Annotated in this window: 395 protein-coding genes, 17 tRNA genes and 2 pseudogenes (1 of these 414 running past the window's edge); 166 read left to right on the top strand and 248 right to left on the bottom strand. The window is 65.0% G+C overall.

Going from position 1 to position 447,510, the window contains the following annotated elements; all coding sequences use genetic code 11:
- Positions 1-19: 19 nt before the first annotated feature.
- Positions 20-727, bottom strand: coding sequence for a GntR family transcriptional regulator (locus ACSQ8Y_RS12935; RefSeq protein ID WP_436266880.1), 708 nt, complete (start codon positions 725-727; stop codon positions 20-22).
- Positions 728-861: 134 nt separating this feature from the next.
- Here ACSQ8Y_RS12935 and ACSQ8Y_RS12940 point away from each other — a divergent pair, with 134 nt between their 5' ends.
- Positions 862-2,124, top strand: a complete 1,263-nt coding sequence (locus tag ACSQ8Y_RS12940) for an MFS transporter (RefSeq protein ID WP_436266881.1) — start codon at positions 862-864, stop codon at positions 2,122-2,124.
- Between the two features lie 498 nt (positions 2,125-2,622).
- Here ACSQ8Y_RS12940 and ACSQ8Y_RS12945 read toward each other — a convergent pair whose 3' ends face one another.
- Genes ACSQ8Y_RS12945 through ACSQ8Y_RS12955 form a run of 3 tightly spaced genes read right to left on the bottom strand, consistent with a single transcriptional unit; the run spans position 2,623 to position 5,691 of the window.
- Positions 2,623-4,245, bottom strand: coding sequence for a bifunctional 3-(3-hydroxy-phenyl)propionate/3-hydroxycinnamic acid hydroxylase (locus ACSQ8Y_RS12945; RefSeq protein WP_436266882.1), 1,623 nt, complete (start codon positions 4,243-4,245; stop codon positions 2,623-2,625).
- A 35-nt stretch (positions 4,246-4,280) separates the two neighbouring features.
- Positions 4,281-4,829 (bottom strand): VOC family protein, encoded by a 549-nt coding sequence (locus tag ACSQ8Y_RS12950; protein ID WP_436266883.1) that lies wholly within the window; start codon positions 4,827-4,829, stop codon positions 4,281-4,283.
- Positions 4,830-4,839: 10 nt separating this feature from the next.
- On the bottom strand, positions 4,840-5,691 hold the full coding sequence (locus tag ACSQ8Y_RS12955; RefSeq protein WP_436266884.1) for a fumarylacetoacetate hydrolase family protein: 852 nt from the start codon (positions 5,689-5,691) through the stop codon (positions 4,840-4,842).
- Positions 5,692-5,872: 181 nt separating this feature from the next.
- On the opposite strand from ACSQ8Y_RS12955, the gene ACSQ8Y_RS12960 reads away from it, so the two are divergent.
- Genes ACSQ8Y_RS12960 through ACSQ8Y_RS12975 form a run of 4 tightly spaced genes read left to right on the top strand, consistent with a single transcriptional unit; the run spans position 5,873 to position 8,759 of the window.
- Complete coding sequence (locus ACSQ8Y_RS12960) at positions 5,873-6,454, top strand: amino acid synthesis family protein (RefSeq protein WP_436266885.1); 582 nt, start codon at positions 5,873-5,875, stop codon at positions 6,452-6,454.
- A 30-nt stretch (positions 6,455-6,484) separates the two neighbouring features.
- Positions 6,485-7,597 carry an alcohol dehydrogenase catalytic domain-containing protein gene (locus ACSQ8Y_RS12965; RefSeq protein ID WP_436266886.1) on the top strand — a complete coding sequence of 371 codons (1,113 nt, stop codon included), beginning with the start codon at positions 6,485-6,487 and terminating at the stop codon, positions 7,595-7,597.
- An 11-nt stretch (positions 7,598-7,608) separates the two neighbouring features.
- Positions 7,609-8,145: a cupin domain-containing protein gene (locus tag ACSQ8Y_RS12970; protein ID WP_436266887.1), complete on the top strand. Its 537-nt coding sequence runs from the start codon at positions 7,609-7,611 to the stop codon at positions 8,143-8,145.
- A 5-nt stretch (positions 8,146-8,150) separates the two neighbouring features.
- On the top strand, positions 8,151-8,759 hold the full coding sequence (locus ACSQ8Y_RS12975; protein WP_436269813.1) for a malonic semialdehyde reductase: 609 nt from the start codon (positions 8,151-8,153) through the stop codon (positions 8,757-8,759).
- A 26-nt stretch (positions 8,760-8,785) separates the two neighbouring features.
- Here the strand turns inward: ACSQ8Y_RS12975 and ACSQ8Y_RS12980 are convergent, their stop codons facing one another.
- Positions 8,786-9,946, bottom strand: coding sequence for an alanine racemase (locus ACSQ8Y_RS12980; protein WP_436266888.1), 1,161 nt, complete (start codon positions 9,944-9,946; stop codon positions 8,786-8,788).
- A gap of 99 nt (positions 9,947-10,045) precedes the next feature.
- On the opposite strand from ACSQ8Y_RS12980, the gene ACSQ8Y_RS12985 reads away from it, so the two are divergent.
- Together ACSQ8Y_RS12985 and ACSQ8Y_RS12990 are read left to right on the top strand one after the other, a co-directional pair.
- Positions 10,046-10,945 carry a LysR family transcriptional regulator gene (locus tag ACSQ8Y_RS12985; protein ID WP_436266889.1) on the top strand — a complete coding sequence of 300 codons (900 nt, stop codon included), beginning with the start codon at positions 10,046-10,048 and terminating at the stop codon, positions 10,943-10,945.
- 179 nt (positions 10,946-11,124) lie between these two features.
- Positions 11,125-11,586, top strand: a complete 462-nt coding sequence (locus tag ACSQ8Y_RS12990; protein WP_436266890.1) for a cache domain-containing protein — start codon at positions 11,125-11,127, stop codon at positions 11,584-11,586.
- 12 nt (positions 11,587-11,598) lie between these two features.
- Here the strand turns inward: ACSQ8Y_RS12990 and ACSQ8Y_RS12995 are convergent, their stop codons facing one another.
- The 15 genes from ACSQ8Y_RS12995 to ACSQ8Y_RS13065 form a co-directional block, all read right to left on the bottom strand.
- Positions 11,599-12,570 carry a threonine ammonia-lyase gene (locus tag ACSQ8Y_RS12995; RefSeq protein ID WP_436266891.1) on the bottom strand — a complete coding sequence of 324 codons (972 nt, stop codon included), beginning with the start codon at positions 12,568-12,570 and terminating at the stop codon, positions 11,599-11,601.
- A 2-nt stretch (positions 12,571-12,572) separates the two neighbouring features.
- Positions 12,573-13,568 carry an ornithine cyclodeaminase family protein gene (locus tag ACSQ8Y_RS13000; protein ID WP_436266892.1) on the bottom strand — a complete coding sequence of 332 codons (996 nt, stop codon included), beginning with the start codon at positions 13,566-13,568 and terminating at the stop codon, positions 12,573-12,575.
- A gap of 36 nt (positions 13,569-13,604) precedes the next feature.
- Positions 13,605-14,531 carry a 2-hydroxyacid dehydrogenase gene (locus ACSQ8Y_RS13005; RefSeq protein WP_436266893.1) on the bottom strand — a complete coding sequence of 309 codons (927 nt, stop codon included), beginning with the start codon at positions 14,529-14,531 and terminating at the stop codon, positions 13,605-13,607.
- A gap of 90 nt (positions 14,532-14,621) precedes the next feature.
- The gene (locus tag ACSQ8Y_RS13010) at positions 14,622-15,770 is read right to left on the bottom strand and encodes an NAD(P)/FAD-dependent oxidoreductase (protein WP_436266894.1); all 1,149 of its coding nucleotides are present in this window, start codon (positions 15,768-15,770) and stop codon (positions 14,622-14,624) included.
- A gap of 201 nt (positions 15,771-15,971) precedes the next feature.
- Positions 15,972-16,727, bottom strand: a complete 756-nt coding sequence (locus ACSQ8Y_RS13015; protein WP_436266895.1) for a cupin domain-containing protein — start codon at positions 16,725-16,727, stop codon at positions 15,972-15,974.
- A gap of 31 nt (positions 16,728-16,758) precedes the next feature.
- On the bottom strand, positions 16,759-17,904 hold the full coding sequence (locus tag ACSQ8Y_RS13020; protein WP_436266896.1) for an NAD(P)/FAD-dependent oxidoreductase: 1,146 nt from the start codon (positions 17,902-17,904) through the stop codon (positions 16,759-16,761).
- The gene (locus ACSQ8Y_RS13025) at positions 17,901-19,277 is read right to left on the bottom strand and encodes an FAD-dependent oxidoreductase (RefSeq protein ID WP_436266897.1); all 1,377 of its coding nucleotides are present in this window, start codon (positions 19,275-19,277) and stop codon (positions 17,901-17,903) included. Before ACSQ8Y_RS13025 ends, ACSQ8Y_RS13020 begins: the two co-directional genes overlap by 4 nt.
- Entirely contained in the window at positions 19,259-19,567 is a 309-nt protein-coding gene (locus tag ACSQ8Y_RS13030) for a (2Fe-2S)-binding protein (protein WP_436266898.1), read from the bottom strand. The genes ACSQ8Y_RS13025 and ACSQ8Y_RS13030 overlap by 19 nt, the downstream gene beginning before the upstream one ends.
- Positions 19,564-21,411 (bottom strand): ABC transporter ATP-binding protein, encoded by a 1,848-nt coding sequence (locus tag ACSQ8Y_RS13035; protein ID WP_436266899.1) that lies wholly within the window; start codon positions 21,409-21,411, stop codon positions 19,564-19,566. Before ACSQ8Y_RS13035 ends, ACSQ8Y_RS13030 begins: the two co-directional genes overlap by 4 nt.
- Before the next feature lies 1 nt (position 21,412).
- Entirely contained in the window at positions 21,413-22,291 is an 879-nt protein-coding gene (locus tag ACSQ8Y_RS13040) for an ABC transporter permease (protein WP_436266900.1), read from the bottom strand.
- Positions 22,288-23,241 carry an ABC transporter permease gene (locus tag ACSQ8Y_RS13045; protein ID WP_436266901.1) on the bottom strand — a complete coding sequence of 318 codons (954 nt, stop codon included), beginning with the start codon at positions 23,239-23,241 and terminating at the stop codon, positions 22,288-22,290. Before ACSQ8Y_RS13045 ends, ACSQ8Y_RS13040 begins: the two co-directional genes overlap by 4 nt.
- Before the next feature lie 62 nt (positions 23,242-23,303).
- Entirely contained in the window at positions 23,304-24,956 is a 1,653-nt protein-coding gene (locus tag ACSQ8Y_RS13050; protein WP_436266902.1) for an ABC transporter substrate-binding protein, read from the bottom strand.
- A 111-nt stretch (positions 24,957-25,067) separates the two neighbouring features.
- On the bottom strand, positions 25,068-26,345 hold the full coding sequence (locus ACSQ8Y_RS13055; RefSeq protein WP_436266903.1) for an NAD(P)/FAD-dependent oxidoreductase: 1,278 nt from the start codon (positions 26,343-26,345) through the stop codon (positions 25,068-25,070).
- A 46-nt stretch (positions 26,346-26,391) separates the two neighbouring features.
- The gene (locus ACSQ8Y_RS13060; protein WP_436266904.1) at positions 26,392-27,063 is read right to left on the bottom strand and encodes a haloacid dehalogenase type II; all 672 of its coding nucleotides are present in this window, start codon (positions 27,061-27,063) and stop codon (positions 26,392-26,394) included.
- Positions 27,064-27,275: 212 nt separating this feature from the next.
- Entirely contained in the window at positions 27,276-28,772 is a 1,497-nt protein-coding gene (locus tag ACSQ8Y_RS13065) for an aldehyde dehydrogenase family protein (RefSeq protein ID WP_436266905.1), read from the bottom strand.
- 265 nt (positions 28,773-29,037) lie between these two features.
- Here ACSQ8Y_RS13065 and ACSQ8Y_RS13070 point away from each other — a divergent pair, with 265 nt between their 5' ends.
- Both ACSQ8Y_RS13070 and ACSQ8Y_RS13075 read left to right on the top strand, forming a co-directional pair.
- Positions 29,038-29,901: a GNAT family N-acetyltransferase gene (locus tag ACSQ8Y_RS13070; RefSeq protein WP_436266906.1), complete on the top strand. Its 864-nt coding sequence runs from the start codon at positions 29,038-29,040 to the stop codon at positions 29,899-29,901.
- Between the two features lie 119 nt (positions 29,902-30,020).
- Positions 30,021-30,878, top strand: a complete 858-nt coding sequence (locus ACSQ8Y_RS13075) for a GNAT family N-acetyltransferase (protein ID WP_436266907.1) — start codon at positions 30,021-30,023, stop codon at positions 30,876-30,878.
- Positions 30,879-30,930: 52 nt separating this feature from the next.
- On the opposite strand, the pseudogene ACSQ8Y_RS13080 reads toward ACSQ8Y_RS13075, so the two are convergent.
- The 3 genes and pseudogenes from ACSQ8Y_RS13080 to ACSQ8Y_RS13090 all read right to left on the bottom strand — a co-directional run.
- Positions 30,931-31,170: pseudogene (locus tag ACSQ8Y_RS13080) on the bottom strand (AMP-binding enzyme); the annotation flags it as partial.
- Complete coding sequence (locus tag ACSQ8Y_RS13085) at positions 31,116-31,352, bottom strand: acetyl-coenzyme A synthetase N-terminal domain-containing protein (RefSeq protein ID WP_436266908.1); 237 nt, start codon at positions 31,350-31,352, stop codon at positions 31,116-31,118. The gene ACSQ8Y_RS13085 and the pseudogene ACSQ8Y_RS13080, both read right to left, overlap by 55 nt.
- A 30-nt stretch (positions 31,353-31,382) precedes the next feature.
- Entirely contained in the window at positions 31,383-33,011 is a 1,629-nt protein-coding gene (locus tag ACSQ8Y_RS13090) for a methyl-accepting chemotaxis protein (RefSeq protein WP_436266909.1), read from the bottom strand.
- Positions 33,012-33,261: 250 nt separating this feature from the next.
- Here ACSQ8Y_RS13090 and ACSQ8Y_RS13095 point away from each other — a divergent pair, with 250 nt between their 5' ends.
- From ACSQ8Y_RS13095 to ACSQ8Y_RS13110, 4 genes are all read left to right on the top strand, one after another.
- Positions 33,262-34,641 (top strand): aspartate aminotransferase family protein, encoded by a 1,380-nt coding sequence (locus ACSQ8Y_RS13095; RefSeq protein ID WP_436266910.1) that lies wholly within the window; start codon positions 33,262-33,264, stop codon positions 34,639-34,641.
- A 100-nt stretch (positions 34,642-34,741) separates the two neighbouring features.
- Positions 34,742-35,239 carry an Lrp/AsnC family transcriptional regulator gene (locus ACSQ8Y_RS13100; protein WP_436266912.1) on the top strand — a complete coding sequence of 166 codons (498 nt, stop codon included), beginning with the start codon at positions 34,742-34,744 and terminating at the stop codon, positions 35,237-35,239.
- A 296-nt stretch (positions 35,240-35,535) separates the two neighbouring features.
- The gene (locus ACSQ8Y_RS13105) at positions 35,536-36,525 is read left to right on the top strand and encodes a succinylglutamate desuccinylase (RefSeq protein ID WP_436269814.1); all 990 of its coding nucleotides are present in this window, start codon (positions 35,536-35,538) and stop codon (positions 36,523-36,525) included.
- Positions 36,526-36,690: 165 nt separating this feature from the next.
- A complete protein-coding gene (locus ACSQ8Y_RS13110) occupies positions 36,691-38,172 on the top strand; it encodes an NAD-dependent succinate-semialdehyde dehydrogenase (protein ID WP_436266913.1) in 1,482 nt (493 codons plus the stop codon).
- Positions 38,173-38,448: 276 nt separating this feature from the next.
- Here ACSQ8Y_RS13110 and ACSQ8Y_RS13115 read toward each other — a convergent pair whose 3' ends face one another.
- Entirely contained in the window at positions 38,449-39,423 is a 975-nt protein-coding gene (locus ACSQ8Y_RS13115) for a porin (RefSeq protein ID WP_436266914.1), read from the bottom strand.
- Between the two features lie 328 nt (positions 39,424-39,751).
- Here ACSQ8Y_RS13115 and ACSQ8Y_RS13120 point away from each other — a divergent pair, with 328 nt between their 5' ends.
- The 5 genes from ACSQ8Y_RS13120 to otnI all read left to right on the top strand — a co-directional run bounded on the left by ACSQ8Y_RS13120 (position 39,752) and on the right by otnI (position 45,011).
- On the top strand, positions 39,752-41,083 hold the full coding sequence (locus tag ACSQ8Y_RS13120; RefSeq protein ID WP_436266915.1) for an MFS transporter: 1,332 nt from the start codon (positions 39,752-39,754) through the stop codon (positions 41,081-41,083).
- 37 nt (positions 41,084-41,120) lie between these two features.
- Positions 41,121-42,032 carry an L-threonate dehydrogenase gene (gene ltnD, locus ACSQ8Y_RS13125; protein ID WP_436266916.1) on the top strand — a complete coding sequence of 304 codons (912 nt, stop codon included), beginning with the start codon at positions 41,121-41,123 and terminating at the stop codon, positions 42,030-42,032.
- Between the two features lie 10 nt (positions 42,033-42,042).
- Complete coding sequence (otnK, locus tag ACSQ8Y_RS13130) at positions 42,043-43,332, top strand: 3-oxo-tetronate kinase (RefSeq protein ID WP_436266917.1); 1,290 nt, start codon at positions 42,043-42,045, stop codon at positions 43,330-43,332.
- 224 nt (positions 43,333-43,556) lie between these two features.
- Positions 43,557-44,207: a 3-oxo-tetronate 4-phosphate decarboxylase gene (gene otnC / locus ACSQ8Y_RS13135; RefSeq protein WP_436266918.1), complete on the top strand. Its 651-nt coding sequence runs from the start codon at positions 43,557-43,559 to the stop codon at positions 44,205-44,207.
- A 24-nt stretch (positions 44,208-44,231) separates the two neighbouring features.
- The gene (gene otnI / locus ACSQ8Y_RS13140) at positions 44,232-45,011 is read left to right on the top strand and encodes a 2-oxo-tetronate isomerase (protein WP_436266919.1); all 780 of its coding nucleotides are present in this window, start codon (positions 44,232-44,234) and stop codon (positions 45,009-45,011) included.
- Here the strand turns inward: otnI and ftsH (ACSQ8Y_RS13145) are convergent.
- Positions 45,008-47,017, bottom strand: coding sequence for an ATP-dependent zinc metalloprotease FtsH (ftsH, locus tag ACSQ8Y_RS13145; protein ID WP_436266920.1), 2,010 nt, complete (start codon positions 47,015-47,017; stop codon positions 45,008-45,010). The genes otnI and ftsH (ACSQ8Y_RS13145) overlap by 4 nt on opposite strands.
- A gap of 122 nt (positions 47,018-47,139) precedes the next feature.
- Between ftsH (ACSQ8Y_RS13145) and ACSQ8Y_RS13150 the strand changes: the two genes are divergently transcribed.
- From ACSQ8Y_RS13150 to ACSQ8Y_RS13160, 3 genes are read left to right on the top strand one after another with little or no spacing between them, the layout of a single operon-like run.
- On the top strand, positions 47,140-49,011 hold the full coding sequence (locus ACSQ8Y_RS13150) for a potassium transporter Kup (protein WP_436266921.1): 1,872 nt from the start codon (positions 47,140-47,142) through the stop codon (positions 49,009-49,011).
- Positions 49,011-50,531 carry a DUF4118 domain-containing protein gene (locus ACSQ8Y_RS13155; protein ID WP_436266922.1) on the top strand — a complete coding sequence of 507 codons (1,521 nt, stop codon included), beginning with the start codon at positions 49,011-49,013 and terminating at the stop codon, positions 50,529-50,531. The genes ACSQ8Y_RS13150 and ACSQ8Y_RS13155 overlap by 1 nt, the downstream gene beginning before the upstream one ends.
- Positions 50,525-51,229 carry a response regulator gene (locus ACSQ8Y_RS13160; protein ID WP_436266923.1) on the top strand — a complete coding sequence of 235 codons (705 nt, stop codon included), beginning with the start codon at positions 50,525-50,527 and terminating at the stop codon, positions 51,227-51,229. Before ACSQ8Y_RS13155 ends, ACSQ8Y_RS13160 begins: the two co-directional genes overlap by 7 nt.
- Before the next feature lie 5 nt (positions 51,230-51,234).
- Here the strand turns inward: ACSQ8Y_RS13160 and ACSQ8Y_RS13165 are convergent, their stop codons facing one another.
- From ACSQ8Y_RS13165 to ACSQ8Y_RS13180, 4 genes and pseudogenes are all read right to left on the bottom strand, one after another.
- Complete coding sequence (locus ACSQ8Y_RS13165) at positions 51,235-52,209, bottom strand: glycoside hydrolase family 43 protein (protein ID WP_436266924.1); 975 nt, start codon at positions 52,207-52,209, stop codon at positions 51,235-51,237.
- Positions 52,210-52,449: 240 nt separating this feature from the next.
- Positions 52,450-54,855 carry a beta-galactosidase GalA gene (gene galA / locus ACSQ8Y_RS13170; protein WP_436266925.1) on the bottom strand — a complete coding sequence of 802 codons (2,406 nt, stop codon included), beginning with the start codon at positions 54,853-54,855 and terminating at the stop codon, positions 52,450-52,452.
- A 106-nt stretch (positions 54,856-54,961) separates the two neighbouring features.
- Entirely contained in the window at positions 54,962-55,537 is a 576-nt protein-coding gene (locus ACSQ8Y_RS13175; RefSeq protein WP_436269815.1) for a Tn3 family transposase, read from the bottom strand.
- Between the two features lie 123 nt (positions 55,538-55,660).
- A pseudogene (locus tag ACSQ8Y_RS13180) lies at positions 55,661-57,610 on the bottom strand (Tn3 family transposase); the annotation flags it as partial.
- Positions 57,611-57,749: 139 nt separating this feature from the next.
- Here ACSQ8Y_RS13180 and ACSQ8Y_RS13185 point away from each other — a divergent pair.
- Positions 57,750-58,766 (top strand): LacI family DNA-binding transcriptional regulator, encoded by a 1,017-nt coding sequence (locus ACSQ8Y_RS13185; RefSeq protein ID WP_436266926.1) that lies wholly within the window; start codon positions 57,750-57,752, stop codon positions 58,764-58,766.
- Positions 58,767-58,792: 26 nt separating this feature from the next.
- Here ACSQ8Y_RS13185 and ACSQ8Y_RS13190 read toward each other — a convergent pair whose 3' ends face one another.
- A complete protein-coding gene (locus tag ACSQ8Y_RS13190; protein WP_436266927.1) occupies positions 58,793-60,184 on the bottom strand; it encodes a family 43 glycosylhydrolase in 1,392 nt (463 codons plus the stop codon).
- 433 nt (positions 60,185-60,617) lie between these two features.
- Here ACSQ8Y_RS13190 and ACSQ8Y_RS13195 point away from each other — a divergent pair, with 433 nt between their 5' ends.
- Entirely contained in the window at positions 60,618-61,724 is a 1,107-nt protein-coding gene (locus ACSQ8Y_RS13195) for an arabinan endo-1,5-alpha-L-arabinosidase (protein WP_436266928.1), read from the top strand.
- 268 nt (positions 61,725-61,992) lie between these two features.
- Here ACSQ8Y_RS13195 and ACSQ8Y_RS13200 read toward each other — a convergent pair whose 3' ends face one another.
- From ACSQ8Y_RS13200 to ACSQ8Y_RS13225, 6 genes are all read right to left on the bottom strand, one after another.
- Entirely contained in the window at positions 61,993-64,626 is a 2,634-nt protein-coding gene (locus ACSQ8Y_RS13200) for a TonB-dependent receptor (protein WP_436266929.1), read from the bottom strand.
- Positions 64,627-65,041: 415 nt separating this feature from the next.
- The gene (locus ACSQ8Y_RS13205; protein WP_436266930.1) at positions 65,042-66,007 is read right to left on the bottom strand and encodes a glycoside hydrolase family 43 protein; all 966 of its coding nucleotides are present in this window, start codon (positions 66,005-66,007) and stop codon (positions 65,042-65,044) included.
- Positions 66,008-66,449: 442 nt separating this feature from the next.
- Positions 66,450-66,542, bottom strand: a tRNA-Ser gene (locus ACSQ8Y_RS13210).
- Between the two features lie 154 nt (positions 66,543-66,696).
- A complete protein-coding gene (locus tag ACSQ8Y_RS13215; protein ID WP_436266931.1) occupies positions 66,697-66,909 on the bottom strand; it encodes a DUF2783 domain-containing protein in 213 nt (70 codons plus the stop codon).
- On the bottom strand, positions 66,906-68,621 hold the full coding sequence (locus tag ACSQ8Y_RS13220) for an FAD-dependent oxidoreductase (RefSeq protein WP_436269816.1): 1,716 nt from the start codon (positions 68,619-68,621) through the stop codon (positions 66,906-66,908). Before ACSQ8Y_RS13220 ends, ACSQ8Y_RS13215 begins: the two co-directional genes overlap by 4 nt.
- A gap of 17 nt (positions 68,622-68,638) precedes the next feature.
- Positions 68,639-69,601: an MBL fold metallo-hydrolase gene (locus ACSQ8Y_RS13225; protein ID WP_436266932.1), complete on the bottom strand. Its 963-nt coding sequence runs from the start codon at positions 69,599-69,601 to the stop codon at positions 68,639-68,641.
- 89 nt (positions 69,602-69,690) lie between these two features.
- On the opposite strand from ACSQ8Y_RS13225, the gene ACSQ8Y_RS13230 reads away from it, so the two are divergent.
- Complete coding sequence (locus ACSQ8Y_RS13230; RefSeq protein ID WP_436266933.1) at positions 69,691-70,614, top strand: LysR family transcriptional regulator; 924 nt, start codon at positions 69,691-69,693, stop codon at positions 70,612-70,614.
- A 106-nt stretch (positions 70,615-70,720) separates the two neighbouring features.
- Positions 70,721-72,031, top strand: coding sequence for an MFS transporter (locus tag ACSQ8Y_RS13235; RefSeq protein ID WP_436266934.1), 1,311 nt, complete (start codon positions 70,721-70,723; stop codon positions 72,029-72,031).
- Positions 72,032-72,143: 112 nt separating this feature from the next.
- On the opposite strand, the gene ACSQ8Y_RS13240 is transcribed toward ACSQ8Y_RS13235, so the two are convergent.
- Both ACSQ8Y_RS13240 and ACSQ8Y_RS13245 read right to left on the bottom strand, forming a co-directional pair.
- On the bottom strand, positions 72,144-75,683 hold the full coding sequence (locus tag ACSQ8Y_RS13240; protein ID WP_436266935.1) for an indolepyruvate ferredoxin oxidoreductase family protein: 3,540 nt from the start codon (positions 75,681-75,683) through the stop codon (positions 72,144-72,146).
- A 223-nt stretch (positions 75,684-75,906) separates the two neighbouring features.
- On the bottom strand, positions 75,907-76,506 hold the full coding sequence (locus ACSQ8Y_RS13245) for a TetR/AcrR family transcriptional regulator (protein ID WP_436266936.1): 600 nt from the start codon (positions 76,504-76,506) through the stop codon (positions 75,907-75,909).
- Between the two features lie 133 nt (positions 76,507-76,639).
- Between ACSQ8Y_RS13245 and ACSQ8Y_RS13250 the strand changes: the two genes are divergently transcribed.
- The 3 genes from ACSQ8Y_RS13250 to ACSQ8Y_RS13260 are packed head-to-tail and all read left to right on the top strand — an operon-like array spanning position 76,640 to position 82,517.
- Positions 76,640-77,743, top strand: a complete 1,104-nt coding sequence (locus ACSQ8Y_RS13250; protein WP_436266937.1) for an efflux RND transporter periplasmic adaptor subunit — start codon at positions 76,640-76,642, stop codon at positions 77,741-77,743.
- On the top strand, positions 77,740-80,835 hold the full coding sequence (locus ACSQ8Y_RS13255; RefSeq protein ID WP_436266938.1) for an efflux RND transporter permease subunit: 3,096 nt from the start codon (positions 77,740-77,742) through the stop codon (positions 80,833-80,835). The genes ACSQ8Y_RS13250 and ACSQ8Y_RS13255 overlap by 4 nt, the downstream gene beginning before the upstream one ends.
- Entirely contained in the window at positions 80,835-82,517 is a 1,683-nt protein-coding gene (locus ACSQ8Y_RS13260; RefSeq protein ID WP_436266939.1) for a TolC family protein, read from the top strand. Before ACSQ8Y_RS13255 ends, ACSQ8Y_RS13260 begins: the two co-directional genes overlap by 1 nt.
- A gap of 12 nt (positions 82,518-82,529) precedes the next feature.
- Here the strand turns inward: ACSQ8Y_RS13260 and ACSQ8Y_RS13265 are convergent, their stop codons facing one another.
- The 6 genes from ACSQ8Y_RS13265 to ACSQ8Y_RS13290 are packed head-to-tail and all read right to left on the bottom strand — an operon-like array spanning position 82,530 to position 88,170.
- Positions 82,530-83,888, bottom strand: coding sequence for an MFS transporter (locus tag ACSQ8Y_RS13265; RefSeq protein ID WP_436266940.1), 1,359 nt, complete (start codon positions 83,886-83,888; stop codon positions 82,530-82,532).
- Positions 83,889-83,933: 45 nt separating this feature from the next.
- Positions 83,934-85,055 carry a porin gene (locus ACSQ8Y_RS13270; RefSeq protein ID WP_436266941.1) on the bottom strand — a complete coding sequence of 374 codons (1,122 nt, stop codon included), beginning with the start codon at positions 85,053-85,055 and terminating at the stop codon, positions 83,934-83,936.
- 37 nt (positions 85,056-85,092) lie between these two features.
- A complete protein-coding gene (gene aroQ / locus ACSQ8Y_RS13275) occupies positions 85,093-85,554 on the bottom strand; it encodes a type II 3-dehydroquinate dehydratase (protein WP_436266942.1) in 462 nt (153 codons plus the stop codon).
- 9 nt (positions 85,555-85,563) lie between these two features.
- A complete protein-coding gene (locus ACSQ8Y_RS13280; RefSeq protein WP_436266943.1) occupies positions 85,564-86,451 on the bottom strand; it encodes a sugar phosphate isomerase/epimerase family protein in 888 nt (295 codons plus the stop codon).
- The gene (locus ACSQ8Y_RS13285) at positions 86,448-87,293 is read right to left on the bottom strand and encodes a shikimate dehydrogenase family protein (RefSeq protein ID WP_436266944.1); all 846 of its coding nucleotides are present in this window, start codon (positions 87,291-87,293) and stop codon (positions 86,448-86,450) included. The genes ACSQ8Y_RS13280 and ACSQ8Y_RS13285 overlap by 4 nt, the downstream gene beginning before the upstream one ends.
- Positions 87,286-88,170, bottom strand: coding sequence for a 4-hydroxyphenylpyruvate dioxygenase (locus ACSQ8Y_RS13290; protein WP_436266945.1), 885 nt, complete (start codon positions 88,168-88,170; stop codon positions 87,286-87,288). The genes ACSQ8Y_RS13285 and ACSQ8Y_RS13290 overlap by 8 nt, the downstream gene beginning before the upstream one ends.
- A gap of 117 nt (positions 88,171-88,287) precedes the next feature.
- Here ACSQ8Y_RS13290 and ACSQ8Y_RS13295 point away from each other — a divergent pair, with 117 nt between their 5' ends.
- The gene (locus ACSQ8Y_RS13295; RefSeq protein ID WP_436266946.1) at positions 88,288-89,070 is read left to right on the top strand and encodes an IclR family transcriptional regulator domain-containing protein; all 783 of its coding nucleotides are present in this window, start codon (positions 88,288-88,290) and stop codon (positions 89,068-89,070) included.
- Between the two features lie 117 nt (positions 89,071-89,187).
- On the top strand, positions 89,188-89,889 hold the full coding sequence (locus tag ACSQ8Y_RS13300; RefSeq protein ID WP_436266947.1) for a DsbA family protein: 702 nt from the start codon (positions 89,188-89,190) through the stop codon (positions 89,887-89,889).
- A gap of 52 nt (positions 89,890-89,941) precedes the next feature.
- Here ACSQ8Y_RS13300 and tpiA read toward each other — a convergent pair whose 3' ends face one another.
- The 9 genes from tpiA to cysS form a co-directional block, all read right to left on the bottom strand.
- Complete coding sequence (gene tpiA, locus ACSQ8Y_RS13305; protein ID WP_436266948.1) at positions 89,942-90,712, bottom strand: triose-phosphate isomerase; 771 nt, start codon at positions 90,710-90,712, stop codon at positions 89,942-89,944.
- A gap of 94 nt (positions 90,713-90,806) precedes the next feature.
- Positions 90,807-91,793 (bottom strand): TRAP transporter substrate-binding protein, encoded by a 987-nt coding sequence (locus ACSQ8Y_RS13310; RefSeq protein WP_436266949.1) that lies wholly within the window; start codon positions 91,791-91,793, stop codon positions 90,807-90,809.
- Positions 91,794-91,803: 10 nt separating this feature from the next.
- Complete coding sequence (locus ACSQ8Y_RS13315; RefSeq protein WP_436266950.1) at positions 91,804-92,874, bottom strand: porin; 1,071 nt, start codon at positions 92,872-92,874, stop codon at positions 91,804-91,806.
- A gap of 589 nt (positions 92,875-93,463) precedes the next feature.
- Positions 93,464-93,556: transfer RNA gene (locus ACSQ8Y_RS13320), tRNA-Ser, on the bottom strand.
- Positions 93,557-93,668: 112 nt separating this feature from the next.
- Positions 93,669-94,916, bottom strand: a complete 1,248-nt coding sequence (locus ACSQ8Y_RS13325) for an aspartate kinase (protein ID WP_436266951.1) — start codon at positions 94,914-94,916, stop codon at positions 93,669-93,671.
- Positions 94,917-95,055: 139 nt separating this feature from the next.
- Positions 95,056-96,459: a tRNA lysidine(34) synthetase TilS gene (gene tilS / locus ACSQ8Y_RS13330; RefSeq protein ID WP_436266952.1), complete on the bottom strand. Its 1,404-nt coding sequence runs from the start codon at positions 96,457-96,459 to the stop codon at positions 95,056-95,058.
- Between the two features lie 188 nt (positions 96,460-96,647).
- Positions 96,648-97,622, bottom strand: a complete 975-nt coding sequence (locus ACSQ8Y_RS13335; RefSeq protein WP_436266953.1) for an acetyl-CoA carboxylase carboxyltransferase subunit alpha — start codon at positions 97,620-97,622, stop codon at positions 96,648-96,650.
- Positions 97,623-97,695: 73 nt separating this feature from the next.
- Positions 97,696-98,355: a DNA-3-methyladenine glycosylase family protein gene (locus ACSQ8Y_RS13340; RefSeq protein ID WP_436266954.1), complete on the bottom strand. Its 660-nt coding sequence runs from the start codon at positions 98,353-98,355 to the stop codon at positions 97,696-97,698.
- Positions 98,355-99,752, bottom strand: coding sequence for a cysteine--tRNA ligase (cysS, locus tag ACSQ8Y_RS13345; protein ID WP_436266955.1), 1,398 nt, complete (start codon positions 99,750-99,752; stop codon positions 98,355-98,357). Before cysS ends, ACSQ8Y_RS13340 begins: the two co-directional genes overlap by 1 nt.
- A 241-nt stretch (positions 99,753-99,993) precedes the next feature.
- On the opposite strand from cysS, the gene ACSQ8Y_RS13350 reads away from it, so the two are divergent.
- From ACSQ8Y_RS13350 to ACSQ8Y_RS13370, 5 genes are all read left to right on the top strand, one after another.
- A complete protein-coding gene (locus ACSQ8Y_RS13350) occupies positions 99,994-100,620 on the top strand; it encodes a peptidylprolyl isomerase (RefSeq protein WP_436266957.1) in 627 nt (208 codons plus the stop codon).
- Positions 100,621-100,714: 94 nt separating this feature from the next.
- Positions 100,715-101,206, top strand: coding sequence for a peptidylprolyl isomerase (locus tag ACSQ8Y_RS13355; protein WP_436266958.1), 492 nt, complete (start codon positions 100,715-100,717; stop codon positions 101,204-101,206).
- 71 nt (positions 101,207-101,277) lie between these two features.
- The gene (locus tag ACSQ8Y_RS13360; protein WP_436266959.1) at positions 101,278-102,039 is read left to right on the top strand and encodes a UDP-2,3-diacylglucosamine diphosphatase; all 762 of its coding nucleotides are present in this window, start codon (positions 101,278-101,280) and stop codon (positions 102,037-102,039) included.
- Positions 102,036-102,818 (top strand): substrate-binding periplasmic protein, encoded by a 783-nt coding sequence (locus tag ACSQ8Y_RS13365; protein WP_436266960.1) that lies wholly within the window; start codon positions 102,036-102,038, stop codon positions 102,816-102,818. Before ACSQ8Y_RS13360 ends, ACSQ8Y_RS13365 begins: the two co-directional genes overlap by 4 nt.
- Positions 102,819-102,874: 56 nt before the next feature.
- The gene (locus ACSQ8Y_RS13370; RefSeq protein WP_436266961.1) at positions 102,875-103,639 is read left to right on the top strand and encodes a hypothetical protein; all 765 of its coding nucleotides are present in this window, start codon (positions 102,875-102,877) and stop codon (positions 103,637-103,639) included.
- Here the strand turns inward: ACSQ8Y_RS13370 and gudD are convergent.
- Positions 103,636-104,967: a glucarate dehydratase gene (gene gudD / locus ACSQ8Y_RS13375; protein WP_436266962.1), complete on the bottom strand. Its 1,332-nt coding sequence runs from the start codon at positions 104,965-104,967 to the stop codon at positions 103,636-103,638. The genes ACSQ8Y_RS13370 and gudD overlap by 4 nt on opposite strands.
- A 262-nt stretch (positions 104,968-105,229) precedes the next feature.
- Between gudD and ACSQ8Y_RS13380 the strand changes: the two genes are divergently transcribed.
- Together ACSQ8Y_RS13380 and ACSQ8Y_RS13385 are read left to right on the top strand one after the other, a co-directional pair.
- Positions 105,230-106,591 (top strand): MFS transporter, encoded by a 1,362-nt coding sequence (locus ACSQ8Y_RS13380; RefSeq protein WP_436266963.1) that lies wholly within the window; start codon positions 105,230-105,232, stop codon positions 106,589-106,591.
- A 54-nt stretch (positions 106,592-106,645) separates the two neighbouring features.
- Complete coding sequence (locus ACSQ8Y_RS13385; protein ID WP_436266964.1) at positions 106,646-107,698, top strand: LacI family DNA-binding transcriptional regulator; 1,053 nt, start codon at positions 106,646-106,648, stop codon at positions 107,696-107,698.
- Between the two features lie 80 nt (positions 107,699-107,778).
- Here ACSQ8Y_RS13385 and ACSQ8Y_RS13390 read toward each other — a convergent pair whose 3' ends face one another.
- A complete protein-coding gene (locus ACSQ8Y_RS13390; RefSeq protein WP_436266965.1) occupies positions 107,779-108,369 on the bottom strand; it encodes a DinB family protein in 591 nt (196 codons plus the stop codon).
- 109 nt (positions 108,370-108,478) lie between these two features.
- A complete protein-coding gene (locus tag ACSQ8Y_RS13395; protein ID WP_436266966.1) occupies positions 108,479-109,078 on the bottom strand; it encodes a DUF1439 domain-containing protein in 600 nt (199 codons plus the stop codon).
- 75 nt (positions 109,079-109,153) lie between these two features.
- Here ACSQ8Y_RS13395 and ACSQ8Y_RS13400 point away from each other — a divergent pair, with 75 nt between their 5' ends.
- The 4 genes from ACSQ8Y_RS13400 to ACSQ8Y_RS13415 all read left to right on the top strand — a co-directional run bounded on the left by ACSQ8Y_RS13400 (position 109,154) and on the right by ACSQ8Y_RS13415 (position 112,156).
- Positions 109,154-109,882 (top strand): DUF72 domain-containing protein, encoded by a 729-nt coding sequence (locus ACSQ8Y_RS13400; protein ID WP_436266967.1) that lies wholly within the window; start codon positions 109,154-109,156, stop codon positions 109,880-109,882.
- Positions 109,883-109,989: 107 nt separating this feature from the next.
- Positions 109,990-110,361 (top strand): GntR family transcriptional regulator, encoded by a 372-nt coding sequence (locus ACSQ8Y_RS13405; protein WP_436266968.1) that lies wholly within the window; start codon positions 109,990-109,992, stop codon positions 110,359-110,361.
- Entirely contained in the window at positions 110,358-111,215 is an 858-nt protein-coding gene (locus ACSQ8Y_RS13410; RefSeq protein ID WP_436266969.1) for an ABC transporter ATP-binding protein, read from the top strand. Before ACSQ8Y_RS13405 ends, ACSQ8Y_RS13410 begins: the two co-directional genes overlap by 4 nt.
- 5 nt (positions 111,216-111,220) lie before the next feature.
- Complete coding sequence (locus tag ACSQ8Y_RS13415; protein ID WP_436269817.1) at positions 111,221-112,156, top strand: hypothetical protein; 936 nt, start codon at positions 111,221-111,223, stop codon at positions 112,154-112,156.
- Here the strand turns inward: ACSQ8Y_RS13415 and ACSQ8Y_RS13420 are convergent.
- Positions 112,153-113,010: a helix-turn-helix domain-containing protein gene (locus tag ACSQ8Y_RS13420; protein WP_436266970.1), complete on the bottom strand. Its 858-nt coding sequence runs from the start codon at positions 113,008-113,010 to the stop codon at positions 112,153-112,155. The two genes, ACSQ8Y_RS13415 and ACSQ8Y_RS13420, sit on opposite strands and share 4 nt — an antisense overlap.
- A 6-nt stretch (positions 113,011-113,016) precedes the next feature.
- Here ACSQ8Y_RS13420 and ACSQ8Y_RS13425 point away from each other — a divergent pair, with 6 nt between their 5' ends.
- From ACSQ8Y_RS13425 to ACSQ8Y_RS13455, 7 genes are all read left to right on the top strand, one after another.
- Positions 113,017-113,949 carry a 4-hydroxyproline epimerase gene (locus ACSQ8Y_RS13425; protein WP_436266971.1) on the top strand — a complete coding sequence of 311 codons (933 nt, stop codon included), beginning with the start codon at positions 113,017-113,019 and terminating at the stop codon, positions 113,947-113,949.
- A gap of 83 nt (positions 113,950-114,032) precedes the next feature.
- Positions 114,033-115,166 carry an NAD(P)/FAD-dependent oxidoreductase gene (locus ACSQ8Y_RS13430; RefSeq protein ID WP_436269818.1) on the top strand — a complete coding sequence of 378 codons (1,134 nt, stop codon included), beginning with the start codon at positions 114,033-114,035 and terminating at the stop codon, positions 115,164-115,166.
- Positions 115,159-115,458 carry a (2Fe-2S)-binding protein gene (locus tag ACSQ8Y_RS13435; protein WP_436266972.1) on the top strand — a complete coding sequence of 100 codons (300 nt, stop codon included), beginning with the start codon at positions 115,159-115,161 and terminating at the stop codon, positions 115,456-115,458. The genes ACSQ8Y_RS13430 and ACSQ8Y_RS13435 overlap by 8 nt, the downstream gene beginning before the upstream one ends.
- The gene (locus ACSQ8Y_RS13440; protein ID WP_436266973.1) at positions 115,455-116,747 is read left to right on the top strand and encodes an FAD-dependent oxidoreductase; all 1,293 of its coding nucleotides are present in this window, start codon (positions 115,455-115,457) and stop codon (positions 116,745-116,747) included. Before ACSQ8Y_RS13435 ends, ACSQ8Y_RS13440 begins: the two co-directional genes overlap by 4 nt.
- 16 nt (positions 116,748-116,763) lie before the next feature.
- On the top strand, positions 116,764-117,675 hold the full coding sequence (locus ACSQ8Y_RS13445; protein WP_436266974.1) for a dihydrodipicolinate synthase family protein: 912 nt from the start codon (positions 116,764-116,766) through the stop codon (positions 117,673-117,675).
- Between the two features lie 54 nt (positions 117,676-117,729).
- Positions 117,730-117,942: a helix-turn-helix domain-containing protein gene (locus tag ACSQ8Y_RS13450; protein ID WP_436266975.1), complete on the top strand. Its 213-nt coding sequence runs from the start codon at positions 117,730-117,732 to the stop codon at positions 117,940-117,942.
- A gap of 20 nt (positions 117,943-117,962) precedes the next feature.
- The gene (locus ACSQ8Y_RS13455; protein WP_436266976.1) at positions 117,963-118,466 is read left to right on the top strand and encodes a Clp protease N-terminal domain-containing protein; all 504 of its coding nucleotides are present in this window, start codon (positions 117,963-117,965) and stop codon (positions 118,464-118,466) included.
- A gap of 117 nt (positions 118,467-118,583) precedes the next feature.
- Here the strand turns inward: ACSQ8Y_RS13455 and ACSQ8Y_RS13460 are convergent, their stop codons facing one another.
- Positions 118,584-120,509: a methyl-accepting chemotaxis protein gene (locus ACSQ8Y_RS13460; RefSeq protein WP_436266977.1), complete on the bottom strand. Its 1,926-nt coding sequence runs from the start codon at positions 120,507-120,509 to the stop codon at positions 118,584-118,586.
- Between the two features lie 94 nt (positions 120,510-120,603).
- A complete protein-coding gene (locus ACSQ8Y_RS13465) occupies positions 120,604-121,515 on the bottom strand; it encodes a LysR family transcriptional regulator (RefSeq protein WP_436266978.1) in 912 nt (303 codons plus the stop codon).
- A 127-nt stretch (positions 121,516-121,642) separates the two neighbouring features.
- Here ACSQ8Y_RS13465 and gcl point away from each other — a divergent pair, with 127 nt between their 5' ends.
- The 5 genes from gcl (at position 121,643) to pyk (ending at position 127,930) form a co-directional block, all read left to right on the top strand.
- Positions 121,643-123,385 (top strand): glyoxylate carboligase, encoded by a 1,743-nt coding sequence (gene gcl, locus ACSQ8Y_RS13470; protein WP_436266979.1) that lies wholly within the window; start codon positions 121,643-121,645, stop codon positions 123,383-123,385.
- A 14-nt stretch (positions 123,386-123,399) separates the two neighbouring features.
- Positions 123,400-124,179 carry a hydroxypyruvate isomerase gene (gene hyi, locus ACSQ8Y_RS13475; protein ID WP_436266980.1) on the top strand — a complete coding sequence of 260 codons (780 nt, stop codon included), beginning with the start codon at positions 123,400-123,402 and terminating at the stop codon, positions 124,177-124,179.
- 27 nt (positions 124,180-124,206) lie between these two features.
- Complete coding sequence (locus ACSQ8Y_RS13480; RefSeq protein WP_436266981.1) at positions 124,207-125,094, top strand: 2-hydroxy-3-oxopropionate reductase; 888 nt, start codon at positions 124,207-124,209, stop codon at positions 125,092-125,094.
- A 60-nt stretch (positions 125,095-125,154) separates the two neighbouring features.
- On the top strand, positions 125,155-126,423 hold the full coding sequence (locus ACSQ8Y_RS13485) for a glycerate kinase type-2 family protein (protein WP_436266982.1): 1,269 nt from the start codon (positions 125,155-125,157) through the stop codon (positions 126,421-126,423).
- An 85-nt stretch (positions 126,424-126,508) separates the two neighbouring features.
- Complete coding sequence (pyk, locus tag ACSQ8Y_RS13490; RefSeq protein WP_436266983.1) at positions 126,509-127,930, top strand: pyruvate kinase; 1,422 nt, start codon at positions 126,509-126,511, stop codon at positions 127,928-127,930.
- Between the two features lie 119 nt (positions 127,931-128,049).
- Here pyk and acs read toward each other — a convergent pair whose 3' ends face one another.
- The 9 genes from acs to mdcA form a co-directional block, all read right to left on the bottom strand.
- Complete coding sequence (gene acs / locus ACSQ8Y_RS13495; protein WP_436266984.1) at positions 128,050-130,032, bottom strand: acetate--CoA ligase; 1,983 nt, start codon at positions 130,030-130,032, stop codon at positions 128,050-128,052.
- Between the two features lie 17 nt (positions 130,033-130,049).
- Complete coding sequence (mdcH, locus tag ACSQ8Y_RS13500; RefSeq protein WP_436266985.1) at positions 130,050-130,976, bottom strand: malonate decarboxylase subunit epsilon; 927 nt, start codon at positions 130,974-130,976, stop codon at positions 130,050-130,052.
- Positions 130,977-131,026: 50 nt separating this feature from the next.
- Positions 131,027-131,791: a malonate transporter subunit MadM gene (gene madM / locus ACSQ8Y_RS13505; protein ID WP_436266986.1), complete on the bottom strand. Its 765-nt coding sequence runs from the start codon at positions 131,789-131,791 to the stop codon at positions 131,027-131,029.
- Between the two features lie 10 nt (positions 131,792-131,801).
- Positions 131,802-132,206, bottom strand: a complete 405-nt coding sequence (gene madL / locus ACSQ8Y_RS13510) for a malonate transporter subunit MadL (protein WP_436266987.1) — start codon at positions 132,204-132,206, stop codon at positions 131,802-131,804.
- Positions 132,207-132,288: 82 nt separating this feature from the next.
- Positions 132,289-133,233 (bottom strand): biotin-independent malonate decarboxylase subunit gamma, encoded by a 945-nt coding sequence (gene mdcE, locus ACSQ8Y_RS13515; protein WP_436266988.1) that lies wholly within the window; start codon positions 133,231-133,233, stop codon positions 132,289-132,291.
- On the bottom strand, positions 133,230-134,105 hold the full coding sequence (locus ACSQ8Y_RS13520) for a biotin-independent malonate decarboxylase subunit beta (RefSeq protein WP_436266989.1): 876 nt from the start codon (positions 134,103-134,105) through the stop codon (positions 133,230-133,232). Before ACSQ8Y_RS13520 ends, mdcE begins: the two co-directional genes overlap by 4 nt.
- A complete protein-coding gene (locus tag ACSQ8Y_RS13525; protein ID WP_436266990.1) occupies positions 134,102-134,401 on the bottom strand; it encodes a malonate decarboxylase subunit delta in 300 nt (99 codons plus the stop codon). Before ACSQ8Y_RS13525 ends, ACSQ8Y_RS13520 begins: the two co-directional genes overlap by 4 nt.
- Positions 134,382-135,290 (bottom strand): triphosphoribosyl-dephospho-CoA synthase, encoded by a 909-nt coding sequence (locus tag ACSQ8Y_RS13530; RefSeq protein WP_436266991.1) that lies wholly within the window; start codon positions 135,288-135,290, stop codon positions 134,382-134,384. Before ACSQ8Y_RS13530 ends, ACSQ8Y_RS13525 begins: the two co-directional genes overlap by 20 nt.
- Positions 135,290-136,963 carry a malonate decarboxylase subunit alpha gene (gene mdcA, locus ACSQ8Y_RS13535; protein ID WP_436266992.1) on the bottom strand — a complete coding sequence of 558 codons (1,674 nt, stop codon included), beginning with the start codon at positions 136,961-136,963 and terminating at the stop codon, positions 135,290-135,292. Before mdcA ends, ACSQ8Y_RS13530 begins: the two co-directional genes overlap by 1 nt.
- Positions 136,964-137,083: 120 nt before the next feature.
- Between mdcA and ACSQ8Y_RS13540 the strand changes: the two genes are divergently transcribed.
- Positions 137,084-138,001 carry a LysR family transcriptional regulator gene (locus ACSQ8Y_RS13540; protein WP_436266993.1) on the top strand — a complete coding sequence of 306 codons (918 nt, stop codon included), beginning with the start codon at positions 137,084-137,086 and terminating at the stop codon, positions 137,999-138,001.
- A 36-nt stretch (positions 138,002-138,037) separates the two neighbouring features.
- Here ACSQ8Y_RS13540 and guaD read toward each other — a convergent pair whose 3' ends face one another.
- A complete protein-coding gene (gene guaD / locus ACSQ8Y_RS13545) occupies positions 138,038-139,357 on the bottom strand; it encodes a guanine deaminase (RefSeq protein ID WP_436266994.1) in 1,320 nt (439 codons plus the stop codon).
- 193 nt (positions 139,358-139,550) lie between these two features.
- Here guaD and purF point away from each other — a divergent pair, with 193 nt between their 5' ends.
- A complete protein-coding gene (gene purF, locus ACSQ8Y_RS13550; protein ID WP_436266995.1) occupies positions 139,551-140,966 on the top strand; it encodes an amidophosphoribosyltransferase in 1,416 nt (471 codons plus the stop codon).
- A 9-nt stretch (positions 140,967-140,975) separates the two neighbouring features.
- On the opposite strand, the gene uraH is transcribed toward purF, so the two are convergent.
- Complete coding sequence (uraH, locus tag ACSQ8Y_RS13555) at positions 140,976-141,329, bottom strand: hydroxyisourate hydrolase (RefSeq protein WP_436266996.1); 354 nt, start codon at positions 141,327-141,329, stop codon at positions 140,976-140,978.
- Positions 141,330-141,481: 152 nt separating this feature from the next.
- Here uraH and ACSQ8Y_RS13560 point away from each other — a divergent pair, with 152 nt between their 5' ends.
- Positions 141,482-142,303 (top strand): outer envelope protein, encoded by an 822-nt coding sequence (locus ACSQ8Y_RS13560; protein ID WP_436266997.1) that lies wholly within the window; start codon positions 141,482-141,484, stop codon positions 142,301-142,303.
- Here the strand turns inward: ACSQ8Y_RS13560 and ACSQ8Y_RS13565 are convergent.
- From ACSQ8Y_RS13565 to ACSQ8Y_RS13575, 3 genes are read right to left on the bottom strand one after another with little or no spacing between them, the layout of a single operon-like run.
- The gene (locus ACSQ8Y_RS13565; protein ID WP_436266998.1) at positions 142,300-142,512 is read right to left on the bottom strand and encodes a hypothetical protein; all 213 of its coding nucleotides are present in this window, start codon (positions 142,510-142,512) and stop codon (positions 142,300-142,302) included. The genes ACSQ8Y_RS13560 and ACSQ8Y_RS13565 overlap by 4 nt on opposite strands.
- Before the next feature lie 29 nt (positions 142,513-142,541).
- Complete coding sequence (locus tag ACSQ8Y_RS13570) at positions 142,542-143,015, bottom strand: RES family NAD+ phosphorylase (RefSeq protein ID WP_436266999.1); 474 nt, start codon at positions 143,013-143,015, stop codon at positions 142,542-142,544.
- Positions 143,012-143,521: an antitoxin Xre-like helix-turn-helix domain-containing protein gene (locus ACSQ8Y_RS13575; RefSeq protein WP_436267000.1), complete on the bottom strand. Its 510-nt coding sequence runs from the start codon at positions 143,519-143,521 to the stop codon at positions 143,012-143,014. The genes ACSQ8Y_RS13570 and ACSQ8Y_RS13575 overlap by 4 nt, the downstream gene beginning before the upstream one ends.
- Before the next feature lie 203 nt (positions 143,522-143,724).
- Between ACSQ8Y_RS13575 and ACSQ8Y_RS13580 the strand changes: the two genes are divergently transcribed.
- On the top strand, positions 143,725-144,309 hold the full coding sequence (locus tag ACSQ8Y_RS13580; RefSeq protein WP_436267001.1) for a hypothetical protein: 585 nt from the start codon (positions 143,725-143,727) through the stop codon (positions 144,307-144,309).
- On the opposite strand, the gene ACSQ8Y_RS13585 is transcribed toward ACSQ8Y_RS13580, so the two are convergent.
- The 5 genes from ACSQ8Y_RS13585 to ACSQ8Y_RS13605 all read right to left on the bottom strand — a co-directional run bounded on the left by ACSQ8Y_RS13585 (position 144,198) and on the right by ACSQ8Y_RS13605 (position 148,896).
- The gene (locus tag ACSQ8Y_RS13585; protein ID WP_436267002.1) at positions 144,198-145,184 is read right to left on the bottom strand and encodes an alpha/beta hydrolase family esterase; all 987 of its coding nucleotides are present in this window, start codon (positions 145,182-145,184) and stop codon (positions 144,198-144,200) included. The two genes, ACSQ8Y_RS13580 and ACSQ8Y_RS13585, sit on opposite strands and share 112 nt — an antisense overlap.
- A 6-nt stretch (positions 145,185-145,190) precedes the next feature.
- Complete coding sequence (locus tag ACSQ8Y_RS13590) at positions 145,191-145,427, bottom strand: hypothetical protein (protein WP_436267003.1); 237 nt, start codon at positions 145,425-145,427, stop codon at positions 145,191-145,193.
- 8 nt (positions 145,428-145,435) lie between these two features.
- Complete coding sequence (locus ACSQ8Y_RS13595) at positions 145,436-145,732, bottom strand: ArsR/SmtB family transcription factor (RefSeq protein ID WP_436267004.1); 297 nt, start codon at positions 145,730-145,732, stop codon at positions 145,436-145,438.
- A 142-nt stretch (positions 145,733-145,874) separates the two neighbouring features.
- A complete protein-coding gene (locus ACSQ8Y_RS13600; protein ID WP_436267005.1) occupies positions 145,875-147,500 on the bottom strand; it encodes an HAL/PAL/TAL family ammonia-lyase in 1,626 nt (541 codons plus the stop codon).
- Between the two features lie 121 nt (positions 147,501-147,621).
- Positions 147,622-148,896: a urate hydroxylase PuuD gene (locus tag ACSQ8Y_RS13605; protein ID WP_436267006.1), complete on the bottom strand. Its 1,275-nt coding sequence runs from the start codon at positions 148,894-148,896 to the stop codon at positions 147,622-147,624.
- Positions 148,897-149,199: 303 nt separating this feature from the next.
- On the opposite strand from ACSQ8Y_RS13605, the gene ACSQ8Y_RS13610 reads away from it, so the two are divergent.
- The 6 genes from ACSQ8Y_RS13610 (at position 149,200) to ACSQ8Y_RS13635 (ending at position 158,415) form a co-directional block, all read left to right on the top strand.
- Positions 149,200-150,135 carry a LysR family transcriptional regulator gene (locus ACSQ8Y_RS13610; RefSeq protein ID WP_436267007.1) on the top strand — a complete coding sequence of 312 codons (936 nt, stop codon included), beginning with the start codon at positions 149,200-149,202 and terminating at the stop codon, positions 150,133-150,135.
- Between the two features lie 269 nt (positions 150,136-150,404).
- Positions 150,405-152,246: an allantoate amidohydrolase gene (locus tag ACSQ8Y_RS13615; RefSeq protein ID WP_436267008.1), complete on the top strand. Its 1,842-nt coding sequence runs from the start codon at positions 150,405-150,407 to the stop codon at positions 152,244-152,246.
- 125 nt (positions 152,247-152,371) lie between these two features.
- Positions 152,372-153,673, top strand: coding sequence for an NCS2 family permease (locus ACSQ8Y_RS13620; protein ID WP_436267009.1), 1,302 nt, complete (start codon positions 152,372-152,374; stop codon positions 153,671-153,673).
- A 36-nt stretch (positions 153,674-153,709) separates the two neighbouring features.
- Complete coding sequence (xdhA, locus tag ACSQ8Y_RS13625) at positions 153,710-155,197, top strand: xanthine dehydrogenase small subunit (protein WP_436267010.1); 1,488 nt, start codon at positions 153,710-153,712, stop codon at positions 155,195-155,197.
- A complete protein-coding gene (gene xdhB, locus ACSQ8Y_RS13630) occupies positions 155,194-157,548 on the top strand; it encodes a xanthine dehydrogenase molybdopterin binding subunit (RefSeq protein ID WP_436267011.1) in 2,355 nt (784 codons plus the stop codon). Before xdhA ends, xdhB begins: the two co-directional genes overlap by 4 nt.
- A gap of 99 nt (positions 157,549-157,647) precedes the next feature.
- On the top strand, positions 157,648-158,415 hold the full coding sequence (locus tag ACSQ8Y_RS13635) for a substrate-binding periplasmic protein (RefSeq protein WP_436267012.1): 768 nt from the start codon (positions 157,648-157,650) through the stop codon (positions 158,413-158,415).
- On the opposite strand, the gene ACSQ8Y_RS13640 is transcribed toward ACSQ8Y_RS13635, so the two are convergent.
- The 7 genes from ACSQ8Y_RS13640 to rnr form a co-directional block, all read right to left on the bottom strand.
- Positions 158,412-158,792 (bottom strand): carboxymuconolactone decarboxylase family protein, encoded by a 381-nt coding sequence (locus ACSQ8Y_RS13640; protein ID WP_436267013.1) that lies wholly within the window; start codon positions 158,790-158,792, stop codon positions 158,412-158,414. The genes ACSQ8Y_RS13635 and ACSQ8Y_RS13640 overlap by 4 nt on opposite strands.
- Positions 158,773-159,195 carry a MerR family transcriptional regulator gene (locus ACSQ8Y_RS13645; RefSeq protein ID WP_436267014.1) on the bottom strand — a complete coding sequence of 141 codons (423 nt, stop codon included), beginning with the start codon at positions 159,193-159,195 and terminating at the stop codon, positions 158,773-158,775. Before ACSQ8Y_RS13645 ends, ACSQ8Y_RS13640 begins: the two co-directional genes overlap by 20 nt.
- Before the next feature lie 121 nt (positions 159,196-159,316).
- Positions 159,317-160,450, bottom strand: coding sequence for a trypsin-like peptidase domain-containing protein (locus ACSQ8Y_RS13650; protein ID WP_436267015.1), 1,134 nt, complete (start codon positions 160,448-160,450; stop codon positions 159,317-159,319).
- 128 nt (positions 160,451-160,578) lie between these two features.
- Positions 160,579-161,250, bottom strand: a complete 672-nt coding sequence (locus tag ACSQ8Y_RS13655; protein ID WP_436267016.1) for a YceH family protein — start codon at positions 161,248-161,250, stop codon at positions 160,579-160,581.
- A gap of 8 nt (positions 161,251-161,258) precedes the next feature.
- On the bottom strand, positions 161,259-162,002 hold the full coding sequence (gene cysE, locus ACSQ8Y_RS13660; protein WP_436267017.1) for a serine O-acetyltransferase: 744 nt from the start codon (positions 162,000-162,002) through the stop codon (positions 161,259-161,261).
- A 214-nt stretch (positions 162,003-162,216) separates the two neighbouring features.
- Positions 162,217-162,948 (bottom strand): 23S rRNA (guanosine(2251)-2'-O)-methyltransferase RlmB, encoded by a 732-nt coding sequence (gene rlmB / locus ACSQ8Y_RS13665; protein ID WP_436269819.1) that lies wholly within the window; start codon positions 162,946-162,948, stop codon positions 162,217-162,219.
- Positions 162,949-163,048: 100 nt separating this feature from the next.
- Positions 163,049-165,559, bottom strand: coding sequence for a ribonuclease R (gene rnr / locus ACSQ8Y_RS13670; RefSeq protein WP_436267018.1), 2,511 nt, complete (start codon positions 165,557-165,559; stop codon positions 163,049-163,051).
- 345 nt (positions 165,560-165,904) lie between these two features.
- Here rnr and ACSQ8Y_RS13675 point away from each other — a divergent pair.
- The 7 genes from ACSQ8Y_RS13675 to ACSQ8Y_RS13705 all read left to right on the top strand — a co-directional run bounded on the left by ACSQ8Y_RS13675 (position 165,905) and on the right by ACSQ8Y_RS13705 (position 170,622).
- A tRNA-Leu gene (locus ACSQ8Y_RS13675) sits at positions 165,905-165,989 on the top strand.
- A 188-nt stretch (positions 165,990-166,177) separates the two neighbouring features.
- Positions 166,178-167,278 carry an NF038122 family metalloprotease gene (locus ACSQ8Y_RS13680; protein ID WP_436267019.1) on the top strand — a complete coding sequence of 367 codons (1,101 nt, stop codon included), beginning with the start codon at positions 166,178-166,180 and terminating at the stop codon, positions 167,276-167,278.
- 85 nt (positions 167,279-167,363) lie between these two features.
- Positions 167,364-167,448, top strand: a tRNA-Leu gene (locus tag ACSQ8Y_RS13685).
- A 176-nt stretch (positions 167,449-167,624) separates the two neighbouring features.
- Positions 167,625-167,709, top strand: a tRNA-Leu gene (locus ACSQ8Y_RS13690).
- A gap of 37 nt (positions 167,710-167,746) precedes the next feature.
- Positions 167,747-167,831, top strand: a tRNA-Leu gene (locus tag ACSQ8Y_RS13695).
- 228 nt (positions 167,832-168,059) lie between these two features.
- A tRNA-Leu gene (locus ACSQ8Y_RS13700) sits at positions 168,060-168,144 on the top strand.
- A gap of 372 nt (positions 168,145-168,516) precedes the next feature.
- Positions 168,517-170,622, top strand: a complete 2,106-nt coding sequence (locus ACSQ8Y_RS13705) for a ricin-type beta-trefoil lectin domain protein (protein WP_436267020.1) — start codon at positions 168,517-168,519, stop codon at positions 170,620-170,622.
- A 25-nt stretch (positions 170,623-170,647) separates the two neighbouring features.
- Here the strand turns inward: ACSQ8Y_RS13705 and ACSQ8Y_RS13710 are convergent, their stop codons facing one another.
- Entirely contained in the window at positions 170,648-171,499 is an 852-nt protein-coding gene (locus ACSQ8Y_RS13710; RefSeq protein WP_436267021.1) for an SDR family oxidoreductase, read from the bottom strand.
- Positions 171,500-171,605: 106 nt separating this feature from the next.
- Between ACSQ8Y_RS13710 and ACSQ8Y_RS13715 the strand changes: the two genes are divergently transcribed.
- From ACSQ8Y_RS13715 to ACSQ8Y_RS13735, 5 genes are all read left to right on the top strand, one after another.
- Entirely contained in the window at positions 171,606-172,028 is a 423-nt protein-coding gene (locus ACSQ8Y_RS13715; protein ID WP_436267022.1) for a winged helix-turn-helix transcriptional regulator, read from the top strand.
- Between the two features lie 97 nt (positions 172,029-172,125).
- Complete coding sequence (locus ACSQ8Y_RS13720) at positions 172,126-173,991, top strand: ATP-binding protein (RefSeq protein WP_436267023.1); 1,866 nt, start codon at positions 172,126-172,128, stop codon at positions 173,989-173,991.
- 253 nt (positions 173,992-174,244) lie between these two features.
- Complete coding sequence (locus ACSQ8Y_RS13725) at positions 174,245-174,784, top strand: phasin family protein (RefSeq protein ID WP_436267024.1); 540 nt, start codon at positions 174,245-174,247, stop codon at positions 174,782-174,784.
- Between the two features lie 86 nt (positions 174,785-174,870).
- Entirely contained in the window at positions 174,871-176,514 is a 1,644-nt protein-coding gene (locus tag ACSQ8Y_RS13730; protein ID WP_436267025.1) for a VRR-NUC domain-containing protein, read from the top strand.
- Positions 176,499-178,913: a helicase C-terminal domain-containing protein gene (locus tag ACSQ8Y_RS13735; RefSeq protein WP_436267026.1), complete on the top strand. Its 2,415-nt coding sequence runs from the start codon at positions 176,499-176,501 to the stop codon at positions 178,911-178,913. The genes ACSQ8Y_RS13730 and ACSQ8Y_RS13735 overlap by 16 nt, the downstream gene beginning before the upstream one ends.
- Before the next feature lie 198 nt (positions 178,914-179,111).
- Here the strand turns inward: ACSQ8Y_RS13735 and ACSQ8Y_RS13740 are convergent, their stop codons facing one another.
- The 6 genes from ACSQ8Y_RS13740 to ACSQ8Y_RS13765 all read right to left on the bottom strand — a co-directional run bounded on the left by ACSQ8Y_RS13740 (position 179,112) and on the right by ACSQ8Y_RS13765 (position 183,101).
- Positions 179,112-179,600, bottom strand: a complete 489-nt coding sequence (locus ACSQ8Y_RS13740) for a hypothetical protein (protein ID WP_436267027.1) — start codon at positions 179,598-179,600, stop codon at positions 179,112-179,114.
- Between the two features lie 134 nt (positions 179,601-179,734).
- Positions 179,735-180,466, bottom strand: coding sequence for a LytR/AlgR family response regulator transcription factor (locus tag ACSQ8Y_RS13745; RefSeq protein WP_436267028.1), 732 nt, complete (start codon positions 180,464-180,466; stop codon positions 179,735-179,737).
- Positions 180,451-181,581 carry a sensor histidine kinase gene (locus ACSQ8Y_RS13750; protein WP_436267029.1) on the bottom strand — a complete coding sequence of 377 codons (1,131 nt, stop codon included), beginning with the start codon at positions 181,579-181,581 and terminating at the stop codon, positions 180,451-180,453. The genes ACSQ8Y_RS13745 and ACSQ8Y_RS13750 overlap by 16 nt, the downstream gene beginning before the upstream one ends.
- Positions 181,582-181,622: 41 nt before the next feature.
- Positions 181,623-182,339 (bottom strand): LiaF transmembrane domain-containing protein, encoded by a 717-nt coding sequence (locus ACSQ8Y_RS13755; RefSeq protein ID WP_436267030.1) that lies wholly within the window; start codon positions 182,337-182,339, stop codon positions 181,623-181,625.
- A complete protein-coding gene (locus ACSQ8Y_RS13760; protein WP_436267031.1) occupies positions 182,329-182,703 on the bottom strand; it encodes a LiaF transmembrane domain-containing protein in 375 nt (124 codons plus the stop codon). Before ACSQ8Y_RS13760 ends, ACSQ8Y_RS13755 begins: the two co-directional genes overlap by 11 nt.
- 236 nt (positions 182,704-182,939) lie before the next feature.
- Positions 182,940-183,101 (bottom strand): hypothetical protein, encoded by a 162-nt coding sequence (locus ACSQ8Y_RS13765; RefSeq protein WP_436267032.1) that lies wholly within the window; start codon positions 183,099-183,101, stop codon positions 182,940-182,942.
- A gap of 631 nt (positions 183,102-183,732) precedes the next feature.
- On the opposite strand from ACSQ8Y_RS13765, the gene ACSQ8Y_RS13770 reads away from it, so the two are divergent.
- From ACSQ8Y_RS13770 to ACSQ8Y_RS13780, 3 genes are all read left to right on the top strand, one after another.
- Positions 183,733-184,269, top strand: coding sequence for an FxDxF family PEP-CTERM protein (locus tag ACSQ8Y_RS13770; RefSeq protein ID WP_436267033.1), 537 nt, complete (start codon positions 183,733-183,735; stop codon positions 184,267-184,269).
- Positions 184,270-184,379: 110 nt separating this feature from the next.
- Positions 184,380-185,426, top strand: coding sequence for a type II asparaginase (locus tag ACSQ8Y_RS13775; RefSeq protein WP_436269820.1), 1,047 nt, complete (start codon positions 184,380-184,382; stop codon positions 185,424-185,426).
- A gap of 147 nt (positions 185,427-185,573) precedes the next feature.
- The gene (locus ACSQ8Y_RS13780; RefSeq protein ID WP_436267034.1) at positions 185,574-186,215 is read left to right on the top strand and encodes a substrate-binding periplasmic protein; all 642 of its coding nucleotides are present in this window, start codon (positions 185,574-185,576) and stop codon (positions 186,213-186,215) included.
- 754 nt (positions 186,216-186,969) lie between these two features.
- On the opposite strand, the gene ACSQ8Y_RS13785 is transcribed toward ACSQ8Y_RS13780, so the two are convergent.
- From ACSQ8Y_RS13785 to ACSQ8Y_RS13810, 6 genes are all read right to left on the bottom strand, one after another.
- Positions 186,970-187,046 (bottom strand) — tRNA-Arg (locus ACSQ8Y_RS13785).
- 81 nt (positions 187,047-187,127) lie between these two features.
- Positions 187,128-187,204 (bottom strand) — tRNA-Pro (locus ACSQ8Y_RS13790).
- A gap of 71 nt (positions 187,205-187,275) precedes the next feature.
- A complete protein-coding gene (glmM, locus tag ACSQ8Y_RS13795; protein ID WP_436267035.1) occupies positions 187,276-188,625 on the bottom strand; it encodes a phosphoglucosamine mutase in 1,350 nt (449 codons plus the stop codon).
- 17 nt (positions 188,626-188,642) lie between these two features.
- A complete protein-coding gene (folP, locus tag ACSQ8Y_RS13800) occupies positions 188,643-189,476 on the bottom strand; it encodes a dihydropteroate synthase (RefSeq protein ID WP_436267036.1) in 834 nt (277 codons plus the stop codon).
- 84 nt (positions 189,477-189,560) lie between these two features.
- Positions 189,561-191,447, bottom strand: coding sequence for an ATP-dependent zinc metalloprotease FtsH (gene ftsH, locus ACSQ8Y_RS13805; RefSeq protein ID WP_436267037.1), 1,887 nt, complete (start codon positions 191,445-191,447; stop codon positions 189,561-189,563).
- Positions 191,448-191,634: 187 nt separating this feature from the next.
- A complete protein-coding gene (locus tag ACSQ8Y_RS13810) occupies positions 191,635-192,303 on the bottom strand; it encodes an RlmE family RNA methyltransferase (RefSeq protein WP_436267038.1) in 669 nt (222 codons plus the stop codon).
- 43 nt (positions 192,304-192,346) lie between these two features.
- Between ACSQ8Y_RS13810 and ACSQ8Y_RS13815 the strand changes: the two genes are divergently transcribed.
- Positions 192,347-192,814 (top strand): YhbY family RNA-binding protein, encoded by a 468-nt coding sequence (locus tag ACSQ8Y_RS13815; protein WP_436267039.1) that lies wholly within the window; start codon positions 192,347-192,349, stop codon positions 192,812-192,814.
- A 114-nt stretch (positions 192,815-192,928) separates the two neighbouring features.
- Here ACSQ8Y_RS13815 and ACSQ8Y_RS13820 read toward each other — a convergent pair whose 3' ends face one another.
- The 13 genes from ACSQ8Y_RS13820 to pstS form a co-directional block, all read right to left on the bottom strand.
- Positions 192,929-193,369 carry a DUF4149 domain-containing protein gene (locus tag ACSQ8Y_RS13820; protein ID WP_436267040.1) on the bottom strand — a complete coding sequence of 147 codons (441 nt, stop codon included), beginning with the start codon at positions 193,367-193,369 and terminating at the stop codon, positions 192,929-192,931.
- 11 nt (positions 193,370-193,380) lie between these two features.
- Positions 193,381-193,857 carry a transcription elongation factor GreA gene (gene greA / locus ACSQ8Y_RS13825; RefSeq protein ID WP_436267041.1) on the bottom strand — a complete coding sequence of 159 codons (477 nt, stop codon included), beginning with the start codon at positions 193,855-193,857 and terminating at the stop codon, positions 193,381-193,383.
- A 97-nt stretch (positions 193,858-193,954) separates the two neighbouring features.
- Positions 193,955-197,185: a carbamoyl-phosphate synthase large subunit gene (carB, locus tag ACSQ8Y_RS13830; protein ID WP_436267042.1), complete on the bottom strand. Its 3,231-nt coding sequence runs from the start codon at positions 197,183-197,185 to the stop codon at positions 193,955-193,957.
- Positions 197,186-197,189: 4 nt separating this feature from the next.
- Positions 197,190-198,350: a glutamine-hydrolyzing carbamoyl-phosphate synthase small subunit gene (gene carA, locus ACSQ8Y_RS13835; RefSeq protein WP_436267043.1), complete on the bottom strand. Its 1,161-nt coding sequence runs from the start codon at positions 198,348-198,350 to the stop codon at positions 197,190-197,192.
- A 339-nt stretch (positions 198,351-198,689) separates the two neighbouring features.
- On the bottom strand, positions 198,690-199,094 hold the full coding sequence (locus ACSQ8Y_RS13840) for a heme-binding protein (protein WP_436267044.1): 405 nt from the start codon (positions 199,092-199,094) through the stop codon (positions 198,690-198,692).
- 42 nt (positions 199,095-199,136) lie between these two features.
- Positions 199,137-200,087: a patatin-like phospholipase family protein gene (locus tag ACSQ8Y_RS13845; RefSeq protein WP_436267045.1), complete on the bottom strand. Its 951-nt coding sequence runs from the start codon at positions 200,085-200,087 to the stop codon at positions 199,137-199,139.
- A gap of 279 nt (positions 200,088-200,366) precedes the next feature.
- A complete protein-coding gene (gene phoR, locus ACSQ8Y_RS13850; RefSeq protein ID WP_436267046.1) occupies positions 200,367-201,644 on the bottom strand; it encodes a phosphate regulon sensor histidine kinase PhoR in 1,278 nt (425 codons plus the stop codon).
- Position 201,645: 1 nt separating this feature from the next.
- Positions 201,646-202,335, bottom strand: a complete 690-nt coding sequence (gene phoB / locus ACSQ8Y_RS13855) for a phosphate regulon transcriptional regulator PhoB (protein WP_436267047.1) — start codon at positions 202,333-202,335, stop codon at positions 201,646-201,648.
- 6 nt (positions 202,336-202,341) lie between these two features.
- Positions 202,342-203,046, bottom strand: coding sequence for a phosphate signaling complex protein PhoU (gene phoU, locus ACSQ8Y_RS13860; RefSeq protein WP_436267048.1), 705 nt, complete (start codon positions 203,044-203,046; stop codon positions 202,342-202,344).
- 25 nt (positions 203,047-203,071) lie between these two features.
- Positions 203,072-203,863, bottom strand: a complete 792-nt coding sequence (gene pstB, locus ACSQ8Y_RS13865) for a phosphate ABC transporter ATP-binding protein PstB (protein ID WP_436267049.1) — start codon at positions 203,861-203,863, stop codon at positions 203,072-203,074.
- A 39-nt stretch (positions 203,864-203,902) separates the two neighbouring features.
- Complete coding sequence (gene pstA / locus ACSQ8Y_RS13870; protein ID WP_436267050.1) at positions 203,903-204,766, bottom strand: phosphate ABC transporter permease PstA; 864 nt, start codon at positions 204,764-204,766, stop codon at positions 203,903-203,905.
- Positions 204,763-205,731 carry a phosphate ABC transporter permease subunit PstC gene (gene pstC, locus ACSQ8Y_RS13875; RefSeq protein ID WP_436267051.1) on the bottom strand — a complete coding sequence of 323 codons (969 nt, stop codon included), beginning with the start codon at positions 205,729-205,731 and terminating at the stop codon, positions 204,763-204,765. Before pstC ends, pstA begins: the two co-directional genes overlap by 4 nt.
- A gap of 161 nt (positions 205,732-205,892) precedes the next feature.
- Complete coding sequence (gene pstS, locus ACSQ8Y_RS13880) at positions 205,893-206,930, bottom strand: phosphate ABC transporter substrate-binding protein PstS (protein WP_436269821.1); 1,038 nt, start codon at positions 206,928-206,930, stop codon at positions 205,893-205,895.
- A 275-nt stretch (positions 206,931-207,205) separates the two neighbouring features.
- On the opposite strand from pstS, the gene ppk1 reads away from it, so the two are divergent.
- A complete protein-coding gene (gene ppk1, locus ACSQ8Y_RS13885; protein ID WP_436267052.1) occupies positions 207,206-209,305 on the top strand; it encodes a polyphosphate kinase 1 in 2,100 nt (699 codons plus the stop codon).
- Between the two features lie 52 nt (positions 209,306-209,357).
- Positions 209,358-209,825, top strand: coding sequence for a phosphohistidine phosphatase SixA (sixA, locus tag ACSQ8Y_RS13890; RefSeq protein WP_436267053.1), 468 nt, complete (start codon positions 209,358-209,360; stop codon positions 209,823-209,825).
- Positions 209,826-210,135: 310 nt separating this feature from the next.
- Here sixA and ACSQ8Y_RS13895 read toward each other — a convergent pair whose 3' ends face one another.
- The 5 genes from ACSQ8Y_RS13895 to alr all read right to left on the bottom strand — a co-directional run bounded on the left by ACSQ8Y_RS13895 (position 210,136) and on the right by alr (position 215,792).
- On the bottom strand, positions 210,136-211,248 hold the full coding sequence (locus ACSQ8Y_RS13895; protein ID WP_436267054.1) for a polyamine ABC transporter substrate-binding protein: 1,113 nt from the start codon (positions 211,246-211,248) through the stop codon (positions 210,136-210,138).
- Between the two features lie 87 nt (positions 211,249-211,335).
- Positions 211,336-212,760, bottom strand: a complete 1,425-nt coding sequence (fliD, locus tag ACSQ8Y_RS13900) for a flagellar filament capping protein FliD (RefSeq protein ID WP_436267055.1) — start codon at positions 212,758-212,760, stop codon at positions 211,336-211,338.
- Positions 212,761-212,842: 82 nt separating this feature from the next.
- The gene (locus ACSQ8Y_RS13905) at positions 212,843-213,127 is read right to left on the bottom strand and encodes a PilZ domain-containing protein (protein ID WP_436267056.1); all 285 of its coding nucleotides are present in this window, start codon (positions 213,125-213,127) and stop codon (positions 212,843-212,845) included.
- Between the two features lie 171 nt (positions 213,128-213,298).
- The gene (radA, locus tag ACSQ8Y_RS13910; RefSeq protein WP_436267057.1) at positions 213,299-214,678 is read right to left on the bottom strand and encodes a DNA repair protein RadA; all 1,380 of its coding nucleotides are present in this window, start codon (positions 214,676-214,678) and stop codon (positions 213,299-213,301) included.
- 13 nt (positions 214,679-214,691) lie between these two features.
- Entirely contained in the window at positions 214,692-215,792 is a 1,101-nt protein-coding gene (alr, locus tag ACSQ8Y_RS13915) for an alanine racemase (RefSeq protein ID WP_436267058.1), read from the bottom strand.
- 185 nt (positions 215,793-215,977) lie between these two features.
- Here alr and lplT point away from each other — a divergent pair, with 185 nt between their 5' ends.
- A complete protein-coding gene (gene lplT / locus ACSQ8Y_RS13920; RefSeq protein WP_436267059.1) occupies positions 215,978-217,240 on the top strand; it encodes a lysophospholipid transporter LplT in 1,263 nt (420 codons plus the stop codon).
- Positions 217,241-217,244: 4 nt separating this feature from the next.
- Here the strand turns inward: lplT and ACSQ8Y_RS13925 are convergent, their stop codons facing one another.
- Genes ACSQ8Y_RS13925 through tsaB form a run of 4 tightly spaced genes read right to left on the bottom strand, consistent with a single transcriptional unit; the run spans position 217,245 to position 220,795 of the window.
- Positions 217,245-218,342 (bottom strand): DUF1853 family protein, encoded by a 1,098-nt coding sequence (locus tag ACSQ8Y_RS13925; RefSeq protein ID WP_436269822.1) that lies wholly within the window; start codon positions 218,340-218,342, stop codon positions 217,245-217,247.
- Between the two features lie 22 nt (positions 218,343-218,364).
- Positions 218,365-219,618 (bottom strand): uracil-DNA glycosylase, encoded by a 1,254-nt coding sequence (locus ACSQ8Y_RS13930; RefSeq protein ID WP_436267060.1) that lies wholly within the window; start codon positions 219,616-219,618, stop codon positions 218,365-218,367.
- Positions 219,615-220,085, bottom strand: coding sequence for a ribosomal protein S18-alanine N-acetyltransferase (rimI, locus tag ACSQ8Y_RS13935; RefSeq protein ID WP_436267061.1), 471 nt, complete (start codon positions 220,083-220,085; stop codon positions 219,615-219,617). Before rimI ends, ACSQ8Y_RS13930 begins: the two co-directional genes overlap by 4 nt.
- Complete coding sequence (gene tsaB, locus ACSQ8Y_RS13940) at positions 220,082-220,795, bottom strand: tRNA (adenosine(37)-N6)-threonylcarbamoyltransferase complex dimerization subunit type 1 TsaB (RefSeq protein WP_436267062.1); 714 nt, start codon at positions 220,793-220,795, stop codon at positions 220,082-220,084. Before tsaB ends, rimI begins: the two co-directional genes overlap by 4 nt.
- Positions 220,796-220,873: 78 nt before the next feature.
- Between tsaB and ACSQ8Y_RS13945 the strand changes: the two genes are divergently transcribed.
- Positions 220,874-221,299: a thioredoxin family protein gene (locus ACSQ8Y_RS13945; protein ID WP_436267063.1), complete on the top strand. Its 426-nt coding sequence runs from the start codon at positions 220,874-220,876 to the stop codon at positions 221,297-221,299.
- Between the two features lie 30 nt (positions 221,300-221,329).
- Here the strand turns inward: ACSQ8Y_RS13945 and ACSQ8Y_RS13950 are convergent, their stop codons facing one another.
- A complete protein-coding gene (locus ACSQ8Y_RS13950) occupies positions 221,330-223,591 on the bottom strand; it encodes a molybdopterin cofactor-binding domain-containing protein (RefSeq protein WP_436267064.1) in 2,262 nt (753 codons plus the stop codon).
- Positions 223,592-223,619: 28 nt separating this feature from the next.
- Entirely contained in the window at positions 223,620-226,739 is a 3,120-nt protein-coding gene (locus tag ACSQ8Y_RS13955; protein WP_436267065.1) for an EAL domain-containing protein, read from the bottom strand.
- A gap of 144 nt (positions 226,740-226,883) precedes the next feature.
- Between ACSQ8Y_RS13955 and ACSQ8Y_RS13960 the strand changes: the two genes are divergently transcribed.
- Positions 226,884-227,390, top strand: a complete 507-nt coding sequence (locus tag ACSQ8Y_RS13960) for a DUF1993 domain-containing protein (protein WP_436267066.1) — start codon at positions 226,884-226,886, stop codon at positions 227,388-227,390.
- A 101-nt stretch (positions 227,391-227,491) separates the two neighbouring features.
- Here ACSQ8Y_RS13960 and ACSQ8Y_RS13965 read toward each other — a convergent pair whose 3' ends face one another.
- Complete coding sequence (locus tag ACSQ8Y_RS13965; RefSeq protein ID WP_436269823.1) at positions 227,492-227,719, bottom strand: DUF1289 domain-containing protein; 228 nt, start codon at positions 227,717-227,719, stop codon at positions 227,492-227,494.
- Between the two features lie 20 nt (positions 227,720-227,739).
- The gene (locus ACSQ8Y_RS13970) at positions 227,740-228,303 is read right to left on the bottom strand and encodes a DUF1415 domain-containing protein (protein ID WP_436267067.1); all 564 of its coding nucleotides are present in this window, start codon (positions 228,301-228,303) and stop codon (positions 227,740-227,742) included.
- 239 nt (positions 228,304-228,542) lie between these two features.
- On the opposite strand from ACSQ8Y_RS13970, the gene ACSQ8Y_RS13975 reads away from it, so the two are divergent.
- The 4 genes from ACSQ8Y_RS13975 to ACSQ8Y_RS13990 all read left to right on the top strand — a co-directional run bounded on the left by ACSQ8Y_RS13975 (position 228,543) and on the right by ACSQ8Y_RS13990 (position 232,881).
- Complete coding sequence (locus tag ACSQ8Y_RS13975; protein ID WP_436267068.1) at positions 228,543-229,955, top strand: transglycosylase SLT domain-containing protein; 1,413 nt, start codon at positions 228,543-228,545, stop codon at positions 229,953-229,955.
- A 98-nt stretch (positions 229,956-230,053) separates the two neighbouring features.
- The gene (gene fabI / locus ACSQ8Y_RS13980; RefSeq protein WP_436267069.1) at positions 230,054-230,845 is read left to right on the top strand and encodes an enoyl-ACP reductase FabI; all 792 of its coding nucleotides are present in this window, start codon (positions 230,054-230,056) and stop codon (positions 230,843-230,845) included.
- Positions 230,846-230,929: 84 nt separating this feature from the next.
- Positions 230,930-231,496, top strand: coding sequence for a sigma-70 family RNA polymerase sigma factor (locus ACSQ8Y_RS13985; protein WP_436267070.1), 567 nt, complete (start codon positions 230,930-230,932; stop codon positions 231,494-231,496).
- Entirely contained in the window at positions 231,493-232,881 is a 1,389-nt protein-coding gene (locus tag ACSQ8Y_RS13990) for a hypothetical protein (RefSeq protein ID WP_436267071.1), read from the top strand. Before ACSQ8Y_RS13985 ends, ACSQ8Y_RS13990 begins: the two co-directional genes overlap by 4 nt.
- Position 232,882: 1 nt before the next feature.
- Here ACSQ8Y_RS13990 and ACSQ8Y_RS13995 read toward each other — a convergent pair whose 3' ends face one another.
- The 3 genes from ACSQ8Y_RS13995 to ACSQ8Y_RS14005 all read right to left on the bottom strand — a co-directional run bounded on the left by ACSQ8Y_RS13995 (position 232,883) and on the right by ACSQ8Y_RS14005 (position 237,568).
- Positions 232,883-235,849 (bottom strand): VIT domain-containing protein, encoded by a 2,967-nt coding sequence (locus ACSQ8Y_RS13995; RefSeq protein WP_436267072.1) that lies wholly within the window; start codon positions 235,847-235,849, stop codon positions 232,883-232,885.
- A 90-nt stretch (positions 235,850-235,939) separates the two neighbouring features.
- Positions 235,940-236,425, bottom strand: coding sequence for an N-acetyltransferase family protein (locus tag ACSQ8Y_RS14000; protein ID WP_436267073.1), 486 nt, complete (start codon positions 236,423-236,425; stop codon positions 235,940-235,942).
- A gap of 6 nt (positions 236,426-236,431) precedes the next feature.
- Positions 236,432-237,568, bottom strand: a complete 1,137-nt coding sequence (locus tag ACSQ8Y_RS14005) for a helix-turn-helix transcriptional regulator (protein WP_436267074.1) — start codon at positions 237,566-237,568, stop codon at positions 236,432-236,434.
- 376 nt (positions 237,569-237,944) lie between these two features.
- Between ACSQ8Y_RS14005 and ACSQ8Y_RS14010 the strand changes: the two genes are divergently transcribed.
- From ACSQ8Y_RS14010 to ACSQ8Y_RS14020, 3 genes are all read left to right on the top strand, one after another.
- Entirely contained in the window at positions 237,945-239,426 is a 1,482-nt protein-coding gene (locus ACSQ8Y_RS14010) for a DEAD/DEAH box helicase (protein ID WP_436267075.1), read from the top strand.
- A 156-nt stretch (positions 239,427-239,582) separates the two neighbouring features.
- The gene (locus ACSQ8Y_RS14015; protein ID WP_436267076.1) at positions 239,583-240,035 is read left to right on the top strand and encodes a MarR family winged helix-turn-helix transcriptional regulator; all 453 of its coding nucleotides are present in this window, start codon (positions 239,583-239,585) and stop codon (positions 240,033-240,035) included.
- Between the two features lie 8 nt (positions 240,036-240,043).
- Positions 240,044-241,567, top strand: coding sequence for an MFS transporter (locus ACSQ8Y_RS14020; protein ID WP_436267077.1), 1,524 nt, complete (start codon positions 240,044-240,046; stop codon positions 241,565-241,567).
- 44 nt (positions 241,568-241,611) lie between these two features.
- On the opposite strand, the gene ACSQ8Y_RS14025 is transcribed toward ACSQ8Y_RS14020, so the two are convergent.
- From ACSQ8Y_RS14025 to ACSQ8Y_RS14035, 3 genes are read right to left on the bottom strand one after another with little or no spacing between them, the layout of a single operon-like run.
- The gene (locus ACSQ8Y_RS14025; RefSeq protein ID WP_436267078.1) at positions 241,612-242,535 is read right to left on the bottom strand and encodes an ABC transporter permease; all 924 of its coding nucleotides are present in this window, start codon (positions 242,533-242,535) and stop codon (positions 241,612-241,614) included.
- Positions 242,532-243,620, bottom strand: a complete 1,089-nt coding sequence (locus ACSQ8Y_RS14030; protein WP_436267079.1) for an ABC transporter permease — start codon at positions 243,618-243,620, stop codon at positions 242,532-242,534. The genes ACSQ8Y_RS14025 and ACSQ8Y_RS14030 overlap by 4 nt, the downstream gene beginning before the upstream one ends.
- Positions 243,607-245,190, bottom strand: a complete 1,584-nt coding sequence (locus ACSQ8Y_RS14035) for an ABC transporter ATP-binding protein (RefSeq protein ID WP_436267080.1) — start codon at positions 245,188-245,190, stop codon at positions 243,607-243,609. Before ACSQ8Y_RS14035 ends, ACSQ8Y_RS14030 begins: the two co-directional genes overlap by 14 nt.
- Before the next feature lie 257 nt (positions 245,191-245,447).
- On the opposite strand from ACSQ8Y_RS14035, the gene ACSQ8Y_RS14040 reads away from it, so the two are divergent.
- The 4 genes from ACSQ8Y_RS14040 to ACSQ8Y_RS14055 all read left to right on the top strand — a co-directional run bounded on the left by ACSQ8Y_RS14040 (position 245,448) and on the right by ACSQ8Y_RS14055 (position 249,237).
- Positions 245,448-246,170 (top strand): GntR family transcriptional regulator, encoded by a 723-nt coding sequence (locus tag ACSQ8Y_RS14040; protein WP_436267081.1) that lies wholly within the window; start codon positions 245,448-245,450, stop codon positions 246,168-246,170.
- Between the two features lie 72 nt (positions 246,171-246,242).
- Positions 246,243-247,103, top strand: a complete 861-nt coding sequence (locus ACSQ8Y_RS14045) for an outer envelope protein (protein WP_436267082.1) — start codon at positions 246,243-246,245, stop codon at positions 247,101-247,103.
- A 19-nt stretch (positions 247,104-247,122) separates the two neighbouring features.
- A complete protein-coding gene (locus ACSQ8Y_RS14050; protein ID WP_436267083.1) occupies positions 247,123-248,211 on the top strand; it encodes a BMP family ABC transporter substrate-binding protein in 1,089 nt (362 codons plus the stop codon).
- A gap of 9 nt (positions 248,212-248,220) precedes the next feature.
- On the top strand, positions 248,221-249,237 hold the full coding sequence (locus ACSQ8Y_RS14055) for an aromatic ring-hydroxylating dioxygenase subunit alpha (RefSeq protein WP_436267084.1): 1,017 nt from the start codon (positions 248,221-248,223) through the stop codon (positions 249,235-249,237).
- A 16-nt stretch (positions 249,238-249,253) separates the two neighbouring features.
- Here the strand turns inward: ACSQ8Y_RS14055 and ACSQ8Y_RS14060 are convergent, their stop codons facing one another.
- The 5 genes from ACSQ8Y_RS14060 to ACSQ8Y_RS14080 all read right to left on the bottom strand — a co-directional run bounded on the left by ACSQ8Y_RS14060 (position 249,254) and on the right by ACSQ8Y_RS14080 (position 253,540).
- Positions 249,254-250,531, bottom strand: a complete 1,278-nt coding sequence (locus ACSQ8Y_RS14060) for a glycerate kinase type-2 family protein (protein WP_436267085.1) — start codon at positions 250,529-250,531, stop codon at positions 249,254-249,256.
- A gap of 8 nt (positions 250,532-250,539) precedes the next feature.
- The gene (gene glxR / locus ACSQ8Y_RS14065) at positions 250,540-251,436 is read right to left on the bottom strand and encodes a 2-hydroxy-3-oxopropionate reductase (RefSeq protein WP_436267086.1); all 897 of its coding nucleotides are present in this window, start codon (positions 251,434-251,436) and stop codon (positions 250,540-250,542) included.
- 28 nt (positions 251,437-251,464) lie between these two features.
- Positions 251,465-252,235: an aldolase/citrate lyase family protein gene (locus ACSQ8Y_RS14070; protein ID WP_436267087.1), complete on the bottom strand. Its 771-nt coding sequence runs from the start codon at positions 252,233-252,235 to the stop codon at positions 251,465-251,467.
- 151 nt (positions 252,236-252,386) lie between these two features.
- On the bottom strand, positions 252,387-253,070 hold the full coding sequence (locus ACSQ8Y_RS14075) for an aquaporin (protein ID WP_436267088.1): 684 nt from the start codon (positions 253,068-253,070) through the stop codon (positions 252,387-252,389).
- Positions 253,067-253,540, bottom strand: coding sequence for an arsenate reductase ArsC (locus ACSQ8Y_RS14080; RefSeq protein ID WP_436267089.1), 474 nt, complete (start codon positions 253,538-253,540; stop codon positions 253,067-253,069). Before ACSQ8Y_RS14080 ends, ACSQ8Y_RS14075 begins: the two co-directional genes overlap by 4 nt.
- 129 nt (positions 253,541-253,669) lie before the next feature.
- Between ACSQ8Y_RS14080 and ACSQ8Y_RS14085 the strand changes: the two genes are divergently transcribed.
- The 5 genes from ACSQ8Y_RS14085 to ACSQ8Y_RS14105 all read left to right on the top strand — a co-directional run bounded on the left by ACSQ8Y_RS14085 (position 253,670) and on the right by ACSQ8Y_RS14105 (position 259,221).
- Positions 253,670-253,981, top strand: coding sequence for an ArsR/SmtB family transcription factor (locus ACSQ8Y_RS14085; RefSeq protein ID WP_436267090.1), 312 nt, complete (start codon positions 253,670-253,672; stop codon positions 253,979-253,981).
- A 50-nt stretch (positions 253,982-254,031) separates the two neighbouring features.
- A complete protein-coding gene (locus ACSQ8Y_RS14090) occupies positions 254,032-255,342 on the top strand; it encodes an FAD-dependent oxidoreductase (protein ID WP_436267091.1) in 1,311 nt (436 codons plus the stop codon).
- A 67-nt stretch (positions 255,343-255,409) separates the two neighbouring features.
- On the top strand, positions 255,410-256,372 hold the full coding sequence (locus tag ACSQ8Y_RS14095) for a LysR family transcriptional regulator (protein WP_436267092.1): 963 nt from the start codon (positions 255,410-255,412) through the stop codon (positions 256,370-256,372).
- Between the two features lie 175 nt (positions 256,373-256,547).
- Positions 256,548-257,834, top strand: coding sequence for a Glu/Leu/Phe/Val family dehydrogenase (locus ACSQ8Y_RS14100; RefSeq protein WP_436267093.1), 1,287 nt, complete (start codon positions 256,548-256,550; stop codon positions 257,832-257,834).
- Positions 257,835-257,988: 154 nt separating this feature from the next.
- Positions 257,989-259,221, top strand: a complete 1,233-nt coding sequence (locus ACSQ8Y_RS14105) for a malic enzyme-like NAD(P)-binding protein (protein WP_436267094.1) — start codon at positions 257,989-257,991, stop codon at positions 259,219-259,221.
- Between the two features lie 114 nt (positions 259,222-259,335).
- Here the strand turns inward: ACSQ8Y_RS14105 and ACSQ8Y_RS14110 are convergent, their stop codons facing one another.
- The 3 genes from ACSQ8Y_RS14110 to senA form a co-directional block, all read right to left on the bottom strand.
- Complete coding sequence (locus ACSQ8Y_RS14110; RefSeq protein ID WP_436267095.1) at positions 259,336-261,156, bottom strand: DUF885 domain-containing protein; 1,821 nt, start codon at positions 261,154-261,156, stop codon at positions 259,336-259,338.
- A gap of 122 nt (positions 261,157-261,278) precedes the next feature.
- Positions 261,279-263,537 (bottom strand): TonB-dependent receptor plug domain-containing protein, encoded by a 2,259-nt coding sequence (locus ACSQ8Y_RS14115; RefSeq protein ID WP_436267096.1) that lies wholly within the window; start codon positions 263,535-263,537, stop codon positions 261,279-261,281.
- A 122-nt stretch (positions 263,538-263,659) separates the two neighbouring features.
- Positions 263,660-264,856 (bottom strand): selenoneine synthase SenA, encoded by a 1,197-nt coding sequence (gene senA / locus ACSQ8Y_RS14120; protein ID WP_436267097.1) that lies wholly within the window; start codon positions 264,854-264,856, stop codon positions 263,660-263,662.
- A gap of 109 nt (positions 264,857-264,965) precedes the next feature.
- Here senA and selD point away from each other — a divergent pair, with 109 nt between their 5' ends.
- The 8 genes from selD (at position 264,966) to ACSQ8Y_RS14160 (ending at position 272,502) form a co-directional block, all read left to right on the top strand.
- Positions 264,966-266,012, top strand: a complete 1,047-nt coding sequence (gene selD, locus ACSQ8Y_RS14125; RefSeq protein ID WP_436267098.1) for a selenide, water dikinase SelD — start codon at positions 264,966-264,968, stop codon at positions 266,010-266,012.
- Positions 266,013-266,070: 58 nt separating this feature from the next.
- On the top strand, positions 266,071-266,850 hold the full coding sequence (locus ACSQ8Y_RS14130) for a glycosyltransferase family 2 protein (protein ID WP_436267099.1): 780 nt from the start codon (positions 266,071-266,073) through the stop codon (positions 266,848-266,850).
- A gap of 100 nt (positions 266,851-266,950) precedes the next feature.
- Positions 266,951-268,063 carry a DegT/DnrJ/EryC1/StrS family aminotransferase gene (locus tag ACSQ8Y_RS14135; RefSeq protein WP_436267100.1) on the top strand — a complete coding sequence of 371 codons (1,113 nt, stop codon included), beginning with the start codon at positions 266,951-266,953 and terminating at the stop codon, positions 268,061-268,063.
- A 19-nt stretch (positions 268,064-268,082) separates the two neighbouring features.
- The gene (locus ACSQ8Y_RS14140) at positions 268,083-268,781 is read left to right on the top strand and encodes a WbqC family protein (protein ID WP_436267101.1); all 699 of its coding nucleotides are present in this window, start codon (positions 268,083-268,085) and stop codon (positions 268,779-268,781) included.
- Positions 268,778-269,419, top strand: coding sequence for a class I SAM-dependent methyltransferase (locus ACSQ8Y_RS14145; RefSeq protein WP_436267102.1), 642 nt, complete (start codon positions 268,778-268,780; stop codon positions 269,417-269,419). Before ACSQ8Y_RS14140 ends, ACSQ8Y_RS14145 begins: the two co-directional genes overlap by 4 nt.
- Positions 269,412-270,071: an acetyltransferase gene (locus ACSQ8Y_RS14150; protein WP_436267103.1), complete on the top strand. Its 660-nt coding sequence runs from the start codon at positions 269,412-269,414 to the stop codon at positions 270,069-270,071. Before ACSQ8Y_RS14145 ends, ACSQ8Y_RS14150 begins: the two co-directional genes overlap by 8 nt.
- 7 nt (positions 270,072-270,078) lie before the next feature.
- Positions 270,079-271,023, top strand: a complete 945-nt coding sequence (locus tag ACSQ8Y_RS14155) for a hypothetical protein (RefSeq protein ID WP_436267104.1) — start codon at positions 270,079-270,081, stop codon at positions 271,021-271,023.
- 156 nt (positions 271,024-271,179) lie between these two features.
- Complete coding sequence (locus ACSQ8Y_RS14160; protein WP_436267105.1) at positions 271,180-272,502, top strand: glycosyltransferase family 61 protein; 1,323 nt, start codon at positions 271,180-271,182, stop codon at positions 272,500-272,502.
- A gap of 30 nt (positions 272,503-272,532) precedes the next feature.
- Here the strand turns inward: ACSQ8Y_RS14160 and ACSQ8Y_RS14165 are convergent, their stop codons facing one another.
- Positions 272,533-273,432 carry a glycosyltransferase family 2 protein gene (locus ACSQ8Y_RS14165; protein ID WP_436267106.1) on the bottom strand — a complete coding sequence of 300 codons (900 nt, stop codon included), beginning with the start codon at positions 273,430-273,432 and terminating at the stop codon, positions 272,533-272,535.
- Between the two features lie 36 nt (positions 273,433-273,468).
- Positions 273,469-275,343, bottom strand: coding sequence for a glycosyltransferase family 4 protein (locus ACSQ8Y_RS14170; protein WP_436267107.1), 1,875 nt, complete (start codon positions 275,341-275,343; stop codon positions 273,469-273,471).
- Between the two features lie 571 nt (positions 275,344-275,914).
- Here ACSQ8Y_RS14170 and leuA point away from each other — a divergent pair.
- Both leuA and ACSQ8Y_RS14180 read left to right on the top strand, forming a co-directional pair.
- A complete protein-coding gene (gene leuA / locus ACSQ8Y_RS14175) occupies positions 275,915-277,615 on the top strand; it encodes a 2-isopropylmalate synthase (RefSeq protein WP_436269824.1) in 1,701 nt (566 codons plus the stop codon).
- A gap of 88 nt (positions 277,616-277,703) precedes the next feature.
- Positions 277,704-278,639, top strand: coding sequence for an alpha/beta fold hydrolase (locus ACSQ8Y_RS14180; protein ID WP_436267108.1), 936 nt, complete (start codon positions 277,704-277,706; stop codon positions 278,637-278,639).
- A gap of 184 nt (positions 278,640-278,823) precedes the next feature.
- Here the strand turns inward: ACSQ8Y_RS14180 and egtB are convergent, their stop codons facing one another.
- Together egtB and egtD are read right to left on the bottom strand one after the other, a co-directional pair.
- On the bottom strand, positions 278,824-280,116 hold the full coding sequence (egtB, locus tag ACSQ8Y_RS14185; protein ID WP_436267109.1) for an ergothioneine biosynthesis protein EgtB: 1,293 nt from the start codon (positions 280,114-280,116) through the stop codon (positions 278,824-278,826).
- A gap of 20 nt (positions 280,117-280,136) precedes the next feature.
- Entirely contained in the window at positions 280,137-281,132 is a 996-nt protein-coding gene (gene egtD / locus ACSQ8Y_RS14190) for an L-histidine N(alpha)-methyltransferase (RefSeq protein ID WP_436267111.1), read from the bottom strand.
- Positions 281,133-281,310: 178 nt separating this feature from the next.
- On the opposite strand from egtD, the gene ACSQ8Y_RS14195 reads away from it, so the two are divergent.
- The 7 genes from ACSQ8Y_RS14195 (at position 281,311) to ACSQ8Y_RS14225 (ending at position 287,723) form a co-directional block, all read left to right on the top strand.
- Positions 281,311-282,177, top strand: a complete 867-nt coding sequence (locus ACSQ8Y_RS14195) for a putative selenate ABC transporter substrate-binding protein (protein ID WP_436267112.1) — start codon at positions 281,311-281,313, stop codon at positions 282,175-282,177.
- 19 nt (positions 282,178-282,196) lie between these two features.
- Complete coding sequence (locus ACSQ8Y_RS14200; protein WP_436267113.1) at positions 282,197-283,027, top strand: phosphonate ABC transporter ATP-binding protein; 831 nt, start codon at positions 282,197-282,199, stop codon at positions 283,025-283,027.
- Between the two features lie 7 nt (positions 283,028-283,034).
- Complete coding sequence (locus ACSQ8Y_RS14205; RefSeq protein WP_436267114.1) at positions 283,035-283,880, top strand: PhnE/PtxC family ABC transporter permease; 846 nt, start codon at positions 283,035-283,037, stop codon at positions 283,878-283,880.
- Positions 283,877-284,680, top strand: coding sequence for a phosphonate ABC transporter, permease protein PhnE (phnE, locus tag ACSQ8Y_RS14210; RefSeq protein WP_436267115.1), 804 nt, complete (start codon positions 283,877-283,879; stop codon positions 284,678-284,680). The genes ACSQ8Y_RS14205 and phnE overlap by 4 nt, the downstream gene beginning before the upstream one ends.
- Before the next feature lie 109 nt (positions 284,681-284,789).
- Positions 284,790-285,467, top strand: a complete 678-nt coding sequence (locus tag ACSQ8Y_RS14215) for an ABC transporter ATP-binding protein (RefSeq protein WP_436267116.1) — start codon at positions 284,790-284,792, stop codon at positions 285,465-285,467.
- A 173-nt stretch (positions 285,468-285,640) separates the two neighbouring features.
- Positions 285,641-285,928, top strand: coding sequence for a hypothetical protein (locus ACSQ8Y_RS14220; protein ID WP_056404796.1), 288 nt, complete (start codon positions 285,641-285,643; stop codon positions 285,926-285,928).
- Positions 285,929-286,121: 193 nt separating this feature from the next.
- The gene (locus tag ACSQ8Y_RS14225) at positions 286,122-287,723 is read left to right on the top strand and encodes a methyl-accepting chemotaxis protein (RefSeq protein ID WP_436267117.1); all 1,602 of its coding nucleotides are present in this window, start codon (positions 286,122-286,124) and stop codon (positions 287,721-287,723) included.
- Here the strand turns inward: ACSQ8Y_RS14225 and ACSQ8Y_RS14230 are convergent.
- The 11 genes from ACSQ8Y_RS14230 to ACSQ8Y_RS14280 form a co-directional block, all read right to left on the bottom strand.
- A complete protein-coding gene (locus tag ACSQ8Y_RS14230; protein WP_436267118.1) occupies positions 287,671-288,243 on the bottom strand; it encodes a TetR/AcrR family transcriptional regulator in 573 nt (190 codons plus the stop codon). The two genes, ACSQ8Y_RS14225 and ACSQ8Y_RS14230, sit on opposite strands and share 53 nt — an antisense overlap.
- 10 nt (positions 288,244-288,253) lie before the next feature.
- On the bottom strand, positions 288,254-288,724 hold the full coding sequence (locus tag ACSQ8Y_RS14235) for a DUF1348 family protein (protein ID WP_436267119.1): 471 nt from the start codon (positions 288,722-288,724) through the stop codon (positions 288,254-288,256).
- A gap of 69 nt (positions 288,725-288,793) precedes the next feature.
- Positions 288,794-289,285, bottom strand: coding sequence for a molybdopterin-binding protein (locus ACSQ8Y_RS14240; protein ID WP_436267120.1), 492 nt, complete (start codon positions 289,283-289,285; stop codon positions 288,794-288,796).
- A gap of 2 nt (positions 289,286-289,287) precedes the next feature.
- Positions 289,288-290,046: a GNAT family N-acetyltransferase gene (locus tag ACSQ8Y_RS14245; protein ID WP_436267121.1), complete on the bottom strand. Its 759-nt coding sequence runs from the start codon at positions 290,044-290,046 to the stop codon at positions 289,288-289,290.
- A gap of 92 nt (positions 290,047-290,138) precedes the next feature.
- Complete coding sequence (locus ACSQ8Y_RS14250; protein ID WP_436267122.1) at positions 290,139-290,876, bottom strand: hypothetical protein; 738 nt, start codon at positions 290,874-290,876, stop codon at positions 290,139-290,141.
- Between the two features lie 37 nt (positions 290,877-290,913).
- Positions 290,914-292,032, bottom strand: a complete 1,119-nt coding sequence (locus tag ACSQ8Y_RS14255; RefSeq protein WP_436267123.1) for a response regulator — start codon at positions 292,030-292,032, stop codon at positions 290,914-290,916.
- The gene (locus ACSQ8Y_RS14260) at positions 292,029-295,415 is read right to left on the bottom strand and encodes a response regulator (protein ID WP_436267124.1); all 3,387 of its coding nucleotides are present in this window, start codon (positions 295,413-295,415) and stop codon (positions 292,029-292,031) included. Before ACSQ8Y_RS14260 ends, ACSQ8Y_RS14255 begins: the two co-directional genes overlap by 4 nt.
- On the bottom strand, positions 295,415-296,206 hold the full coding sequence (locus tag ACSQ8Y_RS14265; protein ID WP_436267125.1) for a substrate-binding periplasmic protein: 792 nt from the start codon (positions 296,204-296,206) through the stop codon (positions 295,415-295,417). The genes ACSQ8Y_RS14260 and ACSQ8Y_RS14265 overlap by 1 nt, the downstream gene beginning before the upstream one ends.
- A gap of 78 nt (positions 296,207-296,284) precedes the next feature.
- Positions 296,285-297,739 carry a Ppx/GppA phosphatase family protein gene (locus ACSQ8Y_RS14270; RefSeq protein ID WP_436267126.1) on the bottom strand — a complete coding sequence of 485 codons (1,455 nt, stop codon included), beginning with the start codon at positions 297,737-297,739 and terminating at the stop codon, positions 296,285-296,287.
- Between the two features lie 112 nt (positions 297,740-297,851).
- The gene (locus ACSQ8Y_RS14275; RefSeq protein ID WP_436267127.1) at positions 297,852-299,015 is read right to left on the bottom strand and encodes a GGDEF domain-containing protein; all 1,164 of its coding nucleotides are present in this window, start codon (positions 299,013-299,015) and stop codon (positions 297,852-297,854) included.
- A 33-nt stretch (positions 299,016-299,048) separates the two neighbouring features.
- Positions 299,049-299,324 (bottom strand): hypothetical protein, encoded by a 276-nt coding sequence (locus tag ACSQ8Y_RS14280; RefSeq protein WP_057155636.1) that lies wholly within the window; start codon positions 299,322-299,324, stop codon positions 299,049-299,051.
- A gap of 181 nt (positions 299,325-299,505) precedes the next feature.
- On the opposite strand from ACSQ8Y_RS14280, the gene ACSQ8Y_RS14285 reads away from it, so the two are divergent.
- The gene (locus ACSQ8Y_RS14285) at positions 299,506-300,282 is read left to right on the top strand and encodes a transferase spermidine synthase (RefSeq protein WP_436267128.1); all 777 of its coding nucleotides are present in this window, start codon (positions 299,506-299,508) and stop codon (positions 300,280-300,282) included.
- Positions 300,283-300,410: 128 nt separating this feature from the next.
- Complete coding sequence (locus ACSQ8Y_RS14290; protein ID WP_436267129.1) at positions 300,411-303,278, top strand: bifunctional diguanylate cyclase/phosphodiesterase; 2,868 nt, start codon at positions 300,411-300,413, stop codon at positions 303,276-303,278.
- 43 nt (positions 303,279-303,321) lie between these two features.
- Here the strand turns inward: ACSQ8Y_RS14290 and ACSQ8Y_RS14295 are convergent, their stop codons facing one another.
- The 6 genes from ACSQ8Y_RS14295 to ACSQ8Y_RS14320 all read right to left on the bottom strand — a co-directional run bounded on the left by ACSQ8Y_RS14295 (position 303,322) and on the right by ACSQ8Y_RS14320 (position 309,124).
- On the bottom strand, positions 303,322-303,735 hold the full coding sequence (locus tag ACSQ8Y_RS14295) for a hypothetical protein (RefSeq protein ID WP_436267130.1): 414 nt from the start codon (positions 303,733-303,735) through the stop codon (positions 303,322-303,324).
- A 74-nt stretch (positions 303,736-303,809) separates the two neighbouring features.
- Positions 303,810-304,763 carry a chemotaxis protein gene (locus ACSQ8Y_RS14300; RefSeq protein WP_436267131.1) on the bottom strand — a complete coding sequence of 318 codons (954 nt, stop codon included), beginning with the start codon at positions 304,761-304,763 and terminating at the stop codon, positions 303,810-303,812.
- An 83-nt stretch (positions 304,764-304,846) separates the two neighbouring features.
- Positions 304,847-305,821: a threo-3-hydroxy-L-aspartate ammonia-lyase gene (locus ACSQ8Y_RS14305; protein WP_436267132.1), complete on the bottom strand. Its 975-nt coding sequence runs from the start codon at positions 305,819-305,821 to the stop codon at positions 304,847-304,849.
- A gap of 31 nt (positions 305,822-305,852) precedes the next feature.
- The gene (locus ACSQ8Y_RS14310; protein WP_436267133.1) at positions 305,853-306,821 is read right to left on the bottom strand and encodes an ornithine cyclodeaminase family protein; all 969 of its coding nucleotides are present in this window, start codon (positions 306,819-306,821) and stop codon (positions 305,853-305,855) included.
- Positions 306,811-307,458, bottom strand: coding sequence for a helix-turn-helix transcriptional regulator (locus tag ACSQ8Y_RS14315; RefSeq protein ID WP_436267134.1), 648 nt, complete (start codon positions 307,456-307,458; stop codon positions 306,811-306,813). The genes ACSQ8Y_RS14310 and ACSQ8Y_RS14315 overlap by 11 nt, the downstream gene beginning before the upstream one ends.
- 46 nt (positions 307,459-307,504) lie before the next feature.
- Complete coding sequence (locus ACSQ8Y_RS14320) at positions 307,505-309,124, bottom strand: amidase (protein ID WP_436267135.1); 1,620 nt, start codon at positions 309,122-309,124, stop codon at positions 307,505-307,507.
- A gap of 227 nt (positions 309,125-309,351) precedes the next feature.
- Here ACSQ8Y_RS14320 and ACSQ8Y_RS14325 point away from each other — a divergent pair, with 227 nt between their 5' ends.
- Positions 309,352-311,193, top strand: a complete 1,842-nt coding sequence (locus ACSQ8Y_RS14325) for a DUF4214 domain-containing protein (RefSeq protein ID WP_436267136.1) — start codon at positions 309,352-309,354, stop codon at positions 311,191-311,193.
- A gap of 49 nt (positions 311,194-311,242) precedes the next feature.
- Here ACSQ8Y_RS14325 and ACSQ8Y_RS14330 read toward each other — a convergent pair whose 3' ends face one another.
- From ACSQ8Y_RS14330 to gltX, 18 genes are all read right to left on the bottom strand, one after another.
- Positions 311,243-311,818 carry an elongation factor P gene (locus ACSQ8Y_RS14330; protein ID WP_436267137.1) on the bottom strand — a complete coding sequence of 192 codons (576 nt, stop codon included), beginning with the start codon at positions 311,816-311,818 and terminating at the stop codon, positions 311,243-311,245.
- Positions 311,819-311,956: 138 nt separating this feature from the next.
- The gene (gene earP, locus ACSQ8Y_RS14335) at positions 311,957-313,129 is read right to left on the bottom strand and encodes an elongation factor P maturation arginine rhamnosyltransferase EarP (RefSeq protein ID WP_436269825.1); all 1,173 of its coding nucleotides are present in this window, start codon (positions 313,127-313,129) and stop codon (positions 311,957-311,959) included.
- A 54-nt stretch (positions 313,130-313,183) separates the two neighbouring features.
- Positions 313,184-313,259 (bottom strand) — tRNA-Glu (locus ACSQ8Y_RS14340).
- Between the two features lie 76 nt (positions 313,260-313,335).
- Positions 313,336-313,411, bottom strand: a tRNA-Glu gene (locus ACSQ8Y_RS14345).
- 90 nt (positions 313,412-313,501) lie between these two features.
- A complete protein-coding gene (locus ACSQ8Y_RS14350) occupies positions 313,502-313,819 on the bottom strand; it encodes a cytochrome C oxidase subunit IV family protein (protein ID WP_436267138.1) in 318 nt (105 codons plus the stop codon).
- Positions 313,820-313,828: 9 nt separating this feature from the next.
- The gene (locus ACSQ8Y_RS14355) at positions 313,829-314,515 is read right to left on the bottom strand and encodes a heme-copper oxidase subunit III family protein (protein ID WP_436267139.1); all 687 of its coding nucleotides are present in this window, start codon (positions 314,513-314,515) and stop codon (positions 313,829-313,831) included.
- A 3-nt stretch (positions 314,516-314,518) separates the two neighbouring features.
- Entirely contained in the window at positions 314,519-315,184 is a 666-nt protein-coding gene (locus tag ACSQ8Y_RS14360; protein WP_436267140.1) for a bb3-type cytochrome oxidase subunit III, read from the bottom strand.
- The gene (locus ACSQ8Y_RS14365; RefSeq protein ID WP_436267141.1) at positions 315,181-316,992 is read right to left on the bottom strand and encodes a cytochrome c oxidase subunit I; all 1,812 of its coding nucleotides are present in this window, start codon (positions 316,990-316,992) and stop codon (positions 315,181-315,183) included. Before ACSQ8Y_RS14365 ends, ACSQ8Y_RS14360 begins: the two co-directional genes overlap by 4 nt.
- Before the next feature lie 15 nt (positions 316,993-317,007).
- Complete coding sequence (locus tag ACSQ8Y_RS14370; RefSeq protein WP_436267142.1) at positions 317,008-318,204, bottom strand: c-type cytochrome; 1,197 nt, start codon at positions 318,202-318,204, stop codon at positions 317,008-317,010.
- A 93-nt stretch (positions 318,205-318,297) separates the two neighbouring features.
- On the bottom strand, positions 318,298-318,789 hold the full coding sequence (locus tag ACSQ8Y_RS14375; protein ID WP_436267143.1) for a hypothetical protein: 492 nt from the start codon (positions 318,787-318,789) through the stop codon (positions 318,298-318,300).
- Positions 318,790-318,998: 209 nt separating this feature from the next.
- Positions 318,999-320,366, bottom strand: a complete 1,368-nt coding sequence (gene ltrA, locus ACSQ8Y_RS14380) for a group II intron reverse transcriptase/maturase (protein ID WP_436267144.1) — start codon at positions 320,364-320,366, stop codon at positions 318,999-319,001.
- Between the two features lie 466 nt (positions 320,367-320,832).
- Positions 320,833-320,908: transfer RNA gene (locus ACSQ8Y_RS14385), tRNA-Glu, on the bottom strand.
- Between the two features lie 28 nt (positions 320,909-320,936).
- Positions 320,937-321,012, bottom strand: a tRNA-Ala gene (locus tag ACSQ8Y_RS14390).
- Positions 321,013-321,050: 38 nt separating this feature from the next.
- Positions 321,051-321,126, bottom strand: a tRNA-Glu gene (locus ACSQ8Y_RS14395).
- Between the two features lie 48 nt (positions 321,127-321,174).
- Positions 321,175-321,250, bottom strand: a tRNA-Ala gene (locus ACSQ8Y_RS14400).
- 133 nt (positions 321,251-321,383) lie between these two features.
- Positions 321,384-321,459: transfer RNA gene (locus tag ACSQ8Y_RS14405), tRNA-Glu, on the bottom strand.
- Between the two features lie 52 nt (positions 321,460-321,511).
- Positions 321,512-321,587: transfer RNA gene (locus ACSQ8Y_RS14410), tRNA-Ala, on the bottom strand.
- An 81-nt stretch (positions 321,588-321,668) separates the two neighbouring features.
- Entirely contained in the window at positions 321,669-323,078 is a 1,410-nt protein-coding gene (gltX, locus tag ACSQ8Y_RS14415) for a glutamate--tRNA ligase (RefSeq protein WP_436267145.1), read from the bottom strand.
- Between the two features lie 86 nt (positions 323,079-323,164).
- Here gltX and ACSQ8Y_RS14420 point away from each other — a divergent pair, with 86 nt between their 5' ends.
- Entirely contained in the window at positions 323,165-324,610 is a 1,446-nt protein-coding gene (locus tag ACSQ8Y_RS14420; RefSeq protein ID WP_436267146.1) for a serine hydrolase domain-containing protein, read from the top strand.
- Positions 324,611-324,698: 88 nt separating this feature from the next.
- Here ACSQ8Y_RS14420 and ACSQ8Y_RS14425 read toward each other — a convergent pair whose 3' ends face one another.
- The 3 genes from ACSQ8Y_RS14425 to apbC all read right to left on the bottom strand — a co-directional run bounded on the left by ACSQ8Y_RS14425 (position 324,699) and on the right by apbC (position 327,579).
- Complete coding sequence (locus tag ACSQ8Y_RS14425; RefSeq protein WP_436267147.1) at positions 324,699-325,097, bottom strand: DUF4399 domain-containing protein; 399 nt, start codon at positions 325,095-325,097, stop codon at positions 324,699-324,701.
- A gap of 21 nt (positions 325,098-325,118) precedes the next feature.
- Complete coding sequence (locus ACSQ8Y_RS14430) at positions 325,119-326,132, bottom strand: WD40/YVTN/BNR-like repeat-containing protein (protein WP_436267148.1); 1,014 nt, start codon at positions 326,130-326,132, stop codon at positions 325,119-325,121.
- A gap of 358 nt (positions 326,133-326,490) precedes the next feature.
- Positions 326,491-327,579 (bottom strand): iron-sulfur cluster carrier protein ApbC, encoded by a 1,089-nt coding sequence (apbC, locus tag ACSQ8Y_RS14435; protein ID WP_436267149.1) that lies wholly within the window; start codon positions 327,577-327,579, stop codon positions 326,491-326,493.
- Positions 327,580-327,712: 133 nt separating this feature from the next.
- Here apbC and metG point away from each other — a divergent pair, with 133 nt between their 5' ends.
- Both metG and ACSQ8Y_RS14445 read left to right on the top strand, forming a co-directional pair.
- Entirely contained in the window at positions 327,713-329,884 is a 2,172-nt protein-coding gene (gene metG / locus ACSQ8Y_RS14440) for a methionine--tRNA ligase (RefSeq protein WP_436267150.1), read from the top strand.
- Positions 329,885-329,887: 3 nt separating this feature from the next.
- Positions 329,888-330,370: a GNAT family N-acetyltransferase gene (locus ACSQ8Y_RS14445; RefSeq protein WP_436267151.1), complete on the top strand. Its 483-nt coding sequence runs from the start codon at positions 329,888-329,890 to the stop codon at positions 330,368-330,370.
- A gap of 52 nt (positions 330,371-330,422) precedes the next feature.
- Here ACSQ8Y_RS14445 and ACSQ8Y_RS14450 read toward each other — a convergent pair whose 3' ends face one another.
- From ACSQ8Y_RS14450 to ACSQ8Y_RS14480, 7 genes are all read right to left on the bottom strand, one after another.
- Positions 330,423-331,178 carry a hypothetical protein gene (locus ACSQ8Y_RS14450; RefSeq protein WP_436267152.1) on the bottom strand — a complete coding sequence of 252 codons (756 nt, stop codon included), beginning with the start codon at positions 331,176-331,178 and terminating at the stop codon, positions 330,423-330,425.
- A 16-nt stretch (positions 331,179-331,194) separates the two neighbouring features.
- The gene (locus ACSQ8Y_RS14455) at positions 331,195-331,662 is read right to left on the bottom strand and encodes a cache domain-containing protein (RefSeq protein ID WP_436267153.1); all 468 of its coding nucleotides are present in this window, start codon (positions 331,660-331,662) and stop codon (positions 331,195-331,197) included.
- Positions 331,659-332,222, bottom strand: coding sequence for a hypothetical protein (locus tag ACSQ8Y_RS14460; RefSeq protein ID WP_436267154.1), 564 nt, complete (start codon positions 332,220-332,222; stop codon positions 331,659-331,661). Before ACSQ8Y_RS14460 ends, ACSQ8Y_RS14455 begins: the two co-directional genes overlap by 4 nt.
- Positions 332,223-332,231: 9 nt before the next feature.
- Positions 332,232-333,299, bottom strand: a complete 1,068-nt coding sequence (locus ACSQ8Y_RS14465; protein WP_436267155.1) for a porin — start codon at positions 333,297-333,299, stop codon at positions 332,232-332,234.
- Between the two features lie 113 nt (positions 333,300-333,412).
- Complete coding sequence (locus tag ACSQ8Y_RS14470; RefSeq protein ID WP_436267156.1) at positions 333,413-337,024, bottom strand: hydantoinase B/oxoprolinase family protein; 3,612 nt, start codon at positions 337,022-337,024, stop codon at positions 333,413-333,415.
- Positions 337,025-337,051: 27 nt separating this feature from the next.
- On the bottom strand, positions 337,052-338,323 hold the full coding sequence (locus ACSQ8Y_RS14475) for an MFS transporter (protein WP_436267157.1): 1,272 nt from the start codon (positions 338,321-338,323) through the stop codon (positions 337,052-337,054).
- An 82-nt stretch (positions 338,324-338,405) separates the two neighbouring features.
- Positions 338,406-339,179 carry a putative hydro-lyase gene (locus ACSQ8Y_RS14480; protein WP_436267158.1) on the bottom strand — a complete coding sequence of 258 codons (774 nt, stop codon included), beginning with the start codon at positions 339,177-339,179 and terminating at the stop codon, positions 338,406-338,408.
- A 152-nt stretch (positions 339,180-339,331) separates the two neighbouring features.
- On the opposite strand from ACSQ8Y_RS14480, the gene ACSQ8Y_RS14485 reads away from it, so the two are divergent.
- Entirely contained in the window at positions 339,332-340,267 is a 936-nt protein-coding gene (locus tag ACSQ8Y_RS14485; protein WP_436269826.1) for a LysR family transcriptional regulator, read from the top strand.
- 241 nt (positions 340,268-340,508) lie between these two features.
- Here ACSQ8Y_RS14485 and ACSQ8Y_RS14490 read toward each other — a convergent pair whose 3' ends face one another.
- The gene (locus ACSQ8Y_RS14490) at positions 340,509-341,399 is read right to left on the bottom strand and encodes a DMT family transporter (protein ID WP_436267159.1); all 891 of its coding nucleotides are present in this window, start codon (positions 341,397-341,399) and stop codon (positions 340,509-340,511) included.
- A 368-nt stretch (positions 341,400-341,767) separates the two neighbouring features.
- Here ACSQ8Y_RS14490 and ACSQ8Y_RS14495 point away from each other — a divergent pair, with 368 nt between their 5' ends.
- From ACSQ8Y_RS14495 to ACSQ8Y_RS14510, 4 genes are all read left to right on the top strand, one after another.
- Positions 341,768-341,977 carry a DUF3460 family protein gene (locus ACSQ8Y_RS14495; protein WP_436267160.1) on the top strand — a complete coding sequence of 70 codons (210 nt, stop codon included), beginning with the start codon at positions 341,768-341,770 and terminating at the stop codon, positions 341,975-341,977.
- 46 nt (positions 341,978-342,023) lie between these two features.
- Positions 342,024-342,872: a segregation and condensation protein A gene (locus tag ACSQ8Y_RS14500; protein ID WP_436267161.1), complete on the top strand. Its 849-nt coding sequence runs from the start codon at positions 342,024-342,026 to the stop codon at positions 342,870-342,872.
- A gap of 19 nt (positions 342,873-342,891) precedes the next feature.
- The gene (gene panC / locus ACSQ8Y_RS14505; protein ID WP_436267162.1) at positions 342,892-343,731 is read left to right on the top strand and encodes a pantoate--beta-alanine ligase; all 840 of its coding nucleotides are present in this window, start codon (positions 342,892-342,894) and stop codon (positions 343,729-343,731) included.
- Between the two features lie 97 nt (positions 343,732-343,828).
- Positions 343,829-344,857 (top strand): porin, encoded by a 1,029-nt coding sequence (locus ACSQ8Y_RS14510; protein WP_436267163.1) that lies wholly within the window; start codon positions 343,829-343,831, stop codon positions 344,855-344,857.
- Between the two features lie 18 nt (positions 344,858-344,875).
- Here ACSQ8Y_RS14510 and ACSQ8Y_RS14515 read toward each other — a convergent pair whose 3' ends face one another.
- From ACSQ8Y_RS14515 to ACSQ8Y_RS14590, 16 genes are all read right to left on the bottom strand, one after another.
- Entirely contained in the window at positions 344,876-346,090 is a 1,215-nt protein-coding gene (locus ACSQ8Y_RS14515) for an EAL and HDOD domain-containing protein (RefSeq protein ID WP_436267164.1), read from the bottom strand.
- 75 nt (positions 346,091-346,165) lie between these two features.
- Complete coding sequence (gene cheY / locus ACSQ8Y_RS14520) at positions 346,166-346,555, bottom strand: chemotaxis response regulator CheY (RefSeq protein WP_026334356.1); 390 nt, start codon at positions 346,553-346,555, stop codon at positions 346,166-346,168.
- A gap of 122 nt (positions 346,556-346,677) precedes the next feature.
- A complete protein-coding gene (locus tag ACSQ8Y_RS14525) occupies positions 346,678-347,748 on the bottom strand; it encodes a protein-glutamate methylesterase/protein-glutamine glutaminase (protein ID WP_436267165.1) in 1,071 nt (356 codons plus the stop codon).
- Between the two features lie 23 nt (positions 347,749-347,771).
- Complete coding sequence (gene cheD, locus ACSQ8Y_RS14530; protein ID WP_436267166.1) at positions 347,772-348,371, bottom strand: chemoreceptor glutamine deamidase CheD; 600 nt, start codon at positions 348,369-348,371, stop codon at positions 347,772-347,774.
- Positions 348,372-348,413: 42 nt separating this feature from the next.
- Positions 348,414-349,271: a CheR family methyltransferase gene (locus ACSQ8Y_RS14535; protein ID WP_436267167.1), complete on the bottom strand. Its 858-nt coding sequence runs from the start codon at positions 349,269-349,271 to the stop codon at positions 348,414-348,416.
- 134 nt (positions 349,272-349,405) lie between these two features.
- Positions 349,406-351,112 (bottom strand): methyl-accepting chemotaxis protein, encoded by a 1,707-nt coding sequence (locus tag ACSQ8Y_RS14540; protein WP_436269827.1) that lies wholly within the window; start codon positions 351,110-351,112, stop codon positions 349,406-349,408.
- A 90-nt stretch (positions 351,113-351,202) separates the two neighbouring features.
- On the bottom strand, positions 351,203-351,688 hold the full coding sequence (locus ACSQ8Y_RS14545) for a chemotaxis protein CheW (protein ID WP_436267168.1): 486 nt from the start codon (positions 351,686-351,688) through the stop codon (positions 351,203-351,205).
- A gap of 32 nt (positions 351,689-351,720) precedes the next feature.
- A complete protein-coding gene (gene cheA / locus ACSQ8Y_RS14550) occupies positions 351,721-353,931 on the bottom strand; it encodes a chemotaxis protein CheA (RefSeq protein ID WP_436267169.1) in 2,211 nt (736 codons plus the stop codon).
- Positions 353,932-353,969: 38 nt separating this feature from the next.
- Positions 353,970-354,335 carry a response regulator gene (locus ACSQ8Y_RS14555; protein WP_436267170.1) on the bottom strand — a complete coding sequence of 122 codons (366 nt, stop codon included), beginning with the start codon at positions 354,333-354,335 and terminating at the stop codon, positions 353,970-353,972.
- 51 nt (positions 354,336-354,386) lie between these two features.
- Positions 354,387-354,935, bottom strand: a complete 549-nt coding sequence (locus tag ACSQ8Y_RS14560) for a chemotaxis protein (RefSeq protein WP_436267171.1) — start codon at positions 354,933-354,935, stop codon at positions 354,387-354,389.
- A gap of 43 nt (positions 354,936-354,978) precedes the next feature.
- Positions 354,979-355,926, bottom strand: a complete 948-nt coding sequence (gene motB / locus ACSQ8Y_RS14565; RefSeq protein ID WP_436267172.1) for a flagellar motor protein MotB — start codon at positions 355,924-355,926, stop codon at positions 354,979-354,981.
- 51 nt (positions 355,927-355,977) lie between these two features.
- Entirely contained in the window at positions 355,978-356,838 is an 861-nt protein-coding gene (gene motA / locus ACSQ8Y_RS14570; RefSeq protein ID WP_436267173.1) for a flagellar motor stator protein MotA, read from the bottom strand.
- 93 nt (positions 356,839-356,931) lie between these two features.
- Positions 356,932-357,696 carry a class I SAM-dependent methyltransferase gene (locus ACSQ8Y_RS14575; protein WP_436267174.1) on the bottom strand — a complete coding sequence of 255 codons (765 nt, stop codon included), beginning with the start codon at positions 357,694-357,696 and terminating at the stop codon, positions 356,932-356,934.
- Between the two features lie 40 nt (positions 357,697-357,736).
- A complete protein-coding gene (flhC, locus tag ACSQ8Y_RS14580; protein WP_436267175.1) occupies positions 357,737-358,282 on the bottom strand; it encodes a flagellar transcriptional regulator FlhC in 546 nt (181 codons plus the stop codon).
- A 31-nt stretch (positions 358,283-358,313) separates the two neighbouring features.
- Positions 358,314-358,631 carry a flagellar transcriptional regulator FlhD gene (gene flhD / locus ACSQ8Y_RS14585; protein WP_056396908.1) on the bottom strand — a complete coding sequence of 106 codons (318 nt, stop codon included), beginning with the start codon at positions 358,629-358,631 and terminating at the stop codon, positions 358,314-358,316.
- Between the two features lie 160 nt (positions 358,632-358,791).
- The gene (locus ACSQ8Y_RS14590) at positions 358,792-359,160 is read right to left on the bottom strand and encodes a hypothetical protein (RefSeq protein ID WP_436267176.1); all 369 of its coding nucleotides are present in this window, start codon (positions 359,158-359,160) and stop codon (positions 358,792-358,794) included.
- Positions 359,161-359,175: 15 nt separating this feature from the next.
- Here ACSQ8Y_RS14590 and kynU point away from each other — a divergent pair, with 15 nt between their 5' ends.
- The 3 genes from kynU (at position 359,176) to ACSQ8Y_RS14605 (ending at position 362,099) form a co-directional block, all read left to right on the top strand.
- The gene (gene kynU, locus ACSQ8Y_RS14595) at positions 359,176-360,426 is read left to right on the top strand and encodes a kynureninase (protein WP_436267177.1); all 1,251 of its coding nucleotides are present in this window, start codon (positions 359,176-359,178) and stop codon (positions 360,424-360,426) included.
- A 13-nt stretch (positions 360,427-360,439) separates the two neighbouring features.
- Positions 360,440-361,342, top strand: coding sequence for a tryptophan 2,3-dioxygenase (kynA, locus tag ACSQ8Y_RS14600; RefSeq protein ID WP_436267178.1), 903 nt, complete (start codon positions 360,440-360,442; stop codon positions 361,340-361,342).
- A 166-nt stretch (positions 361,343-361,508) separates the two neighbouring features.
- Positions 361,509-362,099, top strand: a complete 591-nt coding sequence (locus tag ACSQ8Y_RS14605) for a CHRD domain-containing protein (protein WP_436267179.1) — start codon at positions 361,509-361,511, stop codon at positions 362,097-362,099.
- Between the two features lie 90 nt (positions 362,100-362,189).
- On the opposite strand, the gene htpG is transcribed toward ACSQ8Y_RS14605, so the two are convergent.
- From htpG to ACSQ8Y_RS14625, 4 genes are all read right to left on the bottom strand, one after another.
- Complete coding sequence (gene htpG, locus ACSQ8Y_RS14610; protein WP_436267180.1) at positions 362,190-364,112, bottom strand: molecular chaperone HtpG; 1,923 nt, start codon at positions 364,110-364,112, stop codon at positions 362,190-362,192.
- Positions 364,113-364,133: 21 nt separating this feature from the next.
- Positions 364,134-365,351 (bottom strand): GGDEF domain-containing protein, encoded by a 1,218-nt coding sequence (locus ACSQ8Y_RS14615; RefSeq protein ID WP_436267181.1) that lies wholly within the window; start codon positions 365,349-365,351, stop codon positions 364,134-364,136.
- 44 nt (positions 365,352-365,395) lie between these two features.
- Complete coding sequence (locus ACSQ8Y_RS14620) at positions 365,396-366,505, bottom strand: PEP-CTERM sorting domain-containing protein (RefSeq protein WP_436267182.1); 1,110 nt, start codon at positions 366,503-366,505, stop codon at positions 365,396-365,398.
- A gap of 147 nt (positions 366,506-366,652) precedes the next feature.
- On the bottom strand, positions 366,653-368,140 hold the full coding sequence (locus ACSQ8Y_RS14625; RefSeq protein ID WP_436267183.1) for a PLP-dependent aminotransferase family protein: 1,488 nt from the start codon (positions 368,138-368,140) through the stop codon (positions 366,653-366,655).
- A gap of 102 nt (positions 368,141-368,242) precedes the next feature.
- Here ACSQ8Y_RS14625 and ACSQ8Y_RS14630 point away from each other — a divergent pair, with 102 nt between their 5' ends.
- From ACSQ8Y_RS14630 to ACSQ8Y_RS14650, 5 genes are all read left to right on the top strand, one after another.
- Positions 368,243-369,211 (top strand): threonine dehydratase, encoded by a 969-nt coding sequence (locus tag ACSQ8Y_RS14630; protein ID WP_436267184.1) that lies wholly within the window; start codon positions 368,243-368,245, stop codon positions 369,209-369,211.
- A 154-nt stretch (positions 369,212-369,365) separates the two neighbouring features.
- Positions 369,366-370,223, top strand: a complete 858-nt coding sequence (locus ACSQ8Y_RS14635) for a DMT family transporter (protein WP_436269828.1) — start codon at positions 369,366-369,368, stop codon at positions 370,221-370,223.
- Positions 370,224-370,298: 75 nt separating this feature from the next.
- Positions 370,299-370,760, top strand: coding sequence for a RidA family protein (locus ACSQ8Y_RS14640; protein ID WP_436267185.1), 462 nt, complete (start codon positions 370,299-370,301; stop codon positions 370,758-370,760).
- A 30-nt stretch (positions 370,761-370,790) separates the two neighbouring features.
- Positions 370,791-371,984 carry a PLP-dependent aminotransferase family protein gene (locus tag ACSQ8Y_RS14645; protein ID WP_436267186.1) on the top strand — a complete coding sequence of 398 codons (1,194 nt, stop codon included), beginning with the start codon at positions 370,791-370,793 and terminating at the stop codon, positions 371,982-371,984.
- A 278-nt stretch (positions 371,985-372,262) separates the two neighbouring features.
- Entirely contained in the window at positions 372,263-373,621 is a 1,359-nt protein-coding gene (locus ACSQ8Y_RS14650; RefSeq protein ID WP_436267187.1) for a diguanylate cyclase, read from the top strand.
- Between the two features lie 74 nt (positions 373,622-373,695).
- Here the strand turns inward: ACSQ8Y_RS14650 and ACSQ8Y_RS14655 are convergent, their stop codons facing one another.
- Positions 373,696-374,451 carry a class II aldolase/adducin family protein gene (locus ACSQ8Y_RS14655; protein ID WP_436267188.1) on the bottom strand — a complete coding sequence of 252 codons (756 nt, stop codon included), beginning with the start codon at positions 374,449-374,451 and terminating at the stop codon, positions 373,696-373,698.
- A gap of 76 nt (positions 374,452-374,527) precedes the next feature.
- On the opposite strand from ACSQ8Y_RS14655, the gene ACSQ8Y_RS14660 reads away from it, so the two are divergent.
- Positions 374,528-375,202, top strand: coding sequence for a Crp/Fnr family transcriptional regulator (locus ACSQ8Y_RS14660; RefSeq protein WP_436267189.1), 675 nt, complete (start codon positions 374,528-374,530; stop codon positions 375,200-375,202).
- Positions 375,203-375,560: 358 nt separating this feature from the next.
- On the opposite strand, the gene ACSQ8Y_RS14665 is transcribed toward ACSQ8Y_RS14660, so the two are convergent.
- The 3 genes from ACSQ8Y_RS14665 to ACSQ8Y_RS14675 are packed head-to-tail and all read right to left on the bottom strand — an operon-like array spanning position 375,561 to position 380,685.
- A complete protein-coding gene (locus ACSQ8Y_RS14665) occupies positions 375,561-377,123 on the bottom strand; it encodes an FGGY-family carbohydrate kinase (protein ID WP_436267190.1) in 1,563 nt (520 codons plus the stop codon).
- Positions 377,124-377,125: 2 nt separating this feature from the next.
- A complete protein-coding gene (locus ACSQ8Y_RS14670; protein WP_436267191.1) occupies positions 377,126-378,904 on the bottom strand; it encodes a glycerol-3-phosphate dehydrogenase/oxidase in 1,779 nt (592 codons plus the stop codon).
- A 17-nt stretch (positions 378,905-378,921) separates the two neighbouring features.
- Entirely contained in the window at positions 378,922-380,685 is a 1,764-nt protein-coding gene (locus tag ACSQ8Y_RS14675) for an FAD-binding oxidoreductase (RefSeq protein ID WP_436267192.1), read from the bottom strand.
- A gap of 89 nt (positions 380,686-380,774) precedes the next feature.
- Between ACSQ8Y_RS14675 and ACSQ8Y_RS14680 the strand changes: the two genes are divergently transcribed.
- Complete coding sequence (locus ACSQ8Y_RS14680) at positions 380,775-381,812, top strand: AraC family transcriptional regulator ligand-binding domain-containing protein (protein ID WP_436267193.1); 1,038 nt, start codon at positions 380,775-380,777, stop codon at positions 381,810-381,812.
- A 59-nt stretch (positions 381,813-381,871) separates the two neighbouring features.
- Here ACSQ8Y_RS14680 and ACSQ8Y_RS14685 read toward each other — a convergent pair whose 3' ends face one another.
- From ACSQ8Y_RS14685 to ACSQ8Y_RS14695, 3 genes are all read right to left on the bottom strand, one after another.
- On the bottom strand, positions 381,872-382,303 hold the full coding sequence (locus tag ACSQ8Y_RS14685) for a hypothetical protein (RefSeq protein WP_436267194.1): 432 nt from the start codon (positions 382,301-382,303) through the stop codon (positions 381,872-381,874).
- A gap of 61 nt (positions 382,304-382,364) precedes the next feature.
- Positions 382,365-382,892: an SRPBCC family protein gene (locus ACSQ8Y_RS14690; protein ID WP_436267195.1), complete on the bottom strand. Its 528-nt coding sequence runs from the start codon at positions 382,890-382,892 to the stop codon at positions 382,365-382,367.
- Between the two features lie 101 nt (positions 382,893-382,993).
- Entirely contained in the window at positions 382,994-384,442 is a 1,449-nt protein-coding gene (locus ACSQ8Y_RS14695; RefSeq protein WP_436267196.1) for a cytochrome P450, read from the bottom strand.
- Between the two features lie 64 nt (positions 384,443-384,506).
- On the opposite strand from ACSQ8Y_RS14695, the gene ACSQ8Y_RS14700 reads away from it, so the two are divergent.
- Positions 384,507-384,896, top strand: a complete 390-nt coding sequence (locus ACSQ8Y_RS14700) for a VOC family protein (protein ID WP_436267197.1) — start codon at positions 384,507-384,509, stop codon at positions 384,894-384,896.
- Positions 384,897-384,918: 22 nt separating this feature from the next.
- Here ACSQ8Y_RS14700 and ACSQ8Y_RS14705 read toward each other — a convergent pair whose 3' ends face one another.
- From ACSQ8Y_RS14705 to ACSQ8Y_RS14715, 3 genes are all read right to left on the bottom strand, one after another.
- A complete protein-coding gene (locus tag ACSQ8Y_RS14705; protein WP_436267198.1) occupies positions 384,919-385,119 on the bottom strand; it encodes a hypothetical protein in 201 nt (66 codons plus the stop codon).
- 75 nt (positions 385,120-385,194) lie between these two features.
- On the bottom strand, positions 385,195-388,014 hold the full coding sequence (locus tag ACSQ8Y_RS14710; protein ID WP_436267199.1) for a M16 family metallopeptidase: 2,820 nt from the start codon (positions 388,012-388,014) through the stop codon (positions 385,195-385,197).
- Positions 388,015-388,073: 59 nt separating this feature from the next.
- Entirely contained in the window at positions 388,074-389,498 is a 1,425-nt protein-coding gene (locus ACSQ8Y_RS14715; RefSeq protein ID WP_436267200.1) for an MFS transporter, read from the bottom strand.
- Between the two features lie 141 nt (positions 389,499-389,639).
- On the opposite strand from ACSQ8Y_RS14715, the gene ACSQ8Y_RS14720 reads away from it, so the two are divergent.
- Genes ACSQ8Y_RS14720 through ACSQ8Y_RS14735 form a run of 4 tightly spaced genes read left to right on the top strand, consistent with a single transcriptional unit; the run spans position 389,640 to position 392,967 of the window.
- A complete protein-coding gene (locus tag ACSQ8Y_RS14720) occupies positions 389,640-390,536 on the top strand; it encodes a LysR family transcriptional regulator (RefSeq protein WP_436267201.1) in 897 nt (298 codons plus the stop codon).
- 22 nt (positions 390,537-390,558) lie between these two features.
- The gene (locus ACSQ8Y_RS14725) at positions 390,559-391,356 is read left to right on the top strand and encodes an MlaE family ABC transporter permease (protein WP_436267202.1); all 798 of its coding nucleotides are present in this window, start codon (positions 390,559-390,561) and stop codon (positions 391,354-391,356) included.
- 13 nt (positions 391,357-391,369) lie between these two features.
- Positions 391,370-392,323 carry an MlaD family protein gene (locus ACSQ8Y_RS14730; RefSeq protein WP_436267203.1) on the top strand — a complete coding sequence of 318 codons (954 nt, stop codon included), beginning with the start codon at positions 391,370-391,372 and terminating at the stop codon, positions 392,321-392,323.
- Positions 392,320-392,967, top strand: coding sequence for a hypothetical protein (locus ACSQ8Y_RS14735; protein ID WP_436267204.1), 648 nt, complete (start codon positions 392,320-392,322; stop codon positions 392,965-392,967). Before ACSQ8Y_RS14730 ends, ACSQ8Y_RS14735 begins: the two co-directional genes overlap by 4 nt.
- Positions 392,968-393,235: 268 nt before the next feature.
- Here the strand turns inward: ACSQ8Y_RS14735 and ACSQ8Y_RS14740 are convergent, their stop codons facing one another.
- Positions 393,236-394,489, bottom strand: coding sequence for a DEAD/DEAH box helicase (locus tag ACSQ8Y_RS14740; protein WP_436267205.1), 1,254 nt, complete (start codon positions 394,487-394,489; stop codon positions 393,236-393,238).
- Between the two features lie 133 nt (positions 394,490-394,622).
- On the opposite strand from ACSQ8Y_RS14740, the gene ACSQ8Y_RS14745 reads away from it, so the two are divergent.
- Entirely contained in the window at positions 394,623-395,609 is a 987-nt protein-coding gene (locus ACSQ8Y_RS14745; RefSeq protein ID WP_436267206.1) for a dipeptidase, read from the top strand.
- A gap of 38 nt (positions 395,610-395,647) precedes the next feature.
- Here the strand turns inward: ACSQ8Y_RS14745 and ACSQ8Y_RS14750 are convergent, their stop codons facing one another.
- On the bottom strand, positions 395,648-396,037 hold the full coding sequence (locus ACSQ8Y_RS14750; protein ID WP_436267207.1) for a VOC family protein: 390 nt from the start codon (positions 396,035-396,037) through the stop codon (positions 395,648-395,650).
- Between the two features lie 41 nt (positions 396,038-396,078).
- Between ACSQ8Y_RS14750 and ACSQ8Y_RS14755 the strand changes: the two genes are divergently transcribed.
- Positions 396,079-396,831: a Mut7-C RNAse domain-containing protein gene (locus ACSQ8Y_RS14755; protein ID WP_436267208.1), complete on the top strand. Its 753-nt coding sequence runs from the start codon at positions 396,079-396,081 to the stop codon at positions 396,829-396,831.
- Here the strand turns inward: ACSQ8Y_RS14755 and ACSQ8Y_RS14760 are convergent.
- Together ACSQ8Y_RS14760 and ACSQ8Y_RS14765 are read right to left on the bottom strand one after the other, a co-directional pair.
- On the bottom strand, positions 396,808-397,305 hold the full coding sequence (locus tag ACSQ8Y_RS14760) for a VOC family protein (RefSeq protein ID WP_436267209.1): 498 nt from the start codon (positions 397,303-397,305) through the stop codon (positions 396,808-396,810). The genes ACSQ8Y_RS14755 and ACSQ8Y_RS14760 overlap by 24 nt on opposite strands.
- 28 nt (positions 397,306-397,333) lie before the next feature.
- Positions 397,334-397,747, bottom strand: coding sequence for a hypothetical protein (locus ACSQ8Y_RS14765; protein ID WP_436267210.1), 414 nt, complete (start codon positions 397,745-397,747; stop codon positions 397,334-397,336).
- Positions 397,748-397,813: 66 nt separating this feature from the next.
- Here ACSQ8Y_RS14765 and ACSQ8Y_RS14770 point away from each other — a divergent pair, with 66 nt between their 5' ends.
- Positions 397,814-398,170 (top strand): MerR family transcriptional regulator, encoded by a 357-nt coding sequence (locus tag ACSQ8Y_RS14770; protein ID WP_436267211.1) that lies wholly within the window; start codon positions 397,814-397,816, stop codon positions 398,168-398,170.
- A gap of 2 nt (positions 398,171-398,172) precedes the next feature.
- On the opposite strand, the gene ACSQ8Y_RS14775 is transcribed toward ACSQ8Y_RS14770, so the two are convergent.
- Positions 398,173-400,020 carry a DUF4153 domain-containing protein gene (locus tag ACSQ8Y_RS14775; protein ID WP_436267212.1) on the bottom strand — a complete coding sequence of 616 codons (1,848 nt, stop codon included), beginning with the start codon at positions 400,018-400,020 and terminating at the stop codon, positions 398,173-398,175.
- Positions 400,021-400,204: 184 nt separating this feature from the next.
- Between ACSQ8Y_RS14775 and dapC the strand changes: the two genes are divergently transcribed.
- From dapC to ACSQ8Y_RS14825, 10 genes are all read left to right on the top strand, one after another.
- On the top strand, positions 400,205-401,419 hold the full coding sequence (gene dapC / locus ACSQ8Y_RS14780) for a succinyldiaminopimelate transaminase (protein WP_436267213.1): 1,215 nt from the start codon (positions 400,205-400,207) through the stop codon (positions 401,417-401,419).
- A gap of 11 nt (positions 401,420-401,430) precedes the next feature.
- Positions 401,431-402,258, top strand: a complete 828-nt coding sequence (gene dapD, locus ACSQ8Y_RS14785) for a 2,3,4,5-tetrahydropyridine-2,6-dicarboxylate N-succinyltransferase (RefSeq protein ID WP_436267214.1) — start codon at positions 401,431-401,433, stop codon at positions 402,256-402,258.
- 110 nt (positions 402,259-402,368) lie between these two features.
- Entirely contained in the window at positions 402,369-403,505 is a 1,137-nt protein-coding gene (locus tag ACSQ8Y_RS14790) for a PilT/PilU family type 4a pilus ATPase (protein ID WP_436267215.1), read from the top strand.
- A 65-nt stretch (positions 403,506-403,570) separates the two neighbouring features.
- Positions 403,571-403,933 (top strand): hypothetical protein, encoded by a 363-nt coding sequence (locus ACSQ8Y_RS14795; RefSeq protein WP_436267216.1) that lies wholly within the window; start codon positions 403,571-403,573, stop codon positions 403,931-403,933.
- Positions 403,930-404,310 carry a hypothetical protein gene (locus tag ACSQ8Y_RS14800; protein ID WP_436267217.1) on the top strand — a complete coding sequence of 127 codons (381 nt, stop codon included), beginning with the start codon at positions 403,930-403,932 and terminating at the stop codon, positions 404,308-404,310. The genes ACSQ8Y_RS14795 and ACSQ8Y_RS14800 overlap by 4 nt, the downstream gene beginning before the upstream one ends.
- 43 nt (positions 404,311-404,353) lie before the next feature.
- Positions 404,354-404,875: an MFS transporter gene (locus ACSQ8Y_RS14805; RefSeq protein ID WP_436267218.1), complete on the top strand. Its 522-nt coding sequence runs from the start codon at positions 404,354-404,356 to the stop codon at positions 404,873-404,875.
- A gap of 195 nt (positions 404,876-405,070) precedes the next feature.
- Positions 405,071-405,424, top strand: a complete 354-nt coding sequence (locus ACSQ8Y_RS14810; RefSeq protein ID WP_436267219.1) for an ArsC family reductase — start codon at positions 405,071-405,073, stop codon at positions 405,422-405,424.
- Complete coding sequence (dapE, locus tag ACSQ8Y_RS14815) at positions 405,421-406,554, top strand: succinyl-diaminopimelate desuccinylase (protein WP_436267220.1); 1,134 nt, start codon at positions 405,421-405,423, stop codon at positions 406,552-406,554. The genes ACSQ8Y_RS14810 and dapE overlap by 4 nt, the downstream gene beginning before the upstream one ends.
- Positions 406,555-406,584: 30 nt before the next feature.
- Entirely contained in the window at positions 406,585-407,472 is an 888-nt protein-coding gene (gene prmB, locus ACSQ8Y_RS14820; protein WP_436267221.1) for a 50S ribosomal protein L3 N(5)-glutamine methyltransferase, read from the top strand.
- A 64-nt stretch (positions 407,473-407,536) separates the two neighbouring features.
- Positions 407,537-409,540 carry an ATP-binding cassette domain-containing protein gene (locus tag ACSQ8Y_RS14825; protein ID WP_436267222.1) on the top strand — a complete coding sequence of 668 codons (2,004 nt, stop codon included), beginning with the start codon at positions 407,537-407,539 and terminating at the stop codon, positions 409,538-409,540.
- A 175-nt stretch (positions 409,541-409,715) separates the two neighbouring features.
- Here the strand turns inward: ACSQ8Y_RS14825 and ACSQ8Y_RS14830 are convergent, their stop codons facing one another.
- Genes ACSQ8Y_RS14830 through ACSQ8Y_RS14840 form a run of 3 tightly spaced genes read right to left on the bottom strand, consistent with a single transcriptional unit; the run spans position 409,716 to position 414,387 of the window.
- Positions 409,716-411,002, bottom strand: coding sequence for a c-type cytochrome (locus ACSQ8Y_RS14830; protein WP_436269829.1), 1,287 nt, complete (start codon positions 411,000-411,002; stop codon positions 409,716-409,718).
- A complete protein-coding gene (locus tag ACSQ8Y_RS14835; RefSeq protein WP_436267223.1) occupies positions 411,002-411,553 on the bottom strand; it encodes a (2Fe-2S)-binding protein in 552 nt (183 codons plus the stop codon). Before ACSQ8Y_RS14835 ends, ACSQ8Y_RS14830 begins: the two co-directional genes overlap by 1 nt.
- Positions 411,550-414,387: a xanthine dehydrogenase family protein molybdopterin-binding subunit gene (locus tag ACSQ8Y_RS14840; protein ID WP_436267224.1), complete on the bottom strand. Its 2,838-nt coding sequence runs from the start codon at positions 414,385-414,387 to the stop codon at positions 411,550-411,552. Before ACSQ8Y_RS14840 ends, ACSQ8Y_RS14835 begins: the two co-directional genes overlap by 4 nt.
- 250 nt (positions 414,388-414,637) lie before the next feature.
- Here ACSQ8Y_RS14840 and ACSQ8Y_RS14845 point away from each other — a divergent pair, with 250 nt between their 5' ends.
- Positions 414,638-415,876 carry a PAS domain-containing sensor histidine kinase gene (locus ACSQ8Y_RS14845; RefSeq protein WP_436267225.1) on the top strand — a complete coding sequence of 413 codons (1,239 nt, stop codon included), beginning with the start codon at positions 414,638-414,640 and terminating at the stop codon, positions 415,874-415,876.
- Positions 415,877-415,977: 101 nt separating this feature from the next.
- Here ACSQ8Y_RS14845 and rpoD read toward each other — a convergent pair whose 3' ends face one another.
- Positions 415,978-418,521, bottom strand: coding sequence for an RNA polymerase sigma factor RpoD (gene rpoD, locus ACSQ8Y_RS14850; RefSeq protein WP_436267226.1), 2,544 nt, complete (start codon positions 418,519-418,521; stop codon positions 415,978-415,980).
- A gap of 376 nt (positions 418,522-418,897) precedes the next feature.
- On the opposite strand from rpoD, the gene ACSQ8Y_RS14855 reads away from it, so the two are divergent.
- The 4 genes from ACSQ8Y_RS14855 (at position 418,898) to ACSQ8Y_RS14870 (ending at position 422,218) form a co-directional block, all read left to right on the top strand.
- Complete coding sequence (locus tag ACSQ8Y_RS14855; RefSeq protein ID WP_436267227.1) at positions 418,898-419,398, top strand: ProQ/FINO family protein; 501 nt, start codon at positions 418,898-418,900, stop codon at positions 419,396-419,398.
- Positions 419,398-420,081 (top strand): 3'-5' exonuclease, encoded by a 684-nt coding sequence (locus ACSQ8Y_RS14860; RefSeq protein WP_436267228.1) that lies wholly within the window; start codon positions 419,398-419,400, stop codon positions 420,079-420,081. Before ACSQ8Y_RS14855 ends, ACSQ8Y_RS14860 begins: the two co-directional genes overlap by 1 nt.
- A 104-nt stretch (positions 420,082-420,185) precedes the next feature.
- On the top strand, positions 420,186-420,947 hold the full coding sequence (locus ACSQ8Y_RS14865; protein ID WP_436267229.1) for a c-type cytochrome: 762 nt from the start codon (positions 420,186-420,188) through the stop codon (positions 420,945-420,947).
- Positions 420,944-422,218, top strand: a complete 1,275-nt coding sequence (locus ACSQ8Y_RS14870; RefSeq protein WP_436267230.1) for a c-type cytochrome — start codon at positions 420,944-420,946, stop codon at positions 422,216-422,218. Before ACSQ8Y_RS14865 ends, ACSQ8Y_RS14870 begins: the two co-directional genes overlap by 4 nt.
- 8 nt (positions 422,219-422,226) lie before the next feature.
- On the opposite strand, the gene ACSQ8Y_RS14875 is transcribed toward ACSQ8Y_RS14870, so the two are convergent.
- Together ACSQ8Y_RS14875 and ACSQ8Y_RS14880 are read right to left on the bottom strand one after the other, a co-directional pair.
- Positions 422,227-423,348, bottom strand: coding sequence for a type IV pilus twitching motility protein PilT (locus ACSQ8Y_RS14875; protein WP_436267231.1), 1,122 nt, complete (start codon positions 423,346-423,348; stop codon positions 422,227-422,229).
- Positions 423,349-423,386: 38 nt separating this feature from the next.
- Positions 423,387-424,034 carry an SAM-dependent methyltransferase gene (locus ACSQ8Y_RS14880; RefSeq protein ID WP_436267232.1) on the bottom strand — a complete coding sequence of 216 codons (648 nt, stop codon included), beginning with the start codon at positions 424,032-424,034 and terminating at the stop codon, positions 423,387-423,389.
- A 162-nt stretch (positions 424,035-424,196) separates the two neighbouring features.
- On the opposite strand from ACSQ8Y_RS14880, the gene ACSQ8Y_RS14885 reads away from it, so the two are divergent.
- The gene (locus ACSQ8Y_RS14885; protein WP_436267233.1) at positions 424,197-424,361 is read left to right on the top strand and encodes a hypothetical protein; all 165 of its coding nucleotides are present in this window, start codon (positions 424,197-424,199) and stop codon (positions 424,359-424,361) included.
- A gap of 28 nt (positions 424,362-424,389) precedes the next feature.
- Here the strand turns inward: ACSQ8Y_RS14885 and ACSQ8Y_RS14890 are convergent.
- From ACSQ8Y_RS14890 to purU, 9 genes are all read right to left on the bottom strand, one after another.
- A protein-coding gene (locus ACSQ8Y_RS14890) for an IS3 family transposase (RefSeq protein ID WP_436267234.1) occupies positions 424,390-425,570 on the bottom strand; the annotation gives its coding sequence in 2 pieces (ribosomal slippage) (positions 424,390-425,321 and positions 425,321-425,570; 1,182 coding nt in all).
- Positions 425,571-425,724: 154 nt separating this feature from the next.
- Positions 425,725-426,711 (bottom strand): Rpn family recombination-promoting nuclease/putative transposase, encoded by a 987-nt coding sequence (locus tag ACSQ8Y_RS14895; RefSeq protein ID WP_436267235.1) that lies wholly within the window; start codon positions 426,709-426,711, stop codon positions 425,725-425,727.
- Between the two features lie 99 nt (positions 426,712-426,810).
- Positions 426,811-429,180: a TonB-dependent receptor gene (locus tag ACSQ8Y_RS14900; protein ID WP_436267236.1), complete on the bottom strand. Its 2,370-nt coding sequence runs from the start codon at positions 429,178-429,180 to the stop codon at positions 426,811-426,813.
- Positions 429,181-429,186: 6 nt separating this feature from the next.
- Positions 429,187-429,699 carry a YcnI family copper-binding membrane protein gene (locus ACSQ8Y_RS14905; RefSeq protein ID WP_436267237.1) on the bottom strand — a complete coding sequence of 171 codons (513 nt, stop codon included), beginning with the start codon at positions 429,697-429,699 and terminating at the stop codon, positions 429,187-429,189.
- 8 nt (positions 429,700-429,707) lie between these two features.
- Positions 429,708-430,151 carry a copper chaperone PCu(A)C gene (locus ACSQ8Y_RS14910; RefSeq protein ID WP_436267238.1) on the bottom strand — a complete coding sequence of 148 codons (444 nt, stop codon included), beginning with the start codon at positions 430,149-430,151 and terminating at the stop codon, positions 429,708-429,710.
- A 59-nt stretch (positions 430,152-430,210) separates the two neighbouring features.
- Positions 430,211-430,591 (bottom strand): DUF2946 domain-containing protein, encoded by a 381-nt coding sequence (locus ACSQ8Y_RS14915; RefSeq protein WP_436267239.1) that lies wholly within the window; start codon positions 430,589-430,591, stop codon positions 430,211-430,213.
- Positions 430,592-430,636: 45 nt separating this feature from the next.
- Positions 430,637-431,359, bottom strand: coding sequence for a M48 family metalloprotease (locus tag ACSQ8Y_RS14920; RefSeq protein ID WP_436267240.1), 723 nt, complete (start codon positions 431,357-431,359; stop codon positions 430,637-430,639).
- Between the two features lie 33 nt (positions 431,360-431,392).
- Entirely contained in the window at positions 431,393-431,935 is a 543-nt protein-coding gene (locus ACSQ8Y_RS14925) for a YaeQ family protein (protein WP_436267241.1), read from the bottom strand.
- 27 nt (positions 431,936-431,962) lie between these two features.
- Positions 431,963-432,832, bottom strand: coding sequence for a formyltetrahydrofolate deformylase (gene purU, locus ACSQ8Y_RS14930; protein WP_436267242.1), 870 nt, complete (start codon positions 432,830-432,832; stop codon positions 431,963-431,965).
- A 140-nt stretch (positions 432,833-432,972) separates the two neighbouring features.
- Here purU and ACSQ8Y_RS14935 point away from each other — a divergent pair, with 140 nt between their 5' ends.
- Together ACSQ8Y_RS14935 and ACSQ8Y_RS14940 are read left to right on the top strand one after the other, a co-directional pair.
- Complete coding sequence (locus ACSQ8Y_RS14935) at positions 432,973-433,998, top strand: NADP-dependent oxidoreductase (protein WP_436267243.1); 1,026 nt, start codon at positions 432,973-432,975, stop codon at positions 433,996-433,998.
- A gap of 101 nt (positions 433,999-434,099) precedes the next feature.
- A complete protein-coding gene (locus tag ACSQ8Y_RS14940; protein WP_436267244.1) occupies positions 434,100-434,435 on the top strand; it encodes a KGG domain-containing protein in 336 nt (111 codons plus the stop codon).
- A gap of 97 nt (positions 434,436-434,532) precedes the next feature.
- Here ACSQ8Y_RS14940 and ACSQ8Y_RS14945 read toward each other — a convergent pair whose 3' ends face one another.
- The 4 genes from ACSQ8Y_RS14945 to modA are packed head-to-tail and all read right to left on the bottom strand — an operon-like array spanning position 434,533 to position 437,437.
- Complete coding sequence (locus tag ACSQ8Y_RS14945) at positions 434,533-435,348, bottom strand: TOBE domain-containing protein (RefSeq protein WP_436267245.1); 816 nt, start codon at positions 435,346-435,348, stop codon at positions 434,533-434,535.
- A complete protein-coding gene (locus ACSQ8Y_RS14950; protein ID WP_436267246.1) occupies positions 435,338-436,021 on the bottom strand; it encodes a sulfate/molybdate ABC transporter ATP-binding protein in 684 nt (227 codons plus the stop codon). Before ACSQ8Y_RS14950 ends, ACSQ8Y_RS14945 begins: the two co-directional genes overlap by 11 nt.
- A gap of 3 nt (positions 436,022-436,024) precedes the next feature.
- Complete coding sequence (gene modB, locus ACSQ8Y_RS14955) at positions 436,025-436,690, bottom strand: molybdate ABC transporter permease subunit (protein WP_436267247.1); 666 nt, start codon at positions 436,688-436,690, stop codon at positions 436,025-436,027.
- Positions 436,691-436,693: 3 nt separating this feature from the next.
- Positions 436,694-437,437 (bottom strand): molybdate ABC transporter substrate-binding protein, encoded by a 744-nt coding sequence (gene modA, locus ACSQ8Y_RS14960; protein WP_436267248.1) that lies wholly within the window; start codon positions 437,435-437,437, stop codon positions 436,694-436,696.
- 137 nt (positions 437,438-437,574) lie between these two features.
- Between modA and ACSQ8Y_RS14965 the strand changes: the two genes are divergently transcribed.
- The gene (locus ACSQ8Y_RS14965; RefSeq protein WP_436267249.1) at positions 437,575-438,090 is read left to right on the top strand and encodes a YgjP-like metallopeptidase domain-containing protein; all 516 of its coding nucleotides are present in this window, start codon (positions 437,575-437,577) and stop codon (positions 438,088-438,090) included.
- 132 nt (positions 438,091-438,222) lie between these two features.
- Here the strand turns inward: ACSQ8Y_RS14965 and ACSQ8Y_RS14970 are convergent, their stop codons facing one another.
- The 5 genes from ACSQ8Y_RS14970 to ACSQ8Y_RS14990 form a co-directional block, all read right to left on the bottom strand.
- Positions 438,223-438,756, bottom strand: a complete 534-nt coding sequence (locus tag ACSQ8Y_RS14970) for a TIGR00730 family Rossman fold protein (RefSeq protein WP_436267250.1) — start codon at positions 438,754-438,756, stop codon at positions 438,223-438,225.
- Between the two features lie 2 nt (positions 438,757-438,758).
- Positions 438,759-439,535: a hypothetical protein gene (locus ACSQ8Y_RS14975; RefSeq protein ID WP_436267251.1), complete on the bottom strand. Its 777-nt coding sequence runs from the start codon at positions 439,533-439,535 to the stop codon at positions 438,759-438,761.
- A 10-nt stretch (positions 439,536-439,545) separates the two neighbouring features.
- The gene (locus ACSQ8Y_RS14980) at positions 439,546-440,211 is read right to left on the bottom strand and encodes a TetR/AcrR family transcriptional regulator (protein WP_436267252.1); all 666 of its coding nucleotides are present in this window, start codon (positions 440,209-440,211) and stop codon (positions 439,546-439,548) included.
- 70 nt (positions 440,212-440,281) lie between these two features.
- Positions 440,282-441,508, bottom strand: a complete 1,227-nt coding sequence (locus ACSQ8Y_RS14985) for a patatin-like phospholipase family protein (protein ID WP_436267253.1) — start codon at positions 441,506-441,508, stop codon at positions 440,282-440,284.
- Between the two features lie 130 nt (positions 441,509-441,638).
- A complete protein-coding gene (locus ACSQ8Y_RS14990; RefSeq protein ID WP_436267254.1) occupies positions 441,639-442,301 on the bottom strand; it encodes a phasin family protein in 663 nt (220 codons plus the stop codon).
- A gap of 195 nt (positions 442,302-442,496) precedes the next feature.
- Between ACSQ8Y_RS14990 and ACSQ8Y_RS14995 the strand changes: the two genes are divergently transcribed.
- A complete protein-coding gene (locus ACSQ8Y_RS14995) occupies positions 442,497-444,485 on the top strand; it encodes an SDR family oxidoreductase (RefSeq protein ID WP_436267255.1) in 1,989 nt (662 codons plus the stop codon).
- 152 nt (positions 444,486-444,637) lie between these two features.
- Here the strand turns inward: ACSQ8Y_RS14995 and ACSQ8Y_RS15000 are convergent, their stop codons facing one another.
- Positions 444,638-447,510, bottom strand: the 3' portion of a protein-coding gene (locus tag ACSQ8Y_RS15000) for an EAL domain-containing protein (protein ID WP_436267256.1). It continues 760 nt past the right edge of the window; only the last 2,873 of its 3,633 coding nucleotides appear in the window; its start codon lies beyond the right edge, outside the window; the stop codon is at positions 444,638-444,640.

Consider the following 447,510-nt stretch of genomic DNA (forward strand, 5'->3'; position numbering starts at 1 on the left):
GCGCCCGCATCCCCGTGTATTACTGCAGCGTCGCCAGTTGGCGCTCGATGGCCTGGCTGATGCTGGCCTCGGTGTGGCCGATGTGTTCGCGCAGCAGCGCGACGGCCTTGTCCTTGTCGCGCGCCAGCACGGCGTCCAGCAACTCCTGGTGTTCATTGTTCTTATGGCGCTCGGTCTGGCGGTGCAGCGCCGAGAAGCGGCGATAGCGCTCGGCCCGGTCGAACAGGGAATCGATCATGCCCAGCAGCAGCGTCGACGGGCAGGCCGAGAACAGCGCGAAGTGGAAGGCCTTGTGGCGCTCCGCCCAGTCGTCGTCCAGCGCCAGCGGCCCCTTGCCCAAACGCTTTTCCACCATGCCCAGCCGGTGGAACGCCGCCAGCGCGTCCCCCTCCCATTGATCGTCGCCATGCTCGATCGCGTCGGCCAGCGCCTCGCCCTCCAGCAGACGCCGGATGCGGGTGATCTCGCGGAAGTCGGCCACCGTGATCGGGGCAACCCGGAAACCCTTGTTTTCGCTGGCGTTGACGATGCCTTCCTGCGCCAGGCGATTCAGCGCCTCGCGGATCGGCGAGCTGCTCAGGCCGTAAGCCTTGGACAACGCGTCCACCTTGAGCTTGGTGCCGGGGCTCAGTTCACCGCACACGATGGCGCGCTTCATCTTGTGCAGCGCAACTTCGATCAAAGACGAACCGGTGGCGGGGGAGGAATCAGCGGCTTGCTTTTCCATGGTGGGCATTCCTGATGGGGGAGATATCACATTTTATGCGTAAAGCGGCTAAAAATGCAAATTATTATAGATTTATAGTTTTGTGCACAAAATAATATATTATGCATATATAACTCAACCATCAGGAGACACCCATGCCACGCACACCCTTCAACACCTATGAAAACAGGCTGCTCTTGCTGCTGTTCTTCACGGTAGGCTTCGTCTTCTTCGACCGCCTGTCGATCAATTTCCTGTTTCCTTTCATGCGCGCCGAGTTCGAACTGACCAATGGGCGCATCGGCATGCTGACGTCGGCGCTGGCCTTGACCTGGGCACTGTCGGGATACTTCCTGGCCACCTGGGCCGAACGCCTGAAGCGCCGCAAGACCGTCCTCGTCATCGCCGTGGTCGTGTTCTCTGTCTGCTCCATCGGTTCCGGGCTGGCAGGCAGCTTCCTGTTGCTGCTGGTCGCCCGCGCCGTGATGGGCCTGGCCGAAGGCCCGGTGCTGCCTATCAGCCAGTCGCTGATGGGCTACGCCTCCAGCGACTCGCGCCGGGGTTTCAACATGGGCTTCATCCAGGCCTCCGCCGGCGGCCTGCTGGGCGCGGTGCTGGCGCCCATGGTGGTGGTGCCGCTGGCCACCGAGTACGGCTGGCGCACCACCTTCTTCCTGGCCGGCGTTCCCGGGCTGATCATCGCCGCCTTCCTCGTCAGATACCTGGCCGAGCCGAGACAGTTCGCACCCCGGGCGGAGGCCGGCCTGGTCCATGCCGAGCACCTGTCCTTCATGGGCATGGTCAAGCAGCGCAACATCGGCCTGTGCCTGCTCATCAGCTGCCTGCTGATCACCTGGTTCGTCGCCCTGATGACCTTCACCCCGATCTATCTGATCGAAACGCGCGGCTTCAGCCCGGGGCAGATGGGCATGCTGATGACCATACTCGGCGTATCGAGCGTCATCAGCGGCTTCGTGGTGCCCGCCATTTCGGACCGCATCGGCCGGCGCCCGACCATGGCCTTCTTCGCCGCCGTCGCCGTCGCCGTGCCCCTGGTGCTGGTCTACGCGCACACCTCCCTGCCGGTGCTGGGCGCGCTGCTGTTCGCGACCTACTTCGGCTACGGCTGCTTCCCGCTGTTCCTGGCGACGATACCGGCCGAGACGGTGGGCATCGCGCACGCGGGACGGGCGATCGGCCTGGTGATCGGCGTCGGCGAAGTGGCGGGCGGCTTCATCGCGCCCACCGTCGAAGGTTACGCCGCCGACCATTTCGGCGCGCAGGCGCCGTTCCTGATCGCGTCGGCGGCCGCCGCCGTGGCCGCGCTGCTGTCGTTCGCGCTGAAGGAAACCGCGCCGGGCCGGGCGCGGCGCGCGCACGCGCCGGCATCAAGCGTGCAGGACACGCTGGGAGCGTAAGGACGGATCCGGGCCCGGCATTTTCCGCCATCGGCAGGCGCGAGTTTACTTTTTTATGCCGGGCGCGCACCCGCATTCAGGACTTAATCCGCGGGGATACGCCTAAAGTTAATCATAGGGCGCAGCACGATGACAGGGAGGGGACCAATCGATTCATTTGGGCGCAGCTGGATCTTTGCGGTAATGAGGAGTGATCAAGACGGCTGCTTAGTATGTGTGGGATATGCACGCAAGGCGTATCCGGTACCTGTACCGTTGAAAATCGGGAGCACTGAAATGAAAACGCAAAGCCAGCCGACCAAAGAGCAAGTCCGGCACTATATGGAAGCGAGGCGGACCCAGCAATGTCCGCCACCATCGATCACGGAAATACGGCGCCAGCTTGGCTGGGGCCTGATGGCTGCGCCGCGATACGATCGCAGTTGTAAATGAAAAATCCCCGCCCTTGCGGGGCGGGGACCATGACAAGCGGCCGCGCACTGCGCGGCCCATCCATCTTCAAGCCATGCTCAATCCGTGGTCGGATGCGGCGCCCTGCCCGTCGTGTCCGGCGAGCCTGGCGCGCAAGGCGTCCAGCAACCGCAAGCCTTCCGCTTCCGAGCCGGCGGTGCCGAACACGTAGTGGTCGGGCCGCACCACGGCCACCCGGCACTTGCGCTCGGCCATCCAGTCGCGCAGCACAGCGCCCTGCTCCTGGTAGTCCTGCAGGCCGGGCGCGGCCTGCAGGCCGGCCTCGCGCAGGCGCACGAACGACAGCGGCAGGCCCGCCAAGGCAGGCGTGCCGCGCACCGCCGCCTCGAACGGCGCCAAGTCCACGCCGGCCGCCAGGACGACGCGGAAGGCCAGGCCGGTAAAGCTGTCCAGCAAGCCGCCGCGCCCCGCATGGTCGCTGACCATGGGCTGCGGGAACAGCGCGCCGCGCGCGCCGACGCCGTCGAGCGGCGCCAGGAAGCCGCCGGACAGTCCCGGTATCAGCGACTGCCGCACCGTCGGCCCCGTGTTGCGGGCCATCTCCGCCAGCATGGCCTGGTCGCGCGCCTCGGCCCGCACCGGATCGCGCTCGCAGATCACCTGGCCGAACTCCTTGGTCACCAGCGTGGTATGGCGCACATGCGGCTGGCGCTCCTCCTGGTAGGAATCGAGCAGGGAGGACGAGGCCAGGCCACGGTTCACCAGCGCCAGCTTCCACAGCAGGTTGGACGCGTCGCGTATGCCCTGGCACATGCCCTGCGCCATGAACGGCGGCGTCATGTGGGCTGCATCGCCCAGGAAGAACTGGCCTCCCTCGCGCCAGGTCTTCAGGATCAGCGCGTGGAAACGATAGGACGACGCGCGCCAGATCTCGTATTCCCCCGGCGCCAGCCAGCGCGACAGCAATTGGGCCACAGCCTCCGGCTGCGCGATGCCGGCCGGCGTCTCGTCCGGGTTGATCATGAACTCCCAGCGCCGGTGGCGTCCGGGCCCGACCACATAAGTGCAGGGGCGTTCGGTTTCGCAGTACTGGATGTTGGTGGCCGGCAGCCGCTCCAGCGCCTCCGGCGATACCATCACGTCGACCACCATCCAGGGCTCGTCGAACTGCAAGTCCTCCATTTCCAGCCCCAGCCTGCCGCGCAAGGCGCTGGTGCCGCCGTCGCAGGCCAGCACATAGCGGCTGCGCACCTCGCGCTGCGCGCCGTGCTTGTCGCGCAGGCGCACCGCGTAGCCGTCACCCTGCGCGGCCACCGCCAGCGCCTCGGTGCCCAGCTCCAGGCGCACGCCGGGACGCTCCTGCAGGCGCGCGCGCAAAGCGCCTTCAACGGCGGGCTGGGAAAACACATAGTTGGGCGCCCAGCCCAGCGGATACGGCGCACCGGCCGGCACGATGCGCTTGATCACGCGGCCCCCGGCGCCGTGGTATTCCGAAGTGCGGTAAGGCATCACATCATTGGCGATCCTGGCGGAGATGCCGACGTTATCGAACACCCGCATCACCTCGTGGTCCAGGCCGAAGGCGCGCGGCTTGTCATACACGTCCAGCAGCTTGTCGACCACCAGCGTGCGCAAGCCCCACATCCCCGCCAGGTTCGCGGCCACCGCGCCGACCGGCCCGGCGCCGACGATCATCACATCGAATTCCATACCGACCTCCCCCGATTCGTGGTTGCGGCCCATGCTCAGGCCCGCTGCAGCCGGATCTTCTCGCGGGTTGCCGCGATCCAGTCCGTACGCGTCATGAAGCCGGGCCGGCGGCGGCACATGGCCTCGGTGGCCGCCAGGATGGTGTCGGTGGGCTGAGCCAGGTCCAGCGGCTCGCGGCATGGCTGCGCGGTGTAGAACGGCGTGTCGACATACATCTCGATCGGGTTGCCTTCGGGGTCGGTGAAATACATGGACCAGGCGTTGCCGTGGTCGACCTGGTCGACCGTGAAGCCGAATTCGAGCGCCTTGCGGTAATAGGCCTGCAAGTCTTCCAGCGACGCAAGCAGGAAAGACAGCTGGTTGATCGGATTGAAGGGCAAGCCGGTGGGCTTGCCGTCGAACAGCACCAGCTGGTGGTGGATTTCCGGGTCCTGCGTCATGAAGAACAGGCGGTGCCCGGTGGAGGCGACGCCCTGGTCGCTGACGATGAAGCCGATTTTCGAGCGGTAGAACTCGACCATGTTGTCGAGGTCGACGCAGAAGATGCCGGTGTGGGTGTACTGTATGCGTGGGAGTTGCGACATGATCTGGTCCTCAGGCTTCGTCGATGACAGGGTTGGACAGCGTACCGATTTGCGAGATGGTCACCTCGAAGCGGTCGCCTGCTTTCAGGAACAGCGGCGGCGTGCGCTTGAAGCCGATGCCGCTCGGCGTGCCGGTGGCCAGGATGTCGCCCGGATTCCACGGCAGCGCCTTGGAGATATAGGAAATGAGCGTGGGGATGTCGAAGGCCAGTTCGGACAACTCGCCCTGCTGCATCTGCTCGCCGTTCAGCAAGCCGGTCACGCGCAGCGCGCGGTAGTCGGCGATTTCATCGGCCGTCACCAGCCACGGTCCGAGCGCGCCGGTGGCCTGGAAGTTCTTGCCCATGCCGTACTGGTGGGTGTGGAACTGCCAGTCGCGCACGCTGGCATCGTTGAAGCAGGTGTAGCCGGCCACATGGTCCATGGCGTCGGCCGGATCGATGTGGGCGCCGCCCTTGCCGATCACCACCGCCAGCTCCGCCTCGAAATCGAACTGCTCGGACACCTTGGGCCGCAGCAGCGGCGCGCCGGCGGCGATCAGCGTCTCATGGTAGCGCTGGAAGATGACGGGATGGGCGCCGATCTTGCGGCCCGCCTCGTGCGCATGCTCGACATAGTTGATGCCCACGCACACCACCTTGCCCGGCTTGGGTATGACAGGCTCCAGCTGCACGCTGGCCAGCGAATAACTGGCCTCGGCGCGGGCCGCGAGCGCCCTGGCCTGCGCCAGCGCGGCATCGTCGGCCAGCAAGGCGGCCAGGTCGGCCACGCCGTCCAGCCGTCCGCTCAGTTCTACCACGCCATCATCGACTACTGCGCCGAAACACGGCTTTCCTGCACGGCGATACGAAATCAACTTCATACATTTCTCCTTGGATGTTCGGGGGACGGGCATGCGCCGGACCTGGAGCAATTATAGGAGCTTGTCGATTTTTGTGCACAAAAATATTTAATTTGCATAAAACATTCTTACATGTATAATTTTAAGCACAGGGCGAGGCGGCCGACGCCGCGCCGCTTCAACGAACACTAAGGAGATGTTGATGTCGCTGGTGAAAGTGCGCAAGTACAAACTGGATGTCGAGGAAGTCTGGCACGAGGGCGGCCCGGTCCTGGCGCGGCCGCTGCGCGTGGCGGTGGCAGTGGCCGTGGTGGCCAACCCCTACGCCGGGCGCTACGAGGCCGACCTGCTGCCCTTCATGGCCGAGCTGCGCCAGCTGGGCGCGGAACTGTCGGCCAGGCTGATCGCCGCGCTGGACGGCGCCGACCAGGTGCAGGCCTACGGCAAGGGCGCGGTGGTCGGCGAGGACGGCGAGCTGGAACACGGCGCCGTGTGGCACGAGGCCGGCGGCTGGGCCATGCGCGAGGCGCTGGGCCAGCCCAAGGCCATCGTGCCGGCGGCCAAAACCATAGGCGGGGTCGGCACGCGCCTGGCCATGCCGCTGGGCCATATCCACGCCGCCTATGTGCGCAGCCATTTCAGCACCGCCGACATGACGGTGTGGGACGGGCCGCGCCGGGGAGAGATCGCCTTCGGCCTGGCAATGGCCACCGGCGGCCGCATCCACGCGCGCTTGGGCGGCTTGGCTGCAGCCGACGTGGCCGGCAACGACGGCCTGCGCTAACAACACAACACTGATAAAACCAAGGAGACCATGATGAGCAAGATGATGCGCGCAGCGAGAATGCATGAAGTCGGCAAGCCGATGGAAGTGGAAATGATCCCGGTGCCGGAGGTGCGCCCCACCGACGTGCTGGTGAACGTGAAGGCCTGCGGCATCGTGCCCAACCTGGGCAATGTGCTGAGCAACTGGGGCAACTGGTTTCCCCACCTGCCGCTGCCCAAGCTGCCCGCCGTCTTCGGCCTCGATCCGGCTGGCGTGGTCGAGGCGGTCGGCTCCCAGGTGATCGGCTTCAAGCCCGGCGACCGGGTGTACGTGAACCCGGCGCGCTATTGCGGCGCCTGCCGCAACTGCCTGGCCGGCGAGACCACAGCCTGCTCGCACTACACCTTCAACGGCTACTTCGGTTTTTCCAAGCGCTCGCAGCGCATCTACGACGACTATCCTTACGGCGGCCTGTGCGAATTCATGACCGCGCCGCAAACCAGCCTGGTGCGCCTGCCGGACAATATGCGCTTCGAGGAGGCGGCCCGCCTGGGCTACCTGGGCACGGCCTACCGCGCGCTGCAGACCGGCGGCGTCAAGCCCGGCTCCACGGTGCTGGTGAACGGCATCAGCGGCACGCTCGGCATAGGCGGCGCGCTGTTCGCGCTGGCGCTGGGCGCGCGCCGCGTGCTGGGCACGGGCCGCAACAAGGAACTGCTGGCGCGCGTGAAGGCGCTGGCGCCGGACCGCATCCACGTGCACGCGCTGGGCGAGCGGCCGATGGGCGAGTGGGCCGAGGAAATCACGCACGGCGAAGGCGTGGATCTTGCGATCGACGCGCTCGGGCCGGGCGCCAGCCACGGCCCGCTGCTCGACGCGCTGGGCACGCTGCGCCGGGGCGGCAAGCTGGTCAACATCGGCGCGGTGGCCGGCGACGTGCCGCTCAACCTGCACGTCTTGATGGATAATGACATCTCCGTCATCGGCTCCGCATGGTTCACCACTGCGCAAGGACAGCAGATGGCGGACCTGGTGGAAGCCGGCGTGGTGGACATGTCCATCTTCGAGCACCATTGCTTCCCGCTGGAGAAGGTTAACGAGGCGATCGGCGGCATCGAGAACCGCGCCGGGGGCTTCAGCAACTTCGTCATCTGTCCGTGAAGGAGAGCAGCATGCAAATCAAACGTATCGTGACCGGACACGACGCCGAGGGCAAGTCGGTGTTCCTGTCCGAATCGGACGCGCCGCGCGCCACGGCGTTCAAGAGCATCCCGGGCCACGCATTTGCGCAGGTCTGGGCCACCGCCCCCGGCGCGGCGCTGCCCGCGCCGCACGGCGATCCCACGCTCGCCGGCGGGTCTCTGCTGCCGGCGCCCGGCGGCAGCAGCTTCCTGGTCGTGACCTTCCCGCCGGACGCCGTCATGGCGGCGGCCGACGGCGCTGCGGCCGGCGCGGAACTGGCCCCTGCCCTGCCCGGCCTGATCGAGACCTTCGAGCCGGACAGCCCCGGCATGCACACCACCGACAGCATCGACTACGCCATCGTGCTCGACGGCGAAATATGGCTGGAGCTGGACGGCGGCGCGCAAAAGCTGGTGCGCCGGGGCGACGTGGTGGTGCAGAACGGCACCCGCCACGCCTGGCGCAACAAGACGGACCAGCCGGCCACGCTGGCCTTCATCTTCATTGGCGCGGCCAGGAAGGCTTGAGCGCCATGGACGAGAGCGAGAACGGCTGCACATGCGGCGACGCCGTGCGCGACCTGATCTTCCGCGAGGCGCGCAGCCAGAACCGCTGGCAGCCGCGCGCGGTATCCGACGGCCTGCTGCGCGAGGTCTACGAGCTGATGAAATGGGGACCGACCAGCATGAACACGGCGCCGCTGCGGCTGCTGTTCCTGCGCACGGCCGAAGCCAAGGAAAAGCTGGTGCCGGCGCTGGCGCCCGGCAATGTCGACAAAGTGAGGACGGCGCCGGTGGTGGCCGTGGTCGCCTACGATAGCGCCTTCCACGACAAGCTGCCCTTCCTGTTTCCGCACCGGCCCCAGGCGGGCGCCATGTTCCGCGAGGATGCGCGCCTGAGCGAGGCCACCGCCTTCCGCAACGGCACGCTGCAAGGCGCCTACCTGATGATCGCGGCACGGATGGCCGGGCTGGACTGCGGCCCCATGTCCGGCTTCAACGAGGACATGGTGAACGAGACCTTCTTCGCCGGCCGGACCTGGAAGGTCAACTTCCTTTGCGGGCTGGGATACGGCGACCCGGCAGGCCTCTTTCCACGCCATCCTAAACTGGCGTTCGAACAGGTCTGCGAGTTTGCCTGACGTCCCCTCGCGCCTAAGATCTAGCCTTACCATCCCCGGAAGCGCGGCCACACGGCGTTCACTGCAAGCCCACCTCCATCCACGACGTGGTAGCGGTCGTGCTGCGCGCAGGTCGCGCAGGCATGGTTCGGCAGGATACGCAAGAGCGTGCCCACAGGGAAATCGGGCGACTTCCGCGGATCGCCGGAGCGGTGCGCGATCACCCCGTGCTCCTGGTTGGCATCGACCATGACGATGTCTTCCAGGATCTCGCCATCCAGATTGCAGACCACGCCGTAACCCTGGTCCACCCGCTGCCGGCTGGTGCCCCGGTCGCGCGACATGGCCATCCAGCCGGCGTCCACGATGGTCCATCCCTTTTTCCGCTGGTGGCCGACGACGGAGGTCAGAACCGAGACCGCGATATCCTGCGGCTGCACGACGCCGAGTCCGCCCATCACGAGGTCGCCGAACACGAAGACGCCGGCCCGGACTTCCGTCACGCCGGCAAGATCATCGGCAAAGTACGCCGTCGGCGTCGACCCCACGCTGACTTCGGGGCAAGGAAAACCGTGTTGGCGCAGGCTTTGCGCGCAACTCACCGCCGCATCGCGTTCCTGTCTCGACATGGCGGCGATTTCCTCGGTCGATTTGCAGGAGTAAGAGTTGCCGGCATGGGTGATGACGCCTTTCAGCATCAGCTTCCCGGCTGCCAGGCGTTGTGCGATAGGAAGCAGCTCCCCGGACCCGGGCTGCACGCCGGAACGGTGTCCGTCGCAGTCGATTTCGATCATGACGTCCAAGGAAACGTCGCGCTCCGCCGCATAGGCGGCAAGCGCATGGGCCATCCCGACACTGTCCAGAACGACGGTCAGCGCCACACCGCGCGCGCGCAGATCGAACACGTGTTGAAATTTGTTGGGGGTAATGCCGACCGCGTAGACGATATCGGTAAAGCCGAAGCCGGCGAAGTATTCCGCTTCCTTCAGGGTGGAAACTGTAATGGGCCCGGTTTCCGCGCCTAGGGTATGCCGCGCCACGTCGATCGACTTGCTGGTCTTCACATGCGGACGGAATGCGACACCCAGCCGTGCCAACTGGCCGCGCATGCGGGTAATGTTGATGTTCATTTTCTGCCGGTCGAGAACCAGTACCGGCGTCTCCAGCGTGCGCAGATCGTTTGCCTGTGCTGCCTGTGGCGTGTGCATGTATTTCCTCCCCTTGGTTGGGAGAATTATGTTGCACCGGCATGCGGCTGTGGTTAAATCATGGGGAATACTAAATTAAGGCCTGCATTAATAATGCTCATGCTCGACGACCTCCGCTTCTTCCATGTTCTTGTCAAGGCAGGCAGCATGGTCGCTGCCGCGCGCGAGTTGAATGTGTCGCCCCCGGCGATCACGCAGCGGCTGCAGCAGATCGAATCGCGGTACGGCGTCCGCCTCCTCGACCGCTCCACGCGCCGCATGCAGCTGACGGACGAGGGGGAACTGCTGAATGAGAAAGGCGCCTTGATTTGCGCGGAGGCCGATGCCCTGCTCGATCTGCTCGCGGCCCGCAGCGGCAAGGTGACGGGGCACCTGCGCGTGAGCGCCCCGTTCGGCTTCGGCCGCCGCTACCTGGCGCCTCTGATCGCGGAATTCCACACCCGCCACCCTGCACTGAAGATATCGCTCTCGCTGGCCGACAGCCCGTCTTTGCACGAAGCCGGCGCGGCGGATGTGATGTTCCATATCGGGGAACTGCACGACTCGAGCATGGTGCGCTACACGATCGCGCCGAACAACAGACTGCTGTGCGCATCGCCGCAGTACTTGCAGAGACGCGGAACGCCGCTGGCCCCGGAGGACCTGGCTGGACACGAATGCATCACGCTGCGCGAAAACAACGAAGACGTCGGCCTCTGGAAATTCACGCGCGGCAAGGCCAGCCGCCACGTGCGCATCGACCCGGCGCTCGTGTCCAACGACGGCGAGGTCGTCTGTCTATGGGCGATGCGGGGACGGGGCATCATCGTCCGCTCGGAGTGGGATGTGGCCGATGCGCTCAGGTCGGGCCAGCTGGCCCACCTGCTGCCGGAGTGGAAGCTGGCGCCGGCAGACATCGTTGCGCTCGTGCCGCAGCGTAAGGGCACGTCGGCCAGGGTCAAGGCATTTATCACCTTCGTCAACGGGCATTTCTCACCCCGGCCACCGTGGAGAATATGAACACCGGCCGCCGATCGCGGCGCGGATTCACACAAGGACTGGCTGGCAGTTAATGTTAGGTGCCTCCCCGAAAAAAGCCGATATTATTGCGCTCATGCACTATCAATGTCCGGCCATCCGTAGTATTTTGAAACCATACAAACATCGGCAAGCATGCCGGCGATAACCAAGGAGACGAAATGAAACGGCTGATAACGAAATCCGCCTTGTGGCTGGGTGTGGCGCTGATGGCGGGCGGCGGTGGCATCGCCCGGGCCGCCACGACCGATGAGGCGGTCGCGCTGGTAAAGCAGGCGGTGCAGCTGGTGAAGCAGGACGGCAAGGAGAAGGCTTTCGCCGAATTCAACAATCCGGACGGGCGTTTCGTCAAAGGCGAACTCTACATTGTGGCCGTTTCGCTGGACGGCGTGGTGCTGGCGCATGGCGCCAACGCCAAGATGATCAGCAAGAACATCCTGGAGATCAAGGATACCGATGGCAAGCAATTCGTCAAGGAGCAGACCAGCCTGGCCAAGACCAAGGGCAGCGGCTGGGTCGACTTCCGCTGGCCCAACCCGGTGACCAAGGCGATCGAGCCAAAAACCGTCTACATTGAAAAAGTCGACGACATGCTCATCGCGGGCGGCGTCTACAAGAAATAGTCCGCCCTTCCTCTAATCAACAAGTTGGTATATCTCCGCAAGGTCGCACAAGTTCCAGTTCCCGCCGGTCAGCACCACGCAGACTTTCTCGTCCGGCCGGACTTTGACGGCGCCGGCCAGCAAAGCGCCTATGCCAATTGCGGCGGCAGGTTCCGCGATCAGCTTCGCGTCCCTGGCCAGCATGCACATGCCCGCAATGATATGTTCGTCTTCAACGAGAACAATCTCATCCACGTACTTTTCAATAATGGGATACGGGTTCTGTCCCGGAACGCTGATACGCAAGCCGTCCGCGACGGTGTTCTTCAAAGGCAGCGATGTGCGTTCCTTGTTGATCCTGCTGTGGAAGTACTTGGGCGTCAAGGCAGGCTCGGCGCCGATGACACGCACCGATGGCTTCGTCTCCTTGATGGCGGTGGCGATGCCTGAAATAAGGCCTCCTCCGCCCATGGGAATAATCACCGTGTCCACATCGCCCAGATCCTCCAGAATTTCGCAACCTATGGTTCCCTGCCCCGCCATCACCAGCGGATCTTCGAAAGCGTGCACGACCGCATAGCCGTTTTCCGCAGCGATCTCACGCACCCGCTTCCATCTGGCGGCGGTATCGCCATCAAACAGAATGACTTCCGCCCCCAAGGCTCTGGTGTTCGCAATTTTAATTGCCGGCGTGGTGACCGGGAGGACCAGCATCGCTTTTACACCCAGCATTCTTGCGGCGTAAGCCAGCCCTTGGGCATGGTTGCCGGAAGACGTGGCTATCAAACCGTTGGCGATCTCTTCTTTCGAGAGCGAAAGCGACTTGTTCAGCGCGCCGCGAATTTTGAATGCCCCGGTTATTTGCAGGGTTTCAGGCTTGAGATACAGCTGGCAGCCGAGGGCCTTTTCCATCTTTTCGCCGCGCAGCAACGGCGTGTGTTTGATGTGGGGTTTCAGACGTTCCCGGGCTTCCAGGATGTCTTCGATGGTAGGATAGTTACGCATGGTCAACCCTTCAAAAACTCAAAAATACTTCCAATATCGTGTTCTATCGCATTCCGATAGATCCTGTTCGACGTAGTGTTGTCCTGTATGGCCATGCCGGTAGAATCGAAAATGGTGATCTCCTCATCGTTCTCCCTTCCTGCCTTTTTACCCAGCAATATCTCGCCGATTTCCGCGTGGATATCGCTTTTGGCGATGATATTTTTCACCAAAGGATGCCAGGTCTCGCCTTTTTCGATGCACTGTTCTATCGAGTCGTTGACTATTTTTGCGTTCCTGAATAGCTCCGGATCCAGCTCCTGCTTCCCCTGCGTGTCCGTACCGATCGCCACGATATGGGTGCCCGGCTTTACCCAGGCCGCCTCCACCAGCGGCCCTTTCCCGCGGGTCGTCGTGATCAGGATATCAGCCTGCTCCACAGCGTCTTTTTTCGAATTCGCCATGATGACGGGGATACCGAACTCGCTTTCGATATCCGCCTTAAATTTGGCGAGCGTCTCCCTGGTGCTGTCCCATGCATGGATCTCTTCGATCTTCATGACCTCGCTGATGGCCCGGATTTGCATCCTGGCCTGATTCCCGGTGCCGATGGAAGTAATCTTTTTCGCGTCTTTCCGTGCCAGCACCTTTACCGAAACGGCGCCAGCCGCCCCGGTCCGCAGGCCCGTGATCAAGCTTCCGTCCATGACGCAAATCAACGCGCAGGTCCTGGCATCAAACAGGAGTATGGTTCCCATGCCGCTGGGAACGCCGTATGTAGTTGGATTATTGATGAAGCCGCCGGAAGACGCCTTCATCGAAATCACTTCATTGGCTTTGTAGTAGCCAAGCTTGAAGTCGATGTCTCCACGGGGAGAAGGAAGGTCTATCCCTATGTAATCGGGTTGTATCACCTGATTACTGTTAAAGGCTTTGTACGCTTCCTCCACCGTACCGATGACTTCCCTCATGCAGATCAAACTGCCTACTTGCTCTTTGTTGAGTAGCAGAGTTTTCATTTTTATCACCTCTCACTGTGATTGTTATTGAAATGGTTAATAGCCACTTGCCCTGTCGACCAAGCCGGTCATCGGCAATCCCTCGCGGTGCCGGCGGATGTTGTCGACTACGGCGTCGACGGCGGTTTCCGGCTGCGTCATGCTGGCGATATGCGGCGTCAACACCACCTTGGGGTGGGTCCAGAACGGATGGCCGGGCGGCAGCGGCTCCGGTTCGCACACATCCAATACGGCGCCACCCAGTTGCCCTTGGTCAAGCGCCTGCAGCAGGTCTTCCTGCATCAAGTGTCCGCCGCGCCCCACGTTGATCACCGTGGCGCCTTGCGGCAGCTGGTCGAACAGTGGCTTGGACAGAATGCCGCGCGTACTGTCCGTCAAAGGCAGCAGGCAGATGAGGATGTCGGTGCGCGCCAGGAATTGCCCCAAGCCGTCCGCTCCGGCGTGGCATTCGACACCGTCGATCTGTCGCGGCGAGCGGCTCCAGCCCGCGCAGGGAAAACCGAAACGGCGCACGCTGTCGAGCACCGCGCGCCCCAGCACGCCCAGGCCCAGCACGCCGACACGGCGCGAGGAAGCGGGATGCACGCGATGCACCTTCCAGTCGCCCTCACGCTGCTGGCCGGAATAAGTGCGCCAGTCGCGGTGGGCAGACAGCACGCCCAGCGTCGCATACTCGACCATGCCATTGATGATGCCGGACTCGACCATGCGAACCACCGGCAGCGAGCCGGGGATGACGGAGAAATCGAATTGATCGGTCCCCGCCCCGGTCGAGAACAGCACTTCCAGGTTCGGAAACCGGGCCGCCAGGTCTTCCGGCGGCTGCCAGGCGGCCAGGTAGCGCACCTCGCGCGGATCCCCGATATCCGGCCAGATGCGGAACGGCAGATCCGGCATTTTGCGGGCGAGCAGCTCCGCCCAGACTGCGCCCCTGACGGGATCGGCTCTATAGAGGAAAGTCATCGACGGCTCCATAAGTGCAAAAAAAAAGCTTGCGGACATCCCTGCCCGCAAGCCAAACGCTTGGAGGAAGCGAAAAACAAAGCAAAGGGCTTAGGCTGCCGCGTGCACTGCCGGCTCGGTGAAACGCCCAATGGAATACTGCGAGATCGGCGTGGACGTGGCGCCGGTATGGATCAGTTCCGCCATCACCTCGCCGACCCCTGGTCCCAGCTGGAAACCGTGTCCGGAGAAGCCGAACGCGTAGTACAAGCCGGGTACCCGCACGCTCGGCCCCATGACCGGCCGTTCATCCTGCATATAGCCCTCGATCCCGCCCCAGACGCGAATGATGTGCAGGCGGTTCAACGCCGGCACCACCCTCTGCAGATGCTTGAACTGCAACAGCGTGTTTTCAGGGAGCACCTGGACGCGCCGCGCATCGATATCGGCCGGGCCGTGGGCGCAGCCGCCGATGACGATGTTGCCGCGTTTAACCTGGCGGAAGTAGATGATCTCTTCCTTGATGGCCGAGGGCACGCCGATCGCCGGCCCGATCGCGTAGGGCACCGGCTCGGTGACGCACATCTGCGGCGATTTAGCCAGCATCGGCACCGGCTCGCCGAACGCGGCGCTGAGGCGGTCGCCCCACGCCCCGGCGCTGATCTGCACGGCCGGTGCGCGGAATATCCTGCCGTCGGCTGCTGTCACGCGGAAGTCCACGCCCTCCTTCTCGATGTTGACGATCTCGGTGTTTTCGAACACCTGCGCGCCCTCGCGCACGGCGGCCCGCCCGAACGCGGGCGCCGCCAGGCGCGGATTGGCATGGCCGTCGTCATGCAGATAGGAGGCCATCTTGATGTTGGGGCCGAGGTAGGGGAAGCGCTCGCGCAAGCCGCGGCCACTGATGAGTTCCAGCTCCATGCCGTGGGGCTTGGCGTCGCGTACATAAGTCTCCATCCGCTCCACGTGCGAATCGGTGTAGGCGGCCCGCATATTCCCGCTGACCAGGAATTCGACATCCTCGCCGATCAATTCCTTGAGCTTGCCCCAGATTTCGTGCGATCGCTGCGCCAGCGGCAGCTGCTCGAAATGCCGCCCCTGCCGGCGCACATTGCCGAAGTTGACGCCGCTGGCCTGCTGGCCGATCAGGCCTCGCTCCAGCAGGATCACGGAGACCCCGCGCTTGCGCAAAAAGAAGGCCGTGGCGGCGCCCATGAAGCCGCCGCCGACAATGATGACATCGGCTGCATAAGTGTTCATTGCTGCTCCTCCCGCATATTTCGTGGCATCCATTACACCATGCATCGCCTGCAAAGCCGCCTCGTTTTCACGCCGCTGGAACGCAGGAATATGTTTGTTGATGGCCTTGCGCAGCACAATCTGCCACGCTCTCAAACATCAGGAAACCGACGGTATGGGCAAAGGCAATGCGCTTGGTCATCCCAAGTTCTCCTGTATGGATTACGCCGGGCGGTAGATCACGTACAGCTTGGCCACGTGCTCGCGGCTATCCCACGTGCAAGAGGCGTTCTGCTCGATGAGGAAAATGTCACCCTTCGAGAACGTGCCGCTGCGCCCCGCCTCGTCGACGAAGGTGACGCTGCCTTCCAGCAGGAACATCAGTTCCATGTGGCGGAAGAACATCGCGCGGCGGGCATAGGGGGTCGAGTCCCACGTGCCGCAGGTGAACTCGCCGTCGGCCGAACGGTAGTCGGAGTAATTGCGGCATACCGGCGCCGGCGTGAGCAGCAGCTCGGCCAGCGGCCCGCCCGCCGACGGCCCCATCTCCGGGTTCTCCTTGATCGGCACGATGGCGCCGCCCTCCGCCAGGCTCTTGTTGTAGCGGGTGAAGATCAGCGACACCGGGCCCGATGCGGACCAGGTGAACGCGGCGCCATGTTTGAGCACGGCGCTCTGGTTCGGCCCCAGCGTCACGGTGGAGTTCCGCTGCGCCAGGGTCAGGCTGCCTTCGTTGACGATGATGAATTCATCCGCCGGAAGGGAGTGCACGGAGCCGCTGCCGGCTTCGAGCGTTATGACGCCCGCGGTCACCGGGCTGGGTGCCCAATCCAGGACGCGGCGGCTGGAAAGGAAGCCGTCCTCGCCCGCTGCGGTTTTCACGGCAATGCCCAGGCTCTTGTCCCGTGCGAACTGCCGCAGATCGATGAAGGTGCTCGGCGTGGTCTGTACCGCTGCTGCTTGCTGCAAATTCGACATGGTTTGTTCTCGATTCGATGATGATTAAAGGCTAAGCCGCTTGCTGTGCAAGTTTGGCAAAACGCGCGATGTGGTACTGCCCGATCGGGGTGGTCGTGGCGCCGGTCTGGATCAGTTCCGCCATCACCTCGCCCACGCCCGGCCCCAGCTGGAAGCCTTCGCCCGAGAAGCCGAATGCGTAGTACAGGCCGGGGACGCGCGCGCTCGGCCCCATGACCGGCCGGCTGTCTTCCATATAGCCCTCGATCCCGCTCCAGACGCGGATGATGTTCAGGCGGCTGAACGCCGGCACCACGCGCGGCGCCTGCGCCAGCTTCATCAGCGTCCGGCTCGGGTTCACGTGGGTGCGCCGGTTCTCCAGGTCCACCGGCTCATGGCCGCCGCCGCCGATGACGATATTGCCGCGCGCAACCTGGCGGAAGAAGACGAGCTGGTCGGGCACGTCCGTCACCGCGCCGATGGTCGGCCCGATGGCGTAGGGAACCGGTTCGGTGACGGCCATCTGAGGCCCTTTGGCGATCATCGGCACCGGCTCGCCGAAGCTGGCGCTGATGCGGTTCCCCCATGCACCGGCCGTGATGAGCGCGACGGGCGCGCGGAAGGTCCTGCCATCGGCGGCGCTCACGCGAAAGTCCTCGCCCTCCTTTTCGACGCTTACGATCTCGGTGTTTTCGAACACCTGCGCCCCTGCGCGCGCCGCGGCACGGCCGATGGCCGGCGCCGCCAGGCGGGGATTCGCATGGCCGTCGTAGGGGGCGTAGCAACCCGAAGTGACTTCCGGCGCCAGGAAGGGAAAGCGTTCGCGCAGCGCTTTGGCGCCCATCATCTGCATACCCAGGCCGTAAGACTGGGCGTCCTGCGCATACTGTGCCATCCGTTCTTCGTGCGCCGGCCTGAAGCCGACGCGCAGATGGCCGTTCAGCAAGAGCTCGACATCCTCGCCGAACAATTCCTTGAACTTCAGCCAGATCGCGCGCGAGCGGTTGGACAGCGGCAGTTGCTCGATGGGGCGGCCCATCCGGCGCACATTGCCGAAGTTGACGCCGCTGGCCTGCTGGCCGATCAATCCCCGCTCGATCAGGATCACGGACATCCCGCGCTGGCGCAGGAAGAAGGCCGTGGCGGCGCCCATGATGCCGCCGCCGACGATGACGACATCTGCTTTATGCGCGCTCATTCGTTCTCCTCCCGTACCGCGATCGCGAGCGGCTTGACCGGCGCCGCGCCGCGCAGCCGCCCTACCTGTTCCAGCGGCACGCCGGCGGCGTGGGCAATGACCTCCGCGCCCGCGTGTCCACAATAGCGCCCCTGGCAGCGCCCCATCCCGACCCGGCTGAAGGCCTTGGCGCGGTTCGCTTCCTGCGCACCCATGTCGCATACGGTGCGGCGCAGCTCGCCGGCGGTAATGGTTTCGCAGCGGCAGACGATGGCATCGTCCGGCAATTGCGCCGCCTGCTGAGCCGGCCACGGAAAGGCCTGCACCAGCCCCCGGCGGAAGCGGTCCATGCTTGCCTGCTCGGCCCGCAGCCGCTGCAATTGCCCGTCCGGCACGTCGAGACCGAAGTCCTTCAGCACGGCCAGCGCGGCGAGACGGCCGCCGATCTCGGCCCCGTCGGCGCCCAGCACGCGCACGCCGTCGCCGGCCAGGTACACGCCCGGCACCGAAGTGCGTCCATCCTCCCCGAGTTCGGGCAGCCACTGGCGCGTTTCCTGGTCGAAGCGGAACGCGCAGCGGGCCAGGTCGGCGAGCTGGGTTTCGGGACGCAGGTGGTAACCCATGGCGACGGCGTCGCAGTCGAAGCTGTGCACCTTGCCGCGGCCGTCGCGCACCATCACACCTTGCACGCCGTTCTCAGCGGAACCGGTAATCTCGAGCGGCGTGACCCCGGTCAGCACCGGCACGCCGGCGCGCTTGAGGCCGGCCACCAGGCCCAGGCCATCGAACAGCACCGCCGGCCGCGCCAGCAGTTTCGGCAGCGCGGCGACCCGGCGCATCAGGGGCGAGGTGTCAAGCACGGCGGCGACGTTCGCGCCGGCCTTCACGTACTGCGAGGCGACCAGGTAGAGCAGCGGCCCGGTGCCGAGGAACACGACCTGGCGGCCGATCGCGCAGGCCTGCGCCTTCAATGCGATCTGCGACGCGCCCAGGCTGTAGGTGCCGGCGTAGTGCCAACCCTTGACTGGCATCAGGCGGTCGGTCGCGCCGGAGCAGATCACCAGCGCGTCGTAGGGCAAGGCCGAGGCGCGCTCGTTCTTGACGACGTGCAGCTTCTTGTCGGCGATGTTCCAGGCCAGGGTGTCCGGCCAGTAATCGATCTTGTCGCGCAGCGCGTCGAAGCTTTCGTGCAGCGCCTGCGCGGAGCCGGCCACGGTGCCGTACAGCTTGGCGTAGGGCCGCGTGAAGCCTTCCGGCTGGCGGCGGTAGATCTGGCCGCCGTCGCGGCGGTTTTCATCGACCACCGTCGGGCGCAGGCCGGCCGCGGCCAGCGTCTGCGCGCAGCGCACGCCGGACGGACCGGCGCCGATGATGATTATGCGAGGTTGGCCCATGTCGCCTCCGGTTGTGTTGTCACGATATGCATTCCTTCCGCTACGACAGTGGTGCAGGCGCGCAAGCGCTTGCCGTCCACGGTCCAGACCCAGCAATCCTGGCAGGCGCCCATCAGGCAAAAGCCCGCGCGCTTGCCGTCGCCGAACTCCGATTCGCGCAGGTGGCGCACGTTGTTGAGCACGGCGACCATCAGGGTGTCGCCGGCAAGGGCTTGCACCGGGTGCCCGTCGATGAGCAGACGCACAGGGGGACGGGCCGTTTCGGCCAGGCGGACAAAGCGCGGAGTCATGCGACCTCCCCTTCGACCAGCGTCAGCGGGTTCTGCAAACGCCGCAATTCCGCTTCCGGACGGTGGCACAGGATGCTGCCGCCGTTATCCAGTGTCCGCCGGGGCGGCGGCATGCTGTTGCACACCCCGTCCACGCGCAGCGAGCAGCGGTCGAGGAAGGAGCAGATGCCGCGCATCTCGCCGGACGATGTCAACACCGGCAAGGCGGCCGGATTGCGTTCCCCCACCTCTTCCAGCCAGCCGCGCCGCAAGGCCGGCACCGACGAGATCAGCAAGTGCGAATACGGATGGAAAGGCGGTGTCGCCAATGCCTCGCGCTTGCGCGCCTCCACCTTGTGGCCTGCATACATCACCACGATGTCGTCGCAGATGGCGCGCACCGTGTTGATGTCGTGGCTGATGAACATATAGGATACGTTCAGTTCCTTGCGCAGGTCGGCCATCAGTTCCAGGATGGCCGCGCCGACCACCGTGTCGAGCGCCGAGGTGACCTCGTCGCACAGGATCAGGTCGGGCTGGGCCGCCAGCGCGCGCGCCAGGTTGATGCGCTGCTTCTGGCCGCCGGACAGCTCGCCCGGCAGCCGGTCCGCCACCGTGGCCGGCAGGCGGACCAGGTCGAGCAGCTGCATGACCCGCTTGCGGCGCGCCTCGCCCTTCATGCCATGGTAGAACTCGAGCGGACGCGCGAGGATGCGTTCGATGGTGTGCAGGGGGTTGAGCGCCGTATCGGCGTTCTGGAACACGAACTGGATGCGGCGGAACTGCTCGCGCGTGCGGCCTTCGAGCGTGGGCGCCAGGCGCTTGCCGTCCAGCAGGATCTCGCCTTCCGTGGGCGCGACCATGCCGGCGATGACGCGCGCCAGCGTGGTCTTGCCGGAGCCGGATTCGCCGATCACGCCCACGGTGGCGCCGCGCGGGATCACCAGGTTGATGTCGTCCAGCACGCACTTGACCGGCGCCCCGCGCTTGGCCGTCGCGTAGGCGGCGTACAGGCCGCGCACTTCCAGCAGCGGATGCTGTTGCGACGGCTGCAGCTCGCCGCCGGCGGCAACGAGCGGCTTGGGCGCGATGGCAGCCAGCATGCTCTTCGTGTAGGGATGGGCGGGCGCGGTCAGGATCTGCGTGGTCGTGCCGATTTCGCGGATCTCGCCGTCGCGCAGCACCACGATGCGGTCGGCCATTTGCGCCACCACCGCCAGGTCGTGCGTGACATAGACCGCGGTCGTGCCGCGTTCCTTCACCACCTTCTTGAAGGCGCGCAGCACTTCGATCTGCGTGGTCACGTCCAGTGCCGTGGTCGGCTCGTCCATGATCACCAGTTCCGGATCGGTGATCAGGGCCATGGCCGCCATCAGGCGCTGCAACTGGCCGCCCGACACCTGGTGCGGGTAGCGCATGCCGATCTTCTCCGGCTCCGGCAGCGCCAGCGCGCGGAACAGCTCGACCGCCTTGGCCTCGGCCGCCGCGCGCGGCATCACCTTGTGGATCAGCGCACTCTCGACCACCTGGTCCATCAGCCGCTTGGACGGGTTGAAGGAGGCGGCGGCGCTTTGCGCAATGTAGGCGACCGTGCGGCCGCGCAGATTGGCCAGCTGGCCCTCGTTCATGGCCAGCACCTGGTGGCCGGCGACGCTCACCGTGCCGCCGACCAGGCGGCAGCCGGCGCGGGCATAGCCCATCAGCGCCAGCGCGATGGTGGTTTTGCCGGAACCGGACTCGCCGATCAGCGCGAGCACCTCGCCTTTTTTGATCGAAAACTCGGCGCCGTGGACGATGGGCACTTCCTCGTCCATCTCGTTGCGGGCGGTGACCCGCAGGCCGGATACTTTCACGATGTCGTTCATATTAAGCCTCGCTTCCACGGCGCTTGCGGCCGCTCAGACTGTCGATGGCCATGTTGACGCCGACCGTCAGGGTCGCGATGGCGATGGCCGGCATGATGAGCGCGGGTGCGCCTTCGGAGAGGCCGATGATGTTTTCCCGCACCAGCGATCCCCAGTCCGCATGCGGCGGCTGTATGCCCAGCCCGAGGAAACTCAGGCCGCTCAGCAGCAGCACGATGAACAGGAAGCGCAGGCCGAAGTCGGCGAGCACGGGACGGAACATATTCGGCAGCATCTCGAAGAGGGTGATGTAGGCCAGCCCCTCGCCGCGCGCCCTGGCCGCCTGCACATAGTCCATGGCCTGCACATTCACGGCCAGGGAGCGCGCGATGCGGTAGGCGCCGGGCATATAGCCCACGCCCGCTATCACGATCAGCAAAGGAACCGAGGTGCCGAAGCCGGCCACAATGATCAGCGCCAGCAGCTTGTGCGGGATGCTCATCATGGTGTCGACGACGCGGCTGACGATGGCGTCGAACCAGCCTCCCCTCGCGGCAGCGCACAGGGCCAGCGCGGTGCCGCTGGCGCTGGCTACCAGCACCGCGGCCAGCGCCACGCCTATGGTGTACGGCGCGCCGTGCAGGATGCGGCTGAGCATGTCGCGCCCGAGGTAGTCGGTGCCGAGCGGATGCTGCAAGCTCATCGCGGCGAACACATCGTCGCCGGTCTCGCCGCCCACATCGTAGGGCGCGATATAAGGCCCGATCACGGCCATCAGCAGCCAGAACGCGACCACCGTGATGCCGACCACGGCCGCGAGCGGCAGGCGGCGGCGCGGCTTGCGCCTGGCGGCGGGAGTCATAACGGGGGGATTCACGGGTGGGTTCACGGGTGGATTCATTTTCGCAGCCTCGGATTGGAAAGAATGGCGCACACGTCGGCCAGGGTCAGCAGCACGAGATAGCCGGCACAGAACAGCATGGCGCAGGCCTGCACCACCGGCATGTCGCGCATCGTGACGGAGTCGACCATCAGGCTGGCGATCCCCGGGTAATTGAAGATCGACTCGACGATGATGACGCCGCCGATCAGGTAGGCCAGCGACAGCGCCACCGCGTTGACGATGGGGCCGACCGCGTTCGGCAGCGCATGGGTCAGCGCCATGCGGATCGGCCGCACGCCCTTCAGGCGCGCCATCTCGACGTAGGACGAGGTGAGCTGGTCGATCACCGCGGCGCGGGTCATGCGCGCCATCTGGGCCACGATCACGCAGCACAGCGTCATGACCGGCATCGCGTACACGCGCAGGAACTGGGCAAACGTCGCGATGTCCTCGGTGCGCGACAGCGCCGACAGCCAGCGCAGCTTGACCGCGAAGACCAGCACGGCCACGGTGGCGATCAGGAATTCCGGTACCGACACCGTCCATACGGTCACCATGCTGACCGTGCGGTCGAACAGCGAGCCGCGGTACATCGCCGACAGGATGCCGATGGTCAGCGCCAGCGGCACCGACACGGCCGCCGTCACGGCCGCCAGCATCAGCGAGGCCGGCAGGCGTCCGCCGATCAGCTCCGCCACCGGCAGGCCGTTGGCCAGGGCATAGCCGGGATTGCCGGTCAGCAGCCCGCCCAGCCAATGGAAATAGCGCACGTGGGCAGGCTGGTCCAGCCCGAACTTTGCCCGCATGGCGGCCACCAGTTCCGGCGTGGCCTCCTGTCCGAGCGCCTGCTGCGCCGCATCCCCGGGCAGCAGGGTGGTGATCGTGAAGATCACGGCCGACACGGCCAGCAGCGTCAGCACGCTGACACCGAGCCGGTTCACGACAAGTCGTAGAGTGGTTCCGTTCATGATTCATCCTTCATCATTAAAGTGGCCGCTGCGGAATCGGCAGCGGCAGCGGCCATCCAGCATCAGGCCTCGAGCCAGACGTGCTCGGCGAACGCGAAACCCATGAGGCCGCCCAGCGGGTGGCTGCTGTAGCCCTTGAGCTTGTTGGTGAAGCCATCGACCGAGTGGATAAACATCGGAATCCCGACGCCGCATTGCTCGTGCACCAGCACCTGCATGTCGGCATACATCTGCTTGCGCTTGGCCTCGTTGCTTTCGGCGCGCGCCAGATCCAGCAACTGGTCGAACTGCTCGTTTTTCCAGCCCGACACGTTGGTTGGCGAATTGGACTTGTAGAACAGCGAGAACATCAGGTCGACCGTCGGGCGCGGGCCGATGTTGCCAAAAGACATGGGATGCTTGGCCCAGTGGTTCGACCAGTAGCCGTCCGCCGGCATGCGCTTGATCTCCAGGTTCAGGCCGGCTTTCTGCGCCGATGCTTGCAGAATCTGGGCCATGTCGACCGAACCGCCGGCGGCCGTCGACGCCACCACCGGCAGGGTCATGCCGGCCATGCCGGATTTCTGCAGGTGGAATTTGGCCTTGTCCAGGTCGAGCACGCGTTGCGGCAGGCCGGGGAAATAGAAGCGGCTGGAGGCCTGGACCGGCTGGTCGTTGGCGACGACGCCGAAACCGCGCATGGAGACCTTGCGGATCTGTTCGCGGTCGAGCATGTATTTCATCGCCAGCACGAAGTGGGGATTCTTCACCGGGCCGAGCGTGTCGCGCATGATGATGTCGGTGTAGTGGCCGGTCTTCGATTCGAACAGCGTACAGCCGGACGCTGGGGTAAAACTGGCCGCCGAGCGCGGGTTGATGCCGTTGATCAGCTGCACGTCGCCCGACAGCAAGGCGTTCACGCGCGCCGCCTCGTCGGGAATGGCAAAGTATTCGATTTCATCGAGGTAGGGCTTGCCCGGCTTCCAGTAGTCGTCGTTGCGCACGCCGACCGAGCGCACGCCGGGCTTGAATTCCTTGCACTTGTACGGGCCGGTGCCGACCGCGGTGCTGAAATCGGCCGTTCCGTCCTTGATGATGGAAAAATGGGACGTGGACAGCAGCGCCGGCAGGTCGACATTGGGCGAATTGAGCTTGATCTGGAGCTCGTTCGGGCCGGTCGCCTTGATCTCCTCGAACTCTTCGGCCACGGCCCTGGCCTTGGAGGCGATGGCGGGATTCTTGTGGCGCAGCAGGGAATACACCACGTCCGCCGAGGTCAGCGGTTTGCCGTCATGGAAGTGCACGTCCTTGCGCAGCTTGACTGTCCACAGCGCGCCGTCCGAGGAGCTGATCGATTCGGCCAGCGCCATCTGCGGGGCCAGCTTGGTATCGATGACGGTCAGGCAGTTGTAGAACATATAGTGCCGCACATAGTCGGCCATGCTGCCGCCCTTGGCCGGATCGAGCGTATCCGCAGTCGAGCCGGCGCCGGCCGCGACGCGGATGCGGCCGCCCTTCCTCGGCGTCTGGGCGAAAGCGGCGCCGGGGTAGGTCAGCAGGCCGCCGGCGGTGGAGGCCAGCATGCCGCCCGCCAGCAGCGTGCGCATCACGTCGCGCCGCGAGGTGCCGCGCTGGAAATCGGCGGCCGTGTGGTCGGCGGCGATGTGGTCGGCGGCGATATATTGGTCGGTCCCGGCGTGCTGCGGGTTGACGGTGTCGAATTTCTTGTCGCTCATTTTTTTATCCCTCGAGTCTTGATTAATTGTTCCGGCAACCCAGGCCGATGGCCGGTTGCGGCAGCGTTTTCCAGCGCCTTCCATGTGCTTCGATCATAGTCTCCCCTGCGATCAATGCAGCCAGTCCTGCAAGCGATAATATGCCCCCACGACAGGCAGGAACCACGGCTTGCCGAAATGGCCGGGCACCGCCGGCCACGCCAAGTCGCGCCACGGATTGCCTTCGGGCTTCCCGGCCATGACATCGGCCATCACCTGCCCCATGTGCACGGACATCTGCACCCCATGTCCGCTGTATCCCGTCGAGTAGTACAGTCCGTCGTGCTGTCCCGCGCGCGGCAGGCGGTCGGCGGTCATGTCGACCAGGCCGCCCCAGCAGTAATCGATGCCCACCCCGCCCAGTTCCGGGAACATCTCCTCCATCGCCGCGCGCAGCACGTGGCCGCTCTTCCGGTCCGAACGCGGGTTGGACATCGCGAACCGCGCGCGGCCGCCGAACAGCAAACGGTGGTCGGGCGAGACGCGGAAGTAGTTGCCGATGTTTTTGGAGGTGACGTAGTTGCGGCGCTGCGGCAGCAAACGGTCGAGCACGGCCTTGTCCAGCGGTTCGGTGGCGATGATGAAGCTGCCCACCGAGACCATGCGGCGGCGGAAGTAGGAAAACGGGCCCTCGCGGGAATTGCCTGTCGCCAACAACACCTGGGCCGCATCGATGCTGCCGCGCGCGCTGGTGACGCGGAAGCCGCCCTCGGCACGGCGTTCCAGCGCGGTCACTGGCGCCTGCTCGAAGATGTGGGCGCCGCTGCGCGCGGCGGCGTGCGCCAGCCCCACCCCGAACTTGCCCATATGCATCTGCGCGCTGGTGGTCTGCAGCAGGCCGCCGAAGAACTGGCCGGAACCGACTTCGCTGCGGATATCTGCCGCCGACACCATCTCGACATGCTGATCGACCTCGGCGCGCAGTACTTCGCAGGCGCGCGCCAGCTTGTCGTAGTGCTGCGGCTTGGCGGCCAGCTTCAGCCTGCCGACGCGGGAGAAATCGCAAGCGATGTCCTCCTGCCGCACCAGCTTCTCGACCGTGTCGACCGAGGCCGCGTAAGCCTGGTAGAAGGCGCGCGCCTGTTCCAGTCCGATGCGGCCGGCCAGCGTGGCGAAATCGTGCGCCAGGCCGCTGTTGCAGTGCCCGCCGTTGCGGCCGGAGGCCTCGCCCACGACGCGCCCCGCCTCGAGCACCACCACGGAGGCGCCGCGCCTGGCCAGCGCCAGCGCCGCCGACAAGCCGGTGAAGCCCGCCCCGACGACGACCACGTCGGCACGTCCCGAAACCGGTCCCTGCGCACCGCTGGCGAACACGGGCGCGGTATCGAGCCAATACGATTCCAGTTTCATTTGTGCCTCCTGTCCTGGTGACGTTCCGGGGTCATGCGCATCGCGCTTACAGGCCGACCAGGGCCGGCAGGCCGCCCAGGTTCTTGATTTCGTGCGAACCCCACACCGGCCATGCCGGCTCGTGGCCGCGCGCCACGAAGACCTTGTTCTTGATGCCGACATCGTCCGCCGACAGGTGGTCGTAGCGCATGCTGGACGACACGTGCAGGATGTCCTCCGGGTTGCAGCCCAGCTGGTCGATCATGTATTCGAAGGCGCGCAGGCGCGGCTTGTAGGCGCCGGCCTGCTGCGCGGTGTAGACGCGGTGGAAAGGCGCGCCCAGTTTTTCGACGCTGGCATCGATTTGCGCGTCCATCGCATTCGACAGGATCACCAGCTTGTATTCCTTGGCCAGCAGCGCCAGCGCGTTCGGCACGTCCGCGTGCGGTTGCCAGGTCGGCACCGCGTTGTAGAACTTCAGGCCCTCGTTGTCGCGGTATTCGACACCCCAGCGGCGGCAGGTGCGCTCCACGGAGTTGCACAGCAGCTCATCGTACGGCCGCCAGTCGCCCATCACCTCGTCCAGGCGGTAGCGCGCGAAGTCGGTGGTGAACTGCTGCATGTTCTCGGGAGCGACGCGGTCGGCGAACAGTTCTTCCATCACCTCTTTCATCTGGAAGTTGATCAGCGTTCCGTAGCAATCGAAAGAAATGTATTTTGGCCGCAGGTTGGTAGTCATGGTTAAAGTCCCTTTTATCTGATGAATTCGCGCCGGCGGGGGCTAGGCATCCGCCCGGCGGCTCTGGTCAGGAAGCGCGCTTCCATATGAGTATTACACCACCGCCACCCTGCATGATTCTCTCGTTGTGACAGCGCCAAAAAACATATTCGGCGGCATTTCCGGCGCCGCGCAGCATAAACCGCTGCGGCCGGAAATGCCGGGCGCGCGCCTCAGCTTTCCTGCATAAAATCGACCAGCACGCTCTTGTAGCGCAGGTTCGCCTCGTAGGCCTGGCGGCCCAGATCCTTGCCGATGCCGGAGCGTTTGTAGCCCCCGGTGGGGATGACGAAGTCGGATGTGCGGCCATAGCGGTTGATCCACACCGTGCCCGCCTCGATGCCGCGCGCCATGCGCAGCGCGCGGCCGATATCTGCGGTATGGACGCCGGCGGCCAGGCCGTAGTCGGGATGGTCGGCCAGGGCCAGCGCCTCGTCTTCGCCGTCGAAGACCTGCACCGTGATGACCGGTCCGAAGATTTCCGTCTTCACCGCTTCCATGCCGGCATCGATACCTGCCAGGATGGTCGGCTGGTAGAACGCGCCCTCGTTGCCGGTCGCGATGCGGCCGCCGCCGGCGGCAAGGCGCCCGCCTGCCGCCACCGCGCGCCGCACGACGCCGTCGATGCGCTCCATCTCCCGCAGCGAAATGATGGGACTCATGGTGCTGTCCGGCTCCCAGGTGCTGCCCGCCCTGAGTTCGGAAAAGATCGCGGCCAGGCGCTCGACGAATTGGTCCGCCACCGCGCGCTGCACGATCAGGCGCGAGCCGGCGACGCACACCTGGCCGGCATTGAGCGTAATGGCGCGCGCGACGGTGCGCACCGTCTTTTCCAGGTCGGGCACGTCGGCGAACACCACCTGCGGGCTCTTGCCGCCCAGTTCCAGCGTCACCGACTTGGTGCCGTTTTGCGCGCATGCCGCCATGATGGCCGCGCCGGTGGTGGTAGAGCCGGTGAAGGTCACCTTGGCGATGCGCGAGTGGCGGCACAAGGCGTCGCCGGTCACCCGGCCGTCGCCCTGCACGATATTGAAGATCCCCTTGGGCATGCCTGCCTCGATCGCCAGTTCGGCCAGGCGCAGCACGCTGAACGGCGTCATTTCGGACGGCTTGAGCACCACGGCGTTGCCCGCCGCCAGCGCCGGCGCCACCTTCCACGACGCCATCACCAGTGGCAGATTCCAGGGTGCGATGGCGGCGATGACGCCATAGGGTTCGGCGATGGTCATGCCCAGATGGTCGGAGCGCGTCGGCGCGACATCGCCGCCGATCTTGTCCGCCCACTCGGCGAAGAAGCGTATGCCTTCGGCCGTAAACGGCACGTCCCAGCTCAAGGCATCCTTGGCAGGCCGTGTCGAGCCGATCGCCTCGAGCCGCGCGAGGTAGTGCGCGTCGGCCTCGATCAGGTCGGCCCAGCGGCGCAGGATGCGGGCGCGGTCGCGCGGCGCGCAGCGCGCCCAGTCGCTGGTCTTGAAGGCGCGCCAGGCATCCTGCACCGCCCTGTCCACCATATCGGCGTCCGCCACCGGCAGGCCGGCATAGACCCGGCCATCGGAGGGACGCCTGACGTCCATCGCGTTCGCACTGTCCTCTGAACTGCCCTCTATAAACTGCCCGCCGATAAAATGCGCACTGCGGACTGCAACCTGATCCGGGTCGAAGCGTTCCATCACCTATCCTCTCAATGAATGATACGGACCGGTCCAGACGTGCGGGCCGGTCCTGTTGACTTTGACTGGATTGTAGGGTCGTTCGCCTAGCATATTCTGCGGTTCCCCCACTCCCGGACGGCACAAGCTTTGGTTCTTGGGCCCTGGAAGGGAGATCGTTTCGAATTGCGTTTACCCCGTCGCCAGCCGCATTTTGCTGTGGCATGATGCTCCAATCGACGCCCCTGCAGCAGCAGCGGCGGACCAGGCAGACAAGGAGCAAGGCATGAAAAACCGAAACACACACAGTGCAGTCCAATACCGCAGGATGACGGCGGACGACCTGCCGGCGGTGCACAAGCTGTCGCTGTCGGTGTTGTGGCCGCACCGGCTGGAAGACTGGAAGTTCATCAAGGAACTGGGCGAAGGCATCGTCGCCGAAACCGAATCCGGCATCGTCGGCACCATCATGTGCTGGGTGCATGGCCCCAACTACGCCTCGCTCGGCATGACGATAGTCTCGCCGGACCATAGGCGCGAAGGGATTGCGAATGAACTGTTGTCGCGGATACTGAGGGAAGCCGGCGACCGGACCATCCTGCTGCATACCAACGCAAGCGGCGTGCAGTTTGCCGAGCATGCCGGCTTTGTCCAGAACGGCTGGGTCCATCAGCACCAGGGCAGCGTGTTCCGCGCCCCCTTCGTGGCGCTCGGCGCCGGCGAACGCATCCGGCCCATCGGCCCGCGCGACGAGGCCGCGCTGGCCGACATGGCCAGCCGTTCGACCGGCATGCCGCGCGCCACCGTGATCAAGCACTTGCTCGATGCGGGCGATGCCGTCGCCATCGACCGCTACGGCGAACTGGTCGCCTTCGCCGCCCTGCGCAAATTCGGGCACGGCTACGTGATCGGCCCGGTCGTCGCACCCGACGCCGAGCGCGCCAAAGCCCTGATCGCGCACTGGGCGGGCACACACGCCGGCGCCTTCGTGCGGGTCGACGTGCCGCTCAGCAGTGGCCTCAGTCCCTGGCTCACCGAAATGGGTCTGGTGCAGGTCGAGGAGACAGTGCACGCCATGGTCCGGGGCGAGCCGCCGCGGCCCGACCCGGCCATCACGCGTTACGCACTGCTCAGCCAGTCGCTCGGCTAGCCCCTTCGCCATTCAACGGCGGGCGCCGGAGCGGCCCGCCGCGTATGCAGACACCGCTCCCCTGGTGGGACTTGCCATGTCCCTTCATTCAAGGGCTAACGACTCAAGAGGAACCAGCCATGACTACCCTGACGACCACTGCCATCACATACCGCAGCATGAATGAAAGCGACCTGTCCGCCGCGCACGCGCTGTCGCAAGCCGTGCGCTGGCCGCACCGCCTCGACGACTGGCGCTTCGTCCACCGCCTCGGTCTCGGCTTCCTCGCCGAGGAAGACGGCGCCGTGATCGGCACCGCACTATGCTGGATGCAAGGCGACCGGGATGGTACGCTGGGAATGATCATCGTGTCCCCGGATTACCAGGGCAAAGGCATAGGCCGCAAACTGATGCAGCTGGTGCTGGCCGAACTCGGCGACCGCTGCACCCGGCTCATCGCCACGCCGGCCGGGCAGCCGCTCTATGAAAACCTGGGCTTCCAGGCCACCGGCGCCATTCACCAGCACCAAGGCACGATGGCGGCCACCGTCCCCGTCGCGCTGCAGCGGGGCGACAAGGTCCGCCCTTCCGAACCGGCCGACATCGCAAAGATGATCGAACTGGCGAACCGCGGCAGCGGCATGGAGCGCGGCAGCGTGCTGAAACAGCTGGTCCTCGTGGCCGAGGGCGCCGTGCTGGAACGCGGCGGAGAGCTCGCCGGCTTCTCCATGCTGCGCCGTTTCGGGCGCGGCTACGCCATCGGGCCGGTAGTGGCTCCAGACAGCGCAAGCGCCAAGGCCCTGATCGCGCACTGGTCCGATGTCTGCGCCGGCACCTTCGTGCGCGTGGACGTGACCGGCGACAGCGGCCTGGGTGCCTGGCTCGCGGAGGCGGGGCTGGCCCAGGTGGACGCGGGGGTGGCCATGACCCGCAACGGCTTGCCGCCGCAGGACGGAACAGTCCGGCAGTTCGCCATTATCAACCAGGCGCTGTGCTGAACCATCTCAGCCATATGACGCGGGGCTGATCAGTAGCCCCGCGCCGCGGCGCCTATCGGGTCTGGCGCAGCTGCGCCAGGATGGCCGGATTTTCCAGCGTCGACACGTCCTGCGTGATCGTCTCGCCCTTGGCCAACACCCTCAACAGCCGCCGCATGATCTTGCCCGAGCGCGTCTTCGGCAGGTTGTCGCCAAACCGGATCTCTTTCGGCTTGGCGATCGGCCCGATCTCTTTACCTACCCAGTTGCGCAACTCGAGCGCCAGCCGCTTGGCTTCCTCGCCCGTCGGACGAAGGGCTGGCGCCACGCAATGTTCTCGCGCGCCAGTCGCGCCCAGTAGCCTTCGTAGTCCTGCTCCGCCTCGGCGCAGAGCGCCTTGTAGGCGTCCATGCCGGAGATGGCCGCTTGCGCAACGAATTCGGCGGGCGGATGAAAAAGACGATTTTCCTGCTTTGGTGCGTCGATGTCGGACATGGGTTCTCCTTGAGAGTCGTTGAAATGCGGTCAGGTGCGGTCCTGGAATGCGGGCAGCGCGACGCGGGCGGCGCTGACAGCGCCGACGGCGGGACTGGCGGGCGCGGGCGTGGAACCGCGCTCCAGCTTGAAGACGGTCACCAGCTCGTTCAGCTTGAGCGCCTGGCCGCGCAGGGATTCGGACGCGCCGGCGGCATCGTCCACCAGCTCGGCGTTGCGCTGCGCGACCTGGTCGACGCGATGGATCGCAAGGCTGATCTGGTCTATGCCCGCGGTCTGCCGTTCGCTGGCGGCCGCGATGCCGCTGACGATGTGCGTGACGCGGCCGACGCTGTCCATGATGGCGTCCATCGCCACACCCGCCTGGTTCACCAGTTGCGCGCCCACTGCTATCCCGCCGACCGAATCGTCGATCAGGGCCTTGATTTCCCGGGCCGCGCCGGCGGAGCGCTGCGCCAGGTTGCGCACCTCGCTGGCGACAACGGCAAAGCCGCGTCCCTGTTCGCCGGCGCGGGCCGCCTCGACCGCCGCGTTCAACGCCAGGATGTTGGTCTGGAAAGCGATGCCGTCGATCACGCCGATGATGTCGACGATCTTCTTTGCCGACGCATTGATCGTTTCCATTTTGCGCACCGCGTCGGCCACGACGACGCCGCCCCGCTGGGCGGTTTCGGACGCGGAAGCGACCAGCCGGTTCGCGTCGCGCGCGCTGTCGGCGTTCTGCTTCACGGTCGCTGCCACCGATTCCATCGATTCCGCAGTCTCCTTCAGGGACCACACCTGCTGCTCGGTCTGGGCGCGCATATCCAGGTTGCCGGAGGCGACCTGCGTGGAAGCGGCACCGATCGTCAATGCCGCCGTGTTGATCTGTCCTATGGTCTGTGTCAGATTGCACTGCATCGCATGCATGGCGGCCAGCAGGCTGCACTCGTCCCCGGCGCGCAGGGCGACGCGCGCGCTCAGGTCGCCGGCGGCGATGCGCCGGACGATATCGGCGGCATATGCCGGTTCACCTCCCAGGTCGCGGTAGATATTGCGGATCAGGATGGTGCCGAACAGCGCGGCGGCCAGCGTGCCCAGCGCGATGGCCGCCGCCGCGCTGTTGCGCAGCACCGCATAGCGCGCGACGGCATCCTCATACTCGCCCTTGGCCCCCTCCACCTGCAGCCGTCGCAAGGCCTCTATGCCCTGTTCGGCCCCGGACGACAGCTTGCCCACGCGCTCCTGCGCGGTCTTGGCCGCATCGACATCGCCGCTGCGCAAGGCGGCGATGGCCGGCTGTAGACCCTCTGCTGCCACCTTCGCCCAGGCGTCGCCGAACTGCACGGCCAGGCGCTTTTCCGCCGGCACGGCCACGGAGGGACGATAGGCCTTCCACCTGCGGTCGATCTCGGCGGCGTTCTTCTCCATCCGCGCCGACTCCACCTTGATGTCGACAGCCGGATCGTTAATCGCGAGCGACAGCGACAAGCGGTTTTGCAGCATCAGCGCATCGATGCGGGATACCAGTTCCAATACCAGGGCGCGGTCCTCGTACACCGCCTTCAGGCCCTCGTTGGCGCGCTGCATGCCATGCAGCCCCAGTGCGCCGATGGCGACGGTCAGGATGACCAGGAAGGTGATCACGATGATCAGGCGGGATTTGATGGTGACATTCATAGGATTCCTCTGATGGTGTATAGCTGCTTGCCGGCTGCGGGGAGTATGGCACCGGGTGTGCGGCAGAAAATGCCGAATGCCTCCCAAATACACAACTTACGATGCTTTCCGGGCCCTTCCGCGCAAGCTATCGCTACCACCTTCTGGCTAACATGATGGCGTGTCATTCGACGGCGCGCAGGCGGCAAGCGGGGCGATCGACGGCCCGCGCTGCCAGCGCTGATTCAACCCACATCAATGGACTCTCATCATGCAAAACAAGCATCTCGTCGCGCTGGACCGCGACCACCTGATCCACCCGCTGGTCAACTACCGCGCCCATGAAGAACGGGGCGTGACGATACTCGAGTCGGGGCACGGCGCCTTCTTGCGGGACGCGCAGGGCAATGAACTGCTGGACGCGTTCTCCGGCCTGTGGTGTGTGAACGTGGGCTACGGCCAGCTAAGCGTGGTCAAGGCCGCCGCCGAACAAATGGCCAAGCTGCCCTACGCCACCGGCTACTTCCACTACGGCTCCGAGCCGGCGATCCGCCTGGCCGCGCGCCTGGTGGAACTGGCGCCGGCCTCGCTGCGCCACGTGTACTTCACGCTCGGCGGTTCCGATGCGAACGATTCCGCGATCCGCTTCATCACCCACTACTACAACTCGACCGGCCGCCCGCAAAAGAAGCAGTTCATCTCGCTCGAACGCGGCTACCACGGCTCGTCCACGCAAGGCGCCGGCCTGACCGCCTTGCAGGTGTTCCACAACAATTTCGACGTGCCGCTGCCCAGCCAGCACAAGATTCCCTCGCCCTACCCATACCGCAACTCTGCCGGCTCCGATGCGGAAACCGTCATCCGCAGCTCGGTCGAAGCCTTGCGCGCCAAGGTGCGCGAGCTGGGCCAGGACAACGTGGCCGCCTTCTTCTGCGAACCGATACAGGGTTCCGGCGGCGTGATCGTGCCGCCCAAGGGCTGGCTCAAGGCGCTGCGCGACACCTGCCGCGAACTCGACATCCTGTTCGTGGTCGACGAGGTCATCACCGGCTTTGGCCGCACCGGTCCGATGTTCGCCTGCGAAGCCGAGGGCGTGGAACCCGACCTGATGATGGTGGCAAAGGGCTTGACGGCCGGGTATGCGCCCATGGGCGCGGTGCTGATGTCGGACCAGGTTTACCAGGGCATCGCCGACGGCGTGGCGCCGGGCGTGCCGGTCGGCCACGGGTATACTTATTCCGCGCACCCTGTCAGCGCCGCCATCGGGCTCGAAGTGCTGCGCCTGTACACCGAAGGCGGCCTGCTCGCGAACGGCATCGCCATGGCACCGCACTTCGAGGAAGGCTTGCGCGGCCTGCGCCAGCATCCGCTGGTGGGCGAGGCGCGCAGCCGGGGCCTGCTCGGCGCGCTCGAACTGGTCGCGGACAAGGCAGGCAAGACCCGCTTCGACCCGGCGCTCAAGCTCAGCGAGCGCATCACCGAGGCTGCCTACCGCAACCGCGTGGTGTTCCGCGCCTTCGGCGACAACGTGCTCGGCTTCGCCCCCGCCCTGTGCTATACGGCGGCCGACTTCGAACTGCTGTTCGAACGCCTGAAGAAAACGCTCGACGACGTGCTCGACCAGCCAGAGGTGCGGCAAGCGCTCGAATAATCATAACGCCATCTGCGGTAAATCCCTCTATGCCAACTGGGTATTGCCTGATAACATGTAAATTGGTAGCGACGGATTTTTTAACAGAAAATGGCGAACCATGATGCTTCCTGACGCACTCAAGCTGGACCGGATCGACATCCGCATCCTCAGTCATCTGCAACGCAACGGCCGGGTTACCAACGTCGACCTGGCCGATGCGGTCGGCTTGTCGCCCAGCCCCTGCCTGATCCGGGTCAAGCGCCTGGAGAAGGCGGGCTACATCAGCGGATACGGCGCCCACCTGCAACTCGAGAAGCTGGGCGACGTGCAGGTGGTGTTCACCCAGGTGACGCTATCGGACCACCGCCGGGAAGACTTCGCCAAGTTCGAGGCTGCGATCCGCAGCATCGACGAGATCGTCGAATGCCACCTGGTCAGCGGCGGCTTCGACTATCTGCTCAAGTTTGTCACGCGCAGCGTGAGCCATTACCACAGCATCGCCGAGGATGTGCTCAGGCAGAGCATCAACATCGAGAAATACTTCAGCTACATCGTGATCCAGTCGCCCTTCATCAAGAACCACTATCCGATCGAGAAGCTGTTCCCCCACCAGTGACGGCGCCGCGCCGTACGCGCCGCCCTGCCCCGCCGCACAACATGCCAAACCAGCACGCGAAAACGCCATCACCCGCGTTTTCGACGCTGTATTACGCATCTTCCCGCTGATGAGTCCAGCCTAAGATAAGACATTTACTGGACACCTCGAAATACCCCCGCAAGCCATACGCCACATGCTCGGAGGCATAGTATGGATTCCCGCGTGCGCGGGAATGACAAGTTGGCGGTTATTTGAGGTAGCCTTATCTTCAAGGAGCTATCTTCATGAATGCACAGTCCCACCATGCCGCCGCCATGCCCGACGGCGGCCGGGAAGTACTACCCGGCTACCCGATTGAAGTCGCTTTTCCGGACATCGTTTGCTACGCCGAAGGCAACGCCGGCATCCCCTACGCCTACAGCTTCGACAGCGGCCTGCCCGGGCCGCACGTGATGGTCGCCGCGCTCACGCACGGCAACGAAGTGTGCGGCGCCATCGCCGTCAAGGGTTTGCTCGATCTCGGCATCCGGCCGCGCAAAGGCAGGCTGACGCTGGTGTTCGCCAACGCCGAGGCCTACCAGCGCTTCGATCCGGCCCATCCGGACGCGTCGCGCTTCATCGACCAGGACTTCAACCGCGTCTGGACCGCCGCGGTGCTCGACGATGCCGCGCTCGACTCGTCCGAGCTGCGCCGGGCGCGCGCCTTGCGCCCGCTGGTCGACACGGTCGACTTCCTGCTCGACCTGCATTCCATGCACGAACGCTCGGCGCCGCTGTCCGTGAGCGGTCCGCTGGACAAGGGCATCGCCATGGCGCGCGAGCTCGGCGCGCCCGGCTGGATCGTCAGCGACGAGGGACACCCGGAAGGCCGGCGCATGCGCGACTATGCCGGCTTCGGCGATCCGGGCAGCGCAAAAAACGCCGTGCTGGTCGAATGCGGCCAGCATTGGGAGGCCGCGGCGGCCGATGTCGCCAGGGACGTGACGGCGCGCTTCCTGGTCCTGCACGGCATCGCCGAGGCGGCGGACCTGCCGCCCGCATGGCGTCAAGCGCAATCCGCCGCCGCGGTTACAGCCCCGCGCGTGGTCCGGGTCACCGAGCCCGTGCTTGCGTCCAGCATGGACTTCCGCTTCGCCGGCAACTACACCGGGCTGGAGACGTTTCCTGAAGCAGGCTCCGTCATCGGCTGGCGCGACGGCGTAGCGGTGCAGACGCCCTACCCCAACTGCGTCCTCGTCATGCCCTCCCTGCGCCAGCTCCGCCCCGGCGTGACCGTGGTGCGCCTCGGGCAGCTGCTGGCCTGACCGGCACAACATGCCGAACGCGCGCGAAATACGCAATTTCCGCCGTTTTCGCCGCCACCGCTTGCGCATTCCCGCCGCGCAAGCGGAACTAAGATGATACCAACGCAAGCGCACAAGCGTGCCAGCGCGTCCCCATCGCGTACTTCCACCTAAGGACTATTCACCATGCCACTGACTCTTACCCGCAGCGACCTGCTCCAGCAGCAGAATTTCATCAACGGCCGTTGGTGCGACGGCATCGGCAGCACCCGCCATGAGGTTGCCGACCCGGCCACCGGCGCCGCCTTCGCCAGCGTGCCGGACAGCGGCGCGGCCGACGCGCAAGCGGCGACCGCCGCCGCGCAAGCCGCGTTCGACGGCTGGCGCGCGCTGCCGGCGCGCGACAGGGCACGCTTCCTCAAGCGCTGGAACGCGCTGATCGTCGCCAATACCGAAGACCTCGCGAAGATCATCTCGCGCGAACAAGGCAAGCCGCTGGCGGAAGCGCGCGGAGAAGTCGCTTACGGCAGCGCGTACGTGGAATGGTTTTCCGAAGAGGCGGTCCGGACCTACGGCGAGATCATTCCGGAACAGGTGCGCGGCAAGAAGATGATGGCGACCAGGGAAGCCGTTGGCGTCGTCGCCGCGATCACCCCGTGGAACTTCCCGCTGGCGATGATCGCCCGCAAGATCGCCCCTGCTCTGGCGGCGGGCTGCACCGTCATCGCCAAGCCGGCGGAGGATACGCCGCTGACGGCCCTGGCGCTGGTCAAGCTGGCCGAGGAAGCCGGCATTCCGCCGGGCGTGCTCAATATCGTCACCTCCTCGCGCGAGAAGGTTGCGGAAGTCGTCGGCGCGTGGCTGGCCGACTCCAGGGTACGCAAGGTGACCTTCACCGGTTCGACGGCGGTCGGCAAACACCTGGCGCGCGAGTCCGCCGGCACCTTGAAGCGCTTGTCGCTCGAACTCGGCGGCAATGCGCCCTTCATCGTGTTCGACGACGCCGACCTCGACGCGGCGGTCGGCGGCCTGATGGCGGCCAAGTTCCGCAACGGCGGGCAGACTTGCGTGTCCCCGAACCGCGTCTACGTGCACCACGCCGTCTATGCCGAATTCGCGCAGCGGCTCTCGGCCCGCATCGAAGCGCTGCGCATGGGCCCGGCCAGTCGCGAGGACTCGCAAATCGGCCCGATGATCAACAGCCGCGCCGTGGACAAGATCGAAAGCCATGTGCAGGACGCCCTGGCCCGCGGCGGCAAGCTGCTGCTTGGCGGCAAGCGGGTAAGGAACAATGTCGCCGACGGCCCCAACTACTTCGCGCCGACGGTGATCGCCGAGGCCAACCACGACATGGCGCTGGCCTCCGAAGAGACCTTCGGTCCCGTCGTTGCGCTGTTCCGTTTCTCGGACGAAGAAGAGGTGCTCCGCCTCGCCAACGACACGCCTTTCGGCCTGGCCGCCTACTTCTATACGCGCGACATCGTGCGCGTGTCGCGCGTCGCCGAGCGGCTGCAGACCGGCATCGTCGGCATCAACGAAGGTGCGCTGGCTTCCGAAGCAGCGCCTTTCGGCGGCGTCAAGGAGTCGGGCTATGGCCGCGAAGGTTCCAGCCACGGCCTGGACGACTACATGCAAACCAAATACCAGTGCCAGGGCGGCCTTGCCTAAACGCGGGCCCGCCCCTCGCGGGGCAGCACTTAAGCGAGACCGTCCCGCACTCCTGCGCCTGTCTCCCTTCGGGGAGCAGGCGCTTTTTTAATATAGGGCACCTCGAAATACCTGTCGTTCCCGCGCAGGCGGAAACCCATACTTCGCATGTTCAAAGGCGTAGCATGGATTCACGCGGGGGTGCCGAGCCCTGCGCGGGAATGACAAATTGGGAACGCAGCATGCCCGTGAAAATCACGGGCATGCTGCGTTCAGACTGCTACGGCCTTGAGCCGGTCAGAACTTGTGGCGAATGCCGAAGTCGACGCGGTTGGCGTCGTTCAGGTTGACGTGGCCGTAGGAGGTGTACAGCGAAGTGCGTTTGGACAGGTCGTAGGTGTAGCCGACCGCGAACTGCGACATGTCGACATTGGCACGCATGCGGTCATTGCGGCGGTTGTAGGAAGCCAGCACACGGCCGGCGCCCACCGGCACCGTCACGCCCAGCAGCACATCGCTGGCATCGACGGTCTGCAGTCCGGCGGCGTCCGTTTTCTGTTGGTCGATGCCGAAGTGCAGCTTCGCCATGCCAAAGTCATAGCTGCCGCCGACGAACGCCAGCCTGGCGGTGCCCGTGCCGGCGACATCGTTGATGTTCTGGTAGCCCAACACGGCCTTCAGCGGGCCCGTGCCGTAGGTGAATGCCGTGCTGATCTGCCGGTTGGCCGATGCGTTGCCGGCCACTTCGCCCAGGGAATAGGCCACGTCGGCTGTCACGCCGGCTATCGTGTGCTTATAGAACACCGCGTTCTGCATGCGGATATCGATGGCATTGAAGATATTGCGGCCGAAGAACGCGCCGGCGGCCCCGCTCATGCCGTCCTCGAAGGGATCGATCACATCCGTCAGCAAGCAGTAGGTCGGCGTCCAGGAACGGCCGAACCTGACGGTGCCGAAATCGCCCTTGAAGCCCACCCATGAATGGCGGCCGAACAAGCGCCCGCCCTGGCCCAGATTGCCGGTGTCCGGGCTGAAGCCGTTTTCAAGCTGGTAGACAACCGACAGGCCGTTGCCCAGGTCTTCAGTACCCCGGAAGCCGAGGCGCGAGCCGTACCAGCCGCCGCTGTCGACACCCCAGCGGGTAGGGGCGACATCGGATTTCGAATAGACCGTGCCTATGTTGACTATGCCGTAAATGGTGGTGTTCGACTGCGCGGAAGCGGCGGCGGCAAAGGTGCCGAAAACTGCCAGCGCGAGCAAGGACTTCTTCATGTGGTTCTCCCGTTATTTGTTTTGAAAGCAGCGCAGGCGGATCTAAAAAACATCGGCTTCTTTGGGCTTTTGCACACCTGCGCCACCTACATAATTTAACGGTACCTCTGCCACACAATTCGTCGAAAGACGGCATGCCCACAGCAAGAAAGCAGCGAATTGGGCATCGCTGGCAATCGAATATGCTGCGCTCGTTCCGGGTCGAAAAATATACAGCTTGACACTGACGAGACCCACACATAACATACAACTAAACAGATTTCATACAGCTTTAGCACAGTTTTACCGCGGCACGATATGAAGCACCTACCTACAACAGGAGACAACAATGACAAATTCGGGAAACCCCACCGCCGGCTTGGGCGGTCTGGGCGCAACTTCTTCAAGCGCTGAACAATCGGCCGTGTACCGCAAGGTCACATGGCGCATCATCCCCTTCCTCATGCTGTGCTACGTGGTGGCCTATCTGGACCGGGTCAACGTCGGCTTCGCCAAGCTGCAGATGCTGCACGACCTGCGGTTCAGCGACACCGTGTTCGGCCTCGGCGCCGGCGTGTTCTTCCTCGGCTATTTCCTGTTCGAGGTGCCCAGCAACGTCATCCTGCACAAGGTCGGCGCGCGCGTCTGGATCGCCCGCATCATGCTCACCTGGGCCGTCATTTCCGGCTGTTTCATGTTCGTCGAAACGCCGGCCTCCTTCTACCTCATGCGCTTCCTGCTCGGCCTGGCCGAAGCGGGCTTCTTCCCCGGCATCATCCTGTACCTGACCTACTGGTTCCCGGCCGCGCGCCGCTCGCGCATCATCGCCACCTTCATGACGGCCATTCCTCTCTCGGGCGTGATCGGCGGCCCGCTGTCGGGCTGGATCATGGAGTCCTTCACCGGCGTGCATGGCATGACGGGCTGGCAGTGGATGTTCGTGCTCGAAGCGATTCCCGCCGTGATACTGGGCGTAGCGGTGCTGCTTTACCTGGACGACGGCATCCGCTCGGCCAAGTGGCTCACCGAGGGCGAAAAGCGCGTGCTGGAGCAAGGCATTGCGCAGGACGTCGCAGGCAAGGCGGTCCATCCCTCGCTGGGAGCGCTGTTCTCCGACCGCCGCGTGTGGCTGATGGCGCTGATCTATTTCTGCTGCGTGATGGGCCAGTACGGCCTGACTTTCTGGATGCCCAGCCTGATCAAGACGGCCGGCATCACCGGCGTCCTCAATGTGGGCATGTTCACCGCCATTCCTTATTCGGCGGCGGTGGTGGCCATGCTGCTGCTGGGCCGTAGTTCGGACAAGCAGCGCGAACGCCGCTGGCACCTGGTCACGCCTATGCTGATGGGCGCCGTCGGCCTGGTCGGCAGCGCGCTGGCCGGCACCAACCACACCGGCGTGGCCATCGCCTTCCTGTCGCTTGCCGCCGCCGGCGTACTGGCCTCGGCGCCGCTGTTCTGGAGCCTGCCGACTTCCTTCCTCAACGGTGTGGCGGCCGCCGCCGGCATCGCCGCCATCAACTCGGTCGGCAACCTGGCCGGCTTCGCCAGCCCCTACCTGATCGGCGTCATCAAGGACGCCACCCAGTCGACCGACATCGCCCTGTACGTGCTGGCCGGCGTGCTGGTGAGCGGTGCGGCGCTGGTGCTGAGCGTGCCGGCCAGGCTGGTGAACCGCTGATCCCCTTTTCATTCTTATGCAGCAGGAGCAAACCAACATGACACATCAAATCAAACGCGTCGGCGTCGTCGGCCTGGGCGCCATGGGCATCGGCATCGCGCAATCGCTGTTGCGCGCGGGCTTCGAGGTCCACGCCTGCGACGTGCGGCCGGAACCGGTGCGCAAGCTGGCCGAAGCCGGCGCCCGCGCGGCGGCCTCGCCGGCCGAGCTGGCCGCCAATGTGGAAGCACTGCTGATCGTGGTGGTCAACGCACAGCAAACCGAACAGGTGCTGTTCGGCGCCGACGGCGCTGCCGCCCGCCTGGCCCCAGGCTCGGTGGTGATCGCCAGCGCCACCGTGGCGCCGGAATTCGCCGAAGCGCTGGGCGCGCGCCTGGCCGCCATGGGACTGCGCTTCATCGACGCGCCCATCTCCGGCGGCGCCGCCAAGGCGGCCAGCGGCGAGATGTCGGTGATGGCGTCCGGCGCGCCGGACGCCTTCCAGTCCTGCGCCGAGCTGTTCGCCGCCATCAGTTCGCGCCTCTACCGGCTGGGCGACCAGCCTGGCCAGGGCTCCAAGGTCAAGATGATCAACCAGCTGCTGGCCGGCGTGCACATCGCCGCCGCCGCCGAGGCCATGGCGCTGGGCCTGCGTGCCGGCTGCGATCCGGACGCGCTGTACGAGGTCATCTCGAACAGCGCCGGCAGTTCCTGGATGTTCCAGAACCGCGTGCCGCATATCCTGAAGGGCGACTACACGCCGCTGTCGGCCGTGAACATCTTCGTCAAGGACCTCGGCATCGTGCTCGACTACGCCAAGAAGAGCGTATTCCCGCTGCCGATGTCGGCCACCGCGCACCAGATGTTCATGCAGGCCTCGGCGGCCGGCCACGGCGGCGAGGACGACTCGGCCGTGGTCAAGGTCTTCCCCGGCATTACCCTGCCGGCTCCTCCGGCCCCCAAAGCATAAGGAGACGGTCATGACCATACTCCTTGGATGCATCGCCGACGACTTCACCGGCGGAACCGACCTGGCCGGCATGCTGGTGCAGGCCGGCATGCGCACGGTGCAGCTGATCGGGGTGCCGGACGGCCCCCTGCCAGACGACGTCGACGCGGTGGTGATCGCGCTCAAGTCGCGCACATGCCCGGCCGCCGACGCGGTCGCCGAATCGCTGGCCGCGCTGGATGCGCTGCGCGAGGCCGGCTGCCTGCAGTTCTACTTCAAATACTGTTCCACCTTCGACTCCACGCCGGACGGCAATATCGGCCAGGTGGCCGAGGCGCTGCTGCAGGCGCTCGACAGCAGCTTCACGATCGCCTGCCCGGCTTTCCCTGCCAATGGCCGCACCATCTACAAGGGCCATCTGTTCGTCGGCGACGTGCTGCTGGGCGAGTCCGGCATGCGCCACCATCCGCTCACGCCGATGACGGACGCCAACCTGGTGCGCGTGCTGCAGCAGCAGGTGCGCGGCAAGGTCGGCCTGGCCGAGACCAGCGTGGTGGCGCAGGGCGCGGACGCGATCGCGGCGCGCTTCGCCGAGCTGCGCGAACAGGGCTGCCGCTACGCGGTGGTCGACGCGCTGTCGAACAGCGACCTGATGGAAATCGGCGCGGCCTGCGCCACCCTGCCCCTGCTGACGGGCGGTTCGGGCCTGGCGCTCGGCCTGCCCGAGAATTTCCGCCGCATCGGCTTGCTGGCGCCGCACGCGGCGGCCGGCGCCTTGCCCGCCACCGGCGGCTGGCGCGCCGTGGTCGCCGGCAGCTGCTCACTGGCCACCCGCCAGCAAGTGGCGCGCATGCGCGAGCAGGCGCCCTCCTTCCACGTCGATCCGGAGCGGCTCGCCGACGGCGCCGACCTGGTGGCCGAGGCGCTGGAATGGGCAGCGGCCCATGGCGGCGGCGCGCCGCTGCTGCTTTACGCCACCAGCACGCCGGAAGCGGTGCAGGCGCTGCAAGCGCGGCTGGGCGTGGAAGCGGCCGGCGCGCTGGTGGAGAACGCGCTGGCGGCCATCGCGCAGGGTCTGGTCAAGCTGGGCGTGGGCCAGCTGATCGTGGCCGGCGGCGAAACCTCGGGCGCGGTGGTCAAAGCGCTGGGCGTGCGCAGCCTGCGCATCGGCCCGGAAATCTGCCCCGGCGTGCCATGGACCAGCGCCATGCTGGACGGCGCAGCGCCGGATGGCGCCGCGCGGCCGTTGGCGCTGGCGCTTAAATCGGGCAACTTCGGCGCGCCCGACTTCTTCCTGACAGCCTGGGAGGAATTGGCATGAGCGCTGACCTGAACGCTGACCTGGACGCTAAGACAGGCGCTGGCTCAAACGCTGCCTCAAACTCTGACTCCAGCGCTGGCTCAAACGGTGCATCAAACGCTGCATCAAACGCTGGCTCCAGCGCTGGCTCAAACGCTGCCTCAAGCGCTGGCTCCAGCGCCGCCTCAAACGCTGGCTCCAGCGCTGCCTCCCGCGCCGGCATAAGCGCCTGCGCTGGCGCGGCCGTGCACAGCGGCGCTGAACAGAGCCGGCAGCGCGAGCAGATCGTCAGCCTGGGCCGCTCCCTGTTCGAGCGCGGCCTGACAGCCGGCAGCAGCGGCAACCTGAGCGTGCGGTTGGACGACGGCTGGCTGCTGACGCCGACCAACGCCTGCCTGGGCCGGCTCGACCCGGCCACCCTGTCGCACCTGGACTGGGACGGCAAGCTGCTCAGCGGCGCACCGCCGTCCAAGGAGGCCTTGCTGCACCTGGCGATGTACCAGGCCAGGCCGGGCGCAGGGGCCATCGTGCACCTGCACGCCACACACTCGGCGGCCGTGTCCTGCATGTGCGGCTTGAACCACAACGACTGCATTCCTCCGCTGACGCCTTACTTCGTGATGAAGATAGGCCGGCTGCCGCTGGCGCCCTACCACAGGCCGGGAGACCCGGCGCTGGCCGGCGTCATCGGCGCGCTGGCGCAGCGCCACTCGGCCGTGCTGCTGGCCAACCACGGGCCGGTGGTGTCGGGCGCATCGCTGGAGGCGGCCGTGTACGCGGCCGAGGAACTCGAAGAAACCGCCAAACTATTCCTGATGCTGCGCGACGTGCCAACCCGGCCGCTCGACGCCGCGCAGGTCGATGAACTGAAGTCCGCCTTCGGGCTGGACTTGTAAACGCACTCGCAACGGAGCCGCACCATGCCGCAATTCGCCGCCAATCTCACCATGATGTTCAACGAAGTCCCGTTTCCGGAGCGCTTCGCCGCCGCCGCGCGGGCCGGCTTCAGTGCCGTCGAATTCCTGTTTCCCTACGATTATCCGCCGCAGCAGGTGGCCGGCTGGCTGCGTGAAAACGGGCTCGCAGTCGTGCTGTTCAACCTGCCGCCGGGCGACTGGGCGGTGGGCGAGCGCGGGCTCGCTTCGCTGCCCGGGCGCGAGGCCGAGTTCCGCGCCGGCGTCGAACGCGGTCTGGCCTATGCGCTGGAACTGGGCGTGCCGCGCGTGCACATGATGGCGGGCTTGCCGCCGGCCGGCGCCGACCCGCAGCAACTGCACGCCATCTATCTGGACAATCTGCGCCACGCGGCAGGCGTGTTCGCCGAGCACGGCATCGACGTGCTGATCGAACCGATCAACGGGCGCGACATGCCGGGCTACTTCCTGCAGTCGCAGGCACAGGCGCACGCCTTGCGCGAGGCTTCCGGCGCGCCCAACGTCAAGGTGCAGATGGACTTCTACCACGCGCAAATCGTCGAGGGCGACCTGGCGTCCACGTTCAAAAAATACGCCGGCGCCATCGGCCACGTGCAGATCGCCAGCGTGCCGGAACGCCACGAGCCGGACGACGGCGAAGTCAACTACCCCTATCTGTTCCGCCTGCTCGACGAGCTCGGCTACACGGGCTGGGTCGGCTGCGAATACCGTCCACGGGGGCGCACCGAGGATGGACTGGGCTGGCTGGCGGCAGCGCGCAGCTAAGTTTTCCCCGCCGCGCCGCGGCGGTCCAGCGCGGGCGCGGGCGGCAGGCCGGTGACGGCGAGGATTTCCTTCTCGTCCAGGGTTTCGCGGTCCAGCAAGGCCTGCACCAGCGCGTCGAGCTCCCGCCTGTGCCGGCCCAGCAGGCGCTCCGCTTCGTCGTGGCATTCCTTGATGATGCGCTGGACGTTGACGTCGATCAGGCGGGCGGTTTCCTCGCTGACCGGTTTCACGCCGCCGTAGCTCGGCACGGCCAGGTAGGGATTATGCTGCGGCGCCAGCTGGACCAGCCCGAGCTCCTCGCTCATGCCCCAGCGGGTCACCATATTCCTGGCAATATCGGTGGCCTGCTCGATGTCGTTCTCGGCGCCCGTGGTCTTGCTGCCGTAGACGATGGTCTCGGCCACGCGCCCACCCAGCATGCCGATGATGCGGGCCCGCAGATAGGCCTCCGGGTAATTGTAGCGGTCGGTTTGCGGCCGCTGATAGGTGACGCCCAGCGCCTGCCCGCGCGGCACGATGGTGACCCGGTGCACCGGATCCGAGCCGGGCACGAGCAGACCGAGGATGGCGTGCCCGCTCTCGTGGTAGGCGATGCGCTCGCGGTCCGCCGCGCTCAGCAGGATGGGCCGTTCGGGGCCGAGCACAATTTTTTCCAGCGCGTCCATGAAGTCCTTCTGGTGCACCTCGTCCTGGTTGCGGCGCGCCGCCAGCAGGGCCGCCTCGTTGACGAGGTTCTTCAGGTCGGCGCCGGCCAGCCCGGGCGTGGCACCGGCCAGGTCGGCCAGGCTGGCGTCCCGCGCCAGCGGCACCTTGCGCGTGTGCACGCGCAATATCGCTTCGCGGCCGGCCTTGTCGGGCAGGTTGACCACCACGCGCCGGTCGAAGCGGCCAGGCCTCAGCAGCGCCTTGTCGAGCACGTCGGGCTGGTTGGTCGCGGCCAGCACGATGATGCCCTCGCGGCTGGAAAAGCCGTCCATCTCGGTCAGGATCTGGTTCAGGGTCTGCTCCTGCTCGCTCGTGCCGGCGATGGCGATCTGGCCGCGCGCGCGGCCGATTGAATCGAGCTCGTCGATGAAGATGATGGCCGGCGCGTGCTCGCGCGCCTGGCGGAACAGGTCGCGCACCCGCGCAGCGCCCACGCCGACGATCATTTCAACGAACTCGGCGGCGCTCATCGAGAAAAAGGGCACGCCCGCCTCCCCCGCCACCGCTTTGGCCAGCAGCGTCTTGCCGGTACCCGGCGCGCCCACCAGCAGCACGCCCTTGGGCGCGGCGCCGCCCAGGCGCGTGTATTTGCCAGGGTCTTTCAGGAAGTCGACGATCTCGACCAGTTCGTTCTCCGCCTCGTCGATGCCGGCCACGTCGTCGAAGGTGGTGCGCGTGGCCTGATCCTGGTCGTAGCGGCGCGCCTTGCTGCGGCCGATGCCGAACAAGCCGCCCATGCCGCCACCCTGCTGCGCCGTGCGCCGGTAAAGCCAAACGTAGAAGCCGATGATGAGCAGTGCCGGGCCGAAACCGTACAGCAGCGTGCCCCAGAAGCTGTCCTCGCGTATCGACACCGCGCTGATCTCGACCTTGTTGGAGATCAGGAATTGCTCCAGGCCGGGGTCGACGAAGGCCGGCAGCGTGGTGGTGAAGGCGCGCGCGCTGCGGCTCGGCTGCTGCGCCTGCGGTCCGGCGTGCTGCCGCGCCCCCGCGCCGCCGGCCGGCGGCCACGTCACGGGCGCCGCGAAGCGTCCCTCGATGCCGACGTCGCGGCTGTAGATCGAGGTGACGTTGCCCTTGGCCACCTCCTGCTTGAAGACCGTGTAAGGAATGTTCACCGGCGTCTCCGCGCCGGGAAAGTACAGCTTCATCACCAGGTAATTGACGAACAGCACCATGGCGAACAGCAGCCACGCCCTGCCTGGCGGCAGACCGCCCTGGCCAGGAGGCTTGCCGCCGACCGGCGGATTGCTCGCAGGCGGGACGGGCTTGGAGAGTTGATGCTTGTCGTCGCGTTTCATTATCCCGGTTAGGCAGCGCGGGCGGAATAAAGTTCAGGAAGGCGCTGTCCCGCCCCAATCTATACACTAAGTTTATATTGCCATAGGTATATTCAGCGCATCATCCACACCAGAAGAAGCGCATGAAACCAGCACAGACCGGCATACCACTCCTGACGCTAGGCGCCCTCGGCGTCGTCTACGGCGACATCGGCACCAGCCCGCTTTACACCATGAAGGAAATCTTCGCGCCGCAGCACGGCATCGCCCTGAACGCGGTCAATATCCTCGGTGCGGTGTCCATCATCATCTGGTCGCTGATCATCATCGTCTCCTTGAAATATGTCCTGCTCATCCTGCGCGCGGACAACCGGGGAGAAGGCGGCGTCATGGCGCTGATGGCGCTGGCGCTGGCCTCGGTCACCCGGCTATCGCGCTGGTATTTCCCATTGATGCTGGTAGGCCTGGCCGGAACGGCCCTGTTCTTTGGCGACGGCGTCATCACCCCCGCGATGACCGTGCTGTCCGCGATTGAAGGCCTGGAGGTCGCGACACCGGCCTTCAAAAGTTCGGTTATCCCCCTTACCGTCGGGGTGCTGATCGGCCTGTACGTGCTGCAGCGGCATGGCACAGCAGGAATCGGACGCTGGTTCGGACCGGCCATGCTGGCATGGTTCGCCATACTCGCGGCCATGGGCGTAGTCAATATTGCGCAGACACCGGCCATCCTCGCCGCATTCAATCCCGCGCACGCCCTGTCGTTCTTTGCGGCCAACAAGTGGCTGGGCTTCATCGCGCTGGGCGCCATCTTCCTGGCGCTGACAGGGGCCGAAGCCTTGTACGCGGACCTCGGCCATTTCGGCAAACGTCCGATCCGCCTGGCCTGGTTCATCTTCGTGTTCCCGGCACTGGTGCTCAACTACCTCGGCCAAGGCAGCGTGCTGCTGTCGAATCCGGCCGCGGTCGTCAATCCCTTTTACTACCAGCTGGGCAGCTGGAGCATACTGCCGCTTGTCGCCCTGGCGACGATCGCGGCAATCGTCGCGGCGCAGGCGACCATATCGGCCACCTTCTCCGTGGCCCAGTCCGCAATTTCGCTGGGCTTCCTGCCGCGGATGAAGGTGGTCTACACCAGCGAGCGCGAGATTGGGCAGGTGTATATTCCGCTTGCAAACTGGCTGCAACTCGCTGTGGTCCTCGCTGCGGTGATCGGCTTCGGTTCGTCTTCCGGCTTGGCCGGCGCCTATGGTATCGCGGTCAGCACGACCATGTTGACAACCACCATCCTGACTTTCTTCGTCATTCGTTACCAGTGGAAGTACAACCTGGTCCTGTGCTGGGCCGCCACCGGATTTTTCCTGCTCATCGATGCGGCATTCTTTTCGTCCAACACGCTCAAGATCGCCGAGGGCGGCTGGTTCCCGATTATCATGGGAGCGGTGATGTTGACGCTGATGCTGACATGGCATGTCGGCAGGCTGTCGCTGTTCGAGAACCTCAAGCAGCACGCCATCCCGCTCGACGCCTTCCTCGATTCGCTGTTCGCCGCGCCGCCCGACCGCGTGGCCGGCACGGCAGTATTCTTCCGGGCCGAGGGCGACGGGGTGCCCCATGCCCTGCTCCACAATCTGCTGCACAACAAGGTGCTGCATCAACGCACCGTCTTCCTGACCGTCATCAACCGGGACATCCCGGTGATAGCCGAAAGCGAAAGGATAGAACTGCTCGAATTGCCGCACCAATGCTGGCAGCTGAACGTGCACTACGGTTTCAAGGAGGAACGCGACATCATCCAGGCGCTGGACGCGGCCCAGGCACTTGGTTTTAGCTACGAGATGATGGAAACCTCGTTCTTCATTGCCCGGCAGACCGTGATTCCCCGCCCGGGAGGTAGAATGCCATTTTGGGGCGACGCGCTGTTCGCCATGATGTCGCGCAATGCGCGCGATGCGGCCGAGTACTACAAGGTGCCCGCCAACCGCGTCATCGAACTTGGCACACAGATCGAGATTTAATGACAGGTAATCTACGCGCCGCCGGCGGCGGCGCACCGTTCCTTACGGTTCGCGCCATCGGCATTCCGCTCCTGGCCTGCGGCCTGGTGACGCTCGCCGGCATCGCCCTGCGCGACACGCTGCTGCAGGTGAATATAGTCTTGCTGTACCTTTTACTGGTATTGGCGATCACCGTATTCGTGGGCAAGAACGCCGGCATACTGGCCTCGCTCCTGTCCGTCCTCTTGTACGACGTTTTTCTGGTCCCGCCCTACCACTCGGTGACCGTCCACGATCCCGAGCACGCCCTCACTTTTGTGATGATGCTGATCGTCTCGCTCATCGCCAGCCATCTGACCGAAGGATTGGGCCATCAGCGCGCGCTGGCGGAAGCAAGGGCGCGGCAGGCGAACCTGCTGCGCGAAATGTCGGTGGCATTGGCGGCGGCGGCCGACCTGGCCGCTGTGGTGCGGGCCGGTGCGGGCCACGTAGCCATGATGTGCGGTGGCCGGGCTATCGTGCTGGTGCCGTCGGCCGACGGCGAGCTGCGCGCCGCCGGTTCGCATCCGGAAGGCCTGCAGGCCTCGTATGCGATGCTGCGGATCGCCAGCGCCCTCATGGCGCGGCCGGCGCAGGGGACGGGCGCGCACGTGGCCTCGGCGGGCCTGTACTATTTCGGACTCGACGCGCCGGCGGCCATACGGGGCGTGCTGGTGGTAGGTCCGCAGGATTTTTCCGCCCCTGTTCCGCCCGACAGCGAAGGCATCCTTCACACGGCGGCGGCGCAGCTGGCGCTGGCCCTGGAACGCGTCCATCTGGCCGACCTCGCCGCTGCGAGCGCCGTCGCGATCAAGGTCGAGCGCTTCCGCAATTCCGTGCTCAGCTCGGTGTCCCACGATTTGCGCACGCCCATCACGGCGATCGCCGGACTGGCAGCCAACCTGATGGAGGGCGGCGATGGGCATCAAAGGGAACTCGCCGCCTCCATCCACGACGTGGCGGTGCGCATGAACGGGGTGATCGCCAACCTGCTCGACCAGGCCAGGTTCAGCCAGGACGGCATCCAACTGGCCAAGGACTGGTATATGGCCGACGAGGTCATCGGCAGCGCCATCGCCTTGCAAAGCGCGGCCCTGGGCCGCTTTGCCGTCAGCGTGGACGTGCTGGGCGAGCAGCAGCTGGCCGAGTTCGATGCCGTGCTGATCGAACGCACGCTGTGCAACCTGCTCGACAACGCCGTGCGCCACGCGCTCGGCGCGAGCTGGATCCGGATACAGGCGCGCTTTCGCAGCCGTTGCCTGGTGCTCGTCGTGGAAGACGACGGCTGCGGCTTGCCGCAGCATTTGCTTGGCGATGCGCCGCATGAGCCGGATGAAACGCATGCGCCGTCCTTGCGCTCGGACCGCAGCAGCGGCCTCGGGCTGCGCCTGTGCCGCACCATCATCGAGGCGCACGACGGCAAAGTCCGGATCCGGAACCGGCTGCGCGGCGGCTCGCGCGTGCTGTTCTTCCTTCCCTTGTCGCCACCTCCAGAATGTTAATTCCAGTGAATAACGCAGCGATACTCGTCATTGAAGACGACATGCATATCCGGATGGTCTTGCGCACGACGCTGGAAGGCGCGGGCTTTGCTGTCGCCGAAGCGACTTCGGGCGCCAGCGGGCTTGCGCAGGCCAAGGCCCTGGCGCCGGCCTTGATGCTGGTCGATCTCGGTTTGCCCGACATCGACGGCGTCGAGTTGATTGCGCGTCTGCGCGACTTCAGCCCGGCGCCCGTCATCGTCGTCTCCGCGAGGCATCAGGAAGCCGAGAAGGTGGCCGCGTTGAATGCCGGCGCGGACGATTTTCTGACCAAGCCATTCGGCGTCGCGGAACTGGTGGCGCGTGTCCGGGCGCACCTGCGCCGGCTTGCGCCGCCTGCCAAGGCTGGGCAGGCAGCAGGCAATTTTTCATTCGGAGACATCGTCGTTCATGCCGAGGAACGCCTAGTCACCCGCGCGGGCGAGGATGTGCACCTGACGCCGCTCGAATACAAGCTCTTGTCGGTGCTGGTGGAAAACGCCGGCAAAGTGCTGACGCATACACGGCTGCTGCAGCAGGCCTGGGGGCCGGGCTATGTTGAACGCGTTCATTACCTGCGCATCCACATGGCGCATTTACGCAGGAAGCTCGAAGCCGATCCTGCGCAACCCAGGCACTTGCTCACTGAAACCGGCGTGGGATACCGGCTGAGGCCGTAGCTATATCAACGGCTTTGCTGTCCGCCCTGGGCAGCGCGCAGAGTGGAGACGAGCGCCGCCGGCACTTCAATGACGGTGCCGTGCCGCATCCGGTTCGGCGTGCCTTCGTCCGGGAAGTGCATCTTGTCCGACACGTCTTCCCAGTTGAGCAGGTCGCGCGAACGCAGGGCGCCGTAACGCCGGGACTGGTAGGCGTCGTAATACACGATGACGTCGGCGCCGATCTGCAGCCCGGTCGGGCCTTCGACCCAAAGGCCGGGCTTGGTGATCGGGGCGCCCGGTTTTCCAAACGGGCCTTGCATCGATTCGGCGTCGACAACCTGCAGGTATTTCTTGGGCGGCTTGAGCGTCTCGTCCTTGATCAGCAAATAGTCGCGGCCGTTGGCGCGCAGGAAGGTGGCGTCGATGACGCTGAAGCCGGGATCGTAGAACAGCTTGGTCGGGGTGAAGTTGACGAAGTCCTTGGTCGTCGTCGAATACATCCGGTGGTTGTACCTTTCCTCGGACGAACCTTCGGTCTGCGGGAATTTGCCCGGCACGGTGGAGGCCCAGAAAATCAGGAACTCGCCCCGCTTCGCATCGTAGGTGATCTCCGGCGCCCAGGCGTTGAGCACGCCCGGCTCGTGCGCCATCACTTTCAATTCCTTTTGCTCGGTCCAGGTGACCAGGTCTTTTGATGAGGCGTAGCCGATATTGTTCTCGTTCCAGCCCGAAGTCCAGACCATGTGGTAGGTGCCGTCCGGGCCGCGCACGATGCAGGGATCGCGCATCAGCTTGGAGGTGCCTACTTTGGGGGTCAGGTAGCTGCCGCCACCGTTCAGCTTGTCCCAACGATAGCCGTCGTCGCTTGCTGCCAGGTGCAGGCCGTCTTCACCGTTCTGGGTGAAGTAGGCAAAAACGTAGGCCTTGGGCGCGGCAGGCGGCGCGAGGCTGGCACAGCCGGAGATGAGGCATAGCAGGGCAAGAAATGCTTTTTTCATTTTGTGTAATTGGATGGAGAGTGGCCAAGCACAGCTGGTTGGGGCTGTATTATGTTATCGATACCAAGTGAATGGTATCACGGAAATTGCCTGGATGTTCCGAATATGTTTGGGGAATAGAGGGTTTCAGCGCGCCCGGATAGCCTCGCCCCCCGCTATTGCCCGTAGCACGGGAGATTGTACACAGGCCATCCCGTGCAAGCCCGGCTTGCACGGGATGGCCTGACATGCGGCGCCGGCCTATCGGACGGCGTCCGCCGCCATTGCCTTCACGGGAATGCTCACCATGGCCGGCTTGAGCCCCGGCGTGCTGGCGCGCACCTCGATCGCACCGCTGCCGTCCCGATTGCTCTGCACGAGCAACTGCGCCAGCCCGTTGAACAGCTTGCGCGTCTTGCCCTTCTCGTCTTCGTGCGAATTCGGATCACCATTGCCGTGGCCGATGGACTTGCCGGCACCGGCGACCTCGAATGTCACGTCATCGTCCGCCAGCGGTACCGCCCTGCCCTGCGCGTCGAGCGCGCGCACCGTGACCGGCATCGCGTCGCGGCCGTCCCCCGCCAGCTCGGCGCGGTCCGGCACCAGGTCCAGCGTCACGGCCGGACCGGTGGTTTCGACGCGGGTGCGCACCACTTCCTTGCCGCCGTTGTAGCCGATCGCCTCCAGCGCGCCTGCTTCATAGGCCACCTTGAAGTCGTTCATGCGATAGCTGTCGGTCTTCTGCTGGCCGATCTCGCGGCCGTTGAGCAGGAGTGCCACGCGCTCGACGTTGGCCATCACCCGCACGACGATCTCCTGGCCTTCCTTGCCCGCCCAGTTCCAGTGCGGCGCAATGTAGATCAGCGGGCGATCCTTGACCCACTGGACCTGGTGCATATAGTACGCGGTCTTCGGAAAACCATTCAGGTCCATGATGCCGAAGAAGGAACTGACCGAGGGCCACGACGCGTACGGCCACGACTCGCCGTGATAGTCGAAGCCGGTCCAGACGAAGCCGCCGGCCACGAAATCGCGCGTGCCGATCGCTTGCCATGCGTCGCGGTGGGTATTGCCCCACTTTGGATGCTCGACATCGTAGCTGCTTTCGATATGGCGCGCCTTGTCGGTTGCGAATTCGCCGCGCGTCATGAAGGCCGAGGTGTCTTCCGAGCTCGTAAACGGCTTGTCGGGATAGGCCGCGTGGTATTTGTCGTACTCGGGGATCTGGTAGTTGGCGCCGACGACGTCGACCGCGTGCGACACGTTCAGCGGCGTGAGCAGGCCGTCGCTCATGGCGGCGGTGGTCGGGCGCGTGCCGTCCAATGCCTTGGCCACGGCCACCATGCGGCGCGCCATTTCATAGCCTGCTTCGGTGGCCTGCATCGGCTCTTCGTTGAACACCGACCACAGGATCACCGACGGATGGTGGCGGTCGCGCTTGAGCAGCCACTCGAACTGCTTCATGTAATCCGGCGACGGGTTGAAATTGCGGTTTTCGGCCATCACCAGAAAGCCCATGCGGTCCGCCATGTCCATGACCTCCGGCGCAATGGCATTGTGCGAGAAGCGGATCGCGTTGACGCCGAGTTCTTTCAGGCGGCGCAGGCGGTACTCCCAAATCGCATCGGGAACGGCCACGCCGACACCTGCGTGATCCTGGTGCAGGCACACGCCCTGCAGCTTGACGTGCGCGCCGTTGAGGAAAAAGCCGCGCGCGGCGTCGAAGCGCAGCGAGCGGAAGCCGGTGTCGAGCGCGGTCTGGTCTATCGTCTTGCCGCCGCGGCGCACGGTGGTGGTGACGTGGTAAAGCTTGTTACTGTCGAGTGACCACAGCGCCGGATCGGTGATCGTCAGCGGCAGCGACGCGGTGACCTGGGTGAGCACCGGCACGTCGACCGCCGTGCTGCGGCGGGCCACCTGCTTGCCGTCGGGCGCGGTGACGACGATGTCGACATCGACGCGCGCGCCCTGCTTGCCGTCGTTGTCCAGGGTGACGGTAGCCGGAATCTCCCACACCTTGCCCTTGACCTGGCGCGGCGTCACGCGCACGCCCTGCGGCACGATATGCACGGCATCGGTCTTGACCAGCCAAGCGTGGCGGTACATGCCGGCGCCTTCGTACCACCAGCCTTCCATGGCGTTGGCATCGACCCGGACGGCGATGACGTTGGGCGTCTTGTCGCCATACAGCAGGTAGGGCGTGATATCGATGCGCAGCTCGTTATAGCCGGACCAGTTGCGGTTGACGAGATTGCCGTTCACCCACACCGTGGCATGGGTGGCGACGGCGCCGAACTCCAGTTCGACGTGGCGGCCGCGATCGCTCTCCGGCACGGCCAGGGTGCGCCGGTACCAGCCGATGCCGCGCTGGCGGAATCCCTGCGCCATATTGGCCTTGGGATCGAAAGGCTGCTCGACTTGCCAGTCGTGCGGCAGGTCGAGCTTGCGCCATGCGCTATCGTCGAACTTGACGGCCGCGCCGCCGGAAGCCAGGCCGGCCTTGGTCGCGTAATAGGTTTCGTCCTGGGTGGCCGGGACGTGGAACGGGATGTCGCCGAGGTGGAACAGCCAGCCGCTGTCGAGCGAGCTGCGTTCGCGCCCGCCTCCGGCGTGTGCCGGCGGGCAGCCCAGCAGCGCGAACAACAAGGAATAAATTACCAGTTTCATTAAGTCTGTCTCCATATTATGCGTCTTGGGGGTGATTATTGTGGATGCTCTTGTGTCATGCCTGGCCCGGCGCCGCATGGATGGCGCCGCAAGAGCAATGGCCAATTCAGTGGCGCTGTCCCCAGGCGTAGCTGCCGCCCAGGTCGACGTGCTTGCAGCTGAGGGGGGCGAGCGATTGCAGCAGAATGTCGCCGGGCGCGTGGCCGGCATCGCGCGCGGCGCGCTTCAGGTGCACCGTGTTCCACAGTACGACGGCGTCGGTGACCAGATTCAGCGCGCTGGCGCGGTAGCGCTGGTGTTCGAAGTCATGCTCGCGCAGGCTACCGGCGTGGCCACGGAACAGGGCGCGGGCCAGCGCGTCGCGCGCCTCGCTCTTGTGCAGTTCGGCCTGCACGCGGCCGCGCAGCGCGGGGTCGTGCAGCCAGTCGAGAATGAACAGCGTGCGCTCGATGCGCCCCAATTCGCGCAGCGCGGCGCCCAGGCCGTGTTGCTGTCCGCCGAGCTTGCGCAGCGCCGGCGCCACGCTCAGCGTGCCCTGCTTGATCGAGGTGGCCAGGCGCAGGATGTCGTTCCAATGCGCACGCACCCGCTGCGGCTGGAGTGACGCCCCGAGCAGCGGCTGGAGTGCCGGGTGCCGGCCGCTGTCGAGGGTGTGCAGCCGCACATGCCGCATATCGGCCATCTGCGGCGCGAACCGGAAGCCGAGCAAATGCATGACGGCGAAGGCGTGGTCGACGCAGTGCGCTTCGATGCGCAGGTCGATGGCTTCGCCGCGCCAGTCCTTGGCCGTGCCGGAAAAGCCGGACAAGGCGGCCAGCGCGGCCGAATAGCTATCGTCCCGCACATGCCAGGCTTGCAGCCACGCCAGTTTCGAGTAGGTCGCGCCGGGGCAGGCGCCGGCCATCTTGTGCAAGCCGAGGTTGATGCCATCGGCCAGTATTACGGACAGCAGCATGGCCTTGTCCTTGGCCGGCTTGCCGTCTTTCAGGCGCACGAAGTGGCGGGTGAATCCGGTCCATTCATCCACTTCCAGCAGCAGATCGGTGATCTTCACGCTCGGCAGCCCCAAGGCCGGCTGCGCGATGCGCGTCTGGGCGGCGGTGCCCATGGCCCCGTTCGGCGGCGCGAAGTGCAGCCCGGATCCGTCGATGACGACACCGGGCAGCGCGTTGATGCGGGCGAGCCGGTCGACCTGATCCATCCGCTCTTGCAGCAGCACCAGCCTATCGTCCAGATAGCGGTCGCAGTCTACGCCAATCGCCAGAGGCAGCTGCCTGGTGCGCAACAGGGCCTTGAATTTGTTGACGGGTACCAGATGCTCGTCGAAATTGTTGAACTGGCACGCCCCTTCCGACCAGATGTCGCCGCAACGCAGCGCTTTACTCAATTCATCGAGGGCGCAGATTTCATACAGGCGCCGATCTATACCAACGCCGCCGGCAGGCAGCGCCCCCCAGCGCGGCGCCATGAAGGCGGTGGGCGCATCCGTCGGCACGCTCAGCACGCCGCTCGCGTTCACGCGGCGCACGACCTGGATGGCAGCGAGCACATCCCGCCCGGCCGGCCTGGCACGCAAGGTGAGCAGGTCCAGCATGGCTGGGGCGTAGCGGCGCAGCGTGCCGTACTGCTCGCCGATGAAGCGCAGGTGCGCGCCCGATGCGGGCGCCGGCAGACGATTGCAGGCGTCGCCGCCGGCCTTGTCCCAGGAAACGATCGCCTCGACAGCGGCCTGGCCGTTCTCCAGCAACGCCCGCCCCATGCGCGCGGCTTGCGCTTCCATCGCGTCGACTCCCTTGCCCTGTGCCTGGGCATGCTGGTGATATTTCCTCCTCGCGCCAGCCAGAAGCGCGCCCAGAATCCGCTCGTGCAGCTCGATGATCTCGTCGGTGATAGTCGCCGTCCGCTCCCGCGCCACGGCCGCGAGCATGGCGTAACGCCGCTCGCCGTCGAATTTGGCGAAGTCGGCCGTCGGCGCCTGCTCCCCTTCGCACGCCATCTTGCGCAGGCGGTGCGCATCGATTTCGCGGCCGATGCCGTCGGGCAGATCGAGCCATTGCAGCTTCTTGAGCCGGGCCATATGCCCGAGCATGGCGTGCACGCCCTGATTCGACGGCGACTGCCGCAGCCACGTGAGCCACGTCAGACTGCCGGGTGTTTTCATCTGAAGCAGGCTGTCCAGGCGGGCGCGGTGCTGTTGGGTCAAGGATCCGGCCAGGCTGCGGTAACCGCGGCGCTCGGCGCGGGCGAGCGCTTCCGCGCACAGCCGGTCGATAACGTTCAGCGGCGGCACCATCACCCGCCGCTCGCGCAAGCTGGCGAGCGCATGTTCGGCCAGCAACAGCGCACTGTCGGTGCGGATGGCGAGCTCGGTAAGCGAGCGCAGCAGCGGACGGCAGGCCGCCAGCCCGAACACCGACAAGCCGAGATGGGCGCGCAACTGCTGCAGATGTTCACGCCGCGTTTCTTCACGCATGCCATAGCGCGGCCAGCAAGCGGCATCGACCCCGGCCTGGCTGGCGATCCAGTCAAGCATGGCTCCGGGTACCCGCGCCTCGCTTCCCATGGCACAGCCGGGATAGCGCAGCACGGCCAGCTGCACGGCAAAGCCGAGACGGTTGGCGTCGCCCCGGCGGCGGCGGATCTGCGCCATGTCCGCCTCATCGAAGCTGTACACGCGCCGCAATTCGTCCAGCTGCCCAGGCATGGCCAGCAAGGTATGGCGTTCGGCGGCAGACAGCAGGGAGCGGCGCGGCATAGTCAAGTCTCTGTATTTTTGCCGAGGTTTATCGTTAAACCTCAAGTTGAACGAATTTTAGTTGAGCGTAAAACTTATTTCAAGCAAAATCTCGTCACGTCGATAAATCGACAAATCGACAACATTGACAGGAAAATGAATGGCAACAATCAAGGAAGTCGCAGCCCATGCCGGCGTCACGCCGACCACGGTCACCAATGTGCTGCGCGGGCGCGGCAAGACCAGCGAGGCGACGCGCCAGCGCGTGCTCGACGCGGTCGCGCTGATGGGCTATCGCCCCAACCTGACGGCGCGCGCACTGGTGGAAGGCAAGGCGCCCACGTTCGCGCTGATGTTAAGCTGCATCACCAACCCGTTTTATCCGGAATTCATGCTGCACGTCGGCCAGGCCGCCCTGCGCCAGGGCCGTTACCTCATCGTCTGCAACACAGACTATGAGCTGGACGACAAAACCCGCTTCCTTAACGCGGTGGCCGGCTCGCTGTCCGACGGCATCCTGGTGGCCAACAATCCGAATATCGATTTCGATCAGCTCAAGCGCGTCGGTGAACAAGGCGTTCCCGTCGTGCTCGATTTTTGGGAAGACCCCGACACCCATCCCGGCATCCCCTGCCTGGCATTCGACGGCCGTCGCGCCGGGCGCATGGCCACGGAACACCTGCTAGAGCTCGGGCACAAGAAGATCGGGGCGATCATCGCCAGCCCGAAGAACGGCATACACAATATGCGCTACAAGGGTTTCCGCGAGAGTATGCGCGCCGCACGGACAAGCTGCCCGGCCGGCGCGGTGCGCTATTGCGAAGATACCTTTGAAGGGGGAAAAGAAGCGGCGCTGGCACTGCTGTCGGCCATGCCGGAACTGACGGCCGTCTTCGTTTCCAACGATCTGGCCGCGCTTGGCGTGCTGGAGGCGGCGGCGGAGCTGGGGCGCACCCTGCCCGACGATCTCTCCGTGGCCAGCATTACCGACATCATGCTGGCGAGCCAGGCGCGGCCCTCCTTGACCACGGTCGCCATTCCCACCGCACGCATGGCCGAGCGCGGCATCGAGCTGCTGATCGAACTCCAGGCAGGGAAACACGCGGCGCCGCCGATGGAACGCATCGACGACCTGCGACTGGTGGTGCGGGCATCCACCGCCCGGTTGCCGGCGTAGCCCCCACCGGCAGCCAGTCTCGGCGCTTAATAAAGATATGGCCAGCCATCGGCGGTGAAGCCGACTTTATTGATGCCAAGCGTTTCGGCGCCGTTGTTGTTGCCGTCGTAATAGTGGTACACCATCACCGGGCCGTCGGTGTCGGTCAGCAAGCTCTCGCCGCCCGGACCGTTGACGTTGGCGTGCGCGCTGACCAGGATGGTGCCGCCGCCGTTGACCATATTGACGCCGCCGCGATCGACATAGGGACCGGTTATGGCGCTGGAGCGTCCCACGATGGTGTGGTAGGTGCTGCCGACGCCGCTGCAGCAGACGTTGACCGAGGCGAACAGATAGTAATAGCCGTTGTAGTAGTACAGGAACGAGCCTTCCAGGCCATTGCCGCGCTTGGCCAGCTGGTAGAGCGCGGTGTTGGTGGTGGACTGCTTGCCGGTGGCCGGATCGAGCTGCATCATGTACAGGCCGTTCCACCACGAGCCGAACGACATCCACCAGTTGCCGCTCTGGTCTTTCAGGACGCTGGGGTCGATCGCATTGTAGGGTTGGGAAGGGGTGGACGAAATCACGATGCCCTGGTCTGCCCACGTGGTGCTGTTCGGGGTTGTGGCGGTGGCCAGGCCGATGGCCGAGGTCTGCGAGCCGTTGGTCGACGCCGAGTAGTACTGGTAGTACTTGTTGTTCATATATACCACCTGGGGCGCCCACAGCGTGCCGCCTTTGGTATAGGTCGCGGTCCACGCAGGGATAGGGTTGAGCGCGCTGCCGGCATTGGTGAAAGTGCTGCGGTCGGTGGACGAAGCGAGCGTATTGTTGGTGCCGTACAGCCAATAGGTGCCGCCCGCATCGCGCAGCATGAACGGGTCGTGCACACGGGTGGCGCCACCCACGACACCCGGCATGGCGTAGGCCGCCGTACCGGTGCTCACCAGCTGCCATTCCTGGCAAAGGCAGCCTGTGGCCCCCCATTGATCGACGCTGGCGCCGGCCACTTTGCTGCCCTGGTAGACCTCCAGGTACAGGCCGCTGTTGACGTTCTTGATCAGATAGTTGCCGCTGGCAGCTTGGCTGAGCGTCCACAGGTGGTCGGCGCTGCCGCTGTCGGCCCACTGCAGCACCTGCGCGCCATTGGTTTTCGAACCGTTCGCCACACCCAGCACCTGATGCGTTGCCAGGTTTTCGATGTTGTAGCGGCCGCTGCCCATCGGGATGAAATGCCACAGCTGGTCGCCGGCGCCGTTGTCGGTCCATTGGATCGCGCCGGTTCCCGCGCTCTGGCTGGCGCCCGGAATACCCAGGGCCAGCCCGCTGTTGACGTTTTTGATCTTGAACTGCACGCTGTCGCTGACGGTCACTTGCGCACGCGCCGGTGCAGCCAATGCAGCAAGCACTGCGAAAAATCCGAATGCAAACTTCTTCATGGACATCCTCCTGTCTGGTCCTGGTCGAGAAAACGCGACAAGGGGCAAGCCGCATCGCATCACTCGTTTGAATATAAGTGCAGGAAGCCCGTCAGCGCCAATTAGTTTTTTTTCATAAGCAATATCACTTTCGGGATGCAACGGGCATGTCACAGAAAACCCCGGCGCGCGTACGCTAAGGAACAGGTGCCGTAACTTCGGCCATTGCTGCCAGCTGCATTACATAAGGACGGCACCGGCACGGACAGAGATTCTTCTTGATTTTTGTTTTACGTTAAACTAGGATCGCGGAAGGAATGGGGTTTAACGATAAACTTCACGCGGTGGCGTCACTGCCATGCGCGCTGCTTGCCGCCCTGTTCCATCACCATGCCTGGGTATTGCGAGGATTTTTCTCCTCCACCATCGTTCAATGAAAGAAGTAAAAATAAACATGAAGAGACACTCCATTTACGGGCTGCGCTGGCCGAACGGCCTGCTTCCCGCACTCCTGTTGGCAGCTTGCGGTTCCGGTACAAACGGTGCCGCGCCCGCTCCCGCTCCCGCGCTCAATCCCGTCCCTGTGGTACCGGCCACGCCCTTGCCTGGCTACATCGAAAGCAAGGGTCTCAAAGGCGCCCTCGGCGTGCATGATCCGGTGATGATCAAGGGCGGCGATACCTACTACGTATTCGGCACCGGCACCGGCATCAAGACGTCGAAGGATATGGTCACCTGGACGAACGCAGGCGCCGTCTTCAAAGATGGCTTCAAGCTCGACTGGTGGAGCCGCGACATCCCGCAAGGCGCCCAGATCTGGGCGCCGGACATTTCCTGGCGCGATGGCAAATACTGGATGTACTACTCTGTGTCGGCCTGGATGAATTTCAATTCCAGCGTCGGACTCGCCACCAATACCACCCTCGATCCGAGCGATCCAGCCTACAAATGGGAAGACCAGGGCCAAGTCATCTCCTTCAAGAACGGCGGCGAAGGCGTCAACGTCATCGACCCGAACGTCTTCGTCGACAAGGACGGCAAGGTCTACCTGCTGTACGGCTCCTATAAAGCAGGACTGCGGATGGTCGAACTCGATCGCCAGACGGGCAAGCTGCTGTCCGAGACCCCGACGCCGACGGTCCTCACCAAGTCGCTAGGCGAAGGCGTCTTCCTGATCAAGGACCCGCAGTACTACTATATCTTTGCCTCGCGCGGCATCTGCTGCAGCGGCGCGAACAGCACCTACCAGATGGTGATCGGCCGCTCCAAAAATATCGCAGGCCCTTACCTTAGCAAGGATGGCGGCAGCTGGGTCGACGATCAATACACGGTGCTGCTGGCGGGCGACGAGAGCGAGCCCGGCCGCGGCCATAACGGCATCTTCGTGGAAGGCGATACCACTTACCTGGTCTATCACGCCTACACCAAGGCGTTCAATTACCAGTCGCTGCTCAACATCAGGCCCCTCTACATGGATGCCGATGGCTGGCCGACGGTCGAGCCGACCAAGACCAAGTTCGAGATGGACGCCTTCGAACAGAAGTCCTTCGCGGGCAAGTAAGCGCATTCAGTTACGTCACTTCTTTACGTCACTTCTTTACGTCACTTCTGGCAGGCGTGCCGTGTGCGCCTGCCAATCCGATAGCGGCGCCGCCCGCCCGACCGTTCCAGGTCGCCCACGTCCAGCCCCCTCCCCGCATCGATCCTCAAAGACGCCTTGGCCGAGACAGATTGATTTCATCGCCGCCGCGCACCAACGTAAAAAAGGCAGCCGAAGCTGCCAAGACTGCCCTCTGGCAGTAGGAGTTGAAACTTGGCCAGACTGATCTTTAGTTGATCTTCCAGTTCAGGGAGGCGCCCAGCGTGCGGTCATAGCGGCGGGTATCGCGTGGATAAAGGTCTTTATTGTCCCAGTAGTCGACGTACTTGAAGTTAAGCAGGTTGGTACCGGTCAGGTTGATCGACAGGTTCGGGCTGATTTTGTAGCTCAGCGACCCGTCCAGTGTCGACAGCGGCGCGGCGATCAGGTCGCGTGCCGGCGCGGTGCCTGCATTGCCCGGGCGATCGCCGTAGACCTGCACGAACTTCGAACGCCAGTTGTAGGCCAGGCGCGCGGACACCCCCGACCTGTCATACAAGGCGACGATGTTGTAAGCGGTCTTCGACAGTCCGCTGAACGGCTTGCCCGCCAGGTTGGGCGTGGCCGACGATGTCAGGCCGCCCTCCATATAGGTGGCGTTCGCTTCCAGGCCGAAACCGCCCAGCCAGCCCGGCAGCCGGTCATAGAACTGGCGGTAGGACAGTTCGACGCCTTGCAGGTGGCCCTTGTCCGTGTTGTACGGACGGGATGTATCGAATTTCACCCCCTGGAAGATTTCCGGCTGGGACTTGTTAATGATGTAGCCGTCGAAGTTATGGCGGAACACGGTAGTGCTGAGCATGCCGGTCGGTGCGAAATACCATTCCAGCGCCGTATCCAGGTTTTGGCCGGTGAATGGCTGAAGGTTGGGATTGCCTCCCGATGCCGTCGCCTGCACCGTCGTGCCGTTCGCGTTCACATAGGCGGTGCCTGGGTTCAGCTGGGAAAAACCGGGACGTGTCAGCGTCTTGGCGTAGGCCAGGCGACCGACCACGTCGTGCGGCAGCTTGGCTTTGAAGCTGGCGCTCGGCAGCACATCGGTCCCGCTGGCGCTGACGGGCGTATCGACGTACTGGCCATTGACCAGGCTCTTGCCGACCAGGTCGGCATCGGTCCTGGTCACGCGCACTCCCAGCACCCCGTCGACCGGAACGGCGCCCAGGTCGAAGCCCACTTTGCCCGACACATACATGGCGTAGTTCTTTTCACCGTCCCGGAAGAAGGAACCCGGATCGATAGGCTTGGCGGCCGAGCTCCCCGTCACCGCCTGGCGTACCGCCGAGGTATCGTCAAGCAGGAAGCCGGCGCATGGGGTATGCCAGTTCTGCGTGCCGTAATCTTGCGACATCGTCGGCACGGTACAGCTCAAGCCGGGCAGGCTCGATGCTTTTACGTTGGACGGCGCGCTGACGCTGCCCTCGAACGACTTGATCGACTCGGCCGTGCGGTGGTTGGCGCGCACGCCCGCCGAGAATTCCTTGAAGAAGCCGTCGTTCGCAGGGGTAAAGGTGGCATCGGCGCGCAGGTCGGTCGAACCGCCCTTGTCGTTGCCATAACGGTCGAACAGCTGGAACAGCCTGACATTGCGCCCATCGCCGATGTCGATGCCGCTCCATTGCAAATAGGCGCCGCCGTCGACGTTGGTCTTCGAGTACACGTTCGGCGCGGTGATCAGATTATCCAGAATGGGGTTGCGCCAGACGTACTTCGAGTCGGTACGCGCCAGTTCGGACGTCACGCGCAAGCCGGGCGTGACCTTCCACCTGGCGCCGACGGCAAACTGGGCCGTCTTGTTGTCCGTGTGACGGGCTTGGGTGGACAGGATGGAGTTGGCATTTTTCGAGTTCACCGTATCGAGCTCGTCGGTACCGGGTATCTTGGTGGCGGTAATGCTGGAGCTGTCCGCCCACCATGGAATGCCGACGAAAAGATTGGTCTGGTCGTGGTTGTTGTAGTGCGAAGCCAGGCCTTCGGCGTAGAGTTCAAGGTCGCTGTTCGGACGGAACTGCAAGGCGAAATTGGCCGCAGTGCGTTCACGCTTGCCGTAGATCGCTTGCAGGCCGATGACCTCGGGACCGGTCAGCTTTGGCAGCAGCCAATCCCTCTGGATGGGGAAGGATTGGAAGGTACGCTCTTCCCAGAAGTTATTCTTCACGTAGGACAGGCCAACGAGGGCGCCGAATTCGCCGGCGCCGGTCTTCCAGCGATTCGAGAACAGCGCGCTCGCTTCCGGATCGGACCGGTGGGCCTTGTCCTGATTGCGTACGCCGACGATCACGTTGGCGGTGGCGCCTTTGAAATCGAATGGACGATTGGTGCGCACGTCGATGACGCCGGCGATACCGCCTTCGACCAGTTCGGCGCTCTGCGATTTGTAGACATCCACGCGCTGCAGCATGGTCGATGGAATGTCGGCCAGCTGGATATAACGGCCGGTGGTGGTGAACACCTCGCGGCCGTTAAGCAGGGTGGCAATCCCTGGCAAGCCGCGGATCAGCACCGAGTTCGCTTCGCCGGCGTCGCGCCGCACCTGGATGCCGCTGACGCGCGCCAGGGTCTGGGCCACGTTGGTATCCGGGAATTTGCCGATATCGTCGGCCACGATCGAATCGATGACGTTGTCGGCGTCCTGCTTGATCTTTTGCGCCGTTTGCGCGGCCCGGCGTACACCGGTCACGACGACCACATTGCTGTCGGCCGCCTGTGGCGTGTCCGCCGGCGCGGCTTGCTGCGCCCACACCGAAGCGCTGCTCAACACACCAGCCGATGCCAGCGCGGCAACGGTCAACTTCAACGCCAGTGGCGCAGATTTGTTCGCACTCATTTGGTCTCCCCTTCTTTCCTGTTGTAATTGAAAACTGCTTACCCCACGACTTAGGTTTATCGTTAAACCACCGTCATTTTAAAAAACGGACTGTCGTCTCTCTGCCCGCATGGGGTATCGCCATGGCTTGCGCCATGACGACATCGAGTGCTATGTCCGGTTTGGAATGGATTGTAGTTTAACGTAAAACTAAACTCAAGCACAATCAGCAATATGCTGCCACGCGGCCTGGTTCATTGAGGCGTCTGGTCTGGCGCTTCTGCGCTGAAAAGCGCAGCGGGCTTGGTTTCCCGTCGGCGCGGACGAGCGGGTCATCACTAACGGCCTGCCGATCTCGCCGATACGGCGACAGGCGACATGACGGCAGCTTGGCCGATGGCGGAGCGACGCTGTTCAGTCACGCGTCCCGTCCGCATTACCGTGTCTGCACAGCGGCGCAACCCTTGCTCGGATTGGGCGCCGGACCGTCCACGGTCTGGGCGATGAACGGGATGGTGCCGTCGGCCGCGTATTGGAATTCCTCTACCGCGACCGAACGGCGGTCTTCGCCGCCGCCAGGCACGGCGGTGTTGTGATAGAAGATGTAGGACTTGCCGTTGAAATCGACGATGGCCTGGTGGATCGTCTTGGTATGCGTGTTCTTGTTCATGATCACGCCGCGGTAGGTCCAGGGGCCGGTCGCGCTCGGACCGGTCATGTAGGCGGTCTCTTCCGGGAAATTGCGCGAGTAGGACAGGTAGTAGGTGCCGCCATGCTTGTGCAGGTACGGCGCTTCGACGAAGTTGTCCATGCCCTGTGTGTGGATCGGCCCGTCGAGCTCTATCATATTCGGCTTGAGTTTCGCGTACTTGAGGACGGTATTGCCCCAGTAGAGATAAGCTTGTCCGTTGTCGTCGATGAAAACGGCCGGATCGATATCGTCCCAGGAGATCGGCGATTCCTTGGTCATGTCGTTGGTGACAAGCGCCGAGCCGCGCGCATCGACGAAGGGGCCGGTCGGCTTGTCCGATACCGCGACGCCGATCGCAAAGCCGGGGACCGTCGCATGATTAACAGGAGCGTAGATGTAGTACTTGCCGTTGCGCTTGGTGACGTCGGCGGCAAAGGCGTCTTTTTTCGCCCATTTGAAATCCGACAGCTTCAAGGGCGAGCCGTGGTCGGTCCAGTGCTGCATGTCGCAGCTCGAATAGACGCGCCAGTCGTTCATGAGGTAGGTTCCGGTTGTCTCCGTCGCCTCGTCGTGGCCCGTGTAGAGATAGACGCGTCCGTTGTCCACCAGCACGGCGGGATCGGCCGTGAACCTGTCCTTGACGACCGGATTGCCGGCATGGGCCGATACCGCGGCCAGCACTGCCGACGCGATCAAAAGCTGCTTAAACATGTAGTCTCCTGTTTTTGGTATCGCGACAAAAGCGCATCACCGCAGTCTGGCCGACTTCTGGTTTCCACTTATGCCGCCTTGAACGTTCAGGACGAGATACTAGGCAGTCCATCGATTCATGGCCAATGATATTTTTTGCCGTTTCGATACGAAAAGGAACATCACCAAGTGGCGCCTTCATGCACAAGTTGGGGCGTTTCCCGCACGCCGAAATAGGCGCCGGTGGTGGCGGGTGGGCGGGGTCTGCGGGCCGTTGGCACTTGGCTTTTTTTAGATAACGCATGCGTCGCGCGCCCACGGCGCGCGGGGCTGCCGCTGCGCGGCAGCAGATGGGCGATTCGGAGAGCCTACGCCCCCCTTAGGGGGCTCCGTCTTCGAATCCCACCGTTCCGTCCAGAACAACAAAAAAAGCCTCCCGCAGGGGAGGCTTTTTTTGTTGTTCTGGCGGAGACGGTGGGATTCGAACCCACGATACAGGTATAAGCCGTATGCATCCTTAGCAGGGATGTGCCTTCGGCCACTCGGCCACGTCTCCTAGCTGATCTCTCAACTATTCGCCTTCCGCTCCGCATCGCTGCGTCACATCAGACGAGCGTCATAGTAATAGCCATCGCCCGTTTGGTCAAGGTCATGTATCACATCCTGCGCGGTGTACATCTGCCGCAAGCTCAAACTTGCAAATTAAATAATCAACACGGCAATTGCACCTCTTTGCCCCGCGCGGCTGCAAGCGCCGCGCGCAGCACGTCCAGGTCGCCGATATGGTTGGCCAGCAGCAGCACCAGTTTCGCATTCAGCATCTGGCTGCCGCTGTCGTCGAGGCCATGGTGGGCATCGATCAGCATTTCGTAAAAAGCGTCGCCGTCCGCCAGGTTGGGGGCGAGTTGGAGTTGGCCGTTCATGCCGCCACCTCGCGCAATTCCTTGTGTGCCACCTCGCGCGAATTCCCGCATGCCCGCGCGACCGCCTCGCTTATCCGGCCTGCGTCGAAGCGCCGCCAGCGCGCGCAGACGTGCTGGTCGGGCCTGAGCAGATAGCACGTGCCCGGGCTGGCGTCGTAGCGTCGGGCCAGCAAGCCTTCGGCGTCTTCCACGACCCCTTCCAGCATGCTTTTCACACCCGCGCCCTGCCCGCCCGGCGGCGTCACCACCAGCGTACGCACAAAGATGGGGCCTTGCGCCAGTTGCCGCATGGTTTGCCGCTGTGCTTCGTCCACCGTGCCGTCGCTGAAATACAGCGCCGTGAAACCGTCGCCGACATGGGACAGGAACCAGTCGTCGGCGCCCCCTGCCCGCACCGGGGCGTCCACGCACGCGGAGCCGGGGCGCATGGACGATGCGAAGCTGTCGGCGTCGCCCGTGTTGAGCGGCGACGCGGCGTACACGGCCGGCACCGACAAGCGCCCGCTGTTGACCAATGTGCGCGCGAAGGCATGCTCGCGCGCCAGCTCCAGCACGGCGTCCCGGAACAGCCGGCTCACCGCGCTCTTGGGCGTGATGAAGTCGGTGGCGCGGGTCGAGTTGAGGATGTTCTCGTCGGCCGCGTACTCGCGCTCCGAGGCGTAGCTGTCGAGCAGCGCTTCCGACGCCTGGCCTTGCAGCACCAGCTTGAGCTTCCAGGCCAGGTTGTCGGCGTCCTGCACGCCGCTGTTGGCGCCGCGCGCGCCGAAGGGCGACACGCCGTGCGCGGCGTCCCCGGCGAACAGCACGCGGCCGTGGCGGAAGCTGTCCATGCGCAGGCAGCAGAAGGTGTAGACGCTCATCCACTCCAGTTCGAACTGCGCATCCTCGCCCAGCAGCGCCTTGATGCGCGGAATCACCCGTTCCGGCGATTTCTCCAGCTCGGGATCGGCGTCCCAGCCGAGCTGGAAGTCGATGCGCCACACATTGTCCGGCTGCCGGTGCAGCAGCACCGACTGTCCGGGATGGAACGGCGGGTCGAACCAGAACCAGCGCTCGGTGGGGAACTCGGCCTTCATCTTCACGTCGGCGATGAGGAAGCGGTCGCGGAACACGCGGCCCTTGCTTTCCTGGCCCAGCATGGCGCGCAGCTGACTGCGGCCGCCGTCCGCCGCCACCACGTAATCGGCCTGCAGGCGGTACTCGCCGTCCGGCGTGCTCACGGTCAGCTCGGCCCCGCCGGCATGCTGCGTCAAAGCAGTGACGCGGGAACACCAGCGCAGATCCAGCGCCGGCAATTGCATCGCCCGCTCGTGCAGATAGCCTTCCACGTAGTACTGCTGCAGGTTGACGAAGGCCGGGCGGCGGTGGCCCTCCTCCGGCAGCAGATCGAAACCGTACAGGGGCTGGTCCTTGAAGAACACCTTGCCGGCGTTCCAGCTCACACCCTTCTGCGCCATCCTTTCGCCGCAGTGCAGGCGGTCGAATATCTCCAGCGTGCGCTTGGCGAAGCAGATGGCGCGCGAGCCGGTCGAGAGCCGGTTGTCGTCGTCCAGCAGCACGGTCCGTATGCCCTGCTGCGCCAGGTCGATGGCGGTGGCCAGGCCCACCGGGCCTGCGCCTACCACCACCACCGGGTGGCGCGCGGGTTTGTCCGCGTCCAGGTCTGCCGGGCGCGCATAGGTGAATACGCGGTTCTGGTAATCCATGTCCATGTCTCCTCCGCTCATGATCAATCCTGCAGCGCGTGCCACATTTCCTTGTCGCGCTCGGCCGTCCAGATGCGCGGGTGCTTGACGCCCTTGGCTTCGTCCACGGCGCGCGTGACGTCGAACGGCAGGCAATGCTCGTAGATGAAGACGTGGCCGAACTTCGGATCCATGCGCTTGCGCACGTGCGCCATGGCGCGCTTCAGGTCGTAGCCTTCGGCCACCGCCTCTTTCGCGCTTTGCAGCAGCGTCCCGACGAAGTCCTTGGTGTAGTCGATGCCGGCGTTGACTTCGTCCGGCCTCAGCAGCGCCGGGCCGCGGCCGGGCACCAGCTTTTGCGCGTCCAGCGCGCGCAGCGCTTCCAGCGTGGCCGGCCATTCCTCCAGTTGCGCGTCGCCGGTGTAGGCGGCTGCATCGTATTCAACCAGGTCGCCGGAGAAGCAGATGCGCTGCGACGGTATCCAGGCGATGGTGTCGCCCTTGGTGTGGCCCATGCCGATATGGGCCAGGCGCACTTCGAGCTTGCCGAGGAAGATGGTCAGCTCCTTCTCGAACACCATGGTGGGCCAGCTCAGGCCGGGCACCGATTCCACGCCGGCGAACAGGCGCGGGAAGCGTTCTATCTCGGACTGCATGTCCTGCGCGCCACGCTCGGCGATCAGCTCGTAGGTGCCGCGCGAGGCGATGATCTGCTGCGCGCCCTCGGCGAAGTAGGCCGAAGCGCCCAGCACCCGCACCGCGTGGTAGTGCGACAGCACCACGTATTTGATGGGCAGGTCGGTCACGGACCGGATGTGGCGGATCAGCGCCTGCGCCATGACGGGCGTGGCGGTGGTGTCGATCACCATCACGCCGTCGTCGCCGATGATGACGCCCGAGTTGGGGTCCCCTTCGGCGGTGTAGGCGTAGGCGTTGTCGGACAGTTTGATGAAGCTGGTCTTCTTTTCTTCCAGGTCGGCCTGGGAAGCGAACTGCTTGGTGCTCATGGATAGTCTCCTGTGTGTCGGTCTGAACCTGCCACGCCAGAATACGTTCCGCAGTATTATATGTAAATCGCACACACCTCAATACACATATGAACCCCATGCATAACACGGAGCTGGACCTGAATCTGCTGCCGGTGCTGGACGCGCTGATACGGGTGCGCAACGTCAGCCGTGCGGCCGAGGAACTGAACATGTCGCAAAGCGCCGTCAGCCACGCCCTGCGCCGCCTGCGCCTGTTTTTCGGCGACCCACTGTTCCTCAAGACCGGCAGCGGCATGCAGCCCACGCCGCGCGCGCTGGAACTGGTGGGGCCGGTGCTGGCCGTCATGGGCACGGTGCGTACCGAACTGCTGGTGCACGAGGGCTTCAACGCGGCGACCTCGCAGCGCAGTTTCGGCCTGTGCCTGACCGACATGGGGGAACTGATTTTTCTGCCGCGCGTGATCGAGCGGCTGCGGCAGGTTGCGCCGTCCTGCACGGTGCGCACGCTGCAGGTCGCGCCGCGCCAGGTGTTCGCGGCGCTGGAAAGCGGCGAGGCCGACCTGGCCATGGGGTCGCTGCATTCGATGCCGGAAGGCCTGTTCCAGCAGCAGCTGTTCATGCGCACTTTCGTCACCATCGTCAACCGCAACAACCGGGCCATAGGCGCGTCCATGTCGGCCGACCAGTTCTTCGGCATGGAGCATATCGTCGTGTCGCTGTCGGGCCGGCGCGAGGACAGCTACGACAGCGTGATCGACCAGCTGGAGCGCAACCGGCGCGTGTACCTGACCACGCCGCACTTCCTGACCGTGCCCATGATCATCGAGCAGAATCCGCAGCTGATCTCCACCGTGCCGCGCGAACTGGCCACGGAATTCGTGCGCTACAAGACCGTCAAGATGGTGGAAACGCCGGTCAGCCTGCCGCCCTTCGCGATTCGCCAGCACTGGCACCCGCGCTACCACCACGACGCGGCCAATATGTGGCTGCGCAATCTGGTGAAGGATGTATTCGACGGCAGGCCGGAGTAGCCCCTATGAATGGCGTTCATATCGACTATGACGTTGCCGAGATTTACACATAACAGGATGACTTCTACCATGGCTCTCACCACAACGATTCTTATAAGAGACAACCATGTACACCACTCTCGCAGATGGACAGCAGGTCCATGACACGGCGGCGTCCCCGGACAAGGCCCTGTACCGCAAAGTATCGCTCCGCATCATCCCCTTCCTCTTCGTTTGCTACGTCGTGTCCTTCCTGGACCGCATCAACATCGGCTTCGCCCAGTTGCAGATGAAGCAGGACCTGGGCTTCAGCGACGCCATGTACGGCCTGGGCGCGGCCGTGTTCTACATCGGTTACGTCATGTTCGAAGTGCCGAGCAACCTGCTGCTGGAAAAATTCGGCGCGCGCAGGACCTTCGTGCGCATCATGCTGTTGTGGGGCGCGGCCTCGGTGTCGATGATGTGGGTCGCGACGCCCACGCAGTTCTACACGCTGCGCTTCCTGCTCGGCGTGTTCGAAGCGGGCTTCTTCCCCGGCATCGTGCTGTATCTGACCTACTGGTATCCCGCGCTGCGGCGCGCCTCCGTCCTGTCCTTCTTCTTCGCCGGCGTGGCGGTGGCGGGCGTGCTGGGCGGACTGGTGTCGGGCTGGATCATGCGCGACATGTCGGGTGTGCTCGGCATGCGCGGCTGGCAGTGGATGTTCGCCATCGAAGGCGCTCCCGCGCTGCTGCTGGCGGTGATCGCCCACCAGTACCTGGACGACAGGCCGGCCCAGGCCAGGTGGCTGAGCAAGGACGAGAAAGCGCGCCTGGCGATCAATCTGTCCGAGGAGCAGGATGCGCCCGGAGCCGGAAAGCACAGTCTGTCGGCGGTGTTTTCCAATCCACGCATCTACCTGTTCGCCTTTATCTACTTCGCGCTGACCTGCGCGTCGCTGACGCTCAGTTTCTGGATGCCGATCATGATCCGCGACTTCGGCGTGCGCGAGGTGGTCATGGTGAGCTTGTACTCGGTGATCCCGAACGCCATCGGCGCCGTCGCCGTCATCCTCATTGCCCGGCACTCGGACCGCAAGGCGCAGCACCGCAAGTACTTCGCCCTGTGCGCCACCGGAGGCGCGGCGGCGCTGTCCGCGCTGACGCTGCATCCGGACAGCCTCGCAGCGGCGCTCGCCCTGCTGTCGCTGGCGACCGCGCTGATCTTCTCCGCACTGCCGATCTTCTGGGCTATCCCGACCTCCCATCTGCCCCGGCAGACGCGCGCCGGCAGCATTGCCGTCATCAGCAGCGTTGGCATCACGAGCGGTATCGCCGGGCCGTGGGTGATCGGCCAGATCAAGACCGCCACCGGCAGCATGGACAACGCGCTTTATCTTCTGAGCGCGCTGCTGGTCATGAGCGCGATGGCGATGCTGGCAGGGGTGAAGGGGCGTTAAGGCCGGGCGCCGACGCCCCCGCAGGATCCATGCTAAGCCTCTGAGCATGCGACGTAGGGGGTGCGCACCGGCGCTCCGCCGACGCGGATCGACAAGTATTTCGAGCTACCCTTCAGGCGTGCCGTTTGAGTTCCACCACCGCCGGCGCCAGGAACTCCGCCATCCGCGCCTCCCATGCCGCGTCGGCCTGGTCCATCGCGGCCAGCTTGACGTGGCCGTAGCCGCGCACCTGCTCCGGCAGCTGCGCCAGCTTCAGCGCCGCCGCCTTGTTCCCTTGCCTTAGGCTCCCGGCCAAGCCGAGCGCAAACGCCAGATAGCGGTCGCGCGACGCGCGCTCGCGGCGGCGCTCCTGCGTGTAGCCAAAGATGTCCAGCGGTGTACCGCGCAGTCCCTTGAAGCGCGCCAGCACACCAAAGCCCTTCAGCATCCAGCCGCCGAAGGCCATCTTGGCCGGCGTGCCCGACCCCGGCTTCCTGCGGGCCAGCAGCGGCGGCGCGAGGTGGAAACCGAGCTTGTAGTCGCCTTCGAACTGCGCGGCGATCTGCGCGCGGAACGCCGGATCGGCGTGCAGGCGTGCCACCTCGTACTCGTCCTTGTAGGCCATCAGCTTGAACAGGTTGCGCGCCACGGCTTTGCTCAGCTGCCGCTTCGAGTCCTCGCCTTCGAGCCTGGCTTCGCTGCGCTCGACGGCCGCCACGGCGTCCTCGTACACGCGCGCGTACGCCGCGTTCTGGTATTTACCCAGCCAGTCCTTGCGGAAGGCGACGATCTCGGGCAGCGATTTCGGCGCGGCGAACTGGATCACGTGTTGCTGCGGCTGCGCCAGGCGCGCCAGCGCGTCCCGGTCGGCCGCGGCCAGCCGGCCCAGCATGAAGGCGCGCTTGTTCATGTCGATCGCCACGCCGTTCAACTCTATGGCACGCATCAGCGCTTCCAGCCCTGCGGGCACCAAGCCCTGCTGCCACGCAAACCCCATCAGCAGGATATTGCCGCCGATGGGATCGCCGAGGAAACGCGCCGCGATGTCCTGCGCGTCCAGCTGCAGCACATTGCTGCCGCCGGCCGCCGAAGCCAGCTTTTCCAGCAGGCCTTCCTTGTCGATCGACGCATCGCGGTCGCGTGTGAATTCGGCCGTCGGAATTTCGCGCTCGTTGGCCACTACTTGTGTGTGGCCGCGCCGCATCACCGACAGGCTGTCCGGCATGGCCGCCACCACCAGGTCGCAGGCGAACACCGCGTCGGCCTGCTGCAGGTCGATGCGCACCTGGTTCAGCGCCGACGGCGACGACGCCACGCGCACATGCGACAGCACTGCTCCGCCCTTCTGTGCGAAACCCATGAAGTCCAGCGTGGAGGCACCCTTGCCTTCCAGGTGCGCGGCCATCGTGATCAGCGCGCCCACGGTGACGATGCCGGTGCCGCCTACGCCGGCCACCAGGATCTCGAAGGGCTTGTCCAGCGCGCGCGGCGCGGGAGCGGGATAGCGGCCCAGCGCCAGCTCCAGGTCGGCCAGCGTGAGCGCCACGGCGGCCGGCTTGCGCAGGGTGCCGCCCAGCACCGACACGAAGCTCGGGCAGAACCCTTCGGCGCAGGAGTAGTCCTTGTTGCATGAAGACTGTTCGATATGGCGCTTGCGGCCCAGCTCCGTCTCCAGCGGCAGGATGGACAGGCAGTTCGACTGCACGCCGCAGTCGCCGCAGCCTTCGCACACGGCGGGATTGATGACCATGCGCCGTGCGGGATCAGGGAAGACCACCTTATCCGGCCTGTTCTTCTTGCGGCGGCGCCGCTTCTCGGCCGCGCAGGTCTGGTCGTACACGAGCACCGTCACTCCCGCGATCTCGCGCAGCATGCGCTGCATGGCATCGAGTTCGCTGCGGTGGTGCACCGTCACGCCGGCCGGCAGTGCCACGCCGGCGTAGTTCTCAGGCTGGTCGGTCACTACCACCACTTTCTTCGCCCCTTCGCTGACCACCTGCTGCACGATCTGCGGCACCGACAGCGAACCGTCCACCGGCTGGCCGCCCGTCATGGCCACGGCGTCGTTGTACAGGATTTTGTAGGTGATGTTGGTGCGCGCGGCAATCGCCTGGCGGATCGCCAGCGACCCGGAGTGGTAGTAGGTGCCGTCGCCCAGGTTCTGGAACACGTGCTTCTCGCCGACGAAGCGCGAGGAGCCCACCCAGCTGATGCCCTCGCCGCCCATCTGCGCCAGGTAGTTGGTGTCGCGCTTCATCCACGTCGCCATGAAGTGGCAGCCGATACCTGCCATGGCGCGGCTGCCTTCGGGCACACTGGTGGAGGTGTTGTGCGGGCAGCCGGAGCAGAAATACGGCGTGCGCTTGACGCCGTCGGCGCTGTTGGACAGTAGCTCGGCTGCGCAGAAGTCCGGCAGCATGCGCTGCAGGTCCAGTCCGGGATACCACGGCGCCAGCCATTGCACGAGGGCCGGCGCGATGCGCGACGGCCGCAGTTCACCCAGCGCGGACAGCAGGGCATGGCCATGGCGGTCGGTCTTGCCGACCACGGCGGGGCGCGCGGCCTGCGGCAGGTTGTAGAAGGAATTTTTCACCTGCTGCTCGATCACCGCGCCCTTTTCTTCGACCACCAGGATTTCTTCCAAGCCCTCGGCAAAAGCTGCCAGGCGGGTGCGCTCCAGCGGATACGTCAGGCCCGGCTTGTACAAGCGCACGCCGAGTTCCTCCAGGCGGCTCAAGGGCAGGCCGAGCCGCTCCAGCGCTTCAAGCAAATCAAGGTAAGCCTTGCCGGCGCCGATGATGCCGATGACGGCGCGCGGCGCGGGCACCACCAGGCGGTCGATGGAATTGGCGCGGGCGAAGGCTTGCACCGCTTCCAGCTTGGCCTCCACGCGCTGCTCCAGCGCCAGGCCGGGCAGGTCCGGCCAGCGGTTGTGCAGGCCGCCGGGCGGCGCGGTGTAGTCGGCGGGCATGGCGTACTGCGGCAGCGGCGGCAGTTCCACCACGGCGCCGCCCTCCACGGTTTCGGAGATGGCCTTGAAGCCGCTCCAGGCGCCCGAGTAGCGCGACAGCGCCCAGCCGTACAGGCCAAACTCCAGGTACTCCTGGATGTTGGCCGGGTTAATCACCGGCATGCCCCAGGCGATCAGCGTCTGTTCGCTCTGGTGCGGCATCGACGAGGACACGCAGCCGTGGTCGTCGCCGAGGATGACCAGCACGCCGCCGCGCGGCGAGGAACCGTAGGCGTGGCCGTGCTTGAGCGCGTCGCCCGCGCGGTCAACGCCCGGCCCTTTGCCGTACCACATGGCGAATACGCCGTCGACCTTGCGGGTGGGGTCGGCCTCCACCTGCTGCGAGCCCAGCACGGCGGTCGCGCCCAGCTCCTCGTTGATCGCGGGCAGGAATTCGACATTGTGCCGGGCCAACAGCTTGGACGCGCGCCAAAGTTCCTGGTCCACCGCCCCCAGCGGCGAGCCGCGGTAGCCGCTGACGAAGCCGCCCGTGTCCAGGCCTTGCGCGTCGTCGAGGATTTTCTGCATGCACAGCAAGCGCACCAGGGCTTGCGTTCCGGTCAGGAACACACGGCCTTCGCTGCGGGTCAGGTTGTCGGACAGTGCATAGCCGGGGTCGGCAAGTGCCGGCTGCAGGGATGCCGGCAAGGTCATGGAATTCATTTTTTAGTCTCGCACAGGAACTGATAGTGCGAGAAATGATATGGCGCGAAGCGGGGAATATTTCCCCTATTCATCCGCGCAAAAGTTCCAGATCAGGTTTTTTCCTTCCCAAAATCGCTGGGAAAATGAAAAACGATTCTCATGGCCCTGCCACCGCGAAAATCGGGATGCGGGGGATGGAATTGGAAGCGGCATTGCCGCCTGTGAATTCAAAAAAAGGCGCTTACTGCCTGACGATTTTGCCTGCGCTGTCCAGCAACAAATTGACGGTGTTCCGGGCATTCGCCAGGATGGGCTCGCATGCCTCCGCGCCCACAACCCGCGACAGCGAGACCGCGCCGACCATGAGGGAGACGATGGACTCGGCCAAGCCGAGAGAGTCAGCCACGTCCATCCGCGTCAACGGCGCGGCGATCAGTTTTACGAGCCCGGCATAACCTCCGCTGGCGACGGTCCTGATCTGCGCGTCCGCGTGATGCAACTCGCCCGCCAGGTTGGCGAGCGGGCAAAGAAGGATCAGCTCCTCGGCCTGCAACTGGTGCAGATAGAGCTGGACGATACCTTCCACCGCCTCGCGCGGCGGCTTGCCGGCGGTGGCCGCCTCGAACATCGCGCCCAGCTCGGCGAACGCGGCTGCACTGGCCTCGGCGATCAGTTGTTCCTTCGATTCGAAATGGCGGTAAAAGCCGCCCTGTGTCAGGCCGGCCGCCACCATGATGTCGGCGATGCCGGCGCCCGCAAAACCGTGCCGAAGGAAGGCGCGGGACGCCATCGCAATGATGCGCTTGCGCGTTTCAGCTGTCTCGGCATTCGACTTCCGCATGATCCCTCCATTTATAGAGTTGGATTATACGCTAAAAAGAATGCCTCAAATACTGCTTGCGCATTTTAGCGTATCGATGTAATCTAAATTTAGAGTTTTACTATACGCTAAATTCACCACATCGAGGCGCTTCATGAAAGCTATCCCCTTCCCCGTCCCCCTGCTCCACCGCGGCACCATAGTCCCCGCGCTGCTGCTGAGCCTGGCCGCCTGCAGCAATCCCGCCCCGCCGCCGGTGCCGCTGGCCAAAGTCGCCTGGTTCACCGCCGGCGCCGCCGCGGCGGACCAGGCCGCGTTCACCGGCGTGGTCCACGCCCGTACCGAGAGCAACCTGGGCTTCCGGGTAGCGGGCAAGATCGTCGAGCGCCTGGTCGATCCCGGCCAGGCGGTGCGCAAAGGCCAGCCGCTGCTACGCATCGACCCGTCCGACTACGACCTGGCCAGCGGCGCCGCCCAGGCGGCGGTGGAAGCGGCCCAGGCGCGCCAGGTGCAGGCCGTGGCCGAAGAGGCCCGCCTGCGCAAGCTGCTTGCCTTCGGCGCGGTGTCCACCCAGGCCCACGAACAGGCCAAGGCGGCGGCCGACAGCGCCATCGCCCAGGCCCGGGCCGAAAGCGCCCGTGCCCGCCAAACCGCCCACCAGCGCGACTATGCCGTGCTGCTGGCCGACATGGACGGCGTGGTGCTGGAAGTGCCAGTGGACGCCGGCCAGGTAGTCGCGGCCGGGCAGACCGTGGTCAAGCTGGCGCGCCAGGGCGCGCGCGAAGCCCAGGTGTACTTGCCGGAGAATGCGCTGGCCTTGGCCAGGCGGCCAGCAGCCGCCTCGCTGTACAGCGAAGCGGGCGTGTCCTTCCCGGCCACGCTGCGCGAACTGGCCGCCGTGGCCGACCCGCAGACCCGCACCTACCTGGCGCGCTACACGCTGGGCGGCGCCGCCGGCCAGGCGCCGCTGGGCGCCACCGTGACCGTGAAGCTGGACGGCGCGGCCACCGCGCAAGTCGGCGTGCCGGTGAGCGCGCTGGTGGACCAGGGCAAGGGCACCGGTGTCTGGGTCATCGACGGCAAGACTTCCACCGTCAGCCTGCGCGCCGTCAAGGTGGCGCAACTGGGCGAGGAGCAGGCGCGCCTGTCGCAGGGCCTGGCGCCGGGCGAGCGCGTGGTGGCGTTCGGCGGCCACCTGCTGAAAGCCGGCCAGAAAGTGGAACTGCTGGCGGCAATGAAACCGGGGAGCGGGTCATGAGCGGCCTGAACCTGTCCGCCTTCGGCGTGCGCGAGCGCGCCATCACACTGTTCCTGATCATCGCCATCGTGGCCGCCGGCACCTTCGCCTTCTTCCGCCTGGGACGCGCGGAAGACCCCAGCTACGTGGTCAAAGTGATGACCATCGCCGCCGTCTGGCCCGGCGCCACCGCCGAGGAAATGCAGCAGCAGGTTGGCGACCGCCTGGAAAAACGCCTGCAGGAGCTGCCATCCTACGACCGGGTGGACAGCGCAGCCCGCCCCGGCATGATCACCATGAAACTCTACCTGCGCGACGACACCGTGCCCGCCTCGGTGCCGGAGCAGTTCTACCAGGCACGCAAGAAGCTGGGCGACGAGGCGCTGAACCTGCCGCGCGGCGTGACCGGGCCCATCATCAACGACGAATTCTCGGACATCTACTTCTCGCTGTTTGCCCTGACCGGCAAGCAGCTGCCGCACCGGCAACTGGTGCTGCGCGCCGAGGACATGCGCCAGCAGTTGCTGCGCGTGCCCGGCGTGCAAAAGGTGAACATCCTGGGCGAGCAGCAGCAAAAGATTTTCGTCGAGATCTCGCACCAGCGCCTGGCCACGCTGGGCATCAAGGCCCAGGCCATCATCGATGCGCTGGCCAAGCAAAACAATGTGACCTCGGCCGGCTTCATTGAAACCAGCGGCCCGCGTGTGCAGCTGCGCCTGGACGGTGCCATCGACAGCGTGGACACGGTCAAGGCCATCCCGGTCGCCGCAGGCGAGCGCACGCTCAAGCTGGGCGACGTGGCCGACGTGAGGCGCGGCTACGAAGATCCGGCCACCTTCGCCATCCGCACCCAGGGCGAAGCGTCGCTGATGCTGGGCGTGGTGATGGAGAAAGGCTACAACGGCCTGAAACTCGGCGAGGACCTCGGCGCCGCGCAGGCTGCCATCGGCGCGCAGCTGCCGACCGGGATCGCGCTGGAACGGGTGACCGACCAGTCGCAGGCGATCAAGGGCTCGATCGACGAGTTCATGGTCAAGTTCGTGGTCGCGCTGGCGGTGGTGATCGTGGTCAGCCTGCTCACGCTGGGCTTCCGCGTCGGCATCGTCGTGGCCGCTGCCGTGCCGCTGACGCTGGCCGTGGTGTTCGTCGTCATGCTGGCCACCGGCCGCGACTTCGACCGCGTGACGCTGGGCGCGCTGATCCTCTCGCTCGGCCTGCTGGTGGACGACGCCATCATCGCCATCGAGATGATGGTGGTGAAGATGGAGGAAGGCCTGAGCCGCGTGGCCGCCGCCACCTACGCCTGGGGCGCCACCGCCGCGCCCATGCTGTCGGGCACCCTGCTGACCATCATCGGCTTCCTGCCGGTCGGCTTCGCGCGCTCGACGGCAGGCGAATACGCCGGCAACATCTTCTGGGTGGTGGCCTTCGCGCTGATCGCCTCCTGGTTCGTGGCGGTGCTGTTCATCCCCTACATGGGCGTGAAGCTGCTGCCCAATATCCCGGTCCAGACCGGCGGCCACGACGCCATCTACAGCACGCCGAACTACCAGCGCATGCGCTCCCTGGTGCGCTGGTGCGTGGACCACAAATGGCTGGCCGCCGGTGTCACCATCGGCCTGTTCGCGCTGGCCGTGCTGGGCATGGGCGCGGTGCAGAAGCAGTTCTTCCCGAACTCCGAGCGCCCTGAATTGACCATCGAAATCAACCTGCCGCCGGGCAGCGCCTTCAGCGCCACCGACGCCGTGGTGCGCAACGTCGAAACGGCCGTGCGCCTGGAGCCGGAAGCCAAGACCGTATCGAGCTATGTCGGCCAGGGCACGCCCCGTTTCTTCCTGTCGGTGAACCCGGAGCTGCCGAATCCTGCCTATGGCCAGATCATCGTGCTGACCGAGAACGCGCACCAGCGCGACGCCCTGAAGGCGAAGATCCGCAAGATGGTGGCCGACGGCCGCTTCCCGCAGGCGCGCGTGCGCGTCACGCAGTTCCTGTTCGGCCCCGCCGTGCCCTTCCCCGTGCTGTTCCGCGTGGTCGGCCCCGACCTGGACCAGATCCGCGAGATAGCCGGGCAAGTGCGCACCGTGATGGAGGCCAACCCGGATATGCGCGACGTGCACCTGGACTGGGGCAACCTTACGCCCACGCTGCATTTCGCGCTGGACCAGGAGCGCCTTAGCCAGGTCGGCCTCACGCCGCGCGACGCCGCCAGCCAGTTGCAGGCGCTGCTCAACGGCGTGCCGTCGACCCAGGTGCGCGAAGGCTTGCGCTCGGTGGAAGTGCTGGTGCGCAGTCCGCGCGACGAGCGCACCGGCCTGAAGGACATCGGCAACCTGACCTTGACCACCGCCACCGGCGCCACCGTGCCGCTGTCGCAAGTGGGCCGCATGGAAACGCGCATGGAGCACGCTGTGCTCAAGCGCTACGACCGCGAGCCTTATATCGCGGTGCAGGGCGATGTGCGCGACGGCACCCAGCCGCCGGAAGTGACCAAGGCCATCCTGCCCAAACTGGCGGCGCTGAAAGCCGCGCTGCCGGCCGGCTACCGCATCGACACCGGCGGCGCCGTGGAGGAAAGTGCCAAGGCCGACGTGGCGCTGGCCAAGCTGTTCCCGTTGATGATCATCCTGATGCTGGTGGTGATCATGTTCCAGGTGCGTTCCTTCGCCACCATGTGGATGGTGTTCGCCACCGCGCCTCTGGGCCTGGTGGGTGCAGTGCCCACGCTGCTGCTGTTCCACCAGCCCTTCGGCTTCAACGCCATCCTCGGCCTGATCGGCCTGGCCGGCATCCTGATGCGCAACACGCTGATCCTGGTGGACCAGATCCGGCACGACCTGGACGCGGGCCTGAGCCAGTATGAAGCGGTGGTGGAATCGACGGTGCGCCGCGCGCGTCCCGTCATCCTGACCGCCGTGGCGGCCATGCTGGCCTTCATCCCGTTGACGCATTCGAGCTTCTGGGGCCCGCTGGCCTACGTGCTGATCGGCGGCGTCGGCGTCGGCACCCTGCTTACGCTGCTGTTCCTGCCTGCGCTGTATTCGCTGTGGTTCAAAGTGAGCAAGCACACAGCGGCGGCGGAAGCTGTCCACCACATTGAAAAGGAAGCCGCGTAATGGCCCTCACGCCACTCAAAACCGTGCCGTCGGCACTGGCAGCGCTGCTGCTGTCGGCCTGCTCGCTGGCCCCGGTCTACGAACGCCCGGCGCTGCCGGTCGCCGATGGATGGCCTGCGGCGGTCTACCCGGCCGCCACTGCCAGTGCCGCCGGTGATGCCGGTGCTGCTGATGCCGCTGGTGCTGCTCGTGCCGCTGGTGCCGCTGATGCCGCTGGCGTCGCGGCTGCCGGCGCGACGGCCGCGCACGATATCCGCTGGCAGGACTTCTTCCGGGACGAGCGGCTCAAGCAAGCCATCGGCCTGGCGCTGGAACACAACCGCGACCTGCGCGTGGCCATCCTGAACATCGAGCGTGCCCGCTCGCTATACCAGGTCCAGGCGTCCGACCGGCTGCCAACCGTCAATGCCGGCCTGTCCGGCGCCCGCCAACGGGTGCCGGACCAGGTGGCGCCGGGCGGCCGTGGCGGCGTGTCCAGCAGCTTTAGCAGCGGCCTGGGCGTGACCGCGTTCGAACTGGACCTGTTCGGCCGCGTCCGCAACTTGAGCGAGGCCGCACTGGAGCGTTTCCTGGCCACCGAGGAGGCCAGGCGCAGCGCGCAAATCAGCCTGGTGGCGGAGGTGGCCGCCATCTACGAAGCGCTGGCAGCGGACGTGCGCCTGCTCGCGCTGAGCGGGCAGACCCTGGCCAGCAGAACAGAGTCGCACCGGCGCCAGGTCCAGCTGCGCGAGCAGGGAGCCAGCTCCGAATTCGACCTGCGCCAGTCGGAATCGCTGCTGGAGGCAGCCAACATCGCGCTGCAACAGGCGATCCGCCAGCGCGCGCTGGACAGGAATGCGCTGGCGGTGCTGGTCGGCCGCGAATTGCCGGCCGAGGCGCTGCCGGCCGGGTTGCTGTCGACCGGCGCGCTGGCGGCCGTGGCGCCGCCAGCCGGCCCGGTGCCGGCGACGGCGGTGTCAGCGCCGCCGGCCATGCCATCGGAGGCCCGGCCTTCGCTGGCCGCGCCGCTTGCAGCGTCGGCGGCGGCCGGTGCGCCAGCCGGGCAAGGCATGGAACCGGCCGCGCAGCGCACCCGCGACGCCATGGCCGAGCTGCCAGCCGGTTTACCTTCCGGCCTGCTGACGGCCCGGCCCGATATTCGGCGGCAGGAAGCGCTGCTGCGCGCGTCCAACGCCAACATCGGTGCGGCGCGTGCCGCCTTCTTCCCGCGCATCGCGCTGACAGGCGCTTTCGGTACGGCGAGCGATGAGCTGTCCGGCTTGTTTGGTTCGGGTACCCGCGCCTGGAGTTTCCTGCCGCAGATCTCGCTGCCTATCTTCGACGGCGGCCGCAACCGCGCCAACCTGGGCGTGGCGCAGGCCGACCGCGACATCGCCGTGGCGCAGTACGACAAGGCCATACAGGTGGCGTTCCGCGAGGTGGCCGACGCGCTGGCCGGCCGCGCCACGCTGGCCGAGGAATTGCGCGCGGCGCGGGCGCAGGAAAATGCGGAACAGGTTCGCCATGACTTGGCCAGGCTGCGCTACGAGGGCGGACAGGCCAGCTACCTGGAATACCTGGACGCGCAGCGCTCGCTCTTCGCCGCCCGGCAGCAAAGCATCCGCACCGGCCTGGCTGAAACGCAGAACCGGATTGCCTTGTACAAGGCGCTGGGCGGAGGCTGGGCGGCCAGCCAGCCCTAAGCGCTGTGGCCCCTACCGCTCAATGGCGCCCAGTTCGTGCATCGGCGTGCGGTAGGTTTCTTTTGCGGTGGCCACCGAGATCGCCGAGATGACGCTGGTGATGGTGACAAATGCCGCCACCGGAACCCAGCCCATTTCTCCCTGCCCCAGTATGGCGGCGCTGATGGTCGGCGCGAAACCGCCGAGCGCAAAGCCTATCTGCGTGCCGATCGCCATGCCGGACAAGCGCACCCGGGTGTCGAACATTTCACCGTACAGTGCGGGCCATACGCCGTTCGCAGCCGAATACACCACGCCGGACAGCAGCAGGCCGAATGTGAAAATCAGCGGCACGTTGGCCGTCGAGATGGCCCACAGGTAGGGCCACATCAACAGCGCCGCGCCCAGGGTACCGAAGATGAACACGGGCTTGCGGCCCACCCGGTCGGACAGCGCGGCGAACAGCGGAATGGCGCCGAGTGCAAGCAGGTTGGCCAGAATCAGCACCGTCAGCATCGTGGCACGCGGAATGTGCATGGTGTTGATCGCATACGACAGCGTGAACACGCTGAAGATGGTGCTGATGACCGAGACCAGCGCGGCGAAGATCACGCGCACCAGGTTGGCCTTGTGGCCGCTGAACAATTCCATGATGGGCATGCGTTCGGCCCTGCCCGCGACGGCCGCCTCCTCCTTGAACGCCGGCGTCTCGGGCAGGGTGCGGCGAACCCAGAAACCAACCGCCACCACCACGGCGCTTAACAGGAAGGGAATGCGCCAGCCCCAGGACAGCATGTCCTCTTCCGGCAAGGCGGCTATCGGCAGGAACACCAGCGTCGCGAGGACCAGGCCGGCCTGCGTGCCGCTCAAGGTAAAGCTGGTGAAGAAGGCGCGCCGGTGCGCAGGCGCATGCTCCAGCGTCATGGAGTTGGCGCCCGCCTGCTCGCCGGCCGCCGATACCCCTTGCAGCATGCGCAGTACCACCAGCATCACCGGCGCGGCGATGCCAACCTGGCCGTACGTGGGCAGCAGGCCCACCGCGAACGTGGACACGCCCATCAGCAGCAGCGTGAAGGTGAGTACCTTCTTGCGGCCGTATTTGTCGCCGATATGGCCCAGCAATACCGCGCCCAGCGGCCGCGTGACGTAGGCGACGCCGAAGGTGGCGAAGGCAGCCACCGTGGCCACCGCGGCATCGAAGGCGGGAAAGAAGACTTTACCGAACACGAGCGCCGCCGCCGTGCCGTAGATGAAAAAGTCGTAGTATTCGACGGCGCTGCCGATCCAGCTGGCGAATGCGGCCTTGCGGGGCGAGCGCTTGGGGCCGGCGGCCTGTGCTGCCTGGTGCGCCGCCTCTGCGGGCGTTCCTTGTTTTGCGGTTGCTGTACTCATGTCTTCCTCCATTTGTTAGTGTAGTCTCGTTGCCGCGTCCGGTCTTCAGAAGCGATGCAATATGCCCAGCTGCAGGCCGGTCAGGCGCTTGCCGTTCACGTTCGCGCCTGCCAGGTTGGCGGACGGCGCGGCCGAGCTGCTGAAGCGGAAACCTGCGCTGGCGTCGTTTTTCAACACGCTGGCAAAGCCGTACAGCAGCGTGCGGCGCGACAGGTCGTAATAGCCGCCCACGTTGGCCGAGCGCGCGCCGGCGCCGCCGCCACTGGTGTCGTGGGCCCCGCCCAGCATGGCGCCCACGCGCAGCGCGGGGCTGACGCGGTAGTCGGCCGACAGCTCCCACAAGTTGTAGTAGCGCCGCGCGTTGGCGTCGCTGCCCGCGAAGAAGTTGTTCGGGCTGCCCACCAGGCTCAGGATGGCGCCCGTGTTGCGGCCGTTCGCGTTGGCGGTGGAGTTGTTGCTGCGCGCCGCCGCCAGGTAGATCTTCCCTGCCCCGTACTGATAGTTCAGGTACAGGTTGTGGTACTCGATGCGCTCGCGCACGGTGGCGGTGGCGCGGTTCGGGCTGGCCAGCACGCCCGCATAGCCGCCGCGCCAGGGGCCGTTCTGGTAGTCCAGCGCCAGCTGCCACACGCCCTTGTTGTCCGCGCCGGCGCTGTTTTCCGGCAGCGCGTAGTGCAGGTCGAGCTGTACGCCCGCCATGCGCGGCGACTTGTAGGACAGGTCGTTGTCGTAGCGCGAAGGCACGCCGTAGGTGTTGAACATGGAACCGAAGGTGGTGCGTTCGGTGTAGTCGATGGCGCCGCCGATGTAGAAAGCCTGGGTGTTCTGCCGTCCGGCGCGGAACTCGCCCACCGGCGTGGCGATACCCAGCCAGGCCTGGCGGTCGAACAAGCGGCTGCTGTCCGCGGCGGCGCCGCTGTCGGCGGAGAGGCCCTGCTCCAGCGTGTAGATGATGCGGTAGCCGCCGCCGATATCCTCGCCGCCCCGCACGCCGAGGCGGCTGCGCAGGATGGCGCCGTCGTTCAGCCCCGTGATGTGCGCTCCGCTGCTGCTGCGGATGGTGCCGATGTATTCGTCGAGCGTGCCGTACAGCGTTACCCCGGTCTGGCACAGCGCGGGGACAGCCGTCCCCGCCAGCAGGCAGGCTGCCGTTATTTTTCGTTTCATGATGTCTCGATTTTCGTTATGGTTATAGGTATGCCGCTCAGGCGGCAAGGAACAACAGGGCCAGGCCCGTGATGGCCAGCGTGTAGCCCGCCACGCCGAAGCCGGCTATCACGCCGGCTGCCACCGGCGAGATATGGGAGTGATGTCGGAATGCTTCCCGCGCATGGACATTCGAAATGTGCAGCTCCACCGCGCGCAACTGCGCGCCCTTGATGGCGTCGTGCAGCGCCAGCGAGGTGTGGGTATAGGCGCCGGCGTTGATGACCGCGCCCGCCAGGGTGCCCGCCGCCTGTGCCGCGCCCGCCTCGTGGATGGCGTCGATCAGTACGCCTTCGTGGTTGGACTGCCGGAAGTCCAGCACGCAGCCGTGCGCTTCGCAGGCGTCGCGGCACAGCCGTTCCACGTCGGCCAGCGTGCGGGCGCCGTACACGCCGGGCTCGCGGCTGCCCAGCAGGTTGAGGTTGGGGCCGTTCAGCACCAGGATGGTTGGATGTGGCATGTGCCCTCCCTAGGCCATGGCCGGATGGCCGGCCGTCGCTTGCAGCACCGTCAGGCTGCGGCGCAGCACCTGGTCGGTCACCCATTTGGCCGAGCGGTAGGCGCGCTGCGCCACCACTTCGGGCGGGAACTGCAGGTAGTCGTCGTTGAAGACTTCAAAGCTGTAGTCGCCCCGGTAGCCGTTGCGGTCCAGCTGGCGCAGCATTGCCGCCAGCTCCTTGGCATGGCTGCCCTCGCCCGGGAACACGCGCAGGTGGCGCGCCGTTTCCAGCCTTTCCTCCGCGCTGCGCAGTTCGCGCCACATATAGTCCGACAGCTGCACCAGCGCGATCTTGTGCGCGGGGATGTCGTCCAGTTCGGTGCAATCGGCATCGTTGGCCAGCATGTGGAAAGAGTCCAGCACCACGCCCAGGTTGGCGTGGCCCGCGCGCTCCACCGCTTCCCACGATTGCTGGTACTGGTTCACGTGGCGGCCCCAGGACAGCGCCTCGTAGCCGACGCGCACGCCCAGTGGCACCGCCAGCGTGGCCAGTTTGGCCAGGTCGCGCGCTATCCCGTCCATGTCGCCGCTGGCGTGGCTGGAGGTGCTGGAGCACACCATCAGCAGCGGCGCACCCACGGCGCGGCATACCAGCAGCATCTGCCTGGCGATATCGAGCTTGTAATCGTGCAGCGCGCCGTGCAGGCCCTCGTAGTCGCGCATCACCTGGATGCCGGTCACGCGCACGCCGCTGGCGCGCACCACGCGCACCGCTTCGTCTATGCCGCCCGGATGCCCGGCCAGGTCTTTGGCCCACAGCATCAACTGCGAAAATCCCGCCGCCTTCGAGGCGCGCAGCTTGGCTTCGAGCGGGCCGGCCAGCGTGATGCTGTCCATGCCGAAGTTGGCCAGATTCATAGCGCCTCCAATGCGCGGAACGCGTCCGAGTTCACGCCGGGCCAGCCGAACAGCGCCAGGTACAGCGGCGCCTGTTCGATCAGCATCTCCTTGCCCTTCTGGATGCGGCAGCCGCGCATCTGCGCTTCCAGCAGCAGCTTGCTCATCTCCACCTTCATGCCGCAGTCGGCCACCACGCAGGACGGCGACACGCCGCGCAGATCGACCGGCAGGGGGTCATCCCAGTGCATGCCCAGCGGGGTGCAGTTGACCACCAGTTGATATCCCTCCGCCTGCGGTACCCCTTCCACCACGCGGCAGGCCGGGAAGGCCTGTTGCAAGCGGGCGCGCAGCGCGGCTGCCTGCTCCGGCCGCGTGTCGAAAATGGCCACTTCGCCGATGCCGCGCGCGGCCAGCGCCTCGGCCACCGCGCAGCCGACGCCGCCGCTACCCACCACCAGGGCGCGCGCGCCGGCCCAGTCGAACGCGGCGCCCGCCAGCGTGCGGTCGAAGGCGCGCACAAAGCCCTCGCCGTCTATCAGGTCGCCACGGATGGCGCCGCCCGCATCCTTGTAGATGGCGTTGCAGGAGCCCGCAAGCCGGGCGCGGCTGGTGGCCACGTCGACCGCGTCCACGCTCATGGGCTTATGCGGAATGGAGACGAAGATGCCGCCCACGTTCGCTATGCCCATCAGCAGGCGCACTGCCGCGATATAGCCTTCCGGCGGCACCTTCAGCGGGATCACGCGCGCGTCGATGCCGTGGCGCTGGAAGTAGGCGTTGAACAGCGTGGGCGCTTTCACCTGCTCGACCGGCCAGCCGATCACGGGGAAGATGCGCGTGGTGCCGGTAATCTCAAGCATGGCGCTCTCCCGCGTGGCTGGCCACCAGTTCGAAACTCACGCCGCCGCGATAGAGCTGCGTGATGGCGCCCTTCTCGCTCGGCCCCGTCGGCGCGCGGTCGACAAAGACGATGCCGCGCCGCTGCAGTTCGCGCACGGCGCCCAGCACGTCCGGCGCGCCCAGGCCGACGCGGATCAGCTGTTCCTCCCATTGCAGGCCGCCGGCGCCGGCCGGCGGCTCCACCAGTTGCAGGTAAAAGCTGTGGCACGGGCTTTCCAGCAGCGTGCCCTTTTGCACCACGCCGAAGTAGCGGCCTTCCGGCAGTGCGCGGAAGTCCATCAGCTGCTGGTAGAAGTCCACCCACTCCGCGCTGCGGCCCTGGCCGATGGCTTGCACGACGCCGAAGAAATGCAGGCCGGCGACGGCTGGCGGCTGCGACGGCGGCTGGACGATGGGCTTGAAGTCCACGTCGTAGATGGAGAAGTCGGTGTAGCGGTCCACGAAATAGAGGATGGAATCGCCGGCACCATGCACGCCTGGAATGTTCAGTTCCATTGCGCCGGCGCGGGTCTGGATGGCCCAGGCGCCCATGGCGATGGCGTGGCGGTAGGCCGCGTCGGCGTCGCGCACCCGCAGCGCGATGGCGCTGATGACGGTGGCCTGGGCCGCTTCTTCGCCCTGCGGCAGCGCGCGCGGGTCGGCGTTCACGATCACATTCATGCCGCCCTGGCGGTACAGCGTCACCTCGCGCGAACGGTGCCGCGCGGTGGCGGCAAAGCCCATCTGCTCGAGCAGCGCGCCCAGGGCCAGCGGCTGGGACGTAGCGTATTCGATGAATTCGATGCCGGCGATGCCGAGCGGGTTATTCGGTTCCGGCAACTGCTCTTTGACGATCATGGTGGTCTCCTGCGTTCACTGTGGAGCCAAGTATAGGAAGCGCGTCCGCACAAAAATAGCCGTCAAAACCGGCTATACTGCGCCAACCGCTCAACCTGCGCGATTAGCGCACAAATCATGAAAAAGCCGCAGCTGCTGGATGTAAAGGTCGCCGAGCGCGACCTGATCGATGGCCTGGTCACCGGGATGAATGTGATCACGGCCTTCAATGACGACACCGCGCGCCTCACGGCCACGGACTTGGCCGGGAAAGTGGGCATCAGCCGCAGCGCGGCGCGGCGCTATTTGCTGACGCTGCTGCATACCGGCATGGCGGCCACCGACGGCAAGGTGTTCTGGCTGACGCCCAAGGTGCTGACGCTGGGACGGTCCTACCTGGACTCGGCCCGGCTGCCGCGCGCCATCGTGCCGTATCTGCAGAAGCTGACGTCGGAGCTGCAGGAGTCGACCAATTATTCGGTGCTGGAGCGGGACGATGTGGTCTACGTGAGCCGCGTGAGCGCGCCCCGGCAGCTCACCACCGGCTTCGAGCCCGGCACCCGCCTGCCCGCCTATGCCTCGACCGCCGGACGGGTGCTGCTGTCGGCCATGCCCGACGAGGCTTTGCACGCCTATCTGGAACGCGTGGAGCTGGTGGCCTACACCCACCTCACCGTGACGGACAAGCAGCAGCTGTTCGAAGAGTTGCTGGCGATACGGGAATCCGGCTTCGCGCTGACGGAGAACCAGTACGAGATCGGGTTCCGGGGAATTTCGGTGCCGGTGAAGAGCCGGCGCGGAAACCTGATCGGCGCGCTGAGCGTGTCGATGATGATCGCCAGCTCGTCGCGCGCGGAGGCCAGCGCGCGCTGCGTGCCCGCGTTGCAGGCCACGGCCAATACCTTGATGCTGTGGGTGTGAGCCGCGTTTATTCGTCCGGCATTCATCCGATCCAAGAAACAATATGTTGCAAGCAGCGCCATTTATCGTGCGAATGAAAGCCGCTATCCTTCATGCATCGTCCCGCAAAGGAATGCCATGAACACTCTGCACTACATCTTCGACCCGCTGTGCGGCTGGTGCTACGCCGCCGCGCCCCTGATCTCGGCCGCGCGCAACGTCCCCGGCCTCCGCATGGCCTTCCACGCCGGCGGCATGATGACGGGCGCCAACCGGCGCACCGTCACGCCCCAATGGCGCGACTACGTGATGCCGCACGACGAACGCATCGCTCAGCTGACCGGACAGCCGTTTGGCGCGGCCTATTTCGATGGCCTGCTGCGCGACACCAGCGCGGTGATGGATTCGGCCCCGCCCAGCACCGCCATCCTGGCCGCCGAGGAACTGGCCGGGCGTGGCCTGGACATGCTGCACCGGATCCAGAGCGCGCACTACGCGGAAGGCCGGCGCATCGCCGACATGCCGGTGCTGGCGGAGCTGGCGCAGGAACTTGGCCTCGACGCGGCCGGCTACACAGCGGCGTACGCGCGCCTTGCCGGGCCGGCAACCGACCGGCATTTCACCGACAGCCGCCAATGGCTGGAGCGCTGCAACGGGCAGGGTTTCCCGACCATTGCGCTGGAGCGCGGCGACGGCACGCTCGAGCGCATCGATCTCAACCGCTGGCTGGGCCGCGTTGACGAATGGAGCGGGCATCTCCGCCGGCTGGCGTCAGCTACTTCGAACACCGGAACGGCCTCCGGCAATCCGGTGTGCGCTATAGACGGCTGCACGAACTGACATTCCCTATTCCACCAGAAGGGTAGAGACCGGCCGGCCAGAACGGATTTTTCTATGCCGCCGCGCACACTATCGCCAGGAAATCCTGCACCTTGAGCGCGGCGCTGCCGATCAGGCCGCCATCGACATCCGGCATGGCCAGCAGCGCGCCGGCGTTGGCGGCATTCATGCTGCCGCCGTACAAGATGCGCACCGCGCCGGCTGCGCGCGGCGCGCGGCGTGCGAGAGCGGCACGCAGATCCGCATGCGCCTGCTGTGCCATCTGCGGCGTGGCGGCGCGGCCGGTGCCGATCGACCAGACCGGCTCGTAGGCCAGCACTATGCGCGTCAGCTCCGCCTCGTCGACCGCCTCCAGCACGGCCGACAACTGGCGCTCAATCACCGCAGCCGTCGTCTCCGCGACGCGCTCCGCCAGCGTTTCCCCCAGACAGATGATAGGGCTCAGGCCCGCGCCCAAGGCAGCGACAACCTTGCGCGCCACCTCGGCATCGTTCTCGCCATGCGCCATGCGACGCTCGGAATGGCCGACAATGACGAAGCGGCAGCCAAGTTCGGCCAACATTGACGCTGCAATCTCGCCCGTGCGCGGCCCTGCCGGGTGGGCCGACACATCCTGCGCACCCCACGCCAGCGTACCGCCCGCGAGCGCGCGCCGGCACTGCTCGAGATAGACGGCGGGCACGCACAGGGCAGCCTCCACCGCAACAGGCGCAGCGGCCGATGGCCCATCCTCCAGGTAATGCGCAAACCAGGCGGCATTGTCCGCCAGGCTGCCATGCATCTTCCAGTTGCCTACAATAAGTGGGCGACGTGTCTGTTCCAAGTGTTCCTCCTTTCAGGGCTCGCGGCGCCGGAAGTGCCCCGCGACCATATTGGGGCCGCGTTCGGCATGGCGAACGCGGCGACGGTCATTGCGGTCAGCGCGCTTTCTCCATGTCCTCCTGCGCTTGGCGGACGATCGCTTCGCCTATCGATGCCGTATATTTCTCTACCACCGGCTTGACACGCTCGCGCATCCTCGCGTCCTCGTCACTGCTTAACACATTGACTTCAACGCCATGCGACTTCAACTCTTTGCTGGCCATTCTGACCGCCAGCTCGCGCGAAATCTTGCGCTGGAAGATGCCGGCTTCCTTAGCCGCCTCGGTGATGGCGGCCCGGTCGGCAACGCTCAGCGTCTCCCACCATTTTTTACCTGCCACCACGATATAGGGCGAATACACATGGCCGCTGAGCGTGGTGTATCGCTGGACGTCGTAGAACTTGGCGGCCAGGATGACCGGCAGCGGATTCTCCTGGCCGTCGACCACCTTGCTATCGAGCGCCTTGTAGACCTCAGGGAACGGCAAGGGCACCGGCGTCGCGCCCAGGGCTTTGAAGGCATCGATGAATACCGGATTCGGAATCACGCGTATCTTCATGCCCTGCAGGTCTTCGAACTTCCGTATGCTGTGCTTCGAATTGGTCAAATGACGAAAGCCATTTTCCCAATAGGCGAGGCCAACGAGATTGGCCGTGTCCAACTTCTCGAACAGCGCACGACCGACCCGGCCATCCATGACGGCATCGGCCTGCGCCGTGCCTTTGAAAAAGAAGGGCAGATCGAACAAGGCATATTCCTTGACCGCCCCGACCAGTATCGTGGTGGCGCCGACCATCATTTCGATTTTTCCTTCACGCACGGCGGCCAATGCCTGCTGCTCCGATCCCAGCTTTCCGTCGGAATAATTTTTCACCACGATACGTCCGGCCGTCTTGGCCTTGACCAGCTCGGCAAAGCGCGCCGCGCCCTGTCCAGAGGGATGATCGGCGGGCTGCACATAGGCGAACTGCACCTCGGCCGCGGTGCTGGTTTGGGCCCACGCGGCAAGCATGGCTACGCAAAACAGTTTGTTGAGTTTCATTTTTCTTCTTTCAGAAGGTGTGCCGTATGCCCAGGTTGAGCGCCTTGTCGCCCGTGCCCACTTCAATCGCATTGCCGACCGTGTAGGCCGCGCCGCGCCGGTTCTCGATGCGCGCGTACACGGAATAAAGCTCGGTGCGTTTCGACACCGCGTAGCGGTAGCCGACCGCGAACTGGCTGGCATCCTGGTTCCGCGCGCCCCGGTCGTCCTTGCGGATGTAGGAGGCCAGTGCGGTATGCGGGCCGGACGGCACGCTCACCCCGAGCATCAGGTCGCGGCTGTCCACGGAAGCTTGCGGAGCCACCGCGGCGCCGAAGGGATTGGCGGTATTGCGCAGCGGCGAACTGTTGACGCCCTTGTTGCTGCCGTAGGCGAAATGGGCTTTCGCGATACCGGCGTCGTAGGTCAGCGCCAGCACGGCGTTTTTGGCCGGGTCGAGGTTTTTCACGGTCGCGGTATCGTTGTTGCGGTGGTGGTAGCCCAGGCGGGCGCGCAACGCTCCACTGGCATAAGTCAGTGCGGCGCCGATCTGGCGTCCAGCCGCGGCGCTGCCGGCAAGCTCCCCCGGCGCATACGCCAGCTCGCCGCTGACACCGCCAACGCTGGGCGACGCGAATTTGACGGCGTTGTCCATCCGGCTGGTGCCGTTGCCGGTGGCCGGCATCAGGTTTTTACTGTCGCCCGCCGTACCCGAGCCAAACGGGTCGGCTGCGGCGACGGTCTGGTATTGCGGCGTGTACTGGCGCCCTATCGTCACGCTGCCGAAGGCGCCCTGCAGGCCGACGTAGGCTTGGCGGCCGAACAGCAGGCCGCCCTGCCCCATCGCCCCGGTGTCGGCCTGGAAGCCGCTCTCGAGCAGGAACAAGGCAGACAGGCCGCCGCCCACGTCTTCGTTTCCCTTGAAGCCGAGGCGCGAGCCGGCGCTGACGCCACTGCCGAGCTTGGTGATCGGGCCGGCGGCGCCGCCGCTTTCCCGTACGGCGGCCATGTCGAGCAGGCCATACATGCCGACCGAGGATTGGGCGGTGGCGCTGCCCGCGAAGGCGGCGCAGGTGGCCAGGGCGAGGATCGATTTCTTCATTTTTTTGTCTCCAGTTGTTATAGATGGATGTGCTGCGGCCGTCAGTACTCCCGGCGGCATGGGTATGTCGCCTGTCTTGCTGTGGGATCGGTGTAGCGTGCCGGCTGGCGCAGCGCGGCATGTGGAACCCGCCAGGTTTCTGGCGGGCTTGGGGGTAATTAACTAGATGTATGAAATCTGTATAGTTGTATGTTATTTGCCTAGTTACTGGGTGTCAAGTTGTAAATCTGCACAGGAAGGCTGCGCGGCTGGGGATGGGGTGGGAGTGGATGGGTGCGCTGCGGAGGGACTAGCGGCTAGCTCGAGCAGTTGTCGTTCCCCGCGCAGGCGGGAACCCATGCGTCGCGGCCTTCTTCTATGGCGGATGGATTTTCAGGGGGGACGGGGGCGACGACTGCACGCGGCCAGCGCTTTTTTAGATGACGCATGCGTCGCGCGCCCACGGCGCGCGGGGCTGCGCGCTTTGCGCGCAGCAGATGGGCGATTCGGAGAGCCTACGCCCCCCTTAGGGTGCTCCGTCTTCGAATCCCACCGTTCCGTCCAGAACAACAAAAAAAGCCTCCCGCAGGGGAGGCTTTTTTTGTTGTTCTGGCGGAGACGGTGGGATTCGAACCCACGATACAGGTATAAGCCGTATGCATCCTTAGCAGGGATGTGCCTTCGGCCACTCGGCCACGTCTCCTAGCTGATTACTCAACTATTTTTGCCTTTTGCTTCACATTTCTGCGTCACATCAGACGAGCGCTATAGTACTGGCCAGCCCCTCGTTTGGTCAAGGGAACCAGCCATCTTTTTTACTCTTTTTCCAGCTCGAACGCTTTGTGCAGCGCGCGTACGGCCAGTTCCATGTACTTTTCGTCGATCAGCACCGAAATCTTGATCTCGGACGTGGAGATCATCATGATGTTGATGTTCTCTTCGGACAGGGTGCGGAACATCTGCGATGCGACGCCTACGTGCGAACGCATGCCTACGCCAACCACGGAGATCTTCGATACCTTGGAGTCGCCTACCAGCGTGCTGTAACCGATCTCGGCCTTCTGGCCTTCCAGCACGTCCACCGCTTTCTGGTATTCGCCGCGCGAGACGGTGAAGGTGAAGTCGGTCTTGCCGTCGACGGACTGATTCTGGATGATCATGTCCACTTCGATGTTGGCTTCGGCTACCGGGCCGAGGATGTGGTAGGCCACGCCCGGACGGTCCGGCACGCCCAGCACGGTGATTTTGGCTTCGTCGCGGTTGAAGGCGATGCCGGAGATGACTGCTTGTTCCATGTTGGTGTCTTCCTCAAACGAAATCAGGGTGCCAGAGTTGGCTTCGGTCTCGAGATCCATCAGCGGATCGGTCAGCGACGACAGCACGCGCGTCGGGACGCGGTAGTTGCCGGCGAATTCGACCGAACGCGTCTGCAGTACTTTCGAACCCAGCGAGGCTAGTTCCAGCATTTCTTCGAACGTGATCGCCTTCAGGCGGCGCGCTTCGGATACCACGCGCGGGTCGGTCGTGTAGACGCCGTCGACGTCGGTGTAAATCAGGCATTCGGCTGCCTTCAGCGCGGCGGCGATCGCCACGGCCGAGGTGTCGGAGCCGCCGCGTCCCAGCGTGGCGATGTTGTCGTTGTCGTCCACACCCTGGAAACCGGTGATGATGACGATCTTGCCGGCGTCGAGGTCTTTGCGCACGCGCTCGTCGTCGATCGACTGGATGCGCGCCTTGGTGAACGCCGAGTCGGTCTTGATCGCCACTTGCCAGCCAGCGTAGGACACCGCGTCCTTGCCGATCGCTTGCAGCGCCATCGACAACAAGCCGACGGAGACTTGCTCGCCGGTCGAGGCGATCATGTCCAGTTCGCGCGGGTCTGGCGGGTTTTGAATTTCCTTCGCCATGGCGATCAGACGGTTGGTCTCGCCGGACATGGCCGACGGCACGACAACGATCTGATGCCCGGCCTCGTGCCATTTGGCGACGCGGCGCGCGACATTCTTGATGCGGTCAGTCGATCCCATCGACGTGCCGCCGTATTTGTGAACAATCAAAGCCATAACAGGTGGTTCCGCTCGAAGATTGAAAAAAGCAAGGCTTATAACTTTACATGCTGCAATGCAAAAGGACAAGCCAAAAAAGTTATGACGTCATACAGAATTGGCATATGGACATACGAAATCGCCGCAGTACCGATTTTTATTTGGCTTCCCAGCGGAATACCACACGTTCGCCCCCGCCCTGCCCGATTTCGTGGCAGTCCATGCCGATCCCGGCAGCAAACAGCAACTGTGTCGGCGTTTTCAGCACCGGCAGGCGCGGACGCTCCCAGGCGGGGATGCCCAAGGTCTGGTAGTGGTACTTCAGCGCGCGCGTGGGCCGGTTTTCAGCCCGCTTGAGGCGCTCGCCGCCACGGCGGAATTCGATGGTCAGGTATTGCAGGCGCAGCCAGGCCGCATCGACGCCCTGCTCCGCCGGCTCGATGTGCAGCACGCCGCCGTAGTCGGGGAAGGCCATCGCCGTTTCGCCATTCCAGCGGAACTCCTGGCCGGGGGAATCGTCGAATTCGTCTTCGCGGGTGCCGGCGATCTCGGGCAGCTTGGGGGTGAGGTAGAGGCGGTCGCGGTGGCGGCGCACGTCGACTTCGGGGTGGACCACCAGCATTTGCGTGTCGTGGCGCGCTTCGAGCAGCTGCACCAGCATCTCGGACAGCCAGGCGGTGGACGGCATGCTCAGGCCGCGCAGGCCGAACCAGTGGCGCAGCAGGTTGAAGCTGCGGCCGGTGCTCAGCGCGGCCAGTTTGGAGACGATCAGGCATTCGCCGTCCAGCGCGGCGGCCAGGTCCTGCTCTGCCAGCTCGGTCAGCAGGCGCTGCGCGGACTGGGCATGCTGCGCGCTGCGCGCGAAGCGTTCCTGGAAGCCGGGGAAGTATTGCGCCAGCGCGGGCATCACCGTGTGGCGCAGCGCGTTGCGGGCGTAGCGCGGGTCGTCGTTGGATTCGTCTTCGATGTGGGCGACGGCGTGTTCGGCGACGTAGGCTTCGAGCTGCTTGCGCGAGGCGGGCAGCAGCGGCCGCATCATGACGAGGTCGGGATTGGCGAGCAGTTCGGGCGCGGTGTTGGCGGCCTCCATGCCGGACAGGCCGGCCGTGCCGGAGCCGCGCAGCAGCTGCAGCAGCACGGTTTCGGCCTGGTCGTCCAGGTGGTGGGCGGTCAGCAGCAGCTTCACGCCGTGCTCGCGGCACATGGCGCCCAGCGCGGCGTAGCGGCTCTTGCGGGCTGCGGCCTCGGTGCCGGTCTTGCCCGTGTTCTCCAGGATCACGCGGCGCGCTTCGAAGCGCACGCCGAGGGCGGCGCACTGCTGCTCGCAGTGCGCCAGCCAGGCGTCGGCGTTGGGGCTGAGGCCGTGGTGCACATGGAAGGCATGCAGGGCGATGGACACGCCCTGCTCCGCCTGCCGCTGCGCGTGGGCGTGCGCCATGTCCAGCAGCGCGGACGAATCGAGGCCGCCGCTCAGGGCGATGGCGATGCGGCCGTCGTGGTTCGCCGTGGCCACTGCCTGGGCGAAGGTGCTGGCGAGGGTGGCGGTTTGTTGCTTTTTCATTCAAACTCCAGATGCGAAAACGGAGGCAAGCGCTGGCGCCTGCCTCCGTTTTGCTGTGTATGGATTCCCATTTTCATTGGAATGACAGGCTAGCTGTCTTGCCGGAGAAGCAGGGCGACAGGCTGGCTGCCTACCCTGCGAAGCGGGGCGACAGGCTGGCTGTCATCCTCGCGAACGCGGGGATCCCATTATTCTTGCGGCGTGGTCTCTTTGAACTTGCCGTAGCTCATCAGCTTTTCGTGGCGGGCGTTGATCAGGTCCTTGGTTTTCATGCCGTGGAACTGGCGCAGCGAGTCGGCCAGGGCGCGCTTGAGCATGGTGGCCATCTGCTTCGGATCGCGGTGGGCGCCGCCCAGCGGCTCGCTGATGATCTTGTCGATCAGGCCCATCGCCTTCAGGCGGTGCGCGGTCAGGCCCAGCGCTTCGGCGGCGTCGGCCGCGCGTTCGCTCGTCTTCCACAGGATAGAGGCGCAGCCTTCCGGCGAGATCACCGAGTAGGTCGCGTATTGCAGCATCAGCACCTGGTCGCCCACGGCGATCGCCAGCGCGCCGCCGGAGCCGCCTTCGCCGATGATGGTGGCGATCAGCGGCACTTTGAGTTCGGCCATCACGTACAGGTTGTGGCCGATGGCTTCGGACTGGCCGCGCTCTTCGGCGTCGATGCCGGGGAACGCGCCCGGGGTGTCGACGAAGGTGAAGATGGGCAGGTTGAATTTCTCGGCCAGCTTCATCAGGCGCATGGCCTTGCGGTAGCCTTCCGGCTTGGGCATGCCGAAGTTGCGCATGGCGCGCTCTTTGGTGTCGCGGCCCTTCTGGTGGCCGATCACCATGCAGGACTGGCCGTTGAAGCGCGCCAGGCCGCCGACGATGGACTGGTCGTCCGCATAGGTGCGGTCGCCGTGCAGTTCATGGAAGTCGGTGAAGATTTCGTTCACATAGTCCATCGTGTATGGACGCTGCGGGTGGCGCGCGATCTGCGCCACTTGCCATGGGGTCAGCTTGGCGTAGATGTCCTTGGTGAGCTGCTGGCTTTTCTTGGCCAAACGGTCGATCTCTTCCGAGATGTCGACGGCCGAGTCGTCTTGCACGAAACGCAGTTCTTCAATTTTGGAATCGAGTTCCGCAATCGGTTGCTCAAAATTGAGGAAAGTTGTCTTGGTCATTGTACCTCCGTGTTGTTGCCCCGTATGCGTGCGGCGGACCCATGGACCCGCCTCGCGCAGGGCGAATTTTTCGCTATTCTACCGGAACCGGATCGAGGCTACGCCATAAATACCAGGTAGCCACCGTACGGTATGGTTCCCAGTTGGCCGACACTTCGCGCGCGTCGCTGCGGGAAACCGGTTCGCCGGAGAAGTAGTTTTGGCTGATGCCCTGGATCAGACCGGGGTCGTCCAGCGGCAGAACATTCGGACGGAGCAGATTAAATATCAAAAACATCTCCGCTGTCCAGCGCGTGATACCGCGTATCTGCACCAGTTCAGCGATGACGGCTTCGTCATCCATCTGGTCCCATTGGTTGGCATGGACTTTCTTGGCCTTGAAATTGTCGGCCAGGTCCAGGATGTATTCGGTCTTGCGCTTGGACAGGCCGCAGGCGGACAGCTCCTCGGCGCCGGCCTTGAGCACGGCGGCCGGGGTGAACTTCGGGCACGCGGCCAGCAGCTTCTGCCAGGCGGCGGCAGCGGCCTTGGGCGTGACCTGCTGCTTGACGATGGAACGGGCCAGGGTCGTGAACGGGTCGTCGTGGCCGACCAGGTGCAGGTCGCCAAATTGCGGGATCAGCTTTTTCATGATGCGGTCCCGCTTCATGAGTTCCGCCTTGGCTTCTTCCCAGTACGGCGGCACTGCCACCGCTGGGGACTGCGCCCCCATCATGTCCGTGGCCTTCACCATTATGCGCGGCGCCAGTTGGTGCTGCCGTCAGGCTTGTCTTCCAGGACGATGCCGTCGGCCAGCAGCTCGGCGCGAATCTTGTCCGATAGCGCGAAGTCGCGTGCCTTCTTGGCGGCGGCGCGTTCGGCGATCTTCTGCTCGATCGCAGCGCTGCTGGCATTGTCGCCGGCGGCGCCGCCGACTGCCGCTTGCAGGAACGTCTGCGGCGCGCGCTCCAGCAGGCCGATGACCTCGGCCAGGCCCTTGAGCTGGCGCGCCACGGCTGGCGATCTGGATTTGTTCAGTTCCGTGGCCAGGTCGAACAGCACCGACACGGCCATCGGCGTGTTGAAGTCGTCGTCCATGGCTTCGGCGAAGCGCTTGGCGTTGGCTTCGGCCCAGTCCAGCGGCTGGCCGTCGCCTTCGACGCCGTCCAATGACGTGTACAGGCGCGTCAGCGCGCCCTTCGCGTCGTCCAGGTGGGCGTCCGAGTAGTTCAGCGGGCTGCGGTAGTGGGCGCGCAGGATGAAGAAGCGCACCACTTCGGCGTCGTACTTTTTCAGCACGTCGCGGATGGTGAAGAAGTTGCCCAGGGACTTGGACATCTTTTCGTTGTCGACGCGTACGAAGCCGTTGTGTATCCAGTAGTTGGCCAGCGCGTGGCCGTGCGCGCCTTCGGACTGGGCGATCTCGTTCTCGTGGTGCGGGAACTGCAGGTCCGCGCCGCCGCCGTGGATGTCGAACTGGTCGCCGAGCAGCGCCGAGCACATGGCCGAGCACTCGATGTGCCAGCCCGGACGGCCCTTGCCCCACTTGGAGTCCCACTTCACTTCTTCCGGCTCCGATTCCTTGGACGCCTTCCACAGCACGAAGTCCAAAGGATCGCGCTTGCCGGTGTTGACGTCCACGCGCTCGCCGGCACGCAGGTCGTCCAGCGACTTGCCGGACAGCTTGCCGTAGCCTTCGAAATTGCGCACGGCGTAGTTCACGTCGCCGTCCGCGCCCTGGTAGGCCAGGTCCTTCGCTTCCAGTTTTTCGATCAGCGCCAGCATCTGCGGCACGTATTCGGTGGCGCGCGGCACCAGCGTCGGCGGCTGGATGCCCAGCGCGGCGGTGTCCTCGTCCATGAACCGGGTGAAGCGGCTGGTCAGCTGGCCTATGGTTTCGCCATTCTCGACAGCGCGCTTGATGATCTTGTCGTCGATGTCCGTGATGTTGCGCGCATAGGTCACCTCGTAGCCCGAGGCCTTCAGCCAGCGGTAAACGACGTCGAACGCCATCATCATGCGGCCGTGGCCGATGTGGCAGTAATCGTAGATCGTCATGCCGCAAACGTACATGCGGACCTTGCCCGCTTCCATCGGTACGAATGTTTGCTTCTCGCGCGCCAGCGTGTTGTAAATCTTTAAATTGCTCATCGGACTCTTGCGTTTTTGTTAAGTGCAAGCCAGCCGGACAATACGAAAACCGGGCGCGCGCACTTCTGGTGGCGCACCGGGCTCTCAAGCATTTGCCGTGGAGACTGACAGACCCTCGGTATCTTGTTGTTCTATTTGCTAGAATGAAACGTGAACGCTTAGTATAGCATTGATAAAAACAGCTCTGCCCCGATCTTGGTCAGGTTTTTATCAGACCATCACCAAAAAAAGGAAGCACTCTATGCAAGAGACCAAAAGCCTGCTGGCGAAATTCATGGGCTTGTTCGCCGGCCTGGCGCTGTCCGGCGCCGTGGCCGCCGCCCCCGCCGTCGCTACGCACGTCCCTAATCTGACGCCGCAAGTGTCGCTGAAGACCAGCGAGGGCGAGATCGTACTGGAACTGAACCAGGAGAAGGCGCCCAAGTCGGTGGCCAACTTCCTGTCCTACGTGAAAAGCGGCCATTACAAGGGCACCATCTTCCACCGCGTGATCGACGGCTTCATGATACAGGCCGGCGGCTACACCACCGACCTGAAGAGCAAGCCGACCAAGCCGCCGGTGGCGAGCGAATCGCAGAATGGCTTGAAGAATGAAACCTACAGCGTGGCCATGGCCCGCACCGGCGACCCGAATTCGGCCACCGCCCAGTTCTTCATCAATGTGGTCGACAACACCGGCCTGGACTATCCCGGCCAGGACGGCTTCGGCTACACCGTGTTCGGCAAGGTGGTGAAGGGCCGCGAGGTGGTCGACAAGATCAAGGGTGTACTGGTGGACGACAAGGGCATCTTCCAGAATATCCCGGTCAAACCCATCGTGATCACCTCTGCCACGGTACTCAAAACACCGGTTCCCGTGACGCAGTAAAATAGCGCTTTAGCCGCGCCTGCTGTATAGTCGCGGCCCTGTACGGAACACTCATTCAAGATCACTACGCAAGACAACTACGTCAAGGACAATCATGACCACTATCGTCATCACCACCAATCTGGGCAAAATCACCGCTGAGCTGGATGCTGAAAAAGCGCCGAAAACCGTTGAGAACTTCCTGGCGTACATGAACGCCGGCCATTACAACAACACCATTTTCCACCGCGTGATCGACGGCTTCATGATCCAGGGCGGCGGTTTCGAGCCAGGCATGAAGCAGAAGCCAGCCGACACCACCGTGGAAAACGAAGCCAAGAACGGCCTGAAAAACGAGCCGTACACCCTGGCCATGGCCCGCACCTCGGCGCCGCACTCGGCATCGGCCCAGTTCTTCATCAACGTGAAGAACAATTCCTTCCTGGACTACCCGGGCCAGGACGGCTGGGGCTACGCCGTGTTCGGCAAAGTCACCGCCGGCACCGAAGTCGTGGATGCGATGAAAAAAGTGAAAACCACCCGCAGCGGCATGTTCGCCGACGTGCCTGTGGAAGACATCGTCATCGAAAAAGTCGAAGCAGTTTAAGTTAGTTGGCTTAGTTAGCGTCGCTCCCGCGCAGGGCCGAGCCCTGCGCGGGACGACAACACAGAACATCAATGTCCAAATCCGGTTCGCGCATCGCAGCGCTGTTCATCTCCGACCTGCACTTGCAGCCGGCGCAAGCTGCCATCACGGCCGCCTTCCATCGCTTCATGCAGGAGCAGGCGCCGCACGCGGGCCAGCTCTACCTGCTTGGCGACCTGTTCGAGTACTGGGCAGGCGACGACGACCTCGCCGAACCGTTCCACCAGGAGATTACCTCCGCCATCCGCCGCGTCAGTGACGCGGGCGTGGCGGTCTACTGGATCGCAGGCAACCGCGACTTCCTGGCCGGCGACGCTTTCGCGGCCGCTTCCGGCGCCACCATCCTGCCCGAGACCTGGGTGGCCGATATCGCCGGCCTGCGCGTGGCGCTGCTGCACGGCGACGCGCAATGCACCGGCGACGTGAAGTACATGGAATTCCGCGCCCAGGTGCGCCAGCCCGCCTGGCAACAGCAATTCCTGGCCATGCCGCTGGCGCAGCGCAAGGCCATCATCGCCGGACTGCGCGATAACAGCCGCAAGGCCCACGGCGAAAAATCGTACGAGATCATGGACGTGACGCCGCAGGCGATCGCCGATGTCTTCGAGCAGACCGGCGCCGACGTCATGATCCACGGGCATACGCACCGTCCCGCGCTGCACACCGTGGACGGCAAGCGCCGCTACGTACTGCCGGATTGGGAGCCTGCCTCCGAACCGCCGCGCGGCGGCTGGATCGCCATCGATGCCGACGGCATCATCACGAGACACGAACTGGACGGATCGCTGGCATGAAATCCGGCCCGCGCATCGCGATTTCGCTGATGCTGGCGGGCGCAGGGGCATTGGCGGCGCCGCCCGCTCCACCATCCATCCCATTAGCCGTCCAAGCTCCCATCACGGTCGCATGGAGCGAAAAGCCACCCTATTACTACCAGGAAGACGGCGTCGACAAAGGCTATATGCTGGCCTACGGCAAAGCGATATTCGCCGCCGCCGGCGTCGAGGCGCGCTTTGTGCCGGAACCGCAGAAGCGCATCTGGGCCAGGTTCCGCGACGGCACCCGCAACTACTGCTCCATGGCCTGGTACTACCTGCCCGACCGCGTCGACATCGTCCAATACACGCTGCCTATCCATACCGACCCGCCGCAAATCGTGCTGGTCGCGCCCAAGGCGCTGGCCCAGGTCAAGTCGCATGCGACGCTGGCGTCCATGCTGGCCGACCCCAAGCTCACGCTGGGCATCGTCGACGGCTCGTCCTACGGCCCGCAGCTGGACGCACGCATCGCGCGCAGCAGCAACCAGATCATGCGCCGCACCGTTCCCAGCCTCGGCATGATACGCATGCTGGCGGCGGGCCGCGCCTCCTACCTGCTGACGGACCGCGACGTGTGGGAATTCACCCGCCCGCGCCAGCAGGAGCTGGCCGGCCTGGCGCAATACGACGTGCCCGACATGCCGTCCGGCCTGCAACGCCATATCGTGTGCAGCCTCGACGTGCCGGCCGCCAGCATCGGCAAGCTGAACCGCGCCATCCGCAACGCAGCCAAGCCGGCACTGCAGGCGAATTGAGCGCGCCAGGCGGCACGACGTATAATCGTGGCAATCGATTTGAAGTGCGCAGCGCAATGAAACCCAGCTTATTCCAGGCCCTCCCCCTCCTGATTGCCGCATCGCTGGCGTCGATGGCAACTGTGGCGGCGGCGCCGCTCACTGTCTCCTGGCGCGAAAAGCCGCCCTATTATTACACCGAGGACGGCGAGGAAAAGGGCTTCATGCTCGCCTATGGCAAAGCCGTATTCGCCGCCGCCGGCATCGACGCGCGCTTCGTGCGCGAACCGCAAAAACGGATCTGGGCCAAATTCCGGGACGGCAGCCCGAACTACTGCTCGCTGGCCTGGTACCGCTTGCCGGAGCGCGAACTGGTGTCGCAAGCCACGCTGCCGGTCTATGCCGATCCGCCCCACACCATCCTGGTGGCGCCGGGGTCCGCCGCGCGCGTGCGGGCGCATGCCACGCTGGCGTTGATGATGGCCGATCCGGAACTGACGCTGGCGGTGGTCGACGGCGTGTCCTACGGCCCGGAACTGGATGCACGCATCAAGACCAGCGCCAACCAGATCATGCGCCGCACCGTGACAACCACGAACATGATCCAGATGCTGGGCGCCGGACGCGCTTCCTACCTGCTCGCCGACCGCAACGACTGGACCTTCATGCGCGCCCGCTACAAGGAACTGGCGGCCGTGCAGCAGTACGACGTGCCGGACCTGCCGCCGGGCTTGAAGCGCCACATCCTGTGCAGCCGCGACGTGCCCGCCGCGACCATGGAAAAGCTGAACCAGGCGATCCGGAACAGCCCTAAACCCAGCATGCAAGACAAGAGTCCTTAGCGCACGAAGCTCGGCCGCTTGTTGTCGAACTTCCAGCCAGGGAAGATGAACTGCATCGCCACCGCGTCGTCGCGCGCGCCCAGCCCCATGCCCAGGTAGACCTGGTGCGCCGCCTCGATGGCGTCCATGTCCGGCTCCACGCCCAGGCCCGGCCTGGTCGGCACGCTGATCTGGCCACCCATGATTTGCAGCGGCTCTTTCGTCAGGCGCTGGCCGTCCTGCCAGATCCAGTGTGTGTCGATGGCGGTGATATTGCCCGGCGCGGCAGCCGCCACGTGGGTGAACATGGCCAGCGACACGTCGAAGTGGTTGTTCGAATGCGAACCCCAGGTCAGGCCCCAGTCATTGCACATCTGCGCCACCCGCACCGAACCCTGCATGGTCCAGAAGTGCGGGTCGGCCAGCGGTATGTCGACCGACTGCAGCTGGATGGAATGGCCCATTTCGCGCCAGTCGGTCGCGATCATATTGGTGGCGGTGCGCAGGCCGGTTGCGCGGCGGAACTCGGCCATCACTTCGCGGCCGGAATAGCCGTTCTCGGCGCCGCACGGGTCTTCCGCGTAGGCCAGCACGTGGTGCTGGTCGCGGCACAGGCGGATCGCGTCCTTCAGCATCCAGGCGCCGTTCGGATCGAGCGTGATGCGCGCCTCCGGGAAGCGTTCGGCCAGCGCCGTCACCGCCTCGATCTCGTCCTCGCCACGGAACACGCCGCCCTTCAGTTTGAAATCCTTGAAACCATAGCGCTCGTAGGCCGCTTCGGCCAGGCGCACCACCGCTTCCGGCGTCAGCGCCTTCTCGTGGCGCAGGCGCGACCACGCGTCGGCCGCGTCCGGCTCGCTGTGGTAGGGAAGGTTCGTGGCCTGGCGGTCGCCCACGTAGAACAGATAGCCCAGCACATCGACTTCGGTGCGCTGCTGGCCGTCGCCCAGCAGGGCGCAGACCGGCACGTTCAGGAACTGGCCCAGCAGGTCGAGCAGCGCGGCTTCCAGCGCCGTCACGGCGTGGATGGCGATGCGCAGGTCGAAGGTCTGCAAACCGCGGCCGCCGGCGTCGCGCTCGGCGAAGGTGCTGCGGGCGGCGTTCAGGATGGCCTTGTAGTTGCCGACCGGCTGGCCGATCACCAGCGCACGCGCATCTTCCAGCGTCTTGCGGATCGCCTCGCCGCCGGGCACTTCGCCTACGCCGGTGTTGCCGGCGCTGTCGGCGATCAGCACGATGTTGCGCGTGAAATAAGGGCCGTGCGCCCCGCTCAGGTTGAGCAGCATGCCGTCGCGGCCGGCTACGGGTATCACGCGCATCGCGGTGATCACGGGTGTGGAACTCTGCATTTTTTACTCCTAAATGATTAAAAATGATAATTTATGAGCGATAACTTAACGTCTAATATCAAAATCTACCATCGTCATCGTACAACCACTATGAAAATCACGCAAGCGCGTTGACGTGCAGCAAGGAGAAATGCGGATTTACGTCATCTGGAAAATTTAGGTTGTACGATGACTTTGATGTACGCTATCATTTATTCGCGTCGCATCACTGCAGACAAGACACGCTCACGTGCCGGCAGCCCATCCACCTTATGGAGACCATATGAACACCCAGCATTCCACCCCGGCCGCGCAGGCCGCCATACCCCCCACCCGCGTGCGATGGACCATACTCGCCGTGCTGTTCTTCATTACCACCATCAACTACGCCGACCGGGCCACCATATCCATCGCCGGCCCGGAACTGAAGAAGATGCTCGGCCTGTCCCCTGTCGAAATGGGCTATGTGTTCTCGGCCTTCGCCTGGTCCTATGTTGTTGCGCAACTGCCCGGCGGCTGGCTGCTGGACCGCTTCGGTTCCAAGGTCACTTACTTCTTCAGCATTTTCCTGTGGTCGCTGTTTACCGTGATGATGGGCTGGGTGGGCTTCCTCACCGGCGCCACCGCCGTCACCGCCCTGTTCTGCCTGCGGCTGCTGGTCGGCGCGGCGGAAGCGCCTTCCTTCCCCGGCAACAGCCGCATCACGTCGGCCTGGTTCCCCACCTCCGAACGGGGCACGGCGGCCGCCATCTTCAATTCCGCGCAATACTTCGCCACGGTGCTGTTCGCGCCCATCATGGGCTGGCTGGTGCACAGCTACGGCTGGCAAAGCGTGTTCTACGTGATGGGCGGCCTGGGCATCGCCATGGCCTTCGTCTGGCGCAAAACCATCTACGGCCCGCGCAACCATCCTCGCATCAATGCCGCGGAACTGGCCTACATCGAGGCCGGCGGCGCACTGGTGGACATCGAGGGCGGCGCCAAGGGCCGCGCTCCGCGCCAGGTCGACACCTGGGCCAACATCAAGCAGCTGCTGTCGAACCGCATGCTGCTGGGCGTGTACATCGGCCAGTACTGCATCACCACGCTGACCTACTTCTTCCTGACCTGGTTCCCGGTCTACCTCGTCACCGAGCGCCACATGACGATCCTGAAGGCGGGCTTCGTGGCCGCCCTGCCCGCGATCGCCGGCTTCCTCGGCGGCATCCTGGGCGGCTTCATATCGGACCGCATGATCAAGGCCGGCCATACACTGTCGGTGGCGCGCAAGACGCCTATCGTGTGCGGCATGCTGCTGTCGATGAGCCTCATCATCTGCAATTACGTCGAGACCGATTGGGTGGTGGTGGCGCTGATGGCGGTCGCCTTCTTCGGCAAGGGCGTCGGCGCGCTGGGCTGGGCGGTGGTGGCGGACACCTCGCCCAAGGAAGCCGGCGGCTTGAGCGGCGGCCTGTTCAACACCTTCGGCAACACGGCTGGCATCACCACACCCATCGTCATCGGCTACATCCTGCAGGCGACCGGCTCCTTCGCCGGAGCACTGGTGTTCGTCGGCGCCAACGCGGCCATGGCGGTGTTCTGCTACCTGGTGCTGGTCGGCGAGATCAAGCGTTTCGAATTTACGAAGCTGAGCCCAACCAGGTAAGCCGGGATTGTCGTAGAATCCGTCGCATATGAACGGATTGCCGCGAGAATAACCATGGATACGAAAAGGCCGGACCTGCGCTTGCTCACCACGCCCACCGCGCAGGTGCAGGTGAGCGGCGCCACCCTGGCCGATGTGGCCAAGGTGGCGGGCGTGTCGCCGATCACGGTGTCGCGCGCGCTGAACCAGCCGCACCTGGTGCGGCCCAACACGCTAGCCAAGGTGCAGGCGGCGGTGCAGGAAACCGGCTATGTGAAGAACATGCTGGCCGGCGGCCTCGTCTCGAGCCGCAGCAAGCTGGTCGCGCTGGTGCTGCCCACCATCTCCAACCAGATCTTCGCCGACATGGTCCAGGGCACCAGCGACACGCTGACCGACGCCGGCTACCAGCTGCTGCTGGGCTTTTCCGGCTACGAAGAGTGGCGCGAGGAGATCCTGGTCGAGACCATCCTGAGCCGGCGGCCGGACGGCATCATCCTCACCGGCACCCTGCACACCGACAACACGCGGCGGCGCCTGCAGCTGGCCGGCACGCCGGTGGTCGAAACCTGGGACATGACCACCTCGCCGATCGACATGGTGGTCGGCTTCTCGCACGAAGAGGTGGGCCATGCCACCGCCACGCATTTGCTGCAGCAAGGCCGTCGCCGTTTCGCCATCCTGACCGCCAGCGATCCGCGTGCGGCGCGCCGCAACCAGGGTTTGCAGGTGGCGCTGGCCAAGCAAGGCATCAGCGTGGTGGCCACGCATACGGTGACCGTGCCGGGCACCTTGCCGGCCGGCCGCGACGGCGCGGCGCGCTTGCTGGACACGCATCCGGAACTCGACGCCATCGTCTGCAGTTCCGACAACCTGGCCCATGGCGCGCTGATTGAAGCCAGCAGCCGCCGCCTGAATGTGCCGGGAGCGCTGGCCGTGATGGGATTCGGCGACCTGAACTTCTCCAGCCATACGGTACCTCCGCTCTCCACCGTCCGCGTGGACGGCGCCCGCATAGGCGCAATCGCGGCGCAAGCCATCCTGGAGCGCCTCGACGGCGCGGCCGGACGGCAGCCGGCGCGCGCGGTCGACACCGGCTTTGAACTGATACAGCGCGGCAGCAGCTGAGGACGCCGCCGTCAGCCGGGAGGCATGCCCCGGTTGTGGAACCTGAGCCGGCGCCGGCCTGACGAGGGCGCCTGCCCAAGTCAAGCTGCGGCCCGGCCCCAGATCATTTCTTCGGTCCAGCCCAGTTCCGCGAAGTCCTGCGCCCGCTCTTGCGCCTCGCCCGCGCTGAAGAATTCATCGAGCTGCGGCGGCGCCACGCGCGTGCCGGACAGCATGGCGTGCACCTGGCCGCGATGGTGGGTCTGGTGCTGGAACACATGCGCCAGCAGGCGGTAACGTTTGTCGCGCTGGACCGCACCTGTGCGCAGTATCGTCACCGTGCGTCCAAGCTCCCCGTCCTTCAGTTGCTTGCAGTAGTCGATCAGGCGCCGGTCGGAATCGGACTGCGCGGCGCGCAAGCCGGCGCAGTTGGCGCAAGGCTGGTCACGTTCGAAAAAGCTCAGGTAGTTCGGATGCGGCTCGGCGCCGCGCAACTCGCGCTCCAGCGCGTCGATGTAGAACCAGTCCACGGTGAGGATATGGTTCAACGTCGCCTTGATGGACGGGAAAAAGCTGGTGCGGCGCGCCTCGAACTCCTCCTGGCTCAGCTGGGAGCAGGCTTTGAGCAGGCGATGATTGGCCCAGGCGTTGCTATATGCCTCGGTCAGCAGGTGGTGCGACAGTGTCGTCATTTGCTCTCCTTCCCCGGTGGATTCGATAATACCCGCCTTGTGCAAACCGTGTCGCCGCCGGTTCAGCGCGCGGCGGCCCAAACCGCTCGCCGGCAACCGCCATACCTGTTCACCGCGCCGCCAGTTTCGCTGGCTCCAGCATGATCACCAGCGCGCCGGGCGTGGTGCGGATGGAGGTGGGGACGAATTGCACGCCGGCGTAGCGCAGGTCTTCCGGCTTGAAACTGTAGAGCGGCATGTCGCGTATCAGCTTGTCGGCCAGGATGTTGGCGGCGCCGGCGATCTGGCGCTGCTGCGTGTCCGCGATGCCGTCGATGGCGAATCGGTCCACCTGCGCGTCGGCCAGGAAGACCGCGTTGCGCACGTTGTCGACCACCAGGCGGCCCGACAGCGCCAAGTTGCCGCGCCACGATTGCCGCAGCAATATCGGCGACACCGTCATTTCGGCCGACAGCGCGATGCGGTCGTTCTCGCCCGTGGTGCTCAGTTGCGGATTGCTGAGCTGTACGTCGAACACGCCCAGCACGCGGTGGTTGACCGGCAGGCGCTGGCTCAAATTCTTCTGCAAGCGCTCCAGGGGCACTTCAAACTGGCGCGGACCGATCAGGCCGGCGCAGGCTGCAATCAGTGAGGCGGCCGATGCCGCCGCGAGCAAGCGCGCCATGCGCGCACAGGCCGCGCGGCGCGGCGAAGCGGTTTCCAACCCCATCTGAACGTCCTTTCTGGCGGGCGACGCCGCACGATTGTGTGCCATAAACTGGCCACATCTTACACGGAGGGCGCCATGGCGGTAGCAAGGATAGGGTGCGCGGGATCGTCGATACCGCGCGCGGCGGCCGAAAGCTTCCCGGCCGAAGGCAGTCACCTGGAGCGCTACGCGGCCGTGCTGAACGCCCTCGAAATCAACTCCTCCTTCTACCGGCCGCACAAGCCCGCGGTCTACGAGCGCTGGGCCGCCAGCGTGCCGGACACCTTCGCTTTCGCCGTCAAGGCGCCGAAGGCCATGACCCACGAGCGCCGCCTGCACGACTGCGCCGAGCCGATGCGCCGGTTCGCCGCCGAAACGGCCGGCCTGGGGAGCAAGCTGGCTTGCGTACTGGTGCAGCTGCCGCCCAGCTTGCAGTGCGATCCGGCCGCCGCGCCGGCATTTTTCGCACTGGCCAAACAGCACTTCGGCTGCATGCTCGCCTGCGAAGCACGCCATCCGACGTGGTTCGAGGAGCCCGCTACGGCCATGCTGACCGAAGCCGGCATCACCCGCGTCATCGCCGACCCGCCCAAGGGACAGCCCGGCCCGCACGTGGCGACTACCGCGGCGACCTATGTGCGGCTGCATGGCAGCCCGCGCATCTACTACTCGCCGTACGAGGATGAATTCCTCGACCGCGCCGCCGTCAGCCTGGCCGGCCGCGTCGGCGGCGGCAGCGACGCCTGGTGCATCTTCGACAACACCGCCTCCGGCGCGGCCGTTCCCAACGCCGTCGCACTCATGCAACGCCTGGCAGGAATGTGAGCTATCCCCTGCTGTGAGCCCTTGCAAAAAGCACTTGCACGGCCGGGATCTACTGTTATACTTCACTACAACACCACCTCATCACATCACCCACGGAGGAAGCATGTATGTGGAATGACAATGCGCCGATCTATCGCCAGCTCAAGGAGCGGGTGCTCGGCATGATGCTTGACGGCTTGCTCAAGCCCGGCGACGCCCTGCCGTCGGTGCGGCAGATCGCCGCCGATTACCAGTTGAATCCAATAACCGTATCCAAGGCCTACCAGGAACTGGTGGATGAAAGCCTGGTAGAAAAACGAAGGGGGTTAGGCATGTACGTTACCGAAGGCGCGCCCGAAAAACTGCTGGCCACCGAACGCGAACGCTTTGTGCGCGAGGAATGGCCGGCCATGGTGGAACGCATCCGCCGCCTGGGACTCGATATCGAACAGCTGCTGCGCGCGACCGCGCCAGGCAACCCGCCGGGAGCCTCGGCATGAGCGCCCTGATCACCGCCACCAAGCTCTCCAAGCGCTACGGCAAGCACCTGGCGCTGGACCAGGCCAGTTTCTCGATACAGCCCGGGCGCATCGTCGGCCTGATCGGCCCCAACGGTTCCGGCAAGACCACCACGCTGAAAGCCATCCTCGGCCTGACGCAGTTCGAAGGCGAGCTGTCGGTGCTGGGCATGGACCCGCGCACCCATCGCGACGCGCTGATGAACGAGGTGTGCTTCATCGCCGACGTGGCCATCCTGCCGCGCTGGATGAAGGTGAAGGACGCGATCGATTTCGTCGAAGGCGTGCATCCGCGCTTCAACCGCGGGAAGGCCGAACGCTACCTGGCCAACACCAGGCTGGAACCGGGCATGAAGGTCAAGGCCATGTCCAAGGGCATGATCGTGCAGCTGCACCTGGCGCTGGTGATGGCCATCGACGCCAAGCTGCTGGTACTCGATGAACCCACCCTGGGCCTGGACATCCTGTACCGCAAGCAGTTCTACCAGAACCTGCTGGAGGACTACTTCGACGAGCACAAGACCATCATCATCACCACCCACCAGATCGAGGAAGTGGAAAACATCCTGACCGACCTGATGTTCATCCGCGACGGCAAGATCACGCTGGCGGCGTCGATGGAGGAAATCGGCGACCGCTACACCGAGGTGATGGTGGAGCCGCAGTACATCAACGCGGCCAACGCGCTGGCGCCGATGACGCAGCGCAGCGTATTCGGCAAGGCGGTGATGCTGTTCGACGGCGCTTCGCGCGCGCAGCTTGAGAAGTTCGGAGAAACCCGCACGCCCAGCGTCGCGGACCTGTTTGTCGCCACCATGAAAGGGAGCTACGAGTGAAAACGATGAAATGGCTGATCAAGCGCGAGCTGTGGGAACACAAGGGCATGATCGTGTGGGCGCCCGCCGTGGTGGCGGCCCTGGTCGCGCTGATGACCCTGGGCGGATTGCTGTTGGGCCGTAACGTGGCCATCGGCGATGGCAGCAAATTCAAGGTGGAACTGGCCGGCCCGGCGCGCGACACGGTGATTGCAATGGCCTCGGACTTGTACATGGCGGCCAGCGTGCCTATGCTGCTCATGCTGGGCTTCCTGGTCTTCTTCTACTGCCTCGGCGCGCTGCATGACGACCGCCGCGACCGCAGCCTGCTGTTCTGGAAATCGCTGCCCGTATCCGACCGGATGACGGTGCTGTCCAAGGTGGTCCTGGCGCTGGTGGGAATTCCTCTGGTTGCGCTGCTGATCGGCATAGCGCTGTCGCTGGCGATCGCGCTGCTGCTGGGCGCGGGCATGGCCCTGCACGGCGTGAACCTGATCGGACCGGTGCTCTCGTCCCCTGCCTTCTACCTCGCGCCCCTGCGCTTGCTCGGCCTGCTGCCCGTGTATGCGCTGTGGGCGCTGCCCACCGTGGGCTGGCTGCTGCTGGTGTCGAGCTGGGCGCGATCCAAGGTGTTCCTGTGGGCCGTCGGCGCACCGCTGGTGACCGGCGCGCTGATCGCCTGGAGCAACAAGATCTTCGCGCTGGGCGTCTCGCCGGGCTGGTACATGGAAAACATCGTGGCCCGCCTGCTGCTGGGCGTGGCTCCCGGTTCCTGGTTCGGCTTCAGCAAGGTCAATCCCGCAAGCCTGGTACGCGAAGGCTCCGAGCATGTGCGCGCAATGGACCTCTTCGCGGCCTCCTGGAGCACGCTGACCCATCCCGCCTTGTGGCTGGGTGTGGTGGCAGGCCTGGCGATGATCGCCGGCGCGGTGTGGATGCGGCGCTGGCGCGAAGAGGGTTAGCAGCCCTTCAGCATCCCGCGGTACTGCGTCGGCGTGACTCCCACGGTGGCGCGGAACTGGCGGGTGAAAGCGCTGTGGTCCGCATAGCCGCAGGCCTGCGCAATCGCCGCCACGCTGGCCTCCCCGGCCAGCAAGCGCGAGGCGGCATCGAGCCGGGTCTTGATGATCACCTGGCGCGGCGTGAGCTGATAGATGCGCAGGAAATAGCGCTCCAGCTGCGCCACCGACATATTGGCGGTGCGCGCCAGTTCCGGCAGCGGCAATGGCTGGTCGTATCGCTCCTGTATCAGCCGCGCCGCCGCAGCCACCTTCTGATAGGCTGAATTCTTCCTGTCCTCCATCGCCAGGTCGCGCGAAATGCCGGCAAGGCCGACGATGGCGCCGGAGGCGTCGCGCAAGGCCGTCTTGCGGGTCAGGCACCAGCCCGGATCGCGGTTGGGATACAGGTGCAGCTCCAGCTGCTCGTCGATTTCCGCCTCGCCCGCCAGCACCGCCCTGTCCTGCGCCAGGTAACTCTGGCCGAAGGGATGGGCGAACACCTCGGCCGACGTACGCCCCACCAGCCCATCCTTGTGCTTCAAGCCGCAGCGCTTGACCAGCGTCTGGTTCACCACCACGTAGCGGCCCTGGGTGTCCTTGATGAAGAACACCACATCCGGCAAGGCGTCGAACAGCGGCTCCGAAAAGAACACATCGGCGATGCTTGCGCCCAGAGCCTGGCGGGCGCCTCCCCTTTTAGCGATATCCATGGCGGCATTCTCGCATGGCGCGCGGCCGCGCAGCCGGATTGTGCCGATTTCGTCATCAACCGCGCTTAGCCGATGCAAGACGGCGCGGCGTGGCAGGCATATCATTTCACCATGAAATCCATCTCCATTATCGATACCCACACCGGCGGCGAACCGACCCGCCTGGTCACCGCCGGCGGACCGGAACTCGGCGCCGGGCCTTTGCATGAACGCCTGGAACTGCTGCGCCGCGAACATGACCGCTTCCGTTCCGCCGTGGTCTGCGAACCGCGGGGATCGGACGTGCTGGTCGGCGCGCTGCTGTGCCAGCCGCACGCCGCCGATTGTGCAGCAGGCGTCATCTTCTTCAACAACGTGGGCTACCTCGGCATGTGCGGGCACGGCACCATAGGGCTGGTGGCCTCGCTGGCCTTCATGGGGCGCATCGGCACCGGACGGCATCGCATCGATACGCCGGTGGGCGTGGTGGAGGAGGAGTTGCACGCGGACGGCAGCGTCACCGTGGAAAACGTGGCTTCCTACCGCGCACAGCACAACGTCACCGTACAGGTGCCGGGACATGGCGCCGTCACCGGCGACGTGGCCTGGGGCGGCAACTGGTTCTTCCTGGTGGCGGACCATGGGCAGGAACTGCAGGTCGCCAATGCCGGCGCGCTGACGGCGTTCACGTCGCAGATCCGCCAGGCGCTGCTACGGGCTGGCGTGACCGGCGCGGACGGCGCGGAAATCGACCACATCGAATTGTTTGCGCCGTCGCGCAACGGTGCGGACAGCCAGAACTTCGTGCTCTGCCCCGGCAATGCCTACGACCGCTCGCCCTGCGGCACCGGCACCAGCGCCAAGCTGGCCTGCCTGGCGGCGGACGGCAAGCTGGCCGAGGGCGCGATCTGGCGCCAGGAGAGCATCGTCGGCAGCGTGTTCGAAGCTTCCTACCGGCATGCCGACGGCAAACTGATACCGAGCATACGCGGCCAGGCCTGGGTCAACTCGCAAGCGACCTTGATACTCGATCCGGCCGATCCGCTGATGTGGGGCATCCGGTGAAATCCGGCTCGGCCACCGTGGCCGGCGCGCAATTGCGCGCGGATGGCGCGCCGGCTACGCGCGTCGGCCCGGGGGCCGGCGGCATTCCGGATGTGCTGATCGTCGGCGCCGGCATCATCGGCGCCGCGTGCGCCGATGCCTTGGCCGCGCGCGGCTTGAACGTGACGGTGGTCGAGCAGGACGTGGTTGGCTCGGGCGCCACTGCGGCAGGCATGGGCCATCTGGTTGCGATGGACGACAGCCCTGCGGAACTGGCGTTGAGCGCCTGGTCGCTGGAACTGTGGCGCGGTTTCGTGCGCGAATATCCGGCCCGCCATGAGTACAGCCAGTGCGGCACCATCTGGGTCGCCGCCGATGACGAGGAAATGGCTGCCGCGCGCATCAAGGCGCAAACCATGGCTGCCCACGGCCTGCAATGCGGCTTGCTGGATGCGCAAGGGCTGTACGAGCGCGAGCCGCAATTGCGTCCCGGCCTGGCCGGCGGCCTGCTGGTCGGCGGCGATGGCCTGGTCTATCCGCCCAAGAGCGCGCGCATCCTGATGGACCGCGCTGCCGCACGCGGAGCGAAACTGGTCAGCGGCAGCGTGCACCGCATCGATGGCGGCAGCGACAGCGGCGTCAGCGTCGTGCTGGCCGATGGCACGCGCATGTCTGCCGGCCGCGTTGTGCTGGCAGCCGGCTCGCGCTCGGCGGCGCTGCTGCCGGAGTTGCCGGTGCAAGCCAAAAAAGGCCACATCGCCATCACCGACCGCTACCCGGGCTTCATCCGCCACCAGCTGGTGGAACTGGGCTACATCAAGAGCGCCCACGCGGCCAGCGGCGACTCGGTCGCATTCAATCTGCAGCCGCGCCCCACCGGGCAGATACTGATAGGCTCGTCGCGCCAGTTCGGCACCACGGACCTGGCCGTGGAATCAGCCATGATGGCGCGCATGCTGCGCCACGCCGCGGCATTCACGCCTGCCCTGGCCAACATGAACGTGCTGCGCTGCTGGACCGGCCTGCGCGCCGCCAGCCCCGACGGCCTGCCTGTCATCGGCCAGCACCCCGTGCGCCCCGGTCTGTGGCTGGCTACCGGCCATGAAGGCCTGGGCATTACGACCTCGCTTGCGACGGCCCAACTGCTGGCCGCACAGTTGACCGGCGAGTCCGCCGCCATCCCCGCTCAGCCCTACCTGCCCAGCCGTTTTGAACAAATGCGGAGTGCCCATGACTGAGCTGGCTACCCTCGCCATCGACGGCCGGACGGTAACAGTCCCTGCCGGCACCACTGTCGTTGCCGCCATCGCTGTCCTCCATGCGGGGCACGGTATCGCTGCGGGTACCGCTGCGGGCGTCGCTATCACGCGCCGTTCCGTGGCGGGCATGCTGCGCGGACCGGTGTGCGGCATGGGGGTTTGCCAGGAATGCCGCGTCACGATAGATGGCCGCGCGCACCAGCTGGCATGCCTAACCTTGTGCGCATCGGGCATGCAGGTGCTGACCGCCCTCGCGGACGACGCTGCATGAGCCAGTTGTTCGACATCCTCATCATCGGCGCCGGACCTGCGGGCCTGGCGGCGGCGCACGCCGCCGCGGCCTATGGCGCCAGCATCTGCGTGGTGGACGACAATCCCCTTGCCGGCGGCCAGATCTGGCGCGGCGGAGCGGACCGGCAACACGACGAGCGCGCCCGCTCCCTGTGGCAGGCCCTGCAGGCGGCGCGCAACGTCACCTTCATGCAGCAGTGCCGCGTACTGTATGCGCCCGCCGCCGGCCAATTGCTGGTGCAGTCGCCCGCCAGCTCGGCCGTGCTGCACTATCAGCGCCTGATCATCTGCAGCGGCGCGCGCGAACTGCTGCTGCCCTTCCCCGGCTGGACGCTGCCCGGCGTCACCGGTGCTGGCGGTCTTCAGGCGCTCGTCAAAGGCGGCTATCCGGCGGCCGGCAAGCGCGTCGTCGTCGCCGGTTCTGGTCCGTTGCTGCTGGCGGTCGCCGCCACGCTGCTGGAGCGTGGCGCGCAAGTCGGCGCCATCGTCGAGCAGGCGGGTACGCCGCAGCTCGCGCGCTTTGCCGCAGGCTTGCTGTACACGCCGTCCAGGATGGCACAGGCGCTGCAACTATGGGTCCGGCTGCGCGGCATACCGTATTACGACGACAGTTACGTGCTGGCCGCCAGCGACGCAGCTTCCGGTGCCGCAGCCGGAGCAAATGCCCTCCCCCTCTTGCGCAGCATTAGCGTGCAGCGCGGCGACGGCAGCATCATGGACATCGCCTGCGACTATCTCGCTTGCGGCTACGGCCTTGTTCCCAACCCGGAGCTGGCCATGGCACTTGGCTGCGCCATCAACACTGACACGCAAGCCATTCTCGTCGACGAATGGCAGCAAACGAGCATCCCCGGCGTCTACAGCGCCGGAGAAGGCACCGGCATCGGCGGCGTCGACAAGGCGCTGACCGAGGGCCGCATCGCCGGCCTGGCGGCGTCCGGCCGCCACGACCTCGCCCGGCACCACTTGAGCACCCGCAGCCGCTGGCAGGGCTTCGCGCAGCGCCTCGCGCGCGCCTTTGCCCTGCGCCCCGAAATTCGCGCACTGGCAGACGACGGCACCATCGTCTGCCGCTGTGAAGACGTTTGCCATGGCGAGCTGCGCCAGCACCACAGCTGGCGCAGTGCCAAGCTACACAGCCGCTGCGGCATGGGCCCCTGCCAAGGCCGCGTGTGCGGCGGCGCCACGGCCGTGCTGTACGGCTGGCGGCCCGATTCGGTACGCGCTCCGCTGACACCGGCGCGCGTCGATAGCATCATCCACCCATAACCACCAGGAGATCAGCATGAGCGCAGCAAAATGGCAGGGCATATTCCCGGCAGTGACCACCAAGTTTCACGCCAACGAGGAACTCGACCACGCCGAAATGGAGCGGCACTTCGAATTCCAGATCCAGAACGGCGTGCACGGCATGGTCACCTGCGGCTCGCTGGGCGAAGCCAGCACGCTCTCTTTCGAGGAAAAGCTGGCCGTCACCAAGACCGCCATCAAGGTCGCCAGGGGCCGCGTGCCGGTGCTGGCCAACGTCAGCGAAACGCGCACCGCCAACGCCATCCGCTTTGTCGAACAGGCGCGCGAACTGGGCGTGGACGGCTTCATGGTGATGCCTTCCGTGCTGTACGCGGCCGACGCGCGTGAAGCCAAGGACAACCTGCGCACCATCGCCGCCGCAGCCAGGCTGCCCATCATGGTCTACAACAATCCGGTCACCTACAAAGTCGACCTGACGCCGGAGGACTTCCAGGAACTGGCCGACTGCGAGCACATCGTCGCCATCAAGGAATCGACCGACAATATCCGCCGCATCACCGACCTGCGCAACGCCGTCGGCCACCGCTACCAGCTGTTCATGGGCGTGGACGATTTGTCCTTCGAAGGCCTGGCCGTGGGCGCCGATGGCCTGCTGGCAGGCCTGGTGGTCGCCTTCCCGGCCGAGACGGTGGCGCTGTACAAACTGATGAAGGCCAAGCGCTACGACGAGGCGCTGACGCTGTACCAGTGGTTCATGCCGCTGCTGCATCTGGATGTATCGACCAAGCTGGTACAGAACCTGAAGCTGGTGGAAGCGCTGGCCGGCGTGGGCAACGAGAACGTGCGCCGTCCGCGCCAGCCGCTGCAAGGCGCCGAGCGCGAAAAGGTCACCGCCATCGTCCAGAAAGCGCTCGCCACCCGTCCCGACCTGAGCCGCCTGTTCTAAAATTTTCCGTCAACTTTGGTTGACAATCCCTTATGCGTCAACTAGAGTTGACGCATGCCTGATCTCCACAAACTCGTACTTCCCGAAGAACCGTCCGACGCGCTGGCTGCGGTTGTAGCCCTGCGCGCGATGGCCGATCAACTCGAGCGCAAGGCGGTCAGGCAAGCCATTGCGGATGGCTGGACATGGGCACAGGTTGCGGAGGCGCTAGGCGTCACCAAGCAAGCCGCGCACAAGAAACACGCGGGCAGCCTGGCTCGGGATTGAACAACCTTAGGAGGCTATCGATGTTTGCAAAACTGAAGCAGCGCCTGCAGGACATGCGCACCATCAAAAACCTGTGCGAAGGCGCCGAGAGCCAGGCGCGCCAAGCCGGTCAGCGGCAGCCGGGCGCCGAGCATTACGTGCTGTCGGCGTTGGAACTGGCCGACGGCTCCGCGCGGCGCGTATTCCAGCGCCTCGGCGCGGACCCGGACGCCTACCGCGCCGCGCTGGCCAGCCAGCACGTCAACGCACTCGGGAAATTGGGGATCGATGCGAGCGGTGTTCCGCCCGCGACACCGGTTGACGGCGCCCCTGCGGCCATTTTCGATTCGCAACCTTCGGGCCAGGCGCTGATGCAAGCCCTGCCCGAGATGACGCGCCGCCTGCCAGCGCCACTGTGCGGCGCCCACGTGCTGCTGGCGGCAGCCGCTATGCAGCACAGCCAGGCAGCGCGTGCGCTGCGGACCATGAAGCTGGAGCCCCAGGCACTCGCCCAAGCAGCGCAAGAAGAATTACAGCGCACCTAGAAATGCATGAATGCAGGCCAGACCCCAGCAGTAATGCAGGCCCCGGCGGCCTTGCGCGCCCTCAGGCCCCCACCGTGTCATCCCCGCGTTCGCGACGATGGCAGCGGGCGGCGGTGCTTAGCGCAGTGCCAGCGCGGTGCCGTGCGAACTGGCTGGCGCCATGCCGGCTTCGCTCTCGTCCAGCTTGAAGATGCCCACCACCTGATCCAGCCGCGCTGCCTGCTCCTGCAGCGATTGCGCTGCGGCGGCGGCCTGCTCCACCAGCGCGGCGTTCTGCTGCGTGGCGTCGTCCATCTGGATGATGGATTGGTTGACCTGGGCAATACCTTCGCTCTGCTCATGGCTGGCGGAAGTGATCTCCACCATCAGCGTGGCCACGTGCTGCACCGACGCCACGATCTCCGTCATCGCGGCACCGGCGGTGTCAGCCAGCTTGCCGCCCGCTTCGACCTTGCTCACCGAATCGACGATCAGTTCCTTGATTTCCTTGGCGGCAGCCGCCGAGCGTTGCGCCAGGTTGCGGACCTCGGACGCCACCACCGCGAAACCACGTCCCTGCTCGCCCGCGCGCGCCGCTTCCACCGCCGCGTTCAAGGCCAGGATGTTGGTCTGGAAGGCGATGCCGTCGATGGCGCCGATAATGTCCGACATCTTGCGCGAGCTGGCGGTGATCTCGCCCATCATGTCCACCACCTGCGTCACCACCGTGCCGCCCTTTACCGCGGCCGAGGTGGTGGCCGCCACCAGCTTGTTGGCTTCCTCGGCGTTGGCCGTGTTCTGCTTCACGGTGGAGGTGAGCTCTTCCATCGCGGCGGCCGTTTCTTCCAGATTGGAGGCCTGGTGCTCCGTGCGGCCCGACAAATCGAGATTGCCTTCGGCGATCTCGCTCGACGCGGTCGCGATCAGATGAGTACTGTCGCGCACCTTGGAAATGGTACCGTTCAGCGACGACACAAAGCGGTTGAACGCCGTCGCCAGCGCGCCGATTTCGTCCTCCGACTCGACCGGCATGCGGCGGCTCAAGTCGCCGTCGCCGCTGGCGATATCGCCCAGCATCTCGGCGGCGCGCATCACCGGTGCGGCGATCGCGCGGCTGATGAAGTAGATCGCGAACAGGCCGATGCCGCCGCCGACCAGCCCCGCCACCAGCGCCGACACGGTGGCCGAACGCGCGATATTGCCCAGTACTTCGGCCTCCGGCACTTCGGCCACGACGTACAGGTTCAGCTCGGGGATGAAGGAGGAAGCGACAAACTGCTTGCCTTCCGCGCTGTCGTAGACGCCGTGCGCGAACTTCTCGCCGCTCAGCAAAGTCTTGGTCAGTTCCGGCGTGAAGCCCTTCACATCCTTCAGCGCGTGCTTGCCATCGGCCAGCGCGGGATTGCGGTGCACGACCACCGAGCCGTTCGGACGCACCAGGTAGACGTAGCCCGACTTGCCCAGCTTGTAAGTACGGATGGTCTGCGCCAGCGCGTTCACGCTCAGGCCCAGGCCGGCCACGGCCAGCTTGCCGCCGGCGGTCTGCACACGCGTATTAATGAACAGCATATAGGTGTCGGCGCTGACGTCCTTGTCCAGGTCCAGCGTGTACGGCTTGCCGCCGCCGAGGAAACCATAGAACCACTGGTCGCTGGCTTTGTCCTTGTTCAGCGTGCGGTCATAACCCTTGTCGGTGAAGTACTTGCCGGTGCCTTGCGAGATCCAGAACACGGTCGCGGCCTGGTTCTTCGATTTCAGTTGCGCGGCTTCCTTCTGCCACGCGGCCAGGCCTTCGTCCGGCACGCCCGCGTCTTCCCAGCCGTGCAGGAAGGTGTTGTTGGCCAGCGTCTGCGACACCGACAAGGGCTGCGCGATCTGGCGCAGGATGTCGTTGCGGATCTCGCCGATCTGCGCCGGCAGCTCCTGCTCCACCACGCGTTCGCGGCTGTTCTGGCTGCTCATGACGACGCTGAGCGTTGACGAAATGATGAGGAATAACAGCAAGCAAAGACCCATGCTGAGCATGAGCTTGTTTTTGATCGACAGCCGGCGAAGCAGTGACATGGAAACTCCCGGGGATAGGGTGGGTTTTGCCGTCTATTGCGGCACTTTCATTTCAGTGTACCTACAACTATTACACTGGCAAAACGATTTTCCACTATCTGTTGCGCGTCCAATACCCCGGTTGCGCATATACCTGCTTTAACTCATCTATAAAGAACCGTATCTTGGCAGGCAAGTGCCTTTGCTGTAGAAATACCGCCATGATGTCGTAGTCCGGCAGCGCGAAATCATCGAGCACGGTGATCAGGCTGCCCTCGGCCAGCTGCGCCTGGATCTCCCAGGTCGAGCGCCACGCCAGCCCCAGCCCCTCGCACGCCCAGCGGTGCAAGAGCTCGCCGTCGTTGCAGTCCAGGTTCCCTTGCACCTTGATCGTCACCGGCTTGCCGCCTTGCTGGAAATACCAGCCGCGCTGCTGGCCGCCCTGCAGGTTGAAGGCCAGGCAGTTGTGCTGCGCCAGGTCGTCCAGCGTGCGCGGAATGCCGTGCCGGTGGAAGTAGTCGGGTGTACCGCAAACAACACGCCGGTTCCTGGCCAGCTTCACCGCCACGAAACTCGGATCGATCACGCCGCCGATGCGGATGCCCACGTCGTAGCCCTCGCGCACCAGGTCGATCACCTGGTCGGTCAGGTTGAAGGACACCTGCACTTCCGGATTGGCGGCCACGAACGCCGGCGCGTGCGGCGCAACATGCTGGCGCCCGAAGGACGCCGGCGCGGACACGATCAGGTGGCCGGTGGCCTTGTGCCGCCCTTCCGAAATATTGCGCTCGGCGACCTCGAAGTCCGAGAGCAGCTTGCGGCAGTCGTCGAGGAAGACGTTGCCCTGTTCGGTGAGCGTCAGATGGCGCGTGGTGCGGTGCATCAGTTTCACGCCCAGGCGCTTTTCAAGCGCATCGATCCGCCGTCCCAGCATCACCGGCGTGATGTTCTGGACCAGCGCCGCGCGCGCCAGGCTGCCCTTCTCGACCACCGATACAAACGCTTCAATTTCTTTGAATTTATCCATGGCTGCATTATTCCATACTCTAAGTATCGAATAAACCGATATTTTGTGGCCTTATCAAGAAGATGGATCAGCTATAGCATACAAAACATCAACAACGCATTCTGCACAATAACTCTAGGAGAACACCATGGCAAAGATGACGGCAGCCGAAGCGGCAGTCCATGTAATGCAAAAAGAAGGCATTTCGGTCGCATTCGGCGTACCGGGCGCGGCCATCAACCCGCTGTACGCGGCGTTGAAGAAGAACGGCGGCATCAAGCACATCCTGGGCCGCCACGTCGAAGGCGCATCCCACATGGCTGAAGGATACACCCGCGCCGCCGCCGGCAACATCGGCGTGTGCATCGGCACCTCCGGCCCGGCCGGCACCGACATGATCACCGGCCTGTACTCGGCCCAGGCCGACTCGATTCCTATCCTGTGCATCACCGGCCAGGCGCCGCGTGCCCGCATGCACAAGGAAGACTTCCAGGCCGTCGACATCGCGTCCATCGCCAAGCCGGTGACCAAGTGGGCCACCACCGTGCTGGAACCGGCACAGGTGCCGCGCGCCTTCCAGCAAGCCTTCCACCTGATGCGTTCCGGCCGTCCGGGTCCGGTGCTGATCGACCTGCCGTTCGACGTCATGATGGCGCAGATCGAGTTCGATCCGGAAACCTACGAGCCGATGGAAGTGTACAAGCCGCGCGCCACCCGCGCGCAGGTTGAAAAAGCGATCGGCATGCTGAACGACGCCGACAAGCCATTGATCACCGCCGGCGGCGGCATCATCAACGCCAACGCGTCCAAGCTGCTGCAGGAATTCGCCGAAATCGTCAACGTGCCGGTCATCCCTACCCTGATGGGCTGGGGCACCATACCCGACGACCACCCGCTGATGGCCGGCATGGCCGGTCTGCAGACCTCGCACCGCTACGGCAACGCCACCGTGCTCGCTTCGGACTTCATGATCGGCATCGGCAACCGCTGGGCCAACCGCCACACCGGTTCCGTCGACGTGTTCACCGCCGACCGCACCTTCGTCCACATCGACATCGAACCGACCCAGATCGGCCGCGTGTTCGGTCCCGACCTGGGCATCGTCTCCGACGCCGGCCTGGCGCTGGAGCTGTTCATCGAAGTGGCAAAGGAATGGAAAGCGGCGGGCAAGCTGAAGGACCGCACCGGCTGGGTACACCAGTGCCAGGAACGCAAGCGCACCATGCTGCGCAAGACCCACTACGACGACGTGCCGGTCAAGCCGCTGCGCGTGTACGAAGAAATGAACAACTACTTCGGCCGCAACACCCGCTACGTGTCCGCCATCGGCCTGTCGCAGATCGCCGCCGCGCAGTTCCTGCACGTGTACGAGCCGCGCAACTGGATCAACTGCGGCCAGGCCGGCCCGCTGGGCTGGACCATCCCCGCAGCGCTGGGTGTCCGGGCCTCCGATCCGACCACCGACATCGTCGCGATCTCGGGCGACTACGACTTCCAGTTCCTGATCGAGGAACTGGCCGTGGGCGCGCAGTTCAAGCTGCCCTACATCCACGTGCTGGTCAATAACAGCTACCTGGGCCTGATCCGCCAGTCGCAGCGCGGTTTCGACATGGACTTCTGCGTACAGCTGGCCTTCGAGAACGTCAACGCGCCGGAACTGAACGGCTACGGCGTGGACCACGTCGCCGTCGTCGAAGGCCTGGGCTGCAAGGCGATCCGCGTGCACAAGCCGGACGACATCATCCCCGCGTTCGAACGTGCCCGCGAACTGATGGCGCAGCACAGCGTGCCGGTGGTGGTCGAGATCATCCTGGAGCGCGTGACCAACATCGCCATGGGCACCGAGATCAACGCCATCAATGAATTCAACGACATCCTGGATGTCGCGTAAGCGAGGAGTAGAACATGCCTAAATTCGCCGCCAACCTCACCATGCTGTTCAACGAACTGCATTTCCTGGACCGCTTCGGCGCCGCCTCGCGCGCCGGGTTCAAGGGTGTGGAGTTCCTGTTCCCGTACGACTTCGAACCGGAACAGCTGTCCGAGAAACTGCACCAGTTCCAGCTCGAGATGGTGCTGCACAACCTGCCGGCCGGCCACTGGGCTGGCGGCGAACGCGGCATCGCCTGCCTGCCGGACCGCGTCAGCGAGTTCGAATACGGCGTTGAAATGGCGCTGCGCTACGCCAAGGCGCTCGGCACGCAGCGCATCAACTGCCTGGTCGGCATCCTGCCGCCCAACGTGGAACGCGCCAAGGCGCAGGACACGCTGGTACGCAACCTGAAGTTCGCGGCCGCCGCGCTGAAGAAGGCCGGCATCCCGCTGCTGATCGAGCCGATCAACACCGTCGACATTCCGGGCTTCTTCCTGTCGGGTACCCGCCAGGGCCTGGAGCTGATCGAAGCGGTCGGTTCGGACAACCTGTTCCTGCAGTACGACATCTACCACATGCAGCGCATGGAGGGCGAACTGGCCAACACCATCAAGGCCAACCAGTCCGTCATCAAGCATATCCAGCTGGCCGACAATCCGGGCCGCTTCGAGCCAGGCACCGGCGAGATCAACTACCGCTACCTGCTGAACTACCTGGACGAAATCGGCTACGACGGCTGGGTGGGCTGCGAGTACAAGCCGAAGAGCAGCACTGTGGACGGCCTGGGCTGGATCCAGCAACTGGCCGCATAAACCTAACATTCATCACGGAGAACTAACATGGCAAACCTCGGATTCATCGGACTGGGCATCATGGGTGCCCCAATGGCAGGCCACCTGCAAGCCGCCGGCCACAAGCTGTACCTGCACGACATCAAGAACCCGCCAGCGAACCTGATCGACGGCGGGGCCACCGTGTGCACCTCGGCCTCTGAAGTGGCCAAGCGCGCCGACATCATCTTCCTGATGGTGCCGGACACCCCGCACGTCGAAGAAGCGCTGTTCGCCGAAAACGGCGTGGCCGCCGGCCTGACCGCCGGCAAGATCGTGGTCGACATGAGCTCGATCTCGCCGATCGCCACCAAGGAATTCGCCAAGAAGATCAACAAGAAGAGCTGCGCCTACCTGGACGCGCCGGTGTCCGGCGGCGAAGTGGGCGCCAAGGCGGCCTCGCTGACCATCATGGTCGGCGGCCCTGCCGAAGCATTCGAAACCGTCAAGCCGCTGTTCGACCTGATGGGCAAGAACATCACCCTGGTCGGCGGCAACGGCGACGGCCAGACCACCAAGGTGGCCAACCAGATCATCGTGGCGCTGAACATCCAGGCCGTGGCCGAAGCGCTGCTGTTCGCCTCCAAAGCCGGCGCCGACCCGGCCAAGGTGCGCGAAGCGCTGATGGGCGGCTTCGCCTCGTCGCGCATCCTGGAAGTGCACGGCGAACGCATGGTCAAGCGCGCGTTCAACCCGGGCTTCCGCATCCAGCTGCACCAGAAGGACTTGAACCTGGCGCTGCAAGGCGCCAAGCAGCTGGGTGTGTCGCTGCCGAACACCGCCGCCACGCAGGAACTGATGAACGCCTGCTCGGCCAACGGCCTCGGTGGCCTCGACCACTCCGCGCTGTGCCAGGCCATCGAATTGATGTCCAACCATAAGATCGCCCAGGGCTGATCCGCTTGAACGGCGGGCCGATCCGGCCCGCCTTACCGAACACAGAAGAAAGAACACACCATGTCCGTTCCAGAACCTCGCCAGCTCTTGCTCGACCTGTACAACGCAGCGGTCAGCGCCGTCCATCCGCGCACCCTCGTGTCCGAATTCCTGCCGCAGCCGCCCGTCAACGGCAAAACCCTCGTGATCGGCGCCGGCAAGGGCGCGGCCGCGATGGCCGAGGCGGTCGAGCGCAACTGGAAGGGACCCATCTCGGGCCTGGTGGTCACCCGCTACGGCCACGGCGCCAACACCCAGCACATCGAAGTGGTGGAAGCCTCGCACCCGGTACCGGACGAAGCCGGCCAGCGCGCCGCCGCACGCATGCTAGCCATGGTGCAGGGCCTGACCGAAGACGACCTGGTGCTGTGCCTGATCTCCGGCGGCGGCTCCGCCCTGCTCGCGCTGCCCGCCGAAGGCATCACGCTGCAAGAGAAACAAGCACTGAACAAAGCCCTGCTGCGCAGCGGCGCCGCCATCGGCGAAATGAACTGCGTGCGCAAGCACCTGTCCGCGATCAAGGGCGGCCGCCTGGCGCTGGCCTGCGGCAAGGCGCGCGTGGTCACGCTGCTGATCTCCGACGTGCCGGGCGACGACCCGCGCGTGATCGCCAGCGGCCCCACCCTGCCGGACGCGACGACGAGTGCGGATGCGCTCGCGATACTGCGCAAGTACAAGATCGACATCCCGCAAAGCGTGCACACCCACCTGGAATCGGCCGCCAGCGAGACGCCGAAGCCGGGCGATCCACGCTTCGAGCGCCACAGCCACCACGTCATCGCCACCGCGCAGGACGCGCTGGAAGCGGCGGCGTCCAAGGCGCGCAGCGCCGGCCTGACGCCCTACATCCTGTCCGACGGCATCGAAGGCGAAGCGCGCGACATCGGCCTGATGCACGCCGCCCTGGCGCGCCAGGTCATCGCGCGCGGCCAGCCCTTCGCCCGGCCTTGCGTCATCCTGTCCGGCGGCGAAACCACCGTCACGGTGCGCGGCAACGGCCGCGGCGGCCGCAACGTCGAATTCCTGCTCAGCCTCGCGCTGGCGCTGGAAGCGGCGCCCGGCGTGCACGCCATCGCCTGCGACACCGACGGCATCGACGGTTCGGAAGACAACGCCGGCGCCCTGTACGCGCCGGACACCCTGGCCCGTGCCGAGGCCAAAGACGTCAGCGCCAAAGCCCTGCTGGCCAACAACGACGGCTACAGCTTCTTCAGCGCCCTGAACGACCTCGTGACCAGCGGCCCGACCCGCACCAACGTCAACGACTTCCGCGCCATCCTCATCCTGTAAGCCCCCTGGCGCGCCGCGCTTCCCGCGCGGCGCGCCATGCGTTTGCTCCATCCCTTGCTTTATCCATAATCAGAAGAGACAAATCATGCGCCGTGAACGTAAAGCCAAAATAGTGGCCACATTGGGCCCAGCAAGCTCCGACCGCAACACCATCCAGGCACTGTTCGAAGCGGGTGCGGACGTGTTCCGCTTCAACTTCAGCCACGGCAGCCACGCCGACCACCAGCTGCGCCACACCATCGTGCGCGAAATCGAGCGCGACCTGGGCCGCCCCATCGCCATCCTGGCCGACCTGCAAGGACCCAAGCTGCGCATCGGCCAGTTCGCCGGCGGCAGCATTACGCTGGGCGCGGGCGCCGAGTTCGTGCTGGACCAGAATCCCGCGCCGGGCAACGCCACCCGCGTCTGCCTGCCCCACCCCGAACTGTTCGCCGCCGTGAGCACCGGCCAGTCATTGCTGCTGGACGATGGCCGCGTGCGCCTGGAAGTGCTGGCCAGCGACGACAGCGTGATCCGCACCCGCGTGGTGAACGGCGGCGTGCTGTCGGACCGCAAGGGCGTGAACGTGCCGGACGCGGTGCTGCCCATCCCGGCGCTGACCACCAAGGACAAGAATGACCTGGAATTCGCCCTGAGCCTGGGTGTGGACTGGGTTGCGCTGTCCTTCGTGCAGCGCCCCGAGGATGTGCAGCAGGCGCAGGCGCTGGTCAAAGGCCGGGCCGGCGTGCTGTCCAAGCTGGAGAAGCCTGCCGCGCTGGACCGCCTGGAAGAGATCATCGTCGCGTCGGACGCGGTGATGGTGGCGCGCGGCGACCTGGGTGTGGAACTGCCGCCCGAGCGCGTGCCCGGCGTGCAGAAGCGCATCGTGCGCATGTGCCGCAAGCACGGCAAGCCGGTGGTGGTGGCCACGCAAATGCTGGAATCGATGGTCAGCGCGCCGGTGCCGACCCGCGCCGAAGCGTCCGACGTGGCGAACGCCGTATACGAAGGCGCAGACGCGGTCATGCTGTCGGCCGAATCGGCCAGCGGCGCCTACCCGGTGCAAGCGGTGGCCATCATGAACCGCATCATTTCCGAAGTCGAGCGCGACCCGTCCTACCAGGCGCTGATCGATGCCCAGCACGAAGACCCGCTGCCGACCAAGGGCGACGCCATCTGCGCCGCGCTGCGCAACGTCACGCAGATCATCGGCGTGGTGGCGACGGTGACGTACACCACCTCCGGCCACAGCAGCCTGCGCGCCGCGCGCGAGCGGCCGGCCGCACCCATCGTCAGCATCACGCCCAACCGCGACACCGCGCGCCGCCTGGCGCTGGCCTGGGGCGTGCACAGCACCGTCAGCGCGGACGTCAACAGCGTCGACGAGATGGTGGCGGCGGCATGCCGTACCGCGCTGCGCGAGGGTTTCGTCAAGACCGGCGACCAGATCGCCATCGCGGCCGGCACGCCGTTCGGCCAGCCCGGCACCACCAACTTGCTGCGCCTGGCCGAAATCTGGCCGCAGTAGAAGCCATGCAGGGCGCTTGGGCATAGCCCCCCTAACACGATGCGCTAAGCCGCCACGCGCCACCGGCGGGGCAAGGCGGCTTGCCGCACGCGTGTGACAAAGCGCTCATCCGTCCTGCCTCAGGAGGCGTCCTTCAGCTGTTCCAGGATAGCCGGATTCTCCAGCGTGGAAATGTCCTGCGTCAGCGCTTCGCCCTTGGCCAACACCCTCAGCAAACGCCGCATGATCTTGCCCGAGCGTGTCTTGGGCAAGTTGTCGCCGAACCGGATCTCTTTCGGCTTGGCGATCGGCCCGATCTCCTTGCCCACCCAGTTGCGCAGCTCCAGCGCGATTCTCTTCGCATCCTCGCCCGTCGGGCGCGCCTGCTTGAGCACCACAAAGGCGCAGATCGATTCGCCGGTGGTCTCGTCCGGCTTGCCGACCACGGCCGCCTCGGCCACCAGCGGATTGGCCACCAGCGCCGACTCGATTTCCATCGTGCCCATGCGATGGCCGGACACGTTCAGCACGTCGTCGATGCGGCCGGTGATGGTGAAGTAGCCGGTGTCCTTGTCGCGGATGGCGCCGTCGCCGGCGAGGTAATATTTTCCGCCCAGCTCTTCCGGGAAGTAGCCGGCTTTGAAGCGTTCCGGATTGTTCCAGATGGTGCGTATCATCGACGGCCACGGACGCTTGACCACCAGGATGCCGCCCTGCCCGTCCGGCACGTCCTGTCCGGCTTCGTCGACGATGGCCGTCATGATGCCCGGCAGCGGCAGGGTGCACGATCCCGGCACCATGGGCGTGGCGCCCGGCAGCGGGGATATCATGTGGCCGCCCGTTTCGGTCTGCCAGAAAGTATCCACTATCGGGCAGTGTTCATTGCCCACGTTCTTGTAATACCACATCCACGCTTCCGGATTGATCGGCTCGCCCACCGTGCCGAGCAGGCGCAGCGAAGACAGGTCGTAGTTCTTCGGATGCACTCTCGGATCGACGTCGGCCGCCTTGATCAGCGAGCGGATCGCCGTCGGCGCGGTGTAGAAGATGCTGACCTTGTGCTTGGCCACGGTCTCCCAGAAACGGCCGGCGTCCGGGAACGTCGGGATGCCTTCGAAGATGATCTGCGTCGCGCCCACCGCCGTCGGGCCGTAGGCGATGTAGCTGTGCCCCGTCACCCAGCCGATGTCGGCGGTGCACCAGTAGACGTCGGCCGGTTTGATGTCGAAAGTCCATTTCATCGTCAGCGCCGCCCACAGCAGATAGCCGCCGCTCGCGTGCTGCACGCCCTTCGGCGTGCCGGTGGAGCCGGACGTGTACAGGATGAACAGCGGATGCTCGGCGTCCACCCATTCCGGTTCGCACTGCGCGCTCTGGCCTTCGACCAGGTCGTGCAGCCAGATGTCGCGGTCGGAAACGTGGGTGACACCGCCGCCGGTGCGCTGGTAGACGATGACATCCTTGACGCTGCCGCAGCCGCCCATGGCCAGCGCTTCGTCGACGATGGACTTGAGCGGCAGACGCTTGCCGCCGCGCTGCTGCTCGTCGGCGGTAATCACGGCCACCGCGCCGGCGTCGATGATGCGCTCCTGCAGGGACTTGGCGGAGAAGCCGCCGAACACCACCGAGTGCGTGGCGCCGATGCGCGCGCACGCCTGCATCGCGGCCACGCCTTCCACCGACATCGACATGTAGATGATGACGCGGTCGCCTTTTTTGATGCCGCGCGATTTCAGGCCGTTGGCGAATTTGCAGACTTTCTCGTGCAGTTCTTGATAGCTGACCTTGGTGACCGCGCCGTCGTCCGCTTCGAAGATGATGGCGGCCTTTCCGCCGTTGCCGTTTTCCAGGTTGCGGTCCAGACAGTTGTAGGACACGTTGAGCTTGCCGCCTTCGAACCACTTGTAGAACGGGGCCTCGTCTTCGTTCAGCGTGCGCGCGAACGGCTCTTTCCAGGCCAGGTTCTCGCGCGCCAGGCGCGCCCAGTAGCCTTCGTAGTCCCGCGCCGCCTCGTCGCACAAAGCGCGGTACGCTCCCATTCCCGCTATATTGGCTTGCGCCGCAAAGGCCGGCGGCGGGGGGAAGCTGCGTTCTTCGTGCAGATTGAAATCATTCTCCGACATGATGGTCTCCTAGATAACTATTCAGTTTCACGTGCCAGCAACGCCAGCACGGTATCGATACGGTTGCCTTCACAACTCAGGACCAGTCCACCTTCGAACACAGGCGCCGTGAGCCCGGTCAGCACCGAGCCGCTGGGCATCTCCAGCGCCACCCTGGCGCCGCGTTCCCATGCGTGGCGCGCAGTGTCGTACCAGTGCACCTGGCATGCCATGTTGGCGGCCAGGTCGTCGCGGATCGCCGCCGGATCGAACAGGGCGCGCGCGCGGCTGCCGCTGAGGTAGACGGCCTTGGGCCGCGACAGCGCCACGCCGTCGAACGCTGCGCGCATGGCGCGGGCCTGGCCGGCCAGCAGTTCGCAGTGCGAGGGCACGCTGACCGCCAGCCGTTCCGCCCTGCTGGCGCCGGCCGCCACCGCAAGCGCGCCGGCTTCCCGCAGGGCGTCGTCCAGGCCTGCAATGACCTGCTGGCGCGGCGCGTTCAGGTTGGCCAGATAGACCGGCGTGGCAGGCGTGTGGACGCGGGCGACCACGCTTTCCAGCTGGCCCTGATCAAGGCCGCTGACGGCCCACATGCCGTAACCGTGCGGGTAGCCCTGCTCCATCAGTTCCGCCCGGCGCGCCACCAGCCGCACGGCATCGGTATAGGAGATCACGCCCGCCGCCACGGCTGCCGGATAAGCGCCTATGGACAAGCCCGCCACCATGTCCGGCACGGCGCCGTGCGCCGCCAGCACTCGCGCCATGGCGACACCGGCGACCAGCAGGCACAGCTGGGCTGCCACCGTGGACGCAAGCGCGGCCGATGTATCCAGCGCGAGCGGGTCGCGGCCGAGCGCTGCGGCCGTTTCAGCCAGCGTGCGGGCCGTTTCCGGATGGCTGGGCAGCGCGTGCAGCATGCCCGCCTTTTGCGCGCCCTGGCCGGGGAAGGTGTACAGCACGCTCACTTTGCCGCTCCGCGCGGCCGGGGATGGGCGCAAGTGTGCGGATCCATGGCTCAAGCCACCAGCGACCTGGTGGCGAAATACAGCAGCGACGGTCCAAGCAGACAGCCAAGGCCGGTGTGGAAGGTGGCCACCAGCGTCCCGTATGGCACCAGCGTGCGGTCGGTGGCGGCCAGCCCCGCCGATACGCCGCTCACCGTGCCGGCCAGGCCGCCGAACACCATCGCCGAACGCGGCGTCTTCAAACCCAGGAAACCGGCGGCGATCGGCGTGCCGACCATCACCAGGATAGCCTTCACCAGGCCGGTGGCGATGCTGAGCGCCATGACCTCGGAACTGGCGCCGATCGCCGCGCCAGTCACGGGGCCGACGATATACGTCACCGCGCCCGCCCCGATGGTGGTCATGCTGACCGCATCGGTGTAGCCGAAAGAATAAGCCACGGCGGCGCCGACGATAAAGGGCAGCACGGTCCCCAGCACCAGCGCCACCACGCCTATCATCCCGGCCTTGCGGGCCTCGCTGGCCTGCACTTCGAACGCGGTGGCGACAATGGCGAAGTCGCGCAGCATGGCGCCGCCCATCAGGCCGATGCCGCTGAACAGCGACAGGTCGGCCAGCCCTTTCTGGCCGCCCGTGTGGCCGCCGCCCCAGTAAGCCAGCCCCAGGCCGATCAGGATGGCGATGGCCGAGCCGTGCACGCGGCCAAAGGTCAGGCGGCGCGACAGCTGCATCGACACATACATGATCAGGCCGACCACGGCGAAAGCGGTCACCAGGCCGTTGTGCAGCACGGCTTTTTCGAGCATTTCTATCATGATGTTCTCCCTATGCGGTCTTGGCGGTGACGGACGGTTCGCGCACGGCGCTGGCGCCGGCCGATTTTTCGGTGCGGTTGATCAGCGCAATGGTGCAGGCGCACAGCGCCAGCGCCCCCATCGCAGCCAGCAGCGCCACCGGGCCGCCGCGCAAGGCGGCCACCACGTTCTGCTGCGCGGCCATGGCCACCACCACCGGGATGTACATCGCGCCCCAGAAAGTGACGCCCAGTTCCGTGGTCTGCGGCATCAGGCCGCGTTTGTGCATGTAGAGCCGCGCGCAGATCAGCAATATCATGGCGATGCCGACCCCGCCCACGTTGGTTTTCACGCCGATCAGGGCGCCCAGCAGGTCGCCCAGGAAAATGCCCAGCAAGTGGCAGACAGCCAGCAATGCGGTACCGTAGATAATCATGATGTCTCCTCCGATTCAAAGTTGAAGTGCGGCGGCCGCCGTTTCTTGTTGTGCTGGCCCCCGCCGTTTTACCGCATGCCCATTAACTCTCCTGCTCCCCTTTCCATTGTTGCCGCAGCAGTTCCCTAACCTTGCGCGAGGCGGCGCGGTGCGGGCCGTTCAGCCGCCCGGCCAGTCCGCATTGCCCGCTTGCTGCGATATCTGCGAGCGCGTCGTCGAGCGATGCGCGCACCATGGCCACATCGGCGCCGGCCGGCGCATCGGGCGCGGCAGGCGACAGCAGCCGCCACAACAAGCCTAGCGAAGCGTAATTGCGGATGTCGTACGCCATCGGCGGAACGCTGGCGGCCAGCGCTTCCAGCGCCTCGACAGACCGGAGCGTGATGCGCGCGGCCGATGCTTTCCCCATCGCGTGCACCATCACTTCCGGGTCGTCGAACGCGATCAGGCGGTTGGCCTGGTAACCGTGCGCCAGGAAGGCGCCGGACATCGCGCTGCCCACGATGAGACCGATCACCGGGTGGCCCGCCAGCCGCGCTTCCGCATACGCGCCCGCTGCCCCGGCCAGCGCCTGATGGATGCCGTACGCCTCCTCGGTCCGGCCATAAGCCTGGCTGGGGACGTCGATCACGGCGACGATGGGACGCTTCACCCGCGCCGCGCGGTCGGCCTGCATGACGGTTTGCACGGCCCGTGCCAGTTGCCAGCCTTCGACCAGGCCGATCTCGCCGCTGCGGGCGCGGACAAAGCGGTTGTCCGGGTCCGGCACCACGGCGATATAGCGCGCGGGCTGACCCGCCAGCATTGCGTCGGCCACCTGTACAGCAGCGCAATAACCCGGCACAAGTTCCGCGCCCTCTGTCAGGGCCGCCAGCCAGCGCCGGCCGCGGCTGCCACTGACACTGACACTGACACTGACACCGGCGTCAAGGTTGTCGCTGCGGCTGCGCGTCCCTACGCCGGCGCCGGTACCGGGATCGCCGCCAGCTGCGAGTTCGCCCATCTCATGCTTGGCGTGGATATTCATGACACCCCTCCTTTCGCGTAAATTGCGCGCACCTGCAGTGCGCTTGCCTGCGCCGATGCGTCCACCTGTTCAAGATCGGCCAGGAATGCCGCGTAGCGCGCGCTGCGCGGCTGCGCCGGCAGCTCTTGCCGGAACAGCTCCGCCAGCGTGGCGCGTATGGCGGCGGTGTCGTCCTGCACGCACCGGTCCGCCAGTTGCGCCTGGTGGCGCTGCTCGCCGCCCGTCAGGCTCCAGATCAGCGGCCGGTCGCGCGAATCGAATTCAGCGATGCCGGCCTCCTGCTCGATGACCTGCGGACCGTTCAGGCCCAGGCGCGCCTCGCCGGTGAGGATCAAATAGGAGCACAGCCCGGCAGCGATCGACATGCCGCCATAACACCCCACCGTGCCGGCGCTCACGCCGATGACGGGACGGTAGCGCCGCAGATCGACGATCGCCGCCTGGATCTCCGCGATGGCGGCCAGGCCCAGGTTGGCTTCCTGCAGCCGCACGCCGCCGGTCTCGAACAGGATCACCGCCTGTGTCGGCACGCCGTTGCGGTTGTCCTCTGCAGCCAGCTCCAGCGCGCCGGCGATCTTGGCGCCGCCCACTTCCCCCATGCTGCCGCCCTGGAAGGCGCCTTCAATCGCCAGCACCACCGTGGGCCGGCCATCCAGCGTTCCCTTGGCCACCACGACGCCGTCGTCCGCTTGCACCACGATGTTCTGCATGGCCAGCCAGGGCGACGTCATGCGGTCGAACGGCCCCGCCAGTTCGCGCATGCTGTTTTCGTCCAGCAGCGCCTTGGCGCGGCTGCGGGCGTTGCGCTCGATAAAACTGTCGCGCGCCAGGAGTTCGGACGTGCTCTGAGCTGTATGCTGAGTAGTGCTCATGGCCGCCCCGCATCGTCGTAAGCCTGTTCGATGCGCAAGCGCACCACACCGGGCGTCGCGCCGCTGTCGTGGATCTCGATATGCGCGGCAGGCAAGGCTGCGGCCGAGAACAGCCGGTCCAGCACTGCCTTCCAGGTCGCGCCGAAGCCGTTCACCGACGTCTGCACCAGCACCGTGGTGCGGCCCGCAGCCGCGGGTTCCAGCAATACTTCCAGGTCGCCCGAGCCGACTACGCCGGCCAGCGCGCGCCGCGCGGCCGGCAGCCCGGCCGCGTATTCAAACTGCAGTTGTTCCATGATCGCACTCCACTTCGTCGTTGATACCCTTGTTTTCCATCCGGTCCAGCAGCAGCGCCGCCGCCAGCAGGTCCGCCGCACCGCCGGGCGAAACGCCCAGCGCCAGCAGGTCCGCGTCCAGCACGCGCAAGGCCTGCCGCCCATCGCCGTTCGCCACGCCGCCAGCGTCCAGCACGCGGCGTGCGCCGCGCTGCGCCGCTTCCAGCGCGGGCCTGCCGCCGCGCGCCAGCAAACAGGTGTCGTCCAGTTGTGCCATCACGGCCAGCAGCGCGTTCAGGCGCGCCGCATCTTCGCCGTCCCCACGCAGGCGGGAGGCGCGCAGCATAGGCAGCGCAGCATGGATCACTTGCGGAAAACCTTGCTGCGCCTGCGAACGCGCGCCACCGACCCCATGCTGAAGACAGGCCAGCGCCCCTTTGTTGCCGGTAACAGCAGGCGCGTGCCGGTCGTGCAGCCTCGCCAGCGCCGCCGCCCGGTGCGCTACCGTGCTTGCTTGGCTGCGGCCGGCAGGCTGCGCGGCAGCGGTCACCAGCAGGCCTATCGCCCAGATCGCCCCGCGATGCGTGTTCACGCCGCCGGTGGCCTGCATCATTGCGCGCTCCGCGTCTCGGCCCGCAGCGCCGATGTACTCGCGCAGCGATTGAGGATCCGCGATGCGCTGGCCTGCCAGCGCCATCGCGTGGAAAGCGGGGCGCAGCGCGCGGGCCGAGTGGCACATCAGCAGCCAGTTCAGGTCCTCGTGGGCACCGTTGCCGCGCAAGTCGACCAGGCCGGGCTTGGGTGTCAGCGTGGCCTCGTCGATCAGCGCATCGACCGCCGCGTCGGCCAGCCAGCTTGCGAAACCGGAGCCGGTATGGATATCGTTGTCCAACAGATGTAAGGCGCTCATTACCAGCTCCTGAATTTGGCGGGTGGGTCATACAGGCCGCCGGACCATTCGACCAGTTCGGCGACGCTCTTGGCGGCCAGCAGCGAGCGGGTCGCTTCGCCGCGCTGCACGCCGATGTCTTCGGGCAGCGCAATCAGCCCTTCGCTGCGCAGGCGGGCGGTGTCCTTGGGGTTGTGCCGCAAGCCTATCGGCGTGACGCCGGCAACGGCAGCCAGCATGGCCTTGCGCTCTTCCAGCGAACGCGCCTTGTACAGATAGGCGATACCCTCTTCCGTAAGCACATGGGTCACGTCGTCGCCGTAGATCATCACCGGCGCCAGCGGCATGCCGGAGGCCTTGCCCACGGCGACCGCATCGAGCGATTCAACGATGGAAGGCTGGCCGCCGTCCTGGAAGGTTTCCACCATCTGCACCACCAGCTTCTTGCCGCGCGCCAGCGGGTCGTCGGTCTCGATCAGGTCCAGCCACGCCGGGGTCGGATGACGGCGGCCGTGCGGATCGTGGCCCATATTGGGCGCGCCGCCGAAACCGGTGAGCCGGCCGCGCGTGACCGTGGACGCGTTGGCCAGGCCGTCCATCTGCAGCGTGGAGCCGATGAACAGATCCACCGCGTACTGGCCGGCCAGTTGGCACAGCGCGCGGTTCGAGCGCATGGAGCCGTCGCGGCCGGTGAAGAACACGTCCGGACGCGCGGCGGCGTACGCTTCCATGCCCAGTTCCGCGCCGAAGCAGTGCACGCTCTCGACCCAGCCGCTTTCTATCGCCGGGATCAGCGTCGGGTGCGGATTGAGCGTCCAGTTGCGGCAGATCTTGCCCTTCAAGCCCAGTTGCTCGCCGTAGGTCGGCAGTATCAGTTCGATGGCCGCGGTGTTGAAGCCGATGCCGTGGTTGAGCGACTGGACCTGGTGCCGTTCGTACACGCCGCGTATCGCCATCATGGCCATCAGGATGTGCAGCGGCTTGACCAGGCGCGGATCGCGCGTGAACAGGGGCTCGATGTAGAAAGGCTTGTCCGACTGCACCACGAAGTCGATCCACGAGCCGGGTATGTCCACCCGCGGCAAGTCGCCCGGATGGTCGACGATCTGGTTGACCTGCGCGATCACGATGCCGTCGCGGAAGGCGCCCGCCTCCACCAGCGTCGGCGTGTCCTCGGTGCTCGGACCGGTGTACAGGTTGCCCTGGCGGTCCGCCATATAGCCTGCCACCATCACCACGTTGGGCGGCAGGTCCACGAACAGCCGCGCATACAACTCCACGTAGGTGTGGATGGCGCCCATCTCCAGCAACCCGTCCTGCAGGAACTGCGAGATGCGCAGGCTTTGCGCGCCGGCGAAGGCGAAATCGAGCTTGCGGGCGATGCCGCGTTCGAACAGGTCCAGGTGCTCGGGCAGGCTGACGCTGGGCATGATCAGGTGCAGCTGGTTGAGCAGGCCGGGATCGGCCTTGGCCAGCGCCCGCGCCAGGAAATCCGCCTGCTTCTGATTGTTACCTTCAAGTACTACCCGGTCGCCGCTGACAACGAGCCGCTCCAGCGCCTCGACAATGCGGTCGCTGCGCAGCACGGGACCGTCGCACAGGTGCGCGACGGCATCCAGGCGCCGCTGCTTCTCGGTCCTCCGCGTATCCCAGCGCCGGGCGGGCGCTGCTGCGGATGGTGTGGTGGGGTGCATTTGGGGTCTCCTCCGGTTCTGCGTTTGTTAGCACATAGAATAGAAAGAGAAGCCGGGGCGTACAATCAACCTGACCGATCAACGTTTACTCTCAAGGTAAACATCGACTACAATCGCGGCATGGCCATCGACGAAGAAATTACGCTTAAGAAATTGGAAGTATTCCTCGCGTTCATGCGCCTGGGCAGCCTTGCGCGCGTGTCGGAGGAAATGGGCCAGAGCACGGTGAGCGTGCACCGCGCGCTGCATACGCTGGAGGACGGCTTGCGTTGCCCGCTGTTCAAGCGCGAGGGCCGCAACCTGACTGCGCTGCCGACCGCCTACGCCTTTGCCAAGCATGCCCAGCGCGCCGTTGCCGAGTGCGAAGAAGGCATACGCAAAGTGCGGGAACTGGCGGGATTCGACGCCAGCCGCATACGGATAGGATCGCTTTATTCGCTGACCTTGCGCTGCATTCCGCAGTTGATGATCGCGCTCAAGATGCGCAAGCCGGACCTGCAGGTGGACCTGACGCTGGGCTCGAACGAGGACTTGCTGCGCAGCCTGGCCGAGGGGCGGCTGGACGCCATCGTGATCGGCGTGCAGTCGGCCATCGACGACAAGGAACTGGTGGCCGTGCCGCTGTTTGAAGACGAAGTGCAGCTGGCGGCGCCGCTGGGTTCACCCTATGCCGGCTTGGCCAAGGTCGACCTGCAAGCCATGCGCGGCGAGAAATTCATTACTCTTGGTGAAGGATTCGTGACGGCGGACAGTTTCCAGCACGCGTTCCAGCAGGCGGGCTTTGTGCCGGAAACGGCGATGCAGGTGGGGGATATTTTTTCGCTGATTAACCTGGTCAGCGGCGGCATCGGCTATAGCCTGCTGCCGCGCCGCGTGGCCGAATTCAGCGCGCGCATCCAGTTCATTCCGCTGGATGCGCGTTATGCTTCGCACCAGCAAATCACGCTGCTGGTGCCGCGCAGCCGCGAGCGCAGCCCGAATCTGCTGGCCCTGGCCGCTGAATGCCGGCTGTACGGCAAGCAGACGCCGCTGAAATAAGCGGAGCCTGGCGGCATTCTTCTGGCCGCATTCTTCTTATTCGCCGCGCTGGTGCACCTGCTTGCCGGCTGCGTAGGTGGCGCTGATGGCGCGGTCGTCGCCCAGCAGCGCCAGCGCGAACAGCAGCTCTTCCAGGCTGTTGGTGCGCGTGGTGCGGCGCTCGAGCAGCGGCGTCGCTTTCGGGTCGAGCACGATGAAGTCCGCCTCGGCACCCGCAACGAAGTTGCCTATCGTGCCTTCGAGCTGCATGCTGCGCGCGCCGCCCAGCGTGGCCAGGTAGAACATGCGCAGCGCCGGCATGTAGGTGCCGCCCATGCGCGCCACCTTGTAGGTCTCGTTCATGGTCTGCAGCATCGAGAACGAGGTGCCACCGCCGACGTCGGTCGCCAGGGACAAGGCCACTTTCGCCTTGTCGGCGCCCGCGAAGTCGAACAGGCCGCTACCCAGGAACAGATTGGAGGTCGCGCACATCGACACGGCGGCGCCGGTGGCGGCCATGCGCGCGCGGTCTTCATTGTCGAGCCAGATGCAATGCGCGTACATCGAGCGCGGACGCAGCATGCCGTACTTGTCGTACACGTCCAGGTAGCTGCGCGCTTTCGGGAACAGCGATTTGACCCATGCCACTTCATCGGTGTTCTCGGCCACGTGGGTCTGGACGAAGGTGTCCGGATAGGCTTGCGCCAGCTCGCCGGCCAGCTGCAGCTGCGCTTCGGTGGACGTCGGCGCAAAGCGCGGCGTCAGCGCGTACATATTGCGGCCCTTGTTGTGCCAGCGCCGGATCAGCTCCTCGCTTTCGCGCGCGCCGCTTTCGGCGGTGTCTTGCAGGAAGTCCGGGCAGTGACGGTCCATCATCACCTTGCCCGCCGCCATGCGCAGGTTGCGCTCTTCGCTGGCGCCGAAGAAGGCGTCCACCGATTCGGGATGCACGGTGCAGTACACCATGGCGGTGGTGGTGCCGCAGCGCAGCAGCTCGTCGAGGAAGAAGTCGGCCACGCCGCGCGCGTGCCCGGGGTCCTTGAACTGCCGCTCGGTCGGGAAGGTGTAGGTGTCCAGCCATGGCAGCAAGCCTGGCGCCGGCGAGGCGATCATGTCGGTCTGCGGGTAGTGGATGTGGGTGTCGATAAAGCCGGGCATGATGATCTTGCCGCGATAATCGCGCACCAGCGTGCCTTCGGGCAGCGTGGCTTTCAGCTGGTCGTAGTCGCCCGCCGCCAGCACGCGGCCCCCTTCCACTACCAGCAGGCCGTCTTCGTGCCAGCGGTGTGCCTGGTCGCCGAACGCGGGGTCTGCGGTGAAGTGCAGGATACTGGCGCGGAAGGCCTTCACCGTGGTCTCGTTTTGTATTTTGTTCATGATTGCTCGCGATTGCTGATGATTTTGGATGGATGGCGGCAGGGTTAGACGAACTCTGACCACATGCCATGGAAGGCTATCACCCGCCGTGCGCGCAGTCATATCGCCGCCCTTATGACGGCTATGCCTGCGGCGGCCGACCGCCTTGCCGCGATGCGCGGTACTGTCTCGTCTGTGTTCAAGGAGTCCGACCATGTGTGGCATCGTCGGCGTGTTTACGCACGCCTCTGCAAATCAAATCATCTACGATGCGCTGCTCCTGCTGCAGCATCGCGGCCAGCAGGCCGCAGGCATCGCCACCGACAACGACAGCGTGTTCGCCATGCACAAGGCGAACGGCCTGGTGACGGATGTTTTCCGTACGCGGAACATGCGTTCCCTCCGCGGCAACGCCGGCATCGGCCATTGCAGCTGCGCGGCCTACGGCCCATCGTGCGACGAGGAGGCGCAGCCCTTCTATGTCAACGCGCCCTTCGGCATCACGCTGGCGCACAACGGCTGCCTGGCCAACGGCGGTACGCTGCGCGACGAGCTGTCCGTGACGGGCAGGCGCCACATGAACACCGCGTCCGACGCGGAGGTGCTGCTGAACGTCTTGGCGCACGAACTGCACGCGGCCAGCAAGGGAGCGGGCTTCTCGGCCACGGCGCTGTTCGAGGCAGTGGCCGCGCTGCAAGCGCGCGTGCAAGGCTCCTACGCGGCGGTGGCGCAAATCGCGGGCCAGGGCTTGCTGGCGTTCCGCGATCCGCAAGGCGTGCGGCCGCTGTGCCTCGGCGAGCGCCAGACCGGTGGCGGCGCCGGCACGGAATATATGCTGGCCAGCGAATCCGTGGCGCTCGACGGCATGGGCTACCGCTTCCTGCGCGACGTGGCGCCCGGTGAAGCAGTGTTCATCAGCATGGACGGCACGTTGCGCACGAGCGGCCTGTGGGCCACCGCGCCCCACCCCGCCGCGCGTCCCAGCGCCTTCGAATTCGTCAGCCTGGCGAGGCCGGATTCGGTGATAGACGGCGCGTCGGTGTACGCGGCCCGGCTGAAGCTGGGCGAGCTGCTGGCCGAGCAGGTGCTCGAGGAACTGGATGCTACCGGCATCGACGTGGTCATGCCGGTGGACGACATTTCGCGCCCCGCCGCCATCCAGCTGGCGCTCAAGCTGGGCATCAAGTACCGCGAAGGCTTCATCCAGAACCGCTATCCCGGCCGCAGCTTCGAGCTGCCTGCGGGCGCGGCGCGGCGGGCGGTGAGCCAGCGCCTGAACGCGATCGCGTCCGAGTTCAAGGGGAAGCGCATCCTGCTGGTGGAAGACGCCATCGTCGATGGCGCGAGCAGCCGCGAAGTGGTGCAACTGGCACGCAACGCGGGGGCGAACTTCGTGGCGCTGGCATCGACCGCGCCGCCGGTGCTGCATCCGGACGTGTATGGGGTGGACTGGCCGGCGCGCCGCAAGCCCGCCGCGATGGGCGGCACGCGCGAAGAGATGCGCAGCACGGTGACGGCGGACGCACTGGTGTTCCAGACGCTGCCCGCGCTGAAAGCGGCCATCGCCAGCGCGTCTCCAGCCTTGCAGCAGCTGGAGACCTCTTGCTTCGATGGCGGCGACGGAAATTAAATGAGGTAATTAACTACCGCGATACGTGGAATACGCCCAAGGCGAAACGACGATAGGCACATGGTAGTTCTGGCCGGCGTCGGCGATGCCGAAGGCGATCACCACTTCGTCGATGAAACGCGGCGTCGGCACGTTCACGCCTTGCGCTGCGAAGTAGTCGCCAGCACCGAACACCAGTTCGTATTTGCCGATCCGGACTTCGTCGCCGGTCAGCAGCGGCTGTTCGCAGCGGCCGTCCTGATTGGTCGTGTCTGCCTTTAACAACACTTTCTCGCCGCCGTCCACGCGGTACAGCTTCACCTGTACGCCTGCGCCAGGCTTGCCCTGCGTGATATCCAAAACGTGTGTACTCAGCTTGCCCATAGTGTCTCGCTTTCTGTGTAGGGTTGAAACAGGAACTCCTGTATGAAAATCATATACGGCACAGTACTGTCGGATATACGCGGCAACGGATAACAACCATGAGCTCGGCGGACATAATCGGGTTTCCATATGAAAATAACAGGAGACACTGTATGAACGCATTACGAGTCGCGGCCACCGGCGCCGTCGCAACCCTGGCCTTCGCCACCGGCATGCAGCAGGCCAGCGCGGCCGACTGGAGCGACACATCGATCGGCTACCGCTACGGCACCCGTTTCGCCGAGCCGTACAACACCAAGGACCTCGACAAGCACATCGTGAACCTGACTCACGTCAACGGCTACAAGTACGGCAGCAACTACTTCAACGTCGATTTCCTGAGCTCGGACCGCGACGACGCCAACGCGCAGGAAGCCTATGTGCTGTACCGCCACACGCTGGACCTGGGCAAGGTCAGCGGCAAGGAATTCAAATTCGGCCCCGTGCGCGGCCTGGGCCTGACCGCCGGTTTCGACTGGAACACCAAGAACGACCACAGCTACGATTCGAAAAAGCGCATGCTGGTGGCCGGTCCCACGCTGATGATAGACGTGCCGGGCTTCCTCAACGTCAGCCTGCTGGCCGTATGGGAAAGCAACCAGCCGCTGGGCATCGCCAAGCGCTACACCTACGATACGCACGCGATGTTGAACGCCTCCTGGGGCATCCCGCTGGGCCAATCCGGCTTTGCCTTCGAGGGCTACGCCAACTGGCTCGGCCACAAGGGCAAGAACGAATTCGGCGGCCCGACCGCGCCGGAAGTGAACGTCGATGCGCAAGTGATGTACGACGTCAGCGGCCCTGCCGGCCTGAAGCCGAACACCCTGCGCGTCGGCCTGGAATACCAGTACTGGCGCAACAAGTTCGGCAATCCGCACAACGTGCCGGGCAGCCTGGCCAAGACCCCGATGGTCCGCGCCGAGTACCACTTCTAAAGCCTTAGCCTTTGCAACACGCCAGCCAGCCCTGCGGGGCTGGCTGGCAATACCTCGGCCACTTGCTGCTGTGTCCAGCCATACCCCTCTATCGCCTGACGCAAGGTCGCGATTGACTCTGCGCGCATCGGCAATAGCGCCGCTTCCTCATGGGGAAAACCCAAATCCGCAAAAACCTCGCCCGACGACTCGATGATTCTTTCATTCATGCCTTATTTTGCCTTAAGCAGCTCAGCAATCAAGGAAAAAACCGCGGGTCGCAGATCCAGCGCTTGATGGTCGTTGCGGTGATCGCGGCGGCGTCGCCGTGCTGCGGATTGATCAGGACATTGTATTCGTCGGGCACAATGACCGAGGGCACCAGCAGCAAGGCCGTGGCCCGCGATGCGATCCAGTCGTCGCCCGCCGCCCTGGCGCTCGTGCCGGCCGGGATCGCGTCCCAGCCTCCGGGCAGCGGGTCGAGCACCTGGCGCGCATCCCAAACGCTATCGGGAATGTCTGTCCGCACCAGGTAGCGATTGAATGGCAAGCCCTTGGTGCGGAGGTAATGCACCGTCTCGAGCGTGGCCAGCGCAATGCTGGTGGCGCAGTAGACGAGAGGCGTGCCTTTGCTGTTCCAGCGCCCGCCCGTCAGCTTCGCGCCGGTGCCGTTCAGATCATTTGCTGCGTATGCAGGCGCTTCGACGGCGATCCGCCAGACCGACACTGTCATGCGTAAGCGCCGCTCTGGCTCATGGACAGCAATTCGGCTACCAGCTTTTGCCCCTCGAAGGTGTCCATGTAACTGGCCGGGGTCTCGCCTGCCAGCGCCGGCAGCGGCGTGGTGAGCCAGTCCGATAGCCAGCGCGCAGGGTCAAAACCGGTGGGATCGCCAGACTGCTCGACCATGGTTTGCACCATGCCGATCAGTGTCTCAATGCCGAGCACCCGTTCAGACTCGTCCCTGGACAACGCGGCCGCGTCCTTCTCCTTGCGGCTGATCGTGGCGCGCGACAGCCCTAGGCTGGACAGCAAGTTTTCCTTGCTCATGCCCATGCGTGAAGACAGGCTGCCTATCACCGAGGCGGGGATGCCTTGCCGGATCATGGCAATGCGCGCTTGCGGATCGGCAAGCGCCGCAGTCTGGACATAGGTGCCGCTTGCTGCCACGCCGGCCAATTTGGCACGGGCGACGCGCGCCGTTGCCGCTCGTTTGACAGCGGTTTTGGGATTGGACATGACCGTCTCCTTTGAGACAACAGTCTAACTCAAATGAGGCGCAGCGCAAGGCCAGTACGCCCGGAACGCTGCCGTGCAAACGACCATTCCCCCGTGGTAACGCGTGTCAGCCTGATCCGACAAAGAGGCAGGCCATGCGCCGATGGGGTATGGCGGCCGGGGTTTGGATAATGTCGCCTGCTTCTGTTGTCCCAAAGTTATCCATGAAAATCGTAGATCAACGTTATATCGCCAGCGAGAACCGCTATTCCAGCCACCCTTGCCTGCTCAGCATAGTCGAGCTGGACGAATCACCCGCCGATGTACGCTCCATCACCTCGAAACTGAAAGCCATGCTGAAGGAACTTCCACAACTGGACAAGCTGATCAACACCATAGGGCCGGTGGATGCCGGGGCGGCGCCCGCCGGACATTTTCAGCTCGCGCGCCTGATCCAGGCCGTGACGCTCGAGCTGCAGCGCCTGGCCGGCAGCGAATTGATGGTCGGCTTCGTCGGCGCGCTGCCGCGCATGCCGGGCCGCTACCGCCTGGTGCTGCCCTACCGCATGAACAAGGTGGCGCTGGCCGCCGTCCACGCGGCGCTGGACGTGGTGGGCGCCGTGCGCGCCGGCCGCCGGGTCGACCTGCCGGCCGTGCTGGCCCGGCTACGCGCCTCGGCCGACCGCCGGGCGCTGGATCAAGACCGCTGCCGGGCGAAGAAGGACCAGACCAAGGCCGGCCCGTCCGGCGCCATCGGCGACGGGCCCAGCAGGCGCGGACGGCGCCAGGCCGATTGCGGCATGCCGTGACCGCCGCCCTGTACCGTCACCAGTTCCACCTCTGCCCTGCCGCCGTTGCGCCACGCGCGCTGCTCGACGTTCGCACCGGCAACGCCTACCGCCGGGATCTGCTGCGCCGCCGGTTCGCCGGCAATGCCGTTGATGTCAGCGAAATACTGGGCTGACTGTCCTGCCGAGCGCACGGTGCCGCCTTTGAAGAACAGGCCAAGCAGGCTGGACTCGCCACCATTGAAGGGTACCAGCGGGTCCTTGGTGCCGTTCATGATCATCACCGACGTGCCAGCACCCGCGGGTTTGCATTTGAAGTTCTCCGGCACGTGCACATTGGCCGACACCGCAGCGACCGCGCGGAAGCGCGACGGGGCCTCAAGCGCCAGCCGTATCGACATGAAGCCGCCCGAAGACACGCCGGTCGCAAAGACGCGGCCAGGGTCTGCGCCGGTTTCCGCAGCCAGTTTGCCGGCCAGCGCATCGAGAAAGCCGACGTCGTCGACCGGACGCCCTTGCACGCTGAAGTCGCCTATCGTGCTGCAGTCGTTCCAGTCGAAAGTGTAGGCGTCGGGATAGACCACCGCGAAACCATGCTGGTCGGCCAGGCGCTCGAAGCCATAGCCGGTTTCGGCGCGGATATCGGCGCTGTTTTGGCCGGAACCATGCATCACCAGCAACAGCGGCGCGCCGCCGGGCAGCCCTTTCGGCAGATAGGTCCGGTAGGTGCGCTGCAAGCCGCCCACTTCCATCGCGCCCTTGGCGACAGTGCCGGACAATTGCGGTACTTCGGCTGCCGGCGAATAAAGGAACCAGCCGAACAGCGCGCCGGCCACCGCCACCAGGGCGGCAACGCTCAGCAAGCAGAAACGCAGAACCCGCAGTGCTCGTTTCATGTCCGCTTACTCCACTTGGGTGAGGATCTTCTCGATGCCCTTGAGGCGGGCCTGGATGTCGGCCAGCGCGGCCGCCGTCTCGGCCTGCGCCGCAGCGGCCTTGGCGGCGATCTCGCGATAGTCCCTGTCCTGCGATGCGCGCGACCGGGACTGCACGATGGCGGCCACGTACTTCATGAAGAACACCAGCACGGCTGCCGCGCCGATGAAGAAAAATCCCGCGAAAAAGACGTTGTCGGTCATACAGGCCTCTACGATTCAGTATTGTTGGTCAAGGACTTCACCGCTTCGGCGATGGTGTCCGGCGTCAGCGCGAACTGGAAATTCGCCGCTTCGAAGTAATTGAGCGCTTTGCCGTCAGACGACAGTTCCAGCTGGCTGGTCACCAGCCCGGCCCCTTCCAGCTTCTGCAAATGCAGGTGCAGCAAGGGCCGGCTGATGCCCAGCTCGCGCGCCAGCTGGCTGACATAGTTGCGCCCGCCCGTCCGCAGCGCCGCGACAATGCGCAGCCGGTGCGGGTTGTCCAGCGCCGCAAGGGTCGCCAGCAAGCGGTCTCCGTCGACAAGTGATAGTTTTTTATTCACGTGTAAATAATAGCTGACATATGAAACAACATCAAGCCGGTGTGGACGAAAAAAAGCCCCTGACGTATCAGGGGCCCAAGTACAACTCGTCAGAACGCCAAACGGCTCAGACGAATTCGCCGACTTTGGCGACCACCGCGTCGCGCACCGAACCGCTGGTGACGAAGGAATGGGCCACTTGCACGTCGTTGTGGAACCAGCGGTCGCCGTCCAGGCACGCCGGGATCTGCTTGCGGATCTCGTCGTAAGCGGCTTGCGTGCCTTCGCCCAGCTTGAAGCCCGGCAGCAGGTCTTCCGTCATGGTCAGCGCCTGCGCGGCCAGCAGCATTTCAACGCCGATGATGTACTGCGTGTTGGCCACCACCGTCGCGGCCTTGCGCGCGCACCAGGTCGAATTGGACACGTGGTCTTCACTGTTGCCTTTGGATGGAATGCTGTCGACGCTGCCCGGCATGCTCAGCGTGCGGTTTTCCATCACCAGGGAACTGAGCGAGCACTGGATCACCGGATAGCCGGTGTTGACGCCACGGATGCCGCTCATCAGGTTGCGCGGCAGGCCCCACGACAGGGTCGGGTCGATCAGTCGGGCGACGCGGCGCTCGCAGATGCTGCCCAGGTCCGTCACTGCCATGGCCAGCAGGTCCATCGCTTGCGCCAGGTACTGGCCGTGGAAGTTGCCGCCCGAGATGATCTCGAAACCGCCGCCGTCCTTGCCGAAGATCAGCGGGTTGTCGGTGGCCGAGTTGATCTCGTTCTTGACGATGGTGTCGATGTAATCCAGCGCGTCGAACACGGGGCCATACACTTGCGGCGTGCAGCGCAGCGAGTACACGTCCTGGATGCGGGCCGTGTATGGGATGTCGGTGCGGCGCAGTTCGTCCGGGAACTGCACGGCGCGCGCCTCATGGGTGGTGCGGGTCGAACCCTTGAGCAGCTTGCGCACCACTTTCGCGGTCTTGATCTGGCCGGGATGCGGGCGCGCTTGCTGGATGCGCGGGTCGAACGCGGCCATCTCGGCGCGCATCGCTTCCAGGGTCAGGCCCAGCGACAGGCAGGCGTCGGTCAGCAAGTTGCGCGCGTCGTCGGTGGCCAGCACGGCCACGGCCAGCGAGGCGGTGCAGCCGTTGATCAGGGCCGATGCGTCCTTCGCCTTCAGGTCGAATTTCACCGGGCCGATTTCGGACCTGGTGATCGCTTCGGCGGCCGACATGCGTTTGCCGTCGTACATCACTTCGGCCTGCTCGAAACCGGCGATGGCCGCTGCCAGGTAGGCCAGCGGCGCCAGGTCGCCGGACGCGCCGACGGAGCCCTTCTGCGGCATGATGGGATGGATGCCGGCGTTGATGAAGGCCAGCAGGCGGTCCACCACTTCCACGCGCGGTGCCGAGTAGTTGGAGGCGAAGGCGTTCGCGCGCAGCAGCATGGTGGCGCGGCTCACCTCTTCCGGGAACGGCTCGCCGATGCCGCCGCTGTGGGCCATGATCAGCTGTGTCTGGAACAGTTCGATATGCTCGACCTTGATGCGGGTGTCCTTCAGCATGCCGACGCCGGTGTTGAAGCTGTACATCATCGGCGCTTCGTCGTGCATCCACGTCGCTTCGATGTAGTCGCGGCTTTCCTTCAGGGCGGCGCGCGACGAGGCGGCCAGTTCCACTTTGGCGTGCGGCGCGCGCGCCACGGCGATCACCTGCTCCGCAGTGAGGTTGAAGCCGTCAATAGTTACGGTAGTCATGTCAGTTTCCTTCTTGTAGAGGCGTCATTCCCGCGCAAGGCTGGTCGCCTGCGCGGAAATCCATACTGTGCCGAGCCGGATGCCCGCTATGGATTCCCGTTTTCACGGGAATGACAGGTCGTCAGTTCGCGCCGGACTCGAACCAGGTGCCGATCAGCTGGCGTTCGGTGTCCGTCATTTGCGTCATGTTCGCCAGCGGCATGTCCTTGTTCTGCACGGCGCGCTGGTAGATCTTGGCGGCGTGCTGCCTGGTCAGCTCCGGCGTGTCGAGCATCACGCCGCCGGGAGGCGATGCGAAGCCGGCTTGCGTAGGCTGGGCCGAGTGGCACGAAACGCAGCGCGCCGTCACCACTTGCTGCACGGCGCTGATGTCATGGCCGGAGCGGGCGACATCGGCAGCGCTGGGAGCAGCAGCTGCGTCGGCGTGGCCGTCGGCATGCGCGGCCGCAGGCTGCGCGGCGAGTGCCTTGCGCGGCGCCGGAGCGATGGCGACCGCCACGGCGACCAGCAGGGCCACGCCGGCGATGGGGAAGCCGATCGACACTTTGCCCGCGTGGCGCAGGTTGAAGAAGTGGCGGATCAGCACGCCGGCGGCCATGATGGCGCCGAGGATCAGCCAGCTGAACGAATGGCTGTAGGTCATCGCGTAGTGGTTGCTGATCATGATCAGCAGCACCGGCAGCGTGAAGTAGTTGTTGTGCACCGAACGCACCTTGGCGCGCTTGCCGTAGATGGGATCGGGCGCCTGGCCTTTTTCCATCGCCTCCACCAGCTTGCGCTGGCCGGGGATGATCACGAACAGCACGTTACCGACCATCATGGTGCCTATCATCGCGCCAACGTGGATGTAGGCTGCGCGGCCGCTCAGGGTGTGCGTCAGCACGTAGGCTGCGGCGACGATCAGCACGAACAGCACGGAGCCCAGGACGGCAGGCTTCTCGCCCAGCGGCGATTTGCACAACAGGTCGTAGACGATCCAGCCGCCGGCCAGCGTGCCCAGGCCCACGGCCACGGCTTGCAGGGACGACAGGTCGGCCACGTTTTTGTCGATCATCATCGCCGAGGCGTTGAAGTAGTAGACGATGAACAGCATCGCGAAGCCGCTCAGCCAGGTCGCATACGCTTCCCATTTGAACCAGTGCAGATCCGCCGGCAATTCGGCGGGAGCAACCAGGTATTTTTGCGGATTGTAGAAACCGCCGCCGTGCACGGCCCACAGCTCGCCGCTGACGCCCTGCTTGGCAAGCGGACTGCCAGCCTTGGGCGGCCGGATCGAGTTGTCGAGCCAGACGAAGTAAAACGATGCGCCGATCCACGCTATGCCGGTGATCAAATGCAGCCAGCGTACCAGGAGATTGAGCCACTCCACCCCATACGATCCGAATAAAGCTTCCATGAATTTTCCAATTAGTCTGTTCATCTGCCTCTGGCGGGCACTTCAGATGAGCGAGGTATCACCCTCCGGAACGATCGTTATCCTGCCGCCGCTACGATCGTGATGACCTTGAGTCATCAACCTGCCCCCGGCCATGGAAAGTGTCTCCTCTCTTGCCGGGATGATGGAACGATAGCCGTCTTGTCCGCGCCAGTCCTGCACTTGCACATATAACTCGCATACGTTTCGGGTTATAGCTGTTTCGGCCCCGGATATGCGACTCTGTTATGCATAAGTTCAAATATCCAACCTTGGGAGACCGTCATGTCCAGATTGCCAGAACACCTAGATATCCACCTGATCCGCATTTTGTACCTGCTGCTGTGCGAGAAAAACGTCTCGCGCGTCGCGCTCAAACTGAATCAGCCGCAGCCCTCCATCTCCGCTTCGCTGCGCAAATTGCGGGAGCTCACCGGCGACCCGCTGCTGGTGCGCGGCGGGCGCGGCATGGTGCCGACGCAGCACGGCGAGAGCCTGCTGATACCGGCCAAGCGCATCCTCGATGAAACCGAAAGCCTGTTCAGCCCCAAGACGGCCTTCGTGCCGCAGGAGGAAGCGCGCACCTTCCACATCGCCGCGCCGGACTACATGAACACGCAGTTCTTCACCGAGGTGATCGCCCGCGTGCGGCGCGAGTCGCCCAAGAGCCGCCTGGTCATCCACGCGCTGGGACCGGACGCCGACTATGTGCGGCTGCTGTCGGACGGCGAACTGGACCTGGTGGTCGCCAACTGGGACGAACCGCCGCACCACCTGCACATCTCGAAACTGTTCGACGATCCCATCGTGTGCCTGATGCGCGCCAACAGCGCCTACGCGCGGCGCACGCCCACGGACGGCATGACGATCGAGGATTACCTGACCTTGCCGCACGCGGCGCCGGCGCTGATCCTGCCCGGCTACCACGGCAACATCGACGCCTTCCTGGAGCAGCAGAACATGGAGCGCAACATTGTGGTGGAGTCCGCGCACTTCCGCATGCTGCCCTACATCGTGGCGCAGACCGACCTGGTGCTGACGGCCGGCCAGCAGTTCGCCAGCTTCTACGAGAATTTGCTGGGGCTGAAATCGTACAAGGTGCCGGTGAAATTCCCGCCGCTGCGCTTCTACCAGCTGTGGCACGAGCGCGCCCACCACGCGACCGAGCACAAATGGCTGCGCGCGCAAATCAGCACGGCCGCGCGCCTGCTGGCGAAATAGCAGCCGCCCTATGGGTTCCCGCCTGCGCGGCAACGACAGCGGCAGCCGTGTCATTCCCATGCAGCCGTGTCATTCCCAAGCAGACGTGTCATTCCCAAGCAGACGTGTCATTCCCGCGCAGGCGGGAATCCATACGACATAGGCCCACGAGCACAGTAGCTATCGGCACGACGATATATGTCCCGGCATCCTGACCTCTATTATCAAATAGCCACCACCCAGATCACCCAACATGGAGCGGGCCGCCACCGAAGCGGTCCGAATGCACGATGACGACTCTGAAGCAACTGAACACCTGCGACGTGCTGGCTTTCAGCGCGACCCTGCACGGCCTGTACGAGCACTCGCCCTGGATACCGCAGCGCGCCGCGGCCCAGCGCCCTTTCCGCACCGTGGATGCCTTGAAGCTGGCCTTGCAGAAGGTGGTGGCCGAAGCCACGCGCAACGAGCAACTGGGGCTGATCCGCGTCCACCCGGAGCTGGCGGGCAAGGCCGCCGTGGCGGGCGAGCTGACGCCGGAATCGACCGGTGAACAGGCCAAGGCCGGCCTGCACCTGTGCAGCCCTGAGGAGTTCGCGGTGCTGCAGGAGCTGAACGCGGCCTACAACGACAGGTTCACCTTCCCCTTCATCATCGCGGTCAAGGGCGCCGACGGACAGGGACTGACGCGCCAGGCCATCATTGCCGCCTTCCGCCGCCGCCTGCGCAACCAGATCGAGGACGAAATCGGCGAAGCGCTGCGCCAGATCAACCGCATCGCCGAGATGCGCCTGAACGCGCTGCTGCAGCTCGAACCCGCCATGGGCAAGGCCATCATGGCCTGGGCCGAACAGATCGGCGCCCTGAGCGAAGACGCGCAGGGCCTGACCTGCACCTATATGACGCCCACCCACCGCGCCACCGCCGTGCAGCTGGCGCAATGGATGCGCGAGGCGGGCATGCACGCGCACATCGACGCCGTCGGCAACGTGGTGGGCCGCTACCTGTCCACCGACCCGCAGGCGCGCACCCTGCTCACCGGTTCGCACTACGACACGGTGCGCAACGGCGGCAAGTACGACGGCCGCCAAGGCATCCTGACCGCCATCGCCGTGGTCAAGCAGCTGCACGAACGCGGCGAGACGCTGCCCTTCCACTTCGAAGTGATCGCCTTCTCGGAAGAGGAAGGCGTGCGCTTCAAAAGCACCTTCCTGGGCAGCAGCGCCGTGATCGGCCAGTTCGACCCGGCCCTGCTGGACCTGCGCGACCGCGAGGGCGTGCTGCTGCGCGACGTGCTGGCCGAAGCGGGACAGGACGTGAACACCATCGCCGCCATCGCGCGCGACCCGGCCGACCTGCTGGGTTATATCGAAGTCCATATAGAACAAGGCCCGGTGCTGCTCGACCGCGGCCTGCCGGTGGGCGTGGTGACGTCGATCGCCGGCAGCAGGCGTTTCCTGGTGGAGCTCAAGGGCGTCGCCAGCCATGCCGGCACCACGCCCATGGGCATGCGCAAGGACGCGGCTGCAGCCGCCGCCGAAATCGTGCTGTACGTGGAACAACGTTGTTCGCAAGGCCAGGCGCAGTGTTCGGATTCAGCGCTGGTGGGCACCGTGGGCCAGCTGCAAGTGCCGGGCGGATCGACCAATGTCATTCCCGGCGCGTGCACCTTCTCGCTCGACATCCGCGCCGCCAACGACGCCGCGCGCGACGCGGCGGTGGCCGACATCCTGGCGCGCATCGACCAGGTGTGTCAACGGCGCCACATCGACGTCAACATTGAACAAACCGTTTCAGCCAGCTCGGCGCCCTGCGCGCCCTGGCTCATGCAGCAGATCGCGGCCGCCACCGAACGGGCTGGCGTCCCCGCATTCCAGCTCGCGTCCGGCGCCGGCCACGACGCCATGCTGATGGCCCGCATTACCGATGTGGCCATGCTGTTCACGCGCTGCGGCAACGGCGGCATCTCCCACAATCCGCTGGAGACGATGACCGCCGACGACGCCGACGTCGCCGCCCGCATCCTGCTCGACTTCCTGCGCCATTTCAAGGCCAGACCGGCCCGCGCCGGCAAGGGCAATGCGGACTATACCGAAAAACAGATAAGCAATATACCCCAGCAAATAAGCTGAGAAGGAGACCATCAACGATATTACGGATACACAAGCGCGTCGCGAAAGCGGCCGGGCGCCACATTTGTCCACTCGCAAGAAGTGGAATTTCGGGCGGATAAAAACTAAACACGAGACAAACCAAAATGAACATCCTGGATAACTACTTCAAGCTCACGGAGAACGGCAGCAACGTTCGCACGGAGGTGCTGGCCGGCCTCACCACCTTCCTGACGATGGCTTACATCATCTTCGTCAACCCCTCCATCCTCGGCGACGCCGGCATGCCCAAGGACTCCGTCTTTGTGGCCACCTGCGTGGCGGCGGCCGTCGGCACCCTGATCATGGGCCTGTACGCCAATTTCCCGATCGGCCTGGCTCCCGGCATGGGCTTGAACGCCTACTTCGCCTACGGCGTCGTCAAAGGCATGGGCTTCCCCTGGGAAGCGGCGCTGGGCGCGGTCTTCATCTCCGGCTGCTGCTTCCTGGTGGTCAGCCTGCTGCGCATCCGCGAAAAAATCATGAACGCCATCCCGGCCTCGCTGCGCACGGCGATCCCGGCCGGCGTGGGCTTGTTCCTGGCGCTGATCTCGCTGAAGAACTCGGGCATCGTGGTCGCCAGCCCTGCCACCTTCGTCACCATGGGCAACCTGCATGAACCGGCGCCCATCCTGGCCATCGTCGGCTTCCTGGTCATCGTCGCGCTGGACCGCCTGAAAGTGACCGGCGCCCTGCTGATCGGCATCATGACCGTGACGGTGCTGAGCTTCTTCTTCGCCGGCAACCAGTTCCACGGCGTGGTCTCCATGCCGCCGTCGATAGCGCCGACCGCCTTCAAGCTCGACATCATCGGCGCCATCTCGCACGGCCTGCTGAACGTGGTGCTGGTGTTCTTCCTGGTTGAACTGTTCGACGCGACCGGCACCCTGATGGGCGTGGCGCAGCGCGCGGGCCTGATGAAAGACGGCAAACTGCCGCCTGCCATGAACAAGGCCCTGCTGGCCGACTCCGGCGCCATCATCGCCGGCGCCGTGATGGGCACCTCGAGCACCACCGCCTTCATCGAAAGCGCGGCCGGCGTGCAAGCGGGCGGCCGCACCGGCCTGACCGCCGTCACCGTGGCCGTGCTGTTCCTGCTGGCGCTCTTCATCGCCCCGCTGGCCGGCGTGGTACCGGCGTACGCCACCGCCCCGGCACTGTTCTTCGTGGCCTGCCTGATGCTGCGCGAACTGGCTGAAATCAACTGGGCCGAAACCACGGAAAGCATTCCCGCCGTGATCACCGCGCTGGTGATGCCATTCACCTATTCGATCGCCAACGGCCTGGCGCTGGGCTTCATCAGCTACGCCGCGTTGAAGCTGCTGACCGGCAAGCACAAGGAAGTCAGCGGCATGATCTGGGGCATCGCAGGCGTCTTCCTGTTCAAGACGATCTACATCGCCGGCTGAAGCAGGGCTGGCATGAAACAATGTAAGGAGTAGCATATGTCTCAACCGATTCGTTTTTACTATCAGGGGCGCGTACAAGAAGTCGCGTCCGCATCGCCCACCCGCACGGTGCTCCAGCACCTGCGCGAGGACCTGCACTGCACCGGCACCAAGGAAGGCTGCGCCGAAGGCGACTGCGGCGCCTGCACCGTCGTCATCGGCTCGCTGGTGGACGGTGAACTGGAAATGCGCAACGTGAACTCGTGCATCCAGTTCCTGCCCACGCTGGACGGCAAGGCCGTGTTCTCGGTGGAGGACCTCAAGCAAAAGGACGGCGCCCTGCACCCGGTGCAGCAAGCGCTGGTCGAGTGCCACGGTTCGCAATGCGGCTTCTGCACGCCGGGCTTCGCGATGTCCTTGTGGAGCTTGTACCTCAAGCAAGAGGAACAGACGGCGCCCCTGTGCCGAAAACAAATCGACGAGACCTTGTCCGGTAACCTGTGCCGCTGCACCGGTTACCGGCCAATTATCGATGCCGCACACCGCATGGGCGAATTGCCGCCCGTGAGCTTTGACCGGGAGGCCCTGGTGGCCGCCCTGCAAGACCTGCAGCGAGACACCATGTTCAGCTATACCCACGACGGCCAGTCCTTCCACGCGCCGCGCACGCTGGCCGAGCTGGCCACGCTGCGCACGGCCAAGCCCGGCGCCACCATCCTGGCAGGTTCCACCGACGTGGGCCTGTGGGTGACCAAGCAGATGCGCAACCTGGGCGACGTGATCTACGTGCGCCAGGTGAAGGAGCTGCACAGCATGGGCACCGTGGACGGCATGCTGGAAATCGGCGCCGCCGTGTCGCTGGACGACGCCTACAAGGCCGTCTGCGACATCTACCAGGACGCCTCGCTGCACGAGCTGTGGCAGCGCTTCGCTTCGCAGCCCATCCGCAGCACCGGCACCCTGGGCGGCAGCGTCGCCAACGGTTCGCCGATCGGCGACTCCGCGCCGTGGATGATCGTTCTGGGCGCAGAGATCGTGCTGAACGGCTCGCAAGGCCGCCGCAGCATGCTGCTGCAGGACTTCTACCTGGACTACATGAAGAAAGACTGGCAGCCGGGCGAATTCGTGGAAGCGGTGCGCATCCCGCTGCCGAAGGCGAACCAGCAGTTCCGCACCTACAAGCTGGCCAAGCGCTACGACCAGGACATTTCCGCCGTCGCCGCCGCCTACGCCATCACGCTGGAAAACGGCATCGTGCGCGACGCGCACATCGCCTACGGCGGCATGGCCGCCACCTCCAGGCGCGCCCCGCTGGCCGAAGCCGCGATCAACGGCAAGCCATGGAATGAAGAAACGCTGAAAGCGGGCATGGCCGCGCTGGCGCGGGACTACACGCCGCTGACCGATATGCGCGCGTCCGCCAATTACCGCATGAAGACCGCGCAGAATCTGCTGCGCCGCTTCTGGCTGGAATCGCGCCCTGAAGGCGCGCTGCCCGCCGCCTCCATCAACGCGTTCGCATTCAAGGAAAGGAGCGCAGCATGAACAGTAAATCCGAAGCGTTCATGACCGTCGGCGCGGCCCAGGGCTGGGCCGAAGTGGGCCAGAACCACCCGCACGAGTCGGCCATCCTGCACGTGCTGGGCGAAGCCACCTACACCGACGACATCCCGGAGGCGCAAGGCACGCTGCACGCCGCGCTGGGCCTCTCGGCCAAGGCGCACGCGCGCATCCTGTCGCTCAACCTCGAGCCGGTGAAAGCCATGCCGGGCGTGATCGCCGTGTACACCTACAAGGACATCCCAGGCACCAATGACTGCGGCCCCATCATCCACGACGATCCGATACTGGCAGAAGAAAAGGTCGAATACGTGGGCCAGCCCGTCTTCATCGTCGTCGCCGAAACGCACGACCAGGCGCGCCATGCCGCGCGCAAGGCCGACATCCAGTACGAAGAACTGCCAGCCATCCTGACGCCCGAAGCAGCGCGCGACGCCGAATCCTTCGTCGTGCCACCAATGCGCTTGACGCGCGGCGACGCCCAGGCGGCCTTCGAGCGTTCCAGGCATGTCCTGAAAGGCAAGCTACACGTCGGCGGCCAGGAGCAGTTCTACCTGGAAGGCCAGATCTCCTACGCGCTGCCGAAGGAAGGCAATGGCATGCACGTCTACTGCTCGACGCAGCACCCGACCGAGATGCAGCACGTGGTATCGCACGCCCTGCACTACCCTGCGCACGCGGTGGTGGTTGAATGCCGCCGCATGGGCGGCGCCTTCGGCGGCAAGGAATCGCAGTCCGCGCTGTGGGCCGCCTGCGCCGCCGTCAGCGCCGCGCACCTGAAGCGCCCCGTCAAGCTGCGCGCCGACCGCGACGACGACATGATGGTGACCGGCAAGCGCCACTGCTTCTACTACGAGTACGAGATGGGCTACGACGACGACGGCCGGATCACCGCCGCCAAAGTGCAGATGGTGACGCGCGCCGGTTTCTCGGCCGACCTGTCCGCGCCGGTCGCCACGCGCGCCATCTGCCACTTCGACAATACCTACTACCTGAGCGATTGCGACATCCGCGCCATGGCGGGCAAGACCAACACCCAGTCGAATACCGCCTTCCGCGGTTTCGGCGGGCCGCAAGGCGCCATCGCCATCGAATACATCGTCGACGAGATCGCGCGCAACCTGGGCAAGGACGCGCTGGACGTGCGCAAGGTGAACTTCTACGGCCGCAACGACGAGGAAGGCCGCAACACCACCCAGTACGGCCAGAAGGTGGTCGACAATGTGATCCATGAGCTGGTGGGCCAGCTGGAAGCAGACAGCGCCTACCGCGCGCGCCGCGAAGCGATCCGCGCGTTCAACGCGACCAGCCCGGTGCTGAAAAAAGGCCTGGCGCTGACACCGGTGAAATTCGGCATCGCCTTCAACGTCACCCACTTCAACCAGGCCGGCGCGCTGGTGCACATCTACACCGACGGTTCGGTGCTGGTGAACCACGGCGGCACCGAAATGGGCCAAGGCATCAACACCAAGGTATGCCAGGTGGTGGCGCATGAACTGGGTATTCCGATGGCGCGCGTGCGCGCCACGGCCACCGACACCAGCAAGGTCGCCAACACCTCGGCCACGGCCGCCTCGACCGGCGCCGACTTGAACGGCAAGGCCGCGCAGGACGCCGCGGCGACGCTGAACCGCCGCCTGCGCGAGTTCGCCGCCAAGACCTGCGGCTGCGACGCCGCGGCGGTCGTGTTCGCCAACGGCGTGGTCTACGCCGGCGAAACGACGATGAGCTTCCCGGACCTGGTGCAGAAAGCCTACCTGGCCCGCGTGCAGCTGTGGTCCGACGGCTTCTACGCCACGCCTGGCCTGAGCTGGGACCGCGAGACCATGAACGGCAATCCCTTCGGCTACTACGCTTACGGCGCCTCGGTGTCCGAAGTGGTGGTCGACACCTTGACCGGCGAATGGAAGCTGCTGAGAGTGAACGCCCTCTACGACGCGGGCAACTCGCTGAACCCGGCCATCGACATCGGCCAGGTGGAAGGCGCTTTCATCCAGGGCATGGGCTGGCTGACGACCGAGGAACTTTGGTGGAACAAGGCGGGCAAGCTGATGACGCATGCGCCGTCGACCTACAAGATTCCGGGCGTGTCCGATTGCCCTGAAGACTTCGACGTGCAACTGTTCAAGAACCGCAACGCCTTCGACAGCATCCACCGCTCGAAAGCGGTGGGCGAGCCGCCGCTGCTGCTGCCGTTCTCGGTCTTCCTGGCGATCCGCGACGCGGTGGCGTCGGTGGGCGACTACCGCGTCAACCCGCCGCTGCGCGCGCCCGCGACCAGCGAAGCGATCCTCGACGCGGTGGAAGCCGTGCGCGAACAGGCCGGGGCGGCGTAAGGACCAGCCCCCCGAGCTGAAGAAGCCGCTGCGTGACTTGCAGCGGCTTTTTTTTTGCCGGGCTGCGCCAACCGGCCGCTGATATTCTAAGATCTGCCCATGAAGAACGCCTTCTGTCTCGCCCTGCTCCTGCTGCAAGCGGCCCCCGCCTTCGGCACCGACCGGGTGCTGCGCGTCTGCAGCCTTCACCTTGCGCCGCAAACCATGCAGAGTGCGGACGGTTCGCCCACCGGGTATGCGGTCGAGATACTCCAGCATGTCGCCCGCAAACTGCAGTGGAGCATACGGATCGACTATATGCCCTGGGCGCGCGTGGTGTCGGAAACCCGCGCCGGGCGGTGCGACATGGCGATGACGGTGCTGCAATTCAAGGACTACGCCGAATTCATGCTGTTTCCGCACGAATCCATCCTCGACCAGAAGAACGTGCTGGTGGTGCGGCGCGGCAGCAAGATCAGGTACGACGGCAATCTTGAGCAGTTCATGCGCCAGCATTCGATCGGCCTTTATGTGGACAAGCGCGTCAACGACAAATTCGAGCGATTGCGCGCCGCCCCCTGGGCCAGGGTCGACACGGCGCCCAGCGCCGTGCTGAATACGAAGAAGCTGCTCTTCAGGCGCTTCGACGCCATCATCGAAAACGACTTAAGCGTGATATTCGAAATGCGCAAGCTGGGACAGCTGGACGACATTGAAATCCTGTCGCCGCCGCTCAGCGTGACGCCCGCCTATATCGTCTTCTCGCAGACGCCGGAATCGAAGGCGCGGTCGAGGAAGTATGACGAAGCGCTGGCCAATTTCAAGAAAACCGCCAGGTTCAAAGCGCTGACCAACCGCTATCTGCCCGAAACGAGCGTGGCGGACTAGCTCCCCTCATGCAAGGCAAAAACCTCCTTGGCCGCGAACACGCCGTTCAGCGCCGCCGGAAAGCCGGCGTACAAACTCATTTGCAGCATGGTCTCGATGATTTCGCTGCGCGACAGGCCGACGTTCAGCGCGGCCGCGATATGCACCTTCAATTGCGGCTGCGCCGTTCCCATGGCGGTCAGCGCGGCGACGGTGGCCAGTTCACGCTGTTGCAGCGTCAGGCCCGGGCGCGAATAAATGTCGCCGAAGCCGAACTCGATGATGTATTTGCCCAGGTCCGGGCTGATATCGGCCAGCGATGCGATCACCTTGTCGCCAGCCATGCCGTCCACTTCCCTTAGCCGTTCCAGTCCCCGTTCATAACGCGTGCTTTCCATGCTGTTTCTCCTGTGATTGCAGTTCATTTTCCAAAGTGGAGTACAGCGCAATTTTGTGATGGAGATAGGCCAGCGTTTCCTGCATCGCCTTCAGATTCGCCTCGACGGCTTCGGCATGCAGGGCCAGCATGGCTTTGCGTTCGGCCACGCTGGGCAGCTGCTCGCCCTGCTCCCGCAATTGCGCATAACGCTGCATCTCTTCGATCGACATGCCGGTGGCGCGCAGGCGCAGCAAGAAGGCTATCCAGCTGAGATCGTCCGCCCGGTACAGGCGGTGGCCGTTGCTGCGGCGCGGAATCGGCTTGATCAGCCCGATCCGCTCGTAATAGCGCAGCGTGTGGACGGTCAGCCCGCAGGCCTCGGCAGTCTGTTGTATCGTGAGAGATGCAGTCATGGAGCACATGGTAGAAGTTGGAGCGCACTCGAAGTCAAGCGCATGCAGCGAAATGAATGCTCAATTCGCCATCGAAGCTCAAGCATAAGCCACGGGCGGCATGGGCCGCCACCCGTTTGCCCGGCCACGATTATCCCCTGCCGCGTTGCTCGTCCACCTTGACCTTCACGCTGGATTTCGCGGCGTTGCGCCATATCTCCGCCGTGACGGTCGAACCGGGCCGGGCGCCGCCGATCAGTCGCGCGAGATCCGCCGTCGTGGCGACCGTCTCACCGTTGATGGAAAGAATGACGTCGCCGGGCCGGATTCCGCCGCGGTGCGCGGGACCGCCCTGTTCGACGGCCGTCACCAGCGCCCCCTGGATTTCGGCCAGCCCAAGCGCAGTGGCCAGCTGATAGGTCAGCTCCTGCAGTTGCACGCCGATGCGCCCGCGCACCACGCGGCCGTGCTGGCGCAACTGCTCCGAGATCTCCATCGCTATATTGATCGGGATCGCGAAGGAAATGCCCATATAGCCGCCGGTCTGGCTATAAATCTGCGAATTGATGCCGATGACATTGCCGCGCGTATCAAACAGCGGCCCGCCCGAGTTGCCGGGATTGAGGGCGACGTCGGTCTGGATAAACGGGACGTAGCTGCCGTTCGGCAGCAAACGGCCTTTCGCACTGACCACGCCAACGGTCACGCTGTTGTCGAAGCCGAACGGCGAGCCGATCGCGGCGACCCACTCGCCCGGCTCCATGCTTGCCGGGTCGCCGGCGTGGACCGCCTGCAAGCCGCTCGCCTCGATCTTGAGCAGCGCGACATCGGTATAAGGATCGGCACCGATGACCTTGGCGGGATACTCGCGTTTGCTGGTCAGCCTGACCTTCACCGCGTCGGCGCCCTCGATCACGTGGGCGTTGGTGAGCACATAGCCGTCCGGGCGGATCACAAACCCCGACCCCATGCTGCCGATGTCGGCTTCGCCCGTATCAGGCACGCCGCCGAAGCGGCGGAAGAATTCATACAAGGGATGGCCAGGCGGAACCGGCGACTGAGTAAGCGTGCGGACCGCACTGACGTTGACCACCGCGCCGCCCTGCTGTTTAACCAGATCGACAAAGCGTGGCAGCTCAACCGCGGCGCCCGCGCTGGCTGAGGGCGCAGCCGGCGGCGCAGGCGCGGCGGACTTGCCGGCGGGCGCTGCCGCAGGCGGTTCGACACGCCTACAGCCCCCCGCGCCCGCACACAGCAGCACGATCATACCGACGATGTTCGCCATGCAACGCATCACACCCGCCTTGGCATATGGCCCTACCCGGGCTCGCATGACCAGCGCGGCCATGCCGAAACCAGTTCGACATGCCATTGCCATATTAAGTTCAGTGCAATATGGCGCCTACAGCTCCCCTATTCGAACTGCTTTTTGAACTGATCGAATTGCGCCGCGAGTTCGCTGAAATCCTGGCGCAGCTGGGCCACCTCGGATTCGAGCTGGGCAAGGCGGCCGCCTTGCGCCGGGGCGCTGGTGCTGCCGCCGTAGCTGGCCGCCGTTTCTTCGCGTGCCAGCGCTTCCTCGCCTTGCAGCAGGTGGCCGTAGCGCGGCTCCTTGGTGCCGGGCGCGAGCGGCAGCTTGGCTGCCAGCGGCGGGTATTTGTCGATCAGGAACTGCAGCGCCTGCTCGACGTCGCCCACCGATTTGAATTCATGCAGCCGTCCGGTACGGGTGCGGATCTCGCCGGCCGTCTGCAGGCCGCGCAGCATCAGGATGGTCAGCACGGCCACCTTGTCCTGCTCCAGCGACCATTTGATGCGCATGCGGTGCTCGTACTTGGTGACACGCGCACCGGCCTGCGTGATGCCGTTGACGAACTTGCGCTGCATGAGGCGCTGCAGCACATCGGCCACGGTCTCCTCCGAAATCGACATCACCGGGTCGCGGCTGGACAGCTGGTTGCAGCCGTTGGTGATGGCGTTCAGCGACATCGGATAATTGTCGGGCGTGAGCGCTTCTTTTTCTGCCAGGACGGCCAGCACCCGGGTTTCAAACGGGTCCAGCAGGTTGGCGTTGTCCGCTTCCATGGTTTTCCTTAATCGACTAGCTTGTTGAGTTGGGCGGAATCGAATTTATCACACTCTGGCAAGGCCTTACAGTCCAGCCCCGCCGCCTTCATGATGGCGGCCATGCGCTCGATGCGCTCTTCCTGCGCGGCGGCCTGGTCGATCAGCGCGCGCATGGCCTTGATCAGCGGGTCGTCGCCGTTGGCGGTAATGCCGTAGGCCGAGAACAGCCGCGCCGACGGGCTGATCGCGGCGGCGGCCTTTTCGATGATGTGGGCCGGGTTGCCGACGGCCGTGGCGCCCGGCGGCACGGCTTTGAGCAGCACCGCGTTCGAGCCGACCTTGGCGTATTCGCCCACGGTGAACGCGCCCAGCACCTTGGCGCCGGCGCCGATGATGGCGCCGCGCTCGAGCGTCGGGTGGCGTTTGGTGCCGGTGTGCAGCGTGGTGCCGCCCAGGGTCACGCCCTGGTAGATGGTGCAGTCGTCGCCCACCACCGCCGTCTCGCCTATCACCACGCCGAAGCCGTGGTCGATGAAGACGCGGCGCCCGATCTGCGCGCCGGGGTGGATTTCGATGCCGGTGACGATGCGGGCGATGTAGGAAATGAAGCGGCCCAGCCATTTCAGGCCGTGCGCCCAGCACCAGTGCGCCCAGCGGTGCAGTACGATGGCCTGCAGGCCCGGATAACAGGTCAGCACCTCCCAGCCGTTGCGGGCGGCGGGGTCGCGTTCGATGATGCTGTTGATGTCTTGGCGCAGGTGACGGAACATGGGCGGAACAGGGGTTAGACCGATATCAGCATGGTAGCGTATTCGGACGGGGGTTGCTGGGGCTGGAGTTGGGGCCGGCGGTGCGCGCGGCGGCTTGCGCGGGGGGCGCCGAGCCACTGTGTGCCAACCCGCCTGCGGCAGGTGGCTGGCGCAGGCGGGTTGGCCGGGGGCGCCGAGCCGGAACGGCGCAAGCCGCCAGGCGCGGCGGCTGGAATCAGCCTTCTTTGACCAGGCGCTGGCGGCGCGCTTCGTACAGACAGACGCCGGAGGCGACCGACACGTTCAGGCTCTCGACGGTGCCGAACATGGGGATGCTGACCAGCATGTCGCAGGTCTCGCGGGTCAGGCGGCGCATGCCCTCGCCTTCCGAACCCATCACCAGCGCGGTCGGGCCGCTGAAGTCGGACTGGTACAGGGTCTTTTCGCCGTCATCGGTGGTGCCGATCAGCCAGATGTCGCGGTCCTTCAGGTCGCGCAAGGTGCGCGCCAGGTTGGTCACCGTGATGTAGGGCACGTTCTCGGCGGCGCCGGACGCCACCTTGGCGGCGGTGGCGTTCAGGCCGACCGCGCGGTCCTTCGGTACGATGACCGCGTGCGCGCCGGCGCCGTCGGCCACGCGCAGGCAGGCGCCCAGGTTGTGCGGATCGGTGATGCCGTCGAGCACCAGCAGCAGCGGCGGGCCTTCGATCGAGTCCAGCAGTTCGTCCAGGTTGCGCGCCAGCGAAATCTGCTGCGCGAAGGCGATCACGCCCTGGTGGCGGTGGGTGCCGACGATCTTGTCGAGGCGAACGGAATCCACGGGCATCACACGCACGCCGAGCGACTTGGCGTTGGCCACCAGGTCGGTCATGCGGCGGTCGTTGCGGCCGACGTCGACAAAGATCTCCTCAACGGAGGAAGCTTCGTGGCGCAGGCGCGAGGTGACGGCGTGGAAGCCGAAAATCATTTTATTCTTGGACATGCTTATCTTCTTACTCGAGTGGCGGCGCGAGCCGCCGGTGACGCCGCCCGGACAGGGCGGCGGGTTCAGTGCTCATCTTCAGTACTTACCGTTTCTTGCGGCTTTTGGCGGCCGGCTTGGCGGCCGGGGCCGCCGCTTTGGGACGCTGCGACTTGGCGCCGGCGCCACCGCCCGACTTGCCGCCGGCGTTGCCGCCCCTGGCCGACTTCGGCTTGCCCGCAGGCTGCGACGACGGTTCGTAGCGCGACTGCGTCTTCGGGCCGGGCTTGACGTTGGTCCGGGTATCGGCCTTGGCCGGCTGCTTGCGGTTGCGGCCGGTGGCCGGCTCCTCGTCGGCGCCGCCCTGGCGCACGCCTGCCGCCAGCTGCTCGGCTTGGGCCAGGCGCAGGTCGATCTTGCGGGTTTCCAGGTCAACGCGCACCACTTGCACGTTAACCTTGTCGGTCAGCTGGTAGCGCTTGCCGGTGCGTTCGCCCTTCAGTTCATGGCGCGCCTCGTCGAACTGGAAGTAATCCGCGCCCAGGTCGGTGATGTGCACCAGGCCCTCGACGAACAATTCCTGCAGCTGCACGAAGATGCCGAAGGTGGTCACGCCGGTGATCATGCCGGTGAATTCCTCGCCCAGCTTGTCCTGCATGAAGTAGCACTTCAGCCAGGATTCGACGTCGCGCGACGCTTCGTCGGCGCGGCGCTCGTTGGCCGAGCAGTGCACGCCCAGCGCGTCCCACACGGTCAGGTCGCCGGCGGCCTTGCGTTCCTTGCCTTCGGCCTTGTCCTTGGCTTGCTGGCGGCGCGTCGCGTTCGACACGGCCGTGTTCAGCACGCTGGTGTCGGCCACTTTCGGCTCGTATTTCTTGCCCAGCAGGATGGCCTTGATGGCGCGGTGCGTCAGCAAGTCCGGATAGCGGCGGATCGGGCTGGTGAAGTGGGCATACGCCTCGTACGCCAGGCCGAAGTGGCCGATGTTGTCCGGGCTGTAGACCGCCTGCTGCATCGAGCGCAGCAGCATGGTTTGCAGCAGGGACGCGTCCGGACGCTCCTTGATCTTGCGCATCAGTTCGGCGTAGTCGCCGGCCGCCGGCGTGTCCCCGCCAGCCAGGCTCAGGCCGACCTGCTTCAGGAAGTCGCGCACCTGCTTGAGCTTTTCCTTGGTCGGGCCGGCGTGGATGCGGTAGGTGCCGGGATGCTTGTGGCGCAGCAGCAGGTCGGCGGCGCAGACGTTGGCCGCCAGCATGCACTCTTCGATCAGCTTGTGGGCGTCGTTGCGGGTGCGCGGGATGATCTTTTCGATCTTGCCGGCCGGGTTGCAAACGATATAGGTCTCGGTGGTCTCGAAGTCGATCGCGCCGCGCTCGTTGCGGGCCTTCACCAGCGCGTGGTACACGTCGTACAGGTTCTGCAGGTGGGGCACGATGCCTGGACGGCGCGCCGCTTCCGTACCCTTGGTGTTGCCCAGGATGGCGGCCACTTCGTTGTACGTCATGCGCGCGGCCGAGTGGATCACGGCCGGGTAGAACTGGTAAGCCTTGATTTCGCCCTTGGCGGTGATCACGGCGTCGCACACCAGTGTCAAACGGTCGACCGCCGGGTTCAGCGAGCACAGGCCGTTGGACAGTTTTTCCGGCAGCATGGGAATCACGCGGCGCGGGAAGTAGACCGAGGTGCTGCGTTCCAGCGCGTCCGCGTCGAGCGCGTCGTTCGGCTTGACGTAATGGCTCACGTCGGCGATCGCGACGATCAGGCGGAAGGCGTTGGCGCGGCCGACCTTGACCGGCTCGCAATAAACCGCGTCGTCGAAGTCGCGCGCGTCTTCGCCGTCGATGGTGATCATCGGCACGTCGCGCAGGTCCACGCGGTCGCCCAGATCGGCCTCGCGCACGTGGTCCGGCAGCTTGGCGGCCTGTTTCAGCGCGGCGTCCGAGAAGATGTGCGGCACGCCGAACTTGCGCACGGCGATTTCGATTTCCATGCCGGGGTCGTCCAGCGCGCCCAGCACTTCGGTGATGCGGCCCTGCGGCTGCTTGAAGCGGCCCGGCTGCTCGGTCAACTCGACGCTGACGATCTGGTCCACCTTGGCCTTGCCGACCGGACCTTCGACGATGATGTCCTGCGCGATGCGCTTGTCTTCAGGCGCCACCAGCCAGATGCCGTTTTCCTTCAGCAGGCGGCCGATGATGTGGGTGTTGGCGCGCTGCACCACTTCGACTATGGTGCCTTCCGGGCGGCCGCGGCGGTCCAGGCCGACCACTTTGGCCAGCACTTTGTCGCCGTGCAGTACTTTTGCCATTTCGCGTTCGGACAGGAACAGGTCTTCGCCCGGCTCATCCGGAATGACGAAGCCGAAGCCGTCGCGGTGGCTTTGCACGCGCCCGGCCACGAAGCCGGAGTGGTCCGCCAGCGCGAAGAAGCCGGCGCCGTCGGAGACGATCTGGCCGTCGCGCTCCATGGCGTTCAGACGGCGGGTCAGGACTGCGTGGGACTCGGCTTTGACGTCCAGCGACAGCGCGAGGGCGCGCAGATCGAGCGGCGCCTTGGCGCTGCGGAAGATGCCGAGAATTTCCTCACGGCTAGGAATGATGTGGGTAGATTGGCTCAAAAGTATTTCTATGGTTTTATTATTGATGGAGAAAATCGTCTACCGCCCTGGCCTGCCGCATTGACTGGTGACAGGGCGTAGTGTACCGGAGGTCGCGCTATTTGCCTAACCGGGGGGGCCTGAGAAGTGCATCCCCAAGCGCCGCGCACCGTCTGCAAAAATAGTAGGTAGGACTATTTGACATCTCAAAATAATCATCTATAATTCTGGTCTTCCGCAACGGCAACGTTGAGGAAACGGCGGGTTGATGCGCAGTATGGAGCGGCAACGTTCATCTGGCGCGAAACTCTCCAAGTCGTTATAATAGCAGAAGTTGTTGTGCAGTATCTGTTATGTAGTTTCAGTGCCCACGTGGCGGAATTGGTAGACGCGCATGGTTCAGGTCCATGTGCCGCAAGGTGTGGGGGTTCGAGTCCCTCCGTGGGCACCACAGAATTCCGCGAAGAAGCCGCAAACTTTCAAAAGTTTGCGGCTTTTTTGTCGTTTTTCCAAAGGTTTTCCGGTGTCGGCCACACTGACACTCGGCCGCGCCGGACTTCGCCCAAGCCCGCAAGTGCTTGATTAACAAGCCAAGCACGATTCTTGCGTAAGGTGGCGCATCTCATCAAGGAGTGCGTCATGAAAATCGTCCGTGCCACGATTACAGCCTTAACAGTAGCAGCCGCCTTTGCCGCCCCAGCCGGCCAGGCCGCCCCCGTCTTCAATTTCCAATTCACGCCCGGCACATCCGCCCAGGCGCAGCAAGGCTTCATCGACGCCGCCGCGCGCTGGTCGGCGACACTGACAGACAACATCACCGTCAACCTGACGGTGGGCACGCAGGCACTGGGCGGCGGCATACTCGGCCAGGCCGCCTCCGCGCAGCACCACCACGCTTATGCAAGCTACCGCAGCGCGCTCGATGCCGACCGCACGTCGCCACTCGACAACACGGCCGTCGCCCACCTGCCAGCCACCACTTTCGGCATGCTGATCAACCATACCGCCAACAACCCGAACGGCGCCTCCAGCGCCACGCCCTACCTGGACAACAACGGCAGCAGCAACAACACCACCGTCTTCATCAGCAATGCCCAGGCGAAAGCGCTGGCCATGCCGGTGACGGAGCAAGCCCTGCCCGGCTGCATCGGCAATTGCGACGGCTTCATCCAGTTCAACAGCAACCTGGCGTTCGACTTCAACAGTGGGGACGGCATAGGCGCCACGCAGTATGACTTCGTCGGCATGGCCGCGCATGAAATCGGCCACACGCTGGGCTTCATCAGCGGGGTCGACGTGCTCGACTTCAACGCGCCGCCCAACAACGGGCCCTTCAACGACGACGAATTCACCTATGTGTCCGGGCTGGACCTGTACCGCTACTCGCCGCTGAGCGCGGCCAGCGGCGCGATCGACTGGACCGCCGATGCGCGCGCCAAATATTTTTCGATCGATGGCGGCACCACGCTCGGGCCGCAGTTCTCCACCGGCCCCACTTTCGGCGACGGCCGCCAGGCCAGCCACTGGAAAGACCTGATGATGCTGGGCCTGATGGACCCGACCGCCGCACTGGGCGAACTGCTACCGCTGACCGCCAACGACCGCATGGCGATGGACGCCATCGGTTACAGCCTGGCGCCCGTGCCGGAAGCGTCGCAGGCGGCGATGTACGGCGCGGCGCTGCTGATGGCGCTGGCTTGGGGCGGCCGCAGGAAATATTTTCATGGAAACATCAATTGACTCTTGACCAAGGGCACGCCGAGCTTTAAGATTCGGGCCTCTGTTGCAGAACACGCCGCAGACGAAGCAGTAAAGCAGCAACAGTGCCCACGTGGCGGAATTGGTAGACGCGCATGGTTCAGGTCCATGTGCCGCAAGGTGTGGGGGTTCGAGTCCCTCCGTGGGCACCACAGAATTCCGCGAAAAAGCCGCAAACTTTCCCGAAAGTTTGCGGCTTTTTTCATTTCCGGCCGCCACAGTTCCCTCCCCTCTACAATTCTCGCCGCCGCCCTTGACGGCGACGCTTGCAGCCCTTACTATGCGTGCCTCTGTTGCAGAACAACGCAGCGGAGACAAAGAAGACAGAGCCCACGTGGCGGAATTGGTAGACGCGCATGGTTCAGGTCCATGTGCCGCAAGGTGTGGGGGTTCGAGTCCCTCCGTGGGCACCACAGTTCTGTTTTCGATGTTGCAGCGAGTAGTACCATTGCCCACGTGGCGGAATTGGTAGACGCGCATGGTTCAGGTCCATGTGCCGCAAGGTGTGGGGGTTCGAGTCCCTCCGTGGGCACCAAGAATTCCGCAAAAAAGCCTCCATCGGCCTGAACGCGCTCAAGATCGCGTTCAGTGCAAATGGAGGCTTTTTTCATTGCCCGGCACGTTGTTGGTCCACTTTGCCGGCCCTGTAGCCGCCGCTGCGGGCCGCCGCCATCAATTGAGCGCCCGCCCTTGACGGCGTCAGCGGCATCCCGTACTATGCGTGCCTCTGATGCAGAGCAACGCAGCAGCATGCAGTAACAGTGCCCACGTGGCGGAATTGGTAGACGCGCATGGTTCAGGTCCATGTGCCGCAAGGTGTGGGGGTTCGAGTCCCTCCGTGGGCACCACAGAATTCCGCAAAGACGCCGCAGACTTTCACGAGCTTGCGGCGTTTTTCATTTCCGCTCGCGAAAGTGCTGGCAATCGTTACGACCAGTGTCCGTAACAGACCTGCGTCAGCACCTCTGGCCGACACTCAAAATCCTGATGACCAGCACCGCCATACGCCTGTTAGGCGCCATCCGGATCGGGCAGTTCTGAACTTTTGCCGCGCCATCTATTGCAGCATCGGGAAGAAGATTCGTTATCGATAACATGCGCTGTGCTAAACTCGCCGGTTTGTCGTTGCCACAAAAATGGCTACGCTCCACCAAGTCCTGCGAGTGATTGAAATGCAAACGAAGCACGCAACACACAAGTGGCTCCTGTCCAGAGCGCCTATGATCGCGAGCAGTTTGGCGACTGCGGTGGCACTGGCCGTTTTCAGTGGCGAGGCCACCGCCGCGCCAGGCGTCGCCGCGAGCGCCCCGCAAATCAACGTGCCGCCCCCCGTTCTGGGTTGGGCGAGCTGGAACGCATTTGCCAGCAGCATTAATTTCGAGATCTTGAAGGCGCAGGTCGACGCCTACGCCGCCCCCGGCGGCTTGAAGGACGCCGGCTACACCTACTTCAACCTCGACGACGGCTGGTGGCAAGGCGCGCGAGACGCGGCCGGCAATATGCTCGTCAACGAAACGGAATGGCCGGGCGGCATGAAGGCTGTCGCCGACTATATCCACAGCAAGGGTCTGAAGGCCGGCATCTATACGGACGCGGGCGCGAGCGGCTGCGGCTACCTGAACACGACACGACCGCAATCGGACGGCATGACGGCCGGCATGCGCGGCCATGAGCTGCAGGACGCCAAGCAATTCCAGAACTGGGGCTTTGATTTCGTCAAGGTCGACTGGTGCGGCGGCGGCGGCTTCGGCTATCAGAAGACAACGCTCGACGCGCAAGCAGCGTATACCACGATCAGCGAGGCGATCGCGCAAGCCAGTGCGGCGACCGGCCGCGCGATGACGCTGTCGATGTGTCAGTGGGGCCGCAACGAGCCCTGGAACTGGGCGCCGGGCCTCGCGCCGATGTGGCGCTCCAGCGACGACGTCATTTTCTGGGAAAAGCCGGCGGGCACGCCGCGCGGTGCCGCCGTCGCGCTCGACAGGATGACACTCAAGCCGGCGCTATCGAAAACCCTGGTGAATTTTGACAAGGGACTGCATCCGGCCGCCCACCATACCGGCTTCGTCAACGATCTCGACATGATGATCGTCGGCAATGGCGTGGCTAGAGGCGCGGGCAGCGTCGATCTGACCGAGGCGGAAAGCCGCACGCACATGGCGCTGTGGGTGATTGCTGGCTCTCCTCTTCTGCTGGGCAATGACTTGACGACGATGAACGAGGCCACCAAAGCCATCGTGACGAATGCGGAAGTGCTGGCAATCAATCAGGACGGACGCGGATTGCAAGGCGTGAAAGTGGCCGAAGACAGCGCCGGCCTCCAGGTCTACAGCAAAGTATTGAGCGGCAACGGCAAGCGCGCCGTCCTGCTGCTTAACCGCACGGGACAGAGTGCATCGATGACCGTGCGCTGGGCCGACACCGGCCTCGCGGCCGCCACCGCCACCGTGCGCGACGTATGGGCCAAGGCCAACTTGGGCAGCTTTGCCGCGTCGTACACGGCAACAGTGCCGGCCATGGCATCCGTGCTGCTGCGTGTCGGCGGCCGCGAGGGCGACACCCGCGTGTACGAAGCCGAAGCCAGTGCCAACACACTTGGCGGCAATGCCGCGCGCGTGGCCTGCGCAAAGTGCTCGAACACCAGTAAAGTCGCCCGCGTCGGGAACGGTGCAACGCTGGTAATCAAGAACGTGAAGGCAGCCACGGCCGGGCTGAAGCTGGCCAACATCGTCTATAGCAACGGCGAAAGCCACGCACGGCGCGCCAGCTTGCAAGTCAACGGCCAGACCCCGACCGTCGTGTCCTTCCCGTCCACCGGCGGACGGGACAAAATCGGCTCGGTATCGGTGATGCTGTCGCTGGCCAAGGGTACGGCCAACACGATCACCTTCAGCAATGCCAGCGGCCAAGCCCCCGACTTCGATGCGGTCGTGATCCAGGACATTGCCGGCACCAATGGCGGCACGCTGGTTTCGGCGCCATCCGGCCGCTGCGTCGATCTGCCCAACAACAATGCCAGCGTGGGCATTGAGGCTGGCTTGGGGGATTGCCACGGCGGCCAGAACCAAACTTTCGCACGTACTGCCCGCAGTGAACTGCTGGTCTACGGCAACCGCTGCCTCGACGCATTGGGCGCCACGGCTATCGTTGGGGCCAAGATCGGCCTTGGAGAATGCAATGGCAGCAATAAGCAACAGTGGGAATTTGCGGCGAATGGCACGATGACCATGAACGGCCTGTGCCTGGATGTGCCGGCCAACGGCCATCCCGAGCTGGCGGCTTGTAACGCCAATAGCCGGACTCAGCAATGGCAGTTCAGCCAATAAGCGAAGTAGGCCAGTCCCCTCTGATTTACTTGGCCAGCGCCAAGGCGACAGCGGCCGACAGCGGCGTGGTCGGGCGGCCGATCAGGCGCGACAGCGTGCCGCCGTTGTCTTCCAGCGCGCCTTTCGCCACGGCCGCATCCGATTCCGACAGCAGCGACGCCAGCCATTCCGGCAGGCCCGCGCCCAGCAGCGCGGCCTTGTAGTCCGCTTCCGGCAGATCCTTGTACGGCACCTCTTTGCCGGCCTGGCGCGACAGCTCTGCCGCCAGCTCGGACAGGGAGAAGCTGCGGTCGCCCGCGAGTTCGTACACCGGCTCCGGCGACGTTGCGCCCAGCGCGGCCACGGCTGCGGCGGCATAGTCGCCACGCGTCGCGGCCGAGATGCGGCCATCCTGCGCGCTGCCCAGCAACGCGCCGTGCGCCAGCGCGCCACCCAGGCCCGCCGTGTAGTTTTCGAAGTACCAGCCGTTGCGCAAGATGGTGCAAGCCAAGCCCGACGCGCGCAGCAGCTCTTCCGTGGCTTCGTGCTCGGCGGCCAGCGCCAGCGGCGTGCTGTCCGCGTGCAGCACGCTGGTGTAGCCCAGCAGGTCCACCTTGGCCCGCTTCGCGGCGTCGATCACGTTGCGGTGCTGCGCCACGCGCTGGCCGATCTCGCTGGACGAAATCAGGAGCACCTTGCGGGCGCCGTCGAACGCGGCGTCCAGCGTGGCCGGGTCGCTGTAGTCGGCTTTGCGCACCTGCACGCCCAGCGCGGCCAGGTTGGCGGCCTTGGCCGGGTCGCGCACGGCGGCGACGATGGACGATGGCGGCGTGCTTTTCAACAGTTCCGTAACGATCAGCTGGCCCAGTTGGCCGTTGGCGCCGGTAATGACGATCATGGTATTTCCTTTCAAATTACGGTTGGGATAATCCATAGTAAGGCCTATACTTACTTTTTGTAAGTACGCACATTTTAGTAAGTACCCCTCGCACGTGGAGACCGCCATGACCAGACCCAAAACCTTGCGCGCCGCGCTAGCCGAGCACAACGAAGCCCGCCGCGGCCAGCTGATGGCGGCGGCCTGCCCTTCGCGCGCCGTGCTCAGCCACGTCACCAGCCGCTGGGGCGTGCTGGTGCTGGTGGTGCTGCTGGACGGCACGCACCGCTTCAGCGAACTGCGGCGCGAGGTGGGCGGCGTGAGCGAAAAGATGCTGGCGCAGACGCTGGACGCGCTGGCCGGCGACGGCTTTGTGCTGCGTTACGCGCATCCGGTCATCCCGCCGCGCGTCGAATACAGCCTGACGCCCATGGGACGTGAGCTCGCGGGGCGGTTGAGCGGGCTGGTGGACTGGATCGAGGAAAACTATCCGCGCATCGCCGAGGCCCGCGCGGCCGGCTCCTGCAGCCCGGCCGCTGAGGCAGCCTGAAGCAAGGTGCGCGCGGGATGACATCGCGCCACATATCGCGCCGCCGGAAGGGCGCGTCCTGTAATACACTGCCTTAAACCAGTACTTCGGAACGGCGATGACGCAGATACCACCGATCAAACTTCAGAGCATACTACTTGTTACTGGGGCGCCTTTCGAGCTCGCGCCGCTGGAAGCTGCGCTGTCCGCCTCCGGCTTCAGCCTGCTCGCAGTCAGCCGCGCGGACAGCGCACTCAACGCCGTGCGCGCCGGCGGCGTCGCCCTGGTCTTGCTCGACGGCGCGCAGGCGGGCAGCTCCAGTTTCGAACTGTGCCGCCACCTGATCTCCGCCAGCCCGACACCCGATCTGCCCATTGTCATGCTCACGCCCTGGGAGGAGCCGGACGAGCAGCAGCGCGCCCTGTCCGCCGGCGCCCGTGCCTGCCTGCGCCTGCCCTTCAGCACCGGCGCCGTACTCGAACAGGTGCTGGCCCTGCTCCCCGCGCCGGACGCGCCGGCCGACGTGAGCGCCGGCATCGAACAGCTGCGCCAGTTGCGGCTGGCGGACGCCGCCAGCCACCAGCACGCCGAAGCGCTGCGCGAAGGCCAGAACCAGCTACTGGAAATGGTAGCGCGCGGCGCCCCGCTGAAAACCACGCTCGACAAGCTGATGTTGCTCATCGAGGCGCAATCGCCCGGCGTGCTGTGTTCCACCCTGCTGCTCGGCCAGGACGGCCGCACCATACGCGTCGGCGCCGGCCCCAGCTTGCCGCCGGCGTACCTGGCCGCCATCGACGGCCTGAGCATCGGCGCAGTGACCGGCTCTTGCGGCACCGCCATGTATCGCAAGGAAGCGGTGATCGTGGCCGACATCATGAAGGATGCGCTGTGGGCGCCGTACGCCGGCATCGCCGACCAGTTCGGCCTGCGCGCCTGCTGGTCGGTGCCCATCCTGATGGACGCGGACACGGTGCTGGGCTCCTTCGCCATGTATTACCGCGAAGTGCGCAGCCCCACCACGGGCGACCTGCGCCTGATCGGCGTCGCCACCCACTTGGCCGGCATCGCCATTGCGCGCACCCGGCACGAGGAAGAGCTGAAGCGCCACCGCAAGCACCTGGAAGAGCTGGTGGCCGAGCGCACCAGCGAACTGCGGCGCGCCAAGGAACGCGTGGAAATGGCCAACGACGAACTGGCCACGGCCTTGGAAAATCTCAGCATGACGCAGGATGAACTGGTGCGGCGCGACAAGCTGGCCGCCTTGGGAGCCTTGGTGGCCGGCATCGCGCACGAATTGAACACGCCGATAGGCAACAGCCTGATGGCGGCCGGCACCATGGCCGAGCGCACCCAGGCGCTGCGCGCGGCCATCGCCGGCGGCGCCCGCCGCTCCGAACTGGACGCCTACCTGGACGAGGCCGCGCAGGCGGACGATATCGTGGTGCGCAACCTGACGCGCGCGGCCAGCCTGCTGCACAGCTTCAAGGCAATCGCCATCGACACCGACCGCAGCCAGCGCCGCCGCTTCGTGCTGGACGCGCTGGTGGCCGAACTGATCCCGCCGCTGCACGCCATGGTCAAGCGGGTACGGGTCTCGGTGGCGCAGGACGTCGCCCCCGATCTCGTCATGGACAGTTATCCCGCGCCCTTGAGCCAGGTGCTGCAGGCGCTGTTCGACAACAGCGTGGTGCACGGCTTCGAGGGGCGCGACAGCGGCCAGATCCGCATCGGCGCCCGCATGACGGACCAGGGCGAAATCGCCATCAGCTTCGCCGACGACGGCAAGGGCATCAGCGCGGAGGACCAGGAGCACGTCTACGACCCCTTCTTCACCACCCGGCGCGGCGCAGGCGGATCAGGCCTGGGCCTGCACGTGGCGCACAACATCGTCGCAGGCGTGCTGGGCGGGCGCATCAAGCTCGCCAGCACGCCCGGCCTAGGCGCCACCTTCACCTTGCTGCTGCCGCCGGTGGCGCCGCTATGAGAACCGCGGTCGCGTCCGTATTGATGCTGTGCTGCACTTTATTGGCTGCCGCGCCCGCTCCTTTCTACTGGTGGGTCAGCAAAGTGGACGGTGCCCGGGTGTGCGCGCAGGGTCCGCTGGGACCGGGCTGGCAAAAAGATCCGCGCGCCTACAAAGATAGCCGTTGCGAAAAATTAGCGTTTGCCAAATAATGGGCCCATAACAATACGACCCGAAGGCCGGCAGTTCCCACCCCAATAACCGAGGAGAACGAATGTTTACGAGTCCAGAGCAGTTCGCAGCAAGCACCAAGGCGCTGTTTGAGTTCCAGCTTGAAACCTTCAACACGCTGACCAGCAAAGCGGTCCAGGGCGTCGAGCAGGTGATGGCGTTGAACATGGCCACCGCCAAAACCAGCGTCGAAGACCAGCTGGCAGCCGGCAAGGAGCTGAGCCTGGCGCGCGACCCCAAGGCCGTGCTGGCCGTGGCGGCCGCCAAGGTGCAGCCCGGCGTGGCCAACGCTGCGGCCTACAACCAGCAGCTGGGCGGCATCATCGCCGAGATCCGCGAAGAGTTCACCCGTGCCGCCGACGCCCACATGACCGAAGCGAAAAGCACGCTCAGCGCGCTGATCTACGACGTCACCAAAAACGTCCGTCCCGGCTCCGAAAACGCGGTGCAGATCGTCAAACAAGCCATCGACAACGCCTTTGCCGGCTATGAGCAGGTGACCAACGCCACCCGCCAGGCCGTCGCCAATGTGGAAGACCAGATCGCCAAGGCCAGCGCTGTGGTCAAGCCGCAGGAGAAATAAATAATCGGCCGGGCGCGGTCCTCGCGGTTGCTCCCGGCCTTGTAAGGCGATACACTGTATAAAAATACAGTCCGTAGCGCATTGCAATGATCAGAGTTCTGGAAAACGAGTTTTATTACCTGGACAACTTCCACCAGGTCCTGCAGTGGATAGGCGAGCGCTACGACGACTTGCTCACTGCCGAAGAGCGCGCTTTCATCACCCAATTCCCCGCCCTGCCCCGTTCCTCGCGCGCCTTGTTCGTGCGCATGGTCATGCGCAAAGGCCTGCTATTCCGCGCCAGCAAGCTGGTCTACGCCGAAATCGGCTGTACCCACGAGGCCGCGCGTCCGCTGGCCGCGCTGGGCTGGATCGATGCCGACCCGGTGCTGACCTTGGACGAGCTGTTCGCGCTGCTGCAAAAGCCCGAAATCGTCCGCGTCTTCCAGCTGGCCGCGCATGAAAAGAGCGCGCGCAAGGCCGAACAGCTGGAAGCGTTGCGGGAACGCCACGACGGCGCCCACCGTTTTTCCGCCTGGTGCGGCGACGCGTTCGACCAGGTCTACCAAGTGCTGGCGCAAGCGCTGTGCGACCGTTTGCGCCTGATCTTTTTCGGTAACTACCACCAGGACTGGTCCGAATTCGTGCTGTCCGACCTGGGCGTGTACAAATACGAAAAGGTGGAGTTTTCGCCATCCGCGCGCGGTTTCCGCAGCCGGCGCGACATCGACGACTACCTGGCCCTGCATCACTGCCGCGAGCGTTTCAACGAAGGCGAAGCGCCGGCGGACGTGATGCGCGACCTGCCGCCGGCCGCCGCCGGCAACGAATGGCTCGCCAGCCGGCGCGACAAACTGATGTTCCACATGGCGCAGCACCTCGAAAAGCAGCAGGACTGGGACGGCGCCCACGCCATCTACGCCGTCTGCGCCTATCCAGGCGCCCGGGCGCGCGCCATCCGCGTGCTGGAGAAAAACGGCCAGGCAGGCGCCGCGCACGCGCTGCTGGCGCAGGCCATGGCCCAGCCGGAGAGCGAATCCGAGCGCCAGCAACTGCTGCGCATGCTGCCGCGCCTGCGCCGCAAGCTGGGCCACGTCAAGCCGCCCGCGGCGCAAGCGGCGCCGGTGGTGCGGCTGGACTTGTCGCTGCCGATGCCGGCAGGAGACTGGTGGGTCGAAGGCGTGGTACGCGAACACCTGACGCGCGGCGACGCGCCGGTCTACTACGTCGAGAACGCGCTGATCAACTCCCTGTTCGGCTTGCTGTGCTGGGACGCCATCTTCACCAGCATCCCCGGCGCCTTCTTCCACCCCTACCACCACGGCCCGGCCGACCTGCACAGCGCCGACTTCCAGCGCCGCCGCGCTCCGCAGTTCGCCGCCTGCCTGGGCCAGCTGGACGACGGCAGCTACCTGGAGACGATACGGCGCAACCTGGTGGCCAAGGACGGCATCCAGTCGCCCTTCGTGTTCTGGGGCGCGCTCGACACCGCCCTGGTGGAACTGGCGCTGGCGTGCATCCCGGCGGCGCACCTGAAGAAATGGTTCGAGCGCATCCTGCTCGACATCAAGGCCAACCGCAGCGGTTTTCCGGACCTGATCCAGTTCTGGCCCGCCGAGCGGCGCTACCAGATGATCGAAGTGAAAGGCCCGGGCGACCGTCTGCAGGACAACCAGCTGCGCTGGATCAGCTACTGCGCCGATCACCAGATGCCGATCACCGTCTGCTATCTGCAATGGGCGGCCGCTTGACGCAACGCCGCTATACCGTCGCGGTGCGCGCGCTGTGCGAGTTCACCGCCAAGGCGGGCGACCTGGACCTGCGCTTCACGCCCACGCCCACGGCGCAGGAAGGCGTCGCCGGCCACGCGCTGGTGGCGTCGCGCCGGGGCGACGGCTATGAGAAGGAAGTGAGCCTGAGCGGCGACTACGGCCCGCTGCACGTTCGCGGCCGCGCCGACGGCTACGACCCGCAGCGCAATCAGCTGGAGGAAATCAAGACCTTCCGCGGCGACCTGGCGCGCATGCCGGACAACCACCGCCAGTTGCACTGGGCCCAGCTGAAAATCTACGGCCACTTGCTGTGTGCGGCGCGCGGGCTGGACAGGCTGCGTCTGGCGCTGGTGTATTTCGATATCGGCAGCCAGAAGGAGACGCTGATCACAGAGGATGCCGAAACCGGCGCGCTGCGCGCGTTCTACGAACTGCATTGCGGCCGCTTCCTGGCCTGGGCCGAGCAGGAAATGGCGCACCGCGCCGCGCGCGACGCCGAACTCAAGACCATGCGTTTTCCGCATCCCGATTTCCGGCCGGGACAAAGGCAGCTGGCCGAAGCCATGTACAAGGCCAGCACGCGGGCCTGCGCGCTGCTGGCGCAGGCGCCGACCGGCATTGGCAAGACGGTGGGCAGCCTGTTCCCCCTGCTCAAAGCGAGCGCCGAGCATAAACTGGACAAGGTGTTCTTCCTGGCCGCGAAAACATCCGGCCGGCGGCTCGCGCTGGACGCGGTGCAGACAATCAAAAAGTCCGCGCCCCTGCTGCCGCTGCGCGCGCTCGAACTGGTGGCGCGCAGCACCGCCTGTGAACATCCCGACAAAGCCTGCCACGGCGACTCGTGCCCGCTGGCGCAAGGTTTCTACGACCGGCTGCCGGCCGCGCGCAGCGCCGCCCTCGCCGCCTGCGCCGGAAATAACGGCAATAGCGGCAATAGCGGTAATAGCGGCAGTAGCGGCGATAGCGGCAGTAGCGGCAATAGCGGCGAGGGTGGCGGTGGTGGCGGTGGTGGCGGTGGTGGCGGGGCCAGGGTGCTCGACAAGGCTGCCGTGCGCGCCATCGCGCTGGAACACGGCATCTGCCCCTACTACCTGGGCACCGAACTGGCGCGCTGGGCGGACGTGGTGGTCGGCGACTACAACTACTACTTCGACATCAGCGCCATGCTGTACAGCCTGACGCTGCAGAACGACTGGAAGATCAGCGTGCTGGCGGACGAAGCGCACAACATGGTGTCGCGCTCGCGCAAGATGTATTCGGCCGAGCTGGAGCACGCCGGCCTGCGGATGCTGCGCAAGACCGCGCCCGAAGCGCTGAAAAAGCCGCTCGACCGCGTGCACCGCCAGTGGTCCGCCCTGGAAAAGGAGCAGCAAGGCGAATACCTGGTCCACACCGAACTGCCGGAGAAGCTGATGGGCGCCCTGCAGACTGCGGTGACGGCCATTGGCGAACACTACGCCGAGCATCCAGCCTACGTCGACGAAGCGCTGCAGCGTTTTTATTTTGACGCGATGGGCTTCGCGCGGCTGGCTGAAAGCTACGGCCAGCACTCGCTGTTCGACGTCACCGTGAGCGGCGCTGGAGCGCGGAGCAACTCGGTCCTTTGCCTGCGCAACATCGTCCCCGCGCCCTTCCTCAAGCCGCGTTTCGACGCCGCGCATTCCACGGCGCTGTTCTCCGCCACGCTCAGCCCGTGGAACTATTACTGCGACACGCTGGGCATGCCGGCCGACACCGCGTGGATCGACGTCGAGTCCCCCTTCGTCGCCGACCAGTTGACGGTGCGCGTGGCCGGCCACATCTCGACCCGCTACCAGCACCGCGACCGCTCGCTGGCGCCGATCGCCGACCTGATGGGCGAACAGTACGCACGCCAGCCCGGCAACTACCTCGCCTTTTTCAGCAGCTTCGACTACATGGAAAAAGCCGCCGCGCTTTTTACGCAGCGCCACCCCGGGGTGGCGGTATGGCGGCAGACACGGCGCATGGACGAAGCCGGGCGCGAGCAATTCCTGGTGCGCTTCAGCGAGAGCGGCAGCGGCATAGGCTTCGCGGTGCTGGGCGGCTCCTTCGGCGAAGGGATAGACCTGCCGGGTGCGCGCCTGATCGGCGCCTTCATCGCCACGCTGGGCCTGCCGCAGCTCAATCCGGTCAACGAGCAGATCCGCCAGCGCATGGACGCCATCTTCGGTTCCGGCTACGACTACACCTACGTCTACCCCGGCATGCAAAAGATCGTGCAAGCGGCCGGCCGCGTCATCCGCACCGAGACCGACCGAGGCACCGTCTACCTGATCGACGACCGCTACGCCCGCCCCGAAATCCGCGCCCTCCTCCCGTCCTGGTGGCACATCGAAACTGCACGAATGCAGGCCTGACCCCAGGGCTGGGGTCAGGCCTGCATTCGTGCAGTTGCGGGCAAACTCATCCGCTGGAGCGCCTGCAACGGCAGGGCTTGAGTCTGCTGGGGTCGGAGTCTGCTGGGGTCGAGCCTGCAATCGTGCATAAACTTGCGTTTTGTTAGCGCCATCGAGCAAGAAGTGCACGAATGCAGGCCTGACCCCAGGTTCCAGTTCTTAGCAGCGGGCGGCCCAGGCGGTGAGTTCGCGGGCGCGCTTGCGGACGGTGATGTCGGCGCGGCCGCCCCGGTCGCTGACGTAGCTGAGCTGATAGTATTCGCCGGACAGGACGCCGATCGCGGTCAGCTCGAATTTATGGGCGCGCTGGGGCGCGCATTGGGTGTTGCCGGCGAAGAGCAGGCGCGCGCTGGTCAGCAACTCGCCCTGCTGCTCCAGCACCGTCACGATGTCGCGGTCGCCCAGGGCTTGCTTGAGAAGCACGCGCTGCGGCGAAACCCCGCAATCGGATGAACGGTCCAGCCACACGTAGTTGCGCGACTCGCCGCTCTCGCTCCAACGCCGTGTCTTACCGTCGTACAGGTAGCCGTCACGCTGCGCGTGGCATAACCTCCAGGCGGCGCGTTGCGGTGCCCGTTCGACCCACGCGGTCACCGTCCACTCGCGCGCGCCTTCGCTGCGCTGGATCTCGAAACTGGGCTTGCGCACTACGCCGCCCTTCCTCTGGCTATACCAAGCTTCGAAGGATCTGATCTCGTCTTCGTTGGCGGGACGGTGCTCAGTCTGTGCCGAGACGACTCCCGCACTTGCAGCAAGCAGTGTGGCGAGCAAAATTGAGGTCGTCATTGGATCACACTGCGCATTTTCTGATAGCCGCTACGGCTGATCGGTAGCCGGGTGCCGTCCTTCAGCACCGCGACATGGCTGTCCTTGCCGGCCTGCTCGATGCGGCTCATGCATTCAATGTTCAGCAAATAGGAACGGTGGATGCGCAGGAATTTGCCGGCTTCGAGCTGGCTTTCCAGCTCGAACAGGCTCTGGTTCTTCAAGTAGGACTTGCCTTCCGTGCGAATCTGCACGTAGTCGTCCTGCGCTTCGATGTAATCTATTTTCTCCGCGGCGATGACGTGGACCTTGGCGCCGTCGCGTATCAGCACACGCCCCAGCGGCTTGCCGCGGCCGGCCGCGTCGCGCACCACCTCCCGCAAGCCTTCCTGCGCCTGGCCCAGGCTGGCGCGCGCGTGCGCCAGCGCCTGGTCGAAACGCTGCTGGCTGAAGGGCTTCAGCAGATAGTCCAGCGCGTGGTACTCGAAGGCCTTGATGGCGTACTGGTCGAACGCGGTGGCGAACATGAAGCGGCACTTGCCGGCCGCCAGTTCGGCCACTTCGAAGCCGTCCAGCTTGGGCATCTGGATGTCGAGGATGGCGAGGTCCGGCTCCAGCTCGGCGATCGCCTTCACAGCCTCGAAACCATTGGCGCACTCGGCCACGATCTCCACGTCGGCGTGCTCCGCCAGATACTCGCGCACGACGCCGCGCGCCAGTACTTCGTCGTCCACTATGATGATGCGCATATCTTTTCTTCCTTCGTCTCTGCCGGCATGGCGATAGCCACGCTGAATACGTCGCCGCTTTGCGACCAGTGGACGCTGGCTTCATGCCCGTACGCGCAGGCCAGCCGCTGGCGCACATTGGCCAGGCCGATCCCACTACCATTACCTTTGACATTACCATAGCCATTGCCGCCGCCTTTGCCATGCTCCAGACTTCCGGACCCGGCATCCACCGCGTTCTCGACGCAGATATGCAGCAGCGACCCGGCCCGCCGCGCTGCCACCCGCATCCAGCCGCCTTCCGGCAAATGCGCGATGCCGTGCTTGATGGCGTTCTCCACCAGCGGCTGGATGATCATCGGCGGCACCAGGCATGCGCCCGCGCCCTCCAGCACTTCCTCCCGCAGTTCCAGGCGCTCGCCGAAGCGCACTTTCTCGATTGCGAGGAAGTGCCGTATCAGCGCCATCTCCTGGTCCAGCGCGACTTTTTTGTGCGCCTCCATGCTCAGGCTCTGGCGGAAGAAGCCAGCCAGCTGCAAGGTCATCTCGCGCGCCGCCCTGGCGTTTTGCGACGTCAGCGCGCTGATGGAGTTCAGGCTGTTGAACAGGAAGTGCGGGTCGATTTGCGTGCGCAGCATACGCAGCTCGGCGTCCTGCGCCATCAGGCGCGACTCGAGCTCGCGCCGCTCGGCGCCGCGCGCCCGTTCGAATTCGGTGACCAGGTAGTTGATCGCGGCCAGCAAGCCATACAGCAGGACGCCCAGCCCGAACACCAGTATCGCCAGCTGCGGCGTGAAGCGGATGCCGGCCCAGGGCACGCCCGGCAGCAGGCAGGCTTCATTCCAGGCACGCACCACGGCGCTCCACAGCAGCGCGGACAGCGTTGCCGCCCCGCCCAGCGCCATCAGCACATTGAACGGCGCGCGCTCGGCCAGCGGATAGGCGCGGCAAATGTAGTAGGCGGAGAAGCCGGCGCTGACGGAGTACACCAGCGTCACCGGTATCGCAAAGATCATTGCGTTGAGCCACGCGTCCTCCCCGGCCGCCACGGTGACGCCGCCCAGCGCGGCGCCCAGGAACAGCCACACCACCAGGTAGAGGGCGGTGCCACGGCGGCTGGAGATCAGTCCTTGCATGGAGGGCGTTAGTTGTGTACTGGTTGCGCACTAGTTGTGCACTAGTTGCGCACTTCCAGGCCGCCCATGATGGCGTAGCCACGAATGATCAAACGCTTGTCGCTGTCCTTGGCCGGCATGGTCTTCTCGCTGAAGCCGCCCAGCAGCGGCGTGCCTTGCAGGCTGACGGTCCAGTCGTCGGGCACCTTGATTTCGATACCGCCGCACATGGCGAACACGTTCAGCACTGCCTCGCCCTGCATATTCGCGTGACGCAGGTCGAGCTGGCAGCCGCCCATGATGGCGGTGATTTCACCGCCGCGAAAATCGTTGGTGGTGATGCGGCGCTCCATGCCGCCCATCAGCGCCGTGACGTTGACGACGCTGTCGTTATCGGCCGCTGCGCCGGACTGATCAAGCTTGTCCAGCATCGACGCCGGCTTGCGGCTGTTGACGGACTTGAATATCACCACCAGGCCCAAGCCTATCATCAGCAGCGGCCCCAGCATGCGCCAGCTGATATGGAACAGGCCCATGCCTTTCAAGATCAGCACCGCACCCAGTCCGATCAGGACGCCGCCGGCGATCTTGCCGCCGCTGTGCTCGCTCTGGGACAGCTTCAGCGCACCGGCCAGGACCAGGATCACCGGCCAGAACTGCAGCGTGTAGTCAAAATCCAGGATGCCGAGGTTCTCGAGCAGGAAGATGCAGCCAAAGGCGATCACCGCCAAGCCTATCAGGACCTGGCCCGCGCCATGCCGTGCTCGTTTATTTTCCATAGTCCCGCTCCTGGTTCGATTCAAAATAGCGATGCAGCGCCGGCCTCAGCACCACCGTCAGTCCCCACATGATCAGCACCAGCGGCCAGCTGTTGCCGAAGCCCAGTCCCCACACGTGTTCGTACGAGCAGTAGAACCACGCCGCGAAAAACAGCTGCCAGCAGCCCTCCTGCACCAGCTTGGCGGTGCTGGGCGGTACCAGGTTGCTGATGCCGGCCACGGCCAGCATCCAGGGCCAGTAGCTCCAGATGCTGCCAAGATCCAGCACGCCGCTGCGGTCCAGCAGGAACACCGCGCCCGCACCGGTGAGGATGATGCCCCAGCTTAGCTGTTTGCGCCAGCTTTGCCCGCTTTCGTTATCCATTGCCGCCTCCCTGTGTTGGTATGGATGCGACGATACCCGGGAAGCGCGGCCGGCGATACAGCGTTTCGGCGAACAGCGGTCCGGCGTCGGTGAATGACGCCGCTTTCAGCGAACGGCGGTGCGGCGGCGGGGAGTGGACTGAAAAGAAAAGGGTTCAGGCCTTGCGGCGTGAACCCTTGCTGATGGTGCGGCACATGGCGCTATAGGCACATGGCGCTATACGATACGGCGACCTGTCATGACCTCCCGCCTGCGTTCATCTTCTGGTCGAACATCAACAGACCCCACCCGAGCTGGCGGCGGATTTCCTCCGGCGTCGGAGGCGGCTTGATATCCTGCGAGCGGCGTTCCAGATATTCCCGCACCACATACTTGGATGGGTGATTTGCGTTGGTCATGATAGCCTCCGTATGTGCAATCAACAGAGCCAGTGGATGCTGTTACAAGCTGTTTCCGACAGGCTCGCTACGTGAAATTGGTGCCGGTACTCGAGGCGGCCGGCCAACCTGCGGAGGAGCGTTTGCGCTGCGATCCTCGCGGCGCCTTGCATCGATCACGCAATGTCATCTTATGCCTGCGTGCGGGGATAGACCGTACGTTAACGCACACTTTGCGCACCGATTCCTTGAGCCAGGTCAAAACCCTGTAGGACTAGGTGCTATAAGGGCCGCTGCCAATTCTTACAGGCCCGGTTTCCAGCTTATTCTGGAGGAATTCGAGAAGCAGCCGATACGTTGTGAGGACTGTGTATGACGGTGACTGGCCGTGCCGCTGCAGGTCGTCGGTCGCGCGCGGCGTGCCGTGATGCGCAAGATAGTCCGGGCTGGCCAGCACGTGCAGCGGGCTGGAGCTCAGCGCGCGCGTGCAGCGTCGAATCGCTCAGGGTCCGATACGGATGGCGATGCCGGAGCGATGCCCGGACTGCGCACATTACATTGTTGAATTATCCCGGCTTGGCCGGCTGCTACATTGGCAGGGTTATCAAACGACAAAACTTGCTTGATTTCCCACCCGCACAAGGAGAGTCCTATGAACAATGCCGTCCTCGGCAAGGCGATCACCGCCCTGCTGCTATCCGCCGGCGTGCTCGCCGGCACCGCCGCCCACGCCGACGTGCTGACCTTCGATGGCCAGGGCAATACCTACTTCGGCGCCCTGCACGACACGCCGGGCAGCTACACCGACGAATTCGTGTTCACCATCGACGGCGAAGACCCGCTGATCGCCACCGGCACCGCCATCGTCGGCGCCACCGGCAGCGGCGCCGTCCGCCCTGCCAACTACACCTTCACCAGCCTCACCCTCTTCCGCACCAACGTCGACAGCAGCCGCACGCTGCTGGCGACCACGGCCGAACTGGGCGACGGCGGCCTGTACTACCCCTACGCCTCGTTGGCGCCGGGCAACTACGGCATCCTGATCAGCGGCGCCACCACCTTGCTCAACACGGGCGGTTCCTATGCCGCCACGCTGAACCTGGCGCCGGTGCCGGAACCAGCCACGTATGGAATGTTGCTAGCCGGCATGGGCATGCTGGCTTTTGTGGGGCGGCGCACGAAATCCTGAAAGACAGGCAACTTGTTGCCGAATTTGTTACCATCGGCGCTCGTTACCCAAAAGGAGAGAAAAAAATGCTGCAACACAAGACGGTCCGGTTCACGGCCGCTGTATTAAGTATGTTCATCATCACCGCGTCCCAGGTGCAAGCCCAGGACGCGGCCCAGAAAGCCAAGCTCGCCAACGTGTCCATCCTCGCCACCGGCGGCACCATCGCCGGTAGCGGCGCCTCGTCCACCACCACCATCGGCTACACGGCCGCCACGGTTGGCGTACAGCAACTGATCAAGGCCGTTCCCGAACTGTCCAAAGTGGCCAACGTCAGCGGCGAGCAAGTATTCCAGATCGCCAGCGAAAGCATGACCAACGACCATTGGCTGGCCTTGGGCAAGCGCGTCAACACGCTGCTGGCCCAGAGCAATGTGGACGGCATCGTCATCACGCACGGCACCGACACCCTGGAAGAGACCGCCTACTTCCTGAACCTGGTCGTCAAGAGCCGCAAGCCGGTCGTGCTGGTCGGCGCCATGCGCCCATCGACCGCCATGTCGGCCGACGGTCCGATCAACCTGTACAACGCCGTGCTGCTGGCGGCCGACCCCGGCGCCGCCGGCAAGGGCGTGATGGTCGCGATGGGCGACCAGATCCATGGCGCGCGCGACGTCAGCAAGACCAACACCTCCACCCCGGACGCCTTCAAGACGCTGGATCTGGGCATGATGGGCTACATCCAGGGCGGCAAACCCTACTTCTACCACGTGTCGACCCGCAAGCATACGGCCGACACCGAGTTCGACATCAGCGGCCTGAACGCACTGCCGCAAGTTGACATCGTCTACGGCTACGCCAATATGAACCCGGTCGCGCTGGACGCCTTCGTGGCGGCAGGCGCCAAAGGCATCATCCATGCCGGCACCGGCGACGGCAGCCTGGCTGCCAAGGTGAAGCCTGCCCTGAGCAACGCGCGCAAGAACGGCACGCTGATCGTGCGCTCCAGCCGCGTCGGCCAGGGTATCGTGGCGCGCAACGGCGAAGCCAATGACGATGAACTGGATTTCGTGGTGTCGGATACGCTGAACCCGCAGAAAGCCCGCATCCTGCTGATGCTGGCGCTGACCAAGACCAATAACAGCAAAGATATCCAGCGCATGTTCTACAATTACTAAGAGAAGGCTGCTTAGCGACACAAGGCCTTTCCTCGCGGGAAGGCCTTTTTTTATATGAGATCCGTATCCGTACTATTACTATACTGTCTGTTGGCCTTGCCCTGCGGCGCGGGCGAGATTGTATTCGCCGTCTCCACTGGCAGCGCCATGCCGATGACGGAGTTCCGCAATGGCGTATTGACCGGCGGCTTGCTGAAGGAATTCGGCGACGCCTTGGCGCGTGAATTAAATGTCACCCCGCGTTATCTGTCCTTTCCCCGCAAGCGCGTCGAAGCTGCGTTAATCGGAGGCCAGGCGGATCTGGTGTGCGATTTAAGGCCAGAATGGCTGGACCGCAAAGACTGGCATTGGACCGCGTCCATTTTTGCCAATAATATGATAGTTGCAAGCCGGGACGACACCTATCCCTTGCCGCACATAGCCGCGCTGGCCGATCGACGCGTCGGCACCATATTGGGCTATCGCTACCAGGAAGTTGAATATGCGCTTGGAAAACAATTCCTGCGTGACGAAGCGTTGACCGACGAAATCAACCTGAATAAATTGCTGACCCGCCGCTTTGAATATCTGCTCACCAATTCGCTGTATTTCGACTACCAGCGCAAAGTCCATCCCGAGCGCAAGCACCTGAACCCGCGCTCCTACAAAATAACATCCTTTGACACCTACTGCGCCCTGCCGCCGCATGGGAAATTATCGTTGGCCGAAGTGGATCGCGCGATCCAGGCGATCAAGGGGCGCGGCGATATCCAGGCCATACTGTCCCGCTTCCGCCCCGCCGGCAATTAGTTTCCCCAGCGCCCGGCCCTGTCCATGCACGGCCAGTTCAAGCCAAATGTTGGCTTAATCACACCAAATTTTGGCATAGCTGCGTCCCGCCAGCATACCCGGCACCTTGAATGCCGGGAAATGCAAGGAGCCCAGTCTGGCCTGCGGCACATTATTAGAGGCTCTCGAAAACCCGTCATGCCGCATCGGCGAGTGCCACGCATGCGGGAACCTGTGCGTCGCACCCTCTCCTGCCGCGCATAGATTCCAGCCTGCGCAGCAGTTTGCCGATGCGGAGTTTTTCCAGGCTTTTTACCGCGGATCGCCATTTCCGGATACGCCTGAGCAGTATGAACTTTGCTTTACAATGACAACGTCAAGAGCTGAATTGAAATGAGTTGCAATCTGGCCCCTGCACCTGCGCAAGCGCCTGGACTATGGACTGCCTGGATATTCCAGGGATAGCTCAATACATCAGGTGGCCTGCCTTGACCGGAACGCATACGGCTGCTATTCAGTGAACAACTGCAATGACGCTTGGCGGATATTACTCTGCTCCAATGCAGCGGGTATGCCGCCGACGTATATGGTAGTTACACTCCTCGGCGCATTCAGATAATGGAATAGCGGCAATGAAATCGCGGCAATGGATGATCGTGAAGGAATATCGAGCTTATCGGCGAGATATCTCGGCGCAGCAAAAGCACGAATACAGCAGTACTACGACGACGCGGATCAAAACGGCCGCGTGGATGCTGAATTTAATGGAATTTTCTGGCCTGCCCAGCAGGAATCGAACCTGCGACCCTCAGCTTAGAAGGCTGATGCTCTATCCAACTGAGCTATGGGCAGTCATGGTGTTTTATGCCGGCGGATTATTCGTCCGCGGAAATGAAAAACGGGCTGTCTTTCGACAACCCGTTTAAAAGTTCTTGGTCGGAGTACAAGGATTCGAACCTTGGACCCCCTGGTCCCAAACCAGGTGCGCTACCGGGCTGCGCTACACTCCGATGAACGTATTATAGGTGCTAGCCCCCTATGCCGTCAATGCAGCGGGAGAAAAGTTTCACCTGATTACGAATTAAGCAGCCAGCTTGGCATCCACCTTGTCGGCGATGCGGCGCGCGCAATTGAGTGCGGCGTCGGCGTCGCGCGCCTCGACCATCACGCGTATCAGCGGTTCGGTGCCCGATGCGCGTATCAGCACGCGGCCGGTCTCGCCCAGTTCGCGCTCGACGGCTTCCTTCTCGGCCACCATGGCGGGGTTCTTCTGCCAGTCGAAACCGGCCGGCACGCGCACATTGATCAAGGTCTGCGGGAACAGCACCAGCTCGGCCGCGCACTGCTCCAGCGAGGTGCCGCTGCGTTTCAGCGCCGACAACACTTGCAATGCGGACACGATGCCATCGCCGGTGGTGTGCTTGTCCAGGGCCAGCAGGTGGCCGGAACCCTCGCCGCCCAGCAGCCAGCCGCGCTCCTGCATCACTTCCAGCACGTAGCGGTCGCCCACCTTGGCGCGCGCAAACGGGATATTCTTGTGCTTGAAAGCGACTTCCAGCGCCATATTCGTCATCAGGGTGCCGACGGCGCCGGCCACCGGGCCGGTGGCGCAGCGGTCCATCACCATCACGTACAACAGCTCGTCGCCGTTGTAGAGGCGGCCCTTGGCGTCGCACATGATGAGGCGGTCCGCGTCGCCGTCGAGCGCGATGCCGAGGTCGGCGCCGTGCTCGACCACGGCGGCGGCCATGGCGGCAGGCGCGGTCGCGCCGAAGCCGTCGTTGATGTTGTAGCCGGACGGCTTGTTGCCGATGGGGATCACTTCCGCGCCCAGTTCATGGAACACGTGCGGCGCGATGTTGTAGGCGGCGCCGTGGGCGCAGTCGACCACGATTTTCAGGCCGCGCAGGTCCAGCGCATTGGGGAAGGTGCTCTTGCAGAACTCGATGTAGCGGCCCTGGGCGTCGTCCAGGCGCTTGGCGCGGCCGAGCTTGTCGGGCGCCACGCATTCCATCGGCAGTTCCAGCTGGGCTTCGATGTCCAGTTCCACCGCGTCCGGCAGCTTGGCGCCCTGGTCGGAGAAGAACTTGATGCCGTTGTCCTGGTAGGGATTGTGCGAGGCGGAAATCACGACGCCGGCCTGCAGGCGCAGCGCGCGCGTCAGGTAGGCGATGGCCGGGGTAGGCATCGGGCCGGCCAGCATCACGTCCACGCCTGCCGCCGCAAAACCGGCTTCCAGCGCCGCTTCCAGCATATAGCCGGAAATCCGGGTGTCCTTGCCGATCAGCACGGTCGAGCGCACCGAGCCGCCCGTGTTTTTAACCAGCACTTTGCCTGCGGCATAGCCCAGGCGCATCACGAAGTCCGGGGTGATGGGCGCCACGCCGACCAAGCCGCGTACGCCATCGGTACCAAAATATTTGCGTGCCATATCTGTTCTCTTTATCGTTAGTTTGCCGCTTGCCATACTTTCAGTGCATCGACGGTTTCCGCCACGTCGTGCACCCTGACTATTTTCGCGCCGTGCGCCACCGCCGCCAGCGCGCCGCCTATGCTGCCGGCCATGCGCTGTTCGACCGGCTTGCCCGTCACCGCGCCTATCATGGACTTGCGCGACACACCCGCCAGCAGCGGTACGCCGAGCTCTTCCACCAGTTGGCGGCCGGACTTGATCAAAGCATAATTATGCTCGACTGTCTTACCAAAGCCAAATCCCGGATCGATCCAGATGCGATGCCGTTCGATGCCTGCGGCTAGCAGCGCGTCTATGCGTTCGCGCAGGAAACCGGCCACTTCGCGTACCACGTCGCCGTACTCGGGCTGCCGCTGCATGGTGGCCGGGTCGCCGCGCATGTGCATAATACACAAGGCGCAGTCGCTGTCGCGCACGGCAGCTATCGCGCCCGGGGCGCGGAAGCCGTTGATGTCGTTGATCATGTCGACGCCGGCCAGCACCGCTTCGCGCATGACGGCAGGTTTATAGGTGTCGACCGAGATCGCCTTGCCGCAGTCGCGCAGCGCGTAGACTACCGGCATCACGCGCCGCAGCTCGTCTTCCCGCGATACGGCCGGTGCGCCGGGGCGGCTCGATTCGCCGCCGATGTCGATGATGTCCACGCCCTGCTCCATCATCTGCTCGGCGTGCGCCAGCGCGAATTCCAGCGTCTGGTGCTGGCCGCCGTCGGAGAAGGAGTCGGGGGTGACGTTGAGGATGCCCATGACGAGAGCGCCCGCCGGGTGCAGCGGGAGGTTGAAACGGCCGAACGGTATGGTGTGTCGCATGGAAACTAAAGAGCGTGGTTGAAAATGCAAAAAGGGCGAGGATCGCTCCTCACCCTTTCCGTATGCTGATGTGCCGCCCGGCGTTCAGGCCGGTGCGGTGGCGCTGCTCGGCGTGGCGCCGGGGCCGTCGCCGCTGCTAGGCTGTTTGCGCAGCGTCACGCCGGCTTTCGGCGGACGCGGCTCCAGGCCGGCCATGATGTCGTTGATCTGGTCCGCGTCGATGGTTTCCCATTCCAGCAGCGTCTTCGTCATCACTTCGACCTTGTCGCGGTTGTCTTCCAGCAGCTTGCGGGCCAGCGCGTACTGCGAGTCCAGGATGTTGCGGATTTCCGCATCCACCTTCTGCTGCGTCGCTTCCGAGATGGTCTTGTTGGTGCCGCCCATGAAGCCTTCGTTCTGGGTGTCCTCGTAGACCATCACGCCCAGCGCGTCGGACATGCCGAAGCGGGTCACCATCGAGCGGGCCAGCTTGGTGGCGCGCGAGAAGTCGTTCGAGGCGCCGGTCGACATCTGGCCGACGAAGATCTCCTCGGCGATGCGGCCGCCGAACAGGATGGAAATCTCTTCCAGCATCTTGTCCTTGTAGCCGGAGATGTTGTCATGCTCTGGCAGCTGCCAGGTCAGGCCCAGGGCCCAGCCGCGCGGCATGATGGTCACTTTGTGGACCGGATCGGCCTTCGGCAGCAGCTTGGCGACCACCGCGTGGCCACTCTCGTGGTAGGCGGTGTTGCGGCGCTCTTCCTCGCGGATGATCATGGACTTGCGTTCCGGGCCCATGAAGATCTTGTCTTTCGCGTCCTCGAAGTCCTGCATGTCGACCAGGCGCTTGTTGCGGCGCGCGGCGAACAGCGCGGCTTCGTTGACCAGGTTGGCCAGGTCGGCGCCCGAGAAGCCGGGGGTGCCGCGCGCCAGGATGTCGGCCTTGACGTCGGTGCCGATCGGCACCTTGCGCATGTGCACGTTCAGGATCTGTTCGCGGCCGCGGATGTCCGGCAGGCCCACCGAGACCTGGCGGTCGAAACGGCCCGGACGCAGCAGCGCCTTGTCGAGCACGTCGGCACGGTTGGTGGCGGCCACGACGATGACGCCGGAACTCGCTTCGAAACCGTCCATCTCGACCAGCAGCTGGTTCAAGGTCTGTTCGCGTTCATCGTTGCCGCCGCCCATGCCGGCGCCGCGATGGCGGCCGACGGCGTCGATTTCGTCGATGAAGATGATGCAAGGCGAATGCTTCTTGGCGTTCTCGAACATGTCGCGCACGCGGGACGCGCCCACGCCGACGAACATTTCAACGAAGTCCGAACCGGAGATCGAGAAGAACGGCACCTTGGCTTCGCCTGCGATGGCGCGCGCCAGCAGGGTTTTACCAGTGCCCGGAGGACCGACCATCAGCACGCCGCGTGGAATGCGGCCGCCCAGTTTCTGGAATTTGGTGGGGTCTTTCAGGAAGTCGACGATCTCGGTGACTTCCTCTTTCGCTTCGTCGCAGCCGGCGACGTCGCCGAAGGTGACGGTGTTGTTGGTTTCATCGAGCATGCGCGCCTTCGACTTGCCGAAGGAGAAAGCGCCGCCCTTGCCGCCGCCCTGCATCTGGCGCATGAAGAAGATCCACACGCCGATCAGCAGCAGCATCGGGAACCAGGACACGAACACCTGCTGCAGGAACGATGGCTCCTCGGGCGGCTTCACGTCGAAACGCACGCCGTTGTCGCGCAGATCGCCGATCAGGCCGCGGTCCAGATAGGTGGAGGTGGTGCGTACTTTACTGTCGTCGACGCGGGTGGCGTTGATGGTCGTGCCTTCGATCACCACTTCCTTCACGCGCTTGGCTTTGACTTCATCCAGCAGATCGGAATAAGCAATCGCCTTCGAACCGGCGGCCGAGCCATGATTCTCGAATTGCTTAAACAGCATGAATAATAGCAGGGCAACGACGACCCAAATGGCTGATTTGGAAAACATGTTATTCACGAAAACTCCTTGGATGCTGGGCGCATCTTTGACCGATAGCGAAATCCGATTTTACTCGCAATAGCGCCGCCCGTGCCATAAACCTGCCCTGTACGGTGCACAAATCCGGCGTGCACCTGCCGCGAGGAGGCGCAGATCCGCCCCTCACCGCCGGATTTGCGGCCGCAAGGGGAAATATCAAGAGGCTTTACACTATGGGATTGGACTTATTTTCGACCGGATTCTTCAAACCTCGCCCGAGCAGGAAAATTTCGGACGATTTGTCGCGGCTCGCTTTCGGTTTTTTCTGCGTCACGGTCTTGAATTCGGCGCGGAATTTGTCGTAGACCGCGTTGAAACCCATATCTTTAAAGCACTTGACCAGCAGCGCGCCGCCCGGTTTCAGGTGCAATTGCGAGAATTCGATGGCCAGGTCGATCAAATCCTCCATGCGCGCGGCGTCCGCCGAGGCGATGCCCGACAAGTTGGGCGCCATGTCCGACAGCACCAGGTCGCATTTGCGCCCCTGCAACACCGATCCCAGCTGCTCCAGGGTTTCAAGTTCCCGGAAGTCGCCCAGGATGAAGTGGACGTCGGCGATCGGCTCCATCGGCAGCATGTCCAGGCCTATCATGGTGCCGTTGATGCCGCCGCCCTCCTTGCCGGCCAGCTTGCGCCGGACGTACTGCCCCCAGCTGCCGGGCGTGCTGCCCAGGTCGACGATCACCTGCCCTGGTTTGACCAGGTGTTCGTCCTCGTCGATTTCCTTGAGCTTGTAAGCGGCGCGGGCGCGGTAGCCATCTTTCTGGGCCGCTTTCACGTAAGGATCGTTAATATGGTCATGCAACCAGTTTTTGTTTAATTTCTTCTTCTTCATTCGCGTAGAATACTGCCTTTAGAGAACCACCGAAAAAAATATTATGATCAAACTCACTCCCGTTGAACGCGCCGCCCTGCGCGCCGAGGCCCATGGCCTGAAACCTGTCGTCATGATAGGCGAAGCGGGCTTGACGCCTGCCGTCATCAAGGAAATCGACCTGGGTCTGGACTCGCATGGCCTGATCAAGGTCCGCGTCTTCGGCGACGACCGCGAAGCCCGCGCCGGCATGTACGACACCATTTGCGAGCAACTGGGCGCCGCCCCGGTGCAGCACATCGGCAAACTGCTGGTCCTGTACCGCCCGAAAAAGGAAGTGGAAAAGGAACGCAGCGGCAAGTCCGGCAAGGGCATGCGCACCGTCACCATCGTCAAACCTAGCGCCAGCGGCACCAAGAAGCCGTCCGTTAGCAAGGTTGTGCTGAAGGGGAATGAGCGCGTTACCGAAGGCGGCACCATCAAGCGTGCCAAGGTACGCCAGAAGAGCACCAAGAAGTCCGCGCTGGGTTGATCGGCTCTGGCGGGTTACGGCGCGGTGCGCCTAACCCGCCCTACGATTCATCGGCAGCGCGATGTAGGGCGGGTTAGCGGCGAAGCCGCGTAACCCGCCACACCGGCGCCGCCGTCATTGCTTCAGGACCAGCCAGCCTGCCAGCAGGCTCTGGACCAGATAGATGCCGCTCGACATTCCATGCAGCATGCCAAAGCGGCTCTTCGCCGCCGATGCCATCACGCCCGCCGGACCGGCAGCGGCGCGCAGTTCCGCCATCATCGGCTGCAGGCCGAAATGGCTCACCACCGTACACATCACCATCAGCACGATGATCGCCAGCACGGTGCGGCGGCGCTTGCCGTCCCAGCCGGGCGTGGCGCGCCACAGCAGCAGCATCATGGCCATGCCGCAGCCCAGCGACAGCAGTGCCACCGCGTGGAACAGGCTGCCGGCAATGGTGCCCGCCAGCACGCGGTCGCTCAGCGTCGCGAACAGGGTCGGCGCCACCAGGTAGCCCACCGCCCACAGGCTGCCGGCCCACAGGGCGGCGACCAGCAGGCGCACTTTGGGCATGAAATCGGCCATCAGACGTAGCGCACTTCCAGGATCTCGTATTCGCGCGGGCCGGACGGCGCCTGCACTTCGACCACGTCGCCGGCCGACTTGCCGATCAGCGCGCGGGCGATCGGCGAGGTCACCGACACTTTGCTCAGTTTCAGGTCGGCTTCATCCAGGCCGACGATCTGGTAGGTCACTTTTGCGCCGGACTCGAGGTCTTCCAGGTCCACGGTGGAGGCGAACACCACGCGGCCTTCGGCGTCCAGCTGGGTCGGATCGATGATCTGCGCAGCGCTCAGTTTGCCTTCCAGTTCCGCGATGCGGCCTTCGACGAACGCCTGGCGCTCCTTGGCGGCGTCGTACTCGGCGTTTTCGGACAGGTCGCCGTGCGAACGCGCTTCGGCGATCGCGTCGATCACCATGCGGCGCTCCTTGGTCTTCAACTGGTGCAACTCCGTTTTCAGGAGTTCTGCGCCGAATTTGGTTAATGGAACTGAAGTCATAATTGTCTCTCTTGGTTACGAAAAGCACAGAGCCCGCGCCATGCATCGGCGCGGGCTCTGTGTCAGCGGCTTTTGAAGGCTTACCGCTTAAAGGAGCTTAGTGTAAGGTTTTATGCAGGCCTTGTAAATCGTACACACGCAACTCGTCCAAATGACGGATGCCGGCCACCGCCGCTTCCGCGCCGGCAATCGTCGTGTACGTCGTCACGCGGGCCGCCAGCGAGGAGGTGCGGATGGCGCGCGAATCGGTGATGGCGCTGCGCTTCTCTTCCACCGTGTTGATGACCAGCACGATCTCGTGGTTCTTGATCATGTCGACCACGTGCGGACGGCCCTCGACCATCTTGTTGACCGGGGTGACGGGGATGCCCGCCGCCGAGATCACCGCGGCCGTGCCCTTGGTGGCCACCAGCGTGAAGCCGGCGTCGACCAGGTCGCGCGCCACTTTCACAGCGCGCGGCTTGTCCGAGGCTTTCACCGACAGGAACACGCGGCCCGACTTCGGCAGGTTGATGCCGGCGCCCAGCTGCGACTTGACGAACGCTTCCGGGAAGGTCATGCCCACGCCCATCACTTCGCCGGTCGATTTCATCTCGGGGCCGAGGATGGTGTCCACGCCAGGGAATTTCACGAACGGGAACACGGCTTCCTTGACGCTGAAGTAAGGCGGCACCACTTCGGTGGTTACGCCCTGCGATTCCAGGCTCTGGCCGACCATGCAGCGCGCGGCGATCTTGGCCAGTTGCAGGCCGGTCGCCTTCGACACGAACGGCACGGTGCGCGAGGCGCGCGGATTCACTTCCAGCACGAAGACGACGTCTTTCAGTTCACCTTCAACCTCCTGCTTCTGGATCGCGAACTGCACATTCATCAGGCCGACCACGTTCAGGCCCTTGGCCATCAGCGCAGTCTGGCGCTTCAGTTCGTCGATGGTGTCCTGCGACAGCGAGTAAGGCGGCAGCGAGCAGGCCGAATCGCCCGAGTGCACGCCGGCTTGCTCGATGTGCTCCATCACGCCGCCGATGAAGGTGGTAGCGCCGTCGGAGATGCAGTCCACGTCGCACTCGATGGCGTCGTTCAGGAAGCGGTCCAGCAGAACCGGCGAGTCGTGCGACACCTTGACCGCTTCGCGCATGTAGCGCTCCAGGTCGCGCTGTTCGTGCACGATTTCCATCGCGCGGCCGCCCAGCACGTAGGAAGGACGCACCACCAGCGGGTAGCCGATTTCCTGCGCCAGGCGCAGTGCTTCTTCCTCGGTGCGCGCGGTGCGGTTAGGCGGCTGGCGCAGGCCCAGGTCCTGCAGCAGCTTCTGGAAACGCTCGCGGTCTTCGGCGGCGTCGATCATGTCCGGCGAGGTGCCGATGATGGGCACGCCGTTCGCCTCCAGGTCCAGCGCCAGCTTCAGCGGGGTCTGGCCGCCGTACTGCACGATCACGCCCACCGGTTTTTCCAGCGCCACGATTTCCAGCACGTCTTCCAGCGTCAGCGACTCGAAGTACAGGCGGTCCGAGGTGTCGTAGTCGGTCGACACGGTTTCAGGGTTGCAGTTGACCATGATGGTCTCGTAGCCGTCTTCGCGCATCGCCAGCGCGGCGTGCACGCAGCAGTAGTCGAACTCGATACCCTGGCCGATGCGGTTAGGACCGCCGCCCAGCACCATGATCTTCTTCTTGTCGGTCGGCTTGGACTCGCATTCCTCGTCGTAGGTCGAGTACATATACGCGGTGTCGGTCGAGAACTCGGCGGCGCAGGTGTCGACGCGCTTGTAGACCGGACGGATGTTCAGCTCGTGGCGCTTGTTGCGCACGGCGGTGTCGGTGGTCTGCAGCAGGAAGCCCAGGCGGCGGTCCGAGAAGCCCTTCTGTTTCAGCTTGTACAGCACGGTCTTGTCGAGGTTGTCCAGCTTCTGGGTGTCGAGCCACAGTTCCAGGTCGACGATCTCCTTGATCTGGATCAGGAACCACGGGTCGATGTGCGTCAGCGCGTGCACCTCTTCCAAGGTGAAGCCCTGGGCGAAGGCGTCGCCCACGTACCAGATGCGTTCAGGACCGGGCTCGCCCAGCTCTTCCTCGATCTTCTCGCGGTCGCGGGTTTTCTCGTTCATGCCGTCCACGCCCACTTCCAGGCCGCGCAAGGCTTTCTGGAACGACTCCTGGAAGTTGCGGCCGATGGCCATCACTTCGCCGACGGATTTCATCTGCGTGGTCAGGTGGTGGTCGGCGGTCGGGAACTTCTCGAACGTGAAGCGCGGGATCTTGGTGACCACGTAGTCGATCGACGGTTCGAACGAGGCCGGGGTTGCGCCGCCGGTGATCTCGTTGCGCAGCTCGTCCAGCGTGAAGCCGACGGCCAGCTTGGCCGCCACCTTGGCGATCGGGAAGCCGGTCGCTTTCGAGGCCAGCGCCGAGGAACGCGATACGCGCGGGTTCATTTCGATGACGATCATGCGGCCGTCGGCCGGGTTGATCGAGAACTGCACGTTCGAGCCGCCGGTGTCGACGCCGATTTCACGCAGCACCGCCAGCGAGGCGTTGCGCATGATCTGGTATTCCTTGTCGGTCAGCGTCTGCGCCGGGGCCACGGTGATCGAGTCGCCGGTGTGCACGCCCATCGGGTCCAGGTTTTCGATCGAGCAGATGATGATGCAGTTGTCCGCCTTGTCGCGCACCACTTCCATCTCATACTCTTTCCAGCCGATCAGCGATTCTTCGATCAGCAGTTCGGAGGTCGGCGACGCTTCCAGGCCGCGCTTGCAGATGGTTTCGAATTCTTCTTCGTTGTAGGCGATGCCGCCGCCGGTGCCGCCCATGGTGAACGACGGGCGGATGATGACCGGGAAGCCCAGCGTGCGCTGCACGGCCCACGATTCTTCCATGGTGTGCGACACGCCCGACTTGGCCGAACCGAGGCCGATCTTGGTCATTGCGTCCTTGAACTTGGAGCGGTCCTCGGCCTTGTCGATGGCTTCCGGGGTGGCGCCGATCAGCTCGACCTTGTACTTGTCCAGCACGCCGTGCCGGTGCAGGTCCAGCGCGCAGTTCAGCGCGGTCTGGCCGCCCATGGTCGGCAGGATCGCGTCCGGCTTTTCCTTGGCGATGATGCGCTCGACGACCTGCCAGGTGATCGGCTCGATGTAGGTCACATCGGCCATTTCCGGGTCGGTCATGATGGTGGCCGGATTGCTGTTGACCAGGATGACTTTGTAGCCTTCCTCGCGCAGGGCCTTGCAGGCCTGGGCGCCGGAATAGTCGAACTCGCAGGCCTGGCCGATGATGATGGGGCCGGCGCCGATGATCAGAATACTTTTAATGTCTGTACGTTTTGGCATCTTATTATTTCTCCACCGCAGCCATCATGGTGATGAAGCGGTCAAACAGGTAGGCGACGTCGGTCGGGCCGGGCGATGCTTCAGGGTGGCCCTGGAAGCAGAAGGCCGGCACGTCGGTGCGGGCGAAGCCCTGCAGCGAACCGTCGAACAGCGATTTGTGGGTGACGCGGCAGTTGGCCGGCAAGGTGTCGGCGTCGACGGCGAAACCGTGGTTCTGCGACGTGATCAGCACTTGCTTGCTGTCCAGGTCCTGCACCGGGTGGTTGGCGCCGTGGTGGCCGAACTTCATCTTCAGCGTCTTGGCGCCCGAAGCGAGCGCCATGATCTGGTGGCCGAGGCAGATGCCGAACACCGGCAGGCGCTTTTCCATGAACACGCGGGTCGCGGCGATCGCGTAGTCGCACGGCTCAGGGTCGCCGGGGCCGTTCGACAGGAACACGCCGTCCGGCTTCAGCGCCAGCACTTCCTCGGCGCTGGTCTGGGCCGGCACCACGGTCACTTTGCAGCCGCGCGAGGTCAGCATGCGCAGGATGTTGCGCTTGACGCCGAAGTCGTAGGCGACCACGTGGAATTTTGGATCCTCGAGCTTGGCGTAGCCTTCGCCCAGCGTCCATTCGGCTTCGGTCCACTCGTAGCTGGCTTTCACCGTGACCACTTTGGCCAGGTCCATGCCGGACAGGCCGGGGAAGGAGCGGGCCAGTTCCAGCGCTTGCTCGACCGACGGTTCCTTGCCCTGCGTGCCGGTCAGGATGGCGCCGCCCTGCGCGCCTTTTTCGCGCAGGATGCGCGTCAGCTTGCGGGTGTCGATGCCGGCGATGGCGACGATGTTCTCGGCCTTCAGGTAGTCGGACAGCGACTGGGTGGAGCGGAAATTGGAAGCCAGCAGCGGCAGGTCGCGGATGATGAGGCCTGCAGCGTGGACTTTGGTCGATTCGACGTCTTCAGGATTGACGCCGGTGTTGCCGATGTGCGGGTACGTCAGCGTGACGATCTGGCGGCAATAGCTGGGGTCGGTCAGGATTTCCTGATAACCGGTCATGGAGGTATTGAACACCACTTCGCCCGTCGTGTGACCGACGGCGCCGATGGAAATACCTTTGAAAATAGTTCCGTCAGCAAGGGCCAGGATGGCGGGGACGGCAGGGCCAGAAAAAAATGGCGGCAAGGGCAACTCCTGATAAAGTTACCGTAGCTGCGCCACGTCAGACGACCGACAAAAACCTGGCTGTGGGCCGGGTGGAAGGTCAGATTGATGATGGGTGAGTGGTAGTCGCTACGGCAGATGTGAGATTGGCTAAACCTTTGAATTATAACCCAAAGATCGCCATTTCACAATGCCGGCAGCGAGTCCGGGGAGCAATTTCTGCGCCCGCCCGGAACGCGCGGCGGCCCGGCGCTGTCCTGGGGGGGGGCGACCTCAGGCCGGCCTTGGATCGAGCCCGACCCCGGGCCGGACGTGCGGCGCCCCGTGGGCCGGCGCCCTGCCCGGCCGGGACCCGCCCGCTTAGCCCAGCGCGGCGATGCCTACCTTGGCGACCTGCGCATCTTCGTTCGACTTCACGCCCGACACGCCGACCGCGCCGACCACGTGGCCGTCCACGATGATGGGCACGCCGCCCTCGAGCATGCCCGGCATTTCAGGCGCGCTCAGGAAGGAGACGCGGCCGTTGTTGATCATTTCCTCATACACTTTCGACTCGCGGCGGCCCAGCGCGGCCACGCGCGCCTTGCTCGGGGCGATATGCGACGAGATCGGCGCGGTGCCGTCCAGGCGCTGGAACCACAGCAGGTGGCCGCCATCGTCCACGATGGCGATCGATACCGCCCATTTGTTGGCGACGGCCTCGGCTTCAGCGGCGGCGGCGATTTTCTTCACATCATCGTGGGACAGAACTGGTTTGGTAAGCATGGGACATCCTGAATTTGTTAAGGGTGCGATTGTAAAGCAAGCTTATTGCTCGCGCATGGCTTTCAGTTTCTGCTTCAACTGCGCCATGATGGCGTTGGTGGCCCTTTCGCCGGCCTGGATCGCCTTGGCGCGGTTGCCGAAATCGTTGCCGGCCATGCGGCCCAGCGGCGGCTGGATCACGATGTCCGCATCTTTCAGCTCGAACTGGTTGATGCGCTGGCCCATGATGCTGAAGGTCTGCAGTATCACCTCCAGCGAGCTGATGGCGGCCTGCGAGTCGGTCTGGGTCGAGATATTGACGGCGATGATGAAATCGGCGCCCATTTCGCGCGCGAAACGCACCGGCACCGGGGCCACCAGGCCGCCGTCCACATAGGTGTGGCTGCCGATCACCACCGGCTGGAACACGCCGGGCACGGACGAGCTGGCACGCACCGCCATGCCGGTATTGCCGCGCTGGAACAGCATGGGCTGTCCGTTTTTCAGGTCTGCGGCCACGGCGCCGAAGGGGATTTTCAGCTTTTCCATGGGACGGTTGTGCACCGCCTTGTTGACATAGGCCTGCAGCGCCTCGCCCTTGAGCACGCCGGACGACTTGCCGAACAAGGGCATGGCCCAGTCCGAAATGGCGGCCTCGTCCATTTCATGCGCCATTTTCTGCAAGGTGGCGCCCGAATTGCCGGCCGCATACAGCGCGCCCACCACGCTGCCGGCGCTGGTGCCGACGATCACGTCCGGGAAGATGCCCTGCGCCTCGAGCGCCTTGATGACGCCGATATGCGCGAAGCCGCGCGCCGCGCCGCCGCCCAGGGCCAGGCCGATCTTGATTTTGCGTTGCGGGGCGGCCGCTACCGACGGCGCCAGTGGATTCTCGGCGGTGACGGCAGGCGCGAGCACGCTGGCGGCCGGCGCGGCCGGCAGCACAGGCGGCGCCACGGGGACGACGGTAGAGCACCCCGCCAGCGCGGCGGCAGCCAGGGCGGAGGCAAGCATTCGTTTCAAAGACATGTAATCACAATCTGCACGGTTAAAGCGGGCAGATTGTAACGCAAACCGATCTCATTGCCTTAAAACATCGCACGAATGCAGGCCTGACCCCAGGCTGGGGTCAGGCCTGCATTCGTGCAAAATTCCCTAGCTCGAAACTTTGGAATCAAGCCAGTGCTGGAGACTACCCCTGGGGTCAGGCCTGCATTCGTGCATTTCCGGCATCCGAGTGCCAGGCTATGCACTATAAATGCACGTTTGCAGGCCTGACCCCAGGTAGTAGGATTAGGCTTTGGGCAGGCAGACGGTGAAGCTGCTGCCTAGCCCGGCTTCGGACTTGATAGCCAGCGTGCCGCCATGGCGCAGCAGCACGTGCTTGACGATGGCCAGGCCCAGGCCCGTGCCCTGGGTCTCGCGCGAGCGGCTTTTGTCGACCCGGTAGAAACGCTCGGTCAGCCGCGAAATGTGCTCCGGGCTGATGCCGATGCCGCTGTCCTCGACCACGAACTTGGCGCCCTTGGCGCTGCCGCTCCAGCCCAGCCGGATGGTGCCGCCGGCCGGCGTGTAGCGCACCGCGTTCGAGGCCAGATTGCCGAAGGCGCTGTGCAACTCGTCGTAGTTGCCCAGCACGTCAACTTCCTCCATCTCCAGCGTGATCTCGTGCTTGCCCGCCGACAGCGCGCGCGCGTCGCGCAATACCTGCTCGAGCAAGCGGCGCGTGTCGATTTTCTCGGGCCGCATCGGGTGGTCGACCGATTCCAGCCGCGACAAGGTCAGCATGTCCTCGATCAGGTGCTGCATGCGGTGGCCCTGCTCGGTCATCAGCTTCAGGTGCGCCATGCGGGTGGCCGGGTCCAGCTCTTCCGAGGCGGCGATCTCCAGGAAGCCGACGATCACCGTCAGCGGCGTGCGCAGTTCGTGCGAGGCGTTGGCGATGAAGTCGCGCCGCATCATCTCGGTGCGCTCGGTCTCCGTCACGTCGTGCGTCACCAGGATCTGGCGCCGGTTCTCGAACGGGATGATGTGCACGATCAGCTTGCGCTCGCGGAAGGTCAACGTCAGCGGCTGCTCGTAGCGCCCCAGGATGATGTAGTCCATGAACTCGGGACTGCGGATCAGATTGGTCACGCGCATGCCCTTGTCGCGCTCGTTGCGCAGCCCGAGGTGGGCTTCGGCCGCCGGATTGCACCACTCCAGGAACAGCACGTCGTCCATGATGACCACGCCGTCCGGCAGCAAATGCATGGCCTGGCGGAAGCGCGCCAGCCATTCGGTCAGCTCGGCCTGGTTCTTCTCGTCGTCGCGGCGCAGCCGGTACAGGCGCGAAAAGATGCCGGTCCACGCGCCCCAGCCGTCGGGCAGCTTGGCGCTTTGCGGATCGTCCAGCCAGTCGCTCAGCTGGTACAGATAGTTAAGCTGGACGAACACCAGCACCGCCATCAGGATGAAGGCGGCTATCAGCGCCGGCTTGGCGCCGAACAGCCACCACAGGACGGCCACGCCCGCCAGGATCAAGCCCATGCGCAGCGCCGCCGGCACCCAGAACACCAGTCTTGGATTCATATTATTTTTCGGACAGCATATAGCCGACGCTGCGCACCGTCTTGATCAAATGCTCGGCCTCTTTCAGCGCCTTGCGCAGGCGCAGCACGTGCACGTCCACCGTGCGCTCCTCGATCACCACGTGGTCGCCCCACACCTTGTCGAGCAGCTGGCTGCGCGAGAATACCCGCTCGGGGTGGGCCATGAAGAACTTCAGCAGCTTGTACTCGGCGTGGCCGATGTCGATCTTCTGCTCGTGCATCAGCACCGTGCAGCTGACCGGGTCCAGGGTCACGCCGCCCACGTTCATCGCGGCCTGCGCGTGCTCCGGGCTCTTGCGCCGCAACAGCGCCTTGGCGCGCGCCAGCAGTTCGCGCGGCGAGAACGGCTTGGTGATGTAGTCGTCGGCGCCGCTGTTCAGGCCGGCCAGCTTGTCCTCCTCCATGCTCTTGGCGGTCAGCATGATGACGGGGATGTCCTGGAACTGGCGGTCGGAGCGGATGCGCGACAGCAGGCGCAAGCCGGTCTGGTCGGGCAGCATCCAGTCCAGCAGCAAGAGCTGCGGCGTGCGCCGCGTGATGAATTCCCAGGCCTCGCCCACGGTCGCCACCGAGCAGACGTTCCAGCCCGCGTCGCGCAGCGAAAACGTCACCAGCTCGACGATCGCCGGTTCGTCCTCCACGATCAGTACAGTCGTTTTATCAGATGCCATGGTGCTCTATTCTGGAAGATCGTCCGGCAGCGGCACGGTCTTGGTGTGGCGGATGTCCCTGCCCTCCACCACGTAAATCACGTATTCGGCGATATTCTTGGCATGGTCGCCGATGCGCTCGATCGCCTTGGCCACCCACAAGGTGTCCAGCGCGGCCGAGATTGTACGCGGATCTTCCATCATGAAGGTGATCAGGTTGCGCATGATGGAGCGGAACTCGTGGTCGATCACGGCGTCCTGCGCGATCAGCTGCAAGGCCTGCTTGCCGTCGTTGCGGGCGAAGGCGTCCAGCGCGTCGTGCAGCATGTCGCTGGTGGCGTTGGCGATGCTGCGCACCATCTCGTAATGGTTGACGGTCGCCGCGCCGCGGCTGTGCAGGCTTTTCGCGGTGCGCGCTATCTTGGTCGATTCGTCGCCGATGCGCTCGAGGTCGGTGATCACCTTGATGGTGGCCATCACGGTGCGCAAGTCGTTGGCGGTCGGCTGGCGGCGCACGATCAGGTGGCTGCAGGCGTCGTCCAGGCTCACTTCGAGCTGGTTGACGGTGTCGTCCTCGCGGATCACGCGGTCGGCGCGCTCCAGGTTGCCGATCCGGAAGCAGGTCATGGCGTCGAGGAATTGCGTTTCGACGATGCCGCCCATCAGCAGCACCTTGGAGCGGATCGCTTCGAGTTCTTCGTCGTACTTCTTGGATGAATGTTCGCCCATCATATTATTCTCTCTTTCTTCACCAGGCTTAGCCGAAGCGGCCGGTGATGTAGTCCTGGGTTTCCTTGCGGGCCGGATTCATGAAGATCTGGTCGGTTTCGCCGAATTCAACCAGCTCGCCCAGATACATATAGGCGGTGTAGTCGGAGCAGCGCGCCGCCTGCTGCATGTTGTGGGTGACGATGGCGATCGTGTAGTCCTGCTTCAGTTCGCTGATCAACTCCTCCACTTTCGACGTCGAGATCGGGTCCAGCGCCGAAGTCGGTTCGTCGAGCAGCAGCACGTCGGGCTTGACCGCCACGCCGCGCGCGATGCACAGGCGCTGCTGCTGGCCGCCGGACAGCGACAGGCCGCTCTTGCCCAGCTTGTCCTTGACCTCGCCCCACAGCGCGGCCTTCTTCAGCGCCCATTCGACGCGCTCGTCCATCTCCCCCTTGGACAGGTCCTCGTACAGGCGCACGCCGAAGGCGATGTTGTCGTAGATCGACATCGGGAACGGGGTCGGTTTCTGGAACACCATGCCGACCTTGGCGCGCAGCATGTTCACGTCCTGGCCCGGTTCCAGGATGTTGCGGCCGCGGTACATGATGGAACCTTCGGCGCGCTGGCCCGGATACAGGTCGTACATGCGGTTCAGGGTGCGCAGCAAGGTCGACTTGCCGCAGCCGGACGGACCGATGAAGGCGGTCACCTGTTTCTCGTGCACGTCCAGGTTGACGTTGTGCAAGCTTTGCGTTTTACCGTAGAAAAAGTTCAGGCCCGAAATTTCGATGGTCTTGCGCTTGCCGGCTTTGATCTCGTTGCTCATTTGCGTATTCATCTGAAGTTTGTCTTCGTAGTAGTCGTACGATTCGTATGATTAGTTCGGGGCTTTTTGCGAGAACACCGTGCGCGACAGGATGTTCAGGAACAGCACGCTGAAGGTCACCAGCAGCGCCCCGCCCCAGGCCAGCGAGCGCCAGTTGTCATACGGGCTCATGGCGAACTGGTAGATCACATAAGGCAGGTTGGCCATCGGCTTGTTCATGTCGGCGCTGAAGAACTGGTTGTTCAGCGCGGTAAACAGCAGCGGCGCGGTTTCGCCGGAGATGCGGGCCACGGCCAGCAGCACGCCGGTCACCACGCCGGCCTTGACGGCGCGCAGGCGCACCATCATCGCCACTTTCCAGCGCGGCGCGCCGAGCGCGAAGGCCGCTTCGAGCAGGCTGTTGGGCACCAGGCGCAGCATGTTGTCGGTGGTGCGCACCACCACCGGCACGGCGATCAGCGACAGGGCGATGGAGCCGGCGTAGCCGGAGAAGTGCTTGACGTTGGCCACATACAGGGCGTAGACGAACAGGCCGATCACGATGGACGGCGCCGACAGCATGATGTCGGTGACGAAGCGCGTCACCTGGGCCACCTTGTTCTCCTCGCCGTACTCGGCCAGGTAGATGCCGGCCAGGATGCCGACCGGCGTCGAGATCAGGGTGGCGATGCCGACCATCATCAGGCTGCCGACGATGGCGTTCATCAGGCCGCCGCCTTCGCTGCCGGGCGCCGGGGTGGTTTGCGTGAACATGTCCCATGTCAAGGCGGAGAAGCCGTTGATCAGCAGGGTGGCCAGTATCCACAGCAGCACGATCAGGCCGACCGACATCGCCGCCACGGACAGCGCGATGCCGACCCGGTGCACCATCAGGCGCTTGCGGTAGACCGCGTTCATCGGAGTAGCTTGACTCATTTCACACCTTCCTTGCGGGACATGCCGGCCAGCATCAGCTTGGCGGCGGACAGGACGATCAGGGTAATCACGAACAGGATGAGCGCCAGCGCGTACAGCGAGGATACGTGCAGCTGGCTTTCCGCCTCGGCGAATTCATTGGCCAGGGTGGAGGCGATGGAGTTGCCGGCGGCGAACAGCGACCAGGACAGCTTGTTGGCGTTGCCGATCACGAAGGTGACCGCCATGGTTTCGCCCAGCGCGCGGCCCAGGCCCAGCATCACGCCGCCGACCACGCCGGTCTTGGTGTAGGGCAGCACCACTTTGCGCACCACTTCCCACTTGGTGCAGCCCAGGCCGTAGGCCGATTCCTTCAGCACGGCAGGCACGATCTCGAACACGTCGCGCATCACCGAGGAGATGAAGGGGATGATCATCACCGCCAGGATCAGGCCGGCCGTCAGGATGCCGATGCCCATGGTCGGGCCGCTGAAGAAGGCGCCGATGATGGGTAACTGGCCTAGCGTCGCTTTCAGCAAGGGCTGGACGTGGTCGCCGAACAGCGGCGCGAACACGAACAAGCCCCACATGCCGTAGATGATGGAGGGGACGCCGGCCAGCAGCTCGACCGCCGTGCCCAGCGGGCGGCGCAGCCAGACCGGGCAGATCTCGGTCAGGAACAGCGCGATGCCGAAGCTGACCGGAAAGGCAATCAGCAGCGCGATGCCGGCCGTGGCCAGGGTGCCGACGATGGCGATCAGCGCGCCGTACTGGTCGTTGACCGGATCCCACTCGACGGTGCTGATGAAGGCCGGGCCGAAGTGCTGCAGCGCCGGCATGGCGCCCAGCACCAGCGAAACGATAATCCCCACCAGTACCAGCAGTACCGACAGGGAGAAGGTCATCGTGACTTTGTGGAAGATGAAGTCCTGGATGCGCTGCTTGCGCATGGTCGAGAGCATGGCGGCTTGGGACAGTTCTGTCATAGCGGGCTCCGACAAGGTGATCGGCGGGGAGGTGATTTCAGCGCTCATGGTTGTCTTGTTCTGGATGTGGGCTAGCCGGGTGCGCCGCAGCGGCAAGCGAATATCGCCCGCCGCCCAGCGTCCCCGGCTAGCCCCCTCTGCATGGAGGGGGCCAGTTCAGCTTAGTAGACCGCCTTGCCCGAAGCATCCTTCAGGTTGGCTTTCCACGAGTCCTGCACCAGCTTCACAACCGAAGCCGGCAGTGGCACGTAGTCCAGTTCGGCTGCGGCGGCGCCGCCGTTCTTGAAGGCCCAGTCGAAGAACTTCACGACTTCCTTGCCCTTGGCCGCGTCGGCCTGGGTCTTGTGCATCAGGATGAAGGACACGCCGGTGATAGGCCAGGAGGCTTTGCCGGCCTGGTCGGTCAGCACCACGCCGAAGCCCGGGGTCTTGGTCCACTCGGCGGCGGCTGCGGCGGCCTTGAAGTTGTCGTCGTCAGGCTGGACGAACTGGCCGTCCTTGTTTTTCAGCTGGGTGTGGGCGATCTTGTTCTTCTTGGCGAAAGCCCATTCCACGTAACCGATGGCGCCCTTGATGCGCTGCACGTTGGCGGCCACGCCTTCGTTGCCCTTGCCGCCCACGCCCACGGCCCACTTCACGGCCGTGCCGGCGCCGATCTTGGTCTTGAACTCGGGGTTGGTTTTCGACAGGTAGTCGGTCCACAGGAAGGACGTGCCCGAACCGTCGGCGCGGTGCACCACGGTGATTTCATCGGCCGGCAGTTTGATGCCAGGGTTCAGCGCCACGATTTCAGCCGCATTCCACTTGGTGATCTTGCCCAGGAAGATGTCGCCGATGACGGCGCCCGTCAGCTTCATCGCGCCGGGCGCCACGCCGTCCAGGTTCACCACGGGCACCACGCCGCCCATGATGGCCGGGAACTGGACCAGACCTTCCGCGTCCAGCTCTTCGCCTTTCAGCGGGCTGTCGGTGGCGCCGAAGTCGACGGTCTTGGCTTTGATCTGTTTCACGCCGGCGCCGGAACCCACGGACTGGTAGTTCAGGCCGTTGCCGGTCGCCGCCTTGTACGCTTCCGCCCATTTGGCGTAGATCGGGTAAGGGAAAGTTGCGCCTGCGCCGGTCATGTCCGCAGCGGAGGCGGTGGAGAAGGCGACGGCAGCGGTAGCGCCGATAACCAGGGAGGTGAACAACTGTTTCATACGCATATCAATGTCCTTAGGGGTTGTGACGGTTTGAATGCTGCGCAGTCTATCAAGCGTATATGACAGCTTTATGACATGGCTTGAAATAATGAAAACACCCGCTTCCCAGGGGTACGCATGGGATATTACCCCGATTCCGGGGCGTTTATGACAAGCGCTTCAGCGGTGCTGTCATATTCGTGTCATGGAGTTGTCACAATTAACATTTACACTGGGCCGCGCCCGAATCGGGCTAGAATTAACCATCTGCAAAGATAAAGCGATAGACAACAATGAAGCCTGACCTGCGTTCGGAAACAAACAAGCACGGTATCTTCCTCGACCGCGAACTGTCCCAGCTGGCCTTCAACCGCCGCGTGCTGGCGCAGGCGGCCGACGCCGGCGTGCCGCTGCTGGAACGGTTGCGCTACCTGTGCATCGTGAGCAGCAACCTCGACGAATTCTTCGAGGTGCGCGTGGCCAGCCTGCTGGCGGCCGCCGTGGCCGACGGCAGCCCGGGCGCGCTGCACCCGGCGCTGGCGGCCAACCTGCGCCGCATCTGCGACGAGTGCCACGAACTGGTGAAGCTACAATACGATTTGCTCAACACGGAAGTGCTGCCCCAGTTGCAGCAAGCCGGCATCCACCTGCTGCGCCACACCCAGCGCAACGAAGCCCAGCGCGCCTGGGTCCAGCAGTATTTCGAGCGCGAAGTGCGCCCCCTGCTGACCCCTATCGGCCTCGATCCGGCCCACCCCTTCCCGCAGGTGGTCAACAAGAGCTTGAATTTCATCGTCTCGCTGAGCGGCAAGGACGCCTTCGGGCGCGGCACGGCAATCGCCATCGTCAAGGCGCCGCGCGTGCTGCCGCGCGTGATCCGGCTGCCGGACGAGCTGTCGGACGCCGGCGGCGTGTCGTTCTGCCTGTTGTCCTCCATCATCCACTCGCACATCTCGGACCTGTTCGCCGGGCGCGAAGTGCTGGCCTATTCGCAGTTCCGCGTCACGCGCGACTCCGACCTGTGGGTAGACGAGGAGGAAGTGAAAAACCTGCGCCAGGCGCTCAAGGGCGAACTGCAGGGCCGCCAGTTCGGCACCTCGGTGCGGCTGGAAGTGGCCAAGAATTGCCCGCCCGAGCTGTCGCAGTTCCTGCTCGACCAGTTCGCGCTCGACAGCAGCCGCCTGTACCAGGTCGACGGCCCCGTCAACATGGTACGCCTGACCGAGATCATCAACCACGTCGCCCACCCCGAACTGCGCTTCCCGCCCTTCTTCCCCGGCCTCGCGCACAAGACCGCCACGGCCGACATCTTCGCCGCGCTGCGCCAGCAGGACATCCTGCTGCACCACCCCTACCAGTCGTTCCAGACCGTGATCGACTTCATCCGCGCCGCCGCGCTGGACCCGAACGTGGTGGCCCTCAAGCAGACCATCTACCGCACCGGCATGAATTCGGACCTGATGGAGTCGCTGATCACGGCCGCCCGCGCCGGCAAGGAAGTGACCGTGATCGTGGAGCTGATGGCGCGCTTCGACGAGGAAGCCAACATCAACTGGGCCGACAAGCTGGAACAGGCCGGCGCGCAGGTGGTGTACGGCGTGGTGGGCCTGAAGACGCACGCCAAGGTGGCGCTGGTGATACGCCGCGAGGAAAGCGGCCTGCGCTACTACGCCCACCTGGGCACCGGCAACTACCACCCCACCACCACCAAGTTGTACACCGACTTCGGCCTGCTGACCAGCAACCCGGAACTGGGGCGCGACGTCAACGAAGTGTTCATGCACCTGACCAGCCTGACCAAGCCGCAGAAGCTGAACCATTTGTGGCTGGCGCCGTTCGCGCTGCAAAACGAAATCATCAAGGCCATCCGCAACGAGGCCAAGATTGCCCGCGCCGGGCGTCCCGGCCGCATCATCGCTAAAATGAACGCGCTGGTGGACGAGTCGGTGATACGGGCCCTGTACGCGGCCTCCAAGGACGGCGTGAAGATCGACCTGATCGTGCGCGGCGCCTGCACGCTGAAACCGGGCGTGCCGGGACTGTCCGAGAACATCCGCGTGCGCTCCATCATCGGCCGCTTCCTCGAGCACAGCCGCATCTATTACTTCCGCAACGACCTGACGCACGACGTCTACCTGGGCAGCGCGGACTGGATGAGCCGCAACCTGTTCCGCCGCATCGAGGTCGCGTTCCCCGTGCTGGACCGGTCGCTGAAGCGGCGCGTCATTGCGGAGGGTTTGAATCCTTACCTGAAAGACAACACCAACGCGTGGGAGCTGGAACACACCGGGCACTACCAGCGCCGCCGGCCGCGCGGCAAGCAAACCCTGTTCAGCGGCCAGCAATATTTGATGCACACGCTGGGCACGCCCAGCGAGGAAGTTGGGGAATAGAAGTCGGAATTGTCAAGCAAGCCCGCTAAGCCAAACTGCTAGGGAGGACGAAATGGACCTGATCTTATGGCGTCACGCCGAGGCGGAGGAAGCCGCGCCCGGCCAGTCGGACCTGGAGCGCGCGCTCACCGCCAAGGGGCAAAAACAGGCGCGGCGCATGGGGCAGTGGCTCGATTCGCAGTTGCCGGACAATTGCCGGGTGCTGGCCAGCCCGGCCGTGCGCACCTTGCAGACGGTCGAGGCCCTGGGCCGGAAATTCAAGATCCACGCCGACCTGGCGCCGGGCGCGGACGCGGCCGACGTGCTGAAGGCGGCCAACTGGCCCAGCGCCAAGGAGTCGGTGATGGTGGTCGGCCACCAGCCCACGCTGGGCCAGGCGGCCGCCCTGCTGATGACCGGAGACGACATGGACTGGGACATCCGCAAGGCCAGCGCGTGGTGGTTCGCGCAGCGCGAGCCGGGCGATCCGAACACCCTCTATCTGAAAGCGGTGATGGCCTGGGACCTGGTGGTGAAATAAACCTCGGAAATCGTCGTTTTCCGGGTCAGGCCGAGCTTGAAATGCAATGCGCTTCTGCTACAGTTTAATTGTATCAACTCTAGGGAGCGGCCGTTTTAAAGACGGTTGAAAGCATATGTTTACCCTGCTCACCATCGGCATATTCGGCGGCATGATCGCACTGGTCGTGTTCGAGCTGATTCAAGAATCCAGTGGGAGTCACAACAAACTGTCCGATCGCTATCACGAATAGCCTGCAGCTTCATCGAAGCTAGGCGCCTTAAGCATCAACTTAAGGCGCCTTCGTCGTTTACAGGGGCACAGGGCCCGCTTACATGCCCGTCTTGAACTTGGTGTAGATGCGCGTGACCGAGCGGCGCACGTCGGCCGGCACCGCTTCCGGCGCGACCATGCGCTGCATGTCGGCCGCCGGCAGGAACACGGTCTTGTTCTCGGCGATGTCCTTGCGCACGTATTTCATGCCGGCCGCGTTCGGATTGGCGTAGAACACCTTGTTGGTCAGGCTGGCGTGCACTTGCGGACGCAGGATGTAGTTGATGAACAGGTGCGCGTTGTTCGGGTGCGGCGCATCGGCCGGGATGGCCATCGTGTCGAACACCAGCGCGGCGCTGGTTTTGGGCACCAGCACCTGGATCTGGTTGCCGTTCTTGGCGTCGATGGCGCGCTGGCGCGCGATATTGAGGTCGCCGGACCAGCCGAAGGCCACGCAGATCGCGCCGTTGGCCATGTCGTTGATGTAGCCGGAGGAGCTGAACAGCGTTACGTAGGGACGGATGGCGCTCAGCACCTTGCCCGCTTCGGTGTAGTCGGCGGCGTTGCCCGAGTAGGCCGGTTTGCCCAGGTATTGCAGCGCGGCCGGCAGCACTTCGGACGGCGAGTCGAGGAAGGACACCCCGCAGGACTTGAGCCTGGACGCGTACTTCGGATTGAAGATCAGCTCCCAGGCGTTGTCCGGCATGGCCAGGTCGCCCAGCGCGGCTTTCACCTTGCCGGCATTGATGCCGACAGTGGCATAGCCCCACAGCCAGTCCACCAGGTACTCATTGCTCGGGTCGATCTTGGCCAGCTTGGCCTGGATCTGCGGGTCCAGGTTGGACAGGTTGGGCAGCTTGGACTTGTCCAGCTTGCGCAGCAGCTTGGCGTCGATCTGCAGCTTGGCCCATGGCGCGGTCGGCACCACGATGTCGTAGCCGGATTTGCCGGCAACCAGCTTGGAGTTGAGGATTTCGTTGTTATCAAAAACGTCATAGCGGACCTTGATGCCGGTCTCTTTCTCGAAGTTCTTGATGGTGTCGTCAGCGATGTAGTCCGACCAGTTGTAGATGTTCAGGACTTTTTCTTCCTGCGCCCGCGCCGGGCCCATCGCCACCGCCATGGCCGCCGCCAATATGCACAACTGTTTCCCCAAACGCTTCCCCGCCATTGCATGCCTCCGATGAAAAGTAGAATACCCGCGAACGCGAGATGATCCGGCATTGTGCCATCGAATGCAAGTGCCTGGGGGGCGTGGCTAGGCCAGGATGTCGAACAGCGAGCGCGGGCCCGTGTAGCCCGGCAAGGCGTCGTTGGCCGCGCCCTGCTCCTGCTGGGTGTAGAACGCCACCAGCGCGTTGGCCTGGGTGGTCAGCGCCTTGGCCAGGTCGGCCTTCTTCGAATTGAGCACCGTCAAATCCTTGCCGACGGCCTGGGTTTCCCTCTGGATGGCGCCGGTCTTGCCCGTCAGCACGGCTATCCTGGCGTCGAACTGGTCGGCCAGGCCTTGGCCTTCGTCGGTGAACAGGCTGGCCACGCCGCCGGCATCGGCCGAGATGGCGCTTTTCAGCTTTTTATCGTCCAGCACCAGCTTGCCGCTGCTGTCTATGGTCACGCCGGCCGCCGCCAGCGCCGTTTTCGACACGCCGCCGCTACCCTGCACCAGCGAATTGAGTTCGCGGCTGACCTGGCCCAGCGCCTGGTCCGATTTCAGCGGCCCCTTCTGCAAGGCGCCCAATTTGTTGCTCAGGTCGTTATAGGCGTTGACGAAGTTGCTGACGTTCTGCGCGATCTGGCCGCTGTCCTGGCTCACCGTGACGTCGGTCTTGCCCGTACCGGTCAAGGTCAGGTCCAGGCCCTTGATGGCATCCTTGAAGGTATTGCCGGCGCTTTCCACGTCCTTGCCGTCGATCACGGCAATGGCATCCTGGGCGGCGGCCGTCTGGGTCAGGCCCTGCGCGGTCGGGCTGTTGCCGGAAGCGGGATTGTAGGACAGCAGGTCCTTGACGGCGGCATCGCCGCTGACGCTGATGCGCAGGCTGTTGGCCGCGCCGCTCTCGCCCTTGATCGCCAACGCGAAGCCGGTGCCGCTCTTGACCACGCTGGCATCGATGCCGGCCGCCTTGAACGCGGAGGCGATGCCGTCCAGCGTATTGTTCTTGCTATCGATGGTGATGGATTTGGCCCCGGCTTTGCCAGCCGTGAACGTGCCATCGCCCGCCGTTCCGAATTCGACCTTGATGGTGGCGCTGGAACCGGTGCCTATCCTGGTGGCCGAGGTTTTCTCGATGCCGCTGTTGAGGATCTGGCCCTGGGCCAGCTGCGTCACGTCGACGGCGTAGATGCCCGCCTTGGCGCTGCCGCCGGCCGTCACGTTCAGCACGCCCTTGCCCGAGGAGCTGGCCGAGGTGTTCAAGCCGTTGCCGGCCAGGCGCTCGGCGATGGACTGGAAACCGGCCAGCGCGCTTTGCAGCTGGCCCAGGCCGGACAATCTGGTCTGGCTGCGTGCCAGGTTGTCATTCAGCCTGGCCACGCCGCCGCTCTGGCTGGCCAGGGTGCGCTCCACCTTGGCCAGCACGGAGGCGGACGGCGTGCTTGTCCCGAAGGAGCCATAGGAACCATAGGAACCATAGGCCGCCGTGCCCGTCAGATTGCCGTAATTGCCGATAGTGGTATTGACCATGATGATGCCCTGTCCAGTGCATACATATTAACGCTTTTCACCGCGTTTCATATGCCGAACAGGGCCATATTACGCGTTTGTATCAGCGCATGAACTTACTGATCGCCGCCACGGCTGTCGCGTCCGGGCTGACGAACTGCAGGCCGACCTTCACCTCGTCGCCGCTGAAGATGCAATGAGTCACTTTGGCGCGGCAGGTGATGATGATCGGCTTGCCGTCCACAAACATTTCAAACGATACCGAGCCGGCTTGGCCGGACTGCAGCATGTGTCCCATGGCAACCGACATGCCGGTGTGGCCGAGGTCTATGGTACGCGCTGCGGCAGGCTTGCCGCCATCCACCACCACCATCGCCTTTGCTCGCAATATTTTTCGGGTTGTCTGCTTATGGTCTACTAACACGCTGTGTTCCTGAATTCTGAATTATAAGTACAAGCCAACTACAAGGGCGCACGCGGTTCAAGCTGCTTGGCCGTGAGCGCTATCATCCATCATTCTACTGCGCATTCAATTTTGACGCAGGTTGATATTGCATCCTTATTGCAGTTCGCGCAGCTTGTTGAATGCGTCGTCGATACGCTCAACCGCCACGATGGTTATGCCTTCGATAGGCTGCTTGGGCGCGTTGGCTTTCGGAATCATGGCGATGGAGAAACCCAGCTTGGCCGCCTCGCGCAGCCGCTCCTGGCCGCGCGGCGCAGGCCGGATCTCGCCCGCCAGCCCCACTTCGCCGAACACCACAAAGCCGCGCGGCAAGGCCTTGCTGCGCATCGACGAGTTAATCGCCAGCAGGACGGCCAGGTCGGCCGCCGGCTCGGTGATCTTGACGCCGCCCACCGCGTTGATGAACACGTCCTGGTCGAAGGCGGCGATGCCGGCATGGCGGTGCAGCACGGCCAGCAGCATGGCCAGCCGGTTCTGCTCCAGGCCCACCGACAGGCGGCGCGCGTTCGGCAAATGGCTGGCGTCCACCAGCGCCTGGATTTCCACCAGCAGCGGGCGGGTGCCCTCCTGCGTCACCATCACGCAGGAGCCGGGCACTTGGTTGTCGTGCTGGGACAGGAATAGCGCGGACGGGTTGGACACGCCCTTCAAGCCCTTGTCCGTCATGGCGAACACGCCCAGTTCGTTGACGGCGCCGAAACGGTTCTTGATGGCGCGCACCAGGCGGTAGCTGGAATGGTTGTCGCCCTCGAAGTACAGCACCGTGTCGACGATGTGCTCCAGCACGCGCGGCCCCGCCAGCGCGCCCTCTTTCGTCACGTGGCCGACCAGGATGATGGTGATGCCGCTTTGCTTGGCCATGCGGGTCAGCTGGGCCGCGCATTCGCGCACCTGGGCCACCGAACCGGGCGCCGAACTGAGCGCGTCCGAATACATGGTCTGGATCGAGTCGATCACGGCCACCTGCGGCTTCAGATCGGCCAAGGTGCCCAGCACTTTTTCGAGCTGGATCTCGGCCTGCAGTTTCAGGTCGCGCGCATCGATCGCCAGGCGCTTGGCGCGCAGCGCGATCTGGGCGCCGGATTCCTCGCCGCTGACATAGAGCACGCTCTTGGCGTGCGACATATGCGCCAGCGCCTGCAGCAGCAGGGTCGATTTGCCGATGCCGGGGTCGCCGCCGATCAACACCACCCCGCCCGCCACCAGCCCGCCGCCCAGCACGCGGTCGAATTCTTCGATGCCGGTCGGGAAGCGCGGCACGTCCAGCGCGTCGATGTCCTGCAGCGAGAGCACGGGCGCGGTCTGCGCCAGCGACAGGTGCTGGGGATTGGAGTAGCGGTTATTGCCGCCGCCGGTTTCCATCACCGTCTCGACCATGGTGTTCCATTGCTGGCAGGCGCCGCACTGGCCGGTCCACTTGTTGCTGACGCCGCCGCATTCGCTGCAGGTGTAGTTGGTTTTCGCCTTGGCCATGCCTATGCTCCCCTTAACCTTCCACCACGCGCACGCGCGGCGCCAGCGCGCACATCAGCTCGTAACCTATGGTGCCGGCGGCAGTGGCCACCTCGTCGATCGGCATGCCCTGCCCCCACAGCACCACCTTGCTGCCGACGCGGGCGTGCGGCAGATGGGCCAGGTCCACGGTCAGCATGTCCATCGACACGCGGCCGACGATGCGGGTGCGCACGCCGTCCACCAGCACCGGCGTGTCCTGCGGCGCGTGGCGCGGGTAGCCGTCGGCATAGCCGCAGGCCACCACGCCGATCCGCGTTGGGCCGTCGGCCTGGAAGCGGCTGCCGTAGCCGACGCAATCGCCCGCTTCGATCTCTTGCACGGCAATCAGTTCGCTGGTCAGCGTCATGGTCGGCAGCAGGCCGAATTCCTCGGCGCTCGGGCCGCCCGGCGTGCCGCCGTACAGCATGATGCCGGGGCGTACCCAGTCGCTGGCCAGCTCTCCGCCCAGGGATGGGCCCAGTTCGGGCATGTGCAGGATGCCGGCCGAGTTGGCCAGGCTGACCGGACCCGGCAAGCCTGCCGCGCCGGCGTTGAAGCGGCGGATCTGCTCGCGCATCGGCAGGCGCGGATGCCCCGTCTCGTCGGCGTTGGCGAAGTGCGTCATCAGCGTGATGTCGGCCACGTGCGGCAGCGCGCGCAGGCGCGCGTGGGCGGCGGCGAACTGCTCGGGCTTAAAGCCCAGGCGGTTCATGCCGGTGTTCATTTTCAGATGCACCTTGAGCGGACGGGACGGCCTGGCCGCCTCCAGCATCGCCAGTTGCGCCTCGCTGTGGACGGAACCGTTGACGTCCTGCTCGGCCATCATGTCCAGGTCGGCCGGGTCGAACCAGCCCTCCAGCAGCAGGATGGGCTTGGTCCAGCCCAACTCGCGCAGGCGCACCGCGTTGTCCGGCTCGATCAGCGCCAGGCCGTCGGCGTCGGCCAGGCCGCGCATGGCGCGCTCCAAGCCATGGCCGTAGCCGTTCGCCTTGAGCACGCCCCATACCTTGGCGCCCGGCGCGCATGCCCTGGCGCGCGCCAGGTTGTGTTTCATGGACTCTATATGAATGGTTGCAACTATCGGCCGTGGCATGGTGGATTCTGGGCAGTTGAACGAAGGCGGTATTTTACCGGAAGCGGAATGAGCGCATGAAATTGCCACCCGGAAACACGGCAAACAGGAAGTGCACGACCGTTCGGGACATCCGGCTGATTTCTTGGGAATACCTGTTATTCATGGTATAAAGCAAGCCGAGATTAGTTTCCAGGCCTTCCAGTATGAATCGTGGTTTCTACACCATCATGGCAGCGCAGTTCTTCTCGTCACTTGCAGACAATGCGCTGCTATTTGTGGCGATCGACCTGCTAATTTCCATGAAATCCCCGGCATGGCTGACGCCTCTGCTGAAGTTGTCATTCGTGCTGTTTTATGTGCTGTTGGCCGCTTTTGTCGGCGCGTTCTCGGATGCTTTGCCGAAAGGCCGGGTCATGTTTATCGCCAACATGATCAAGATCGTCGGCTGTGCCATGATCTTCTTCCAGGTCCACCCGCTGCTCGCTTACGCCATCGTCGGCTTCGGCGCTGCCGTGTATTCGCCTGCCAAATACGGCATCCTGACCGAGCTGCTGCCGCCGGAAAAGCTGGTGGCCGCCAACGGCTGGATCGAGGGTCTGACCGTCACCTCCATCATCCTGGGCACCGTCATGGGCGGTGCGCTGGTGACCGGCCGGGTTTCCGGCATGCTGCTCAATATCGACATCCCGCTGATCGACACCGGCATCGACACCAGCACCGAAGCGGCGCTGTGCGTGCTTGGCCTGACCTATGTGCTGGCCGGCATCTTCAACCTGCGCATTCCCGACACCGGCTGCGTCTACCCTCACCAGGAACGCAATCCGGTCAAGCTGATCGTCGATTTCTCGAACTGTTACACCATGTTGTGGAAGGACAAGCTGGGCCAGATTTCGCTGGCGGTCACCACGCTGTTCTGGGGCGCCGGCGCCACCTTGCAGCTGATCGTGCTGGAATGGGCGCAGAAGTCGCTGGGCATGCGCTATGACCAGGCCACCAGCCTGGTCGGCATGGTGGCGATCGGTATCGCACTGGGCGCCGTGATGTCGGCACGCTTCGTCACGCTGCGCAAATCGCTGTCGGTGCTGCCGCTGGGCATCATGATGGGTGTCATCGTCATGGGCATGACGCTGGTCTACACCACTTACCTGGCCTACCCGCTGCTGATACTGATCGGCGCCATCGGCGGCTTCTTCGTCGTGCCCATGAACGCGCTGCTGCAGCACCGGGGCCACGTACTGATGAGCGCAGGGCATTCGATCGCGGTGCAGAACTTCAACGAGAACCTGTCCATCCTGACCATGCTGGCCATGTATTCGCTGATGATACGTTTGCACCTGGGCTTGAACACCATCATCATCCTGTTCGGCCTGTTCATGGCTGGCATCATGCTGATAATCATGCGCCTGCATGCGGCCAACCAGCGCGACCACGATTCGCTGGCGCTGATCGGCGAAGCCAAGCATTAAGTCTTTACGGGGGCAGCAGCCCCTGTTCACGCCGCGCGGCAGCCCGCGCGCGCCAGTCGTCCGGCGCGACGAATCCGCGCTCGCGCTCGACCAGCCAGCCATCCACCTCCTCCACCGACGCCACCATCACCGGCGACATCTCCTGCGCGAACCGGGCCAGCACGGCTTGCACCACGCCTTCGGCCTCCAGCGCCACGGCGCTATCTACCGCGGCGATGGAGTTGACGCGCGCGGAAGCAGCTTGCGCCAGCGATGCCGGAGCCGTACCGGCCGGTGCTGCGGCACCATCTGCGGCGCGCACCTTCAGCGGCGCCAGCCATTGCAGGCGCGGCATCACGACGTAGCGCTGCCCGGCCAGCGCGGCGCCCCGGCGTCCGCCGGCAAACTCGTTCAGCGTGCACCAGTATCCCAGGCAGTGCCCCGGCGATATGCCTGGCAGCGCATGCGGCGAACCCTGCGGATAGAACAGCCAGCCCTTCACCAGCGCCTGCGCCTTGTCCACCGGCTGCGGCAACAGCGGCTGCGCGGCCGGATGATAGGCCAGCTCGAGCTGCCTGGCGAAGGTCTTGCGCATCTTGACGCCCAGCGTGTCGGCCAGATTGGGACCGACCAGGTGGTTGAAGCCGGCCGCGCCGGCCGTATCGTCCAGCAGGTAGAACTTGGTGGCGAACTCCCAGTGCAGCAATTCGCTGCCATGGCGCAGCAGGAAGTCGAACTCGCCGACCGTGTCGTTGCGGTTGGCGCGCACTTGCAGGCCGTGGGCGAACAGGACGCCCTGCTGCTCAAAGTAGAACGCCATCAGCTTCTCGGCATACAGGCCGAGGCGGGAATAGAAACGGCCGCCGAGGGCGGCGTCCAGCGGCGACGGATCCAGCTCCAGCGCGGCCAGCCAGGCGGCGGCCTGTTCCGGCACCGGGCCTAGCGTGGCGATACGGTTTTGCCAGTGCGGCGAAGCCGGATCCAGCAGGTCGGGCGCTTCCAGCAGCCAGGCCAGCGCGCGCACATGGGGCCGGGTCAGGTGACCCCAGCTTCGCTCGAAGCGCGCCTGGTAGCTGTCCGCGCCTCCGGCGGCAGGGCCGGGACCGGTGTCCGGCTCGGCCATGGGCCCCGGCTTCAGTCCGGCGTCAGGCCCGGCCGGCATGAGCCGCTTTCGCCAGGCACAGGTCGGACCACGCCTTGGCCTTGTCGGCCGGCTTGCGCAGCAGATCGGCAGGATGGTAGGTCGCGATGGTGGGGATGCCGACGTAGCGCAGCACCTTGCCGCGCGCGGCCGCGCCCAGCAGGCCCTTGCCGGCGGTGTGGCCCAGCGTGAGTATCATGCGGGTGCCGGCCAGCTCCAGCTCCCGTTCCAGGTAGGGACGGCAGGCGGCCAGCTCGTCGCCGGTCGGCAGGCGGTCGGCACCACTGTCGTCGGCGGGTGGACGGCATTTCACCAGCGTGGTGACATAAGCGTCTTCCTCGGGCGCCAGGGCAATGGCCTTCAACATATTGTCCAGCAACTGGCCAGGCTCGCCGGTGATGGCGCGCACTTCCAGTTCGTCGGCCGCCGTCGGCGCGGTGCCCAGCACCAGCCATTGGGCTTGCGGATCGCCGCGTCCGGGGACTGCGGCCTGGCGGCTGTGGCACAGCGCGCAGCGGGTGCAGGTGGAAACGGCGGCCTGCAACGCAGGCCAGTCCATATTGGCAATGTCCTGTCCCGATGCCTGGCCAACATCGGCCGATTCGTCATCGGCCTTGTCGCCGTCCGAAGCCGATAGCGGCGCGCGGCCGGGCGCCGGCAGCGGCACGGCGGGCGCGTCGTCGAACCAGGCGGTGGATTCGGCGGCATCGGCGCCCCCCGGCTGACCGGCTTGCTGGGCGGCCTGCGCCGCTGTCGGGCGCTGAGGCGCTGGCGCAACCGGCTTTGGGGCGGCCGGCTGCGGCGCAGGCCGCGCGGCGGGAACCGGCGCGTCGTCGAACCAGGCCGTGTCGTCGCCGCTCGCGGATGCGGGCGATGCCGGGGGCGCCGGCTGCGCAGGCGCTGCGGGCCGGGGAAATTGCGCATTCTGCGCGACCGGCAAGGGCGGCGCGGCTTGCGCATATTGCGCGGCCTGCGCCTGCCGGGCGGCCTGCGCGGCGGGCGCCGCTGGCGGGGCCATCGCCGGCTGCTCGGCCGGCATGTCGTGCGCTGCTATCCACTCCTGGGCCGTCGGCGTGCGCGACGCCGCCACAGGCGCCTGGCCGCTATGCGCCGCCGCCGCGTCATCCTGCTCGATCAATTCGTCCGGCGCGTCCGCGTCGATGTATTCCAGCTCGCCGCCGCTGTGCGCCGGCCGGTTGCGCAAGCGCCATTGCGCGCCGACGCCCATCTCCCGCAGGAAGACTTCGCTGCGGCTCATAACGTGTAACGCATCACGATAGCGTCCTCGCGTTGCTGGCCGCCTGCCGGGTAGTAGCCCTTGCGGCGGCCTATCTGTTCAAATCCATAGCGCTGGTACAGTTCCAGCGCGCGCTCGTTCGACGGCCGCACTTCCAGCAACATCGACTCCAGTCCCAGGCCGCGCGAGCAGGCCACCGACTGGTTCAGCAGGAAGCGTCCCAGCCCCTGCCCCTGCCATTCCAGGGCCACCGCCACGTTCAGCAGGTGGGCCTCGTCGACCATCGGCATCACGAGGAAATAGCCCAGCAGCCGCGCGGCCTGGTCGCGCAGCACCCAGGCCTGGTAGCCGCAAGCCAGCGAGTCGGCGAAATTGCCCCGGGTCCAGGGATAGGGATAAACACTCTCCTCCAGCGCCAGCACTTCGTCGATGTCGCTTTCCTGCATCGGCTCATAATTCAGCCGTGCCAGATCCCACACAGGCTTCATGCGGCGGCCTTTGCGGCGTTGATCTCGCGCCGCTCGGCGCTGGTGAAGGCAATCTTGTTGCGCAAGTACAGCGGCTGCGCGTCGGCCGCTTTCACGTGGCGGCCCGCCGCGAAGGCGACGCGCGCCAGTTGCGCGATCTGGGCCGCGTGCGGCATCACTTCGGCGTGCGCGCCGGCCGCGAACGGCTTGCCGGCGAGCGCCTCGGCATAGGCGGCGAAGCCGTTGCCGCAGGCGCTCACGTCGCCCTGCGGCGCCACCGCGCCCGGCGCCGACAGGGCCGGTGCCAGCACGGTTTGCAGGCCGCCGGGCAGGCCATCGTCGAAGCGGTACTGCGCCCAATAGACTTCGCCCATGCGCGCATCGAGCACGGCCAGGATGTCGCCGCCGCCATGCTGCTGGTGGCAGGCCAGCGCCATCGCATCGAGCGTCACCACCGGCACCAGCGGCAAATCCGCGCCGTAGCCCAGCCCCTGGGCGATGCCGCAGGCGGTGCGCACGCCGGTAAACGAGCCGGGACCGGAACCATAGGCGATGGCGTCGCAGTCGCGCAGCGCCACGCCGGCTTCGGCCAGCAGTTCCTGGATCATCGGCAGGATGGCTTGCGAATGGGTGCGCACGCCGGACGACGAGCGTATCAGGACTTCCTCGCCGCGCAGCAGCGCGCAGGAAGCCGTTTCAGAAGATGTTTCAATTGCAAGTATGGTAGGCATGCCGTATTTTAACCCGGCGCAGGCCGAACAACCCAGCCCGCGCTGCCGGCTTGCGCCGGGCGCGGTACAATACCGCGCATGCATAGCATTACCTTACATTCCGACAACCGCGCCGACGTCGCGGCCGCGCTGGCACAGGACCGCTGGATCGTCGCCTGCCTGTGCGCGGCCTGGTGCGGCACCTGCGCCAGCTACCGCGCCACCTTCGAGGAACTGGCTGCGCGCCATCCCGACAAATACTTCGTATGGGTCGATATCGAGGATCATGCCGACGTGGTCGGCGACCTCGATGTGGAGAATTTCCCCACCCTGCTGATCCAGCGCCACGAACACGTGGCCTTCTTCGGCACCATGCTGCCGGACCCCAAACTGGCGCACCGCCTGGTGCAGGCCCAGGCCAGCATGGACGATGCCGAACTGGCGGCTTACGCGCACAGCAGCGAAGAGCGCCGCCAGTGGCAGCGCGACTGCAATCTGCGCGCCCTGCTTGGCGCGGCCGCCTGACGGCCTGCGCCGGGATGCAGGCAAACGGGACTACGCCAGCCTGAGCGGCAGGCTGCGCAGGCGCTGGCCGGTCAGCGCGAACACCGCGTTGGCCACGGCCGGCGCCACCGGCGGCACCGCCGGTTCACCCATGCCTTCCGGCGGCTCCGCGCTCAGCATGATGATGGTCTCCACCTTGGGCGCCTGCGGCATGCGCAGCAGCTCGTACTGGTGGAAATTGCTCTGCTCGACACGGCCATCCTTGATGGTGATCTCGCCGCTCAGCGCCGCCGAGAGTCCGAACACCACGCCCGACTCCACCTGCTGCGCGATGATGCCGGGATTGACGGCGATGCCGCAATCGACGGCGCACACCACCCGGTGCACGATGATCTGCTTGTCCTCGACCGACACCTCGGCCACCTGCGCCACGATGGTGCCGAAGGACTGGTGCAGCGCCACCCCGTGCGCACGCCCGGCCGGCGGCAGGCCGGCCTTGTCCACTGCCGCGTTCAGCACCGCCAGGTGGCGCGGATGGCGGTTCAGCATTCCGCGCCGGAACATCACCCCGCTCTGCCCGGCCGCATGGGCCAGCTCGTCGATGAAGCTCTCCTTGAAGAAGGCATTGTGCGAGTGCCCCACCGAACGGAAATAGCCGACCGGCACGGCGCTGTCGGCCGTCACATGGCGGATGCGCTGGCGCGGAATCTCGTACTGCATGTCGAACTCGCCCTCGGCCGTGGTCTTGTCCGGTCCCGCCCCCGGCAAGCCAAGGTTGCGCTTGAAGAACTGGTGGCCGATGGAGCCGCTGACGGATTTATTGTCCCAGGCCGCGATATTGCCCGCCGCGTCCAGGCTGGCCGCAAAGCGCGCCAGCGCCGCCGGGCGGTACACGTCATGCGCGGTGTCGTCCTCGCGGCTCCAGATCAGCTGCACCGGCGCGCCGTTGCACTCCTTGGCCACCGCAACCGCCTGCGCGATGAAGTCCGTCTCCAGGCGCCGTCCAAAGCCGCCGCCCAGCATGGTGACCTCCAGCGTCACGTCCGCCGCGCTCACGCCGGCCGTCCTGGCGGCGATATCGATCGCCAGGCTGGGCGCCTGGGTCGAGACCCACAGGTGCACTTTGCCGTCCTTGACCTGGGCCGTGCAATTGAGCGGTTCCATGGCGGCATGGGCCAGGAAGGGGGCGCGGTACTCGGACTTCAAGGTGCGCACCGCGCCCTGCGCCTTGGCCACGTCGTCCACTTCGCCCACCGTGTAATAAGCGTGGCCATCCTCGTCGTCGAGCAGCTGCGCAAAGCGCCTGAACACCTCGGCGCTGGACAGCTTGCCGTTGATGCCCTCGTTCCATTGCACCGGCAGCGCGGCCACCGCCTGCCTGGCCTGCCAGTAGCTGGCCGCCACCACCGCCACGCCCGCGCCGGCGCCGGTGCGCTCGGCCAGCGCGTGCGAAAAATCGACCACGCGCGACACGCCCGGCATCTTCAGCACCGCCGCCGCGTCGACGCCGGCCACCGTGCCGCCTATCACCGGCGACATCGTCAGCGCCGCGTACAGCATGCCCGGCGGCCGCACGTCGAGCCCGAACACGGCGCTGCCGTCCGACTTGGACTGCGCATCGCGGCGCGGCACGGCGGTGCCGATCAAACGGAACTGCCCCACCGATTTGAGCCGGATTTCGCCAGGCGTCATGCCGGAGGCGGCTTGCACCAGGCTGCCGTAGCTGGCGCGCTTGCCGTTGGGGTGGGCGACGAAGCCCGCCTCGGTGTAGCACTCCAGCGGTTTCACTTTCCATTCGCGCGCCGCCGCCTCGATGAGCAAGGCGCGCGCCGTGGCGCCGGCTTCGCGCATCGGCAGCCACAAGTCCTTGATGCTGGACGAGCCGCCCGTCATGTTCAGCCCCAGCTCGCGGCCCACCTTGGCCACCAGCCACGCCGCCACGCGCCGGGTTCTGCCGTCGTCGTCCGGATGGAAGGGCAGGCTGTCGGCCAGAATGGCGACGTTGCCGTAGATTTTGTCGTTCGGCGCCTGCACCAGCCGCACCTGGGAGAGCGGCACGTCGAGCTCCTCGGCCAGCAGCATGGGCAGCGCGGTGTGCACGCCCTGCCCCATCTCGCTGCGCGCCATCACCACCGAGACGGTGTTATCCGGCGCGATGGCCACCCAGCCGTTGAGCGCGACCGCGCCCCCGGACACGGGCAGCGGCAGCTTGCCGCGCACGCGCTGGCGCGGCGGCAGCGCGCCCCAGCCTATCACCATGGCGCCGGCCACGGCGGTGGCGCTGAGCAGGAAACGGCGGCGCGACAACTTCATATAGTCCTTAGTGGTGGGGTCAGCATGATCACGGCAGCCAGCGCTGCAGCAGGTCGTCCGGCAGCACCGGACGGCTGTAGAAATAGCCCTGCGCCAGGTTGCAGCCGTGGCGCAGCAGGAAGGCGGCCTGCTCTGCGGTCTCCACGCCTTCGGCAATGACGGACAAATTCATGCTCTTGCCGAGCTGGATGATGGCGATGGCGATGGCCTCGTCGTTGACGTCGGTCGAAATGTCCTTGATGAAGGAACGGTCGATCTTCAGCGTCTGCACCGGCATCTGCTTCAGGTAGGCCAGCGAGGAATAGCCGGTGCCGAAATCGTCGATCGCCAGGCCCACGCCTATCGAGTGCAGGTCGTTGATGAAGACCATCGCGTCGCCGGTGTTCATGATGACCGACTCGGTCACCTCGAGCTGCAGGCGCTCCGGCTCCAGGCCCGTCTCGCGCAGGATGTCGCCCACCATGGAAGCGATGCTGCCGCGCTCGAACTGCTTGGCGGAGAGGTTGACCGCCATCTTGGGCACATGCAGGCCGGCCTCCTGCCAGCGCATCATCTGGCGGCAGGCTTGCACCAGCACCCACTTGCCCAGCTGGTTGATATAGCCGGTGTCCTCGGCCAGCGAGATGAAGCGGTTCGGCGGCACCAGGCCCAGTTCCGGGTGGTTCCAGCGCACCAACGCCTCCACGCCGACCAGGCGGCCGGTGTCGATTTCCACCTGCGGCTGGTAGTTCAGGAACATCTCGTCCTTCTCCAGCGAGCGGCGCAGGAAGGTCTCCAGGCGCAAGCGCTCGACGCCCTCGCCCGACATCGACGGCGCGTAGAAGCGGTAGCCGTTGCGCCCGCGCGCCTTGGCCTGGTACATGGCCACGTCGGCGTTGCGTATCAGCATATTGAGGTCGGTGGCGTCGGCCGGGAACAGGCTGATGCCCACGCTGCAGGTGACGAACAGCTCGTGACCGGCCACCATGAACGGTTGCTCGAACATGCCCACCAGCTTCTCGGCCACCAGGCTGGCGCCGTACTGGCCGTCCACGTTCTCCAGCAGCACGATGAATTCGTCGCCGCCCAGGCGGGCCAGCGTGTCGCCCTCGCGCAGCTTGTCCAGCAGCGCGTTGGCCACCTGCTTGAGCAGCTCGTCGCCGATGTGGTGGCCCAGCGTGTCGTTGACGTTCTTGAAGCGGTCCAGGTCGATGAACAGCAGCGCCAGCTGCTCGTGCTCGCGCGCGGCGCGCTGCAGCGCGTGGTGCAGGCGGTCGTGGAACAGCAGGCGGTTGGGCAGCGCCGTCAGCGGGTCGTGGTGGGCCAGGTGGTCCAGCTTCTCCTGCGACTCCTTGACCAGCGTGATGTCGCTGAACACGCCCACGTAGTGCGTGGTCACGCCGACGGTGTCGCGCACCGCGCTCACTGTCAGCCATTCCAGGTACAGCTCGCCGTTCTTGCGCAGGTTCCAGATCTCGCCGCGCCAGAAGCCGCTCGACTCCAGTTCCGTCCACAGCGACTGGTAGAAGGCCTCGTCGTGGCGGCCGGAGCGCGTCAGCGAACGGTCCCGGCCCAGCGCTTCCGCCTCTGTGTAGCCGGTGATCTGCGTGAAGGCCGGGTTCACCGCCACGATCTTGCCGTCCGCGGCGATCACCATCACGCCGTCGGCAATGTGCTCCAGCACCGTGGCCGACAGGCGCAGCTTCTCCTCGGCCTCCTTGCGCGCGGTGACGTCGGCATAGACCCAGATGCTGCCTTCGTTGGCGCGGCTCTGGTCGATGGCGCAGCCGCTCACCATGCACCAGAACAGCGAGCCGTCGCGGCGCCGGTAATGGCGCTCCTCGCTGAAGTACTCGCCGGCCGACAGCGTTGGATACTGGCGCGCGCCGGCCGACTCGAAGTCGAACGCGGTCGGAAACACGACGGCGGTGGAGGCGCCGGCCATGGCGCCCGGCTCGTAGCCGAACAGCTCCTCGCAGCGGCGGTTGACCGACACGATCTGGCGGTTGCGCACGAACATCACGCCGAACATCACGTTGTCCAGGATCGCGCTCTGCTCGGCCAGCAGCGCCTCGATGCGCATTTCATTGTGCTTGCGCTGGCTGATGTCGGAGATGATGCCGTCCACCCAGGGCGCGCTGGCGCCGCGCTCGGACACCTGCGGCTGGCCGTTCTCGGCCACCCAGCGCTCGGTGCCGCTGGCGTCGAGGATGCGGTACTCGACCGCGTAGGGCTTGCCGTCGCGGATGGCCTGCGTCACCACGCGGCGCTGCATGCGGCGGTCCTCGGGGCAGATCAGGTTGGCCCAGGAATGGCTGGTGCTGCGCATGAACTGCGCGGCCGAATAACCGGAAATCTCCTCGATGGCGTCGCTGACGAAATCGACCGGACCGTCCGGCCGGAAGCGGAACACTGCGCCCGGCACCTGGGTCACGATGGTGCGGAAGCGCTCCTCGCGCTGGCCGATGTCCTCGAACAGGTGCTTGATCGCCACCCGCATCTGCTCGAGCTGGCCGGACAGGCGTCCCAGCTCGTCGCTGCCGGTCAGTTCCAGGCGGGTTTCGAAGTCGCCGTGCGACAGGCGGTCGGAAAAGCGCATCAGCTTGCGCAGCGGCTTGATCAGGCGCTTGTTCAGGAACAGCACGATCAGCAGCAGCGACACGGTCAGCTGCGCGGCCAGAACGAACACATAGGATACCTGCTTCTCACGCAGCTCCTGCTGGCTGCGGGCGTCGTCCATCTCGACCAGGATGCGGCCGATGCGCTCGCCGCGCACCAGGATCTCGCGCTCGGCGCGGTAGACGTTGCCGGTCTGGCGGCGCGGCGACTGCACGTGCATGAACTGGGTTTCGGCCTGGCCGGTCACCTGCACCTGCAGCACGGAACGGTCGCGCATGACCGATTCGACCAGCGAATGGGCCGATTCGGCGTTCATATTCCACAACGATTCCTGCATGCCCAGCGCCAGGATGTCGGCGTTGCGCTGCAGCGATTCGTTCAGCGCCATCTTGGCCGACTGCTGCTCGTGCACGCCGATCAGCAGGTAGCTGCCGATGATCGCGGGTATCACAAGGCCGCCAAACACCACCACCAGCAAGGCGCCGTAGATGGAAAGGCCGTACAGCGCGCTCAGACGGGAACGCATCCTTCTATATATAGAACTTATCATGCACGGTCTGAATTTTTCAATTGCAACAATTATGCACGCAAACAAGCGCGCGAGTCACCAGAATACCTTGTCGCGCACCGGCCGGGGCAAGCAGGATCGCCACAAGCTTGCTATCATCGCCACTCTTTCAACGAGGAGCCCGAAATGACTTTCAATACCTACACCGCATCCATCCCAGTGTTCAAGCAGATCCTGAACAGCCTGGCGGTCATCCTCGACAAGGCGGAAGCCCATGTCACCGACAAGAAACTGGACGCCAACGCACTGTTGCAATTCCGCCTGTTCCCGGACATGCTGCCCTTCTCGCGCCAGATCCAGATCGCCACCGACTTCGCCAAGGGCGCCGGCGCGCGCCTGGCCGGCCAGGACGTGCCGCCGTACGAGGACACTGAAAAGACCCTGGCCGAACTGAAAGCGCGCGTCGTCAAGACCGTCGCCTTCCTGGAAAGCCTGGACCAGGCCGACTTCGGCGGCGCCGAAGACCGCGCCATCACCACCGGCAGCGGCGAGAAGACCAAGCACTTCACCGGCTCGACCTATTTGCTGCACTACGCGCTGCCGCACTTCTTCTTCCACGCCACCACCGCCTACGACATCCTGCGCCACAACGGCCTGGAAATCGGCAAGAAGGACTACATCGGCACGTATTGAGCCATTGGGCCGCAGCCTGATATGTAGCGGCTTGCGCAGCCGCTTGTAAAAAAGGGCATGGTGCGGCGCGCCATGCCCTTTTTTACACCAGGGAATGCCAATCAGGTATTCCGGCGCGGATAGCCCTGCGCCGTGATGCGCTGCCAGACCAGTTCCTTCTGCTCGTCCGTCATCGACACCCAGTGCGCCACTTCTATATAGGTACGGCCGCAACCGCGGCAGATTTCATCGAACGTGGTGGAGCAGACGGCCACGCAGGGCGTGTCCGGGCGCTGCGCCGCGGGCACGGACACGCCTTGCTGGGCCGCCTCGTGCACCGCTTGCGCCATGCGCTTGAGCTCCAGGGCTGTCATTCCTTCACCCGCAGGTCCAGCGCGTCCCAGCCGTCGTGGCCCAGCTTGCGCATGGTTTCGATGTTCTTCTCGAAGATGTCTTCCGCTTCCGGGAAGGCTTCCACCGCGCGGTCCACGCTCTCCTCGCGCAGCAGGTGCAAGGTCGGATAGGGCGAACGGTTGGTGTAGTTGTCGATGTCGTTCTTGTCGGTGTCGGCGAACTGGTAGTCCGGGTGGAAGCTCGCCACCTGCAGCACGCCGTCCAGGTCCATCTCCTCCAGCGCGGCGTCGGCCACGTCCAGGAAGTCGTTGTAATCCTCGAAATCGTTCAGCACGCGCGGGTGGATGATCAGCGTGGTGTCCACCTTGTCCGGATTGGTCTCGGCCAGGAACTCCAGCTCCTCCATCAGCACCGCCATCAGCTCCTCGTCGGTGGCGGCCTCGGTCACCACGTAGCGGATCTGGTTCTTGATGTGCACGGCCTTGGCGAAGGGGCACAGATTGAGGCCGATCACGGCCTTTTCCAGCCATTTCTGGGTATTGGCGACAATGGCGTCTTGCTCGGCGATGGAGTAGCTCATGGGGATTTCCTTGTGAATGCGAACGAATGCGAACGAATGCGAACGGCGAGCGCGCATTGTACGCACTCCGGCAAAATGCCGTCTACTGCCGCCAAGTTCGATATATTTGCCGACATTATTACATAATAGAAACTGTCATCCGGATGACATATTCCTTGACTCAGCCGGTCCAAACTCCGTACACTCCCCCATTATTCATGGTCCGTCCGACGTTTCCCAGACGACAACAATGGAATATTATGCAATCTCGAATTAAGACCCACACCTTGCTGGCGGCGCTGATTGCACTAGCGCCGGCGTTCAGCCAGGCCATCGACGGCGCGCCCCCGGCGGCGACCTCGGCCCCGCTTCCGTCCATGCCCCTGCTTCCGCTGTCCCCGCCCGCCACGGCGAAACTCCCCACCACCGAACTGCTCCCCGCCTCCAAAGTCATCGCCAAACCGGCCGTGAGCGAAGACGCGTTCAAGGAAACCGACGTCTGGGGCCGCATCCGCACCGGTTACGCGATTCCCGACGTCAGCAACGAACTGGTGAGCAAGCACGTCAGCTGGTACAGCGCCCGGCCGGACCACATGGCCCGCACCACGGCGCGCGCCTCGCGCTACCTGTTCCACGTCGTCACCGAACTGGAAAAGCGCGGCATGCCGACCGAACTGGCGCTGCTGCCCTTCATCGAATCGGCCTTCAACCCGCAAGCCCTGTCGAGCGCCAACGCGGCCGGCATGTGGCAGTTCGTGCCCGGCACCGGCAAAGACTACAACCTGAAGCAGGACGCCTTCAAGGACGAACGGCGCGGCATCGTGGCCTCGACCGACGCCGCCCTGAGCTATCTGCAACGCCTGTACGACATGTTCGGCGACTGGCAGCTGGCCCTGGCCGCCTACAACTGGGGCGAAGGCAATGTGCAGAAGGCCGTGAAACGCAACCAGGCCGCCGGCAAGCCGACCGATTTCGAGAGCCTGGCCGAGCTGATGCCCGCTGAAACGCGCAACTACGTGCCGAAACTGCAGGCGGTGAAGAACATCGTGGCCAATCCGGCCCAGTTCGGCCTGCACCTGCCGGCCATCGACAATCAGCCTTATTTTACCGCGATCGACAAGACCAGCGATATCGACCTGGCCGTCGCCGCCCAGCTGGCCGAGATGTCGATGGACGAGTTCAAGGCGCTGAACCCGCAATTCAACCGCCCCGTCATCACCGGCAACCAGCAGACCCAGATCCTGCTGCCGAAAGCGAACGCCGAGAAGTTCAACCTGAACCTGGCGCAATGGGGCCGCGCGCTGTCGAACTGGACGACGCACAAGATCACCAGCGCGCGCGAGCGCATCGACACGCTGGCATCGAAGTTCCACACCACGCCGGAAGTGATACGCCAGGCCAACAACATTCCGAACAAGTCGGTGCTCAAGGCCGGCTCCACCATCCTGGTGCCGAAAATCTCGTCCTCGCTGCACGTCGACATCGCCCCGGAAGTGGCCGACAGCGCCGTGGTGGCATTCGAAGCCGACCGCGGCGGCAAGGCCCGCAGCGGCAGCCGCATTGGCCACTACGCGCAAGCCAAGGGCGGCAACGCCAAGGATGCGCCGGTGTCGCTGGTCAAGGCGCGCGTCCCGCGCGACGCCGCAGGCAAGAAGAAAAACAAGCAAAACTAAATACAGGCACGGCGGCAGACGCGGTGGCGCCGAGCCGCCTTGCGCTCAGCCGCCCTACGACCTACAATCTCGGTCTTACCGAAGTAATTGGAGTGAATATGGCGTTCTTGCAAGGCAAAAAAATCCTCATCACCGGTCTGCTGTCCAACCGTTCCATCGCCTACGGCATCGCCAAGGCCTGCCACCGCGAAGGCGCGGAACTGGCGTTCACCTATGTCGGCGACCGTTTCAAAGACCGCATCACCGAGTTCGCAGCCGAGTTCGGCAGCAAACTGATCTTCGATTGCGACGTCAGCAGCGATGAGCAGATCGACGCCTTGTTCGCCGACCTGGGCAAAGAATGGACCCAGCTGGACGGCCTGGTACACGCCATCGGTTTCGCCCCGCGCGAAGCGATCGCCGGCGAATTCCTGGACGGCCTGACGCGCGAGAACTTCCGCATCGCGCACGACATCTCCGCCTACAGCTTCCCGGCCATGACCAAGGCCGCGCTGCCGCTGCTGAAATCCGGCTCCTCGGTGCTGACCCTGTCCTACCTGGGCGCCGTGCGTGCCATCCCCTACTACAACACCATGGGCCTGGCAAAAGCCTCGCTGGAAGCGTCGGTGCGCTACCTGGCCGAGAACCTGGGCCAGATGGGCATCCGCGCCAACGGCATTTCGGCCGGCCCGATCAAGACCCTGGCCGCCTCCGGCATCAAGGACTTCGGCAAGCTGCTCGGCTTCGCGTCCTCGCACGCCCCGCTGCGCCGCAACGTGACGATCGACGAAGTGGGCAACACCGCCGCCTTCATGCTGTCCGACCTGGCCTCCGGCATCACCGGCGAAATCACCTATGTGGACGGCGGCTTCTCGCACGTCATGGGCCTGAACGCCAGCGATTACCAGTAAGCAGGCCATGCCTGTCAAGCGGGCTGAGCCGCATTCGGGGACTGCCCCCAAATGCGGCTCAGCCCCTTCGTCATTTGGTGTGGCATGAGCGATCTTTCCGACGAGGCACTCATGCTGCGCTACCGCGAAGGCGACTTGTCCGCCTTCCAGGAACTGTACGGCCGCCATAGCCGCGGCCTGTACAAATTCCTGACCTGGCGCTCCCCGCGCCGCGACTGGGTCGACGAAATCGCCCAGGACAGCTGGTTCAGCCTGCACCAGGCGCGCGCCAGCTACCAGCCGCAAGCCAGTTTCCGCACCTTTCTCTACCAGATAGCCCGCAATCGCCTGATCGACCTGCTGCGCCAGCCGCAAGCGGCGGCGGCCGACGCGTCCGCGGCTGGCGTGGCCGAAATTGTCCCGTCGGCGCCGGACGCGGCTATGGAGGCGCGCCAGCAAAACACGGCACTGCACGCGGCCATCCATGCGCTGCCCGCCGAACAGAAGGAAGCGCTTATACTGCAACAATTCAGCGGCATGAGCCTGGAAGAGATCGCCCAGCTGGTGGCGGCGCCGGTGGAAACCGTGAAGAGCCGCCTGCGCTATGCGATGAAGAAATTGCGCCAGCAGTACGCGGCGCCAGGACAGTCCGCGCAGGAGGAACAGGCATGAGCGGCAAAGACCACGATCAGATCAGCGACGCGGAATTCGAAGCCTTTCTGCAAGGCAGCGATGCGCTGGCGCAAGAACTCGCGGCGCTCGACCAGCCCGTCGCGCCAGCGGCCCTGGATGACGCCATCCAGGCGCGCATCGCATCCGCGCTGGCGGCGGAGCGGCTGGCGCAACTGCCAGCGGCAAACGATCCGGCCGCGGCGCCGGCGCACGGGGCCGCTAGTGGAGCTGCTAAGGGAGCTGCTAGTGGATCCGCTAATGGAGATGCAAATGGAGCTGCTAATGGAGCTGCCAACGGAGCTGCCGACGGGGGCGCTGGCGCGGCCGGGACGCCAGACGGCGGCCACGGCCGCGCGCCGCGCTCGTGGCAGTCGCGCTGGCAGCTGCCACTGGCGCTGGCCGCCGGCGTCGCCGCCATTTCAGTCGCGCTGCCGCTATGGCAAGCCCACGATCCAGTCACCGCACCGATGATTGCAGCCGCACCGCAACCGGACTCGCCCGGCGCACCCGCGAACCCAGAAGCGGCACCAGCCGCAGCAGCCGCACCCGCGCCTGCGGCTGTGGCCGCACGAGGACAGGCGGCAAGCCCAACCATGCCCGCGCAGGACGAGCCGCCCACGCTGGCGAAGGCACGGACCTCGCCCGCGCCGAAACCACCGTCCGGCATCAGCATCGCCGCTGCGTCTGCGGAGAACAAGGCCATGCCCGTAAAACGGATGGCGGAAACCGCCAAACCAGCACCGCCAGGGGCCTCTGCTGATGTGCGGCTGGCCGGGCAGGCCCCGCCGGCAGCCGCCGCCCCTCCACCTCCACCTCCACATCCGCCTCCGCCGGCTGCGGCACCTGCTCCATATCTTGCACCGGCTCCCGCCTCGCCGGCTGCACGTTCCACCGTTGCCACACCAGCCCTGGCATCAGTGCCGACCTTGGAGCAAGGCTCCCCGGTCCCGGCTGCGCCTGCGGCTTCGCTGGCTGGCAGCGTCGTGGCCAACGCGACGAGAACCGAGACCGTTTTGCGCAGGCAGCATTTACAGGATACCTTCCCTGTCGCGGAGTCGGAGGCGAAAGCGGCGAGGAGCGGGCCCCTGTTGGACTACCGTGCGCCAGCTATCGCCATGCCCGCTCCCGCCCCCGCGCGCCCATTCGCGCCATCGATAGCAGAAGCTGCACCGCAATCGGAGCGTATCGCGATCTCCGGATCGCGCATCGCGACGCCGGCTGCCGACGAAGCGCTCGCCAAAGCCTGGCTGCTGAAAATTGAAGACCTGCTAAAAGCAAACGAGCGCCCGGAAGCGCTCGCCGAATGGCGGAAATTCCGGGCAACCTATCCGGACTACCCCGTTCCGGACAAACTCGCAGCGAAATTCCCGCCGGCCAAAGACTGAATCAGCCCGGTACTTCAAACTCCCCAACCAGCACCGTGTTGCCGCGCCCAGTCAGGCGCACGGTGACCAGCTCCTCCTTGGCTGCCGGCGTGCCGAAACCGGTGGTCAAGCGCAGTTGCACGGTCGTCGCGCCGGCCACCAGCTGCTGGCGATGGCCGAAGAAATTGGCTTGCACCGTGTACTTGCCCGGCTTGGCGTCGCGCAGCGAAAACTCCTCGGGCCCGTAGCCGCCCGTGAAATCGCGCGAGATGCGCCCGCCCTGCATGGTTGCCGGCTGCGCGTAGTAGCAACGCTCGCCATTCGGATCGGTCACCCACAAATCCATATCGCTGTTGTCCGCGTCCCAGGTCAGCACGGCGCGCACGTCGAGCGGCAGATTTTTCAGCAGGCGCCTATCGAAGCGGCTGACGTCGACGGCGCCCCTGGGCGCGGCCGCGATGATGGCGTTCATTTCCGCCAGCGCGATCAGTTCGATCTCGGCGAAACGTCCATCCCACGGCCGCAAGACCACCTCGTACAGATTATCCACCGCCAGCTGGTGCCTGCCCGCCGCGGCGTACGCCAGGCCGAGGTCGCGGTAGGACTGCGGCTCCTCGCCTGCCAGCAGCAGCACTTGCTCGAACACTTGCGCCGCCAGTTGCGGTGCGCCCGCCTGCAGCAAGCGGTAGCCGAGGATACGCAGCACGTGGCGGTTCTCCAGCGCCATCTCCGCCAGGTTGGACAGCACCCGCAGCCCCAGGTCGCGCTGGCCGCGTTCGAACAGCATGTCGGCCACGTCGAGGAAGAAGGCGCTGCTGCTTTCCCAGGAAGGGCGCTCGTCGAGGTAGATGGCGTACAGCGCGTCCCCGGGCGCCGCCTTCATGCGCGCGACGTAGGGCGCGTTCGAATGCCACTTCTTCATCGTGATCGCAGCGCTTGCCTGCACCGCCGGGGCGGCCCCTTTGAAGACGCTTCCGCCCGCGTCGGCACCGGGCGCGAATCCCAGCGGCATTTGCAGCCGGCCCGCCGGCTTTTGCGACGTCGCCTGTGCGGTCACCTGCGCCGGAGCCGGGGGCGGAGGCGGCGCTGCGGGCGCGGGTGCCGGCAGCGCAACTTCGGACCGGATGCTGCTGCCGGCAGTCTTCACACCCGCCGGTTCTCCGCGGTTCGACATCGGCGCAGGCATCGCCACCGGTCCCTGCACCGGGGACTTGCGGATCTGCTGCTCCTTGGCGAAATCGCGGTTCCACCACGCCACCTTGCGTTCGAACTGCCACACCACCGAATCGAGCTGCTTGCCGCGCCGCTGCGCCAGCAACGCCCCGCGCTGCGCCCTCATCTTCTCGTAAGCCGCCATCAGGTCCTGCGGCGGCGTCACGTCGTAACGCACGTAATCCTCCATCAACTCCAGCACCAGCAGCGACGTTTCGCGGGTGGGGATGCCGAACTGCGCGCCCAGGCGCCGGATCGCTCCCCGATGCAGCTCGAATTCAACATCCAGCTCGCGCAGCTTGTACCCGGCCCACAGCAGCGCCGCCTGCGGATGGCGCGGCGCGGCGCCATCCAGCGTCAACGTCATTTCCTCGGTCCTGCCCTGTTGCACCAGCGTGAACGCCAGTTGCGCCGACGCCCGCGCAAGCTTGCCCGCCACACGCAGCATGCCCTGGCGCGCGCCGGACAGATCTACCAGCAGGTCTTTGGCGCCGTCGGCGCGCAGACTGTGCAACTGCGGCCCGTCCGTGAGCAGCATGTCGGCCGCCATCCCCGGACGGTCGCCCTGGATCTGCACCAGTTGCCCACCCGTGCGCCCGGCCAGCGCGGCCATGCGTCCGGTGTCGGCGCTGGCAGCCGAGTTGAGGGCATACAGGCGCTGGCCCGCGGCCAATGCGGGGAAACGCGCAGCGCCATAGTTCAGCAGGCCGTCGCTCACCAGCAGGTATTCGTTGACGTCCGGCTGCGGCTGCCAGTCCGCCAGCGCGCTGGCGCCGTCGTAGGCGGTCGACTGCAGGGCTTTGCGCAACGCGTCCCAGTTCCCGCGCACCAGCTGATAAGGGACGGCCGCTTCCGGCCGGTCGCGCAGACGGACCAGGCGCACCTCGGCCTGGCCCAGCGCATTGAAGTAACGGTCCAGTTCCGCCAGTTCCGCGTCATGCTTGCGGCTGGCGCCGGAACCCGAGCTGTCCCACAGCAGGCCGACCACCTTCGGCAGCTTGCGCGCGGTGCGCCGGCTTGCCACCGGAATCTCCGCCACGAAGTAGCTTTCGCCGTCGAATTCCTGCACATAGGCCTGCGGCTGCGCGCTGGCCGGCATGCGCAACACCAGCGCGCCGCCGGCCGCGTAGTCCCGCTTCGCCACATGGGCCTGGTAGCCCTTGCGCATGCCGCTGAAATCCAGGCTGCCCAGGGCGCCGCTGGCCTGCGGCGCAGCAGCGGCGCCGTTCACCTGGATGTCCAGGTCGAATTCGGGCACCCGCTCACCGTAAGCCAGCGGCAGGCGGTATAGCCAGGCGGCGCCATCGCGCGCCAGCGTTTCGGCGTATTTCAGCTCCACCGTGCGCGTGCCTTGCGCCGGGATCGGATACACGCGCAGGCGGAAGTTGTTGCCCTCGGTGCGCTCCAGCAGCGCCGGATCGACACCGCGCCGCTCCACTGCTTCCAGGATCTCGCGTCCCTTGCTCTTCTCCACCGGCACCGCAGGGCGCAGCTTGCCGTCAATATCGAGTGCGAAGGCGCTGATCTGCTGGCCATCCTGCAGAGGAAAATGAAGATGGCCTTCCAGCGCGCGCTGGTTAGGATTGAAAAATATCATGCGCACCGTGGTTTCCGCCATGCCGCCGCTGACGGCGCTGGCGATGTGCAGACTTTGCAGCCGCACGGCGCGCTCGCCGTGCAAGGTTTCCATGCGGGGCGCCGGCGAACCGGCAAGAGTTGCAGCGCCGGCAGGCAGCGCGCACAGCATCAATATCAGGGCAAACAGGCGTAACAGCATGGCATTCTCCTCGACCCGGAACTCCGGCATGCACGTGAAACGGGCGGCAGCACGGAAAGGGGTCAGGAATGCTGAAATATTTTTGCCCGATCAGCAGGCCGCCAGCCACTCCATCTTTTGCACCTGGATGTGCGGGTGGCTTGCCAGCGGCTCCCACTCCGGCAAAAAGGAGAAGCCCTGCTTGCGGTAGAAGGCCGCCGCCCTGCCGTTCTCCGGCGAGACATCGAGCACCACCCGCGTGTGGCCCTGCGCGGCTGCGCTGGCCTTCACCGCGTCAACCAGGGCGGAGGCGACCGCCGCGCCCCGGTATTCGGGCCTGACCCACATGGCGATCAGGTTCAATTCGGCTTTCCCGCTCAACGTGTGGGCGACCATGCCGACCGCCGCGCCGTCGACCAGCGCCAGCAAGAATTCGGCCTTGCCGCGCCGCCCCGCGCGGGTGCGCCAGTCCTCGTCGCTGTTCTCCAGCGCGGACGCATGGCTGACGCCAAACGCCGTCGGCGCGTCCAGCAGCGACGCCATGCGGATTTCTTTCAGCGTTAGCCAGTCTTCTTCGGTACTGTATCGAATGATCATCGTGTTCTATTGTTCGGACTGCGCCAGAAAATAGGCTGGACTGGCCAGCAGCAACGATACCAGGTCGACCTGGCGCCGCGTACCGGTCTTGTTGAAGATGCTTTTCAACTGGCTGCGCGCGGTGCTGACCGTGGTGCCGCGTTCGCCGGCGGCCTCGTCCACCGACAGGCCGCTGCACAGCGCCGCCGCCAGTGCCGCCTCCGCTGCCGACAGGTTGAACAGCTGGCGCAGCACGCCGGCCGCCACGTTCGGCGCGCAAGCCGGGTCGTAGATCACCACCAGCGCCGCGCCGGGCATGCCGCTGCCCGCGTCCACTTGCAGCGGCGTCACCATCAGCATCAGCGGGCTGCGGTCAGGGCGCGGCAGCAGTACCACGCCCGGCAGCGCCGATCCCGTGCCGTGGCTGGCGCGCACCGCGCTCTGCAGTTCCAGCGCGAGCCGGCGCGCCACCGGCTCGCTGCGCGCGCGCAGCAGGCCGCCGTCCAGCCAGATGCCGCAGCCGGCGTCCAGCATGGCGCGGCCGCTGCGGTTGCAATGGACCATGCGCCCGCGCTCATCGCACAGCATGGCCGGCATCGCCAGCACATCCAGGCTGCTCGCCAGCAGCTGGCGCCCCAGTTGCAGCTCGGCGAAGCGCTGCCGCATCTGCGTCGCGCGCTGCAAGTGCGGCACCAGGCGCTCCAGCTGCACCATGTCGCGCCGGGAGAACGGCGCGTGCGAGGTGGAGCGCTGCAGGAAAACCTGCGTCTGCCAGTGTCCCTCGTGCAGGATCACGCAGCCGGCGGCATAGGCCATGCCCTGCGGCTGCACCCATTCGCGGTAAAAGCGGAGTTGTTCATAGTGCGCCCGTTCCGGCACATCGAGGTTGCTGGCGTAGAAGCGCGCGATCGGCGCGCGCGCAATATGGGAGGCCAGCACGTCCTCGCCGGCATATTCCAAGGCGTAGCTGTCCAGCCAGCGCTGCTCCATGCCATGCATCCATACCCCCGCCATCTCATGCGACGCCGCATGGCGCGCGAACATCAGCACACCGCTGGCCTGCGCCGCCTCGGCGAGCTCGGCGACGAAACCCTGAAATCCGGCCGGCGCGGTCACCGCGGCGTACACGCTGCCGATCAACGCATCCATGGTGGACTGTTTCACATTCCGACTCCGTTTCGCTAGTAAGCAATACTATTGTCCAACTAGCAACCTCTTGTCAAATCGGGCCGGGCGCGCCGGCAACACGGCGCCAGCAATAAATCGTGCAGAGCGGGCGAAAATGCGTTATAGTAGCTGCTTGTGCGCTGCAACACGCAGTTGGCACTTAGAATAACAGCAGCTACGCAAGCCTTAGCGCATCGTCCCTGATGACGCTTATAAAGCCCCCCGCCTTGTGTGTCGATACAGACACCGTCCCGGCGCAAAGCTTTTGTGCCGAAATTTCTAATCTATTGTTTAGAGTCATTTCGTTTGGTTGGCGTTGCTATTTTGCGTTCTGCGTTTTTGCATGAATGCTGATTTTTACGAAAGATAAAGAATGACTTTTGAAGCACTTGGTATCAACACGTCCGTACTGAAAGCCCTGATCGATTCCGGCTACACCAAGCCGACTCCAGTTCAAGAGCAGGCCGTGCCTGCCGCGATCGCAGGCAAGGACTTGTTGGTATCTTCCCAGACCGGTTCCGGCAAGACCGCGGCATTCATGCTGCCGTCGCTGACCCGTCTGGCTGCCAACGAAGCTGCGCCTGCCGGCAAAACGCCGAACCAGGAAATGCAAGCTGCCCGCGCTCGCGGCGAGCGCCCACGTTTCAAAGCTGCACAGCCAAAAATGCTGGTGTTGACCCCAACCCGCGAACTGGCCCTGCAGGTCACCACCAATACCGACAAGTACGCCGTCAACCTGCGCAACATCAAGGCAGTGTCGATCCTGGGCGGTATGCCTTATCCGAAACAGATGCAACTGCTGTCGCGCAATCCGGAAATCCTGGTGGCGACCCCTGGCCGTCTGATCGACCATATGGAATCGGGCAAGATCGACTTCTCCCAGCTGCAGATCCTGGTGCTGGACGAAGCCGACCGCATGCTGGACATGGGTTTCATCGACGACATCGAAAAAATCGTCGCCGCCACCCCGGACAGCCGCCAGACCATGCTGTTCTCGGCCACCCTGGACGGTGTCGTGGGCAATATGGCCCGCCGCATCACCAAGGACCCGATGGTCATCCAGATCGTCAGCGCCGCCAACAAGCACGAGAACATCTCGCAGCGCGTGCACTTCGTCGACGACCTGTCGCACAAGAACCGCCTGCTGGACCACCTGCTGCGCGACGAATCGCTGGACCAGGCCGTGGTCTTCACCGCCACCAAGCGTGACGCCGACACCATCGCCGACCGCCTGAACATCGCCGGTTTCTCGGCCGCCGCCCTGCACGGCGACATGCACCAGGGCGCGCGCAACCGCACGCTGGACAGCATGCGCCGCGGCCAGGTGAAGGTACTGGTAGCAACCGACGTCGCCGCCCGCGGCATCGATGTTCCTACCATCACCCACGTGTTCAACTACGACCTGCCGAAGTTCGCTGAAGACTACGTGCACCGCATTGGCCGTACCGGTCGTGCCGGCCGCAACGGTCTGGCGATCTCGCTGGTGAACCACGCCGAAGGCATGAACGTGAAGCGCATCGAGCGTTTCACCAAACAGCTGATCCCGGTCATCACCATCGAAGGCTTCGAGCCTAAGCGCACCGCGCCTCCGCGTTCGGCCGCCCGTCCAGGCGGCTGGAAGCCGGGCGACAACCGTGGCGCCAAGCCAGGTCAGCGCAGCTTCAGCAAGCCAGGCGCACCGCGCAAAGAAGGCAGCGCCGGCGGCGGCTACCCGCGTGAAGGCGGCAGCGGCGGTTACCCGCGCGAAGGCGCGAGCACCGGCGGCGGCTACAACCGCGAAGGCGGCAGCGGCGGCTACAAAGGCAGCGCTCCGCGCAGCAGCGACGGCGCACGCCGCAGCTACGGCGACCGCTAATCCGCGAGCCTGAGTCACTAAGAAAAAACCACCGAATCGCTTCGGTGGTTTTTTTTCGCCTGTTCATTTCGCCTGCTCTTTTCGTTTGCAATCGCCGGAAACATGCCATATACTTGATTGATCAAGTAAATATCAACTAACGATCAAGGAACTGCTATGGAAAACATTACCGGCGACGCCGCCCTGGACTTCTGCCTGCGCCTGGCGCGCGCGCAAGCGGCAATGGTGCGCCGCCTGGACGCGGCGCTGGGCGGGCATTTCGGCCTGAGCTTCGGCGACTTCATGCTGCTGCACCACTTGGCCAAGGCCCCGGGCGGCCGATTGCGCCGCGTCGACCTGGCCGAGCGCCAGGGCCTGACGGCGTCCGGCGTCACGCGCACCCTGCTGCCGCTGGAAAAAAACGGCATGGTCTCGCGCCAGCCGGACCCGCGCGACGCGCGCGTGGGCTACGCCGTCATCACCTCGGCCGGCCATGAAATGCTGGACAACGCGCTGGTGACGGCGCGCGAAGTGAGCGCCGAACTGCTGCGCAACTCGGCGCCGGACCAGCTCGAAGCGCTGGCCGCCGTGCTGGGCAGCGTGGCCGGCATGAACCTGACCAACAGCTAAGGCGCCCCGTGAACCTGCCCAAGAAAGAGCGCTCGCCCGTCCTGCGCGACAAGAACTTCCAATGGCTGCTGGGCGGAGGCATGCTCTCCATGCTCGGCGACCAGTTCACCATGCTCGCCCTGCCCTGGCTGGTGCTGACCATGACCGGCGATCCGCTCGCCCTGGGCCTCGTCATCGCCATCATGAGCGTGCCGCGCGCGGTGTTCATGCTGCTGGGCGGCGCCATCGTCGACCGCTACTCGCCCAAGCGCGTCATGATGCTGACCAAATACGCCAACGCCGCGCTGCTGGGCGTGCTGGCCGGACTGGTGCTGTTCGCTCCCGCGCTGTTGTCTCTGCCGCTGCTGTATGCCCTGGCGCTCGGCCTCGGCCTGGCGCAAGCCTTCGCCATCCCGGCCGGCACATCGATGATGCCGCAGGTGGTGCCGCCCGAGCATCTGCAGGCGGCCAACGGTGTGATGATGGGCTTGCGGCAAATGACGATGCTGGCAGGCCCCGTGCTGGCCGCGCTGCTGATCGCCGTGGCGGGCGACGGCGGCGCGGGCCATGGCGCCAGCCATCGGGCCGCGCACGAAGCCGGCAACAGCGCGGCCAGCGGCACGCTCGCGGCCGGGCATACGGCACCGGAGGCTGCGCCGCATGCCGCCGGTGCCAACACGACCCTGGCCGCAGCCGCCGATGCGAACACGCCCTTGGCCGCAGCGCCGGTCTCAGCCGCGGTTCACGCACCAACCGGCGCCCTCGGCATCGGCATCGCCTTCGCGTTCGACTGCTTCACTTTCCTGTTCACGGTATGGACGCTGGCGAAAGTGCAAATGCGCGCAGCCGCCGCGCAGCCAGCGGCCGCCCAGGCACAGTCGATCTTCAGCTCCGTGGCGGAAGGCCTGCAAACGGTATGGCGCGACGTTGCGTTGCGCACCTGCTTTATCTACTGGTCGGTGGTGTCGGTGTTCGTGGGCGGAGCCATGCAAGTGGCACTGCCGCTGCTGGCCAGCCACAATCTGCACGGCGCCGGCTCGCTGGGCATGCTGAGCGGCGCCCACGGCGTGGGAACGCTGATCGGCATGGCGCTGTCCGGCGCTGGAATCAAGCTGCGCCTGGGCGGCTTCGGCGCCACCCTGCTTGCCATCGACGCGCTGGTGGCACTGCTGCTTGCACCGCTCGGCGCCGTCACCGCCACCTGGCAAGGCGCGGGCTTGCTGCTGTCGGCGGGCGTGCTGGCGGGCTTCATGCAGATCGCCGTTTTCAGCTGGATACAGGGCAGCGTGCCGCCGCGCATGCTGGGACGTGCGATGAGCATCTTCATGTTCATTTTCATGGGTCTTGCGCCGCTGTCGGCCGCCGCCATCGGCGCACTGCTGCTGCACATCACGCTGACGCAGCTGTTCGCCGGCGGCAGCGCCGTGCTGCTCGTCATCACGCTGCTGGCCTGGCTGCTGACGCCGATGGCCGGCATAGCCGCTGGCGGGTTACGCGGGGGCGCCGAGCCGCTCCGCGCTAACCCTCCCCTACGGGATCCAGGCAAATTGTAGCCGGCCAGCCCGCAGGCGTTTTTACGACATGCGTATGGCCGCCGCTAGTCAGCCTTGAAATTCTGCCCGAGCGACATCGGCTTATTCAGCAATATGGTCTTGGGGTCGCGGCAGATGTAGACCAGCACCGCGATGGTCGCCAGGTAGGGCAGCATGGACAGGAACTCGGACGGCACCGCCAGGCCCAGCCCCTGTCCGTGGAACTGCAGCACCGTGACGCCGCCGAACAGGTAGGCGCCCAGCAGCACGCCGCGCGGCTTCCAGGTGGCGAACACCACCTGCGCCAGCGCTATCCATCCGCGTCCGGCCGTCATGCCCTCCACCCACATCGGTGTCAGCGCCAGCGACATATAGGCGCCGGCCAGGCCGGCCATCGCGCCGCCGAACATCACGCTGCCGTAACGCAGCCCGATCACATGGAAGCCGATGGCGTGCGCGCTGTGCGGCGATTCGCCCACCGCCCGTATCAGCAAGCCCAGACGCGTGCGCGCCAGCATCCAGCCCACCGCGACCACCACCAGCACCGAGGCGTAGACCATGGCGTCAAAGCGGAACAGCAGCGGCCCGAGGAAGGGTATATCGGACAGCAGCGGGAAGGACAGCTTGGCCAGCGGCTCCACCGTCTGCCCCACCAGCCCGCGCCCGGCAAAGGCCGACAGGCCGACGCCGAACAGCGTCAGCGCCAGGCCGGTCGCCACCTGGTTGGTCTGCAGGGTCAGCACCAGGAAACCGAACAGCAGCGCCATCGCCATGCCGGCAGCCATCGCGGCGAGCAAGCCCAGGCCGGCGCTGCCGGTTCCCAGCGTGACGGAGAAGCCAACCACCGCCCCCACCAGCATCATGCCTTCCAGGCCCAGGTTCAATACGCCGGAGCGTTCCGCCACCAACTCGCCGACGGAGGCGAACACCAGCGGCGTGGCGGCGCCCGCCGTGCTGGCGAGGAAGGCGATCAAGTATTCAGGATTCATACGGCCTCCCCTTTGAGGACCGCGCCGGCGCGTTTGCGCGGCTTGAAGCGGTAATGGATGAACAGGTCGGCCGCCAGCAGGTAGAACAGCAGCAGGCCCTGGAACAGGCCGGTGATCGCGTTCGGCAACTGCAGTTCGATCTGCACCGACTCGCCGCCGATGTAGAGCAGCGACATCAACAGCGACGCCAGCACCACGCCCACCGGATGCAAGCGGCCGACATAGGCGACGATGATGGCCGCGAAGCCGTAGCCCGGCGACACCGAGGGCTGCAGCTGGCCGATGGGGCCGGCCACTTCACCCACGCCGGCAAGGCCAGCCAGCGCGCCACTGATCAGGAAGGCGCCCCACACATTGCGGCGTTCGCTGAAGCCCGCATAGGCGGCCGCCATCGGCGCCATGCCGCTGACCTGCATGCGGTAGCCGGCGAAGGTGCGCGCGCAGAAGAACCACGCGGCCAGCGCCAGAACCAGCGCGAGTATGAAGGCGGCGTTGACGCGCAAGCCTTCCATCAGCAGCGGCAGCAGCGCCGAGTCGCCGAACATCTTCGATTGCGGAAAATTGAAGCCGGCCGGATCGCGCAGCGGGCCGTGCACCAGATAGCTCAGGTACAGGTAAGCCACGTACACCAGCATCAGGCTGACGAGGATTTCGCTGGTGTTGAAACGCGTGCGCAGCAGCGCGGGAATCGCGGCCCAGGCCATGCCGCCCAGCGCGCCGGCCAGCAGCATCAGCGGCAGCACCCACCAGGCTTCCACACCGTCGAAGTACAGCGCCACGCAGCCGGCCGCGATGGCGCCCATGGTGAGCTGGCCGTCCGCGCCGATGTTGGCCACGTTGGCGCGGAAGCCCAGCGCCAGACCGACGCCGCACAGGATCAGCGGCGTGGCCTTGAGCAGCAGCTCGCCCACGCCGTACACGCTGGCGGCGGGCTGGATGAAGTAGACGTAGAAGGCGTGCAGCGGGTCCTGCCCCAGCAGGTAGAACAGCACGGAGCTGGTGAGCAGCATGGCGAAGGCGGCGATCAGCGGCGAGGCCAGCATCATCGCGCGCGAAGGTTCGGGGCGGGCTTCAAGCCGGGACATGGGCTACTCCTTCAGTGACTGCGCCGGCTTCGAAATCGCCGCTCATCCAGACGCCGATCTGGTTGACGCTGGTGTCGGCAACACGCACCGCGCGCGACAGGCGGCCTTTGGCCAGCACGGCGATACGGTCGCTCATCATGAACAATTCGTCGATCTCCTCCGACAGCACCAGCACTGCCACGCCCTGGTCGCGCAGATCGATGATGGCCTGGCGTATCAGCATGGCGGCGCCGATGTCCACGCCCCAGGTGGGCTGCGCCAGCACCATCACCTTGGGCGCCAGCGCGATCTCGCGCCCGACGATGAATTTCTGCAGATTGCCGCCGGAGAGGCTGCTGGCGACCGCGCCCTCGCCGCCGCACTTGACGTTGAAGCGGGCGATGACCTTGCGCGCGAAGTCTTTCACCGCGCCATAGCGTATGAGGCCATGTTTCACCATGCCGGTGGCGCCGGCCGGCACATAGCCTGTCAGCAGCGCGTTATCCGTCAGCGACAACTCCGGCACGGCGCCCCGCCCGAGGCGCTCTTCGGGCACGAAGCACATGCCCAGTTCGCGCCGCGCGGCGGGATTCAAGCTGCCTGCGGCCTGGCCGAGCAACTGCAGCGCGTCCGGCGAGGACAGCGGCAGCTCGCCCGATATCGCCTTCAGCAGCTCCTGCTGGCCGTTGCCCGATACGCCGGCGATGCCGACGATCTCGCCGCTGCGCAATTCCAGCGACACGTCCTTCAGCACCGTGCCGAAGGGATCGATCGTGGCCAGGTTCAGGTTCCTGACCGCCATGCGCACCTCGCCCGGCTCGCGCGGCGACAGGTGGCAGACCGGCAGTTCGCGGCCTATCATCAGTTCGGCCAGCGAACGGGCGCTTTCCTCGCGCGGCACGGCGGTGCCCGACACGCGCCCGCTGCGCAGCACGGTGGCCTTGTCGCACAGCGCCTGGATCTCGTCCAGCTTGTGGCTGATGTAGAGGATGCTGCAACCTTCGGCCGCCAGCCTGCGCAGCGACTCGAACAGCTTGAGCACCGCGTCCGGCGTGAGCACCGACGTCGGCTCGTCCATGATCAAGAGGCGGGGATGGGCCAGCAGGCAGCGCACGATCTCCACCCGCTGCCGCTCGCCGACGGACATGCTGTGCACCAGCCGTTCCGGGTCCAGCGGCAGGCCATATTCCTCGGACACCTTGCGGATGCGCGGCGCCAGTTCGGCCGGCGTGCAGCGCTCGTCCAGCGCCAGCGCGATGTTCTCGGCCACGGTCAGCGTGTCGAACAGCGCGAAGTGCTGGAACACCATGCCGATGCCGAGCTTGCGCGCGGCCGACGGCGAGGCAATGTGGACCGGCTTGCCCTCCCAAATGATCTCCCCGGCGTCCGGGTGCGTGACGCCGTAGATCATCTTCATCAGCGTGCTCTTGCCCGCGCCGTTCTCACCCAGCACGGCGTGTATCTCGCCCGGCATCACCGTCAGGTTCACGTCGGCGTTCGCCACCACGGAAGGATAGATCTTGGAAATGCCCAGCAGCTGTAGGCGCGGCGCGGCGCGCGGCGGCATCGCCGGGTCTGCGGTTTGATTCATTGTCGATACTCCTGGACTGCGGTTGTATACAACTGAACGTTACGCAAGTTGCATGCCACGCATGCAAGGGCCGTCTGCAGCGAGGACGCTCGCCTTTGGGGAGCCACGCACCAATTGTGCACAATCGACAGTCTCGCTTTCACCACGGTTGAGCATAACTGTATACAAAGTTGTAGGAATTGGCGCGATTTTTCGTACACAATGTGAGCACGAATCCTGCTTATAGCTGTTTCACCACAGAACAGGAGTATCGAACCATGAGCAAGCAGCCGACTGCCAAAGTCGCCGTGCAAGCGCCTACCAAGCGCGGCACCACGGCGGTGGACCTGCGCATACACCGCGCGGTGTTCAACGCCGTCATGAGCCACCGCCTGCCGCCCGGCACCCACCTGGGCGAGGCGGAGTTTTGCGAGCTGTACCAGGTTAGCCGCACCACCGTGCGCAAAGCCTTGCAGCGGCTGGCGCATGAACACATTATCGAACTGCGGCCCAACCGGGGCGCCGTGGTGGCCTCGCCCACGCCTGCCGAAGCGCGCGACATTTTCGCCGCGCGGCGCGCCATCGAACGCGAGATCGTCCCACTGGCCATACGCAACGCCACGCCCGCCTCGCTGCAGCGCATCCAGGCCGCGCTGAAAGAAGAGGACGACGCGCGCCGCAGCGGCGACCGCGCCAGCTGGATACGTCTGGGCGGCGAGTTTCACCTGCTGCTGGCCGAACTGGCGGGCAACCATGTGCTGCAGCGCTATATGGCGGAACTGGTGTCGCGCTGCTCGCTCATCATCGCCCTGTACGAAAGCCCCGGCACGCATATGTGCGAGAACGACGAGCACAAACGCCTGGTCGCGCTGATCGCGCAAGGCGAAGAAGCGCAGGCCGTGGCGCTGATAGAACACCACCTGCTGGAGATCGAATCGCGCCTGAAACTGGGCGCCACGGGCCGCAAGGTGAAACTGGCCGACGCGCTGGCCGGATTCTAGTGGCCGCAGTTGGCTCACTTTTTGCTAAGCAGTACCCAGTACCACCATAAACCAAACGAGGGAGTTCAGAGCATGTCCGTCAATATCTTGAAGACCGCAGTCGTTTCCGCACTAGTAGTGCTCGCAGCCGGCGCGCAGGCCGCCGACTGGAGCGACACCTCGCTGAGCTATCGTTACGGCACGCATTTCGCCGAGCCATACAATCCCGTGGACATCAAGAAGAACATCGTCAACCTGAGCCACGTCAGCGGCTACGCCTACGGCAAGAACTTCTTCAGCGCCGACATGCTCTTCTCCGACAAAAAAGATCCTTCCAGCGTCGGCGCGGACAGCGGCGCCCACGAAGTCTACGTGCTATACCGGCATACGCTGGACCTGGGCAAGGTGATGGGCAAGGACTTCAAGACCGGCGCCACGCGCGGCCTGGGATTCACCGCCGGCTTCGATGTCAATACCAAGACCGACGCGGGCTACAACTCGAAGAAGCGCATGTTCGTGGCCGGCCCCACCATCAATTTCGACGTGCCGGGTTTCCTCGATGTGAGCCTGCTGGCCCTGTGGGAAAGCAATGCGCCGTATAGCGGCTTCTCGAAAACCAGCACCCCGCGCTACGACTACGATGTGCACCCTATGCTGACGGCCGCATGGGGCATCCCGTTCAGCGCCGGCATTCCGCTGTCGTTCGAAGGCTACGCCAACTACATCGCCAGCAAGGGCAAGGACGAATTCGGCGGCGCCACCAAGCCCGAAACCAATATCGACATGCAGGTCATGTACGACATGAGCGCCGCGGTGGGTGCGGCCAAGAACACCTTCAAGGTCGGCATCGAATACCAGTACTGGAAAAACAAGTTCGGCAACAACCACAATGGTCCGGCCGGTAGCGGCGCCTTTGCCAAGACGCCGATGATACGCGCTGAATACCACTTCTGAACATCTGAAAGGACGACCGATGAACCGCCGCAAACTGATTACCGTCGCAGCACTGGCCGCACTGGCCGCCGCCACAACCCTGATGCCTGAGCTGGCGCGCGCCGATGAACCGCTGAAGGTAGGCTTCGTCTACGTCGGCCCGGTGGGCGACGCCGGCTGGACCTATGCGCACGACCAGGGCCGCCTGGCCATGGAAAAGGCGCTGGGCGCGAAAGTGAAAACCACGTTCGTGGAAAGCGTGCCGGAAGGCGCGGACTCCGAGCGCGTGATCCGCAAGCTCGCCGCCGACGGCAACAAGCTGATTTTCACCACGTCATTCGGCTATATGAACCCGACCGAGAAAGTGGCGAAGACCTTTCCAAAAACAGTGTTCATGCACGCCACCGGCTTCAAGTCCGGCAAGAACATGGGCACCTACGAATCGCAGTTGTATGAAGGCGCTTACCTGAACGGCGTCATCGCGGGCAAGATGACCAAGTCCAAGACGCTGGGCGTGGTGGCCTCCTTCCCGATACCCGAGGTGGTGCGCAACATCAACGCCTTCACGCTGGGTGCGCAGAGCGTGAACCCGGGCATCAAGACCAAGGTCATCTGGGTCAACTCGTGGTACGACCCGGCCAAGGAGCGCCAGGCCGCCGAAACCCTGATCGCGCAAGGCGCCGATGTGCTGAACCAGAACACCGACTCGCCGGCCACGCTGCAGGCGGCGCAGGAAAAAGGCGTGTACGCCTTCGGCTGGGACTCGGACATGAGCAAGTTCGCGCCCAAGGCCCACCTGACTGCCGCCACCAACAACTGGGGCGAGTACTACACCGAGACCGCCAAGGCGGTTATCGCGGGCTCCTGGAAAAGCGGCGAAACGCGTGGAGGCCTGAAGGAAGGCATGGTCAAGATGTCGCCTTTGAACGCGGCCGTCCCGGCCGATGCTGCCAAGGCCTTCGAAGAGAAGAAGGCGGCCATCACCGCAGGCAAGTTCCATCCCTTCCAGGGTCCGATCAAGGACCAGTCGGGCGCGGTGAAAGTGGCGGCCGGCGCGGTCATGCCGCTGAAGGAACTGCTGTCGCTGAATTACTACGTTCAGGGCGTGGAAGGCAGCATTCCCAAATAAGGAGCATGTATGACCCCGCACGCCCCGCACGACACGGTGCTGTACAACGACTGGCACCCGGTTGCCTCCGCCGGCACAATCGGCGCAGGCGCCATCGTGCGGGCGCAATTGCTGGACCTGCCGCTTGCGCTCTGGCGCGACAGCGGCGGCCAAGCCCACGCCTGGGAAGACCGCTGCCCGCATCGGGGCACCCGGCTTTCCCTCGGTACGCAGCAAGGCGACACGCTGCGCTGCGCCTACCACGGCTGGCGCTTTGGCCTTTCCGGCAGATGCAAACACATTCCCGCCCTGCCCGAACTGGCTGAAGCCAATTTGAAAGCGCAAGTTGCGACCTTCGCCGTTCAGGAGCGCTACGGCCTGCTGTGGGCCTGCCTCGGCACGCCTTCCGGCGCGGTGCCGCCCTTCCCTGAATTCAGCGATGCCCGCTTGCGCAAAGTCCTGTGCGGCCCCTACGATGTGCAGGCCGCCGGTCCGCGTATCGTGGAAAACTTCCTCGACATGGCGCACTTCGCCTTCGTCCATGAAGGCATCCTCGGCGAGCAGGAGCGCGCCGCCATCGCCAGTTATACCGTCGAACAGTTCGACGACGATTTGTACGGCAAGGGCGTGCGCGCCATCCAGTGCCGCGCATGGCAGCCGCAGGCGAGCAAGGAGGCCGCCGCCGGCAGCGACGTCGAATACACCTACCGCGTGGTGCGTCCGCTCAGCGCCATCCTGACCAAACTGCCCGCGGATGCGAACGGCCTGCCCTCGGACGCCATCGGCCTGCACGTGCAGCCGCTCACCGAAACCACCTCCCGCGTCTGGATCACCCTCGCGCTGAACGACTTCACGTCCAGCGACGACGAGTTGCGGCACTTCCAGGACACCATCTTCCTGCAAGACCTCCCCATCGTGGAAAGCCAGCAGCCGCAGCGCATGCCGCTTACGCCGGGCGCCGAAGTATCGGTGGCCTGCGACCGCATGTCGCTGGCCTACCGCAGCTATCTGAAAGCGCAGGACCTGCGCTACGGCGTGATCCGCTGAGGCGTGATCCGCGGCCTCAGGGCGGCGCGCCGATGTAGATCGCGCGGAAGTCGTTCACATTGGTCAGTGTCGGACCGCACACCACCGACGCCCCCAGCGCCTGGAAGAAACCGTGGCCGTCGTTGTTGGCCAGGCTGGAACGCGGATTGATCCCTTTGCCCCAGGACCGCTCCAGCGTATCGGGCGCCAGCAAGGCGCCGGCGATTTCCTCCTGCCCGTCCACCCCGTCCGTGTCGCACGCTATCGCATGGATGCCGGGGTGGCCGTTCAGCGCCACACCGAGCGACAGCAGGAACTCCACGTTGCGCCCTCCCCGGCCATCGCCGCGCACCGTGACCGTGGTTTCGCCGCCCGACAGCAACACGCACGGCGCCTTGAACGGCTGCCCGCGCATGGCCACCTGGCGCGCAATGCCCGCCATGACAATGCCAACGTCGCGCGCCTCGCCCTCAATGCTGTCGCCGAGAATATAAGGGGTTACGCCCGCCTTGCGCGCCACCTCGGCGGCCGCCTCCAGCGCGATCTGCGGCGCGGTGATCAGGTGGATTTCACTGCCGGCCAGGCGCGGATCAGCTGGCTTGACGCTCTCGCCGGCGCCCGACTCCAGCAGCTTGGTCACCGCATCCGGCACGGCGATGCGATAACGCCGCAGGATGGCCAGCGCGTCGGCGCAGGTGGTGGCGTCGCCGCAGGTCGGGCCGGACGCGATGTCGGCCGGGTTATCGCCCGGCACGTCCGAAATCAGCAGCGTGACCACGCGCGCCGGGTGGCAGGCCGCCGCCAGCCGCCCGCCCTTGATGGCCGACAGATGGCGGCGCACACAGTTCATCTCACTGATGGTGGCGCCGCTTTGCAGCAGCGCGCGGTTGATGTCCTGCTTGGCGGCAAGGTCGAGCGCGTCGTCCGGCAGCGCCAGCAGCGACGATCCACCGCCGGAGATCAGGCAGATCACCAGGTCGTCCGCCGTCAGTCCCTGCACCAGCGCAAGGATGCGGCGCGCCGCCGCCATGCCGTTTTCATCGGGCACCGGGTGGGCCGCTTCGGCGATTTCGATGCGCTCGCACGGCACCGCGTAGCCGTAGCGCGTAACCACCAGCCCGGTCAATTCACCAGGCCAGTGCTGCTCCAGCACCCGCGCCATCTCGGCCGACGCCTTGCCCGCGCCGATCACCAGCGTGCGGCCGCGCGGCGGCTCCGGCAAATGCGCAGGCAGGCAGAGCGAGGGCTGCGCCGCCGCCACGGCGGCATCGAACATGCTGCGCAACAAATCCGGTATGCCGGCTTGGAATGTCATGAGGGCTCCTATTCAGGCAGTATGGCGCCGATCTCATAGTTTGCCATGATCTCCAGCGCGCGCACCAGCGCGGAATGGTCCCAGGCCTTGCCGCCGTGGGCGGCGCAGGTGTTGAACAACTCCTGCGCGGTCGCCGTGTTCGGCAGACTGACGCCGATTGCGCGCGCGCTGCTCAAGGCCAGGTTCAAGTCCTTCTGGTGCAGTTCGATGCGGAAGCCCGGATCGAAGGTGCGTTTGATCATGCGCTCGCCGTGCACTTCCAGGATGCGCGAAGCGGCAAAGCCGCCCATCAGCGCCTGGCGCACCTTGGCCGGATCGGCCCCCATGCGCGAGGCGAACAGCAGCGCTTCGCCGACCGCCTCGATGTTCAGCGCGACGATGATCTGGTTGGCGACCTTGGTGGTCTGGCCGTCGCCGTTGCCGCCCACCAGCGTGATGTTCTTGCCCATCAGTTCGAACAGCGGCTTGACCGCGTTGAAGGCTTGCTCTTCACCTCCCACCATGATGGTCAGCGTGGCGGCCTTGGCGCCGACCTCGCCGCCGGATACAGGAGCGTCCAGGTACTGGCAGCCCAGCGCATTGATGCGGGCCGCGAACTTCTTGGTTTCGATCGGCGAGATGGAACTCATGTCGACCACGATCTTGCCGGCGCTCAGCCCCTGCGCCACCCCGCCCTCGTCGAACAGCACCTCGGCCACCTGCGGCGTGTCCGGCACCATCATGATGATGACGTCCGCTTTTTCCGCCACCTCCCTGGCCGTCGCGCAGCCGGCCGCGCCCAGTTCGACCAGTTGCGGGGGCAGCGCTTTGCGCTGCTGCACGAACAGCTGGTGGCCGCCTTTCAGCAGATTCGCCGCCATCGGCGCGCCCATGATGCCAAGACCGATAAAGCCGATTTTACTCATATGCCTGCTCCTTGATGATGGGCCGCGCTCAGGCGGCGATGTTGAATTTGGCCGCGAGCGCCTCCGCGCCGCGCGCCAGCAGGCCGATGTCGCTGCCTACCGCAGTGTAGGTGCATCCGGCCGCGATGTAGCGCCGCGCCAGCGCCTCGTCGCCCATCAGCACGCCGGCCGCCTTGCCTGTGGCGACGATGCGCCGGATCGCGTCTTCGATGGCCTCGACCACTTCGGGGTGCTTCAGGTTGGCCAGATGCCCCATGGATGCGGCCAGGTCGCCGGGACCGATGAAGATGCCGTCGACGCCGTCGACATCGGCGATTTCCTCGATATTGGACAGCGCCAGCGGCGTTTCCACCTGCAGCAACACGCAGATGTCGTCCGAGCAGGTCGCCCAGTAGTCCGCCACGCGGCCATAATCCGATGCGCGGGCAGCCGTGGAAAAGCCCCGCACGCCCTGCGGCGGATAGCGCGTGGCGGCGACCGCCTGGCGCGCCTCTTCTGCATTCTGGACAAAGGGTATCAGCAGCGTCTGCGCGCCCACGTCCAGCAGACGCTTGATCACCACCGTGTCGTTCCAGGGCGGACGCACGATGGGCTGGGCCGAGCCTTGGCATATTGCCTGCAATTGCGCGTGCACCATGGGCAGTTCGTTGGGCGAGTGCTCCATGTCCAGCAGCAGCCAGTCGAAGCCGGCATTGGCCAGCACCTCGACCGTGACATTGCTCGAAAGGCCGGACCACAGGCCGATCTGTAAAGTGCCGTTCTTAAGGGCCCGCTTGAAGTGATTGATCCGTTTGCTCATGCCACGCTCCTGTCCAGGTTGGTGATATTTGTACAAACTACAAGTGATCAGTCGTCATATGACTTGATTTAAGTATATGCTGCAATGCGGAAAAAAAGCAAAGGGAAAAATCCTCCTGCGCGTAAAATAGGAGGATTCCTACACGGATCGGTCAGTCAGCTGAGCTCGGGACTGCTGCCGGGCGGGCTGGATACAGCCAGCAAAACAGCAGCGTTGCCGCCGTGGCGCCGGCAAGCTGGGCCAGGATGAAGCCCGGCGCGTCGGCCGGGCGGATGCCGGCGAAAGTGTTGCTGGCACTGCGGGCCAGCGTCACCGCCGGGTTGGCGAACGAGGTCGACGCGGTGAACCAGTAGGCGGCCGTGATGTAGGCGGCCACCGCGAACGGCGTGACGGAAGGCCGGCTCCGGGAGCAACCGATGATGACGCCGATCAGCCCGAACGTCGCCACGAACTCGCTCCACCACTGCGACGGGCCGGTGCGCACATGCCCGGAGGCGAAGAACAGCGCCTCGCCGAACATGCCATGCGCGGCGGCGACACCGGCGAAGGCACCGGCCACCTGCACCGCGATGTAGGGCAGCACTTCGGCACGCGGGAGCTCCTTTTGCCAGGCTGCGGACAGGGTCACCGCCGGATTGAAGTGCGCACCGGAGATGGTCCCGAACATCAAAATCAGGGCGACCAGCCCCGCCCCCGTGGCCAGCGTATTGGCCAGCAAGGCGATCGCCACGTTGCCGCCGGCCAGCCGCTCGGCCATGATGCCGGATCCCACCACCACCGCCAGCAGCATCGCCGTGCCCAGGCCTTCCGCCGCCAGGCGCCGTGCCATCGTCATGCCTGCAACTCGCCGATCTTGTCCAGCTCGCGCTTCAGGGCGGCCTTGTCCAGCGTCGCCAGCGGCAGCGCGAAGAATGCTTCGATGCGCGCGCGCAGCGTACGGTAGGCGTGCATGAAGGACGCGTCGATCTCTTCTTCGGTGCCGGTCGCATGGGCCGGGTCTTCCACACCCCAATGCGCGCGCATCACCGGGCCCAGGTAGGCCGGGCACTCTTCGCCGGCGGCGCTGCCGCACACGGTGATGACGATGTCCGGTGTCACCGGCAAGTTGTCCCACGACTTGCTGTGGTAGCCCTCGGTGGAGATACCCTCGCGCGCCAGCAGGGCCAGCGAACGCGGGTGGACGTAGCCGGCCGGCTTGCTGCCGGCGCTGACGGCATGCCAGCCCTCAGGGGCCAGATGGTTGAAAGTCGCTTCGCCCAGGATGGAGCGGCAGGAGTTTCCGGTGCAGAGGATGAGTACGTTCATGGGATGGGCCTTTGAGAAAGTTGAAATGCTACCGCATTCGCTACGATAGTTCCAATATTATCGAACTAACTTGACAGCTTCATGACATCGGCCTTACTCTCTGTTCGTCGATTAACGAATAAGCACAAGATGACCAATTGCTGCGATGTCGCGCCCCGGGGCGCACTGCCGGACCTGAATACGGACGAGATAGCGGTGCTGTGCAAGGCGCTCGCCCATCCTGCGCGCGTCCAGCTGTTACGCTACCTGGCCGCCTACGGTGCTTGCTACTTCGGCAGCCTGGCCGACGTGCTGCCGCTGGCGCCATCCACCATTTCGCAACACGTCAGCATACTCAAGCAGGCCGGCCTGATCCTGGGTTCCTCGGATGAACAGCGGGTCTGCTATTGCGTCAATCCGGAGCGGCTGGCACAGCTGAAGCAGCTGATCAACGCCCTGTAGGGCATTTTTTATCTTCCGATTCGTCATTCGACGAATAACTAAGGAGAACCATGAACAGCAAACATTCCAACCTGCCAGTGGCGGTGCTAGGCGCAGGCCCCATCGGTCTCGCGGCAGCGGTCCACCTGTTACAACGCGGTTTCAGCCCTATTGTTTTCGAAAGCGGCAATCAAGTGGGCGCCAACCTGGCCAGCTACCGCCATGTGCGGCTGTTCTCTCCCTGGCAGTACAACATCGACAAGGCCGCCCGCGCCCTGCTGGAGGAGCACGGCTGGAGCGCACCGGCCGACGGGGAACTGCCGACCGCGGGGGCCGTGGTGGACGCCTACTTGGCGCCCTTGGCTGCCCTGCCGGCGCTGGCGCCGCACATCAGGCTGGGGCACCGCGTGGTGCAAATCAGTCGCGCCGGGATCGACAAAGTGAAGACCCGAGGCCGGGAAGACGCCCCGTTTCTGATCCGCACCGCCAGCAACGGCGGCAGCCGCGAATTCCTGGCCAGCGCCGTCATCGACGCCACCGGCAATTGGACGCACCCGAATCCCCTGGGCGCGAGCGGCCTGCCTGCTCTGGGGGAGGCAGAGGCGCGGGACCGGATCGCGTATGGCATGCCCGATGTGCTGGGAGGCGCGCGCGGAGACTACGCAGGCAAACGCGTGCTGGTGGTCGGCGCCGGGCACTCCGCCGCTGGCACGCTGCTGGCGCTGGCGCAGTTGGCGGCCGAAGCGCCCGGTACGCGCCTGGTCTGGGCGGTGCGCGGCAAGCAGCTGGCCAAGGTATTCGGCGGCGGCGAGGCCGACGGCCTGCCGGCACGCGGCCAGCTGGGCATGCGGCTCAAGGCGCTGAAGGAGGCAGGCCAGCTGGAGCTGCATACAAACTTCCGAATCCAGGCGCTGCAGGCTGGCGAAAGCGGCGTCGACGTCATCGGCACCGGCCTTGGCGGCGCCCGCGTCGTGATCGAAGCGGTTGAACGCATCGTCGCGGCAACGGGCGCCCGTCCCGACCTGTCGCTGACGCGCGAACTGCGGGTGCGCCACGATCCCTGGCTGGAAACCACCGACGCGCTGGCGCCGTTGATCGATCCGAACGAACACAGTTGCGGAACGGTGCGCCCGCACGGCCACCGGGAACTTGCCCACCCCGAGCCGGGCTATTACGCAGTCGGCGCCAAGAGCTACGGCCGCGCGCCCAACTTCTTGATGGCGACCGGCTACGAACAGGTGCGCTCGGTAGTGGCGGCGCTGGCCGGCGACCGGGCGGCGGCCGACGAGATTCAGCTGGAACTGCCGGAAACAGGTATATGCAACACGCGGTTCAGCGAGGCGGAGGCCACCGCCAGCGGCTGCTGCGGCGCGGCAGCTTGATGAGCAACCGCCGCCGTCACCGCACCGGTTAAAATGGAGTCCCCTCCCCCGAGTTCGGCGCAAAAGCATGGAAACCAAATGGCTGGAAGACTTCATCTCGCTTGCCGAGACCAATAATTTCAGCCGCTCGGCCGCGCAGCGGCACGTCACGCAGCCGGCTTTTTCGCGCCGCATCCAGTCGCTGGAAAACTGGCTCGGCACCGACCTGGTGGACCGCACCTCCTACCCCACCCGATTGACACCGGCCGGCCTGGTGTTCTACGAGCAGGCGCTGGAGATGCTGGGCCAGATCAACGGTGTGCGCGAACTGCTGCGCAACAAGCGCGCGGCCGCGATGACCAGCATCGATCTGGCCGTACCGCACACGCTGTCGCTCACCTTCGTGCCGAAATGGATCACGCAGCTGGAGGCCGATTTCGCGCCCATCAACAGCCGCCTGATGGCGCTCAACGTTCACGACGCCGTGCTGCAGCTGGTCGAAGGCGGCTGCGACCTGCTGCTGTGCTACCACCATCCGCGCCAGCCGGTGCAGCTCGATCCGGGCCGCTACGACATGCTGGTGCTCGGCCAGGAAGCGCTGCGCGCCTATGCGCGCTGCGACAAATCGCGCGTTCCCGAATTCACGCTGCCCGGCACCAAACAGGAGCCGCTGCCCTTCCTTTCCTACACCAACAACGCCTACCTGGGCCGCATGGTGGAGCTGATCCTGGCCGACACCAAGACCCCGCTGCACCTGGATAACCACTACGAAACCGACATGGCCGAAGGCCTGAAAATGATGGCCCTCGAAGGCCGCGGCATCGCCTTCCTGCCTGAATCGGCGGTCACGCGCGAGCTGAAACAGAAGCTGCTGGCGCCCGCCGACGGCGGTGCACCGGATTGGGAAATTCAAATGGAGATCCGGCTGTACCGCGAGCGCCCATCGCCCTCGCGGCCTGGAAAACTGATCGTCTCGCGGCTGTGGGACTACCTCGAAAGCCAGCAAAAATCGTCCTCCAGAAAGCGCCGCGTACCGGACTCGGAACGCTGATTCAAACGTTGGCTTTTAGCTAACAATATTAACGTTATGCTTTTTGTGCATGGGCGGATGCGCATACAGCATTAGCCGCCCTGCAGGGCTCCAGCCTATGATTCGCTTCGCTTACCAAGCGCCACAAGTGCAACGATAGACGACGAAATCACCGAATAATACTGGAGCCAACAGCATGATTACCCAACACGCACTGCCGTCCTACCTCAACCCAGAAGACCTCGGCCCATGGGGTCAATACCTGCAGCAGATCGACCGCGTTACGCCGCACCTGGGCAGCCTGTCGCGCTGGGTCGAGACCCTGAAGCGCCCGAAGCGCATCCTGACCGTCGACGTACCGATCGAACGCGATGACGGCACGATCTCCCACTACGAAGGCTACCGCGTGCAGCACAATATGTCGCGCGGCCCGGGCAAAGGCGGCGTGCGTTTCCACCAGGACGTGACCCTGTCCGAAGTGATGGCCCTGTCGGCCTGGATGACGGTGAAGAACGCGGCGGTGAACGTGCCATACGGCGGCGCCAAGGGCGGTATCCGCGTCGACCCGAAGACCCTGTCGCGTGGCGAACTGCAGCGCCTGACGCGCCGCTACACCAGCGAAATCAGCCTGATCATCGGACCTAACAAGGACATCCCGGCTCCGGACGTCAACACCAACGAGCAGGTGATGGCATGGATGATGGACTCCTACGCCATGATCGAAGGTAATCTGTCGACCGGCGTCGTGACCGGCAAGCCGATCTCGCTGGGTGGCTCGCTGGGCCGCCGCGAAGCGACCGGCCGTGGCGTGTTCGTGGTCGGCCAGGAAGCGGCCGCCAAGCGCGGCGTGGCCATCCAGGGCGCCCGTGTCGCCATCCAGGGCTTCGGCAACGTCGGCGGCGTGGCAGCGAGCATGTTCGCCAAGGCCGGCGCCAAAGTCATCGCCGTGCAGGATCACACCGGCACCGTGGTGCATTCCGGCGGCCTGGACGTGGCGCTGCTGCACCAGCACGTGGCTGAAACCGGCGGCGTGCAAGGCTTCCCCGGCATCGAAGCGTTCCTGGACCGCGACGCGTTCTGGGGCATCGAGTCGGACATCCTGATCCCGGCCGCGCTGGAACAGCAGATCACCGCTGAAAACGCACCGCTGATCCGCACCAAGATCATCCTCGAAGGCGCCAACGGCCCGACCACGCCGGAAGCGGACGACATCCTGAGCGACCGCGACGTCCTGATCGTGCCGGACGTGCTGGCCAACGCCGGCGGCGTCACCGTGTCCTACTTCGAATGGGTGCAGGACTTCTCCTCCTTCTTCTGGAGCGAGGACGAGATCAACGCCCGCCTGACCCGCATCATGCAGGACGCGTTCAACTCGGTATGGGAAGTTTCGCAGGACAAGAAGGTAACGCTGCGCACCGCGACCTTCATCCTGGCATGCACCCGCGTGCTGCAAGCGCGCGAAGTGCGCGGCCTGTATCCTTGATCAAGCTGCTGAGTAAGTGAAATCCACAAGCCAGAAGCACGCCGCGCGCGCGGATAGTGTTGGTAATATAAGTTATTGGTCATAGTCAGTCATCACCACGCCTGCCCTGGTTTGTTCCCGGGCAGGCGTTTTTCGCATATTCAAAGGATTCGTCATGAGCACTCTCGAACAGCAAGCACTGGAATACCACAAAGCCGGCGGCCCTGGCAAAATCGCCATCGCCGTCACCAAGAGCGTAGCCAGCCAGGAAGACCTGTCGCTGGCCTACTCGCCCGGCGTGGCCGTGCCCTGCCTCGAAATCCAGCGCGACCCCGCGCTCGCCTACGAGTACACCGCCAAGGGCAACCTGGTGGCCGTCATCACGAATGGCACGGCCGTGCTAGGACTGGGCAATATCGGCGCGCTGGCCGGCAAGCCCGTGATGGAAGGCAAAGTGGTGCTGTTCAAGAAGTTCGCCGGCATCGATTCCTTCGACATCGAAATCGACGAAACCGATCCGGACAAGCTGGTCGAGATCATCGCCGCGCTGCACCCTACCTTCGGCGGCATCAACCTGGAAGACATCAAGGCGCCCGAGTGCTTCTATATCGAACGCAAGCTGCGCGAGCGACTGTCGATTCCGGTGTTCCATGACGACCAGCACGGCACCGCCATCGTGGTCGGTTCCGGCCTGCTGAACGCCGTCGAGATGACAGGCCGCGACATCGCCGACGTGAAGATCGTCTGCTCCGGCGCCGGCGCCGCGGCCATCGCCTGCCTGGAACTGATCCTGTCGCTGGGCGCGCGCCGCGAGAACATCTTCGTCTGCGACAGCAAGGGCGTGCTGACCACCGCGCGCGAACTGGACGGCGAAAAGAAAGCCTGGGCGCGCGAAACGCCGGCCACCAAACTGTCGCAAGTAATCGAAGGCGCGGACGTCTTCCTCGGCCTGTCCGGTCCCGGCCTGCTGTCGCAGGCGGACGTGAAGGCGATGGCGAAACAGCCCATCATTTTCGCGCTGGCCAATCCCGAGCCAGAGCTGCGCCCGGAACTGGTGCGCGAAGTAGCGCCGGACGCCATCATCGCCACCGGCCGTTCGGACTATCCGAACCAGATCAACAACGCCCTGTGCTTCCCCTACCTGTTCCGCGCCGCGCTGGATTCGGGTTCGACCACCATCAACCAGGAAATGAAGATCGCCTGCGTGGTGGCCCTGGCCGGCATGGCGCGCAGCGACGAGCGCTTCGGCAAGGACTATGTCGTGCCCGGCCTGCTGGATCCGCGCCTGCTGGTCGGTGTCACGCCGAAGATCGCGCAAGCGGCCTTCCGCAGCGGCGTCGCGCGCAAAGACCTGGACCCTGAAGCCTACGGCGCCCACCTGGCCAAGCTGGGCGAGTCGCTGATTTAAGGCTGGCGGGTTAGCGGGGGCTTTGCCCGCGTAACCCGCCAAAACGGGCACATCGTACGAACGTCACTCCTGCCGGAGTGACTTAAGAGCCGCAGGGCGGCATAACCCGCCATCTCAGGTCCGCTTCTGCAAGGCCACCCAGTCGCTGACGACGTGCTCCAGCACCTTCAGCGGCAGGGCGCCGTGCGTCAGCACCTCCTTGTGGAAGGCTTTCAAGTCAAACTTGTCGCCCAGCTCCGCCCTGGCGTGCTCGCGCAGCGACAGTATCGTCAGCATCCCTATCTTGTAAGCCAGCGCCTGCCCCGGCGCCACGAAATAACGTTCCACCTCCGCCGTCACGTCCGCCTCCGGCATGCCGGTGTTCTCCAGCATGTAGGCGATGGCCTGCTCGCGCGTCCAGCGTTTGTAATGGATGCCGCTGTCGACCACGAGGCGCGTGGCGCGCATCATGTCGTCGCGCAGGCGGCCCAGCTTGTCGAGCGGCGTCCTTTCCCATCCCATCTCGCTGGCCAGCCGCTCGGCGTACAGCGCCCAGCCCTCCTGGTAGGCGCTGAACGGGATCACCTTGCGGAAGAAGGGCACGTCCTCCATCTCCATCGCCACGGCGATTTGCAAGTGGTGGCCAGGCAGGCCCTCGTGGTGGGCCTGCGTGCGCATGGCGAACTTCGGCGTCTCGCCCGGCGCGCGCATATTGACGAAGAACACGCTGGGGCGCGAGCCGTCGAAAGCGCCGGGCTGGTAATAGGCGCTTGGCGCACTCGCCTGCGACGCGGCCGGTACCGCCTCCACCTTCAGGCCGAGCTTGGGGTGCAGATCGAATGCCGCCCCCATGCCTTTTCCTGCTTCATCGATAATGGCCCGATACTGCGCCAGCATGGCCTTGCGTCCCTCGTCCGTATCCGGGAATTTCTGATCGGGCTGCGCCGCCAGCGCCTGCACGCGCGCCCCTATGCTGCCCTCGGCCAGCCCCTGCCCCTTCAGGATCGCGTCCATCTCCGCCCCCACCCGCGCCACTTCGGCCAAGCCCAGGCTGTGCACCTGGCGCGGCGTGAAGTCGGTGGTGGTGTGCATGCGCACGGCCCAGGCGTAATATTCGTCGCCGTTCGGCAGGCTCCAGGCGCCCTCGTTCTTCAGCGCCTTCGGCTGCAGGGCGGTAAAGTGCGCGATCAGGCCGCGATAGGCGGGATAGACCTGGTCCCGGATCGCTGCCTCGGTGTCGGCCAGCAGCTTGCTGCGCGTGGCCTGGTCCGCCTGCCCGGCCGGCAAGGCGGCCAGCTTGTCGCGCATATTCATGTACAGCCGGTGCTGTTGCGGCGGCGCGCTGATGAAGGCGTTCATCTGCTGCAGCACCTTCTCCACGGTGAAGCGCGGCGGCAGCACGCCCTTGCTTTCACTGAGGCGCAATTGCTGCTGCACCTGGCCGAACTTGAGCGGGAATTTGCGCAGGCGCGCGATATAGCTTTCGGCCTCGCCCACGCTGGCGATCCGATGCACCTGTACCATGAATTCCGGCAGCGCGGTCTGGACGCCGTCTAGCTGGTTCACCGGGAAGGCGTGCGGCAGGAACGGTTCGCCGTCCAGCTGCATGGACATGTAGTACTGCAGCGTGTCGTAAGACAGCTTGCCGTCGCGGTCGAGATCCGCGCGGTCGTATTGGTCCAGCACTTCCAGGTCGTTCCTCAAACGGGCCATGGCCTTGCGCGCCTGGGCCGGCGACGCGTCGTCCAGGCGGGCGCTATAGAAGTCCAGCCACGGCGGCAGTATGCGCAGCGACGACAGCAGTTCCGGGCTATCGAGCGCAAACGTGGCGAATACGCGCGTGTAGAACCAGTCCAGGCGCAGCGGCCTGAAATACGAGGTATGCGTCAGCAGCAGCACCGCCATCAGCACAGTGGCCGTCAGCGCCGTCAACAGCCATGTCGCTGTACGTTTCATCGACTCTCCGAATTGCAAAATCCAACCCGAATATTAGCAACATTTAGCTCAGCCAGAGCAGCGTAGTTGCACCGGCGTTGCTCCGGCGTTGCTCCGGCTCGGACTTGCGCGGCGGCGCTGGATCAGAACTTCATTTCCAGGTTGGCCTGAACCCGCGCGGAAGCGGGTGCGCGGCTCCAGGTCTGGCTGGCGCCGTTCGCGTCCTGGTAGCGCGAGTCGCTCAGGTTGTCCTGGCCCAGCGCATTGTTAACGGCCAGCCGCAGTTGCAGGCCGGTGCGTATCTTGTACAGCAAATACGCTTCCAGCTCGCGGCGCGCCTGCAGGCGGCTGCTCTGCTGCTCGGAGACGCGCACCGGCCCGCCGGCGCGGAAAGAGAAACTGGCGCCCGCGCTGTATTTGTCCTCGCGGTAGTCGGCGCCCAGCACGGCGCTAAGCGGCACCTGCTGGTCCAGCCGGTTGTCCGGCCCCGGCACCGAATCGACCTTGGACCAGTTGCGGTTCACGCTGGCGCGGAAGTCGAAGCCCGGCGCGTCCTTCATGATGGCCTTGAGAGGGAACTTCAATTCGACGTCCAGCGTGCGCGTCTGCGCGTTGCCGTCGTTGAGCGGCTGGATCAGCCAATAGCCCCGGCCGTCCTGCGTCAGCTTGCTGCGGATGTAGTCCTTGATCTTGCGCTGCGACGTCCCCACCGAGAACACCGCGCCAGGCGCGAAGAAATGTTCATAGGTGAGGTCGATGCCGTTGGCCAGTTCCGGCCTCAAATCCGGATTGCCGCTGTAGTCCGGATTGAAACGCGTGTTCAGGTCCGCTTCGTAGCGGCGCGCGCTCAGCTGGTTGGTGGCGGGCGCCTTGAAGGTGCGGGTGAGCGCCAGGCGCAGCTGGCGGCCGCTCTTGTCCGGGAATTTGTACAAGGTCTGCGCGACGGGACTCAGCACGTGGTTGCGCGACTGCGTGGTTTGCAAACCGGTGCCGGAGCTGTCGGTGCGGATGCTTTCCCAGCGCACGCCCTGGTAAATCGACCATTGCTTGGTGACGTTCCACTCGTCCTGCGCGAAGAAGGCCGTCTTGGTCACGATGGGATGGAACGCCTCGGCAATGCGCGCAGGCTGCGCGCCCAGGATGCCTTCGGTGCGCAAGTTGGCGTCCTCCGATTCCTGGCGGCTCGCCTCCCAGCCGGTGGCCAGCGCATGATCGTCGAAGATGGTGCGCGTGTACTTGCCTGTGGTGCTGGAGTTCGTGTAGCGGGAACTGCTGTCGGTATCGCGCAGCAGCCTGGCGGCGAGGCCCTCTGTGCTGGAGAGCGAGCTGGAATCGTTGTCCGAACGGCCCCTGGACGCGGCAACTTTCGCATCGAGCTTGCCGCCGGCCAGCTTGGCCACCCAATTGACGTCGGCGCCGGCGAAGTGCGACTTGCCGTCGTTGTCGCTGTGCCGCGCGACGTAGTCAGGCCGGGGGAAACTGCCGACGCGGTTGTCCGTCGCCGTGTCGGACGCGCTGTCGTAGCGCTGTGCCTGAACGAAGCCGGACAGGTTGAGCTGGTCATCATTGGGCAGCTTCCAGTTCAGGCGCGGCTGCAAGCCCAGCATGGTGGAATCGTTTTGCGTCAAGCTGTGCTTGTCGCGCAGCTGCATCACCTGGCCGGAGGGCGCGGAGAACTGTTCGGTGCTGTCGTTGGCGTTGCGCCCCAGGCTGCGGCCCAGCATCCCGTTCAGGTAGTAGGACAGGCTGCCGCTGCGGTCGGCCAGCGTGCCGAGCACGAACAGGTTCTTGTTCTGGTCGGAGCGGGCGGTATTGATGCGCAGGTCGCGCTGCGGCTTGGACACGACTTTTTTGAGGATGATGTTGATGGTGCCGGCGATGGCCTGCATCGAGTGCTCGGCGGTGGCCGCGCGCACCACTTCGATCTTCTCGATCTGCTCGGGCGGCAGCGTATCGAGCGAAAAGCCCGGCGGCGGACGCTCGCCGTTGACCAGTATCTGGGTGTAGCCGTTGCCCAGGCCGCGCATGCGGATGCTGTTGCCGATCACCGTCACGCCCGGTGCGCGTTTCAACACCTCGAACACATTGGTGTCGCCGTATTTGATGATTTCCTCGTGGCCGAGCACGGTCTTGCTGGCCGTATCTTCGCGGCGCGGATCGTACTCCTCCGCGCTGCCTTTCACCTCCACCTTGGTGATGGCGCCGGCGGACGCGGCGGCCGCCGGCTTGACGGGTTTGACGGAGTACGGTGATGTGGCAGCCGCCGATATAGCGGCCGGCGGTCCGGCGGCTGGCGGTCCGGCGGTCCGGGTCTTGCCGGCTCCGTTTTCCTGAGCCGAGGGGGCCGTGCTGAGCCCCAGCAGTGAAATCGCCAGGGCGATGGGAGTGATGCGTGGTGTCATGGACGTGGCCGGCTATTGCAAACTGCGCAATTATGGCCAATAAATAGCAAAAATGAAATATTCTTTTGCTGCAATACTCAAATAATCAAAGCCATGAGCGGTACCTTAAGGAAGGCATTTACTTACCAGGCGCAGGTGCGCAAGCCTGAAAAGATATCGTCGCGTCCCGGCACGTGGAAGTTGCGGAACTTGGCCGATCCCAGCCGCGAGGGGGTGGCGAAGGAGGCGCCGCGCAGCACCTGGTGGGTGGCGAAATGCGGTTCGGAGTATTCGCGCCACGGCCCCGCCTCGAAGCCGGGATAGGGCTCGAACGGCGTGGCGGTCCATTCCCACAGCTGGCCCCAGCTGAACGCCGGATGGCCGGACAGCGCCGCGTACTCCCATTCGGCCTCGGTCGGCAGGCGCCGGTCGGCCCACAGGCAGTAGGCCTGCGCCTCGTACAAGCTGATATGGCGTACCGGCTCCGGCCCGGACAAGGTGCACAGGTGGCCGAAGCGCATGGTGCGCCACACCCCGCCGTCGCGCTGCCAGTAGCGCGGCGCCGAACGCTCCTGCCGCATCAGCCAGGCGTTGCCGGCCGCGCTCCAGTACTGGCGCTTGTCGTAGCCGCCGTCGGCCACGAAGTCGGCGTACTGCGCGTTCGTCACCAGCGCCGCGTCCATGCGGAACGACGGCACATAGCAGGGGAAGGCCTGCAGTTCGTTGTCGAACACGAAACCGCCCTCGCCGCCGCTGCCCATGTGCAGCGTGCCGCCGGGGAAGCCGATCTCGGACGGCTGCGGCCAGAACGGCTCGTCGCGCGCCAGGCCGGCCGGCACGGCCAGGCCCAGCGTCTGCAGCGCGGCCAGCATGGCCTCGCCCTGCATGTCCTCCTGGGCCAGCGCCAGCCGGTAGGGATACAGTTCGGTGTCGCTGTCGCCGGCGCGGGACAGCTGGTCCAGCGTCCGGTCCAGCACCTCGTGGCAATAGGTTTTCAGCGCGCCCGCGCTGGGCAGGTCCAGGTTCCAGCGCGCGCCGTGCGGCACGGTGTTGGCGTCGAACCAGTCGTCGCCCTTGCTCAGCAGCGCGTTGACGTCGGCGTCGGCCGGATGGCTGGAGGACGCCTGGCGCAGCACGAACCACTCGGCGAACCACGCGGCGCGGCCCAGTTCCCACAGCGGCGGATTCAGGCTGCGCAACTGCGGCACACGGATCGCCGCGTCCAGCCCGGCCGCCTGCGCGCACTCGAACAGCCCCAGCGTATGCGCGCGCGCCTGACGCAAGGCGTCGGCCAGCTGCCCCGGCCTGGCGTTGCGGAATGATGCATGAATTGAACTCATGGCCGATTGTAACCGGATTTGCGCACGCGGCAAGGCGGGGGCGGCCCCGCCACAGGGCGGGAAAGCGGCCTTTACAAGCGGCGGCTGGCATGTGATATTGGCGGGCATCATGCAAACACCTATCAAACTCACCTCCTTTTCCCACGGCGGCGGCTGCGGCTGCAAAATCGCCCCCGGCGTGCTGTCGGAAATCCTGAAAAACTCGCACGGCTTCCCGGTTCCCAAGGAACTGATGGTCGGCATCGAGACCTCGGACGACGCCGCCGTCTACAAACTCAATGAAGAGCAGGCGCTGATCGCCACCACCGACTTCTTCATGCCCATCGTCGACGATCCCTTCGATTTCGGCCGCATCGCCGCCACCAACGCCATCTCGGACGTGTACGCCATGGGCGGCACGCCCATCATGGCGCTGGCCCTGGTCGGCATGCCGGTCAACAAATTGCCGCTCGAGACCATCGGCCAGATCATCCGCGGCGGCGAGTCGATTTGCGCCGAGGCGGGCATCCCCATCGCCGGCGGCCACACCATCGATTCGGTGGAGCCGATCTACGGCCTGGTGGTGCTGGGCCTGGTGCATCCGTCCAAGGTCAAACGCAACTCCGGCGCCCTGCCGGGCGACGTGCTGGTGCTGGGCAAGCCGCTCGGCGTGGGCGTGCTGTCGGCCGCGCTGAAGAAGGACAAGCTGGACGCGGACGGCTACGCGGCGATGATCGCCAACACCACCAAGTTGAACAAGCCGGGCCAGGCCCTGGCCACCATGGCCGGCGTGCACGCGATGACCGACGTCACCGGCTTCGGCCTGCTGGGCCACCTGCTGGAACTGGCGCGCGGCGCCGGCCTGGAGGCGCAGCTCGACATGGCCAACATCCCGCTGCTGCCCGGCGTCGAGCAACTGGCCACGGACGGCTACTTCACCGGCGCCTCCGGCCGCAACTGGGACGCCTACGGCAAGGACGTGGCGCTGGCCGCCGCCGTCACGCCGGCCCAGCAAGCCTTGCTGACCGACCCGCAAACCTCGGGCGGCCTGCTGGTGGCCTGCGATCCGGCCAGTGTGGACGAGGTGCTGGCGCTGTTCCAGCGCGAGGGCTTCGCAGCGGCCGCCGTCATCGGCGCCATGCACAGCGGCCCGGCGCGCGTCACTGTGGCGGCCTGACCTCGGCCGGCTTGACGACGACCTTTCTATATTGCATCATCCGGCCGAGGAGATCCTATTGTTCACCATTATCATTCCCACCCACGACCGCCCCGTCCTGCTGAGCCGTACCCTGCAGTCGCTGATCGCCCAGACCTGGCAAGACTTCCAGGTGATCGTGGTGGACGATTCAGCCAGCTACATTCCGCCGTTCGAGGAAATGTCCGCGCTGCAAGGCCGCTACACCTACATCATCCGCAGCGGCGAGAAGGGTCCGGCGGTCAGCCGCAACATGGCGCTGGACCTGGTCAAGAGCCGCTACGTGATTTTCCTGGACGACGACGACACCTTCGAACCGGGCCACCTGGCCTCGCTGGTCGCGCACATCGGCGCGGGCAAGCCGGAACTGCTGTTCTGCGACTTCAACGTGGTGAATGAAGACCGCACGCAATCGCCGCCGCGGCAATTGTCGCGCGAACGCATAGGCATCAACGGCGCCACAGCGGACAATGTGCATGTACTCAACCGCATCCCCAACAGCTGCGTCGTGTACCGCGCCGACGTCGTGGCCGGCGTGCGCTACGCCACCGACATGATCATCTATGAAGACTGGGCCTTCCTGATGGAATGCCTGAAGGGCCGCCAGTTGAAGCACGTGCCGGTGTACGGCGTCAACATCCACAAGAGCAAGGCCGACGCGCCGGAGAACATGCGGCGAGGGAACAGCCGCGACGATCTGCTGGTCGAGACCATGCTGTTTCTGTACAAGAAATACCGGGCCCCTAACATGGAAACCCGCCTCGCGCGGCAAGCGCTGATGACCGCCAACGGCGTGCCGCTGACGCTCGAGCAATGCTGAAGCCGGCGCCGCTGGCAAACAGCGGGGTACAAACACCGCTGTTCGCACTATTGAAGCGGCAAGGGACAGGTTACTATTGTTCAGAAAAATGGGACCTGAAATGAGCACTGAGAAAGAGATTTTCATCACCCAGCCGGACATGCCGCCGCTGGAGGATTTCATCCCCTACCTGCAGCAGATCTGGGATAGCCGTGTGCTGACCAATGGCGGCACCTTCCACCACCAGCTTGAACGTGCGCTGTGCGACTACCTCGGGGTCGAGCATATTTCCCTGTTCACCAATGGCACACTGGCCCTGGTGACTGCGCTGCAAACCCTGCGCATCACCGGCGAAGTGATCACCACGCCCTATTCCTTCGTCGCCACCGCTCACTCTCTGCTGTGGAACGGCATCAAGCCGGTGTTTGTCGACATCGACCCGCGCACCCTGAACATGGATCCGGCCCGCATCGAGGCGGCCATCACGCCGCAGACGACGGCCATCATGCCGGTGCATTGCTACGGCCATCCCTGCGACGTCGAGGCGATCCAGAAAATCGCCGACAACTACAATCTGCGCGTGATCTACGACGCCGCCCATGCCTTCGGCGTGCGCCGCGAGGGACTAAGCCTGTTGGGCCATGGCGATCTGTCCGTGCTCAGCTTCCACGCCACCAAGGTGTTCAACACCTTCGAGGGCGGCGCCATCGTCAGCCCGGACGCCAAGACCAAGCTGCGCGTGGACCGCCTGAAGAACTTCGGCTTCGTCGACGAGACCACCGTCGTGGCGCCTGGCATCAATGGCAAGATGAGCGAGATCAATGCCGCCTTCGGCCTGCTGCAGCTCAAGCAGGTGGACCAGGCCATGGCACAAAGGCGGGAGCAGGACGAGCGCTACCGCCACCTGCTCGGCGCGGTTAAAGGCGTGCACTGCGTGGAAGGGTCCGGCGAATCGACCGCCAACTATTCCTACTTCCCCATCCTGATCGGCGACGGCCATCCGGAAAGCCGCGACACCGTGTTCCAACGCCTGCGCGACAACAAGATCTACGCGCGCCGCTATTTCTTCCCGCTGATTTCGGACTTCCCGATGTATCGCGGCCTGTCCTCGGCCGACCCCGCCAATCTGCCGGTGGCGGGCGACATCGCCCGGCGCGTGATCTGCCTGCCGATCTACCCCGGACTGACGGCCGAGCAGCAGCAGCGCATCGTCGGCCTGGTCGGTGCCGCTTGACCGTGGCTCGAAAGGCGCCATGAAACTGGCCATCATGCAGCCCTATTTTGCGCCCTACCTCGGCTACTTCCAGCTGATGGCGGCGGTCGACCGCTTCGTGCTGCTGGACGACGTGAACTTCATCAACCGGGGCTGGATCAACCGCAACCGCATCCTGGTCGGCGGCCGCGAGCATCTGATCACCATCCCCCTGCGCGGCGCCAGCCAGAACCAGCGCATCAACCAGATCGCACTCGGCGAGGAGACACCCTGGCGCGCCAAGCTGCTCAAGACCATCGAACAGGCCTACCGCAAGGCGGCCTTTTATGAGGAAACCATGCCGCTGGTACGGGACATGCTCGCCTGTCCGGAAACGGAACTGGCGCCCTATCTGCACGCCAGCCTGGCCGCGCTGCACGCCTGGCTGGACCTGTCCTGCCGTATCGTACCCAGCTCGGCGATCTACGGTGATACAGGCCTCAAGGGCGCCGAGCGCATACGCGACATCTGCGTGCAGGAGCAGGCCGCTATCTATATCAACCCTCCCGGCGGCAAGGACTTGTACGCGCCCGCCGATTTTTCCGCACTCGGCATAGAGCTGCGCTTCCTGAAGCCACGACTGGACGAATACGGCCAGTGCGGCGCGCCGTTCACGCCGGGACTATCCATCATCGACGTCCTGATGCACCAAGGCCGGACCGCCACGCGGCAGGCACTTTTTCCCACGGAACTGGAATGAGCGACAACAAATACCTTTCCATCGTCGAGCACTACGAGGATTGCCTGGCGCGCCACGGCGACACCGCCGCCGGCGTCGACTGGCCCAACGAACGCGACGCCCAGACCCGCTACCAGGTCATGCTGGGCGTCATGCGCGGCCAGCGGGAAGCGGCCAGCCTGCTCGATTTCGGTTGCGGCGCCGCTCATCTGTACCAGCACGCGCTGCGCGAAGGACTGGACCACATCGACTACGCCGGGCTGGACGTGTCGGAAAAGTTCGTGGCGCTGTCGCGTGAAAAATTCCCGGACCGGCCGTTCTACTGCCTCGATGTGCTGCGGGAAACGGACCAACTGCCCGAGTTCGACTACATCGTGATGAACGGCGTATTCACGGAAAAACGCGCGCTGTCGCAGGAAGAGATGTTCGCCTACTTCAAGGAGATGATCACCAAGGTGTTCGAGAAATCCCGCCGCGGCATCGCCTTCAACGTGATGTCCAAATGCGTGGACTGGGAAAGGGACGACCTTTTCCATTTGTCGACCGATCTGCTGCTCGAGTTCCTGACCAAGCATGTCTCGCGGCACGTCGTGATCCGGAACGATTACGGACTGTATGAATACACAACCTATGTCTACAAGGGAGCGCACCGTGAGTAAAGTCGTGATTTTTGGCGTCAAGGATTTCGCCGAGCTGGCGCACTACTACCTGACCACGGACACCGACCACGAAGTGGTTGCCTTCTGCGTGGACCGGCAGTACCTGCCCGAGAGCGGACAATTCCACGGCCTGCCGGTGCATGCTTTCGAGGACATCGAGCAGACCTTCCCGCCGGCCGAATACCAGTTCTTCGCGCCCATGTCGCCATCCAATATCAATCTGGCGCGCGCCAAGGTGTACGACGCCATCAAGGCCAAGGGCTATACCTGCATCAGCTACGTCAGTTCCAGGGCCACCGTCTGCCACAATGTGATCGGCGAGAACTGCTTCATCCTGGAAGACAACACCTTGCAGCCTTTCACCACGATAGGCAACAATGTGGTCATGTGGAGCGGCAACCACATCGGCCACCACGGCAGCATCGCCGACCATGTGTTTTTCACCTCGCACGTCGTGCTGTCCGGCCACTGCACCGTCGAACCGTACTGCTTCTTCGGCGTCAACGCCACCATACGCGACGGCCTGACCTTGGCCGAGGGCAGCTTCATCGCGATGGCGGCGGCCGTCATGAAGAAAACCGAAGCCTGGGGCGTGTACCGGGGAAATCCGGCCACCAAGGCGGAAATTTCCAGCAAAGACTTAAAATATTGAGGCCGTGATGAACACGCAGAACTGGCAGAAAAAAGGCTTGGTGCATGTGGTTGATGGGCAGTTTTGGTGGGCCAAAACCCATGCCCAGGTGCCCACCGTGGACCGATGCAGCGAAGACCGCCTGCGAATCTACTTCAGCAGCCGCGATGACCAGAATCGTTCGCGCATCGGCATGATCGAAGTCGATGCGAGCGACCCGCGGCAAGTACTGTACGTACATCCCGAGCCGATACTCGATCTTGGACCGGTCGGGACATTCGACGACTGCGGCGTCATACCGTCCTGGATCGTCCGGCACGAGGGCCTGATTTATCTGTATTACATCGGGTTCAATGTCAGGAACACCATCCCCTACCATAACTCGATTGGCTTGGCGGTTAGCGAAGACGGCGTGAATTTTCGCCGTGTGCGGCAAGGGCCGATTATTGACCGCACAGCCGACGAACCCTACTTTTGTACGACCTCTTGTGTCCTGATCGAGCAGGGGCGCTGGCGCAACTGGTATTTGTCCTGCACTGAATGGACGCAGCAGGAAGGCGGCATGGAGCCGCGCTACCATCTGAAGTACGCTGAATCGCAGGACGGCATCTACTGGGAGAGGAACGGCGTGGTCGCGATTGATTATAAGAGCGACTCGGAAGGCGGCATCGTGAGGGCTTCCGTTTTACGGCACGGCGATGGGTTGCGCATGTGGTATAGCTACCGTGATTTGATCGATTACCGCACCAACAGCGGGAGCAGTTACCGCGTCGGTTATGCGGAGTCGCCAGATGGTAAGACATGGACACGCATGGATGAGGCGAGCGGCATCGCGGTCAGCCCAGGAGAGTGGGATGGCTTTATGCTCGCCTATCCGCACGTCATCGAGCATCGCGGAAAACTGCTGATGTTCTATAACGGCGACGGTTTCGGCCGCAGCGGATTCGGCTACGCGGAATTGGATCAACAGTAACTGCGTTCTTTGCAAAAGTGAGTGCCCTGAAAGCTAGATCGGGGGACCCACCAGGCATTAAATATCGATATCGATTTCGATCCGACCCGGCAGGCATCACTCAGATAAAACCTTTCTTCCTGTACGAAAAATAAACGTAGGCGACGGACAACCGCAATGAGTGACATCCTTTTCCAATTCCCTCTACGGGACCGGCAATACAACCTCAACTATGAGGATACACTGGCCTTATTCACTGATGACGCCATTGCACATCCCTTCGATTACAGCACCAGATTCTTGCTCGAGTCCGTGCTGGCGACCCGTGACAGGAATCTGGCCGAAGTGGCGCACTATGGCCAGCGGGTTACAGCCCTTGGCCGAGAGCGCTTCGAAGCCCGCCTGACCAATTGTGTCGATATCGGCGAACTGGGATCAGATACCGGCCTGGCAGTATTCGACAACGCGCCAGACCAGTTAGTCTATGCCGCCTCCCGCTCGCCCGACCAAACCCCTATAGGGGCATTCCAGGCGCGCGCATCCCTACGTCGCACCCATCATGTCGCGACGCTACACGATGGGCGCATTTGCGTGAGCCATCATGGTCAAGCTGTTTTTGACGGTGCCGAGCGCCATGTCAAGGGCGTGTGCCGGAGTGACGGCATACTGATGGCGCTGTGCGACCAGCAGGCACTTCCGCCGCTGCAAAGTTTTGACGGCACCGTTGTGTCGCTGGCCAGTGTGTGGGGTGATGGCTATTTCCACTGGCTGATGGAGGTGCTGCCCAAGCTGCTGCTAATCGCCAAGGCGGGCTATCGCCTTGATGAGATCGACCTCTTCCTGGTACGCGAAAGAGTGCCTGCGCTGATGGAGTTTCTGACCCGGCTTGGCATCCCGGAAAGCAAGGTCTACCCCTGGCATCTGGCGCCGCATATCCGCGCGCGCAAGTTGATCGTCACTTCGACGCTTGAGCAATATGATTTCAGCCAGCAGCCTGTCGGACTCGATATCGAACCATGGATCAGCCGCATCATGCACGCGCACTATAGCGTACCGCAGGGCGCTACCCGGGGACGCAGGATCTACATCGACCGCGAAAAGGCGCCGTTCCGCAAGGTCATCAACAACGCTGAAGTGAAGGCCGTGCTGGCGGCACAGGGTTTTGAGTTTTTCGCGCTGGAGGACTTAAATCTGGCGCAAAAGCAGGAACTGTTCGCCAGCGCCGATATCGTCGCCGGGCCCGCCGGGGCCGGCTTTGCCAACCTGGTCTTTTGCCATCCTGGAACCCAGGTGCTGATTATTTACCAGCAGGGCTTTGAATCGAATTGTTTCTGGTCGCTATGCAATAACAACCAGCTGGGTCACTACCATTTGATGACCACGCCATCGACTCGCTACTATCCATCGGCGCAAGCCAAAACTATTAATCAAAATTTCCTGGTCGACGTCGAGCTGTTGCAAAAAACTCTGGACTATATGGCGCTGGACCGCACCGCCTGAGTGAGGCAGCCCGCGCATAGCTGCAGCAGACTAAATACTGCTGCGGCTACGCTCCAGCGCCGTCGCCAATTCGGCTACATCGCCCAGCTTGTTGTGAACGAAGCAACGCTGGCAATACAGCAGAAAGCGCTGCAGCGTCAATTGGTCGACGCTGGCGTGGCAATTCGTAGGCAGGCTGGCCCGCAAGCGGCCCATGAACAGCAGAAAAGCCTGGTCGAACCGGTTGACCTTCTGGATATCGGCCGTGGTCTGCTGCGACCAGGAGGTCGGGTCTCCCTGCCGGTAAGCGGCCCCGCACAGCGGAAGATATAGGGCACCGCCACGCAATGCTCCATAAACCTGTAAGCAATAGTCACCGGCCGGCAAATGCTCATAGTACCAGTCTGGCATCGCTTTTAGCAGAGAACGCCGGATCATGATCGACGGGGTGGGAATAAATCCGCCATCGCCCTCGATGACCTGATTCACGGAAAACAGCCGAGGCTCCTCCCCATAATCGCCCAGGTAGCCGGTGACGCCTTCTGACTGCCAATGAATGCGGGCCACCTTATGGAAGGCCAGATCCACGTGGGGCAACATCGCAAGGCTCTGACACTGGTGCGCCAGTTTCCCGGGATGTGTCCAGAAATCGTCGCCTTCGCAAATCGCTACATACTCCCCTTCGCACTGGCTGTAGATCTCAGACCAGATACCAATGTTGCGGCCCATCTTGTTCTCTGCCTGGAGGATAAGCTTGACGCGGTGCCGGGAACGAGCTGCGAACTGGCGGCAAATTTCTGCAGAACCATCAGGCGAGCAGTCGTCGTGAATAATAATTTCAAAATCGACCCCTTGCTGCATTTCGACGCCTTCCAGGGTCTTCAGCAGATATTTTTCGTGGTTATAGACGCTGACGACGACGGAAACCAGTGGCGCGGATGGGGAGTTCATGGGCTTGGACAGTTCAATGTGGGATGGAGGTCGATATCAGAGCGGGCGGCCAAGCGCCTGTTCCAGCACGCGCGCAAACGCGGCGGGCAGCACCAGGTCCGGAGCTTGCAGCGCCATAGCCTGGGCCTGCCGGTAGCTGCGGCGCCGCAGTTCATCGCCATGCGCGCTGCACCAGTTCATGGCCTCGTGCAGGGCGGCGCCGGACGGCGCCGCCAGTTGGCCGCTCAGCTGGTATTCCAGCAGCTCGGCCAGCCTGCCCCGGCGCACGCCCAACGGGAACACGGCGCAGGCCATGGCCGCCACCGCCGCCGCCAACGCATGCTCTTCTTCCGAGGTGAGCAGCAGCACGTCGATCCCTTGCAGGAAGGCCGCCAATTCGGCCGGTCCGGCCTGCTCGTTCAGTATCGACACCTGATGCCGGTCGCGCATGGCCGGGATGAGCAGGCCATGCACTTCTTCGGCGCGTGCGCTGACGTCGCCTACCCAGCCGAAACGGACCGGCCCCTGGCGGTAGGCGTCCACGTGGAAGACGCTGTAGTCGACCTGACGCAGGCATCCCGCCAGCATGTCGCGGGACAGGTGCGGCCCCGGCTGCGACTTGGCATCGGACGCGGCGCACGTGCGCATGTCAACCACCAGGTCGGTCCGCTCCGTATGGTCGGGCCGATCGACGCGGCCGGCCGGCGCGGCGCCCTCGCTTTGGCCCTGGGCGTCTTCGTCCGCAGACACGACGCGCAGTTCGCAGCGGCCCACCAGGGCCTGCTTCAGCCTGTTGGCGGCAGCCGCTGCACGCCCGTCCACCAGCAAGGCTACCCGCGGCACGGCGGCGGCAGCCTGGTCCTCAATGGCCTGCCGGGCCAGACGCATCCGCTCCACCAGTTCGGCATCCGGTTCGAAAGAGCGCCGCAAGCTGCCGGTATCGATCAAGTCCATCCATCCCTGCAAGGCCACGGGCCAGGCATAGCACTGCGTCCAGTGGGCGTGACTGATCTCGCCCAAGGCTTGCTGCAACGCCGGCTGCGCTGCCAGTTGCCGCAGACGGGGCATGAAGCCGGACAATGCGCAAATCAGGCCGCCCAAGTGATCATTGGCAGCGCCGCAGGTTGGTGTAGCCAGCCAGGGTTTGCCGTGCGACATGGCCTCCAGCAGGGTGATGGGCGAGCCCTCGCCGTGCGAAGCGAGCACCACCACATTGGCCGCCTGCATGGCGGCGGCGATCCATTCCGGCGGCAGGCCCGGGATATACATGACCTCGGGCCGGCTGGCCAGCTTGGCCTGCACCGCCGCGACGCAGTCGGCGGCGCCGGTCGGCGTGCCTATCATGACCAGCTGCCAGTTGGCAGGCATGTCGGGCAGCGCGTCGATCAGGCCGACGTGGTTTTTTACCCAATAGAGATTGGCCACATGCAGGATCACGAAGCGGTCGGCCGGGATGCCGAACTGCTGGCGGAAATCGCCGGCCGGCGCGGTCCGGCTGCTGGCGTTGGGCAGGTAGACGGGCGTGATGCCCTCTTCGCACATAAAACGGTGGTCGGGACCGCTCTTGGTCATGGTCAGCGCGGCGGTGGACGCCCTGAGGATGGCTGCCAGGCGCCGGCGGAAATCCTGCTTGTCCTTCCAGCGCGCATAGCCATCCTCGTTGATTATGGGCTGCACCAGCACCCGGGTGTGCGCGGGCGGCTGCAGCTGCTCCACACTCCAGACGATGTTGCCCAGCGGGTCCTGGATCAGCAAACAGGTGCCATAGTCGCCGGAAGCGACCGCCGCGCGTATCGATTGCTGGAAATCGGCCATGTCGACGCTGGCGATCGCCACGCCCTGGTGGCGGTCCGCACTGCGCCCCGGAAAAGCCAGCGTCATCACCGTGACGTCATAGCCCGCGGCAGCCAACTCGCTGCCCAGCTGCCCCATGCTGGTCTCCAGCCCGCCAATGGATGGCCAGAAATGGCTGCAGGCGATAAGTATCTTTTTCTGGACTGGTGTCATGGAGCACGCTGTCTTGGGTTGGCCCGCCTAAGCAGGTAGTCGCCGCATGATATACGGGCTTGGCGGGGTTGCAAAGGGCGGCAAGTCCGCAGTGCCCCATAATTTAACTTGACAAAGCAGAAGCTGCTCACTTACATTAAAGCCATGTTCCCGCATCCGCACCTATCCGCTTTCCTGCTGCCGGCTCCTAGCGCCCTATCGCTAGCGCCGCGCCTACTAGCACGCGCTTAAAATCGCGTCACAGCTGTACCCCTGCGCCGGCCACAAGCTGCGCAAGTCTCCCCCAAAAACAGGAAAGTTTGCACCGATGTCCACCACGGCTATCTACCCGCACAGCAGCACCGCACGCGTCGCCCCCATTCTGGCCGGCGGCCTGCTACTGCTATCGCTACCGACCGGTTGCCGAGCCTAGAATCACGTGGCAGCACGGCAGCCCAGCGCCACACATCGCATGCGCCTCACCGCTTTCCCCCATTCGAAGACTCAGGAGTACACCATCATGTTGAAGAACCCAGCATCGAAATACGTCGCCTTCCCGCCGGTCCAACTGCCGGACCGCACCTGGCCGAACGCCATCATCAGCAAGCCGCCGATCTGGATGAGCACCGATCTGCGCGACGGCAACCAGGCGCTGATCGAGCCGATGAGCCCTGAAAAGAAGCTGCGCTTCTTTGACATGCTGATCAAGATCGGCATCAAGGAAATCGAAGTGGGCTTCCCTTCGGCTTCGCAGACCGACTTCGACTTCGTGCGCAAGCTGATCGAAGAAGACCGCATTCCGGACGACGTGACCATCATCGTGCTGACCCAGTCCCGCGAAGAGCTGATACGCCGCACCGTGCAGGCGGCGGCGGGCGCCAAGCGCGCCATCGTCCACCTGTACAACTCGGTGGCGCCGGTATTCCGCAAAGTGGTGTTCGGCATGTCGCGCGACGAGATCACCGCCATCGCCACCACCGGCACCACGCTGGTGAAAGAGCTGGTGGCCCAGCATCCGGAGACCGACTGGGGCTTCGAATACACGCCCGAATCGTTCTCCACCACCGAACTCGATTTCTCCAAGCATATCTCCGACGCGGTCAGCGCCATCTGGCAGCCGACCCCGGAAAAGAAAATGATCATCAACATGCCCTCGACCGTGGAGTGCAGCACGCCCAACGTGTACGCCGACCAGATCGAATGGATGTCGCGCAACCTGGCGCGCCGCGATGCGCTGATCCTGTCGGTGCACCCGCACAATGACCGCGGCACCGCCATCGCCGCCGCCGAACTGGCCGTGATGGCCGGCGCCGACCGCGTCGAAGGCTGTTTGTTCGGCAACGGCGAGCGCACCGGCAACGTCGACCTGGTGACCCTGGCCTTGAACCTGTACACCCAGGGCGTGCACCCGGGCCTGGACTTCTCCGACATCGACGCCGTGCGCAAGCTGGTCGAGGATTGCAACCAGTTGCCAGTGCACCCGCGCCATCCCTACGTGGGCGACCTGGTCTTCACCGCCTTCTCCGGCTCGCACCAGGACGCGATCAAAAAAGGTTTCGCCAAGCAGCAGCCGGACGCGCCTTGGGAAATCCCCTACTTACCGATCGATCCGCAAGACCTGGGCCGCAGCTACGACGCCGTGATCCGCGTGAACAGCCAGTCCGGCAAGGGCGGCATGGCCTACTTGCTCGAACAGGACTTCGGCCTGGTGCTGCCGCGCCGCCTGCAAATCGAGTTCAGCCGCGCCGTGCAGGCCGTGGCCGACCAGACCGGCCTGGAAATCACCTCCGAAGGCATCCACCAGATCTTCAGCCGCGAATACCTGGAGCAGGCCTCGCCGTACGCCTACCACTCGCACAAGCTGCAGGAAGACACCACCAGCGACGAGCCGGTACAGATCGACATCGCCCTCACCCACCGCAACGCCAGCATGGCGCTGCAGGGCGGCGGCAACGGCCCGATCGACGCCTTCGTCGACGCGTTGGGCCTGGACATCAAGCTGATGGACTACCACGAGCACGCGATCGGCTCGGGCGCCAACGCCAAGGCAGCCTGCTACGTTGAGCTGCGCCTGGAGAACGGCCCGACCCTGTTCGGCGCCGGCATCGACAGCAACATCGTCACCGCCTCCTTCAAGGCCGTGCTGAGCGCCGTCAACCGCCAGATCAAGCAGAGGGAAGCCGCCGCAACGCCGGCGGGTGCAGACGCTACCGCGTAATTCCGCTCCGGCCCGGTCACCGCCGGAGCCGGATTTAAGAGGGCGCCCCACGAGGGCGCCTTTTCGACGTCAACAACATAAAGCCTCCATGTCCAAATTCACCCGCCACGCCGCCGTCGCCACCGCTTTCGCGGCAACGGCCACCATGTCCCTGTTGACCGGCGCCCACGCCGCGCCGCCTGCCGGCCAGGACGCTTTTGCCAGCGGCCAGGTCAAAGTCGACGTCGGCGACCGCAAGCTCAATCTGTACTGCACCGGCAAGGGCTCGCCCACCGTGCTGTTCGAAGCGGATGCCGGCCGCGCCGGCTGGGACTGGTCGTCTGTGCAGCCGGAAGTGGCCAAGCGCACCCGCGCCTGCGTCTACGACCGCGCCGGCCTCGGTTTCAGCGACCCGGCCACGCGGCCGGCCACGGCCGGCAACGCCAGCAAGGATCTGCACTTCCTGCTCAAGAACGCGCGCATGGACGGCCCCTTCGTGCTGGTCGGCGCCGGTTTCGGCGCCATGGTGGCGCAGCAGTTCGCGTCCCGCGCACGCGGCAACGTCACCGGCCTGGTGCTGGTGGAGCCGCCGCAGGACGAGGCGCTGGCCGCCGCCCCGGTGGACGCTGCTGCCCTGCAGGCCGCGCTGGCCTGCCTGGACGCGGCCGGCGATGGAAAAGCCGCCGCGGCCCCTTCCTGCGCCTACGCCGGTGGCGGCGAAACCGGCGCCAAACTGGCGGCAGCGCAAGCGGCGCAAGCAGCCAAACCCGCCTACTGGCGCTCGCGCGCGTCCGAAATCGACAACCTGGGCGCCAGCGCCAGCCAGTTGCGCGCCGCCCGTAAAACCTTCGGCGATGTGCCGCTGGCGGTGCTCGCGCGCGGCCTGCCCGCCGGCGCCGCCGCCGTCCAGGCCCAGCAACTGGCCGCCTTGTCGACGCGCAGCAGCAGCCGCGCATTGGCGGACGCCGGCCAGCCCGTGCTGTTCGCCCGGCCCGAAGCCGTCCTGGCCGCCATCATGGAAGTGCTGGACAAACAGCAGCCCTGATGCCGGCTACGGCCCCGTCAGGTGTGCCGCGTTGCAAATGCCCCCCAAGGCCGTACAGCGTGCCTGGCGCGCTGCGCCAGCGCTGAACCGGTCGGCGGCCCCTTCAACCGGCTTGCCGCTGAGTGCCGCGCCCGCGCCCGGGCCCGCGCGGGTAGCCCGGCGGATGACGCTGCGCTGATCCACCCTACCGGCGCGCCAGGCGGATGCCGGTGAATTGCCAGCGGGCGCCGGCAGGGAAGAAATTGCGGTAGCTGGCGCGCGCGTGCCCGCCGGGCGTGACGCACGACGAGCCGCGCAGCACGTATTGGTTCAGCATGAACTTGCCGTTGTACTCGCCCAGCGCGCCCGGCGCCGTCTCGTAGCCGGGATACGGTGCGTAGCTGCTGCTGGTCCATTGCCAGCAATGGCCGAACATCTGCTGCATCTCTGCCCCGGCCTGCTTCGCATCCTCCGCGGCGTACTGCCTGCGCGCCCTCGCCGGATGCAACTCGCCTGTTTCCACGGCAGCTAGCCGCGCGGCGAATTCCCATTCGCCCTCGGTGGGCAAGCGCGCGCCGCACCAGTGGGCGTACGCGTCCGCTTCGAACAGTGACAGATGCGTGGCCGGCCCCTGCATGTCCAGCGCCCGCAGGCCGAACAGCGTGAACTCCTGCCACTGGCCGCCCGCCTCGTCCCGCCGCCAGTACAGCGGCATGCGCAGGCCCTGGGCGCAGACCCAGTCCCAGCCCTCGGCCAGCCACAGGGCGGGCGTATCGTAGCCGCCCGCCTCGATGAAGGACAGGTATTCGCCATTGGTCACCAGGCGCGACGCCAGCGCGAACGGCGCCACATACTGGCGGTGGCGCGGCAACTCGTTATCGAAGCAGAAGCCGTCACCGCCGTGGCCGATTTCGATCAGACCGCCGTCGAAGTCCAGCCACTCCGGCGCAGCAGCCTCCAGGCCCGCGCCAGGACCGTTGCCGCCGCCTGCGCGCTCCGCCAACACATATTCCGGCTGCAGCGGGTTTTGCGCCAGCAGGTGCTTCACGTCCGTGAGCATCAGCTCCTGGTGCTGCTGCTCGTGCTCCAGTCCCAGGGTGACCAGCATTTCCAGCTGCGCGCGCTGCGGCGCGTCCAGTTCGCCCGCGAACAGCCGCGCCATGCGCGCGTCCACATTGGCGCGGTAGGCTTGCACCTCGGCCAGCGCGGGCCGCGTCAGCAGGCCGCGCTGCGGGCGCGGGTGCTTTTCGCCGATGCCGTTGTAATAGGAGTTGAACAATACCCGGAACGCAGGGTGGAAGGGTTCGAAACGCGCTTCCATGCGCTCCAGGATGAAGGTCTCGAAGAACCAGGTGGTGTGCGCCAAATGCCATTTGACGGGACTCGCGTCCGGCATGGACTGCGCGCCGCAATCCTCTTCCGACAGCGGCGCGGCCAGCGCCAGCGAGCGCTCGCGCACCGTGTTGTAGCGCGCGATCCAGTGCGCGGGGTCGGTCATGTGCATAGCGTGTTTACCGATCAATCGCCTATGGCCTTGGCATGGATCACCGCGAACCATTCAGCGTCGTCGGTCCAGGTGCGGGTGGCGGCGAAACCGGCTTCCTGCAGCAGGTCGATGAAGCCGCGCCGCGTATATTTGTAGCTGTCTTCGGTGTGGATGCGCTCGCCGCGCCCGAAATGGCGCTCATAGCCCTGCCAGCCCACCACCAGCGCCTCGCGCGCCTCCAGGTGCATCTCGACCCGGCTTTCCTCGGCGTTGAAGAAGGCGCGGTGCCGCCACTGCGTGACGTCGAAGTCCGCGCCGATCAGGTGGTTCAGGTGGCGCAGCATGTTCAGGTTGAAGGCGGCGGTGACGCCAATCGCGTCGTCATAGGCGGCATCGAGCACCGCGCCGTCCTTGATCAGGTCTACGCCGATCAGCAGGCCGCCGTCGCCCTGCTCGTTGGCGCGCATGCGGCGCAGGAAGGAAATCGCTTCGTGCGGCGCGAAGTTGCCTATCGATGAACCTGGATAAAAGAACACGCGCCGCGCGGGCCGCACACTGGCCGGCAGGTGGAAGCTGCGCGAGAAGTCCAGCCCCAGCGCGGTCATCTCGATATGCGGGAAGCGCTGTTGCAGGCCGTGCACCGCCTCGGTCAGGAAATCGCGCGAAATGTCGACCGGCACGTATTGCGCCGGATGCAGCAGCGGGAACAGGCTGGCGGCCTTGGCGCAGTTGCCGGCGCCGAGGTCGATCAAGGTCGAGCCGGTGCCCACCGCCTGGGCGATTTCGCCGCCATATTGTTCAAAGATGGACGCTTCGGTGCGCGTGGGATAGTATTCGGGCAGTTCGCAAATTGCTTCGAACAGCTTGGACCCCAGGCTGTCGTATAAATACTTCGGCGACGTCGCGGCCCGCTCGGCCAGCAGTCCGCTGCTGATTTCGGCGATGGTGGCTGGGCCGGCGTGCGCCGCTCTGGCTGGACGGCTGGGAATTTCAGTCGAAATCGCGTGGAGCGCTGCGGTACGGGACATAGGCATATGTGTGCTCAGTCAGGTTGGTCGGCCATCATCCGTCTGCTGCCGATGACAGTTTTGCTATCATAGCTGAATATCACGTTTCCAGCGCCACCGCGTCTAGCGGTGCGCCAGCGGTGTCCGTGCCGGCATCGTCGCCGAAACAATATATTCCTTACAAGAAAAGGCTAGACCCATGAAAGTTTCCCCGTTGAACATCGTCAAATCCCTGATGGCCGCCGGCCTGCTGTTCGCCGCCGCGCAAGCCTCCGCCCAGCAAGTGCTGCGCGTGTCCGCCATCCCCGACGAAGCGCCGACCGAATTGCAGCGCAAGTTCAAGCCGCTGGGCGAATACCTGGAAAAGAAACTGAACATGAAGGTCGAATTCACGCCGGTGACCGACTACGCCGCGTCGGTGGAAGGCCTGATCAACAACAAGCTGGACATGGTCTGGTTCGGCGGCTTCACCTTCGTGCAAGCCAAGGACCGCAGCAAGGGCCAGGTGGTGCCGCTGGTGCAGCGCGCGGAAGACGAGAAATTCCGTTCCGTGTTCATCACCACCAACAAGTCGATCAGCAAGCTCGACGACCTGAAAGGCAAGACCCTGAGCTTCGGCTCCGAGTCCTCGACCTCCGGCCACCTGATGCCGCGCTCCTTCCTGCTGGCCGCGAAGATCAATCCGGACACCGACCTGAAGCGCATCGCCTTCTCCGGCGCGCATGACGCCACCGTGGCTGCCGTTGCGGGCGGCAAGGTCGATGCCGGCGCGCTGAATATCTCCGTGTGGGAAAAGCTGATCGGCGAGAAGAAAGTCGATCCGGCCGCCGTGCGCGTGTTCTACACCACCCCCGGCTACTACGATTACAACTGGACCGTGCGCGCCGACATGCCTGCGGACTTGAAGAAGAAGATCGCCGACGCCTTCCTGGCGCTCGATCCGTCCAAGCCGGAAGACAAGGCCATCCTGGACCTGCAGCGCGCCTCCAAGTTCATTCCGACCAAGGCCGAGAACTACACCGCCATCGAAGCCGCCGCCGTCAACGCCGGCCTGCTGAAGAAGTAATAGACGCAAGAAGTAATCAATGTCTTCCTATCTGTACCTGCTCGAGCGCCTGACGGTCCGCCATCTGGCGGCCGCCAGCGCGCCCGCGCTGCATGCGATCGACCTGGCCATCGCGCCGGGCGAGCAGCTCGCGCTGATCGGCCCTTCCGGCGCCGGCAAGACCACGCTGCTCGCCACGCTCGCCTGCAACCACCAGCCGCAGTCGGACGACGGCGGCCGCTACACGGCCTTCGGCGTCGACCCGTGGACGCTGGACAATGGCGCGCGCCACCGTTTGCGCGCGCGCCTGTTCCTTGCGCCGCAGACCCCGCCACTGCCGCCGCGCCAGCGCGTGGTGACGGCGGTACTGGCCGCACGCTTGCCGCACTGGAGCTTATGGCGCGCCTTGCGCTCGCTGGTAAAGCCGGTCGATCCGGAAGCCGCCTACCGCGCGCTGGCCCGCTTCAACCTGGGCGACAAGCTGTATAGCCGGGTGGACCGCCTGTCCGGCGGAGAACGCCAGCGCTGCGGCCTGGCGCGCCTGATGCTGTCCGACGCCCAGGCGCTGCTGGTGGACGAACCGCTGTCCGCGCTCGACCCCGCGCTGTCGCAGCTGACCCTGGCCACGCTGCAGCAGGAAGCGTCCGAACGCGGCGCCGCGCTGGTGTGCAGCCTGCACCAGGTCGACCTGGCGCTGGCCAACTTCCCGCGCATCGTCGCGCTGAAAAAGGGCCGCATCGTGTTCGACCTGCCGCGCGCGCAGGTGACGGAGGCGATGATCGCCGAACTGTATTTGGGCGAGCAGCCGCCGGCCAACGCGCCCTCGGTGCACGAGTCGGCCGAAAAGCTGGCCATCGGCGCCTGCCTCTGACTCCGTCATGCGCAATATTCCCGCAGTCCCCTATTCGGAGCGCCACCCCGACCCCGCCTGGCGCGGCCGGGTGACGCTGACCGTGGCCGCCCTCATCGTGCTGTGGCCGATGGTGGTGGCCAGCGAATTCAACCCCGCGCTGCTGTTCGACTGGCAAAGCCTGGCGGCCACCGGCCGCTTCCTGGCCGGCTTCGCACCGCCCGCGCACGGCGCCGAATTCCTGGCCATGCTGCTGCGCGAAACCTGGCTCACCATCGCCATCGCCACCGCCGGCCTGTCGCTGGCCCTGCTGGGCGCGATACCGGCCACCCTGCTCGTCACCGAGCGCCTGTCGGTCTCGCGCCTGGGCAGCGGCCGCATGGCCCTGCCCGCGCGCCTGCTGCGGCAAACCGTGCGCTGGCTGCTGGTGCTGCTGCGTAGCGTGCCGGAACTGGTGTGGGCGCTGCTGTTCGTGCGCATTGTCGGCCTGGGGCCGACCGCCGGCGTGCTGGCCATCGCCCTCACCTACTGCGGCATGCTGGGCAAGGTCTATGCCGAAATCCTGGAATCGTCCGAAGCCCACGCTGCCGACACGCTGCTGGCCAACGGCAGCGGCAGGCTGGCCGCGCTGCTGTACGGCGCGCTGCCGGAGGCGGCCTCCGAACTGGTGTCCTACACCGTGTACCGCTGGGAATGCGCGATACGCGGCTCGGTGGTGATGGGCTTTGTCGGCGCCGGCGGCCTGGGACAGCGCATGGATGAATCGATGAAGATGCTGTCCGGCGGCGAGGTGTCGTCCATGCTGCTGGTGTTCGTGCTGCTGGTGGCCGCCGCCGACCTGGTATCGAAATCCCTGCGGAAGCGGCTGGGATGATGGCCTCCCACCCCAAGGACATGCCGGCCGCGCCGCCGCGCTCCTGGTCCGGCTGGCTGATGGCGCTGGCGCTGGCCGCGCTGGTGGCGGCCAGCTTCGCCACGCTGCCGCTGAAATGGTCCGCCCTGTTCAGCGCCGACGCGATCCGCAGCAGCAGCGAGTTCCTGGCCGGCTTCGCGCCGCCGGAGCTGGCCCTGCCCTTCCTGCTCAAGACCGCCAACGCCACGCTGGAAACGCTGGCCATGTCCGCGCTCGGCACGCTGCTGGCGGTGGCCGGCGGCCTGCTGCTCGCCCTGCCCGGCGCAGGCCGTTTCGGCCGCCCCGCGCGCGCCGCCGTGCGCGTGGTGCTCAACGTGCTGCGCTCAGTGCCGGAGCTGGTGTGGGCGTCCATCCTGATGATCGCCGCCGGACTGGGTCCGTTCGCCGGCACCTTGGCGCTGGCCGCGCACACGGCCGGCGTGCTGGGCCGGCTGTTCGCGGACGCGCTGGAAAATGCCGCGCCGCTGCCGGAGCAAAGCCTGCGCACCAACGGCGCCTCGCCGATGGCCGCCTTCTTCTATGCCACTTTGCCGCAGACGCTGCCGCAAATGCTGTCCTACACTTTGTACCGGTGGGAAAACAATATACGCGCCGCCGCCATCCTGGGCGTGGTCGGCGCGGGCGGGCTAGGGCAAATGCTGAAATATCACTTGTCGCTGTTCCAGATGCAGGCAGCGGCCACCGTCATCATCGCCATGCTGCTGCTGGTGGCGCTGGTGGACGCGGCCAGCTTCGCCACCCGCCGCGCGCTGACGCGATAGACCCATCCGTGCCGTCCTCGCGCATGCGGGGACCCATACTTCGCCTGGCTTGCCGGCGAAGCATAGGTTCCCGCCTCTGCGGGAACGACAAGGCAACTCAGAGGTATCCATGCTGGAACTACGCAACCTGTCCAAGACCTACGCCGGCCGTCCGGTGCTGGCCAAGCTGAACTGGACCTTCCACGCCGGCGAATTCGTCGCCGTCATGGGCGAATCGGGGGTCGGCAAGTCCACGCTGCTGAACCTGATCGCCGGGCTGGACCAGCCGGACGCGGCCGCCGCCCCGCCCATCGTACTCGATGGCGTCGCCATGTCCGCGCTGGACGACGACGCCGCCACCCGCCTGCGGCGCCAGAAAATGGGCTTCATCTTCCAGGCCTTCCATGTGCTGCCGCACCTGACCTTGCTGCAAAACGTGGCCCTGCCGCTGCTGTTGAACGGCTTGCCGCAGCAGCGCGCCGAGGAAATGCTGGACGCGGTCGGCCTGCAGGGGCGCGGCGGCGACTATCCACACCAGCTGTCCGGCGGCCAGATGCAGCGCGTGGCCATCGCCCGCGCCCTGGTGCACCGGCCTGGCCTGGTGCTAGCCGACGAACCCACCGGCAATCTCGACCCGGAGACCGCGCACGGCGTACTGACGCTGCTGCGCAAGGAAATCAAGGCCAGCGACGCCTGCACGATCATGGTGACGCACTCGCACGCCGCAGCCGAAATGGCTGACCGAACGCTCGTGCTGACCAGCTCGGGACTACAAGAAACAACATTCGTCAACCGGTTTGCACAATAAATAAGAGATTTTTTCTGTGTAAACCTACCAATAATTTACCGTTGCAGTATCATACATACAACTTGCTTGGTTATTAATAGTTGAGTTGATCCGCCATGTTTACGCCGTTCGGGCGGTTGAACACAAGCCAGGAGACGCCAATCTATCCACGTTTTTTAACTAAGGAGGAAAAAATGAGCGTGCGGCAAAAAAAACTGGAATTGATCGAAGCAATGAATCGAGCCAGGGCTTTGGAACCTTCAAGCTTCGTTCCAAACAAGCTGCTCGATACGCTGATAGAAAAGATGCACCTGAAAAATGACGCGGAGCTGTGCCGCGTCCTGGAGGTGCAGCCACCCATTATCAGCAAGATCCGCCATCGCAAATTGGCGGTTGGAGCAACGATATTGCTGCGTATGCACGAGAAATCCGAATTAAGCATACGTGAACTCAAAGATCTATCGACTGCCTCGATGCACTGACTAGCTCCAGTCGTGCAGTGCCAGGCGCCGGCATGCGGTCACCGGCGCCAGTTGCGTTGCTTGTTTTTCAACAGCCAAGCCCCCGCTGTTACTCCCCCGCTTTGCCCGATCCGTAATTATTGCCCAACGTTAAATTTTTAATTTACAACTTTAACCTCCGTAATATACTGTGGTCTCACTTCGGAGACCGCGCATGCCATCCCCTCTCTTCAAGCTCTCCCACCGCTTCATCCTGTTGCTCAGCATTTTTGTATGCGGTTTTTCCGCCTACGGCTACTGGTCCTTCCATACCCTGGACGAACTCAAGGTGACCGGTCCGCTGTACCAGAATATCGTGCAGAACAAGGATCTGGTGGCGGACGTGCTGCCGCCGCCGGAATACATCATCGAGTCCTACCTGGTGAGCTTGCAACTGGAACGCGCCGCCGGCGGTGCCGAACGGGAAGCGCTGGCCACCCGCCTGCTTGCGCTGAAAAAGGATTACGACACGCGCCACCTCTACTGGCAGAACGCCGGGCTGGACGCCAAGCTGGGCGACATCATGCTGCGCCAGGCGCACGATCCGGCGCAAGCCTTCTATGCGCTGGCGATCGACAGCTATCTGCCCGCCCTGCGCGGCGGCGACAAGGACGCGGCAGCCGCGGCCCTGGCGCGCATGGCAGCCCAGTATGAGCAACACCGCAAGGCAATCGACGAGGTGGTACAGATCGCCGTCAAACGCACCGAGGACGACGAGGTGGCGGCGCGCAGCCGCATCGGCTCCGCCAGCATCGGCCTGCTCAGCCTGTTCGTATTGTCGCTGGGCGCGGCGGTGGCGACGGCGGTGCTCATACTGCGCAAGCTGCTGCAGCGCCTGGGCGGCGAGCCGGAATACGCCGCCAGCGTCTGCAAGCAGATCGCGGCGGGCAACCTGGATGTTCGCATCGCCCTGCGCGACGGCGACACCGGCAGCCTGCTGGCCGACATGCAGGCCATGCAGGCGCGCCTGGCGCGCACCGTGTCGGACATCAAGGTGGCGGTGGACACGCTGGGCACCGGCGCGGCGCAGATTTCGGCCGGCAATATGGACTTGTCGGCGCGCACCGAGCAGCAGACCGCGTCGCTGGGCCAGACCACGGCCGCCATGCAGGCGCTGACCGGCGACGTGCGCAGCAATGCCGACAACGCGCGCGAGGCGAATCAACTGGCGCTGTCCGCCTCCAACATCGCCGAGCAAGGCGGCGCGGTGGTGGCGCAGGTGGTCGAGACCATGGCCGCCATCAACGCGTCGGCCAAAAAGATCGTCGACATCATCGGCGTCATCGACGGCATCGCCTTCCAGACCAATATCCTGGCGCTGAACGCGGCCGTGGAAGCGGCGCGCGCGGGCGAGCAGGGACGCGGCTTCGCGGTGGTGGCGTCCGAGGTGCGCAATCTGGCGCAGCGCAGCGCCACGGCCTCGCGCGAAATCAAACACCTGATCGACGACTCGGTGCAGCAGATGGCTGCCGGCAGCGAGCTGGTCAGCCAGGCCGGCAGCACCATGCTGGAGGTGGTGGGCAGCGTGCGGCGCGTGACCGGCATCATGGCCGACATCGCCTTGGCCAGCGACCACCAGCGCGGCGGCATCGAGGAAGTGCACGGCGCCATCTCGCAAATAGAGGACGTGACGCTGCAGAATGCCGCCCTGGTGGAAGAAGGCGCGGCGGCGGCGGCCTCGCTGCAGGACCAGGCCGAGCAGCTTGCCGCCGCCGTCAGCATCTTCAAGCTGGGCCGGCCGGCCGGCCCACCCGCGCTCGCAGGCGCAGCAGGCTAGCGCCGAACACGGCCGGGCGGTCGAAGGCGCGCGCCAGCACCAGGGCGCCCTGAATGCCGCCCACCACTTCTTCGGCCAGCTCCGCCGCCGCCGCGCCGTCTTTTCCGGTCCGCGCCAGGGCTGCGGCGAGCGCCGCTATCCACGCCTCGAAGTAGTCGCGCACCTTGACGGCGAAGCGGTCGCGCTCGTTGCCCAGCGCGAACACGCCCACCAGGCATACCTTGCGCCCGGACAGGAAATAGCGCTCCACCTGCTCGAACATGAACTCGATGCCGGCTTCGGCGTCGCTCGCCTCCCGCAGCGGCTCGAATACATGCAGGCGGAACCAGGCGTCGATTTCGCCCAGTACGGCGTCGGCCATTTCCTCTTTGCCGCCGGGGAAGAAGTTATACATGCTGCCCTTCCCCAGCTTCGTGCCCTCGGTGATCCGGGCCAGGCTGGCGCCTTCGAAACCGTAGGTGCGGAACACTTCCGCCAGCAGCGGCAGCACGTCGGCCCGCTCCGCGATCGTTCGCGCCATGATCGCTCCCTCAGAAACCGAGCTCGGTCAAGCCCGGATGGCCGGCCGGGCGCGGGCCGCTGGCGTCCCACAGCAGCTTGCGTTCGGACTCCTTGATCGGCGCCTCGTTGATGCTGGCGTGGCGGTGGTGCATCAGGCCGTGCTCGTCGAACTCCCAGTTCTCGTTGCCGTAGGCGCGGAACCACTGGCCGGAGTCGTCACGGTATTCGTAGGCGAAGCGCACCGCGATACGGGCGCCGTCGTGGGCCCACAATTCCTTGACCAGGCGGTAGTCCAGCTCGCGCGTCCACTTGCGCTTGAGCAGGCCGACGATGGCCGCGCGGCCCTGGACGAATTCGCCCCGGTTGCGCCACCAGCTGTCTTCGGTATAGGCCAGCGCCACTTTCTCGGCGTCGCGGGTATTCCAGCCGTTTTCGGCCAGGCGCACTTTTTCCAGCGCGGTGTCGCGGGTGAAGGGAGGGAGGGGAGGACGATTCGACATGGCGGCACCTATATGATTGTTCCGACCGGTACGATATGTACCGATCAGTACAGTCACTATAGTCCGCGCTCAGGCCGCCTGCAAGCCTTTTTTTGGCGGGGACAGTGTCAGCTGGGCGCTGATGATGCGGTCCCAGGCCAGCGCGCAGGCGCCGACCACGCCTGGCAGGCAAAAGACCAGGGTGCCGTTGGCGTAGCCCGCCAGCGCGCGTGACTGCACGATGGTGCTGCCGACGGCGCTGTACACGAGGTGCTGCAGCAGGTCGCCGAAACCGCGTATTTCCTGCTCCAGCAAGCCGGCGGCGGCATCCGGCACGGCGTTGCGCCGCACGAAGCCGCTGCCGCCCGAAGTCAGCACCACCTGGATCTCTGGATCGGCAATGCAGTCGCTCAGCATCTGCCGCACGTCGCTGACGGCGTCGCCCATGCAGACGCGCCGCACCACGCTGTGTCCGGCCGCCGCCGCGCGCGCGGCCAGCAGATCCCCTGCCCCATCCCGTCCGGCGCTGCGCGGGCCGCTGACACTGAGCACCGCGCAACGCAGGCTGATTGTTTCCGGCACGATCAACCTTCCACGCCGTAATGGCGAGCGTAGCGGCTATCCAGATTAGCCAGCGGCATCAGCAGGAACAGGTCGGCGCTCTCGAAATCAGGATCCCAGGCCGGTTCGCCGCAAATCCAGGCGCCCGAGCGCATATAGCCTTTCAGCAGCGGCGGCACTTGCGGGTTCTGCGCGGCGTCGAGCTTGCTGTAAGGGAATGGCAGATGGGGCGTGACGCGGTATTCCGCCGGGGCCATGTGTTTGGCGGCCAGGCTCTGGTAGACCGCGACGGCATTGTGGCCACCGTCCGCCAGGCTGATGCTGGCGCAGCCGGCCAGGAAATCGCAGCGTTCGCGGCGCATGTATTCGGCCAGGCCGGACCACAGCAGCATGATGACGCTGCCGCCCCGGTAGTCGGGATGGATGCAGGCGCGGCCGGCTTCAACGATGCGGCTGCGCACATTGTTCAGGCGGCTGAGGTCGAATTCGTTTTCGGAGTAGACGCGGCCCAGCTTGTGGGCGCGCGCGGCGCTCAGCAAGCGGTAGGTGCCGACCACTTTCAAGGTCTTGGTGTCACGTACGATGAGGTGGTCGCAGTGCTCGTCGAACTCGTCGCGATCCAGACCGTCTTCGCTGGCCAGCGCCGTCAGTCCCATCGTCTCGATGAACACCTTGTAGCGCAGGCGCTGCACTTCACGCAACTCCTCGGCCGTGCTGGCCATGCTGAGCGACAGCTTGGCGGAGGAGGCGCGGATTTCCGTCTGTAAGTTAGCCTGTTGCATGCTTCATCCTCTGTGAGTGGAGACGAAGCAAGCGTAGCGCCGGAATACTTCAGGACAATGACACGCTTATGTCATTTTGGTTACATGCGACATCAGCTTTTCTTCGGGCGGCCGGTTTTCAGCTGCGGCAAGGAGGCGAGCACGTTCTTCAGCGTGGCGATGTCGATTTTGCTGATCAGGGACACGCCGACACGCAGCAGTTCACTTTTCTTGATCTCGAAACCGGCTTTGAGAGCGGCCTTTTTGACGTGGCCCAGCACCGCGTATTCGGCTTCCGGCATGGTGAAGCTGTCGCGCACCAGTTTGTCCTTGCGGACCTTGTCCTTGGCGGCCTCCACCGGCTTGACGGCTGGCTGCGGCTTCGCGGCCCTGGGCGCGGCGATCGCTTTGACCGTCGGCTTGGCGGCGGTTTTTGCCGCGGCTGGCTTGGCGGCGGCTTTCGGAGCTGCGGTCTTGGCAGCGGCTTTGGGTGCGGCTACTGCTACGGCTTTAGTTGCTGTTTTAGTTGCTGTTTTAGTTGCTGTTTTAGTTGCTGTTTTAGATGCCGCTTTAGCTGCGGTTTTAGGTGCCGCTTTGGCTGCGGATTTAAGTGCTGCTTTCACGGCCGCAGTCTTGAGCGCCGGCGCTTTCAGCGCTACGGCCTTAGGCGCCGCTTTAACGGCTACGGCTTTCACAGCGGCAAGTTTCGGTGCCGCCACCGTGGCGCCGTTGGCCTTCGCGCCGTTGACTTTGGGAACGGCTGCAGTCTTGGGCACAGCTGCTTTTGGCTCTGCGGTTTTCACTGCGGCGGCTTTCGGTGCGGCCTTGGCCGCGGTACTGGTCTTGCTCATTATGGCTCCTGACATTCAACAATATAAACAATATATACTATTTTTCCGAACCTTGCTCTCCCTCAACGTCATTGAACTGCCGTGCGATTTCCGCGAAGCGCGTCTCTATCTCGATGAAAGCGTCCAGGATGTCCGGGTCGAAATGCGAACCCCGGCCGTCCCGCATGATGGCCACCGCCTCCGAATGGCTGAACGGCGGCTTGTAGATGCGGGGCGAAATCAGCGCGTCGTAAACATCGGCCACCGCCATCAGGCGGGCAGACAGCGGTATCTCTTCGCCCACCAGGTTTTCGGGATAGCCGGAGCCGTCCCACTTCTCCTGGTGCGAGTGAGCGATCTCGCGGGCGTAGGTCAGAAAGCCGTTGCTGCCGCCGATGTATTCCTCCACTTGCCGTATCGTGTCGCGGCCGCGGATGGCATGCTGTTTCATGATCTCGAACTCCTCCTGGTCCAGCTTGCCGGGCTTGAGCAGGATGCTGTCCGGGATGCCGACCTTGCCGATGTCGTGCAAGGGAGCGGATTTGTACAGCAAGGTGATGTTCTCGTCCGTCAGTTCCTGCTTGAAGCGCGGATGCTGCTGCAGCTTGCGGGCCAGCGTGGCGACGTAGTTCTGCGTGCGGCGGATGTGGTTACCCGTTTCGTTGTCGCGCGTTTCGGCCATGGTGGCCATGGCCATGATGGTGGCGTCCTGCATCAGCGAGAGCTGGCCGGTGCGTTCCTGCACCAGGCTTTCCAGGTTGACGTTCTCGGCCCGCAGCGCCTGGCTGGCGGCCTTCAGTTTCAAATGGGTGGCCACGCGCGCGAACAGGATGGGTGGGCTGATCGGCTTGGTCAGGTAGTCCACCGCGCCCAGGCGCAGGCCGAGCGCTTCGTCCTCCGGCTGGCTTTTCGCGGTCAGGAACAGCACTGGAATATCGGCGCTGCGCGGATCCTGCTTGAGGCGGCGGCAGGTTTCGTAGCCGTCCATGTCCGGCATCATCACATCGAGCAGCACCAGGTCCACGTTCGAGGAGCCGACTATCTGCAGCGCGGTGGCGCCATTGGTGGCGACCTTGGTGTTGTATTTGTCTTTCAATAAGCTGGAAAGCAGCGTGATGTTGTCCGGCGTGTCGTCGACAATCAGAACGGTCTGGCGGGCGGTGTTTTTCGGCTTCATAGGGAGTCCAGTTGTTGTACGGCGCCGGCCAGCAACAAGCTGGCGGCTGCAAAATCATAATGCGCCATGTGGCCGGCCAGGCGGTCCATCGTGGCCGGCGCGAGCAGCGCGGCGAGCGCTGGGCGCACGCTGTCGAAATAGTCGGTGCTGTCGCCGTTGAATTCGGCCAGCAGCGACCGAAGCTTGCTCAGCGCCGCGACGGCATCCTGGCCGGTCGGCGCGGCGTCAACGCCACCGGCGGCATCTGCCGCATCGGCATCGGCAGAGGTAGTGGCAGCGTCGGCAGCATGGACAGGCGGCGCGGTGGACGCTGACCGGAAATGGCGGTCCAGGCCGGCGATCACGCTAGCCAGCGCGCGTTCGACGGCCGCCAGCAAAGAAGCCGTGAGCAAGGACGCAGCGACCGCAGCAGGGCCGGCTGGAACCATGCCGGCATCGGCGGCATCGGCGGCACGTGGGCCATGGCCGGCATCAGCGTCCACCACCAGGTCCATGCACGCGGCCTCCAGTTCACGGGCAGCGCGCTCCAGGACGGTGGCGCCGATATTGCCCGCCACGCCGCGCAAGCTGTGCGCGCCCTGGCCTACCAGCTCCACGTCGCCGCGCTCCAGGCTGGCGCGCAATTCGCGCCCCGCGCCGCGCTGGGTGTCACGGAAACTGTCCAGCAAGTGCAGATACAGCTTGGCGTTGCCCGCCACATAGCGCAGCCCCCGCCCGGTGTCGATACCGTCCAGCCGGGGCAGCGCCGCCGGAGCGCCGTGCGAGACACGCTCGGGGTCCGCGTGCAGGCCCGCATGCGGATGCGCTGCAGGCCCTCCCTGCGCGCCTGTCGCGGCCTGGTAGAGCGCAGCCGCGCCCGGTGCCAGCGCTGGCGCCGACGACGGCACCTGCGTCGGCGCCAGGCGCGCGATGCCCAGCCAGCGCGCCAGCACGGCGTACAGCCGCTCCGGCTCGATCGGCTTGGTGACGTAGTCCTGCATCCCCTCGGCCAGGCAGCGCTCGCGGATATCGGGCAGCGCGTGCGCCGTCATGGCCACCACCGGCACACCGTCAAAGCGTTTGTCTTCGCGCAGCAGGCGCGTCGCCTCGTGGCCGTCCATATGCGGCATTTCCAGGTCCATCAACACCATGGCGTAGCTGTCCGCCCCGGCCTGGCGCAGCATGTCGAGCGCCTGCTCGCCGTTGTTGGCCATGTCCACGCAGATGCCCAGTGTCGCCATCAGCTCCGCGCCGATCTGCTGGTTCACGGCATTGTCCTCGACCAGCAGCACGCGCGCCGCATAGCGCTGGCCCGGCACCGCTTCGCCGGGCGCCTGATCCGGCAAGCGCCGCGCGCCCTGGCGGCGGTCGTGGTCGGCCCGCCGGTCCGCGCCGCGCGGCACCCCGCCCTGCGGCGCCAGCAGCGATACCAGCGCATCGACCAGCGCCGACTGGCCTATGGGCTTGAACAGGAATCCGATCACGCCGGCCGCCTCGGCCTCCGGCTGCACCTCCTCGCGGCCGAAGGCCGTCACCAGCACCATGCCCGGGCGCTGCGCCAGCGTGTCGTCCCGCTGGACGCGGCGCGCCAGTTCGATGCCGTCCATATCCGGCATCTGCCAGTCGCTCAGCACCAGCCGGTACGGGTCCCCCGCGCGGTCGGCGGCGGCGATGCAGGACAGCGCCCCGGCGCCGGTGCTGGCGGCGTCGGCCCGCAGCGGCAGCGCGCGCATGGCCTCGGCCAGGATCTCCAGCGCCACCGGGCTGTCGTCGACCAGCAGCAGGCGCACGCCGTTCAGCGCAGCCGGCACCACCGTCGAGCGCTCGACGTGCTCCGACAGCGCGAAGGCCAGGTCGAACTGGAACACCGAGCCCCGTGCGGGCTCGCTCTCCACGGTGATGACGCCCCCCATCAGCTGCACCAGCTGCTGCGAAATCGACAGCCCCAGCCCGGTGCCGCCGTACTGGCGCGTGGTGGAACCGTTGGCCTGGCTGAAGGCGCGGAACAATTTTCCGACCTGCTCCCGCGTCATGCCGATGCCGGTGTCGCGCACCGCGAAGCGCAGCACGGCGCTGCCGTCCGCGCCATCCTGCAGGCGCACGCAGGACAGTTCCAGTTCGCCCCTGGGCGTGAACTTGACCGCGTTGTTGACCAGGTTGATCAACACCTGCTCCAGCCGCAGCGGATCGCCGATCAGATGGCGCGGGATGGCCGGCGGCACGTGGAACAGGTATTCCAGCTGCTTGTCGGCGGCGCGCTGGCTGGTGACGCTGGCCACGTTGGCCAGCACGTCGTCCAGGAAAAACGGCACCTGCTCCACTTCCAGCCGTCCGGCCTCGATCTTCGAAAAGTCCAGGATGTCGTTGATGATGCCCAGCAGCGACAGGGCCGCGCGGTGGATCTTGTTCACATAATCGTGCTGCTTGGGCGTCAGGCCGGTGCGCAGCGCCAGGTAGGCCATGCCGATGATGGCACTCATCGGCGTGCGGATCTCATGGCTCATATTGGCCAGGAACTCGGACTTGGCTTCGTTGGCCGCCTCCGCCCGCCGGTTGGCCTTCTCCAGCTGTTTCTGGCTGTCGCTGGCCACTTGGGCGATCTCGGTCAGCTCCGCCGTGCGGTCGGCGATCTTCTGTTCCAGGTGGCTGTTCAGCTCACGCAACTCGAACTCCACCTGGCGCAGCCGCGTCAAGGTGTCGCGGAAGCTGTAGACGGCGCTCGACAGCCGCCCCACCTGGTCCACCCGCCCGATACCGGACAGCTTGATGTCGACCTCGCCCCAGGTCAGTTTTTCGAGCGCGCCCTGGATGTCGGAAAACGGCCGTATCACCTTGCGCCCAACCAGGAAGATCGACACCACGATGGCCAGCGCCAGCAGCAGGTTGGCCACCACGGTGTGCATGATCTGGCGCCGCAGTTCGCGGTCCACCTGATGGCGCGAAAACGCCAGGTCCAGCGTGCCGACCGGGAAGCTGCGCTGGCCGTCCACATATTCCACCGCGCGGTGCACGGCGATGGCGCCCAATGCGCCAGCCCCCCCGGGAACGGGGGCGGCAGAGGCAGCGGCGCCTGAGCCAGCGCCGGCCGCCTGGAAGCTGCCCAGCAGCTCGCCGGTGGGCGACTGCACGCGCAGCATCAGCACTTCCGGCGTGGCCTGCATGGCGTCCACCACGCTGCCCACGGCGGCGCCGTTGATGTCGAACAGCGGCCTGGCCAAGGCTTGCGACAACACGGTGGCCAGGTGGTCGGCACGGTCGCGCAGCTGCTGCTCGGCCTCGGCCCGCAGCGTGCGCGCGGCATAGGTCGTGTAGACGGCCGTGGTCAGCGCGACGGCCAGCAGTATCCCCGCCGCCAGGCGCAGCAGGATATCCTCGCGCCAGGCCTTCAGCAGCCGTTCGCGCATCACGGCTCCCCGCCTTCCAGCGCGGCGCGCTCCAGCTTCTTGTAGGCCGCACTGTTGCGGGCCTGCTCCATCGCGTTCCAGATGCGCTGCACCAGCTCGGGCCTGCGCTGCGCCATGGCGTGCGACAGCACCAGGAAATACGGTTTTTCCACCAGCGGCAGCGGCAGCATGTCGAGCTGCGCCGCCATCGGGCCGTGCATGATGGCGCTGGCGTCGCTGCCGCCCATGGCGGCAGCGCCGAGGCGGCCTGCGATCAGCTTGCGCGCCAGCTCGTCGGCACGCTGGCTGCCCTCGTCCACGTCCACACGCAAGCCGCGCAGCACTTCGCCCACCGAGTAGCCGAGCTGGAAGCCGACCGGCCCTTGCAGACCGCGCAAGGCCTTGCCGTCCCACTCCACCGTAGCGCCCTTGCGGCGCAGCAGCATGTAACGATCCACGTGCATGCGCTTGGCGGCATCGACCGCGGCGCCGCCGGGAAAGACGCCCAGTGCACGGCGGTCGTCCTTGAAGCTGACGGCGAAGGCGCCGTCGTAGCCGTTGAGCTGCAGCTGCGCCAGGCAGCGCTTCCAGGGGACGCTTTGGAAATCGAAATGGATGTTGATACGCTGCTCGACTTGCCGCAGCAGTTCGAAATTGAGGCCGCCCAGCTGCTCGGTGCGCCACGGTTTGACATCCGCCCGCTCGAAACACAGGGTCACCGTTTCCAGCGGCGCGGCGGGCGGAGCGGCAGGCGCGGCCATAGGCATCGCAGCCAGCGCGAGCCCGGCGATGGTGTTACAGCAGCCGTTCATACCCCTCCCCTTTATAGTAATTGTTAATCTACAAGGGGAGTTATGTCTTGACAACAGAAATTTAACGATTCGAAGCGCTCAGGCGTTGGCGCGTATGCTGAAGTCCACGCCCACCTCGTCCCACAGTTCCTGTTCCTTCTCCATCCAGTACGACACCGTGGGGTGGTCGGTCACCCATTCGCGCCGCAATTCCAGGTCGATGCGGTTCTTCATGCGCAATTTCAGCTCCGCGAAATCGACCTCGATGCGCGAGTGCATGAACAGGATGGCCAGCCGCAGCGCCACCACAGCCTTGGCGAAATCGGCGTCGGACAGGAACTCGCTGACCTTGCGCAGATTGCCCTTCTGCGCCACGATCAGACGGCTCATGGTCTTCTGCTCGCGGGTGGTGAAACCCGGCAGGTCGGCGTTCTCCACCATGTAGCAGGCGTGCTTGTGGTAGCCCGTCTGCGAGACCGCCATGCCGACCTCGTGCAGCAGCGCGCCCCAGTACAACAGGCGCGTGTAGCCGTCGGTGACGGGCTTCATCTGCGCGTACAGCACGCCCGCGTATTCGGCCACGCGGCCGGCGCGGCCCTCGTCGACCTGGAATTTCTGCAGGAAGGTGCGCACCGACTGTTCGCGGCGGTCGCGCTTGGTCGAACGCAGGTGCAAATCCCACATCACGCCCACCCGCAGGCCCGCCTCTATCGGAATCAGGGCGGCAATGCCCAGTTCGTGCACCAGCGCGATCAGCACGGCGAGGCCGCCAATGATGGTGCTGGCGCGATCCGGGCGCAGACCCGCCATCTCGATTTTGCTGACATGGCCGGCGGCGATGAAGCGCTTCTTGAGCGCCTCCAGGCTGGCCGCCGTGACGCCCGTACCCAGCTTGTTCTTGTCGATGATGTCGGCGATGGCGCGGATGGTGCCGGACGAACCGTAGGCCTTCTTCCAGTATTCGGGATGATACGGCGGCGCCGCGTCCTCGAAGTGGCTGCGCGCCGACAGGACGGCCGCCTCGAACGAGGGAGCGTCCACCCGGCCGCCGACGAAGAAGGACAGGCTTTGCTTGACGCTGCCGATGCTGAACGATTCGACCCGTTCGATATCGCTGCCGCGCCCCAGTATCAGCTCGGTGGATCCGCCGCCGATGTCGATCACCAGGCGCCGCTCGCCGGGCAGGTTGAGCGCATTGGACACGCCCATATAGATCAGCCGCCCCTCCTCCTCGCCGGAGATGATCTCGATCGGATGGCCGATGGCCTGCTCGGCGGCGGGCAGGAAGGCGCCGGCGTTGCGCGCCAGCCGCATGGTGGACGTGGCGACCACGCGCACCGCCTCCAGCTCGTAGCCGGCCAGCACGGTGCGGAAATTGCGCAGGCAGTTCAGCGCGGCCTGGATGGCGGCGTCGGTCAGGTTGCTGGACGCGTCCAGGCCGGCCGCCAGGCGGATCGGCTCGCGCGCCGATTTGACGACGCGGATCTCGTCGCCGTCGTGCCTGCCGATGGCGAGACGAAAACTGTTGGAGCCCAAGTCAACGGCTGCGTACATGCTTGCTACTCCAGATTGGGATTCCAGCATCGATTTATACTGTTTATATGATAATGCTACCACAGTACGTATCGAATATGACGCGATCATGACATCGCTGTTTTAAACGGCCTCAGACCTCGGCGATGGTCACGTCCGGCGCTTCCACCACCTTGTTCGCGCCGTGCAGCATGGCTTGCTGCAGGGCGCCGTCGGCGCGCTTGAACAGGGTGACGGTGCTGTCGTCGGCGCGGATGGTGGTCACGCCCATGCTGGCGGTGACGCCTATCATGGCCTTCTCGGCGCGCACCGGCAGCTCGGCGATGGCGCAGCGGATGCGCTCGGCCACCATGCTGGCGTCCTGCAGCGAGGTGCGCGGCAGCTGGATGGCGAATTCGGCGCCGCCCAGGCGGCCCATCAGGTCGCTGTCGCGCAATTGCTTCTTGCAGATGTCGACCATGGCTTTGAGCACCAGGTCGCCCACCGAATGGCCGTAGCTGTCGTTGACGCGCTTGAACTGGTCCATGTTCAGGATGATCAGCGCGGTCGGCATGCCGGGGCGGCGGGCCAGCGCCATCCACGGCGCCAGCGCATTGTAGAAGCCGCGCCGGTTCGGCACGTCGGTCAGCGGGTCCACCACCTCGAGCCGCGCCAGTTCGGACTGCAGCTTTTCGCGCGACAGCAGCAGGTAGCCGAAGGCGTTGGTGAGCATCATCAGATACAGCGCGCCGAAGCCCACGCCCTGCAGCAGCACAGGCCCGACCCAGGACCAGCCCTCGGGATAGCTGGCGGCCAGCAGGCCGCGCCCGGCCACCACCAGGCTCAGGGCGGCCATGGTCACCACCAGGTAGCGGCGCAGCATGCTGCCGCCGCGCCAGGCCACGGCCAGCGCGGCCACGCCGGACAGGAAAAAGCCGCTGACGATGAGGAAACCGGCCGCCGCGCGGGCGCCCGGCTCCACTTCCAGCACGTGGCAGGCCAGATAGACGAAGGACGAGCCGGCCAGCGCCGGCAGCAGGTAGCGGCGCCAGCCCGGGCGGCCGGCCGCTTCCCACAGGGCGCCCGCATCCAGCGCCATGCCTGCGAACAGCAGCACGTTGGCCAGCGGCCCGGTCAGCAAATCCGGCACCACGCCGCGCAGGTACAGCAGGAACCAGGCCGCCGCCTGCAATTGCTTGGCGACCGCCCAGGTGGACAGGCTGAGGGATTTCCTGCTTTCGTACTCGAAAAAGAACAGCGCGGCGCACAGGCTCAGATTGCCCAGCGCCAGCGCCAATACCAGGGTTTTTATATCCATGTCGGGGGGGCGGTCGGACAGCGACTACCCTGCTTAGACCTCGTGCTCGACGTTGGTGCTGCCGTCGCCGATCTTGCTGGCCCAGGCCTTGGAGAAGAATTCCTTCTCGTCCTCGGTGGGGGCGTCGTGCCAGAACACGATCAAGGTGCCCTTGTGGTCATGGATCTGCGTGAACTTCTCGATGAAGCTCGACTTGCCTGCGATGTCGGCCAGCGCCGCCACGTAGCCGTAAACCCGCCCCAAGCGCTCGATGCGGTCCGGTTCCGTAAAGCTGTTTGTGGCGGTAATGGTCGGGTGATCTAAAAACATGTGTGCTCTCCACTGTGGCCGCTGCCTATGTCGGCAATGTACCTATAATTAGTGTGCATGTAAATGCAATCCTGCGCGCGGACGGACGATGGGCACAGATATGACCACATCCGACCTCGCTCTCCGCTACAATTCCCCGAGCTTATCAGAACTTAATGGTTGACAACAAGGTCAGCGCCCCATGCAACCCATCTTAGACGCCCGTCCCGCAACGCCCCGGGTCCGCACCCGCGGCGGCCTGCGCACACTGGAATTCCGGCCCGGCATGGTGCAGAGCGAAATGAGCCTGGCCGACCCGGACCGCCTGGTGCTCAGCTACGCGCGCGCCATGATGTGTTTCGTGCTGTTCCAGCCGCGCCCGGCGCACATCGTCATGGTCGGCCTGGGGGGCGGCTCGCTGGCCAAGTTCTGCTACCGCACCCTGCCGCACAGCCGCATCACGGTGCTCGAGCTGCGCGCCGACGTGATCGCCCTGCGCGAGCAGTTCGCCATCCCGCCGGACGACGAGCGCTTCCGCATCATCCATGCCGACGCCACCCACTACATGCCGCGGCTAAAGGGCAGCGCCGACGTGCTGCTGGTGGACGGTTTCGACGAGGCCGGCCTGCCGCCCGCGCTGGGCAGCACCGCCTTCTACGCCGACTGCCGCCGCGCGCTGCGCCCCGGCGGCGTGCTGGTGGCCAACGTCTTCAGCTACGACCCGCACTACGCCGCCATCCTGCGCCGGCTCAGGCAATGCTTCCGCCAGCGCGTCGGCAGTTTTCACGGCATCGCGGGCAATAACCGCCTGCTGTTCGCCGTCAAGGCCGCGCCCGGCGTTGCCGACCCGTGCGCCGCACGGGCCCAGCGCCTGCTGCGGCGCCTGGTCCACCGCCGCGGCCCTTTCTGGGGCGCCGCGCACCGCCTGCTGGCGCGCTGGACCGTGTTCCGCCTGCGCTGGCTGCAAGGGCGCGGATAAGTATTATCTATTTGCAATAATTGTTGTGTGTTGGAATTTATTTTCTCTAAAATTATGCCATACGGCAAATTTTGTGACACACTAATGGCGGCCCCGACCCCGCCGAAATTAATGTTGATAGGAATGTAATGACACGTCGCCGCAAGTCTTCCCTTACCGTCGCGGCGGCGTGCACCCTGGGACTCGGGCTGCTGATCACCAGCGTGCTGTTCGGTGCCGTGGGCGCGCTCGAGTACGGCAAGATGCAGCTCGACTTCGAACAACGCGCCAACCTGCGCACGGCCGCCATCCAGCGCGGCCTGAACGACGCGGCGCAAGTGCTGCGCGTGACCAACCAGCTGTTCGTGGCGTCCGCGCCCGTCAGCCGCCGCCAGTTCCGCGACTTCACCGCGCCGCTGCTGCAGCAGTACCCCTTCATCCAGGCCTTCAATTACCACCGCATCGTCACGCTAGCCGAGCGGCCGGCCTACGAAGCGCAGATGCAGCGCGAGTTCCCCGGCTACGCTATCCGCGAGAACGCCGCCGGACAGTTGCGCGCAGCGGGCGAGCGCCCCTTCTACGACGTGGTCGACTACCTGGAACCGATGGCAGGCAACCAGCGCGCCTTCGGCATCGATTCCGGCTACCACCCGGAAGTGTTGCAAGCCATCGACGAAATCCTGACCAGCGGCGAGCCGCGCTCCACCGGCCTGCTGACGCTGGCCCAGTCCAAGGGCAGCGAACCCGGGCTGGTAATGATGATGCCGGTGTACCGCGCCGGCATGCCGACCGGCACCGCCGCCGAGCGCAAGGCAGCCTGGCAAGGCGACACCGCCACCGTGATCCGGGCCACTTCGCTGGTCAGCAAGATCCTGCTCAACGCCGGGCTGCTGCAGGATGCCGGCCTGGCGCTGCGCGTCCACATCGGCGATCCCGCGCGGCCGGCCAACCTGGTGTTCAGCCACGGCGAGCTGCCCGCGCCGCACGGCGCCAGCCACCCGCTGGCGCGCTGGTTCTCCTTCCACAAGCACGCGCTGTACCGCCAGACCTACACGGTGCTGGGCCAGCCATGGCAAGTGCGCGTCACGGCGCTGCCCCAGCCCTTCGTCGACAGCCACCTCGGCTCGCTGTGCACCTTGCTGGGCGGCGTGCTGTTCAGCGCGCTGATGGCGGCGCTGGTGCAAAGCCTGGTGCTGCGCTCGCGCCGCGTGCAAATGCTGGTCGATGCGCGCACCGCCGAGCTGCGCCAGTCCAACGAGCGCCTCAACGCCGACGTCGCCATGCGCAAGCACACCGAGCGCGCCCTGCTCGACAGCGAACAGCGCTTCCGCCGCCTGCTGGCGCTCTCGTCCGACTGGTACTGGGAGCAGGATGCCTTCTACCGCTTCACCAGCATCACCGACGGTTTCTTCGAAAAAGGCCACATCAACCGTGCCCGCTACATCGGCCTGACGCGCTGGGACTGCACGCCCGAAATGCTGAGCACGCGCTGGGGCCGCGACCACATCGCGCGGCTCGAAGCGCGGCTGGCGTTCTCCAACCTCGAATACGCCATCACCGGCGACGACGGCATCGTGCGCTGGTTCAACACCAGCGGCGAGCCGGTGTACGACGCGCACGGCGAGTTCAAGGGCTACCGCGGCACGGGCAGCGAAATCACCGCGCGCAAACTGTCCGAGCAGCGCATCCACCACATCGCCCACCACGACGAGCTGACCGGGCTGCCGAACCGCGTGCTGCTGCAGGACCGCCTGGGCCAGGCCGTCGCCTACGCCAACCGCAGCGGCCACCCGATGTGGGTGCTGCTGATCGACCTCGACCGTTTCAAATTCGTCAACGACAGCCTGGGCCACAAGGCCGGCGACCTGCTGCTGAAGACGGTGGCCGAGCGGCTGCAGGCGGCGGTGCGCGAGACCGACACCGTGGCGCGCCTGTCGGGCGACGAGTTCGTCGCCATCCTGGGCGAGTCCTCCGAGGCGGCCTTGTCGCCGGACATCGTGCAGCGCGTGATGCAGGCCGTGGCGCAGCCGGTGATGCTCGAAGGGAAGGAATTCTTCGTCACCTGCAGCATAGGCGTGGCCTCGTACGATGGCAGCGGCAACGCCCAGCACCTGATCGAGCACGCCGACATCGCCATGTACGCCGCCAAGAAGCTGGGGCGCAACAGCTTCCAGTTCTACGAGCCGGCCATGAACGACGAGGCCCAGGAACGGTTGAGCATAGAAAACGCGCTGCGCAAGGCGCTGGAGCGGGGCGAGTTCGCGCTGCACTACCAGCCGCAGGTCGACCTCGACAGCGGGCGCATCATCGGCGCCGAAGCGCTGCTGCGCTGGCAGCATCCGGAGCTGGGGCTGGTGTCGCCGGCGCGCTTCATCGGCCTGGCCGAGGAGACCGGGCTGATCGTGCCGATCGGCGCCTGGGTGCTGCGCACCGCGTGCACCCAGGCCAAGGCGTGGCTGGAGCACAGCCACGGCACGGCGCCGTTGCGGATGGCGGTCAATTTATCGGCAAGGCAATTCAGCCAGCCCGACCTGGTCGAGACCATAGGCGCGGTGCTGGCCGAGACCGGTTTGCCGGCCGCCTGCCTGGAACTGGAGCTGACCGAAAGCCTGTTCATGAGCGACGTGGCGCAAGCCGTCGGCCTGCTGCACCAGCTCAAGGCGCTGGGGGTAACGCTGTCGATCGACGATTTCGGCACCGGCTATTCCAGCCTGTCCTATCTGCGCGACTTCCCGATCGACGTGCTGAAGATCGACCGTTCCTTCGTCAACGACATCGCCACCGATCCGGACGACGCGGCGATAGTCGTGTCGGTCATCGCGCTGGCCCACAACCTCAAGCTGCGCGTGATCGCCGAAGGGGTCGAAAGCCGCGAGCAGCTCGACTTCCTGCAGCAGCACAGCTGCGACGCCATCCAGGGCTACTACTTCAGCCGCCCGGTAGCGCCCGAGCTGTTCGAGCAAATGGTGCGCCAGGGCCGCCACCTCGACACCGCCCACGCCACCCTCGCCGCCTGAACCCGGCCCCTGCGGCCCGGGCCCTGTCTGGCAGCGCCGCGGGCTACACCGCGCCGAACAGGTCGTGCGCGTCCAGGATGGCGTAGATGATGCCGGGCTTGTTCCTCAGGCAGCGGCGCACGGCCGCCGGGATGGCTTCGCGGGTTTTGCGGCACAGGCCGGGACGCATCGTCAGTTCAATCTGCAGTCCCATCACCGTGCGCACTTCATTGTCGCCGGGGGCGATCTTCAGGGCCACGCCCAGGTTCTGTTGCAGGCGCACGCCGATGCGCTGCAGCTCCTCATAGCTTTGCGCCGCTTCTATCCGCGCGATCAGCTTCTTTTCTTCTTCCTTGGTCAGCCGCAGGATGGCGAGCTCGGCCATGTCCGCCTGCGCGACGTCCAGCAGCAGCTCGCGCTTGCAGTCGCAAGCGCCGGGCGGGCATTCTTTGCGGATAGGGAAGTCGAGTTGCAGCATGGGTTCCATCGCAGCGAAACGGGCCCCGGATGGCGCCCGTCTAAATTCTACCGCGATTTTTCGCCCGCCCTCCCCTATTTCGCCAGCACCTTGCGTATCGTCTCGGCCAGCTCTTCGGCCATGAACTTGGCCACATAGGCGTCGGCGCCGACGGATTTGACGTGGTCTTCGTTGGTGGTGCCGGACAGCGAGGAATGGATGACCACCGGCAGCGCCGCGAAACGCGCGGTCTGCTTGATGTTGCGCGTCAGCGTGAAGCCGTCCATCTCTGGCATTTCCAGGTCGGTCAGCACCAGCGCGATCTTGTCGTGCACGGTCTTGCCTTCGGCTTCGGCGGCGTCGGCGATGTGGCCCAGCTTGTCCCACGCTTCCTTGCCGGATTTGGTCATGATGAAGGGCGCGCCCATCGCTTCCAGGCCCTTCTCGATCAGCGTGCGCGCCACCACCGAGTCGTCGGCGGCCAAGATCATGGTGCCGGGACGCAGCTTGAGCATGGGGCCGATGGTTTCCGGGTCGACGTCCGGCCGGTCGGTCGGGTTCATGCTGCGCAAGATGGTTTCCACGTCCAGCACTTGCGCCAGGCGCGAGCCGGTGTCGCCGTCCAGGCGGGCAATACTGGTGACCATGCCGCCCACAGCGGTCGATTCGGCCGACAGCACCTGGCGCCAGTCGAGGCGCACGATGTCTTCCACCGACTCCACCGCGAACGCCTGCGTGGTGCGGGCGAATTCGGTGACCAGCATGATGTTGAGGCCGGTCTTGGGCGTGCAGCCGCAAATGGCGGGCAGGTCCAGCACCTGGATGATCTGGCCGCGCAGGTTGACCACGCCCAGCATGTGGGGCTGCGAGCCGGCCACGGCCGTGATCGGCGGCATGGCAACGATTTCGCGGATCTTGAACACATTGATGCCGAACAGCTCGTTGCGGTCGCCGTTGGCGTCGCCACCCAGGCGGAACAACAGCAACTCGAACTTGTTGGTGCCGGTCAGGTTGCTGCGTTCATCGACTTCCTGTTGTACGGAGCTCATTGCGTTCCTTCGCATCGTCGTTATGGTAATGGGGCGACTGTACGCCGCGGCATACGCCTTGGCACTTGTCCTTTGGTGCTATGTTACGCCGCCGCCGGGCCGCTGAGCAAGGCGCAGTAGCGTTCCATGTCCACATTGCCGCCACTGATAACCACACCCACCCGTTTTCCCTGCAGCCGTTCGCGCATGGCGCGCGCCGCAGCCAGGCCGAGACAGCCGGTCGGCTCGACCACGATCTTCATGCGCGCGGCGAAAAAGCGCATCTCGGCCACCAGCTGCGCGTCGCTTACCGTCAGCACGTCGTCGACGTCGCGGCGGATGATGTCGAAAGTATAATTGCCGAGGTGCTGGGTCTGGGCGCCGTCGGCGATGGTCTTGGGCGTGTCGATGTGGACGATGGCGCCGCTGCGGAACGATTGCTGGCCGTCGTTGCCGGCCTCCGGTTCCACGCCGTAGATTTTGCAGCCGGGCGACAGCGCGCGCGCCGCCAGCGCGGAGCCGGACAGCAGGCCGCCGCCGCCGAGGCAGACGAACAGCGCGTCGAGCGGTCCCACTTCGTCGAACAGCTCCTTGGCCGCAGTGCCCTGCCCGGCGATGACGTCCGGGTGGTCGTAGGGCGGGATCAGCGTCAGCCCGCCCTGCTCGGCCAGCTTGCGGCCGATGGCTTCGCGGTCCTCGGTATAGCGGTCGTACAGCACCACTTTGCCGCCGTAGCCCCTGGTCGCGGCCACCTTGGCGGCCGGCGCGTCCTGGGGCATGACGATGGTGGCCGGGATGCCGAGCAGGCGCGCGGACAGCGCGATCGCCTGCGCGTGGTTGCCGGACGAGTAAGCCACCACCCCGGCCTTGCGCTGCGCGGCATCGAAGCGCGACAGCGCGTTGAAGGCGCCACGGAACTTGAAGGCGCCCATGCGCTGCAGGTTTTCGGCTTTGAAGAACACCTGCGCGCCCAGTTCGGCGTCGGCGGTGCGCGAGCGCAGCACAGGCGTGCGGTGGGCGTGGCCCTCGATGCGCTGCGCGGCGGCGGCGACGTCGTCGTAGGTTGGCAACACTTGCATGGACTTCCTTTCTGACTTTCGTGTGAATTATTTACCAGGGCCAGGCGATGCTGGTGCCCACGCCCCTGGACAGCGCGCGTTCGTAGATCAGGCGCGCCACGGTGAGGTCTTGCAGGGCGATGCCGGTCATGTCGAAGATGGTGATGTCCTCCGGCTTGCGGTGCGCCTGCAACTGCCCGGACAGCAGTTCGCCCAACTGGTGGCACGGCAGCTCCGGCGCCCACTGCATTTCGCCGATCTGGCGCGCCTGGACATGGTCATCCACGAACAGGCGCGCCCGCTGCAGCAGGCCTTCGGGCAGCTCGCGCTTGCCCAGCGTGTCGGCGCCGACGCAGGTGAAGTGGGTGCCGGGACGCACCGCGTCCAGCCTGAACAGCGGACCGCGGCCGGTGGTGGCGGTGATGACGATGTCGGCCAGCGCCACGGAGGCGTTGCGGTCGGCAGCCGGCGTCACCGAGCAGCGCTCGGAGAACTGGCGTTCAAAGGGCAGGTCCGCTTCGCCGCTGGAGCTGACATAGTCCACCTGGTGCAGCGAGGGCATCAGCTCCAGCGCATAGCGCAGCTGGATGCGGGCCTGCACGCCGGTGCCGAACACGCACACGCGGGCGCTGTCGGCGCGCGCCAGCTGCAGCAGCCCCAGGCCGCCTGCCGCGCCGGTGCGCATGGTGGTGACGCCGTTGCCGTCGATGATGCATTGGGGCCGGCCGGTGGCCGGATCCAGCAGCACGATGGTGGCCTGGTGCGGCTCGCCGCCCTTCTCGCGGTTGCCCGGCCAGAAGCCGGCCGATTTGAAGCCGAGCAGGTTCTGCCCTGCCACGTCGCCGGACTTGATGCCCCATACGCCCTCCGGCAAGCGCTCGCGCACCACGGGGAACACGCGGCCCTCCGCCTGCTGGTGCAGCACGAAGGCCTCGCGGGTGGCATCGAGCACGTCGCGGAAATTCATCAGGGACTCGCCCTGCACACTATCGATCAGCAGCAGTCTCGCGTTATTTGGCATAGCTGTACACGGTCGCCCTTGAAATGCCCAGATGCTGGGCGATGATTTCCATGGCGCGCCGCACTTCCAGGCAGCCCGCCTCCCTCAGTTCAACGATCAGTGCGCGCCGCTCGTCGGCCTTGAGCGCGCGCGGCGTGCTGGAAAGGCGGGCCGCGTAGTCGTCGATGCGGCGCCGGATACCGTCGGCGCCCACCGGGTCCAGCGACTCCTGCGGGGCGCCGCCATTGCCGGTGTCGACACGGCTGAATTGCGCGAACACCGATTGCAAGCCGTGGAACATGGTCAGGTCCACGTTGATGCACAGCGCGGCGACGTACTGCCCGCTGGAGTCCTTGATACCGATGGACGTGCTCTTGGCCTGGCGCCCGTCGGCGAAACTGTTGGCGTAGTTTGCCACGACGGCCGGATAGGCGGCGTCCGCGATGCGGGCCAGCCCAAGCTCGGTCACCGGGTCGCCGAGCTCGCGGCTGGACAAGTTGTTGTGGATGGCGGCGATGGCGTGCGCGGGATCCAGCAGGTCATGCACCACCACTTCGCAGAACGGCGCCAGGGTCTGGCCCAGGCCTTCGGCCACGTTCTTGAGCTGCTCCAGCAGCAATTGCTGCTCGGCCGTCCGGATGGTCTTTTGTTTTCGCATTTGGACAGAATATCCAAATCTGGACATTCCGTCAATCAAAGGTTTTCTATCGGATCACTGGCGAGACGCTGGCCGGGAATTGCGGCGCACGGCGGTGGCGCGTGGCCTGCTCGTAGGCGTAGGCCATGCCGATCAGTTTGGCCTCGCTATAGCTGCCGCCGACAAAGGACAATCCGACCGGCAGGCCGTGCACATAGCCGGCCGGCACCGTCACGTGCGGATAGCCCGCCACCGCCGCCGGCGAGGAGAAGCTGGCGTTGTAGTGGTCGCCGTTGATAAAGTCGGTCAGCCACGCCGGGCCGTCGGTGGGCGCCACCAGCGCGTCCAGGCCGTGCCGCTGCATCACCTGGTCGATGCCCTCGGTGCGCGCATAGCGCTGGTTGTTGGCCAGCGCGTCGCGGTAGGCCTGCTCGTCCAGGCCGCCTTTGGCGGCGGCGCGCTCCAGGTATTCCTGGCCGAAGTACTGCAGTTCCTTGTCGGCGTGCCTGCGGTTGAACTCCACCAGCTCGGCCATGTTGCGCACCGGCGCATTGGGCGCGTACTGCTGCAGGTAGGCGGCCAGGTCGGCCTTGAATTCGTAGAGCAGCACTTCGGTTTCGCTGTCGCCGTATTTTTCCGTGTTCGGCACTTCCACATCCACCAGTTGCGCGCCCTGCGCTTCGAGCACCCTGAGTGCCTTGGCGATCTCCTGGTCCACGTCCGCGTTCTTGCCGAAGTAGTTGCGCGCCACGCCGAGGCGCTTGCCTTGCAGGCTGCCGGCGTCCAGGGCGGCCGCGTAGGCGGCGCCCTGGCCCGTGCTGCCGGCCGTGGCCGCGTCGGACGGATCGGCGCCGGCCATCGCGGCCAGCATCAAGGCGGCGTCGGCCACGCTGCGCGCCATGGGGCCGGCCGTGTCCTGCGAGTGGGCGATGGGGATGATGCCGCTGCGGCTGAGCAGGCCCAGGGTGGGCTTGATGCCGACCAGGCCGCAGATCGAGGCCGGCGACACGATGGAGCCGTCCGTTTCGGTGCCGACCGCCAGCGTGGCCAGGCCGGCCGCGATGGCCGCGCCGGAGCCGGAACTGGAGCCGCTGCAATTGCGGTCGAGCGAATACGGGTTGCGCGTCAGGCCGCCGCGCGCGCTCCAGCCGCTGACCGAGCGGGTCGAGCGCATATTGGCCCATTCGCTCAGGTTGGTCTTGCCGATGATGACCGCGCCGGCCGCGCGCAACTGCGCCACGACATGGGCGTCGCGCGCGGCGCGCACGCCCGCCAGCGCCAGCGACCCGGCAGTGGTACTCATGCGGTCCGCAGTGGCGATGTTGTCTTTCAGTAGTACGGGAATGCCGTGCAGCGGGCCGCGCACACGGCGCAGCAGGCGTTCGCGGTCCATCTCGCGCGCGATCTTCAAAGCTTCGGGGTTGATTTCGATGATGGCGTTGATGCGCGGGCCGGCCTTGTCGATATTGCGGATGCGGGCCAGGTATTGCGAGGTGAGGGAATGCGAGGTGAGCTTGTTGGCGGCCATCAGCTCCTGCTGCTGCAGCACGCCGCTGTCGAGGATGCCGCCGGGACCGGGGCCGGGACCGCTGTCCGTGGCCCGGCGCCCTTGGCCGGCCACCGCCGCCGTGTCCGCGCCAGCCGCACCCGCGGCCAGTCCCATCCGAACAAATCCCCTGCGATCCATGCCAACTCCGTGAGTGGTTGCACCAAAAGTAATGAAATGCGCAATCCACTAGCATACCAGTCGAAATGTTTCCGAGCTACTAATTTAATATCTTTTTGGAACTCAACAGTATGTGTTCCATGAACCAAAAGTATCCCAGCGGAACCGTGCGGTGGTAGAGCCAGGGCTTGATGCACAATTTGTAAGCCATATCCCTACAACTATTCAATACGCCATCCGACAATATCATGCTCCCAAATACCACTTCCACGGTGCAGACCGGCGTTAGCGCGACCAGCCTCGGCGCCCGCATTTCCGCCAATGGACGCTACGTCTCCTTTTCCTCCAACCAGGCGCTGCTGCCAACCGATACCACCATCGGCGACGGCGACATCTACGTGAGAGACTTGCTCACCAATGCACTGACACTGGTGTCGACCGATACCGGCGGCGCCACCCTGGTCAGCCAGAAAACCGGCGCTACGCTGAACGGCGACGGCCAGCTGATCGTCTTCCAGAGCACTACCCCCAGCCACGCCGGCATCGTGATGAAGAACCTGGTGAGCGGCGGCCTGAGCAGCCTGTCGACCAATGCCGCCGGCGTGGAAGCGAACGGCGACAGCTATAACGCCGTCATTTCGAGCAATAGCGCGTCGGTCGCCTTCCTCAGCAAGGCGACCAACCTGACCGCCAGCGACACCAACGGCACCGACGACGTGTTCGTGAAGAACGTGGTCACCGGCGCGGTGATCAATGCGTCCACCTCGGCCGCCGGCGTGCAGGCCGACACCCCCAGCAACGACGCCGCGCTGTCCGGCGACGGCACGGTGGTGGCCTTCACCAGCTACGCCAGCACGCTGTTGGCGGGCGGCGCCGGCTTTGCCGACATCTACGCCAAGAACATCGGCACCGGCGCCATCGCGCGCGCGTCGACGGACTCGGCCGGCAACGCGGCCAACAACAATAGCGACAACGCCACGCTGTCCTACGACGGCCGCTTTGTCGTCTTCAGCAGCACCGCCACCAATCTCGTGGTGGGCGACACCAACGGCGTGCGCGACGTGTTCCGCAAGGACATGCTGACCGGCACCACCGTCCGCGTATCGACCGATGCGGACGGACAGCAAGGCCTGGGCGAGTCGAGCAACGCCACCGTCAGCGCCGACGGCCGCTACGTCATTTTCGAGAGCAAGTCCGATTTCACGGCCGGCGACGGTGACGGACGCACCGACATTTTTGTCAAGGACCTGGCCAGCGGCGCGCTGACCCGGCTCTCCAGCGGCGGCGACGCCAACCACTACAACTACCTGAGCAGCCTGGCCCTCGCCGGCGGCACGCTCGACGCCGTCTTCGCCAGCTACCAGTTCGTCAGCGGCGGCACGACCGACGCGCGCGACGTGATCCATACGCAGGTCGGGCAAGGGTTCGGCAGCACGGTGGCCGAAACGCTGACCGGCGGCGCGGGCGCGGACCTGATCTTTGCCAACCAGGGCAACGACCTGCTGACGGGCGCGGCCGGCAACGACACCATCGACGGCGGCGGCGGCGTGGACACCGCGCTCTACAACGCGGCGCGCGCCAGCTTCACCCTCAGCCTGGGCGCCAACGGCCAGACCGCCATCACCGACACTGCGGGAACCCTGGGTGTCGACATCCTGGCCAACGTCGAGCGCCTGCATTTCGCCGACGCCGACCTGGCCCTGGACATCAACGGCGCGGCGGGCCAGGCTTATCGCCTCTACCAGGCGACCTTCGACCGCGCGCCCGACATCCAAGGCCTGGGCTACTGGATCAAGCAAATGGACGCCGGCCTGTCCCTCGACAGCATGTCCCTCAACTTCCTGACCACGCCCGAAGGCGTCGCCCTCTACGGCAGCGCCCCCAGCAACGCCGAATTGCTGACCAAGTTCTACGCCAACACGCTGCACCGGGCGCCGGACGCGGGCGGCTATGCCTACTGGATGAACATCCTGGACAACCACCTGGCATCGTCGGGGCAGGTGCTGGCCAGCTTCAGCGAAAGCCCCGAAAACCAGGCCCAGGTGATCGGCACCATCCAGAACGGCATCACCTACACGCCCTACGGTTAAAAAAAAAGCCAGGCTCCCGGAGCCTGGCTTTTTTCGAATGCGGCGCGTCTTAGTTACGGACGATGCGCTTGTATTCGTTGGTACGGGTGTCGATCTCGATCACATCGTCCTGGCTCACGAACAGTGGCACTTGAACGGTGTGGCGCTTCGATTCGATCGCGTTTTCGATCGTTGCGTCTTTCAGCACGTTGCCCGAAGTGTTGCCCTTGACTGCAGGCTCCGAGTACACGATCTGGCGTGCGATGGTGGTCGGCAGTTCTACCGAGATGGCTTTGCCATCGTAGAACACCGCTTCGCATTCCATACCGTCTTTCAGGTAGTTCAGCGCGTCGCCCAGGTTCTCTTCTTCGATTTCGTACTGGTTGTATTCCTGGTCCATGAAGACGTACAGCGGATCAGCGAAGTACGAGTAGGTCACCGGCTTCTTGTCCAGAACGACGACGTCGAACTTGTCGTCGCCACGGAAAACGTTTTCCATCGGGGCGCCGGTCAGAAGATTTTTCGTCTTCCATTTGTAGGTGAAGCCCGTGCGGCTCGAACCGTTGACGTCAGAACGCAGAACGATAAATGGTTTGGCGTCAACCATGATGATATTGCCAACACGAATTTCTTTTGCGGGTTTCATAGCGAGTGTACGTATAAAGTGGGTTGCGTGAAAATCATCTGTCGCCTGCTGGCTTCTAAACGCCGTAAGCTCTAGTTTGATCGAGTAAAAATACCTGATAGAGTAACCGGGCAGTATACCTTATTTTTGTTGCGCCGCCTACCGGAGCGACGCGGCGAAACGCAGCAGATTCGATGCCAGGTCGCCGTGGGCGAACATCTGGTGCTGCCAGACAACGGCACGGCTGGCGGCCGCAGGCAGGATGGCGTGCAGCCCGGGCCACAATGCCGCCCAGTCGGCATCCCCAGCCGCCCCGGCCGGCAGCACCCCGTTCCAGCGCAGCGAGAACGCGTCCAGCCCCTCCATGCCCTCGGAATAGCGCTGCAGGAAGGCGCGCAGCTTCTTGTGGTGCAGGTTTTCGTCCTGCGGGTAGATGTGCCAGACGAAAGGCTTGCCGGCCCACTGCGCGCGCACGAAGGAATCCTCGCCGCGCACGAAATTCACATCGCAGGCCCACAGCAGCTTGTCGTAGTCCGGCTGCGCGACGAAGGGCAGCACGCGCACCGTCAGCGCGCCGCTGCTGCCGCATGCGCCGGCTTTCGCCTCGGCGCCAAGGAAAGCCTGCACCGCGTCGGCTGCCACGCCCTCGGGCACCAGGCAGGTGACGGGCTGCGCACCGTGCCGCCAAGCATCGAACAGGGCCGGCACAGGGGCGTGCGGATAGCAGAACAGCGACACCTTGAGCGCGGCCATCTCTTCCTGCGTCACGCCGAAGCGCGCCAGGAAGTTCGCCATCGCGACGGGATCGGACTGGAACTGCAGGCGCTGCGCTTCGAGCGCGCCTTCGCGCATCAAGCCGCCGGTCTTGGCGGTGAAGCCGGGAAAGTAGAAATGCTTCGTCAACGGCAGACGCGGGTGCGGCGAGGGCAGCGTATGGCAGCCCTCCACCCACTCTTCGGCCGTCAAACCTTCCAGGTTCAGCCACACCGGGCGCGGCCCGCACTGCGCCATCGCGGCGATGTAGCCGGGCGGGATGTCGCAGCCGAAAAATTCGATGACGATGTCGGCGATGTCGGTGGCGGCGAACTCGCCTTCCCGGCCGGTCCAGTGGCGCACGGCGATGCCGGCGATCTGCTGCAGCGCCGCGTCCGCGTCCACTTCGGCGCAGATGCGTTGAAATGTTTGCAGATCATCCACCCACAAGGTGACGGCTATGCCGTGCTCTTCCCGCAACTGCCGCGCGAGGCGCCAGCAAATGCCGATGTCGCCGTAGTTGTCGACGACTTTGCAGAACAGGGCGAGCGTAGTGGCTGGATTTTTGTCGGTGCGCATGGTGGAGAAAAAGCCGCACTGGGCGGCTTTTGCTGTCGGCTTGTTGAGCCTGTCTGGCGTCTCCACGGGGATTCGAACCCCGGTACTCACCGTGAAAGGGTGATGTCCTAGGCCTCTAGACGATGGAGACAGAAATCTGTCCTGACCTATAGCGGAAAATAAAAAGCCCTGGAGCACCAGGGCCGCTATCCGCACACTTTTTGACTTGGCGTCCCCACGGGGATTCGAACCCCGGTACTCACCGTGAAAGGGTGATGTCCTAGGCCTCTAGACGATGGGGACGTCGTAAAGCGTGGGCGAATTGTAGCACGGTAAAACCCTGCAAATCAAGGCTGCCCCGTCACTAAAGGCCCCGTATCCCGGCCTGCCGCTTCAGCCGAAATGCGACATGCGCGTCAGGAAGGTGTAGTCGCCCTCCACCATCATCAGGTACACCAGCACGATCAGCGCGCCGGGCGGCAGCACGATGGTATAGATCAGCGCCAGCCGCTCCCATTTCAGGTGCATGAAATAGGCGACGATGAGTCCGGCCTTGGCCGTCATCAGCACCAGGATCAGGGTCCAGCGCAGCATGCCCTGGACGTGGAAAAAATCGACGCCGTAGGAAAAGGCGCTGAGGACGAACAGCAAGCCCCAGATCTTGAAGTAGATGCCGATCGGATGCTGCGTGTGTTCGGTCGCGGTGGCCATGGTCCCTCCCTACCAAAGGTAGAACAGCGCAAAGATGAAGACCCAAACCAGGTCGACGAAGTGCCAGTACAAACCGGCGATTTCCACGATGTCGTACTTGCCGGCGTGGACGCCGCGCTCGTAGTGGCCGCGCTGGATGCGGCGCGCCACGATGGTCAGATAAATCACGCCGGCCGACACGTGCAGGCCGTGGAAGCCGGTGATCATGAAGAAGCAAGAACCGAACTGCGCCGCGCCCATGGGATTGGCCCAGGGCCGCACGCCTTCATGGATCAGCTTGGTCCATTCGAAGGCTTGCATGCCGACAAACATCGCGCCGAACACGGCGGTGACCAGCATCAGCCTGGCGGCGACTGCACGTTCGCCCCGGTAAGCGTAGTTGACCGCCATGGCCATGGTGCCGCTGCTGGTGATCAGCACGAAAGTCATGATGGCGATCAGGATCAGCGGCAAGGTGGTGCCGCCTATGGTCAGCGCGAACACCTCGCTGGGATTGGGCCAGGACGCCGTGGCCGACAGGCGCACCGTCATGTAGCCGGTGAGAAAACTGCCGAATATGAAGGTATCGCTGAGCAGGAATATCCACATCATCAGCTTGCCCCAGGGGACGTGGTAGGCCTGCTTGTCGCCGGAGAAGTCGGCCACCAGCCCCCGCATGCCCTCGGCTGTCGCCGCCAGCGTTTCGCGCGTATCCATGGTTCACCTCGCTTGCGGCGGCCGGATGCCGACGCTCTCACAAACGACCTGCACAAAGTCCGGCGTGACCAGGAACAGCAGCGCGAAAAGCGCCAGCCACAACAGCAACAGGAAATGCCAGTAGCGCGCGCACAGCAGCATGCCGGCGCGCACCTCGGCCCGGGCCGCTGTTCCCGTGCCTGCCTTGCTTTCCATGCCCCCCCGGCTTCCATTGCCCGCAAGGACCGCCGCCAGCACGGCCGCCACCAGTCCGCCCACCACATGCAGGCCGTGCAAGCCGGTCAGCAAATAAAAGAAGCTGCTGGCGGGGTTGCCGTTGACGGTGAAATTCATCGCCGTCATCGCCTGCCAGGCCCACAACTGCACCGCCAGGAACAGCAGCGACAGCACACAGGCGAGCCGGGCCATTCGACGCGCGGCGCTGCGTCGCGCAGCCTCCCAGGCCGCGCTGGCGGCCACCAGCATCGCCGTGCTGAGCCATAGCTGCCAGGGCACGTAGCGCAGCGGCTGCCAGTCGGCCATCGCCATGCGCATCACGTAGGCTATGCTGAACAGCATGAACAGCGAACAGACCACGGCCATGAAGACCCACAGGCCCACTCTGCGCGCATCGGGCGCGACGGCGTTGGCGTTGGCGTTCGGGCTGGCGCCTGCGGTGGCGGCGTTCATGCCGGCTCTCCGCCAACGACTGGACGTCCGTGCACGGGAGTCCCGGCCGGCGCACCCGGGGGATGGCCGGGCGGATCGGTGTCCGGCCCGACATTCTGCGGAATGTAGTCGCTCTCGCCCGTCTGCTGGCCGTAATCGTAGGCGCCGCGATAGACGACCGGCAGTTGCGCTCCCCAGTTGCCGTGCGTGGGCGGCGTTTCGGGCGTGAACCATTCCAGGCTGGCTGCGCGCCAGGGGTTGCCGCCGGCCGCCTTGCCTTTGAAGGTGCTGTAGGCCATGTTGAAGACGAACACCAGTTGCATCAAGCCCACCACCAGCGCGGCTATCGTGATGAACTCGTTCATGATCTGCGCCGACGGCGGGATGAAGTTGTAGTTGTCGTAGGCGTAGTAGCGGCGCGGCATGCCCAGCACGCCGAGGTAGTGCATGGGGAAAAAGATCGCGTACGCGCCCAGGAAGGTGACCCAGAAGTGCAGCTTGCCCAGCGTCTCGTTGAACATGCGCCCGCTGATTTTCGGGAACCAGTGGTAAATGCCGCCGAACACCGCCAGCACCGGCGACACGCCCATCACCATGTGGAAGTGGGCGACCACGAAATAGGTGTTCGACAGGGGGATGTCGACGCTGACATTGCCGAGGAACAGGCCGGTAACACCGCCCAGCACGAAGGTGCTGATGAAGCCGAGCGCGAACAGCATCGGCACGGTCAGGTGTATGTCGCCGCGCCACAGCGTCAGCGTCCAGTTGTAGACCTTGATCGCGGTGGGCACGGCGATGATGAGCGTGGTGGTGGCGAAGAAGAAGCCGAACAGCGGGTGCATGCCGCTCACATACATGTGGTGGGCCCACACCACGAAGCTGAGCGCGCCGATGACGACGATGGCCCACACCATCATGCGGTAGCCGAAGATGCATTTGCGCGCATGCACGCTGACCAGGTCGGAAATGATGCCGAACGCCGGCAGCGCGACGATGTAGACCTCGGGGTGGCCGAAGAACCAGAACAGGTGCTGGAACAGCAGGGGGCTGCCGCCCTGGTGGTTCAGGTGCTGCCCCATCGAGACGATGGCGGGCATGAAGAAACTGCTGCCCAGGGTTTTGTCGAACAACATCATCACGCCGCTGACGAACAGCGCCGGGAAAGCCAGCAGCGCCAGGATGGTGGCGACGAAAATGCCCCACACCGTCAGCGGCATGCGCATCAGGGTCATGCCGCGCGTGCGCGCCTGCAGGATGGTGGTGACGTAGTTCAGGCCGCCCATGGTGGCGGCCGCGATGAACACCACCAGCGAGATCAGCATGACGATGATGCCCCACTCGACACCAGGCGTGCCGGGCAGGATGGCCTGCGGCGGATACAGCGTCCAGCCCGCGCCGGTGGGGCCGCCGGGCACGAAGAAGCTGGCCACCAGGATCAGCACGGACAGCAGGTAGAACCAGTAGCTGAGCATGTTCAGGAAGGGGAACACCATGTCGCGCGCGCCCACCATCAGCGGGATCAGGTAGTTGCCGAAGCCGCCGAGGAAGAGCGCCGTCAGCAAATACACCACCATGATCATGCCGTGCATGGTGATGAACTGGTAGTAGCGCGAGGCGTCGATGAAGGCGAACTTGCCCGGATAGCCCAGCTGCAGCCGCATCAGGTCGGACAAGACCAGCCCGATCAGCCCGACCACGATGGCGGTCAGGCCGTACTGCACCGCGATCACCTTGTGGTCCTGGCTCCATACGTATTTCGTGACCCAGCTTGTCGGGCCGTGGTCGTGTCCGTCACCAAGTTCGTGGCCGTGCCCGCTGCCGTATGCCATAGCATCCTCCTGCCATTACTTCACAGTCTTGATGTAGTCCACCATCGCCGACAGCTCCGCTTCCGTGAACGGCTGCTGCGGCATGATGGGAGGGAAGCCGCGCACGATGCTCGCCTTGGGATCGACGATGGACTGCTTCAGATAGGCATCGTCCGCCACAGCGGTCTTGCCGCTGTCCAGTGTTTCCGTCTTGCCGTACAAGCCCTTCCAGCTCGGCCCCACACCGGGGCTGCCGTCCACGCTGTGGCAGGCCGTACAGCCGCGCGCCTGCGCCAGCAGCCTGCCCTGCGTGGCGGTATCGCCGGCGGCCGCTGCCGCGCCGCCCTCGCCCGCGCCGGGCGTGCCGGCCGCCGTGCCTTCCGCGCCGGCAGGAGCGGCGCCGGCCGCAGCGGCGGCCACGCCGGTGCCGCCCGCCGCACCGGCCCGCATCTTCGCCGCGAAAGTCGGCTGCAATGCCAGCCATTTCCGGTAGGCGGGCTCATCCTCCACGACCACATAGCCGCGCATATTGGCGTGGCCGATGCCGCACAGCTGCGCGCACAGCACTTCGAAACGTCCCGCCCTGGTCGGCGTGAACCAGAACGAGGTCACCATGCCCGGCACCATATTCATGCGGGTGCGGAACTGCGGCACGTAGAAGTCGTGCAGCACGTCCTGCGAGCGCAGCAGCACCTTGACCGGCTTGTTGAGGGGGATGTGGATTTCCTGCGTGTCGACCAGCACGTCGTCCTGGCCGTATGGGTCCTTGGCGTTCACGCCGAAGGGGTTTTCCGGACTGATGCGGGACACGTCGGTCTGCCCCATGCGGCCATCCTTGCCGGGCAGGCGGTAGTGCCACTGCCACTGCTGGCCCATGACCTCGAACTGCATCGCGTCGGCGGGGGCCGTGATCAGCTTGGCGTACACGTCCAGCCCCGGCGCCAGCATGATGACGATGCCGACCGTGGTGACGCCGATCAGCCACCACTCCAGTTTCTTGCTGCCGTGCTCGGCAGATGCGCGCACGCCGTCGCGGTGACGGAACTTGATCACCGCGTAGGCCACGAAGAGATTGATGATGATGAAGATCGCGGCCGTGATGACCAGCGTCAGCATCAGGGCGTCGTCCATCTGCTGCCAGTTCGACGCCAGGGGCGTGAGCCACCACGGGCTCCAGAAGTGGAACGCGACGCTACCCACCACAATCAGGATCAATGCCAGTGCCATCGCCATGAGCAGCCCCGTTTCTGTCAGATGTTTCGCCCTCACGCATGCGCCACGACCCACCCTGCGCCATGCTCAACGAACCAACGCAAAAACGGTGCTTTACGGCTTTTCCATCCGCCGGTAGATATAGGCGGCCGACATGCCGAATACCATGTGGCCCACCGCCGTCGGCCAGCTGCGCATTTCCGCGAACCAGGAGAAGGCGCTGGCCATGCCGTAGAAATTCAGCACATACAGCAGCAGTCCGAACAAGGCGCCGGCCAGCAGCACCATGCCGGTGCTCGAATCGAGCTGGAACGGCGCGATGATGGCCGCCAGCATCACGCCGAATGCGATGCCGAGTATGTAGTGGACCACCAGCGCGGCCACCACGATGCCGGTGCTGTAGCCGGTGGATTGCAGCGCGTCCCAGCCGAGCACCATGGCGGCGATCATGTGTGTCGCGCGCCAGGGATCCTGGCTGCCCACCAGCGCGGTCCACGCCAGTTCCAGCACCATCAGGATACCGCCGGCGCCAAAGCCGGCCACCGCTGCCGCGGCCCAGTCGGGCTGGCGCGCCACCCAGCGGTGCGAGTGCATATGCATTTCCATGTCCGTCTCCCTGTTTTGATAGTCAGCTTCGATGGCTGCCCTCGTCCAGTGTAGGTCACTTTCGCCAACATGCAATCTCGTAAAGCTTGCAGCTTTACATAGCTCAGATTCCTGAGCCCAAAATCGGCATAGGGGACGGCCAAGGTGGCCACTCCCCTGCCACACCACCCGGCATGCGGGTCCGCACCGGGCGGTTCGAGTAGTTGAGGTCAAGACAGGCGAGGTACGCCGAGGCGGTCGAAATAAGCAATTGTGAGCACGCTGTTAAGCAATTTCGCACTATTGCGCCACCATCTATGGCTATTTGCCGCGATGGTTCTCGCCACCGATCTTGGTGTCCCAAGATTAAGCAGTTCCCGATACATGGTTGTTCCACGCTTCCAGTGCTTGAGCTGGATTGCCCGCAGCCTGTGACGCAGCCATTCATCGAGTCCGCGCCAAACCGTTGGGGTTTGCGCCAATCCGAAGTACCCTTTCCATCCCAGCATATAGGAACGAAGTCGTCCCACCACCTCCGGCATGCTGCACCCACCTGAGCGGCAAGTCAGCTCCCGGATGCGTTGTTTGAACGTCGCCAGCGGCTTCTCGGCCACCTTGCGTTTGACTTCGCCCCCACGCGCCATCCACAGACTGTAACCGAGGAACTTGCGGCCGAAGACGCTGGTCACCGCGCTTTTGCTTTCGTTGACCATGAGGTGCAACTTGGCATAGCAGCGCCGCAGCACCGCCATCACCCGCTCACCCGCCCGCACGCTGCGCACATACACGTTCGCATCGTCGGCGTAGCGCGCAAAGCGATGACCGCGCCGTTCCAGTTCCTTGTCCACTTCATCGAGCATCACGTTGGCCAGCAACGGACTCAAAGGCCCACCTTGCGGCGTTCCCTCATCCCGCGACTGCACCACGCCGCCATCCATAATGCCGCTGTTCAGATAGGCACGGACTAGCCAGAGCACTCCGGCGTCGTCGATGCGTTTCCACAGACGGTCGATCAGGATGTCATGGTTAACCCGGTCAAAGAATTTCGACAAGTCAACGTCTACCACGACTCGCAGCCCAGACTGGACATACGCTTGGGCCGCTAATACCGCGTCCTGCGCACGCCTGCCCGGACGAAAGCCGTAGCTGTGCTCGCTGAAAGTGGGGTCAAGAATCGGTTGCAGCACCTGTAGTAGTGCTTGCTGGATCAGGCGATCCGTCACCGTCGGAATGCCAAGCTCGCGCTCGCCTCCGTCCGGTTTCGGGATCGTCACCCGACGCACCGGACTGGGCCGATACGTCCCCGCCAGCAGTTGTTCGCGTATGCCCGGCCACGCGGTCGCCAGATGGCGCGAAGTCTGATTGATATCCAGACCGTCGACGCCAGCAGCGCCCTTGTTGGCACGCACGCGCTTGAACGCACGCCGCAGGTTCTCTGTCGTCAGCGCTGCTTGCAGCAGCGCCGACCCCGTGTCCCCGGTTGCATATCGCGGGCAGAACGCTTCGTCGCTGGAAACACTAGGCAAGGCTTCACCTTGCCCTACGGTCTCCCGCCCCGCTTTCGCGGGCATCTGACGCGGTGCTTTCTGCATCGACATATCGGATTCACTCCTACTCGTTCGGTCCTTCATCGGCGGGGTCGAGCCTTCCCGGCGCTACCTCCGACTACTATGACCTCTGCTGAGACCCCGTTCCGGCTCTCGCCGTCGCCCTTTCAGGCGCAAAGCGGGGCGTCCCCAGGTAAGGGCCGCACTCCTTCATCACACAACCGCCGCATCTACGCCGCCTGATCCTTGACCACAGGAGCTTCGCGGTTTTGTGCCCGCTCGCCCTAATCGGCAGCGCCTTCTATGCGATTCGTGTACCTCGGCTCATGATTTACGCTCCGCGCTTCCTTCCCACACTCGGTTGCCCTGATGCAGTTGCGCCTCACTTCGCTCACTGTGGTCAGCTCGCGGCGGGACTCTCACCCACAGGAGTGCGCCCATGCTGGGCGCACACAAAAAAAGCCGCCCATGGCAGCTTGATTGTCGAATGTCATACTACTGTGTAATGTGCCAGAACTGGCGTCCCCACGGGGATTCGAACCCCGGTACTCACCGTGAAAGGGTGATGTCCTAGGCCTCTAGACGATGGGGACCAGGAACTACTGTGACTTTCTGCGCTGTTGGTGGAGGTAAACGGGATCGAACCGATGACCTCTTGCATGCCATGCAAGCGCTCTCCCAGCTGAGCTATACCCCCCGGGCGCAGAAATAATGCTACTACGGTACTGCAACTACTGGCGTCCCCACGGGGATTCGAACCCCGGTACTCACCGTGAAAGGGTGATGTCCTAGGCCTCTAGACGATGGGGACCTTGAACTTCCGTTACTGCTTGCTACACTCTACTCTCTTCCGCACTCATGGTGGAGGTAAGCGGGATCGAACCGCTGACCTCTTGCATGCCATGCAAGCGCTCTCCCAGCTGAGCTATACCCCCTCTGGTGCAGAAAAAAATAAAGCCGCACTTGGCGACCTTGTTACCACTTCTGCGATAATCCGGCGGGCCGAATTATAAGCTATCAGTAAAACAAACGTCAACTACTTATTTTCTGCCAAACCACTTTACCGCCTGGCGTCCCCACGGGGATTCGAACCCCGGTACTCACCGTGAAAGGGTGATGTCCTAGGCCTCTAGACGATGGGGACCTTGAACTGCCTGGTACTGCCGGTGCTGCCTTTACTGCCAACTTCGCAAAACTGGTGGAGGTAAACGGGATCGAACCGATGACCTCTTGCATGCCATGCAAGCGCTCTCCCAGCTGAGCTATACCCCCGTTTGCGAAGAAACAGGAGTATAGCAGGCCTCCCGCAGAATGCAATACTCGATTGCAACTTTGGGAAAATAACTGGGGGATTTACAGGTATTTCGCCACGCGCGCCGCCACAGCGTCACGGCCAAAGATCTGCAGCACCGCATCGATGGCCGGCGTCTGCAGCTGGCCGGTGACGATCAGGCGCAGCGGCATGGCGATTTGCGGCATCTTCAGGCCGTTGGCCGCCAACACTTCCTTCAGCATCGCGGCAATCGCTTCCTTGGTCCACTCGACGGTCGCGATGCGCTCGGCGAACAGTGCCAGCGCCGGCTTGACCGCGTCGCTCAGGTGCTGGGCCAGCAGGGCCGGGTCCGGCTGCGGCGCGCGGAAGAACAGCATGGCCGCGTCCGCCAGTTCGTTGGTGGTATTGGAGCGCTCCTTCATCAGGCCCAGCACGGTGGCCAGGTCCGGTCCGCCTTCAAACACGGCGCCCGCCTCCAGCATGCGCGGCTTGACCAGCTCGCCCAGGCGGGCGTTGTCGGCCTGCTTGATCCAGTGGTTGTTCAGCCAGGCCAGCTTTTCGTTGTTGAACTGGGCCGCCGACGCGGTCAGGTGCTCCAGGTTGAACCACTCGCAGAACTGGGCCATCGAGAACACCTCGTCGTCGCCGTGGCTCCAGCCCAGGCGCGCCAGGTAGTTCAGCATCGCTTCCGGCAAGTAGCCCTGGGCCGGGTATTCCATCACGCTGACGGCGCCGTGGCGCTTCGACAGCTTCTGGCCGTCCGAGCCCAGTATCATCGGCAGATGGCCGTATTCCGGCAGCGGCGCGCCGATGGCGCGCAGGATGTTGATCTGGCGCGGCGTGTTGTTGACGTGGTCGTCGCCGCGCAGCACATGGGTGATCTTCATGTCCCAGTCATCGACGGCGACGCAGAAGTTATACGTCGGCGTGCCGTCCGGGCGCGCGATCACCAGGTCGTCCAGTTCGCGGTTGGAGATGGTGATGCTGCCCTTGACGACGTCGTTCCAGGTCACGTCGCCGTCCAGCGGGTTCTTGAAGCGCACCACCGGCTTGCGGTCGGCCGGCACCGGGGGCAGGGTCTTGCCCTCATCCGGACGCCAGGTGCCGTCATAGCGCGGCTTCTCGCCGGCCGCGCGCATGCGCTCGCGCATCGCTTCCACTTCTTCTGGCGACGAGTAGCACAGGTAGGCCGTGCCAGCGCTCAGCATCTGGGCCACCACTTCGCGGTAGCGGTCCATGCGCTGCATCTGGTAGAACGGGCCCTCGTCATGGTCCAGGCCCAGCCACTGCATGCCGTCGATGATGGCCTGCACCGCTTCCGGGGTCGAACGCTCCAGGTCGGTGTCCTCGATGCGCAGCACGAAGGTACCGCCGAAGTGGCGAGCGAAGGCCCAGGAATACAGCGCCGTGCGGGCGCCGCCCAGGTGCAGGAAGCCGGTCGGGCTGGGGGCGAAACGGGTACGGACGGGAGTTGCTGGTGTAGTGGTCATTTGTTGACAAAAACGTTAGGATTAAACAGCTATTTTAACCCGTTAGCGGCTTATACTCGACCGTCAACTACTCAAAGGACGCCGCCTTGAACCCACGCACCTGCCTGTACGCCGCCATCGGACTGCTGTCCGCCCTCCCCGCGATCCCGGCGACCTCCGCCGGCGACACTGGCCTGGCGCAGCGCATCGCCAACGTCGAGCAGGGCCTGCTGTCGGCCGTGACGCTGGAAGGCGCGCCGCCGGCAAAGCGCAGGCTGGCCGACGAAATGGCCCGCCTCGGCGTGCCCGGCGTCAGCATCGCGGTGATCCACGGCGGCGAGGTCGAATGGGCCAAGGGCTACGGGGTGGTGACGCCGGGCGGCGCGCCGGTGACCACGTCCACGCTGTTCCAGGCGGCGTCCATCAGCAAGCCGGTGGCCGCCATGGCCGCGCTGAAGATGGTGGAAAGCGGCAAGCTGGAGCTGGACCGCGACATCAACAATTACACCACGCTGTGGAAGCTGCCCAAGGATGCGGACAACAACCCGGTCACCTTGCGCCAGCTGCTGTCGCACACGGCCGGCACCACGGTGCACGGCTTCCCAGGCTACGCCGCCGGCGCGCCGGTGCCGACGCTGGTGCAGCTGCTGAACGGCGCCAAGCCCGCCAACACCGGCGGCGTGCACGTCAACACGCGCCCCGGTAGCCGCTGGCGTTATTCCGGCGGCGGCTACGAGGTGGCGCAGTACGTGATGCAGGAACGCAGCAAAGCCGATTTCGCGCAACTGATGCACGACACCGTACTCAAACCGCTGGCCATGGCCGACAGCACCTTCGCCCAGCCGCTGCCGCCGCAGATGCTGGCGCGCGCCGCGCTGCCGCACGACGGCAACGGCAAGCCGGTTCCCGGCGGTCCCCACACCTACCCGGAGCAGGCGGCGGCCGGCCTGTGGACCACGCCGTCCGACCTGGCCAGGTTCGCCATCGAAACGCGCCGTTCGGCGGCCGGGCAATCCAACCTGGTGCTGTCGCAGGCCATGACGCATTTGATGCTGACACCGGTCATGCAGAATTACGGCCTGGGCTTGGGCATCGAAGGCGACGGCCAGTCGCAAAGCTTTGGCCATGGCGGCTCCAACGAAGGTTACCGCGCACGCATGTCGGCCTACACGGAACGGGGCGACGGCGTGGTGGTGATGACCAATGGCGAGCGTGGCAGCGAGTTGGGGGCGGAACTGGCGCGCGCGGTGGCGGCCGAATACGGCTGGCCCACCATGGGCGGCAAAGTGCGCCGCAGCGTCGCGCTCACGGCCGATGCGCTGGCGGCGCTGCCCGGCACCTATGTGGTACAGGGCGCGGGCGACTTCACCGTGCGCCGCGTCGGCGACGGCCTGGTGGTGGAGCTGCAGAAAGGCGCCGGCGAAACGCTGCTGGCCGCACCCAGCGGCAGCTACTTCATGCTGTCGAACGAACTGGAATTGCAATTCAACGGCAAAGACGGCGGCAAGCTGCTGGCCGGCCCGTCCGAGATGCCATTCAGCCGCAGCAAGTGATGGCGCCGCTCCGGATGGCAGCGCAATGTAGGGCGGCGTAGGGTGGATTAGTCCGCAGGACGTAATCCGCCAGCGCCGCCACGCACTGTCACTTGACCGTCACATTAATGGTCTTGCTGCCCGCCTGGCCGTAAGACTGATGGGCGCCGTTGGCGAACTGCATGGTCAGCTTGTAATTGCCTGGCGGGAGCTTCACTTCAGCCTCCGTCTGGCCCTTGCCGAAATGCAGATGGGTTTCATCAAAGGGTACGCTCTCGCCGGCCTTGATGCTGTCGCCGTTGATGATCAGGTGATGGTGGCCGGTGTTGGCGCTCATATCGCCGGCCGGCTTCACTTCCATGCCGCTGACGGCAAACTTCACCTTGAACGGGCTGGCGACGGTTGCGCCGTCCGCCGGTTCGGCGAAGGATACGGTCTGCGCCGCGGCGCCCAGGCTGATGCCGCCGAATGCCAATGCGAGCACGGCTCGCTTCAAAGACTTCTGCATGATTTCTCCAGGTTGCGTGACCTACTTTTTGCCGAGGATCGGCCCTGCGTACTTCATCACCAGCCCCTTCGGCCCCACCGCCCAGCCCACCGCGGGCGTGGCGAAGCCGACGGTATTCATCGGTGTGCGGTCCAGCACAGTCCAGCTTTTCCCGCCGTCGGTACTGTAGCCGGAACCGGCCAGGCCCGCCGCCACGAAGGAATCAAGCGCGCCGCGCACCGGCACCACCACCGACATATAGCCCTCGGGCAGGATGGGCGCGGCGGTCCAGGTCGCGCCGCCGTCCTCGGTGCGCGCGCCGTTCACCGTGGCCAGCGCGGCTTCCTTGTAGTCGCCGCCTGCCGCGATGCCGGTGCGGCCGTCGCGGAAGCCCACCGAAAAGATGCCCCGCGCCGCAGCGCCGGCCGGTATCGGCACCGGCGCCGCGCGCCAGCTGCGGCCACGGTCGGCGGAATGGAACACGCGCGCGTTCTCCGCGCCGCCGGTCGAGAACCAGGCGTCGCCGCTGCCGGCGACCGTGAGGCAGGTGCCGCTGGCGGCAAATGCGCCCTCGTTCGCTTGCGCAGCCAGGCCTTTCGGATCGGCCACCTGCCGCCACGTGGCGCCGCCGTCGGCCGTCACCAGCACCTGGAATACACCTTTGACCGGGTCGCCGAACAGGATGCCGTTCTTCGCATCCCAGAACGCGATCGCGTCCCAGAAGCCCTCGGCGTCCGGATTGGTGAGCTGCAGCTTCCAGCTCGCGCCGCCGTCGCTCGTGCGGTAGATGCGCGACGCGGCGCCCGGGCCGGCGCTCATGATGACGGCGGTGTCCGCGTCCACCGCGTGGATGTCGCGAAAATCCAGCTTGTCGGCGTCGGGCACGGGCAACTGCGTCCAGGTGACGCCGTCCACCGTGCGCAGCACCGTGCCCTTGGCGCCGCTGGCCCAGGCCACCGCCGCGCTGACGACGGACAGGCCGCGCAGCTCGGCCGAGGTGCCGCTGGCTTGCGGCTGCCAGCCGGCCGGCTGGACCAGGGCCTGCAGCAGCGGCAAAGCCTGCGACGGCGGCAGCCCAGGCGCCTGGACGGACTGCGCAAGCGCAGAAGCCGCGGCCAGCCCCAGCGTCAGTGCCAGCGCCCTTCCCGCGATCCGTGTCCTCCGCGCGATCTGTGTCCTCCGCGCGATCAGTGTCTCCCCAGCGATCTGCGTCTTCCCCGCGGCCTGTGTCACCCCCGCGGCCTGTGTCACCCCCGCGACCTGTGTCGCCCCCGCGAAAGCGGGGGCCCATAGGCTGCACGCCCGGCAACGCAGCATGGATTCCCGCCTGCGCGGGAATGACAAAGCGCCGGGCACCCGAGTTCGCGGCAGTCCGACGATGCGCAAGGGCATGCTGGAGGCGCCAATGGCGAACTTAGTCATTCTTGATGACGATGCTAGGAAACTTGCTGGTCATGTCCTTCGCCTTTTCCGCCACTTTTACCGCGATTTTGCGGGCGATTTCCTTGTAGATGACAGCAACCGGGCCATCGGGATCGGCCACCACGGTCGGCTTGCCCGAGTCGGTCTGCTCGCGGATCGCCATCGTCAGCGGCAGCGAACCGAGGTATTCGGCGCCGAAGTCCGCGCACATCTTCGCGCCGCCGCCATGGCCGAAGATGTGCTCCTCATGGCCGCAATTCGAGCAGATATGCGTGCTCATGTTCTCCACCACGCCCAGGATGGGAATGCCGACCTTCTCGAACATCTTCAGGCCCTTGCGGGCATCGAGCAGCGCGATGTCCTGCGGCGTGGTGACGATCACCGCGCCGGTGACAGGCACTTTCTGCGACAAGGTCAGCTGGATATCGCCGGTGCCGGGCGGCATGTCGACCACCAGGTAGTCCAGGTCGCGCCAGTTGGTCTGCTCCAGCAGCTGCTGCAGCGCCTGCGTGACCATGGGGCCGCGCCACACCATGGGCTCGTCCGGATCTATCATGAAGCCGATCGACGACACTTGCAGGCCGTGGTTTTCCAGCGGCTCCATGGTCTTGCCGTCCTTGCTCTCCGGCCGGCCGTTAATGCCCAGCATCATCGGCTGCGAAGGGCCATAGATGTCCGCGTCCAGGATGCCGACCGCGGCGCCTTCGGCAGCCAGCGCCAGCGCCAGGTTCACCGCCGTGGTCGATTTGCCAACACCGCCCTTGCCAGAGGCCACCGCGATGATGTTTTTCACGTTCGGCAGCAGCTTCAGGCCGCGCTGGACGGTGTGCGAAATGATCTTGCTGTATACATTAGCGGTGACCTTGCCCGCGCCCGGCAGCGCCGCCACGGCGGCCGCCACGCTGGCGCGGATGGCTTCGACCTGGCTCTTGGCCGGATAGCCCAGTTCGATATCGAAAGAAACGTCGGCGCCCTCGACCTTCAGGTTGCGCACTTCCTTCGAGGTGCAGAAATCTTTGCCCGTGTTCGGGTCTGTAACTTTAGACAATGCCGCTTTGACGTCTTCTACCGTGATGCTCATGTGAATCTCCGTAAGTGATCCCGCAGTCTAGCGCAAAATAGACAGAAAAACAGCGCGCCGCCCCCGCCACACTGCGCATGAGCGGCCAGCGCTGGTAAAATGCTCTTTTTCCTACCAACAAAGTGCATCAATCATGACCCGCAAGCTGTTCGTCACTACTGCCCTGCCCTACGCAAACGCTGCCTTCCACATCGGCCATATGATGGAGTACATCCAGGCCGACATCTGGGTCCGTTTCCAGCGAATGCAGCGCGACGGCGCGAGCGGGGCGCAACGCGAAGTGCACTTTGTCGGCGCCGACGACACGCACGGCACGCCCATCATGATTGCCGCCGAGAAGGAAGGCATCACGCCGCAGGAATTCGTGGCCAAGATCGCCGCCGGCCGCGCCCAGTACCTGGACGGCTTCCATATCGCCTTCGACAACTGGTACTCGACCGATTCGCCGGAAAACGTGGAGCTGTCGCAAGGCATCTACCGCAAGCTGCGCGACACCGGCCTGATCGCCACCAAGATCGTCGACCGCTTCTTCGACCCGGTCAAAGGCATGTTCCTGGCCGACCGCAACATCAAGGGCGAGTGCCCTAAGTGCGGCGCCAAGGACCAGTACGGCGACAACTGCGAAGTGTGCGGCGCGGCCTACCAGCCGACCGAGCTGGTGAACCCGTTCTCGGTCTTCACCAACGCCACGCCCATCCTGAAGCCATCGGAGCAGTACTTCTTCAAACTGTCCGACCCGCGCTGCTTCGAGTTCCTGCGCGACTGGCTCAACACCCCGGGCCGCCTGCAGCCTGAGATGGTGAACAAGGTCAGCGAATGGCTGGGCGAAGCCGGCGAGAAGCTGGCCGATTGGGACATTTCGCGCGACGCGCCGTATTTCGGCATCCCGATTCCCGACGCGCCGGGCAAGTTCTTCTACGTGTGGCTGGACGCGCCGGTCGGCTACCTGGCCAGCCTGAAGAACTACTGCGACAAGCAGGGCCTGGACTTCAACGCCCTGCTGAACGATCCGGGCACCGAGCAGATCCACTTCATCGGCAAGGACATCGTCTCCTTCCACCTGCTGTTCTGGCCGGCCATGCTGAAATTCGCCGGCCATCCGGTCATCGACAAGCTGAAAGTGAACGTGCACGGCCACCTGACCGTGAACAACGAAAAAATGTCCAAGTCGCGCGGCACCGGCATCTCGCCGCTGCGCTACCTGAACCTGGGCATGAACCCGGAATGGCTGCGCTACTACATCGCCTTCAAGTTGAACGCCAAGGTCGAAGACCTGGACTTCACCGGCGACGACTTCGTGGCCCGCGTCAATTCTGACCTGATCGGCAAATACGTCAACATCGCCAGCCGTTGCGCCGGCTTCATCAGCAAGAAGTTCGACGGCAAGCTGGCCGCCGGCCTGTCCGACAGCGCCATGGGCTGGATCAAGCGCGCCTTGACCAACGCCGAGGGCGCGGAGCGCCAGGCCGGCATCGCCGCCAACTTCGAAAACCGCGAATTCGGCAAGGCGCTGCGCGAGATCATGGAAATCGCCGACGTCACCAACCAGTATGTGGACGAGAACAAGCCATGGGCGCTGGCCAAGGACGAGGCCAAGACCGCCGAGCTGCACGAAGTGTGCACCACCGCGCTGATCCTGTTCCGCCAGCTGACCATCTTGCTGTCGCCGGTGCTGCCGGGCGTGGCCGCCAACGTGGCCGCCTTCCTCAACGACGACAAGCTGGTCTGGGCCGACACCGGACTGGCCTCCGGCGCGGCCTTCCAGCCCATGCTGGGCCGCAGCATCGGCGCCTACAACCACCTGATGACACGCGTCGACGCCAAGATGATCGAAGAGCTGTTCGACGCGCCTAACCAGATCGCCGCCGCCGGCACCGCCCCGGTGGCAGCCAAGCCGGCCAAGGCGCCGAAAGCGCCGCCGCTGGAACCGCTGGTGGCCAAGGAAGGCGTGCAAGCGCTGGCGCCGGAGATCGCTATCGACGACTTCGTCAAGGTCGACCTGCGCATCGCCAGAATCGTCAACTGCGAACACGTCGACGGTTCCGACAAACTGCTGCGCCTGACGCTGGACGCGGGCGAAAGCCGCCACCGCAACGTATTCTCCGGCATCAAGTCCATGTACCAGCCGGAAGACCTGATCGGCAAGCTGACGGTGCTGGTGGCCAACCTGGCGCCGCGCAAGATGAAGTTCGGCATTTCCGAAGGCATGGTGCTGGCCGCCTCGGCTGCGGACGAGCAAGCCAACGCCGGCATCTACATCCTCAACCCTTGGCCGGGTGCCGAACCCGGCATGCGCATCAATTAAATCATGAGCAATATCGTGGTACGTGAAGCCACGGATGACGATGCCAAACTGATTGCCGAGCTCACGCGCGCAGCGTGGGCCGGCAAGGTGAACGTCACGTCCAGTGGCCACCGTGAAACCGCCGTTCTCGTCTCGCAGCATTTGCGCGACGGCGGCGGTTTTGTCTTATTGGTGGACGATGTCCCCGTTGGCTCGATTCGCTGGCTGCCGCTGGATACCGAATCCTATATCTGGGAAATCCTGAGGATGGGCGTATTGCCGGCCTGGCGCGGCAAGAACATCTCCCAGCATTTATTGGAAGCGGTCATCCATCATGGCCTGGAAACCGGCGTGCAGGAAGTGCGCATGGCGGTGCGCGCCGACCAGCCCAAGCTGCTCGACTTCTACACCGCCTACGAATTCGAACTGGCGGAGGAGCTGGAATACTCCCACGCCAATCCGCTGGAGCCGGCGCCCTTCGTCATGCGGCGCCAGCTCAGGCATTAGCACCGCGCGCCCGCGCCAACAGTTCCAGGCCGAGCCGGGCTCGGCAAGGCGGTCAGCGAACCGGCGCTCGCTGCCGGGTCAGCAACTGGGCTGCCAGCGCAACCAGTACTGCGGCGGCAAAGCCGCCCGCCAGCCCTAGGCGCGGCAGGGCCAGCGCCAGCGTGCAGCAAAACCCGACAAAGGAATACAGTCCGCCCGCCATCGCCCGCAGCAGCGCCGCCGCAAAAGCAACGCCCTGGGCGCGGTGGGAAAACACTGCCAGCACAATGCCCAGGATCGGGAACACCGCCAGCAGTCCGCTCCAGCGCTCGCCGAGCGCGCCTGCGCCCAGGGTAACCGCCAGGGTCAGCAAGGCGCCGGCCAGCATGCGCAGCGCCAGTTCAGCGGCGCCGCTGGCACGCGCGCCCGGCTGCACCGCCGTCGCTGGAAACAAGCTGGGCGCGGCCAGCAGCGTCGCCAGCGCCAGCGGCAGCGCGATGGCGACATTGGCAGGCAATCTGGACAGGAACCATGCCGCCGCCGCCCAGCCGGCCAGCGCCAGCAGCAGCGCCCCCGGCCAGCCGGCACGACGCGCGCCATGCGCATAGACGATGCTGAACGTCACCGACGCAAGTACTGCCGACAGCGCCGTCGCCGCCGCGCGCGACGCGAACGACACGCCATGCTCGGCAGCCAGGAAGAACAGGATAGGGCCGGTCACCACCGGCAGCCCGGCCAGCCATCCAGCCAGCGAAGGCCCCCAACGGTTGCCGGCCAGCGACAATAGCAGCAGAAATCCGGGCACCAGCGCCAGCTTCAATAACAACATCGCGAACGCGGCCCGGCTACTTGTAGACGCCGCAGCCGATGATCACGTCGTCCACCCGCTCCACATAGGTACGCTTGGCGTCGATCTGGCCGGTGCCGGGGTTCGGCCATTTGTAATCGACCCAGCCCTGGCCCTCCTTGCCCATGCCCACCGCCAGGATGTCCTTGATCAGGTACTTGCCGTCGGCGTCCTTCATCTCCTTGACGTTCTTGCCGACCAATTTGATGTTGGCGCCGTTGGCCAGCTCCACGCCATCGCCGTTGGCGCCGAAGGCAAAGATGTACAAGTCTTTCTGGATGAAAGCGCCCTTGGGATTGTTGAATTCGGCGAATGCCTTCTCCTTGCCGTTCTTCTTCAGGAACTCGCCGGCTTTCTTGACCATCGCCACCGCTTCGTCGGCCGTGCCCTTCTCCGCCGCCCCGGCGCCTGCATTGAACATCAGCGCCGCGCAGCCCAGCAACAAGTACTTCAGCAGTTTTTTCATTTTCCATCTCCTTGTATTGAAAGTGATCCTGCTTCGCGGAGCCAGGCCAGCACCGGCCCGACGCCGACAACATCGCTTGCGCGGGCGATGACGGTCTCGGTCGCGCACCATGGATAGGGCAATGAAGCCACCCATTTCATGACCGGCTCCCGGGCCGCCGGCGGCAAGATCTGCATGACTTCCACCTGGATGGCAAGCCGCTCGGCCAGCCCGGTGACATCCTCGAAGCGCCAGTCGTACCGTCCGCAGCCGACCCGCACATTCTCACCCTTTTTATCGGTCATCGCCACCAGCCATTCGCAGCTGAAATCGGATACCGGCTGCCCGGGCGGCGGCGTCAGGCAGAAGGTATAGACGTTCTCATAGCTTTGCCCGAAGCGGCGCACCAGCACATCCGCGATAGCGTCGCGCCCACGCGACAGCGGCGGAAAGGCTATGTTGTCCGTATTGACCTGCATCGACAACAAGGCATCCTCGCTGAAGGCTTCGGCCATCAGGTGCGGGCGGTTGCCATCCTTCGCCAGCAGGTAATTGTGGATGGCATGGGAGGGTGAACGCATGGCGGACTCCTAGAAAGTGTGGCGCAAGCCCAGGTTCAGGCCGCGGTTGCCGGTGCCGCCCTCGATGGCGCTGCCCACGGTGTAGCCGGCGCCGTTCTTGTTGCGCAGGTGGGCGTACACCGTGTACACGTCGGTGCGCTTGGACAGGTAGTGGCGGTAGCCCGCCGCGAACTGCTGCGCGTCCTGGTTGAAGGCGGTCTCGTCGTTCTTGCGGATGTAGGAAGCCAGCCACACGCCCGCGCCTTGCGGCACCGTCACGCCCAGCAGCGCCACGCGGCTGTCGGTGGATGGCGTCGGCACGGCGGCGTAGCCGTAAGGATTGCCCAGGTTGCGCGGCAAGGCGCTGTTCAAGCCCTTGTCGACGCCGTACGCGAAGTGCGCCTTGAGCAGGCCGAAATCGTACAAGGCCGTCAACACGGTGTTCCTGGCGTGGCTGGTATTTTTCAGCGCGGCCGTGTCGTTGTTGCGGTTGTGCTGCGCGAGACGCAACACCAGCGGGCCGGCGGTGTAGGCCAGCGCGCCGCCGAACTGCCGTTGGGCCGTGCTGTCGCCGGCCACTTCGCCGACGCCATACACCACTTCCACGTTGAAGCCCTTGAACACCGGCGACGCGTACTTGACGGCGTTGTCCATGCGGCTGGCGCTGTTGCCGGTCGGCGCCATCAGGTTCTTGCTGTCGCCCGCCGTGCCGGAGCCGAAGGGATCGGCCGCCGCCACCGCCAGATACTGCGGCGTGTACTGGCGGCCCAGGGTCAGCGTGCCGGCGCACTTGCTCTGCAAGCCGACGTAAGCCTGGCGGCCGAACAGCAGGCCGCCCTGCCCCATGGCGCCGGTATCGGCCTGGAAGCCGTTCTCCAGCAGGAAGATGGCCGACAGGCCGCCGCCCAGGTCTTCGGTCCCCTTGAAGCCGAGGCGCGAACCGGCCTCCACGCCCGAAGTCAGCTTGGTGGTGCTGGCGACGCCGCCGCTCTCGCGCACGGCTGCCACGTCCACCACGCCGTACACCGTCACATTGCTCTGGGCCGCAGCCGTCCCTGCCAGTGCGCCCAGCATGAGCGCAAGCATAGTCTTCTTCATTCTGATATCCCTGTTTTTGTATAGGCTCTGATGTCGGCGGCGGGATAGGGAGCCCTGCCTGTCCCGCCGCTTGCTACTACTGCATTACTGCTGAATTACTGCTGAACCAGGCACTAGGAACCGAAGCCGCCGCCGCCCGGCGTTTCGATCGCGAACACATCGCCGGCCTTCATCTCGGCCGTGTGCGTGGCGCCGAACGACTCGACCGAGCCGTCCTCACGCTCGACCCAGTTGCGGCCCAGCGCGCCGGGCGCCCCGCCCTGCAGGCCGAACGGCGCGATGCGGCGGTGGCCGGCCAGAATGTTGGCCGTCATCGCCTCCAGGAAGCGGATCCGGCGCAGCGCCCCGTCGCCGCCCTGGTGCGCGCCCTTGCCGCCGCTGCCGCGCCGGATCGCATGCGTCTCGACCAGCACCGGGAAGCGCCACTCCAGCACTTCCGGATCGGTCATGCGCGAATTGGTCATATGCGTCTGCACGGCGGCCGTGCCGTCGAAGCCAGGACCGGCACCGGAACCGCCCGCGATGGTTTCGTAATACTGGTGCTCTTCGTTCCCGAAAGTGAAGTTGTTCATCGTGCCCTGCGAGGCCGACATCACGCCCAGCGCGCCGTACAGCGCGTCGGTCACGTACTGCGACACTTCCACGTTGCCCGCCACCACCGCCGCCGGATAGCGCGGATTGAGCATCGATCCCTCCGGGATGATGAGGTTCAGCGGCTTGAGCACGCCTTCATTCATCGGGATGTCGCTGTCGATCAGCGTGCGGAACACATACAGCACGGCGGCTTTGCACACCGACAGCGGCGCGTTGAAGTTGCTCGGGCGCTGCTCGCTGGTGCCGCTGAAGTCCACCGTGGCGCTGCGGCTGGCGTGGTCGATGGTCAGTTTGACACGCAGCATGGCGCCGTCGTCCATCTCGTATTCGAAGCTGGCGTCGCGCAGGCCGCCGATGGCTTTGCGCACCGCCGCTTCGGCGTTGTCCTGCACGTGCTGCATATAGGCCAGCACCACGTCCTGGCCGTAGCTCGACACCGCTTTCAGCAATTCGTTGGCGCCGGTTTCGCAAGCGCCCAGCTGGGCGATCAGGTCCGCGATATTCTGGTCGATATTGCGGCTCGGCCAGGGGCCGGCGGCGAACAGGCCGCGCACCAGCGGCTCCAGGAACACGCCCTTGTCGACGATCTTGACGTTGTCCAGCAGGACGCCCTCCTCCTCGATGGTGGTGCTGTTGGGCGGCATGGAGCCCGGCGTGATGCCGCCCACGTCGCCGTGGTGGCCGCGCGCGGCGACATAGAACATCGGCTCGCTGCCCTCGCCGTACACCGGGCACACCACGGTGATGTCCGGCAGGTGGGTGCCGCCGTTGTACGGCACGTTGAGCACATAGGCATCGCCCGGCGCCATGCTGGCGGCGTGCTGGCGGATCACGCACAGCACGCTGTCGCTCATCGAGCCCAGGTGCACCGGGATGTGCGGCGCGTTGGCGATCAGGTTGCCGTGCCGGTCGAAGATGGCGCAGGAGAAGTCCAGGCGCTCCTTCATGTTGACCGAATAGGCGGTGTTCTCCAGCGTGGTGCCCATCTGCCTGGCGATGGCCATGAACAGGTTGTTGAAGATCTCCAGGTGGATGGGATGGACGGCCGTGGTCATCTTGTGCACGCTGCCGGCGGCGGCGACGCGTTCGAGCAGCAGCGTGCGGTCCGGCAGCACGCTCGCGCTCCAGCCGGCGTCCACCACGGTGGTGGCGATCTGTTCGCGGATCAGCGCCGGGCCGGCGACGCGGCTGCCCACCGGCAGCTCGGCGCGCACGTGCAGCGCGATCGGCACGGTCTGGCCGTCGACATAGCTGTCGACGCAGGCCGCGGCGGCAGCGCCGCCGGCCGCCGCCGGCACTTCGATGACGAAGTCGGCGCCGTCGCCGGCGCCGATGGCTTCCGCCGACACCGATTCGATCACCAGCGGCTGGCCTTCCATGACAAAGCCGAAACGGCCGCGATACAGCGCCGCGAACGCGGCGGACATCTCGTCCATGGCGCCCAGCGGGATCACGAAGGCCGAATCGCTGTCCTGGTACTTCAGGCGTGCGCACAGTTCGACGCGGATATCCTGTTGCGCCACCTGCTGTTCCAGCAGCTCCGTGACCGCTTCCTTGGCCAGGGCCAGCAGTTGGGGTTGCAGGGCGTCCAGCGCGGCCGCCGTCAGCGGCAGCTCGACCGCGCCCTCGCGCATGGCGCGGATATCGGCCAACCCCATGCCGAAGGCCGACAGCACGCCGGCGAACGGATGGATCACGATCTTGGTCATGCCCAGCACGTCGGCCACGCGGCAGGCGTGCTGCCCGCCGGCGCCGCCGAAGCAGCACATGGCGTAGCTGCTGACGTCGTAGCCGCGCTCGACGGAGATCGATTTGATCGCCTGCGCCATATTGTCGACCGCCACCGTCAGGAAACCGTCGGCCACCGCCGACGGCGACAAGCGCGTGCCGGTCTCGCCGGCGATCTTGTCGGCCAGGTCGGCGAAGGCGCGCACCACCACGTCGCGGTCCAGCGGCAGGTCGCCGTTCGGGCCGAACACGTGCGGGAAGTGCTCGGGCTGGATGCGGCCCAGCATGACGTTGCAGTCGGTGACCGTCAGCGGACCGCCCTTGCGGTAGCTGGCCGGGCCGGGGTTGGCGCCGGCCGATTCGGGACCGACCTTGAAGCGGCCGTTCTCGAAGCTGCAGATCGAGCCGCCGCCGGCCGCCACGGTATGGATATGCATCATCGGCGCGCGCACCCGCACCCCGGCCACCACGGTTTCAAACACGCGTTCGTAAGCGCCGTCGTAATGCGCCACATCGGTCGAGGTGCCGCCCATGTCGAAGCCGATCACCTGTTTCAGGCCGATCGCTTCGCAGCTCTTGACCGCGCCGACGATGCCGCCGGCGGGACCGGACAGGATCGCATCCTTGCCATGGAAGCGGCCGGCGTCGGTCAGGCCGCCGTTCGACTGCATGAACATGATGCGCACGTCGCCCGTGTCTGCCGAGACCCGCGACACGTAGTCGCGCAGCACCGGCGACAGATAGGCGTCCACCACGGTGGTGTCGCCCCGGCCGACGATCTTCATCAGCGGGCTGACCTGGTGGCTGACGGAGATCTGCGTAAAGCCGGCGTCCTCGGCCAGCACCCGCAGTCGCTGCTCGTGCTGCGGGTAGCGGTAAGCGTGCATCAGCACGATGGCGATGGCCGCGATGCCTTTTTCGCGCAAGGCGGCGAACTGGCGCCGCAGCACGTCTTCATCCGGCGCCCGCAGCACTTCGCCGTGCGCGCCGATGCGCTCGTCGACCTCGATCACTTCCTCGTAGATCAGGTCCGGCAGCTCGATGCGCATGGCGAAGATGTCCGGCCGGTCCTGGTAGCCGATGCGCAACTGGTCGGCGAAGCCGCGCGTGATGGCCAGTGCCGTGCGCGCTCCCTTGCGCTCGAGCAGCGCGTTGGTGGCGACGGTGGTGCCCATCTTGATCACTTCGATCTGCTCGGCCGGCAGCGGATCGCCGGTCTTCAGGCCCAGCATGTCGCGCATGCCTTGGGTGACGGCGTCGTCGTAGCGCTCCGGGTACTCGGACAGCAGCTTGTGCGTCACCAGCTTGCCGTCCGGACGGCGCGCGACGATGTCGGTGAAGGTGCCGCCGCGGTCGACCCAGAACTGCCAGCGAAGTTGTTGTGCGGGGATGTCGTTTTTCATGATGTTACCTCTTTGCTTGCTTACTAATCAGGATTCGAGTTGCTTGCCGGCCGTCTCGGGCAGGGTCAGCGCGGCCAGTATCATCACCCCGTAGGCGGCGCCGGCGAACACGCCGATCGCTTCGCCCAGCGCCATCGACTGGCTGCTCAGGCCTATCATCAGCGGGAACAGCGAGCCGACCGCGCGGCCCATGTTGTAGCTGAAGCCTTGGCCGGAACCGCGTATCTCGGTCGGGAACAGCTCGGTCAGGAAGGCGCCCATGCCGCTGAACACGCCGGACACGCAGAAGCCCAGCGGGAAACCGAGGAACAGCATGACGCTGTCGGTCACCGGCAGGCGGGTGTAGGCCAGGGCGATGCACAGCGAGCCGGTGGCGAACAGGATGAAGTTTTTCTTGCGGCCCAGGTAGTCAGTCAGGAAGGCGCTGACGATGTAGCCGACGTAGGAGCCGACGATCACCATGGCCAGGTAGCCGCCGGTGCCGAGCACCGTCAGGTGGCGCTCGGTCTTGAGGAAGGTCGGCAGCCAGGTCGTGATGGCGTAGTAGCCGCCCTGGGCGCCGGTGGTCAGCAGCACGGCGCGCAGCGTAATGCTGAGCATCCTGGGTGCGAAGATGGCGGTGAAGGGAGCGCGCTCCTCGGTGACGGCCTTCTTCTGCACCGCCATGAACACTTCCGGCTCATCGACGAAGCGGCGGATGAAGATCACGAACAACGCCGGCAGTATGCCCAGCAGGAACAGCGAGCGCCATGCCCATTCGGCCGGCAGCAGGGAGAACATCAGCGCATACAGCAGCGCGGACGCGCCCCAGCCTATGGCCCACCCGGCTTGCACCATGCCGACCGCCTTGCCGCGGTCCTTGGCGCGTATCACCTCGCCGATCAGGATGGCGCCGGCGGTCCATTCACCGCCCATGCCGAAGCCCATCAGGCCGCGCGCCCACAGCAGTTGCTGGAAGTTCTGCGCGAAGCCGCACAGCACGGTGAAGAAGGCGAACCACAGTATGGTCAGTTGCAAGGTCTTGACGCGGCCGATGCGGTCCGACAGGATGCCGGCCAGCCAGCCGCCGACGGCGGAGGTGAGCAGCGTGACGGTGCCGATCAAACCGGCGTCGCCCTTGGACAAGCCCCAGGTGGCGATCAGCGTCGGGATCACGAAGCTGAGGAACTGGGTGTCCATCGCGTCCAGCGCATAGCCGACCTTGCAGCTCCAGAAGGTGCGGCGCTCCTTCCCCGTCAAGGCGTGGAACCAGGAAAAATATCCCTCCTGCCGGCCGCTGCTGATGACTCTTGTGTTCATGGTATATCCCCTTTTTTAGGCGCAGCACTCCCCAGCGGACGCGTTGAGAGTGTCCGTTGATGGTGCCGCATGGTTTATAAAGTCAGAATGCTGCGAGTGAGGCGTTGCGTATATCCGTCACCAGCATGTAGCCCGGCTGGTGCGTGATCGCCAGCGGCAAGCGCGCCTGGCGTATGGCTTCCTGCGGCGTGACGCCGCAGGCCCAGAAAACGGGTAGTTCGTCCGGCATGATCTCGACCGGATCGCCGTAGTCGGGGCGATGCAGGTCGGCGATGCCGATCAGCGCGGGATCGCCCAGGTGCACCGGCGCGCCGTGCACGGCCGGGTAGCGGCTGGTGATCTGCACCGCGCGGATCGCGTCGGCCGCCTTCATCGGCCGCATCGACACCACCATCTCGCCGCCGAACGGCCCGGCGACGTGGTTGCGGATATTGGTGCGGTACATGGCGACGTTGCGGCGCTGCTCGATGTGGCGCAGCTTGATGCCGGCGTCCATCAGCATCTGTTCGAAGGAGAAGGAGCAGCCGATGGCGAACACCACCAGGTCGTCGCGCCAGACCTCGTGCAGCGCATGCGTCTGCGACGCCAGCAGGCCGCCCCGGTAGATGTTGTAGCCGGGCGTGTCGCTGCGCAGGTCCATGTCCTCGCCCAGACGGGCCACGTTCCACTGGCCGGGTTCCCCCACCGCCAGCAGCGGACAGGCGCGCTGGTTGCGCATGCAGAACAGCAGGAAGTCGTCGGCATGGGCCTGCGGCAGTATCACCAGGTTGGCCTGGGCGAATTCGCCGCAGTAGCCGGCCGTCGGCAGCCTGAATTCGCCGCTGCGCACCTTGTGCCGGAGTTCGAGTGGGGTCATGGGTGTCTCGCTTAAGAAGGATGAAAGAAGCAATGAGTCCAGAATAAACGCGAATACCCCTACTTGCCATCTAGTTATTTTTGATGTTGCTGTACAGTTTTTCTTACCGCTGTGCGCCACACTGGTGCAAGCAGTTAAGGTATTCTTTACCGATGAATACCCGATTCCTCGAAACCTTCGTCACTCTCGCCCAGCTGCGCAGCTTCCGCGCGACCGCCCGCGCGCTGCACGCGACGCCGGCCGCAATTTCCTTGCGCATCAAGACCTTGGAAGAAGAATTGCAAACCGAACTGGTGGACCGGAGCAGCAAGGAATTCCGCTTGACCGCCAACGCGGAATACCTGCTGGGGCATGCAAAAGCGGTGGTGGACGCGACGCGCAGATTGCAGGCGGCGGCGCACAAGGATAGTGCAATTCGCGGCCGCTTGCGGCTGGGAGTGATTGAATCGGTCGTCCACAGCTGGCTGGCGCAATATATCCGCGAGTTGAATGTGTTGTATCCGGAGCTGGAAGTCGACCTCGCGGTCGATATGAGCAATGTACTGGAGCGGCGCCTGCGGGCGCATGAACTGGATCTGGTGATCCAGGTCGAAGGCGTGGAAAGCAATGATATTGTTTCCGAGGCGCTGGCGGTTTACCCGCTGCACTGGATCGCGCGCCGCGGGCTGATCGACACGCGCAAGGAGGGGCTGAACCAGCGCTTGCTGGCGCTCCCGATATTAACTTTCGGACGGGGGACGGCGCCGCAGCGCATGCTGGAGGAAATTGTCAGCAAAATGGCGAATCTGGCGATGATACCGCTGGAACAAACCCGCATTACCTGCTCGCCATCCGTGGCCGCGATCGTGCAGCTGGTAAAAGATGGCTACGGCGTGGCAGCGATACCCAGCTTATTTGTCGCCAATTCGCTCGACAGCGGCGAGTTTATCGAATTACCGGTGCAGCCGGAGCCGCCATCGATTATCGTCTCCATGTGCATCCATTCCAATGCGGAGATGCTGGTGCACGCGGCGGCCAATGCGGCGCGCCAGGTATGCGCCAATTATTGCGCCCAAGTCGATCCGCGTTATATTAAATCGCTAGGTTAGCAACAGCCACCTTCGGTTTCATCGGTTCAATCGGCTTATCCTGGCAGGCCGTCAGTAAGGCGAGCGCCGCCAGTATTGCCATGCTCAGCTTGCGCATCACGTTCTCCCTTCCCGTTTCAGTCCTGCCAGCATAGCCGCAAGCGTCCCGCACAGGCGCACGCATGCCCCGCGCCGGCGCTGCGCATGGCCCTTCGTGCCAACATATTGTGCCAATAGTTAGCGCGAACAAGCCAGATTCGAGTCAGTTTCGCCTGGAGGACACGACGATACCGCCCACGATCAGCAGGAAAGCCGCGCCATGGTACAAATGCGGCGGCTCGCCCAGAAACGCCGACGACATGAGCGCGGCGAATAAAGGGGTGAGATTGCTGAAGAATGCCGCAACGCTAGGACCGGCGCGTTGCACGCCCGCACCCCAGCAGCGGAATGCAATAACCGCCGGGCCCACTGCGACATAAGCAAGCGCCGCCGCCAAAGTCCAGCTCCAATGAATATGCGCATCGATGAGCGCCCATTCGCCTGCCGCGAACAAGCCGGACCAGACAACACCAAAGCCGACCTGCGCCAACAGGAAGCTGGCCCAATTGGCGCGTATGCCGGCCGGTTCAATCGGCCGTGTCAGCAACCAGCTGTATATCGACCAGGCAATGGTAGCGAATATCATGAATATATCGCCGGCGACCAGCCGCAATTCGAGTAAATGCTGCAAATCGCCGCGCGCCAAAACCAGCAATACCCCGCTGATCGATAATGCCGCACCCATCATTTGCTGGCGCGATACCCGGGCGCCGAAAAACATCCATCCGGTCAGCATCATCCAGACCGGCATGCCGGCCGCCACCAGCGTGACATTAATCGGCGTGGAACTTTGCAAGGCCAGATATTGCAAGGCGTTATACATGCCGATGCCGAGCAGGCCCAATAAGGCAAAACGGCGCCAGTTCTTCCACAAGCCGCTGTCGCGGCGGAATACCGGTCCCGCCAAAGGGAGCAGGATTAAAAAGGCGATAATCCAGCGCAGCAGATTGAGCGTAATCGGCGGCACCATGTCGTGCACCAGGCGGCCAACGATGGCATTGCCGGCCCACAGCAAAGGCGCGAGGGTCAGCAGCAATATAGTATAGGGAGTCATAGGCGGACGATTCTACCCGCATCGCCATTTCGCTGCCGGGTGCGGGCGGTTTCAAATGCCAGGCGCAAAAAAAGCGCCCCGCAAGGGGGCGCCAAAGAAAGACAGGTGAAGTATCCCGTCCTTGGAGAAAGTCTGCGTAAGCAGGAAGCGAACCGGGCGGCAGCACCACCAGCCTGTCCTTTCCATTTCCCGAATACCCGCGACTGGAAAGAAGAATACGTGACGGCGCCGCTTGCATGATCATTTTCCCAATATAGTTAACGTCGCGCAGCGCCATCACCGGGGCCCTGCCGCAGTGCAAGAGAAGTCCCCGCCGGGGCCTGCGGCGCGGTAAAATAGCTGTTGCTTCTTCTACGAATTCTCACAATATGAAACTCTCCAAACAGCACAGCATGTACGAGTCGGACCACACCCTGTTCATCAAAAAGCTGAAAGAACAGAACCCAGACATGGAAAAAGGCCAGCGCGAAGGCCGCGCCCTGCTGTGGGACAAGGAAGCGACGCCGCTCAATGAACAGGACCGCACCCGCGCTTCGACCGTGAAGCAGCAGGCTTACGTCTACCAGAACAAGCTGTAAACAGACCCGGACAACAGGCCCGGACAACAGACCCGGACGGCAGCGCATGTCGGCGGCGGACGCGGCGGAACTGGCCGCAGCGGTGGAGAGCAGCGCCGAGGCGGTAGTCGCCGACAGCGCCGCTCTGGCACGCCTGTACGGCGAGCCCATGCTGAAGATGCCGACCGACCTGTACATCCCGCCGGACGCGCTGGAGATCTTCCTCGAAGCCTTCGAGGGCCCGCTGGACTTGCTGCTCTACCTGATCCGCAAGCAGAATTTCAACATTCTGGACATCCCGATGGCGCAGGTCACCCTGCAATATCTGAAGTATGTGGACCAGATCCGCCTGTCCAACCTGGAGCTGGCGGCGGAATATCTGCTGATGGCGGCCATGCTGATCGAGATCAAGTCGCGCATGCTGCTGCCGCAGCGGCATTCGGAAGTCGAACTGGAAGCGGGCGACCCGCGCGCCGAGCTGGTGCGCCGCCTGCTGGACTACGAGCAGATCAAGCTGGCCGCGTACGACCTGAACGCCGTGCCGCAGGTGGGCCGCGACTTTGTGCGCACCCAGGTCCACATCGAGCAAAGCCTGGTGCAGTCCTGGCCGGACGTGGAGCCGGCCGACCTGCAGGCGGCGTGGAAGGACTTGATGAAGCGCGCCAAGCTGGTCCAGCACCACAAGATCAGCCGCGAGGAGCTGTCCGTGCGCGAGCACATGACCAGCATCTTGCGCCGCCTGCAGTCGAAGCGTTTCATCGAATTCGCCGAGCTGTTCGACGTCTCGGGCGGTCCGCCTGTCGTGGTGGTCAATTTCGTCGCCATGCTGGAGCTGGCGAAAGAGACGCTGATTGAAATTACCCAGGCCGAACCGTTCGCGCCTATCTATGTAAGGCTGGCGTATTCGCCGGCTTGAACAACAAGAGAAAAACCACATGAAAATCATTTCCGACATAGAAGAATTGCGCGACCACCTGAGCGGTCAGCTGCGCACGGCATTCGTGCCGACCATGGGCAACCTGCACGAAGGCCATCTGTCGCTGATGCGGCTGGCGCGCAAGCACGGCGACCCGGTGGTGGCCTCGATCTTCGTCAACCGCCTGCAGTTCGGCCCGAACGAGGACTTCGAGAAGTATCCGCGCACCTTCCAGGCCGACGTGGAGAAGCTGGAAAAGGAAGGCGTCTACGTGCTGTTCGCGCCGACCGAAAAGGATATGTATCCGGAGCCGCAGGAATACCGCGTGCAGCCGCCGGACGGCCTGGGCAACACGCTGGAAGGCGAATTCCGCCCCGGCTTCTTCACCGGCGTCAGCACCGTGGTCATGAAGCTGTTCTCCTGCGTGCGTCCGCGCGTGGCGGTGTTCGGCAAGAAGGATTACCAGCAGCTGATGATCATCCGTAACATGAGCCGCCAGTTCGCGCTGCCCACCGAGATCATCGCGGCCGAGACCTACCGCGCCGACGACGGCCTGGCGCTGTCCTCGCGCAATATGTATTTGTCGCCCGAGGAACGCGCCGAAGCGCCCGCGCTGTACAAGGCGCTCAACTTCGTGGCCGGAGAAATGCGCGCCGGCCACCTCGACATCTTCGAGCTGGAGCACAAGGCAATGGACGAGCTGGCCAAGCGCGGCTGGCAGCCCGACTACATCTCCATCCGCAAGCGCAACGACCTGCAGCCGCCGGCTGCCGGCGACCTGGCGCAAGGCACGCCGCTGGTGGTGCTGGCCGCCGCCAAGCTGGGCACCACGCGCCTGATCGACAATCTCGAGATCTAAGCGTTGCAACGACGCACGCAGGCGGTCCTCAGCGGCCCCCGGCGTGCTAAGCTGTCCTTTCCCTGCTGCACCCCAGCTCCCTACGCGAGGCGCCCCCATGCGGTTTGCACACCCTGCCCTACGCTTGCTCGCCGCCATAGCCGCGGCGTTCACCGCCCTCCCTGCTCCGGCCCAGGTCAGCAACGTGCAAATCTATGGCATTGTCGACATGTACGCCGGGCGCAGCGCCACCAGCGGCGTACCCGCCCGCCTGAATGTCGTCAACAGCGGCGGCATGACCACCTCGTACTGGGGCATAGGCGGCGTCGAAAGCCTGGGCGACGGCCGTTCGGCGACCTTCGCCCTGGAAGGCTTCATGCGGGTCGACACCGGCGAATCCGGCCGCACGCCGGGCGACCCCTTGCTGACGCGCGCAGCCTACGTCGGACTGAACGACACCTGGGGCGCCGCCAAGGCCGGACGCGTGCCGAATCCCCTGTTCCAGCTTTCCGCCGGTTTCAATCCCTACGGCTTCTCGACCCGCTTTTCGCCGCTGATGACGCAGATGTGGATCGTGCCCTACGGCAGCTCGTCGGCGGGAGACTCTGGCTGGAGCAACGCGCTGCACTACACTTCGCCCGTGGTGGGCGGCTTCAACGTCGTCGGCCAGTACGGGCTGGGCGAACACGCCGCCAACAGCCCGGGCGACAACAAGGTGGCGGTGCTGAAGTACAGCAGCGCCACCCTCAGCGGCGCGGTGGCGGCGCAGGAAATCGGCAACGGCATCGGCATCACGAATGCGTCCCCGAAACAGCGCACGGTGTTCGCCGGCACGGCGTACGACTTCAAGGTGGCGAAAGCCTACGCCACGTACGCGCGCAACAAGACCGACGGCAGCGGCCGCGACACCAGGACCTTCCATCTCGGGCTGGCCGTGCCGCACGGCGCGGGCAAGTGGCTGCTGGCATGGGCCCGCGCCGACGAGCGCGCCAGCGTGAAAGCGCCGTTCAGGCGCAATACGGCGGCGGCCGGCTATGACTACAATATGTCGGTCCGGACGGATCTGTACGCGGTGTATTTGTACGACAAGCTGAGCACGGCGCGCAGCGGCAATACCTACGCGCTGGGAATACGGCACAAGTATTAGCCGGCGATTAGCCAGCGATTAGCCGGCGATGCTCTGGGTCCAGGCCAGCGCCGACAGGTGGGCCTTGTTGACCTCGGCCGGCGACAGGTTCAGCGCCGATGCCAGCGACGACACCAGGTTGCTGTTCAGCTCGCACGCTTCGGCCAGCGCCAGGTATTGGCCGTATTTGCCCGAGCGCGTCAGCAGCGCGGCGACCACGTCGTCCGACAGCTGTATGCTGGCCAGCACCTCGTCCATCGGCATCCCCAGCAGGCGGTCCAGCAGCGAGAACATGCCCGCCACGAAGATGTTCTCGGCGTCGGCCTTGCCCAGCGCCTTCAGGCCCAGCAGCTCGGCCAGGCGGCCGCGCACCACCGCCGTTTCCAGCAGCACCGGCGAATAGCCGCTGCTGCTGGCGGTGGCCAGCAGCAGGGTCAGCCAGCGGTACAGCGGCTGGTAGCCCAGCAAGGTGATGGCCTGGCGCAGCGAGGCGATCTCGCGGCCCGCGCCGAAACCGGCCGAATTGATATAGCTGAGCAGCTTGTAGGACAGCGCGGCATCGCGCTTGAGCACGTCCTCGATCTGCTTGATGTCGGCGTTCGCGTTCACCATCTGCATCAGCTGCATGATGATGGTTTGCGCCGGATTCATGCCCTTGCTGTCGGTGCCGGGGCGCGGCGTCAGGTGCAGCTTGCCGACGAAGGCGTCCAGGCCGAGCGCGGCGCAGGCGTCGAAGTCGGCCCAGGTGCTGACCGGGCGTCCCACCATGCGCAGGTTGGACGCCTTCAGTCCCGCGTAGGCGCGCGCCTGCGCGGCGACGTCGGCGCCGGTGAATTTCACTTCCACGTAAGAGGCGATGGTGCCGAGGCGGCTGCCGACGCGGGCCAGGTCGGCGTCGCGCAGCAGCACGCCGACACCGCCGGCGCGCAGGGCCTGCACGGCCGACAGCGTGTCGGCGTTGGCCAGCGCCACCGCCTTGAGCGACAGCACGGTGTGCTCGGGCGGCAGGTTGTACAGGGCGTCGGTCGACAGCATGCCCGGCACGGCTTCGAGGAACAGGGTTTTGTCGCGCAGCAGCCAGCCGTCTTCCTCGCTGGTGACCTCGCCGGCTACAAAGCTGACCAGGTCTTCCAGCGCGGCCTGGGTGGGCAAGGCCATCTGGCCGGCGCCGCCCTGCCACGTCAATTCGTAGCCGACCACCTTCTGCTTGGGGTCCAGCAGCGGCTCGCGAACCAGGAAATTAGTTTGATGCATGTTGTGATCGCAAAGTCAGCACCCCGTGTGGCCCGCGCGCGGCAATGCTGCCGCGCACCGGCCCGCCACGCCCAATCAGGCGCCGAGTTTTTCGAAGATCTTGTTCAGTTTTTCGTCCAGCGTGGCAGCCGTGAACGGCTTGACGACGTAACCGTTGGCGCCGGCCTGGGCCGCCGCAATGATGTTTTCCTTCTTCGCTTCGGCGGTCACCATCAGCACCGGCAGCTTGGCCAGCGCGGGGTCGGCACGGATGTTCTGCAACATCGTCAGGCCGTCCATATTCGGCATATTCCAGTCCGACACGACGAAATCGAAGGTCTCCGCGCGCAGCTTGGCCAGTGCCATGACACCGTCTTCTGCCTCGTCCACATTGGCGTAACCCAGTTCCTTCAACAGATTCCGGACAATGCGGCGCATCGTCGAAAAATCGTCTACTACTAAAAATTTCATCTTTGGATCAGCCATGAATTACTCCGTTGTTTCTCTTACGCGGTTGTTAATAGTGTCTATAAGCACGAGCTATTTGTAGCATAGCATTTTCGTTGCTCTGTGGCGAACAAAGTAGCAGTAATACGTCATCGTGCACGTTAAACGCGCAACGCGCGCGCGCCGTGCGTCGCCAGGTAGCCCAGCACCATGCCGGGCAGCGACATCAGCGGCCCCACTTCATGCGTGCCGCCGGCGGCGATCGCTTCGCGCGGCATGCCGAACACCACGCAGCTCGCCTCGTCCTGGGCGAAATTATACGCCCCGGCGTTCTTCATCTCCAGCATGCCGGCCGCGCCGTCCTTGCCCATGCCGGTCAGGATCACGCCGACCGCGTTCTTGCCGGCGAACTGGGCGGCCGAGCGGAACAGCACGTCGACCGAGGGCCGGTGGCGGTTGACCGGCTCGCCCTGGTCGATCTTGGTCATGTAGTTGGCGCCGCTGCGCGCCAGGGTCAGGTGCGAGTGGCCGGGCGCGATGTAGGCGTGGCCCGGCAGCACGCGCTCGTTGCCGGCCGCCTCCATGACGGAAATCTTGCACAGCGAGTCGAGCCGTTTGGCGAAGGAGCGCGTGAAGCCTTCCGGCATGTGCTGCGTGATCAGGATGCCGGGGCAGTCGGACGGCATCTGCATCAGGAATTCGCGGATCGCCTCGGTGCCGCCGGTGGAGGCGCCGATGATGATCAGTTTTTCCGACGACATCAGGGGGTTGCGCAGCTGCGGCAGCGGGGCCGTGCCGGCGGCGCCGGCCTGCGGCAGCGCGCGCGCCCGGATGCGGGCCTTGGAGGCGGCGCGGATCTTGTCGGCGATCAGGTCGGTGTATTCGCGCATGCCGCTCTGGATCGAGATTTTCGGCTTGGTGACGAAATCGACCGCGCCCAGTTCCAGCGCGCGCATCGTGATCTCCGAACCGCGCTCGGTCAGCGAGGACACCATCACCACCGGCATCGGGCGCAGCCGCATCAGTTTTTCCAGGAAATCGAGGCCGTCCATCTTCGGCATCTCGACGTCCAGCGTCAGCACGTCCGGGTTGGTCTGCTTGATCAGCTCGCGCGCCACCAGCGGGTCCGGCGCCACGCCGACCACTTCCATGTCGGGCTGGCTGCCGATGATTTCGGTCATCACGCTGCGGATCAGCGCGGAGTCGTCTACGATCAGGACTTTGATCTTCATGATGAAAACACTTTCTTATTATGTCAGAACAGCTCGATCTCGCCGGCCACCGGCTGCTTCTTCAGGCGGCTGGCGTATTCGATCTCGCGTTTCGCCAAGGTGTCGTTGTGCGACTGCATCAGCTTCTTGACCAGCACCTTGCCGGTGCGCGGGAAGAAGTACACCTTGCGCGGGTAAATATCGTTCAAGTCCTCCGCCACGATGCGGATCTTCTCGTTGCGCAGAAAAGTCTGCACGAAGGCGGCGTTGCGCTCGCCGACGTTGATGGCGGTGAAACCCTTGAGCACCGCGCCGCCGCCGAACACCTTGGCCTCCAGGTTCTCGCGCCGCGCGCCGGACTTGAGCAAATCGTTGATCAGGATCTCCATGGCGTAGGTGCCGTAGCGGGCCGAGGCCGAGATCGGGCTGTTCGGGTCGCTGCCGCCGTCGGGCAGCATGAAGTGGTTCATGCCGCCCAGGCCGGTCACCCGGTCGCGGATGCAGGCCGACACGCAGGAACCGAGCACCGTCACGATCAGCATGTCCTTGGCGGTGAAATAGTACTCGCCTGGCAGGATCTTGGCCGCGTCGCAATCGAATGTCCGGTCGTAATAGACGTTGGTGGCAAATTGTTCTAAATCCATGGCGCGCCTTTGGTCGTTTCTGTCAGCTCGTTATTCAGCTCGTTACGACGATACTTTTTGGCCTGCGCCACGGCGATCGTCCAGCTCGTATACGGTCTTCCCGCGCAGCTTCAGCGCATCGGACACATAAAGGAAATTCTCCGAGTGGCCGGCGAACAGCAGCGCGTCCGGTTTCATCAGCGGGACGAAGCGGGACAGTATTTTACGCTGAGTCGCCTTGTCGAAGTAAATCATCACGTTGCGGCAGAAGATCACGTCGAACGGGCCGTTCAGCGGCCACTGCTCGCCCAGCAGGTTGAGCTGCTTGAAGGTGATCATGTTGCGCAGCTCGGGACGCACCCGCGCCATGCCCTCCATGTCGCCCTTCCCCTTCAGGAAAAAGCGGCGCTGGCGCTCGGGCGACATCTTGTCCAGCCGGTCCATGGTATAGACGCCGTTGGCGCCCGCCGCCAGCACATTGGTGTCGATGTCGGTGGCGATGATGGTGGCCGGCGGGGTCAGGGTGTTGAAAGCCTCGCACAATGTCATGGCGATCGAGTACGGCTCCTCGCCGGTGGAAGCGGCCGAACACCAGACCGTGATGTCGCGCTTGTTCTTCACATGCTCGGCCAGCAGCGGGAAATGGTGCGACTCGCGGAAGAACGACGTCAGGTTGGTGGTCAGGGCGTTGGTGAACGATTCCCACTCGTCGCCCAGCCGGCCCGCCTCCAGTTCGTCCAGGTATTTCATGAAGGACGAGATGCCGGTGGCGCGCAGGCGGCGCGCCAGCCGGCTGTAGACCATCTCCTGCTTGCTGTCGGCGAGCGAAATACCAGCGCGTTTGTAGATCAGGCCACGGACCCTTTCGAAGTCCTTGGCGTTGAAATCAAACTCTTTGGCGGTGTCTTTTGAATGCGGCATTGATAAACCCTTAAACTTGCTGCCGATGCTGTCATTCCCGCGCAGGGCTAGCCGCCCCCGCGGTGATCCGTACGCCGCAAAAGCCATTACATTAGTGACTCAGTATGGGTCCCCGCCTGCGCGGGAACGACCCGTCAGAACTCTTCCCAATCGTCGCCGGGAGCGGCCGAGGCCAGTTTCTTGGGCGCCGCTTTCGGCGCCGCCACCACGGCGGTGCTGCGCGCGGCCGCACGCGGCGCCGGCTTGGCCGCCGCCGGGCGCGGCGCCGGCTGCGAGGCGCGCACATGCATCGCGTCGCTCGACAGCTTGAAGATGCTGACCGCGTGCGCCAGATTCTGCGCCTGCTCCTGCATGCTCTCGGCCGCCGCCGCCGCCTCCTCCACCAGGGCCGCGTTCTGCTGCGTCATCTCGTCCATCTGCGTGATGGCCTGGTTCACTTCCTCGATGCCGTTGCTCTGTTCCTGCGTGGCGGCGGTGATTTCGCCCATGATGTCGGCCACCTGCTTGATCGAGGTGACGATCAGTTCCATGGTCTGGCCGGCCTCGTCGACCAGGCGGCTGCCGGCGTCGACCTTGTCCACCGAGTCGCCGATCAGTTCCTTGATCTCCTTGGCGGCGCCGGCCGAACGCTGCGCCAGGTTGCGCACTTCGGAGGCCACCACCGCGAAGCCGCGGCCCTGCTCGCCGGCCCGCGCCGCTTCCACGGCCGCGTTCAGCGCCAGGATGTTGGTCTGGAAGGCGATGCCGTCGATGACGCCGATGATGTCGACGATCTTGCTCGACGAGGCCTTGATCGAGCCCATGGTTTCAACCACTTGCGACACCACCGAGCCGCCCTTCACCGCCACCGAGGAAGCCGACACGGCCAGCTGGTTGGCCTGGCGCGCGTTGTCCGCGTTCTGCTTCACGGTCGAGGTCAGTTCCTCCATCGAGCTGGCGGTCTCCTCCAGCGAGCTGGCCTGCGACTCCGTGCGCGAGGACAGGTCGGCGTTGCCGGAGGCGATTTCCTGCGAGGCCACGGTGATGGTCTCGGTGCTGGTGCGCACGTCGGACACGGTGCGCACCAGGCTCTCGTTCATGTCCTTGAGCGCCTGCAGCAGTTCGCTGGTCTCGTCCTTGCCTGCGACGGTGACCTGCGAGGTCAGTTCGCCGGCCGCCACCTTCTGCGCCACCGCCACCGCGCCTTGCAGCGGACGGACGATGGAAGCGGTGATGACGATGGCGCCGGCCACGCCGATGGCCACGGCCACGCCGCCCAGGCCGAACAGCATCACCATCAGCCGGGTGTCGGCCGCGACCGAGCCCTCCAGCACCTCGTTGGCCGCCTTCTGATGCGCGTCCACCAGGGAGTTCAGCGCCACCAGCGTCTGCTGGTTCAGCGGGTCGATGCGGCTGGCGATCACTTTCGCCGCGCCTTCGCTGTTAAACGCCAGCACCTGGCCGATGGCCTCCTTGAAAGCCACGTCCACGTCCTTGTCCAGGGCGGCGATGGTGGTCAGCATTTTCTTCTCGGCGTCGTCCAGGCCCAGGCTTTGCAGCTTGTCGCGCGCCTTCTCGTAGCGGGCGCGCTGCTCCTTGACCTTGGCCTCTTCCTTCTGCATCAGGCTCACGTCCGACTGCAGGCCGATATTGCGCATGGCGATGCCGGTCTCCAGCATCGCGCTCTTCATGGTGGCCGCCTGCAGGCTCTTGGCCGAGGTCAGCTCCAGGCCGCTGCGCAGCTGTTCCTTGTTGCGGTAGTTCAGTACATTGGTCAGCAACACCATCGCCACCAGGATCAGCAAAATGCTGCCGAAACCCAAACGCAGGCGCGTACCAATTTTAAAATCGCGTAAGTTCATCATGTCTCTCCGTTGTATGTTGCGCGCGGCAGGCGCAGACCTCTGCGGGCGTTCGCCTGTGCCGCTCCCCCGATCCGGCAGCGGCTGCGTTCAAGCAGCCAGCTTGTCGATCAAACCCATTTCCGGACTGGACATCAGCTTGTCGATGTCGACCAGGATCAGCATACGCTCATCGAGGGTGCCCAAACCTATCATGTACTCGGTGCTGAACGCGGTGCCCATTTCCGGCGCCGGCTTGACCTGCTCCGGCATCAGGGTGGTCACGTCCGAGACCGAATCGACCACCATGCCGACCACCCGGCCGTTGATGTTGAGGATGATGACCACGGTGAACTGGTCGTACACCGGCTCGCCGAGGTTGAATTTGATCCGCATGTCCACCACCGGGATGATGATGCCGCGCAGATTGATGACGCCCTTGATGAACTCGGGTGCGTTGGCAATGCGGGTCACCGCCTCGTAGCCGCGGATTTCCTGCACCTTGAGGATGTCGATGCCGTATTCCTCCTTGCCCAGCGTGAAGGCGAGGAATTCGCGGCCGGCGATGTCGCCGGCGTTCTCGATTGCGTTTGACATAATGGTTTCCTTCTACTTGATGTCTAATCTATTCACGAAAAAATCGATTCGTCCGCCAGCTGGCGCGACGAGCGTATCAACGCCGCCACGTCCAGGATCAGCGACACGCCGCCGTCGCCCAGGATGGTGGCGCCGGAGATGCCCGCCACCTTGCGGTAGTTCGACTCCAGGTTCTTGACCACCACCTGCTGCTGCCCGACCAGGTCGTCGATGAACAGCGCCGCCTTGCGCCCTTCCGTTTCCAGGATCACCACCAGGCCCTCGGACGGGTCGGTGAAGCGCGGCGTGATGTCGAACATCTGGTACAGCGGGATCAGGGGCAGGTATTCGCCGCGCACCTTGATCACCTTGCCCTTGCCCGATATTTCCTTGACGTCCTCCGGCACCGGCTGCATCGATTCGATGACGAAGCCCAGCGGCAGGATGTAGATCTCCTCGCCCACCTTGATCGACATGCCGTCCAGGATGGCCAAGGTCAGCGGCAGCGAAATCGAGATCGTGGTGCCGAAACCCTTGGCCGAGCGGACGTCCACCGTGCCGCCCATGGCGGCGATGTTGCGCTTGACCACGTCCATGCCGACGCCGCGCCCGGAGACGTCGGTGACCTGCTCGGCGGTCGAGAAGCCGGGCGCGAAGATCAGCTGCCAGACCTCGGCGTCGGCCATGTTGTCCGACACCGGCAGCCCGCTCGACCTGGCCTTGGCCAGGATCTTGTCGCGGTTCAAGCCGCCGCCGTCGTCCGACACTTCGATGATGATGTTGCCGCCCTGGTGGCTGGCCGACAGGAACAGGCGCCCGGCGTCGGTCTTGCCGGCCGCGCGCCGCACTTCCGGCATTTCGATGCCGTGGTCGATCGAGTTGCGCACCAGGTGCGTCAGCGGATCGACGATGCGCTCGATCAGGCCCTTGTCCAGCTCCGTGGCCGCGCCGTTGGTGATGAAGTCGACCTTCTTGTTCAGCTTAGCGGCCAGGTCGCGCACCATGCGCGGGAAGCGCGAGAACACGAAGTCCATCGGCATCATGCGGATCGACATCACCGCTTCCTGCAGGTCGCGCGTGTTGCGCGTGAGCTGGCTCACGCTGTTGAGCAAGCGCTCGTGCACCATCGGGTCCAGCGTGTCGACGCGCTGCTCTATCATGGCCTGCGTGATCACCAGTTCGCCCACCAGGTTGATCAGCTGGTCGACTTTTTCGATCGAGACGCGGATCGACGACGATTCGGCGCCGCCGGCGACCGGCTTGTCGGCGTCCTTCTTCACCACGGCCGCCTTCTTTTCCTCCTCGGCCGGCGCAGCCGTGGGCGCTGCAAGCTCGTCCTGGATGCCGGCCTTGGCGCGGATCGCCTCGACCGGCTCGAAGAAGCCGTAGCCGCGCGCCGCGTCCGCGCCGGAGGCCGCGTCGGCGCGGATCTGGTCCAGCGGCTGGAAGAAGCCGTAGCCTTCGCCGGAGGCCGGCGCGGCGGACGTGGCGCCCTGCGCCGGCTCCGGGTCGAAGAAGCCGTAGCCCTGGTCGGCCTCGACGCGCGCGCGCTCGGCCTGCTCCAGCCTGGACTGCGCGGGCGTGAGCGCCGGCAGTTCGGCAATCTTCATGTCGTCCGGGTCGAGGATGAAGGAGCAGATCGAAATGATGTCGTCCAGGCTTTCGAGCGTGGTCACCACCAGCGCGGTGCGTCCGCCGTCGAGCGGCGTGGTCGTCACATTGCCCAGCAGCCCCACCTCGGCCGACAGCGCGATGATCTCGCGCTGCTCCATCTGCGGCAGGTCCAGGCGATAGCGCCGCCCGCCGCTGTGGTCGACCGCGTCCGCCTGCGGCGCGGCGTGGAAGGACGGCGCCATGTGCGCCATCGCCACCACCACGTCCTGCGACAGCGACTGCAGCATCATGCGCACGTTGGCGACGGCGTCCTGGTCCACGGCCGAACCGAGGCGGTGGCCGTCCAGCTGCATCTTCAGGATGTCCTTGGCGGCCAGGAAGGCGTCCACGTGCTCCGATGTCAGCGCCATCTCGCCCTTGCGGATGCGGTCCAGCAGCGTCTCGAGGATGTGCGTCACTTCCGTCATGTCGTTCAGGCCGAACGTGCCGGCGCCGCCCTTCACGGAATGGGCGGTGCGGAAGATCGCGTTCAGATCCTCCTCGGTGGGCGCGGCGAGATCGACGGCCAGCAGCAGCCGTTCCATTTCAGCCAGCAGCTCCTCGGCCTCGTCGAAGAAGACCTGGTAGAACTGGCTAATGTCGATGGTCATGGCGAGACTCCATCAATTGCTGAAAACATGGCAGCCCCTTAGCCGATGACTTTTTTGACCACCTCGATCAACCGCTGCGGATCGAAAGGTTTCACCAGCCAACCGTTGGCGCCTGCGGCACGGCCCTTGGCCTTCATCTCGTCGGACGACTCGGTGGTCAGCATCAGGATGGGCACCTTCTGGTAGGTCGGCAGTTCGCGCAGCAGCTTGATCAGCTGCAGGCCGTCCATGCGCGGCATGTTCTGGTCGGTCAGCACCAGGTCCACCGTGTGCTGCTTGGCTTTTTCCAGGCCGTCCTGGCCGTCGACCGCTTCCACCACCTGGTAGCCGGCCGCCTTCAGGCTGAAGGCCACCATCTGGCGCAAAGAGCTGGAATCGTCAACTGCAAGTATTGTTTTAGCCATTGTGTTTTCTCGCTATGTTCAAAGTGTTGTCATTCATGCGGCAGACCGGGCTCAGAACAGCTCGATGTCGCCGCTCTCCAGGTGTTTTTGGCTGACCGCCTTGCGCAGCACGCTGCGCAGCTCCAGGCTCTGGATCGCCAGCGCCATGCTGACCTTGCCCAGCAGGTCGACGATCTCCTCGCTGCCGCTGTCGGGCACCATCTCGGCGCCGTGCGCGCCCAGCGTGCCGAGGAATTCGCGCAGGCCGGTGACGCGCTTGAGCGTACGGTCGATCAGCTGGCTGGTCATATCCTGGAACTGCATGCTGGTCACGGCCGCGTTCACATAGGCGCCGACCTGCTCGGACAGCGCGCTGAGCTGCTCCTTCTGCTCGGCCGTGGGCGTGCCGCCGGCCAGCATCATATTGATGGCGGCCTGCTGCGCCGTCACGGTTTCATGGATGGCCATGAAATTGCGCGACAGCTTGTCGATGGCCTCTTCCAGCAACAGATTGGTCTGGATCAGGTCCGTCTCGACTTCCGTCAGGTGGCGCTTGCCATGGTCCGACACCCCGGACAGCAGGCGCTTCACATGGGAACCCAGGATTTTTTTTCTCGTCATATCAGTCTCGTTCTCGATACCCCGCCGCGTCGTTGCGGCGCCCTTACTGCTTGTTCGGTGGCGGCGCCGCCGGCGGCACGCCCGCCGCCCTGGTCGCTTCCGTGTCGACGCCCACGTCGAGCCTGGCGCCTTCGCGCGACACGCTTTCCTCTGTCCTCTTGTTCATCACCACGATGCTGATGCGGCGGTTGATCGGGTTGAACGGATCAAGCCGGTCCAGGTGGGCGGCCGAGGCCAGGCCCACCACGCGCAGGATCTTGGTGTCGAGCAGGCCGCCGGCCACCAGCGCGCGGCGCGAGGCGTTGGCGCGGTCGGCCGACAGTTCCCAGTTGCTGTAGCCGGCGTCGGTGAAGTACGGCGTCGAATCGGTATGGCCGGACAGGCCGATCTTGTTCGGCACGTCGTTCAGCACCACGCCGATCTCCTGCAGGATCTCGCGCGTGTAGGGCTGCAGCTGGGCGCTGGCCAGCGCGAACATCGGCCGGTTCTGCTCGTCGACGATCTGGATCCGCAGCCCCTCGTTGGTGAAGTCCAGCAGCAACTGCTTCTTGTACTTCGACAGCACCGGATTGCTCTCGATCTTGGCCTCGATCTTTTCCTTCAGCTTCTGCAGGCGCTCGTTCTCCTGGCGCTCGAGCTCGGCCTTGGCCGCCGTCAGGTTGAAGGTCTTCTTGCTGACGGTGGGGTCGTCCGACAACTTCACCTGGCCTTCCTTGCGCGTCAGGTCCTTGCCGCCGCCGGGAATCACGGACGAGCTGTCGCCGCTGCCCGAGCCGCCCTGCATGGCCACCTTCAACGGCGTCTTGAAGTACTCCGAGATGCCGTGCAGGTCGCCCTTGGTGGTCGAACCGAGCAGCCACATCAGCAGGAAGAACGCCATCATCGCGGTCACGAAGTCGGCGTACGCAATTTTCCAGGCGCCGCCATGGTGGGCATGGCCGCCCTTCTTGATGCGCTTGACGATGATCGGCCGCAAGCCTTCGTCAGCCATGGCGTGTCCTTGTTATTTCCATAATTCAATTATAATACTCTACAACAACACTTATTTGGTCTTCGATTTCTTGATGTGGTCCTCTAACTCCGCGAAGGTCGGGCGTTCGGTCGAGTACAGCACCTTGCGGCCGAACTCCACCGCCAGCGCCGGCGCATAGCCGTTCAGGCTGGCCAGCAGGGTCACTTTCACGCACTGGTACATCTTGGTCGATTCTTCCAGCTTCTGTTCCAGCAAGCCGGCCAGCGGACCGACGAAACCGTAGGCCAGCAAAATACCGAGGAAGGTGCCGACCAGCGCGTGCGCGATCAGCAGGCCCAGCTCGGCCGGCGGTATGCCCACCGATTCCATGGTGTGCACCACGCCCATCACGCAGGCGACGATGCCGAACGCCGGCATGCCGTCGCCCAGCTTGGCGATCGCGCCGGCCGGCACCATGCCCTCGTGGTGGTGGGTCTCGATCTCGTTGTCCATCAGGTTCTCGATCTGGAACGCATCCATGTTGCCGGACACCATCAGGCGCAGGTAGTCGGTCATGAATTCGACGATGTGGTGGTCTTCCAGCACGCCCGGGTATTTGCTGAACAGCGGGCTCTCGTGCGGCGCGTCGATGTCGCCCTCGATCGACATCAGGCCTTCCTTGCGCACCTTGGACAGGACGTCGAACAGCAGCGACATCAACTCCATGTACAGATCCTTGGTGTAGCGCGAGCCCTTGAACAGGCCCGGCAGCGCGGCCAGGGTGGCCTTGATGGCCTTGCCGTTGTTGCCGACGAAAAAGGCTCCAATCGCCGCGCCGCCGATCTGCAGCAGTTCGCTGGGCTGGAACAGCGCCGCCAAGTGGCCGCCAACCCACATGAAACCGCCGAACACGGAACCTAAAACGATCAGATATCCAAGGATGACTAACAAGAGTGCCGGCTCCGTAAAATGATAGGGAAACGCTAAATTAACAGGTGGAACTACAATAGCGTGAGATAGGGGCGACGGGCAAGCAAAAGACGCCTAAAAGCGCCAGACGTAGAGTGGCGGGCCGTTCTCTGTGGTAACTATGGTCTTGACGGGCGGGCAAGCCGGGATGTCGAACTCATAGCTGATTAATAGCGACCCCGGACGCATTTCGGCGGCCGCCTTGGCCCACAAGGCGCTCATGACGGCCGGCGACAGGTAGGCGAACACCATGTCGAACTCGCCGAAATCGAGCAGTTCGTAATCGCCCCGCACGAAGCGGGCGCGGCTGCCGGTGAGCGCAGCGCGCAATCGCGCATACAGCCAGGGCAGCGGCGCCAGTTCTATTCCCGTCACGTCCGATTCCGGCCGCGCGCGCGCCAGGTGCAAGGCCATGCCCCCCATGCCGCTGCCGACGTCGATCAGGCGCAGCGGCCTGCCCGGCGGCAGTTCGTCGACCACCGCGCGCCACACGGCCGGGCCGGACGGGTACAACGGCACTTGCGTGCGGTAGGTGGACCAGTACAAGCCCACCAGCACCAGGAAGACGATCAGATAGAAAGCCGGCGGCAGCGCCAGCGCGCTCGCGGCCAGCAGCGCCAGCGGAAACAGCAGCTGGATCAATCGCCACCACGCGGCCAGGCCCCAGCGCACTGTCAGCAGCGAGGCCACCACGCCCTGCACGATGGCCACGTCGGCCAGGCCGGGCTTGAGGCCGAGCGTGGCCAGCAGGTAGATGATGCCCAGGGTAACCGGATAGGCGGCCAGCTGGATCAGCGCCGCGCGCAGGGCCGGAACGTGCAACAGCCGGCGCAAGCTCATGGCTTGCCCCGGCTGGCGAGGGTGCGGACCGTGACGAAGCTCACGCTGCGGCGAGCGCGTCTTCTTTGGCTTTTTTGGTCTTGCCGGCGCGCGAAGGCATGTGGCACAGGCCGCAGACGTAGCCGCCGTGCAGGTCCATGCTGTTGACGACGAACTTGCCCTGGCACTTGCCGCACGGGGCCAGCTTGAGCATGTCGCTATTGAAGAAGCGCACCAGGGTCCAGGCGCGGGTCAGCGACAGCAGCGCTTCCTGGCCGGGTTCCGGCGGCATTTGTTCGAGATAGAGCTGGTAGGCCTTCATCACAGCCTGGATGCCGGTGGCGCCGGCATGCAGCACCAGGAAGCTGTGGATATTGATGAACAGGGACGAGTGGATGTTCGGCTGCCAGGTGAGGAACCAGTCAGTCGAGAACGGCAGCATGCCCTTGGGCGGCGACATGCCGCGCAACTCCTTGTACAGCTTGAGCAGGCGCTCGCGCGACAGCGACACTTCCGATTCCAGCAACTGCAGGCGGGCACCCAGGTTGATCAGCTCGATGGCCAGCTGGATTTCCTGCGCTTCGGTCACGACGCTTTTCTTGCTCATGGTCTCACTCCTGGTGTCCGGAAGGCTGATCTTACGCGATTTCTTCTGCGGCCTGGCCGGCCATCAGGATGGCGGCGTGCGACTGGGCCAGCGAGCGGTCTTTATTGTAGTTGGTCAGCATGCCCAGGATGGCGCCGTCGTCGAAGCGGAAGCGGGCCAGCATCATGTTGCCGCCTGCCAGTTTCAGGATCTGCGCGTTGCTCATGCCTTCGATCAGTTCGGCGATGTCGGCCGAGATGCCCAGGCGGAAGATGGCGGTCACTTTGTCGGCACGGATCATCTGCTGAGCAAGCATCAGGTAGCTCAGGTTTGCATCGCGGATCTCAGCCATCATGTCGTTCGCAGTCATTTCCATCTCCTCGTTTGCACTCGTTAGTAACGCATTTGCGTTTCCGTTGAGATACATTCTGCTGGAGCAAGCTGAGCACGAGAAGTGGACGGGATCTGTATTTGTCGTCCGGCAATGGCGGACGCGCCCTGTCAGCGTTTGTCTGACAAGCGCAGGGCGATCATAGGTCGGCGCCAGGGCTGGCGCGGGTTTGCGGACTGTTGATGCTCAAGTGAAACACCTGTTTTAAGCCGAAAAAAGAAGGGTATTGCTGACTCTTTTTTGCTACATCTAACCCGGTAACGGCAGGGTTTTCCGGAACTTTAGGGTTCGGGCCAACTATTTTTGAAAAAGTTTGAAGTTTTTTTCCGCTCTTTTTCGCCTGCGGGACGCGCTTTGCGGCGCATCTTGAAACTGGTAACGGCAGGCTTGAGGGGAACTTTAGGGTCTTTTTGAATTTATTTCGAAAATCTTCAAAAAACTTCGAAACTGGGGTGCGCACGTCAAAAGTTGCTACACTTCGGCTTCCTGTATATACATGAAGCTTCAAGCATCTATGTCCACCATGACTACACGCAATGATTGCCTCAGCCGCGACGCGCACGATCCGCTCGCCCCCCTGCGCGACCAGTTCGACCTGCCCACCGGCGTGATCTACCTGGACGGCAACTCCCTGGGCGCCCGCCCGAAAGCGGCGCTGAGCCGCGCCCAGGACGTCATCGCCCGCGAATGGGGCAAGGACCTGATCCGCAGCTGGAACACGGCCGGCTGGTTCGACCTGCCCAGGCGCCTGGGCGACCGCCTGGCGCCGCTGGTTGGCGCCGGCGACGGCGAGATCGTCGTCACCGACACCACCTCGCTCAACCTGTTCAAGGCGCTAGCCGCCGCTGTGCACCTGCAGGCGCAGAACGCCAAGCGCTGCACCCGGCGCGTCATCGTCACCGAGCGCAGCAATTTCCCAACCGACATCTATATGGCGCAGGGCCTGTCGAGCTGGCTGGACCTGGGCTATACCGTCAAGCTGGTCGACAGCGTGGAAGAGCTGCCAGCGGCGATCGACGGCGACACCGCCGTGCTGATGCTCACCCACGTCAACTACCGTACCGGCTACCAGCACGACATGGCCGACGTCACCGCCCTCGCCCACCGGCGCGGCGCGGTCGTGGTGTGGGACCTGGCGCATTCGGCCGGCGCGGTGCCGGTCGACCTGAACGGCGCCGACGCCGACTTCGCGGTCGGCTGCACCTATAAATACCTGAACGGCGGCCCCGGCGCCCCGGCCTTCATCTGGGTGCCGAAGAAGCACCAGGAAGCGTTCACCCAGCCGCTGTCGGGCTGGTGGGGGCACGCCGCGCCGTTCGCCATGGCGCCCGACTTCACGCCGGCCACCGGCATCGGCCGCGCGCTGTGCGGCACCCAGCCCATCGTTTCGCTGGCCATGGTCGAGTGCGGGCTGGACGTGCACTGCCAGACCAGCATGGACGCCATCCGCCAAAAATCGCTGGCGCTGACCGATTTGTTCATCGAACTGGTGGAGACGCGCTGCGGCGGCCATCCGCTGGGCCTGGTCACGCCGCGCGAGCACGCGCGGCGCGGCAGCCAGGTCAGCTTCACGCATCCGCACGGCTACGCGGTGATGTGCGCGCTGATCGCGCGCGGCGTGATCGGCGACTACCGCGAGCCCGAAATCATGCGCTTCGGCTTCACGCCGCTGTATACCAGCTACACCGAGGTGTGGGACGCGGTCGAGATCCTGAAGCAGATCCTGGACAGCGAAGAATACGACGTCGCCGCCGAGCGCGGCGCGGTGACCTGAACGAAAGAAAGCCATGAGCGATAATAACAACACCCCGCCTCCAGGCTGCCCTATGCATGGGGCGCCGAGTGCGGCGGCGAGTGCGGCGCCAGGAAGCGGCCAATGGCACGGCGCCCAGATGGACTTCAGCAAGTCGATGAGTTACGGCGACTACCTGGGCCTGGACCGCATCCTGACGGCGCAGCACCCGCTCTCGCCCGAGCACAACGAGATGCTGTTCATCGTGCAGCACCAGACCAGCGAGCTGTGGATGAAGCTCATGCTGCACGAGATGCATGCCGTGTGCACCAACTTGCAGGCAGGCGAACTGGCGCCGGCGTTCAAGATGCTGGCGCGCGTGGCCCGCATCATGGACCAGCTGGTGCACGCCTGGGACGTGCTGGCAACCATGACACCACCCGAATACACGGCCATCCGCCCCTATCTGGGCGCATCGTCCGGCTTCCAGTCCTTCCAGTACCGCGAGATCGAGTTCATCCTGGGCAACAAGAACGCCGCCCTGCTGAGTGTGCACGCCGCCGCGCCGGAGAACCACGCCATACTGGACCGGGCGCTGCGGGCGCCGTCGGTGTACGACCAGGCCGTCCACCTGCTGGCGCGCAGCGGCCTGCACATCGACGCCGCGCGCCTGGCGCGCGACTGCGCCTTGCCGACCGAATCCGACGAATCGGTCAAGGAAGCGTGGCTGGCGGTCTACCGCGACCCGGCCAAATACTGGGCGCTGTATGAACTGGCGGAAAAACTGGTCGACCTGGAGACCGCGTTCCGCTTCTGGCGCTTCCGCCACGTGACGACGGTCGAACGCATCATCGGCTTCAAGACCGGTACCGGCGGCACGGCCGGCGTCAGCTACCTGCGCAAGATGCTGGACGTGGTGCTGTTCCCCGAGCTGTTCGCCCTGCGCACCGCCCTCTGAGGGCGACAGCGAAATCGACGAGCTTGATCCGGACGGGTCGCCAGTTCCGGGGCGCATCGTCGATGCATGCCCCCATAGCATTGAAAGATTGCAATCTTTGCATTATTTCGGCGGCAGCCTATAGTTAGAAGAGCAGGTTCCCCCAACTCTGACGAAAGGTTGCGCCATGAAGACACCAATCAAGATCGGCCTGGCATTTTGCGCACTGATGCTGGCGGCGACCGCTGCCAGCGCCGCCCCCGCTACGTACACCGGCAGTCTTGCCGGCGCGGCCGAGTCGCCGCCCAACGCCTCGTCCGGCACCGGTTCCACCGTCGTGACCTTCGACCTTACCGCCCATATGCTGACGGTGGACGTGATCTTCGCCGGCATGACAGGCCAGACCACCGCCGCCCACATCCACTGCTGCACTTCGCCGGCCGGGGTCGGCAGCGCCGGCGTGGCGACCGAAACGCCGTCCTTCAGCAGTTTCCCGCTGGGCGTCACCGGCGGCATGTATTCGATGAGCTACAACACGTCGCTGCCGTCGAGCTGGAGCCAGTCCTTCCTGGACGGCAACGGCGGCACCACGGCCGGCGCGGAAGCCGCCTTCGGCGCAGGGCTGGCCAGCGGCGCCGCTTACCTGAACATCCACAGCAATCTGTACTCGGCCGGCGAAATCCGCGGCTTCCTGGCGCCAGTGCCCGAACCGGGCAGCTGGGCCATGCTGCTGCTGGGCGTGCCGGTGGTGCTGGGCTGGCGCCGCCGGCAGTCCTGAGCCGCGCATGAAAAAAGGCCGGCGCCCTTGCGGGTCGCCGGCCTTGCTGCGCACTGGCTTAAAGCGCCCCAGTGCCTCAGTGTTTGCTTCTTACTTGCTCGCGCCGCTCAGCAGCATCTCATTGAGACGCTTGACGAAGCTGGCCGGGTCGGCCAGCGAACCGCCTTCGGCCAGCAAGGCCTGGTCGAACAGGATGTGCGACCAGGCCGCGAACTGGCCGCCGTCCGCGTTTTCGTACTTCAGGCGCGTCACCAGCGGATGGTTCGGATTGATCTCCAGGATGGGCTTGGATTCCGGCGCGCTCTGGCCCGCCGCCTTCAGCATGCGCAGCAGGTTGCCCGACAGCTCGTGCTCGTCCGCCACCAGGCAAGCAGGCGAATCGGTCAGGCGGAAAGTGACGCGCACATCCTTGGCCTTGTCGGCCAGCGCCGCCTTCATCTTTTCGGTCAGCTCCTTGTACGAGCTTTCGGTTTCCTCGTGCTCCTTCTTCTCGGCTTCGTCTTCCAGCGCGCCCAGGTCCAGGCCGCCCTTGGCGACCGACACCAGTTCCTTGCCTTCGAACTCGGTCAGGAAGGACAGCATCCACTCGTCCACACGGTCCGTCAGCAGCAGCACTTCCACGCCCTTCTTGCGGAAGATCTCCAGGTGCGGGCTGTTCTTCGCGGCCTGGTAGCTCTCGCCGGTGGCGTAGTAGATCTTGTCCTGGCCTTCCTTCATGCGCGCGATGTAATCGGCCAGCGACACGGCCTGCTCGTCGCTGTCGGCGTTGGTCGAAGCGAAGCGCAGCAGCTTGGCCAGGCGGTCCTTGTTGGCCGCGTCCTCGCCCACGCCTTCTTTCAGCACCTGGCCGAACTCTTTCCAGAACGTGGCGTACTTGTCCTTTTTCTCCTGCTCGTCCGCGTTGGCCAGCTCTTCCAGCATGCCGATCACGCGTTTGGTCGAGCCGTCGCGGATGACTTTCACGTCGCGCGACTCCTGCAGGATTTCACGCGACACGTTCAGCGGCAGGTCGGCCGAGTCGATCACGCCTTTGACGAAGCGCAGATAGGTTGGCATCAGCTGTTCGGCGTCGTCCATGATGAAGACGCGCTTGACGTAGAGCTTGATGCCGCCGCGCTTGTTGCGGTCCCACAGGTCGAACGGCGCCTTGGCGGGCACGTACAGCAGCTGCGTGTATTCGCTGCGTCCTTCGACGCGGTTGTGCGTATAGGTCAGCGGCGCGCCGAAGTCGTGCGACACGTGCTTGTAGAACTCCTCGTACTGCTCGGGCGTGATGTCGGACTTGGAACGGGCCCACAGCGCGCTGGCCTGGTTCACGGTTTCCAGTTCGTCCTTGACGACGGTTTCCTTCTTCTCGTCGTCCCATTCCTCTTTCGCCATCACGATGGGCAGGGAGATGTGGTCGGAGTATTTGCGGACGATGGATTTGATCTTCCACGACGACAGCAGCTCGTCCTCGCCTTCGCGCAGGTGCAGGATGATGTCGGTGCCGCGCGAGGGCTTGTCGATCTGCTCGATCGAGTAATCGCCTTCGCCGGCCGATTCCCAGCGCACGCCTTCGGCCCCTGCCAGGCCCGCGCGGCGGGTCTCGACGGTGATCTTGTCGGCCACGATGAAGCCGGAGTAGAAGCCCACGCCGAACTGGCCGATGAGGGCCGCGTCGGCCTGCTGGTCGCCGGACAGTTTGCCGAAGAACTCCTTGGTGCCGGACTTGGCGATGGTGCCCAGGTGCGAAATGGCCTCGTCGCGGCTCATGCCGATGCCGTTGTCCGAAATGGTGATGGTGCGGGCCGCTTTGTCGAAGCTGACCTTGATTTTCAGTTCGTGATCGTTGCCGTACAGGGCGTCGTTGTTGATCGCCTCGAAGCGCAGCTTGTCGGACGCGTCGGACGCGTTCGAGATCAGTTCGCGCAGGAAGATCTCCTTGTTCGAGTACAAGGAATGGATCATCAGCTGCAGCAGCTGTTTTACTTCAGCTTGAAAACCCAGTGTTTGCTTTTCGTGGTCAGCCATTTTTACCTCAATAGTCTTTGTTTAATGGGGGTATTGCTCTAGCTCAAGGCAATTGGGGGTGGCGCCGCCGATTTCAAGGGCCGCGCATTCGACCCGGTTGCGTCCGCCCGCCTTGGCCGCGTACAGCGCGCTGTCGGCCCGCCGCAGCAGGCAGTCGAAGTCGCTGTCGCCCGGCTGCTGCACGGCCACGCCGATGGACACCGTGAGGTGCAGCGCCAGCCCGCCCGCCTCGAACGGCCGGGCCGCCACCGCCAGGCGCAAACGCTCGCCGGCCGCCTGCGCGCCCGCGCCGTCCACGCCGTCGAACAGCACCACGAATTCCTCGCCCCCCTGCCGCGCAGGCAGTTCGGCCTCGCGGCACGCCGCCTCCAGCTGCGCGGCAACGTGCTTAAGGGCGACGTCGCCGATATCATGGCCGTGGCGGTCGTTGATGGATTTGAAATGGTCGATGTCGATCACGGCCAGGCCGAAGCCGCACTGCCCCTTGGCCAGGGCGGCGGCGAAGCGTTTGGCGCCCACGTCGGCCAGGGTGCGGCGGTTGGCCAGCCCGGTCAGGTAATCGGTGGAGGCGGCACGCTCCCATTGGCGGCGGATGCGTTCGGAACACATCAGCAGGAAAGCGGTGGTGCCGATTACCGGGATCACCGCCGCCACGATGGGCGAGACGGCGTTGATCCAGGCCGCGCCGTCCGTTTCCGTATCGCCGGGCGCTGTGCCGGTGACGATGAAATAGGCCGCGCGCAGCACCACGAAACCGATGACGCCGATGAACAGGCCAGTCATGACACGGCGGCTGACGGCGCGGTCGCGCCGCTGCTGCGACGCCAGGTGGCGCACGCAGCACAGCAAAATGGCCATCCATGCCACCGAAATGATGGCGATGCGCGCGGAGCTATCGGGCGTCACGGCGGCGTACCAGGCCACGCCAGCCGTGGCGGCGCAGCCGGGCAGCCAGATCCACGGGCTGTCCGGCACACCGTAGAACTGGCGCAGCGCGCGCCAGTAGCCGGTGAAGCCGAACACCACCAGGCCGTTGGCCAGCGGCAGGATGAAACCCTGCGGCAAGGCCTCGCGCACCATGAACATCAGGCAGGCGCACGCGTGCAGCAAGGTGGCGATGCGCCAACTGACGGCGCTGGGACGCAACGTATGCGGCAGGTCGCGGTGCATCAGGCCCAGCACGCCGCCGTTGGCCAGCATCATCAGGGCGGCAATCAGAAATGCGGAATTTGCTTCCATCTAGCTGCGGGCTTTACGGTTTATTAAGACGGGAACCCGCAATTTTACCCTGTTACGCGGCGGACGCCCCCCTTGCGGCGCCGCGCGGCCACGCCCAGCACCGCCAGGCCGCCCAGCAGCATGGCGGTGCTGGCCGGCTCCGGCACCGGCGAGAGCAGCGCGCCGACGCACTCGCCGTAAGTGTTGCAGGCCTGGCCGACGATCTGGCCCAGGTCGTTGATGCCCACTGCGCTGGTGACATGCCATTCGCCGCCCGGCGCGATCAGCGTGTCGAGTTCGGCCATGACGCCGTTCGCGTACAGGAAGCCGCCGCCCTTGCCGCGCCCCACGACCTGCCCGGCGTTGTTGATGTCGAACGCCTCCGTGTTGCCGCCGCCGGGCGCCAGGTCCACCATCGCGCCGTCGACGTACAGGAAGGCGTGCCGGCCTTCGCCGGCAAGGTCGCTCACGCCGACCACCGCGCCGTTGTCGTTGATGCCGTTCGCCCAGCTCTCGGCGCCGCCCAGCGTGCCCAGGTCCAGCATCGCCGCACCGTTGTGCAGGAACGCGCGCCGCGCGCCGCCGCCGGCGAATTCGCGCGAGTAGCCGGCCACCGCGCCGGTGCCGTTGACGGCGCTGGCGCTGCTGTAGGTGTCGCCGCCCAAGGTGCCCAGGTCGTTCATCGCGCCGTCGCGGTAGATGAAGGCGTGGCTGTCGTACGCGCCCTCGCCTTGCAAGCCGCTACCATCAGGCCGGAAGACCGCGTCCGCCGAACCCACTGCGTGCCCTTGGTGGTTCAGCGCTGCGACCGAGACAGAACCCTGCGGCTGCATCGACGGCAGCATGACGGCCCCTGCGCCGTCGACCACATAGCCAACCGTGACGATGTCGCCGGCCGTGCCGGCCACGGTGCCTGCGTCGTTGATACCGGAGCCGAACATCAGTGTGTCGAGCCAGGTGCGTGCGCCGCCCCGGTCCACGAAGCCGGTGGATGCGCGCGTCTCTTCGCGCCACTCGTTACCGAGGACCACGCCCTGGTTGTTGATACCGGTGAGTACCAGCGCGTTGGGAAAACCAAGCGGCGCGATGGTGCGCAGCGTATACAGCGGTGCCGCCTGCGCGAACGCGCATACGCTCGCCAGCAGGGACGGAGCAAGTAGTTTTATGAGTCGCATGATCCGAATCTCCAGTGGTTGGAAGAGAATCCATTTTAGTGAGGATCGGCGAATATTGTTAACTTTTAATCTATATTTTTATTCAGCGGGATTGTGAGTTAGCGCATACAGCAAGCGCGGGAATTGGCGTAATGTGGCAGCGCGCAGCTACGTCTTGAGTTCCCGCTCCAGGAAGCGCCAGACCGCCGGATCCTGCATCGCCGCCAGGTTCACCCGCATGCGCGTGGACGGCAGCTGGTTCGGAGAGAACAGGCTGCCCGGGGCCAGCAGCAGGTTTTCCGCCATGGCGTGCGCGGTCAACACATTGGTGTCGCGGCCCGCATCGGCCCAGACGAACATGCCCGCCGCCGACACCACGTCGAGCTTCAAGCCGACCCGCTCCATCTGCCGCAGCGTGCGCCCGCGCAGCGCGTCGAGCCGGGCGCGGATGCGGTCCACGTGCTTGCGGTACAGCCCCTCCGACAGGATTTTGTACACCACGCGCTCGCCGATTTCACCGGTCGTGAGGGTAGACAGCATCTTGCGGTCGGCCAGGCGCTGCGCCCATTCGTGCGAAGTGGCGATGAAGCCGACCCGCAGGTTGGCGGCCATGGTCTTGGAGAAGCCGCCCAGGTAGATCACGCGATGCAGCTGGTCCAGCGCCGCCAGGCGCGTGGCCGGCTGCACCGCGCTGCCGGGATGCAGGTCGCAATAGATGTCGTCCTCCACGACGATGAAGCCGTGCTCCTCGGCCAGGCGCAGCACCTGGAAGGCCTTGGCGGCGGACAGCGAAGTGGAGCTGGGGTTGTGCAGCACCGAATTGAGCACGTAGAGCTTGGGCTTGTGCAGCGCCGCCAGTTGCGCCAGCTGGGCGATGTCCGGGCCGTCGGCCAGGCGTGGAATGCCGACCACTTTCAGGCCCATCGCGGCGAAGCAGCCGAACATCAGGAACCAGGCCGGGTCGTCGACGAAGATGGTGTCGCCGGGGCGGCTGAATTCGCGCGCCACCAGGTCGAGCGCCTGCGTCACGCCGGCGGTGGTGACGATTTGCTCCGGCGCGGCGCCGATTTCCAGTTCGCCCAGTTTGTGCTGGAGCTGCTGGCGCAGCGGCAGGAAGCCCTGCGGCACGCCGTAATTCACCAGGTGCAGCGGATTTTGCCGGCTGATGGCGCGCAGCGCGTTGGCGATGCTGGCGCCGTCCAGCCACTCGGATGGCAGCACCCCTGCGCCGGGCATCTGCTGGTGCGGCACTTGGCGGAACATATTGCGCACCAGCCAGACCACGTCCAGCTGGCCGGTGTCCCCTTCCGCGGGCGAGGACAGCGGCAGCAAGGCGCAGCCCGGCGGCGACGAGCGCTCGCCCGCGTTCATCGGCGAGCGCTCGCGCACGAAGAAGCCCGCACCCCGGCGCGATTCCAGGTAGCCGCGCGCCACCAGCTTGTCGTAGCCGGCCACCACGGTGAAGGCGGATACGCCATGCACGGCGGCGAACTGTCGGATGGACGGCATGCGCGCGCCGCTGCGCAGCAATTTGTCCTCGATGCGCGCCGCCACCGAACGCACGATCTGGTCGATCAGCGACTCGCCGGACTCGCGCGACAACAGCGCCATCAAGGGAACGGGCTTGGCTTTGAGGGTGACGGTTGTATTGGTCATTTTACCATTACAGTATGTGAGATTATGTAGAAAAGTGTATAGGCACTGTACTGGTGTTATCACATAGGATACACCCATCAACCTCTGAAAGGAAAGCGCACCATGTACCTGCCCACGCTCGCCGAACTCGATGCCGCCGCCGCCGCCGTCTACGCGGCCATGCCGGCCACGCCGCAATTCTCGTGGCCCTTGCTGAACGAGGCGCTGGGAGCGCAAGCCTGGATCAAGCACGAGAACCATACGCCGACTGGCTCCTTCAAGGCGCGCGGCGGCGTGGTCTACCTGAAGGCGCTGATGGAACGCGAACCCGGGCTGGGCGGGGTCATTGCCGCCACGCGCGGCAATCACGGGCAGGCGCTGGCGTTTGCGGCGCGGCGTCACGGTATCCGCGCGACGCTGGTCGTCCCGCACGGGAACAGCGTGGAAAAGAACGCCGCCATGCGCGGCCTGGGCGCGCAACTGATCGAGCATGGCGACGACTTCCAGGCGGCGCGCGAGCACGCCAACATGCTGGCGGCGCGCGACGGCCTGCACATGGTGTCCTCCTTCCATCCGGACCTGGTGGCCGGCGTGGCCAGCGGCTGGCTGGAACTGCTGCGCGCGCAACCCGATCTGGAGACGCTGTTTGTGCCGATAGGCCAGGGCTCGGGCATCTGCGGCGCCATCGTTGCGCGCCAGGCGCTGGGACTGCGCACACGCATCATCGGCGTGGTGTCGAAACACGCGCCGGCCTACCAGTTATCGTTCCGCGCCAAAGCCAGCGTGTCGGCCGACGTCAGCACCGTGATCGCCGACGGCCTGGCCTGCCGCGTGCCGGACGCGCAGTCGCTGGACATGATCTTCGAGTTCGCCGACGACGTGGTCAGCGTGACGGACGACGATGTGGCCCGCGCCATGCGGCTGTATTACCGCAGCACCCACAACCTGGCCGAAGGCGCGGGCGCCGCGGGCTTGGCCGCGGCAATGCGGCTGAAGGACGACGAGCGCGTGCGCGGCCGCAGGATAGGCCTGCCCCTGAGCGGCGCCAATGTGGATGCGGACCTGTTCCGCCGCGTGCTGCAGGGGGACTGACGTGGCCGACAAAGACACAGGCGCCGCAAGCTTGTCATTCCCGCGCAGGCGGGAATCCATAGGCCGCATCCCCGCCAGCGAAGCATGGGCTACTTTGGCGGACCGCCCCGCGCGTGCGGGGACGACAGGGGGGCTGTCCGACGAAACCAAGGGCATGCTGCTCGGCCTGGCCGGGGTCGCCATCTTCAGCCTCACGCTGCCCTTCACCCGCATGGCCGTTGCCGCCTTCGAGCCTGCCTTCGTGGCCCTCGGCCGCGCCCTGGTCGCCGCCGTGCTGGCCGGCCTGTGGCTGCTGTGGAAACGCGCCCCGCTGCCGCCGCGTTCCGCCCTGCCGCAGCTGGCCATCGTCGCCATCGGCTGCGTGATCGGTTTCCCCTGGCTGACCTCGATCGCCATGCGCACCCTGCCCGCTTCGCACGGCGCGGTGCTGGTCGGCATCCTGCCGCTGGCCACGGCCATGTGCTCGGCCCTGCGCGGCTACGAAAAACCCTCGCTCGGCTTCTGGCTGATGGCCCTGCTCGGCTCGGCGCTGGTGGCCGGCTTCGCCCTGCGGCAAAGCGGCGGCACCCTGCACAGCGCCGACCTGGCCGTATTCGCCGCCGTGCTGCTGGCCGCGCTGGGCTACGCCGAGGGCGGCCGCCTGTCCAGGACCATGGGCGGCCAGCAAGTGATCAGCTGGGCCCTGCTGCTGGCCGCGCCGCTGCTGCTGCCCTTGGTGCTGTGGCAGTCCTGGGGCCAGGCCGACGCCATGCTGCACGCCGGCGCCCGCGCCTGGGCCGGTTTCGCCTACGTCTCGGTGTTCTCCATGTTCATCGGCTTCTTCTTCTGGTATCGCGGCATGGCGCTGGGCGGCGTGGCGCGCGTGGGCCAGGTGCAACTGGTGCAACCCTTCCTCACCATGGTCGGTGCCGCCGTGGTACTGGGCGAAAGCATCGCATTGAGCAATATTCTGTTCGCTTTTGCCGTAATTTCCGTAGTTGCTACGGGCCGCAAGATGCAGATCAGGAGCTAGAAAGACGTACAATATCGGTCTCGCGGCCGAATAATCTTATCCGCAAACCATTTCGCCACTTTCAGGAATACCACAATGTCCGTCTACGAAAAACTCAAAGCGCTCGATATCACCCTGGCCCCGCCTGCAGCACCGGTCGCGGCCTACGTCATGTACGTGCAAACCGGCAACCTGGTATTCATTTCGGGCCATATCGCCAAAAAAGCGGACGGCAACCCTTGGGTGGGCCAACTGGGCAAGGACACCAGCACCGAACAGGGCCAGCAAGCGGCCCGCGCCATCGCCATCGACCTGATCGGCACGCTGCAAGCGGCCTGCGGCGGCGACCTGACCCGCGTCAAGCGCATCGTCAAGCTGACGAGCCTGGTGAACTCCACGCCCGACTACACCGACCATCACCTGGTCACCAACGGCTGTTCCGAGCTGCTGGGAGAAGTGTTCGGCGACGCCGGCAAGCACGCCCGCTCGGCCTTCGGCGTGGCGCAGATCCCGCGCGGCTCCTGCGTTGAAATCGAACTGATCGCTGAAATCGCCTGACCGGCGCCCGACTTCCCCTGAGAGTAATGTATGAAAATCGAAAACCCGAACCCTTTTCAGTGGCAGTTCGCCGAACGCGCCAGCCAGATGCAAAGTTCCTTCATCCGCGAGATCCTGAAGGTCACCCAGCAGCCTGAGATCATTTCCTTCGCCGGCGGCCTGCCGTCGCCAGCCACTTTCCCGATCGAGCGCATGAAAGCCGCGTTCGACAAGGTGTTGACCGATTCGGCCAAAGTCGCGCTGCAATACGGCCCGACCGACGGCTACCTGCCGCTGCGCCAGTGGATCGCCGACTCGCTGTCCGTGAACGGCGCGAAAATCGTTCCTGAGCAGGTGCTGATGACCTCCGGCTCGCAGCAAGCACTGGACCTGCTGGGCAAAGTGCTGATCGACGAAGGCAGCAAAGTGCTGGTCGAGACGCCGTCCTACCTGGGCGCGCTGCAAGCGTTCTCGGTATACCGCCCCAATTTCGTCTCCGTCGAAACCGACGAAGACGGCCTGGTGCCGTCCTCGCTGAACGACGTGGCCGCAGGCGCGCGCCTGCTGTACGCGCTGCCCAACTTCCAGAACCCGACCGGCCGCAGCCTGTCCGTCGCGCGCCGCCAGGAACTGGTGGAAACCTGCGCCCGCCTCGGTGTGCCGCTGGTGGAAGACGACCCGTACGGCGCCCTGAGCTACAAGGGTTCGCCCGCGCCGAAGATGGTGGCGATGAACCCGGACGGCGTGATCTACATGGGCTCATTCTCCAAGGTGCTGACCCCCGGCATCCGCCTGGGCTATGTGGTCGCCCCCCTGGCGCTGGTGCGCCGCCTGGAACTGGCCAAGCAGGCGGCCGACCTGCACACCTCGCAGCTGACGCAAATGGTGGTGCATGAAGTCATCAAGGACGGCTTCCTGGACCAGCACATCCCGACCATCCGCACGCTGTACGGCGACCAGTGCCAGTGCATGCTGGACGCGATGGACGAGTTCTTCCCGGCCAGCGCCACCTGGACCAAGCCCGAAGGCGGCATGTTCATCTGGGTCAAGCTGCCTAAGCAGATCAACGCCATGGAACTGCTGGATGAAGCCATCAAGCAGAAAGTCGCCTTCGTGCCTGGCGCGCCGTTCTACGCCAACGAACCGGAAACCAACACGCTGCGCCTGTCCTTCGTGACCGTGCCGCCGGAACGCATCCGCGCCGGCATCGCCATCCTGGGCAAGCTGATTGCCGAACGCCTGTAATTAACACCCCGGCAAGACCTCCGCGTGGGCGCAATCGCCGCCCACGCGCGCCCCTCTTTACGCCTCCCTCTACGCCGTTGCCATGAAACAACATGGACTGCCTTGCGCAGCATCGCGGCAACCAATAGTCACATAGTTTCGTTGTGGCAATAACAATATTCCGTCAGTTTTGGGACGTCCGTTCGATTTTTAGAGGAAACGTCTCGTGTTTTTTTACAATTTCAATTGGCAAAGCGGTATGATTTAGACAGACAGTTACCCCACCCAGGCGACATGTAATGACCACAGGCGGTTCCAGCTACTCCCCACGACGCGACGCAGCGATCCTGATCGTCGACGACGCACCGGCCAATCTGAGCGTACTGCGCAAGATGATGGTCGAACAGGGATACCAAACATTTGTTGCCACTTCCGGCGAGCGCGCCGTGCAGATTGCCAAGCGCGTGCATCCCGATTTGATCTTGCTCGACGTCGTCATGCCTGGCATCGACGGCCTGGAAACCTGCCGCCAGCTGAAAGCGAATCCGCTGACGGCGCGCATTCCCATCATCTTCATGAGCGCCAAGAACGAGGCGGAAGACGTGGTGGCCGGCTTCGACACGGGCGGCGTGGACTACATCGGCAAGCCGCTGCGCATGGCCGAAGTGTGCGCCCGCGTGCGCACCCAGCTGCAGATCCGCCTCAACAGCGAGACCCAGCAAGAGCAGGCCGAGCGGCTGCGCACCATCGTCAACTCCATGGCCGAAGGGCTGCTCATCATCGAGCCGGACGGACGCGTACAGTTCACCAACCCCGCCTGCGACAAATACCTGGGCTACGCGACTGGCGAGCTGGCCGGCAAGACCATCTTCGACCTGCTCAACCCGCTGGTGGCGCAGGAATACCTGGACTATTTCGCCCGCTACGCCGCCAATCCCGAGACCGCGCACAGCCACGGCACGCGCGAGGTCATCATCCGCCACAAGTTCGGCACCTCGGTCTGCATGGACCTGACCCTGACGCCGATGTTCATGCGCCAGCCGCTGTTCATCGGCCTGCTGCACGACATCACGCACCACAAGATGTCCGAAGACGCGCTGCAGCGCGCCGCCATGATGGACCCGCTGACCAAGATCGCCAACCGCCGCCACTTCGACACCTTCCTGGAGAAGGAATGGCAGCGCGCCATGCGCAGCGGTTCGCCGCTGTCGCTGGTGGTGCTCGACGTCGACCACTTCAAGCTCTACAACGACAGCCTGGGGCACGCGGCGGGCGACGTCTGCCTGCAGCAGGTAGCGCAAGCCATCAACGCCCACGCGCTGCGCGCCACCGACCTGGCAGCGCGCTACGGCGGCGAAGAATTCGTGCTGCTGTTCGCCGAGACCGACGCCGCCTCCGCGCTGGCCCTGGCCGAATCGATCCGCTACCATGTTGAAGCGCTGCAGCTGCCGCACCCGCGTTCGATGACGTCGCCATGGCTCACGCTCAGCGTCGGCGTCGCCACGATCTATCCGCACCAGATGGAAAACACCGAGGCCCTCTTCGTCGCCGCCGACCGCGCCATGTACGCCGCCAAGGAAGGCGGGCGCAACCAGGTGCAGGTGACCGCGACGGCCAGCCCGGCGGCGGACATCATCAAGACGGCCGCCGCGCAGTAGCTTCTGCGGAAGACTGTTCGCCCGCCACCAGCGCGTGCGGCTCGCCTTTGGTTATCGATGCAGCGCCGAGCGCATCAGCTACGATAGCTGTCATCGAGGCGGTCCAGTTTGCGGATCAGCGCAGGCCAGGCGAAGGCGCCACCGAGGCCGCTGGTCTGCACGCGCATTGCTTCGGCCACGCCCTGCACGATCTGCGGATGCACTTGCACCAGCTCGCCGCCCGCCTGCGCCGCCAACTGGATCTGGCAGGCGGATTCGAAGATGTACATGGCCAGGAAGGCGTCCGCTATCGTGGCACCGCAGGTGAGCAGGCCGTGGTTGCGCAGCATGAGGAAGTTGGCGTGGCCCAGGTCGTCCTGCAGGCGCGGCTTTTCCTCGTCGCGGAAGGCGACGCCCTCGTAGTCGTGATAAGCCAGCGACGCCAGCACGAAGGTCGATTGCTGCGAGATCGGCAGCACGCCGCACTTCTGGGCGCTGACGGCAACGCCGGAACGGGTGTGCGTGTGGATGACGCACTGCACGTCCTCGCGCACGGCATGCACGGCGCTGTGGATGACGAAGCCGGCAGGGTTCACCGGGAACGGGGACTCGATCACCTTGCTGCAGCCCTGGTCCACCTTCACCAGCGAGGACGCGGTGATTTCCTCGAACATCAGGCCGTAGGGGTTGATCAGGAAATGGTGCTCGGGGCCGGGAACGCGCGCGCTGATGTGGGTGAATATCAGGTCGCTCCAGCCATGCATGGCGACCAGGCGGTAGCAGGCCGCGAGATCGACGCGCAACTGCCATTCTTCGGGACTGACCAGGTGTTGGACGGATGGGATGTTCATGCTTGTCTCCTGTGTTGTTTGAAGCAGTATCGCGCCCGGCTGGACTTGGAACTGTCAAATTCTTTACAATTGACGCATGTCCTCCGCCCTCTACGCCAATCCCTGGTTCTCCGCCCTGCCCGACGACGTGCGCGAGGCGATGCTGCGCTACGCCGAGCCGGTGCGTCTGCGGCGCGGCGAGATGCTTTTCCGCCAGGGCGACGCGCCGGGTGGCCTGTATGCGGTGCTGCGCGGCGCGCTGAAGATTTCCACGCTGCGCGAGGACGGCCGCGAAGCCATCCTGGGGGTGATCGAGCCGGGCACATGGTTTGGCGAGATTTCGCTGATCGACAAGCTGCCCCGCACGCACGACGCGACCTCGGTCGGCGCCTGCGAACTGCTGGTGCTGCCGCACGAGGCTTTCCATGCGCTGATGGAGCGGGCGGTCTTTGCGCGGGCGGTGGCATCGCTGCTGGCGACGCGGCTGCGCATGATGTACAGCATGATGGAGGACGCCACCTTGCGCAGCACCCGCGCGCGCGTGGTGCGCAGGCTGCTGCTGCTGGCGCGCGGCGACGCGTCGATGGCGCGCAATCCAAGGCCGCGCATCCCGGTGTCGCAGGAGGCGCTGGCCATGATGCTGGGCATTTCGCGCCAGACCTTGTCGAAGGAATTGAAGCTGCTGGAGGGGCTGGAAGCGATACGCATCGGCTACCGATGCATCGAACTGCTGTCCGAGGAGCGCCTGCGCGGCGCCGACCAGGCGGGCTGAACGTTGTTAACAGATTCTGTGGATAAGCATGTTAACAAGATGGGCTACCGGCTTGCAAGCCGCTGTTTTAAAAGGAAAAAGCAGCGCTGCACAATTTGTTCGCATTGTGGACTTATGCACAGGCACGGCTTGTTTTTACCAAACGGCAAAATCGGCATTTGTTAACAGAATCTGTGGACAAGCTTGTTAAGAAGCTTGCGCAGCTGATGCTAAGTGACTGTTTCCAATGAGAAAAAATGTCCTGCTCATTTTTTTCGCAGGGCCGAGTTATGCACAACCCGGTCGAATCGGCGGAAGTATCGGCATACTTGTCGTTCCGCATCGGCCGACCGCCGCGTAGGCTCTTGATGACAGCCGGTCAACAAGCCTCCGGGTAGCCCGTGATATCGGCGATTTCCTCGTACAGCGGCTGCAGGCGCTTGTACATTTTCAGGTAGACGCGCTGGTACAGCTGCTCGTAGGTCTTGCGGTTGGCCTCGATGGGCTGGAACACGCGGCCGGCGCGCGTCATGGCCTTGACGGCGGTGGGGAAATCGGGGTGCAGGCCCAGGCCGGCCGCCGCGCAGATGGCGGCGCCCAGGCCGGACGTTTCGTACAGGTGCGCGCGCGCGGCGGGCAGGCCGAAGATGTCGGCCGAGAGCTGCATCGCGGCGTCGCTTTGCGAGCCGCCACCGGCAATGCGCAGCTCCGTGATCGGCACGCCGCTGCGCTTCTGGATGCGCTCCATGCCTTCGCGCAGCGCATAAGCCAGCCCTTCCAGGATCGCCCTGTACATATGGGCGCGCGTGTGGACGTCGCCGAAACCTATCATCGCGCCTTTCGCCTCCGGTCCCGGCACCTTGATGCCGGGGCTCCAGAATGGCTGCACCATCAGGCCCATGGAACCGGGAGGCACGGCATTCACCAGCCGGTCGAACAGGGCTTCCGGCGCGGTGCCCTTTTCCGTGGCGGTGGCTTGCTCCAGGTGACCGAACTGCTCCTTGAACCAGTTCACCATCCAGTAGCCACGGAAGATCTGCACCTCGGTGCTGTAGGCGCCCGGCACAGCCGACGGATACGGCGGTATGAACGGCGTCACTTCGATGTATTTGGTGTTGGTGGTGTTGATGGTGGCCGTGGTGCCGAAACTGAGGCAGCCGATGTGCGGCTCCAGGCAACCGGCGCCGATCACTTCGCATGCCTTGTCGGCGGCGGCGGCGACCAGCGGTGTGCCGGCCGGGATGCCGGTCGCCAGCGCCGCTTCGGCCGTGATGGCGCCTATCACCGTGCCGGGCTTCACCAGCTCGGGCAGCATGTCGGGACGCACGGCCAGCGCCTGCCATTTCCAGTCGTGCGCGCCGGCCCACTTGTGCTTCTTGTAGTCGAACGGCAGGTAGGCCACCTGCGAGCCGACGGAGTCGACGAAGCTGCCGCACAGGCGATAGTTCAGATAGCCGGACAGCAGCAGGAATTTGTCGGTCTTGGCCCAGATGTCCGGCTGGTTGGCGGCGATCCAGTTGATCTCCGCTTCGCGCCGGAAGTAGTTGACGGTGCCGTCCACGCGCGCCAGCTTGAAGGCTGCGTTCCACAGGAGACCGATGGGGGGCACGGTGTCGGTGCGGCGCTGGTCCAGCCAGGTGATGGCGGCGCGCAGCGGCTTGCCGTCCTTATCGACGTTGATGACGGTGCCGCGCTGCGTGGTCACGGCCACGCCTTTTACGTCGGCGCGGTTCACGCCGGAGTCTTCCCACAGGCGCTGGCAGGCGATGCAGACAGCGTTCCAGTAGCCGTCCGCCTTGTGTTCGGCCCAGCCGGGGTGCGCCGAATAGTAAGGCGTCAGGTGCACCTGCGTCTTGGCGACCAGCTTGCCCTGCAGGTCGAACAGCAAGGCGCGCACGCTTTGGGTGCCGTTGTCGATGGAGAGGATGTAAGGTGCGGACATGACTAGGCGGGCAAACTGTAGTGGGATTTCCATAATGCCAGATAGGCGGCCTGTTCGGCATCCCAGCGGGCGTCGTTCCAGGCCAGTTCAGGCTGGCAGATGGCGCGTATGCGCGGCAGTATGGCCTCGCCGCCGCCCCGCAATTGCAGGCCGATGCGCAGCCGGCGCAGCAGCAGGTCTTCCAGGTGCTGCACGGCTTCGTGGCGCGCGGCCCAGCGCAGCTGCGCCCAGATGCTGGCGGTGCCGGGAATCAAAGCGAGTTCGCTGTCGTGGCCACCTTCTTGCGCGCCTGTACGGATGCCTTCCCGGACCCTGTCATGCAAGCCATCGAGCGCGGCATCTTGCGCGCGATCCCGCGCGGCGTCGATCAGCGCTTGCGCCTGCGCGCCGTACCGGCCTTGCAGGCGTTCGGCCTGGCCTGCGGGCAGGCTGCTGTTGTGCTTCAGCGCGGGAGCGGGCGGGAAAATGGGCCGCAGCGCAAGGTCGGCCTCCCAGCCGGGCAGCATGGCGGCGGCCGCACGCAATGCGTCCAGCGCGATGACGCGGAAAGTGGTCAGCTTGCCCCCGGTGACGGTGAGCAGGCCGTCCTCCAGCCACAGCGCATGCTCGCGCGTCTCTTTGGACGGGTCGGCCTTGCCGCTGTCGATCACGGGACGCACGCCCGCATAAGTGGCGACGACGTCGGACTCTCGCAGGCCAAGTTGCGGGAACTGGCTTTGCAGCGCATCCATCAGATAGTCAACTTCGGCACGCGTGATGGCCGCCTCGAAGGACATGTCTTCGCTGTGGTCCACATCGGTGGTGCCGACCAGGGTGACGCCTTCCCACGGGAATGCGAACACCGGGCGGCCATCGGCGGGATGCATCAGGCTCACGGCCTGCGCCAGCGGCAAGCGCCAGGCGGGCAGCACGAGGTGGCTGCCGCGTAGTGGACGCAAGCGTTTCTCCGCGCCGCCGTGGGCCCGCAAGGCGTCGGCCCAGGCGCCGGTGGCGCTGATGACGACGCGCGCTTTCACTTCGTATTCAGCGCCGCCGACTTCGTCGCGCAAGCGGGCACCCTGCACTGTACCGCCGGGCTTCGCAGAAGCGGCTGGCCGGCTGCCGGCTCTGACGTGCCGGGCCGCAAGGGCCGGACCGGTTGCGCAGGCGGCATCGCCGCGTATCAATGTCCGCACGGACAGGTAATTGACCGCCATGCCGCCCAGTTCCTGCGCTTCCTGCAGCACGCGCATGACGAGGCGCGCGTCGTCGGTCTTGGCGTCCGTGTAGCACATGCCGCCGGCCAGGCCGGCACTGGAAATATTGGGCGCCATGGCAAGGAATTCCTCGCGCGGGTAGTAGTGACGGACGCGCTGGCCGGCCATGTAGTCATAGATCGCGAGGCCGGCCAGGAAGGTACGGCGCCCGGGCTTGCAGCCGGCGTAGTCGCCGAAGGCAAAGCTTTGCGGCTCGACCAGCCCCGCCGCTTCGCGCAGCAAGCTTTCGCGCTCATGCACGGATTCGCGCGTCAACGCGAACTTGCCTTCCTTCAGGTAGCGCAGGCCGCCGTGCACCAGCTTGGACGAACGGCTGGACGTGCCCCAGGCAAAGTCGCGCTGTTCCACCAGCAAGGCCTTCAAGCCGCGCCGCGATGCTTCCAGCAATATACCCGCGCCGGTGATGCCGCCGCCGATGATCAGCAGGTCCCAGTCGCGCGCCAGCACATCCGCCAGCGCCGCGCGTCCACCCGGCTGCCAGTGTGAGGCAGGCGGCGCCGGCCGGTCAGCGTCTCGTCCCCGCACGCCCGGATGCGGCCCGGTCACGACGGCAGCCCCGGCGCTGTCGGCGCAGCCTGTGCCGACGCAAACGGTTGTTCCGACCCAAACGGTCGTGCCGTCGAGGGCGACCACAGCAACGGGCTAGGCATCCCCGACGCCAGCGCTCGCGCCGCCTGTGCCTGCGCCTGTCCCGGCATGAGTGCAGGCTTCGTAGCAGGCAGCAGTTTTCCGGGATTCATGATGCCTTGCGGGTCGAAGTGGCGGAAGATGGCTTCCATCGCCGCGATACCGGACGCGCCCTTCTCTGCAGCCAGGTAGGGCGCGTGGTCGCTGCCCACGCCGTGCTGGTGGCTGATGGTCCCGCCGCTGTCGACGATGGCCTGGCTGACGGCGTGCTTCAGCGTGCGCCAGCGCGCCAGGTCTTCCTCGTAGTTGCCCGCGAGCCGGTACACAAACGTGGAATACACGCTGGCGCCCTGCGCGTACAGGTGCGACAAATGCGTGTACGCGTGCACCTGCTCCCCATGCCGGGCCAGCGCCTCCGTGGCCGCGGCCTCCACCGCCTTCATGGTCAGCTCCACGCGTGGCCAGTCGACCGCCGTTTCAACCGTGTCGATCACATAGCCATGCTCCCACGCGGCGTTGCGCAGGTAGACATTGCGGAAGCGGTTCTGTTTCCATTTGTCGCCCATCTTGCGGCCGATGTGCGCGCCACGGTGGCGGCGCGCGATGCGCAAGGCCGCGGATATGGCAGCGCGCGCCTGGGGCCTGGCGCCGCTGGCGCCCACCATCAGCATGCACTTTCCTTCCTTGCAGCCGCGCAGCGACAACCAGCTTTCCATCAAGCCGATCAGCTTCCTGTGGCCTGCCAGCGCCAGCATGGTGGTGGTCTCCAGCGCGTTCGACAGACGCAGCATGGACAAGCCCAGCTTGGCCTGCGCCAGTTCGCGCACCGCCGCCTCGGCCAGTTCCCAGCTCGGGAAGAAGAGCGCATGGAAGGCTTCGTAGTCGGGCAACGGCGACACTCGCACCGTCGCTTCGGTCAGTATGCCGATCCGGCCTTCGGAGCCCAGCACGATCTCGCGCAGGTCGGTGCCTGCTGCGGACGCGGGGAAGGCCGGGATATCGAGCCGGCCCACAGGTGTCTCCACCGAACCGCCCGCGAACATCAGCTCGATGCGCCCATAGCGCAGCGACTGCTGGCCGGACGACCGCGTGACGACCCAGCCGCCCAGCGTGGAATATTCGAAGGACTGCGGGTAGTGGCCCAGCGTGTAGCCGTGCGCGCGCAGCTGCGCCTCCAGGTCCGGGCCAAACACGCCGGCCCCGAAAGTGGCCAGCTGCGATTCACGGTCCAGGTGCGCCATGCGGCACAAGCGCGTCATATTGACCGCCAGCGTAGCCTGCCCGCCCTCGCCCGCCGTCAGATGCCCGGCCACGCTGGTGCCGCCGCCGTGCGGCACCACGGCCACGTTGTAGCGCTGCGCGTATTGCAGCAGCTCGCGCACCTCGTCCACGCTTTCGGGGAAGGCCACGCCGTCCGGCGCGGTGCCGATGCGGCCGTAGCGCAGCTTCAGCCAGTCCGGCAGGCTTTGGCCCAGCGCGTTGCGCAGCCGAACCGGCGCGCTCGTTTCGATCAGCTTGTGGTACGGCAGGCGCGAAGGCGCCAGCGCATTACAGGCTTGCTCGAAGGTCGCGTCCTGCCGGGCCGTGCCCGCGCCTATGCGCTGCGCCAGGAATGCCAGCGCATCGGGCTCCAGCGCAAAATTGATCGTATCGTCACCCCAGCCGTTCCAACGTCTCATCTTTTCCGTTCTCCGCTTGCTATACTGGCGCACCTGGCCAAATGATGACTAGAGAATAAGATTAAATCCGCTACCGGTATTGCGCTTTCATGACAACCGCCTTGTTCGATCATGCCAACGATGGCCGCGTGGCCGGCTCCTATCTGCAGCCACTGCTGGAGACCGCCGCCGCGCGCGGCGTGCCGGCGCAGGCGCTGGAACGCGCGGCCGGCATGGCGCCGGGTGCGCTGGAGCCGCTGCCGGAGACGCTGAAGGCGGGCGACTACGTGCGCCTGCTCGACCTGGCCGCCGCGCTGGCGGACGATCCGCACTTCGGCCTGCACGTGGGCGAACGTGTCAAGCTGGGCACCTACAGCGTGTATGGCCTGGTGCTGCTGAGCTGCCGCGATTTCGGCCAGGCCTTCGAGCAGACCATTCGTTACGAACAGCTGGCGCACGACCTGGGCCGGTCCAGCCTGCAGGTGGCGGACGGGCTGGCGCGCTACACCTGGCACAGCAGCTTTCCGCGCAGTTCGCGCCACCTGGCCGACAGCGTGTTCGCCGGCATCCGCGTGTTCGGCAACTGGCTGGCAGGCGCGCCGCTGCCGCCCGCGCAACTGGCCTTGATGCACGGCGGCGGCGATCCGTCGCAGCATGGCGAATACCTGCGCGTGTTCGGCGAGCTGCCGCGCTTCGGCGCGGAGGCCAATGTCGCGACCTTCGATGCGCAGTTGCTGGCGTGGCCGGTGCCGAACGCGGACGTGGGCTTGTACCCGGTGCTGCAGCAGCATGCGGAACAGTTATTGAAGCAGCGGACGCAGGCCGATGCAGGCGTCGCCGCGCAGGTGCGCGCGGCCATCGTGCGCAGCCTGGCGCAAGGCCAGGTGAGGCTGGCGTCGGTCGCGGAGGAATTGCATCTGTCGCCGCGCACCTTGCAGCGCAAGCTGAGCGAAGCCGGCGTGAATTTCCAGCAGGTGCTGGACCAGACGCGCTTCGCACTGGCCCGAGACTATCTGCGCCAGCCGGGCTTGGGCCTGGCCGATATCGCTTTCCTGCTCGGCTACCAGGAGCAAAGTGCCTTCAACCACGCCTTCCGCGAGTGGGCCGGGGTGAATCCGGGGACCTGGCGGGCGACGGAGGCCGCGTAACAGCGAAGCCCATGCCGCCGGGCGGAGAAGCGGGCGCCGAACGGCAACCCTGGCCGCCACTACGTTTCCCGGCCGCGCACGCGCACGAAGGGACCGAGGCAGGCATCCATGCTGGCCTGCAAGCACATCAAAAACATGTCGCCGGATTCGTGGAACAGAATGAAGCTGGCCACCGACTGCCCCACCTCGGCCACCTGGCCCGTGCAGTCTAGCTTGCCGTTGTCCTTGACGATCTTGTCCGAGGTTTTGTAGAAGCCGTTCTTGTCGGGCTGGTCGTCGATGTTGAACTCGGTCTCGGCCACCTCGGCCGCGCTGGTGATCAGCGCCGTGCCGTCGGCGCGCATGCGGTAGACTTCCTGGCAGGTGCCGTCCGGCAGCACGAAGCGCCAGGTGCCGACGATGGGATGGTCGGCCCTTACCGGGGCGGCGGAGCTGGCTGCGGCGCCCAGCAGGGCGGCGGTCAACAGGATGACCCGGCTCAGGATACACATGGCGAACCTCCGCAGTGGGCGTGGGATGCGTCCAGTATATCCCGGCCGGTGAAAGCGCGGATTACTTCTCGGCGACCGCCTTCATGCTGGCCAGGCCCTTCTCGAAGTCGGGCCCCACCATCTTGTCCATGCTCACGAATACGCCCATCAGCTTGGTGATGAAGGCGCTCGGGCCGGTCATGGTCCACACCACATTGGTGCCGTCGCCTTTGGGCTCGAGCGTGAACACGGTGGTGTTGTGCGATTCGAAAGGCTTGAGGAAGTCGAGCTTGATGTCGACCTTGCCCGGCGCAGCCACGCCGGTGATTTCCATGCGCCCCGCACCGACCTGGTCGTTGCCTTCCCAGTTGTAGATGGCGCCCGCGCCGCTGGCCGCGCCGCTATAGGTACGCACCATTTTCGGGTCCAGGTGTTCCCACGGCGACCACATGGTCCAATTGTGGAAGTCGCTGATCAGCGGATAGATCTTCTCCGGCGGCGCCTTGATGGTGGTGCTGCGCGTGACGGTAAACGAGTTGGGCTGGGCCAGCGCCAGTCCCAGGATGATGACGGCGATGGCCACGATGACGATGGCGATTTTCTTGAGCATGTTGTCCCCTGCTTATTGGATTTTTATGACCGGCGCTAGCCGAAGCCGCAAGCCTAGCATGATTTTTTAACCACGTTGCCAAAAAACATGTTTTTGCAGGGTCAAGCGCCGCGTACGCGCAACACCAGCGGCAAGGCGCTCGGCGTCATCGTGAAGGTGAAACATTCCTCGACCGGCGACGCGTCCGCCTTCAATGTGAAATCGAAGTTATGCAGGATCATGGACATCGCCATCTTGATCTCGGCCATGGCCAGATAGCGGCCCGGGCAGAAACGCGGCCCGCCGCCGAAGGGAAACAGTTTGCGCGCCGGGTCGGACGCCGCCTCGGCACCGGCCAGCCAGCGCTCGGGCATGAATTCGTCCGCCTGCTCAAAGCCGCCCGCGCGTTCGCCCGCCTGGCGCAGCAGCAGGAAGATGACCGTCCCTTCGGGAAGCAGCACGCCGTCCACCATCGCGTCCACATTGGCTTCGGCCGCCATGAAAGGCGCCACCGGCTTCAAACGCATCGCCTCGCGTGTCGCTGCATCGAGATAGTCCATGCGTTCAAGCAGTTGCGGCTCGCGCACCACCGTGTCCTGCCCCAGCACGCTGTCCGCCTCCCCGGCGGCGCGCGCGACGGCCGCCGGCGCGGACGGCATCAGATTGAGCAGCCAGGCCATGGTGTTGGACGTGGTATCTTCCCCGGCGAACACCATGGTGATGGCGTTGCCGATCACTTCCAGGTCGCTGAAGCCGGAGTCCGGTTCATCGCGCGCGGCCACCAGCGCCTCGAGCATGTTCGACGGCTTGGCACGCAAAGAGGGATCGGCCTCCATCCGCGCGCGCGCCTGCACGATGAATCCCGCAATGGCCACATGGATGCGGGCCGCCGCCGCCTCGCCTTCGCGGTCCTGCGGCAGCTTGACGACGTGCCAGTATTCGACCGGGCTGGTGAGGCGGCGCGCCACCTGCTTGAAGATGAATTCAATGTCGCGCTGCAGCGGGTTGTCCTCGTGCTCCAGCGTGTTGATGTCCTGTCCCATGGCCAGTCCTATGGTCACGTCCAGCGTATAGGCCTTGAGGTCGCGCAGCACGTCGACCGCCTTGCCGGCGGCCAGCGCGGCCTTCCAGCGCGTGCACAGGCGCTCGGTCATCATGGCCAGCGTGGGGAAGAAACGGTGCACCACTTCCGGCGTCAGCGCGCGCATGGCCAGTTTGCGCTGGCGGCGCCATTCCTCGCCCTCGGCGGTGAACAGGCCGCGCGTGCCGGCCTCCTCCAGCATGCGCGCGGTGCGCGACGAGCGGCGGAAGGTGTCGGGACGGTCGCGCAGGATGGTGGCGATAATGTCGCGGTCCGACACCACAACGAAGCTGCGCTTCATCAGCGAGAAGCGGTACATGGGGCCGAACTCGCGCGCCCAGTTTTCCATCGACTGGTGGAAACGCTTCGGATCGATCTGGCGCAGGTTGCCCAGCAAAGGCAAACCTTTCGGCCCGGGCAAATCGGCAATGCTGCGCGGCGTTGCGGTGAGCGCCTGCTGTTCAAGCGCCATGCTGCTCTTTTCCGCCATGTCTCATCCTCGTGGGTTGATAATCTGTTATATTTTACGCCACGTTTATGAAAAGGGAATACCTATGTTTTCGCATGTATTTATCGGGGTGACGGACTTCGAACGCGCGCATGCGTTTTACGCGGCGCTGACGGCGGAATTGAACCTGGTACAAAAATTCAGGGATGACAGCCGGCCGTGGGCGGCCTGGATGCCGGCAGACGCGCCGCGCCCTTTGCTCGGCATCGGCAAGCCCTACGAGGGCGAGGCCAGTTGCGGCAACGGCCAGATGACGGCGCTGCTGGCGCCGTCGCGCGCGGCGGTGGAGCGCGCTTATGCCAGTGCGCTCGCGCACGGCGGCACGTGCGCCGGGCAGCCCGGCTTGCGGCCGGAATACCATGAAAACTACTACGGCGCCTACATGCGCGACCCGGACGGCAACAAACTGTGCGTCTGCTGCCACCAGGCAGAATAGCCCTGCATAACCCGGGAGCGGCTTACGCCAGCGCTTCTTTCGCCGCCTCTTCCGGCGTCAGGCCGTCGTAGAACTGGTCGGTGAACCATTCGATCTGTTCTTCGATGTGTTCCTGGGCCTGGTCGACCGTGGCCCCGCCCTGCACCAGGAAACCTTCCACCTCGATACACCAGTGGATCAGCGCCAGGGTTTCCTCGTCCAGCTCTTCTTTTTTCTTTGCCATGCTTGCTACACCTTCACTGTTACTGTCATCGTTACTTTGAACGTCCAGCCTACAGTGTAGCAGCATGGCACTGCCTTACTTCGGTTCCGGGTACAGCACCATCTGCAGGTAGTTCTCCATATTGAAGTAGCGCCTGGCTGCCGCCTGCAGGTCGGCCGGCTTGATGGCAGCCACCCGTTCCTCGTACTTCAGGATGGATGCGGCCGCGTCGGTGCCGTCCTGGCTGGCGCTTTGCAGGCGGCTCAGCCAATAGCCGTTTTCGCGCAGCGCCTTGCGGTGCGTGGTCGTCCAGTTCGCCTTCACTTTTTCCAGGTCGGCCGCCTCCGGCCCCTCTTCCTGCACCTTCTTGATCAGGTCCATGACGGCGGCGGCCACCTTCCCGGTGTTCTCCGGTGCGCAAGGCAGCATGGTCTGGATCTGGTAAGCGCCGTAGGGGCGCTTGCTCAGGCCGCCGCTGATCTGGCCGCCGTATATCATGGCCATCTTCTCGCGCAGCGTCTCGATCAGTTTGATGTTCAGCACCTCGATCAGCGCCTGCAACTGCATCTGCGCCTCGGCCCCGTATTTGGCCTCGCCGGTGAATACCAGCGCGACCGTGCTCTTCGGCTCCGAGCCCTTGAACACTTCCTTCTTCACCACGCCCTTGACCGGACGGACGCCCTGGTCCTTGTACTCGACCGGGATGGCCGGCGCGGGCAAACTGGCCAGGTAGGTGGCGATCAGCGGCTTGACCTTGGCCACGTCGAAACTGCCGACCAGGAAGAAGGTGAAGCCCTTGGCGCTGGAGAAGCGCTCCTTGTAGATCGCCATCACGCGGTCCAGCTGGATGTGGTCGAAGTCCTCCACGCGCGGCACGCGCGGCACCAGCGGATTGTTGTCGTACAGGGCGGCCGTCAGCGCGTCGCCGAACACGGCTTCGGGGCGCTGCAGCGCGCTGCGCGCCAGCTCGCGCTGCTTGCCGATGAAGGAGTTGAACAGCGCTTCGTCCTTGCGCGGCTGGGTGAATTCCAGGTGTGCCAGCTGCAGCATGGTTTCCACGTCGTTGTTGCCGGCGCCGCCGCGCAGCCCTTCCAGCAGCTGCACGATGGAGGCGCCGGAGGACGCGGTCTTGCCGGCCAGGATCTTCTGCATGTCGGTCGGCGAATAGTTCAGCAAGCCCATCTGGCCGACGATGGAACTGGCGTAGCGCGCGTTGAACACGTCCTTGACGTCGTACAGCGACTGGCCGCCGAAGCGATGCGCGGCCATCAGCACCTGGTCGTTTTTGAAGTCGGTCGGCTTGAGCACCACCTTCACGCCGTTGCCCAGCGTGAGCTCGGTCGTGCCCAGCGCCTTGTTGACCGTCTCCTTGACGATGGTGCCGGCCTTGGGCGGCTTTTCCATCAGGCTGGTGGCGTAGACCTTTTCAGCCTGCGCCTTCACCGCCACCGTCTCGGCCGCGTCCACCGCCGCCAGCAGGTCTTCGCCCTTGGGCACGGGCAGCTCCCCCTTGTCGCTGCCCATGTAGACCACCAGCTTGTGCTGGTCGGCCGGCAGGATGCGGCGCGCGGCGGCGTTGACCTCGTCCAGCGTCACGCCGGGCACCAGCTCATTGACGTAGGCGTATTCATTGGCCAGGCCGGGCATGGTCTCGCCCTCCAGGAAATTGCGCGAGAACTCGGCCACGAAGCTGGCGGACTCGGATTTATCGCGTTCGTTGTAGGCGCGCTCGACCTGGCGCAGCATGCCCTTCTTGGTGCGCTCCAGTTCCGACGCGGTAAAGCCGAACTGGCGCGCGCGCTCATCCTCCTGCACCAGCGCGTTGATGGCCGGGACGGCGCCGCCCTTGCCCAGCACCGCCAGCGCGTTGAAGGACCGGTAGCCGTGCGCCACCTTGCCCAGGCTGCTGCCGCCCTGGATGAACGGAGGTTCGGCCTGCTGCGTCAGCTCGTTCATGCGCTGGCCCAGCATCACGGTCACCATGCCCTCGACCATCTTCTCGCGGAAGCCGGCGAAGTCGGTGCGCTCCCTGGTGGGCGCGATGGCGTAGCGGATGTACAGCATATTGGCCGGCGACTCCTTGTCCGTGAACACCAGCGACTCGGAATGGGCGCGCGCAGGAATCGGCGCGTAGCTGCGCTCGCGCGGCTGCTCAGGGTTCTTCAGGTCGCTGAAATGGCTGCGCACCAGCTTCTCCGCCTCCTCGGGCTCGATGTCGCCCACCACCATCACCGCCATCAAGTCCGGACGATACCAGTCCTTGTAGAAGCGCTTGATGGCTTCCGGCTTGAAGGTCTTCAGCGTGTCTTCCAGGCCGATCGGGAGGCGGTCGGCGTAGCGCGAGCCGTTGAACAGCTTGGGCATCAGCACCTTGTTCATGCGGTCGCCGACGCCTTTGCCGATGCGCATTTCCTCGAGCACGATACCGCGCTCGCTGTCGATGTCGGCATCGTTCAACGACAAGCCGCCAGCCCAGTCCTGCAGCACCTTGAAACCGGTCTCGACGTTCTCCCTTTTCTCGGTCGGGATGGGCAGCATGTAGACGGTTTCGTCGAAGCTGGTATAGGCGTTCAGGTCCGCGCCGAACTTCACGCCGATCGACTGCAGGTAGGAGATCAGTTCGTGGCGCTTGAAGTGGGTGGAGCCGTTGAAGGCCATGTGCTCGGTGAAGTGGGCCAGGCCGCGCTGGTCCTCGTCTTCCAGGATGGAGCCGGCCTTCACCACCAGGCGCAGTTCCAGTTTCTTTTCCGGCTTGCCGTTCTTCTTGATGTAGTAGGTCAGGCCGTTGGCCAGCTTGCCCACCTTGACGTCGGGCGCCATCGGCAGCGTGGCGTTCATATTGATTTCCGCCTGCGCGAGCAGGGAGCAGCTAAGCAGAACGGCGGCGGAGATGGTGCGCAGTTTCAGTATGGTCATTATTGTCGCGAAGGCATGGGCAAAACTCCACCATACACGATAACTTGCAATTTGCGCTACTACCGAATCGCCTGAGCAAGATGCACGTAGCGGTGAACCAGCAAGGTCGCCGCCCCCAGCGCCGCCGCCGCCGCCCCGAACGCCACCGGCAGCCGCATCGTCCAATCAGGAAGCGCGTGGATCACCGTCCCCATCAGCGCCACGCCAACCAGCGCGCCGATCTGCCGGTTCGCGTTCAAGGCGGCGGCGGCGCTGTTCGAATACGCCTTGCCCGCCACCTGCATCACCGTCGCCGTCATGGCCGGTATCGCCACGCCGACCGCCACATTCATCGCCACGATCACCGCCAGCAGCGGCGCCATCGTCATCATGGGCACCCAGCAGGCCAGCGCCAGCAGCAGCAAACCCATCGCCGCGCCCACGGCCAGGCCGCCGAGCAGCGGCAGGCGCAAACCCACCTTGGCCGAAATCCGCCCGGATGAAAAATTCCCTATCGTGAAAGCGGCCATCATCGGCAACAGCGTGTAGCCGGTGTGCAGCGCATCCGCGCCGCCGGCCTGCTGCACGTACAAGCTCAGCAGGAACAACTGCCCGAACACCGACATATTGATCAGGAAGCCGGTCGCGCTGGCGGCCGCGAAGCTGGCGTTGCCCAGCAGCGCGCGCGGCAGGATGGGATGTACGGCGCGCCGTTCGCGCCGCACCAGCACCGCCGCCAGCAGCAGCGTGGCGCCCAGCGCAGCCAGCAGCGGCAAGGACGCCCAGCCCAGCACCGGCCCTTCGATCAGCACAAAACTCAGGCCCGCCAGCGCCAGTACGCCAAGGCCGTGGCTGACCAAGGACAGCGGCCGTGGCTGGGGCTTCACGGCGGGAATCAAGCGGTACGCCAGGAAAACGCCGAGCAGGCCCAATGGCACGTTGACCCAGAACACGCTGCGCCAGCCGAATTCGTGCACCAGCATGCCGCCCGCCAGCGGCCCGGCCGCCGACGACGCGCCCACCATGGCCGACCAGGTGCCGACCATGCGTGCGCGCACGCGGTCGTCCTCGAAGGTGTGGGTCAGCAGGCTCAGGGAGTTGGGCAGGAACAGCGCGGCGCCCGAACCCTGCAGCAGGCGCGCGGCGGTCAGCGCCGCGCCGCCGGGCGCGATGGCGCACAGCACGGAACCCAGCATGAAGACCGCCAGGCCTGCGATGTAGGCGGTGCGCGCGCCCAGCTTGTCGCCCAGCGCGCCGCCGGCCAGCAGCAGGGCCGCGAAGGTCAGCGTGTAGCCGTCCACCACCCACACCAGGCCGGATACCGGCACCGCCAGGTCGCGCCCGATGTCGGACAGCGCCGTGTTGACGGCGGTAAGGTCGACCATGGCCATCACGAAGCCGATGGCCAGCGTGAGCAGGGTCAGCGTGCCCCCCGGCGGCGGCGCCAGTACTGGATCGAGACCGGTATTGGCGCGAATCCGCAGCGCACTTGAATTGTCAGACATTGCCTGCTCCTTTTGAACACCATCGGCACGGACCAGCACCCGCGCATTCAGCATGGTAGGCCGCTTGCGCAATGCAGTAAACACGCATAACATCGGCGCTCCGCTGCAAAAATGCATCACCCAACGCCTGAAGGGACTGCCATGGACTGGGACAACGCCCGCATCTTCCTCGCCATCCACCGGGCCGGCACCTTGCGCGGCGCGGCGGCGCAGCTCGACATCGACCAGGCCACGGCGGGCCGCCGCCTGGCAGCGATGGAGAAGGCACTCAACGCCAAACTGTTCCTGCGCACGCCCGGCGGCTACGTCGCCACGCCCGCCGGCGACCTGGCCGCCAGCGCCGCGGAGCAGATGGAGACCGCCGCCGACCGCCTGCAGCGCGAAATGCAGGGCATCGACAACCGCCTGTGCGGCACCATCCGCGTAGCCACGTCCGACACCATGGCGGCCCATTTCGTCATTGAAGCCATGCAGCGCTTGCACGTGCGCCATCCGGACATCCGCATCGTGCTGAGCGCCTCCACCCAGCTCTCCAGCCTGACCCGGCGCGAAGCCGACCTGGCCATCCGCACCGTGCGCCCGGACAGTCCGGACCTGATCTCGCGCCACCTGACCCGCCGCACGCTGGGCTTGTACGCCTCCAGGGCCTACCTCAAGAAGCACGGCATGCCCTTGCCGGGCAACGCGCTGGCCGGGCACGACATCGTGATCTACCAGGCCAGCGTGGCGCCGCGCCATGCCGACAAGCTCTGTGGCGAGCCGGTGGCCAACGCGCGCGTGGCGATGGAGGTCAACACCGGCTTGATCCTGCATGAAGCTGTCAAGGCCGGTCTCGGCATAGGCGAGCTGGCCACGCACATCGCCGAGACCACGCCCGACCTGGTGCGCATCTGGCCCGAGCGCGAGCAAAGCTACGAGGTCTACCTGGTGATGCACAGCGACCTGAATCGCAGCGCCCGCGTGCGCGCGGCGGCGGACGCCATCATCGAATCGTTCCCCGGCAAATCGTCCGCGGCCGTATCGTCACCCCGCGAATAGCGCCGAATGCTACTATGCCAACATGAGCACACAGTCATCGTTTTTATCCCCGCTGAAAGACATGCAGCGCTGGGCCATGGACTGGCTGGCGAGCTGGTGGCAGCTACTGCACTTCAGCGTGCTGGTCGCCACGCTGGCCCTCACGCCGTCCAGCTACAACCGGCGCCACCGCCCCGCCCTCGCGCGCCAGCTGGTGCTCGGCAGCGCGCCGCACCTGCCGTGGTTCACGCTGGTGTCCGCGCTGATCAGCCTTGTCATCATCCGCATCGTCGTTGTCACCTCGCAGAGCTACGGCCTGTCGCGCTACGCGCTGGAGATGGTGGTGCGCGTGCTGGTGCTGGAACTGATCCCCCTCATCACCGCCCTGTTCGTCGCCCTGCGCAGCACGCTGCCGGCCGGCGTGGAATTCGCGCAGTTGCGCACCGCGGCCCGGGGCAAGACAGCGCTCGGCGGCATGGCCGGCCTGCGCGACGAATTCTTTCCGCGCGCCGTGGCCGGCATGTTCTCGGTATGGCTGCTGGGCGCCGTCAGCTGCGTCCTTACACTGATCCTGGCCTACCTCGCCATCTACGGCTTCACGCCCTACGCGCTGCAAGGCTACACGCGGGTGGTCGGCCAAATCTTCACCCCGCCGGTGGCGCTGATCCTGGTGCTGAAGATCTTCTTCTTCAGCCTCGCCGTCGGCCTGATCCCGCTCGCCTCGTCCTTCCATATCGGCTCCTGGCGGCTGCGCCACGTGCACGGCCTGTCCGACATGGTGCGCATGTTTTCCGTGCTGCTGCTGATCGAAGCCGCCTCCCTGGTTGGCAACTACTACTGAACCCGGAACCCTCATGAACGAACCGACACCAGCTCCCGAAGCCTCCCCCGTCCGCAACGCCGAATTCAAAGCCGCCCTGCTGCTGGTGCTGATGTTCGTGCTGGTCGCCGGCACGGCCGTCTACCTGCTGTATGCGCGCGGCGCCTTCGAGGCCACGCAAAGGCTGGTGCTGACGGCCGACGACTCCGACGGCGTCGGCGTCGGCATGGACGTCACTTACGCGGGCTTCCCCATCGGCCGCGTGCAGCGCATCGAACTGGGCAAGGACGGCAAGGCGCGGGTGCTGGTGGACGTGCCGACCAAGGACGCGCACTGGCTGCGCAACAGCAGCATCTTTACGCTGGAGCGCGGCCTGGTGGGCGGCGCCAAGCTGCGCGCCTTCAGCGGCATCCCGACCGACCCGCCGCTGGCCGACGGCGCCACGCGCGAGCTGCTGGTGGGCGACGTCGCGGCCGAGATTCCCCGCCTGCTGAATTCCGCCAAGGAGTTGCTGCAGAACCTGAGCAACCTGACGGCGAGCGACTCCGCGCTCGGCGCCAGCCTGGAGAATGTGAAAGGCGTTACAGAGCGCCTGAACGGCCCGGGCGGCGCGATGGGCTTCATCGCCGGCGAGGACAAGAAGGCCCAGGAGCTGCTGCGCAACGCCAATTCGCTGATACTCAAGGCCGACAAATTGATCGGCAACGCGGACAGCCGCGTGTTCGGCAAGGACGGGGTGATGACCGACACCCAGGCTGCGGTCAAGCAGATGAACGGCCTGCTGGCCGACGCGCGCGACAGCCTGAAGAAACTGGACGCGGTGCTGGCCGAGGCGCAGGCGGTGGGCGCCAACGCGCGCGTGGCCACGCAAGACCTGGGCGCGCTGCGCGGCGACGTCGACGCCAACCTCCGAAAGATCGAACAGCTGATCAACGAAATCAACCGCAAATGGCCGTTCAAGCGCGAAACGGAGATCAAACTGCCATGAAGAAGATCGTCATACTGGGCGCGGCGCTGCTGACCGCCTGCGGCAACAATCCCCCCGTGCCGGACTGGAAATTGAACGCCCACAGTTCGCTGGAGCGCGCCACGTCGGCATATTTGAGCGGCAAGGACAGCATCGAAGCGAGCGAATTCGCCCGCGCGCGCAGCCAGATCGGCAGCACGGGCAGCGTCGAACTGGCCATACGCGCCGAGCTGGCGCGCTGCGCCACGCGGGTGGCGTCGCTGGTGCTGGAGGAGTGTCCCGGCTTTGAACAGTACGTGCACGACGCGTCCGGCGCCGACATCGCCTACGCCGCCTACCTGGCCGGCCGTCTGCCCGCGTCCGACGCGGCGCGCCTGCCGGAACAGCACCGCGCGGTGGCAGGCGCCGCCAGCGATGCGGCGGCCGGCGCGGCCGTGCTGGCGATCGCCGATCCCCTGTCGCGGCTGGTGGCGGCCGGCGCCGTGTTCCGCGCCAACCGCGCCACGCCCGAAGTATTGGCGGCGGCGGTCGATACCGCATCGGCCCAAGGCTGGCGCCGCCCCCTACTGGCCTGGCTCAACGTCCAGGCCCTGCGCGCCGACAAATCCGGCGACGCCGCCGAAGCCGCCCGCCTGCGGCGCCGCATCGCCCTGGCCACCGAATAACCCCTGGGGTCAGGCGGGGGCGCCGAGCCCTGCATTCGTGCATTCCTGCGTCCCCCTGGGGTCAGGCCTGCATTCGTGCATTGCTTGCAAATTAGATAGGCAATCTCTGGAATCTCCCTGCTCAGGCGGGGCCGTCGAGGATGCATTCGTGCGTTTCCCTACAACAAGGAATGCACGAATGCAGGCCTGACCCCAGCCGCTTTGCATGCGTTTCGACGGCTCCGGCGGGTTACGCGCCATGCGCTAACCCGCCAGGAGCCGTCTGCGGCTATTCAGCGGCCGCAGCCGCTTCGCGCAGCTTGTCTTTCTTGCTCTTGCGCTTGCCCTTGATGCCGCCGTTGACGGTGTCGGTGGCGGCGTGCACCAACGGCGCGGACCCGGTCGGCTCGAAACCGGCGATCTGCTCGCGCGGCACGCGGATGCCGAGCCGGTTCTCTATCAAGCGCATATGCGCTTCCGTGTCCGGGCTGACGAACGTCACCGCGATGCCGCCGGCGCCCGCGCGGCCGGTACGGCCGATGCGGTGCGTGTACTCGGCCGGCGCGCGCGGCAAATCGAAATTGACCACCACCGGCAATTGCGCGATGTCGATGCCGCGCGCGGCCACGTCGGTCGCCACCAGCACCTGCAGTCGCGTGTTCTTGAAGTCGGCCAGCACTTCGGTGCGCGCGCCCTGGCTGAAGTCGCCGTGGAAGGCTTCGGCACGGATGCCGTTGCGGCGCAGCTTCTCGGCCACGTGCTCGGACGCGTACTTGGTGGCGACGAACACGAGCACCCGGCTCCATCTGTTCTCCTTGATCAGATGCTTGAGCAGCACCTGGCGGCGCACCGCGTCCACTTCGATGGCGCGCTGCGCGATGTCCGGCTCGTGCTCCGGCGCCGACGCGGCTTCGATCCGCACCGGGTTGCGCAGCAGGTGGTGCGCCAGCGACTGCACCGCCGACGGGAATGTGGCGGAGAAGAACAGGTTCTGGCGGCGCGCCGGCAGCAGCGCCAGGATGCGTCCGATCTCCTCGGTGAAACCCAGGTCGAGCAGGCGGTCCGCCTCGTCCAGCACCAGCGTGGCGGTGGCCGAAATGTCCAGCGCATTGTGCTCGATCAGGTCCAGCAGGCGGCCCGGCGTGGCGACCACGATGTCGGCGCCGCCGCGCAGCGCCATCATTTGGGGATTGATCGACACGCCGCCGAACACGGTGGAGACCTTGACCGGACACGGCAAGTGCTGCGCCAGTTCGCGGATCGCCTCGCCCACCTGCGACGCCAGTTCGCGGGTCGGCACCAGCACCAGTCCGTGCAAGCCCTGCGCAGCGGCGCGTCCGCCTTTTCTGGCCAGCAGTGCGTTGAGCATCGGCAGCGCGAACGCGGCCGTCTTGCCGGAACCGGTCTGCGCGGCGCCCAGGATGTCCTCGCCGCGCAGGGCGGCGGGGATGGCGGCGGACTGGATGGCCGTCGGCTCGGTGTAGCCGATTTCGGTAACGGCATTGATCAGCGAGGGAGCGAGGCCCAGCGAGGAGAAGGACATGGAAGCCTTGTTATGTGTGGCGTGGAGAACCCGCTAGTATACGCCACCCGCCCTCCCCCATGCGAATAGCAGCTTGCTCGTTACAGGCATTCGTGGGAATATTGGCAACTTTCAAACATTCCAAAGTACGCCGATGATCAACTGGGACGCCCACATTTGCCTGCCGCAGCACCCGCAAGCGGACTTCACGCCGGTGGCACAACTGCATGCGGCAGGCGTGAACTACGTGTCGCTGAACGTGGGCGGCGATATGAACCCCGTCTCGCAGGTAATGTCCGTGATCGCCGGCTACCGCGCCACCATCGCGGCCGAACCGGAGCGCTTCGTGCTCGTCTCCAGCGTCGACGACATCATCCAGGCCGCCGCCGACGGCAAGATGGCCATCACTTTCGACCTGGAAGGGTCGATGCCGCTGCTGGACCAGACCGACATGGTGGCGCTGTATGCGCAGCTGGGCGTGCGCCAGATCCACTTCGCCTACAACCGCGACAATAGCGTGGCCGGCGGCTGCCATGAAGGCGCGCGCGGCCTGACGGCGCTGGGCGAACGCATGGTGCAGGCGGTAAACGACGCCGGCTTGCTGATGGATTGCTCGCACACCAGCGTGCGCAGCACGCTCGACATCATGGCCGCGTCGTCCAAGCCGGTGATCTTCAGCCACGCCAACGCCTATACGCTGGTGCGGCACGGCCGCAACGCCACCGACGAGCAGATCCTCGCTTGCGCCGGCACCGGCGGCGTGGTGTGCGTGTCCGGCCTGTCCTGGTTCCTCGGCAAGGAGAACCCCGGCGCGGCCGACCTGGCGCGCCACGTGGCCTACATCGCCGAACTGGCCGGCGTGGCCCACGTGGGCATCGGCACCGATATCTGCTTCCAGCAAAAGGACCTGGACGACACGCCGCCCGGCGGCTTCGACCCTTCCCACTGGTGGCCCGCCTCGGCCGGCTACCGCGCCGACTCGCCGCCGACCTTCACCCCGCCCACCGTGTGGCGCGCCATCGCACCGGAACTGCGCAAGCTGGGCATGTCGGTCAACGAGATCGAAATGGTGATGGGCCGCAATATGATGCGCGTGGCCCAGCAGGTCTGGTGCGGCACCGGGGCCCACGAGCCAGCGTAAGGCCGGCTGCCCGCTCAGCGCGCGCACCGCCGCAACAATCACATACCCATGTCGCCATACGGCCCGGCGATGACGACCACGTAGCCGTCCGGATCGCGCAGCCAGATCTCGCGGTGCGAGGCGTTGGCGTTTTCGCGCGGACCGTCCAGCACCTTGGCCGAGGCGGCTGCGGCGCGGTCCACGGCCTCGTCGAAATCCTCGGTATAGAACCACAGCAGCACGCCGTTGCCGTAGGGGCGCGACTCCGGATCGCCCAGGTGCAGGTGGCCGTGCGCCTCCCACCGGTGCAACTGCAATATCATGTGTTCGCCGAACATCAGCTGTTCGTAGTCCTTGCCGCCGTGGCCGCTGCGGCAGCCCAGCACCATTTGATACCAGCGGCTGCTGGCCTCGACATCGCTGACAGCGATAAGGGGTTGCGCTTGCATGGCTTGCCTCCTTTCAGGGATAGGGGGATGATACTCGCATCATGGTGACCGCGACGTTCCGCTTCTACGAAGAGCTCAACGACTTCCTGCCGCCCGCGCGGCGCCGGCGCGAGTTCGACGCGCCCTGCGCGCGCGCCGCCACCGCCAAGCACATGATCGAGGCGCTCGGCGTGCCGCACACCGAAGTGGAGCTGGTACTGGTGAACGGCGAGTCCTGCGGCTTCGGGCGCATGCTGCGGGACGGCGACCGGGTGGCGGTCTACCCCAAGTTCGAATCCTTCGACATCAGTTCCCTGCTGCGCGTGCGCGAGCACCCGCTGCGCATGCTCGGCTACGGCCTGCGCTTCATCGCCGACGCCCACCTCGGCGGCCTGGCGCGTTTCCTGCGCATGGCGGGCTTCGATACGCTGTACGACAACAACATGGGCGACCGTGAAATCGAAGTCATCTCGGCCGAGCAGCAGCGCATCGTGCTGACGCGCGACCGCGACCTGCTGAAGCGGCGCGGTGTCACGCACGGCTGCTATGTGCGCGCGCTCAAACCCGAACTGCAACTGCGCGAAATCGTGGACCGGCTCGACCTGGCCGCCAGCATGCGTCCTTTCACGCGCTGCCTGCGCTGCAACGCGCCGCTGCGCGCCGTCGGCAAGGACGAGGTCCTGCACCGGCTGCCGCCCGCCGTGCGCGAGCGGCACCAGTTGTTCGTCGCCTGCGACGTGTGCGGCGGCGTGTTCTGGCAAGGCTCGCACTGGCAGCGCATGCGCGCCGTGCTAGCCGGCGTAGGCGCGCTGTAGCCCGGCGATATCGAGCTTCTTCATCGGCATCAAGGCGGCCATGACGCGTTCGGCCTTCTGCGAGCCGCTTTCCTTGATCATGTCGATCAGCACGCGCGGCACCACCTGCCAGGATACGCCGAATTTGTCCTTCAGCCAGCCGCACTGCTGCGCGGCCGGATCGCCGCCCTCGCCCAGGTGCAGCCAGAAGCGGTCCACTTCCTGCTGGCTTTCGCACATCACCTGGAACGATACCGCCTCGCTGAACTTGAACTGCGGGCCGCCGTTGAGGGCTGTGAACGGCACGCCGTTCAGTTCGAACTCCACTGTCAATACCGAACCGGGCTCGCGGCCGTGGATGTCCTTGCCCGCTTCCGTATAGTGCGTGACCAAGGTGATCCTGGAATTGTCGAAGATGCCGGTGTAGTACCTGGCGGCGTCTTCCGCCTGGGAGTCGAACCACAGGCAGGGAACGATTTGCTGGATACTGGCCATAACGTACCTCCTCAAGTGACAAGGTTGCCTATATTACACCGGCGCGCAGCGGGCGGCGCACGGGCAGGCACTGGGCGACGCACCAGGCAGCTTCGGGCAGCAGGAACAGCCAGATCAGGGGTTCGCCGGTGACGGCGAGGGTCCACGCCATCCATGTCGAGAACAGCAGGCGCCCGGCGGCGTCGTAACGGCCGAAGCGCGGCTGCGGGTCGGCGATGCGCAGCACCGACCACACCAGCACGATGCTGCCCATCAGGCAGGCGAACAGCACGTGGAACGGCGCGAACGCGGGCAGCGCCGTCCCGCCGAGCTGCTGGTTGGCGGCCGACAGCTGGGCCACCATCAAGCCGAAGGTCCACGGCGTGGCGAAGGGCGCGGCGAGCACCAGGTCGTAGATGGCGCTGGCGCGGACGATGCGGCGGAATGCGGCGAGGCTGGGCATAAAAGCTCCTTGGTAGTGGAACTTCATGCTAAAGCCTGGAGTACACTCCAGGGTCAAGGGGGAACTATGCAGATTGGAGAAATCGCCAGCGCCACGGGCATCAGCCGCGACACGCTGCGCTTCTACGAGAAGCGCGGCCTGCTGACTGCGCGCCGCGGCGCCAACGGCTACCGCGACTACCCGCCCGAGGCGGTGGACTGGCTGCGCTACATCCGCACCGCGCAGCAGCTCGGTTTCAGCCTGGCCGAAATCGAGGCCGACCTGCCGCTGCTGGCGGCGCCGGACGCGTCGGCCGAACAGCTGCGCGTGGCGCTGCAGGCCAAACTGGCCGAAATCGACCAGCGCATCGCCGGCCTCGCGCAGTTGCGCGCGGAGCTCGCGCGCCGCCTGGACGCGCCCATGGCCGACTGTCCCTTGCGCTAAGCTCAGCGGCAGCCGGGCTGCGGAAGCTGCCGATTGCGCTCGATCACCAGGCGCTGGCCATCCACCTGCAGATCCTGAACCGGCTTGGGTATGGCCTGGAATTTCCCGGATTTCAACTTGGACAGCAGAGCTGGGCAGCCGGACGCGTCATACGGCAGATGGCCAAGGTTTTCCCACTTGCCGTCCACCTCGCCCAACACGGCCGTGCCGACCTCGCGTTCGGCGCCGACCAGCAACACTTCCGGTTTGCCGTCGCCGGTCAGGTCGAGAATAAAGGCGTCGCACGGCTGCCCGAACTTGCGCAGGCACAGCGGCCCGGTGTCGCTTTGGGGCGTTTCCTTTTCCCAGCCGCTCAGCGGGAAACCGTCCGGCAGCGTGGCGCCCTTGGGCCAGACGGTGAGGTTGGCCCCGATGTCGGCGCTGGACGCCGCTTTCGCCGCCGGCCCATGCACCTGGAAGCGATAGTCCTTGCTCAGCGCCTCGATGGCGCCCGCACGCTTAAGCGCGGCATCCGGGCCGGTGGCGGCCTTCAGCCGCTCGAGCGCGGCGCGGCCGTAGCGCGCGCCTTCAAACCTGAGGTAGCCGTAGTCGAACGCCTTCGCCGTCACCTCGCCCCGCTCCAGCCGCGCCATCTGGCTGTTGACCGAAATGCGGGCCGGGTCGGCGATCGGCGTGAACAGCGCCAGCAGCACGGCCAGCACCAGCCAGGCCGCGCCGATATTGGTCATGGCCACGGTAGGCAGCCAGGCAGCCCGCTGGCCGGCGGCATAGGCGTAACCCAGCGCGTAGCAAGCGGCCACCAGCAGGCAGGCGGCAGCGATGATGCGGTCCGAACTCCAGCCGTAGTCGCCCACGCGCAAGCCCAGCGCGTACACGGCGATGGCCGTCACGGGCAGCATCAGCACGGCGGCGATGCGCGCACTCGCACGCAGCACGCCGGCCACGCCGTCCGCCACTTCCCCATTCTGGTAGGCGGCATTGATGAAGACCACCAGCATGGCGCCCGCGCCCAGCAGCGCGGCGGTGGCATGGCCGGTCTTCCACAGCGATTCCAGCCCGGTGAACGGCAGCATGGCCAGGAAGCCGCCCAATAGCATCACCGTCACCGGCAGCAGCCAGGACATCAGCACCAGCAGCAGCGTGCGGATGCCACGCACGATGGCGGGCCGCACGTCGGTGATGTGCATGGCGCTGGCGAAGGCGAAGCACAGCACCGGCGCATTGAACCAGGCGTGGCCCAGCAGCTTTTTCAGGAAATCCAGCTTGACCAGCATGAACAGCGCGCTGCCCAGGTTGAGCATGAGCCACAGCACGCCGACAAACAGCGCCGAGAACATGGCCTGGATGAACAGCTTCCACGCGGTCTCGAAGTAGGTGGCATAAGCTGCCAGCCGGCGCCCCTCCTGCACGCCGGCCATCACCAGCGAGTGCGCGATGAAGAAAAAGACCAGGATGAAGACCGACAGCAGCGTCGACGGATAGCGCGACTGGCCAGCGGCGCCCTTGAAGCCCTGCCCGCCCACATTGCGCCAGGCGTCGTGCAGCGCCAGCGCCACGACGGTCGCCGCCGCCACCGCCATCCAGGCCGCCAGCCGCCTGCCGCCGATGTGGCCCAGGCTGGAGATCAGCAGGACTGGCAGCAGCAAGCCGGCCATCAGCATGGGCACGAACAGCAAGGGTACGCTGGCCGGCCAGCTATTGTGCTGGTCCGCCGCGTACAACAGGTAAAGCAGGACGCCTTGCGACAGACCTACCGCAAGCCGCGCATAGCCGGTGGCGCGCGTGGTGGATGCCTCCAGGCTGACCTGCGCGGATTCCTTCCTCGATTCTTGCGTGGATTCGGCTTGCATGCGGGCTTTCTCTGTACTTCCGGAAGAGCGCATTATGGCATGGCATAGACTGTTCATTGTCAATTAATACACCTTACCGGTTTCACATCCCGCGCCGCCATACCGCTCATCTCCGCCACGCCGCACAGCCGTGCGCCGCTGGCGCTATAATGGCTGGTTCCGATTTCCGCTCTCTGGCCCGCCTGTGAATCCACATCTCGACAAGCTGCAACCTTATCCGTTCGAAAAACTGCGCCAGTTGTTCGCGCAGGTCAAGCCGAACGCCGCCTATTCCGCCATCAGCCTGGGCATGGGCGAACCGAAGCATCCGACGCCGCCCTTCATCCAGCAGGCGCTGGTCGACAACATCAACGGCCTGGCCAACTACCCGACCACGATAGGTTCCGAGGCGCTGCGCGGCGCCATCTGCGGCTGGCTGGAACGCCGCTACGGCCTGCCGGCGCTGAACCCGGCCACGCAGGTGCTGCCGGTGAACGGTTCGCGCGAAGCGCTGTTCGCGCTGGCGCAGACCGTGATCGATCCGGCCGCCAACTCGCTGGTGGTGTCGCCCAATCCGTTCTACCAGATCTACGAAGGCGCGGCCTACCTGGCCGGCGCCGAGCCCTATTTCGTCAATTCCGACCCGGCCCGCAACTTCGGCTGCGACTACGACAGCATTCCTGTTTCCGTATGGGAGCGCGTGCGCCTGCTGTTCCTGTGCTCGCCCGGCAATCCGACCGGCGCCGTGCTGACGCTGACGGACTGGGAGCATTTGTTCGCGCTGTCCGAGCGCTACGACTTCATCATCGCCGCCGACGAGTGCTACTCCGAGATCTACCACGGCGACGAAGCGCCGCTGGGCGCGCTGCAGGCGGCCCACATCCTGGGTCTGTCCACGATCGAGCGGCCCTACGCGCGCCTGGTGGTGTTCTCCAGCCTGTCGAAACGCTCCAACGTGCCGGGCATGCGTTCCGGCTTTGTCGCCGGCGACGCCGAGGTGCTGAAAAAATTCCTGTTGTACCGCACCTACCACGGCGGGGCCATGAGCCCTTCCGTGCAAGCTGCGTCGGTGGCGGCCTGGAACGACGAGACCCACGTCGAAGCCAACCGCGCCCAGTACCGCGCCAAGTTCGCCGCCATCACCCCGCTGCTGCAGGAAGTGATGGACGTGGCGCTGCCGGACGCGGGCTTCTACCTGTGGGCCGACGTCAGCCGCACCGGCCTGTCGGACACCGACTTCGCCCAGCGCCTGTACGCCGAATATAATGTGACCGTACTGCCTGGCAGCTACCTGGCGCGCGACGCGCACGGCATCAACCCGGGCCGCAACCGCATACGCATGGCGCTGGTCGCCGAGGCCGAGGAAGGCCTGGAAGCGGCACGCCGCATCGTCCAATTCTGCAAAAACCTGACTAAATAAAGAAGAGCACCATGACCCAACAACTGCAAAACATCATCGACCAAGCCTGGGACAACCGCGCCGAGATCAACCCTGGCAACGGCAGCGCCGAACTGCGCGACGCGGTATCGCACGTGCTGGCGGGCCTGGACAACGGCTCCCTGCGCGTGGCGCAGAAGGACACCGGCACCTGGGTTGTGAACCAGTGGATCAAGAAAGCCGTGCTGCTGTCGTTCCGCCTGGAGAACAACGTGGTGCTGCCGTCCGACGGCACCATGCAGTTCTACGACAAGGTGCCGACCAAGTTCGCCAACTACACCGAAGCCGACTTCCAGGCCGGCGGTTTCCGCGTGGTGCCGCCGGCCGTTGCGCGCCGCGGCTCCTTCATCGCCAAGAACGTGGTGCTGATGCCTTCCTACGTCAACATCGGCGCCTACGTCGATGAAGGCGCCATGGTCGACACCTGGGCCACCGTCGGCTCCTGCGCGCAGATCGGCAAGAACGTCCACCTGTCCGGCGGCGTCGGCATCGGCGGCGTGCTCGAACCGATGCAAGCCAATCCGACCATCATCGAAGACAACTGCTTCATCGGCGCGCGCTCGGAGATTGTCGAAGGCGTGATCGTGGAAGAGAACTCGGTGATCTCGATGGGCGTCTACATCGGCCAGTCGACCAAAATCTACGACCGCGCCACCGGCGAAGTCACCTATGGCCGCATCCCGTCGGGTTCGGTGGTGGTATCGGGTTCGCTGCCGTCCGACGACGGCAAGTACAGCCTGTACTGCGCGGTGATCGTCAAGCGCGTCGACGCAAAGACCCGCGCCAAGACCGGCATCAACGAACTGCTGCGCGGTATTTGATGCACTGGCGGGTTACGCTTCGCTAACCCGCCCTACGCAGCATCTTTCAATGTTGATTATGTCGGGCGGGTTAGCGGCAGAGCCGCGTAACCCGCCACAGGGAGAGCACCATGGCTATGGACCGCCTGTTCCAGCTGATGAAGGAAAAGAACGCGTCGGACATGTTCTTCGCGGTCAATTCCCCTGTCCACATCAAGATCAACGGGAACCTGATCCCGATCAACCAGCAGAAGCTGGAGCCGGAAAACATCCACGCGCTGCTGGCCGAAATCTGCTCCCCGGCGCAGATGGAGGAACTGGAACGCGACAATGAGCTCAACATGGGCTACTCGGTGCAGAACCTGGGGCGTTTCCGCCTGTCGGCCTTTCGCCAGCGCGGCAGCATCTCTGCCGTGTTCCGCTTCGTGCCGGCCAACATCCCGGCGCTGGGCGACCTGGCGCTGCCGCCCATCCTGGCCGAGCTGATCATGGAAAAGCGCGGCCTGCTGCTGCTGGTCGGCGCCACCGGCTCGGGCAAATCGACCACCATCGCATCGATGCTGGACCACCGCAACGAACTGCGTTCGGGCCACATCCTCACGCTCGAAGACCCCATCGAGTACCTGTTCAAGAACAAGAAATCCATCGTCAACCAGCGCGAGATCGGCAGCGACGCCAAGGACTTCTATACCGCGCTGCGCAATTCCATGCGCCAGGCGCCGGACTGCATCCTGATCGGCGAAATCCGCGACCGCGAGACCATGGCAGCCGCGCTGGCCTATGCGCAATCGGGCCACCTGGTGCTGGCCACGCTGCACGCCAACAACAGCTACAACGCGCTGAACCGCATCATCAGCTTTTACCCGATAGAGAACCGCGCGGCGCTGCTGCAGGACTTGTCGTCGACTGCCAAGGCCATCGTGTCGCAGCGCCTGGTGCGCTCCATCAACGGCGGCACGCGCACGGCGGCGGTGGAAGTGATGCTGAACACGCGCCACATTTCGGACCTGATCGAAAAAGGCGAGATCAACCAGATCAAGGAAGCGATGGAGAAGAGCCTGTCGGCCGGCTCGCAATCGTTCGAGATGGCGCTGTTCAAGCTGGTGCAGGAAGGCTTGATCAGCCAGGAGGAAGCCCTCGCCAACGCCGACTCGGCCAGCAACCTGCTCTGGCTGCTCAACAACGGTCCGGACAGCAAGCACGAAGAGCCGGAACAGAAGGCGCCCGCCGCCGAAACCTCGTTCACCGAGTTCACGCTGAACACCTGACACCCATCAATATCGCGCGCTCCCGGCCGATGTAAACTTGAGTTTCATCTCCGGCTGGAGGCTTCATGTCACCAGATCAGCTCGCCTTCTATTCCGGCTGGGCCTCTCTCTTCGGCCTTGTCGTCTCGCTAGCATCACTCGCCTACGTGCGCAGCATCAAAGCGAATATAATCAAGTTCAGACGCCGATTGCGGTTGCAGCAGATCTGCGATGACATGCTCGACATCTGCCACGCCAATCAGCTACGGCATCCCAAATGGCGCGGCAAGGTGGCGTCGCTGAAGACCAATCTGCCGATTTATGCATGGCATAAGTTCACCCCGAGGGGGCGTGCAGTCATCGCGATCCACAGTTTCTTGAACGCTGGCGACGCACCAGCGCTGGTTGAAGCGTTAGAGGATTTACGATCCTTTTCGGAGGACTTATGAACCGAAGCAAGAGCCTGTACAAAGACATTGTACGGCGCACTCAAAATTCTGAGTTGCAATGGCGGCAGGCTGAAAAATCAGCCTACCGATTCATAATCAGAAATATAGAACAAGCATCGCAGGTATTTGAGGCGACGTGGAAAAAGAACAATTGCGTTCAAACTCTGGTATTGGTTGATAAAGCATTCCTGGCACGTGAACATCTTCTGTTCCCGGCACAGGAAATTCACACAGCCAAACTGTTCATTTTTGAAGGCGAAAAGCTGGTTGAGCTTCTTAGCGACGTCGATTTGAATCCCATCGAAATGTCGTGGTTGTCTAAAAATATTGTATGCTCCATGAGGCAGTCTCGGGGCACAATGTTGCCTTTAGAATAGTCATATCACCTTTGCCAAAGTGATCGCGCACGCAGCACGCCGAATGTCAACCCGTCTCGGATTCTTAACTGCTGGCATTACCATGGCAGCCTGGGCGCCGCTGGTGCCATACGCGAAAGATCGCCTGCATCTGGAGGCGGCGCAACTGGGCGTGCTGCTGCTGTGCCTCGGCATCGGCCCCATCCTGGCGATGCCGGTAACCGGCGTGCTAACCTCGCGCTTCGGCTGCCGGCCGGTGATATTGGCGTCCGGCGGGCTGGTATGCGCGGTGCTGCCCTTTCTTGCTGTCGCGCCAACGCCGCTGCTGCTTGGCGTCGCGCTGTTCCTGTTCGGCGCGACCATAGGCACGCTGGACGTGGCCATCAATGTGCAGGCGGCGCAGGTGGAAAAGGAAAGCGGCCACGCGCTGATGTCCGGCTTCCATGGCATGTTCAGCGTGGACGGCATCGCGGGCGCGGGCGGCAGCTGGCCTTCGCCGGCCTGGGCTGCGCCATGCTGCTGGTGGCGGCCAGTTCGCGCTGGCGCATCGCCCCCAACTGATACGCGCCAGCCACATCAACAGTAGAAGTTGCCGAATAAGCCGACGTGGTTGCCGCTGCCCCCTTTGCAGAACGCAAGCGGCGCGACGCTAATTTCCCAACAATCGCCGCGCCCTGGCTGGAACAGCCGTGGCCGGCTCCGGCAGCACCTGTGAGTCAAGTTATAATGTCGCACTTCGGCCGCCGCCCGGCGCGGCCACGCTCCTGAATCCACGCACCCCATGATTACTCTCTACGGCATCCCCAACTGCGACACGGTGAAGAAAGCCCGCGTCTGGCTGGCCGGCCAGCAGCTCGACTTCACCTTCCACGACTTCAAAAAGCAGGGCCTGACGGAGCACACCGTCCAGGGCTGGCTGCAGACTTTGGGCTGGGAAGTTCTGGTCAACAAGAAGGGCACGACCTGGCGCGGCCTGCCCGACGAGCGCAAGGCCGCCGTCACCGACGCCGCCAGCGCCACCGCGCTGATGCTGGAATTCCCGTCCGTGATCAAGCGCCCGGTGCTGCAGGGCGCGGACGAGGCTTGCCACGTCGGCTTTTCGCCGGACGCCTATCAGCAGATCTTCGCCAAATGAGCGCTTCCCGCACCCTCGCGCTGACCGAGAAACTGCTTGGCCGCGCCTCGGTCACGCCCGAGGACAAGGGTTGCCAGGACCAGCTGATCGCACTGCTGGAGCCGCTCGGCTTCATCTGCGAGACCATCGTCTCCAACGACGTGACCAACCTGTGGGCGCGGCGCGGCACGGCCAGCCCGGTGCTGGTGTTCGCCGGCCACACCGACGTGGTGCCCACCGGCCCGGTCGAGCAATGGACTTCGGAACCGTTCTACCCCACCCACCGCGACGGCAAGCTGTACGGCCGCGGCGCGGCCGACATGAAAACCTCGATCGCGGCCTTCGTGGTGGCGTGCGAGGAATTCGTCGCCGCCCACGCGGACCACAAGGGCTCGATCGCCTTCCTGATCACCAGCGACGAGGAAGGCCCGGCCACCGACGGCACCGTGGTGGTGGTCGAGAAGCTCAAGGCGCGCGGCGAGACCATCGACTACTGCATCGTCGGCGAGCCGACTTCGGACAAGACGCTGGGCGACGTCATCAAGAACGGCCGCCGCGGTTCCTTATCCGGCCACCTGGCCGTCAAGGGTATCCAGGGCCACATCGCCTATCCGCAGCTGGCGCGCAACCCCATCCACCAGTCGGCGCAGGCGCTGGCCGACCTGGTGGCCGAGGTCTGGGACGAGGGCAACGAGTACTACCTGCCCACCTCCTGGCAGATGTCCAACATCAAGGCCGGCACCGGCGCCAACAACGTCATCCCCGGCGCGCTGGAGATCGACTTCAACTTCCGCTTCTCCACCGCCAGCACGCACGAGGGCCTGCGCGCGCGCGTGCACGCCATCCTCGACAGGCACGGCCTGGAATACGACTTGAAGTGGACCTTGAGCGGCCTGCCCTTCCTGACGCCGCGCGGCGCGCTGAGCGACGCCATCACCGACGCGATCCGCGCCGAAACCGGCATCGAAACCGAACTCTCGACCACCGGCGGCACCTCCGATGGCCGCTTTATCGCGCAGATCTGCCCCCAGGTGATAGAATTCGGCCCTCCCAATGCCAGCATCCACAAGATCGACGAGCACATCGAACTGCGCCACATCGATCCGCTGAAGAACATCTACCGCCGTACCCTTGAGAACTTGCTGCGCTGACCGCGGCATGTACTTTTTGCGAGAACAATAATGACCACCTCCATTTTCACCACGCCGCGCGACCTGCTGCGCTACGCCGTCACCCGCTTCAACACCGCCAAGCTGTTCTTCGGCCATGGCAGCGTGGAAGCGCTGGACGAAGCCGCCTACCTGATCCTGCACACGCTGAAACTGCCGCTCGACAAGCTGGACCCGTTCCTGGACGCGCGCCTGCTGCCGCACGAGATCGACGCCGTGCTGGCCGTGATCGAGCGCCGCGCCACCGACCGCGTGCCGGCCGCCTATATCACGCGCGAAGCGTGGCTGGGGCCTTACAGCTTCTACGTCGACGAGCGCGCGCTGGTGCCGCGCTCCTTCATCGCCGAGCTGATACCCGACTACTTCTCGCCGTGGATGGTCGATCCCGAAGCAACCACCAATGTGCTGGAGCTGTGCACGGGCTCCGGCTGCCTGGCCATCATGCTGGCCGAGGCCTTCCCGAACGCGCACGTGGATGCGGTGGACATCTCCCGGGACGCGCTGGACGTGGCCCGCATCAACGTCGACACCTACAAGCTGCAGGACCGCCTGACCCTGATCGAGTCCGACCTGTACACCAATGTACCGGACAAGAAGTACGACCTGATCATCACCAACCCGCCGTACGTGAACTCCGGCTCCATGGCCAAGCTGCCGCCCGAATACCTGGCCGAGCCGCAAATCGCCCTCGAAGGCGGCGCGGACGGCATGGACCTGGTGCGCCGCATCGTGGCCGGCGCCGCCGAGCGCCTGACCGACGAGGGCTTGCTGATCGTCGAAATCGGCAACGAGCGCGCGTTCGCCGAAAAGGCCTTCGGCGAACTGGGCCTGACCTGGCTCACCACCAGCGCCGGCGACGACATGGTGTTCCTGCTGACCGCTGACCAACTGAAACTTTAAAAGAACCGCGTCATTTCCGCAGGGGCGCCTAGCCTGCGCGGGACGACGGCACGAAAGACTACGAATGATCCGCTTTCTTCAAGTAAGCCTGATGCGCGGCGTGAAGCCGCTGCTGGAACAGGTCGATGTCACCCTCAACCCCGGCGACAAGATCGGCCTGATCGGCGCGAACGGCGCCGGCAAATCGAGCCTGTTCGCGATGATGCGCGGCGAGCTGCACCCGGACCAGGGCGAAATCGACTTCCCGGCCAAATGGCGCGTCGCTTACGTGGCGCAGGAAACGCCGCCGCTGGAACGCTGCGCGCTCGATTACGCCATCGACGGCGACATCACGCTGCGCAAGCTGGAAGCGGAACTGGCGCGCCTGGAGTCGGAGCCGGAATCGTCCGACAATGGCATCGCCATCGGCGAGATCTACAGCGCGCTGGCCGACGCCGACGCCTACACCGTGCAGTCGCGCGGCGAACAGCTGCTGCTGGGCCTGGGCTTCACGCTGGACCAGATGCAGCTGCCGGTGGCCAGCTTCTCCGGCGGCTGGCGCATGCGTTTGAACCTGGCGCAGGCGCTGATGTGCCCTTCCGACCTGCTGCTGCTCGATGAACCGACCAACCACCTGGATCTGGACGCCATCATCTGGCTGGAAGACTGGCTGAAACGCTACGCCGGCACCTTGATCATCATTTCCCACGATCGCGACTTCCTCGATGAAGTGGTCAACGTGGTGGTGCACATCGACGAGCGCAAGCTGAAACGCTATTCGGGCAACTACTCGTCGTTCGAACGCCAGCGCGCGGCGCAGATGATACTGGCCGCCGGCGCGCTGGAAAAGCAGCAGCGCAAGCGCGCCCACCTCGAATCGTTCGTGAACCGCTTCAAGGCGCAGGCCTCCAAGGCCCGCCAGGCGCAGAGCCGCATGAAGGCGCTGGCCAAGATGGAAGAACTGGCGCCGCTGCGCGCAGCGGCCGAATTCTCCTTCGAATTCCGCGAGCCGCTGAGCGCGCCGAATCCGCTGCTGGTGATGGAGGACGTCGACGCCGGCTACAAGATCGAGAACGAAGAAACCGGCGACATCACCCACAAAACCATCGTCAACAAGATCAAGTTCTCCCTGCAGATCGGCCAGCGTATCGGCCTGCTGGGCGTGAACGGCGCCGGCAAGTCGACGCTGATCAAGACCATCGCGGGCGAGCTGATGCCGCTCACCGGCGACGCCACCATGGGCAAGGGCCTGAACATCGGCTACTTCGCCCAGCACCAGGTGGAAATGCTGCGCCACGACGAATCGCCGCTATGGCACCTGGCGAAGATCGCCCCGACCGTGCGCGAGCAGGAACTGCGCAACTTCCTCGGCGGCTTCAACTTCCCCGGCACCATGGTCACCAGCTCGATCGCGCCGTTCTCCGGCGGCGAGAAGGCCCGCCTGGCGCTGGCGCTGATCGTGTGGCAACGGCCCAACCTGCTGCTGCTCGATGAACCGACCAATCACCTGGATCTGGAAACGCGCGAGGCGCTGACCGAGGCGCTGGCGCAGTTCGAGGGCACGCTGGTGGTGGTATCGCACGACAGGCATTTGCTGCGCGCCACCACCGACGAATTCATCATTGTCGCCGACGGCAAGCTGCAGCCGTTCGACGGCGATCTGGACGACTACAAGGACTGGCTGTTCAAGACCAAGCTGGGCAAAGGCACCGACGTGCTGCCGGCTGCGGGCAAGGCTAACAAGACCGACTTCCCGGTGACTTCGCCGGTCGCCGCGCCGGCCGCCGCCGCGCCGGTGGCGAACAACAAGGACCAGAAGCGCCTGGACGCAGAACAGCGCCAGAAGCTGTCCGCACAGCGCAAGCCGATCGAGAATAAGCTCAAGCGCCTGGAGGAGAACATCGCCAAGCGCAACGGCCAGAAAGCCGAAGTCGACGCCGCGCTGGGCGACAGCGCGATCTACGACGCGGCCAACAAGGCCAAGCTGAAAACCCTGCTGACCGACCAGGCCTTCTATACCAAGGACCTGGCGCTGCTGGAAGGCGAATGGCTGGAGCTGCAGGAGCAGCTCGAAGCCCTCGCCGGTTAAAGGGCAGCGCGGGCTAGCGGGCTTGGCCCGCGTAAGCCGCCATTGCCTGCACCGCAGGCGGCGCTGTGGCGGGTTACGCACTTCGTGCTAACCCGCCCTACGTCAGTTTTGCGCGCTCAGTAGGGCGGGTTAGCGGCTCGCCGCGTAACCCGCCATGCCAGCGCCGCCACCGGGCTCAGTGCCCCTTGCCCGCCTCGTCCCGCACCGTCTTGACCTGCGCCTCGCTCACCTTGGCCGCGCCGCCCCAGGTGGCGCGCATGTAGGTCGCCAGGTCCGCCACCTCCTTGTCCGACAGCTTGCCCGCGAAGCCGGGCATCTCCTGCATGCTTTCCTTCTCGCCGAAATGCTGGGCCTTGATGCCGTCCAGGGTCACCGCGATCAGGTTGTGCGGATCCGCGCCGCGCACCGATGAGTTGCCTTTCATCGCCACCGCCACGTGCGGCTTGCCGCCGCCGTCGATGCCGTGGCAGCCCGCGCACACCGCGACATAGGTGCGGCGCCCGGCGTCGATGTCGGCCCCAGTGGCGTTGACCACCTTGAGCGCCTGCGGCGCCAGCGGCTTGTCGCCCATCAGATAGGTCGTCATCGCCTTCACGTCGCCCGGCGCCATGTGCTGCGTGCTCAGGTGGACCACCTCGAACATCTCGCCGGTTGCCGATCCTTGCGGCGCCACACCGGTGCTCAGGAAAGTCGCCAGGTCAGGCTGCGTCCAGCCCATCGCCGACAGGCCGGCGGGCGTGATGTCGGGCGCGCCGATGCGCGCCATGCGGTTGCCGGTCAGCGTGCGCGACAGATCCATCTGCCCCAGCGCGCCGCGCGGCGTATGGCATTCCGCGCAGTGGCCCAGCGTGTTGGTCAAATAGCGGCCGCGCTTCCACTCGGCGGACTGCCCCACCGAAGCATCGCTCAGTTCATCCTTGAGGAACAGCATGTTCCAGAAGCGCACGCCGAAGCGCATGTTGTACGGGAACTTCAGGTCCGGCTCCTTGTCCGCCACCGCCGCCGGCCTGGTTTGCATCAGGTAGGCGTAGATCGCGTCGCTGTCGGCGCGCGGCATCGAACGGTAGGAGGTGTAGGGCATGGCCGGATACAAGTGCTTGTCCGGCGTGACGCCGTCGCGCAGCGCCGCGTAGAACTCCTCCGCGCTCCAGGTGCCGATGCCGTGCTCCTTGTCCGGCGTGATGTTGGTGCCGTAGAAGGTGCCGAAGGGCGATTTCAATTCCACGCCGCCGGCCCACGCGGCGCCGCTGGCCGTGGTGTGGCAGGCCGCGCAGTCGGCCATCCTGGCCAGGTAGCGGCCGCGTTCGACGAGTTCTTTGTTGTTCGCCGGCGGCGCGGTGGCACCGCTGCCGCCGCCCTTGCCGCAGCCCGCAAGCAGCGCCAGCATGGCGATCGCCGCGGCGCCGGCAGCGATGCGGCGCAGCGCCGGCGGCTGCGCGTAGGGATATCCGAGCGGGGCCATCATTTGCCCTCCTTCACCAGGCCGGGGGTGCCCAGCACCACATCCTTGACCGCCTCGTAGTAGCGCACATAGCCCGTGCAGCGGCAGATATGTCCTTCCAGCGCCGCGCTGATGGTCTGCTCGACGTCCGCCCTGGCCACGGGCTGGCGCTTGAGGCGCTCCAGCAGCACGGTGGCGGCGTTGACGAAGCCCGGCGTGCAGTAGCCGCACTGGAAGCTGAAGTGCTCCAGGAACTTCTCCTGGATGGGCGACAGCGCCACCACGTCGCCCTTCTCGTCCAGCTTGCCTATGCCCTCCACGGTGCGCACCTTCTTGCCCTCGAAGTAGTGCGCGCCGGTGATGCAGGAGCGCACTTCCTCGCTGCTGCCGTCTGGCTTGTCGAGGATGACCACGCAGGCGTGGCACACGCCCTGGCCGCAGCCCAGGCGCGAGCCCGTCAGGTCCAGGTACTCGTGCAGGAAGTCGACCATCATGATGCCCTCGGGTACGGGTACGGGGCCGACAGTCTTGCCGTTCAAATGTAAGGTAATGGGTTTGGTGACGATGCTCATGCCAGCACCTCCTGGATACGTTGCGGGGTGACGGGCAAATCGGTGAACCGATGGCCGATGGCGTGCGCCAGGCCGTTCACGATGGCGCCGACGACGGGGATCATCACCACTTCGGCGATGCCTTTGGGCGGGTCGGTTTCGGACACGGGCGGCAGCACTTCGGCGGTCTGCTTCCACACCGCGACGTCCGACGCGCGCGGCAGATGGTAGCGGTTGAAGTTCCAGGTCCCGTTGCCGGGACCGTCCTCGTACAGCGGCATGGTTTCGTGCAGCGCGTGGCCGATGCCCATGGCCAGCCCGCCCTGCAGCTGGCTCGACACCAGCTGCGGCGACAGCATATTGCCGCACTCCATGATGGAGTGGTGGCTCAGCAGCTCGACCTTGCCGCTGCCCTCGTGCACCGCCAGTTCCACCAGCGTGCCGACGCAGCTGTAATAGGTCACCATGGCGCCGTTGCGCTGCGTGGCCGGCATATACGCTCTCTTCCGGTCCAGCAGGTGGTAGCCGCCCGGCGTTTTCGGCAGCGCCTTGCGCGCCGCAGCGGCAGCGGCAGCGGCGCCGTCGCCGTAGCGCAGCGACAGGCCGTCGACCGGCAGGCGCACCGTGGCGCCGCCGATTTCCCAGTCCGCCTCGCTCCACTGCCAGCGGTTGAACACGTGCACCGCCGCGCCCGTCACCAGGCCCAGCTCGTGCGCCTTCCTGACCAGCTGCTCGAAGGGCAGCGCCTCCAGGCCGCCGGCCGACAGCTTGCCGTCCACCCAGCGCGCATCCTCCACGCGTATCACCAGCGAGGCCGCCTGGCCGCCCGCCACGCCCTGGCTCCAGATCGCCATCGCGGCCGGCCAGAGGCCGTGCATGAAGACCACGCGGGCCGCTTCGCGCGTGCTGTGGGTGTAGTAATAGGCCGAGTTGGTGGCGCTGGCGGGCGAACAATAGGTCGGCGACCAGCGCGGGTTGGCCGACAGCTTGTCCTGCTCGGCCTGGCTCATGATGTAGGGGTCGCCGGTGGCCACCACCGGCAGGTCGGGCCACTCGGTGACGGCGGTCAGGATGGCGTCGGCCGGGCGGCTCAGCCACTTGGCGCAGGCGATGGCCTGCGAGGTCGACATCCCGGTGCCGATCTCGGTGCCGCTGTGCCAGACGCGGATCTTGCCGTCGGCGTCGATCTCGATGCGCGCCAGCGAGCTTTCCGCGCCGGTGCCGAAATCCTTCTGCGTGCAGGCGAAGCCGACGCCGTAGCGCTGGCCGGGGTGCGCCAGTTCGTACGCGGCCTTCTGCTGCGCGCGCCTGGTCCACAAGGGATGCGCTTGCGCCTTGCGCAGCACCTCGTCGACGCGGATGGCGCCGGCGGGGATCGCGCCCTGGCTATTCTTCATGCCCGAGCGCAGCGCGTTGCGCAGGCGGAATTCGATCGGGTCCAGCTTGAGCCGGGCGGCGAACTCGTCGACCATCATTTCGGTCGCCGCCATGCTTTGCAAGGTGCCGTAGCCGCGCGCCGAGCCGGCGTCCACCGCGCGCGAGGCGATCGCCACGGCCGCGAAGTCGTTCTTCGGGAAGTAATAGATCGATTGCGCCGCCGTGGCGGCCACCATCACCACCGAAGGCGAGAAGTTGGAGCGGCCGCCGCCGTTGCCTTCAAAGGTGCCGGCGAACGATTGCATCATGCCGCTCTTGCGGTCCACCGCCATGCGGTACTGCATGTCGAAAGCATGGCGCTTGATCGAGGTCTGGAACTGCTCGTAGCGGTCGTTCGCCAGGCGCACCGGCAGGCCGCCGCCGTACAGCGCGCACGCCAGGCCGTAGAACGGGAAGTTGTAATGGTCCTTGGAACCGTAGCCCACGGTGTAGCACGGGTGCAGATACAGCGCCTTGAGCGGGAGCTTGCACTTCTTCATCATCTCCAGCGCGCTGTCGACCACTTCCTGCGGCCCCTGGGTGGCCACCACCATGTGCAGGGCCTGCTTGTCGGCGTCGTACCAGCAGTTGGCGTTGTCCGGCTCGAGCGCGGCGGTGTCCACCGACTGCGTCTTGTAGCTGCGTTCGAGCACCAGCCAGTCGGCCGGCGGGCTGTCCAGCTCGGCCTTGATCTGCTTGGCGTAGAACATGCCCTGCTCGCCCAGCTTGCCGTGCTCGATGCCGTCCGGCCACACCGGCTGCTGCTTGCGCATCATGCTGGGGAAGACCGGCGCGTTGCCCAGGCTGGAGAACTTGTCCTCGTCGGCCGAGGTCGCGCCGCCCACGCGCACGAAGCGGAAGGTGCCCCATGGGTCGCGCTCCAGCGCCGGCACGGGCGCGCCGTAGCGCAGCACGCCGTCCTTGAACTGCAGCGCGTCCTTGGCGAAGCGGTAGCGCGCGAAGTCCTTGTAGATCAGGATGGCCACCGCGTGGCCCAGATAGGCCGCCTGCTTGCCTTCCGGCAGCAGCATGTCGGCGCCGTAGAAGGCCGGGAAGGCGACGCCGTCGCGCTCCAGGTCGGCCGCCGTGACCAGGCGGTCCGGCTTCAGGTCCTCGCCCAGCAGCGACAGGTCCAGGCCGGCATAGGCGGCGTCGGCGCGGGTGGCGCGCAGGATGAAGGCATGGGCTTGCTGCTGGGGCCAGTGCGGCATGTCCTTGGCGCGGATGTCGCGCGCGAACACTTTGGCGCCGGTGACCTTGGCCCTGCCGTCGATGCGGACCTTGGCCTGGCCGTTTTTTGGATCCCAGGCGACGGGGGTGAGGATTTTGTCCTCGAACAGGGCGGCAAACGCTTTGCCGCCCAAGGGCGCGATGTACACCGCCACGCCCGCGACCATGCCCGCCTTCAGAAACTTGCGGCGCGAAAGTTCGACCTTCATGATGAAATACTCCCAATATTGGATGACGGGTTTCCGAACCGAATACGGGACTGGTGACACGGTCCGCATGCATCGTCTCGCCAACGTTTTCGGTTGTCAAGAAACTCCGGGCGGCACTGTCTCATCTTCGGCGCCCCGCCAACAGGGCCATACCGCACTGATCATTAATGGCAGTGGAGCGTCCCAGATACATGGTTTTATGCTATACATGCAGATGTCAAAATATCAATAAAACATATAAGTCTTCTGAATGTTTTCTGAACTCGTACTTTTTTCCGCCCTGCTGAGCACCGGCGCACTCTGGATGTGGCGCTCGGCCGCGCGGGCGCGCGACGCGGCGCTCGCCGCCTTGGCCGCCAGCCAGGCCGACGCGGCCACGCTGGCGGCCGGCCAAAGCCAGTTGCGGGAACTGATCGCCATGCTGCCGGTGGCGCTGTTCGTGAAGGACGCCGAGTCGCGCTTCGTCATGATGAACGCGGCCTGCGAAACGGTGTTCGGGGTCGAGTTCAGCAAGCTGGTCGGTACGCGTGGCACCGAGCACTATCCGGCCGAGCAGCAGGCGGGCTTCCTGGAAGCCGACCGCACCGCTTTCGCCACCCGCAAGCTGTGGACCTACGAAGAGTGGATCTGGCATGCAGGCCATCGCAAAGACCGTCGCCTGCTGACCTACAAACAGCCCTTGTACGACGCCGAGGGCGAGCCTGCGCTGCTGATCGGCATGTGCGTCGACGTGACGGAGCGCCGCGCCGCCGAGCATGCGCTGCAGGACTCGCTGCGCCAGCTGCGCGAGCTGAGCGACCACCAGGAAAACCTGCGCGAGGAGGAGCGCCGCCGCCTGGCGCAATGCCTGCACGACGACCTGGGCCAAAGCCTGATGGCGCTCAAGCTGGATGCCAGGCTGCTGTACAACGCCACGCGCGCGCGCCACCCGAGGCTGCACGCCCACAGCGGACGCGTGCTGGCCATACTGGACGACGCCATCCACTCGGCGCGCGCGCTGATCAACGATCTGCATCCGAGCACGCTGGAGCTGGGCCTGCCGGCGGCCGTGGACTGGCTGTTGAAGCAACAGGAACGCCGCAGCAGCATGCACTGCCAGCTGCACCTGATCGACGACAGCGGCGGCTGCCAGCTGGCGCAGCGCGAGACCTGGGCCGTGTTCCGCATGATCCAGGAAGCGCTGTTCAACATCGACGCCTACGCCAAGGCCACCCGGCTCGACGTCTCGCTCGACTTGCGCGAGGACGCGCTGCTGATCGTCATCAGCGACAACGGCATGCGTCCGCAGCGCATCGACGTCGGCGACGTCGGCGACGGCCGCAGCGAGGCGTTCGGCATGCTGGCCCTGCGCGAGCGCGTGTCGGCGCACGGCGGCGAACTGGTCGCCGACAACGCGCCGGGGCGCGGGACCACCATCACCATCATGCTGCCCGGAAAAGAAAAACGGGAGGCCGTAGCCTCCCGTTCGGCGCATTCCGCCGGCGCCTGATTTTGTCATCCTCGCGCACGCGGGGATCCATACGCCGCATTCCCGCACACGCACCTTGGATTCCCGCGAGGGCGCCGGGCCCTGCGCGGATGACGGCGCGCTTAGTGCGTGGTCAAGAACGTCTTCAACTTGTCCGAGCGCGACGGCTGGCGCAGCTTGCTCATCGCTTTCGCTTCGATCTGGCGGATGCGCTCGCGCGTCACGTCGAACTGCTTGCCCACTTCTTCCAGCGTGTGGTCGTTCGACATTTCCACGCCGTAGCGCATGCGCAGCACCTTCGCTTCGCGCGGGGTCAGCGAGTCCAGCACTTCCTTGATCACATTGCGCATCGACGCGTGCAGCGCGGCGTCCAGCGGCGCCAGCGTGGTGTTGTCCTCGATGAAGTCGCCCAGCTGGGAATCGCCGTCCTCGCCCATCGGCGTTTCCATGGAGATCGGCTCTTTGGCGATCTTCATGATTTCGCGCACCTTGTTCTCCGGCATTTCCATCTTCAGCGCCAGGGTCGCCAGGTCCGGCTCGCTGCCGGTTTCCTGCATGATCTGGCGCGAGATGCGGTTCATCTTGTTGATGGTCTCGATCATGTGCACCGGCACGCGGATGGTGCGTGCCATGTCGGCGATCGAGCGGGTGATGGCCTGGCGTATCCACCACGTGGCGTAGGTCGAGAACTTGTAGCCGCGGCGGTATTCGAACTTGTCGACCGCCTTCAGCAGGCCGATGTTGCCTTCCTGGATCAGGTCGAGGAACTGCAGGCCGCGGTTGATGTATTTCTTCGCGATCGAAATCACCAGGCGCAAGTTGGCCACCGTCATTTCGCGCTTGGCGGTGCGGGCGCGCTTCTCGCCTGCCGCCATCTGCTTGTTGATCTTGCGCAGGTCGGCCAGCGGCAGCGCCACGCGCGCCTGCAGGTCGATCATCTTCGACTGCAGTTCCTTCACGGCCGGCACATTGCGGCCCAGCACGGCGCTGTAGGGGTAGCCGGAGTGTACTTCGCCGTCCACCCAGTCCAGGTCGCACTCGTTGCCCGGGAAGACCTTGATGAAGTGGGCGCGCGGCATGCCGCAGCGGTTCACGCACAGTTCCAGCACGGCGCGCTCGATCGAACGCACCTGCTCCATCTGGCCGCGCAGCGTGTCGCACAGCTTCTCGACCACCTTGGCGGTGAAGCGGATGCCCAGCAGCTCGGCCGAAATGGCTTCCTGCGCCTTGACGTAGGCCGGCGAACCGTAACCGGCGGCGGCCTTGCGCATTTTCTCGAACTGCACTTCGATCACTTCGAACTTTTCCAGCGCGCCCTTGCGCAGCTGCACCAGCTGCTCGGTCGAGAAGCCGGCCGCGCCGCCATTGGCGTCGCCGTCTTCCTCTTCCTCTTCTTCCTCTTCCTCGTCGTCATCGTCGTGCGAGGCGGCCGAGTGCTGATTAGCCGGGGCCGGGGCCGGGCTGTTGTTCGATTCGTTCAGGTCGACGAAGCCGTCGACCACCTCGTCGACCTTGATTTCGTCGTTTTCGATCTTCTTGGCCAGCGCCACGATCTCGGCGATGGTGGTCGGGCAGGCCGAGATGGCCTGGATCATGTCCTTCAGGCCGCCTTCGATGCGCTTGGCGATTTCGATCTCGCCTTCGCGCGTCAGCAGCGCCACGGCGCCCATTTCACGCATATACATGCGGACCGGGTCGGTGGTGCGGCCGAAGTCGGAATCGACGGTCGACAGCGCGGTGGCGGCGGCCGCTTCCACTTCGTCGTCGCTGGTGACGGCGGCAACGTTGTCAGTCAGCAACAACGATTCCGCGTCCGGCGCGCGTTCGTAGACCGCGATGCCCATGTCGTTGAAGGTGGCGATGATACCTTCGATCGCTTCCGGATCGATGATGTTTTCCGGCAACTGGTCGTTGATCTCGGCGTAGGTCAGGAAGCCGCGGTCCTTGCCCATGTTGATCAGGTTCTTGATCTGCAGGCGGCGGCGTTCCAGGTCCTCGGCGGTCACGCCTTCGGTGCTCAGCGCGTCCAGGCCCTTGGCCTTGCGCTCGCGCGCTTTCGACACGGCCTTCAGTTCGGCGCGTTCGACGGCGTTCAGCGCCGCCACTTCATCGTTTTCCGGCGTGAATTCGCTCGGCTTGCGGCCGCGGCGGCCCGGCACCTTGACGCCCGGCAGCAGGTAGCCGGAGGTGTCGATGTTGGCCAGGGTGGCGGCGTCGGTCACCTGGCTCACCTGCGGCGCGGCGCCGGTGCCGGACACGATCACGACCGGGGCCGGCTCGGCCTTGGCCCTGGCGGCGCGGGTCTTGACGACCACCGGTTTCGGGCCGGCCGGCGCGGCCAGCGAGACGGCGGCCGAGGCGGCACCGGCCTTGCGGGCGATTTTCACGGTCACCTTCTTCTCTTCGGCGACCACCTCGGCCACCGCGTCCACGGCGTCCATCTCGGCGTAGGCCGGCACGGCTTCGGCCACGTCGGCGACGGCGTTGTCGGCATCGGCGACGGCGGTCAGGCGCGAGCGCGTCTTTTTAACAACGGTTACTTTGCCGGCAGCCTCTTGCGCATTGTCGATGACATAAGATAAAGTGGTCTTAGGTACAGCCAGTTGCGCCGTGGTGGTACGTGGGGCTTTGGCGGACAGCGTGAGGGTTTTCGGCGTTTTCGTCATTACAAGTATCTCTCAATGGCAGGCCCGGGGGCCGGCGGCGCGAAGTGGAAACAATGCCACCCGGGCCGGCAAGGGTCCGATGGCGCTTAGGGTGTGCTGGAATGAAAAAAGCCCGCATTGACGGGCTGGCAGCTATGTGTCAGTGGAGAATCGGGGGCGGAAATCGGATCAGTTCGGCTCAGTACGTTTCCTGTTTCACTTCCTATCTCATGCTGATTTGTCTGGTGCTTCATTTGGTGCGTCGGCAATTATACTGGTTTTCCGGCCCGCGCGCACGCCCTTCCTTATGGTTAAAATAACATTTTGGCGGATTTCGCAATGCACGCGCCTTCCCAGCGTGATATGCTGGCGGCTCTTTGCTTAAACTGTGATGTCGATGAACACTAGCCTTACCCCTGAGCCTGCGGCCGAAGTTGCCACCCCGGTTAGCCCTGCCGTAGCCGTTCCGGAGGCCGCCAGCGCCGCCCCGGCCGCGCCTGCGCCGACCGCCCGTACCCTGTTGAAACAGCTGCAGCAGCAGTTTCCCCCGTTCCGCGACTGCCTGCCCCTGTCGATCGGTATCGACAAACAGATCATGGCGCAGATCCCCGGCATCGACAAGAAGCTGATGCGCACCGCGCTCGGCATCCACACCGGCTCGCAGCGCTATCTGCGCGTGATGGAAAAAGCCACCGTGCGCTACGACTTGGACGGCACGGCCGGCGCCGAGGTGACCGACGTGCACCGCAAGCACGCCAAGGAAGTGTTGAAGGAGCGCCTGAAGAAGGAAGCCGACCGCAAGAAGGCCGAGCGCGACGCGGCGGCCGAGGAAGAGGCGGCGCGCGTGCGCCAGGACAAGCTGGCCCTGCTGACCGCCAAATTCTCCAAAAAAGGCTGATGAGCGACGCTGCCGACCAGCTGTTCGCCGCCACGCCCGAGCTGCCGCCCTATATCGGGATCACCCTGGCCGAAGTCCGCCTGGTGCGCACGGCAGCCGAGGTGGAAGAGGCACTGGCGGCGCTGCTGGCGGCCGACGTGATCGGCTTCGACACCGAGTCCAAGCCGACGTTCCAGAAGGGCCAGAATTCGGACGGCCCGCACCTGATCCAGCTGGCCACGGACGGCCTGGCCTATCTGTTCCAGATCGGCCCGGCGCTCACGCCCGCGCTGCCGGCGCTCAAGGCGGTGCTCGAATCGGAACTGACGATGAAGGTCGGTTTCGGCCTGTCCGACGACGTGCGGCGCCTGCGCGCCAAGCTCGGCATCGAACCGGCGCGCGTGGTCGACCTGTCGGTCGCGCTGCGCGGCGGCCAGCGCAACGATCTCGGTGCCAAGAGCGCGGTGGCAAAGTTCTTCGGCCAAAAGCTGCAGAAGTCGAAAAAAATCTCCACCACCAACTGGGCCAGCGCCCGCCTGAGCGAGCGGCAGATCCTGTACGCCGCCGACGACGCCCAAGTCGCCTTGCGTGTGTACCGCTACTGGGTGGCCGCCGGCAACGCCCTGCCCGCGCAGCGCGCCGCCAAGGTACGGCGCCCTCCGCGCGCCCAGCCGCAAGACGCCGCCCCCGCCAGCGACACCTGACCCCGGCCGGCGCGCCTGTGTTGCGCATCCAAGTCTGTCCTTTCTGGCAACTCCGGCGTATGCTGTTCCTTATTGCCAACGAAGAACTAACAACCGGGACGCCCATGCACATCCCCGCCATTTCCAGATACTGCGCCACGGCCATGCTGGCCTGCGGCTTGGCCGCCACGCCAGCCATGGCCAGATCAGCGCCCGCGGCCCTCAAGGTCTTGCCCGACACGCTGGAGCAGCGCCTGGCGGCCTGCACCGCCTGCCACGCGGCCAAGGAGCGCGGCGACGCCTACTTCCCGCGCATCGCCGGCAAGCCGGCCGGCTATCTGTACAACCAGCTGCTCAATTTCCGCGAGGGCCGCCGCAAGTATCCGATGATGACCTATATGGTCGACCACCTGCCGGACGCCTACCTGCGCGAAATAGCCCAGTACTTCTCGGAGCTGCATCCGCCCTATCCCGCGCCCACGAGCAACGCCGCCACGCCAGCCATGCTCGAGCGCGGCCGGCTGCTGGTGCTGCAGGGCGACACGGCGGCCAAGGTGCCCGCCTGCGTCGCCTGCCACGGCCAGCAGCTGACCGGCGTGGCGCCCGCCATCCCCGGCCTGGTCGGCCTGCCGCGCGACTACATCAACGCGCAGTTCGGCGCCTGGCGCAACAAGGTGCGGCGCGCGCACGCGCCGGACTGCATGGCCGAGATCACCTCGCGCATGACGGACGCCGACGTGGCCGCCGTTTCCGGCTGGTTGGCGTCCCAGCCCGCCGACGCGGCAGCCCGCCCCGCCGCCGCCATCGCCGCGCCTTTGCCGCTGCAGTGTGGCAGCGTGCCGGGCATGGAGACGCGGGACGGGGAAACCCGGGGAGCGAAGCCATGAAGAAGATGCCCATCATCGCCATCGCGGCGCTCGCGCTGGCGGCCGGCGCGGCCTTCTGGCTCCATCCTGCCGACGACGCCCTGCCGCCGCTGAGCAAGACCGCCGCCCTGCCACTGGCCGAGCGCGTCGCGCGCGGCGCCTACCTGGCCAAGGCCGGCGACTGCATGGCCTGCCACACGCCGCGCGGCGCGCCGGCCTACGCTGGCGGCCGTGCCTTGCAGACGCCGTTCGGCAACGTGGTCTCGCCCAACATCACGCCGGACCGCGAGACCGGCATCGGCCAGTGGAACGCGGACGACTTCTGGCGCGCCCTGCACAACGGCAAGTCGCGCGGCGGCCGCATGCTGTACCCGGCCTTCCCCTACACGAATTACACCGCCATCACGCGCGACGACTCGGACGCGCTGTTCGCCTATTTCCAGAGCCTGCCGCCGGTCAGGCAGGCCAACCGGCCGCACCAGCTGCGCTTCCCTTACAACCAGCAGCTCGGCCTGGCGTTCTGGCGCGCGCTGTACTTCCGCCCGGCCGCCTTCCGCGCAGACACCGGCCAGAGCGTGGACTGGAACCGCGGCGCCTACCTGGTGCAGGGCCTGGGCCATTGCAGCGCCTGCCACAGCACGCGCAATGTGCTGGGCGCGGCCAGCGACGGCCTGTCGGGCGGCCTGATACCGATGCTGGGCTGGTATGCCCCGTCGCTGACGTCGGACCGCGAGGCCGGCCTGGGCGACTGGCAGCCGGCGGAGATTGCGCAATTGCTGAAGACCGGCGTGTCGCCACGCGGCACGGTGTTCGGTCCGATGGCCGAAGTGGTGCGCGAAAGCCTGCAGCACCTGGGCGACGCGGATGTGAAGGCCATGGCGGTGTATCTGAAGTCGCTGCCGCGCAAGGAGCCGGCCGAGCGCTACGAGCGCAGCGCGACGCCCGAGGCGCGCGCCTTCCTGGAAGCGGGCGCCCGGCTCTACACCGCGCATTGCGTGGAGTGCCACGGCGTGACAGGCAAAGGCTTGCCGCCGCATTACCCGCCGCTGGCAGGCAACCGCGCGCTGCTGATGGACGAGGCGGTGAACCCGATCCGCATCGTGCTCAACGGCGGCTTCGCGCCCGGCACGGCGGGCAATCCGCGCCCCTACGGCATGCCGCCGTTCAGCCACGCGCTGAACGACAACGAGGTGGCGGCGGTGGTGTCCTACCTGCGCAGCGACTGGGGCAACAACGCCCCGCCGGTGAGCGGCAACGACGTCAATCGCTACCGCACCGTGCCTTTGGATTAAGTGCCGGCCTAGGCGATATCGACGAAACCGAGGCGGTCGGTGGTGGCGTTGCGCGCATCGTCGACCCCGATCTTGCCTTCGGCGAGCAGCACTTTCAGCATGGCGTTCATGGTGTGGCAACCCTCGCCGCCCTTGCTCACCATCCAGTCGCGCAGGCCGGCGATGCTGCCGCTTTCGATCAGGCGCGCCACGTCCGCGTTCATGGTCAGGCATTCGGTGGCCAGGTGGTAGCGGTTGCCCTCCACCGACGGCAGCAGCGCCTGGCACAGCACGCCGCGCAGCGCGTGCGCCAGCGCCTGCTGCTGCGGCTCCGAATTGCCCAGCATGCGCAGCATCTTCTGCAGCCCCAGTTCGGTCGAACGGGCGTGCAGCGTGGCCAGCACCAGCGGGCCGGATTCGGCCAGCGCCAGCGCTTCCTGCGCGGTCTGGGCGTCGCGGATTTCACCGATGACGATGACGTCCGGCCGCTCGCGCAGCGCGTCCAGCGCGCCCAGGTAGAAACTTTCCACGTCGCCGTCGAAGCCCACTTCGCGCTGCGTGACGATGCAGCGGCGCTGCGGGATCAGGGTTTCGACCGGGTCTTCAATGGTGATGATGTGGCCGGAACGGGTCTTGTTGATCTCGTCGAGCATGGAGGCGATGGTGGTCGACTTGCCCTGGCAGGTGTCGCCGATGATGAGCACCAGGCCGCTGGTCAGCTGGGCGAATTTCTGCTCGTTCGGGCGCAGGCCCAACTGCGCCATCGGATGCGGCTCCTTGGGGAAGCGGCGGATCACGCAGCCGAGCCGCTTCTTGCCCTGGAAGGTGAAACAGTTGGCGCGGATGCGCGCCGTGTGCAGGTCGATGGAACGGTCGAAAGCGCGGTCCTGGATGCGTTCGCGCCAGTTCGGCTCCACCACCTCGAAGAACTCTTCCAGCTCCTCGCGCGTGATGGGGGAATCCGTCACCGCCACCAGGCCTTTCGGCTGGCGCAACAGCAAGGGGCTGTTCTGGTGGATCAGGATGTCGCTGAAGCTGAGCCTGGAATTGAGCAGATGCAGGATCTGCTCGACCAGGGTGCCGAACACCGGGTGGTCCTCGTTCTCTTCGTAACTGAGGGTGCGGATCTGGGAAGACAGGTGCTGTTCCATCGTACTCGAACTCCAGGATTAAGTGTCGCCTGGAAAGATTATACGGGACGCTTGGGGAATTCAAAGCCTGTTTTGAGGTCCATGTAGACCTTTACGCCACCCTTGTTGACAACCGACTTGACGGGCGGCGGAATGCCCGCCAGTTCGCGCGTGAACACCTGCAGGCCCTCGCCTTTGCGCAGTTCCTCGTCGGCGCGCTGGAACACGTTGGGGCAGCCGGTTTCTGCCAGCAGGGCCTGCACGATGGGCACTTTCCAGGCGTCGACGGCGCCGGACTGGAAGCTGCACAGCAGGAAGCCGGCCGGGCCGCCGTAATAGTCGACCACCAGGCCGGGCAGGCCGTCCTGCTCCGCGTTAATCAGCTGCATCAGGTCTTCCGGGCCCAGCTTGGCCACGGCGGCGGCGCGCTTGGCGATGGCGGCCTTGACGCGGCGTTTCATCATCGCGTGGTCGACCGGTTCGTCCTCGCGGAAGGTCCAGACGCGGGCGCGGATCTGCACCGCGTGGGCGTTGTAGGCGGCGCGCGCCAGGAACTGGCGGGACGACGATTGCACAGTGGCGGTGGCGCCGGCCTTGCCTTTTTCCTGCGGACGGCCTTCGACGCGCTCGACGGCGGTCGGGTAGATCCAGGGGTCGCCGGCCAGCAAGCTCTTTTCCTTGCCCTGTTTGATGGTAATGATCAGCATGTGTTTCCAATGTGGTTGCAGGCTGCATGATACCGCATGGCGCCCGCCAGCCTGCATGGAATGCATTCTGTTCCACCCGCCCGGCAGTCCATCGCACTGAGGCTGTGCCCCCCCTCCGCCGTACTATCCAACTCACCAAAGATTAGTTTAGGAGAGCCAGGCATGAGCAAGAACCCGATTATTTCCCGCGCCATTCGCGGCGCGCTGCTGGCAGCGGGCGCATTCGCCATCATCGTTTCCGCCGCCAGCGTGCAGGCCGGTCCGATGAACTGGCTGCGCGGCGGCGACCTTGTTCAAGGCAGAGGCAAGGTCGTCAAGCAACGGTGATCCACAGATAAGCAAAACCATGTGGTGGTCAAGTAATTTCGGACACTACGATAGGTTCGCGTGCTGCCATTGTCCGTTCATAGATGGCGGGCGGCAGGTTGCCCAGTACTGAATTGATTCGTTTGCAGTTGTAGAAGCCGACGATGTAGTCGGTGATATCGGCCTTGGCCTCGGCGTGGTTGGCATATTGGCGCTGCCACACGCGCTCCATCTTGAGGTTCAGGAAGAAGCGTTCGGCCACCGCATTATCCCAGCAGTTTCCCTTCCGGCTCATGCTGCAGACGAAGCCATGCCGCGATAGCAGATCCTGGTAAAGCTCGCTGGCGTATTGGCTGCCCCGGTCCGAATGGACGATCAAGCCCGGCGCTGGTCGCCGCTGCTGGATGGCCATGTTGAGCGCATCACAGACCAGCTTGGCTGGCATGCTCGGCGCCATGGCCCAGCCGACCACCTTGCGCGCGTACAGGTCCAGCACAATGGCCAGGTACAGCCACCCCGCGCCGGTACGGATATAGGTGATGTCGGTGGCGTAGGCGAGATTGGGCGCGCTCGGATTGAACTGCCGGTTCAGCACATTGGCGGCGATCGGCAAGTCGTGCTTGCTGTCGGTCGTGTGGACGAACTTGCGCTTCCAGACCGGCTTCAAGCCCGCCTGGCGCATCAAGCTGCGTACCTTGTAGCGTCCAAGGTGAAACCCGGCATTGGCCATGGCCGTGACCAGCCGACGGCTACCATAGCTCTGCTGGCTTGCCGAGAAGGCGGCTCGCAGGTGGACGCCTGCCTTGCAGGCCACCGGCTTGGCGGGACGTCGCTGCGCCTCGTAATAGCCGGACCGGCTAACGTTGAGGACGCGGCAACTCTGTAAGATCGGGATGGCCTCCTTTTGCAACTGCCGAATGAGCTGATAGGTCATTTCATTTCGCGGGCAAAGAAGGCCGAGGCTTTTTTTAAGATGGTCACATCCTGTCGCAGTTGCTGATTTTCCAGCTCCAGTTGCCGGATGCGCTGCTGCTCGGCGGTGAGCGGCTTGCCGATGCCAGGTTGACCGTTCTGCTCAGCACCGTACTGCGCCAGCCAGCGACGAATCGCGGTCTGTCCTATGCTCATGCTTTCGCTGACATGCTGGACGCTCAGGCCCTGTTCTTTGATCATCCGGACAACTTCCAGCTTCAAGCTGGGATCGAATGTTTGGCGTTTTCTTTTTGTCATGCTTAACTCCTCAGATGGTGAATTTTCCACCTATTGAGGTGTCCGGGCAAATTAGACCACAGCACCATCATGGGTTCGGGCAGCGTCAAGCACTTGGGCACCTTCCTCAATAAGTTATCGCCCGCCACAGGTCACGCCAGCCCGCCGGGCTGATTCACTTGGAATTGAAGAGATCCTGCGGCGTGGCGCCATCCAGCAGACTGTCCAGCCAATGCTCCAGTTGCTGCAACGGCGCCGCATCTATCATCGCCGCAACGGCGGGGCGCGCCATCCCGTCGTGCTTTGCGACTAGCCGGTGAAGAAATTCCCGGTGGGCATCCAGCTTGCCTTGCTCCAGCCCCTCCGCCTTGCCCTCTTCCTTGCCCTCCTTGCGTCCGTATAGGAGCTCATCAATAAGGCATTCTTCCCATGAGTCAAATTCTTTCTCTATCATGATTAATTCCTCCTCCGGCGGGAACTCGTTCCTTATCAGCCTACGCTGCATACATCTTGAAATCCAGCGCGACAGGCTATCGCGCAACGATTGAGTGCTATCCGTTCGCAGCCACTCCGACAGCGCCAGAATAAGGTCCACGCAGACGCTCTTGGAGCGGGAATGTTCCAGTCTGAACAGCGCCGCAACCATGTTTCTCTCTGCGTCATTGCGGGTGTCCCCCACAGTTCTTTGATCGATTAGTAGATAGTTTTGTTCCGGCTGTAGCCAGCCGAGACCGTCAGGTGCAGACAACATCAGCGCACTGAGAGACTGACTGGCGGTCCAAGCCCGCTTGCCGCTATATAGAACGATCGGTAGAACCGGCGACAATTTTCCGTTGCGCCCTAATTTCCCCTGCTTTATCAAATCCTGGCACAACAGGCCGACGTACACCTGCATTCGCAGCGCCATCCAATGATCGCTGCGTGACTGGAATTCCAGCAACAGGTAGATATAGAGGCATTCGCCGCCGACCCGCACACGCCAAACCATATCGTCATGCCGCTGCTCCCCGTTGTCGCCGGCATAGCTGGCATTGAGGCGCTCAAAGGCCGACACGTCCAAGTCCTTGGCCCATGGATACGGCACAAAGGCCTGCAACAAATCGCGCATCAGTTCTGGATGGGCGAAAAGCTGTTTGTATCCGGTGTCATGATCGGCCTTCATGGCCAAATTCTAGATCGGCCCCTGAGCGGCAGGCGGGGCGATCCGCTCAGTGTTTGGGCGCGATCAATAAAAAGCCCGGCACTTGGCCGGGATGGGAACCTATAGGTCGAACTTTAGTTCCGCGATCAGCGTGCGCTGGGTGTAGGGGTGGAAGGCCCAGTATTTGCGGTTGTTCAGGTTGTCGATACCGAGCGAACCCGACCAGTGGTGGTCGAAGCGGTAGCGCACCCGTACATCGGCCACCAGATAGTCGGACACGCCCGTGTACGTGGACCCGTTCGGGTCGCTATTGTCCAGCGTGCCGTACTGCCTGCCGCTGTAGCGCGCGCCCAGGGTCGTGGTCCACCTGTCGCCCAGGCGGTAAGACGCCAGCATCGTCGCGCGCCAGTCGGGCACGCGCGGCTGGCGCTTGCCCACGCTGGCCGGCAGCTTGCCGTTGCGGGCGATTTGCGAATCGGCGTAGGTCAGGCTGCCGGTCAGCGACAGGCCGCGCACCAGCACGTCGTCCTGCTGCCAGGACAGCTCGAGCCCCGTCGTGCGGATCTCGCCCACGTTCTGCACGCTGTTCACGGTGGGAGTCAATGCCTGCGAGTACAGCGCGTCGCGTGTGTTTTCGTGGAAGACGGTGGCCCGCACACTGCCCTGCCCCAGCATCCGCTCGGCGGTCAGTTCGCTGGTCCAAGACCTCTCGGCGCCCAGCGTGGGATCGGTGTTGACGATCTTGCCGTCCACAATGGCGCCCTGGAACAGTTCCGCCGCCGTGGGATTGCGCACGGCGCGGCCGGCGGAGGCCTTCAGCGTCCAGCTCTCGCCGGCGCGGTAGGCCAGCGCCGCCTTGGGCGACCAGCTGTTCTCGCTGCGCGCGGCAAACTGCAACAGGCCACCCGTCGCTGGACTGGCCGCCGCGCTGGCTGCGCTGGAAATCTCGCCGCCAAAGGCTTGCCAGCGCTCGAAACGCAGGCCCAGCGTGGCCTTCCACAGATCGCTGATGCGCCACGTGTCCTGCGCATACAAGCTTTCCAGCCGCGTCTCGCCGTTGAAGGTGGAAACGTGCTTGCCTTCGGTCGCGTTGAGCCAGTCCGCGCTGCTGAAAACATGCGTGCGCAGCTTGGCGCCGTCGCGCTGCAAGCCAAAGTCGACAATGTGAGAGGACGCCGTGCCGGCGTTGGCGCCTGTACTGATGCCTGTACTGACGCCAGTGTTGCCGCCTGCGTCGCGCCCGGCGCTTGAGCTGGCGCCCATGCCCGGCCGCCACGTGCCTTTCAGCGCCAGCGTGTTCCAGCCGCTGCCCCCCATATCGGTGACGTTGCCCTGCCCGTTGGTACGCGCATCAGGCACCGGCACGGTCGGCGTGCGCACGCGGTCCTTCGCATAATCGTACAAGCTGGCCGCGACTTCCCAGCTGAACGCGCCCTTGCTGTGCTGCTTCAGCGAGAAGCCGTGCATCACGTGTTCCAGGTCGCCCACGCTGGGCGCGAAATCGGATGCCAGCAAGCTGTATCGCCTGCCGTCCACATTGATGTCTCCCTGATATACGGTGTTCCCCGCCGCGTCGCGCAGATAGGATAGGGCGCTGCGTTGCGCGTCGTTCTTCCACCAGCCCACCGTATAGCTGGCGCGCAGCACCGGCGACAGGTCGTAGGCCAGCTTCACCTTGGCATGATCCTGCACTGTATGCACCTGGTTGGTGGCGCCCAGGATCAGCCAGTCCTTGTTGGCGGGATTGCGGTCCGCGACGGCGCCCGTCACCGGCACGCCGCCGCCGGCCGTGCCCTGCGTCAGCAGCTTGTTGGCGAAGGCGATCGGCTGTCCATTGCTGTCCAGCCGCGACAGGTCCACCCACCACGACCACGCGCCTTGCCGGTCGCCGACGGACGCGCTGCCCTGCTTGCCGTAGTGTCGGGTATCGCTCGCGTATTGCCTGAAGCCCTGGCCGTAGCCGGACAGCTTGACGTGCGCCTCGAAGCGCGTCGGCATGCGGGTCAGGAAATCGACCACCGCGCCGACCGAGTTGCCGGGGTAGGCGGCCGAGAACGGCCCGTACAGCACATCGACCCGTTCGATTTCCTCCGGCGTGACCAGCCCCCAGCGCGGCGTGTAAGTGGCGCCGTTGCCGAGCAAATTGGACAGCAGTATGCCGTCCGCATAGACCAGCGAACGCGCGCTGTTGCCGGTGCCCGATGCGCGGCTGGCCAGCACGGCGTGGTCGTAGTCGCCGATGTAGCGCTTGCGCACATTCAGGCTGGGCAGGTATTTCAACGCGTCTTCGCTGTCGCTGGCGTTGATGCGCTCTTCGATCTGCGCGCCGGCGATGCCTTCAATGGTGGTGGGAATCTGCGTGGGCAAGGAACTGGGGCGGCCGCCGTTCACGGTCACCACGTGATCCGCCCAGGCAGGACAAATTGCGGACGCGGCAGCGCCCATCGCCGCCAGCATCACTGCCAGCGGCTTCGTTCTCAACTTGTTCATGGCGGTCTAGTGCTGGTGGGCGGCGCCGTCGGCCGGCAGGACGTCCAGCGCGGGCGCGGGCGCTTTCAGCTTCACGCCGGCTTCGCCTGGCATTTCATCCCAGGCCATGCTGCCCTTCACACACTCCTGCACTACCCTGAAATACAGCTTGCCCGCTTCGGCGGGCAGCTTGGACTGGACGGTGAACTCGTCGAAGAATTCGTCCGCCAGCGGACCGCCGGTCCACGTCACTTCGCGCACGGCGGTGGTGATCTTGCGGCCGTGGGCTTCCACCGGCACCGACAATTTGCCCTCCACCGTCTTGATCTTCCAGCCGGCTTTCTGCATCGGCTTGGTGCCGATCACGGATTCCGGCAGCAGCACGGTGATGGATTTGGTCGGACTGCCGTCGCAGCCATGGCCGACGCGGAAGGTCAGCTTCTGGTAGGTATCGGCGACGCCGGTGGCCTGCTCCAGCGTGACGTGGGCCTGGGCCTGGGAGGCGGCCAGGAAAGCGGCGAGCATCATGGTTTTTTTCATGGCGGGCCTCATTTCGCAGGCGAGTAGGTCAGTGGCCGCACGGCCACATTCAGCTCGACGGTTTCGAGCTTTTTGTCCTTCTTTTGCACCACCAGCGTGAGCGGTACGGTTTCGCCCTCTTTCAACTGGCGCTTCAGCATCATGAGCATGATGTGGTAGCCGCCGGAGGCCAGCTCCACCGGCTTGCCTGCCGGGAGGTCGATGCCGTCGACCTGCTGCATCTTCATCATATTGTTTTCCATCGCCATCTGATGAATTTCAACCACGCCGGCCACGCTGGAGCGCACTTCGACCAGGCGCGCGTCCTGCGCCGACTGCAGTTGCATGAAGGCGCCGCTGGCTTTAGCGGCGGGTACGGTGGCGCGCACCCATGGATCCTTGACGGTGACCTGGGCCTGGGCGCCGGCGGCCAATGCCAGTGCGAATAGCGCTGCGAAGAATTTGGTGTTCATATCGACCTCTGAAACGATTACGGGATGCGCTTCCAAAGAAGCGCAGTAGTAAAGCTGATTCAGACTGGCGCGGGCGGCCCGCGCGGGCGCGACGCCGACCATGCCGCGAGCGGCTGCGGTGAACGATAGAACAGGAAGGGGTGCAGGCTGGGCTGCGCCACCGGGACCAGACCGGCGGCCACCGAAGGCGGCATGCCGAAGGAGCCGCCGTGGGTGACGCAATAGGAGCAGTCCTCACCCATGGACATCGTTTGCTTCTGGTCCACGATGAAGCCGGGTGCGAGCGGTTTGCTCTTGTCGGCGCGGCAGATGTCGAACACGCCGGGTCCGGCGTCGGCATACGCCATGGCGTGCGAGATCGACGGCGCGAGCGCGTTCATCAGGACCGCGAAACAGGCGATCCAGATCCACAACGCTTTCTGTGCCGATCTCATGTGCATGGGACGAAATTATACATTAGGCGACGGCCGCCCGTGCCGGCCCGTTCAGTGTCCGGCCGCTTCCAGCGCCGCGGCCAGCTCCTGCGCGGCTTTCCAGCGCTGCGACGGCGCAGGATGGGCGAATTGCTCGAAATTGGGCGCGTGGCTGGAGCGCATCAGCTTGTGAAAGTAGCGCGCCAGCGCCGGGCCCTGCCAGCCGGCGCGCCAGGCCAGTTTCAAGCCTTCGCGGTCCGCCTCCTGCTCCTGGCGGATACCGAGCGGCGCCAGCTTGCGCATCAACGCCGAGTCATTGTCGACAGCTTCCTCCAGCTCGGCAAAGGGCCGCTCGCGCCACTCGGGCGCGACGCGCATCGCTTCCTGGTACTCCACGAGGTTGTGGCGCAATACGGAGTGGCAGATTTCGTGCGCCAGCAACATCGCCAGCTCGGCGTCGCTCAGCGACAGCTTGTGCACGTAGGCGCGGCTGATCAGCATTTTGCCGCCGGCCATGGCGTAGGCGTTCTCGTCGCCTCCGGGGGCGGTGTGGATTTCCCAGGCCCAGGCGGCGGATTCGGGATAGTCGTGCATGGCTTGCGCGAGCAGCGGCTTGGCGATGCGCAGCACGCGTTCGTGGAAGGCCGGATCGGCGTCCAGCTGATGCTGCGCCGCCAGTTCCTGCATGCGCTCGCGGTACAGGCGCTCCGCGCCGGCCATGACTTCGGCCTGCGTCAGCGCGGCGGCGAGGCCGCACTGTAAGGCGAGAAACATGGCGAGCAGGTGGCGGAGCATGCGGACATTCTGCCACAGCGCAGAGATGGCGGGCTAGCGCTCGCCCTTGAAGGTTTCGCGTTCGATCAGTACGGTCTCGGTGCCGTCGGTCAGCCAGATCTGGCTGTCCTGGATCGTGCATTGCAGCTGCATGTTGCGGGTGGCCATCTTGGCCAGCTGCTCGGTCGCCTCGGACGGCAGGTTGATCACCGTCAGGTTCTTGGCGCGTTCGACCTTGTTGGCCAGCGCCTTCCACCAGATATGGCTGGTGGCGCTGTAGCTGTAGACCACCACCTGCTCGGAACGGCCTGCGCCCTTGAGCAACTTCTTGTCGTCCGGCTGGCCCACTTCCACCCACAGCTGGATCGCGCCGGTGAAGTCCTTCTGCCACAGATCCGGCTCGTCGGTGTCGAACAGCCCCTTGGTGAAACTCAGGTGCTCATGCGCGTGGATGGCGAAGGCCAGCAGGCGCACCATCATGCGTTCGTCGGTTTCCGACGGATGGCGTGCCAAAGTCAGGATGTGCGTGTCGTAGTAGTTGCGGTCCATGTCCGCAATCGATAGTTCCGCTTTGTAGATTGTTGCTTTGAGGGCCATTGCTAACTTCGCTAACTTCGGTAAGGGTTATTTGAATACGACGGTCTTGGCGCCGTTCTGCAGCACGCGGTGTTCCACGAACCACTTGACGGCGCGCGCCAGCACCACGCACTCGACGTCGCGGCCGATGGCGGACAGGGTGTCGGCATCCATCGAGTGGTCGACCCGTTCCACGTCCTGCTCGATGATCGGGCCTTCATCGAGGTCGCTGGTGACGAAGTGCGCGGTGGCGCCGATCAGTTTCACGCCGCGCAGGTGCGCCTGCGCGTACGGCTTGGCGCCCTTGAAACTGGGCAGGAAGGAATGGTGGATGTTGATCGCTTTGCCCTTCAGGCGCGCGCACAGCTGCGGCGACAGGATCTGCATGTAGCGCGCCAGCACCACCAGGTCGACCTGGTGGTTGTCCATCAGCTCGATGATGCGGTTTTCCTGCGCCAGCTTGGCTTCCTCCGGCGCACCGGCCGCCAGCGGCAGGTAGTGGAAGGGAATGTTGTAGCTGGCCGCCAGCTGGTAGAAGTCCATGTGGTTGGACACGATGGCGGGTATCTCCACCGGCAGCAGGCCGCTCTTGTAGCGGAACAGCAAATCGTTCAGGCAGTGGCCGATTTTCGACACCATCAGCATCACGCGCGGCTTGACGCGCGCGTCGCGCATCTCCCAGTCCAGCTTCATGGACTCGCCCAGCTGGCCGAAGTCGGCGCGCAGCTGCGCGTCGTCGACGCCCGGCTCGTCGAGCGAAAAATGCACGCGCATGAAAAAGAGCTGCGATTCCGCGTCGCCGAACTGCGCGGAGTCTATGATGTTACAGCCGTGTTCAGCCAGGAAGCCCGACACGCGGTGCACGATGCCGCGCTGGTCCAGGCAGGACAGGGTGAGGATGTATTCAGGATGCGTCATAAGCGTAAAGGAATCAGGGTTAGACGAATATCAACCCGCTATTGTCGCATGCCAGCCCGGCATCGCTGTTGTTTTGAAAAATAGCACGGTCGTTCAATTTGGTTTATAGTGAGGCACTCACCTTTTCTGGAGACATAAAAATGACAACGAGCACCTTGGAGAACCTGCAATTCCGCCTGGCCAGCCGTCCGGTGGGCATGGCGCGAGCATCCGACTTCCAGCAAGCTTCGGCGCCGCTGCCCGAGCTGGCCGACGGCGAGATCACCGTCAAGACCCTTTACTTGTCGCTCGACCCGGCCATGCGCGGCTGGATGAACGACGCCAAATCCTACATCCGCCCGGTCGCCATCGGCGAAGTGATGCGCGCGGGCGGCATCGGCGAAGTGGTGGCGTCGAAATCGCCGAAGTTCGCGGTGGGCGACGTGGTGTCCGGCGGCATCGGCGTGCAGTCCTACTGGCAAGGCCCGGCGGACGACAAGAGCGCCTCCTTCTTCAAGGTCGACGCGCGCCTGGCGCCGCTGACCACCTGGATGAACACCCTGGGCATGCCCGGCATGACCGCCTACTTCGGCCTGCTGGAAGTGGGCCAGCCGAAAGCCGGCGAAACCGTGGTGGTGTCCGGCGCGGCCGGCGCAGTGGGCCAGACCGTGGGCCAGGTGGCCAAGCAGCTGGGCTGCCGTGTGATCGGCATTGCCGGCGGCAAAGAGAAATGCGATTTCGTCGTCAATGAACTGGGCTTCGACGCCTGCATCGACTACAAGACCGGTTCGGTGCGCGACGGCTTGAAAGAACACTGCCCGAAAGGCGTGGACGTGTACTTCGACAACGTCGGCGGCGATATACTCGACACGGTGCTGACGCGCATCAACATGAAGGCGCGCATCGTCATCTGCGGCGCGATTTCGCAGTACAACAACACCACGCCGGTGAAAGGCCCGGCCAACTACCTGTCGCTGCTGGTGAACCGCGCGCGCATGGAGGGCATGGTGGTGTTCGACTACGCGGACCGCTATCACCTTGGCGTCACGGCGCTGGCGGGCTGGCTGAAGGAAGGCAAGATCAAGAGCAAGGAAGACGTGGTGCAAGGTATAGAAAACTTCCCGAAAGCATTGACGATGCTGTTTGAGGGCAAAAACTTTGGCAAACTTGTGCTGAAAGTCGCCTGAACGTCATTCTTGCGGAACTAACTAGCCCGACGCTTCTCTAACTGACGGAGCAGCCAGCTTGGCTGCCCGTCTTACGTTTACTACGCTCAAGGAGAAGAGTCATGGCTACGAATCAAAGCGATCAAAACAAAGGCAGCAGTCAAAAGGCGGCGCCGTCCAGCAGTCAGAAAGGCACGGCCAAACGCGGCTTTGCGGCAATGGATGAAGCGCAGCAGCGCAGCATCGCCAGCAAGGGCGGCCAGGCCGCGCACCAGAAAGGCACGGCACACGAATTCGATTCCGAGGAAGCGCGCCGCGCCGGCCAGAAAGGCGGCGAAGCGGTCAGCCGCGACCGCGAGCACATGGCGGAGATCGGCCGCAAGGGCGGCGAAAGCCGGCAATCGGCCAACCGCGCGGCCGGCAACCGCCAGGGCAACACCAAACCGGACGAGAAGTGACGCTGCCGTTGCGCCCCGGCTGAACGGCGGCGCCCATTAGCCGGCCCGGCTGAATGCTTACCCGGCTGGATGCTCACCCGGCTAAACGCTCACCCGGCTAAACGCCGGGTGCACCGACGATCACGCTGGAGGCCTTGAACAAGGCCGTCACTTCCATGCCCTCCTCCAGCGCCAGCGCAGCGCAGCTTTCCAGCGTGACGGTGGCGCCTATGGTGCCGCCGCCCGGCAACGCGATGCTGACGTCCGCGCTGACGCCACCCCGCAGCAAACGCGACACCACGCCCTGCAACTGGTTGCGCGCCGACAGCCGCGCGCCATCCGTCCCCGTGGCGACGATTACCGACGATGCCTTCACCAGCGCGAAGGCGTCCGTCCCGACCTTCAGGCCCAGGCTGGCCGTGCTTTCGTGCGTGATGACGGCGACGATGCGCTGGCCGCCGACGATGTCCAGCGTCACCTCGTCGTTCACCGCGCCGGATTTGACTTCGGCCACCTTGCCGGCGAAGTGGTTGCGCGCGCTGGTTTTCATTTTCATGGTCTGTAGCAAGAGAAAGTCATCGGCCAGCGCGTGCGACTGGCGGCTCAGGTGTTCGACAAAGCGGCGATGCGCGCCTTCGATTTGCAGGAAGTTCTCCACCAGTTGCGCGCCGCGCCGCGTCAGGCGCGTGCCGCCGCCGCCCCTGCCGCCCGCCAGGCGCTCCACCAGCGGCTCGCCCGCCAGGTTGTTCATCGCCTCGATGGCATCCCAGGCGCCCTTGTAGCTCATCTTGACGGCCTTGGCCGCCTGCGTGATGGAGCCATGCTCGGCGATGCTGGCCAGCAGCGCCACGCGGTCGGAGCCGCCCAGTTGCCGGCCGCCCACCGTCATCCACACCTTGCCCTGCAAGGCCAGTTCCTTGTCGTCACCAGGCATCGCCGCCCTCCTCCAGGATGGCGCCGTCGGCCATCGTCAGCACATGGCCGCCGAAGACGCTCGCGTCCTCGGGGTCGTGGGTAATGAGCAGCATGGGGATGTCGAGCCGGCGCTGCAGCGCGTCCAGCTCTTCGCGCATGCGCACGCGCAGCGCCGGGTCCAGCGCGGCAAAGGGCTCGTCCAGCAGCAGCGCGGCCGGATCGGCAATCAGCGCGCGCGCCAGCGCCACCCGTTGACGCTGGCCGCCGGACAACTGGGATGGAAACTGCTGCGCCACTGCCTGCAGCTGGAAGGCCGCCAGCCAGTAATCGAGCTTCTGGCCGTGGGCCTTGCGGGACGGGTTGAGCCAGCCCTGTTGCAAGCCGAACACGATATTCTGCCGCACGTTCAGATGCGGGAACAGCGCGTAGTCCTGGAACAGATAGCCGACGCGGCGCTGCTGCACCGGCAGGTTGACGCGCGCCGCGCTGTCGAACAACTGCCGGCCGTCGAGCGCGATGCTGCCCGCGTCCGGCGTGATCAGTCCGGCCACCGCCTTCAGCAACATGCTCTTGCCCGCGCCGGATGCGCCGTAGATGACGATGCGGCGGCTGTCCGAGCGCAGCCGCGCCCTCAGCGTGAATGCGCGCGTGCCGGCGCGCAGGGTCTTGGTGATGTCGAGCTGGATCTGCATACGCTATAGGCTCCTGTTGGGGGCAAGCTTGTTGGCCAGCACCAGCACCGTCACGCAAGTGACCGAGGTGATGATGACCAGCAGATTGGCGGTGTCGTCCTGCCCCGCCTGCACCGCCTCGTACACGGCGATGGACAAGGTCTGCGTCTTGCCGGGGATGCTGCCCGCCACCATCAGCGTGGCGCCGAACTCGCCCATCGAGCGGGCGAAGGCGAGCAAGGTGCCGGCCAGGACGCCGCGCCAAGCCAGCGGCAGCGTCACGCGCAGGAAGACGCCGAAGGCGGAGACGCCCAGCACGCGGCCGGCGTCTTCCAGTTGCGTGTCCACCGTTTCAAACGCGGAGCGCGCCGCTTTCAGCACCAGCGGGAAAGCCACCACGGCGGCGGCCAGCACGGCGGCTTGCCAGGTGAAGATCAGGTTGATGCCGAAGTGCTGCTGCAGCCAGTGGCCGAGCGGGCCGTTGCGGCCGATCAGCACCAGCAGGTAGTAGCCCAGCACCGTCGGCGGCAGCACCATCGGCAGGGTGAGGATAGCGTCCAGCGTGTCGCGGCCGGGGAAGCGGGTGCGCGCCAGCAGATAGCCGAACGCCACGCCGAACGCCACGTCCAGCAAGGTCGCCCACAGCGCGACCTTCAGCGACAGGGCCAATGCGATCCACGCGGACGCCATCGCTTACGGACGCCCGAAGCCGTGCCTGGCCAGGATGGCCTGCCCGGCGGGCGCCAGCGCGAAGGCCAGGAATGTGTTCGCGCCCGCGGCATTGGGCGCGCTGCGGATGGCGGCGATGGGATAGGTCACGGCCGTGGCCAGCGGCACCGGCAGCGCCACCCTCACTTTGTCCTTCATCGCCAGCGCATCGGTGGCGTAGACGAAACCGGCGTCGACTTCGCCGCGCGCCACATAGTCCAGGCTCTGGCGCACCGAGCTGCCGAAGATCAGCTTCGCTTCCACGGCGGCCCACAGGCCGGCCTTGTCCAGCGCCTGCTTGGCGTAGCGGCCCGCCGGCACGCCGGCAGGATTGCCCATGGCTATCCTGGCCACTGCGGGCAGGCGCAAGCCGGCCAGATCCTTGACCGGCAAGGTGCTGGCGGCGGGCACGATCAGCACCAGCGTGTTGCCGGCGAAGTTGCTGCGGGTGCCGGGGGCCAGCAAGTGCCGGGCCTCGGCCTTGTCCATCGCGTCCTGGTCGGCGGAGGCGAAGACATCGACCGGGGCGCCCCTGGCGATCTGCTGCACCAGCGCATCGGAGGCGGCGAAGTTCAGCAGCACCTTGTCGCCGGGATGCGCGGCCTCGTAAGCCTGCGACAGTTCCTTGAATGCGTTGCCCAGGCTGGCGGCGGCGGAAACGGTGATGTCGGCGGCAGCGGCAGTGCCCATGGCGGACGCCAGCGCAGCGGCGAGACAAATCTTCAGCATCAGGCACTCCCTCATCGGTCGGAAACCGCAATATAGCCGATTATATAGCGCCACGCATATCCGGGGGACAAGTCCAGGTATCGGGAAGTAATTATGTGGTACATTCTCGCCTCCCCAGTCCGAGCCAGCAGCCAGCCATGCAGCCCCTGAAGTACCTCAGCGCCTATTCCGAGCAAATGCAACAGCAAGTCCAGCAACTGATCGCCCAGGACAAGCTGGGTGAAGTACTGCTCAAGCGCTACCCGTCCGCGCACGGCATCCGCACCGACAAGGGGCTGTACCAGTACGTGCAGGAGTTAAAGAGCGAGCATTTGCGCAACGCCGCGCCGATCGACAAGGTGGCGTTCGACAGCAAGATCCACGTGATCAACCATGCGCTGGGGCTGCATACCTCGATCTCCCGGGTACAAGGCGGCAAACTGAAAGCCAAGCACGAAATCCGCGTGGCGGCGATGTTCAAGGAAGTGCCGCTCGAATTCCTGCGCATGATAGCCGTGCACGAACTGGCGCACGTGAAGGAAAAGCAGCACGACAAGGCTTTCTACAAGCTGTGCACCTATATGGAGCCGAACTACCACCAGTACGAGTTCGACCTGCGCCTCTACCTGACGCAGCTCGACATCAGCGGCCAGCGGCTCTGGCAGCTCGGCTGAAGCGCCGCAGCGAGGCGCCCGGTTCGGAAAAGGGGCCAGGGTGAATTATTCCCGCCCGGAGCAATAAATAACCCTGACCCTTTTTAATATTTGACCCTGGCCCCTTTTTCCTTTTTGCGTGTTGGGAGGGGCTTAGAGGAAGCGTTGCAACAGGGAACCGGGGTCGGATTCGACCATCATCATCTCGGCGTGCTGCGGGCGGATGAAGCCTTGTTCTGTGGCGTGGCCGATGAAGCCGACCAGGCTGTCGTAGAAGCCGTCCACGTTCAACAGCCCTACCCGCTTGCTGTGGATGCCGAGCTGGGACCAGGTCAGCATCTCGAACAACTCTTCCATCGTGCCCATGCCGCCGGGCATGGCGATAAAGCCGTCGGCCAGTTGCGCCATCATGGCTTTGCGCTCGTGCATGTCCTTGACGACGAACTGGCGCGTCAAGCCGGTGTGCGCCACTTCGCGCTCGACCAGCGCGCTGGGAATCACGCCCGTGACTTCACCACCCAGCCGCAGCACTTCGTCGGCAATGATGCCCATCAGGCCGACATTGCCGCCGCCGTACACCAGCGACAAGTTCATCTCCACCATGCCGCGCGCCAGCGCCCTGGCGGCTTCCGCGTAACGCGGCGAGGCGCCGCCATTGGCGCCGCAGTACACACACAACGATTTCACGTTCATTCGTCCTCTAATTCGGCCTTCGCCAGTTCCACGTCCAGCCGCTCGGTCGCATCGCGCGCATCGTGCGCGGCCGCCTCTTCGTACAAGGCGACAGCTTCTTCCATTTTCTTCTTCCCGTCCAGCATGACCAGCGCATTCGCGTATTCGATGCGGGCGATTGCGCTTTCCGGATTGAACTCCAGCGCTTTCTTGAACAGCTTGTAGCCTTCGTCTTTTTTGGCGCCGTAGGTCAGGCCGCCTATCATGGCGCCGACCTTGTCGACGATCTCGGCGTGGTAGCTGCCCAGCGCGATGTGCGCGTCGGCGTGCTTGGGCGCCAGCTTGATCGCCATGTCCAGGCTGTTCTTGACCTTGGCGCCTATCCCTTGCGCCAGCGCCTTGACCACCGAGATGCCCTGCGCGTAGCGGCCCAGCGAGTAGGCGTGCCAGTAGTAGCCGGCGGCGTTCTTCGGCTGCTCCTTCTGTTGCTGTTCGCAGCGCTCGGCCACCTCCAGGTATAGCGCCAGCTTTTTCTTTTCGCTCGCTTCGAGATAAGTGGCGTACATGCAGGTGGCGCGGTGCGCGGCTGCGTAGCCGTCCATGCCTTGCGCCAGCCCCAGCTCGGCGGCCTGCTCGAAATCGCCCGCATGGTAAGCGATCCAGGCCTCCACCAGTCCGGCCTTGGCCGGGAACGGCTCGGCGTCCGCCGCGTGCAGGCCAGGCCAGGCTTTCTTCAGGCTCGCCGCGGTGTAAACGTAAGCGTCATCCGTATACGGGAAGGTCTTCCATGCCATGCTTATCTCCTTATGTGATCTTTTTTAAGTATTCTTCGGACAGTTTCTGGAATAGCAGCTGCGTCTCGTTGCGCAGATACGGGCCGATCAGCGACAGCACCTGATAGCAGCCGCGCGCCAGGGCGTCCGCCATCGATTGCTGCTCGCTGTATTTGCGCGGATTGCGCACATATTCGTAGGACAGCCAGTATGTCGCCACCACCACCATATTGGTCGACATGGCGTCGATCACGGCGTCGGATGCCTCCAGCGATTTTTCCGTGCGCAGGTCTTCGCACAGCTGTTTGGCCACCTTGATCTTGTGCGCCAGGATCTGCTTGAAATGCAATTCGAGCTTGCGGTTGCGCGACAGCAGGTCGTTCAGATCGCGATAGAAGAAGCGATAACGCCAGATCAACTCGAACATCAGGTGCAAATACAGCCACACGTCCTCGATATTCGAACGGCGGCCGTCCGGCACCTGCAATATGCGCTCGATCTCGTGTTCGAACTGCGAGAAGATCGAATTGACGATATCGTCCTTGTTACGGAAGTGGTAATACAGATTACCTGGGGAGATATTCATCTCCTCCGCAATGACCGTCGTCGTGATGTTAGGCTCGCCGAATTCGTTGAAGAGGCGGAGGGATAATTCAAGAATTCGTTCGCGGGTACGGCGAGGGGCTTTCTGTAGCATGGCGGCTGTTCTTTGTTTTTCTTCCTGCAAGGATAACACCGATGATGCGCTTTTAGAAACGGCGAACCGGTCAATGCCCATGGGCGACTTTCAGGTAGCGTTCCAGGTCCGCCAGCGCCGCGTCGAGCCGGCCCAGCGCCTTGCGGCGCGGCGGCTGGCGCACCAGGCTCAGGCTGGTGTCCTGCAGCACCGACAGCTTCAGCTTCATCTTGTGCCGCGCCAGTTTCGGACCCAGTACGTGGCGCTGCTGCCACAGCATCAGCCGCGTGTTCTGGTAGGCCTGCTCGCAGGTGCGGCGGCGGTTGTTGTAGCTGAACATATTGGTGAAGAACAGCTCGGCATCGTCCTCGCTGGGCTGGAACAGCAGGATGTCCACTTCCGGATGGCTGTTCTGGTAACTGGCCAGGCCGGTCTCCAGGCGCGAGTGCAGGATGGAGCGCACCGTCTGCGACAGCACGTCGATCAGGCCGCCGTTGGTCAGCTTGCGCGCGCCGCGCTTGAAGCGGGCGTTGTAGGGCACGATGGGGTTCACGCACAGTAGCAGGTCGACGCCGTGCTCGAGCGCGATCGAGCCGTGCATGGTCTTGCGCAGCGCGCCGTCGACGAAATGGTGGCCGCCGATTTCGACCGGCGGGAACAGGCCGGGCACGGCCGAGCTCGCTTGCACGGCGACCGAGATCGGCGTGCTGTCCCAGCCGGGCTCGCCGAAACAGACGGCCTTGCCGGTGTCCAGGTCGGTGGCGACGATGCGCAGATTGCGCGGCAGTTTGCGGAAGTCGTTGCTGCGGCCCTCGGCGGCGAAGGCGGCCTTGAGGAAGTTGCCGATGGCGTCGCCGGACAGGAAGCCGGCCGGCAGCGCCTCGGTCAGGCGTTCGAAGGACGACGCCAGGCTGCTGCGCTGGCGCGCATAGTGCAGCGCGCCGCCGGCCAGCAGGCCGGGCAGCATGCGCGCGCGGCGGCCGAATTCGCGCAAGGCCGGCCGCAGCAGCGTTTCCGGCTTGAACAGCATGGCGCCCTCGGCGCCCTTGACATCGCTCTCGATGAACAAGCGGCACATCTGGTGCGGCGTGTAGCCATTGGCCAGCGCCGCGCTGATGATGGCGCCGGCGCTCACGCCGACGTAAATCTCGGCATCGTTCAGGTCCAGGCCTTCAATGGCTTCCTCGATGGCGGCCAGCGCGCCGATCTCATAGACGACGGCCAGAGGCCCGCCGCCGGCCAGCGCCAGGCCGACCCTGGACGCGGCCGCCGGCGGCCTGCCGTGCTTGCCCTGCTTGTTTTGCTTGGTGGTGGGCATAACTCTCACTACATCAACTAGAAAAGCAAAGGCCCGCGCAATGCGCAGGCCTGGACATCTTCAGCATTCCCTCGGACCCGGTCCGCGAACGGACCGGGGGAGGAGGACCGAGGGAACCGGTACAGCCTGCTTAGGCGGCTTTCTTGGCGGCTTCGCTTACCGACGCTGCGGTCGGGAAAGCGATCGGGGCGGCAGCTTTGGCAGCGGCGGCCTTGGCCTTGGGCGCAGTCTTGGCGGCCGGCTTCGCGGCAGCTTTGGTGGCAACTTTGGTGGCAGCTTTGGCGGCTGGCTTGGCGGCGGCTTTAGGAGCGGCTTTGGCGGCCGGCTTGGCGGCAACCTTGGCCGCCGGCTTGGCGGCAGCTTTAGCGGCCGGCTTGGCCTTGGCCGGCGCGATCTTCTTGCCGGTCAGTTCTTCAACCGCCTTGGTCAGCGCTTCAACACGGGCGTTCAGTTCCTGCACATCCTTCTGGGTCGGTACGCCGATGGTGCCCAGGGCGCGCGATACGCGGTCTTCGAACACCTGTTCCAGCTTGTCCCACGAGCCGGCGGCCTGCTTGCCCACGCCCGACACGGTTTCGCGCACTTCGGATACTTTATCTTCGGCCAGGTCGCGGGTGCGCTGTTGCAGCGCAGTGCCTTCCTTTACCAGCTTGGCGAAGACGCGGCCGCCTTCTTCCTGTGCCTTGGCGAAAGCGCCCAGACCGGCTTGCCAGATTTGCTGCGCGGAGTTGCGCACGGCGCTAGCCAATTGTTTGTCGTCGGCCTTGGCGAGGGTTTTGAGTTTCTTGACCATAGTGGGCTCCATTGAGTCTTACGTTTAATCGGATTCTTCTTTCGATGAAAACATTTTAGGCATCATTTCTAGAGACGGGCTTCTAATGGGATAGAGTGCCGGTTCTAATCAACTACACAACATCGCTTGCCATTTGTTGCCTATCCTGTAATGATTGCCTCGCGGCAGATACCCCAAGAATAAAGGAGAGACTTAATGCAATATTTTGTTACTGGAGCGACGGGTTTTATAGGTAAACGGCTGGTGAAAAAGCTGTTGGCACGCAAAGGCAGCGTTGTGTATTTCCTGATGCGAGAGAGCAGCAAGGAAAAACTGGCTGACCTGTATGAGTATTGGGGCACCACCAAGGCCCGCGCCATCCCGGTATTCGGCGACCTGCGCAGCGCCAGGCTGGGCGTCTCCAAGGACGATACCAAGAATCTCGCCAAGACGGTCAATCACTTCTACCACCTGGCCGCCATCTACGACATGCTGGCCGACGCCGACGAGCAGCTCGCCGTGAACGTGGAGGGCACGCGCAACGCGGTCGATTTCGCGAACGCGATCCAGGCCGGCATCGTCCACCATGTGAGCTCCATTGCCGCCGCCGGCATGTTTGAAGGCATCTTCCGCGAAGACATGTTCGACGAAGCGGAAAATCTCGACCATCCCTATTTCGCCACCAAACACGAATCCGAAAAAATCGTCCGCAATGAAACCAAGGGGGCATGGCGCGTCTATCGCCCCGGCCTGGTGGTGGGCGATTCCAGGACCGGCGAAATGGACAAGATCGACGGTCCCTATTACTTCTTCAAGCTGATCCAGCGCATCCGCCAATTGCTGCCGCCATGGATGCCGACCATCGGCATCGAAGGCGGCCGCATCAACATCGTGCCGGTGGACTACGTGGTCAACGCGATGGACCACATTTCGCACCTGCCCAAGCTGGACGGCCGCGCCTTCCACCTGACCGATCCGGAACCGATGCGCGTGGGCGAAGTGCTGAACACCTTCTGCCGCGCGGCGCACGCGCCGACCATGAGCATCCGCATCAACGCGGCGCTGTTCGGCTTCATACCGAAGAGCATCAAGAAAGGCGTGTTCGCCCTCTCGCCGGTACGCCGCGTACGCGACGCCGTGATGAAGGACCTGGGCCTGCCGCCGGACCTGATGACGTTCGTGAACTACCCGACCCGCTTCGACAACCGCGACACGGCGCAAGCGCTCAAGGGCACCGGCATCGCCTGCCCGCCGCTGGAGCAATATGCCGCGCCGGTCTGGGACTACTGGGAACGCAAGCTCGACCCCGACCTGTTCATCGACCGCACCCTGCGCGGCCAGGTGGCCGGCAAAGTGGTGCTGGTGACGGGCGGCTCGTCCGGCATCGGCCTGGCGGCGGCGCACAAGCTGGCCGAAGCGGGCGCCATCACCATCATCTGCGGCCGCGACGAGGACAAGCTGGCCGAGGCGAAGAAGGAAGTGGAGGCGCGCGGCTTCGAGCTGATCACCTACCCGGCCGACCTGTCCGACATGGCCGACTGCGACCGCTTCGCGCAGGTGCTGATCGCCAACCACGGCGGCGTCGACGTGCTGGTCAACAACGCCGGCCGTTCGATCCGCCGCGCCATCGAAGCGAGCTACGACCGCTTCCACGACTTCGAGCGCACCATGCAGCTGAACTACTTCGGCGCGCTGCGCCTGACCATGGCGCTGCTGCCGTCGATGACGGCCAAGAAGCGCGGCCACGTGATCAATATTTCGTCCATCGGCGTGCTGACCAACGCGCCGCGCTTTTCGGCCTACGTGGCCTCGAAAGCGGCGCTGGACGCGTGGACCCGTTGCGCCTCGTCCGAGCTGCAGGACCTGGGCATCAAGTTCACCACCATCAACATGCCGCTGGTGCGCACGCCGATGATCGCGCCGACCAAGATCTACCAGAACGTGCCGACCCTGTCGCCGGAGGAAGCGGGCGACCTGATCGCCAACGCCATCGTGTACAAGCCGGTGCGCATCGCCACCCGCGTCGGCATCTTCGGCCAGGTGCTGCACGCGGTGATGCCGCGCGTGGCGCAGATCGTGCTCAACACCAGCTTCCGCATGTTCCCGGATTCGGATGCGGCCAAAGGCGCCGACGGCAAGAAGGCGCCCCAGATGTCGTCCGAGCAGATCGCCATGCAGCAGCTGCTGCGCGGCGTGCACTTCTAGGCCATCCTCCACTGCCGGCGCGGCGATGAGGGAAGTAGCCCCAGCGGGGCTGCTCCCGATCCTGCGGGAACCGTCCCCAAGCGGCGCCGGCCGCCGCGCGCGCAGCAGGCCGCGCAGCCGCCATCCCCCAACGCCACCACCTGCGCTACCACCTACGCCGCTGCGGCGGACGCCTGGCCGTGCAGCTGGCTGTGCAGGCGGAAGCCCTCGCGGATGTTCTCGCGCAGCACCGCCCCCTTCCATGGCTTGGTGTAGAAGCGGTCGATCGCGCCGTGGTTGATGGCGGCCATGATGGGCGTCAGGTCCGCATAGGCCGACAACATGATGCGGAAGGTGTCCGGCGCCAGATTCTTCACCCGCTCCATGAACTCGGTGCCGCTCATCAGCGGCATGCACTGGTCGCACAGGATCACCTGCACCTGGTGGCGCGCCAATATGTCGAAGCCCTCGGCCGCCGTCTGCGCCGTCAGGATGCGGTAGCCGTCCTGCGACAGGAAGTCGCTCAGCACGTCGAGCATGAAGGCGTCGTCGTCGACGATCAGCAGGGTTTGCTGGTCGAGCTGGTTTTCCTCCACCGGCGCCTGCAGGTATTTTCCTTCCCTCAGCATGGCCTCGAATTCCTCCTCCGGCAGCGGGCGGCTGAAGTAGTAGCCCTGCATCTCGTCGCAGTTGTGGCGGCGCAAATAGGCCAGCTGGGCGTCGCGCTCGACGCCCTCGGCGATCACCTGCAGCTTCAGGCTGTGCGCCATGTTGATGATGGCCAGCACGATGGCCGCGTCGTCCGGGTTGCTGGTCACTTCGCGCACGAAGGCGATGTCGATCTTCAGCTTGTCGATCGGGAAGCGCTTCAGGTAGGCCAGCGAGGAATAGCCGGTGCCGAAGTCGTCGATCGAAATCTGGATGCCGAGTTTTTTGAGGTTCTGCAGCACGGTGATCGTTTCTTCCGCGTTCGACATCAGCGAGCTTTCGGTCAGTTCCAGCTCCAGCAGCTCGGGCGCGATGTCGTGCTCCTTGATGGCGCGCATGACCTCCTCTTCCAGCCCGCCGACGAAGAACTGGATGCCCGACACGTTGACCGACAGGTGCACCGCGCCGATGCGGGTCTTGCCCCATTCGGCGATCTTGCGGCAGGCCTCGTTGAGCACCCAGGTGCCGACGCGCACGATCAGCCCGGTCTCCTCCAGGATGGGGATGAACAGCGCCGGCGAGACCATGCCGTGGCCGGGCCTCGCCCAGCGTATCAGCGCCTCGGCGCCGCTGATGCGGCCGGTGCCGATGTCGATCTTGGGCTGGTAGTACAGCACGAACTCGCCGTTGTCGATGGCGCGCCGCAGCGCGTTCTCCATGTCCAGCCGCGCCAGCGACTGCGCGTTCATTTCGGCGGTGAAGAAGCGGAAGGCGTCGCGCCCGGCCTCCTTGGCGCGGTACATGGCGGTGTCGGCGTACTGGATCAGCGTGTCGGCGTCGCTGCCGTCGTCGGGGAACACGGAGATGCCGATGCTGGCAGTCACCGTCACCTCGTGCCCTTTCAGGTCGAAGGGCTTGCGCATGGCTTCGCGGATCTTGTCGACCACGGCGATGGCGTTCTGCGCGCCCTCGGGCAGCATCAGGATGGCGGCGAATTCGTCGCCGCCGAAGCGCCCTATCGTGTCGCGCACGCGCAGGCAGTCGACCAGGCGGCTGGAGAACTGGCGCAGCAGTTCGTCGCCTATGGTGTGGCCCAAGGTGTCATTGATGTTCTTGAAGCGGTCCATGTCCAGGAACAGCACCGCCAGCGACCATTTGTGTTCGCCGGCCTGGCTCAGCGAATGGGTCAGCGAATCGTAGAACTGGCTGCGGTTGGGCAGCCCGGTCAGGGTATCGAAATGGGCCAGTTTCAGCAGGCGCTGCTCGGCCTCCTTGCGCTCGGTGATGTCGCGCGCCACGGCCACCAGGATCCAGCTCTGGCCCGAGCGCAGCGTGCGGCGCTGCACTTCGACCGACAGCGGCGTGCCGTCCTTGCGCTGCAGCAGCAGCTCGGCCATCGCGCCGCTCTGGTCGCCCGCCAGCAGCTTGTCGTACAGGTCCTCCAGCTTGCGCAGGTCGCCTTCGATGGACTTGTTCGGTCCGACCTTGAGGAAATCCTCGCGCAGGTAGCCCAGCATGCGGCAGGCGGTGGCGTTGACGTCGACAAAGCACATGCCGGCCCGGTCGACCAGGAAGATGGCGTCGGCGGTGGCGTCCATCGCCAGGCGGAAGCGCCGCAAGTCCTCGTCGAGGCGGATGCGGGCGTTCATGTCCAGCTGCAGCTGCGCGTGGTGGCGCCGGATCTGGTCGTACAGCAGCAGGTTCTCGTAGGCGCCGGCGATCTGCGCGGCCACCGTGGCGGCGACGCGTTCGTCGACTTCGCTGAAGCTGTCCGCGCCCAGCTTGTCGGCCAGGTAGAGCCAGCCGTGGGTGCGCTCGCGCGAGGCGATCGGCACGCCGAGGAAAGAATGCACGGGTGGATGGCTATCCGGCAGGCCGATCGCCTGCGGGTCGCCCGGCAGCGCGTCGATGCGCACCGGCTGGCGCTGTTCCAGCAGCCCGCCCAGCACGCCGGCGCGCGGCGTCGAGGCGATCAGGCGCGCCTGCTGGCCCACGCCGCAGGCGGCGAAATAGCTCAGCTCCTGCGCGCCCGCCTCCAGCACGCCGATGCAGGCGTATTTCGACACGCAGATGTTCTGCGCCACGCGGCAGCCCACTTCGATCAGCGCCTGCGGGTCGCGCTCGGCGCCCAGTTCGATGCCCAGCTCGATCAGCGCCGTCAGCCGCAAGCTCACCGCCTGCAGGCTGGACAGGGAGCGCGACAGCCGCTCCGTCATCGACGTCAGGTGCTCGGCGCCCGGTTCGGGCGCGTCGCCGGTGCTGGCCAGCGCCGAAATGAGCTGGCTGCTCGATTCCAGCTCGCCCAGGTACTCGGCCACCTTGTGGTCGATGTCGAGGAAGCGCCCGCCGCTGGGCGGCTCGGGCGCGAACTGCGGCACTTCGTCGTCGACGTCGTGCG

The sequence above is a fragment of the Pseudoduganella sp. LjRoot289 genome, from assembly GCF_964252925.1.
Taxonomy (GTDB): Bacteria; Pseudomonadota; Gammaproteobacteria; order Burkholderiales; family Burkholderiaceae_D; genus Rugamonas.

Excerpts from the sequence above, each read along its gene's own strand:
- ACSQ8Y_RS13840 (WP_436267044.1), bottom strand. The coding sequence starts at position 199,094 with ATGCTTACCAAACCAGTTCTGTCCCACGATGATGTGAAGAAAATCGCC.
- ACSQ8Y_RS14730 (WP_436267203.1), top strand. The coding sequence starts at position 391,370 with ATGAACGAACCGACACCAGCTCCCGAAGCCTCCCCCGTCCGCAACGCC.
- ACSQ8Y_RS14680 (WP_436267193.1), top strand. The coding sequence starts at position 380,775 with ATGACAACCGCCTTGTTCGATCATGCCAACGATGGCCGCGTGGCCGGC.
- ACSQ8Y_RS13770 (WP_436267033.1), top strand. The coding sequence starts at position 183,733 with ATGAACAATGCCGTCCTCGGCAAGGCGATCACCGCCCTGCTGCTATCC.
- ACSQ8Y_RS14035 (WP_436267080.1), bottom strand. The coding sequence starts at position 245,190 with ATGAATCAAACCGCAGACCCGGCGATGCCGCCGCGCGCCGCGCCGCGC.
- ACSQ8Y_RS14705 (WP_436267198.1), bottom strand. The coding sequence starts at position 385,119 with ATGGCAAAGAAAAAAGAAGAGCTGGACGAGGAAACCCTGGCGCTGATC.
- ACSQ8Y_RS13270 (WP_436266941.1), bottom strand. The coding sequence starts at position 85,055 with ATGAAACGAAAAATAACGGCAGCCTGCCTGCTGGCGGGGACGGCTGTC.
- ACSQ8Y_RS13945 (WP_436267063.1), top strand. The coding sequence starts at position 220,874 with ATGCATAGCATTACCTTACATTCCGACAACCGCGCCGACGTCGCGGCC.
- ACSQ8Y_RS14895 (WP_436267235.1), bottom strand. The coding sequence starts at position 426,711 with ATGAAGGCCGATCATGACACCGGATACAAACAGCTTTTCGCCCATCCA.
- ACSQ8Y_RS14470 (WP_436267156.1), bottom strand. The coding sequence starts at position 337,024 with ATGAAAAACGACATCCCCGCACAACAACTTCGCTGGCAGTTCTGGGTC.
- ACSQ8Y_RS14715 (WP_436267200.1), bottom strand. The coding sequence starts at position 389,498 with ATGTCTGACAATTCAAGTGCGCTGCGGATTCGCGCCAATACCGGTCTC.
- ACSQ8Y_RS14310 (WP_436267133.1), bottom strand. The coding sequence starts at position 306,821 with ATGCCAAATAACGCGAGACTGCTGCTGATCGATAGTGTGCAGGGCGAG.
- ACSQ8Y_RS13600 (WP_436267005.1), bottom strand. The coding sequence starts at position 147,500 with ATGACTACCGTAACTATTGACGGCTTCAACCTCACTGCGGAGCAGGTG.
- fabI (WP_436267069.1), top strand. The coding sequence starts at position 230,054 with ATGGCGTTCTTGCAAGGCAAAAAAATCCTCATCACCGGTCTGCTGTCC.
- ACSQ8Y_RS13155 (WP_436266922.1), top strand. The coding sequence starts at position 49,011 with ATGACAGGTAATCTACGCGCCGCCGGCGGCGGCGCACCGTTCCTTACG.
- selD (WP_436267098.1), top strand. The coding sequence starts at position 264,966 with ATGCAAACACCTATCAAACTCACCTCCTTTTCCCACGGCGGCGGCTGC.
- rpoD (WP_436267226.1), bottom strand. The coding sequence starts at position 418,521 with ATGACGAAAACGCCGAAAACCCTCACGCTGTCCGCCAAAGCCCCACGT.
- ACSQ8Y_RS13265 (WP_436266940.1), bottom strand. The coding sequence starts at position 83,888 with ATGAGTACAGCAACCGCAAAACAAGGAACGCCCGCAGAGGCGGCGCAC.
- panC (WP_436267162.1), top strand. The coding sequence starts at position 342,892 with ATGAAAATCATTTCCGACATAGAAGAATTGCGCGACCACCTGAGCGGT.
- ftsH (WP_436266920.1), bottom strand. The coding sequence starts at position 47,017 with ATGAAACGCGACGACAAGCATCAACTCTCCAAGCCCGTCCCGCCTGCG.
- ACSQ8Y_RS14720 (WP_436267201.1), top strand. The coding sequence starts at position 389,640 with ATGGACTGGGACAACGCCCGCATCTTCCTCGCCATCCACCGGGCCGGC.
- ACSQ8Y_RS14965 (WP_436267249.1), top strand. The coding sequence starts at position 437,575 with ATGCAGCCCCTGAAGTACCTCAGCGCCTATTCCGAGCAAATGCAACAG.
- ACSQ8Y_RS14900 (WP_436267236.1), bottom strand. The coding sequence starts at position 429,180 with ATGAACAAGTTGAGAACGAAGCCGCTGGCAGTGATGCTGGCGGCGATG.
- ACSQ8Y_RS13400 (WP_436266967.1), top strand. The coding sequence starts at position 109,154 with ATGGCGGTAGCAAGGATAGGGTGCGCGGGATCGTCGATACCGCGCGCG.
- ACSQ8Y_RS13650 (WP_436267015.1), bottom strand. The coding sequence starts at position 160,450 with ATGGCGAACATCGTCGGTATGATCGTGCTGCTGTGTGCGGGCGCGGGG.
- ACSQ8Y_RS13735 (WP_436267026.1), top strand. The coding sequence starts at position 176,499 with ATGGGCGGCCGCTTGACGCAACGCCGCTATACCGTCGCGGTGCGCGCG.
- ACSQ8Y_RS14375 (WP_436267143.1), bottom strand. The coding sequence starts at position 318,789 with ATGGAAATGCATATGCACTCGCACCGCTGGGTGGCGCGCCAGCCCGAC.
- ACSQ8Y_RS14015 (WP_436267076.1), top strand. The coding sequence starts at position 239,583 with ATGGAAAACATTACCGGCGACGCCGCCCTGGACTTCTGCCTGCGCCTG.
- ACSQ8Y_RS14945 (WP_436267245.1), bottom strand. The coding sequence starts at position 435,348 with ATGCCTGGTGACGACAAGGAACTGGCCTTGCAGGGCAAGGTGTGGATG.
- ACSQ8Y_RS13160 (WP_436266923.1), top strand. The coding sequence starts at position 50,525 with ATGTTAATTCCAGTGAATAACGCAGCGATACTCGTCATTGAAGACGAC.
- ACSQ8Y_RS13560 (WP_436266997.1), top strand. The coding sequence starts at position 141,482 with ATGAACGCATTACGAGTCGCGGCCACCGGCGCCGTCGCAACCCTGGCC.
- ACSQ8Y_RS14305 (WP_436267132.1), bottom strand. The coding sequence starts at position 305,821 with ATGCAAGTGTTGCCAACCTACGACGACGTCGCCGCCGCCGCGCAGCGC.
- ACSQ8Y_RS14330 (WP_436267137.1), bottom strand. The coding sequence starts at position 311,818 with ATGAAACCCGCAAAAGAAATTCGTGTTGGCAATATCATCATGGTTGAC.
- tilS (WP_436266952.1), bottom strand. The coding sequence starts at position 96,459 with ATGAAAAAGCAACAAACCGCCACCCTCGCCAGCACCTTCGCCCAGGCA.
- ACSQ8Y_RS13315 (WP_436266950.1), bottom strand. The coding sequence starts at position 92,874 with ATGAAGAAATCGATCCTCGCCCTGGCCACCTGCGCCGCCTTCGCGGGC.
- ACSQ8Y_RS13780 (WP_436267034.1), top strand. The coding sequence starts at position 185,574 with ATGCCGATGACGGAGTTCCGCAATGGCGTATTGACCGGCGGCTTGCTG.
- hyi (WP_436266980.1), top strand. The coding sequence starts at position 123,400 with ATGCCTAAATTCGCCGCCAACCTCACCATGCTGTTCAACGAACTGCAT.
- ACSQ8Y_RS13605 (WP_436267006.1), bottom strand. The coding sequence starts at position 148,896 with ATGGAAGCTTTATTCGGATCGTATGGGGTGGAGTGGCTCAATCTCCTG.
- ACSQ8Y_RS13260 (WP_436266939.1), top strand. The coding sequence starts at position 80,835 with ATGGCCCTCACGCCACTCAAAACCGTGCCGTCGGCACTGGCAGCGCTG.
- ACSQ8Y_RS13410 (WP_436266969.1), top strand. The coding sequence starts at position 110,358 with ATGAGCGCCCTGATCACCGCCACCAAGCTCTCCAAGCGCTACGGCAAG.
- ACSQ8Y_RS14255 (WP_436267123.1), bottom strand. The coding sequence starts at position 292,032 with ATGAAGCCGAAAAACACCGCCCGCCAGACCGTTCTGATTGTCGACGAC.
- ACSQ8Y_RS13060 (WP_436266904.1), bottom strand. The coding sequence starts at position 27,063 with ATGACTACCAACCTGCGGCCAAAATACATTTCTTTCGATTGCTACGGA.
- ACSQ8Y_RS13705 (WP_436267020.1), top strand. The coding sequence starts at position 168,517 with ATGATCGCGAGCAGTTTGGCGACTGCGGTGGCACTGGCCGTTTTCAGT.
- flhC (WP_436267175.1), bottom strand. The coding sequence starts at position 358,282 with ATGAGCAAGAAAAGCGTCGTGACCGAAGCGCAGGAAATCCAGCTGGCC.
- ACSQ8Y_RS14725 (WP_436267202.1), top strand. The coding sequence starts at position 390,559 with ATGAGCACACAGTCATCGTTTTTATCCCCGCTGAAAGACATGCAGCGC.
- ACSQ8Y_RS14510 (WP_436267163.1), top strand. The coding sequence starts at position 343,829 with ATGCGGTTTGCACACCCTGCCCTACGCTTGCTCGCCGCCATAGCCGCG.
- ACSQ8Y_RS13715 (WP_436267022.1), top strand. The coding sequence starts at position 171,606 with ATGACCAGACCCAAAACCTTGCGCGCCGCGCTAGCCGAGCACAACGAA.
- phoU (WP_436267048.1), bottom strand. The coding sequence starts at position 203,046 with ATGATGGGCGAACATTCATCCAAGAAGTACGACGAAGAACTCGAAGCG.
- ACSQ8Y_RS13425 (WP_436266971.1), top strand. The coding sequence starts at position 113,017 with ATGAAATCCATCTCCATTATCGATACCCACACCGGCGGCGAACCGACC.
- madL (WP_436266987.1), bottom strand. The coding sequence starts at position 132,206 with ATGATTATCTACGGTACCGCATTGCTGGCTGTCTGCCACTTGCTGGGC.
- ACSQ8Y_RS13165 (WP_436266924.1), bottom strand. The coding sequence starts at position 52,209 with ATGAAAAAAGCATTTCTTGCCCTGCTATGCCTCATCTCCGGCTGTGCC.
- ACSQ8Y_RS13090 (WP_436266909.1), bottom strand. The coding sequence starts at position 33,011 with ATGAATGTCACCATCAAATCCCGCCTGATCATCGTGATCACCTTCCTG.
- ACSQ8Y_RS14025 (WP_436267078.1), bottom strand. The coding sequence starts at position 242,535 with ATGAATCCTGAATACTTGATCGCCTTCCTCGCCAGCACGGCGGGCGCC.
- ACSQ8Y_RS13775 (WP_436269820.1), top strand. The coding sequence starts at position 184,380 with ATGTTCATCATCACCGCGTCCCAGGTGCAAGCCCAGGACGCGGCCCAG.
- ACSQ8Y_RS14355 (WP_436267139.1), bottom strand. The coding sequence starts at position 314,515 with ATGGATACGCGCGAAACGCTGGCGGCGACAGCCGAGGGCATGCGGGGG.
- ltnD (WP_436266916.1), top strand. The coding sequence starts at position 41,121 with ATGACACATCAAATCAAACGCGTCGGCGTCGTCGGCCTGGGCGCCATG.
- ACSQ8Y_RS13455 (WP_436266976.1), top strand. The coding sequence starts at position 117,963 with ATGTTTGCAAAACTGAAGCAGCGCCTGCAGGACATGCGCACCATCAAA.
- ACSQ8Y_RS13960 (WP_436267066.1), top strand. The coding sequence starts at position 226,884 with ATGACTTTCAATACCTACACCGCATCCATCCCAGTGTTCAAGCAGATC.
- ACSQ8Y_RS14750 (WP_436267207.1), bottom strand. The coding sequence starts at position 396,037 with ATGCAAGCGCAACCCCTTATCGCTGTCAGCGATGTCGAGGCCAGCAGC.
- ACSQ8Y_RS14270 (WP_436267126.1), bottom strand. The coding sequence starts at position 297,739 with ATGTACGCAGCCGTTGACTTGGGCTCCAACAGTTTTCGTCTCGCCATC.
- ACSQ8Y_RS14640 (WP_436267185.1), top strand. The coding sequence starts at position 370,299 with ATGTCCGTCTACGAAAAACTCAAAGCGCTCGATATCACCCTGGCCCCG.
- ACSQ8Y_RS14710 (WP_436267199.1), bottom strand. The coding sequence starts at position 388,014 with ATGACCATACTGAAACTGCGCACCATCTCCGCCGCCGTTCTGCTTAGC.
- ACSQ8Y_RS14230 (WP_436267118.1), bottom strand. The coding sequence starts at position 288,243 with ATGGCGCGAACGATCGCGGAGCGGGCCGACGTGCTGCCGCTGCTGGCG.
- ACSQ8Y_RS14325 (WP_436267136.1), top strand. The coding sequence starts at position 309,352 with ATGCTCCCAAATACCACTTCCACGGTGCAGACCGGCGTTAGCGCGACC.
- ACSQ8Y_RS13640 (WP_436267013.1), bottom strand. The coding sequence starts at position 158,792 with ATGGAAAGCACGCGTTATGAACGGGGACTGGAACGGCTAAGGGAAGTG.
- ACSQ8Y_RS14260 (WP_436267124.1), bottom strand. The coding sequence starts at position 295,415 with ATGCGCGAACGGCTGCTGAAGGCCTGGCGCGAGGATATCCTGCTGCGC.
- ACSQ8Y_RS13765 (WP_436267032.1), bottom strand. The coding sequence starts at position 183,101 with ATGACCAACGCAAATCACCCATCCAAGTATGTGGTGCGGGAATATCTG.
- ACSQ8Y_RS13390 (WP_436266965.1), bottom strand. The coding sequence starts at position 108,369 with ATGACGACACTGTCGCACCACCTGCTGACCGAGGCATATAGCAACGCC.
- ACSQ8Y_RS14555 (WP_436267170.1), bottom strand. The coding sequence starts at position 354,335 with ATGGCTAAAACAATACTTGCAGTTGACGATTCCAGCTCTTTGCGCCAG.
- ACSQ8Y_RS14845 (WP_436267225.1), top strand. The coding sequence starts at position 414,638 with ATGTTTTCTGAACTCGTACTTTTTTCCGCCCTGCTGAGCACCGGCGCA.
- phnE (WP_436267115.1), top strand. The coding sequence starts at position 283,877 with ATGATGGCCTCCCACCCCAAGGACATGCCGGCCGCGCCGCCGCGCTCC.
- ACSQ8Y_RS13985 (WP_436267070.1), top strand. The coding sequence starts at position 230,930 with ATGAGCGATCTTTCCGACGAGGCACTCATGCTGCGCTACCGCGAAGGC.
- ACSQ8Y_RS14220 (WP_056404796.1), top strand. The coding sequence starts at position 285,641 with ATGAGCGTGCGGCAAAAAAAACTGGAATTGATCGAAGCAATGAATCGA.
- ACSQ8Y_RS14460 (WP_436267154.1), bottom strand. The coding sequence starts at position 332,222 with ATGCGTTCACCCTCCCATGCCATCCACAATTACCTGCTGGCGAAGGAT.
- metG (WP_436267150.1), top strand. The coding sequence starts at position 327,713 with ATGACCCGCAAGCTGTTCGTCACTACTGCCCTGCCCTACGCAAACGCT.
- ACSQ8Y_RS13615 (WP_436267008.1), top strand. The coding sequence starts at position 150,405 with ATGACGACTCTGAAGCAACTGAACACCTGCGACGTGCTGGCTTTCAGC.
- ACSQ8Y_RS14480 (WP_436267158.1), bottom strand. The coding sequence starts at position 339,179 with ATGACCCCACTCGAACTCCGGCACAAGGTGCGCAGCGGCGAATTCAGG.
- ACSQ8Y_RS13280 (WP_436266943.1), bottom strand. The coding sequence starts at position 86,451 with ATGAATCTGGCCAACTTCGGCATGGACAGCATCACGCTGGCCGGCCCG.
- ACSQ8Y_RS13965 (WP_436269823.1), bottom strand. The coding sequence starts at position 227,719 with ATGGCGCAAGCGGTGCACGAGGCGGCCCAGCAAGGCGTGTCCGTGCCC.
- ACSQ8Y_RS14080 (WP_436267089.1), bottom strand. The coding sequence starts at position 253,540 with ATGAACGTACTCATCCTCTGCACCGGAAACTCCTGCCGCTCCATCCTG.
- ACSQ8Y_RS14350 (WP_436267138.1), bottom strand. The coding sequence starts at position 313,819 with ATGGCCACCGCGACCGAACACACGCAGCATCCGATCGGCATCTACTTC.
- ACSQ8Y_RS14685 (WP_436267194.1), bottom strand. The coding sequence starts at position 382,303 with ATGTGTATCCTGAGCCGGGTCATCCTGTTGACCGCCGCCCTGCTGGGC.
- ACSQ8Y_RS13385 (WP_436266964.1), top strand. The coding sequence starts at position 106,646 with ATGGATACGAAAAGGCCGGACCTGCGCTTGCTCACCACGCCCACCGCG.
- ACSQ8Y_RS14070 (WP_436267087.1), bottom strand. The coding sequence starts at position 252,235 with ATGAGCAAACGGATCAATCACTTCAAGCGGGCCCTTAAGAACGGCACT.
- ACSQ8Y_RS14830 (WP_436269829.1), bottom strand. The coding sequence starts at position 411,002 with ATGGCCCCGCTCGGATATCCCTACGCGCAGCCGCCGGCGCTGCGCCGC.
- xdhB (WP_436267011.1), top strand. The coding sequence starts at position 155,194 with ATGAACAGTAAATCCGAAGCGTTCATGACCGTCGGCGCGGCCCAGGGC.
- ltrA (WP_436267144.1), bottom strand. The coding sequence starts at position 320,366 with ATGTCGATGCAGAAAGCACCGCGTCAGATGCCCGCGAAAGCGGGGCGG.
- mdcE (WP_436266988.1), bottom strand. The coding sequence starts at position 133,233 with ATGAATATCCACGCCAAGCATGAGATGGGCGAACTCGCAGCTGGCGGC.
- ACSQ8Y_RS13895 (WP_436267054.1), bottom strand. The coding sequence starts at position 211,248 with ATGGCGGGGAAGCGTTTGGGGAAACAGTTGTGCATATTGGCGGCGGCC.
- ACSQ8Y_RS13050 (WP_436266902.1), bottom strand. The coding sequence starts at position 24,956 with ATGAGCGACAAGAAATTCGACACCGTCAACCCGCAGCACGCCGGGACC.
- ACSQ8Y_RS13370 (WP_436266961.1), top strand. The coding sequence starts at position 102,875 with ATGAAACCCAGCTTATTCCAGGCCCTCCCCCTCCTGATTGCCGCATCG.
- ACSQ8Y_RS14885 (WP_436267233.1), top strand. The coding sequence starts at position 424,197 with ATGAGCAAGAACCCGATTATTTCCCGCGCCATTCGCGGCGCGCTGCTG.
- ACSQ8Y_RS14235 (WP_436267119.1), bottom strand. The coding sequence starts at position 288,724 with ATGTCGAATCGTCCTCCCCTCCCTCCCTTCACCCGCGACACCGCGCTG.
- ACSQ8Y_RS14545 (WP_436267168.1), bottom strand. The coding sequence starts at position 351,688 with ATGTCAAACGCAATCGAGAACGCCGGCGACATCGCCGGCCGCGAATTC.
- ACSQ8Y_RS14860 (WP_436267228.1), top strand. The coding sequence starts at position 419,398 with ATGAGCGACGCTGCCGACCAGCTGTTCGCCGCCACGCCCGAGCTGCCG.
- ACSQ8Y_RS14540 (WP_436269827.1), bottom strand. The coding sequence starts at position 351,112 with ATGAACTTACGCGATTTTAAAATTGGTACGCGCCTGCGTTTGGGTTTC.
- ACSQ8Y_RS13335 (WP_436266953.1), bottom strand. The coding sequence starts at position 97,622 with ATGACCAAGACAACTTTCCTCAATTTTGAGCAACCGATTGCGGAACTC.
- ACSQ8Y_RS13815 (WP_436267039.1), top strand. The coding sequence starts at position 192,347 with ATGATCAAACTCACTCCCGTTGAACGCGCCGCCCTGCGCGCCGAGGCC.
- ACSQ8Y_RS13350 (WP_436266957.1), top strand. The coding sequence starts at position 99,994 with ATGCAAGAGACCAAAAGCCTGCTGGCGAAATTCATGGGCTTGTTCGCC.
- ACSQ8Y_RS14200 (WP_436267113.1), top strand. The coding sequence starts at position 282,197 with ATGTCTTCCTATCTGTACCTGCTCGAGCGCCTGACGGTCCGCCATCTG.
- ACSQ8Y_RS13755 (WP_436267030.1), bottom strand. The coding sequence starts at position 182,339 with ATGGAAAATAAACGAGCACGGCATGGCGCGGGCCAGGTCCTGATAGGC.
- ACSQ8Y_RS13250 (WP_436266937.1), top strand. The coding sequence starts at position 76,640 with ATGAAAGCTATCCCCTTCCCCGTCCCCCTGCTCCACCGCGGCACCATA.
- ACSQ8Y_RS13225 (WP_436266932.1), bottom strand. The coding sequence starts at position 69,601 with ATGAGCACCAAGCAGTTCGCTTCCCAGGCCGACCTGGAAGAAAAGAAG.
- ACSQ8Y_RS13620 (WP_436267009.1), top strand. The coding sequence starts at position 152,372 with ATGAACATCCTGGATAACTACTTCAAGCTCACGGAGAACGGCAGCAAC.
- ACSQ8Y_RS14735 (WP_436267204.1), top strand. The coding sequence starts at position 392,320 with ATGAAGAAGATCGTCATACTGGGCGCGGCGCTGCTGACCGCCTGCGGC.
- ACSQ8Y_RS14910 (WP_436267238.1), bottom strand. The coding sequence starts at position 430,151 with ATGAACACCAAATTCTTCGCAGCGCTATTCGCACTGGCATTGGCCGCC.
- ACSQ8Y_RS14030 (WP_436267079.1), bottom strand. The coding sequence starts at position 243,620 with ATGTCCCGGCTTGAAGCCCGCCCCGAACCTTCGCGCGCGATGATGCTG.
- ACSQ8Y_RS14825 (WP_436267222.1), top strand. The coding sequence starts at position 407,537 with ATGATCCGCTTTCTTCAAGTAAGCCTGATGCGCGGCGTGAAGCCGCTG.
- ACSQ8Y_RS14995 (WP_436267255.1), top strand. The coding sequence starts at position 442,497 with ATGCAATATTTTGTTACTGGAGCGACGGGTTTTATAGGTAAACGGCTG.
- ACSQ8Y_RS14770 (WP_436267211.1), top strand. The coding sequence starts at position 397,814 with ATGCAGATTGGAGAAATCGCCAGCGCCACGGGCATCAGCCGCGACACG.
- ACSQ8Y_RS14925 (WP_436267241.1), bottom strand. The coding sequence starts at position 431,935 with ATGGCCCTCAAAGCAACAATCTACAAAGCGGAACTATCGATTGCGGAC.
- ACSQ8Y_RS13040 (WP_436266900.1), bottom strand. The coding sequence starts at position 22,291 with ATGAATCCACCCGTGAACCCACCCGTGAATCCCCCCGTTATGACTCCC.
- ACSQ8Y_RS13360 (WP_436266959.1), top strand. The coding sequence starts at position 101,278 with ATGTCCAAATCCGGTTCGCGCATCGCAGCGCTGTTCATCTCCGACCTG.
- ACSQ8Y_RS13010 (WP_436266894.1), bottom strand. The coding sequence starts at position 15,770 with ATGAACACTTATGCAGCCGATGTCATCATTGTCGGCGGCGGCTTCATG.
- ACSQ8Y_RS14625 (WP_436267183.1), bottom strand. The coding sequence starts at position 368,140 with ATGACCAATACAACCGTCACCCTCAAAGCCAAGCCCGTTCCCTTGATG.
- ACSQ8Y_RS13285 (WP_436266944.1), bottom strand. The coding sequence starts at position 87,293 with ATGCTTGAGATTACCGGCACCACGCGCATCTTCCCCGTGATCGGCTGG.
- ACSQ8Y_RS13025 (WP_436266897.1), bottom strand. The coding sequence starts at position 19,277 with ATGGGCCAACCTCGCATAATCATCATCGGCGCCGGTCCGTCCGGCGTG.
- ACSQ8Y_RS14975 (WP_436267251.1), bottom strand. The coding sequence starts at position 439,535 with ATGGCATGGAAGACCTTCCCGTATACGGATGACGCTTACGTTTACACC.
- folP (WP_436267036.1), bottom strand. The coding sequence starts at position 189,476 with ATGCGACACACCATACCGTTCGGCCGTTTCAACCTCCCGCTGCACCCG.
- ACSQ8Y_RS13325 (WP_436266951.1), bottom strand. The coding sequence starts at position 94,916 with ATGGCTTTGATTGTTCACAAATACGGCGGCACGTCGATGGGATCGACT.
- ACSQ8Y_RS14250 (WP_436267122.1), bottom strand. The coding sequence starts at position 290,876 with ATGAGCAAGACCAGTACCGCGGCCAAGGCCGCACCGAAAGCCGCCGCA.
- ACSQ8Y_RS13995 (WP_436267072.1), bottom strand. The coding sequence starts at position 235,849 with ATGCTGTTACGCCTGTTTGCCCTGATATTGATGCTGTGCGCGCTGCCT.
- ACSQ8Y_RS14225 (WP_436267117.1), top strand. The coding sequence starts at position 286,122 with ATGCCATCCCCTCTCTTCAAGCTCTCCCACCGCTTCATCCTGTTGCTC.
- ACSQ8Y_RS13100 (WP_436266912.1), top strand. The coding sequence starts at position 34,742 with ATGATGCTTCCTGACGCACTCAAGCTGGACCGGATCGACATCCGCATC.
- ACSQ8Y_RS13150 (WP_436266921.1), top strand. The coding sequence starts at position 47,140 with ATGAAACCAGCACAGACCGGCATACCACTCCTGACGCTAGGCGCCCTC.
- ACSQ8Y_RS14490 (WP_436267159.1), bottom strand. The coding sequence starts at position 341,399 with ATGACTCCCTATACTATATTGCTGCTGACCCTCGCGCCTTTGCTGTGG.
- ACSQ8Y_RS13950 (WP_436267064.1), bottom strand. The coding sequence starts at position 223,591 with ATGAAGTTGTCGCGCCGCCGTTTCCTGCTCAGCGCCACCGCCGTGGCC.
- ACSQ8Y_RS13355 (WP_436266958.1), top strand. The coding sequence starts at position 100,715 with ATGACCACTATCGTCATCACCACCAATCTGGGCAAAATCACCGCTGAG.
- ACSQ8Y_RS13015 (WP_436266895.1), bottom strand. The coding sequence starts at position 16,727 with ATGTCGAATTTGCAGCAAGCAGCAGCGGTACAGACCACGCCGAGCACC.
- ACSQ8Y_RS14280 (WP_057155636.1), bottom strand. The coding sequence starts at position 299,324 with ATGTTTTTAGATCACCCGACCATTACCGCCACAAACAGCTTTACGGAA.
- ACSQ8Y_RS13310 (WP_436266949.1), bottom strand. The coding sequence starts at position 91,793 with ATGAAACTCAACAAACTGTTTTGCGTAGCCATGCTTGCCGCGTGGGCC.
- modA (WP_436267248.1), bottom strand. The coding sequence starts at position 437,437 with ATGCTGAAGATTTGTCTCGCCGCTGCGCTGGCGTCCGCCATGGGCACT.
- ACSQ8Y_RS14105 (WP_436267094.1), top strand. The coding sequence starts at position 257,989 with ATGAGCACTCTCGAACAGCAAGCACTGGAATACCACAAAGCCGGCGGC.
- ACSQ8Y_RS13065 (WP_436266905.1), bottom strand. The coding sequence starts at position 28,772 with ATGGAACGCTTCGACCCGGATCAGGTTGCAGTCCGCAGTGCGCATTTT.
- ACSQ8Y_RS13730 (WP_436267025.1), top strand. The coding sequence starts at position 174,871 with ATGATCAGAGTTCTGGAAAACGAGTTTTATTACCTGGACAACTTCCAC.
- alr (WP_436267058.1), bottom strand. The coding sequence starts at position 215,792 with ATGCCACGGCCGATAGTTGCAACCATTCATATAGAGTCCATGAAACAC.
- ACSQ8Y_RS13810 (WP_436267038.1), bottom strand. The coding sequence starts at position 192,303 with ATGAAGAAGAAGAAATTAAACAAAAACTGGTTGCATGACCATATTAAC.
- ACSQ8Y_RS14665 (WP_436267190.1), bottom strand. The coding sequence starts at position 377,123 with ATGTCCGCACCTTACATCCTCTCCATCGACAACGGCACCCAAAGCGTG.
- ACSQ8Y_RS14205 (WP_436267114.1), top strand. The coding sequence starts at position 283,035 with ATGCGCAATATTCCCGCAGTCCCCTATTCGGAGCGCCACCCCGACCCC.
- ACSQ8Y_RS12955 (WP_436266884.1), bottom strand. The coding sequence starts at position 5,691 with ATGAAGTTGATTTCGTATCGCCGTGCAGGAAAGCCGTGTTTCGGCGCA.
- ACSQ8Y_RS12945 (WP_436266882.1), bottom strand. The coding sequence starts at position 4,245 with ATGGAATTCGATGTGATGATCGTCGGCGCCGGGCCGGTCGGCGCGGTG.
- ACSQ8Y_RS14040 (WP_436267081.1), top strand. The coding sequence starts at position 245,448 with ATGAGCAAGCAGCCGACTGCCAAAGTCGCCGTGCAAGCGCCTACCAAG.
- ACSQ8Y_RS13000 (WP_436266892.1), bottom strand. The coding sequence starts at position 13,568 with ATGAAAACTCTGCTACTCAACAAAGAGCAAGTAGGCAGTTTGATCTGC.
- ACSQ8Y_RS14840 (WP_436267224.1), bottom strand. The coding sequence starts at position 414,387 with ATGAAGGTCGAACTTTCGCGCCGCAAGTTTCTGAAGGCGGGCATGGTC.
- ACSQ8Y_RS13420 (WP_436266970.1), bottom strand. The coding sequence starts at position 113,010 with ATGATATGCCTGCCACGCCGCGCCGTCTTGCATCGGCTAAGCGCGGTT.
- ACSQ8Y_RS14870 (WP_436267230.1), top strand. The coding sequence starts at position 420,944 with ATGAAGAAGATGCCCATCATCGCCATCGCGGCGCTCGCGCTGGCGGCC.
- ACSQ8Y_RS14140 (WP_436267101.1), top strand. The coding sequence starts at position 268,083 with ATGAAACTGGCCATCATGCAGCCCTATTTTGCGCCCTACCTCGGCTAC.
- ACSQ8Y_RS13465 (WP_436266978.1), bottom strand. The coding sequence starts at position 121,515 with ATGGATAAATTCAAAGAAATTGAAGCGTTTGTATCGGTGGTCGAGAAG.
- ACSQ8Y_RS12985 (WP_436266889.1), top strand. The coding sequence starts at position 10,046 with ATGCTCGACGACCTCCGCTTCTTCCATGTTCTTGTCAAGGCAGGCAGC.
- cheA (WP_436267169.1), bottom strand. The coding sequence starts at position 353,931 with ATGACCATCGACATTAGCCAGTTCTACCAGGTCTTCTTCGACGAGGCC.
- ACSQ8Y_RS13435 (WP_436266972.1), top strand. The coding sequence starts at position 115,159 with ATGACTGAGCTGGCTACCCTCGCCATCGACGGCCGGACGGTAACAGTC.
- purF (WP_436266995.1), top strand. The coding sequence starts at position 139,551 with ATGTGTGGCATCGTCGGCGTGTTTACGCACGCCTCTGCAAATCAAATC.
- cheD (WP_436267166.1), bottom strand. The coding sequence starts at position 348,371 with ATGGATTTAGAACAATTTGCCACCAACGTCTATTACGACCGGACATTC.
- cysS (WP_436266955.1), bottom strand. The coding sequence starts at position 99,752 with ATGAGCAATTTAAAGATTTACAACACGCTGGCGCGCGAGAAGCAAACA.
- phoR (WP_436267046.1), bottom strand. The coding sequence starts at position 201,644 with ATGAATCCAAGACTGGTGTTCTGGGTGCCGGCGGCGCTGCGCATGGGC.
- ACSQ8Y_RS13205 (WP_436266930.1), bottom strand. The coding sequence starts at position 66,007 with ATGTTTAAGCAGCTTTTGATCGCGTCGGCAGTGCTGGCCGCGGTATCG.
- ACSQ8Y_RS13200 (WP_436266929.1), bottom strand. The coding sequence starts at position 64,626 with ATGAGTGCGAACAAATCTGCGCCACTGGCGTTGAAGTTGACCGTTGCC.
- glmM (WP_436267035.1), bottom strand. The coding sequence starts at position 188,625 with ATGGCACGCAAATATTTTGGTACCGATGGCGTACGCGGCTTGGTCGGC.
- ACSQ8Y_RS13220 (WP_436269816.1), bottom strand. The coding sequence starts at position 68,621 with ATGGACATGGATTACCAGAACCGCGTATTCACCTATGCGCGCCCGGCA.
- ACSQ8Y_RS14115 (WP_436267096.1), bottom strand. The coding sequence starts at position 263,537 with ATGACACCACGCATCACTCCCATCGCCCTGGCGATTTCACTGCTGGGG.
- ACSQ8Y_RS13990 (WP_436267071.1), top strand. The coding sequence starts at position 231,493 with ATGAGCGGCAAAGACCACGATCAGATCAGCGACGCGGAATTCGAAGCC.
- guaD (WP_436266994.1), bottom strand. The coding sequence starts at position 139,357 with ATGAACAAAATACAAAACGAGACCACGGTGAAGGCCTTCCGCGCCAGT.
- ACSQ8Y_RS13525 (WP_436266990.1), bottom strand. The coding sequence starts at position 134,401 with ATGGAACAACTGCAGTTTGAATACGCGGCCGGGCTGCCGGCCGCGCGG.
- ACSQ8Y_RS14800 (WP_436267217.1), top strand. The coding sequence starts at position 403,930 with ATGAACCGAAGCAAGAGCCTGTACAAAGACATTGTACGGCGCACTCAA.
- ACSQ8Y_RS14810 (WP_436267219.1), top strand. The coding sequence starts at position 405,071 with ATGATTACTCTCTACGGCATCCCCAACTGCGACACGGTGAAGAAAGCC.
- ACSQ8Y_RS14915 (WP_436267239.1), bottom strand. The coding sequence starts at position 430,591 with ATGCACATGAGATCGGCACAGAAAGCGTTGTGGATCTGGATCGCCTGT.
- ACSQ8Y_RS14790 (WP_436267215.1), top strand. The coding sequence starts at position 402,369 with ATGGCTATGGACCGCCTGTTCCAGCTGATGAAGGAAAAGAACGCGTCG.
- ACSQ8Y_RS13570 (WP_436266999.1), bottom strand. The coding sequence starts at position 143,015 with ATGACAGTGTCGGTCTGGCGGATCGCCGTCGAAGCGCCTGCATACGCA.
- ACSQ8Y_RS14365 (WP_436267141.1), bottom strand. The coding sequence starts at position 316,992 with ATGGCATACGGCAGCGGGCACGGCCACGAACTTGGTGACGGACACGAC.
- gcl (WP_436266979.1), top strand. The coding sequence starts at position 121,643 with ATGGCAAAGATGACGGCAGCCGAAGCGGCAGTCCATGTAATGCAAAAA.
- ACSQ8Y_RS14700 (WP_436267197.1), top strand. The coding sequence starts at position 384,507 with ATGTTTTCGCATGTATTTATCGGGGTGACGGACTTCGAACGCGCGCAT.
- pyk (WP_436266983.1), top strand. The coding sequence starts at position 126,509 with ATGCGCCGTGAACGTAAAGCCAAAATAGTGGCCACATTGGGCCCAGCA.
- ACSQ8Y_RS14620 (WP_436267182.1), bottom strand. The coding sequence starts at position 366,505 with ATGCGACTCATAAAACTACTTGCTCCGTCCCTGCTGGCGAGCGTATGC.
- ACSQ8Y_RS14855 (WP_436267227.1), top strand. The coding sequence starts at position 418,898 with ATGAACACTAGCCTTACCCCTGAGCCTGCGGCCGAAGTTGCCACCCCG.
- ACSQ8Y_RS13105 (WP_436269814.1), top strand. The coding sequence starts at position 35,536 with ATGCCCGACGGCGGCCGGGAAGTACTACCCGGCTACCCGATTGAAGTC.
- ACSQ8Y_RS14990 (WP_436267254.1), bottom strand. The coding sequence starts at position 442,301 with ATGGTCAAGAAACTCAAAACCCTCGCCAAGGCCGACGACAAACAATTG.
- ACSQ8Y_RS13975 (WP_436267068.1), top strand. The coding sequence starts at position 228,543 with ATGCAATCTCGAATTAAGACCCACACCTTGCTGGCGGCGCTGATTGCA.
- cheY (WP_026334356.1), bottom strand. The coding sequence starts at position 346,555 with ATGGCTGATCCAAAGATGAAATTTTTAGTAGTAGACGATTTTTCGACG.
- htpG (WP_436267180.1), bottom strand. The coding sequence starts at position 364,112 with ATGGCTGACCACGAAAAGCAAACACTGGGTTTTCAAGCTGAAGTAAAA.
- ACSQ8Y_RS14920 (WP_436267240.1), bottom strand. The coding sequence starts at position 431,359 with ATGCTCCGCCACCTGCTCGCCATGTTTCTCGCCTTACAGTGCGGCCTC.
- ACSQ8Y_RS13240 (WP_436266935.1), bottom strand. The coding sequence starts at position 75,683 with ATGAATTCCATGACCTTGCCGGCATCCCTGCAGCCGGCACTTGCCGAC.
- radA (WP_436267057.1), bottom strand. The coding sequence starts at position 214,678 with ATGGCCAAGGCGAAAACCAACTACACCTGCAGCGAATGCGGCGGCGTC.
- ACSQ8Y_RS13035 (WP_436266899.1), bottom strand. The coding sequence starts at position 21,411 with ATGAACGACATCGTGAAAGTATCCGGCCTGCGGGTCACCGCCCGCAAC.
- ACSQ8Y_RS13005 (WP_436266893.1), bottom strand. The coding sequence starts at position 14,531 with ATGACTTTCCTCTATAGAGCCGATCCCGTCAGGGGCGCAGTCTGGGCG.
- ACSQ8Y_RS14000 (WP_436267073.1), bottom strand. The coding sequence starts at position 236,425 with ATGATCATTCGATACAGTACCGAAGAAGACTGGCTAACGCTGAAAGAA.
- ACSQ8Y_RS13405 (WP_436266968.1), top strand. The coding sequence starts at position 109,990 with ATGTGGAATGACAATGCGCCGATCTATCGCCAGCTCAAGGAGCGGGTG.
- ACSQ8Y_RS14650 (WP_436267187.1), top strand. The coding sequence starts at position 372,263 with ATGACCACAGGCGGTTCCAGCTACTCCCCACGACGCGACGCAGCGATC.
- ACSQ8Y_RS13520 (WP_436266989.1), bottom strand. The coding sequence starts at position 134,105 with ATGAGCACTACTCAGCATACAGCTCAGAGCACGTCCGAACTCCTGGCG.
- ACSQ8Y_RS13530 (WP_436266991.1), bottom strand. The coding sequence starts at position 135,290 with ATGAGCGCCTTACATCTGTTGGACAACGATATCCATACCGGCTCCGGT.
- motB (WP_436267172.1), bottom strand. The coding sequence starts at position 355,926 with ATGGCTGACGAAGGCTTGCGGCCGATCATCGTCAAGCGCATCAAGAAG.
- ACSQ8Y_RS13720 (WP_436267023.1), top strand. The coding sequence starts at position 172,126 with ATGACGCAGATACCACCGATCAAACTTCAGAGCATACTACTTGTTACT.
- ACSQ8Y_RS14215 (WP_436267116.1), top strand. The coding sequence starts at position 284,790 with ATGCTGGAACTACGCAACCTGTCCAAGACCTACGCCGGCCGTCCGGTG.
- ACSQ8Y_RS14195 (WP_436267112.1), top strand. The coding sequence starts at position 281,311 with ATGAAAGTTTCCCCGTTGAACATCGTCAAATCCCTGATGGCCGCCGGC.
- ACSQ8Y_RS14760 (WP_436267209.1), bottom strand. The coding sequence starts at position 397,305 with ATGGCCAGTATCCAGCAAATCGTTCCCTGCCTGTGGTTCGACTCCCAG.
- dapE (WP_436267220.1), top strand. The coding sequence starts at position 405,421 with ATGAGCGCTTCCCGCACCCTCGCGCTGACCGAGAAACTGCTTGGCCGC.
- fliD (WP_436267055.1), bottom strand. The coding sequence starts at position 212,760 with ATGGTCAATACCACTATCGGCAATTACGGCAATCTGACGGGCACGGCG.
- ACSQ8Y_RS14690 (WP_436267195.1), bottom strand. The coding sequence starts at position 382,892 with ATGCTCAAGAAAATCGCCATCGTCATCGTGGCCATCGCCGTCATCATC.
- ACSQ8Y_RS13610 (WP_436267007.1), top strand. The coding sequence starts at position 149,200 with ATGTCCAGATTGCCAGAACACCTAGATATCCACCTGATCCGCATTTTG.
- rlmB (WP_436269819.1), bottom strand. The coding sequence starts at position 162,948 with ATGATTTTCGGCTTCCACGCCGTCACCTCGCGCCTGCGCCACGAAGCT.
- rimI (WP_436267061.1), bottom strand. The coding sequence starts at position 220,085 with ATGAAGCCTGTGTGGGATCTGGCACGGCTGAATTATGAGCCGATGCAG.
- ACSQ8Y_RS13290 (WP_436266945.1), bottom strand. The coding sequence starts at position 88,170 with ATGATCGTCAAAGAGCAGTTGCCGGAACCGAATAACCCGCTCGGCATC.
- ACSQ8Y_RS14275 (WP_436267127.1), bottom strand. The coding sequence starts at position 299,015 with ATGGATATAAAAACCCTGGTATTGGCGCTGGCGCTGGGCAATCTGAGC.
- ACSQ8Y_RS12935 (WP_436266880.1), bottom strand. The coding sequence starts at position 727 with ATGGAAAAGCAAGCCGCTGATTCCTCCCCCGCCACCGGTTCGTCTTTG.
- ACSQ8Y_RS14425 (WP_436267147.1), bottom strand. The coding sequence starts at position 325,097 with ATGCAGAAGTCTTTGAAGCGAGCCGTGCTCGCATTGGCATTCGGCGGC.
- ACSQ8Y_RS14060 (WP_436267085.1), bottom strand. The coding sequence starts at position 250,531 with ATGACATTCCAAGCCGGCATACCGGATTTGTTGCGCAGCATGTTCGAT.
- prmB (WP_436267221.1), top strand. The coding sequence starts at position 406,585 with ATGACCACCTCCATTTTCACCACGCCGCGCGACCTGCTGCGCTACGCC.
- ACSQ8Y_RS13760 (WP_436267031.1), bottom strand. The coding sequence starts at position 182,703 with ATGGATAACGAAAGCGGGCAAAGCTGGCGCAAACAGCTAAGCTGGGGC.
- ACSQ8Y_RS13245 (WP_436266936.1), bottom strand. The coding sequence starts at position 76,506 with ATGCGGAAGTCGAATGCCGAGACAGCTGAAACGCGCAAGCGCATCATT.
- modB (WP_436267247.1), bottom strand. The coding sequence starts at position 436,690 with ATGGCGTCCGCGTGGATCGCATTGGCCCTGTCGCTGAAGGTCGCGCTG.
- ACSQ8Y_RS13340 (WP_436266954.1), bottom strand. The coding sequence starts at position 98,355 with ATGGTGAAGGCCACGGACATGATGGGGGCGCAGTCCCCAGCGGTGGCA.
- tsaB (WP_436267062.1), bottom strand. The coding sequence starts at position 220,795 with ATGCCTACCATACTTGCAATTGAAACATCTTCTGAAACGGCTTCCTGC.
- egtB (WP_436267109.1), bottom strand. The coding sequence starts at position 280,116 with ATGACCGACCCCGCGCACTGGATCGCGCGCTACAACACGGTGCGCGAG.
- phoB (WP_436267047.1), bottom strand. The coding sequence starts at position 202,335 with ATGGCATCTGATAAAACGACTGTACTGATCGTGGAGGACGAACCGGCG.
- ACSQ8Y_RS13085 (WP_436266908.1), bottom strand. The coding sequence starts at position 31,352 with ATGTCCGACATCGACGCACCAAAGCAGGAAAATCGTCTTTTTCATCCG.
- carB (WP_436267042.1), bottom strand. The coding sequence starts at position 197,185 with ATGCCAAAACGTACAGACATTAAAAGTATTCTGATCATCGGCGCCGGC.
- ACSQ8Y_RS14145 (WP_436267102.1), top strand. The coding sequence starts at position 268,778 with ATGAGCGACAACAAATACCTTTCCATCGTCGAGCACTACGAGGATTGC.
- ACSQ8Y_RS13480 (WP_436266981.1), top strand. The coding sequence starts at position 124,207 with ATGGCAAACCTCGGATTCATCGGACTGGGCATCATGGGTGCCCCAATG.
- ACSQ8Y_RS14110 (WP_436267095.1), bottom strand. The coding sequence starts at position 261,156 with ATGAAACGTACAGCGACATGGCTGTTGACGGCGCTGACGGCCACTGTG.
- ACSQ8Y_RS13635 (WP_436267012.1), top strand. The coding sequence starts at position 157,648 with ATGAAGAACGCCTTCTGTCTCGCCCTGCTCCTGCTGCAAGCGGCCCCC.
- kynU (WP_436267177.1), top strand. The coding sequence starts at position 359,176 with ATGACTACACGCAATGATTGCCTCAGCCGCGACGCGCACGATCCGCTC.
- ACSQ8Y_RS14660 (WP_436267189.1), top strand. The coding sequence starts at position 374,528 with ATGTCCTCCGCCCTCTACGCCAATCCCTGGTTCTCCGCCCTGCCCGAC.
- ACSQ8Y_RS14635 (WP_436269828.1), top strand. The coding sequence starts at position 369,366 with ATGCTGCTCGGCCTGGCCGGGGTCGCCATCTTCAGCCTCACGCTGCCC.
- ACSQ8Y_RS14950 (WP_436267246.1), bottom strand. The coding sequence starts at position 436,021 with ATGCAGATCCAGCTCGACATCACCAAGACCCTGCGCGCCGGCACGCGC.
- ACSQ8Y_RS13440 (WP_436266973.1), top strand. The coding sequence starts at position 115,455 with ATGAGCCAGTTGTTCGACATCCTCATCATCGGCGCCGGACCTGCGGGC.
- ACSQ8Y_RS14615 (WP_436267181.1), bottom strand. The coding sequence starts at position 365,351 with ATGGAAGCAAATTCCGCATTTCTGATTGCCGCCCTGATGATGCTGGCC.
- ACSQ8Y_RS13175 (WP_436269815.1), bottom strand. The coding sequence starts at position 55,537 with ATGGCCGATATGCGGCATGTGCGGCTGCACACCCTCGACAGCGGCCGG.
- ACSQ8Y_RS13415 (WP_436269817.1), top strand. The coding sequence starts at position 111,221 with ATGAAATGGCTGATCAAGCGCGAGCTGTGGGAACACAAGGGCATGATC.
- ACSQ8Y_RS14360 (WP_436267140.1), bottom strand. The coding sequence starts at position 315,184 with ATGAACGCCGCCACCGCAGGCGCCAGCCCGAACGCCAACGCCAACGCC.
- ACSQ8Y_RS14295 (WP_436267130.1), bottom strand. The coding sequence starts at position 303,735 with ATGCTGCAACTCGACTTCCCTATCCGCAAAGAATGCCCGCCCGGCGCT.
- gltX (WP_436267145.1), bottom strand. The coding sequence starts at position 323,078 with ATGACCACTACACCAGCAACTCCCGTCCGTACCCGTTTCGCCCCCAGC.
- ACSQ8Y_RS13295 (WP_436266946.1), top strand. The coding sequence starts at position 88,288 with ATGAAAAAGCCGCAGCTGCTGGATGTAAAGGTCGCCGAGCGCGACCTG.
- ACSQ8Y_RS14535 (WP_436267167.1), bottom strand. The coding sequence starts at position 349,271 with ATGCCGCATTCAAAAGACACCGCCAAAGAGTTTGATTTCAACGCCAAG.
- ACSQ8Y_RS14090 (WP_436267091.1), top strand. The coding sequence starts at position 254,032 with ATGAACAGCAAACATTCCAACCTGCCAGTGGCGGTGCTAGGCGCAGGC.
- ACSQ8Y_RS14630 (WP_436267184.1), top strand. The coding sequence starts at position 368,243 with ATGTACCTGCCCACGCTCGCCGAACTCGATGCCGCCGCCGCCGCCGTC.
- ACSQ8Y_RS13590 (WP_436267003.1), bottom strand. The coding sequence starts at position 145,427 with ATGACCGACAACGTCTTTTTCGCGGGATTTTTCTTCATCGGCGCGGCA.
- ACSQ8Y_RS13930 (WP_436267060.1), bottom strand. The coding sequence starts at position 219,618 with ATGAGCCGCAGCGAAGTCTTCCTGCGGGAGATGGGCGTCGGCGCGCAA.
- purU (WP_436267242.1), bottom strand. The coding sequence starts at position 432,832 with ATGACGCATCCTGAATACATCCTCACCCTGTCCTGCCTGGACCAGCGC.
- ACSQ8Y_RS13460 (WP_436266977.1), bottom strand. The coding sequence starts at position 120,509 with ATGTCACTGCTTCGCCGGCTGTCGATCAAAAACAAGCTCATGCTCAGC.
- ACSQ8Y_RS14935 (WP_436267243.1), top strand. The coding sequence starts at position 432,973 with ATGACAACGAGCACCTTGGAGAACCTGCAATTCCGCCTGGCCAGCCGT.
- ACSQ8Y_RS12970 (WP_436266887.1), top strand. The coding sequence starts at position 7,609 with ATGCAAATCAAACGTATCGTGACCGGACACGACGCCGAGGGCAAGTCG.
- ACSQ8Y_RS14875 (WP_436267231.1), bottom strand. The coding sequence starts at position 423,348 with ATGGAACAGCACCTGTCTTCCCAGATCCGCACCCTCAGTTACGAAGAG.
- ACSQ8Y_RS12990 (WP_436266890.1), top strand. The coding sequence starts at position 11,125 with ATGAAACGGCTGATAACGAAATCCGCCTTGTGGCTGGGTGTGGCGCTG.
- ACSQ8Y_RS13255 (WP_436266938.1), top strand. The coding sequence starts at position 77,740 with ATGAGCGGCCTGAACCTGTCCGCCTTCGGCGTGCGCGAGCGCGCCATC.
- ACSQ8Y_RS13120 (WP_436266915.1), top strand. The coding sequence starts at position 39,752 with ATGACAAATTCGGGAAACCCCACCGCCGGCTTGGGCGGTCTGGGCGCA.
- ACSQ8Y_RS14645 (WP_436267186.1), top strand. The coding sequence starts at position 370,791 with ATGAAAATCGAAAACCCGAACCCTTTTCAGTGGCAGTTCGCCGAACGC.
- ACSQ8Y_RS14155 (WP_436267104.1), top strand. The coding sequence starts at position 270,079 with ATGAACACGCAGAACTGGCAGAAAAAAGGCTTGGTGCATGTGGTTGAT.
- ACSQ8Y_RS14755 (WP_436267208.1), top strand. The coding sequence starts at position 396,079 with ATGGTGACCGCGACGTTCCGCTTCTACGAAGAGCTCAACGACTTCCTG.
- ACSQ8Y_RS14745 (WP_436267206.1), top strand. The coding sequence starts at position 394,623 with ATGATCAACTGGGACGCCCACATTTGCCTGCCGCAGCACCCGCAAGCG.
- ACSQ8Y_RS13020 (WP_436266896.1), bottom strand. The coding sequence starts at position 17,904 with ATGAGCGCGCATAAAGCAGATGTCGTCATCGTCGGCGGCGGCATCATG.
- ACSQ8Y_RS14880 (WP_436267232.1), bottom strand. The coding sequence starts at position 424,034 with ATGCTGATCATTACCATCAAACAGGGCAAGGAAAAGAGCTTGCTGGCC.
- ACSQ8Y_RS13565 (WP_436266998.1), bottom strand. The coding sequence starts at position 142,512 with ATGAATGAAAGAATCATCGAGTCGTCGGGCGAGGTTTTTGCGGATTTG.
- ACSQ8Y_RS14320 (WP_436267135.1), bottom strand. The coding sequence starts at position 309,124 with ATGGATCGCAGGGGATTTGTTCGGATGGGACTGGCCGCGGGTGCGGCT.
- ACSQ8Y_RS13235 (WP_436266934.1), top strand. The coding sequence starts at position 70,721 with ATGTACACCACTCTCGCAGATGGACAGCAGGTCCATGACACGGCGGCG.
- ACSQ8Y_RS14095 (WP_436267092.1), top strand. The coding sequence starts at position 255,410 with ATGGAAACCAAATGGCTGGAAGACTTCATCTCGCTTGCCGAGACCAAT.
- ACSQ8Y_RS13115 (WP_436266914.1), bottom strand. The coding sequence starts at position 39,423 with ATGAAGAAGTCCTTGCTCGCGCTGGCAGTTTTCGGCACCTTTGCCGCC.
- ACSQ8Y_RS14450 (WP_436267152.1), bottom strand. The coding sequence starts at position 331,178 with ATGTTGTTATTGAAGCTGGCGCTGGTGCCCGGATTTCTGCTGCTATTG.
- ACSQ8Y_RS13300 (WP_436266947.1), top strand. The coding sequence starts at position 89,188 with ATGAACACTCTGCACTACATCTTCGACCCGCTGTGCGGCTGGTGCTAC.
- ACSQ8Y_RS13925 (WP_436269822.1), bottom strand. The coding sequence starts at position 218,342 with ATGGCCGAGCCGGACACCGGTCCCGGCCCTGCCGCCGGAGGCGCGGAC.
- galA (WP_436266925.1), bottom strand. The coding sequence starts at position 54,855 with ATGAAACTGGTAATTTATTCCTTGTTGTTCGCGCTGCTGGGCTGCCCG.
- mdcA (WP_436266992.1), bottom strand. The coding sequence starts at position 136,963 with ATGCACCCCACCACACCATCCGCAGCAGCGCCCGCCCGGCGCTGGGAT.
- ACSQ8Y_RS14805 (WP_436267218.1), top strand. The coding sequence starts at position 404,354 with ATGTCAACCCGTCTCGGATTCTTAACTGCTGGCATTACCATGGCAGCC.
- flhD (WP_056396908.1), bottom strand. The coding sequence starts at position 358,631 with ATGACTGCGAACGACATGATGGCTGAGATCCGCGATGCAAACCTGAGC.
- dapD (WP_436267214.1), top strand. The coding sequence starts at position 401,431 with ATGACCCAACAACTGCAAAACATCATCGACCAAGCCTGGGACAACCGC.
- ACSQ8Y_RS14265 (WP_436267125.1), bottom strand. The coding sequence starts at position 296,206 with ATGAACGGCTGCTGTAACACCATCGCCGGGCTCGCGCTGGCTGCGATG.
- ACSQ8Y_RS14285 (WP_436267128.1), top strand. The coding sequence starts at position 299,506 with ATGCAACCCATCTTAGACGCCCGTCCCGCAACGCCCCGGGTCCGCACC.
- ACSQ8Y_RS13075 (WP_436266907.1), top strand. The coding sequence starts at position 30,021 with ATGACTACCCTGACGACCACTGCCATCACATACCGCAGCATGAATGAA.
- ACSQ8Y_RS14045 (WP_436267082.1), top strand. The coding sequence starts at position 246,243 with ATGTCCGTCAATATCTTGAAGACCGCAGTCGTTTCCGCACTAGTAGTG.
- ACSQ8Y_RS13230 (WP_436266933.1), top strand. The coding sequence starts at position 69,691 with ATGAACCCCATGCATAACACGGAGCTGGACCTGAATCTGCTGCCGGTG.
- ACSQ8Y_RS13055 (WP_436266903.1), bottom strand. The coding sequence starts at position 26,345 with ATGAAACTGGAATCGTATTGGCTCGATACCGCGCCCGTGTTCGCCAGC.
- ACSQ8Y_RS13710 (WP_436267021.1), bottom strand. The coding sequence starts at position 171,499 with ATGATCGTCATTACCGGCGCCAACGGCCAACTGGGCCAGCTGATCGTT.
- ACSQ8Y_RS13750 (WP_436267029.1), bottom strand. The coding sequence starts at position 181,581 with ATGCAAGGACTGATCTCCAGCCGCCGTGGCACCGCCCTCTACCTGGTG.
- ACSQ8Y_RS13045 (WP_436266901.1), bottom strand. The coding sequence starts at position 23,241 with ATGAACGGAACCACTCTACGACTTGTCGTGAACCGGCTCGGTGTCAGC.
- ACSQ8Y_RS12960 (WP_436266885.1), top strand. The coding sequence starts at position 5,873 with ATGTCGCTGGTGAAAGTGCGCAAGTACAAACTGGATGTCGAGGAAGTC.
- ACSQ8Y_RS13585 (WP_436267002.1), bottom strand. The coding sequence starts at position 145,184 with ATGAAACGAGCACTGCGGGTTCTGCGTTTCTGCTTGCTGAGCGTTGCC.
- ACSQ8Y_RS14245 (WP_436267121.1), bottom strand. The coding sequence starts at position 290,046 with ATGCAACAGGCTAACTTACAGACGGAAATCCGCGCCTCCTCCGCCAAG.
- xdhA (WP_436267010.1), top strand. The coding sequence starts at position 153,710 with ATGTCTCAACCGATTCGTTTTTACTATCAGGGGCGCGTACAAGAAGTC.
- ACSQ8Y_RS13540 (WP_436266993.1), top strand. The coding sequence starts at position 137,084 with ATGGCCATCGACGAAGAAATTACGCTTAAGAAATTGGAAGTATTCCTC.
- ACSQ8Y_RS14980 (WP_436267252.1), bottom strand. The coding sequence starts at position 440,211 with ATGCTACAGAAAGCCCCTCGCCGTACCCGCGAACGAATTCTTGAATTA.
- ACSQ8Y_RS13680 (WP_436267019.1), top strand. The coding sequence starts at position 166,178 with ATGAAAATCGTCCGTGCCACGATTACAGCCTTAACAGTAGCAGCCGCC.
- otnK (WP_436266917.1), top strand. The coding sequence starts at position 42,043 with ATGACCATACTCCTTGGATGCATCGCCGACGACTTCACCGGCGGAACC.
- ACSQ8Y_RS13820 (WP_436267040.1), bottom strand. The coding sequence starts at position 193,369 with ATGCCCAAAGTGCGCCTGCTGGTCGCCGCCCTGTGGGCCGGCAGCCTG.
- ACSQ8Y_RS14775 (WP_436267212.1), bottom strand. The coding sequence starts at position 400,020 with ATGCAAGCCGAATCCACGCAAGAATCGAGGAAGGAATCCGCGCAGGTC.
- ACSQ8Y_RS14370 (WP_436267142.1), bottom strand. The coding sequence starts at position 318,204 with ATGGCGATGGCACTGGCATTGATCCTGATTGTGGTGGGTAGCGTCGCG.
- ACSQ8Y_RS14515 (WP_436267164.1), bottom strand. The coding sequence starts at position 346,090 with ATGCATCAAACTAATTTCCTGGTTCGCGAGCCGCTGCTGGACCCCAAG.
- cysE (WP_436267017.1), bottom strand. The coding sequence starts at position 162,002 with ATGTTCCGTCACCTGCGCCAAGACATCAACAGCATCATCGAACGCGAC.
- ACSQ8Y_RS14010 (WP_436267075.1), top strand. The coding sequence starts at position 237,945 with ATGACTTTTGAAGCACTTGGTATCAACACGTCCGTACTGAAAGCCCTG.
- ACSQ8Y_RS13745 (WP_436267028.1), bottom strand. The coding sequence starts at position 180,466 with ATGCGCATCATCATAGTGGACGACGAAGTACTGGCGCGCGGCGTCGTG.
- pstA (WP_436267050.1), bottom strand. The coding sequence starts at position 204,766 with ATGAGTCAAGCTACTCCGATGAACGCGGTCTACCGCAAGCGCCTGATG.
- ACSQ8Y_RS14290 (WP_436267129.1), top strand. The coding sequence starts at position 300,411 with ATGACACGTCGCCGCAAGTCTTCCCTTACCGTCGCGGCGGCGTGCACC.
- ACSQ8Y_RS13195 (WP_436266928.1), top strand. The coding sequence starts at position 60,618 with ATGAAGAGACACTCCATTTACGGGCTGCGCTGGCCGAACGGCCTGCTT.
- pstS (WP_436269821.1), bottom strand. The coding sequence starts at position 206,930 with ATGAAACAGTTGTTCACCTCCCTGGTTATCGGCGCTACCGCTGCCGTC.
- ACSQ8Y_RS14485 (WP_436269826.1), top strand. The coding sequence starts at position 339,332 with ATGAATACCCGATTCCTCGAAACCTTCGTCACTCTCGCCCAGCTGCGC.
- greA (WP_436267041.1), bottom strand. The coding sequence starts at position 193,857 with ATGACTTCAGTTCCATTAACCAAATTCGGCGCAGAACTCCTGAAAACG.
- ACSQ8Y_RS13580 (WP_436267001.1), top strand. The coding sequence starts at position 143,725 with ATGAAAATCGTAGATCAACGTTATATCGCCAGCGAGAACCGCTATTCC.
- ACSQ8Y_RS14475 (WP_436267157.1), bottom strand. The coding sequence starts at position 338,323 with ATGAACACAAGAGTCATCAGCAGCGGCCGGCAGGAGGGATATTTTTCC.
- kynA (WP_436267178.1), top strand. The coding sequence starts at position 360,440 with ATGAGCGATAATAACAACACCCCGCCTCCAGGCTGCCCTATGCATGGG.
- ACSQ8Y_RS14085 (WP_436267090.1), top strand. The coding sequence starts at position 253,670 with ATGACCAATTGCTGCGATGTCGCGCCCCGGGGCGCACTGCCGGACCTG.
- ACSQ8Y_RS13955 (WP_436267065.1), bottom strand. The coding sequence starts at position 226,739 with ATGATAAGTTCTATATATAGAAGGATGCGTTCCCGTCTGAGCGCGCTG.
- pstB (WP_436267049.1), bottom strand. The coding sequence starts at position 203,863 with ATGAATACGCAAATGAGCAACGAGATCAAAGCCGGCAAGCGCAAGACC.
- ACSQ8Y_RS12980 (WP_436266888.1), bottom strand. The coding sequence starts at position 9,946 with ATGCACACGCCACAGGCAGCACAGGCAAACGATCTGCGCACGCTGGAG.
- ACSQ8Y_RS13190 (WP_436266927.1), bottom strand. The coding sequence starts at position 60,184 with ATGAAGAAGTTTGCATTCGGATTTTTCGCAGTGCTTGCTGCATTGGCT.
- ACSQ8Y_RS14075 (WP_436267088.1), bottom strand. The coding sequence starts at position 253,070 with ATGACGATGGCACGGCGCCTGGCGGCGGAAGGCCTGGGCACGGCGATG.
- ACSQ8Y_RS14465 (WP_436267155.1), bottom strand. The coding sequence starts at position 333,299 with ATGAAGAAGACTATGCTTGCGCTCATGCTGGGCGCACTGGCAGGGACG.
- ACSQ8Y_RS12975 (WP_436269813.1), top strand. The coding sequence starts at position 8,151 with ATGGACGAGAGCGAGAACGGCTGCACATGCGGCGACGCCGTGCGCGAC.
- ACSQ8Y_RS14135 (WP_436267100.1), top strand. The coding sequence starts at position 266,951 with ATGAGCACTGAGAAAGAGATTTTCATCACCCAGCCGGACATGCCGCCG.
- pstC (WP_436267051.1), bottom strand. The coding sequence starts at position 205,731 with ATGACAGAACTGTCCCAAGCCGCCATGCTCTCGACCATGCGCAAGCAG.
- ACSQ8Y_RS12995 (WP_436266891.1), bottom strand. The coding sequence starts at position 12,570 with ATGCGTAACTATCCTACCATCGAAGACATCCTGGAAGCCCGGGAACGT.
- lplT (WP_436267059.1), top strand. The coding sequence starts at position 215,978 with ATGAATCGTGGTTTCTACACCATCATGGCAGCGCAGTTCTTCTCGTCA.
- ACSQ8Y_RS14985 (WP_436267253.1), bottom strand. The coding sequence starts at position 441,508 with ATGCCCACCACCAAGCAAAACAAGCAGGGCAAGCACGGCAGGCCGCCG.
- egtD (WP_436267111.1), bottom strand. The coding sequence starts at position 281,132 with ATGTCCCGTACCGCAGCGCTCCACGCGATTTCGACTGAAATTCCCAGC.
- otnI (WP_436266919.1), top strand. The coding sequence starts at position 44,232 with ATGCCGCAATTCGCCGCCAATCTCACCATGATGTTCAACGAAGTCCCG.
- aroQ (WP_436266942.1), bottom strand. The coding sequence starts at position 85,554 with ATGCCACATCCAACCATCCTGGTGCTGAACGGCCCCAACCTCAACCTG.
- ACSQ8Y_RS12940 (WP_436266881.1), top strand. The coding sequence starts at position 862 with ATGCCACGCACACCCTTCAACACCTATGAAAACAGGCTGCTCTTGCTG.
- ACSQ8Y_RS14300 (WP_436267131.1), bottom strand. The coding sequence starts at position 304,763 with ATGAGCTCCGTACAACAGGAAGTCGATGAACGCAGCAACCTGACCGGC.
- ACSQ8Y_RS14495 (WP_436267160.1), top strand. The coding sequence starts at position 341,768 with ATGAAACTCTCCAAACAGCACAGCATGTACGAGTCGGACCACACCCTG.
- ACSQ8Y_RS13215 (WP_436266931.1), bottom strand. The coding sequence starts at position 66,909 with ATGAACGGCCAACTCCAACTCGCCCCCAACCTGGCGGACGGCGACGCT.
- ACSQ8Y_RS13645 (WP_436267014.1), bottom strand. The coding sequence starts at position 159,195 with ATGTGCTCCATGACTGCATCTCTCACGATACAACAGACTGCCGAGGCC.
- madM (WP_436266986.1), bottom strand. The coding sequence starts at position 131,791 with ATGATAGAAATGCTCGAAAAAGCCGTGCTGCACAACGGCCTGGTGACC.
- ACSQ8Y_RS14165 (WP_436267106.1), bottom strand. The coding sequence starts at position 273,432 with ATGAACTCCCCATCCGCGCCACTGGTTTCCGTCGTCGTCAGCGTCTAT.
- ACSQ8Y_RS13970 (WP_436267067.1), bottom strand. The coding sequence starts at position 228,303 with ATGAGCTACTCCATCGCCGAGCAAGACGCCATTGTCGCCAATACCCAG.
- ACSQ8Y_RS14575 (WP_436267174.1), bottom strand. The coding sequence starts at position 357,696 with ATGAGCTTGCGCCGGCTGTTGCACGTTCCGGCCCTGCGCGCGGCGCTG.
- ACSQ8Y_RS13070 (WP_436266906.1), top strand. The coding sequence starts at position 29,038 with ATGAAAAACCGAAACACACACAGTGCAGTCCAATACCGCAGGATGACG.
- ACSQ8Y_RS14180 (WP_436267108.1), top strand. The coding sequence starts at position 277,704 with ATGTCCAAATTCACCCGCCACGCCGCCGTCGCCACCGCTTTCGCGGCA.
- ACSQ8Y_RS14055 (WP_436267084.1), top strand. The coding sequence starts at position 248,221 with ATGACCCCGCACGCCCCGCACGACACGGTGCTGTACAACGACTGGCAC.
- ACSQ8Y_RS13095 (WP_436266910.1), top strand. The coding sequence starts at position 33,262 with ATGCAAAACAAGCATCTCGTCGCGCTGGACCGCGACCACCTGATCCAC.
- acs (WP_436266984.1), bottom strand. The coding sequence starts at position 130,032 with ATGTCGGAGAATGATTTCAATCTGCACGAAGAACGCAGCTTCCCCCCG.
- ACSQ8Y_RS14050 (WP_436267083.1), top strand. The coding sequence starts at position 247,123 with ATGAACCGCCGCAAACTGATTACCGTCGCAGCACTGGCCGCACTGGCC.
- ACSQ8Y_RS14455 (WP_436267153.1), bottom strand. The coding sequence starts at position 331,662 with ATGAAAAAACTGCTGAAGTACTTGTTGCTGGGCTGCGCGGCGCTGATG.
- ACSQ8Y_RS13380 (WP_436266963.1), top strand. The coding sequence starts at position 105,230 with ATGAACACCCAGCATTCCACCCCGGCCGCGCAGGCCGCCATACCCCCC.
- uraH (WP_436266996.1), bottom strand. The coding sequence starts at position 141,329 with ATGGGCAAGCTGAGTACACACGTTTTGGATATCACGCAGGGCAAGCCT.
- ACSQ8Y_RS14795 (WP_436267216.1), top strand. The coding sequence starts at position 403,571 with ATGTCACCAGATCAGCTCGCCTTCTATTCCGGCTGGGCCTCTCTCTTC.
- ACSQ8Y_RS13445 (WP_436266974.1), top strand. The coding sequence starts at position 116,764 with ATGAGCGCAGCAAAATGGCAGGGCATATTCCCGGCAGTGACCACCAAG.
- ACSQ8Y_RS12950 (WP_436266883.1), bottom strand. The coding sequence starts at position 4,829 with ATGTCGCAACTCCCACGCATACAGTACACCCACACCGGCATCTTCTGC.
- ACSQ8Y_RS13395 (WP_436266966.1), bottom strand. The coding sequence starts at position 109,078 with ATGGGGTTGGAAACCGCTTCGCCGCGCCGCGCGGCCTGTGCGCGCATG.
- ACSQ8Y_RS13110 (WP_436266913.1), top strand. The coding sequence starts at position 36,691 with ATGCCACTGACTCTTACCCGCAGCGACCTGCTCCAGCAGCAGAATTTC.
- ACSQ8Y_RS14170 (WP_436267107.1), bottom strand. The coding sequence starts at position 275,343 with ATGGGGCAGCTGGGCAGCGAGTTGGCTGCCGCGGGCTATGACGTCACG.
- ACSQ8Y_RS13845 (WP_436267045.1), bottom strand. The coding sequence starts at position 200,087 with ATGCTTGCCTCCGCCCTGGCTGCCGCCGCGCTGGCGGGGTGCTCTACC.
- ACSQ8Y_RS14940 (WP_436267244.1), top strand. The coding sequence starts at position 434,100 with ATGGCTACGAATCAAAGCGATCAAAACAAAGGCAGCAGTCAAAAGGCG.
- ACSQ8Y_RS13030 (WP_436266898.1), bottom strand. The coding sequence starts at position 19,567 with ATGACTCCGCGCTTTGTCCGCCTGGCCGAAACGGCCCGTCCCCCTGTG.
- apbC (WP_436267149.1), bottom strand. The coding sequence starts at position 327,579 with ATGAGCATCACGGTAGAAGACGTCAAAGCGGCATTGTCTAAAGTTACA.
- ACSQ8Y_RS13365 (WP_436266960.1), top strand. The coding sequence starts at position 102,036 with ATGAAATCCGGCCCGCGCATCGCGATTTCGCTGATGCTGGCGGGCGCA.
- ACSQ8Y_RS14160 (WP_436267105.1), top strand. The coding sequence starts at position 271,180 with ATGAGTGACATCCTTTTCCAATTCCCTCTACGGGACCGGCAATACAAC.
- ACSQ8Y_RS14560 (WP_436267171.1), bottom strand. The coding sequence starts at position 354,935 with ATGACGAGAAAAAAAATCCTGGGTTCCCATGTGAAGCGCCTGCTGTCC.
- ACSQ8Y_RS14905 (WP_436267237.1), bottom strand. The coding sequence starts at position 429,699 with ATGAAAAAAACCATGATGCTCGCCGCTTTCCTGGCCGCCTCCCAGGCC.
- ACSQ8Y_RS14695 (WP_436267196.1), bottom strand. The coding sequence starts at position 384,442 with ATGGCGGAAAAGAGCAGCATGGCGCTTGAACAGCAGGCGCTCACCGCA.
- ACSQ8Y_RS14525 (WP_436267165.1), bottom strand. The coding sequence starts at position 347,748 with ATGAAGATCAAAGTCCTGATCGTAGACGACTCCGCGCTGATCCGCAGC.
- ACSQ8Y_RS14865 (WP_436267229.1), top strand. The coding sequence starts at position 420,186 with ATGCACATCCCCGCCATTTCCAGATACTGCGCCACGGCCATGCTGGCC.
- ACSQ8Y_RS14315 (WP_436267134.1), bottom strand. The coding sequence starts at position 307,458 with ATGCGAAAACAAAAGACCATCCGGACGGCCGAGCAGCAATTGCTGCTG.
- ACSQ8Y_RS13485 (WP_436266982.1), top strand. The coding sequence starts at position 125,155 with ATGTCCGTTCCAGAACCTCGCCAGCTCTTGCTCGACCTGTACAACGCA.
- ACSQ8Y_RS14740 (WP_436267205.1), bottom strand. The coding sequence starts at position 394,489 with ATGTCCTTCTCCTCGCTGGGCCTCGCTCCCTCGCTGATCAATGCCGTT.
- gudD (WP_436266962.1), bottom strand. The coding sequence starts at position 104,967 with ATGCAGAGTTCCACACCCGTGATCACCGCGATGCGCGTGATACCCGTA.
- ACSQ8Y_RS14445 (WP_436267151.1), top strand. The coding sequence starts at position 329,888 with ATGAGCAATATCGTGGTACGTGAAGCCACGGATGACGATGCCAAACTG.
- ACSQ8Y_RS13450 (WP_436266975.1), top strand. The coding sequence starts at position 117,730 with ATGCCTGATCTCCACAAACTCGTACTTCCCGAAGAACCGTCCGACGCG.
- ACSQ8Y_RS12965 (WP_436266886.1), top strand. The coding sequence starts at position 6,485 with ATGATGAGCAAGATGATGCGCGCAGCGAGAATGCATGAAGTCGGCAAG.
- sixA (WP_436267053.1), top strand. The coding sequence starts at position 209,358 with ATGGACCTGATCTTATGGCGTCACGCCGAGGCGGAGGAAGCCGCGCCC.
- ACSQ8Y_RS14765 (WP_436267210.1), bottom strand. The coding sequence starts at position 397,747 with ATGCCCAGCCTCGCCGCATTCCGCCGCATCGTCCGCGCCAGCGCCATC.
- senA (WP_436267097.1), bottom strand. The coding sequence starts at position 264,856 with ATGAGTTCAATTCATGCATCATTCCGCAACGCCAGGCCGGGGCAGCTG.
- ppk1 (WP_436267052.1), top strand. The coding sequence starts at position 207,206 with ATGAAGCCTGACCTGCGTTCGGAAACAAACAAGCACGGTATCTTCCTC.
- ACSQ8Y_RS14835 (WP_436267223.1), bottom strand. The coding sequence starts at position 411,553 with ATGAGCATCGTCACCAAACCCATTACCTTACATTTGAACGGCAAGACT.
- ACSQ8Y_RS14605 (WP_436267179.1), top strand. The coding sequence starts at position 361,509 with ATGAAGACACCAATCAAGATCGGCCTGGCATTTTGCGCACTGATGCTG.
- ACSQ8Y_RS14500 (WP_436267161.1), top strand. The coding sequence starts at position 342,024 with ATGTCGGCGGCGGACGCGGCGGAACTGGCCGCAGCGGTGGAGAGCAGC.
- ACSQ8Y_RS13725 (WP_436267024.1), top strand. The coding sequence starts at position 174,245 with ATGTTTACGAGTCCAGAGCAGTTCGCAGCAAGCACCAAGGCGCTGTTT.
- ACSQ8Y_RS13655 (WP_436267016.1), bottom strand. The coding sequence starts at position 161,250 with ATGGAAGCGGACAACGCCAACCTGCTGGACCCGTTTGAAACCCGGGTG.
- ACSQ8Y_RS13575 (WP_436267000.1), bottom strand. The coding sequence starts at position 143,521 with ATGTCCAATCCCAAAACCGCTGTCAAACGAGCGGCAACGGCGCGCGTC.
- ACSQ8Y_RS14100 (WP_436267093.1), top strand. The coding sequence starts at position 256,548 with ATGATTACCCAACACGCACTGCCGTCCTACCTCAACCCAGAAGACCTC.
- ACSQ8Y_RS14655 (WP_436267188.1), bottom strand. The coding sequence starts at position 374,451 with ATGAACATCCCATCCGTCCAACACCTGGTCAGTCCCGAAGAATGGCAG.
- glxR (WP_436267086.1), bottom strand. The coding sequence starts at position 251,436 with ATGAGTAAAATCGGCTTTATCGGTCTTGGCATCATGGGCGCGCCGATG.
- earP (WP_436269825.1), bottom strand. The coding sequence starts at position 313,129 with ATGCGCACCGACAAAAATCCAGCCACTACGCTCGCCCTGTTCTGCAAA.
- ACSQ8Y_RS13185 (WP_436266926.1), top strand. The coding sequence starts at position 57,750 with ATGGCAACAATCAAGGAAGTCGCAGCCCATGCCGGCGTCACGCCGACC.
- ACSQ8Y_RS14675 (WP_436267192.1), bottom strand. The coding sequence starts at position 380,685 with ATGAGACGTTGGAACGGCTGGGGTGACGATACGATCAATTTTGCGCTG.